Origin of the sequence: Acinetobacter nosocomialis NIPH 2119 (assembly GCF_000368085.1) — a bacterium.
In the GTDB taxonomy this organism is placed as follows: Bacteria; Pseudomonadota; Gammaproteobacteria; order Pseudomonadales; family Moraxellaceae; genus Acinetobacter; species Acinetobacter nosocomialis.
The window spans coordinates 1,636,425-1,970,784 of the sequence record NZ_KB849239.1 but is presented as its reverse complement, the minus strand read 5'-3'; the positions used below and the strand labels follow the sequence as shown (position 1 = coordinate 1,970,784).

The window sequence follows — 334,360 nt, the reverse complement described above, 5'->3', positions numbered from 1 at the left end:
GCAGGTGACAGCAAGCTGGATAGCAATGGTTTAACCATTGCAGGTGGCCCAAGTGTAACGACTGCAGGTATTGATGCGGGTAACCAGAAGATTACTAATGTTGCAGCTGGAACCAATGCAACCGATGCAGTAAACAAAGGCCAGCTTGATCATGTAGATAATCGTGTAACACAGGTTACAAATACAACTGCAAGTATCTTTGGTGGTGGTGCTAAAGCTAATACAGATGGTTCAATTTCTAACCCGACTTATAATGTTGCAGGTACAAGTGCAAACAATGTTGGTGATGCTTTAACAGCACTTGATAAAGCAGTCACTGATGCAGGTACAGCAGCGAATGCAGGCTGGACAGTTTCAGCCAATGGTGATGCAGCTACTGCTAAAAACATCAAACCAAATGGTAAAGTGAATTTTACGGGTGATGATAACTTAACTGTTGCTCAGACTAGTCAAACGGACAATGAAGGCAATATTAAAGTTGCGCTAAACAAAAATTTGAAAGTTGATAGTGTCACGACTGGTACTACAGTTATCGATACGACTGGCGTAAAAGTTGGTGATAACGTTCAGTTAGGAACAACAGGTCTAATCATTGCTGGCGGTCCGAGTATCACTACTTCTGGAATTAGTGCTGGTAATAAAACGATAAGTAATGTAGCCGCAGGTGTTTCTTCTACAGATGCGGTAAACAAAGGACAACTGGATAGCGCAATAAGTAGCATAAACAATAATGTTGGTGCTCTTGCTAATAGTGCTGTGCAGTACGATAAAAATAGTGATGGATCAGTTAACAAAGACTCTATTACTTTAGCTGGCGGTGCTAATGGTACAACCATTAAAAATGTAGCAAACGGTACTATAGCAGAAGGTTCTAAAGATGCTGTTAATGGAGGCCAGTTGTGGAATGTTCAACAACAGGTCGACAAAAATACAGGTGATATCTCGAACCTTCAGACTGACATCAGCAATATTAACAATGGTAAATCAGGTTTAGTTCAGCAAGCTAATAAAGATGCTGCGATTACTGTTGGTAAAGATACTGGCGGCACCCAGGTTAATGTTGCAGGAACAGCAGGTGACCGTACGGTGACTGGTGTTAAAGCGGGAGCGGTTACAGCGACTTCAAAAGATGCAGTAAATGGTTCTCAGCTTAATACAACAAATCAGGCACTTGTAAACTACTTAGGTGGTGGAGCAGGTTATGACAATATTACCCAAAGCTTCTCAAATCCGACATATAACGTAGGTGATAAATCTTACAACAATGTTGGTGATGCGATAGGTGCATTGAATCAAGCTGACCAAACATTAAATACCAAAATTGATAATGTAAGTAACAAGCTTGAGCAAGCATTCTATGCGACAAATCAACGTATTGATGATGTCGAGAAAAGAGCGAATGCTGGTATTGCTGCTGCGATGGCATTAGAAAATGCACCATTTGTAGCTGGTAAATATACCTATGCTGTTGGTGCTGCTTATCACGGTGGTGAAAATGCTGTTGGTGTGACCTTACGTAAAACTGCTGATAATGGACGTTGGTCACTGACTGGTGGTGTAGCTGCAGCTTCTCAAGGTGATCCAAGTGTTCGTATCGGTATTAGTGGTGTAATTGACTAATTTCGCTAGGCGAGGAAGGCATAGTCCTTCCTCATTCTCCATTTCGAGAGTAAAAATATGAAAAATACAGTTAAAGCGTTATTTATTGCTGTTCTTTCTGGCCTAGCAATGGTTAGTTATGCACAAGAAGAAGCAGTATCTCAAAAAAATGTCACATTTCCTAAAGTATCAGATAGCTATCTTAAGCAAGTTAAGCGTTATGAGTACGATGACGTTGCGCGCTTGGATTTAGGGCTAAATAAAGACCAAATTCGAGCTTTACTAGGCAATCCACAATTTAGTGAAGGACTTTTTGCAGTAAAAGTCTGGAACTATGTACTAGATATACGTGTACCAAATAGTAATCAATACCAACGTTGTCAGTTACGCATTGATTTTAATAAAAAATATTTGGCTGAACGTTTATCTTGGAAAGGTGAAGCATGTGAAGGGTTGATGGCTTGGGGCGAAAATAATCAGCCTCCTGCAAATAGTACTGCGGTTAATGGACGTACAGCGAGCGTTTTATTTGCTTTTGATCGCTCTGATGCAAGTGCAATTCAGCAAGGTTTAAACAATATAGACAATGTTGTCGATCAAATTAAGCAAAGCCCATCAACAGCACCTATTATTGTTTCTGGATTTGCAGATCCATTAGGTAAATTTAGTTATAACCAAGAGTTATCATCTAAACGAGCGAATACGGTGGCAAAACTACTTGTCAAACAAGGGGTAGATCCGAATCGTATTCAAATCCATGCGAATAGTCAGACTGAAATATATCAGCAATGTTCGGGTGGATATAATTCACAACTTATTCAATGTTTAGCACCAAACAGACGTGTTAATATAAGTTGGTAACAGCCTGTCACGTAAGAGTAACCATCCATAAGGTGGTTACTTTTTCGTTTTAAGAGGCTAAAAAAACAAAAGAATATATTTAAATTTTTATATAAAAATCATCTCTTAAAATTATAAAAGTGCTGTGGCGTGAGTAAAGCATCTAATGGTTGATCCCAGCTTTGACGTTCTAAAGTATGTTCAATAAATTGAAATTGATGAGCCAATCCTAAACGATAAGGTTTATGCTTTGCACTTGCTAATGTACGATCATAATAACCACCACCCATACCAATACGTGTTCCGTAGTGATCACAAGCTAAAAGCGGCATAAGTAGCAAATCAAGCTGTGACACATTTCTTCCTCGCGTTGCCATAGGTTCCTTCATACCTAAAGGATGGTGAGAAAAGCGACGACTTAAATACTGGTTTTTATTTATCTTTATCCACACTAAACGTTGATTCATCGAGCAAATCATTGGTAAATAAACTTGTTTATTCTTTTTAAAACAGAATTTGATAAGAAGATCAGTATGAATTTCACCGAAAGCGTGCAGATATAAACCAATTTTTTTGGATGAATGAAAAATAGGAAGGTAATTTAGGTAGTGTAAAACATTAAGCTGAGCCTTTTTTTGCTCAAATTGGGTTAAAGAACGTCTTTTAGATCTTAAATTTTTTCTAATAACGCTGAGTTCATTCATGGATAAATCTAACAAAGATTTGAGATGATTCGTGCAAAATTATACCCATTTTTCTTTAGCTTAACCGAACTTTAAACGTTATAAAAACAGTCTAGTTGAATCGAAAATAAAAATAACTGTGTTCCTAAAAAGCCTCTATATAATATTTTTTAGTTTTTTTACGTATTTACAGTATTTATTTACATTTAATCAGGATAAGTATATTTAAAGATGAATATGAAACTTTAAAGTCTATGAAGTTAAAAATTTTATTGATGATGCTATGTGCTGCTTTGCTCAGTGCGTGCACGAAACAGGCAGAATCTGAGGCTCCTCAAGTTGATTACAAGACTCAATTCGAAGAGTCTGATCGAAAAATTGGCGAGTTTTTAGATCAATTAGATAGTCCAAAGACACCGCAAGAAGTTAAAGTTAAAATTTTGTGCCATGATTATCCTGATCTCTACAAAAAGCAATACATGCCTGCATTAATAAAAATTTCGCCTAAGCCTTATACCGAAGAAAAATTACTATCAGATCTGAAAAGCGCAACAGATTACTATAAGGGAAGTTTAGGAATAAAATGTGATAACTAAAGTTTGTTGTTTATCACGTAAAAATTAATAATTGTGAATTGATTGGCATTATTTAGTTGTGCTAAATTTCTTTCTGCTCCTTATTTAAATTTTTCGCTGGACTTAAGATGCAAATATTAAAATTTTTGCAGAGTTTTAATACGGTCGGTAGCTATTTAACACTTGCCTCTATCTTGCTAGCAAACATGCAGAATTACGAAGGGAAATCGTTTTTTAACTAAGTGAAATTTAATAATTAATGCAAGGTAGAGATATGAAATTTAAAATATTATTACTCAGTTTTATTGCCACAGGTTGTTATGCTAACGATAATATAAATGATCCTGATATTTGTAATATCGTAAAAAAAGTCGCTTATAACGTAATGGAAGCAAGGCAAAAAAAAGTACCTGCACAAGATTTACAACAAATTGCTGATGGCCTTACAGAAGAAAAAGCAAAGCAGCTTTATCAAGACTTAATCAACTCAGCTTATGCTGCTAAGGTATTCAAAACAAGCTTCTTTAAACGTAAAGCCATCGAAGATTTTCAGACAGGGTGGTATCAAGAATGCTTACATCGAAATGAGCAATAAGTAGCAACAGGAATATATTTAACTTTTAAGTTTAGCTAATAAGCTAGAAAGACAAAATACTAAAAATAGACTGACAGGTCTGTCTTTAAATTATAATTATATAATAAAATTAATGCTCCGAAGATGCCGCTGCATGTGTCGTTACCCTGAACCCGACGAGTTCAAGGTGGACGCGACGTATACTTGCTGGGTTTCCTACTCGAAGGTAGGCATACACTCTAAATATACAGAACGCAATCCATAAGTTTAAGTATCGGCAGGGGAATAGACCCGCTGGCGAACATCCCAGAGATAGCTTAAGTATAACCGATCTGGTTCCGTTGGCAATCATCTGAGTTTATTGAACTGTAAAGTTAGGCTTCATTTGATGAAGCTTTGTACACTAAAGGTACATATAACAATCATGTGGTACATAAGATAGGCTCAATACAAAAATGCCCTGCACTATAAATGAATAGGGCAAGGCATTTTTATTGATACAAGTCGATTAAACAGTTTGTTCAACATCTTCCAAAATAGCCTGTAATAGGCGTTCACAGTGTGTATATTCTTGCAAAGATTTATTTAAACTTAACACTTCTTGGGTAAGCTGTAGGGCAACCATAATAACAAGCTTATTGTGCTCAACACGAGGGGCACTACGGCGCATATCGTTGAATCTCTCGTTAAGAAGTTCAGCTGCACGTTCAAGCTCATCTTTTTTATCTGATGTTGTTGCAAGTCTAAATGTTTGCTCAATCAGACGAAGCTCTACCATGACTTGTTCACTCATGATTGGGTCTCCTCACCAGCTTCAGCATTTGGGTGAGCAAGTTGCTGAATTTCTTGCGCGTGTTGATCTTGGGCTGTACCTAAAATTGCTAAACGTTGAATAATTGCTTCAACCTTTGCTTTGGCAAGTTCATTTTTTTGTAACAAACGGTCACGGTCTTGCTGCAAGTCGTGTAACTCTTGTTGAGTTTGACGTTGGTGTGACTGAAGTTTTTCTTTGGTAACGCGTAACTCATTACGCTCAGCCAAAATTTCTTGAAAACGATTTTTTAAATCGGTCGTACTTTTTTCCAGGCGGCTGTAACGCTCGGCAAGTGTGTTAGCATCTTGATTCAATTGTTGAAATTGACCTTGTAGCTGAGTGAGTTGCTCAGTTAGTGTCTCAATTTCCTCTTGTTTTTTAGTGATGATGCTATTTTTTTGCACAACTTGTGCGTGGTGCTCTGTTTCAGCCAGTTCTTTAGCTTCCAAGAGAGTAGAATTTTCACTCTCTAGATGATGTAAGCGTGTTTTTAAAACGCCAATATGCGCTTGTAGCCGCTGTAATTGTTCTAACATAACGAGGTCGCACAGAATTGCAATCAAAGGTAATATATACGAAGTATAGAGATTGGATAAACGAATGCAAGACGATATTTCAGGCTGGACAGAATGGAACGCTCATTTTGAAGGAATTGAAGAAATTTCAAGCCCTAGTGAGTTACATGGTTTACTAACAGGTATTGTTTGTGTGACAGAAGCGCCTACGCGTGAAGAATGGACACAAATTTTAACAACTCTTAATGTTCCTGATTTAAATGAAGAAGCTTTAGCGCTTTTAACCGATGAAACAGAAGATGTAGCACATGCGTTGTCGGAAGATGAATTGGATTATTTGCCAATGCTTCCAGATGATGAACATACGCTTCAAGATCGTGTGCAAGCATTATCAGACTGGTGTGCTGGTGTTGTTCTTGGCTTTGGTTTGGCATCAGGCCATGTTCGTGCTGATGAGCGCGAATTAATTGAACATTTGCAAGATGTGGCAGCAGTAGAGTTTGAAGACTCTGATAACGACGAAGAAGGCGAAAGCAGTTACGAAGAATTGTATGAGTTTGTACGCCTTATTCCAGTGAGCTTATCTATTGGTAGAAAGAAAGTAACAGTGGCTGAAAGTTCATTGTTGAAAAACTTTTATGCAAAAAGTAAAACTTCTACTGTAGGCACTCTAGATCAAAATATTGTAGAAATGTTTACACCACATCGCCCAAGTTAATTGAGGCGATGTGTTATTGGCTGTGTTTAATTTTTTGACTTTAAAATTCTAAATCAAGTAGATCATTATGAAATTGCCTCAAGCTGATTTTCAACATCGCAGAAACCGTCTAGCAGAAAAAATGGGCCCAAACAGCATTGCGATTATTGCGACGCGTGAGGAAATGTACCGTAATCGTGATGCGGATTATAAATTCCGTGCCGATAGTAGTTTTTTCTATTTGACGGGTTTTGCAGAGCCTGAGGCAGTTGCTGTCATTGAAACCTTTGATGACGTTACAGACTATAGCTATAGTCTCTTTTGCCGTGAACGTAATCGCGAGATGGAAATCTGGAATGGTTATCGTGCGGGAATTGATGGTGCAATTGAAGAGTACGAAGCAGATGAAGCTTATGCAATTGATCTGCTTGATGAAGAAATTATTGAAAAATTATTAAATAAAGAGCGACTTTATTATCGAATCGGACACAATGCTGCATTTGATGCCAGAGTAAGCCAATGGATCAAAAAAGCGAATGCCGAGCATCGTCATGAAGCCGCTCCAGCCCAGTTAGTTCAACTTGATCGCATTATTGATGAAATGCGGTTAATTAAATCACCGCAAGAAATTGAGTTGATGCAAATTGCCTCAAAAATTAGTGCTAAAGCACATACCCGCGCGATGCAAACTGTTCGCCCTGGCATGATGGAATATGCACTAGAAGCCGAACTCAATTATATATTTGGGCAAAACGGCTGTGTGCCTTCATATAACAGTATTGTTGGTGGCGGGGCTAATGCCTGTATTTTGCACTATGTTGAAAATAACCAACCACTCAAAGATGGTGATTTAGTTTTAATTGATGCTGCATGTGAATATGAATTCTATGCATCGGATATTACCCGTACCTTTCCTGTAAATGGAAAATTTAGTGCTGAACAAAAAGCATTATATGAGGTGGTATTGGCCTCTCAATATGCGGCGATTGATGCAGTACGTATTGGTAATTCGTACCGTGAGCCTCATGAGGTTGCGGTCAAAATTTTAACGGAAGGCTTAGTTGATTTAGGTTTGCTCAAAGGTGATGTGAGTGAACTGATTGAAACCGAGGCATATCGTCAATTTTATATGCATGGTACAGGCCATTGGTTAGGTATGGATGTACATGATGTTGGTTCTTATAAAAAAGATGACGACTGGCGCCAATATGAAGAGGGTATGGTCGTTACTGTTGAGCCAGGTTTATATATTGCGCCCGACGATGAAACAGTAGATAAAAAATGGCGTGGTATTGGTATTCGTATTGAAGATGATGTAGTCGCAACGTCAAAAGGCCCACGAGTATTAACGGCCGACGTGGTTAAAGATATTGCAGATATTGAACATTTAATGGCGCAAGCTAAAGCATAATTAAACGTATTCGCCAAAGGAGCAAAACTCGATGCAACAACAAGTGATTATTGTAGGTGGGGGTATGGTGGGTTTAAGCCTTTCCCTCATGCTGGCGAAGGCTAATATCACGGTAAAGCTATTAGAAGCTGTGAAATACCCAAACTATGATGATCAAAATGTTGCCCCTTATCATTCCAGTTTTGATGCACGTAATACGGCTTTATCGCGTCGTAGCGTACAGATTTACCAGAAGTTAGGGTTATGGGATGCCTTACAACAGCATGCCACTCCAATTTTGCAAGTTCACATTACTGAGCAAGGCAGTTTTGGTAAAGCACGTTTAGTTGCAGAACAAGAAAAAGTCGAAAGCTTTGGACAAGTCATTGAGAATGCGTGGCTTGGTCGAGTTTTGTTAACACAAGTACGCCAACAACCTTTGATTGAACTGATTGATGGCGTACAAGTAACCGCTTTAACTCAAGACGCTGAACAGGTACACATCGAAGCTCAGCGTGGTGATGAAGTCTTAAAGCTTGAGTCAAAATTATTAATTGCAGCAGATGGTCGTGATTCTTTCTGTCGTCAAGCAATTGGTGTGGGTGTTGATGTCCACGACTATGATCAGGTTGCAATCGTTACGACTGTTCAGACTTCAAAACCGCATGAGCAGGTAGGGTTTGAGCGTTTTAGTGCATTAGGACCTTTAGCTTTATTGCCATTACCGGGTGAATATCGTCGCTCAGTGGTATGGCCTGTTAAAAAGGGCACTGAAGATGAGTGGTTAGGCGAAAAAAATGACCAACACTTTTTAGATGCCTTGCAAAAAACGTATGGTGATAGAGCGGGTAAATTTGAAAAAACAGGCAAACGCTTTAGCTATCCGCTTTCACAAGTACTTGCGCATAAACAAGCTGTTGGACGCGTTATTTTAATGGGTAATGCAGCGCATACAATCCATCCGGTTGCAGGGCAAGGTTTTAATTTATGTCTGCGTGATGCAGATGTATTGCTTCGTTATTTGGTAAATCAGTTAAGCACATCTGATGATATTGGTAACCCAGATAATTTGCTTGCCTATGAACAAGCACGTTTATCTGACCAACAGCGCGTGATTAAGTTCTGCGATACGGTCGTTCGGGGCTTTAGTAACCAAAATCCATTATTAAAATTAATCCGTAATACGGGATTAATTGCATTTGATGTCATTCCGGGTGTTAAGCCATTGGTAGCGAACTATGCAATGGGGTTAAAAGCATGAGTGAAGTGTTAGATGTCGTCATTGTTGGTGGTGGACTGGTTGGTGGCTTAACTGCTTTATTACTTGCACAAGGTGGTGTACAGGCTACCGTGCTTGATGCTGCCCCTGTACTTGATGTTGAAAAGACATTGAGCGTGATGAATCCGCGTGTTTTAGCGCTCAGCCAAGCGACGATTCATTTACTTAAAACAGTGAATGTTTGGGATGATCTGGCACGCCAAATGCCTTATACCGGCATGCAAGTGTGGAACTTAAATGGCTATGGTGAAATTAATTTTGGCCATGAGTCTGTACAAAGACCAATGCCAGAGCAAGCTTTGGGCTCTATGGTTGAGCCAAGTGTATTGAATGTTGCTATTCAACAAAAAATGCTTGAGCAGCTAACAGATTATCGTACTCAAGTCCGTGTGACACGTATTGAGCAAGGTGTTGGGTGTTGGCATATTCAATTGGCAGATGGCACAACACTTAAAACTAAACTGCTTATTGGCGCAGATGGTGCCAATTCATTTGTACGTGAACAAGCCTTTATCGATCTAGACGTACTAGATTACAAGCAAGCAGCGATTAGTTGTGCAATTAAGACTTCTAAGCCTCATCACTATGTTGCTCGTCAAATCTTTTTACCTACAGGGCCTTTGGCATATTTGCCGATGGCGAGCCTTGAAAAAAGTGAAAACGGCTATTGGCAGTCCATTGTCTGGACACTGCCAGATGATTATGCTGATGAATATTCGGCTTTAAGTGATAGCGAGTTTATGCAGCTTTTAACTCGAGAAAGCCAACATATGTTGGGTGAAGTGTTAGATGTTCGTTCAAGAGCACAATTTCCATTGAAAGCGCGCGCTGCAAAACAATACGTTAAAGCTGGCCTAGCCCTAATCGGTGATGCAGCTCATGTGATTCATCCACTTGCTGGACAAGGGGTGAATATTGGTTGTTTAGATGCAGCGGTACTCTGTGATGCACTATTGCATGATTTAGGCCGTGGCGTATGGGCGCATGAACAAACCTTAATGCGTTATGAACACCGCCGTAAAGGACAAAACGATGCGATGATGCATAGTATGTCGGCTATCGGTTGGTTGGAAAGTTCTGAGCTATTTCCATTGATTTGGGCCAGAAATGCCGGACTCAAGCAGGTTGAACAAATTTCACTCTTAAAAGAGCGTTTTATGCAACAAGCAAATGGTTTAGGGGCTTTACAAAACACCCAGTATAGTCGTTAAAATAATTACGAAGTTTATGCTCTACTGGTCTAAATAAATATCAGTAGATATTTTTTAAACAATCATTTATATATCATTACCAAATCGGTCAGAAAAGATACGGATTTGACCAATTTGGCTCTTTGCTAAATGCAAAGAGATTGCTAAATTTCTGAGGTCTCAAAGACCATAGCGATGATGCAATACAAATCATTGTGGGGAGTGTAAATATGACAGATATCAATGATTATGAAGATGCAGAAGATTCTGCTGTAGATGAAGATGAAGCCAAAGCGGCTGAGAGTGGCGCGGCTGACGAAGAAGCAGGCAACTTAACTGATGCTGATCTTGCTGAAGCAGAAACGCTTACCGTAACTGCGAAACAAAAACAGCGCCAAGCATTGGAAGATGAAGTTGCTGCATTTTTAGCTCGTGGTGGGAGAATTACTGAAGTTCCGCCAGATGAACATAGCGACCTTTAATAATAAAAAAGCATCACATGAGTGATGCTTTTTTATTGGCTTTTAGGTTGAGTTAAAGGTTGTTTTGCAGCTCTTTTAAAATGCCGCATTCGTCTACTGTACGGTCGGTCGAGCAATGTTGTTTTAAATCGATGAGTGTTTCTTTTAAAAGTAAAAGTCGTTCAATTTTTTGCGATACTCCAATCAAATATTTATTCACCAAATTATCAATTTCCGTACATGCCTGCTTTGGCTGAGCTTTCATTTCTTTTAATGTTTTAATATCACTTAGAGAAATATCTAATTCGCGACAATGTTTAATAAATAATAGGTCCGCAAGTGTTTGATCTGTGTAAATACGATAATTATTTTCTGAGCGTTGAATATGGTCGAGTACACCTACTTTTTCGTAATAACGAATAGTGTCGATTGGAACATCTGCTTTTTTTGATAATTGGCCAATAGAAAGACTCATAAGACTTGACTCTGGAGCTACTCAAGGGTTTTTAATGACTATAAAAGAGTTCTTGAGGAAATAAAATGGCCGGATGTGGATGTGCTTCAACATGTTCACCTACAAAGAAAGTCAGCCCACGCTTTAAAAAAGCGCTATGGATTGCACTTGTGATTAATGCACTCATGTTTGTAGTTGAAATTGTAGGTGGCTACAAAGCTCAATCTGTTTCATTATGGGCAGATGCATTAGATTTTGCAGGAGATGCAGCAAATTATGCTTTGTCTTTAGTTGTACTCTCGATGAGCCTTTATTGGCGCGCAACCGCAGCTCTTGTTAAGGGTATTACGATGGCCGCTTTTGGTTTCTTCGTCATTGCAAAAGTGGTATGGTCATTTTTTCATGGTGTTTCACCTGAACCGATGGTTATGGGGGCAATTGGGGTAATTGCTTTAATTGCTAACGTTTCAGTTGCTTTAATGCTTTATGCATTCCGCGATGGCGATGCGAATATGCGCTCTGTCTGGTTATGCAGTCGAAATGACTCTATTGCTAATATTGCTGTAATTTTAGCGGCGGTTGGCGTATTTGGAACAGGCACTGTATTTCCGGATTTATTAGTAGCCTTTGTGATCGCATATTTAGGTATTTCTTCGGGTTATGCTGTGATTAAGCAGTCATTACAAGAAAGAAAACAATCAAAGATAATGTTGAGCTCAGAAGCTTAATTTTGATCGTATAAACAAAAAAGTACCATTTAAGCATGGTACTTTTTTGTTTTTGAATGCATTAGATGAGAATTGATATTGCAATACTCCACATAACGCAACCAATAATAAAATCTAAAATTTTCCAAGCTTTGGGATTGATAAATAAAGGTTTTAGGAATCTTGCACCATAACCCAAACTGAAAAAGAAAATCCAAGAAGCAAGTATGCTGCCTAAAGCAAAACTAATTTTATCCTCTAGCTGTGTTGCAACCGAACCAATCAGCACAATAGTATCTAAATAGACATGGGGATTGAGCCAAGTAAATGCCAGACAAGTCACAAGTGCTTGGGTTAAAGTCTGCTTTTGGCTGCTATCAAGTTCCATGCCTTGATTCGTTTTAAACGCAGCATAAAATGCTTTTGCACCATAGACAAATAAAAACGTTGCTCCTAAATATTTCGCGACTGTGATTAAGATGGGTGATGCTGTCATAATTTCGGCAAAACCTAATACACCGCAAGCAATTAAAATCGAATCGGACAGTGCGCAGATTAAACATAACCAAAATACATATTGCTGTTTGAGCCCTTGTTTTAGAACAAAAGCGTTTTGGGCACCAATCGCTACAATTAGGCCGCTACCAATACCTAAACCTTTAAAAAATACACTCAGAGAAAGCATAACCATTAAGTAGAAAAAAATCAGATGCGGGAATTATCTGTCTTTTTATAAAGAAATAAGTAAAATTAAGAATATTTAGGTTTGGCTAAAAATAATTTAGGTTTCTATATGTTAGATAGTAAGCAGTGTGAAGCTTTTCTTGCGGTTGCAGAAGTCGGGAGTTTTGATGCAGCAGGAGAGCATTTATGTATCACTCCGTCTGCTGTATCACTACGTGTACAAGCACTAGAAAAATATTTAGGGCAGATTTTAATAATACGTGGCCGTCCATGTGTGCTTACACAAGCAGGGCAAACCTTACTGCAACATTTGCGTCATACAAGGCTAATGGAGCAAAATTTATTACAAGGTTTAATGGGGAAATCATCCGAATCGCAATTTTATAAAATTGCGTTGGCTTCAAATGCAGACTCATTAGCAACTTGGCTTTTACCCACTATTCAGCAAACATTGTTCAAAGAAAAAATAGTATTAGAACTAAAAATTGATGATCAATCTCATACGCATACCTTGTTAGAAACAGGGCAGGTCAATGCATGTATTACGGCAGAAGAGCAAGTGATGGCAGGTTGCTTAGCTCAGCCTCTTGGTAAAATGCGCTATAAAATGCTCGCCTCGGCTGACTTTGTAAATCGGTGGTTTCGTGGTGGAGTTAACCGAGAAGTTTTAAGAAAAACGCCGGCAGTTATTTTTAACCATAAAGATTTAATGCATTCGGAAGTTTTATTAAAAGGTTACGGTTTACCGATGCAGAGTTATCCTTATAGTTTTATTCCGGCAACAGATGCTTTCGTTAAAGCAATTCAACTAGGTTTAGGTTATGGAATGGTGCCTGAGCTTCAGGTTCAACCCTTGCTCGAAAATGGGACTCTTATTGATATTATGCCCGAGGCTCAACTCGATATTCCTTTATATTGGCATCACTGGAAAAGACAGTCGAAACAACTTGATGTACTGACCGAAACAATTGTTCAGTCAGCAAAAGAGATATTGAGATAAGTTTAAGATTGGGTTAACTCAAGCGCACGTTGATAAGCGACTTTTTTCTTAATACCTGTTAAATCGGCAGCAAGTTGAGATGCTGCTTTTACTGATAAATCTTGAAGTAAGCGCTTTAAAAGTTCATCTAGTTTTTCTTGTTCCAGATCTGTTTTTTCTGGGGCACCGCCAACTACAAGAACAATTTCACCTTTTTCTTGGTTATGGTCATTTTCAATAAAATTAACCAGATCTTTTAAAGTCATTTTTTTGATCGTTTCAAAAGTTTTGGTAATTTCACGTGCGAAACCGACAGGACGATTTTCACCAAATACTTCAGCCATATTTTTTACGCATTCTAAAATACGGTGTGGTGCTTCATAGAAAATTAAGGTCTGAGTTTCATTTTTAAGCTTTTCGAGTTGCGAAATACGTTGAGAAGCTTTTGATGGCAAAAAGCCTTCAAAACTAAAACGGTCACTTGGTAAGCCCACAGCACTTAACGCAGCAATTGCAGCACATGCACCTGGTACAGGTACAACCCTAATACCATTTTCTTGAGCAGCACGAACCAGTTTGAAACCTGGGTCACTAATAAGTGGTGTGCCTGCATCACTAATCAAAGCAATATTTTCACCAGCAAGTAGCTTTTGAACTAACTGCTCAATTTTGTTGCTTTCATTATGGTCGTGGCATGCGGTAAGTGGGGTAGATATATTATAGTGTTTGAATAATTGAGCTGACTGGCGTGTATCTTCGGCAGCAACAACAGAAACTGATTTTAAGATATCAATTGCACGGAAAGTCATATCATCTAAGTGCCCGATTGGGGTGGCTACAACAAATAACTGAGCACTCATTTGGTTTTTACTCCGTACAGATAAACAATTTTAATCGGTTAGTGTACCCGAAATTCTGTTTTTGGCGTGAACAATGTCAGTAGGCTTTTTATTTTTCAAAACATTTGCTTTTGATTTACTCAATTCAAAATATAAAAACGCAGAATCGGTATTAAGAGCATTTACATTTAAAAAAGGGGAAACAAAAAAATCATGTTAGTTGCACAGCAGTTGGGCCAATGGGCTGAACAAACAGCACTAAAACTTTTAAAAGAACAAAATTATGAATGGGTCGCTAGTAATTATCATTCACGCCGTGGAGAGGTCGATCTGATTGTAAAACGCGGTAACGAATTGATTTTTGTTGAGGTAAAAGCGCGAGGGCAGGGAAATTATGGTCAAGCTTGTGAAATGGTGACTTTAAGTAAACAGAAAAAAATAATTAAGACGGCGATGAGGTTTTTACAGCGCTACCCATCTTATCAGGATTTTTATTGTCGTTTTGATGTGATTTGTTTTGATTTTCCACAGAAAATTGCAAAAACAGTACAGCAAGACTTTTCGAAATTCCATTATGATCTGCAATGGATCGAAAATGCATTTACTTTGGATTAAGAGTTCATTACTCTTTTGAGCAAATTAAAACCGATGTTTATGATCAAGCCAAGAAGAGATTGATAGGAGTCTGGTGGAGTGTTGAAACGTATTGCTGTAACAGCGCTTTGTGTCGCAAGTTTGTCAGGTTGCGCAAGTTTTATTTCTGGTGGAACAGGTACAGCTCCAGTTGGAACAGATAGTGGTGTACGTAGCTTAGGCCAAGTATTTATTGATTCTTCAATTAAGCGTACAGCGAATATTAACCTCTATAAGCTTGATCAGCGTTTTAAACAATCTCGTATTAACATCGAAAGCTTCCATAGCACAGTATTGTTAACTGGTCAGGTGCCAGACCCATACTTGAAACAGTTGGCAGAAGATAACGTTAAAGCCATGAGTGATGTGAAAGCTGTACATAACTATATTACAGTGGGTAACAAAGTAAGCTATAACACGATCATGCAAGATGCTGGGGTAACCGCAAATACACGTGCTTTATTAATGAAAGCGCCAGTTGTATCGGACAGTAAAGTACTGGTCCATACCGAAGATGGTGTTTTATATGTAATGGGTCGTTTAAACACAGCTGAAATTAATGACTTAAACAATGTGCTGCAAAATGTCGGTAACGTGACTAAGATTGTAACGCTTATTGATAACATTGATTTAGCGCCTGCTCCGGCAGCATCGACTGGCAACACAACAACTACGCCGGTAATTAATAATGTTCTTGCTCAACCAACAGTTCAAACTCCTGTTGCAATTGATCCGGACCAAACAGATCCAGCATCATCTACTGCACAATAAAATATGAACCTGATTGAACAATTACAAAGCAAAATTGAGCAGGCGAGAACTCTTTATAAGGAGTTCCGCCTGTATGATTTGGGGAGCTTTGCTTTAAACCGTTTTACACCAAAAGATGGTTTTGAGCAGGTTTTAAATGTGCGTTATGGCTTAAAGCCTCGCCATCGTCTAGATATTTATCGTTCTACTAAACACTTAGCTCATCGACCACTCATTGTTTTTGTACACGGTGGTGCTTGGCAACATGGTAATAAACGAGACTATTTATTTATTGGCGAAGCATTTACAAAAGAAGGTTATGACGTTGCTGTCATTAACTATCAACTTGCGCCAAAAAATATTTTTCCAAGTTATGTAGATGACTTAACGCAAGCGTTAAATTATTTGCATCAAAATCAGGAAAAACACGAAATCTCGACTGAGAATATTGTGCTTATGGGACATTCGGCAGGTGCATTTAATGTAATGTCGGCTGTTTATCACCCTGACTCACCTAAGATTGAATGTTTAGGGAAAATTAAGGCAATAGTCGGATTAGCTGGTCCGTATCATTTTGATTATAAGGGTGATCCGCTTGCTGAAGATGCTTTTGATCAAGGTGTTTCTTATAAAGAGGTGATGCCTTATTATTTTGTAAAACAAAATAATATTAAGCATTATCTACTCATGGCTGAAAATGATCAGCTCGTAAAGCAGCATAATACTTTGGATATGGATCAAGCCCTTAGAGAGAAGGGAAATCATAGTCATATTGCTATTATCCCTAAAACTGGCCATATAACGATTTTGGCCAGTCTATCGAGTTTTGTAAGTCACTACTTCAGAACAAAACGAACCATTTTGCACTTTCTTGATGAAGTATTCTAAAACATCTGTTTGAGAGCGCGCAGATTACTTTGCTTGAGTAATCTGCGTAATCATTGCGTGTGCAATACTGCCTTTAAATGGAATTTCAGGAAGCTGATCAAATTTAAAGAACTGCGCATCGGCAATTTCATCTTCCTGCAAAGAAATTTCACCTGACTCATATTCAGCTCTAAACGCAATCATAAGATTACTTGGAAACGGCCAAGGTTGACTTGACATATATTGAATATTCTTGAGTTTAAGCCCCACTTCTTCTAAAGCTTCGCGTTGAACAGCTTCTTCAAGAGTTTCGCCAACTTCGACAAAACCTGCAATCAAACCATACATGTTGGTTTTATTGTGAATTGATTTTGCTAATAAGATTTCATCATCACCTTTAGTAATGATAGTAATGATACATGGGTTTACGCGAGGGTACTGATGATAACCGCAAGCAGGGCATACCATTGCATATTCGGTTGAGTGGACTTCGGTAGCGTGTCCACAGTGGCTACAAAATTTGTGATTACGTCGCCATTCGAGCAACTGTACAGCACGACTTGCCTGTAAAAATTGCTCTTTTGACCAGTTGGAAATAAGTTGACGAATTGGAACGAGTTGCAGACCTTCCGGTATAGCTTCTTCACTCAGCAAGTCACGTGCAATGACCTGTTCGTCATGAGTGAAAAGCAGATCACTTGCTAACTTTTCGACTTTGGGTAATTGAAAGTTTTGGTCAACCAATAATTGTTGGTGATGAAAAATATAAGCAAGTGATAATTCAGACATTAAGCTGCCTTTTTTTGAAGTTGTTGACTACTTAGCAATGCTACATCAAACATGGATTGTAGAACAGGCTGTTTATTTTTTAAATTGTCAACTAACATATCTAGTCCAGCTAATACGTTAAAAATACAGTGAATCTGGTCATGACTAAAAGGTTGGTTCTGTTCGATTTGCTGCTGTACAAACTTGGCAGTTTCAAGCAAAGCATTTTGTTGAACCGTACTTCCTAAAAATTCAGCCGCGCCAGCCAATTCTTTTAAAGAGCCTGCAATCGCTTCAATATTTTGTGTTTGATCGTTGGCATATAAAGTCAAACTTTGACATACAAAATCGATTAAATTTTTTGTCTCATTTAATAACATTTCATGTGCTTCATCTAAACGATCTAAAGAAATATTAGTGTTGTTCACACGAATTTGTAGACGGTTGGATGAATAATTGCGTACTAAAATACCAATAGCGTTCATAGCAGATAAAATGCTCTTCATGAGTTGCTGAGCATAGTTTTCATTACTCAATATATTGATTTGACTTAAACTGCTGGCTTGTTGGGAAAGCTCTGAAGCAGCTTCATTCAAGTTAAGTAATTTAAAAGTATGAGCAAGCTGCATAAGGCTGCTTTGAAGTTGCTGAGCCTTTTCTGGCGACATGTTTTGGTAGTTATATTCAATATCATTACGAACTTTATTCATTTCGCTTAAGATTAATTGACTGACCGTTTGCATGGTATCAAAGTCTGGACCATACAAATGTTGGCTCAGTGCTTTAAGTTGAGTGTCGGTGAGGAACTCATGACCAATGTTTAGCTGCCCACGAATTTGCTTTGCGAGTTGATCTTCTTGTCCAATTACAATACTGATGATATCTGCCAGAGCAGTTAATTTTGCTTCAAAGCTTTCTGGCGATGCTAAAAATAGGCCTATAGCATTTTCAAGATTAATCAATACACGTAAGCGAGCATCATTTAAAACAAGTTCATCAATATGATTAAAGGCGGAGTTCACTAATTGCCAATATTGTTGGCTTGGTTGACCATGAGCCATACTGATTAAATAGCTACCAACAAGTTTGAATGCCTGAAAGTCTCGAGCACTTTCAGTTTTATTTAAAAACTGATGCAAAGATAATTTATAAAGCTGATGGATAAATTGAGTTTTTTCATTGATGAGCACTTCGGGTAACGGTAACTCAAGTGATGTTGTTGTAAGGTTTGCAGAAATCTGCTGGCCAGATGAGGTTAATGGCTTATTTAAGGCTTTTTCTAAATTGTTTAGAGTGTCCAAAAGAAACTGAGGGACTTCAACTTCACGTAAACAAATAAACTCAATATAGCGTTTCACCATAGTCGTGCCTTCACTTAGAGCAACAACCTCATCGGTGTTGATGTGTTCGGGCTTAGCCATAATTTTTTGCATCAACTCGGTTGAATATTGAGTGATTTTTGCTAAATAGGGGATATCAATGAGGCGTAATACTTGAGTGCATTGTTTAAATTGTTCTAATGCATCATCAATACCAAAAGGGAGAGCCTGCTCTTCAATTAATGTACTTACAGCACCTTCCACCAGTTTTATTGAGTTATCAATTTCATTCTTGATAATAAGTAACGCTGTTGGATCAAATTGAATCGAATTATGCTCAGACATAAAAATTCCCCTTTGCAAAAAAAATCAATTGTTATATTCGTCATGGCTCAATATTTTGAGCTAAAAATCTATACAACTAATATAACTTAACTTGCAAAAGGGGAAACTAAAAAAACATTAGAGAATCAAAAATTTATTTTGCAAAAAAGCAAGGTTCTCCATGTTTTTTCTCAAATTCTTTGACCCAAGTCTCATGTATGTTCAACTCTTCATCTGAAGGGTAAATAACGGGTAAATCAATTTGAATTCTAGCTTTGGTTGTTTTTTGTTGATCACTTTCGCTTTGAGAGAGCGCATCCATATCAAAGGAAACTTGACCACCAGTCATTGCCAAGTAAACATCAGAAAGAATTTCAGCATCGAGTAACGCACCATGGAAGGTACGGTCGCGCGCTGGAATTTCATAACGTCTAACTAATGCATCAAGTGAGTTTTTCTGTCCAGGATGCTTATTTTTGGCTAAAGCTAAGGTATCGGTAACTTCACAAACTTCTGAAAGAGCAGGTAACCCAACACGTCTAAACTCCATATCGAGGAAGTTCATATCGAAGGTTGCGTTATGAGCGATAATTTCTGCGCCTTTTAGATACTCAAATAAAGTATCTGCAATGTCCGCATAGACAGGTTTATCTTTTAAGAAATCATCACTGATACCGTGAATGTTTTCTGACTCACCCACTGGTTTTTCAGGATTAATATAAATGTGAATCGAACTGCCTGTAAGCTTACGGTTAATCATTTCGATTGCGCCGACTTCAATAATACGGTCGCCATCTTGGAAATAGAAACCAGTCGTTTCAGTATCGAGAATGAGCTGACGAGGGCCTTGTAATTTAAGCTTTGCTTCGGTAACAACAATTTGAGGATGAATATTGCTACTTTGCTGCTTTGTTTGTTGCTCTACAGCTTCAATCTCATTTACTTCTTCGTCTAAAGTATTCATCTCAACTTCTTGTGATGGTTCGAGAGCCACATTTTCATCTTCGCTTGTTTCAACCAGATCAAACCCGAAAGGGTCATCTAGCAACCAGTCCTGTTCAGGCTTTTTTATATCTTGCGGTGCAGCGACAGACTGTGGTTGCTTGAGTTCTTGAGCTGTTTTATCTGCACCTAAATTTGCAAGTTGGTCTGCCATTTCATTGCCAGGATGTCCTGCATGGCCTTTAATCCAGTTCCACTCAATATTTCTACCTGCGCAAACAGCATCAAGTTTTTGCCATAGGTCAGGATTTTTAACATCTTTCCAATTTTTCTTTTTCCAGCCATGAATCCATTCTGTAATGCCTTGCTTTACATAATTTGAGTCTGTCCAGACAATTAATTGTGCATCAGGAGGGCAAAAAGAAATTCCTTCAATAGCCGCAGTAAGTTCCATACGGTTATTGGTTGTGTCGGGTTCGCCGCCAAATAATTTATGTTCACCCTGTTCAGTAATGACATATGCACCCCAACCACCTAAACCGGGATTGCCACGACATGCACCATCAACATACAGTGTGATTGTTTGAGACATAAATCGAAACCTAAACTGAAAGAAAAAGAACTGAATATGGTGTATTGTATACGCAAAAAGTTCGGTTCCATCGTTACAAAGCAAGCTTTTTTTAATTTCTTGTAACATTTCCATGCAAATGACATTAAATTATTGCCTTGTCTATCTTGCATGCTTTACTACAATGGCATCGAAGACCTAGGGTTTGTGGGCAGACCCCAAGAAATATTACGCGAGTTGTTTGGAAGTTTTTATGTATAAACCAACCACATTTGTGTGGCAGCCATCTGCAGCATCATTATTCAAAATTACAGTACTTAGCTCTGCTTTAGCTGCGTTGGGTATTACAACAGGCTGTTCTTCGACTCCGCAATCTGCAAAAACCTCGAAAACAAAACAGGTCAGTGGAGCAGGCTATCTTGATGCAAGCAGTCTGGACTCGTTAGAAGATTTACTTTCAGCAACGGATATGCGTGCTGTAGAAGGTGACCGTTTACTTATTTTAAAACACGGTGACGTCTGGAAGCGTATGGCTGTAGGCTTCAAAATGGACCTCAATCATTGGGATCCACGCATTGAAGCGCAGCGTAGTTGGTTTATCTCACGTCAGCCCTACCTTGACCGTTTAAGTGCTCGCGCAAGTCGTTATTTATATCATACTGTGAAAGAAGCAGAACGCCGTGGTCTTCCAACCGAACTTGCATTATTACCAGTGATTGAAAGTTCATATGACCCTGCTGCAACAAGTAGTGCAGCAGCAGCGGGCTTATGGCAGTTTATTCCAAGTACTGGTCGTATTTATGGTTTACAACAAACGGGTATGTACGATGGTCGTCGTGATGTTGTTGAATCTACACGTGCTGCGTATGAGTTTTTAGGAAGCTTATATAACCAGTTTGGTTCATGGGAGTTGGCTTTAGCAGCTTATAACGCTGGTCCAGGACGTATTCAACAAGCGATTAACCGAAATCAGGCTGCTGGTCTACCAACGGACTACTGGTCATTAAAACTTCCACAAGAAACCATGAACTATGTTCCACGTTTCTTGGCAGTTGCTCAAATTATTAAAAATCCGCGTGCTTATGGGGTTTCATTACCGCCGATTGCAAACAGACCCCATTTCCGTGAAGTCACGTTATCTGCACCATTGTCTTTAAATGAAATTGCATCAGTAACTGGTCTTAGCCGTGCTGAGCTATATGCATTAAACCCAGGCTATCGTGGTGAAACAGTAGACCCTGCAAGCCCAATGCGTATTTTAATTCCAGCTGATGTAAGCCCGTCAGTTGATAACAAATTAAAAGCCATGAAAGCTGGTGGTAGCAGTTCAGGTTGGTGGGCAAATGTCACATCTCCATCTAAACCAACTACAACCACCTCAACTTCAGTTACTGTTAAAACTACACCGGCGACACAGGTTCAGCCTGTAAGACCAACTACACCTAGCAAAACAACCAGTAGCTCTGTAACGGTAAAAACTTCTACACCTCGTGGATCTGATGCTTTAGCGGCTTTTGCTGCCTCAGCTGATGTACCTAGTGCACCGCGTATTCCAGTTGCAGTCACACCTGCGACCAATGTAAAACCTGTAAGAACAGAACCACCAATTTCAGCAGTTGAGCGTGAGAAAATTTTAGCGGCAGTTCGTGCTGAAGGTGAGAAGGAAACAGTTGAGCAAGCTTTACAGCCGCAAGCTACACAAGCTGAAAAAGACCAAGTGGTTGCCGAGCTAAAAGCAATTGCACCGCAAGGTACCGAAATTGTTGATCCTTATGACGGTAAAATTAAGCTAACTGCGATTCAAACGAGTTTGTCAGTTGCTGAACAGCAAGGTAAAGAGTTAAGTAAAGGCTTTGCTTACCCGAAAACTTTAGCTGAAGATGCAAGTGTTGCGAACTCTGAAGATGGTCAGCGTAATAAAGATAAGCCTTACATTAAAACGGATACTGATGTTGTCGTTGTACAGCCTAAAGGTAAGCGTAGTACCTATACTGTACAACCGGGTGATACATTAGCAATTATTGCAATGAAAAATGGTGTGAACTGGCGTGATGTTGCTAAGTGGAACCAGATTGATCCTGAAAAGACTCTATTTGTAGGAACTAGCCTGTATTTGTATGATGCTAAACCGCAAGAGGTTGAGTCTACGACAAAATCAGCAGCTAAACCTGATGTATATGTTGTTCAAGCAAATGACAGTTTAACAGGCGTGGCAAATCAATTTAATTTGTCAGTAAAACAGCTTGCTGAATATAACGATTTATCTGTCAGTGATGGCTTATTTGTTGGTCAAAAGCTGCATTTGAAAGAGCCTAAAGGCAACCGTAATTCGGCTAAGGTAGAGCCTAAAGCTGTTCAGGCAAGTACACGTCGTATTGCAACAAAGAGCTATACAGTTAAACGCGGCGAGTATTTGAAGTTAATTGCAGATCGTTATGCATTATCTAATCAGGAATTGGCAGAGCTAACACCAGGGTTGTCAGCTGGTAGTAATTTAATGGCTGGCCAGAAAATTAATGTACCTGCAAAAGAAGTTGCTGCTATTGATGAATCTGATGACAACAAAGCTTCTGGCAAATATGAAAAACTTGCAGCAGGTCCGTCGTATAAAACTGAAAGTTATAAAGTACAGCGTGGCGATACATTATCAAGCATTGCGACCAAGTCTAAAATTAGCCTAGCTGAACTTGCTGAACTAAATAACTTAAAAGCCAATAGCCATGTACAGCTTGGTCAAAACTTAAAAGTACCTGCTGGTGTAAGTGTTCCAGACCACTATGTTGTTCAATCTGGCGATAGCTTGCATGCGATTGCAGCTAAATATAACTTACAAACCAGTTATTTGGCTGATTTAAATGGTTTGTCGCGTACAGCAGGTGTTCGTGCTGGTCAGCGTTTAAAATTGACAGGTGAGGTTGAAACGCCGAGCAAAGCTACGACTAAAAATGTCAAAGAAGAAACGCCAGAGACTTATACGGTCAAATCTGGTGATAGCTTAGGGAATATCGCCAACCGCTATCATTTGCAGTTAGATTACCTTGCCTCATTGAATGGTTTATCTCGTAACAGCAGTGTGCGTGTTGGTCAACGGTTAAAATTAACAGGTGATGTGCCACCAGTAGAAACAGCAAAAGTTGATACGGCGAAATCAGCAGCTAAACCTGTTGCACCAGGAAAAAATACTGAAAAGTATACGGTTAAAGCTGGCGAGTCGTTACATACGATTGCAAGCCGTGCAGGTATTTCAGTTCGTGAACTTGCTGAAATGAATGCATTAAAAGCAAATGCAAACTTACAGCGCGGACAAAATATTGTAATTCCAAAAACTGTAGTGGAATACAAAGTTAAACGTGGTGATACTTTAATTGGTCTTGCAAGTAAATATGGCCTAGAAACCACTTTACTGGCGGAACTCAACAACCTAACACCGTCGACTCAATTACGTATTGGCGATATTATTAAAGTGCCTAATTTATAGAATAATTAGAACTTTATGCAAAAGTTATATTCTCAACTGAGCCTGCTAGTCGGGCTCAGTGTTTTTTCACAAGTTGTATTCTCTGCACAGCAAATCACGCCTTATATCGCCATTCATTCTAAGCCTAAATACCTTGCAATGGCTGCTATGCCTTATGCCAATCCAAATGCGCCAAAAGGTGGGGTGTTGAGTCGGGCTGCGCAAGGGACTTTTGATAACTTAAACAGCATGAATGGGAAAGGAAATGCGACAGAAGGGGTAAATTATCTTTTTGATACTTTAATGACTCAGTCACTCGATGAAGTTGGAGTTTTATACCCACTTTTAGCCGAGAGAGTTTCCTATGATCCAGAAAGAACGCAATCGATTACCTTCTATTTAAATCCAAAAGCACGCTTTAGTAATGGACAACCTTTAACAGCAACGGATGTAAAATTTAGCTTTGATACCTATCAAACCAAATCTAATTTTGGCCTGCAAATGTATCTTGCAGACTTGGGAAAAACAGAAGTTATAAATCCTCACCAAGTTAAATTCACTTTTAAGTCTAGCCATAATCCAAAAATGCCATTTGTTGTGGCGAGTTTACCGATTTACTCAAAAGCAGACTGGCAGAACCGTGACTTTACTCGTATTACTTTGCAACCGATTATAGGTTCAGGGCCTTACGTGGTTGAGAAAATTGATGCAGGTCGAAGTATTAGTTATAAACGTAATCCGAATTATTGGGCAAAAGACCTACCTATTAATAAAGGGCGCTATAACTTCGATCATTTAAAGTATGTTTATTACCGAAATTGGGACATTGCATTCGAAGGTTTTAAATCTGGGCAATATACCTTGCATGAAGAAACTAATCCAAAAAAATGGGTCACTGACTACAAGTTTCCAGCGGTAAAATCAGGTTTAATCACGCTATATAAGTTTAGACACCATAATCCGATTGCAACTGAAAGTTATGTGTTTAACACACGGCGAAAACCTTTAAACGATATTCGCTTTAGACAAGCCTTAACCTATGCCTATGACTTTGAATGGCAAAATAAAGCTTTGTTTTATGGACAATATCAAAGACTACAAAGTTATTTTGAAAATAGTGAGTTGGCAGCAACAGGTCGTCCTTCAAAGAGTGAGCTCACTATATTAAAGCCTCTTTTGCCAAAGCTTTCTCCAGTCATGCAAAAAGCTGTTTTGACAGACTGGAAATATCCTGTCTCGGATGCCAGTGGTTTTAACCGTCAAAACTTATTAATCGCAAGACAATTACTCATTCAAGCAGGCTATAAAATTAAAGAAGGACAGTTATATACTCCTGAAGGCCAGCCTGTAAAAATTGAGTTCCTCATTCAGCAAGATGGCAAACAAAGAACACTGATGCCATTTGTAAGAAATTTAAAAAAATTAGGAATTAATATTAATTTACGGCAGGTTGATGCGCCGCAATATTTAGAGCGTACACGCCGTTATGACTTTGACATGACTACGATGAATTTGCCGCAATCTTTAAATCCGGGCAATGAACAGGCTCAGTTCTGGGGAAGTGCCGCAGCAGTTCAAGATGGTAACTATAATTACGCTGGTATTCGTAATCCGGTTATTGATGAAGTCATTTCAAAACTGGTGACTGCCAAAGACCGTGATCAGCAAATCACTTATACTCATGTTCTCGACCGATTGCTTCGCGCAGGATATTACCAGATCCCGACTTATGGGAAAGGGGATTATTGGTATGCGTACTGGAATATGTATCAGCAACCTAAAGTGAAACCCGTACTCTCGGCTGGTATAGAGTATTGGTGGAGTAATGCAAACCAAGCCAAAAAAGTTGCCCAATATTTACATCAACAATAAAAGCACGTATCTAAAGGAAATCCTGTTATATGGGTTCATATATTCTTAAGCGACTTCTTTTAATGATTCCAACGTTGTTCATTATTTTATTGATCAACTTTGTGGTCGTGCAAATTGCGCCGGGTGGACCTGTAGAACAAGCAATCCATGAGGTAGAAAGTGGCGTAGGAGCAGGGCGGATATTAGGTACTGAAATGTACTATCAGGGTGCTAAAGGATTAAGCCCCGAAATGGTAGAGCAAATTAAAGCACAATACGGTTTTGACCATCCTCCAGTAGAACGTTTTTTACTGATGTTAAAGGGCTATTTGACTTTAGACTTTGGACAAAGCTTTTTTAAAGATAAACCAGTAGTTGAGTTGCTTTGGGAAAAAATGCCTGTGTCGATCTCGATTGGGCTATGGAGCACTTTGCTGATTTATCTTATTTCAATTCCACTTGGAATTAAAAAAGCGAAACAACAAGGTTCTTGGTTTGACCGCTCTACTTCATTGTTACTCGTAGTGGGTTATGCGGTGCCAAGTTTTGTATTTGCTATATTACTTATTGTCTTTTTTGCGGGTGGGTCATATTTTCACTGGTTTCCATTGCAAAACTTAGTATCAGATAACTTTCATCAATTGAGTTTTTTCGGAAAAATTACGGACTATTTATGGCATATGACTTTACCACTTATTACGATGGTTTTAGGTGGTTTTGCGAGCCTAACTTATTTAACTAAGTATTCATTTTTAGAAGAACTCAATAAACCTTATGTCTTGGCAGCTTATGCAAAAGGTTTAAATAGCCAGCAAGTTTTATATAAACATATATTTCGTAATGCTATTTTAGTCGTACTGGCCGGATTGCCGGAGGCTTTAGCTGGTATTTTCTTTGTCGGAAACCTTTTTATTGAAATTATTTTTCACCTAGATGGTGTGGGGTTGTTGGGCTTTGAAGCGATTGTTCAACGAGACTATCCGGTTATTTTCGGCGTATTGTTTTTCTTCACGCTGTTTAGTCTACTTTTACGACTTATTTGCGATGTGCTGTATCAATGGATTGATCCGCGTATTCACTTTGACGCACAAGGAGGCAAATAATGTCTTTAATTGTGCAGTCACGGCTGCAAAAGTTTAGGCAACATAAATTAGGTTGGGCAAGCTTTGTTTTGTTTAGCCTCATTTTAGCGATGTCTTTAGCTGCTGAGTTCATTGCTAACGATAAACCATTGTTGGTGAAATATGAGGACGCTTATTATTTGCCTGTTTTTAAATCATATCCCGAAACTACTTTTGGTGGCGTGTTTGAAACAGAAGCAGATTATAAAGACCCCGTTGTACAAGAGCTTATCAATCATAACGGATGGGCAATTTGGCCCCTTATAAGATTTTCTTACCAGACTCCTAATTTAGACTTGGCTGTACCTGTGCCATCGCCACCTTCTAAGCAGAACTGGTTAGGGACAGATGACCAAGGGCGAGACGTGCTTGCACGTATTCTCTATGGGCTTAGAGTCTCATTACTTTTCGGCTTGGCTTTAACAGCTTGTGCAGCACTACTTGGTATTTTTGTGGGCGCTATACAAGGCTACTATGGTGGCTGGGTTGATTTGTTGGGACAACGACTGGTAGAAGTCTGGAATGGTTTACCCATGCTCTTTATGGTCATGATTTTGGTCAGCATGTTTACCCCAAATGTATATTGGCTATTTTTTATTATGCTGTTCTTTAGCTGGACTGTACTGGTAGGAATTGTCCGTGCCGAATTTTTAAAAGCGCGTCAACTTGACTATGTGCGTGCGGCTCAGGCTTTAGGTGTAACTGATAGAGCAATTATCTTTAAGCACATTTTGCCAAATGCCATAAGTTCTAGCCTGTCGCAATTACCTTTTATTTTGACTACTAATATTATTGCTTTAACCGCACTCGATTTCTTGGGCTATGGTTTACCGCCAGATGCTGCCTCTTTAGGTGAGTTGTTGTTGCAAGGTAAAAATAACTTAGATGCAACGTGGTTGGCTTTATCGGGCTTTTTTAGCTTGGCTTTTGTGTTGTCATTATTAATTTATATTGGGGAGGCGGCACGCGATGCATTTGACCCAAGAAAATAACTTAAATGTAGATGCTACATTGCTAAATATAGAAAACCTTTCAATCTCTACACAAGATCAGCTTTTATTGGAGGGTCTCAATTTAAATTTGCAAGCTGGAGATACGCTTGCAATTGTAGGGGAAAGTGGTTCAGGTAAGACAATAAGCTGTTTGGCGATGATGGGATTATTACCAGAAAAATTAAAAACATCTGGTCGTATTATTATTAATTCAAAAAATATTTTAGAAACAGATGAAAAGACAAAAACACATATACGTGGCCGCCAAATTGCCATGATTTTTCAGGATCCTTCTACGGCTTTAAACCCATTGCATCGTGTTGAAAAAATTGTCGGTGAACATTTCATTTTACAAGGTTGGTCAAAGGCAAAAGCTCAGCAGCAGGTAATTCAATTATTAAAAGACGTAGGAATTACTAATCCAAAGCATATTTTAAAACGCTATTCGCATGAGCTTTCGGGTGGACAAAAACAGCGGATAATGATTGCGGCTGCGCTAGCGCTTCAACCTAAAATTTTAATTGCAGATGAACCAACTACCGCGCTTGATGTGATTTTACAAACGCAAATTTTAGAGTTACTGAGGTCTTTGCAAAGTAAATATGGCATGGCGCTAATTTTGATTAGCCATGATTTAAATTTGGTACGCCGTTATGCCAATGAGCTGATTGTATTACACGAAGGACAAGTTGTAGAGCAAGGTCAGCTTCAACAGATTTTTGAACACCCAACTTCAACTTATACTCAGCAACTGTTAGATCATGATCTTGATTTTGCTGAACCACTTTTCTCCAGTGATAAAATTTTATCTGTTCAACAACTCAATGTTAAATATCCAATACGACGTGGTTTCTTTAATCGAATACAGGGTTATACCACTGCTATTGAAAATGTAAGCTTTGAGCTTGCCCAAGGCGAAGCATTAGGCGTTGTGGGGGAGAGTGGTTCGGGTAAAACCTCATTGGCTTTGGCTCTGATTCGATTAATTAAAAGTGAGGGGCAAATTATCTTTTTAGGGCAAGACATAAACCACTTAGAACAAAAAGCTTTGCGTAAGATTAGGTCAGACTTACAAATTGTTTTCCAAGACCCATTTGGTAGTTTAAACCCGCGTATGACGGTAGGGCAGATTATTGCTGAAGGCTTAAAAGTGAAAGCTGTAGCTGATCACGAGATCAAACAGCAAGTTAAATCTGCTTTAGTAAAAGTTGAGTTGGCTGAAGACTTTCAACACCGCTATCCGCACGAGCTTTCGGGTGGACAACGTCAACGCGTTGCTCTAGCACGAGCTTTAGTGGTTCAACCTAAACTTTTAATTTTAGATGAGCCAACGTCCGCCTTAGATCGAACGACTCAAAAAGCCATGATTCAATTATTGCGACGTTTACAACAAACAGAGCACCTAAGCTATATTTTTATTAGTCATGATTTAAATGTGGTCAAAGCACTGTGTCATAAAGTGATGGTATTACGACATGCAAAAGTTGTTGAATATCAGCTAACTGAACAGTTATTTAATGACCCTAAAACTGAATATACCAAGCAATTAATTACAGCAAGCCTTTAAATATCTTTATAAGATATTGTTTTATAAAAATAAATAATATTTTTGTTTATAATGCAAAAAGTTGCATTTTTTTATGTTTTTTAAATTTGACATGTGATATTGTCAGTTATCGATTACCCCCTTGACATGACCTATAACTCATCTAAATTAGAGTAATTGCTCTAAAATATTAAAAGAGGTTAACCATGAGCCAGATTGCACAACCAATCACAATTCGAAATACCACATTTAAAAACCGAATTATTAAAGGTGCAATGAGTGAGGCACTCGCAAACTATGAGGGGCAGCCAAATGACTTACATTTAGGTTTGTATGGTGCATGGGCCAAAGGTGGTTTGGGCTGTGCGATTACTGGAAATGTTATGGTCAATATAGAGGCCAAAAACGAACCAGGCGTGGTGGTGATTGAAACCGAGCGTGACCTAGAGCGTTTAAAAGAATGGGCAGCGGTTGGTAAACAATATGGAATGGTACAGCTCATTCAATTGTCTCATCCAGGCCGTCAGTGCCCTAAAGGCTTAAATAAAGAAACAGTTGCACCTTCGGCAGTTCCTTTTAGCCCAGCTTTAGCGACTATGTTTGGTACGCCACGTGCGCTTACACATGAAGAAATTCTAGATATTATTAAACGCTTTGCAACAGCTGCCCGCATTTGTGAGAAAGCAGGTTTTGAAGGGGTGCAGTTACATGGTGCACATGGATATTTAATTAGCCAGTTTTTATCACCATTAACCAATAAGCGTACAGACCAATGGGGTGGCTCAGTTGAAAACCGTACTCGCTTTTTACTAGAAGTTTATAAAGCGGTACGTGAAGCAACTTCAGAGAATTTTATTATTTCAGTTAAGCTCAACTCTGCCGACTTCCAGCGCGGTGGTATTAGCGAAGAAGATGTAATTTCGGTATTTAAAGCAGTTGATGAAGCTGGGATTGACTTAATTGAAATTTCAGGTGGAACTTACGAAGCACCAGCAATGGCTGGCGTCAAAGCTGATAAACGTAAGGCAAGTACCATCGCACGGGAAGCATACTTCTTAGACTTTGCTGAAAAAATTCGTCAGTATGTAAAATGTAAACTTATGGTGACAGGTGGCTTTCGTACTGTAGAAGGCATGAATGCTGCTCTAGCAAGTGGGGCATGTGACTTTATTGGCATTGCTCGTCCACTTGCAGTCGAAACGGATTTAACTGACCGTTTAATCGCAGGCCAAGACGTTCGCTATGCCGTAAAACCAATTAAAACAGGTTTACCTTTTGTCGATAAGATGGCGATTATGGAAATCATTTGGTACGCAGCACAATTTAAAGCAATTGGGCAGGGTAAAAAACCAAATCCAAAACTATCGCCTTTAATTGTGTTTTTAAATTACGCGAAGGGCAATATTAAGGCCGTTGTTCAGGGGCGCGTGAATTCACGTAAGTCTGCATAAATAAATCACCAAGCAATAGCCCAGTAAGTTTGAAAAGTAGAAGCAGACCATTGACCTTTAATTAGAGCATTTTTAAAGGCAGGTCTGTTTTCTATCTGGGTCAGATAACGCCGTATATGTTTAAACTGGCTGTAATTTGGTGAGCAAGCCAATAATGGAAACCACATCAAAATATCAGCAGTAGTAAACTGATCTCCAGCAAACCATAAGTGAAGTTCTAAATGTTTATCAATCATGCTCATGTGTCTTTGTAATGATTGATTGAGATAGCCTTGATCAAATCCATATTTTAAAAGCTTAGGAACGAAACGGACCAGAAAAGGCGTGCGTTCTGCAATTTGGTGAAAGATTTGCTTGAGTACCAGATCTGGAATGAATGTCGCCTCACAATAATTCTTCCAATAATAAAAGTTTTGAAGTTGTTGGCTTAGTAAATTGTTCTGGCTCAGTTGTGGATGTAAATGAGAGAAATAATCTAGAATTGCTGAGGTTTCAGCCAAAATTGAAGTTTGCTCTTGTTCAATAATTTCGAGAGTTGGAAATTTTGATAGTTGATGCGGTGAGTTATTATTTTTGTCTTCGTCCGAATGATATTTAGTGATGAGATCATAGTTGAGCCCTAATTCTTCTAAAAACCAAATAATGCGTTGAGAGCGTGAATTTTGTAAATGAAATAATCGAATTTGCATGTCATGTTCAAATTATAGTTTTGATCTATTTTTAGTATAGGATAGAACATAGCTTAAGTATAATAAAATATTTATAAATCATAAATTTATAATGTTTTGGGCTGAAACATAGAAATTACTGCTGGTAAAGTTATGGGCCTTAAAACCGATGAGATCTTGATCGTCCAAGTGAGTAACATGTGTTACACCGTTGGCTCTGATATGTACAATTACGTTTTGGGTTATCATATTAGCCGACTGAAGGAATAAAATCGTTTCACAGCAGATGGCATAACTAGCCGTTTTTAATAGTATTTCTGAAAATCAAAATAGTTTTTATATTTATTTAGGGGAAATTCGATGTTTGCGATGATTGGCATATTTTTAATAGCCATAATGATATTAGCGATTTTAAGTGTTTTAAAGAAAGGGGAAAGCAAAAATAGAAATGCAAAACGTACCCCAATCAAGGGAAAACCTATCATTACTATGAATGAACAACCCACTTTTATGAAATTAAAGGAAGCTTTGCCTGAACATATTATTTTAGCGCAAGTTGCTTTCAGCGCTTTTATGACAGCGCAAGGATACGCGACGCGTAATTTATTTAATCGAAAAGTTGCTGATTTTGTTGTGTTGGATAAAGCATTTAATATAGTTGCTATTGTTGAGTTAGATGATTCTAGCCATAAGGGGAAGGAAAAGTTTGATGCGGAGCGAGATGCTTTAATTCACGAAGCAGGTTTTAAAGTCATACGTTATAAACGAACACCAGAACTAGTACAAATACATCGTGATTTTAATATTACGTTAAGTTCATTAGCTCAAGTTTTAATAGAACCAGATTTAACAAAAACAAAGTTAGTTGCTGATGCAATAATTATTGAGAAAGATGATCCAAGTATACAACCCACTCAACATATTGATGAAGTAAAGTTGAAGTCTTAATTTTGAAAATAAAAATTTATCTCATGGATAAAATGTGAAGTGAGATAAAATAATTTGAAGCGATGATTCTTTATAGAAAGAATATGGCGTCCCTACGGGGATTCGAACCCCGGTTACCGCCGTGAAAGGGCGATGTCCTAGGCCTCTAGACGATAGGGACGTTGAGGATGGCGGTATCTTAAGAAGCCGCCACCAAACTGTCAAGGAGGTAAGGTGACAGTTTGTTCAAAATATAGCAAAACAGTTCAGCAGTCTTCTGAGTATCGTATAAAGCAGAGTGTGCTTCTTTACCATCGAACTCAATTCCAGCTTGAATACATGCTTTTGCAAGCACTGTTTGTCCAAACATTACTGCACTTAAAGTAACTGTATCCATGACTGAAAAACTATGGAACGGGTTTTGGTTTTTTGTACCTGAGCGAGCAATCGCTGCTTGTAAAAAGCCAAGGTCAAAATGCGCGTTATGGCCTACGAGTACTGCATGAGTACAATGTTGCTGTTTACGAACTTCATTGACCGATTTAAAAATACGACGTAAAGCGGTTCGCTCATCTTCAGCCATTGCAATACGCATTGGGTTGAATGGATCAATACCAATAAAGTCGAGCGAACGGCGGTCGAGGTTAGCCCCTTCAAAAGGGTTAATATGTGCATGAAATGCAGGACCAGGGACAAATTGTCCCTGAGCATCATACACAATTGGAATGCACGCGATTTCTAGCAATGCATCTGTCTGGGCATTAAAACCTGCCGTTTCAACATCGACAACAACAGGTAAGAAGCCACGAAAACGTTGGCCAATGACCGGGACAGAATTTTCTTGTGTCACACTTTTCTCCATTGCAGCGTTTTCCCGGCATGCAGCGGGATGATTTTTTGATTATCTAAATAATCAAAAGATTCGGGAACGAGATTATCTTCTTTAACCAAAGTAATGGTAGAAGTATTACGTGGTAGACCGTAGAAGTCTGCACCAAAATGGCTAGCAAAACCTTCTAGGCGCTCTAATTTACCGACTTGATCAAACGCTTGTGCATAAAGCTCAATTGCGTTTGGTGCACTATAACAGCCTGCACAGCCACAAGCATTCTCTTTTGCATTTTGTGCATGAGGTGCGCTGTCTGTACCTAAGAAAAACTTAGGATTACCGCTTGTTGCAACTTCAAGTAAAGTTGTTTGATGCGTTTGACGTTTTAAAATTGGTAAACAGTAGAAATGCGGTTTAATACCACCGACCAACATATCATTACGGTTAAATAATAAATGTTGTGGAGTGATTGTTGCCGCCACATTACGGTCTTGTTCTAAAACAAAGTGTGCTGCATCACTAGTCGTGATGTGCTCAAGCACAACCTTAAGTTTAGGGAACTGTTTCAATAAAGGTGATAATACCTCATCTAGGAAGCGTTTTTCACGATCAAAAATATCTACATGATTGTGAGTCACTTCACCATGAAGTAATAACGGAACTTGGTGCTCTTCTAATTGCTCAATAACTGCATAAACTTTGCGAATATCACTCACACCATTGTCAGAGTTGGTGGTTGCACCAGCAGGATAAAGCTTAATCGCATTGACATGTTCTGATTCTTTAATTTTACGAACTTCATCTGGTGAAGTGTGGTCAGTAAAATAAAGCACCATACGAGGGTCAAAATTATTGCCTTCCGGAACATGAGCAAGAATGCGCTCGCGATAAGCTAAAGCTTCTTCTACTGTTTTTACAGGCGGTACAAGGTTAGGCATACAGATCGCGCGGGCGAATTGTTTAGCCAAATCTGGAACAGTACGTTTTAATGCTAAACCATCACGTAAATGTGCATGCCAATCATCTGGCTGGAGCAGGGTAATAGAGTTCAAGGCAGTTCAAACTTCGAAATAAAACAAATGATAATCGATAAAGTGTGAAAATGGTAACGAGAATTACGGACAAATGGCAAAATAAAGCGCAGGGAGCTTTAAAAAATAATGTTATATTTTGTTAACGCGAAATATGTAGGAATCGACTAGTGGCGAATAGGGGAAATGTCCATCAATTACTCAAATCGAAAGAAGAAATCGAGTATTTGGTCACTCTACATACCCATCGTTACGCCAATATGCCTTTACCAAAGCAGCTAGAAAAAAAATTCTGGTGTTTAAACCTTGATCGTACACGGCAAAACATCTCTAAGTTTTTAGCAAGTGGAGTGCTCACTTATTTAATTTTTATTTTACTGGCCCTTCCAACTGACTACTTAGTAATTGGTGAACCATATATTACTTTAGACTTTATTCATTGTTTGTTGAGTGCAATGAATATTGCACTTGCACTCTTATTATTTTGGATTTTTGCCAAATTTAAAAAACTCTCTAATCACTTTTATTTTGCTGCTTGTGGCATTGTTTTCTTCTCAATTATTACAAGTGCCATGTTGTTGCTCAGTGTCGAAAATATGGCACTTAAAAATCAGTCGATGTTGCTTCTTTCATTTTTATATATGCTTGGTTTTATTCTAAGTGGCATCAAACCATTACATATGCTGTACGTTGGTTTATCAGCAGCAATATTGGTTTTTGTTTTTCTTAATTTATTGAATGTAAATTGTGATTATATTGCCCTCGGTCGGGCCTTGTTCGGCACTTGTATTTTAGGTTTCTCAATTAGCACCATGCTCATCTCAAGAGAGCGAAGTCTTTTTTTAAATAACCAACTTGCTGAAATTAATGAGCAGATTTTACGGATTGAAGCATCTGAACTTCTGCATTTAAGTCAGCAAGATGCGCTTACTCAAATTTCAAACCGTCGTACCTTTGACGAAATGTTTGACTTCTTTTATTACCGTGCAAATCAAGAGAAACGTCCGTTAGCTGTTTTATTTATTGATATCGATTTTTTTAAAAACTATAACGATTTTTATGGGCATCAGATGGGGGATAAAGTCATCTCTAGTATTGCGGCAGCAATTAAAAACTCGATTCGTCATGTCGATTTTGTTGCGCGTTATGGCGGTGAAGAGTTCGTTGTACTTTTACCTGAAACACCTGCACAGGGTGCATACGCAGTGGCTGCAAATATTTATAAAGCGATTGAACGGCAAGCCATTCCTCATGCTGCTTCGTTAGTGTCAAAGTATGTCACGATCAGTTTAGGATTTACCGTATATACAGGTGGATTAAAGATGGGACAAGATAAATTGATTCATGCAGCAGATCAGGCTTTATATAGAGCAAAGCAGCTTGGCCGTAATCAAATATATTATCAGCCTCTACAAGTTGCAGAAATTGCTTAGCTTGACATGAGACTTAAAAAAGCCACCTATAGAGGTGGCTTTTTTGACGTTATAAGAAAATTATTTTTTCTTATTGTCTAATTGAGGAATAGCAGAACCTTGACCGATTGAAAGCAAACCAGCATCTGTATAAATGCCAAGTTTTGCACGTGTATCGGTAATGTCGAGGTTACGCATAGTCAACTGACCAATACGATCCATTGGCGTAAACATTGAATCGCCTTTTTCCATTGTTAAACGTTCAGCTTCATACGTTAAGTTTGGAGATTCAGTGTTCATGATGGTGTAGTCATTACCACGACGAAGTTCAAGGGTCACTTCACCAGTAATCGCTTTAGCAACCCAACGCTGTGCAGTTTCACGAAGCATAAGCGCTTGAGAGTCGAACCAACGACCTTGGTAAAGTAAACGACCTAAACGTAAACCATTAATGCGGTATTGTTCGATCGTATCTTCGTTATGAATACCAGTAACCAAACGCTCGTAAGCAATATGAAGAAGAGCCATACCCGGTGCTTCATAAATACCGCGAGATTTTGCTTCGATAATACGGTTTTCGATTTGGTCAGACATACCTAAACCATGACGACCACCAATACGGTTTGCTTCAAGAATAAGCTCAACTGGATTGTTAAAAGTTTGACCATTTAACGCAACAGGAACACCTTCTTCAAAACGTACAGTTACTTCTTCAGGTTTAATTTCAACTTCTTCTTTCCAGAAAGCAACGCCCATAATTGGATCAACGATTTTGATACCTGCATTTAGGTATTCAAGATCTTTTGCTTCGTGAGTTGCGCCCAACATGTTTGAGTCAGTTGAGTACGCTTTTTCTTTTGACATTTTGTAGTCAAAACCGTTGTCGATGAGGAACTGTGACATTTCTGCACGGCCACCAAGCTCATCAATAAAGTTTTGATCTAGCCAAGGCTTATAAATTTTAAGATTTGGGTTAGTTAATAAACCATAACGATAGAAACGCTCAATATCGTTACCTTTATAAGTTGAACCGTCACCCCAGATGTTTACGTCATCTTCTTTCATAGCAGTAACGAGCATAGTACCTGTTACTGCACGACCGAGTGGAGTCGTATTGAAATAAGGAACACCACCTGTACTGATATGGAATGCACCACACTGAATTGCAGCAATACCTTCAAGTGCCAATTGTAAGCGGCAGTCAATTAAGCGAGCTTTTACAGCGCCGTATTGTTCTGCTTTCTTTGGAATTGCATCGTAGTCATCTTCATCTGGCTGGCCTAAGTTTGCAGTGTATGCATAAGGCTCAGCGCCTTTTTGTTTCATCCACAATAAAGCAGCTGAAGTGTCTAAGCCTCCGGAGAAGGCAATCCCAACTTTTTTGCCTACTGGTACATGCTGCAAGATCGTTGCATTATCAGTCATTGCTAGTCCTAACTATTTCGAAATAGGCACCCTAATACTTCGGTGACCAAGAGAATTTATTCGCTCAGTACTATATCACTTTTCAAATCGATTTTTTTTCTGTTAGGAAAGGAATTCTTTTTTTTTAATTTGAAAAATAGATTAATATTGGAAAAATATAAAGTTTTACGATAAGTATGACAATTTAGACGAAATGCTAAAAAGGAAAAAAACAAAATATGTTGATTCATCACAATCAAATTTTATCGACATTGCATCGTATTACGGGGTTTATTGTAATTTCAGATCTTATCTATGCGATTTACAATATATTTGTGCATACGCCCAAATACTTTATTGGTAGTCTTTTAGGGCTTATTGCAGCAATCGCTACACAGTTCTTATGCGCTAGAAGTGTTAAGACTGGAACTACAAGCAGCCGTATCGGTTCAATTGTGATATCTATCTTAATGCTTAATATGTTCCCTATAGGAACTGTAATTGCTGTTGTGATGCTATTTTTCTCTCTATTTAAATGGGAAAAAGATTCAACATTTCAATTACCCATAAAAAATTAAATGAAGGGACACAAGCTCGAATAATTGACAATTTAAACACGTAAAAAAATATGTGTGGTCATCCTAACATTTCAAAAAAGTATTAAAGTACTATGCAACAAGTTGCAAAAAATTATTGGGACGCAGCATGACAAGTTACGCCAATTTATTAAAACCATTACATTTAGGCTTTACCACTATTAAAAATCGTGTGGTGATGGGTTCCATGCATACGGGACTTGAAGATCGTTTTTATAATTACCCAAAACTTGCAGCTTATTTTGAAGAGCGTGCAAAAGGTGGAGTTGGTCTGATTGTGACGGGAGGTATTTCTCCAAACCGTCAAGGCTGGTTGGCTCCAGCTGGCGGAACCATGAATAGCTTATTTGACATTCCGCAGCACCGTTTAGTGACTCACGCTGTCCATAAGCATGGCTCAAAAATCTTAATGCAAATTTTACATGCGGGCAGATATGGTTACCAACCGTTTGTAGTGTCTTCAAGTGCTATAAAGTCACCAATTTCACCATTTAAGCCACGTCAACTTTCTGAAAAAAATATTCTCACCACCATTGAAGACTATGCACAGTGCGCTGATATTGCCAAAAAAGCAGGCTACGACGGCGTTGAAATTATGGGATCGGAAGGATATCTGATTAACCAGTTTTTAAGTCGCCATGTAAACCAGCGTACTGACCGTTGGGGCGGTGAAATTGAAAATCGTATGCGTTTTCCTGTTGAAATTGTGAAAGCAATTCGTGCAAAAGTTGGTGAAAAATTTATTATCTGTTTCCGTTTATCGCTACTCGACCTTGTGCATGACGGTAACACCATGCAAGAAGTAGTCACTGTTGCTAAAGCTTTAGAAAAGGCGGGTGTCACTTTATTAAATACGGGTATTGGTTGGCATGAAGCACGTGTGCCAACTATTGTAACGTCTGTACCTCGTGCAGCGTTTGTCGATTACACGGCTCATGTAAAACAGCATATTTCAATTCCGGTAATTGCATCTAACCGTATTAATATGCCTGAAACTGCCGAAGAAATTTTGGCAAAAGGCAAGGCAGACATGATTCAAATGGCACGCCCATTATTGGCCGATGCTTTTTGGGTAAATAAAACTGCGACCAACCGTGTTGATGAAATTAATACGTGTATTGCCTGTAACCAAGCATGTTTAGATCATGCATTTAAAAATAAACGTGTGTCTTGTTTAGTGAACCCACGTGCAGGGCATGAAACAGAACTGGTTTATTTAAAAACTAAACAGCCTAAGCGTATAGCAGTTGTTGGTGGTGGTGTGGCAGGTATGTCTGCTGCCACTGTTGCTGCAAGCCGTGGTCATGCTGTGACCTTGTTCGAAGCCAATACAGATGTAGGTGGTCAGTTCAACTTTGCCAAGGTTGTACCAGGTAAAGAGGAATTCCACGAGACAATTCGCTACTTTAAAGTACAGCTTCAAAAAACAGGTGTAGATGTACGTTTAAACACTCGTGTAAATCGTGAACCACTTGAGCGTGAAGGTTTTGACGAAGTTATTGTGGCAACGGGTGTAATACCACGTGCTTTAAAAATTGAAGGAAGTAATTCACCACAAGTTCTTTCCTATGCTCAAGTTTTACAGGGTGCAGAAGTAGGACAAAAAGTCGCAGTGATTGGAGCTGGTGGTATTGGTTTTGACGTATCAGAATTTTTACTTAAACCACCACATCAACCACAGCCTCAACCTTTAGCCGAGTGGCAGCGCGAGTGGGGTGTAGACCCAGATCCGAACTACATTTCTGAAGGAGGGATGCAACCTCCTATAGTTGAACCAGCGATACGCGAAATTTATTTACTGCAACGTAAAACAACACCACTCGGTATTGGTCTTGGTAAGACCTCGGGTTGGGTACATCGCGCCCAGCTTAAAAAGCATGGCGTACGTATGCTGCGCGGCGTGCAATATAAAGCAGTTACCGATGAAGGGCTGTGGATTGAACATAACGGTCAAGACCAGCTTTTACGTGTAGACACTGTTGTGGTGTGTGCAGGTCAAGAGTCTGTAAAAGACTTGATGCCAAAAGAAGGCGAGTCGACTATAGCGAACTACCATATTATTGGTGGTGCAAAGCTTGCAGCAGAGCTAGATGCGAAGCGTGCGATCAAAGAAGGAGCAGAATTAGCCGCTCAACTGTAAAATTGATGAAACAATATGCACTTGAACACAAAGCGATGATATTTTTCTTGAATAAAATGAATAAGCTTTGTATTCTTACGCACATGGAAGCGTGGCAGAGCGGTTTAATGCACCGGTCTTGAAAACCGACGAGGGTGTGAGTCCTCCGTGAGTTCGAATCTCACCGCTTCCGCCAAATTCTAAAAGCCCCTGTGTTAAAAGCAGGGGCTTTTTTTATGCCTAAAATAAAAATTACAACTCTATTTAGCTTAAATATTGCTAATAAATCCTAAAAATTTCATATAAATCAAATATGTATGTTGTGTTTGAAAAATGTTTATGTTTTCAATATGTTGCTGTGAGCATGACTATATATCAGAATTGAACAAGTTATTTGTAGAATATTCACTTGTTGATATATGATGATCCCATATTTAGAGGCTGTTTCAAAACATAATTCTATTGTTTAGCGAGCAAGTTCAAGGAATGAATAGTGCTGAATTCAGGCTTCTAAACCCTATATCTGGAAATTATTTCTGGCCAAATATTGCATTTCGACCCAATGGTTGGGAATGTCTCACTCTTTTGTAGGGTAGGCGTTTCCTATTTTAGGATGTACCTATGAAAAAATTATTTAGTGTATTGTTCAGCGCATCTGTACTAACACTGACTGCATGTAATAAACAACCTGCACAAACTGAAAATACTGCAACAACCAAAGACAAAACTGAGTCTGTTCGAACAATTAAACTCGTTTCAACAGGTTCAGATACGGATGTATGGAAATACGTTGCAACGCTTCCTGAGACTAAAGAAGCTGGTATTAAACTCGAAGTGACCAACTTAACTGACTATGTTGTGCTCAATACATCTGTCGCAAATGGTGAGCAAGATGTAAATGCGTTCCAGTCATTCAACTATTTGGCAGCATACAATGCTTCAAATAAAGCTAAAGTTGCTGCTGTTGCAACAACTTACTTGGAACCAATGGGTATTTATGCAAATAAAATTAAAACTGTTGATGAGTTCCCACAAGGCGCTACCATTGCTATTCCAAATGATACTGCCAATGAAGCTCGTGCATTAACATTATTACAGTCTGCTAAACTGATTAAACTTAAACCGAACTTTGACCCTGTAAAAGGGACTACGAACGACATTGCTGAAAACCCTAAAAATTTACAATTAAAACCAATTCAAATGACTACAGCGGTTCGTGTTAAAAACGATGTAGATGCAATTGTGCTTGGTAATACATTGGCACTTGAAGGTGGTCTCAATGTAATGAAAGATTCTATCTTCCGTGAGCCAATTGATCAGTCTACTAAGCTTTATGTCAATTTATTGGGTGTAGCTGAAGCAAACAAAAATGACCCGATCTATACGAAACTTGGTGAACTTTACCACTTACCTAAAGTACAAAAATTTGTGAGTGAAAAATTTGGTGGCACAAAAGTTGAAGTGAACAAACCTGTTTCTGAATTTGCAGACATTAAATAAATAATTTTTTAATTAGAATTATTTTTCAAAGCTAAGCTTCGGTAATCGGAGCTTAGCTTTTTATTTATAATGTTGTTCTTAAGCTAACTTATAATAAAATATTTATTAATTTCATTAGAAAATTAAGTAGGGAAGATATTTAAAGTTAGTTGTTGCGTTAGTATTCATAGTCTGAGAAATTAAATTACTCATAGAGTGGTTTTTTAAAATATATAACTTTTGGAATTGGAAATTGATAATAAGGTAAAAATATGGTGCAAAGCGATATTTTTGATGCAATTAAAAATATTGATGAAGTTCGAAAAATAGATGATCTTTATTTAGTTTTAGATGGAGAGTCCAATTCTGAAGACCCAGTCGAAAGTATAATATTTGAAATTAATAAAAAGTTTTGGGTTATTACAGTTAATCATAATTTTGATGAAATTGAATTAAAGGTCTTCTCTTCCTTACCAAATAAGGCAATACAACAACGATATTCAGATAATTTATCAAGTCTAAAAGGATTAGAAATTGGAACAATGTTCGCTATCGTCAATGAAAGAGGATATACAGATGGGATTAAGCTCATGCTTTACGACCATTCATTGAAAGAACCTAAGACGAATCCATTTTTTGCTGTATTAACGATTGTTGCTTTGGCTTCTGGGTTGCAATATGAATTAAGAAAAACAGGAGTTGATACATATCTAGTTTAGTTTATATATGTATCTATAAAAATATTTAATATTAGATACATATGATAAAATATTTAATCAATATATCTGAGAATTGGGACAACCGGAAATTGTTTGAACTAAACTTATGTAAGTACATTTACGAAGAAGAAAAAGATGAGATTATTGATGGAATTTATTTTGAAAAAATATATGTTGATAATAATAAAGTTGTAGCAAGTAACTTCAATGATTTACAACAGCTTGAAAAGTCTTTGGGAATTTTTAGTAATTATCTTGGAAAAGATAATTATTGCTACTGTTATATAATGATTGAATCTAGGCATAAGCTCACTACAGAATTAAAAGAAAATAATATAGAAAATCGCTTATTTCTTTCTAAAAATTTTACCTTTAACGGTGAAGAACTCTCTATTGAATTTGATCCAGATTATGATCTTATAGGGAAAAATAACTTAGAAGATTTTGAAAAATTTAAAAAGAAAGAAGAGCTATTGATTCGTCTTTCAAATGAAACTATAGGTAAAAAGAGATGGCTAAATTTTACAAAGCTAGAAAAAAAATGCTGGTTAGATTTTGCTTATTTTAGAATGAACGAAAGAGGGGAACCTTTATCATTAAATATAACAGTTGATGGTAAATACCTACTGTGTGAAGAAGATGTGTATTGTTATTTTGGAGAGGAGGTTTATGGGGTATTAGGATACTTAGGTTATAACTTTAATGCATTTGCTGATGTACTGCGGGATTTGCCTTTAAAAGTTAAATGGATAAATTTTCAGTACTCTAAAGATAATTTTGAGTCGAAAGAAGATTTTTATCATTTAGATGATTTTATTGAAGTGTTAAAAAAATACTCGTCATTAGAAATTTCATATTAGTAACCCGTCAAAATTTAAAAATAAAGCAGCGATAGAGGAAAATATTATATGAGTTCTGAACTTACAGAAGAGTATATTTTTTATATTGAAATAAGTGAATTTAGTGAGTTTGATGATGATGTAACTATTTGGAGCGGATATCTTTCAGAAAATTGTGTAATCACTGATACTCAAGTTGTTTTTCATGGTTTTTTTGGTGAGGGTAAAATAAATAAAGATAAAAAAAGTAAAAAGTATAAGTATGATATCTATGGCATTAATTTATTCTTCTTAAAAGAAAATAACGAATATTTCGGGGTTTTAGGTTCTAGTATTGAATCTTTTGAAGTGAAAGATAATAAATTGATATTAAATTTATGCGAAGAGGAGACTTATTTTGATGAGTTTAAATTTGATTTAATTAAGAAATATCGAAAAAATCAGCTTAGATTACAAGATTGGTGTAATTTAAACGAAGAAGAGAAAAAGAAGTGGATAGAAGTTTCGCATTGGGTTCAACAGTACAAGCCTCTAGACCTAGTAAGTTCAATAGTTATAGATGGTAGGAATATTAAGTCCTTTAATGATTTCTTATGCTGTATAGGTGAGGAAGTGAATGGATTGATGGGCTACTTTGGTTCTAGTTTTGGTGGTTTGTCGGATAGTCTCACTGGTGGCATTGGTTGTATAACTGTACCTTTGAACATTACTTGGAAGTATTTTGAAGAAACAAAGTATTCTTTTAATAACTATGATAACCCTGATGATTTTGAATACTTAATTGAACTTTTAAACGAAAAATCTACTTTAAATATTACGTAATGTTAAATAGAGGGTATTGTATATAATATGCATGCTAAAACATTAGATAATAGTTATTTGAATATTGAAAATATTTCAATAGAAAAGTTAAAAAAGCTTTTTAATGAAAATAACGCTCATAATTTAGATATATTTGAAGATGTTAATTCTCTAGTTTTTAAATTAGATAGTATCAGTCTAGCAACTGATCTATATGAAGTATTGGTCTATGTTTGTAAGATAGATATTTTATCAGTGCATAATTTAAAAATAGCGTATTACAAGACCATTTTTGATATGGACTATAATATTATTGACGATTTTTTCCTTACTCTAATGGATTGATCTATAACTATATTCATCAAAATGACATCGATTAGTCATCTAAATGAAACTCTGTTGATTAAAAATAATCCAATTTATTGGGGTAGTTTCCAGACATGCAGAAAAAATCTTATAAAGTTCTAAGTTTAGTATTTCTTGTTGCGAGCATGATGGCTATTACTGCCTGCAATGATAGCCAAGATCAGCAATCTACAGTAGTTTCCCCAACCCCTACAGATACCCGTGACCAGCGTTTTCTAACAGCAAAAACAAATGACGTAATTCAAGTTACGATTGCTGACTTGATCCCAACGCAGGGTGCAATTGGTTATGATCAAATTTATTATAAATTAGGGCGTTGGCAAGGTGATTTACAGCGCCCAACTTGGCAAGCAGATCCAGTCAATCAATTAGTTTATTTAAATAAAACCATTGGTAAGAAGTTTAGTGATTATTGTGAAGCGATTGGTGCAAAAGGTCGTGATGATTTTACAAGTCTGCAAGACCTACAAAAGGCCAATTTAAAACAATTGGAGACATTTAACTGTCAAGAACAGCCGGGCACTGAAACGGCTGATTTGAAAACAGTGGTTGTTGGTTATGATGGGCGCCTTTATTTGACCGATGGTCATCATACAATGACCGAATTCCGTGAGCTGCCTGATGGCGGTGGTCAACTTAAAGTATGGGTGAAAGTTGTTGGGAATTATAGCGATAGTAAAACTGCGGATGAGTTTTGGGCGAAAATGCTTGCCAATGGCCAAGCATGGTTAAGAGATGGGAAAAACCAACCGATTTCATATCAACAATTACCTAAAAACTTAGGCCTGAAATCTGCAACTAACCCTGACGGTATGCAAAATAATCCATATCGTTCATTGGTCTATTTCACGCGTGATATTGGTTATAGCAAAGTTGCTAATGCAACGGACTATACTGAGTTTTTATGGGAAGATTGGTTTAATAAGCAAATCGCTAATAATCTGGTACATCCTTTAAGTTTTTATCATACCGATGCGAGTGTGTATGGTGCCGCAGATGTATTGGCAACTACTGAAATAAAAAGTGACTTAACTGTATCGGGCAGTGCAACAAGTTACCAGGCAGCGGTTGCTGATTATTCATTATTGATGGGAAGTACCAAACCGACTGATATTATTTATGGTACTTCAACTGCCGCAGATTTGGGCGCATTACAGCTTGTGAAAAATGCCGCTAAAGGTTCTGTTACGGCAACTTCAATTTCTAATCTTGCAGATTTGACCCGTGACGAAATTAAGAAAGATAAAACGCCTCGTACAGGTGGAAGTATTTGGTATGCGGTAAATTACAAGTTATGTGGAAAACCGGCTACAGGAACGTGCTGGGGTTGGTAATTCACGAATATTTAATAAGAAAGGGGTGAGTAAATTCACTCCTTTTTTGTATGGTTAAATCATTAGCGTTTGATCAGAATAGAATTAATTATTTAAAAATTAAAAAATATAACTTGCTCTCACTTAAATCCTAAACACCTCACTTACACATGCTATTAAGATTTTCACTATTTTTATAAACCTCAAATTAACAATAACTTGTTGATTATTTAGCCTTACTTTTTTAATGATCTAATTTAAAACAAATGTCATTTTGTGTGCTTGACTGTAAGAAACTTGGACACTATTCTTTGCTTGCTGGCCACATTGCCAGTCGGTTTTGACGAACCGCAATCACACGAGTATCAGAATTATTCCTTCTGAGGGATAGTTTTGTGCAGCTCCTCGTCTCCCTCTCGTAGCGGTAGGACGGGAGAGGGACACCTTCGGGTGTGCTGGCCTCGTGTGACCAGTTCGTCAACCCTCTTTCGTTCTGCCACCATAATTTTAATGACTTGGCAGAACTCCCTATAAAAAGGAGTTGGCTTTGCACATCCATTATTTCTTGGCTCTCGATGCCAAAAGCTATAACGACACCACTTAAATCATCTTTAAATAGTTTGTAGGCCTTTAGGGTTTTCAGGCTTTCAGTCATTACGGCTCAAAAATTTGTATCAACAACAAAACTTGAGATGTGCCAAGCACAGTCTTTATGGCTTTGTTGTGCCTTTTTTCTCCCAAAAAGGGCACAGGCTTTTTTCTCTTTTAGAAACAACAAGAATTTATAACGGTAAAACTATGTCAAATGATTTAGAAATCTCTTCCAAAAAATTACACATTATTCGAACAGCTATTGGTCTATTTACAACCTACGGGTTTCATACAGCAGGTGTAGACCTGATTACCAAAGAGTGCGACGTTCCAAAAGCTACGCTATATAACTATTTTCGCTCAAAAGAAGGTCTGATTGAAATGTGCATTGCCTTTCAAAAAAGCCTGCTTAAAGAAGAGGTGCTCGCTATTATTTACTCAAGCCATTACCGCACACCAACTGATAAGCTTAAAGAAATTGTAGTTTTCCATGTCAATTACAGCAGTCTGTATCACTTATTACTTAAAGCTTTTTTTGAAATTAAAGTGACTTATCCTCAAGCTTACCGTATGGCAATTGAGTATAGAAAATGGCTGACTAGAGAACTTTTTGATTTGGTATTTTCACTAGAAACTCGTGATTTAAGACCAAGTGCTGACATGGTTTTAAACTTAATAGATGGCTTAATGTTTGAGTTTTTAAGTACAAATAATTTGGATGAAAGAGATAAAGTTGTGGAGCGGTTTTTTATGTCCGTGGTATAGAGAAAAATTATGACCAATCACTCAGTATATGGCCTTGGGGATATCTATTATGTTTTATTTTAATTCTATCTCATACAGCGTTATTACTATTTACTTAAGTTTTAGCATTATATTTTTTTATATAAAATCTTTGACAGACTAAGGTTGAAATTGATGTTAATATAAACAAGATAGACAAATCTGTCTATTTTTTATAAAATATAGTCGATTGTAACTCAAATTTATAAATAAAGTGATGTTTAATAATATTACCCAGCTTTTAGAGAGTGTTGGTTTTCTCTCACAACATCGTTCGGTGTATCTTCAATTTTCAGATGCATCCCTGAATAGTCAGGTTTTTTTACAACGTATAGATGGGCAACATTATCTTAATCACGGCATGACAGCTGAGTTGATTTGTTTATCAACCAATGCTCACATTCCACTCAAGACATTTATTGGGGTGCAGGTTGCTGTTGACCAAATAACAGATCGAGGAAGTTTTTTCCGTACTACGGGTATTATTACCGGAGCATCACAAGGACAAAGTGATGGTGCTTTAACTTTATATAAGCTGGCCATAAGTGATCCAACTTATCTCTGGCATAAACGCAGAAATAGTCGTGTGTTTATGAACAAGAGTGTGAAAGAAATTAGTGAGATTCTATTTCAGGAATGGCAGGCAAAAAGTCCATTATTTGCATCTAGTCTGACTTTAGATTTGAGTGGGTTAAAACAGACATACGATGTGCGTCCTTTTGTGATGCAGCTCAATGAAAGTGACTATGACTTTTTAACTCGTTTATGGCGTAGCGAAGGCATTAGCTGGCTCATTGACGAAGCAGAGCTTACTGTAGCTAGCAATATGGACCATATTCAACCACAAAAATTACGTTTGATTGATGATAATAACCAATATGAAGCACTGACAAGAAGAGCGATTCGTTACCATCGCAGCAGTGCAACTGAACAATCCGATAGCATGACCAGCCTAATGGCTGACCGTAGTTTACAGCCGACCTCTGTTTTTGTGCAGCGCTGGCAGTCAGATGTATTAGAGCAAACTGATGGGGTAGGAAGTGTCCAAAGTAAACATCAGCATAGCTCCAACTATGATAACCAGAGCTTAAGCCTCGAAGAAGCATGGCACTATAGTCCGGCATGGATGCAAGATTTAAATGGCGAAGATGGGGCAACCTCCGCAAGCAATCAACAACTAGAAAAGTTCAATCAGAACCTAAGTGCTTATTTTGATGCTCAGTCTAAGCAGTTTATTGCTAAAACCACAGTACGAGATACCCAAGTCGGCTATTGGTTTGAGCTTAATGAGCATCCTGAAATAGATCAGCATGACGGTGCAGATAAAGGGTTTTTAATTGTAGGTAAGAACTACTATAACCAAAATAATTTACCCAAAGATTTAAACCAGCAAATCCAGACTTTAGTTCAACAAAGCGATTGGCAAGCGAGTAATACCGACGAGCGCCAAGCGAATCAACTGGTTTTACAACGTCGTCATATTCCAACTACACCAGCTTATAATCCACAAACTCATAGTCCAGTTACTCATCCACAACGCGCGAAAGTGGTGGGTCCTGAAGGTGAAGAAATCTATGTAGATGAGTGGGGACGTATTAAAGTCCGCTTCCTGTTTACCCGCAGTGATGACCATAGCCATGATGGGGGTGCAGGAACCAATAATAATGACACCGATTCAGCTTGGATTGACGTTCTAACGCCGTGGGCTGGAGAAGGCTATGGTGCACGTTTTTTACCGCGTATTGGTGAAATTGTTGTTATTAACTTCTTTAATGGCGATATTGACCGACCGTTTGTGATGGGCCGAGTGCATGAGGCACAGCGTCATCCAACCAAGTTTGATAACAAAGGTAAACTTCCCGATACTAAAAAGCTGAGTGGTATCCGTTCCAAAGAAGTCTCAGGTGGTGGTTTTGGACAACTCAGATTTGATGATACACCGGGGCAAATTAGTACCCAGCTACAAAGCAGTCATGGTGCAAGCCAGTTAAATCTGGGGAAATTGAGTCATCCTAAATATAAAGCGGAAAGTGAAGACCGCGGAGAAGGTTTTGAACTGCGTACTGACCAATGGGGAGCTTTGCGCGCGGGGCAAGGTTTATTGGTAACCACCCATAAACAGGATAATGCCAAAGGTGAACACCTCGATGCCGAAGTTGCCAAAAAGCAACTTGAGGGTAGTCAAACCAACAGTAAAGCACTGAGTGACATTGCTAAAAACCAGAAAACCGATGAAATAGAGTCGATTGAACAGTTAAAAGATTTTGCCTCACAAATTCAGCAGCAAATCGCTAAATTTCAAAAAGCTTTGCTGCTTTTAAGTTCACCAGATGGCATAGCCTTGAGTACGTCTGAAGATATTCATATCTCGGCTGATGCACAAATCAATCAGATTGCTGGAGACAGCATTAATATAAGTACTCAAAAGAATGTCATTGCCCATGCTCAAAATAGGCTCAGTCTCTTTGCTGCTCAGAGCGGACTAAAAGCGGTCGCTGCACAAGGCAAGGTAGAAATACAAGCTCAGGCAGATGCGCTGGATGTATTGAGCAAACTTGGAATTACTATTTCATCAACCGATGACAAGGTCATCATTAGTAGCCCGAAAGAAGTCAAAATCACGGGTGGTTCATCTCAAATTACCCTAAATGGTTCAGGCATCTTTCCGAAAACTGGCGGGAAATTCCAAGTTAATGCAGGGCAGCATTTGTTTATGGGAGGAGCGAGTGCAAACGCCAATGCTCCTGAGTTACCTAAAGCAAAACCTATGCAGGGAGCATTGGAGCTACTGCGAAGTTATGGTGGAGATAACTTCTTTAAGCAAAATAGCTATAAGGTCATTGATTCATTAGGTAAGCAAATTACAGGCAAACTTGATGGGAATGGTTTTGCACAAGTAACAGGGATTGCGCCTGGACCAGCTAAAGTAGTTTTTGAGAAGGATAATACCAGTGCTTGGCTACAAAGCAGTGATTTTAATCGTAAATACACTTGGGCTGAGCCAGTCAAAAGTGTTCAAGGATTAATGAAAAATACCCTAGGAGCAGTGCGGCAAAATACGATGTCTCAGTTGCAAAATAATCTTCTTTCAACTGATAAAAATAGTTTCAAAAACTTGGGTAAAAATACTTTAGATAATTTAGCTGGGCAAGCAGTAGGTCAGATTAAAAATCAAGTAACCAATATCGCGCTCAATACTGTTTCTAAACAACTTAATCTCAATTTATCTGCCGATCAAATGAAAAGTCTTGGTCAAATGGTGGTAAACCCAAGCCAGTCTCTTGAAATGTTTAAAGAGCAAGGCCAAAGTTTTTTGAGTGATCAAATGACCGCAGAATTATCTAAGTCCGCAAATCAAGATTCACCTATTCAGCAAGGGGCTTTAGATACTTTTGTTCGGACAAAAAAGTAGATTGGATGAATAGAGCGAACCAACATAGAAAAATATTGCTGTAATTGAATGAATTAAAGGTTTTATATTAATGGCTAAAGAGAATACAAAACAGAAAGAAATTAAAAAACAACCTGCTGTTGAACTTGCTGTTTTTAACTTAAATAGCGTGACGGATGTAGCAGACTTGCAAATGATCGCAAGTCAGGTTCAGCTGTATTTACAAGTGTGTGGAAACACGACATTAGAACAAATAAAAAGTAAGGCCAATATAACCACGGTTGCTAATATTTTTGCATTGACGGGTAGTGTACTAGATCTAATGCTCTATGCTACAGATAAAAAAACTGGTGATGCTGCTGTACAACGTGCAGCATTACTTGCGGCAAATTTAATTGGTTTATTTTCAGAACCGAATAATGAAGCACATGCACGAATGGCTTTACGTCCGATGTTTGGCTTAATGGCAGAGTGCTTATATCGAGAAAATAGAAAAATTAAAGAAACGGATATTAAGCGTTTAGGTTTACATCTCAATGCGATGATCGCTGGAGATTTAGAGAACTTTTTAAAAGAGACTCAAGCGAAGTTAAGCACTCTACTTGCCAGTGCTACGGCGTTGGGTGTAACTATCTTGCAGAGCATGGCGACCCCAGCAACAGGTATAAATGCAGGAATAACCATTGCGGCAGGTGCAAGTGCAGAGAAACGAGACCCGAAACTCAAATTTACCAACTGGGCCGTTCCACTCATTGATTTATTAGGGAAGCCGAGCCAAGCAAATTTAACCCCTAAAATACAGCCAAATATAACAAGTCGTTTGCAACAAGAAGCAACTCAAGCTATTACAGCTTTAAGTCAAACTTTACAGCAGCAAGCAAATGCTGACCAAAAATATACTTTGGCATGGCTATTACAAGAAACACTGAAAGCTATACAAGCATTAGAAAATAAAGGTAATGCAAGTGTGCCAATCAACCAGACGGGTGAATATGAACGGCATACGAAAGGAGACACTTTAGAGTTTGTAAGTTTACAGGCAGATGCTTTAAATGCTCCTCCATGTGAAGGTGCTGATTCACAATCTGGAAAAAGTATTAGCTATTCAATTGGTGCTGAACGGGTTCAACATGCAGACTTCTATTTGCCAAAAATAGGTTTTTCTTTTATACGCCAATATAACTCACAAATGGATGAGTTTGATCAAAGCATGATTGGTGCACGTTGGATGATGCCATTTTCCAATATGATTCAACGAACTGCTCAAGGCTATCTATTTATTGATAGTAAAGGGCGAAAGCATCAACTGCCAGCATCCATTGCACTTGAAACTTATGAAGTTCCTTATGAAGGAGTAATAGTACAACCTCTTAAAAATGGAGATCTGATTCTAAACTTCGGTGGAGATTGGTCTTTCCAATTCCATCAGTTTTCAGTTGGACAGCCTTATCAATTGATTCAACAATTCAATGAAAAAACACAAGAAAAGATTGACTTAAGTTATCTTATTTTCGATAAAGCTGCTTATCTTCAACATGTTGATTTTCAATTAGAACATGCCAAGCACCAATTAAAATTTGCTTTTAGTGAGCAAATTAAAATCATTGCGGTGTTTTTAGATGATAGCGCTGAGCCATTAGCGCGTTATGATTATGATACCCAAGGCAACTTGGTTAAAGCCATTGATCAGAATGGTCATACAAGAACCTATGAATATAACCAATTTCATCAACTAACACGCTATACAGACCGTACAGGGCGTGGACAAAATATTCGTTATGAATCAACTGAAGCCAAAGCTAAAGCGATAGAAGAATGGGCTGATGATGGCAGTTTTCATACCAAACTAAAATGGCATCCGCGCTTACGTCAAGTGGCGGTTTATGATGCTTATGATGTGCCAACTTACTATTACTTCGATCTGAATGGGTTTACTTATCGAACTCGTTTAGCGGATGGGCGTGAGTCATGGTATAGCCGTGATGGGCTAAAGCGTATTACTCGGCAAATTGATTTTGAAGGGCGAGAGACTCAACAAGAATATAATGATCAAGATCAACTTGTTAAAATTGTGCAGCCAAACGGTGGGATAATTCGTTTTGCATATGATGAACAAGGTAATTTAGTTGAAATTAAAGACCCAGAAGGCAGTATTTGGAAACGGGAATATGATGAAAATGGTAATCTTAATAAGGAAATCAATCCATTAGGGCATATCACACAGTACAAATATAACAATAATAATCAACTGGTTGAAGTCATTGATGCAAAAGGTGGTGTTAAGAAAATTCAATATAATGAATTGGGGCAGATGATTTCATATACCGATTGCTCAGGTAAGAGTAGTACATGGGAATATGATGAAGATGGTGCATTGACAGCTGAACAAACTGCAAATAATAAAGTTGTACAATATATTTACAGTACCAAAGGCCGAGATAAAGGCCAGTTACAAAGTATTATTTATCCTGATGGGTTAAAAGAATACTTTGAACATGATGAAGAAGGACGCTTACTTAAGCATATAGATACTAAAGGTTTAGTAACGGAATATAAGTACAATCGAGTTGGCTTATTAGAACAGCGTATTGATGCCAATCGACATAGCATAGCTTATCAATGGGACAAACAAGGCCGTATCCAAAAGCTGATTAACCAGAATCAAGCCGAATATTTATTTGGATACAATCCGTATGGATATTTGATACGTGAACAGGCCTTTGATGGAGAGGAAAAGCACTATAGTTACAATGAAAATGGTCGATTATTTCAAATCCGTCAACCAAATATTCTGACCCAATTTGACTATTATGCAGATGGACAAATTGCTTCGAAAAGCTTTACCCATTTACATACAGGGCAGAAACAAACAGAGCAATTTGATTATAACCTGAATAGCCAACTGAGCCGAGCCAGTAATGAGGTTAGCCAAATTGATTTCTATCGCAATGCACTTGGGCAGTTGGTTAGAGAGCACCAACATTATAAAATTCCAGAACTGAAACCGCTCACAGCAGTATTACATTATGAATATGATGAGCTTGGAAATTTAATTAAAACAATTCGACCTGATGGACATACACTGAATCACCTTGTTTATGGTTCAGGGCATATTTATGCAATTGGTTTAAATAACCAAGAAGTTGCTTCATTTCAGCGTGATGATTTGCATAGAGAAACAACACGATTACTAGCAAATGGGCTCATGCAAACCAAACAATATAATGATGTGGGGTTATTGAGTTCACAGTTCATTCAACCTGAGCAAGAAACTCAAGACTATTTACAATATCAAGCACATAGAAAATATTACTACGATAAAAACTATTTGCTTAGTCAAGTTGAAGATAGCCGTTTGGGTAAACTCAATTATCAATATGACTCAATTGGGCGTTTAATTGCAGCTCAAAGTTTACATAAAACAGAAAGTTTTAATTTTGACCCGGCAGGTAATTTAATTGATTCTGAATCGGTATTAAGGCCTGCACAAATTAAAAATAACCTTATTAAAAGTTATAAAGGTAAACACTACCAATATGATGCACAAGGTAATGTGACAGAGATTATTCAAACGGGCAAAAAACTTAAACTGACTTGGGATAATCAAAACAGACTTATTCGAAGTGATAATAATGGTCTAGTTACAGAATATGGCTACGATGTCTTTGGTCGTCGACTCTACAAAAAAACATCTAATGAGTTAACCTTATTTGGTTGGGATGGCGATTTAATGATATGGGAATCATTTAAATCGGCACAGATGAGTTATACAAAGCACTATATTTATGAACCTGATAGCTTTGTTCCACTATTGCAAGCAGGTTATAAGGATTTTATTCAACTGATAGAAACTCCTGATTATCAGGTATATCAAACAAAACCATATTCTATTTATAAAGACCCAGTATGGAATAGTACTACTCGGAAAAAGCATACTGATGTAGAGCAGATTACATTCTACCACTGTGATCAGGTCGGAACACCACAAACCATGACCAATACTCGCGGTGAATGTGTATGGGAAATTCTCCAAGACACGTGGGGAACAGCATTAGAAATTAAAGCAGTAAATCAAGATAATCCATTTGAACAAAATAATTTACGCTTTCAAGGTCAATATTACGATCTGGAAACAGAACTGCACTATAACCTTTATCGTTATTATGAACCTCATAGTGCAAGATATGTGAGTAAAGATCCGATTGGTTTGAGTGGCGGAATTAATACCTCTGCTTATGTAAGTGATCCAACTCAATGGATAGATCCACGTGGGCTTGCATCGACAAATTCGATTGGTTCATATGGAAGTGTAAAATCAGCATCAGATACATATGAAAAGTATGCAACAAGTAAAAGTTTAAAAGATGTAGCTGAAAGATATGCAGCAGGGAAAACTGCTAATGCAAGTATTGTGGCAGGTGTGGGGATTGGTGGGTCTGTAGAATATAAAGGAAATGGTGTAACTAGGTCGACTTTAGAAAGAAGTATAGGCTTATATGGAGAAGCAAGTATCACCGAACCAGTCGATGGGTTTGCATTTGGTGAACGTAAAGATGGTAAATATGTAGAAGCATGCGCTGGTGTTATTAAATATAAGGCTTGTGGTGGTTCTAATACAGACAAGATTAATCTATATGGTAGATTGGAAAAACCACAAGGTATTTCTAAAGGATTGAAAATTGCTCAGGGCCAACAAACAACAGTTGACCATAAGTTACCGAAACTACCACGAATCTCAGATGCCCCATCCAAAATGGGTTATCACCCACTTGATTTTCCAAACCAAGGCATGTTTTAAATGAGAGATAATATGAAATTTTTCTTATCAATATTTATATTTAGTACATTAACTTTGGTAGGATGTGATTCATCTAATGTAAAAGTTAAAAGTTCTAATAGTGAGTTAAGCAAATATCAAAAAGATGCAGAAAATGGTGACCCTGTTGCCCAATACAATATGGGCGTAGTATATCAACAAGGTTTAAATGGTGAGAAAGTCGATTTAGATAAGGCTGTTTATTGGTTTGAAAAAGCTGCTAAGCAAGGTGAAGAAGATGCTAAATATAATTTGGGTGTAATTTATATTAGTGATAATTCAAAATATAGAAATGTTAAAAAAGCAATGGAAATTTTTTTAGAAGGTATGGATAAAAATGACGCAGAATCAATTAATCAATTAGGAATTATATATAAAGATGGTATTGATACTTCTGTAGATTATACAAAAGCGTTATCTTTATTTAAACAAGCAGCGAATTTAGGATCGAATAGTGCACAGTTTAATCTAGGGATAATGTATTTTAAAGGACAAGGTGTTAAACAAGATTTTACTGAAGCTAGAAAATGGTTTGAAAGAGCATATCAAACAGGTGAAAATATTGACGCGGCTTATACCCTTGCTGGAATGTATTATGAAGGGAGAGGAGGAAGTAAAGATATTGAAAAAGCACTAAATTTATATCAGTTCGCAGCTGATCATGGAGACCAAGAAGCTGCTAAAAATATAGAAATTATAAAAAAAGAATGTGGATGCGGATAAAAAATTATTAAATTGAACTGGGTTTAGATGAATAATATCTAAGCTCAGAACAGTATTTTATTAATTAAATATAATATTTTTATTATAATTGTTGTCGGTTTAATAAAAATAGATTTACTTTCTAAAATGAGCTTTTAATAATTTGAGTCTATTATGATTAAATATTTAAATATCTTTATATTCAGCCTATTAGTAGGGTGTAATAGCCCTAATAGTTCGGCAAATTCTGAATTTGAAAATTTGAAGAGCGCAGCAGAACAGGGGGATATTCGGGCTCAGTCACAAATGGGAGATGTGTACTTATTTGGTGAATATGATTTAAATGTTGATTATGAAAAGGCTTTTAATTGGTATAAAAAAGCTGCTGATCAAAATGATGCAAAATCACAATATAATTTAGCAATAATGTACCTTAATGGTTATGGAGTAAAAAAGGACTTATCAAAATCTGTAGAATATTATAGAAAATCTGCTTTAGAAGGTGATGCTGATAGTCAACTTCAATTAGGAATTAGATACCTAAATGGTGAGGGAGTTGAAAGCAATATAGAAACTGCAAAAGAATGGTTTCAGAAAGCAAAATTACCTGGGAATCAAGAAGCTGATATTTATTTGGAAAAAGTGAGTAATTAATAGGTGTTTTGAAAGTAATATTTTATAACTTATAGAAAATATATTATACTAAATATGAAATGGAAATACGATAATTCATAGTAGATTATCGTATTTATTAAATTAGGCGAGTGATTAGTTTAAAATATGAAATTTTTCTTATCAATATTTATATTTAGTACATTAACTTTGGTGGGATGTGATTTATCTAATGTAAAAGTTAAAAGTTCTAATAGTGAGTTAAGTAAATATCAAAAGAACGCAGAAAATGGTAACTCTATTGCCCAATATAATATGGGCGTAGTATATCAACAAGGTTTAAATGGTGAGAAAGTAGATTTAGACAAGGCTGTTTATTGGTTTGAGAAAGCTGCCGAACAGGGTGAAGAGGAAGCCCAAGCTAATTTGGGTATAATTTATTATACAGAGGGAACTAAATATACTAATATTACTAAGGCATTAGATACTTTTTCTGAGCTTTCAAAAAAAGATAATAGAGTAGCTCTTAATTTTTTAGGAAGAATGTATAAGGAGGGAGTTGGTGTAAAACAGGATAATAATAAGGCTTTTAATCTTTTTAATAGAGCTGCTCTTTTGGGTGACTTAAGTGCACAGTTTAATTTAGGTAATATGTATTTTAATGGTGAAGGGACCCCTTTAGACTATGAAAAGGCTGCCTATTGGTATAACAAGGCTATTATAAATGTGAAAGATGGGGATGCCGCTAAAATACTTGCTGGAATGTACTATGAAGGAAGAGGTGTAGAAAAAAATATTAATAAATCAATTGAATTACTTCAGATTGCTGCTGATCAAGGAGATCAAGAGGCGGCCCAAAATATAGAAATTATAAAAAGAGAGTGTGGTTGTTAATAAAGAATATATTAAACTGGTCTGGACTAAGATAAATAATATCTAAGCTCAGGATTGAATATATTTAATAAATTGAATTTAAAGTAATATTTTAAAATCTAGTATAAATGAGATTTTTATATATTAAGTGCTTAGATAAATATTAATTTAACTTAGATAATTCTTGGAGTGCATACAAATTCCCTGCCTCAGCAGACTTTTTAAGCCAAGTACGAGCTAAGGACAGATCTTTATCTACTCCTAGTCCGTCTTTATAAATTTTTCCAAGATGATATTGTGCATTACTTTCCCCTTGATTTGCAGCTGCCAAAAACCATTTTTGCGCTTGAGAATAATCTTGTTTTATACCATCTCCAAGGAAGTACATAAGCCCTAAATTATATTGGGCATCAATATCTCCTTGGACGGCAGCTTTCAAATACCATTGAGAAGCTTCTAGCTTATTTTGAGTTACTCCTCTGCCATGTAAAAACATGGTTGCTAGATTTGTTTGAGCATCTGAATCACCCGCATTTGCAGCATCTAAGTAGTATTTAATAGCTTCCTGATAGTCCTGCTTAATACCTAAACCTTTACTGTAGAAATTTCCAAGTTCATTTAAGGATGCAATGTCACCTTGTGCTGCGGCTTTCTCATACCAATATTTTGCTTTGACATAATCTGGCTTAATATACTCATTTCCCTTGTATAATAAACCTAAATTATATTGAGCATTAACATAACCTTTATTTGCAGATTGAGTGTACCATTCAATAGCTTTTAGAATATCGGCTTGAATGTCTTTATAACCTTCCGCATACATTACACCTAAATTGTACTGTGCTTCAGAATCTCCCTTTTCAGCTTTTGACTGGATATCAGTTAAATCAATATTGTTTTTTATATTAGTATTAGTCTGATTAGATTGCTGTTGTTTAGTATTGTCATCTGTTTGTTTTATAGATTTTGCCCATCCTGAATTCAGGATGCTTAAGAGACAAATAGTTAGAAAAATTCTTTTTGGTAACATCTTTTATCCTCTATAGATATTTTACTTTGGCTCTTATTTTCAGAGTTTAATTTTGACTTATTGAGACTCATCTAAATCACGTTCGCGGCAGGATAATTCATAGTAATTACCTTTTGGTAGAGAACGGATTTTAAAGCCATAGTAATCACTGGTTGACTCTATAGGACCGACACTACATTGATTTGTTTTTGCAAATTTTTCAATCAATTTCAAATTAGAAGTTTGCTTAAATACAGCTCCCCAACCTTCACTCACACAACAGCCAACATATTCAGACATATATTCATCCGAAATGAGTACAACATTTTGTCCCATAAACTCATAAGGCTTTTTGAGTTTATATATATCGTTATAATCTGCTCGTGAAATATTAGGTTTTTTTGAGATAAAGCCTTTTTGTTTGAGTATTTGGAACTTTAGGAAATCCTGCGGTCCAGTACCAAGTCCTCTATAAACCGAATTATTATCTTCTGCAAAGCTATACGAGCTAAACATACTGACTAAACTTAAAAATAATATTTTTCTCATTTTAAATTTCAAAAGTTATATAAGGCCGTAATTCTTTCATATCTAATAAGTAGCGTAAAGTAAGTAGCTGATTTTGAATTTCTCTCACTGACTTCGTAGGCATACACAGCTCATTTGAGTGACTATTTATATGATTCTTATGATTAAATATTGATAAAATAATAAGTAGGTTACTTAAAAGTTTTAATTTAATTGATTAGATTTTTGCTCATAGATTAATTTAGAAGCTCATTTGATAGTCTTTTTGTATATAATATGTATTCTTTGTATTTTAGTTATCTTTATAGAGTAAACATGAAAAAAATATTAATCATTACTATGGCGAGTTCTTTTGGTTTAATCGCATGTTCAACCACTGAAACATCAAGAACGATACAAAGTCCTCAAGTCACCGCAGCAACTTCTGCAATTAAATATAATGGGGTAAAAGCTCCTGTTTCTATTGGTAAGTTTGATAACCGCTCTAGTTATATGAGAGGAGTTTTCTCAGATAATGTAGACCGTTTAGGTGGCCAAGCGAAAACGATTCTTGAGACACATTTACAGCAAACTGGTTATTTCTCAGTTTTAAATCGCGATAATTTATCTGAAATCAAACAAGAAGTAGGTTATAGCAATACTGCTCAATCTATTAAAGGTGCTCGTTATGTGATTACTGGCGATGTATCTGAGTTTGGCCGTAAAGAAGTTGGTGATCAGCAACTATTTGGTATTTTAGGCCGCGGTAAACAGCAAGTTGCTTATGCAAAAGTTAATTTAAATATTATTGATGTAAAAACTTCAGAAGTTGTGCACTCAGTACAAGGTGCTGGTGAATATGCATTAGGCGCACGTGAAGTTTTAGGCTTTGGTTCTACTGCCTCTTATGATTCTACTTTAAATGGTAAAGTGCTCGATTTAGCTGTTCGTGAAGCAGTAAATAATCTTGTAACAGATATTCAAAATAACCGTTGGTCAATTCAATAATTTTGGATATGTGTTAGATGAAAAAAATTGTTTTAAGTAGTGTTCTTGCTTTGGGATTGGTGGGCTGTGCCACTGGTCCTCAATCTTTATATAATTGGGGAAGTTATCCGCATCAAACTTATTTGATGTATACCGCACCTGAAAAAGCGACACCAAGTGCACAAATAACGACATTAGAAGCTGAGATTCAAAAAACTAAAGGTAAGGGCCTAGCTGTTCCGCCGGGGTTATATGCGCATTTAGGATTATTGTATTTACAAGAAAATAATTCTCAAAAAGCAATCGAGTATTTCCAGCTTGAACGTCAAGTCTATCCAGAGTCTACAGTTTTAATGGATCGCTTATTGCAAAAAATGAATGCGAATGGTGGGAATACAAAATCATGATTAAGAAGTTTCTAATTGCTGGTTTGATTATTTCTAGCATTACATTTACTGGCTGTGCAGTTACTCCGGCACCGAATAAAGACATAACCGCTTATAAAGCTCATATGCCAAAGTCAATTTTGGTATTACCACCAGTCAATGATTCACCAGATGTAAAAGCAACTTACAGTTATTGGCCAACCGTAATAGCACCTGTAGCAGAAGCTGGCTATTATGTTTTTCCCATCTCTGTTGTAGATAACATGTTCAAAGAGAATGGTGTCACCAATGGCAGTGATGCGCAGTCTATTGCTCCTCAAAAATTACAAGAGATTTTTGGTGCAGATGCCGCTTTATACATTCGAATTAAAGAATATGGCTCTAAATATCAAGTAATTCAAAGTGTTGCTACGGTAAGTGCAGATGCAAAACTTGTGGATTTAAAAACAGGCGATGTGATTTGGACTGGTGAGAAAAAGTTATCCCAATCAAGTAGTGATAATAACTCTGGTTTACTTGGTGCTGTAGTCGGTGCTTTGGTTGAACAGATCTCTAGCAACTTTAATGATCGCGCTTATCCAATAGCAAGTATGGTAAATGCTCAACTGTTTACCCCGACTCCTTATAGTCCGGGTACAGGCTTATTATATGGCCCACGCTCACCTCAGTACCAACAAGATGGAATTGCGAAGTAAATTAAAATCTAAATTTGGGTTTTAATTTATTATATAAGTTGCTTCATATCTTTATGATTTGGAGCACTTTATAAAAGTTGAGTTTAAGCAGGAGAGCCAGTTGAAAATTGATTTTACCTGCTTAATTCAATTGAAATTAGTTTATTTCTTTACTTTAAAACGATATTTGCATTTTAGGCAGCGGTAGTCCTGAAATATATTTTTATCGATCATTACACCTGCTTTTTTACCAAAAATATTACCCACTACACCGCCAGTAATACCTGCACTGATTGCACCGACAAATGTGCCTACAGTACCGCCAACAATTACACCTAATGGTCCAGCTACAGTACCAATCGCTGCTCCTATAGAAGCACCTGTTGCAGCACCACCTACGGTACCCGCTGTAGTCCCTGCAGCTGTTAATAAAACACCGCCAGTGGTTTTAAGTAGTTTGTCATGGTCACGTGTTTCAATTTCTGTAGAACCACACTTTGGGCATTGCAGCGTTTTTTCCATAAAATTTTTCCTGTCTTTCATCATTAAGCGACGCAGTGAATGGAGCAAAATCAGTAAAGTGGATAAAAGAGCTATTTATGAAGCGTCTTTTCCTGATTGATGATCGCGATATATCTGGTCAGCCACGATTTTAGCTGAACATTGACACAAATATTTATAGATCATGTAAACACTTGTACCTTAATAATCATCTCTTAAAAATGTCTTAAGCACTATTTTTAAATGGATAGCATATAACTAAAAACTACTAAGTGATGGATGATTGATCAGACGAGATGCAGATATTTGGTCTGTTGAAATTTACAAAGAGGTGAGACTTATTTACAGCCGCTTAAAACAATAAAGGCTTATTCTGTTTGAATAAGCCTTTTAGGACGTTCAGAGTGATTTATCTAACCTTAAAACTTTATATAAACCAAGCATTAAAGTAATCCAGATCGGAATTAAAATTACTGATTCTTTAAAGCCTTGAGTCCACATAATGTATAAAATCATGCCGATAAAAATGAGCACGACATAGTTACTCAAAGGCGAAAATAGAGCAGGGAATTTGGCAACTTTTCCATCTAGTTTCATAGCTTGCTTAAACTTTAAATGGGTAAAGCTAATAATTGCCCAGTTCAAAACCAAAGCTGCAACAGCCATATACATAAGATGGCTTAAAGCTTCTTCTGGTACAAAGTAGTTGAGTAAAACACACCCAAAAATCAAAATAGAAGAGAAGACGACAGCAGCTGTGGGTACACCTTGTTTGCTTACTTTGGCAAAGACTTTAGGGGCATTGCCTTGTACTGCCAGTCCATACAACATTCGGCTGTTGGCATACATGCCGCTGTTATAAACTGAAAGTGCAGCAGTCAAAATAATAAAGTTAAGTAAATGTGCCGCCCAACCAATGCCAAGCTGACTAAAAATCATGACAAAGGGGCTTTTATCTAAACCACCAAGGTCCAGTTGGTTCCATGGAATAAGCGACATAATAATTGCGAGCGAGGCCACGTAAAAAACCAAAATTCGAAAAATAACTTGGTTAATGGCTTGTGGAATACTTTTTTCAGGATTTTCTGCTTCAGCAGCGGTCATTCCAATCAGTTCAATACCGCCAAATGCAAACATTAAAAAAGCGAGCATATAGAACATACCCGAAAAGCCATGCGGGAAAAATCCGCCATGCTGCCACAGGTTTGAAAAGCTCGCTATAGAATCATTGCCGGCTGTAAGCAATAAATATAAGCCAAACACAATCATTGAAATGACTGCGGTAACTTTAATAATGGCTAACCAAAATTCAGATTCGCCATAAAATTTAACATTGCCTAAGTTCAAGCACGTGACCAGCACAAAGAAAAATAAAACCGAAACCCATGCTGGGATATGAGGCCACCAATAATGTACATATTTAGCCACGGCGGTAAGCTCAGTCATCGCAACTAAAATGTACACAACCCAATAGTTCCAGCCCGATAAAAAACCGGGAAATCTTCCCCAATACTTTTGTGCAAAATAGCTAAAAGAGCCAACTACAGGTTCTTCGACAATCATTTCACCCATTTGGCGCATAATTAAAAATGCAACCAAACCAACAATGGCATAACCCAAAATGATTGAAGGACCAGCAGACTGAATGACTTGTGCAGAGCCTAAAAAAAGTCCTGTGCCCACAGCACCACCCATAGCGATTAACTGGATGTGACGATTTTTAAGTCCACGTTTTAATTGGGAAGATGAGTTACTCAAAATACTATGCGCTGTCTAAAAAAGCTGGCGCTATTGTAATGGATTGAATAGGGATAACCTAGTTTGAAAAGCAATATTGCCTTTATATAAAAAGATTCGCACAAAACTGTACGAATCTTTTTTAGAAAATGATGTTTTTCTAAATTAGAAAGATACCATTTTGCCCGGGTTAATCATTGCACCGATGCCATACATACTTTTTGCGAGTGGAATAACGACAGGGGCAAGCGTACGGCCAAAAATAATATTTTGATGGTCAATGTTAGATAACATTTCAAAGTCATTAGATTGCCCAACAAAGTCATTTGCAATGGCTTTACCAATGCGTACCGTCTGTGCAACACCATGTCCACTCCAGCCGTGAACTGCATAAATCGGGAACTTGTTACCAAACTTACGGCTGTCGACTGCACCATTAACGGTTAAATCAGTAGTGCCACTCCAGACAAAATCCATTTCTAGATTTTTAATTTGAGGGAAAACTGTATGAATTCGATGCTCTAGGTAATTTAAAGTTTTCTCTGGCCCCCAGCATGTGCCAGTACCTTGCCCACCAAATAATAAGCGGTTGTTAAACACAGGACGGTAGTAATCAATCTGGAACTGAGTGTCATAAACCGGATGTCCAAATGGCAGAAGCTCTTTGGTATCAAACTCTAAAGGAGCGGTGGTCGCGACATAAGTGTAAAACGGAATAGTGGTATTGTTCTGCTCAGATAAAAGTTTAAACGAGGCATGGTGTACCGCTAAAACTACAGACTTTTTGGCTTTCACGACTGCATTTGCTGTGTGAACATAAATACCATCTGCCTTTTCTTCTATTGAAATAACTTCTGTTTGTTCATAAACACTACCGCCGTTTTTGCAAAAGCCATAAATTAAACCACGGTTTAGAGCCAACGGATGAATTTGTCCACCTAACTCATCAATTAAACCGCCTGTATAGTAGTCTGACTTAATAAAGTCCATGAGTTCATGTTTACCCACAATACGAGTATGGTCTTCACCTAAGTATTTTCGGGCATCGGCACCTTGGGTTAAGCCAACCAAATGTCCTTCATGAACGGCGGCAGTAATATGCCCGTATTTACGGTCAAAGTTGAGTTGGTATTTTTCAGAGATATCATCAATGAGTTGCATGGCTTCCGTAGAAGTAAAATGCCATAGCTTTTTGGCATCTTCATAACTTAATCGGTCAGCCATTTCTTGAGCTTCCCAGCGTGCTAAACCTGGGGTAAGTTGTCCGCCATTTCGCCCTGAAGCTGCACTACCAATACGGTTTTTTTCTAATAAAACGGTATCTACGCCTTCTTCAGCTAAGTGTAGGGCAGTCGATGAACCCAATAAACCACCACCAATAACCACGACATCACATTCAATATCAGCATTTAAACTGTCAAATGTATGCCAATCGGACAGGGAACTTTCATAGTAGTTTGCTGGGTTATTTACCGAAGTGCCATTAACCGTAGTTGAGTCAAATTGCGCGTGTTTTGGATTTAACCAGCTCCATTCTTTACCCACTTGTAAAGACTTACTTGGTTTATATTCCACATCTTTTAAAAGTTGAGGTTTAGAAATAATTTTCATGACGATGTTCCTTAAAAAATTAATAAGCATTACTAATTGCAATACTTTGTTTTTTAATCGTTTTATAAATGAATAAGAGAATGCCTAAAGTTAACCAGAAGCATCCAAAAATCAGTGAAGATGAGTCGAGATTGAGCCATAAACAAATAATGCTAATGACCGATAACAACGGTAAAAATAGGTTTAGAAATTTATTTTTAAAACCTGAACGTTGTTTATCTTTAATATAAAATTTCATAAAAACTGAGAAGTTTACGGCTGTAAAAGCAACGAGCGCACCAAAACTGATCAGACTAACAACTTGAGCTAAATCTAAGAAAATAGCTGACATTGAAATAAGCCCGACAAATAAAACCGAGAAAAATGGTGTCCCTAAAGAGCTATGGATGGTTCCAAAATACTTTTTAGGAAAAATATTGTCGGACCCCATTATATACAGTAAACGCGAAGCACTGGCATGTGAGGCAAGACCTGAGGCGACTGTGTTCATAATTTGGCCGCATAAGAATATGGACTGAAACAAAGCACCACCCACATAAAGCACAATTTCTGGTAATGCTTCTGAAGGATGATGAAAGCGAACATTGTTTGGAAAATAAAGTTGAATAAACCAAGCAGCTGTGAAGAAAATAAGCCCACCCGCAAGTGTGGTTAACATGACTGCTCGGGGAATATTCTTGGTGGGTTGTTTGGTTTCATTTGAAAGGGTAGTAACTGCATCAAAACCTAAAAATGAAAAACATAAAACCGAAGCACCAGCAACAAGCGGTAATAGTGATTGTTGACCATGCCATAGTGGAGCCAGAGTAAGCACATGCTCATAACCTTGGGTCGAACCAATACCTCGAACCACTAAATATACAAAAATGACCATGAGGATAATCGGAGCAAACACAAATACGAGACTTAAGTTGGCAAGTAACCGAATACGGAAACAGTTGACTAAAGTCACAAGGCCCGCCGATACCAGCACCCAAAACCAATAAGGCATACTCGGAATGAGTGCGGTGAGATAAATTGCAGCCAGCAACACATTAATAAGCGGTAATAACAGATAGTCGAGTAGAGAGCACCAGCCAACGAAAAATCCACTTCTAGGCCCTAAACTTTCTGCAGTATAACTATAGGCCGAACCTGATCTTTCTGAGTTTTTACTAAACCTCGCATAGCTCCAAGCAGTAAGCAGCATCGCGCCTAAAGCAAGTAAATATGCGAGGGGAACATGACCATTGGTAATTCCGGAAACAATACCGAAAGTATCAAAAACCGTCATGGGGGTCATATAGGCAATACCAATAATTGTAACTTGCCATAGTGATAGTTTTTTTAAGGAAGACGCTTTATTTTCCATGTCTTTTCAACCTCAAATTTCGTTGTTTTTGCTTTTCATCCAGAAAGGCGATGCTATTTTTAGGCCAAAACTTCCCCTAGACCTGAATAAACAAGTCTATTTGAAGAAAGTTTGAACAACAGCTAAGGGTTTAAAGTGCTATATCACCTTGATGGCACACTAAAGCGAGAATAAAAGGCCAATATTCTTTGCTTTTTAGATGACAACCAGCTGGAAAGACTGACATGGTTGCGAGAAAAACTGTTGATCAGTCTTTTCTTTAAATAATGTCCCGGTTCTGATGCTAATGTCATTTGAAGTAATGACCCGAGATGAATCATTCATAATGACAGTCTTTTGCTTAATATTTTTGAGTTTGGGCATAAGCAGTTTTTCGAGAGCCGAAACTAAAATATCGGTCGCAATGACGCCAATAAAGTGGCCATGAATCATGACAGGGTGGGCAATAGTAATGGTGTAGGCACCATTACAGATATAATCAACATAAGGTCCATGTATGCATGGACTTTTATTTTGTGCAGGTTTATGGAACCACTCAAATGAGCGGAAATCTAAAAAACGCTGCGCATTTTGATAGTTTTCAAGTTTTGCTTGTTGTAATTGATCTTCTTTTTTATACCACCATTCGAGTGTCCAGTAGTCTTGTTCCTCTTGAGTTGCCGGACTATAACTCGCAAAACCAGTTCCTTGACTATAATGGCTCTGATTAAGTGCTTTTTTAATTTCCTTTTGCAAAGCAGAGCGTTCTGAAGTTGAAAGCTTAATATCTGCATTTTTTTCAGATGCATGCTTTGACAAAATCTTGCTCGCCTTAGTTGCGAGTTTTTCTGTAATAGAGGTTGTTTCGTCAACCACCGTCTTTAACAAATTTTGTAGCTCTTCTATATCTAACTGTTGGGTCATTCCTATAACTCCTAAAATTCCATATTTCTAACTTGATTATTGATAAGCCATCATATTTATTATTTTTATTCACTCGATAACTTATACCGAAGCATTTGGTCAGTGAGCATTGAAACTATTTTTCGGGCTTGAATCACAGCTTCATTTTCATTGTTTTGCATAAAAGACGACAAAAGATGGTGATATTGTTTTACAACTTCACGGTGAAAATCATCATCTTGATAAAGTACGGCGATAAGCGGAGCCCATTCAGCCTGAATCGTGAGTTCCTGATTTGCCAGCCTTGCAGATTGGGCAAATGAGGTAAGCGTCAGCAAACAACGTAAATCAAGCTGTGCACGTGTATCTGCTTCAACAGCTTGTTCAAATTGTTCAATTAACTCTTTTATTTTGTTAAGTTCATATTCAGTGGTTCTTTGAGCGGCCAGATAGGCACTATGACTTAAAATTGCACTGTGAAACTCACCTAAATCGGCAAGATACTCATTTGAAGCTTGGCGCAAAGGATGTTGATTTAAAAGTAAATCAGAAGGTAGCTCACAAACAAAACTTCCACCATTTCTTCCACGACGTGTATCAATTAAACCTTTTACGCGTAAAGTATTTAATGCTTCGCGAACAGTGATTGGCGAAACTCCCATTAAGCGTGCTAAGTCTGCTTCATTAGGAAGTTGTTCATTGCTTTTGAGCAAACCAGAGATAATTGCATTTTCCAAGCGTTCTACAACTTGTTCCGAACGAGTTGCTTGAGCAATAGGTGCAAAAATTATCGTATATGCTGACATGGCGAATTCTCTAAAAGCTAAGTCAAAAGACTTAGCTTAATGAAGCGGATAAATAGTTATTAAAACACGCCATAACCATGGACAGCCTGTTCATCTTCAGGCACAGCCGGTATTGCATCCCAAAGTTCAACAATTTTGCCATTATCTACACGCCATAGTTCAAAATATGCATGTCGGTTACCAGCAATACTGCCTTCGGAATGTGTCAATACAAATTGACCATCAGCAATGGAGCGATGCGTTTTTGAGTATACCAAACCTTGTCCTTCATTACGGATATTGTTCAAAAAATCAATGACTGCTTTAACACCATCACCAATATCTGGACTATGTTGAATGAACTGGTCGCCATCGGTATATTCTTTAAAGGCATCATAATTGCCATCAATTAATGACTTCTTAAAGAAAGATGTCACAATTTCGCGGTTTTTCTCTGGGTCATGGTGAGTTACGATTTCAGTGGGACCATCTAGTTGAGTTCTACCACTTACATTTGGCGCAGCTTCTGCCACAAGACCATCCCAATGCTCGACAATTTTGCCGTCTTTAACTCGGTAAATATCAAACCCAACCAATGGTTTTTCATCTAAGCCCTGAAAGCGGCCATGAATTGCAACCAAGTCACCATCTGCGAGTACACGTACAGCTTCGTGTTGCATATCTGGGCAGTCTTCTACCAGTTGACGTAAACCTGAAATACCATTTGCAACGAGTGGTGAGTGCTCTATAAAGTCTTCAGAAAAATAACGGTCTAGAGCAGTGGTGTCATGCAAATTAAATAACTCGTGGTGTGCTTTAGTCACCAAATCTTTCATTTCTTGCTTATTCATTTTGATCTCCTTTCAAAACGCATTGTTATTATTCGTTTGAACTCATCACATGTTTAACACGGGTATATTCTTCAAAACCGTAGCCAGATAAATCTTTACCATATCCTGACTTTTTGAAGCCGCCGTGTGGCATTTCCGCGGTTAAAGGAATATGGGTATTAATCCAAACTGTACCGAAATCAAGTTCACGTGACAGACGTGTTGCGCGAGCATGATCCTTGGTCCAAACACTTGAAGCTAGGCCATATTCAACATCGTTGGCTTTTTCAATGGCATCATTTTCATCTGTAAATTTCTGAACGGTAATCACTGGTCCAAAAATTTCGTTCTGAATAGCATCGTCGTGTTGTTTTAAACCACTAATAACAGTCGGTTCAAAATAGAAGCCTGGGCGGTCTGCCTGTTTTCCGCCTGTTTCAACTTTGGCATGAGCAGGTAAGTTGTCGATAAACGCTTTAACATTCTTTAATTGATTGGCATTGTTAAGAGGACCATAAAGCGCGTCTTGATCATCTGGTTCGCCAAAACGTGTATTTTTTGCAGCTTCAACAAGTTTAGCTAAAAACTCGTCATGAACAGATTCAGCCACAATCACACGTGTTGCAGCAGTACAGTCTTGACCTGCGTTGAAATAGCCTGTTAAAGCAATCATTTCTACGGCTTTATCAAGATCTGCATCTTCAAAAACCAGTACAGGTGCTTTACCACCAAGTTCAAGATGAGCTTTTGCTAAATTTGCCGCAGCAGAAGCAGCAACTTGTAATCCGGCGCGAACTGAACCTGTAATCGAAACGAGAGCAGGGGTTTTATGTGATACCACTTTTGAACCCACTTGCGCTTGGCCTAACACCACGTTAAATGCACCCTTCGGAAAAAATGGTGCAGCAATTTCTGCAAGTAAAAGGGTACTTTCAGGTGTTGTGTCACTTGGTTTTAATACGACAGTGTTACCCGCTGCCAGAGCAGGAGCAATTTTCCAAATTGCCATCATGAGTGGATAGTTCCAAGGTGTAACCTGACCAACCACACCGACTGGTTCGCGGCGAATAGAAGAAGTTAAACCTTCTAAATATTCGCCAGTTGCTGTGCCATCGAGTAAGCGGGCAGCACCTGCAAAGAAACGAACTTGATCTGCCGATGCACCAACTTCTTCAGATGCAATTAAATGTTTTAACTGACCTGTATTGCGGCTTTGCGCTTCAATCAAACGGTCAGCATTTGCTTCAATAGCATCTGCCAAATTCAGTAATGCTTTTTGACGAGTCGAAGGTGTACTACGTCCCCAAATTTTAAATGCTTCTTTTGCAGCAGCATAAGCTGCATCAACTTCTGCCTCGGTCGCATTCGGCGATTGTGCATAGACTTCACCAGTGACTGGGCTTACCAAATCGAAGAAATCATTTCCTTTGCTAGCAACATATTCGCCGTTAATGAAGTGTTGTAGTTGAGTTTTAGCCATTTTTTATACCTTGTCCTTAGGTTTTAACATATAACATATAATACTATATGTATTATTTTTTAAATTTTCTGTCAAATGCTTTGATGAGGGGATTAAGTAGAAAAAGGGTAAGTTCAACTGAGAAGGTGTTTTAAGTTTTTGATTTTGATTATTTAAAAAAATTAAAAATTTATTGAGGATTATTAGAATAGGTTCATCGTTAGAATGGTGCTTTTAGATTTAACAAGCGACCATAGAGAATTTTTTGAATGAAAGGGAAATGGATGAGCTTAGTCGTATAGTCAGCTCATCCCATATTTAATTTGAGATTTAACGTAATGATTAGGTCTTATGGCTCGCCAGCAAAATGCTAGTTTCACTGTTGTAAATACCTGAAATATTTCGAATTCTTTCTAATACTTTATCGAAGTTTTCTAAGGTGTCGGAGCGTAGCTCGACCAAAATATCCCATTTACCGTTAGTTTTATGCAGACATTCAACCGCGCTTTCTAGACGTAGTTCTTTAATCACAGACTGTGCTTTAGTACCTTCGACCATAATGCTCATCCATGCGCGGATGACATTGCGTTCAGCATTTGGTTTAAAACGAACCGTATATCCAGTAATGATGCCGGAAGACTCCAGATATTCCATTCTCTTTTTAACCGTTGCTCTTGAAACATGAACTTTTTCGGCTATCTCGGTTACAGACATCCGAGCGTTATCTTTAAGTAAACCTAAAATAATTTGATCAATATTGTCCATAATGTCATTGTCAATTATCAGATTGATAAAAAATAATTCATTTTTTACTAAATTACAAATTTTGTGAGTCATTTTGATTTTTAATAATAGACCCATCGATAATCCTAATAATCTTAATTTGATGGGCAAGCCACAATGAATAATTTTGCAGTTTCCAGAAATGACTTTAACGAATGGATGGTTCCAGTATTTGCACCGGCAAATTTCATTCCTGTACGTGGTGAAGGTTCACGTATCTGGGATCAAGAAAATAAAGAATATATCGATTTTGCAGGCGGGATTGCAGTAAATGCATTAGGTCATGCGCATCCAGTGGCAGTTAATGCGTTAACAGAACAAGCAAAAAAACTTTGGCATGTCGGCAATGGTTATACTAATGAACCCGTACTGCGTCTTGCTAAACAACTCACTGAAAATACATTTGCAGACAAAGTATTCTTCTGTAACTCAGGTGCAGAAGCAAATGAAGCAGCATTAAAGCTTGCTCGTAAAGTTGGACTCGACAGTGGTGTTGCGGGTAAAAGCGGTATTGTGGCATTTAACAATGCGTTTCACGGCCGTACTTTATTTACTGTTTCGGCTGGTGGTCAGCCAAAATATTCACAAGACTTTGCACCACTTCCAAACGGCATTAGCCATGTTGCTTATAATGATTTAGATGCGGCTAAAGCAGTTATTAATGAGCAAACCTGTGCAGTAATTGTAGAGCCTGTACAAGGTGAGGGTGGGGTAATTCCTGCTGATATCGAATTTTTAAAAGGTTTACGTGCACTGTGTGATCAGTTTGGTGCCTTACTTATTTTTGATGAAGTGCAAACAGGTGTCGGCCGTACAGGTGCACTTTATGCTTACATGAACTACGGTGTTACACCGGATGTGCTTACTACTGCAAAAGCATTGGGCGGTGGTTTCCCTGTCGGTGCAATGCTAACAACTGATAAATTTGCGCCGCATTTTTCAGTGGGTACACACGGTACGACTTATGGCGGTAACCCGCTGGCAAGTGCAGTTGCAGGTGCAGTCTTTGAGTTTATTAATACACCAGAAGTGCTGAATGGCGTTAAAGAGCGCCATGATTACTATAAAAACGCTTTAAATCAATTAAATGAAAAATATGAAGTCTTTAAAACAATTCGTGGCGAAGGTTTACTTCTTGGTTGTGTTTTAAAAGATAAATTTGCAGGTAAAGCAAAAGATATTAATAACCTTGCGGGTGAGGAAGGTTTATTAAGTCTGATTGCTGGCCCAAATGTTGTCCGTTTTACACCATCGTTAATTATTCCTTTTTCTGATATTGATGAAGGTCTAAAACGTTTTGAACGTGCAATTGCTCGCTTTGTAGAAATTCAAAAGGATGAACAAGCAGCATGATGATTATTCGCTACATTGAACCTAAGGATGTTAATGATCTTTACCTTTTGGCTCAAAAAGCGGGTTTTGGTTTGACATCTTTGCAGCCAAATATTGAAAAGTTGGCGGCACGTATTGAACGGGCTTGTAAAACAGTAGCAGGTGAATTACCAAAAGCAGATCAGGTTTATTTATTTGTTTTAGAAGATACTGAGCTCAATAAAGTGGTGGGTGTTTGCGGTATTGAAGTTGCGCTTGGTTTAAAAGAGCCTTGGTACAATTTCCATGTAGGCACCCAAGTGCATGCCTCGGAACCTTTAAGTGTCTATAACGCTTTACCAACTTTGTATTTGAGTAATGACCACACGAATTGTAGCGAGCTTTGTACGTTATTTTTAGATCCAGACTACCGTTTAAATAAAAATGGTAAGTTTTTATCTAAAGTACGATTCTTGTTCTTGTCTGCATTTCGTCAATATTTCGAAGAAACCATTGTTGCCGAAATGCGTGGTTATTCCGATGCAAATGGGCAATCACCATTTTGGAATGCGGTAGGCCATAAATTTTTTAATATTGAATTTACCAAAGCGGACTATTTAAGCGGAATAGGGCAAAAGGCTTTTATTGCCGAGCTGATGCCGAGACATCCGCTCTATGTCGATATGTTGCCAGACGATGCTAAAGCGGCAATTGGTATGGTTCATCCAAATACTCGACCAGCCTACAATCTTTTGCTAGAAGAAGGGCTTCGTTATAAAGGTTATATAGATATTTTTGACGGTGGCGCGACGCTACAGGCAGATATTGAAAATTTACGCGCTATTAAAGAAAGTCAGATTTTAGCAGTCAAAGTTGTAGACTCTACTCGTCTAAATTTAGGCGATGAGCCTTATATTGTTGCTAATGACGATTATGAAAACTATCGGGCAATTGTGGTGTACAGCTCACCTTATCAGGAACAACTACAGCTAAGCGCCGAACAGGCTCAAGAACTGAACGTTGAAAATGGAGCATTAGTCCGCGTCTTGAGTATTAATGTTAAACAGGTTTCAAAACCAAAAGCAGCAAATAGGTCGGAAAATACCCAGTATTTGCAAATGGTGGTTAATTAGGCAGTGAGTTTTCATAACTCACCAAATTTCATGTGGAATACTATATTATCCCTGAGTCAAAAAATTGATATGGATATACATCATCTTAATAGAATGAAAGGGACTTATAGGTTCATTTTTATCGATTAAGATGATGAGGCATAACGGGATAATTCTATGGTTAATATTTTATTGTTTTAAATAACTATTTTAAGATTTAAAAATGGAATTTACTAAATTATAAGTGGTTTTAATAATATTTGTAGGATGATTTATTCGGTTCAAGCGAAACTCATAACTCATATTATTAAAACATATTTATAACGGTTGCTATAAATTGGAGTTAATATTACATGAGTAATAATAAAGGAAAGCAGTTCCTGGAAGGAGACCTCCTTGGCAGTCAACATATGACTGGTCAAGAAGAGGAAAAATTGCAACGCTCATTGACAAATCGCCATATTCAAATGATTGCGATTGGCGGTGCAATTGGTACCGGATTATTTATGGGTTCCGGGAAAACATTAAGTGTTTCCGGTACTTCAATTATTTTAACCTATTTAATTATTGGCTTTTTCTTTTTCTTCGTGATGCGAGCAATGGGTGAGTTATTGCTTGCAAATACGAACTTTAAAACATTTGCCGATTTCGCAACCGCTTATTTAGGTCCATGGGCAGGTTTTTTTCTCGGTTGGTCTTATTGGTGTAACTGGATTATTACAGCGATTGCCGATGTAATTGTGATCGGGGGGTATATGCAGTTTTGGTATCCTGATTTACCCGTTTGGATTCCTGCATTTACTTCATTAGCCATATTAACCATACTCAACTTTGTGGCCGTTCGTTTGTTTGGTGAACTGGAGTTTTGGTTCTCACTCATCAAAATTACCGCAATTATTTTATTTATTTTGGCGGGTATTTACTTAATTGGTACCGGATTTACCTCTCCAAATGGGGTCAAGGCTTCGGTGAGCCATTTATTTGAAACAGAGTCGATGTTCCCATATGGAGTAACAGGTTTCTTGGCGGGCTTCCAAATTGCTATTTTTGCATTTGTAGGTATTGAGCTGGTAGGTACAACTGCCGCAGAAACAAAAGACCCGCATACTTCACTTCCAAAAGCCATCAACTCTATTCCTTTACGTATTTTATTATTCTATGTAGGTGCACTAGTTTGTATTATTGCAGTTACATCTTGGGCAAAAGTTTCACCGGAAAAAAGTCCCTTTGTAGAAATGTTCACTCTAGTTGGTTTACCTATTGCAGCCGGTTTAATTAACTTTGTTGTTGCGACTTCCGCTTTATCTTCTGCAAACAGTGGAATCTTTGCGACCAGTCGTATGTTATACGGTTTAGCATTAGACAACGATGCACCTAAAAGCTTTAGTAAGCTGTCAAAAAGAAAAGTTCCAATTCGTGGACTCGTGTTTTCAATGGCGTGCGTAACAGTGGGAACCTCGATTTTATTTATTGTTCCAAATGTCATGACGGCATTTACGATTATTTCAGCGCTCACTTCAATTTTATGTATTTTTACATTTATGCTGATTGTGATGTCATATATTTATTATCGTAAGAAAAGTCCAGAATTACATATTCAATCAAAATATAAAATGCCTGGTGGTTTATTTATGGCATGGATGACTATGTTGTTTTTAGTATTTACTATTGTCATTTTAGCTTTAGATCACGACACTTTAATTGCACTTGAATGCTCACCAATCTGGTTTATTGGTTTATTTATTGCCTATAAATATAAAAAGAAAAAGATGTTGCAGCTTGATATTTTAAAAGCACAAAAGGCTGATTATATTTAAACAAAGTGTAGTGATTTTATTTGTTTAAAAAATAATAAAAAGCCTCATTACGAGGCTTTTTTTATAATCTATTATTTAATATTTGGATCGCCTTTTTTCAAGAAAAAGCGAATTGCCAGTTTTTGCAAGAATGTTCCATAAGGAGGGTGGAAAAGCTGGGTCGGGAAAAATCGATGACGGATAAATACAGTTTTTGCATGTGAAAGTTCACGGAAACCTTCTTCACCATGATATGACCCCATACCTGAGTTGCCGATACCCCCAAAAGGAGCGTCATGGTTAACTACATGCCAACCCCAGTCATTGATGGTCACACCACCTGAATGAGTTTCACGTAAAATTCGGTCGCGTTCTACTGAACTATGTGTAAAGCAATAAAGTGCTAAAGGTCGTTCGTCCGATTTCACATAGGTAATTGCGTCATCTAAAGAATCATAAGCCACCACAGGTAAAATAGGGCCAAAGAGTTCTTCTTTCATAATGCGCATGTCTGGCGTGCAGTTCAGCACAATCTGTACAGGCATCCTACGGCCTTGTTGATCAAAACTATAAGTGTCGCAAGGAATAATGCGTGCACCTTTTTCTTGTGCATCGGTCAAAATATCTTGAATACGTTTTAAATGGCGGTCATTGACAATCGATGTGTAATTTTCATTGTTTGTGATGTTTTGACCAAACATTTTTATAAAGCTTGATTTTGCAGCATCTACAAACTCATTAATACTTTCTTTAGGAACCAAGGCATAGTCAGGTGCTACACAGATTTGACCACTATTGGTTGCTTTACCATGGGTAATACGTTTTGCTGCATCGGCAAGCGGGTAATTACGGCTTACAATGGCTGGTGATTTACCACCTAACTCAAGCGTAACAGGTGTTAAATTTTCAGCAGCAGCTCGCATGACGACTTTGCCAATGGCAGGAGAGCCAGTAAAGACAATGTGGTTAAATGGCAAAGTGGTAAATCTTGCTGGGTCTGTAATTTCTTCACCAAAAACCGCCACTTCATCTTCATTGAAAACTTCGGCAAGCATGCGTCGTAGCATGGCATTGGTATTGGGGGTAATTTCAGGCAGCTTAATCATGACTCGGTTGCCCGCAGCTAACGCGGCAATGAGTGGGCCAAGTGCTAAATAAACGGGGAAGTTCCAAGGCACAATCACACCAACCACACCTTTAGGTTGGTATTGCACGCTTAAACGGTTTGATAAAAATAAAAGCTCGGTACGGCGTTTACTTGGGCGCATCCAGCGACGTAAATGATGAATCGCATGATCAGCTTCCAACACAGAGCCAAGCAAATCTAAAAGTTTAGATTCATCGAGTGATCTTGAACTAAAGTCAGCATTAATTGCGGTAGCTAAAGCATCTTGATAGCGAATAATTTGTTTCTTAAGCTGATGCAGTTTTGTGCGGCGTGACTCAAGACTTGGGTAGGGATCTGCCTCAAAATTGGCGCGTTGTTTGGAAAAAATAAGTTCCATATCTTCAGTGGCAGAGCCGTTATATTCTTTTAAGGTGGACTGTTCCATTATTATTCCTTCCATACTTTTGCTTATCATACTTTATGCTTGAAGCGTTGTATGGTCGATGTTAAATTGAGACAACAAGAGGTAGTTTAGTGCCATTATGCACGTCACTCTAGGGATGGTGTGAGTTAAATGCCTAAAAAGCTTTATAAAAATGCAAATGCTATTATCGAAGGAAACTATGATAATACATCCTTAGGTTCGAATACATATTTGCTGGGTTTGACTAGTTTATTTGATGAAATGGGCTTGCAAGGTCATTCAATAGTAGAAGTTCTGTCGGGCACAAATATTTTGCCAGATGCTATAAATCAGCCTTCTTTATATATTTCTCAAGTCCAAAAAATTCAGCTATTTCAAAATATTCAAAAGCTATCAAATGATCCACTTATTGGTCTGCGCGCAGGTCAAAAGCAGCGACTGTCAGATTTTGGGGTGTATGGCTACGCACTATATTCTTCGCGTAATTTTAGACAAGCAGTCGAGCTTGGCATTCGACATATTAAGCTTGCAGGGCCTATTTTAAAGAAGTCATTTTATATTCGAGATGACGTTGCCATTTTTGAAGGGCAGGACATTATTGCACTGGGTAAGCTTCTGCCTTTGGTGTGCGAGTTTTGGTTTAGTTCAATGCAAACCTTAATTGAACGGGTGCTTGAAGGACCATTTCAAGCGAAGAAGCTTTTGTTGCCCTATCCAGCGCCTGACTATGCAGAAGAATATGAAAAAGTTTTTCATTGTCCCGTTCAGTTTAATGCTGGGGTGATGCAATGGCACTTTGATTTAAAATGGCTCGATGTACCTTGCCCAAATGCTAACCCGATTACTGCTGATATGTGTAAGTCCTTTTGTGAGCGGATGCTAGGCGCTGCTGAACTTGAAGAGCCTGAGCTTGTGAAAACAATCCGTTTAATATTATTGGATAGAACGGGGCTTTTTCCGTCGGCTCAAGAAATGGCTGAACGCTTACATATGTCAAAACGCACTTTACACCGGCGCTTGGCAGGGTTTAATTTGACTTACCAAGAATTGTTAGATGAAACACGGCGCCGTCTTGCTGATGAATATTTGCGAGAGACAACTTTAACCATAGATGAAATTGCTGAGAGAATTGGCTTTTCAGATACTTCTAACTTTCGAAAAGCCTATCGCCATTGGACAGGCATTTCACCAAATGAGTATCGAATACAGTACCTAAATTAGATTAAGGTTTGTTTGTTATTTAAATCGAGAGAGTAACTTTTTCTGCAAAAATGGATTACAGAGCAAAATCGCAAATAAAATAATAAATATGCCGATAATGCTGAATAGATCCGGTAATTCATGCCAAAAAACAAATCCCCAAATTCCTGCAAAAATAATAGCAATGTAATTCATTGGGCCAATTTGTCCTGCCGGGGCTAGGCTGTAGGCATAAGACATAAACAGTTGGCTAATGTTTGCTAAAAGTCCTGCGGCAATGAGCAGGGCTAGTTCATGCCAAGTGAAAATACGCCAATGCCAGAACATTGGAATAGAGGAAATTAAACTACCAAAAATACAGAAGTAAAAAACAATACGCTCAGGCGGCTCTGTACTGGTTAAAGCTCTTACAGTGACAAAGGCTATTGCTGATAAAAAGCAGGCGCCCAAGCCAATAAAAGATAATGCGTTAAATAGACCTTGGTCGGGTTTAGCGACAAATAAAACCCCAATGAGACCAATCACAGCGGCAAAAATCATCGATTTGGTAATTTTTTCTTTTAAGAAAAGCCATGCAATCAGTGGAATAAAGATAGGAGATGAATAACTAAAAACCATAGCGTTTGATAGTTTTAAGTTCGCAATTGCATAGAAAAAACCATACATTGCGGCAAGACCCACTAAGCTTCGCCACGTGTGCATCCAGAGTTTATCAGTTTTAATAAAGCCTAAGCCCTGTTTAAACAGCATCGGAATAAAAATAAATAAACCTACTGCATTTCTAAAAAACACGACGGTCGCGTTGTCTACCGTTTGCGAAGCAAAACGAATGCACACTCCCATAATGGAAAATAATAATGCCGATGTCATAAGACAAAGCAGTGCTTTTCCAAGTTGGGTTGAGGGGAGATTTGGAGCAGTCTGATTTTGCATATCGAAATGAGTTTTTGGTTTTCGGTATTATCTTAGCAGTGATGCAGGCATTGGATGAAATATCATTTGATAATGATTCAATAGTGATACTTATTAGAATAAAAAAAGAGAGCCTAGGTCAGCTCTCTTTTAATTTTATAGGGTTTTATTTACAGCTAAAGTTTTCAGCTTTTTCGCTATCACCTTGCCCATTGTAACGAGCAATCAGTGGGTAAGGACAAAGTGGACGGGTGCGGTCTGGTGCCCAGTCTTGTGGAAGTTCAGTATTGATTTGACCACTCGGGTTACCTGCGCCGCGTGCAGTCGCAATAATTTTGTCAGGTGCTTGTCCATATTCCACCCAGTTAACTAAAGCAGTCAATGCATCAAATTGGTCGGTCGCAATGCCATCACGGGTATGGTTCATGCCCGGAACTCTAAAGAAACGTGCAAATTCAGGTGCTGTACCTTTTGCATCATTTTTATAGTGTTGTAGCAGTTGATCGTACCAATTTTGGGTGTCATCTACAGAGAAAACGCCATCTGCTGTGCCTTGTACCACAATCATTTTTCCACCGTGATTACGAAGTTTATCTAGATTAAGTTCGTCAGGTGGCATCATGAATGACATCGAACTTTCGGTATACACATCATTGGTTGCCGAGAGTTTTGGATAGTCTGTATCGAAGTTAAAATTAAAGGCAAATTGTCTAGAGTTTTGAGTTACAGTTGGGTCTGGTGGAACCTGAAAAAGAATGCCGACTGCAACGGGGTCACGTGCTGTTCCCACCGAAGATTCGAATTTCCAGCTTGCCCAGTTGCTTCCCACTAAACCGGGGTCGAAAGGCTGGGTTGCATAGAGGGCTTGTCCAGCCGAATTTACAGGACCACGGTAAATATTGGCTAATACATCAATTTGTTCGGTACTTAGGCATGTACCATCCCTTGTGCTTGGGCAAACAGGTACATCTTTGTGAAGATCAAAAGCTGTACGGCAAGCTTCGACATCTTGAACCAAGCCATCTGCAACACCGTCTAAAGCATCACATCGATCTAAAATCGCTTGTGCTAATACTTTGCGCTCTGAAAGAGTAAGAGCAGTACTTAAGTCATTTTCATCTGTTGCGGCACGACGAAGCTGTTGTGCGGTGTAGAGTTGGGCTGCAGCTGCACGAGGTAGGTGAAAACCTGGTGTGCTTGCTAAAATGCCATCATATTGGTCACCCAAACGAGTTGCTGCAATCATGGCATGACGCCCGCCGTTCGATGTACCACCTGCATAGGAGCGGTCTGGCAATTTACCATATGCGGCTTTAATTAGGTTTTTTGCCATAGGCGTGAGTTTGGTAATTGCACCATAGCCGTAGTTAATTCTAGCTTGAGGGTCTAAACCAAACATTGGATTTTGTGAAGCATTATGTCCGGCATCAGAGGAAATAACAGCAAAACCATCATGCAGGGCATTGGTCAGTGGACCACCGCTGCCGACCTGACCTGTTGCAGGCACTAAGTTGCCATCGGTTCCGCCATTACCTTGATAGAGAAAACGACCATTCCAGTCAACAGGTAAGCGCATTTCAAAACCAATTTGATAGGTTTGTCCATCGACAGGGCTTATACGTTGATCCATATAACCTTTAACCAAACAATGAGCGCCAATCGGTTTATTGGCGACAGTCAATGTGCCTGCCTCTTGAAGAGTGGAGGAGCTAATGACCGTATTGTTGTATTGAAATCCGAGTAAGTCCGTACAGCTTCCTGTCATTTTTACGCCAACAGCAGGAGATAACTGTGGTGGTTTGGTTGTTGAGGGAGCCGTTGTGTCAGCATTATCACTTCCACAGCCTGCCAAAGCACCAAGCATGGCAAGCACTAAAGCGGAGCGGGTCAAAATTCGTTTATTGTTGGTGTAATTCATTTATTCATATCCTTATTGAATGAATGTTTGTAATTAATCTAAAACCAAAAAATTAGCTGTGCTTCGTGCGATCATTTTGTTGTTTTGCCAAGCTTCACTTTCGAGATTCAGTACAGTTTTGCCTTGTTTAATGAATCGGCATTTTGTAATGACTTCGCCTACAGCACAGGGCCTTAAAAAATCCATCGTTAAGTTAATGGTGGTAGCGGGTTTATGGTCATTGGCGAGATATGCAAAAAGTCCCATCACGTCGTCAAGCATGGCGCAGATCATGCCACCTTCAACTGTGCCACGTGGATTGGTAAAGCTTTCTAGTGCTGTGTAGTGAATGCTAAGTTCAGTGTTTTTGTCATTCCAATGGATATTATGGCCACCCAAATGGTGATGGATGGGCGGTAAGTGTTCTAAAGTTTTTTGATCCATAATGAAGGCTCCATGCTGAATTATTTATTTCCCAAAATAAAAAGAGGTTCTATGTGTAATAGAACCTCCTGTTTTGAATTATTTAAATTTCCATGTGTAGTCGATGTTGAGACGGGTTTCGTTTACAGGTTTGATATTGGCTGTAGAGAGCATATTGTTGTCATATATGGCATAGCGCGCACGTAACCCTAGATTTTTTAACCAGCCACTTTGAACGGTGTAGCCTAAATCAAAGTCTGTTTCTCGCTCTTTTAGATTAGTTCCGCCTAAGTTAGGTGCATAAATATTGTGACCTGTGGTGTAACGGGTCATAAAACGTAAACCCGGTACAAAATCTTTAAAGTCATATTCATAACGGAAGCTATAGGCCTTTTCTTTTGGGTTTAAAAACTCGCCCGGCCATGTATCAATAAGGAGTCCAGTTTCACCACCAGTCAAATACGGGAAAGCGGTATCGCCGTGATGTTGGAAAGTTCCAAAAATAAACTTATGGTTTTGATGTTTGAGTTCGAAATGCGCATGGTAAAGGTCATTATCGACTAAGCCTGCTTTTGCTTGTCCGTCGTCTCGGCTGCGGTAGTAGCGTAATTGTGAACTCAGATTGGACGTATCATTAATTTTATATTGGTGTAATGCACCGACCATAGTTTGGTTATAAAGATTATCAACATCCATGTAAAAAGCGGTGAGTTTTAGTGCAGGATTAAACTGATAGTTTCCACCTAAGTAATAAAGCCCATCAGTTTCAGCACTTTTAAATCGTCCATTTACGCCTGAAATTTTAATTTTTTCATAGTTGGTCGAATCACGATGATTCACTTTATCGAGGTAAGCTGCCTGTAAATCAAAATCTTTAATATCTTTACTGGTGAGTGAAATTCCTCGATAGGTTTGAGGAAGCAAACGAGCAGGTGAAGCCACTAAAACAGGGTTCATTGGCATTAATGTACCGATGCGTAGCTCGGTCTGGCTTATTTTGGCTTTTGCTGTGACCCCAATTTCCCCATAAGAGTCAGCAGGCTCATTGGTGCGCGTGTCTCTAGGTAAGTTTCCTGTACCTCCGTGCTCGGCATCGGCAACAAGTTTAAAGCCTGCCGTTGCAAGCACATCCAGCCCAAAACCGACAGTCCCTTCGGTATAACCTGAATTGGCTTTAAGAATAAACCCTTGTGTCCAGTCCTTGGCGGCAGGGTAAGCAGATTGCTCTTGGTAGTCGCGGTCAAAATAGAAATTTCGTGTGGTGAGTTCTACTGAACTGTTATCAATAAAACTGCCAGCCCACACTGAACCTGAGAGCATAAGGGTAGAGTACATCCATAATTTCGACATAGCATTTCTTCCTGAAATATCATTTTTTGTTTTCAACAAGGCATAGTTGTTGTGTCTGCCTTATTTGATTTTTTAAATCGAATTATTTTCCGAGCAGTTCTCGGGCCACGATTTCTTTCATAATTTCATTGGTTCCCCCATAAATTTTTTGTACCCGTGCATCCACAAAAAAGCGTGAAATCGGGTATTCCTGCATGTAACCGTAGCCACCGAAAAGCTGAAGTAATTGGTCAATCACTTCACATTGGACATCGGTAATAAAGCATTTCAGTGCGGCAACTTGAGTCACGCTTAACTGGTGTTGTTGATACAGCGTTGCACATTGATCTACAAAGGCTTGGGCGGCTTTTGCTTTGATTTGCGCGTTTGCTAGTACAAATCGCGTGTTTTGCATTTGGCTTAAAGGTTGTCCGAAGGCTTTACGTTCTAATACATAGTCTTTGGTCAGTTCGATGGCGCCTAAAATTGACCCCAAAGCCATCATTGAAATGCTTAAACGCTCACGCGGTAACTCTTGCATTAAATAAGCAAAACCTTGTCCTTCCTCACCCAAACGCTGAGTTGCAGGCACACAAACATCATCAAAAAATAGTTCGGCTGTATCTTGGGCATGGAGTCCGATTTTTTGTAAAGAGCGACCTTTTTTAACGCCGTCTAAAGCAGCATCCACTAATAAAATTGATATGCCTTTTGCTTTGGCTTGCGGATCGGTTTTTGCTACAAGAACAATCAGGTCGGCATGCAAGCCATTTGATATAAATGTTTTTGAACCATTCACACGATATTGGTCATTTTCTAAAATGGCCTGAGTGCGTATAGCCTGTAAGTCTGAACCCGCATTGGCCTCTGTCATGGCAATTGCAGTGACGACTTCACCTGTCACCATTTTGGGTAGCCAATAACGTTTTTGCTCTTCAGATCCAATATTTTGTAGATAAGGAGAGACCAGCTCATTTTGCCCACCAATGGCAACTGCCAAAGACGCAAAGCCAGCTTGAGCAGTTTCTTGAACCAGCATGAGGGAGTAATGAACAGGAGCGCCATAGCCGCCATATTCCTCAGGCACATCGACACACAAAAAACCATTTTCCCCAAGACGAAGCCATAGATCACGTGGGATGAGGCCTTCGTGTTCCCATTGTTCATAATACGGAGCAACTTGTTCTTTTAAGAACCTGCGATAGCTGTTCCGAAATAGTTCAAATTCTGTATCGTGTAGCATGTTGAACCTTTTTTTGGCAAAAGTGAGGCTAAGGCCCAAACCGAAGTTTGAGCTTCCTTTTTTATTTCAATTGCTTATTGTTTTAAGGTGGGCACCCGAATAATCAGCGGGTTATCAGTCTGCTTTTGATAAAGCTCTTCAATTAAAGCGGCACGGCGCTTGGTAATACTGCTTTGATTGAGGTTGCCTTTATCGGTTACTTCGCCTGCATCGAGTTGAGGTGGCTCGGTCATTAAATAAAGCATTGAGACTGTGTTTGAACTGCCAGTCGCATCTTTATTAAAGGTTGTTAAAAATTGGCGGAACCATTGCTGGACTTTAGGATGCTGTAATATCTCTGCTTGAGAATGTTCACCAAGCTTAAGACCTGCATATTGAGCGCAAGCTTCTAATTTTGGAAAAATCAGAAAACCAATAGCATTCAGGTTTGAACCAGTAATACAAACATCTTGGATGAGTAAATTACCTTGAATGAGCACTTTGTTGCGTAATGTGCCCACATTCACAAAAGTCCCTGTATTGAGTTTAAAGTCTTCGGCAATTCGTCCGTCATACATGAGACCTTTAGTTGGATCATTGACATCGACCAAACGAACGGCATCGCCTGTATGGAAAAAGCCTTCATCATCAAAAATAGTGCTTTGTTGGTCCGCTTTTAAGCGCCAATAGCCTTTCATGACGTGTTTGCCACGAACACAGAACTCAAGTTTGTCATCACATGGCACTAGCTTAATTTCACATCCCGGAGCAGGGTAACCAATAAAGCCAGCCATCACGCGTGGGCCAGTTGTAAAAGCACAAGAGGGAGCAGTTTCAGTCATACCCAATCCGCTCATGATGCGAATTTTTTCTCCGCAATGTTGCTGAGCAATTTTGTCGAGCCTGTTCCAGCCCGCTTCTGAAAGCGCTGCGCCTGCAAAGAATAAAATTTTAACTTTGGCAAAAAAGCGGTCTCTTAATTCTTCATCTTTTTCTAACGCTTCGGTGAGTTCTTCCCAGCCTTTTGGCACATTTAAATAAACTGTTGGAGAAATTTCTTTGAGGTTACGAATGGTTTCGTCAAATTTTCCTGCAACGGGTTTGCCATCATCAATGTAAATCGTACCGCCGTTATAGAGTGCGATGCCGACATTGTGACTGCCGCCAAATGTGTGGTGCCAAGACAGCCAGTCGAGTAGGACAGGCGGCGTTTCTTCAAACTCAGGGAAAGTCTGCAATAACATTTGCTGATTAACACACAACATTAAATGTGTGGTCGGTACAGCTTTAGGTAATTTGGTTGAACCTGATGTAAATAAGAATTTGGCAATCTGGTTTTCATCAAGGGTTTGGTAAAACTCTTGAACATTTGAAACTGGTGTATCTAACAGCGATTGAAAAGACGTGCAGATCTGATCGCCTACAATACCTTTATTGGTCACCACTTCAATATCGGATGTAATGCATGCCTGAATGGCTTTGGCAAAAGCTTGTCCATCGCTGGCATAAACCATACCAGGTGTGAGCACTTCAAACACATGTTTGAGTTTGCCGAAGTCTTGAGAAATAAGAGAATAGGCAGGGGAAATAGCCGAGAAAGGCACACCTGCCAGCATGGCACCCATAGACAGTGTTAAATGTTCGAGATCATTGCCACTTAAAATAACGAGTGGTCGTTCTTGGCTTAAATTACGGTCATGCAAAGCTTGAGCAATGTGCCATGCGCGTTGTAGAACTTCTGCATAACTTAGTTTGACCCATTCACCTTGAGCATTGCGTTTTGCTGCAAAAATATGGTCGGGTTTGGTTTGTGCAAAATGAATTAATCGATCTGTCAGTTTTTGGGGATACGGTTTTAATTGCTCTTTTGGGCTGATATAGAGCGTTTGATCTTTATAGTGATAATGAATATCGTGTTGCCCTAATTTTACGAACCGTTCGCGGTCTTGTGATTGAGTGGCATTCATTTGCATTTCTTTCACTCCATGGAAAGCGCATCACTGCGCTTTATTTTTTTTGCATCATGCAATTTTTATTTAATATGTCGGTATTCGCATTAGCCTGACTAAATCGGGTAATGACGTGATTGGGTTTGAATGGTAATCCAGCGTAAATCGGTAAACTCGGCAATAGATGCTTTACTACCAAATCGTCCGTATCCACTTGATTTTGTTCCGCCAAATGGCATTTGAGCTTCGTCATGTACGGTTGCGCCGTTAATATGACAAATACCCGAATCAATCTGTTTAGCGACTTCTAATGCTTGTGAAATATTCTGGCTAAACACAGCTGAAGAAAGGCCGAACTCACTATCATTTGCCAGTGCTACACCTTCCTCAATGCTTGAAAAACGTTGAACTGTGCATACAGGCCCAAAAGATTCTTCACGATAAAGCAGCATGTCAGGTTTAATATTGAGCACTAACGTCGGTTGCATGGTGGTGTCTTCAATATGGATACCTAAAGGTAAGTCAGCCCCTTTGTTTTGAGCATCTTCCAGCAAATGCTGAATACGGTTTGCAGCGCGGCGACTTTCTAAAACACCGAGTACATTGTCTTTTGAGGTTGGATTACCTGCCTGAATAGAACGGGTTTTCTCAATCAGTTTTTCAATAAACTGGTCGGCAATATTGTCTTGAACCAAAACACGTTCGGTCGACATACAAATTTGCCCCTGATTAAAGAATGCTCCAAAAGCGACTGCATTTACGGCTTCATTAATATCAGCCTCATTTAAAACCACAACAGGGGCTTTACCACCAAGTTCAAGTAAAACAGGTTTTAAATATTTAGCAGCAGTCTCGGCAATAATTTTGCCGACTTTGGTTGAACCGGTAAAATTAATGCGTTTCACAGCTGGATGAGACACTAAGCGTTCCACGATTTGTGGTGCATCTTCGGCGGCATGCGTAATCACATTCACGACACCTTCACCCAGACCTGCTTCATGTAACACTTCACCAATGAGACGATGTGTTGCAGGGCAGGCTTCCGATGCTTTTAACACAACCGTGTTACCACAAGCCAAAGGCATGGCAAGTGCACGTGTTGCCAAAATGACAGGGGCGTTCCAAGGCGCAATCCCTACAATCACACCACAAGGAACGCGTACACCCATTGCAAGATTGCCCGGCACATCTGACGGAATTAAGCTTCCATCAATTTGTGTGGTCATTGCTGCTGCTTCACGTAACATGTTGGCAGCAAGGTGAACGTTAAACCCATACCATGTTGCAGTTGAACCTGTTTCTTGCATTCCAGTTCGAATGAATTGCTCGGTCTTTTGGTCCATTAAATCGGCTGCTTTTAATAAGCGTAAGCGGCGCTCGGTAGGCGAGATTTTCGACCATACTTTAAAAGCTTGTTGTGCCGAATCGATTGCACGATCAACATCTTCCAGTGTTGCAGCAGCAGCTTTAGTTGCCACTGATCCATCAATTGGGCTAATACGCTCAAAAGTTGCCTGATTTGATGCATCAACAGATTGACCGTGAATAAGTAACTGTACATTTTGCATGGGTTGTGTCCTTACATTGCCATTAAAGAATCAAAAGTTAACCAGTACGTTTATAACTCTGTAAACCCGGTTTAATTGATTTTTCATCTAAGAATTGTTTCAAACCTTCTTGGCGGCCATTTTCTGTATCGCGGTGGATACATTGATCAAGTTTGGCATATAAGTAGTCTTCGTTTTGGTCCCATGTCAGTTCGCGGCAACGCTTAAATCCATTTTTAGCGGTACGAAGAACCACAGGGTTTTTCTCAAGTAAGCAATTTGCAAGTTCAGTCACTTCTGCTTTTAATTGGGCAAGCGGTACGCTTTTGTTCACAAGGCCCATGGTTTCGGCTTCTTTACCGCTAAAGGTTTTACCCGTCATGATGTAGTACAAAGAGGCACGGTGACCAACAGTGTCTGCCATTGCTTTACTTACAAGGTTGCCCGGTGGGATACCCCAGTTAATTTCAGATAAACCGAAAGTTGCTTCATCGGCTGCAATTGCGAGGTCACAAGCCACTAAAGGTGAGAAACCGCCTCCAAAGCACCAGCCGTTGACCATAGCAATAGTTGGTTTTGAATACATACGAAGAAGTTGCCACTGCCAGCGACATGAGTCGCGGCGAATACGTTCTTGGAAAATTTCAGGCTGAGTGTCGACTTCACGGAAATATTCCTTCAAATCCATACCCGCTGTCCAAGAATCACCTGCACCCGTCAAAACCAAAACACGTGCATCTTGATCAAGCTCAAGAGTTTCAAGCACATCAATCATTTCACGATTGAGTGTTGGGCTCATGGCATTTTTCTTTTCCGGACGGTTTAGGGTGACCCATGCAATTCCATCTTCAACTTTAACATCTACTGTTTCCCAGCGGTTTTCATAACTCATCTTCATACTCCTTGAATGATTTTTTTGCTGTTCTGGGATTTAATCTAATATCAGTTAAACTTACATTCAAGTCTTTTTTATAAAATTTCATAAATATTTTTTAATTCATTGTATTTTAAATATTAATTATTTTTTAAATTAATTTATCATAAAAATATGTTGATTTTTTAGTAAGTTTAACTGATATTTTTGGTGTGTTTAAACAACAATACACAAAGGGCTAAATGGAACGACTAGTCAATAAAGGACAACACAATGGAAAAAATATCAGGACAGCCTTCAAGGGCAAAAATAACGTTGCTACTGTGCTTTGCCATAGCAATTTTTGAAGGCTTTGATCTTCAATCAATGGGGGTAGCCGCTCCACGAATGCGGGCTGAGTTTATGTTAGATAATGCCCAGATGGCGTGGGCATTTAGTGCTGCAATTTTGGGAACACTCCCAGGCGCAATATTAGGCGGTCGGTTTGCCGATATCGTCGGGCGTAAGAAAATTCTAATTTTTAGTATTTTACTTTTTGGAATTATGTCTTTGCTAACCGCCTATGCTGCTAACTTCAGTTTGCTATTACTCATTCGTTTTTGTACAGGTTTAGGAATGGGAGGGGCATTACCAATGATGATTACACTGGCATCTGAGGCTGTACCTGACCAGCACAAAGGGACCGCAGTGAGCATTATGTATAGTGGCATTCCTTTTGGTGGATTACTCACTTCTGTTGTTGCTATGTCGTTGGCAGGCGATGCAGAGTGGCGTCATATTTTCTATATCGGGGGGATTGCGCCTATTTTACTCATTCCACTGATTATGCGCTTTTTACCTGAGTCAAATGATTATCTGCAACGTAAAGTTCAAGCACAGCAAACCACGCCATTCTTTGAAGTTTTATTTGCCAAAGAACGTCGTATGTCGACCATTCAGCTTTGGATAAGTTTTTTCTGCACATTGGTGGTGTTGTACTTTTTGTTGAACTGGTTGCCGTTGCTGATGGGTGCGCAAGGCTTATCGAAACTACAGGCGAACTATGTACAGATGGGCTACAACGTTGGTGGAATTTTAGGTTCGGTTCTGATGGGTGTATTGCTTGATAAATTACGCATGAGTTTTGTGATTAAGCTGATTTATCTAGGTATTTTATTTTCGCTTTGTTGTTTAGCAATTTCTCCAACCGTTGCTTTACTTGCACTTTCGGCAGTGGGTTGTGGTTTATTCATTGTAGGTGGACAATCGGCGCTGTATGGTTTGGCTGCCATGTATTATCCAACCGAAATGCGTGGAACCGGAGTTGGCGCAGCGGTTGCAATCGGGCGTATTGGTTCATTTGCTGGGCCTTTAATGGCTGGTTTTTTACTCTCACTTGGACAAAGCTCGACCATCGTGATTGGTTCAAGTATTCCAGTGATTTTAATTGCAGCGATCTCTGCATTACTTCTTGTCAAAAAACCTAAACAGCCTGTACATTTAGTACAAAGCTCAGGTGCTCGCTAAGTTTTAACGAAAGTATGGGGTTAGAACCTCATACTTTCACTACAGATTTTCTTATGATGATTGAAAGGTTATGGTACGTTCGAATTTAGTTCAAAAAAAAGTAGAAGATGAGCCTAAGTTAAGTTACATGATTGCTCGTGTTGACCGAATTATTAGTAAACATTTAACAGAACATTTAAAAGAGCTTGAAATTACCTTACCGCAATTTACCGCACTTTCTGTTTTAGCTTCAAAAAGTAATTTATCTAATGCTAAGCTCGCTGAGCGTTCTTTCATAAAGCCGCAATCTGCCAATAAAATTTTGCAAGATTTACTGGTGAATGGCTGGATTGAGAAAAAACCAGACCCAACACATGGCCGCCGTATTTTAATTACCCTGACTGAAAGCGGGATTGAAAAGTTAAACAAATGCAATGAAGTGGTTTTAAAAGTCGAAGAAAAAATGCTTGAAGGCATTGATATTAACTTGGCTTATTTGATCCGTAATAATCTCGATATTATGGTCAATAATCTTAAAAATTTTAAATAAGTGTATTTGTTTAGGTTGAGATAAATTGCTAAGTACTGATTCACACAGAAAATTGATTTCATTTTGCAAATGAACTTGCTAGCATCGAAGTGACGTTTTTGATGATGTGTGGCAACGAATGTCTTCAGGACAACAAGTTTTACTAAAACTAAGAAAAATGATTATTTCAGGGGAACTTGAAGGCGGTGCCAGAATTGCCGAGATTCCTACTGCCGAGTTACTTGGTGTTTCGCGCCAGCCTGTTCGTATAGCCTTTCGGTTGCTTGAACAAGAAGGTCTCCTCATTAAAAATCCAACTCGTGGTTACACGGTTCGTGAAATTTCCGGAAAACTGGTGCATGACGCACTTGAAGTGCGAGGGGTACTGGAAGGATTGGCTGCGAAAACTTTGGCAGAACAAGGCTTAAGCGAAGAGCAGAAAAAAACGTTGCAACATTGCATTCAGGAAACAGAAAAACTCTTTAATGAAAAGGACGAGTTTGGTGATGCTGAACTAGAGCGTTATCATCATTTTAATGTCATCTTTCATGACACCATTATTGAAGGCGCGCAAAACGTTGCGCTCATACAAGCCTTGGCTAAAAATAATCAATTGCCGATGGCTTCTGCTCAAGCCATTACCTATGACCAGAACCAAGCTTTATCGGAATATCGCCGATTGCACTATGCACATCTGCAGCATTGTTCGATTTTCGATGCATTGGTAAATCGTCAGGCAGGGCGTGCTGAAACGTTAATGCGCGAACACAGTAGTGTGGTGATTTTAGGTGAAACCCTAAGAAATGTTCTCAGCGCTTAAGGTAAAAGAAGTTCCTTTATTTTTGAATAAAGGAACTGGGGTATTAAAGTTCAATCACAAGATGTTTAGTTTTTGCACGAGAACAGCAGGGCGTAAACTGATCATTTAGAGCATGTTCTTCAGCAGTCATAAACAAATCGCGATGATCTGGCGTACCTTCTACCACACGGGTAATACATGTGCCACAAATGCCTTGTTCACATGAAACAGGAATATCAAAACCATTCGCAATTAATGCTTCCGTAGCAGTCTGCTCTGGTAATACTTCAATTCGGCGGCCCGTACCTTTCACTTCAATCGTAAAAGCTTCATTGTTAGACGTATCTACTTTTTGCGCGACAAAATGCTCTTGATGTAACTGTTCGCTATGCCAACCCGTTTGCTCGGCTGAATTCATGACAAACTGCATAAACCCTGTAGGTCCACACACATATAAGTGTTTATCAGGTGAAACTTGGCCCAAAACCTCTGCCATATTACATTCGGTGTCCGGTTGGTCTTGAATATGAAAATGGACTTGGTCACTAAAGTGCTCGGTTAAATTGCCATAAAAGGCAATCATTTCATGACTACGAACAAAGTAGTGCAATTCGAAAGGAGTATTGGCCGACTTAAGCCGATATGCCATCGACAAAATAGGGGTAATACCAATACCACCCGCAAATAAAACCGCTTGTTTGGTTTGAGGGTGAATTTCAAATAAATTACGAGGTTCACCAATTTTTAAATGATCGCCTTCACGATATTCGGTGTGAATGCAACGTGAGCCACCGCGTGAATTGGCATCATGTAAAACACCAATCACATAACGATGCTTTTCACTACAGCAATTTGAAAGTGAATATTGGCGAGTGAGGCCATTTTTCAGATGCACATCAATATGTGCACCTGCTTCAAAACTCGGCAGCTCCATACCATTTGCTGCAACCAATTCAAACGCACGAATAGTCGGGGTGAGCTGATGAATTTTTTGAATAATAACGTCCATGTTTATGCTCCTTTAAATAATCCGAATGTTTGGAAACTTCTGTGCGGACGTTTCAGGAAGCGTTTTATTTTCTTCGGCAAGTAGTCGGTCAATGACCTTACGGGACTGGACACCGCCTGCGTCGATATTGAGCATCAGTAATTTGCGATGTGGATTATTTAAAATGTTTTGCTGCTGTTGCTCCAGCATTTCTAAATCTTCAGTAAAGATTTTGCCTTGGCCTTCACGAATTTGATCGGTGAGTTCAGCATTATCTGGCTGGAAGTTGCGTGCCATTCCCCAGAAATACCAATGTGATGTTTCAGTTTCCGGCGTAATAAAATCGACCACGATTGAGGAAACTTTTTTGTCACTTGGTGCGTGATAACCACCATGTCCGGCATGCGCTACACCTACTTCAATGTGAACATTACTTGGCGCAAAGAAGTGGCAACGTTGCCAACGGTCAACAGGTACATCATCTGCCAAATGATTGCCGCGAAGGGCCATTTGCCAAAATGGAGGTGCAATCACATTTTCCATATAGCGTTCGGTAATGACATGGTCACCGTCAACTTTAGTCACTGGCAGGGCTTCATCAATTTCTTTTTGCCCAATACTGCTTGAGTGAACATAGGTTTCGTGGGTTAAATCCATTAGGTTGTCGATCATTAGGCGATAGTCGCACTGAATGTGAAACAGGCCTCCGCCATAGCTCCATTCGGGATGATCTGCCCATTCTAAAGTTGGGAGTTTTGCTTCATCTGCTAAAGCTTTTTCACCTGGCCATACCCAAATAAAGCCGAACTTTTCAACAACTGCATATGCTTTATTGCAAGGGAAACCATTTACACGCTGAGCTGGCATTGAAACAGTCTTTCCATCACAGCCCATAACTAAGCCATGGTAACCACAGACAAGGTTGCCATCTTCGACATAGCCCAGTGAAAGTGGGGCACCACGATGCGGACAAAAATCTTCAACGGCTGTTACTTTGTTTTCTTTGCCACGGTAAAAAACGATTTTTTCACCACAGATGGTACGACCTAATGGTTTATCTTGGATTTCTTCTGGACGGCAGGCTACATACCATGCATTTTTAATAAACATTTGTGACGACTCCTTATCACTTATTGGATCCAATTTATAATAAATAAAAATATTGGTCAATTGATAAGCAGGATCTTTTTTTACATTACTTTCCTTGATTGTTTATATCTTTAATATTAATTCAGATTTTTTTATTTTTTAAAAGTTTTGGTCATTAAAGTTTAATTTGGATCCATATTTATTAAGTTAGAGGAGGAGTAAGGAGAAATCCTTTGAGTTGTACAATTGGAAATAGATAAATTTTTATGGATCCACATTTGTAATTTTAAATAAATTATACTTATATTTTTCAGTTATTTAATTTGGTGATTATTAAATTTTAAAAATATTGTTGATTTTTTGGATCCAAATAATCAGTATAGAAAAAGAGCAGGATGCTCCAAAAAACAAATATTCCTCTAGGTCATGATGGATACGGATATGCATAACCACCCAATCGCTCATATTAGCAATGTCGTGTGTATCTCTTATCCACATTGGGAGATGCACAAATGGAAAGAGATGTTCTAAGCGAGATCAATCAAAATAATATGAGCCGTTATCAATGGTTCATCATTTTGATCTGTATTTGTCTCAATATTATTGATGGCTTTGACGTGATGGTAATGGCATTTACTGCTCCATCCGTGTCAGCAGAATGGTCACTTTCAGGGGCACAAATTGGCTTATTGCTGAGTTCAGGTCTTTTTGGGATGGCTGCCGGTTCAATTTTTCTTGCGCCTTTAGCCGATAAAATCGGTCGCCGTTTACTTATCTTGGTTTGTTTAGTGATTGCAGGTCTTAGCATGTTGGGCTGTGCTTTGGTGCAAAGTCATGGCATGTTGGCAGCACTTCGGTTTATTACCGGAATTGGGGTAGGCGGGATTCTTGCGAGTAGTAATGTCTTGGCAAGTGAGTATGCCAATGCACGCTGGCGCAGTCTCGCAGTGAGCTTAATGTCTACAGGTTATGGCATTGGTGCGACACTAGGCGGAGTACTCTCACTGGCTTTGATTGAGCATTTAGGTTGGCGTTCAATCTTTTTGGCAGGAGGCATCACAACCATAGTGATGTTGCTGATTAGTGCATGGTTATTACCTGAATCTTTAGATTATTTGTTGGCAAAAAGACCAAAACAGGCATTAGAACGTATTAACGCAACAGTAAATCGTATGGGGTTAACTGCTTTAAAAGCTTTACCTTATTACGGCCAGAATAATCAAAAAAATACAGGTGATATTGGTAAATTATTTTCAGGGCAGCAGGGGTTCCAGACACTTTGTCTTTGGTTTGCATTCTTTTTAGTGATGTTTGGCTTTTATTTTGTCATGAGCTGGACACCAAAAATTCTGATTTCAATGGGAATGTCACCAGAGCAAGGCGTAAGTACCGGCATTTTAATTAGTATTGGCGGTATTTTTGGGGCGGCCATTATTGGTTTATTGGCATCACGCATGAAAGTCTTTTATGCCTTAAGTCTGTTTTTAGGACTAACCTCGGCATGTGTTTTCCTATTTGTTGCTGTCTCATCTCAAGTCAGCATTGCACTCATAGTCGGTTTATTACTTGGCACCCTCATTAACGGTTGTGTGGCAGGTTTATATTCTATTTCTCCAACAATTTATGATGCTGAAATCCGTAGTCGCGGTGTGGGTTATGCAATTGGTTTTGGTCGGATTGGGGCAATTTTATCGCCAACGGTCGCAGGCATTTTCTTAGATAAAGGTATTGCACCTGCAACGCTGTATGCCTATTACGGTGTGGTGTTTATTTTGGCTATTTTCCTGATTTTGAGTTTGGGTAGCGCTTTTTACCGCAGTCAAAAAGAGCAAAACTTCTCATTTAAAACAGCACCTTAATCCACTAAAAATTAAATAGTTGAGTTAAAAAATGAAAAAGACACCATTATGGGTGGGGGTATGCTTGTGCCCATTATTTAGTCAAGTTGTGCATGCCGAGTTTATAGCAAACAGTAAAGCTGAGCTGACACTGCGTAGTTTTTACTTTGACCGAGACTATAAAAAAGACCCATATCCCTATACCGCAGCTAGAGATTGGGCACAGGGTTTAATTTTTAAAGGACAGTCGGGTTATACCGAAGGGACAGTTGGTTTCGGTGTTGATGTACTGGCAATGGCAGGTTTTAACCTGATGGGAAGCCGTGCTGATGACTATGCGCGTAGTGGCTTACTCCCAGTGAATACCGATAACTCGCGTGATGATTATTATGGAAAAATCGGCATTACAGGAAAGGCTAAATTTAGAAAAAATGAGCTTTTTGTGGGCGATTTGGTTCCACAATTGCCAACCATATTTTCATCGCCAGCGCGTTTGTTCCCTCAGACTTATCGCGGTATTCGCTTTGTTTCAAATGAAATTCCAAATCTTCAACTCGAAGGTTTTTATGTCGACGAAGTGCGGCAGCGCGATTCCATTCGTTATACCGATGTTGGAACAGACAATATCAATCATCGTTTTGACAAAGCTGCCACCACTGACTCGTTTTATACTTTAGGTGGAAGTTATCAGTTAAAAGACTATCGTTTACGGGCTTACCATGCTGAACTTAAAGATATTTACCAGCAACAGTTTTTAGGCTTTAACGGAAAACAACCTTTAAAAGATCAGCTTAATTTTTTAAGTGACGTGCGGTTTTTTAATAGCGAAGAAACGGGCAGCAAAAAAATTGGAGAAGTTGATAACCGACATATTAGTGGCTTATTTGGTTTTAACTATCAAAATCATACGGTTTCTTTGGGCTATATGCAGTCGTTTGGCTCGACTGGTTTACCGTTTTTGTCGGGAACTGAAAGTCCAGTCGTGCTTGATTTTATGAGTTCGGACTATTCAAATAAAGATGAAAAAGTCTATTCGATTCGTTATGAATATGACTTTAAAAATGCGCGGGTAGGTGATGTTTCATTAAATGGACTGCGTTTTATGACTCGCTATGCAAAAGGCGAAAACATTGATTTACTGCAATATGGCGATCAGCGTTTTAAAGAAGAATCGATGGAGTTTGATTTGGGCTATAAAATTCCTGAAGGTAAATTAAAAGGCTTAGGAGTGCGGGCCCGCTTTTCTCACTACCGTAATGATATGCCAACGAATATGACCTTCCACTCGGCAAATGAAACGCGTTTGAATGTTGATTACACCTTTAAATTTTAATGCTCAATATTTATTAAATTAAAGATAAGTTAAAACATTGTGACCATCAATGTTTTAACTTTAGTTATCAACTTCACAAAATCACTCTATAATACCGCCAATCCTATTAAAGCCCATTGAGTCGTTCATTAAACACATGGCTTTAATCTCTCATTTTTTTAAGTCAATTTCTTCGCTGTGATTCGGCTTATTTTTCAATATTTAGAATTTTATGTGTCTGTGCTGACACATAAAAATATTTAGGTGCCAGCATGGAAATCAAGGTTAATTATCTCGACAATCTTCGACAGGAAGCTAAGTTCGATGACTTTACGGTAATTGCCGATCAACCAATTCGCTACAAGGGTGACGGTTCGGCACCGGGCCCATTTGACTACTTTTTAGCATCATCAGCATTGTGTGCAGCGTACTTTGTAAAAGTGTATTGTGCAGCTCGAGATATCCCAACCGATAATATTCGTTTATCGCAAAATAATATTGTTGATCCTGAAAACCGCTATAAGCAAACCTTTAAAATTCAAATTGAATTACCAGCCGATATTTCAGAGAAAGATCGCCAAGGGATTTTACGTTCGATTGACCGCTGTACTGTTAAAAAAGTCATTCAAACGGGTCCTGAATTTATTATTGAAGAAGTTGAAAGTATTGATGCAGATGCACAAGCATTGTTATTGCCAAGCTTAACTTCAGAAAACCATACCTATATTCAAGGTAAAGATTTACCATTAGAAGAAACCATTGCCAATATGTCTGCTATTTTGGCAAATTTGGGCATGAAGATCGAAATCGCGTCTTGGCGTAATATTGTTCCAAATGTATGGTCGTTACATATTCGTGATGCGCAGTCTCCGATGTGCTTTACCAATGGTAAAGGTGCCACTAAAGAAAGTGCTTTGGCATCTGCATTGGGCGAGTTTATTGAGCGTTTAAACTGTAACTTCTTCTATAACGACCAGTTCTGGGGTGAAGATATTGCCAATGCTGAATTTGTGCATTATCCAGATGAAAAATGGTTTAAACCGGGTCCAAATGGTGAATTACCTAAAGAAATCTTAGATGAATATTGTCTTGAGATTTACAACCCAGATGATGAGTTACTTGGCACGCATTTATATGATACTAACTCAGGCAATATAGAGCGTGGCATTTGCTCGCTACCTTTTGTGCGCCAGTCTGACGGTGAAGTTGTATATTTCCCATCAAATTTAATTGAAAACTTGTACTTAAGTAATGGTATGAGTGCAGGCAACACTTTGGCAGAAGCTCAAGTTCAATGTTTGTCTGAAATTTTTGAACGTGCTGTAAAACGTGAAATTTTAGAAGGTGAAATTGCACTTCCAGATGTTCCTGAAGACGTATTAGCAAAATACCCAAGTATTGTGGCTGGTATTAAAGGCTTAGAAGAGCAAGGTTTTCCTGTATTAGTTAAAGATGCATCATTAGGCGGTCAGTTCCCTGTAATGTGTGTAACTTTAATGAACCCGCGTACGGGTGGGGTGTTTGCATCTTTCGGTGCGCATCCAAGTTTTGAAGTTGCGTTGGAACGTAGTCTGACCGAATTACTTCAAGGCCGTAGTTTTGAAGGCTTAAATGATTTACCTCAACCGACTTTCCAAAGTAATGCAGTGACTGAGCCGAATAACTTTGTTGAGCACTTTATTGACTCAAGCGGTTTAGTTTCTTGGCGCTTCTTTAGCTCTAAATCTGACTATGACTTTGTTGAATGGGATTTTTCTGGCGAAGGCGAAGAGTCGAATGCAGAAGAAGCTGCAACTTTGTTCGGTATTCTCGAAGAGATGGGTAAAGAAGTGTATATGGCAGTCTATGAGCACTTAGGTGCGACCGCTTGCCGTATTTTAGTTCCTGATTATTCAGAAATTTATCTTGTTGAAGATCTGATTTGGGACAATACCAATAAGGCACTTGCATTCCGTGAAGATATTCTAAATCTGCATCGTTTGGATGATGAACAGCTTGAGGCGTTGGTTGAGCGCTTAGAGGAATGTGAGCTAGATGATTACACTGAAATTACCACACTCATTGGCATCGAATTTGATGACAATACAGTTTGGGGACAGCTCACAATTTTAGAACTGAAATTGCTCATTTATGTTGCATTACAACAATTTGAAGAAGCAAAAGAGCTTGTCGAAACTTACTTGCAATATAACACCAACACCGTTGAGCGTGGTTTGTTCTATCAATGTATGAACGTGGTACTTGAAGTAATATTAGATGAAGAACTAGAGCTTGAAGACTACCTGACTAACTTCCGCCGTATGTTTGGTGACACACGAATGGATGCGGTATTAGGTTCTGTCGACGGTAGCGTTCGTTTCTATGGTTTAACACCAACAAGCATGAAACTAGAAGGACTTGATCGCCATTTACGTCTAATTGAGAGTTATAAAAAATTGCATGCAGCTCGTGCTAAAGCGGTAGCGATGTAATTTAAGAAACTAAATAAAAAAGCCTATTTTTAAATAGGCTTTTTTTATAAAACAACTTGCTAGTTTAGGCAGAGGCTTTCGTGATCTCTATGGTTTCTTCCGTTATTGGATAGTCTGGTTGTTCATCCAAAGTGTGTTTAGCCGGAATATAAGACATTGCACGTTCTGCTAGAGCAGTAATGGTTAAACTTGGGTTTACACCTAAATTGGCACCCAACATAGAGCCATCTACAACATATAAATTTTTATAGTTAAACACACGATTTTTGCCATCGACTACACCTTGTTCTGGGCTAGATGCAATCGCGCAGCCTCCCATACAGTGAGCAGTAAAAGGCACATTAAATAAAATTTCGGTAATGGTCGTTATTGGGTGGCCATTAAACATTTTGGCGACTTTTTCAGTAAAGGTATTAGCTTGCGGAATATAAACAGGAAGCTTTTTCCCTTCACTCGACAAAACCTTGCCAAAAGGCCAGAACCAATTGCGTTTTAAACGCATATTAATTGAGGCATCGGCAGTTTGCATTACTAAGAAAATTAAGGTTTGACGTGCAAAACCAACAGGGTTGCTCATACGTAAGAATATAAGTGGATGGCTAATGAGTACCCATAACCAATAAAAAATACGTGTCCAACCTGGTTTACCTTTTGCCATATACGTACACATGAGACCCATAGCATCGGAACCACTTTGGTAGCGAGTCGCTTCAATATGAGTATCATGGTCAATATAGATGCTTGAACCAATTGCAACGCCCTTACTCATATCGACATCTTTATCAAAGAAACGAACCCCTAAGATAGACTCCGCATTGGTACGTACCCGATTACCCAAATCATCAGAAATATTTGGTAGAGAACCAGATTGTTTTAAGCGGAATAGCATTTCTTGGGTGCCCAAAGAAGATGCCGAGAAAATTACGTTACGAACTCGCCAAGTACGACGTTGTTTGTTAAACCATGAGCTTGAGCATTCAGTTGTGACTTCATAACCATCACTACCATCGACTTTGCCATTGAGCGGTTTAACATCAACCACTTTGGTTTCTTCATAAACCTTGGCGCCATTTTTTTCGGCAAAGTACAAATAATTTTTATCTAGAGTATTTTTTGCATTGTGTTTACAACCTGTCATACAGCCACCACATGCTGTACAGGTGCCACGATCTGGTCCTTCACCGTTAAAATAAGGGTCTGGATAAGTCTTTCCACCTTCTTCGCCTTCGGGAGGAAAAAAGGTTGCAACACGAGTCGGTTTAAAGGTATGGCCTACACCTACCGCTTCACCCATTTTCTTTAACATGTGATCGGCAGGGCCCAGAATTTTATTATCAGTCACTCCAAGCATACGTTCTGCTTCGGCATAGTGCTGCGGCATTTCATTTTTCCAGTCCGCCGCATCTGCCCATGTGCCTTCATCCCAAATGTGTTCGGGTGGAACGAGCAGGGTATTGGCATAGGTAATTGAGCCACCGCCTACGGCATTACCGCAAATAATAGTGACATGGCGAAAAAAACGCATATTGAAATAACCAAAAAGTTTCATACCCGGACGCCAGATCCAGCGGCGTGTGTTCCAGTTATTTTTAGCAAAATCTTCAGCTTTCCAACGACGCCCCATTTCCATTACAGCAACTGAGTAGCCTTTTTCGGTAAGACGGCAGGCAGAAACACTACCGCCAAAGCCTGAACCAATGATGAGATAATCATAGTCATAATTGTTTAATGCCATGCCAAAGGCTCCTGTCTAGTGATATTTTTTATATTGACTGCATATGTTTATCAATGAATTGTCCAATGCCCTTAATTGAGTCATCGGATTCTTTTAGTATACCTGCATGGAATTGAAAAACGTGCCCAACTTTGTCATAAATCTTAAATGTGGTCGGAATACCGCATTTTTCGGCTTGTTCTGCAAGACGTTTTGCATCATCTAATAAAACTTCTTCGGTACCAACATGGATCAGAACCGGTGGTAATCCGGTTAAGTCAGCATAAAGTGGGGAGCAGGTCGGATCGGTTGCCGATTTTGGGCCGCAATAGTTTTTTGCACACCAAACTAACCAGTCTTCTGAGAGCATTGCATCTTGAGCAGCATGAGTTTTTATTGTGTTTCCTGAAAGACTTAAGTCAACCCAAGGTGAAAGTAAAACTAACGCCGCTGGTAAAGGTAAACCTGCATTCCTTAGCGCAATAACGGTACTTAAGCTCAGTCCGCCACCGGCAGAGTCACCAGCAATCACAAGTTTTTTCGGGTCTTGTCCTTGAGCAAGTAAAGCTTTATAGACTGCAATGCTATCTTCAATAGCAGCAGGGCTTGGATGTTCTGGGGCTAGGCGATATTCAGCTAACCAGACTTGTGCTTGAGCTACATGTCCGATCTGAGCGGCAAGTTTAGCGTGACTTTTGCTACTGCCCACTACATAGCCACCGCCATGCAAATACAAAATGCCGAGCCCTGATTTGGTCGTTTTAGGCTGAATATGAACTGTCGGTACTTGAGCAATATTTTGCTTTTTAGTTTGATAACCACGTGGCCCAAGCACAATAGCACTGGCCGCATCGCTACAAAAACGTTGTAATTTCACTGGCGTTTTAGGAGATAAAGCCGGGCGTAGTGTGGTACGAATGGTCCATGCGAGAAGTTGCTTCATAATAAGCACTCATACTAAGCAGGTGAGATTAGTCAGCATCTCTGAAAATCAAGAGTATGCTGACCACTATTTTTATTTTGCTGACTTATTAAGTAGTCGAGTTTGCCAAGCAGTCGCGGTTGCAAAGATCTTTTGGTAGCCTTGCGGAAGAATACGCTGAATTACATCAACGGCTTTTGCATCGGCTCCAATAAGTAAACGGCGACGGTTCTTACGAACAGCCTCCAAAATTTGCTGAGCTGCATCATCAGCAGGAGTGCGAAGTAATTTATCGAAAGCGTCTTGGCTTTTTAGCGGGTCCATTCCTAAAGACTGGACGCTATTGTTCATACGTGCAGCTTTGGCAATATTGGTACGAATACCACCCGGATGCACACAAGTCGCGCTCACACCAGCATTTTGCATATCAAGTTCTTGGCGCAATGATTCAGTAAAACCACGGACGGCAAATTTACTTGCGTTATAAGCACTTTGGGTCGGTTGAGCTGTTAAGCCAAACATACTGGAAATATTAATAATATGCCCATCACCACTTTGCTTTAAGTAAGGCAAAAATTCTTTGGTGCCATAAACCACGCCCCAAAAATTAATACCAATGAGCCATTCAAGATCTTCGTAGCTCACACCTTCAGCTGTACTACCTATTGCGACACCAGCATTATTAAAAATCAGGTTAACTTGGCCATGCCCATCTACAACTGCCTTTGCCCAAGTTGCAACTTCATCACGTTTAGCGACATCAACTTTTTGAGTGGTGACTTTGACAGAATAGGGTGCTAACAGTTCGACTGTTTTGGCTAACCCAGCTTCACTAATATCAGAAAGTGCCAGATGACAGCCTTGTTTAGCGAGTGCTATGGCAATTGCTTGTCCAATACCTGAACCCGCACCTGTCACAGCTGCGACTTTATTTTTAAAAGACTTCATAAAATTCTCCGTTTATTTTTCTCATTTCCTATGGCGAAGCTTATTTAAGAAATAGCCGACACCTGGGTGTAGTTTTCAATGTCAAAGCGACGAGTGCGTTGACGATATTCAAGAGTGAAACCCGGCCAGTTATTGGTATTTTTACCATCAGCAGTTTGGTACCAACTGGTACAGCCTTGCGCCCACACCGTTTTTTTCATTTTCTCTTGGATATCTTGATTAAATTCATGTTGAATTTCGGCACGAATGTTGGTGAACAGCAGGTTATTTTTCAAAGTAGTGCGCAGCGCATCTAAAATATAATTCACCTGACTTTCAATCATATAGACGATTGAGTTATGCCCGAGGTTGGTATTTGGCCCATACAGCATAAAGAAGTTAGGGAATCCGTTTACTGTCAGGCCTAAATAAGCTTCAGCACCATCTTTCCATGTTTCTTTTAAGGTGCGACCATCAAGTCCAGTAATTTGCATTGGCGCCATAAATTCAGTCGCCGTAAAACCTGTACCGTAAATAATGGCATCAACTTCACGTAGATTTCCTTCCATGTCTAAAATGCCATGTTCGGTAATTTCTTGAATGCCTGTATCAATCACATCAACATGAGGTTGAGTCAGTGTTTCATACCAGTGGTTAGAAATTAAAATACGTTTACAACCAATTGGATAATCCGGCATTAAGCGGTGACGTAACTTTCCATCTTTAACAACTTTTCGAATGTGGCGCTGGAATAAATATTCCACCAAAGGCATTTCATTGAGTGAAGTTGTAAAAGCAAGTAGGCGAATTTCATGATGACCATATTGCAAGGCACGGTCCAGACTTTGCAAGATCGGCAGTTTACGGAAAGCTTTTTTCTCTAAAGGTTGATAAACCCGATCTGGTTTAGGAATGACATACGGTGCCGAGCGTTGATAAACGTCTAGGTGAGCCACTTGTTTTGCAATTTCAGGTACAAACTGAATCGCGCTTGCGCCTGTGCCAATGACTGCAACGCGTTTACCTGTTAAGTCATAGTCATGCTCCCAGCGTGCTGAGTGAAATGCCTTACCTTTGAAGTTTTCAATACCTTTAAGTTTTGGATAGGCAGGGCGGTTGAGCTGGCCTACCGCGCCCACTAAAAATTCTGCTTCAAACTGTTCACCAGCCGTACTTTGGATATGCCATACGCCTTGCAAAGCATCAAATTCGGCGCTGGCTATTTCAGTATTAAATTTGATGTGCGGACGAAGATCATATTTATCGGCACAGTGACGCAAATATTGATAAATCTCTTGAGATGTCCCGTAGCGATTTTTCCAACCAAGTTCCTGTTCAAAAGAAAAAGAATAAAGATGCGACGGCACATCACATGCAGCACCCGGATAAGTATTGTCACGCCAGACACCACCTACATCGGCAGCTTTTTCAAATAGAGTAAATTGTTCAAAACCTGCTTGTTTGAGACGAATGGCAAGTCCTAGACCACCAAAGCCAGTGCCAATAATGGCGATGCGTACATTTTTATTTGAATTAGACGACGAATTAAACATAGGCTGCTCTAAAATCCTTAAAAACAGTGAGCGAAAAAATCGCAATTTCCTGTATGCAGAATAGACGTTTATTAACTTGATTTAGAGGATGGATGAGGACAAAATATTGTGATTCGAGGACATTCTGAGCGATACAGTGAAGTATGCATGGGCATTTGAACGCAGTGTACATAGTGTTCGGTTAATGGCTGATTTCGCGATGGAATCAGGCATCTCTTATGAGACGATTTTAAAAGGAACTGGGCTTAGCCAACAACAATTACTTGACCCTAATATGGTGGTGACAGGCCATCAGGAATTACAGTTGATTCATAACTTGGTTGAGCAACTAGGAGACAGACCGACATTAGGCTTAGAAGTGGGCACACGCTATCATTTCACCACATTTGGGCCATTAGGTATGGCTCTGATGAGTAGCGCCAGCATTCGCGAAGCACTAGATTTGGCTTTAACCTATTTCACTTTAACTTTTGCTTTTACTCGCTTTGAGGTGTCGGATACACCAGGAGGAATCCGTATCGAAATTGATGAGCAAGATATTCCCTTATCAGTACGTCAATTCATTATTGAGCGCGATGCGGCTGCGCTCATTACGGTACAGCGAGATTTGGTGCAGGATAATTTTTGCCAATATTTGGCTTTTTCTTTTCAACCTAAAGGCGATGCAGAGCCTTATCGGAATTTATTTGGGGTTATGCCGGAATTTGGCGCAGCCAAAAGTTTTGTGATTCTTGATCCGCAAAAAGTAGACCAGAAGCTACTTATGGCAAATGATTTAGTTTTACATACAGCCGAAGAACAATGTCGTCAAATATTAGAAAAACGCCAATCACAAAATAAATTTACAAACTTAGTGCAACAACAGCTAATGAGTACGCGTGGGGAAATGCCATCTATGGATATAGTTGCTGATCGACTGCATTTAAATACAAGAACCCTGCGCCGTCACTTGTCATTAGAGGGAATGACTTTTATTCAAATTCGTGAAGAGGTTAGACAGGTTTTAGCAGAGCAATATTTGGCGTTACCAAAAGCTTCGGTTGAGCAAATTGCCGAATGGTTAGGTTATGCAGAGCCTGCCAGCTTTATTCATGCTTATAAAAGATGGCATGGGAAAACACCTCATGCCATGCGGTTAAATAACCAATAATCCAAGTATCTTTATTTTTTCAAACGCAAATGCAATAAGCGCGTCGCTGATGTATGGCGTATATTATCGGCACGCTTATAAAAATAACGTGCAGTAATAGCTTCACCAGATAGGTCTTCAACCACTTCAAAGCCCATGTTTTCAACAGCTTGGTGTAAATCTGAAGGTTTAAATTGACCTAATAAAGGTTCTTTCAGTAAATGGGTAAACTGTGCAACCCCCATACTTCCAAGACGCTCAATACCGTTTAGCTCCTGAAAATCGGTTGAATAGTCGAGTACTACTTCGCTACCGTTTGCAGCAAACTCCGCAATACTTTTTAAAGTTTGCAGCGTAGTTTCCGGTTTTAAATAATGAGTGGTACCTAACCAAGAAAAAAAAGCAGGCTCCTGTCGCAGATAGCGACTCCGGGCAAGCGCCTCAGAGATAGATTCTTTTTCAAAGTTAATAGCAACAAATTCAACAGTAGTAGGAATATTTCCTAATTTTTTGAGTTTGGATTGTTTCGCAGCTTGAGTATCAGGATGGTCCACTTCAAAAATTTTTAAAGTTGGGTAATGTTGTGACTCACGTAATACAAAAGAGTCTAAACCCGCCCCAACCAAAACATATTGCTCAATATTGTGTTGAACAGCCTGATTAAGTAAGTCTTCAGCATAACGTGATCGGCCCACAACCTGCCCACTCAATAAACCTAAGGTACGGTTTAAAAGGGGAGAATTCATTAATTTAACAATGAGCGGTGTAGATAAAAGCTTTTTCCAACCCTTACTGGTCATTTCAAAAGCATAGGGGTCTGAAAATACAGGGTTTGTCGTATTTTTAAAGTGATTTGCGCGTAAGGCAGCGGCGGCTTCGGCAGTGCGGCTTGATTGACCTTCTTTCATTTTTAACCTGTTCTTTTATTTCTTGAAGATATAATGAAAAAGGCAGTGTATTTTATCAAAAACAAAAATACACTGCCTATTACTTACAACTGATTTGGTCAAAATTACAAATTAATGTGTTTTTGACGTTTGATATATGACGTCATAATCTTTCAAATCTAGTTTTTTCAAGCGTTGTTTCAGCTTTTTCAATGACCACGGCCATGCTGCAAAGTTGCGACCGTTAGCATCAAGGTAATAACTCTTACAGCCACCACTATTAAATACAGTGGTTTGCAGATGCTTTTGTACCAAGTCGTTGTGCTTTTTAATCACATCAGACTTAACGTTTAGTTTGCTAATCCCTTTGTTTTTAATTTTTAGCAAGCCATCTACAATATAGTCGAGCTGTGCTTCTGCCAAGCCAATAAACGAGTCATAAACCAGTACGTTTGGTCCCAAAACTAAGAATGCATTTGGTACATTTTCAATGTTGGTTCCTAAGTAAGCTTCTGGTGAAGTGTTTTTCCATAAATCATTTAAACGTTGTCCTTTTTCATTAAACACACGTTTACCGATTGGCGGGTGAGATACTTCAAACCCGGTGCCCCAAATAATCACATCAACTTCGTGGCGTTCACCATTGGCAGCAATCACCGTATTTCCTTCAACTTTCACTAAACCATGTGGAATAAGCGTGGTATTCGGTGCTTGTAGTGCAGGGTAGTAATTGTTAGCAAACAAAATACGTTTACAACCAATATCAAAATTAGGCGTTACGTTTTTACGTAACTCAGGGTCTGCAATTTGAAGTTTAAGTAATTGCTTGCCGAGTACATTTACTGGTTTTAGCGCAAGTGGGTTACGTAAACCAAAGTTAATTGCATTCAACGTTAGCGCTACACTTTTACGCCAGCTTGCCTGAATCGCTGGATATTTGGCAATGACGGATTTACTCAACTCGCCCAAGTCGGTATCTGGTTTTGGTAGTACCCAAGGTGCTGTACGTTGGAACACAAATAGCTCTTTTGCTTTGGGTTGAATTTGTGGCACAAACTGAATGGCAGATGCACCTGTACCAATTACAGCAATGCGTTTACCAGTTAAGTCATAGTCATGGTTCCATTTTGCCGAATGGAACATTTCACCAGTAAAGGTATCTAAACCTTCAAGACGTGGAATTTGTGCTTCGGTAATTGGGCCTGTTGCAAAAATAACAGTTCGCGATAGATATTGACCACTAGTTGTATCAAGTACCCATAAATGGCGTGTTTCGTCCCAAGCAGCATTGAGCAGTTCGTTGTTAAACTCAATTTTAGACGTGATATTAAACTCGTTACTTACATCTTCTAAGTAACTTAAAATTTCCGGTTGGCGTGCAAATAAGTGACTCCATTTTGCACTTGGGGCAAACGAGTAAGAATACAGAGCTGAAGGTACATCGCAGCCACAGCCTGGATAGGTGTTTTCACGCCAAGTACCACCTACACGTGCTGCTTTTTCAATAATTTTGTAGTTGGTATAGCCCACTTGGTCGAGACGAATTGCTGCGGCAATACCGGAAATTCCGGCGCCCACAATAAAGGTATCGTAAATATGGCTAGGCGAATTGACAGCTTTTTTTGCTGATGCATTTGTTTTCATTTGAGCAGTCATATGGGTACTACCTATAAAATTTCTTATTTAAATAATTTGTACGATGTACCAAGGAATTTGGTATACAAGCTTGGAGATGCACGTTTCATGAGCCAGAACAACTTCGCGTCGATTTGAGGAATGGTATAAAGCTCATCCTGATCAAGACGGTTAAGTGTGAGTTTGGCGACATCGTCACTTGTGGTGAGTGCGTAGTTCATGAGTGCATGGTCTGCAAGCTTGGAATAACGGCCCGGAATACGACCATTTTTAATGATATTGGTGGGTACTAAAGTTGGGCAGAGCACATTGACTTTAATGTTAAATTTACGAAGTTCGGCCGAAAGTGTTTCAGATAGCGCACGCACACCCGCTTTCGTTACGTTATAAGCAGTCATTTCTGGAGCAGCAGTGTAAGATGCCGCCGAAGCCACATTAATAATCGCGCCGTAACCTAACTTTTTAAACTTTGGTACAAATGCATGGCAACCATGAATAACACCCCAAAGGTTAATATTCATGACCCAGTTCCAGTCTTCTAGACTGAGTTCGTCAAACTTACCGCCTAATCCCACACCTGCATTATTAATAACAAGGGTCACAGGGTGACCAAGTAAAATTCCAGCAGTTTCAGCTAGGTGGTTCACTTGTTCTGCATTACCCACATCGCAGCGCATGGCAAAAGCTTTTGCGCCTTCTTGTTCAAGAAGCTTTACCGTTTCTTCTGCGGCTTCTAAATTAATATCTGCACACACTACGCTACCACCACGTTTTGCCAGTTCAATTGCAAAACTCCGACCAATCCCACTGCCTGCGCCAGTCACAACGGCATAAGCTTTTTGGCTTGGTTTAACTTTCTTTTTACCAAATAAAATCATGATTCATCCCGAAATAGATTTAAGGAAAACCAGCCATTGAGTAGTGACTGGTTGCAAGCCAGTTAAGACAAGCGTACAGGCGGTGTAAATTCCTTCACAAAGTAAGGCGCAATTGCACCTCCTTCGTTCAGTAATTTGTCTTTGTAGTACTCTAGATATTCAGTGGTGTCATGATCATTTGGGTGGAAGTCAGGGCGTAAGTAATCGAAAATTTGGCCAATCGTGCTACCGAATACGCCATCTTTTGGACCAAAGATAAGTCCCACACCACGGCGAGCATCTTTCCAGAATTTTCTAGTCAGCATTTCCTGTGGTTTTCTTAAAACAGGAATAAACAAGGTAGTCGTAGGGATTAGACCTAAAATAGTAAAGAAAGCTAAGAAGAAGCCAGAAGCTCGTAGTGGGTAGCTACCATTGAGTAATTGATAAACATCATAGGCAATATCTTTATGCTCAGATTCTTCAAGCATATGCCACATCCATAGTGCACGGCTTTTGGCATCGTCTGAATAGTAAAAGTTCTTCTCATGTTTCATCATGTATTCGGCAAGTACCGCTGTAAAATGCTCAATACCAGCCATCATCGATAATTTAAGCGGTTGTGGGAATTTTAAGAACACATATTTAAAGAAGTTCTCGCCCAAGAAACGGTATAAATCGACAGGATACTCAACATCTTTAAGTGCATCGTTATATTCATTGTGCAACTTAGAGTGAATTGCTTCTTGACCAATCAATGAAGTAACACGCTGTTTTAAAATCGGGTCTTGAATAAATTCACGGTGGTGACGTGCAGTCTCGATCACCAAATCTTCACCATAGGTTAGAAATACTGAAAGCGTAGCAAAAAACAAGGTGGCAAATTGATTGTTCATATAGAATTCAACATCAATCTCTTTACCATCAAACCCGATCTTTAAATGACGGATTGGAATAGATCCTTTACTGGCAAAATCTGGTAACTCGATTTCACGGTAAAATTTGAGTTTGTTTAGTGATTTTTTAACTGTGGTCGAGATCATGGCGACACCTTCAGATCAATCAGTGATAGTGCAGCTACGTCGAAAACCAAAAGCTTTGATTTCCAACAGGGCACTGTAAATTCCATTTTCAAAAAGCATTTTCTGTGCTTACTGACTACGGTGATGTTGCTCCGTTATTTGTTTGATTATTTGACTGAATAACGGAAAAAGAGGGGAACTTGATAAAATGAATCAACCTCTTTTTGGATTTTTTCATGTTAATCTGAGTTTATGTTCGGATTCAATTCGGGTAACTTTTTAAGTTTTATAAGCTCCCATCTAATGCATGAATAGAATAAAAAAATAGTTTTTTAATTTATTAATATATTGATTTTTATTTAAATAATTTAAATTTATTTAAAAATAATTACCTGGTAATAAAAGAGCTCATAAGTATGTTTAGCTATGCTCCTATAAAAATTACTCTATGAAATTTGACAACTATTCGGATTTTGTTTTTTTATTAGGGTGGGGCTAAATTACATGCTAACCTGAGCTTATGTTCGGATTATTAATAAGAAAATATGTCTACGCGAAAACCCCGTCAGGCACGAGCCAAAGTCACTGTCGATACCATTATTGAAGCAGGTTTTATTGCCGTAGCTTTGCATGGACCAAGTGGTACCACCACACGTCATATTGCGGAAATTGCAGGGGTGAGTGTGGGGTCTCTCTATGAGTATTTTAAAAATAAAGAAGAAATTTATGATGCGATGAATCACTACTTTGTGAGTGAAATTCTCGACATGATTAAAGAGCTAACCCCCACAATTTTAGAGTTGGAGTTAGAGCCTGTCATTGAAATGATTTTTTATACGTTCAGTGATTTATTAAAGAAAAATAATGACCGTTACTTAACCGTTTTACGTTACGCAGGTGAGTTGCAATACGACAAATATATTCCAAAAATTGAACAGGCTTTAATGGAAGTCATCATGAAATATATGATGCATAATCCTAAATATTTAAAAATTAATAATTTACCTGTAATTACCTATATTTGTATTAATAGCGGTATTTTTAACGTAGCAAGGCATCTTATTTTACCTAACCCATTTATTAGTTTTGATGAAATGGTGCAAGGGTTAACAACTATGATCATGAGTTATATCAACACTGAAATGGCACGCTCGGAAGACCATTCATAATTTTTCTTTTTAATAAACATAAAAAAACACCTGCGTATATTTCGCAGGTGTTTTTTGTTGATTATGGCATGGTTGGAATTTCTTCAGGACGCATATCAAAAATCAGAATTTCAGCGTTGTCACCATTAGTAAATGATAACTTGCCTCCATCACGAATTCGTGCAGCATCACCTGTATTAAAGGTTTTACCGTTTACATCAATACGGCCTTTTGCCACATGTAGGTAAACATAACGACCTTCTGGAATTGCAAATTCTGCTGTTTCTTCACCATCAAAAAGACCTGAATAAATATTAATGTCTTGTTTGATGGATAAAGTTTTTTCGCCACCTTCTGGTGAAATCATCAAGTGCAATTTACCGCGTTTGTCTTCCTCGGAAATATGCAATTGTTGATAGCCCGGTGTTGTGTTCACTTCATTTGGAACCACCCAAATTTGCAAGAAGTGCACGTTTTCTTGAGCAGAGTGATTAAATTCACTATGTGCAACCCCACGGCCTGCGCTCATTAACTGAATATCACCAGGCACAATAACCGAACCTGTGCCCATTGAATCTTTATGTTCTAACGCACCTTCAAGCACATAAGAAATAATTTCCATGTTGCGGTGAGGGTGAGTACCAAAACCTTTTGATGGAGCAACCGTATCGTCATTAATCACAAGCAAATCTGAAAAGCCGACTTGTTTCGGGTCCCAATAATTTGCAAATGAAAACGTGTGTTTTGACTGTAACCAGCCATGATGTGCTGCACCACGCTCATGAGATAAACGCATATCAAACATGATTTATTCTCCTCATCCAATTTTTTTCTCTGAATGCAGTTTATCGTTTTCATTTATGCAATAAAGCTCTAAAAACAGAAAGCTTAGTGTGATTTTTGGAACGCTGAAATTTTGATATGAGATGCGAGGAAGAGTAGGCATAATATTTCATTTTTTATCTTTTAAAGCCATATTTTTATCATTTAAGGACAAATGTATTTTATTTAAATAATTATGAATAAGAGTAGGTTATATAAGTTGTTTGAAATAATCAAAAAATATTTAAGTTGGCAAAAAGTTTCAAAGTAGGTTGGCTTTTTTTGTCCTTGTTCGAGTGGTACATCAAGCGCACTATTTAATCTGATTTGGTGAACTTAACAACACTTAGGTTCATAAAACATGGCAAGGCAGAGGTATTCGAGCAAATTTTTGTTCTAGAGCAGTTAAAGATTGCAAGAAATAATCTAAAGACAACTTTACCTGTTTGATTCGACGCTGCCTTGTATTTAACAAATTTTATAGGGTGTCAAAAATGGTCGCTCAAGCTATCCGAAATATTATTTCTCCTAAATCAGTTATAGCTCAGTATCAAAAGATAGATTTCTCAAATAAAGGAACTATCCCAATACGCCATTTAAATATCGGATTTGATGGTAAAGAAATTGATATCGAGTTTTACGTCAACAACCAGTTTGCAACATTGTTCTTTGCAACGCTTTCGGTTTTCTTGACCTATGGTGAAGATTTGGTGATCGAGACTGCTCGTCACCACCGTGAATTTATTCAAGACCCGATTTTAAAACAGCGAGTTACTTCTCTCATTGGTCAAGAAGCCATCCATTCAAAATTGCATAATGAGTTCAATGATGCAATTAAAGAGCTGGAATATCCGGTCGATTTCTACCGTTTCTTAGGTGAAAACTTCTTTAAATATGTATTTTTAAAATTCCCACAGCCGTTAAAGCTTTCACTTATGGCGGGTATTGAGCACTTTACGGCAGTACTTGCCGAATACATGATGAAGCATGAAAAGAATTTCTATTATACCGACGATGCCAAAAGCCGTGCGTTATGGATGTGGCATATGCTTGAAGAATCTGAGCATAAAGACATTGCTTATGATGTCTATCAGGTTTTAAACGGTAACTATCCGTTACGTGCAACCGGCTTTTTAATGGCTTTCATCACTATTTTAGGACTTATTCCAACAGCAACTTTATTTGTACCCGTACTACGTAAACCACAAGAAATGCTAACTAAGAAATTCTGGAAAGATGCACGTCGTGGCGTCAACTTAATTTTTAGTCCAAAAGATGGTGTATTTGGTAGCACTATTGGCCAGATTTTTGATTACTTACGTCCTAACTTCCACCCAAATGATCATGACACGACCGAATACCTTGAGTACTACAAAAACAAATTACTTAACGAGGGCGGTGCTATAGCGCCTTACTTTGTGAAGGAATTTACACCACCAGTTCGTGCAGTTTCATAAGCGTATTAGTCATGGCAGTAATACGAAAATTACTGCCGTCTCCCTAAAGTTTTTTAGGATTTACTATGATTTTATTTGGTAAGAAAGACCAGCCTAGCCGAAACGCATATGCGGTCGTAACTGGGGCAGGCAGTGGAATTGGTCGTAGCTTTGCAGTTGAACTGGCGAAGCGCGGTGGCAACGTAGTATGTGCAGATATTAATTTAGAAGCTGCAAAAGAAACTGTAAAGTTAATTGAACAGCTTGGACAAAAAGCATTTGCAGTCCAGTGCGATGTTGGGCAAGCAGAACAAGTACAGGCTTTGGCTGATCAAGCAGAACAGTTACTTGATCATCCAGTAACACTCATCATTAATAATGCTGGCGTAGGGCTAGGTGGCAAATTTGATGAAATGAGTTTGGAAGACTGGAAATGGTGTATGCATGTAAATCTATGGGGTGTCATTCATGGTTGTCATGCTTTCGTACCGAAGCTCAAAAAACTAGGTTACGGTGCAATTATTAATGTAGCTTCTGCAGCATCGTACACGGCTGCTCCAGAAATGAGTGTCTACAATGTAACGAAAGCCGGTGTATTGGCATTATCAGAAACCCTTTCAGCCGAGCTACGCAAATTCAATATTAAAGTGAATGTGCTGTGCCCAACTTTGGTACCTACCAATATCATTAAAAATGGTCGTATTCCGGGCCGTTATTCCAAGCTTGCAGACCATGCACTCATGAACTACGCCATGACAACCAGTGACGCAGTTGCGGCTTTAACATTGAATCGATTAGATCGAGGGCAGCTCTATACCACGCCACAGATCGACGCCAAATTATTCTGGCTTATGAAAAGAACGTCTCCAACGCTATATGCAAAGTTCCTTGGGCTTTCGTATCAGCTATTTAAATAAAATTTTGTATAGGCAGAAAAATTATGGTCACTAAACCTAGAACAAATACACGCACACGTAAAACCCAAGAAGTTGCACATGTTTATGACACTTTTATTGTCGGTGCAGGTATTTCTGGCTTAGCTGCAGCAATTAAGCTAAACGAAGCAGGCTTAACCAATTTTAAAATTATTGAAAAAGCCAGCCGCGTCGGTGGCACTTGGCGTGAAAATACCTATCCGGGCTGTGGTTGTGATGTACCGTCGTCACTTTATTCTTACTCCTTTGCCCCAAGTGCAAAATGGAGCCATTTATTTGCACGCCAACCGGAAATTTTAAGTTATTTAGAAGATGTTAGTCGTGAGTTTGATATTGAGTCCTTAATCGAATTCAATACCGAATTATTAAAAGCAGAGTGGGATAACCAAAAAAATATCTGGAAGCTAGAGACAAGCTCTGGTTTGTATATCGCTAAAACAGTTTTATTTGCTACAGGCCCAATTACTGAAGCCCAGATTCCACGTCTTGAAGGTTTAGATACCTTTACTGGTGAAATGTTCCATTCGGCAAAATGGAACCATGATTATGATTTAACTGGAAAACGGATTGCTGTAATTGGTACAGGTGCATCTGCCATTCAGTTTGTGCCACAAATTCAACCTAAAGCCAAAGAGTTGTTTGTATTTCAACGTACAGCACCTTGGGTACTACCGAAGCCCGATACGGACTTGGGCGAGTTGAGTAAATCTGTCATTGCCAAATATCCAGCTATTCAAGCGACTTGGCGACAGACTGTGGCGGGTACTTTAAATGTCATTAATTTTGGCCTACGCAACCCAAAAGCATTAAAACCTGTCAATTTTGCTGCAAAACAATTGTTAAAGCTCCAAATTAAAGATCCAGTCTTGCGTAAAAACGTAACGCCTAATTTCGATATTGGCTGTAAGCGTATTTTGTTTGCCAATAACTATTATCCAGCGTTACAGGCACCTAACACGACGCTTATTCCACATGGTCTAGTTAAAGTTGAAGGCAATACGGTGATTGCTGCCAATGGTGAACGCCACGAAGTTGATGTGATTATTTGGGGTACTGGATTTGAAGTGTCTCATCCCCCTATTGGTAAACGTGTACATAACGAAAAAGGGGAATGTTTGGCTGAGCTTTGGAAAGACTCCTCACCAGAAGCTTACTTAGGAACTAACATTGAAAATGTACCTAATGCATTTCTTATGCTTGGGCCAAATGTTTTGGTCTATGACTCATTTATTGGTCTTGCCGAAGCACAACTGCAATATATTATAGATGGTTTGCTACAAATGAAGGCAAAAGGTATTGCTAAGCTTTCAGTGAAATCAGAAGTGATTAAAAAGCACAACGACTTGGTACAAAAACATCTACAAACCACAGTATTCAATAGCGGGGGATGTAAAAGTTACTATCTCGATGCAAATGGTCGCAACTTCGCGGCATGGCCATGGTCGTTAAAAAAGCTTAAACAGCGTTTACATCATTTAAAGTTAGAAGAATATGATGTGATTTATGAAGCTGATTTGATAAAGGCAAAACCTAAAGCTGAAGAAGTTGCTGGTTAATGACTTTATAAAAGCCCATTTTAATTTATTGAAATGGGCTTTTTATTATTTAATAGATTGAACAATGAATTAAAATTCGACAAATAATTTAATGAAGTTAAATTGAAAAATAAATTTAAATATACTTAAAAATAAAAGTAGATGAATAAGGCTATATAAATTTTTGTTAAAAAAATATAGTTATTTTTAAAAATGAATTTTTAAGTGAAAAGTATTATTTTTACTCTTTTTTAAAATTGCAAATTAGAAAACATTTTTTATATCAATAGATTGAGTGATTAATAATTATTGTAAATAAATGTGAAAATATTCACAAACTGGTTATTTTTTGTTAAGATCATTAACATTAAAAACATAGAGATAATAATAATGATCAATAAAGTATTAATAGTGTTGTGTGTGAGTATCGTGTTTGTACTAGGGTACTGGGCGTATTTAGATACCCAAAATAAAAGACATCAAGAGCTCATGAGGATTATTCAGGAAGCTGAAAAAAATTTGCAAACAATTGAGCGCAATCCTAATCGTATTAGTCATAGCAATTTAGCTTCATATAATTTGCAAAAATATATCAGCGATAAAAAAGTGTTTTTCTAAGCAAAGTAGTCATTATTATTTGCTTTAAAAACTGTGCCATTGATCATATCTTTTCATAAATTTTGATCATGTTGCTTTTGAATCTGTTAAACTTATTGAACGTATAGTAAAAAAGCTGCATAGGGGTTATGCAGCTTTTTTGTGTTTCAAGAGGGGCTGTGGCTATTTTCTGTGTATGACAGCAGAAATCGAATGAGTGGCATATTTGTTGCTTCGTCTATTGAAGATTTTTGTCTAGAGATCTGATCAGAAAAACAAGATTGCTCAGATACCTACATAGAAGTACATATTCCACAGCTCAGATTTTGCATAGAGGCTACTTATGGCGGCGCCCAATTCTTCGGCAGGCTGGTTAGAGCGTTTATTTAAGTTAAGCGACAATAAAACCACGTTTCGAACAGAAGTTCTTGCTGGTGTAACTACGTTTTTAACGATGTGTTACATCATCATTGTCAATCCACTCATTTTATCTGAAACCGGCATGGATCATGGCGCCGTATTCGTTGCGACCTGTTTGGCAGCAGCAATCGGTTGTTTAGTGATGGGTATTATTGCCAATTATCCAATCGCATTAGCACCGGGCATGGGGCTTAATGCTTATTTTACCTATTCGGTATGTATGGGTATGGGGGTGCCATGGCAGACAGCTTTAGCTGCTGTTTTTGTTTCAGGCGTTGTATTTCTTGCAATCAGCTTCTTTAAAGTTCGTGAAGCGATTGTTAATGCAATTCCAATGTCGCTTAAATTTGCGATAGGTGGTGGTATTGGCTTATTCCTGGCGCTTATTGCGCTAAAAAATGCCGGAATTATTGTTGCAAATAAAGCAACATTAGTGGGTTTGGGCGATATTAAACAACCTACTGTACTACTGGCTTTATTTGGTTTTTTACTTATTGTTGTTTTACATCAGCTTAAAGTCCGTGGTGCCATCATTATTAGTATTTTAGTAGTGACAGCAATTGCGACTGCTTTAGGTTTAAATGAATTTAAAGGTGTAGTAGGGCAGATTCCTTCAATTGCACCAACATTTATGCAAATGGACTTTAAAGGTCTGTTTACTGCAAGTATGGTGGGTGTGATCTTCGTATTCTTTATTGTTGACTTGTTTGATAGTACGGGTACTTTGGTAGGTGTTTCACACCGTGCGGGCCTTTTACAAGATGGCAAATTGCCACGTTTGAAAAAAGCACTATTTGCTGACTCTACTGCAATTGTTGCTGGTGCAGCATTAGGTACATCATCAACCACGCCATATATTGAATCGGCTTCAGGTGTAGCAGCAGGTGGACGTACAGGTTTAACTGCAGTAGTGGTCGCTTTCTTATTTATCTGCTGTTTATTCTTGGCACCTCTTGCTCAATCTGTGCCAGGTTTTGCAACAGCTCCAGCTTTATTGTTCATTGGTGTACTCATGATCCAAGGGATCACTCACATCGATTGGGATGATATTACAGAAGCTGTTCCAGCCTTTTTAACGATTGTATTTATGCCATTTGCGTACTCAATTGCAGATGGTATTGCTATGGGCTTCATCAGCTATGCATTAGTTAAATTATTCACAGGTAAGGCAAAAACTGTTCCATACATGGTATGGATTATTGCTGCTCTTTGGGTATTTAAATTTATCGCTTTTGGCGGTTAATATGATTTTTCATAATTTTCTTCTAGAACTATTTTAGTGATAGAGATATAAGAAGGAAATTATAGAAGGGTGTGCTTACCACACCCTTTTTTCTTTAGATGTGGAGTTAATATGAATCAAGTCGAGCTGATTCAGGCCTTACCAAAAGCCGAGTTGCATGTGCATATTGAAGGGACGTTTGAACCTGAATTAATGTTCGCTATTGCACAGCGTAATCAGATTCAGATTCCTTACAAATCTGTTGAAGAAGTAAAGCAAGCTTATAACTTTCATAATCTTCAATCATTTTTAGATATTTACTATGCTGGTGCAAATGTTCTTGTTCATGAGCAAGATTTTTATGATTTAGCATGGGCATATTTTGAGAAATGTGCAGAAGATCGTGTCGTTCATACAGAAATGTTCTTCGACCCACAAACTCATACCGACCGTGGTATTGCGTTTGCAACGGTGATCAATGGGCTTAAACGTGCATGTGCTGACGCAAAAACCAAATTTGGTATTAGCTCTCAGCTTATTATGTGTTTCTTGCGCCATTTAAGCGAAGAAGCTGCATTTGAAACGCTTGAACAAGCTTTACCGTTTAAAGAAGACATTATTGCTGTTGGACTTGATTCAAGTGAAGTAGGACACCCACCAGCTAAGTTTGAACGTGTTTTTGCTAAGGCACGTGAGGAAGGATTCTTAATCGTGGCTCACGCAGGCGAAGAAGGCCCACCTGAATATGTATGGGAAGCTTTAGACTTGCTCAAAGTAAACCGTATTGATCACGGCGTGCGTTCTGAAGAAGACGAACAATTAATGGCTCGTCTAATTAACGAAAAAATGCCATTAACGGTTTGTCCTTTAAGTAACTTAAAGCTATGTGTCGTTAAGGATATGAAAGATCACAACATCCGCCGTCTTTTACAAAAAGGCGTACATGTGACTGTTAACTCGGATGATCCTTCATATTTTGGCGGTTATATGAATGATAACTTTATTGCTATTCAGCAGGCCTTAGATTTAAGTAATGATGAGTTGAAGCAACTCGCAATTAACTCTTTTGAAGCCTCTTTCATCTCAGATGAAGAGAAGCAAAAGTGGATTTCAGAAATCCAAAAAATCTAAATAAAAAAACCGCCTGTGATAGGCGGTTTTTTAACATAGAATTTATTTAGGCTGTTTGGTCATACTGTTTAAAACATTATCTTTATCGACAAAGTGATGTTTTAAAGCTGCCAGAACATGCCCAACAATAAGTAAACCTGCAAACCACGAAATATAAATATGTAATGGTTTAACAATCGCTAATATCTCGGGGTTATCTTGTACTAAACGTGGAATTTCAAATAAATATAAAACAGGGGCAGGATGACCAGCACTCCAGCTAAATAAACATCCTGTCACAGGTAAAGCCACTAAAATCACATAAAGCAATAAATGTCCGATGTGAGCTAGGGTTTTCATAGTGGGTGACATGGTGTCAGGGAGTTGTGGGGCTGGGTGGGTGTAACGCCAGAAAAGGCGAATAACTACTAGAAAAATAATGGTTGTGGCAATGTTTTTATGTAGTGTAATGACATCACCTTTAAAGCTACCATCAGCATCGTAACTTAAAAAGTTTCCACTATAAAAGCCAATCACCCAAGCGGTAATGAAAATGATTGCCATGACCCAATGCAGAATCTGTGCAGTACGGGTGTAGTATTGAGAGGATGAGGCAAGCATAAAAGACCCTATTTTTTTGTCATTTTAGTGCTAGATTTTATGAGAAAGGGTTGATTTTGAGAAATGTTGTTCTCGTAACGGAGCGTGCTATAAACAGAACGCTTTAATTGAAGAAACATAGTCAACTTGAGTTGGAAAATAACAGAGTTAGATTGCACAAATGCATCAATTTATTTGTTTCTTCTAAGCACAAGTTTAGGCAAAATACGCGCTGCTTACGTTCGATCAAAGGAAAAAATGATGAAAAAATTGATGCTTGCTATGGCACCAGTTGTTTTAGCTTTAACGGCATGTGCGACCACGCCTGGTGCAGGTTCTACAGAAACAGCAACTCAACAGTTAGGCATGACTGCATTAAAAGTGGCTGTAAACGCGAAATGTATTACAGAAATTAATAATGTTGCTGCATGGAAAACAGCAACCAAGCTTATGACTGCTGAACAACGTGATAGTATTCAAACTAATGTTTGTGGTTGCGTAAGTGAAAAGGCACCAAACAGTGTTACAGCAGTTGATTTGGCTACTGCTGCACTTGACCCTGCGGCACGTGCAACAGTTGTAAATCAGGTTGTCTCTAATACTGTAAACGCTTGTGTAGCAGAAGCTTTGCAAAAGTAATTAATAATTTGAGTTTCAAAGAAGGCTGACTCATATTGATCGGCCTCTTTTTTTATTGGAGTATACATGTTTGTTGCAGGCGTAGATGAGGCGGGGCGAGGCCCACTAGTGGGTTCAGTTGTTGCTGCAGCTGTTATTTTAGATCCGAACAATCCAATTTTAGGATTAAACGATTCTAAAAAATTAACTGAAAAGAAACGTGAAAAGTTGTTTATCGAAATTCAGGAAAAAGCTTTGGCATGGTCAATAGCAGAAGCTACCCATGCAGAGATTGATGAGCTGAATATCTTGCAAGCAACTTTTTTGGCTATGCAACGTGCCGTGGATGGTCTAAAAACACAGCCTCAAAAAGTCATTGTAGATGGCAACCAAATTCCAAAAGGCATCATTATTCCTTGTGAAGCGATTGTCGGAGGGGATGCGAGCCATGCCGAGATTAGTGCAGCGAGTATCTTGGCAAAAGTCACACGTGATCGACAAATGGCAGAATTAGATCAGCAATATCCATTATTTGGTTTTGCCAAACATAAGGGTTATCCAACTAAAGCGCATTTTGAAGCGATTGCAGCTCACGGGGTAATCGATCAGCATCGTCGTAGTTATGCACCTGTAAAACGTGCATTAGGGCTATAAATTTATATACTCCCAAAAAATTTAAAGCGACTATAAAGTCGCTTTAATTAGGGAGAGAATAACTTCATACTAACGATTGAAGTTTTTCTGTGCATAATTATCATCTTCATATGAAACTTGATAATCTTGATCAAGATGTTGAAGGTGTTCATGCATTGCACGTTCATGTTGAATACGTTGATAAATTTCTTCGCGATGAACAGAAACCTCTTTTGGCGCATTCACACCAATTCGAACCTGGTTTCCTTTGACGCCAAGCACAGTAACACTGACTTGATCCCCAATCATTAATGTTTCCCCGACACGGCGGGTCAGAATCAGCATGTTTATCTCCTTGCTAAACGCTTAAAACTGCAATATTGGTACCCAAATAAAAAGCTCAACCTCAGTTTTCAGTCAGATTCTAACAGAAATATGAGAACAAAGTCATATTTTGATAATCTCTGCCAAAAAACTTTCCGTTTAATATAACAGAGCCGCTATAAAAAAAACTATAGCGGCTCTGTGTTTTCTTTGATTATTGTCGGACAAGTAAACATTTTTTAATGAATTCTTGACCGGTTGGTAAAATTAAGCGCGGGCGCTGCTTTCACCGTGTTCGCGATCTAAACCAAAAGCGGTATGTAGGCAACGAACTGCAAGTTCAAGATATTTCTCATCAATGATGACAGACACCTTAATTTCAGATGTTGAGATCATAAGGATATTAATACCTTCGTCTGCGAGGGCAGTAAACATCTTGCTTGCTACACCAGCGTGTGAGCGCATACCCACACCAACAATTGAAACTTTTACAATATCGTCACGTGTTGAAACTTCGCGTGCACCAATATTTTTGGCAGTTTCATTTAAGATTTTTTCAGCTTTCGCTAAATCAACACGGTTTACAGTAAACGTAAAATCTGTTGTGCCATCTTCTTCAACATTTTGGACTATCATGTCCACTTCAATGTTGGCATCACTTACTGGTGATAAAATTTTAGAAGCAATACCTGGTTCATCAGGTACACCTAAAATCGTTAATTTTGCTTCGTCACGGTTAAAAGCAATACCTGCAATGATTGGCTGTTCCATAGTGTCTTCTGCCTCAGTAGTAATGAGTGTACCTACATTTTCTTTAAATTCGTCGTCAAATGCGCCGTCGTCATCATTATCAAAGCTTGATAATACGCGTAAAGGAACTTGATATTTTCCGGCAAATTCTACTGAGCGAATTTGTAAAACTTTTGAACCTAATGATGCCATTTCTAGCATTTCTTCAAAAGAAATACGATCAATTTTCTTCGCTTTAGGAGCAACACGAGGATCTGTAGTGTAAACACCATCAACGTCAGTATAGATTTGGCATTCATCTGCTTTAAGTGCAGCAGCAATCGCAACACCAGAAGTATCTGAACCACCACGTCCTAGAGTAGTTGTGTTTCCATTAGCGTCAAAGCCTTGGAAGCCTGCAACTACAATAACACGGCCTGCATCTAGGTCATTGGTCATGACATCTGTGTCAATCGACTCAATACGCGCCTTGGTAAATGCACTGTCAGTTTTAATACCGACTTGACGTCCGGTATAGGATTTAGCTTCCACACCAATCGAATTAAGTGCCATAGCTAACATGGAAATCGTCACCTGTTCACCGGTTGAAACCATTTGGTCTAACTCGCGTGGGTCAGGTGTTTCGGTAATGGCTTTAGCGAGGGCAAGTAAGCGGTTTGTTTCACCACTCATTGCAGATACGACCACAACAACCTTGTGACCGTGATCATGCCAACGCTTCACACGACGAGCAACATTTAAAATGCGCTCGGGGGTACCCATAGAAGTACCGCCATATTTTTGAACGATTAATGCCATAGTTGTTCCATATAAGCCATGACCCTGAGAGGCTTTTCAGGGTCAGTTACACAAAAAGTGAAGTCTTATTTTTGTTCAAGCCATGCAGGCAATGCTGCGATCACTTGTCCAAACTTCTCGTTAAGTGGCGCGCCACCTTGTGCTAAGTCAGGTTTACCACCACCTTTACCACCTAGTTCAGTTGCTAGATGTTTGATGATGTCACCTGCTTTTAGATTTGCAGTGTATTGTGACGCGACTGATGCAAGCAGGCTGACTTTGTCACCCTCTACACCTGCTAACACAATCACTGCGTTCTCTAATTTTGATTTTACACTGTCATGTAAGTTGCGAAGCGCTTTGGCATCAACCCCTTGAACAGTAGTAATAAGCGTTTGACGACCAGCAATGGTTTGAACTTGGTCAATCAAATCAGCCGCTTGGAAGTTTGCCAATTTCTGGTTGAGCTGTTCAATCTGCTTTTGTAATGCAGAAACCAATTCTACATTGGCTTGTACACGCTCAACTGTTTGGTCTTTCTGTGCTTTTAGTAAGCTATTAATGTGCTGAATATCATGATCAGCTTTTTGTACCACTTCTAATGCTTTAGTGCCAGTCACTGCTTCAATACGACGTACACCAGCAGCTACACCACCTTCAGAAGTGATTTTGAATAAACCAATATCACCTGTACGTTTTACGTGAATACCGCCACAAAGTTCGATTGAGAAGTTTTTCTCATCAATAACTGAACCCATAGAAAGTACACGAACTTCATCGCCGTATTTTTCACCGAACAGCATCATTGCGCCTTTTGCTTTTGCTGCTTCAATGTCGAGAAGCTCAGTCGTCACTGGAGTATTGGCAATGATTTCAGCATTTACGAGACGTTCAACTTGTTGTAATTGTTCAAATGAAACAGGTTGGTCATTTGCAAAGTCAAAACGTAAGATGTCGCTTGCAACTAAAGAACCTTTTTGTTGTACATGTGAACCTAAGATTTGACGAAGGGCAGCATGTAACAAGTGAGTTGCTGAGTGGTTGCGCGCAGTAGCTTCACGAATGTCTGCTTTAACAATCGCTTCTACATTTTGATTTGCTTTGAGGTTACCAACAGTCACAATACCTTGATGAACAAAAGCACCGCCTGACTTTTTGGTGTCTTGAACTTCAAAAATACCAGTTTCGTTTTTGAAGATACCAGTATCACCAATCTGACCACCACTTTCAGCATAGAAAGGAGTTTGGTTTAAAACGATAAGTGCTTCGTCGCCTTCAGAAACTTCGTCAACTTGTACGCCATCTTTATAGATCGCTACAATCTGACCTTGACCAGTTGTGTTGATATAACCGTCAAACTGAGTTTCGCCTTCGACTTTTACAATGCTGTTATAGTCAACTGCAAACTTACCAGCATCACGTGCACGTTGACGCTGTGCAGCCATTTCAACTTCAAAACCAGCTTCATCAATAATAAAGCCACGTTCACGTGCAATATCCGCAGTTAAGTCTGTCGGGAAGCCATAAGTGTCGTAAAGTTTAAATACAGTCGCACCCGGAATAGTTTTGTCTTTTAACTGAGCAAGTTCACCTTCGAGAAGTTTTAAGCCTTGCTCAAGTGTTTTAGCAAACTGTTCTTCTTCACGAATTAAAGTTGCTTCAATCACATCACGACGAGCTTCTAACTCAGGATAAGCCTGACCCATCACTTCAATTAATGGTTGCAACATTTTGTAGAAGAACGTACCTGTTGCACCAAGCTTGTTACCATGACGAACAGCACGGCGAATAATACGACGTAATACATAACCACGTCCTTCATTGCTTGGATTTACACCATCAGCAATTAAGAAGCAGCAAGAACGCGCATGGTCTGCAACGACACGTAAAGAAGGCTGACCTTCGTCTTCAATACCAATAATGTTTGCAGCAGCTTTTAATAAGTGTTGGAACAGGTCAATGTCATAGTTTGAATTAACATGTTGCAATACTGCAGAAATACGCTCTAAGCCCATACCTGTATCTACAGATGGAGCTGGAAGAGGGTGAAGTACGCCATCAGCAGTACGGTTAAACTGCATGAAAACGTTATTCCAGATTTCAATGAAACGGTCGCCATCTTCTTCAGGAGAACCAGGTAAGCCACCCCAAATGTGATCACCGTGGTCAAAGAAAATTTCAGAACATGGACCACAAGGACCTGTATCACCCATTGCCCAGAAGTTATCTGATGCGTATTTTTCGCCTTTGTTATCACCAATACGGATAATACGCTCTGGAGCTAAACCAATTTCTTTATTCCAGATGTCATAAGCTTCGTCATCTGTATGATAAACCGTTACATATAAGCGATCTTTCGGTAAAGCTAGCCATTGTTCGCTGGTTAAAAACTCCCAAGCAAACTTAAGTGCATCACGTTTGAAATAGTCACCAAATGAGAAGTTACCTAACATTTCAAAGAATGTATGGTGACGAGCTGTATAGCCGACGTTATCTAAATCGTTGTGTTTACCGCCTGCACGTACACATTTTTGTGATGTTGTTGCACGTACATAATCACGTTTTTCAAGACCTAAAAAACAGTCTTTAAACTGGTTCATCCCAGCATTTGTAAATAATAAAGTTGGGTCGTTGGCAGGAACAAGAGAACTCGATGCAACACGTGTATGCCCTTGCGTTTCAAAGTAGCGCAAAAATGCTTCACGAATTTCAGCAGATGTCATTAAACGAGTACTCACAACCAAGTCACTCCATATTTTCGAATTTGGCTAAAAGCATCACCACAAGTTTGTTTGTTCACAAATCTTGCATGTGATACGGGGCTTATTTTTAAAAAACGCTAAATTGTAACGGAAAAACCCCACCGAACCAACGATTTTAGAGGGAATATCTTACAAAACTGTGATTTGGCTAAAAATCTATATTCAATTGGCCTTCACGTGTTTTACTATATGCCTTCTTTCGTTTCTGGTTTTGTAGATAAGGATAGGTCATGCAACGTATCGCCATTAATGGGTTTGGCCGGATTGGACGTAATGTTTTACGTGCATGGTTTGAAAGCCCGAAACAATTTCATTTTGAAATCGTGGCGATTAACGATATAGCAGATGTACAGACACTAGTGCATTTATTTAAATATGACTCAACTCATGGTCGTTTTAATGGCAAAGTTGACATAGCGATTGAAAATGAAAAGATTTATTTAAATATTCAATCTAACCAAAGAAATTTGAAAGTTGAAGTTTTGCAGCAAAAACAGCCAGAACTTTTACCGTGGGCAAGCTTGCAAATTGATGTTGTACTCGAGTGTACAGGCTTGTTCCGTTCTCATGCTGATGCAACCCGCCACTTAGAAGCAGGGGCAAAAAGAGTCATTATTGGGGCTGCACCTTTTGACCATGTCGATGCTGCAATTGTCTATGGCGTTAACCATGCCGATGTGAAAGCGTCTGATCAAATCATATCAAGTGTGTCATGTACGACACAGGCTTTAGTGCCGTTAGTAAAAATCATTGATGATGCATTTGGGATTGAAACTGCGCTCATGACAGAAATTCATGCCGTAACAGCAGATCAGTCTGTGCTTGACCATGCGCACCGTGATTTACGTCGTGCCAGAGCTTCTGGTCAAAATATTATTCCAACTACGTCTAGTGCACTTGGTGCATTAAAACGTGTAATGCCTAAAATGGAAGACCGTATTGATGGCTATTCAATTCGAGTTCCCACCATTAATGTGGCTGCCATTGATTTAACTTTTATCGCACAATCACCAATTACTGTTCATCATATTAATGAATTGTTGATTAAGGCTTCTCAAACAGATTATGCGGAAATTATGGCAGTGACTGATGAGCCACTCGTTTCAAGCGATTTTAATCATTCGCCTTATTCACTTATTGTTGATTTAACTCAAACTATGGTCGTTGGGCATCAAGCTAAAGTATTTGCTTGGTACGATAATGAATGGGGCTATGCAAATCGATTATTAGACTTGTGTGATTCTTTCTAAATTTGAAATGACTTAGGAAAGCTGTTCAGCAGTTAAGGTTGGTTAACTGGAAACAAGGTGATAGTTCAGATATTGGCCCATTCTTTGGTCGAACAAGCTCTATTAATAACTAAAGTGAATAAGAGTAAAGTATTGAATAATATTGTTAATTGTTAATCTCTTCTTTTTGACTTTAGAGTTTATTTAGAAAGATTTATGCAAATTGTCAGGTGCATGGCACAAAGTATCATGCTACACTAAGAGAAATCGGGTGTGTTCCCGATTTTTTTATGTGGGGTCGTTCCACGTTGATCAGATTTTAGGCTTGAAATATGACCATTTCAGAGACATGGTTGCTGCCTGACGGGGTAGCAGATGTATTGCCGGAACAGGCGCAAGTCATTGAAAAACTTCGCCGTGAAGCTATAGATTTCCTCTCAGTAAGAGGTTATCAACTGGTATATACACCATTTATCGAATACATCGAATCGTTGTCTTCATTATCAGAATCAAATCAAGACCTGGATTTAGTAACTTTTAAGGTGATTGATCAGCTTTCAGGCCGTTTACTCGGTATCCGTGCTGATATGACGCCTCAAGTTGCACGTATTGATGCACATGTAAGACCTGTTGAAGGGGTTGCACGTTACTGTTATGCAGGGACTGTATTACATACAAAACCACAAAATTTCAATGCGACTCGCGCACCTTTACAATTAGGTGCAGAGCTATATGGCCACGATAGTATTGAAGCTGATGTTGAAATGGTCGATGTAATGCTTGGGCTCATTGAAAATGCTTATACATTGCAAGGCGCACATTTAGACTTAGGACATGTAGGGCTATTTCGCAGCTTAGTAAAATATGCCGGACTTTCTAAAAATGAAGAGCATGAGTTATCTGATCTTTATCAAAGAAAAGCATTACCTGAGTTAGCTGAATTTACTCAAAATTTAAATATGGGTTCAGACTTCTATGCACTTGGTCGCTATGCAAGTGATTTAGAAGCATTACAAACTCATTTAAGCACAGATATTTTAAAAGATGTTGAATTTGATGCTGCATTAAATGCGCTCAAAACTACACTTGAACAAATTAAAAACCGTTGGCCAGCACTGAATGTTGGGATTGATGTTGTCGAACTTCGCAGTTACCACTATCACACGGGGTTGATGTATGCAGTTTATGCACCGAACCGTGCTGCACCTTTAGCGCAAGGTGGCCGTTACGATGGTATTGGTGAACACTTCGGTCGTGCACGTCCTGCTACTGGTTTCAGTTGTGATTTATATGCCTTAGGTGCAAATCAGTTTGCCGAAATTGAAACTGTAGTGGCACCTAAAGGTACTGATGCAGATTTACTTAAAGCAATCGCAAATGCACGTTCAGAAGGCTTACGTGTAGTCCAATTGTTAGGTAATGATAATTTAGGTTCTATTCCTTATGCGACACATCAACTCGTGTTGCAAAACGGTCAATGGAATATTGAAAAGATTTAAACGCCAGCGGTAAGTTTTTACTGATGGTTTCCAATTTTAACAGCATGATGTAATGAGGCTATTATGGGCAAAAATGTTGTGGTACTTGGTACCCAATGGGGCGACGAAGGTAAAGGTAAAATCGTCGACCTGCTCACAGATCAAGCGGCTGCGGTAGTACGTTATCAAGGCGGACATAACGCAGGTCATACTCTTGTCGTAGGTGGTAAAAAGACTGTATTACACCTCATTCCATCAGGTATTTTACGTGAAAACGTATTGTGCTTAATTGGTAATGGTGTGGTGCTTTCACCAGCAGCATTAATTGAAGAAATGGGAATTTTGGAAGCTGAGGGTGTTCCAGTTAAGGAACGTCTACGTATTTCTCCAAACTGTCCTCTTATTTTACCTAACCACATTGCTCTTGATCAGGCTCGTGAGAAGAAACGTGGTAACGCTAAAATCGGTACTACAGGTCGTGGTATTGGCCCTGCTTACGAAGATAAAGTAGCTCGCCGTGCAGTGCGTGTTGCTGACCTTGTTCGTGGTGGTGCAGCGTTAGAAGAAAAACTCCAAGAAATGCTTGAGTTACATAACTTCCAATTAACTCAGTTCTACGGCGTAGAAGCAGTTAAATTTGAAGATGTGTTGGCTCTTTGCAACGAATGGCGTGAAGTGCTTGCTCCGTTAGTGATTGACGTGACTAAAGTATTACATGACTACCGCAAAGAAGGTAAGCCTGTAATGTTTGAAGGCGCTCAAGGCTCACTTTTAGACATCGACCACGGTACTTACCCGTATGTGACTAGCTCAAATACAACTGCTGGTGGCGTAAGCTCTGGTTCTGGTATGGGGCCTTTACATCTTGATTATGTATTAGGTATCACTAAAGCTTATACAACACGTGTAGGTGCAGGTCCATTCCCAACCGAATTAGTTTACGATGCAGCAACTGATTCTGGTGACCCAATTGGTAAACACTTGGGTACAGTAGGTCATGAATTTGGTGCTTCTACTGGTCGTCAACGTCGTTGTGGTTGGTTTGATGCTGAAATCTTACGCCGTTCTGTAGATGTTAACTCACTTTCAGGTATTTGCTTGACTAAACTTGACGTTTTAGACGGTTTAGAAGAAGTGAAAATCTGTGTAGGTTATGAAAATACTGATTCAGGTTGTGTAGGTTCTTCTGATGCGGTTTCTTTTGAATGTTTGAAACCAATTTATGAAACTATGCCGGGTTGGAGCGAGTCAACTGTTGGCTTAACTAGCATTGACCAATTACCTGCAAATGCTTTGGCTTATGTGAAACGTATTGAACAATTAATCGAATGTCCGATTGATATCGTTTCAACTGGTCCAGATCGTGCAGAAACAATTGTTTTACGTCACCCATTCTCTGCTTAATTTGCAAAGATGATAAAAGCCTCCTGAAAAAGGGGGCTTTTTTATATCCGACTAAAGTGCAGTTTCTGTTTTGTCTAATTCAGATTAAAACAGAAATATAAGTGATGTCATGGATGATGAACTAAAATGAAATTGCAACCCACTATTTCAAAAACCATTTTTTATTCTTTTTTGTTTGCGATCGGTGGTTCACCAACGTTAGCTATGTTAGTCATTTATGGCCAAAATTATAACCCTGACTTCTTCATGACAGCATTTATGAGTCTTTCTGTTTTGATTGCTTGTGTCTTAATTCCGGTCGTTTTTATACAAAACAGTTATCTCTTATGGAAAAGGACAAGTCCCTCTCTTGAAGAGAAAGTTAAGCCTTTAAGCCATGTCTATCTTGTCCTAAATATAATATGTTTACTGTTCTGGATTTATTTGATGACTTTATCTGCTTGATCGTTACATAAATACTATGATCGTGAAGAAATGAGAGATTCAAAGCTTATGTGCTATTTCTTATAATAAGTGCAAAAGAATAAACAGTTTTTTTAAGATTTAGGTGACCCATGTTGATGAATAAGAAACTTTTTTTAAGCTTGTGTGCTGCAGGTGTTGTAACAATCTCTGGTTGCGCAACAATGGCTGACATGGCTGGTGCAGATACAGCAACATTAAATGCGCAGTCTGCACAAGGTTTTACTAAAATGGTGCAGGAAGCACGTGCTAAAGGGACTTTAGATACAAGTTCAAGTACCTATAGCCGTATTAATGCTGTTTTCAACCGTTTAAAACCTTATGCTGACCAAGTAAATCAAACAGGGCAGCCATTTAGCTGGCAGTTGGCTGTACTGAAATCAGATACTGTTAACGCCTACGTTGCACCAGGTGGTAAGGTCGTGTTCTACACAGGTATTGTGAATAAGCTCAACCTAACGGATGCTGAAATTGCAGCTGTTATGGGCCACGAAATGACACACGCTTTAGAAGAGCATGCTAAAAGTAAAATTGGCGCACAAGCTTTAACTGATTTGGCATTAAATATTGGCTTAAGCTATGCAGGTGGTGGTAACGTTAACCAATTAGGAGCGGCGGCTGCACAACTAGGTTCGCAAGTAGGGGTGGGCTTACCATATTCGCGTAGTTTAGAGAGCCGTGCTGACCAAGGGGGCTTAATGTTAATGGCACGTGCAGGTTATAACCCAAATGCTGCTATTACCCTCTGGGAAAAAATGAACAAACTTGAAGGTGCTGGTGGTTCATCTTTCTTGTCTACTCACCCATCTAATGCTCAGCGTATTAATGATATGCGTAAAAACTTACCTGCAGCATTAGCTATTTATAATGGCCGTAGATAAGTTTTAAAACTTTAATGTGAGTATAAAAACGGATGCTTAAGCATCCGTTTTTTGTTTTTAAGGGGCAGGATTAGGCTGTTGTACATGAATGGCTTCAATGCCTTGTAAAATTTCTGGTGAAAGCTCAATTTCAAAAGCCTGAATATTCTCTTTGAGCTGATCTAAGCTAGTCGCACCAATAATTGTACTCGTCACAAAGAACTGCTGTTTAATAAAAGCCAGAGCTAATTGAGTCAGGCTTAAACCATGCTTTTCAGCGAGCTGTGCATATTGTTCCGTTGCCCATTCACTTTGTGGATTGCTATAGCGGCTAAAGCGTGGAAATAGAGTAACGCGAGCATTTGCAGGTCGTGCTCCATTTCTGAACTTACCAGTTAAGTAACCAAAAGCAAGAGGAGAGTATGCAAGTAATCCTACACCTTCATATTTAGCAATCTCAGACATACCGATTTCATAAGTACGATTAAGCAGGCTATAGGGGTTTTGAACACTCACAAATTTACTTACACCTAAATTTTCAGCAAGCTGTAAAAACTTCATAGTGCCCCAAGGCGTTTCATTAGATAAGCCGATATAACGAATACGTCCTCGATTAATCTCTTTTTGAAGAGCAAGTAATGTCTCTTCTAAAGGCGTAGTGTCGTAATTATTGTGGGCCTGCTGATTACCATAAGCGAGCGTGCCAAAAAAGTTGGTATGACGTTCTGGCCAGTGTAATTGGTAGAGATCAATATAGTCTGTTTGGAGGCGTTTAAGAGAACCATCAATCGCTTGTGAAATATGTTCACTATTAAACTTGGTATGACCTTCTCGAATATGAGTTCCACCAAAGCCAGGACCTGCAATTTTTGAAGCAAGGAATACTTTGTCACGTTGACCATGTTGTGCAAACCAATTGCCTAAAATGGTTTCAGTCGCACCATATGTTTCTGGTTTAGGGGGTACGGAATACATCTCTGCCGTATCCCAAAAATATAAACCGTGCTCTAAAGCGTAATTGAGTTGTTCGAAAGCTTCTTGTTGAGTGTTTTGCTCACCAAATGTCATAGTACCTAAGCAAATTTCTGGAAGGTTAATGCCAGTGTGACCAAGTGGTTTGAATTGCATACTGCGAAATCCTTGAGAAATTTTAAGTTAGCCTAACGGAAAATATGTATTCAACTTAAATCATAAAAATAGAATAGTTTGTAAGCTTTGTGTATTAACTCATTGTTGCATATAAAAAAAGCAAACCGAAGTTTGCTCTTTATTAAATCATTACGAATAATTATTCTTCGTCATCATAGTCTTCGTCAGTGACAGGAGTTTCTTCTAATGATGCATCAAAAATAAGAATAGCCTTACCATCTGTCTGGATCATACCTTGATCTTCTAAGGTCTTTAATACACGGCCAACCATTTCTCGTGAACAACCGACAATACGTCCAATTTCTTGACGGGTAATACGAATTTGACGACCATTCGGCAAAATCATTGCCTCTGGTTGTGAAGATAAGTCGATTAAGCAACGCGCAATACGACCAGACACATCAATGAAGGCAAGGTCAGTCATTTTACGAGTTGTATTTTTTAAACGACGAACAAGTTGCGCGAAAACGGCATAGCTGAGATCTGGATACTGTTTGCTCAGTTCATGGAAGTTGTCATATGAAATTTCTGCAATTTCACAGACATCACGGGTACGAACTTCAGCTGTACGTTGAGGGTTCGGTTCGAAAAGCCCCATTTCCCCAAAGAAGTCACCAGGATTCAAATATGCCACAACAATTTCACGCTCATCATCTTCACGTAAAATAATTGAAACTGAGCCTTTTAAAATTAAATATAAAGATTTTGACTCTGTTCCGGCATCAACAATTGTGGTTCGTTTTGGATATCTGTTGATGTGAGCACGCTTTAACAATGCTTTAACGGATTCAGGTAGTTGCCCCGGAGATAAAGCATCTGTGCTGAGTTGTGAAAAATTTGAAGTCATGCTTGATATGTTCCGAATAGGGTAAACAATTCACACAAGCTCGAGATGAGCTATTACACAGAAGAGATGAAATTCCTTATCAACTCATTTTATGTTAGTGTACAAAACAAGGGCCTGTTGACATTTCACAGATGGTTGCGACATAAGACGATTTTTCTAGACGTTACGAAGCAAGAACTATGGAATTTAGTCATTCTAAATAAATAGAGCTTAACAACGAAACGCACAAAAAAATCTGGTCTTGCGCTGCACCTAAGATGCTTAAATCGCACCTCAGATTTTGGCTGAAATTTAACAAACTTTTTTACAAAACGGGACAAAGGATTGCCCTTGTCTGTGTTTTGCGTTTTTATTTGGATTAATTTTTAGCTATTACGCAATCCATAGATGAAATGTCAACAGACCCTGCTTAAATTTATAATTTTTTTTGGGTAGTTGCAATGCAAACAAGTGTACATTGGCTAGAGAATGTTGCTTTTGAAGCGAAATCAGAGAGTGGTCATAGTGTAGTGATGGATGGCTCACCTGAGTATGGTGGCGAAAACCGTGGACCACGTCCTATGGAATTGATATTAATGGGACTTGGTGGGTGTGCTTCGTTTGATATTGTGACTATTTTAAAGAAATCTCGTCAAGATGTGACGAATGTCGTATGTCAGCTTAAAGCTGAGCGAGCAGATGCAATTCCAGCCGTTTTCACTAAAATTCATTTGCACTTTGTAGTGACAGGTAAAGCCGTAAAAGAAAAACAGGTTGCAAAAGCAGTAGAGCTATCAGCTGAAAAATATTGTTCAGCAAGTAAAATGCTTTCTGATGGTGGCGTAGAAATTACCCACGATTTTGAGATTATTGAAGCTGCATAATTTTATGTGGAACACCTGAAAAGAAAAGCTAACAGTCATGTTGGCTTTTTTTATGATAAGAATAATTCAAAAAATAAAAAGGAGAATGTTGGGTGAATATCCGTTTAGCTCAATCAAAAGATACCGAATTCATATGTCACTTACTGAAACAAATGGGATATTCACAGCCATTAAGATTGATTGAGGAACAATTCCAAAGATTAAGTAAAGATTCTAACGCAATTACATTGGTCGCAGCCGACGATTTAAATGTATATGGAGTTTTATCACTTTATTTTATTCCGCAAATTGCCTTAAAAGGGGACTTTGCCAAAATATGTTATTTGTGTGTTGACGAGAATATGCGTAGTAAAGGAGTGGGTCATTTGCTTGTACAAGAAGCAGAACGGTTGGCAAGGCAACGTGGTTGTGACCGGATGGAACTGCACTCAGGATTGCAAAGGTCTTTAGCGCATCAATTTTACCTAAGAGAAGGTTATGTCGAGGCGCCAAAGTACTTTAGTAAAGCTTTAAATTAATGAGCTGGATTTAAAAAAAGTTGAGGGTCTACCCGAGCATTGTTAAGACTCATTCCCCAATGTAAATGTGGCCCTGTTACACGGCCTGTTTTACCGACTAAGCCGAGTACTTCACCTTGATGGATACGCTGACCTTTTTCTACTTTTATCTCGCTTAAATGGAAAAACATGCTAATTAAGCCTTGGCCGTGATCAATTAATACAGTTTGTCCATTAAAGAAATAGTGTCCTGTTTGAACGACTACACCATCTGCTGGAGCAACTACTTTTTGACCTATTGGTGCTGGAATATCCAGACCTGAATGAGGTGCACGTTCTTCACCATTGAAGAAACGTTTTCTTCCAAAAGAGTTGGTAAATTTTCCCGAAGTTGGACGTATAAATTTAGGCAAGCTTTGCCATGAACTTGTTGTGAAAGAACTATAAACCTCATTTTGTTCTTTCGCTTCTTGAGCATAGCGGTCTAATTGACTTTGGTTGGGGTTCACATAGTCTTGATTGGTAACTTTAATCCTTTGCTCAGCATAAGGATAAGACTTAACTTCTATTTGAATAGGCGCTTTATTGGTATCAAGCTGAATGCTGCCGAGTGGTGTAGATAATGGAATACCTACTACAGCATAACGTTGATGGCCTTCTTGACTGATTAAAACGGGTTTGTGTTGAAAAGTCACTTGAGTAATATCGGTCGATAATGGAACGACTGCAATTCCACCAGGTCTTCTTGAGTCTTGGGGTAACTCTGCCATTGCTAGAGTCGAGCTAAAAAGACAAATTGTTAATATAATATGTTTTAAACGCATTTTAATTTCAAAAACAGGATGGAATTAGCCTAATAAATTAATTCCTATTTTTGGAATTCTCAATGAAGACTTTGTGAAAAGAGTGGAACAGACGAAACCAAATATAAATATTTAAGCGATTTAATAAAATGTAGCTGAAGTGTACTTGAAATATATACAAAACAAACCCATATTATAATCGAGTTTTACTCATAGTGTTTTTTATAAGATCATGAAAAATATATAAAAAATTATTTGAAATCCGAAAAAGTGTTCCCATCTATTACACAAGTACGAATTTGTTGTGAGGAATAACAAGAATGCGATTTGAAAAATTTACGAACCGCTTGCAGCAAGCCCTCTCAGATGCTCAATCCTTAGCAATGGGTAAAGACCATACGGCTATAGCAGGTATTCATATTTTGAGTACTTTATTGGAAGAGCCGTCTAATATTAGTTTGTTGCAACAAGCAGGTGCACGGTTACCTGAACTTAAACAAAAGCTAGAACAGGCTTTAAAAGATGCTCCGACTATTGCTAACCCGACGGGCGATGTCAATTTAAACCCTGAAGCAGTTAAAGCGCTTAACTTGGCAGATCGATATGCGCAAAAAGCTGGCGATGAATTTTTGTCGACTGACTGGGTTTTATTGGGCTTAGCAGAAACTGGCGAAACAAAAAATATTTTAAGTGCCGTAGGTGTAACTCCCGACAGCTTACGCAAAGTAATTGAACATATTCGAGGTAGTGACAAAGTCATGAGTAATAATCATGAAGACCAACGTGACTCACTTAATAAATATACAATTGATTTAACTGAGCGGGCTTTATCGGGGAAACTTGATCCGGTCATTGGACGTGATGATGAAATTCGACGCACTATTCAGGTCTTGTCACGTCGTACAAAAAATAACCCTGTACTCATCGGTGAGCCGGGTGTTGGTAAAACCGCTATTGTTGAAGGCTTAGCACAGCGTATTGTCAATGGTGAAGTGCCAGAAGGCTTAAAGAATAAACGTGTTTTATCACTAGATTTAGGTTCATTGCTTGCAGGTGCTAAGTATCGTGGTGAGTTTGAAGAACGTTTAAAAGCTGTTTTAAAAGATTTGGCGAAACACGAAGGCGAAATCATCTTATTCATTGACGAGTTACATACCCTCGTTGGTGCTGGTAAAGGTGACGGCGCGATGGATGCAGGGAATATGTTAAAACCTGCGTTGGCGCGTGGTGAACTGCGCTGTGTGGGTGCAACAACCTTAGATGAATATCGTCAATACATTGAAAAAGATGCCGCTTTAGAACGTCGTTTCCAGAAAGTTCTGGTTGATGAACCAAGCGTTGAAGATACGATTGCAATTTTACGTGGTCTAAAAGAAAAGTATGCTACTCACCATGGTGTACAAATTTTAGACTCAGCGATTATTGCAGCAGCGAAAATGTCTCATCGTTATATTACAGACCGTCAATTACCAGACAAGGCAATTGATTTGATCGATGAAGCAGCTTCTCGTATCAAAATGGAGATTGACTCTAAACCTGAAGCACTTGATAAACTTGATCGCCGTTTAATCCAGTTGAAAATGCAGTTGGAAGCGGTGAAAAAAGATGAAGATGCAGGCAGTAAGGCCGAAGTTACTCATCTTGAAAAACAGATCGCTGAAGTTCAGAAAGAATATAACGATCTTGAAGAAGTGTGGAAATCTGAAAAAACTTTAGTAGAAGGCACTAAACAAGCTCAGGTTGAACTTGATAAAGCACGTATTGCTTTTGAGAAAGCTCAGCGTGAAGGCGATTTGGCCGAAGCAGCACGTTTACAATATGGCGTTATTCCAGAATTGCAAAAACAGCTTGAGCAAGACGAAGTTGCTGAAGAAAACGAAGAGCCAAAACTCATTCGTACTAAAGTGACTGAAAATGAAATTGCCGAAGTCGTTAGTGCTGCAACGGGTATTCCGGTTGCGAAAATGATGCAAGGCGAGCGTGAAAAACTCCTTCATATGGAAGAGTTCTTGCATGACCGTGTTGTAGGGCAAGATGAAGCAGTTGTTGCAGTATCGAATGCAGTACGTCGTTCTCGTGCCGGTTTGTCTGACCCGAATCGTCCTAGCGGATCATTCTTGTTCTTAGGACCAACGGGTGTTGGTAAAACTGAGTTAACTAAAGCTTTAGCTAACTTCTTGTTTGATAGTGATGATGCCATGATTCGTATCGATATGAGTGAATTCATGGAGAAACATTCTGTCAGCCGTTTAGTTGGTGCGCCTCCGGGCTATGTGGGTTACGAAGAGGGCGGTGTTTTAACCGAAGCTGTTCGCCGTAAACCATATAGCGTGGTGTTGTTTGATGAGGTTGAAAAAGCGCATCCAGATGTTTTCAATATCTTGCTCCAAGTGTTGGATGACGGACGCTTAACCGACTCACAAGGTCGAGTAGTGGACTTTAAAAACACGGTTATTGTGATGACATCAAACTTGGGTTCACAAGATGTACGTGAGCTTGGCGAAGGTGCCACTGATGATGAAGTGCGTACAGTTGTGATGAATGCGGTAAGTCAGCATTTCCGTCCGGAATTTATTAACCGGATTGATGAGCTTGTAATTTTCCATTCACTCAAGAAAGCGCAGATTCGTGGTATTGCGGATATTCAGTTAGATCGTTTACGTTCACGTCTTGTTGATCGTGATATGAGCTTAACTGTAGATGACAGTGCATTTGACTTATTGATTGATGCTGGTTTCGATCCTGTATACGGAGCACGTCCATTAAAACGTGCAATTCAACAACAGGTTGAAAACACTTTGGCTCAAAAAATCTTGTCAGGTGAGTTTGTTGCAGGTGATACCATTTTAGTTAAAGGTGAGCATGGTCACTTGGTCTTTGATAAAATGAAACTCAGCTAAGTTTGTTCTGCTAAAACCGAAAAGAGAATATGGAAACATATTCTCTTTTTTTATATTTAACTTTTATGCTGATTGGAAGATATAAGCGCAATAATTGAGTCTGCCACTTTTTGCGTGAGAGTTTTAAGTTTTTGTTCGGCATGCCCTGATAAAAAATAATGGTAATGATAAATACGTTCTAGATAAGAAATACAAATAAAAAAAGTACCTACAGGTTTTTCCGTGGTTTCACTTCCGCCATGTTTGAGTAAACCTGTACAACTTACAATAATATCGGCTTGTTGAAATAGAGTTTGACCAAGCCTGCACATTTCTTCAGTTACTTGTGGTGATTCTGCTGTGTAGGTTTCGATTAACTTTGGTTCAACTTTTAAAACACTGATTTTAATACTGGGGTCATAACTCACTAATCCGCCCAGTAAAATATCAGCGCCACTATTTTTATGAATCGAAAACTGACTGGTTAAGTAACCTGAACTGGCACTTTCAATAAATGCAACTTTAAGTTGAAGATCTTCTAATAATTGACAGCATTGCTGAAGCATTATTCCACCTCGTATGGTGTTTATTTATGAATAAATCTAAATGCAAATACATTATAAAATCACAGTAAGTGATCTGGAGTTATGGTGCAAGTCTGAGATAACAATCTATAAAACTACTTGAATATTCATGAAAGGCCTGTGAAGAATTTCAGATTTTAAAATGATCAATGCTAATTATCGGGAAGTTTCTTTATAACATTGCGACAAGGTTAAAAAGTTGCTAGTTTGATTTCATATAACGAACAATAACAATTTTAGGAAGTAGGTAATGAATAATAAGCAAGGGTATATGCTGGGAGTTTTGAACGGGGTGTTTGTATTATTATCAAATGCCTGGGCAGCACAACCAATGACAGAAAGTGCGCTAGCCACTCAAACAGGTGCGGTAACCACATCTTTACCCGTCATTATTGCTAAGGCTCAAGATGATGCACAAAAAACTGAAATAGAGCAGCACCAAGCTCGCAAAGAATTAGGCGATAACTATTTGCAAGAAGTTCGTTGGAACTCACTAAGGTCGAGTGTGTTATCACCTTATCAAGAACAAAAACAAAATCAGGTAATAGATATTAAAGAAAAGAAAAAATTAGAAATGGTTGCACTACCAGACCGAGCGGACCGCTTTACACGTTATGAGTTTGAGCCAAAGAATGTACATGGTGAAGTTATCATTACCGTAAAGTAATGATAACTTTCTACCAAATTTATATTAGTTCAGACCTAAATGTTGAATTTTCCAAGCGCGATGGATTTTTTGATTACGTTTAAAATCTGGTCCAATTGTTTCAGAAGTAATTTCTTCAACATTGTATAGCGCTTCAATTTCCTCATCCATTTCAAAGCCGCGGTAGTTATTTGAGAAGTAAAGCGTACCTTCACTTGTTAAACGGTTCATAGCACGTTTAATAAGAGACACATGGTCGCGTTGTACGTCGAAAGTACCGTAGAACTTTTTAGAGTTAGAGAAAGTAGGTGGGTCAATAAAGATAAGATCGTATTGTTCGTGACCTTCTTTTAGCCATTCAAAACAGTCACTTGCAAAGAACATGTGTTGTTCATCTGCATGATCTACAGTTAAACCATTTAAAACGAAGTTTTCTTTAGACCAGCTCAAGTACGTGTTCGATAAGTCGACACTTGTAGTACTTGCAGCACCGCCTAAAGCCGCATGTAAGCTGGCTGTAGAGGTATAACTATATAAGTTAAGGAAGTGTTTACCACGAGCTTCTTGAGCAATACGTAAACGCATTTGACGATGGTCAAGAAATAAACCTGTATCAAGATAGTCAGTCAGGTTTACTAAAATTTTAGCTTTACCTTCTTGAACGATAAAACGTTTTGAAGCTGTGCTTTGTTTCGTATATTGGTTAGTACCTGTTTGGCGAGCACGCGTTTTAATAAAAATAGCGTCGCGGTTTAAACCGGTAACAGCACGAATTACAGCAAGTGCTAAATTAAAACGTTTTTTTGCTTTTTCAGGATCGATTGTTTTTGGTGGTGCATATTCCTGAACATGTAAACGGTCACCATATAAATCGACAGCGACATTAAAGTCAGGTAAGTCGGCATCGTATAATCGTAAGCAGTAAATATTTTCTTTAGTGGCCCATTTTTTCAAGGCAGTCATATTTTTTTGCAAACGGTTCGCAAAGTCTTGAGCTTCTTCCATTTCAACAGGTTGAGCTTGCCAAGTTGCTAAAAATGGCTGTGTTACTTTTTCTGGTTTGATTGCACCAAAACGAATGTAAATTGGTAACTTACCATTCATTAAACGTAAAGTTTCAGGTGCTTCAAAGGCTAAAACATCTGCTTGTTCAATTTGAGCTGCAATAATAGCTGCATATTGATTTGGGAAATGTTTTTGTAAAAGTGCCGATAACCCTAAGTAAAGAGAACGGTTTGATGCTTTATCACCTAAACGTTCGCCATATGGAGGGTTAGTCACAATAAAAGCTGTTTTCTTTTCAGCAGCAAAATCTGGCCAGTCAGCTAAAGTACGTTCTTCAATTTGAATTTGGCCTAATAGCTTTTCAAAGCCTGCTGCAATAATATTTTCACGAGTTGCTTTTACAGCTTCCCAGTCAGCATCAAACGCATAGAACTTAGGTAGTGGTTGCTCAAGAGCTTTTTCATGACGTTCTGCTGCTTCAGCTTTGAGTGAAAGCCAAAGTTCACGATCATGACCATGCCAGCCATTAAAGCCAAAACGGCGAACAAGACCAGGTGCGCGGTCAGTTAAAATCATTAATGCTTCAATGATAAATGTACCTGAACCACACATCGGGTCGAATACAAGCTCTGGATTACGTTCTTTAAGTTTGGCTTTTTGTAAAATTGCGGCAGCTAGGTTTTCTTTAATCGGTGCATCCGTCATATAACGACGGTAGCCACGTTTATGTAATGAGTCACCAGATAAATCTAGGCAATAAGTATGTTCAGTCTTGCCAGCAAGTACATATAACGTAATTTCTGGTTGTTTAGTATCAATACTTGGACGACGGCCGACAGCTTCCATAAAGGAATCGACTACACCATCTTTTGCTCTAAGCGTTGCAAATTGGGTATTAACTTTAATTTCACGCTCTGCATGTAAGCGAATAGCAAAGGTACTTTGTGGTGCAAAAATAAGTGACCAGTCAAAGCTCATTGCACCTTCGTAAAGCTCTTCTGCTACATCACGTGCATCATGTGTGTGTTCAAGTTCATACGTATGGATTGGAAGTAAAACACGAGAGGCAAGACGGGACCACATGCAAATGCGATAAGCATGTTCAAGTGTTCCTTCAATGATTAAACGTCCAGCTTTACGTTCTGTCACTTTGGTGCCAAGCTGTTCTATTTCTTCTTGTAAGAGGCTTTCTAAACCATCAGCACAAGTAATCCAATAGTGGTTTAAACGTAAAGAGGTATTCATAAACTCGATTGACCAAAACATATAAATATTAACGATGCAAAGTTTAACTTATTTTGATGTGTAAAGGTTTTTAAATTATTGCAACCTATCACTTGGCAACCAATAAACTGATTTTTAAAGCTTAAATCCTATAAACTGGTATGTATTTTGCTAAACCTCTATGAGTAAAGCTTATTTATTAAATGGTTTTTAACCAATTTTATGATTTGAAAGCATAGGGGAATATAAATGAAAGATATGATGGGGAATGGTTTTGTAGCCAATGCGGAAGCTTTTTCAGTGTCCACACAAATATATGTGCGTATGCGTAGGATCACAGGGCGGGTCATAGATGCATTGTATGTGGTCCAAAATAAAGATTACGCAAAGTATGTAATAGCGCTGGCTTTGGAAACAGATGACGATGAATTAAAACGTTATGTTGAACGATTAAACTCATTGACTGACTCCATACCAGAGCTTCCTCAAAAACAAATCGCGGAAAATGTTCAGTTAAACGAAGAAAAAGAAATCACGGCTGAAGACATTTATCGGGCACAAGTTCCGCACCATTATATTGGTGCTTTAAGGTAATATCGGCATGGCCCTAAATTTTCTGGTCAATTTAGGGTCTTATTCTGTAAAGTTCTTCTGCGAAAAAGCTGGAATTCAGCTACACTATGCACGTTTTCGCGATTCGACCCATAGGAATCCATTATGCATATTGCAGCATTGCATCAACCGAGCCAGGTTCAGCTCAATCAAGACGGAAATTTAAAACATTTTTTAACGATTGAGGGCCTTTCAAAAGAAAACCTCACTAAGATTTTAGATACCGCTCAAAGCTTTTTAGACGATAATAATAATTTAATTAACCGCCCGCTTTTAGAAGGACGGACGGTGATGAATCTCTTCTTTGAAAACTCCACACGTACCCGTACTACTTTTGAAGCAGCAGCAAAACGTTTGTCTGCCAATGTATTAAACATTGATATAGCACGTTCAAGCACGTCAAAAGGTGAGACTTTACGAGATACACTTTGGAACCTCGAAGCAATGGCTGCCGATATTTTTGTAGTTCGCCATTCATCTTCGGGTGCTGCACATTTCATTGCTAAAGATGTATGTCCAAAAGTCGCAATTATTAATGCCGGAGATGGACGTCATGCCCATCCAACGCAAGCGATGCTCGATATGCTCACAATTCGCCGTGAGACGAAGAAACCATTTGAAGATTTGAGTGTTGCGATTATTGGTGACATTAAACATTCCCGTGTGGCACGTTCAGATGTGGCTGCACTTCAAACTCTTGGATGTAAAGACATTCGTGTAATTGCACCAAATACATTATTACCAGTTGGCTTTTCAGAATACGGTGACCATGTTCGTTTGTTCAATAACATGGATGAAGGCGTCACTGGTTGTGATGTGATTATTGCGCTACGTATTCAAAATGAGCGTATTGATTCACCAGCGTTATCTTCGCAATCTGAATTTTATAGAATGTATGGCTTAAACAAAGAGCGCCTAAGTTTAGCTAAACCGGACTGTATTGTTATGCATCCGGGACCAATGAACCGCGGTGTAGAAATTGATTCGAGTATTGCCGATGGTGACCAGTCTGTGATTTTAAAACAGGTTACTAACGGTATTGCAGTTCGTATGGCTGTACTGGCGTTGTCTATGCAAGGGCAACTTCAAGAACAAGGTTTAATTGAAGCGATTGCGTTGTAAGGAATGGATCACATGAGTATTGTAAAAATTGAAAATGTACGTGTGTTAGACCCAATCCAAAAAACAGACAGCGTACAAACTGTATATATTCAAGACGGTAAGCTCGTTGCTCCAGTCGAACAAGTTGAACAAACCATTGATGGGCAAGGCAAATGGTTAATGCCGACCATGGTTGATTTGTGTGCACGTTTACGTGAACCGGGTCAACAGCAGCATGGTACGCTTAAGTCTGAAGGAAAGGCTGCACGTGCCAATGGTATTTTGCACGTGATTACCCCACCAGACTCAAAGCCAATTGTGCAAGACAATGGTGCCCTCATTCATGGTTTGATTGAAAAGGCTTGGCATGACGGCGGTATTCATCTGCATATTATTGGTGCTCAGACTCAAGGCCTAAATGGTAAACAACCAGCAAATATGGCAGGTCTTAAAAAGGGTGGGTGTACTGCTGTTTCAAATGCAAATGCTGCTTTTGAAAATGATGATGTTGTTGTCCGCACGCTTGAGTATGCTGCGGGTCTCGGTCTAACAGTAGTGTTCTATGCTGAAGAGCCGCAACTTGCTAAAGATGGCTGTGCTCATGAAGGCTTTATCGCATCGCGTCAAGGTTTGCCAATGATTCCTGCAATTGCTGAAACTGTAGCGATTGCAAAATACTTGCTTATGATTGAAGCGACAGGTGTCAAAGCTCACTTTGGCTTGTTGTCTTGCGGTGCATCGGTTGAATTAATTCGTGCAGCAAAAGCGAAAGGTTTACCTGTTACTGCCGACGTCGCAATGCACCAGTTACATTTAACTGAACAATTAACGGATGGTTTTAACTCACTTGCACATGTTCGTCCACCATTACGTTCTGAGCAAGATAAAGAGCTTTTACGCCAAGGTTTAAAACAAGGTGTAATTGATGCAATTTGTACGCATCACGAACCATTAAGCAGTTCAGCGAAAATGGCTCCATTTGCTGAAACCCAACCTGGTATTACTGCATTTGATACTTATGTAGCTCTAGGTATCCAACTCATTAATGAAGGCTTATTTGAGCCACTTGAGTGGGTTACTAAAGTAACAAGTGCTCCTGCACAGGTAGCAAACATGACTGCGCGTTGGCAAGCTGAAGCTGGGTGGGTGTTGGTAGATCCTGAACTAAGCTGGACGTTAACTAAAGACACTATCTTGTCTCAAGGAAAAAACACGCCATTACTGGGTCAAAACCTTACTGGTAAAGTAGTACAGACTTTTGCTGTATAGTTTTTAATAGTTAAAAGCTTATTCAAAATATAAATAGGCAGATCATAATGATTTGCCTGTTTTGTAAATACTAGATGGAAAATTGTATATAAATTATTTAAAAGACAACAAAAGATTTCGAGCGCATTAGAATAAAAAACTATCAGCAAAGAGAAGTATTTGAATAATCAAAAAATTGCTGGTTACGACGTATAAGATTCGGGAGAATAAACAATGTCGATAAACCCTATAGAACTGCTTAAAGAAAAAGTATCATCAACAATATTGAATAATCAGGATGGATTCCTAGGCGAAAAAACTAACGCGCTCTCTAAGTTTTATCCAATTCTACTTTCATTATTAGCTGCTAAACCTGATCTTATTGGACAGTTAAAAAACAGTTTAGCTCCATCATTATCCGATCTTTTTTCTCATAATGATCAAATTAAAAATACGGTACTAACCCATCTAAGTGGCACTGCACCATCTGCCGAGATTGAAAGTACACTCAATAGTGCGATCAAACCCAGTCTTAATACGATTTCTGAAGTCGCTGGAAGCGATCAACAAAGCATTGTGAACTATTTACGTCAACATGCGGAAACGATTCGTTCATATTTACCAGGGTGGGCAGTCGGCTTATTAGCTCCATTGGGTATTGGTGCGGGTTTATCATCAGTAACAACATCAACTGCACCTCCGCTTGCAGCGGCAACGGAAACGACTGGTAAATCTCGTGGTTTCTTACCGATTATTGCGCTTATTATTCTTGGTTTATTAATTGCTTGGTTATGGCGCTCTTGCCAGCATAAAGAAGCTACACCTGTACCCGAGACTACTCCTGCAAGTGGTGTAGCGGCCGCAGCAGCTGCACCTGCTACTTTAACTTTAAGTACGGACGATAAAGGGGCAGTAAGTCAATGTCAGGCAGGCATTGGTGATCAGGGCTTCTTGGCAACTTTACAAACGCAAGTTAAAAAAGTTCTTTCAGGGACTAAAGACTGTAATGTTGATACCAGTCAAACTTATGCTGCTGCATTTACCGATAAAGATGCGTTAGCAGGTGTGCTCGGTGCCTTAAAAGGAGTTCCAAACGCGTCTTTAGAATGGGTTGGTGACAAAATCACTTTGAAAGCAGGTGATGCCGCAGCTTTAGAAGCTTTAACTGCAAAAGTAAAAGCACTCGTTCCTCATACTGAAGTTGTTTCAGCTGCACCACAAACAGCTGAGCAATCTGTAAGTAATAGCTTAACTGCTTCACAAACTGCTTTAGGCTCAATTGACCCGAACAATGTAGATGTAAATGCTCTAGTTAAAGCGCTTAACTTGCAAATCATTAACTTCGCGAGTGGTTCAAGTGAAATTCCAGCAGACAATAAAGCCATTCTTGACCAAGCTGCAACACTGTTGAATAAAGTGACTAGTGTGAAATTAAATGTAGGTGGTCATACAGACTCAACAGGTAATGCTGCTGCCAATAAAGCACTTTCTCAACGCCGTGCTCAAGCCGTTGTAGATTACTTGGTTTCTAAAGGCGTAGATGCATCTAAACTTGTTGCCCAAGGCCATGGTTCAGAAAACCCTGTTGCAGAAAACACAACTGAAGAAGGACGCTTTAAAAACCGTCGTATTGAGTTTTCAGTAGCTCAATAATCAATAGATTCACAAAAAAGTTTGATTTTATTGAATTCTGATTTGAAAAAAGCTTCTCATTTTGAGAAGCTTTTTTATAAACATCAATATTGTTGGGTTGGTATGAAAATCAGTTTGTTAGGAAGTGGCCGTGTTGCTTTTCATTTGGCAAAGGCACTTTGGGCTAAGGGGCATAACATCGCACAAGTCTATGCGCGTGATTTTGAGAAAACCCAGAAATTTGCAGAACAAATTCAAGCAAAAGCATGTCAGTCTCTTCAAGAGTTTCAAGCGAGTGACTTAATTATTTTAGCTGTTTCAGACAGTGCTATTACTGAACTTGCAATGCAAGTACACGCGTCATTTCCAGAAACGCTTATGGTTCATACTTCGGGTAGTACCAATATTGAAGTTATTAGTAATATTCATAAAAAAGCTGGGGTATTTTATCCTTTGCAGACTTTTAGTTTTGAAAGAGACGTCGATTGGCAAGCCACACCATTATTTGTAGAGGCGACTAATAAAAACGATTTAGTCATACTTTCTGATTTAGCAAATAGCCTAAGTAATCGAGTATATCAATACACCTCAAAACAACGTTTAACTTTACACTTGGCGGCTGTATTTGCTTGTAATTTTAGTAACTACTGTTTTGATATGGCTAAACAGATTGTAGATGCAGAACAAGTCGACTTTAGCTTACTTTATCCATTAATTGTGGAAACAGCAAAAAAAGCCACTGAAAATGATCCGAAACAAATGCAAACTGGGCCTGCGGTAAGGGGAGATCAGAATATCTTGGCAATGCATGAGGGGCTATTAACTCAAGCAAATAGGGATGACTTAAAACAGGTCTATCAACTTTTAAGTGATGGCATCGTGAAGCGCCATCACTCGGCTTAAAGCTTATTTAAAAATTAAGGTTCGCCGTTATTGCCCCATTTTAAGAAGCCAGCACGCTGATTTAACAGTTCAAAATATTGGTCGACATGTTTAAGTGTTGGATGGTCAAAAGGAGTGGCCTTCCAGCGCTGTACAGATAGACCAATTGGAATATCCGCTAGAGTAAACTCAGTACCTGCAACATAGGCTTGAGTTTTTGCAAGTTGTTGGTCAAGAATCTGCATATGATGATTCCAGTTCTCAATACCTTGTTGCAATAAGTTAGGGTCTTGATGATCTGGTGAATGTCTAAGTAGAGACATAATCGTATAAGTCCAGCTGTTATTTAGCTCGATCGCTTGCCAATCAAGCCACTGGTCAACAAAGAACCTTTCTTTTGCTTGAGTAGGGTAAAGCTTATGCTCTTTATCGTAAGCATTGGCGAGATAACGGATAATACTGTTGGACTGCCAAAGGACTAAATCGCCATCTAAAACAACAGGAATTTGACCATTTGGATTTAATTGTAAATATTCAGGTGATTGAGCAGAGCGAAAGCCTCGTCCCCAATCTTCTCTCTCATATTCAAGATTTAATTCTTCACACAGCCATAAGACTTTGCGAACATTAATTGAGTTATCGCGCCCTAAAATTTTTAACATGGGTTTTCCTTAGTATTTTTTAGTGTGGCAAGTATCTATGTTTATAAATACCGAGATTTTATGTGATTAGCAAATATTACTTACGAGAAAGATAAGGCAATTAATAAAAATTTGATGGCTTTGATCGAAATTTATAATTTATTTTAATATTTTTTGTCGGTTTTTGGGGAGAAATACTTTTCACCTAATTATAAATAGAGATTAACTGAACCAATATTTTTGGTTCAGTTAATATAATTTTATTAGAAAATTTATATCTATTTTTTAAAAATTAACTTACATAGAAATACTTAGTCTTTGCAAAAAAAAACTTGTAAAAATTTTAATATATTATTGCCTAAAGTCATTACCAATTAGATGTGACATATACTCCTCTAATATATGTTCTATAGTAAGTGGTTCCTGTTGAATCATATTTAATGCAAAATAGATCTGATTCATCTTGATTTTCAAATTTAACTGTTTCTACATTATCTATGGTGGGTATTGTTGCTAAAACTACTCCTAAACCATAGCCACCTGTTGAGGATCCTCTAATCGTAATGATTGGTAATAATCCCGACTGTAAAGTCCCTGCATGAACTCTCATATAATTATATTTTCGCATTGGTATATCAGAAACATAAGCCCCATAAGTACCTTTGAACCATAAAGCTTTTAACCCAATACCTTCATTAAGTTCTAAGGATGTACTATCAGTGTCAATCGAACCACCAGTAACTTGTGTAGGATATGCATTTATACCTTCAAAAACCTCTCCAACCTTATATGGATCATTGTGAACTTGATGTTTTATTAAATCATATAATCCATTATCTGTTTGACCTTGATTATTAATATAGCCCCATAATAATGTTTCTGGTATATCCCATTTGAGATTTTTATATGAGCATATATCACGGCACATTTTATCTAATTCATTTGAATTTCTAACAGAAGTTTCAATAGATGGTTCAGTATCGCCATCCCAAACAAAACAACCAAAGTTACCACCGCAGGCTTTAGCAAATATTTTTGATGTTTTAATAATTCTAGATAATGGAGCACCATTAATATATTTAAATCCCATCACAACAGGCAGAATTTGGCATTTATATTGGCGACTATATAACCCTAATGCTGCTCTCATTTTATAAAGATCTTCTTGAGTAGCTTTCTCCTCACTCATTTCTAAGTTTGAATCATTATAGATGTCTAAAAATATAATGTCATAATTATCTGAGATCAATTTAGTTAAGGGGTCGATAGTGAAATCAACGGTTGTTAATAGCTTACTCGTTACACCTCTAAGCAACGAGATTCTTGCATCCTGTTCAGGGATTGTCTTTCCATTATATGCAGGTTCATCTATAACACTGTAACCAATAATTGCTGAGTGTGAGTCGATACTGGCCACCCATGAAGCAACATCTGCTATTGCACCTAAATCATTTTGTGTACTAACAATTACTTTTAATCCTGCTGATTTTGCATTATCTAACATGTTAAAGACATCACCATCATTATCCCATCCTTGAATATGCATACCTGAATAATGTTGTAATGTGTTAAATCCTAAAGACTTTATATATAGAAATTCTGATAAATCATAAGCATTTGCAACAAACATCATTTTGAGAATATCAGTATTTACATTTTCTTCATCTACAACTTGAACAATTTTTTCCCAAATTCCTGCACGAGATGTAATTTTTTTAGAATGAATTTTCCAATTACCAATTAGTCTTTGGCCCTTAGTTCTAAGATTTTTAGTCACATAATATGTCTTATCTGAGGTACTATAAATATCAAAACCTGTGTTGAATGCATTATTCAAAGCATTAGTACTGTCAAAGTTTAAATCATTGGCTTTAGCACCAAAACTTTCAGGTGATATAATATTAAAATTTGCTCTTACCCATCCATTGAAAATAAGACCAGAATCATTTATGGAAGTTTTACTGGGATCAAATATAAATTCACCTCCACCACTATTTAAGCCGCTATAATAAGATTTTACATAAACAGTTTGACCATTTATTGGATTTGTAATTCCTATTAAATCTGCAATACTTTCGACAACGGTTATAGTGCTCATAGTTTTATCCTTTTAAGTTGAATATTACATACAAAACATTAATTATTTTTTATAATAAATGGCTATTTGTATTTTAAGATTTTGAACTTTTATATAGATGAATTCAATACAACTTACAATGTGTGCGTCACACATTGACGCTAAAAATTAATTTAAATTTATAATAAATCAGATTTGTAATTTTTATTAAAATGAATATTTAAACCATATGAATTTAGAAAATTATAAAAATTGGATATAAAATTATAATATTTTTTGTTTAGTTGGAATAATGTATTTGGAAGTAGCATTAAATATATAATGCTACTTAATTAATATTAAATAATCTATGAAATATTTAGATGACTAATTTATTTTCTTAAAGATAAAGTCATTAATCTTATGACCCGACTCAATACCACGGCGTTCAAACTTAGTCACTGGGCGCCAGTCTGGACGAGGGTAGCTATTGCCTTTACCCGCCAAGTTTTCAAGGTTTGGACGGTTGTCTAGTACATCAAGCATCCATTCTGCATACGGTTCCCAGTCTGTTGCTGCATGGAAGGTACCACCAAGCTCAAGTTTCTGTTCGACCAGTTGCATACGCTCATGAATAACAAAACGGCGTTTGAAATGACGTTTCTTTTGCCAAGGGTCTGGGAAGTAAAGTTGTACGCAGTTGATACTGTTGTCTGGCATTTCACGTAAAACTTGAATCGCGTCTGCATCGAGTACACGTAAGTTTTTAAGTTCTGCTATACCTGCTTCATATAAACATTGGGCAATACCAGGTACGTGTACTTCAATGCCTACATAGTTGCGTTCAGGATTTGCTTTAGCCATAAGAACTAAGGAGCGGCCCATCCCAAAACCGATTTCAACAGTTAAAGGGCGCTCTGGATGTTCAAAGTGTTGACGTAAGTCACCAACAGGATATTCCAAAATTAAATCGCGATGTTGTTCTAATGCCGTGCGTTGAGACGTATTAAGTGGTGCTGAACGACGCATAAACGTCACAATTTCACGGTGTTCAGGCAAATTGTCTAAGTCTGCAATTTGCGTTTCTAACTGATCGATCGACATAACCTTGGCAATATTGAAATTCAAATGCGGTATTTTAAGTCTTCAGGTGGTCAAGTCAAATATTTCGGTGTTTTTCTTCATGTAGATGTCATGATCAATATTTAATCTAAGAGACTAATTAAAACTCACATGAACAATTTTACTCATGAAAACTTTTCAGTTAAGAACACTTTCGGTTTTTTTAAGTGCATTTGGTGCATTTTCATATAGCTCTGTTGCTCAGGCGCAGCTCATGTTTAGTCAGTATGTTGATGGTAGTAGTAATAAAAAGGGTTTAGAGATTTATAACCCGGATGGTTCTACAGTTAACTTAGCCGATTATGAGATTCAACAGTTTAATAATGGTGGCACTGCAAAAACGGTGTCTTTCCGTTTACAAGGTACACTTGCGAGTAAGCAGAAGTTTTTAGTGGGACGCTCGGAGCTACAAACTGAACTTGGTAGTAAAGTAAATCAGGTTGCTGCATTATCTTTTAATGGTGATGATGCAGTTGTACTCGTTTATAAAGGCACACCTGTCGATCGTTTTGGGCGTATTGGTGAACGACCAGAGACAGGTTGGGGAACAGCCGTTTCAAGTTTAGGAAATAGTTTTAAGCGTATTGAAACTGAAAATCCAGCTTTAAGTATCGATCCAACCGCAGCATTTGATTTGGACCACTCGTGGACAGCATGGGCAAACCGAAATGATTTTTCAAATCTATCGGGTTCGACGATTCAACCGCCTGTGCAAACGGTCAGTTGTTCAAGCTCAGATACACCAATTGCCGATTTAGCATCTTCAACACAAAATCAAACCTATACAGTACGTGGCGTAATTACTGCTGACTATCGTTATGCTAATGGTTTTTCAGGCTTTTATGTTCAAACACCTGACACTAAAGCACGTGCAAATGTAAGCAATGCCATTTTTGTTTATATACCAAATAGCAGCATGGTAAAAGGTGGCCAAGTTGGTGATGAAGTTATTTTACGAGGCCGTTTAACAAGTTATCAAAACCAACTACAGATCGACCAATTACAACAAGATATTCAGACCTGTAATACTAATATGGCAAATCAGGTTCAGCCAATTAGTCTAGAGTTGCCATTTACCAGCTTAACAGGTGGTTCAACCAATTCTCCACAGCGCTATCAAGGAATGTTGGTTAAATTACCTCAGACTTTAACGGTGAGTGAAAACTATAATTATGGTCGTTATGGTGAGTTATCGTTAAGTTTAGGCCGCTTATATATTCCAACCAACTTATATCCTGCCTTGTCGCCAGAAGCAAAAGCTTTAGCTCAGAAAAATTTATTATCGAAAATTATCTTTGATGATGGTTATAACAATCAAAACCGTACGCCATGGTTACCAACAAATTTTAGTGCTGCCAATACATTGCGTTCTGGCTATCAGCTTAAAAATGTTGAAGGGATTTTAGAGTATCGTTTTAATGGTTGGCGAGTACAGCCAGTGCTTGGACGTACGCAACCAGAAGTTGTTACTCAAACAAATCCACGCCAGAGTGTCATTACAAAAAATGCCAATCATATTCGTGTAGCTTCATTTAACGTTTTGAACTATGACAATGGTGCAACAGGTTTCCCAACAGAGCGTGGTGCAAACACACAAGCAGAGTTTGATAAACAGCACCGTAAAATTGTGAGTGCATTAAAAGCGATTGATGCTGACGTATACGGTTTGATGGAAATTGCTAACAATGGTTATGGTCCAAACAGCGCAATTGCTCATTTAACCAATGCATTAGGTCCTGATTGGAAATATGTTATTCCTGAAAATTTGGATCGTTTAGGTGGTGATGTTATTGCTGTTGCGATTATTTATAACAGCAAGCGTGTTAAGCCTTTAAACAAACCTGTTGCGCTTGATTTGGGTGATAAAAACCGAACAACCTTAGCACAAACTTTCCAGGCTGTTCGTGGTAATAAAACGTTTACCGTTATTCCAAACCATTTGAAGTCAAAAGGTTGTACAGGAGTAGATGCTAACTCTACTGATGCCGATCAAAATGATGGTCAAGGATGTTGGAATCCAACCCGTGTGAAAGCAGTTGACCAAATTGTGCAGTGGCTAGCGAAAAATCCAACTCAAGTTCCTAAGCAAAATGCTTTACTCGTTGGAGACATGAATAGCTATGCAAAAGAAGCACCAATTTTAGCTTTTGAAAAAGCTAACTATAAGGTTCTCCTCAATGATGCTAAGGTTGGACAAGGCGCTCAGGCATATAGCTATGTGTTTGGTGTGGCAAGTGATGCAAATGGTAATGGGGGAGCGGGTAACTTAGACCATGCAATTGCCGATGCAGATTTATATCCAAAAGTAGTGCGTACTTTTGCTTGGCATATCAATGCAGATGAACCAACTGTTCTAGATTACAACGAAGAATATAAAACTGATGAGCAAAAGGCTCTGTTTTATGGTGAAGATGCTTATCGTTCTTCGGACCATGATCCTGTCATTGTCGATCTAGATTTAAATGGTAAAGATTCAAGTCATCCTGATAATGGCAACAAAAATCCTATTTTGGATTTCCTAAACCAATTAGTGGAATGGATTAGCCAACTTTTTAAACGTAATTAACGGTAAAAAATGCGTGATGGGAATGTGTTTTATCATATTTTAAACAATCGTCACGCAAGACAACTTGCAAGGTCAAACTTTTTCAAGAATATTAGGTAGTGTAAGTAATTTATAAATTTACGCTTTTTTACAATTAAGGAATTGTACAAACCTTGCAGGTTTTTTAGAAGCAATTTAAAACGTTAATGTAAGATAAGAAGGATCAGATATGAAATTATATTATTCGCCAGGCGCATGTTCTTTAGCTGCACATATTATTTTAAATGAAATTAATGTTGATTTTGATTTAGAACGAGTAAATTTAAAAACACATAAAACAGAAAAAGGTGCAGATTATTACGAAATTAATCCAAAGGGCTATGTACCAGCTTTAGAAATTAACCCAGGTTTGATTTTGACGGAAAACGTGGCGATTTTACCGTTTCTTGCTCAGCATGATCCTAAACAAGATTTGATTCCTCCTTCAGGCTTAGGCCGTGCGAAAGTGTTGGAATGGTTGGGTTATTTGAACTCTGAATTACATGACGCCTATGCAGTATTTTTTGGCGCACCGTTAACAAGCGAAGAAAAAACCAAAGCTTACGCTGAAATAGACCGTCTTTTAAAATATATCGATAATTATCTGGCTGAGTCAGATTATGACTATTTGGTAAATGATAATTTTGGTCCAGCTGATGCATACTTATTTGTGTTAACAAATTGGTCAAATTCAATTGAGCATGATCTAACGCCATATAAAAATATTATTGCACTACGTAATAAAGTTGCAGAACGTCAATCTGTACAAATCGCGATGCGTGATGAAGGTTTAATTTCATAAGCTTTTAGATGCATTAAAAAAGCCCCTAATCAATAGGGGCTTTTTTAATATTGAATATAACTTAGTGTTGAGCTTTTTCTTTTACATCAGCAGCTGCATGTTCAACAGCTTGAGCTGTATCAGCAGTTGCTTTACGCGCAGTCGCTTCAGTTTGTGCAGCAGCATTTGCAGTAGTATCGGCAGCATGGTCAGCAGCAGCATCAATCTTAGCTGTAGCGTTGTCTGTAGCAGTTGCAATATCGCTCGCAGCTTTGTCACCAGCAGATTTAATATCTGCTGTTGCTTGTTTAGCAGCATTTTCTAAATGTTCACCTGTAGTCGCACCAGTTTCTGGAGCTTTCTCTTTATTACAACCAACAAGGGCAACAGTCGCAGCAAGACCTAAAGCAACAAGTAATTTATTCATTGTGTTTTTCCTTCTAATTCATGGCATCCAAAATTATGGATGTCTAAAATATAAACATAAAGTAACTGATTAATAAAGATCAAAAATTGTTAAAAAGTTGTAACTTCAACATTAAAAAAGCCTAGCATTTTGCAATGCTAGGCTTTCGCTCGATAACAGGATTTAACCAGTTTTATTGCCCAGAACGGATGATGTAATCAAACGCAGAGAGTGATGCTTTAGCGCCTTCACCTGTGGCAATAATGATTTGTTTGTAAGGTACAGTTGTACAGTCACCTGCAGCGAATACACCTTTTACATTGGTTTCATTGCGGTCATTGACAATAATCTCGCCACGGTTAGTTAACTCAACTTCACTTTCTTTCAAGAAGTCAGTGTTTGGTAATAAACCAATCTGTACAAAGATTCCTGCAAGCTCGACCACATGCTCTTCATCAGTCGCACGGTCTTTATATTTAAGACCGGTTACTTGTGAACCGTCACCCAATACTTCGGTGCTTAACGCATTCATAATTACTGTGGTGTTTGGCAAGCTGTTTAACTTGTTTTGCAATACTTGGTCTGCACGAAGTTTAGTGTCAAACTCAACCAGAGTTACATGCTCAACAATACCTGCAAGGTCAATTGCTGCTTCCACACCTGAGTTACCACCACCAATCACGGCAACACGTTTACCTTTGAACAGTGGACCATCACAGTGCGGGCAATACGCTACACCACGGGTACGGTATTCAGCTTCACCCGGTACATTCATTTCTCTCCAACGTGCTCCTGTTGAAAGGATCACAGTTTTCGATTCAAGTTTTGCACCGTTTTCAAGTTCAACTTCAACCAAACCATTTGCTGTTTGGTTGGCACCCGTGATTTTGCTGACACGTTGCAGGTTCATGATATCAACATCATATTCACGAACGTGTGCTTCCATCTCCGCTGCAAACTTAGGACCTTGAGTCTTTTGCACAGAAGTGAAGTTTTCAATGTCCATGGTATCCATGACCTGACCACCAAAGCGTTCAGCCACGATACCGGTATTAATACCTTTACGGGCTGCATAGATAGCTGCTGTCGCACCTGCAGGTCCACCACCAATCACCAATACATCAAAGGCATCTTTGGCATTGAGTGCTGCTGCGTCTTTTTCAGCCGAGTTGGTGTCAAGTTTTGCCACAATCTCTTCAAGCGTCATACGACCTTGACCGATGTGTTCATTGTCTTGGAACACCATTGGTACAGCCATGATTTTGCGTTGTTCCACTTCGTCTTGGAAGAATGCACCATCAATCATGGTTGCTGTGGTGTTCGGGTTATAAATGGCAATCAGGTTAAGCGCCTGTACCACGTCCGGACAGTTATGACAGCTAAGTGAAACAAATACATTAAAGTTAGCTTTGAGGTTTAAGCCTTTAATTTGATTTAAAACTTCATCCGATACTTTAGGTGCATAGCCAGACACTTGTAACAGAGCCAAGATCAAAGACGTAAACTCATGTCCCATTGGTAAGCCTGCAAAGAACACACGAGGCTGTTCACCTGCTTTAGCCACACCAAAGCTTGGACGACGTGTATTGTTACCGTCAAAACGTGCAGTTACTTTGTCAGAAAGCTCAGCGATTTCAGTTACTAATTCTTTAATTTGAGCAGCTTTATCTGATTCATCTAAAGCAGCAACTAATTCGATTGGACTTTCTAAACGTTCTAGGTAAGCTTTTAATTGAGTTTTAATGTTTTGATCTAACATCTGTTTTTACTCCAATGCATCCAAATTCTTTCAATAGATGCATAGTACGTGAAAACAATGAATAGGTAAAACAGTATGTTTTTATGTATTTGATCGGTTTTTTGAATGTTTGTTTGATTTAAGCATGAGTTGAAAATATTAAAAAGAGAATCCCAATCTCATTTTTACTTTTGCGGTATTTTAAAGTGAAAGTGTTTGAAAATTTATATATGTTATATGGCTGTAAAGATTTTATGTCATAACATTAAAAGGTAGTTTCATGTCATTGCAACGCGGTATTTATCAGCATTATAAAGGTAATCTCTATCAGGTTTTTTCTGTAGCAAAACACAGTGAAACTGAAGAGGAATTGGTCGTTTATCAATGTTTATATGGTGATTATTCAACATGGGTTCGACCACTTGATATGTTTACTGAAACCGTCCAAATGAGTGATGGTAGTGTCGTACCGCGTTTTAAATTAATCCAAAGTACTTAACTAAAACAGCTGTCATATAAAGAAGGAGTAAAATAGATGACAAATACTATTTTCTTACAAAGAGTTGCTGATTTATATGACACCTTTAAACAGCATGACTCACAGCAGCCTGATCGTTTACAGCGATATCGCAATATTGAAGTAGAGTCTGCAAAATTACTCTCACAATTTATTCGTATGCAGCAAGCCAAAACTATTTTAGAAATTGGCACTTCGACAGGTTATTCAACTTTATGGTTAGCTGAAGCTGCTCAGGCAACTGGAGGGCAGGTGACCACAGTTGAAATCGATGAAAAACGAAGTGCAGAGGCAAAACGCCATGTAGCTGAGTTAGAGCTCAGCGAAATTGTTCAATTTTGGGTAGGAGATGCAGCCGATTACTTAAAAGAAGCAAAAGAAACATTCGATTTTATTTTGTTAGATGCTGAACGTGATGTATATGAAAGTTATTGGCCAGATTTAAAACGATTAATTAAGGCTAAAGGTGGTGTTTTAGTGGTTGATAATGTGATATCTCATGCAGCAGAAGTAAATCCTTTTTTATCTTTGATTAAAAAGGATGCAGATTTTATGAGTAGTATTTTGCCTGTAGGTGCAGGTTTATGTTTAGTGGTCACAAAATAGTTTTACTGAAATAATTTCATATTCCAGTCGCGGCCTGTTTTGAGCAGGCCTTTTTTATAGTTGTTATGAGGCAATCACCAAAGAAAGTCGAGTAAAGTGCAAATTAAATTCTAAATATTTATGTACAAAAGCAGCTTTGTCTGTTGAACGTAATAAGTTGTCATAAACAAACTCAGGGACAGGATGATATAGATCTCCAGAACCGTCGCTATAAAAGATTTTTAAATGACGCGATGTAGCATTATATTTCCATGAAGTGACGACCGCTGTATTCACCATAAATGCACCCCTTTATTTCATATCAAACTTACTCAAAAATTAACCAGTTGTTTATTTGACATTACTCAATGTTTAAGTAACGGGGAAGGGCAGAATTGTAAAAGTATCAGTAGAAAATGTGATGTGCTTATTCAAAACAAAAGAACCATCCGATAAAGGATGGTTCTTCGAGTTTTTAAAATCTAAGAGAGATTAGATTTTACCAACTAGGTCGATAGATGGAGCAAGAGTAGCTTCACCTTCTTTCCATTTAGCTGGGCAAACTTCACCTGGGTGAGAGTGTACGTATTGAGCAGCTTTTACTTTGCGAAGAAGTTCAGATGCGTCACGACCGATACCGCCAGCGTTGATTTCAACGATTTGGATTTTACCTTCTGGATCGATAACGAAAGTACCACGGTCAGCTAAACCTTCAGACTCAATTAAAACGTCGAAGTTTTTAGAAAGAGTCCAAGTTGGATCGCCAACTAATGGGTATTGAATTTTCTTGATCGCGTCTGAAGTGTCGTGCCAAGCTTTGTGAGTGAAGTGAGTGTCAGTAGAAACACCGTAGATTTCTACGCCTAATTTTTGGAATTCAGCATAGTTGTCAGCTAAGTCTTCAAGCTCAGTAGGACAAACGAAAGTAAAGTCAGCTGGATAGAAGAATACAACAGACCATTTACCTTTAAGGTTAGTTTCGTTAACTTCAACAAATTGGCCGTTGTGGTAAGCAGTTGCTTGGAATGGTTTAACTTCAGTATTAATCAAGCTCATCATTGTCTCCATGATTGAGGTTTATATTTAAACTTGTTTACGAGATGTAGAATAAATAAAAATTCTTTATTGGGGAAATAGTATTTTTACATGACTAAAATCGGAAAATTGAATAAGTGGAAAATTTCCGATTTTTAAGTCCCCAAATACTGTATTCGATTTGACTGCAAAAACATGTAAATCAAATGACAGTTATAGTAAAAGAAACTTGCCTAACAACATGAAGTCTATCTAGATAAAATTCAAGGGTAAAATTTTAAAAAATTAAAAATATATAAAAAACCAACTGTTTTACCTGAGGGGCATTAAAGCGTAAAATAGAGGATTGTTGAATTTTCAGGAAAATTTATCTGTGCTGAATGGTTTAAATATAGATCAATGGGTGATGGCGAGAGATCGTTACCGTTTAAATCGTTTGCGTAAAGATAAAAAAGCCGATACTTCAGAGATTGAAAAATTATTTGAACAGTCTAATGCAAAAGTTAGACAGCGTTATGAACGTTTACCAAAAATCAAATTAAATCAGGACTTACCTGTTACCCAATATGCTGACCGTTTAATTGAGGCGATTCAAAAGCATCAAGTTATTATTGTGGCAGGTGAAACAGGCTCAGGAAAAACTACTCAGCTTCCTCAAATTGCAATGTTAGCAGGGCGTGGTTTGACCGGTATGATTGGCCATACCCAGCCACGTCGTTTAGCTGCACGTAGTGTGTCGCAGCGTATTGCAGAAGAAGTCGGCGAAAAGCTTGGCGAGTCAATTGGCTTTAAAATCCGTTTCAATGAACAAGGTTCACAAGATTCGATTGTAAGGTTAATGACTGACGGTATTTTACTTGCCGAGTTAGGCAATGACCGTTTTCTGTCCAAATATGACACCATCATTATTGATGAAGCGCACGAGCGCTCACTCAATATTGATTTTATTATGGGCTATTTAAAGCAATTGTTGCCAAAACGCCCAGATTTAAAAGTCATCGTGACCTCGGCAACTTTAGATGTAAATCGTTTTAGTAATTACTTTAATGATGCGCCTATTTTTGAGGTAGAAGGTCGTAGCTATCCGGTCGAAGTACGTTATCGCCCAATTTCAGAGATGAATATTGGCGGTAGTGATGATGACGAGTTCGACGATTTTGAAGAAAATCTTCCGCGTGCAGTCGTACAAGCTGTAGAAGAATGCTTTGCCGATGCCGAAGAAAAAGGCCATCCAGAACATGCAGATATTCTGATTTTCTCAAGTACTGAACAAGAAATTCGAGAATTACAGGAAACTTTGCAAAAATATGGGCCAAGGCATACCGAAATTTTACCTTTGTATGCACGCTTAGCCGTTTCAGAGCAACAAAAGATTTTTAGCCCAAGTGGAAAGGGCCGCCGTATTATTATTGCCACCAACGTTGCAGAAACTGCATTGACGGTTCCTAATATTCGCTATGTGATTGATAGCGGCTTTGCACGTATATCTCGTTATAACTACCGTTCACGTGTGCAACGTTTACCGATTGAGGCAATTTCGCAGGCTGCGGCCAATCAACGTAAAGGGCGTTGTGGTCGTATTGCTCCGGGCGTTTGTATTCGTTTATATAGCGAAGAAGATTTTTTAAGCCGTCCTGAATTTACCGAACCTGAAATTAAGCGAACCAATTTGGCATCGGTAATTCTGCAAATGCAGAGCTTAGGCTTAGGTGAGTTAGAAAACTTCGATTTCATTGAGCCGCCAGATTTCCGTCTAGTCAATGATGGTCGTAAGCTACTCATTGAATTAGGTGCGCTAAACGAGAAGAAAAACGAACTGACTAAAGTCGGTCAAATGATGGCCCGTATGCCGATTGACCCTCGACTCGCGCGTATGATTGTGGGCGGTGCTCATTTTGGTGTACTCAAAGAAATTTTGGTGGTGGTGAGTGCACTTGCAGTGCAAGACCCACGTGAGCGCCCAGCCGATAAACAGATGCAGGCTGACCAAAAGCATGCCTTATTTAAAGAGGCAGATTCAGATTTTCTGTTTTATTTAAAACTTTGGGATACTCTAAATCCTAAAGGTGAAGCAGGGATGTCGGAAAACAAGCGTCGTCAATTTGCTAAGCAGCATTTCTTAAGCTGGTTACGGTTACGTGAATGGAAACAGACACACCAGCAGCTAGTCGAGCTGGCCGAAGGTTTAAAACTTAGTTTTAATGAAAAACCTGCAAACTACGAAAACTTGCACCGTGCGTTGCTGACCGGTTTATTATCGTTCATTGCCAATAAAACTGATGAACGTAATACCTTTATGGCGGTGCGTCAGCAAAAGGCTAAAGTTTTCCCTGCGAGTACGTTGCATAAAACCAATACTGCGTGGGTGATGGCTTTTGAGATGGTGGAAACATCTCAAGTTTATTTGCGTACATTAGCAAAAATTGATCCTGAATGGATTTTGCTTGCTGCACGCGACTTATTGAAATACCACTATTTTGAGCCGCATTGGTCTAAAAAAGCCGGTATTGTAAATGCTTATGCACAAATCTCATTGTTTGGTTTAATTATTGAACCGAAGCGTTTGATTAATTTTGAGAAAGTTGATCAACCTGCTGCACATGAGATTTTCTTACGTGATGCGTTAACTACAGGAAATCTGGGGACAGTTCCACCATTTTTAAAACACAATTTGCTTAAACTTGAAGAAGTAGAGCGAGTTGAAGATAAATTGCGTCGCCGCGATTTAGTGGTCGATGAAGAAACGATTTATCAGTTCTATGCCTCTAAAATACCTGAAGAAATCGCAAGTCGCCGTAGTTTTGAAGACTGGCGTGCAACGGTAGAAGCAAAAAATCCGCGATATTTATATGTAGAAAATGATGCACTTTGGCTCAATGACCGTCCGACCACGCAGCAATTCCCTGATCATTTACATAATGGTCAGTTACGTTTGGCAACGACATATCGATTTGACCCAAGTCATGATGAAGATGGCGCAACGGTTCAAATTCCGGTACAGGCATTGCCGCAAGTTGATGAAAACATCTGGTCTTGGGGTATTCCAGGCTGGCGTTTAGATTTAATTGAAGCGCTATTAAAAGCTCTACCAAAAGATAAACGTCGTAATATAGTGCCTATTCCTGACACAGCTCGTAAGCTTATGCAGGGCATTGATGCGGTACATTTGCGACAGCATATTTTTAGCTATCTTGCATTTGCTTTACGTGGTGAGCAAATTACCGATAAAGATTTTTCATTTGAACGAATAGATCCGTATTTGGTGCCTTTTATTAAGGTCATTGATGAAAAAGGTAAATTAATTGCCAAAGGCCGTGATTTAGCTGAGTTGAAAGCTCGCTGTCGTGTTGAAACTCATCGTCCGGTGAAACAGCAAAAAGGCGAGTTTAAAACTTTCCCTGAAAACTTTACCTTTGAAGCTTCACAAAAGGTGACAGGTGTTGTTGTTAAACAATATCAAGCTTTAGTACCGACCAAAACTTTTGCTGAACTTGAGGCGAAAGATGAGTCTGGTGTGGTTATACAAACCTTTAATGATCAGTCAGAGGCGATTAAACAGCATCGGGAAGGTATTATTCGTCTGGTCCATATGCAGCTTGGTGATTTGGTTCGCCAGTTGAAAAAGCAGATTTCAAAACCACTTGCGCTTGCTTATTCACCTTTAGGCGATAAAGCTAAGCTTGAGCAGATGCTGGTCTATGCAACATTGCAGATGGCAATCACGACTTTGCCAATTAATGCTGATGAATTTAATAAACTGCTAGAACAAGTCAAAAAGCAATTTTTGAGTTATGGTCAGCAAGCACTTGAGCAGTTAAGTGATATCTACATTCAATGGCAGCAAATTCGTCGTCAGCTTTTAGTACTTGATCCGGATGTGTTTGGACGCAGTATTGATGATATTGAAGATCAGTTAGATCTCATGTCACTTGGTAACTTTGTTTACTGCCAACCAGTCGATCTTTGGCAGGAATATCCGCGTTATTTAAAAGCGCTGCTATTGCGTTTAGACCGATTGCCAAATAATCTACAGCGAGATCATGCCGCTATTGATGATGTCGATCCATGGATGGACAAGGTATTTAAATTCAAAAACGATCCAAGAATCAAAGAATTGTATTTGATGTTGGAAGAATTTCGCATTTCTTTATTTTCTCAGCCGATGAAAACCAAGATGCCTATTTCGCCAACTCGACTGCAAAAGTTATGGGATCGTTTGGGAATCAGTTAAGATAGATCGGGGTTTGTTTATGCGTTTGTTTAGCCTACAACGCAATTTATAAATGAAAGATTAACAGACCCTATTCATTTTTTTAGGAGTTTTACATGGGCATTCGTATCACAGGTACAGGGTTATTTCACCCAACAGAAATCATTTCTAATGAAGAACTGGCCGACAGTTTAAATGCTTATGTGGAACAATATAACCAAGAGAATGCAGAGAAAATTGCAGCAGGTGAACTAGAAGAGTTACGTGGTTCTAGTGCTGAATTTATTGAAAAAGCTTCTGGTATTAAGCGCCGCTACGTTGTTGAGAAATCAGGTATCCTCGATCCAACGCGTTTACGTCCGCGTTTGTCTGAACGTTCAAATGACGAACTTTCACTTCAAGCTGAATGGGGTGTAATTGCTGCAAAACAGGCAATGGAAAATGCAGGGGTAACTGCTGAAGATATCGATGTTGTGATTTTGGCATGTTCAAATATGCAGCGCGCTTATCCGGCTGTAGCAATTGAAATCCAGTCGGCACTTGGTATTCAAGGTTATGCCTATGACATGAACGTGGCATGTTCAGCTGCTACTTTTGGTTTGAAACAAGCAGCAGATGCAATTCGTTCAGGCGCTCGCCGTGTTTTATTGGTGAATGTCGAGATTACATCTGGTCACCTAGACTACCGTAACCGTGATTGTCACTTCATTTTTGGTGATGTTGCGACCGCTTCTATTATTGAAGAAACCACTACTAAAACTGGTTTTGAAATTTTAGATATTCATTTATTTACTCAATTTTCAAACAACATTCGCAATAACTTCGGTTTCTTAAACCGTAGCGAAGATGCAGTGGTTGACGACAAGTTATTCCGTCAAGATGGCCGCAAAGTCTTTAAAGATGTTTGTCCGTTGGTGGCAAAAATCATTAATGCCCAGTTGGAAAAAATGCAGTTAACTGCAAACGATATTAAGCGTTTCTGGTTACACCAAGCTAATGCCAACATGAATGAATTAATCTTGAAATATGTGGCTGGTAAAGATGCAGATCTAAGCCGTGCACCCATTATTCTAGATGAGTTTGCCAATACTTCTTCAGCAGGTGTAATTATTGCTTTACACCGTACAGGCCACGAAGTAGATGATGGTGAATATGGCGTGATTTCATCTTTCGGCGCTGGTTATTCAGTAGGCTCGATTGTTGTACAAAAGCATGTTGCTTAAGTTACTAGATTCATAAAAAAACGCTCGTAAGAGCGTTTTTTTATGGCTCAAAAATAATAAAGCGGACCAAAAGTGGCCCGCTTAAGTTAAATCAAAATGATTAAAACTTTTTAGTGTAGTTTACAAACAGACGATCTTCACCAAAGTCATTGCCATGTTTTACGTTGTAATCAATCCGAATGTATTGCAGGGCAAGACCTTTTAAGAAAGGCTGCTGAAATGCATAGTTTAAAATCACATTCGACTCGGTTTCGTGGTTTTTCTCGCCATTGGCTGCTTTAAAGTCATGGCCATAGACATATTTCACCATTGCATTTAGACCAGGCATATAGTCTTTAAAGTCATAGCCGTACATGACGTGGTAAGACTTTTCGTCTTCTTTAAAGAAGCCAGTGGCATTCCAGTTAATGAAATAAGTCTCTGGCAAAAAACCATCCGGTAATGGATAAGCCGACTCACCCATAATTTGTTGGTACCCCAAACCAAAAGTATGATTTTTCACTTTAAGTGTCTCTAACACCCCAATGTTTTGCGCATCGATATCAAAAGCATTGCCGTCATTTTTTGCATTGAAGTATTTAAACTTAGAGGTGAGGGCAAAATTAGGTTGTTTCCAATTATGCTCAAGTCCTACATAGTGTTTATTGTAGAGATCTTCCAAATTACCAAAGTAATATTCACCCTTGAGTGACGGCGTAAATTGATAGCGCAGGTCAATGTAATTTAAACCATCAGATTCTTTGGTAATGCCATTTGAAGTGAAAGAAAACTTTTTAAAGTCTTCTTCATTTCGTGGCGACACTTTTTCAACCCGACCAATTTCAGCGTAAAGCTGATCTGAAAGTTGTGACTTAAGATTGGTTCCCCAATAAGAGGTAAGTAATTGTCGGCTAGCATCCACAGCTGTTACAGGTAAATCCAACCAGAGTTCGCCTACGCTTAATAAAGTTTTGTCATAGCCGATTTTTAAGGTTGCACCGTATTTTAAAAAGTCGGATGCTTGTGATTGAGTTTCTTTATTAAAAGGCAAAACCGTGTCCGCAACGTGTTTGTCTGAACTTAAACGCACGGCATATTGAACAGAAGCATCAGCTCCAATGGTTATAGGCTTATCTGCTATGACTAGTGGAGTGTCATGCATTTTCGACTTATAAAATAATGACGCTGCTTGAGACCAGCTACCTGTGTCTTTGAGAGTGTCATTGTCAAAATTACGGTTGATATAGGCATTTTTTAGCGTGAACTTCCATTCATCTTCACTTTGTTGAGTGGTGTCTGCTGCCCATAAACTTGAGCTAGTCAATAAACCTAATAATGTGGCTATTGCTAAATTACATGGTTTAAAGCGGTGTAATAATTCCATAATCCATTTCCAAAAAGATGCGCCAGTCCTCGGCGCATTTGTGTTTACTGCTGGGTAAGCGTGTTTTGAGGGTTAAACGTGGATGGCGTTTGTGCGGTAACAGAGGCTTTTAGATTGACCATAAATATTGCAAGTGCAGCAATCACACCCGGAATTGCAATCGCTAAGAAATTCATTTGGTGAGGAAGCTCAAGTGTGAGTAGCGCTCCAGTTAAAACTGGTCCAATAATCGCACCGATACGGCCAATTCCAGAGGCCCAGCCCATGCCAGTTGAACGAAGTGCCGTCGGATAGAACTGGGCAACGAAAGTGTAGAGTAAGATTTGAGAACCAATTGTGGCAGCACCAGCAATCGCAATCAGGCTATATAAAATAAATTGTGGACTATTAATGCCAAGCAGAATTAAAGCTGCCGATCCCACAATAAACATAATGGTAATAACAGGTTTTAAATGGAATCTGTCTGCTAAAGCACCACCACCAATTGCACCGACCATACCGCCAATATTGAGTGCAAAGAGGAATAACATGCTTGCACCTAATGAGTAGCCCGCTTGCAGCATGAGTTTAGGTAACCAGCTTCCTAAGGCATACACCATGAGTAGGCACATAAAGAAAGCAATCCAGAACATAAAGGTGCTGAAGGTACGACCTTGTTGGAAAAGTGCACGGACAGGGGCATCGGTTGTGGTGCTTTCATTTAACACCAGTTGTGTATTGGCGTTTACCTGAGTCTGAGGTGCAATTTTACCGATAATACTTTTTGCCTGCTCGCTATGGTTTGATTTCACTAAAAAGGTGAGAGACTCTGGCAAAAATTTCCAAATGAGTGGGAGCAATAACAGAGGAATACCCGCAATTAAAAACATGATTTGCCAGCCCATGTCTTTCACGAGCCATGCACCAAGTAGCGCTGATGTCATGCCGCCAATTGCATAGCCACTAAACATGATTGCCACTAATGTACTGCGGATTTTTTTGGGTGCGTATTCGGTCATAAGCGCAACGACGTTTGGCATAACGCCACCAATCCCAAGGCCTGCAATAAAGCGCAAAATGGCAAACTCAGTTGGTCCTTTGGCAAAGGCACCTATAAAGGTAAATCCGCTAAATAAGGTGACACAAATCAGGATGGTTTTTTTACGTCCAAGTTTGTCTGAAAGTGTGCCGAAAATCATGGCACCAAACATCATGCCGAATAGAGCGGCACTGGCGAGTAAACCAGCTTCAACAGCAGTTAACGACCATTGCTGCATTAATAGAGGAAGAGCAACCCCATAAATAACTAAATCATACCCATCAAAAATAATAATAAGTAAGCACCAGATTAAAACTTTCCAATGAAAAGGTGTAAAACGGGCTTTATCAATTAACTCATTAATATTAACCTTACTCGTATCCATTTTCTTCACCTCCAATTTGTGAAGCATCGCGTTATTTTTTAATAAACTATTTTGTTATTGGAATAGAGTCAAAAACCTAATTGATATATCTTTATGTCTTTAAGGTATTGTGTTTTTAATAAAGTAATGTATTGAAATTTATAATTTATTTTAATAATTTTGGTTGTTGCTTCTTTTGTTTTTAAAATGGGGCCAAATATTATATTGTGAGAATTTTAAGGTTTTTATAGATATCTTTTTACAGATTTTATTGCTGAGAATCACAGCTAGAAATATAGCTAAATTTATATTAAGGGTTGAAGTGGAAATAAATAAAAATATTAAAGTCAATTATTTTAGAAACTCATCTTAAAAATGAAATTTAATTTATATTAAATGAAAATTGCCAAATCAGGAATAGCGGATTATTTGCATCCTGATTTGGCATTTGAAGCTTTATTTTAGTGCTGGGCGTTTAGATAAAAATTTAATTTGTGGCTGGATTTGAGCGTGGGGTAAGAATGAAATGGGCGATTACACCAATACAAATGCCCCAAAAAACTGAACTTAATCCAAGAAAATGCATACCTGATGCGGTAGCTAAAAAGGTAATAAGTGCAGCATCACGTTGACCATCATTTTTCATGGCAACAGAAATATTGGTGGCAATAGCACCTAACAAAGCTAAACCTGCCAGTGCTGCCACCAGCTCTTTAGGTAGTAAGCTAAAGAGCATGACAATACTGCCAGCAAATAAGCCTCCTAAAATATAAAAAATTCCGTTGGCAATCCCTGCGATATATCTTTTTTCTTTCAGTTCATGTGCATCTTTACCCATACATAAAGCAGCGGTAATTGAGGCAAGCACAATGGTAATACCACCGACACAGGCAACGGCTAACGAGGCAATACTGGTGGCCGTAATAATGGGTTTGGCTGGCGTGTCATAACCGCTGAGTTTCATAATCGCCATACCCGGTAAAAATTGGCCGGTTAGACTAACTAAAATAAGAGGAACGGCGAGATTGAGTGTTGAATTCCAAGTCCATTCTGGGCTAATCCACTGCGGGATTGCTAAATTAAAACTTACATCAACCGGATTCATCTTGCCTAAAATAAGGCTTAATAAAACTCCGGCAGCTAACACCCAAATCATGGTGTAGCGCGGCATTAAACGTTTGGCAATTAAAAAGACAATGAGCATGCTAAATACAATAAAAGGCATGCTATCAGATGCAGTAAATAGGTTAATACCGAACTGAAAAAGAATACCTGCCATCATGCCCGCAGCGACGTCTTGCGGAATCCATTTTAGTAATTTGTCGAAGTAACCTGTAATACCAATTAAAAAAATAACGATGGCAGAAGTAATATAGGCGGCTACTGCTTCATTCAAGGAGATATTGGGAAATAGGGTAACTAACAGGGCAGTGCCCGGTGCAGACCACGCGGTGATGACAGGAGTTTTATATTTAATCGAAAGATAAATACCTGAAACGGCAGCACCAATTGAAATTCCCCAAATCCATGACACCATCATATCGGTGGACACATGGGCACGCTGAGCAGCTTGGAAAAAAATAATCAGTGGGCCTGAGTAAGAAATTAAAACTGCAAGAAAGCCAGCAACTGTTGCTGATATGGACCAGTCATTTTTTAATGTCTTGAACAGGGTTGCCATGTGTGATTGCCTCCATGCAAATCATGTTATTTACCCAAACATATAAAAAGATCAGGATTAACCCTGATCTCCACCTCCGACCGGAATGACCGATCCCGTCATATACGATGCGTCGTCTGATGCAAGAAATAAAATTGCATTGACTTGTTCTTGAATTGTGCCATAACGGCCCATAAATGTTCGATCTTTTGTTTGATCAACTACTTGTTGCATCCAGTCTTTTTCATTTTGACTTAACGGGTTGGTATTACGTGGTACTTTGCGAGGCGGTGCTTCGGTTCCACCCGTCGCAACGGCATTGACTCGAATTCCGTCTTTGGCATGTTCAAAAGCAAGCGATGCTGTTAAAGCATTTACCCCACCTTTAGATGCCGAGTAGGGAATACGATTAATACCACGGGTTGCAATGGAAGATACATTTACAATAACACCCGCTTGTTGCTTAATCATGGTCGGTAACACAGCGCGGCAGCACCATAAAGTTGGAAACAATGAGCGATTCACTTCCTTAATGATTTCTTCTTCGGAAAACTCTTCAAAAGGTTTCATCCAGATCGCGCCACCTACATTATTAATCAGGACATCGACCCGACCATAGTGTTCAATGGCTTTTACAACTACCGCTTGCGCGCCTGCATAGGTTTCTAGGTCAGCATTAATCGTGACAGCATCGCCACCTGCATTCCGAATTTCTTTGAGAACGTCTTCAACATATTCAGAGCGGTCAGCCATGACGACTTGTCCACCCTCAGCCGCGACTTGTAATGCCACGCCACGGCCAATGCCTTGAGCACTACCCGTAACAATCACGACCTTATCGGTAAATCTTTGACGGTTTGACATAGATAACTTCTCCACCTTGAATTAGTTTGCAGAGAATTTTTCAAACAAGAAATTAGCAGGTTTGATATTTTCAGTTTCTAACCAACCACGTACCGCTTCTACCATTGGCACTGGACCACATAGATAAACATCGACGTCGCCACCGTTTAACCATTCACTTTCAATATGACCAGTGACATAGCCTTTGCGTTCATGGTTGCTCTCAGGGCTTGCGACCACAGTTCGATATTCAAACCACGGGAACTTTTCCTGTAACTCGTTGAGCTTTTCTAAAGCAACCAAATCAAAGTCATTGGTTACACCAAAAACCAAGCGAACAGGCTGTTCTGAACCTTTCTCTTCAAGGACTTGTAGCATTGACATAAATGGGGCAATGCCAGTGCCGCCTGCCAGCATAAGCACTGGACGCACTACATTACGCAAATAGAAGCTGCCGAATGGTCCGGTAAAAGTCATTTTGTCGCCAGTTTTGGCATTCTTACTTAAGAATTCACTCATCTTGCCATTTGGTACGTTACGGACCACAAAGCCCGTTAAACGATTACCTGGTTTTGAGCTAAATGAATATGAACGTGTTTCGCCAGTTTCAGGAATTGCAACATTCACATACTGACCTGCAAGGAAATGAATATCAGGTTGGCCATCATCAAGTTGAATATCAAAAGTGATGGTTGAGTCTGATAAATTTTCAACGCGGGCTAAGGTACCTTGGAAGCTATGAATTTCTGTTTTGCAGACATCTGATGAGGCTTGGATCTGGAATACGGCATCGGAAGTTGGACGACATTGGCAAGCAAGAATATAGCCTTGTTCAGCTTCTTCTGGTGTTAATGCATCTTCAATATAGGTTTCTTCTGGCATGTCATAACTACCGGACTCGCAAAATGCGCGGCAAGTTCCACATGCACCATCACGACAATCCAAAGGAATATTAATTTTTTGGCGATAGGCTGCGTCAGATAGGGTTTCGCCTTGAGCTACGTTAATGAAACGTGTAACACCATCTTCAAATTGAAGTGCAACATTGTGGTTTGACATGGCATGTATCCTACAAAATATTTGAAACTTTTACCCTCAGCCAACAGTCCGGTTAACTGAGGGGGTATGTCTTAAAGGTGGTAAATATCAATCACTTGATTGATATAGTCGTTTTTCAAAACGACATACTTGCTCAAGATTTTTGGTTGATCACCTGAAAAATCGATCACATAACGTGACATACCGAAATAGCTGTAATTTGTCTTGTAACGGAAACTCAAGGTATTCCAGTTAAAGCGAACAGTAACTTTGTCGCCGTCGCGATCGAGAACTTCAACGTTGGCAATATTGTGGCTTGTACGTGTGTCCGGCATGGTTGCGGATGAGCGCTCGGTTTTAATACGGAACACTCGATCTTCTAAACCTTGACGGTCTGGATAATAAATAAGTGAAATTTCAGATTGCGGATCTTCAGTTAATCTATCGTCGTCGTCCCAAGCTGGCATCCAGAAAGAAGCTTCTGGCGCATAGCATTCAAGCCAGTCATCCCACTGTTCATCATCTAAAAAGCGCGCTTCACGATAGAGAAACTGAGCAATATTTTCTAAAGTTGCTTTGTCTTGAGCACTCATGCTGTTTCTCCTTGATCAGCAATTTCTTTCTCTGATGCAATCGCGTGTTTCATGGTTTTTAACCAATATTGATGCTGGGCCAGATACAGGCCTTCATCTTCAGTTTTAATCCCACTTAACATCGGTTTTAAACCGATTTCGTTTGCTGCATCGTCCGGTCCATAAATCCAGTGTTTTGAACCGCGGCACATGTCATTCCATTCAAGTGCAATACCGGCGTAGCCTGCCTGACAAGCACGGAATTCTTCTAAATCGTCTGGTGTTGCCATACCTGAGGCATTAAAGAAATCTTCATATTGGCGGATACGGCGTGCACGAGCTTCAGGTACTTCACCTTTAGGCGCGATACAGTAAATGGTGACTTCGGTTCGATTGACTGAAAGTGGGCGAAGTACACGAATTTGCGAACCGAATTGATCCATCAAATAAACATTTGGATACAGACAAAGATTACGTGAACGCTCAATCATCCATTTCGACATCGCTTCACCGTATTTTTCGGTATATTCATCTGCTTTTGGGAAGTTAGGACGGTCTTCTGGGTTTGCCCATTGTGTCCAAAGCAACATGTGGCCATTTTCAAAGCCATAAGAGCCACCGCCTTGTTTACCCCAAGAACCTGCACTCATTGCGCGAATGTTATCGGCAGCTTGAGTTTCTTTACGGTGTTGAGTCGTTGCTGCATAGTTCCAGTGAACAGCAGAAACATGGTAACCATCGGCACCATTTTCAGCGGTGAGTTTCCAGTTGCCTTCGTAGGTATAGGTAGATGAACCACGTAAAACTTCCAAACCATGTTCAGACTGGTCAACAATCATGTCGATGATTTTGGTGGTTTCACCCAAGAAATCTTCAAGTGAAGGAACATCGGGATTTAAGCTACCAAATAAGAAGCCTTTGTAGCTCTCAAAACGAGCTACTTTTTTAAGGTCGTGTGAGCCGTCTTGGTTAAAGCAGTCAGAGTAACCTGCGTCAGTTGGGTCTTTTACTTTGAGTAATTTACCTGAGTTATTAAAAGTCCAGCCGTGGAAAGGGCAAGTATATGTTGCTTTGTTACCACGCTTGTAACGGCAAAGTTGTGCTCCGCGGTGTGAACATGCATTGATCATGACATTAAGTTCGCCGTTACGGTTACGGGCAATGATAATCGGCTGACGACCAATGTGAGTGGTGTAGTAGTCATTATTATTTGGAATTTGGCTTTCGTGTGCCAAGTAAACCCAGTTACCTTCAAAGATGTATTTCATTTCGAGGTCAAATAAGGCTTCGTCAGTAAAAACTGAGCGGTGAAGTTTAAATTCACCTGTATCGATATTGTCTACAAGTAATTCATCAATACGGTCAAGATGGCTGGTATTGATTACAGGAATACGTGGCATGTCCGTTCTCCGACTTTCCAAAGGGTGGAAGTCATCAAGACCTTCGCTACGATTTAAAAGGTCTTGATATCCTAATATGTCAATGAAGCGCATAAACGCGTCGGGTGTTTAACCGCGAATGGATAAAGATAGATAGATCGAATGTTGGCCAGTATGATTTCAATCGGTGCTATACAAGTGATCTATAACTTCATCGGGTTATTGCTTGTATATACCTTAAAAGAATGGTTAAACTGTGTCTAAGACTGAATTTGCATTTTAATATATCTTAAAGGTATGGAAACCTGATGGAACTAAGACATTTACGGTATTTTGTGGCTGTTGTAGAAGAACAGAGCTTCACCAAGGCAGCCGAAAAACTATTTATTGCTCAACCGCCTTTGAGCCGGCAAATCCAAAATTTGGAAAGCGAGCTTGGCATTCAACTCTTTGAGCGAGGAAGCCGCCCTTTACAAACCACACCAGCAGGGCATTTCTTTTACCAGCACGCGGTTAAACTTTTGTCGAATGCTGAAGAAATAAAAAGTATGACTAAGCGTATTGGTCTCATCGAAAGAAGTATGACCATTGGTTTTGTCGGGTCTTTACTCTATGGTTTATTGCCTCGAATCATTTATTTATTTCGTCAGCAGCAACCCCATCTGAATATTCAGCTCATGGAATTAAGTACTACTGAACAGTTACAGGCATTAAAAGAAGGCCGTATTGATGTTGGGTTTGGACGTTTAAGAATTAGTGATCCCGCCGTGAGGCGTATCCTTTTACGTAAAGAGCGTTTGGTCGTTGCCGCGCATACCAGCCATCCAATTGCTCAGCGTACGGAAGGGGTATATTTGGCCGACCTCATTGATGAAAAGATGTTTATGTATCCCACCTCGCCAAAACCGAACTTTTCAACCCAGCTTTTGAACATCTTTGCCGAGCATAGTTTGGTTCCAAAAAATATGCATGAGATACGAGAAATTCAATTGGCTCTGGGCTTAGTCGCAGCGGGAGAAGGGATCTGTATTATTCCAGCAAGTGCCGATACCATTCGATTTCCACACTTAAACTATATTCCGATTTTAGATAACGGCGCAGTCAGTCCAATTTTTATTACTGCACGGGCAATGGACAGAAGTGAAGATTTACAATCATTGTTCGATTGTATTTATCAGGTTTATGACTTAGAAGGGATACCTTATCAACGGACTGTTTTTACACTCGATCAGAACCCGATAGATGATTCAAACGGTATCGATTTTTAAATAAAGAGAATGCATAGCTTCAAAGGTTGAAGCTATGCGGTTTTATATCTTATTGCACTTTCGCTGGGAAACCATCTTCTTCAAGTGCTTCAGTAATTTTATCGACACTTTCACTGCTTTCAACAGTCACGATTTTGGTTGCTAAGTCTACATCTACTTTTGCATTTGGATCGACATCTTGAATCGTTGCAGTCACACCACGTGCGCAGCCACCACAAGTCATATTTTCAATAAGTAGTTTCATGTTCATACTCCACCAAGAATGAGATGTTTGTTTAGATAAGACTGAGTCTAAACCTTGTCATGATTGTAAGGTCAAGACCAAATTTTTAAAAAAATATGCTTGACCTTCCCATGATGGGAATCTGTATGCTCAATAGAGAATATTAAATTTTGCAGATTTGCAGAGGTGTTTGATGGACTCAAAAACCACAAAATTGCCAGCATATAGTGAAACACTTCCAATCGAAGGCATGACCTGTGCCTCATGTGTAGGTCGTGTCGAAAAAGCACTTAAGAAAGTTGAAAATGTAGAGATTGCTAACGTTAATTTGGCAACAGAAAAAGCCGTTGTTTATTCAAATCAACCGATTCAGCGCGAAGCACTGGTTAAAGCAGTTGAACGAGCAGGTTATGATGTTCCAAAAGCTGCGCCAGTGGAGTTGTCTATTGAGGGCATGACCTGTGCATCTTGTGTTGCACGTGTTGAAAAAGCCCTTAAAAAAGTAGACGGCGTTCAAGAAGCCACCGTCAACTTAGCAACAGAGCAAGCTTGGGTGCAGGCAGATAATTCAGTCAACGTCGAAGACTTAATTCGCGCTGTTAAAAAAGCAGGTTACGACGCGAAAGCATCTGAAAAAAATCAAGATGCACAACTCGATAAAAAAGCTTCAGAGTTAGATCAGCTTAAAAAAGATTTGATCATTTCGATTGTATTGGCCTTACCTGTGTTTATTTTGGAAATGGGTTCACATCTCATTCCAGCTTTTCACATGTGGGTCATGAACACGATTGGTCAATATAATAGCTGGCTTTTACAGTTTGTTTTGACCACATTAGTTCTCATTTTTCCTGGTCGCCGTTTTTACCAAAAAGGGATTCCAGCTTTATGGCGTTTAGCACCAGATATGAACTCGTTGGTCGCTGTTGGAACCTTGGCTGCCTACAGTTTCTCAGTCGTAGCTACCTTTATGCCGCAGGTTTTACCACAAGGTACCGTCAATGTTTACTTTGAAGCGGCTGCCGTTATTGTCAGTTTAATTTTACTCGGACGTTATTTTGAAGCCAAAGCTAAAGGACGTACTTCACAAGCTATTCAACATTTAGTAGGAATGCAGCCAAAAACGGCTCGTATTCAGCGTGACGGTCAAGTGGTTGAAGTTGCTGTTGCCGAAGTGGTCAGTGGAACTATTGTAGAAATTCGCCCAGGTGAACGTGTACCTGTCGATGGTGAAGTGGTTGAAGGGCACAGCTACATTGATGAATCTATGATTACGGGTGAGCCTGTCCCTGTTGAAAAAATAGTAGGGCAACAAGTAGTTGGGGGTACAGTCAATCAAAACGGTACTCTAAACATACGGGCAACCGCCGTTGGTTCTTCGTCTGTACTTTCACAAATTATTCGCATGGTTGAGCAAGCCCAAGGTTCTAAACTTCCGATTCAGGGGTTGGTCGATAAAGTCACTATGTGGTTTGTACCGGTAGTGATGTTAATTGCTGCAATTACTTTCTTGATTTGGTTTATTTGGGGGCCAGAGCCTGCGCTGACTTTTGGCTTGGTGAATGCTGTTGCGGTACTGATTATTGCTTGTCCTTGTGCGATGGGGCTTGCAACACCAACTTCTATTATGGTCGGTACTGGACGTGGTGCTGAGCTAGGTGTCTTGTTCCGTAAAGGTGAAGCTTTGCAGCTTTTACAAGAAGCGCAGGTCGTTGCAGTTGATAAAACGGGTACACTCACCGAAGGCAAACCGACACTAACTGACTTTAATGTGGAACAGGGCTTTGAACGCAAACAAGTGCTGGCTTTAGTTGCCTCTGTTGAAGCCAAGTCTGAACACCCAATTGCACTCGCGATTGTTCAAGCAGCAGAAAGTGAAGGCTTAAAGTTATTACCAGTAACAGCATTTAACTCGATTACAGGTTCAGGTATTGAAGCAGACGTTGCAGGCCAGAAAGTACAAATTGGCGCAGATCGTTATATGCACCAACTTGGTTTAGATACCAGCTCATTCCAAGCGATTGCTGCTCAGTTAGGTGAAGAAGGTAAAACACCGCTTTATGTTGCTATCGATCAGCAACTTGCTGCAATTATTGCCGTAGCAGATCCAATTAAAGAAACAACCTATGCTGCGATTGAAGCCTTACATCAATTAGGTCTCAAGGTTGCCATGATTACAGGAGACAACCGTCATACGGCGCAAGCAATTGCCAAAAAGCTGAACATTGATGAAGTTGTGGCCGAGGTTTTACCAGAAGGTAAAGTAGATACAGTTCGCCAATTGCAAAAACAATATGGTCGCTTAGCTTTTGTTGGTGATGGTATTAACGATGCACCAGCCTTGGCACAAGCAGATATTGGTTTAGCCATTGGTACTGGAACTGATGTTGCTATTGAAGCGGCCGATGTGGTGCTGATGTCAGGTAGTTTAAAAGGCGTACCGAACGCAATTGCATTAAGTAAAGCTACTATGCGAAACATTCGTCAAAACCTGTTCTGGGCATTTGTATATAACGTTGCCCTGATTCCAATTGCAACAGGTGCCTTATATCCAGCATTTGGTGTATTACTTTCGCCAATGTTTGCAGCAGGTGCGATGGCACTTTCTTCGGTTTTTGTTTTAGGCAATGCGTTACGCTTAAAACGTTTTCACGCGCCAGTACAGTAAGCGTGCTGAAAATCAACTTTTGGTTTAAGATCATGACAGCAGGTCTTGAACCAAATTTAATATTTGAGGTGTGAGATGAATATCGGTCAGGCATCCAAACATTCGGGCATTTCAGCGAAAATGATTCGCTACTATGAAGAAATCGGTTTACTTGAAGCAGCTCAGCGTTCTGCTTCAGGGTATCGTATTTATTCAGAAACAGACCTTAAAACTTTAAACTTTTTAAAGCATGCTCGAGAGTTAGGTTTTTCATCTGAACAGATGAAAGAGCTTATTTCACTTTGGAAAAATACTGATCGGCATAGTGCAGAGGTGAAAGCCTTAACAGTAAAACACATTGCTGAATTAAAGCAAAAAATTGCTCATTTACAAGAAATGGTTAATATTTTGCAGGCTTCTGCCGATGATTGCTGTGGTGACCAGCAGGCTTCGTGTGCGATTTTAGACCACATTGAAAAAGGTGTAGGTGTAAGTTAAACCTTATAAAAATAAAAAAGGAAAAATCATGGCTTATACAGCTTCTTGTCTTTGTAATGGCATTCAACTCCGTATTAATGCCGAATTAGAACCCATTATGGTTTGTCATTGTAAACAATGCCAAAAAGCCCAAGGCGCTGCTTTTGCGGCCATCACTCAAGTACAAAAAAGTGACTTAAATGTGGTACAGGGTGAAAACCTTTTACAGGCTTATTTTGCATCGCATAATAAAAAAAGAGTATTTTGTAAAACTTGTGGCTCACCTGTCTGGAGTGAACGTTTAGATAAACCAGAAGTGGTGCGTTTAAGAGTAGGGCTCATTAATGAAGATATATCGACGCGAGTTATCTCTCATGCTTTTGTTGCTTCAAAAGTGAAGTGGTATCCCATTTGCGATAATGCTCGCCAATACCCAAATGCGGTGCAAAACCCTTGAAATATGAAGGTTTGAAAGTATTTTGTTCATTTGTAAAAAAACGTGAACAAGACTAGTCATGAATAAATAATATGCTATAACTGTACCTAAGGTAATCGTAATATCTCCTCGATCCACAGGGAAACTTGGGACAGGGCAAAAGATACGATAAGACCTTACATATAGCTAGCAAAGAGCATGTAAGAGATGGATAGACACAAATCTTAGATTGCTCACCGTTGCAGAAAAGCCCGTGAAACGGGCTTTTTTAATGCTTGTAAAAACTATTTCTTATTTAGAAAGATTATAGTTTTTTAAACTATTTATGAAAAAGTAATGTAAAAATAACAAAATATTTTAAATATACAGACTATTCTGTATTGCAATTTGTTTTTATTAAGGGTACATTTAGTCAACGGTTTAAAGTTCAAGCTTAATAATGAACTCATGGTCGTTGTGGGAGATCTAAGAGCCTGCATTTTCCCCAAGATGCGGGTTTTTTTTATGTATAAAGAAAAGTAGTTTTTCATCTCATCTAAAAATTTTAATTTTCTAATTGTTTGTTCTTTAAATATTTAAAACCCACGAGCCTAATAGGCCGTAGGTTTCTACAATAAAACTAGAAGTTAAGCACGATATGCCAGACAAGCTTTAGCACATGCTAAACAAGCTTTGGCACAAATCTGGCAATGCTCATGTTCGTGTTTGCTACATTCAGCTGCACAAAGTTGGCACGCGCTGGCACATAATTGCATGGCTTGTTCAGCAAGCTCTGAATGTCTTAATTCTAAAGATGTGCAAAGCTGACAGGTTTCGACACAGGTTAAACAATGTTTAATACATTCACGCATCATATGCACATGTTCTTCTTGCAAACATGCTGAGGCACAATGTTTACAAGCAAACATGCATTCAATGCAGGCTTGAACTGAAGTAGAGGCTTGATTAAACAGAGATTGATTTGGTTCTTGCGAGCTATTCATTTTAATATTCTCCTTTTGAAAGGCTATTATTAAAAAACCGAATATTGTTATCTTTTTTCATTTTATAAAATCATTTTTCCTATTGGGCACTTTGAAATGAAAGGTCTACAAATGCTCAATAAGGAATTAACCTCGTATAAGAATGTTACAAGTGTTTTTCTAATTAAATTTTTTAAAAGGTAAAAAATAGATTGCTCAAGACAAATTACAAAATTTATTTTCATATAATACTTTTGGCTAATTTTTTTATGGATGAAAATTAGGCAAATTATCAGTGTGAACTTTAAGGGCACACGTAATGGAAAACATTGATCAGTACGCTCACGGAGCTGAGCATGAAGTCCACGTACACTGCAAACGATCATTAAGTACATTAATACTGAGCCTGTTTGTATTAATTGCGACTGGTCGTTAAAAGAAAAAGCACCCAAGGGTGCTTTTTCTGTATCTACTGACTATTGATAGTTTTGTTTAAGAGCCTGTAAAGCCGCGCCGTTTTTTATAGGCTTTACGATCATAAGAGGGAATATTGGACTTTTGAAGATCAATAGCCAGTTGTTTTTTGCGTTGAAATTGCACTTCACTTAAAAGTGCATCATAAATTTTGGGACGATCAGTTTTAAACTTTTCTACATCCAATGGAATTTTACTTTCCTGTTTAACAATATACAAAACAGAACCATTGGCATTAGTTTCATATATTGTCCAACCAACTCTTACAATGTAGAGGCCGGTTTTTGCATCCTTTCCTAAATAAGCTTTAAAACCATCGGGATGAGGGCGAACATAAGCATTCATCATGCATCCTCCATCAACTATTTAATTCGATGAAAGCGGCGATTAATGAATTGATGGGGAACGATACATCTATTCAGTAAAATCACGATTTTCATGTGTATATATATTGATCAATTTGGTAATTTCAAGGCGTGTGATATTTCTTTTTTTTGCTATTTAAGAAGTGGGAAAATGGCCTAAAAAATATATAAATAATCACTTATTTTTAAAAAAATATATGATTTTGGAGTTTAATATCTTTTTAAATTAATGCAGTGTTTTTTTATAAATGTGTGACGCATTTTGCAAATTTAAAATTGGAATAAGTTTTAATGAATATAAATTCACTTTTTATTAAGTTGTTAATTTTAAAAAATAAAAAGTATTTGTAATATTTCTTGTTACAACGATTTTGTCGACAATAGATGCTCATTTTTGACATATTTCGCCTAGCGTAATCAATCGAGTTTTTGGCCTATGGTGTCATTTTTATTTATTGGACTTGTGGTCACTATTTTGTTGACTCCAGGACCAACAAATACATTATTAGCCTCGGCTGGCTTGCAAGCAGGGCTAAAGCACTCTCTTAAGCTAATTCCGGCAGAGGTAATAGGTTATCTGATCGCGATTACCTCATGGGGTGTTTTACTTGAGTCGGTATCTCATTTTATTCCATGGCTTCCTGCTATATTAAAATTGATGAGTGCGAGTTTCATTCTTTATCTCGCTTTTAAACTTTGGATCACTTCAACCGAAGATATTAAGTTAGATCGCCCACTGATTACGCCAAAAGCTTTATTTCTTGCAACACTTTTAAACCCGAAAGCTTTGCTCTTTGCTTCGGCGATTTTTCCACATGCAGCGTGGGAAGTTCCGCATTTGTATTTTATTCACATTGTTGTCTTTTTATCTTTAATTACCCCAATTGCTTTTTTATGGATTATGTTTGGAACTGTCCTCATTTCAAATAAAGTAACTTGGTTAAATCAACGCAATTTACAACGTACAGCTGCATTTATTTTAACTTTTTTTGCTATGCCAATCGGCTATTCTGCGATTAGCTCATTTTAAACTTAACCCATTATTTATATTAAAAATTTATTTTTCAGGAGATTTTTATGAAAAGATTAAAAGTAATTATCAAGGACCAGTTTGATAAAGAATCAATCGCTTTGGCAAAAGTTAGACCAATGAATGACCATGCACTTGAACTTCATAAAAGTGTTGAACATATTGAAATTAATGACGATATCATTTTACCAAACATGGATTTGTTATATGAAAATCCTAAAGACGGCAAAATTTATCAATTAATTGGTCCATTCAGTGAGGAATAACTCTTAAACTAAATTTAACAATAAGCATCAGCAGAGTTTGTGTTTTCGATGGTCTTAGATGGTGGAAATTAAGCCAAACTAACGTATAGACACAATTAAAATATTGAACATCGCAGGTCGTTATGGGACTATGTTTTTGCAAAAATGTGACCTAATCCTCATTTTTGCATTTCAGGACTAAGTGGTGTTCACTAAGCCCATTTCTTCAATGAGAAGTAGAAATGGGCTTTTTTTATGGAAATTTTATTCTTTAAAAGTCTCATCTAAAGCTTGTTGGACAGCTTCAATTCGAGATTTGCAAGCTTTATAAGCGCTAATAGACTCTTCAACAATTTTCATTAAATTATCTATATCAGGACTTTCCTGTGATTCTAACAATTCAGCATTTTTCTTCAAAATGTCATGGCCATCCTTAAAGGTTAACTCTTCATTCTTCATTTGGGATTACCTGTGTAATGTTGGCTTCAACTACGCCATCTTGCATTTCAATGGCAATGGAGGGGCTTGAAATTTGATGTATAGAGCGAATCGCTTTTCCTTCGGATCTGACAATTGCATAGCCTTTAGCTTGAACCTGTTTAGGATTTTGCAAAAGGATTTCTTTCATTAATGACTCGATTTGAGCTAAGGAAAATTTAACTTGTTGCTGTGAGCTGAACTGAATACGTTCTTTCATCTGGTCAAGTAGACGATGCGCCGAGTTAAGTTGATTTTGTGCAGAAGACTTAATGTGATGAAGCAATTGATCATTTTTGCTTTGATAAGTCGTGATTTGATGCTGAGAAAGCAGTTTAATCGTTTGTAGACTATCTACCACTTCTTGTACACGTTCAACAATATGATTACGAATACCAGCAATCACTTTACTTGGAGTATCAAACGAACGATGTGCGATCTCATCAAGGATGGTACGGTCTTTTTCATGCCCGATACCAACCCAAATCGGAACGCTGCGTTTACAGAGAAGTGCGGCAAGCTCATAATCATTTAAGTAAGCTAAGTCATTTACAGCACCACCACCACGAATAATTACAATCAGATCTGGTGGAAAGTTATAACGATTTGCCCATTGCTTTAAACCTGTTGCCAAGGACTCCATAAGGCTAACAGCAGCAGTATTCCCCTGAAAGGTCGCACTTTGATAAACAAAATGACAAACCTTATTTCTTTCTAAAGCATCTGCATCTTTTTTAAAATCACCCAAACCTGCAGCATTCTGAGGAGCAATCACTAAAACATTTTCAATATCAAAAGGGGTAGGGAGAAGTTTATTTTTATGAATCAAACCTTCTTGGGTTAAACGCTCTACAATTTGTTGATAACGTTTTGCAATTTCCCCAAGTGTAAAACTTGAGTCAATTTCTTCGATATTGACTGAAAATCCGTATTGTGGATCAAAACGCGCTCTAATTTTAATTAAAACGTTTAAATCACTTGCTAACTCAATTCCTGTTTCACGTTCAAACTTTAAAACAATTTTACTCGCTGAAAATTTCCAGATGGTTGCCTTACAACTGGCAATCACTTTATCGGTGTCAACATCTTTCTCTGCAAGTTCTAAATAGTAATGTCCACCTTTAATATTTAAATTCCGAATCTCTGCTCTAACCCATACCGGTTCGTCAAAGGTCAGGCGTATGACTTCCTGCACAGTGCCGAGATATTCGCTTAGAGAGAACTGAGGATCAGACATATAAACTATTAATAATGGGATGAAACTAGATAGTATAAAAGCTATCCAAGCAAGGCAATTGATGTCTATGAATATCGCGTTCTATTTAAAATAAATACAACAATTTAAAGAAATAAAAATTAGAAATTACGATATCGATTTAGACTGAATGGTAAAAATAAAAAATTAATAAAAAGATAATTGTTAATAATTACAAACGATTAAAAAATAAAGTTTGCTTTATAAAATATATAGGCGTATAAAGCATACTTCCAATTGCGGGGTGGAGCAGTCTGGTAGCTCGTCGGGCTCATAACCCGAAGGTCGTTGGTTCAAATCCGACTCCCGCATCCAAAAAATATTATGCTCTGTGATGTACTACTTTTCATGATACGAACTCATGAAAAGCAATTAGCTTATAAATAACCCTATATCAAGCTAAATATTAAATTCTAGACGAACTGTCCATACCTTAAATCTAGCGTTCTAATTAAATACCGTTAAATCACATGAGCTCAGTAATGAGTGAATACGATTGTGAATATAGTAAATGAGTGGCACATTGCCACAGCCGTAAATGGCAATGAAATCAATGTGAGGATTATTCCTCATGTGCGTAAGCAAAATTCGCTTGATGGATATCGTTGGGTAGAAGTTGGAAAGAAAATTCAGCTTCAAACTGGTGAAGAAATTGAGCTAAACCAAGATGGAAAAAGCTTTTATGCTGGTTTTAATCAACTTTATCGTTTAAATACATATTGTTGATAACATCATGGTACTAAAGCAAGAAAACCTATCTCTTTTAAAGGAGATAGGTTTTTTTTATGTCTCTAAGTTATATAAATAATTAAAATTATAAAAAAGTAAGAAATTTGAAAATGATAGAATTATTATTTTAGCTATATTTAATAACTCATTTAACCTGCTCGCCAGAACTGACGGCCCATTACTTTAAAGTTTTTCCCGTTCTCTTCAGTTACACGGCGGTCTCTAAATTTTTCATTTAAACTATGCAAAATTAAAGAGCCATCAGCTTCTTTAAAAATTTGTTTAATCATTCCCTCGCCAGCGAAATAAACAGCATAGATTTCTCCATCAATCACTTCTGTCTGAGAAATATCAATGCCGACCAAATCTCCATCTTTGATGTAGTCAGTCATGCTATCGCCCTTAGCTTTAATAATGCGCATACATTCCTGAGGAACGCGCTTTTCTTTAAAGAAAGAAGCAGGGAAAGGAATTTTTCCATTAATTGCATCAAAATGAAATTCGATTGATTCACCTGTACCACAAGAAAAACTTGCTTCAACTACTTCAATCCAGACATATTGATCTACTACATCACTGCTGACAACGGTGGGACTAAATACATCACTTTCTCTAAAAGAGTCTTCTGTGTTACCAGTAGTAAGCCAATAAGCGTCTACACCTAAAAACTGTGCAATAAGTGGAAGAAAAGCAGATTTTAAATTCTTTCCCGATTCTAAAGCTTGATAGGCAGGCTGAGACATTTTTACTGCTTCAGCAACTTCTGCCTGAGTTTTCTTAGCTTTAATCCTTGAATCTTTTAAACGGTCTTTAAGAGCCATAATGATCGCACCAGCTAACTTATCACAAATATATAACTAAAGTTATATCTAGTAAAACAACTATAGTTATTGACTAATAATAACTGTAGTTATAATATCAATTATAAGAGCTCATTGATAGAACTAATGCAATATTTTTACTAGAACATATTTTTATTTTGTATCAATGGCTTGGTAAGTAGTGCTCAGTATTCTGCCTCAATGGACGACAGAATATAAAATGGCGATAGTAAATCAGTGGTAGAGATCGGCTATCAAAAAATAAAAAATGAATAAAAAAAGCCCGATTCCGTGGATCAGGCTTAATGTTCGTCGATAAAGGGTATCAAGAACATGAAGAATCTAACAAAGAATTTAATGGCTCACAAAAGTTTCCGATATACGGCAGCGTGTTATCTCAACTTTTTGGTCAAAAAAGATATGTCATATATGTATACCAGTTTTAAAAGAAAAAGAACGGCTAGGCTAAGCACGGTTATATAGCAATTTTTTATAAAAATATGAGAAATAACAATGTAGTAAGTATGATTATTTTCAAATTTTAAGTATGAGACAGGATTGAATTATGGAAAATTTTTTAACATTAAATGGACTAGCTTCTATTTTTAAGCTGTATGGTACGGTCATGATGATCGCTTTAGCAGTAAGCTTAGTCGTAGCGGTAGTTTTAATCATGCGTTTCCCACGTTCGCCTCAAGAATGGGTAGTAGGTTTGATTTGTACTATTGTCTCAAGCTTGACTGGTGGTTCATTCATTATCATGAAATGGAACTTACATGAATGGGTGACCGATATATGGGGCATGATCACTTTAGGTGGATTCTTCTTTATTTGTGGCTTACCTGGTTGGGCAATTGTGAGGTGGATATTTAACTTCATTAATAAACAAGAAGGAAAAACTATTGTTGAAGTAATGAAAGACTTAAAAAAAGCAAAAGATGATATTCAAAGTTAATAGCTATCAGCGAGTTATATAAATGAGGACAGGCCCATGAAGGTTGAACAATATCTAGATGCACTTATAAAACGTGAAGGTGGTTATGTAAATGATACGCTTGACTCTGGACATGCCACCAAATTTGGAATTACTCAAGCAGTTGCACGTAGCTATGGATATCAAGGTGAAATGGAGGATTTACCTTTAGAAACTGCAAGAGATATTTATAAAAAGCAATATTGGCTTGAGCCGCGATTTGATCAAATTAATTTGATTAGTCCGATTATCGCTGAAGAACTGCTCGATACAGGAGTAAATTGTGGTCTTGGTTTCACAAAACCACTTCTACAACGTGCTTTGAATTTGTTAAACAGACAAGGAAAAGAGGGATGGAGGGATCTTAAATTAGATGGTGAATATGGGCCTTCTACCTTACAGGCTTTATCACTCTATATTAAAAAGCGCGGTCAAGAAGGGGAAAGAGTGATGGTACGTCTTCTAAATATTATGCAAGGCCAACGCTATATTGAAATTACAGAGAAAAATCCAAAGTATGAACAATTCTTTTATGGATGGCTTGCTAACCGTGTGAGTTTTTAAAAAGACCAACTTGCTTGAGCTGAATACATATAGCAAGTTGGTCCATTCTTCTTTTTATAATACAAATTGTTTATTGAGTAATAAGTAAAATGGCGAGAAGAAAGAAAATACAACCACTCACTTTATTCAGTTTTGCAAAATTATTTCCGGCAAGCATTTTCTCTTTAAAAATTGAAGAAAAATTAGCATAAACTAAATGAATTAAAAATCCGATAAAGCAAAAGGTTAAAGATAAAATGAGAAATTGATTTAATATTTCTTTTTTAATATCAATAAACTGAGGAAAAAGTGCAATAAAAAAGACAATCGTTTTCGGATTAAGTAATGAAGCAAATAGCCCCTGATAAAAAAGTTTTGATTTCTTCACGATTTTATCGTTGTGTTCAGTTTCTATTAAATCTTGAGTAGGAGATTTCTTTATAAAGTTTTTATAACCTAAATACATAAGATAAAAGGCCCCAATAAACTTTAAAACAGTAAAGATGGTGGGGTTACTGGTAATAATGAGACCAACACCACTTGCAGAAATCACAGAGATAATGAACATACCAATGATTAAACCGCTAATACCGAATAAAGCGGTACGAACACCATAATTTATTGAATTTGTTACTGTAAATAAAACGCCTGGTCCAGGGCTAGATAAGGTAAGAAAAGCAATGGTTATAAAAACTAAGAGACCGTTCACGTGGCTACTTCCTGTTTATCATCAATATGTTAAGCTGCACACGTACTTTAAATCAGAATACATGAAGTGTATATATACAAGTCTGTATATTTTATAAAAAAGTAAAATATTTTAGTAAGATATTAAAGTAGTTTTAGAGCGTAAAGAGAGGCTTAATAATTTTCAAAAGATAAAATTTTATCGTATAAAAATAAGATATATTTAATTAATATATTGAAGTTAAAACAATTAACTAAATTAAAAAATAGCATTTAAAATCAATAGATAAGTGATCGTTAGATACGCACAAATTGTGTGGAAAATCAATTAATCAAGATAGAGATTGCAATTCGTTAAGAAGCGTGTATAGTCGACATTAACTACAAAAATATTCATGTTACCCTAAATCTCTCTTTTCGCAGTTTTATTTATAATCCTCCGTATATTATTAGATATTTAAGTAGAGTGTATATTTTTTAGTTCAATTGGAATACCCAATAACAAATGATAATGTTTTTAAAATTAGGATTAATTTATGTCTAATGCTACTGGTACAGTAAAATGGTTTAATGAAACTAAAGGTTTTGGTTTTATTCAAACTGATGAAGGTAAAGATGTTTTTGCACATTTTTCTGAGATTCAAACACAAGGCTTTAAAGTTCTTCTAGAAGGCCAGCGTGTTCAGTTTACTGTGACACAGGGTAAAAAAGGCCCACAAGCTTCGAATATCACAATTGTGACGAATGCTTAAATAACATAATTTGATGATTTTATTTGATTTATTTTTTGGCCATTTGCTCAATTAAATAACATGAAATCATCTACGTAGTTAAAAAACCCACTTCTTCCTTTGTGGGTTTTTTATATAAAATATTAAATAAGTTGATTATTTGTTTTATATAATATAAAAATTAAATTTGTGTTGTATAAGTTAACATTATAACTGGTATAAAAATGGATATTTGTATTGGCGGTATTTTAAACGGTAAAGTAAGAAAAATTAATGAAGATAGTTTCTGTGTTGGAAACCCTCATTCAGATGATATAAATGAGTACCATAAGCAATACTTTCATTTAGGTGGAAAGCTTTTGTCATTTTGGGTATACAGCGAAATAAATTATCAGGAAGCATCACGAATAGCGGAAAGTTTCTTAAAAAAAGAACAAAGATCTTTAAGTGGATGTTAAATAAAACCACTTTAAGTCTGGCAAGTATATTGCTTAAATCAGATAAGCTATAATTAATTTTTAATTACATATTTTTAACAATTTAGTTTAATTTGTTATTCATAACGTCATAAGTAATAGAGTAATCTTAGCTCAAAATAGAGTTTAGTTGTAAAATTAAACTTAACATTCATAAAAATTTATTAAATTTTTATTGTATTAACGGTCCATGACTTAAGTCATAAATAATATTTCTTTTTGTAGTATATCTAAAGGAAGGAAATAATTCTAAATGTTGAATATAGTACAACCAAATATTTGCTTCATCGGTAGTAGTAATTTGTCTTTAGCTTTAATTGGAGGTTTGGTTTTAAAAGGATTTCAAAAAGAAAAAATTAATCTTATAGAGGAAGGAAAGTTTGATAATGAAATCATTCTAAAGCAAAAGCAGCATGAGGTAAAAAAGGCTGATATCGTTGTTCTATTAGTAGACCCAAAAAATCTAAAAGTCATCTTAGCACCATTAAAAAAATGGTTAGCTGATAAAACTATTGTATCGATGATGGCTGGAATTAATATCAAACAACTCATGAATATTACGGGTTCAAAAAAGGTTATAAGAATCATATCTAACCCACCAGTATTAACTTATACAGGTACTCATGTGTTGATTGGTTCAGAGTATCTAGAACCTTTAGATAAAGAGTTAGTTGAGACAATTTATTCAGCCACAGGGCAGACCTATTGGGCAAATTCAGAATCAGAAAGTGATGCCATTATCGCGTTATCGGGTTCAGGCCCAGCGTACTTCTTTTATATCCTCGACAGTATGGTAAAAACTGGTGTTTCTATGGGGCTAGATAAGCAGTTTGCTTTAGATCTGGCACTTCAAGCAGCGTCAGGTGCTGTAGACATGGTGCGTAAAAGTAATGTTCAGCCAAGTGAGTTATGTGGCAAGGTCACATTAGCTAATGGCATTACTGAATCTGCATTACGAATGTTTGAGCTAGGCAATCTTTCCGATGATATTCGACTGGCTTTAAAAGCAGCTTATCATCGCAGTAAAGAAATAAGTCTAGAGATTAATGCTGAAATTGCCAGACATAGCGTTAACTGATGGCTAAGTACCTTTCAATCTTGAGATAACTTAAATTTTGAAAGGTACTTTTCATGCTTAATAAATCATGGAATTTGTAGGAAATATTCCCAAATAACATAGCCTAAGCCAAACCCTAACATTGAATAGAGAGTGATAATAAATAATACAAAACTAGCTTTATTTTTCTTTCTTAAAAAATTCATGTTAGCTACCTCGTGTCTAGATAGTTACTATCATGAAGAAATACAATGTGTAATCATAGATACAGAATTTTTTCAAAAAAATATAACAGATAGATCAGTGTTATAAATTTATCTTTAATTAAGTTTTTTTAAATTATCAACTTAAAGAAAGACAACCGCTATAATGAGTTTTTTCATAGGAAAAGCAATTTAAAAAATAAGTTTCTCATTGATTTATAAAACTATTGTCTTAGAAGAGTATGTCTAAAATAATCATTTACAATTGAAAGAAAACATTTCTAATTAGTTAAAATTATTAAATAAAATTGTGGACCAGTTAACGTAATATGAATTTTTTTGTGGTTCATTCTGGTGCAATTTTACATAATATTGGTAATTTTTACATTGAAAGCTAATTTGATTTCACTCAATTACAATTAATTCTTCATAATCAAAATATGAATTTTTTTATTTTCAATTATTTATAAAAAATTGAGGAGGAAGAAATGCCAAAGTATTTAGCTATAGCGGATAAAGTATATAAGGAAATTAAAAAAGACAATTTATTTACGGACGATATGATTCAAAATTTGAATTGTTTAATTAGCCTGATTCGTAAAGCAATTAAAGGTACTGAGTTCAAACTTAAGTATAATTTTATAAATTTTGAAGAATGCCTAAATCAATTTAATAAAGAAAAATCAGTCCATATAGATTTAAGTTTGATGCCTAAGTTTAAAAATGAAGGCGAGTTTATTTTATGGCTGGCTGGTTTTATTGAACGAATGACGGTAGGCGGAAAGGAAAAGCTGCCTCCAATTTCAAACTATATTCCGAAAGACTTTAAAATGGATAAGACCGAGATTCCAGCAGCTACTGAGCCAAGTAGAGAAGAAAATGCCGAGATGATTATTAATTACTTTAAATCTGAGGACTATATTAAAAATAGTAAACTGTCTTCATAAAATATAGAAGTATTCATCCACCATACTTCTATATCTCGCTGATAGAATTCAGCTACCGCCTTCTGGGGCGGTTTTTTTCTGTTAAAACCGTTAATAGTACATATTTATGCCAATTAAAAATGTCAGAAAATATGGAAATGTTTTATGAGAAAATATTAATGATATAAAAAATAGTGGGTTAAGCAATAAATTGTTATTTTTATTAAAATATTTTTCACATAAAAATACGCTTAAATTACGTATAGAAACATTTACTCGTACATAATTTCCAAAAAAATAGGAAGATAACGAGATGAATGAGAATGCTGAACTCATTAAATATTTAGATATTGCTGAAAATGTATACGCCAATATTTATGAAAAGTACCAGATTACTGATAATCCGGTGACTAATCTTAATAGAGTCATGGCTGAAATTAGAAAAGAAGCTGAGCAAATCAATTTAAAACTAAAATATAGCAAAATTGATTTTGAAGAATGTTTAAGTAAGCCTCTTTCTGAAAGAGAGATAAAAGTTGACTTGAGCTTACTTCCGCGCTTTGAGTATCGTGATGAATTTATTTTATGGTTGGCCAATTTTATTGGAAATATTAGCGTTCAGAAAAAATTTATAAAACAAAATTACCAGTTTAATTAGCTTTTCAAATTTTTAGTTCCTTAAAATTTCTACAGATCAGCATTATAAAAAAATAATAAAGTGCGCCTTTTAGAGGTAACTTTCATGAAGAATATTACTGAAAAATCGCTTTTTGATGTCTTCACACAACATCAAGCCTATCTTTATCGAGCATCTTCCAGATCGGTAAATGAGCTTTTTAGATTTTTTAATACTGAAACAATAGCTATGCTTGATCGTTTGGAGCATTTAATAAAAGAGCTTAATGATACTGAAAGGGCTGCTTTAGCAGGTGGAGAATACACAACTCGTCACCTTAAAAATATTCAACTTGTGATTTCAGATTGGTTTAATTCAATACGTGCTGTTCTACCAGAAATGTTTGCTCATTCGGCAACTAGTTTGGCTGTTTATGAATCAAATTATGTGGCTAAGTTATTTAGTAAAGTCGTTAAAGATTTAGAGGGAGAGCACCTCTATAAATTAATAAAACGAGTTCCATTAGCGGGGGGTGCCTTAGTTGATGAATCCTTAGCTCAAATTAGTGAGAATGCCCTGCAAAGAATTGAATATGCTATTCGCGATGGAATGAATACAGGTATGACACCTCAGCAAATTATTAGGCGTATTACTGGTACGAAACGCCTTAAGTATGAAGATGGATTGCTCAACAGTACCAGAATTGATATTGAACGTATTGTCAGAACCCTGCGGAGCCATATTTCAAATCAGGTCTATTTATATAACTTCAAAAAATTTAATTTTGAATATGTCAGGTTTGTGAGTGTACTTGATGGGAGGACTTCTAAAGTTTGTGCAGCCATTGACGGTTCAATTTGGAAATTGAATGATCCAGCGAAAAGGGTGCCACCTTTGCATCCCAATTGCCGGAGTATTCTGGTTCCTGTTAGTAAGGACGGAAGGCTTATTGGTAATCGGTCTTTTATTATGGATGAAAGAAGGATGCGAGACATCCCTAAAGATGAACGGGCTCAATTAATGGGTCAAATAGATGCAGATATTTCTTTTAAAGAGTTTTTTAAACTGACCGATAATTTTTTCCAAAAAGAATGGTTAGGCCCTAAACGCTATAAATTATATAAAGAAGGGCAATTTGATTTTGACAAATTCTTTGATCCTAAAGGCCGACTTTATACTTTGGATGAGCTGAGGGAGCTCGATGAGCGAACCTTTAAAATACTTGGGCTGTAATTTTAAAGGATAACTTGTTACCCTTGCGCGTGAAATTAAGGTGAGATTATGAAATTTATATTCCTCTTTATGAGCGCGATCACTCTTCCATGCTATGCTGCATCTGAAACTATGGAAACGCATTATTGTTATCTTGTGAAAAATGCTGCAAAAGGTGTTATGGATGCAAGACAACATGATGTACCAGTGATTGAACTACAAGAGATTGCTAGTCATCTTGAAGAAGCAGAGGCAAAAGAGCTTTATCAACAAATTATAGATACAGCGTATTCTTCTAAGTTATTTGAAGATCCTTTAACCAAAACAAAAGCTGTTGAAGACTTTCAAATGATATGGCATGAAAAATGTTTAGCGAAGAGTTCTATAAGCTGAGCTATATAAGTAAATAAGACCTGCTCATGGAGTAGGTTTTTTTATTTAATTCAAGAAAATAACAATAAAAGTATTAGAAAATAAAAACTATAGATGAAGTGAAATGTTATAAAAATGACTACCAAACTTGAGAGTAATAAAGAACAACTTAATATTTATGACATTAAGTTGAAAAAGTTTGTATAACAAAGTGTTTGCAACAAATTAAGAACTCAACCTTTCAATTAACAGATCAAAGTATTCATTATTGGAGAACTTTGTAGTTTATTTTTACTCTTAATTTCAGGTTAAGGCTTGATCTTTTAGATATTGGCCAATCGGTGAGTATGTTTGGAGAACATACAGTGATGAGTCATGAAAGTTTATCTAAAAGTTTAAGTAAAGTTCCAGAAGTTACGTTACTGTTCTGGATCATTAAAATTGCTGCTACCACTTTAGGTGAAACTGCTGGAGATGCGCTATCTATGTCCCTTAATTTGGGATATGGAATTAGTACAGCTATTTTCGCAGTGATATTTGCAGTTTTTGTTGGCTTGCAAATTAAAGCCAAAAAATACAATTCATTTTTTTATTGGGCGACCATTATTGCCACGACCACATTAGGAACGACAATTGCCGACTTTGTTGACCGAACTTTAGGTGTGGGTTATGCAGGCGGAAGTTTAATATTGCTTATTTTATTAGGTCTCTCTTTGTTTGTCTGGTATTTAAGCTGCGGCACAATTTCGGTAAAAAGTATTCAATCTGCTAAAAGTGAAGCCTTCTATTGGCTAACCATTATGTTCTCTCAAACATTGGGAACAGCATTAGGTGATTGGACTGCGGATACTCAAGGGTTAGGGTATACCAGCGCTGCTTTAATTTTTGGTACTTTGTTATTGGTTTTAGCAATCTGCTATTTCTATACCAAAATCTCAAGAACATTATTATTCTGGCTGGCCTTTGTTCTTACTCGACCGCTCGGAGCGGTTTTAGGTGATTTCCTCGATAAACCTATCGCACATGGTGGATTAGAGCTAAGCAGATTTAGCGCATCTTTCGTTTTGTTGGCTTTTATTGTGGTCTGTTTAATGGTCTTTAAACCTAAAGCAGCAGAGACAGCACATTAACTTAATTGTTAAAAAAGGCTGCATTATTCTGTTGGAGGATGTGGTCTTTTTTTATTTGAGCGCAAAAGGTTAAATGAAATCTTGTTAACATTTTATTTTGGACGTAAAAAAGCCCTTGCTCGAAAGCTAAGGGCTTAGTCATTCATTGATCTAGCAATGAACTATATAAGGCTCATCTCATACTGAGGCCAGTATATATGAAATTGAGTCAATAAAGAAGGTGATGTATAGCCTCTTGAAGAGCAACCAAGCCAAACAACTTTATCAAGAGCTTATCAAACCTCATGTTCTTCAAAGCTATTCGAAGGCTCTCTCATTAAGTCCAACGCTATCGAAAATTTCCAAACCACAACACTGGCTAAGCGCGGTAAAGAAGTAGAGAAGGTATTAGTTCGGGTTCTTAATATCATGCAAGGCCAACGTTACATCAAAATTTGTGAGCGAAATCCCACGCAGGAACAATTCTTTTATGGTTGGATCGCTAACCGCGTTTCACTATGAAGTTTCTGATTTCGCTGTGTATTCTACCTTCAGGTTGCACAGCTCATACGATATCTACAAAAGTGCATGTCATTGTTTGTGTGCAGTGTGTGAATTAAAGCCTTTAGGAAAATGCTTTTTTATAGATGGGCGAATAAGTTAAATTGGTTTAAATTTTCTTTAAAATATATTTAATTTTAGCTTTAGTATCTATAAGTTAATATAAAGAGCTTTATTGTTATTTTCGTAAAAATAAAAATTAAAAATTGTTTTTAAGCTAATGTTTTTTAAAATTATATATATTTTATATTTACATTAATAAGATTGGATACAGAGGCATGATTTATTATTAAATTTATATCATCTACTTTAAATAAGCTATTTACCCTTTGCGAAGAATATTCAACGAGCGGTATAAATATGGTTGAGTGAAATAATGAATAAATAACCCCAACCTTGAATTTACAAGTAGGGATATAGATTGGAAATGTGAAAAAGCTACCCATAGGTAGAAATACTCATGAATTAAGTTAAAGGATATTGGTATGAAAGCTATTTTAACGAAGAAAATTATTAGCTGTATCGCAATTAGTGGTGTTTTAAGCTTCAGTGCATTTGAGATTATGGCAGCGAATCAACAAACTATAAATGATGGTAAGAATCACTCTAAAATATTAAATGAAAACCATGAAAATTTGACTGATAGTCAAATTTTCAAGATATTAAGTACAGCTAATAATGGTGAAATTAAGCAGGCAAAAACTGCACTGCCAAAACTAAAAATGGATGAAGCTAAGAAATATGCTGAAATGATGATTAAAGAACATTCAGCCAATGAAAAAAATGCACAAGCGTTGGCAAGTCGGTTACAGTTGATTTCACAAACCAGTAATCTTAGTGAATCATTGCAAAATGATAGTGATAAAATTGTTAGTAAGCTTAATCAAGTAACATCAGATACTGATAAAAATTACATGATGAGTCAAGTTAAAGTTCACCGTAAAGTTTTGACGATAATTGATAAGCAGTTAATACCAAACACGAAAAATTCTGAATTAAAAAATATGCTCGTACAAACACGTGATGCTGTTGCGAAACACCTAAAAGCAGCTGAAGATATATTTAAAAAGATAAAATAATATACAATTGGTATCTTTAAAAAATACATTTAAAAAGCCTAGTATTAATTAACTAGGCTTTTTTAAATTGCATATCATAAAATCATAATTTCCTTCAGAGCAGTGTAAAACTAGAATGTTATGGGTAATGTTTAATCTAGCGAAATATAATGATTATGGGATAAAGAATGATATAATTGTGAAGACTATTTGAATAAGAATTTTTATTGATGAGAAATACTTTTTATTAATTAATAACATCTCCTTACTTAATAGGGGTATTTGTGAAACATAGCTAAACTAAAGGTGAATTATAATAATTATCAAGCATATTTCAAAAGTTCTTTTAATATTCTAGCTCTTTTGAAAGATACTAGATTTTAAAATATAGGGAGTAAGAAAATGGTAAATACAAAACAATCAAATTCAATTGGTAATCATACGACTCAAAAAGAGCCATCTTCTAATGGTAATGTATCAAATAGCAAACCATTACAAGACATTTCAACCACAATTGATAATGCCCGTCCAGATTTAAACTCTCCACCGACTAATAACAATCATGTACCCGATATGAATGAAGGTGGAGAGAATTTGGTTGCTACAGGTGCAGGAACCTTGGGAGGAGCGGCGGTAGGTGCTGCATTTGGTGTTGCTGGCGGCCCTCCAGGTGCTGTTGTTGGGGGGATTATTGGTGGTGTGGTAGGGGCAATAGCAGGTAATGATATAGCTCAAACAAATAATCAAAAAGATGATAGTAATGACTGGCAAGAAGAAGATAATTATTGGCGAGAAAACTATAAAAAAATGCCATATTATATTGAAGACAAGAATCTAGAATATGATCGTGATTATCGGAGGGCTTATCGTTTAGGTTATGAAAATCGTGTAGATAATAATGCAGAAATTAATTTTTCCGAGGTTGAATCTAAATTGAAAACTAAATGGGAACAAGTTAAAGGCAGTTCACGTTTACAGTGGGAGGAAGCTAAATTTGCTGTAGAAGATGGATTGAAAAAAATTCATCCTTAAGTCATTTAATACTTAGAAAGTCTCCTCAATGGGGGAGACTTTGCGATAATATACTTTTAAGCTAATTTTTTAATTTCAATATCAATAAAAACTTAATGATGGGTTTAATCATAAAATATTAATTATATTTTCATTATTCTTTTTTCTTTAGGCATTTAAGTATTTGAACAATTAAGCGGGCACTCTTCATTTTTCTGCCTTCTTCTTGATAGTACTGTTCAAAAGGTCATAGAAGGAGATATGGATTTTTTCAGACTCAGGATTAGCCAGTTAAGATTGTAATTCTAATAATTTTTTAGTGGCCCATTGTTCACACTCACTCGCTGTATCTCGAGTAGCCGTATAACGTTTGCCCTAGATAACGAATATTGATGCGCCACGCTGTCCCCGCGTTTAACTGGCTTTTGCATAATAACACTCCAAATTTCATGGTGTTGCAACGGAAATATAAAGCGTTTTTTAATGCGAATTTTGACTATTTTGAGTAGTCAAAGCTAACCAATAGAGAATAAAAAACCACCTAATTCTTTCGAATTAAGTGGTTTTTAAATTTTGGAGCGGGAAACGAGACTCGAACTCGCGACCCCAACCTTGGCAAGGTTATGCTCTACCAACTGAGCTATTCCCGCAATGTGAGCACATTATAGAGTGTTTCATTAAACTGTCAACACTCTTGTGATCTAATTGAACGTTTAATCAGCACGACGCCAAACTGTACCTTGACGGGTGTCTTCGAGAACTACGCCTTGTTCAAGTAAAGACTGACGAATAGCATCTGCCTTCGCAAAGTCTTTAGCTTTTTTAGCATCAACACGTTGTTGAATGAAATCTTCAATTTCAGCATCAGACAAAGCAAGTGCTTCTTGTCCAATATCTGATTTTAAGAAATCATCTACATTGTGTTGTACCAAACCTAAAATGTTGGTGAGGTGACGTAATGTCGAATAAAGCACAGTCGCTTGGTCAGCTTGTTCTTCTTTTACAGCACGGTTTAACTCTTTGTTGAGTTCAAACAATACAGCCATTGCTTCGGCAGTGTTGAAATCATCACACATTGCATTGTTAAAACGTTCAATAAAGCTTTGATCAAGCGTTTCAGTTGTCGTTTGACCATATGCTTGTTGATAAGCTTTAAATGAATGATAGAAGCGAGTTAAAGAAGTTTTTGCTTCTTTGAGTGCCACATCAGAGAAGTTCACAGGGCTACGATAGTGTGAAGACACAATAAAGTAGCGGATCACTTCAGGGTGGAACTTCTCCATCACGTCACGAATCGTAAAGAAGTTGCCTAAAGACTTAGACATCTTTTCGCCATCAACGTTAATAAAGCCAACATGCATCCAGTAATTCACATACTGCTCACCAGTTGAGGCTTCACTTTGTGCAATTTCATTTTCATGGTGTGGGAACATTAAATCTGAACCACCACCATGAATGTCAAAGTGGTTACCTAGGCAGCAAGTTGACATTGCAGAACATTCGATGTGCCAACCCGGACGGCCATTACCCCAAGGGGATGCCCAAGACGGTTCATTTTCTTTGGCATGTTTCCAAAGCACAAAGTCAAAAGGATGTTTCTTTTCAACTTCTACATCGACACGCTCACTCGCGCCAGCTTGCATGTCATCAAGCTTACGGCCAGAGAGGCGACCATATTTTTCAAATTTGGTGACTTCAAAATAAACATCGCCGTTTGAAGCAGGGTAAGCAGCGCCTTTATTGACCAGATTGCCAATCATGTTTTGCATCTGGTCGATATATTCAGTCGCTTTCGGTGCTTCATCTGGTGCCAAACAGCCTAAGTTCGCTGCATCTTCATTCATGGCATCGATGAAACGCGTGGTGAGCTGTTGGATTGTTTCACCATTCTCATTCGCACGTTTGATGATTTTGTCATCAATATCGGTAATGTTGCGAATGTAGCGGACTTTCCAGCCTTGACTGCGCAAAAAACGGATAATGTAGTCAAATGCAACCATAACTCGAGCATGCCCGATATGACAGTAGTCGTAAACGGTCATACCGCAGACGTACATATCGATGTGACCTTCTTTGCGAGGTACAAATTCAACTTTTTTTCGTTGCTCAGAGTTATATAAAACAAACGGTTGCATAAGGGTTTTCAAACACTCAACAAAAATAGTGTTACATCATAACTGATGCATCATTTTTAACAAAGTTTTATGCATGAATTTTATAAGCTTGTGAAATCTTATACATTTAAAAACGTGTAACTGATTGAGTTATGCTAGAATGCCCCCAAATCTTTTGATTAAAATCACCGATCTCAATTAAGAGATCAGATCAATTATTTTGAGTCAAACTCGTATGCCTAATCCTACAGATTTCCAAAGCAGTGCATTAGCTACATTGCGTATTGAGCAACAAGCCATAGATGTATTAGCAACACAAATTGATGACCGTTTTAACCGTGCTTGCGAAGTACTGTTGCAGTGTAAAGGTCGTGTTGTGATTACAGGTATGGGTAAATCTGGGCATATTGGTCGAAAAATGGCGGCAACATTTGCCTCTACAGGTACGCCGTCTTTCTTTATGCATCCTGGTGAAGCGGGCCATGGCGATTTAGGTATGCTGGTTCGCGGTGATGTACTTATTGCAATTTCCAACTCAGGAAAAAGTGATGAAATCATGATGCTTATGCCGCTTATTAAACATCTCGGCGTACCGATGATTACGATTAGTCGTGATGATAAAGGCCCAATGCCGCAAAATGCTGATATCGCTTTAACTCTAGGTGAGTCGGATGAAGCTTGCCCTTTAGGCTTAGCTCCTACTTCAAGTACGACAGCGACTTTGGTTTTAGGCGATGCTTTAGCGGTTGCTTTGCTTGAAGCACGCGGTTTTACTGCTGATGATTTTGCACGTTCGCATCCTGCAGGGGCATTAGGTAAGCGTTTACTTTTACATGTAAAACATTTAATGCATACAGGTGACGAGTTACCAAAAGTTTCACCTGAGACTCCAATGAATCAAGTGCTTTACGAGATTTCAAATAAGCGTTTAGGTTTAACGACAATTGTTGATGAACAAGACCACTTGCTTGGTATTTTTACAGATGGAGACTTACGTCGTCTCATCGATAAACAGCAAGGGTTTGATGTGAATTTACCTGTGTCTGAGGTCATGACCAAAAGACCGTCAACTATTTCTCAAGAAGCACGTGCTGTAGAAGCGTTACAACAACTTAACCAGAAAAAAATCAGTCAGTTTGTAGTGGTCGACGACCAAAATAAAGTGATTGGTGTAATTAGTATGCATGATCTTATTCAGGCAGGGGTGAATTAATCCATGGCATCGTATGCATTGTTAGAACAAGCACGTCATTTGCAGGCATTGGTTCTGGATGTTGATGGTATTTTAAGTGATGGCTTTGTGACATTAACCAACACGGGCGATGAAATTAAATCATTTGATATCCGTGATGGTTTGGGCATGAAACTTGCGCAACAAGCGGGTATGAAAGTCATCATTATTACTGGTCGAAAAAGTAATATTGTTGATAAACGCATGTCTGATTTGGGGGTAGACCTCGTTTTTCAGGGTCGTGAAGACAAAGGCTCAGCACTTCGTGAAGCATGTGCACAGTTTAATATTTTGCCTTCAGATTGCTTATATATGGGCGATGATTGGCCGGATCTTTCAGCATTTGCGATTGCGGGAATGAGTGTTACCGTTCCAAACGGACATGAAGAAGTGCGCCGCCGTGCGCACTTAGTGACCCAAGCAATGGGTGGTCGTGGAGCTGTTCGTGAAGTCTGTGATATGTTGCTGATCGCAAAAGGCATTTACCAAGAACTTCTTGAAAAATATCTTGCAGTACCGCATTAATAACAAGATTACTTAAAAAGGTAGGCTATTCCTGCTCATGGATACCAGAGTTTTATATATTGTTGCTGTAGTAGTTGCTGCTGTGAGTGGTGGTTATTACTACTATAGCGGCAAGGCAAAAAAACTGGACATTGGTTCGGCGAAGAATATGACGTATTCGGCGCAGGGCGTCCATTTGACTCAAACTGATGACAAAGGCAATTTGTATATTCGTGCTGAAGTTCGTCAGCTTGAGCAGGATATGCAACAAAAAACGTCAAAGTTGGATCAGCTTAACGCCTCTATGTATAAATTAGGTAAAGTTGATGCAACATTCTTTGCTAAACAAGCTTATGGATATGATGATAATCAAAAGGTTGTGTTATCGGGCGATGTGGTCGCAACCAAGATTGCACCTCAAGGAACTATTGAGTTCCAAACCGATGAACTAACAGGTTATCCAAAAACCAGAGACATTGAAACAAACCATCAAGTGGTTGTTCAGTCTCCACAAGGCGAGTTTGTGAGTAAAGGATTAAAAGGCAATTTGAATAACGGTCAGTACGAATTTTTTAATATTCGAGGAAAGTATGCACCAAAGTCTTAATTTAAAACGTTCTTCAGCTTTCCTAAAACAAGCTGCGGTAATTACATTCGTTGCTTTATCATCTGCTTCGACTTTTGCTTTGCCGTCTGACCGTAATCAACAAATTTCATTGGTCGCAGACCGTGCAACTTATAATGACAAAACTGGTTTGACCACTTACACGGGTAATGTTGTGATTGAGCAAGGTACGATGAAGCTTCAAGCTGACTCAATTGTTGCCAATCTAAACTCGAAACGTGAAATTCAAGTGATTACTGCCAAAGGCCGACCAGCTAAGTTCCAACAGCAAATTAATGCCAATAAAGGTGTTGCACGTGGTGAAGGGCAAACGATTGTCTATAATGCAGATACAGGCATTATTACTCTGTCTGGCGGCGCATACTTATACCAAGATGGTTCAAGTATTCGTGGTAACTCTCTGAAATATAGTATGAATAAAGGTGATGTTGAAGCTCAAGGTTCTTCTTCAAACCGTGTACAAATTATTATTCCACCTTCAAGTTCTAAAAGTTTCCCAGGAGCGCGTGACTAATGCAGCAAGCTCTTCAACAACCGCAAACTTTGTGTATTAAGCACTTAGCCAAAAACTATAGTAAGCGTTGGGTTGTCAAAGACGTCTCTTTTAGTATGCAAAGTGGACAGATTGTTGGTTTGCTTGGTCCTAACGGTGCCGGAAAAACGACCAGTTTCTATATGGTCGTTGGGCTTGTGCGTATGGATAAGGGCGAGATTCATCTTGATGACCTCGATATGTCAGACTTAGCGATGCATGAGCGTGCGCGTAAAGGTATTGGTTATTTACCTCAAGAAGCTTCTATCTTTAGAAAGTTGACGATTGCTGAAAATATTATGTCGATCTTAGAGACGCGTAAAGATTTGAATAAGCAACAACGCCAACAACGTCTTCATGAGTTGTTAAACGACTTTAAAATTAGTCATATTAAAGATTCATTAGGAATGAGTGTATCGGGTGGTGAACGCCGCCGTGCGGAAATTGCGCGTGCTTTGGCAGCAGACCCTAAATTTATGCTATTGGATGAGCCATTTGCGGGTGTCGATCCAATTTCAGTGGGCGATATTAAAGATATTATCCAAACATTAAAAGATCGTGGTATTGGTGTACTCATTACCGATCACAACGTTCGTGAAACTTTGGCAATCTGTGAACGTGCTTATATTGTAAGTGAAGGCTCGGTAATTGCTGAAGGCACACCGCAAGAAATTTTAGACAATGAACAGGTACGTAAAGTCTATTTGGGTGATGATTTTACAGTTTAATTAAAGTCATTAATCTAATTGGTTAAAAAGAGGTCAAGGCCTCTTTTTTGTTTTTTGATGTTTTATAAATAAAAACAACTACATATACCACTCATTTAATAAAAAAATAATGTGTGATTTATTCGACCAATTATGCTGTTTTCGTTGAAAAACTATGTAGAATGGAGATGCTTTTAAACGATAACAAACAAGATCAACAAGATAAGCATGATTGGATATAACCAGAAAAGAGTGAAAGGGAAATGTAGAAAGCAGGCTTTCCTGAAAGGGCTGATGCTTTTAAGTACACTACATGTTCCTGTTGTGATATACGCTGCTAAACCAAGTGAGCAATACCACACCCTGAAAGAAAACTTGTCACAACTTTTTGTCCCTAAAAGTAGTGATGATTTTAAAGTTGCCAAGATGCACGAGCTTAGTAATTTCAAGCTAGATCGTTCTATTGTGCAGGAATTTCCAACTGTTCAACTTAATGATAAGTCGGCTTCATCTTTTTCCAACTTGCCATCTCGAACGATGACATTGCAAGATGCGGTAAAAATTGCCATTCAGCGTAGTCCAGATATTTCACAATCTATTGCAACTTTAGCAGGTCAAAATTCAGGAGTTGATGTTGCTAAAGCCGGTTACTATCCCCAGCTGGCTGGAGGAATTTCAACTGGTGATTTAAGCACTGGCGAGCGTGGTAGGCAGCTACTCACTTTAAGTGCTACTCAAATGCTCTATGACTTTGGTAAGGTCAAATCAGGTGTGAATGTTGAACAGGCTAAAGTTCAGGTTGAACAAGCGAATGTTTTAGTCAGTGTTGATACTCTAGCTTTGGATGTTGCACAAACTATTGTGAATATTCAGCGTTATCTTCAACTTAATAAAATTGCTGAGCAGCAAATTGCCGGTATTCAACGCATTCAAGACATTGCTAATCTACGAGCAAACGCTGGTGTCGCGAGTCAGGCAGATCCAATTCAGGCGCAATCATACTTACAAGCAGCGCAGTCGACCTTAATTGCGCAGCAATCATTGTTACGTCAATATCAACAGCATTTAAGAACGTTACTCGGTGCAGATGTTACTCGCACTGGTTGGATTATTTCAGAAGACCTCGTGAAGCAATCTGACCTTTATGGTGAACCTGAGTTTAATACTATTCCTAAAATGATTGCCGCACAGGCAAGTGTAGAGGTTGCTAAAGCACAAAAAGAACAAACCCGTTTAACACGTTATCCGACCTTAGCTGTTAAAGGCTCGGTCAGTCAGGCGATTAATGGTAAAAATCCAAATAATGATAAGGATGATGGCTTATATAGTTCAGTCATGTTGGAAGCAACAAGTCAGTTTTATCAAGGTGGTGCAACCGCTTCACAAGTAAAAATGGCAAGTTATGCTGAAGAAGCGGCTAAATCTAAAGTCAATTCCGTTTATCTGGATGTGCTGGATCAAATTAGAACAAGTCGTGAACAAATTGAAAATAAACAACGTCAAATGCAGGTTTTGGCAAGTCGCCAAGCAACGACGGTTCGTACACGTGAACTCTACCAAGAGCAATATAAGCTCGGTACCCGTTCACTGGTCGATTTATTAAATGCTGAACAAGCCATTCATAGTGCCAACTCAGAACTCGAATCAGCACGTTATGACATTTATAACAGCATTGTTCAATACATTGCAGCAACAGGACGTTCCCGCCAAGCCTATGGCTTAAATAATATTTCAATTCAGGGGTTCGAAGTACAACCATGATGACAAAAATAAATTACCAGCCTTGGTTACAGGCGGTCTTAACTATTGCCAAACACTACCGAATCGAACCGTCAGAAGAAAGAATTCGTTTACAACTCGACTGGAACCAAAACCAGAATCTAGATGATGTATTGCAATTAATGACGCGTCAGGTCGGTCTTAATCTTCGTAAAGCACCATTTTCTTTAGACTTATTAAACCCATGGCGTTTACCGGTTATGGTGGAGTTTAATGATGGACAAGTCGGTGTAATCGATAAAGCAGATACGCAAGGTAATGTGAGCATTCAGTTTAGTGGAGATCAAGGTCTTTCACAAAACTTATCTTTAGACGTACTAAAAACGACACTTAAAAATGTCTATATTTTACGCCCTGAAACGTCTATTCCAGACGCCCGTATTGATGAATATATCAAGCCATACGAAGCTAACTGGTTCTGGTCGATTGTTTTAAGAGACTGGAAACGTTATATCGATATTATGTTTGCCTCTTTAATTGCCAATATTTTGGCATTGGCAACCATTATTTTCTCAATGCAAGTCTATGACCGTGTTGTGCCATCTCAGTCAATCCCAACCTTATGGGTGCTGGCAGGTGGTGTACTCATTGCGGCTCTTTTCGAGTTTACCTTACGCGTTTCGAGAGTGTATTTATCCGATATTATTGGTAAGCGTGCCGACTTACGTGTCTCAGACCGTGTATTTGGCCATGCTTTACGTATCAAAAATAAAGATCGCTCTAAATCTACCGGTAGTTTTATTTCCCAGATTCGTGAACTCGAAGGTGTTCGTGAGTTAGTAACCTCAACTACTATTAGTGCAATTGCCGATTTCCCATTCTTTTTCTTGTTCCTGATTATCTTTGCGATTATTGGAGGAAAATTATTCTGGGTTATGTTGCTTGTTGTGCCGCTTATGATTTTGCCAGGTGTTCTAGTACAAAAGAAATTGGCTCAACTTGCACAAGAAGGTATGAGAGAGTCTTCAATTCGTAACGCAATACTTGTAGAAGCAGTACAGGGTATTGAAGATATCAAGCTATTACGTGCTGAATCACGTTTCCAAAACCAATGGAACCACATGAATGAAGTTTCAGCCGACATTGGTATGAGACAGCGTAAAATTGTTGGTACTTTAATGGCTTGGACCCAAATGGTTCAGGGCTTAACTTACGCTATTGTGGTGTTAGTTGGCTGTTTTGCGGTAATGGATGGGGAAATGACCACGGGTGCGCTCGTTGCGTGTTCAATTCTTTCTTCACGTATGTTGGCACCGATTGCCCAAATTACAGGGGTATTAGGTCGTTTACAGCAAGCAAAAGTTGCTAAACAAAGTCTTGATGAACTCATGCAACGCCCAATTGATCAGGCTGATCGTGCACATTTGGTTCATAAAGCTGTTTTAAACGGTAATTACGAATTAAAAAATGTCATGTTCCAATACGGGGATGATGACCCAAAACCAAGTCTGGCAATTCGCCATTTGCAAATTCGTGCGGGTGAAAAGATTGCAATTTTAGGTCGTAATGGAGCAGGTAAATCGACATTACTTCAACTCTTATCTGGCATGCAATCTCCGACTCAAGGTGCTGTGCATCTGGACGGTTTAGATCTGTCTTTAATTGACCCATCCGATGTACGTCGTGATATGGGATTACTCAACCAGAATGCTCATTTATTTTACGGAACAATCCGTGAAAACCTGACCTTAGGTGCGCCACTTGCGACCGATGAAGATATTCTTCGTGCTTTGGTCGTGACAGGTGCATTACCTTTCATTCAAGAGAAAAAAGAAGGGCTGGATCACCTCATTTTAGAAGGTGGTGTCGGTTTCTCTGGTGGTCAAAAACAAGCTTTATTACTTGCACGTTTATTAATACGTCAACCGAATATTCTATTACTCGATGAACCAACAGCAGCCATTGATGATGTTGCCGAGAAGCAACTCATTGATCACCTTAAAGGATGGTTGGCGCATCGTACATTGATTGTGGCAACACACCGCCGCGCTGTTTTAGAACTGGTCGATCGTATTATTGTCGTGAATGAGGGCAAGATCGTGATGGATGGACCAAGAGATCAAGTACTTAATCAATCAACAGCCCAACAAAAACAAGTAAGCCAAGGGGGATAATTCATGAGCGAACAACAACAAGAACTCACCCGTTCAATGAATGTATCTTATAGTGAACCACCATTACCACGTGCCAGTTTGGTCATTTGGATTGTGGGGATTGGACTCGTTATTTTCTTTATTTGGGCATGGTTTTTCCAATTAGAAGAAGTGTCTACAGGTACAGGTAAAGTCATTCCATCATCTAAAGAACAGGTTATTCAGTCTTTAGAAGGCGGTATTTTAACTAAATTAAATGTACAAGAAGGTGACATTGTTCAAAAAGGACAAATCCTTGCTCAGTTGGACCCGACTCGTTTTGCTTCGAATGTAGGTGAATCAAGATCTTTATTAATTGCAGCTCAGGCAACAGCGGCACGTTTGCGTGCAGAAGTGAATGGTACACCGTTGGTTTTTCCTGAAATTGTAGCGAAAGATCCGAAGCTTGTACGCGAAGAGACTGCTTTATATGAGTCTCGCAGAGCTGATTTACAGCAAACGCTTTCTGGCTTGAAGCAAGCATTACAGTTGGTTCAACAAGAATTAGCGATGACTGAACCTTTAGTTGCCAAAGGCGCTGCCAGTGAGGTTGAGGTTTTACGTTTACGCCGTGAAGCAAATGATTTGCAAAATAAAATGAACTGTTATTCCTAAGTAGAAATGTCCTACCTTAAAACCAAATAGAAATGTCCTATACCGACATTTCCAAGTCAAGCACAGGATTCAGATTTCGTTCTTTGATTACTGTTTTCTGTGCACGTCTGCTTGGCATCTTTTGAGAACGATTGCGTTTATTTTGTTGTTCTAGTTCTTCATGCTGCTGTTGAATATGGGCTAATACAGAACCCAAACGTTTATTTTCAACAATCTCTCGCTGGTTGAGCTGACTTAATTTATCGAAGATGCTGTAATTGATTTTTCTTCCCTGATATTCAATCGCGACTGTACTATTCGGGTATTCCAGAAACTCAAGATACTTGCCAATCAATCTTTGGTTTTCTTCCGTGTTTTCCAAGAGATATACGCACTTATCATAAGTGATCGTCAGGCTATTCGTGACTCTGCGGGGTTCACGCCAGGTAAAAATATCATCTAATTCTTCGGCTGTTTCAGTGACAGTCCGGTGTAGATCCTTGGGATTAAAGGCCATCTTGGCAAACTTCTGATTGAACTGCTCAATGAAGCAGGGTAGCCAGGCATTGGCTTCGGCAATCGAACTGATGCCTTCCAGACGCATTTCTTTGATCAGACGGTCCTGAAGCGTTCTATTGGCTCGTTCTACACGGCCTTTGGCCTGTGGTGAATTAGCGAAGATAATATCGATATTCAGGGTGCTGAGTACGCGCCCAAACTGGGTAATCTTGGTGTCTTTCTTACTGCTTTGATTCACCCTGAAGACTGAATGTTTATCGCTGTAGAAGGCTAAAGGCTTACCATGCTGCTCAACATACAAACGTGTTGAAATCATATAGTCAAAGGTTGATTCTGACTTACAGAAGCGTAAATGCTGTAATTTGCCTGTGGCATCATCGATAAATACCAGCAGACAGCATTTAGGGGCTCGACCTTCAAACCAGTCATGGTGTGAGCCATCGATTTGGATCAGTTCACCATAACAGTCCCGGTTATAACGAGGCTGATACGGGCGTTTCAGACGCTTGGCACGAGGAGTCCATAAATCGGCTGCAATCATCCAGGAACGCAGTGTTTCCACTGAAATATCAAAGCCATGAACGGTGGTGAGCTTTTCATGCGCTAAAGTGGGTCCGAAACCATGCAGTTGATCAGAAACAATATTGAGGCACTTGAGTCTGAGCTCTTCAGGAAGCCTGGAATTGCTGATTTGACCACGACCGGCATGGGCTAATGCAGCTGGGCCTTGAGCTTTGTATTTTTGCAATAAACGCCTGATCTGACGCTCTGAAATATGAAGTAGCTGAGCAGCTTGGGACTGGGTTATGCGTTGATCACAGATTTCCTGCAAGACCGACAATCGTTTAAGTTCTTTATCCGACATAGACACCAACATATCAAACCGTCCGCTAAGGAAATTGCAAAAGTGCATATTCTAAAAGCGGACATTTTTACTTTGGAGAAACCGGACATTTCTATTTTGGGCTTACAATGAACGATGCACGTAACCAATATTACGTTAAAGCACGTGAAGAGTTATCTAAAGCAAATACTGACACTCAAACTCAACAACAGGTCGTGATGGGCCGTAATGACAGTTTAGAGCGTGCCGTATTTAGAGCACCTGTACGCGGTGTTGTAAAAGAAATTACAGTAACAACTCATGGTGGTGTCGTTCCGCAAAATGGTAAGTTAATGACGATTGTTCCAATTGATGAACAGTTACTGATTGAAGCTCGCATTTTGCCACGTGACATTGCATTCATTCGCCCTGGTCAGGAAGCTTTAGTAAAGATTACAGCTTATGATTATTCAATTTATGGTGGTTTAAAAGGTAAAGTTACCGTTATTTCTCCAGACACGATTCGTGACGAAGTTAAACAGGATCAATTCTACTATCGCGTTTATATCCGAACTGATACAGACAAGCTCTACAATAAACAAGGTAAGGCTTTTGGTATTACACCGGGTATGGTGGCAACGGTAGATATTCGTACTGGTGAGAAAACTGTACTCGATTACTTGCTTAAACCATTTAATAAAGCGAAAGAAGCATTACGAGAAAGATAACAGAAGAAGCCCCGAAATTCGGGGTTTTTTTTATAGGTTCGCTTCTATTAATTTCACGTTATAATTTGATTTTTATTATGCTTTATTTAATTTATGGCTTTTACGATTGCAGCACCGGTTACATTTGAAGAAGAAATTAAAAAAAGTAGATTTCAGGCAATTGCTGCGCCAGTAGAAAATGAACAGCAAGTGAAAGAATTTTTAGAATTAAATAAAGATATATCGACCACCCATCAATGTTGGGCTTGGAAAATTGGGCATAATGTTCGCTTTAATGATGATGGTGAGCCATCTGGTACAGCAGGGCGTCCAATCCTGGCAACTATTGAAGGCAACGACTTAACTAATATTATCGTCATGGTGAACCGCTGGTATGGGGGTATAAAACTGGGAACTGGTGGTTTAGTAAGGGCCTATGGCGGTTGTGCTGGGCAATCCTTATTGTTAGCTGAGCGAATTGAACTTATTGAAAAGAAGACCATTCACTTTTCTTGTCATTTTAATGAATGGGCTATTTTTCAATATGAGCTTACGCAGCAGCAAATTGATTTTCAGGAAACCTATACTGCAACAGGGGTAGATATTGAAGCTAGATTACAAATCCACCAGATTGAGCCACTTGCTTTAAAGCTCCGTGATGTCACTCGTGGCCGAGAAGAATTAAAAGTTGAGGAGGAGTTAGCAGATGACTGATTCTTTACTCAAATACCGTGAGCAACATAAGCACCGTTTAAATTATATGCCATGGCTATATTGGACTTTAAAGCCCAAACACCGTGCCTGGGCAGAAGAATGGCAAAAAGAATATCAGGCTTATTTAATGGATATGGAAACAGTCGAGATCGGGGAGAACTGTTTTATTTCACCGTTAGCCCATATTTTTGCCGAGCCAGGTAGGAAAATTAAGATTGGTGACAATTGTTTTATTGCGGCAGATTGTAGTTTGCATGGACCGCTTGAGATTGGTAACGAAGTCGCTATTAACCACCACTGTATTTTAGATGGTGGTCGAGCTGGTATAAAACTACACGATCAAGTTCGTATTGCTGCTTATTGTCATCTATATGCCTTTGACCATGGTATGCAACTAGACCGTCCGCTATATCAACAGCCTGTTCGTTCACAGGGAATCGAAATTGAAAAAGATGTTTGGTTAGGCGCGCATGTGGGAGTTAAAGACGGAATTAAAATTGGTAAACATGCTGTAGTTGGTATGAATAGTATGGTGACAAAAGATGTGGAGCCGTACCATATAGTGGGTGGAAACCCAGCAAAATTTATCCGTTTAAGAGAATAATACAGTCTTAAGAATGTAATAAAATGTTTGATCTTTAAACAAAAAAGTGGATTTTAATACATAAACCTTAACATACGGATTTTTATCTATGTTAAGTTAAAGCTAAGTTATAGAAAAATCTCCAAGGCAAATAGACCTGAAGAAGAGAGGCAAAAATGAACCGTGTTATTGCGTGTATTGATTCATCACCTTGTATTAATGCTATTGCAGATGCAGCGGCTTGGGTTGCGAAAGCAACTGGACGAGAGCTTGTATTATTACAAATTTTAGATTACTACCCAGCAAGTTATCACTTAGGTGAAATAAGTGGTGTAATCGGCTTTGAAAGCAATGCAATGTTGCTTAAAGAGTTGGCTGAATTAGAGCAAAAACAAAGTGAACTCGCTTTAGATTACAGCAATAACTTACTCAGACATATCTCTGATCTAATTAAAGAAAAACACGGAATTACATGCTCCAAAATTCAGGAAAAAGGGGATTTTCTAGAGCAAAGTTTCAATCTCTTGTATGAAAATGATATTGTTATTTTAGGGCGAGTGGGCGAAAGGGCTGCCGAAAAGCATAAACCAATTGGTAGCAATGTCGAAAACTTCATTCGAGGCGCAAATTGCACGGTTCTGACTATTGGTGAAAACTTCAAAGTACCGACACGTTTTATATTTGCTTATGAATATTCTCCTACGTGTCAAAAAATGATGCGCCGTATTGCACAAAGTGATTTATTACGGACTTTACAGTGCCATTTAGTGTATGTGGGCGATCATCCTGAAATATTGAATGAACCAGAACATTTCCTTAAAGAAGCCGGCCTAGATGTAGTCACTGTTTACCGATATGGTGATGTTGCCCAGAATATTCTTGAGTACCAACAAGAACACGGTATTCAGATTATTGTGCTCGGTGCTTTTAGCCATAGCAAAATTCATCAGTTCTTCTTGGGAAGTATTGCAACGACCATATTCCGAAACGCGACTGTGCCATTACTTGTGGCTAAATGATGAGATCAGCATATAGTTATCCGCAAATCTTGTGGATAACTATATGGAAAAGCAAGGGTAATAAAAGTAATTATTTGATTATAAATAATAAAATAGAAAAGATGATTTTTTGATCACTATTTGACAATTGCAATCGCGAAGCCGTCATGACCTTTTGAGCCAACCGTTTGTAAAGCTGTACAAGACAGAATTTGCGGATGGTTTTCTAAAGCTTTAAAGGTTTCACGAATACCTTCAATACTCGGTTTTTTGTTTTCAGGATTCAAAATATCGCCCGCACGGATGACGTTGTCTAGCACGATAATCGTGCCTGATTTTGAAAACTTAAGGCTGAGTTCTAAATACTCCGGATAACCCTGTTTATCTGCATCAATGAAAATAAAATCGAAAGGCTCAATCGACTGTGGATCTATTGCTGAAAGTATATCGGCAGCACGGCCAGCTTTTAGTTCAACTTTTACAGGAAGATTCGCATGGTCGATATTTTTTTGAGCCATTTCTGCATGTGTATCTCGACCTTCAATGGTAAGCAAATAGCCATCTTCAGGCAGGGCACGTCCTAGCCAAATCGTACTGTAGGCAGCAAAAGTTCCAATTTCTAAAACTCGCTTACACTTATTCATCTGAATAAGCATTTGTAAAAACATGCCTTGGTTTGGAGCAACTGCAAGATGATTTGAAAAGCCGTGTTCGTCGGTATTTTTTAATGCAAAGTCGAGTCGGGGATCTTCGGGAATTAAATGTGAGTCGATATATTCGTCAATGTCTGTCCACAACTGCTGCATAGTCAAATTTACCTGTATATTGATAGGCGTATTTTAAACGTTTATGACTAGAGTGCAAAAATCTTCGGATTAAGAAATTTTGGTTGATTATAGAATGAGCAAATCCCCTTAAACTGAAGCATATAAGGGGATTTATATTTTAGAAATTACACATAGAAGTATTACGGGTTAGGTCAGGTCCCCAAGTACGATAGCCTTGAGTATCAATATGGATTTGTCCTGAACTATATAAACCAATACCTAAGTTTAAACTTTGGCCATGTTGGGCCCAGAACTGACATAATTTAAACTTGGTATTTTCAATAAACGCATAGTCTTGCGGTTGTGGAACTTCTGGTCCAATACGGAAATCGATGGCAGAGTTGAACAAATGTTTAGAAGAACTTGCACCACCAGCACATTGGTTTAAAGGTAAGTCACGATAAACCGAAGTCACTTCAAAGTCGGTTAAAACTTTTGCAGCAATTAAATATTTAAAGACGCGTAAGGTCGATAAAGAGTTATTCCAAAGTTCACGGTTTGGAACAGCATATTCTGAACTTCCACATTTTTGCCAATCGCGAGCTGATCTTAATAATTCAAAACTTGGTACGATGCCAGCAACATCATGACGCGCTAGAAATTTTTCGTATTCGCGTACACGTTCATAATGATCGCCAGTATTTAACCAAGCACGATAAGAAGCAGGCTCAACTTTAGGTGGAATTGGACGTTCGATAATAACGCGTTCTTGAGGAATAAAGATGCGTTTACCACTTGGAGAGGTTTTGCCTGTTGTTGTGTGTTGGGGAGAGCTGGCGCAACCTACCATAACCGCAGGGATTATGCATAGGGGCAGCAGACTCTGCAAAAACTTCCGCATAAGAAAAATCAAAAGCTTAATAAATATTGCGCCTATTTTAATGCAAAACAGTGCACAAATTACGAGGAATTTGCAATGAAATGTTTGAATAGGGTATAAAAAAGATCAGCGGTTGCTGATCTTTTTTTGAAATTATTTTTCTAGATACTGTAACTTATCTGGTTTGCCGTTCCATTCTTCACGGTCAGCAGGTTGATCGCCAATTTGAGTAATGTTAGGCCATTTTTGAGAAAGTTCAGCATTTAACTCAATAAATACTTCCTGACCTTCTGGTAACTCATCTTCAGAGAAAATTGCATTTGCAGGGCATTCTGGTTCACATAATGCGCAGTCAATACATTCATCCGGATTAATCACTAGGAAATTCGGACCTTCGTAAAAACAGTCTACAGGACAAACTTCTACGCAATCTTGGTATTTACATTTAATACAATTTTCAGTGACAACAAAGGTCATGGCGACAGCTACCTAAAAAATATGGTTTCATTTCGAATAGCTTATTTTAGGCAAAAAAGGGGTAAACAAACAATTGCTTTTATTGATATTGTTTATTTATACATATGAAGATAAGTTAAAACTTTGATATTCAAAGGAATGTTCTGGCCTTAAGATTGGTCGGATTGTAAAATTGAGATAAAAATATATTTTTAAAAACAAAAGGTTAAATAAATTTTTTCTGATGGGTTTAAATGTCATTTGGGTCAAGGTATCTATTTGATTAGATACCTTAAATCCGACTCTTGCGCTTAAATTCTGCTTTTATGCTGCATTTATAGCTAAAAAATCCTTAAATTATAGGTCTTAAAGCATACAAAGCAAATGAATGTCTTCGGGTTCTAGCTCCCATAATTCCCGATCTGGGTGTTTTAATACTGTCGCACCATGTTTTATATAAAAGTCGACTGTACGTTTACTTGGCGTGGCTGAAATATAAAGTTGATGAGCGCCCAATTGCTTGGTCGACTCTTTGGCTGCTTGCATCAGCTTTGCGCCAATACCTTGGCCTTGTTGATCGGCATCGACATAAAAATATTGCAGTAATTTTGCATTGGGATAGTCAGTAATCATTTGATTAGATACGACACTAATGCCCACTAGCTGTTCAGCCGTATTAAAAGCCCCTACAAATGAAGCACCTTGTTGATAGAGTTCTTTTAATTTTGATGGGTCATTTTCTAAATGATAGGCATCCCAATTTTCAACATCATAAAAACAATCTGTTAATTCGAGTTGATCTTGTTTTTGTATGTAGAGTTGGGTAATCAGTTCACGTCGACTAATTTGTTGCCAAATTAAATCGATCTCTTTGTATTGTAGTGGCCTTAAGAAAATAGAAATTTTATTCTCCTCAAAGTAAAAGCAAACATGCCCATAGACATGTTTGCTCAATCAATAATTATGATTTAAGCGCAGCTTTTAGCTCGTAAAGTTGTTCAAGTGCTTGGCGAGGCGTCAAGTTATCGACTTCAATTTGCTTAAGTAAGTCTAGGGCAGGTGAAGGCACTTCGATTTCAATCACTTTCTCTATGACTTGAGTATTGGTTTTAGCTTCCGAATCTAAAGTTGCAAACAAATCATCTTGTACACTGGTTTGTAAGTGTTGCTGTTGTTGCTTCTCTAAAATACGTAAACGCTTTTGAGCTTCTTTAATGACATTAGCAGGAATACCCGCTAATTTCGCAACTTGTAAACCATGACTTTGGCTTGCAGGTCCTTGTTGAACTTTATGCAATAAAATCAGGTTGCCATTTAACTCTTGAGCAGTAACGTGGTAGTTATCAATACCTGCTTCACTTCCTAACTCTGTCAATTCGAAATAGTGAGTTGCAAACAAGCACAGACATTTAACACGCTTCGTTAAGTCAACCACGCAAGCCCATGCTAAAGAAAGACCATCGTAGGTACTCGTTCCGCGACCAACTTCATCCATTAACACCAAAGACTGATTCGTTGCATGGTGCAAGATTTGTGAAGTTTCAGTCATCTCAACCATAAAGGTCGATTTGCCCGTCGATAAGTCATCGGCTGAACCGATACGGGTAAAAATACGGTCGATTGGGCCAAGTTTGGCAGCTCGTGCCGGAACGTAACTACCGCAGTAAGCAAGCAAACTGATTAATGCGGTTTGACGCATAAAGGTAGACTTACCGCCCATGTTTGGACCGGTAATAATTGCCATACGGTGCTGGGCATCAAGGAACGTATCATTTGGTGTAAAGGGCGCTTTACTTAATGCTTCAACCACAGGGTGACGGCCACCTTGAATTTTGATACCCGTTTCTGGTGTAAATTCAGGGCGTGCCCAGTTGTTTAAACGCGCTTGATGAGCAAAGTTTGCAATTACATCAATTTGCGCGATTGCTGAACTCATCATTTGTAGATGCGCAATATTTTCACGAAGGTTTTCAAGTAAAGCTTCAAATAACGCTTTTTCACGTGCTAATGCACGAGACTCACTTGATAAAACTTTATCTTCAAAGCTTTTTAGTTCAGGCGTAATGTAACGCTCGGCATTTTTTAATGTTTGACGGCGAATATAATCGGCAGGGGCTTGTTCAGCTTGAGCGCGAGTGAGTTCAATGTAGTAACCACTCACACGGTTATAACCGATTTTTAAGGTATTGATACCGGTACGTTCACGTTCTTTTATTTCTAAATCAATCAGGAATTGGCCTGCATGATCACGAATTTGGCGTAATTCATCGAGTTCGGCATCGTAACCTTCTGCAATTACATTGCCATCACGAAGTAATACCGGTGGGTTTTCAACAATGGCTGCCATTAAATGCTGATGTAACGATTTAAAATCACCTAGTTCTTGATCAAGCTGTCCCAATAACTTGGATTTCTTCGCTTGTACAACAGGTGCTAAAGCATTTCTTAAAAATGGAATTTGTGCACAAGCGTGACGAAGCTGAACTAAGTCACGTGGTCGCGCGCTACCAAGTGCAACACGGCTAAGAACACGTTCGATATCACCAATTTCTTTAAGCACTAAACGAACCGGACTTTCATGGTAGCCCTGAATTAACTGTTCAATTGCATCTAAACGGGCATCAAGCAACGCGGTATCACGAACAGGTTGCATGAGTGTACGGCTGAGTAAACGGCCACCCATTGCGGTTTGGCAGTCGTTCACCAGTTGGAATAAAGAAGTTCCGTGTTCAAACAAAGGTTCAATAATTTCTAAATTACGGCGCGTGATTGGATCGAGCGCAATAAAGTCAGTGCTTTGTTCTAAAAGAATTGAACGAATATGTGGTAACGCCGTTTTTTGGGTTTCTTTGGCATAGTGAATTAGAGCCGCAGCAGCAGCTTTAGCCAAAGGTAATGGGTCTAAACCAAAACCAGAAAGCGTTGATACAGAGAACTGGTCACATAAGGTTTTTTGTGCGTTGTTTAAATTAAAATCGACATTTGGGCGCTTGGTTACTGGGCAATCTAAATGCTTTTTAATTTGTTCGATAATATTTGGGTCAACCAGATCTTCATCAATTAAAATTTCACTTGGCATGAGGCGTGCCAGTTCAATTGGAAGTTGTTCCGGTTTGTAGTCTTGTTGTTGAACTTTAAAAATACCCGCACTTAAGTCGAGTAAAGCAAAACCGATCTGGTTTTGATGGATGCATAGCGCCACAAGGTTAGAAGACTGATAACTTGTGAGTAGGGCATCGTCAGTTAATGTACCAGGGGTAAGAATACGAACAACTTTACGCTCAACAGGACCTTTGCCTGTGACTTCACCCACTTGTTCACAAATGGCTACAGTGCGACCTGCTTTGACCAAACGTGCCAAATAACCTTCGGCTGAATGGTAGGGAACGCCCGCCATTGGAATTGGGTTGCCATTTGCTTTACCACGATGGGTTAGGGTAATTCCTAAAAGTTTGGCTGCTAAATGAGCGTCTTCAAAGAACAGTTCGTAAAAGTCGCCCATACGATAAAACAGCAACGCATGTTGATAGTCTTTTTTGACTTTGAGATATTGCTGCATCATTGGAGTGTGGTTAGAGAGATCAGCCATGATTTCAGCGCTATTCATGCGTAAAAAACCCTTAAAAAAACGAAAAATTTACTTTTGGCTAATGAGCCAATTTCAAGTTTTTAAAAAATGAATGTAATTCAAGAAAAGTACAATAACTGGATGAACCTTAGAACCAGCATCCCTAGTATAAAGTGTTTTCAGACCATTCCAGCGGTGCAATGGTAACAAATTTGAGTAATTGAAAAAAAGAGTAGTGAACTATTGAAATAATTGAACATTGTAAAGATGTGTTGAAAACAAAACTTAAGCTTAAAAGACAATTTTCTTGAATATAACTTTAACCTTATAAGAGAAAAGAAATATACATATTAATTTTATGCATAGTTGAATATTCAAATAATTCATTTTATTCATTGTTATAGGTTGGGTATGTTTATAAACGTCGTACCAGCAATCTTATATGTTCGATAGCAAATAAAAACTCGTTTCCAAAACTGATAGGCAAACACAAGAATTTAAAAGCCCAACAGTAAAATAGACCAAGCTCAGGAGTAAAAATATGCCAACCAATTTATTTGATTTAACAGGAAAAATCGCATTAATAACTGGTGCAAGTCGTGGGATTGGTGAAGAAATTGCAAAACTTTTAGCTGAGTATGGCGCACATGTCATTGTCTCGAGTAGAAAAATTGATGATTGCCAAGCGGTTGCCGATCAAATTATTCAGGCAGGTGGTAAGGCAGAAGCGTTTGCATGTCATGTAGGTTCAATGGAGGATATTACGGCTATTTTTGATCATATCCGTTCTAAGCATGGGCGTTTGGATATTCTAGTCAATAATGCTGCAGCAAACCCTTACTATGGCCACATTCTTGATACAGACCTTGCGGCATATAACAAAACGGTTGAGGTCAATATTCGTGGTTATTTCTTTATGTCGATTGAAGCTGGAAAGCTGATGCGAGCCCAAGGTAGTGGTGCGATTGTGAACACCGCTTCTGTGAATGCATTACAACCAGGCGACCGCCAAGCTATTTATTCAATTACCAAAGCAGCCGTGGTGAATATGACGAAAGCGTTTGCCAAAGAATGCGGCCCTTTAGGGATTCGTGTTAATGCGATACTCCCAGGTCTAACAAAAACCAAATTTGCTGGCGCCCTATTTAGCAATGAAGAGGTATATAACCGTTGGTTGCAAGAAATCCCATTACGCCGTCATGCGGAGCCACGTGAAATGGCTGGAACGGTTTTATATCTTGTCTCTGATGCAGCAAGTTATACCAACGGCGAATGTATTGTGGTTGACGGTGGTTTAACCATTTAAGGACGGGTAGCAATGTACGATCAGTATTCAGATCAAGTGGTCTTAATCACAGGCGCGGCGAGTGGATTTGGTGCTCTACTGGCTCAACAACTGGCAGAACATGGAGCAAAATTAGTCTTGGGAGACCGCAATATCGCAGGGCTGAATGCAGTGGTTGAACCGTTACAACAAGCGGGTATACAAGTGGTTGCGCAGGCTTGTGATGTTAGTCTTGAAGCAGAAGTACAGGCATTGGTACAAAGTGCGGTGGATCATTTCGGTAGAATTGATGTCAGTATAAATAATGCGGGTATGAGTCCGCCAATGAAAAGCTTTATTGATACCAATGAGGCAGATCTGGACTTGAGTTTTGCTGTAAATGCCAAAGGCGTATTTTTTGGAATGAAGCATCAAATTCGGCAAATGCTACAACAAGGTGGTGGCGTTATTCTAAATGTGAACCAATACCAAGCGGTACGACGACATTTCTGACCTTATCCTTGAGTTGGGTGACTGTCGCATAGTCCAGATGGTCATAGTGATCGTGGGAAATAAGTAAATAATCAATTTCAGGGATATCTTCAACTTTGTAAAGGTTTGTTCCCTTAAATGCCTTAATCAAAAAGGAAAAGGGCGCAGCATGATCACTGAGGACAGGATCAATTAAAATACGTTTTCCTGCTAACTGAATATAATAAGCAGAATGCCCCAGCCAAATCACTACATCCTGCCGGGGATTTAGAGCTAATAAATTGGTCTTAATGCTTGGGATAACCTGTTTAGGTACAGTCTGCTGATCCTCAGCCCATAAATTATCCCAGAAAATTTTTAGGGTACTTTCTCCATCACGGAGCATCGGTGTTGCAACGGGATAGGCAAATTCATCCTGACCATAATGAGAAGATTGCTTGATTCTTTCGAGACGCGCCTTTTCTGGTAAGTGTCCAAATTGCGGACGATTCAAAGTTGTACAAGCGGTAAATAATATGCCTATTCCAGATGCAAGTAGAAGTAAGATAACTTTGTATTTTTTTTTCATCATGGCTGGACAATAACTTAGATTCCCGATTAAAAAAAGCCAAGTTGATTTGAGTCTACTCAACTTGGCTAAGCGATGAACTTACTTTAAGTTTTTAGTAAAGAAGTCAGTTAATTTATTGAAAGGGATTAAATCAACACGGTCATATAAATCAACGTGTCCTGCACCTTTGACGTAGTATAATTCTTTAGGTTCACCAGCACGTTTATAAGCATCTTCACTGAACTCTTTTGAATGTGCCTGGTCACCCGTAATAAATAACATTGGACGAGGTGAGATGGTTTCTATGTCATTAAATGGATAGAAATTCATAAACTTGATGTTACTGGTCAAAGTTGGATGCGTAGTCAACTCTGGGCTTGAACCTTTAGGTGTAAATTCTCCACGCGGGGTACGGTAAAAGTCATAAAATTCACGTTGAATAGGATGAGTATCGGCAGTGAGTTCATGTACAGTACCACTGGTGTATTTTGTTTTACCACCAGTAAATTCAACATAACGCTGTTGAACTGCTTCAGCAATAACCTGTTTTCTCTGTTCTAAGGTCTGAGAATGATTTAAAGCATTACGGTTAGCCGCACCCATGTCGTACATACTGACAGTCGCAATTGCTTTCATACGTGGATCAATTTTCGCTGCACTGATGACAAAGCTGCCACTACCACATATCCCTAAAGCACCAATACGGTTACGGTCAATAAAATCACGAGTCCCCAGATAGTCTACAGCCGCACTAAACGCTTCAGCATAGATATCGGGAGCGACCACGTTGCGAGGTTGCCCTCCACTTTCACCCCAGAATGATTGATCAATTGCAAGTGTAACAAAGCCCTGTTCTGCCAACTTTTGAGCATAAAGCATTGAGCTTTGTTCTTTGACTGCTCCCATCGGGTGCCCAATGACAATTGCAGGGGCTTTAGTGTTTTTCTTGAGATTTTTAGGAATAACCAGATTACCGACAAGATCCATGTTGTACTGGTTTTTAAAGGTTACCTTTTGGATGGTGACCTGACTGCTTTGGTAAAAGTTATTTGCATCGTTTGACATATCTGCCGCCATCGTTGAGGTTGAAGAAAATAAACCGACTGTAGCCGCCAGAGCTGCGGTTAAAGCTACATTGCGAAATTTTTTCATACGAATTTGCATGATCTCAGCTCCCATATAAGATTTGTTTTAACGAGTTTAGGTATGGAAGAAAGTCTAAATGCTTTGGATTCTCAGGATTAGTCTAAAAAAACAGCATAGACTTATGAGTAATATTCATGAGTGGATGAGCCAAGTCTTTTAATTTTTAGATATTAATAGGTTAAAAGTAAATTTCTTATTTAAATAAATAGGTATTGGGAGATATTTATCTTATAGTTTTAGATACCCATTCATGAATTATATATATAACTCTATTCTGTTTAACACCCTTATTCCCCTGTATTGTTATTTTTATAATCGACGTCTCAATCTTATATCGGGAATAATGATGTCAAGTCGTCTAGAAAAACAAGAGCATGTGGAACCGCCTGCATACTGGAGTGGTGTTTTTGCAATGACCTTATGCGTTTTTGTATTGATTGCCTCTGAATTTATGCCAGTTAGTTTACTTACCCCGATTGCAGCAGATCTTAAAATTACTGAGGGAATGGCGGGACAAGGAATTGCCATTTCAGGAGCCTTTGCAGTCATGACGAGTTTGACAATCTCTCGCTTGGCAGGAAATGTTAACCGCAAAACCTTATTATTAATTTTAACCACCATCATGGCAGTGTCAGGTGCAATTGTCGCACTTGCACAAAGCTATACAATCTACATGATTGGACGAGCACTGATTGGTATGGTGATCGGTGGGTTCTGGTCAATGTCAGCAGCGATGGCGATGCGTTTAGTGCCAAGTGTGCAAGTTCCTCGTGCATTGGCAATATTCAATAGTGGTAATGCCTTGGCTATGGTTATTGCTGCACCGTTAGGTAGCTATCTGGGATCAATCATTGGTTGGCGAGGGGCCTTTTTTAGTTTGGTTCCTGTTGCCATACTGGCTCTTATCTGGCAGTGGATCAGCCTACCATCAATGCAGGTTGCATCTGAGTCAACAGAAAAACGCTCATCAATTCTAGGATTATTAGGTAAACCAGTGGTGATGATTGGTATGTTGGCAGTCAGCTTATTTTTTATGGGTCAGTTCTCACTTTATACCTATGTCAGACCCTTCTTGGAAACCATCACCAAAATTAACATTTCGACCTTATCTTTGATCCTGCTTGGAATTGGAGTGATGGGTTTTATTGGTACCAGTGTTATTAATATTTTTCTTAAACGTGGATTTTATACAACTTTAATAACGATCCCAATCATGATGGCTGTAATTGCAGTAGCCCTAATATTTTTTGGGACATGGCCAATAATAGTTGCTGTATTGTTAGGTTTGTGGGGGTTCCTTGGAACCTCAGCACCTGTGGGATGGTGGAGCTGGTTGGCTCGTACCTTGCCTAACGATGCTGAAGCTGGGGGAGGATTAATGGTAGCAGTTGTCCAGCTTGCAATTGCTTTGGGTTCAACAGTAGGTGGGCTGTTATTTGATCATAGTGGTTATCAGACAACTTTTGTGGTCAGTGCTATTATTTTAGTTATTTCTGCGATTTTTACTTCACGTCTTGTCGCGAAGTAAAAAATTTAAGGAAACTTAAATATGAATCTAAAACATCGAATGAGGGTAATGTTTGTCATGGTCATAGCGGCCATGACAGGATTCAGAATGAACCTGATGAAATCAGCGTGGCTCATCTTGAATCCTCTCATGACTAGGTTTAATCCATTATAGGAACATTCAGACAGACAGGTGAAATCCAAAAATCAGCATAGTGTTATGAGAAAAATTTATTAATAAACCATTACTCTTCAGGTATTTAGTTTAACTATAGGCTGCTGGTCGATTACCTTCAGTATTTGGTTGACTCAGCCCCAGATTTTCCCTGATATAAAGTTGTGGATTTTCTACAATATCCGCAATAAAACGTCCGAGACTTGCTCGAGATGTTTCTGTTCCCTTAAAAATCTCACCCTTTTGAGTTAATTCAAATTCTTCTATGGATTTATTTGTAAGCCATACAGGACGTAAAATTGTATATTCTAATGGAGAATGTTCAATCACTTCTGCTGTTCTTAAATTAGTTGGCCGAGTATAGCCAACCATCTGTTTATCCCACGAGTTAAAGGGTTCAGGTAATTCATCGTAAATCCCCCCAGCACTAATCGCAATTAAACGGTTGACTTTAAGCTCCTGCATCACCTTAACAATATTTGCTGTTTTGATATCCAGATCCATCCCCCCTAAAGTACTGATTACAATATCTTGTCCTTGAATAGCAGTTCTAAGATCATCTATATCGGTGGCATTCCCCTCAAATATACTGATCTGCTTATTATCGTGGAGGGAAGAGAGTTTGCTGGCCTGACGCATAAATAAACTTAGTTTTACATTAGGTTGTTTGATCAATCGTGAAATAACTTGTTGTGCTGTTAGACCACTTGCACCGATTACGATTACTTTTTTCATTTCAAATTACCCATTAAATTTATATTGCTACTAGTATAGAAATGGAAAAAGAGAAGATTAAGGACTTAAAACGGCATAGAGTTATGAACAAAATTAATCAATAAGTTCTATACTGCTTTCAAGAGAGCTTGAAAACAGGGATATATGTATTGTGATTACAAAAGAAAATTACAATGATCTTTATGCCTTCTTGATGGTGACAAGGGAGGGGAGTTTTACTAAAGCAGCGGGCAAATTGGGTATTTCACAGTCAGCCTTAAGCCATACTATCAGAGGTCTCGAAGAGCGATTGGGGATGCTGTTGCTCACCCGAACTACTCGTAGCGTATCACCTACTGAAGCAGGAGAGCGATTACGTCAAACAATTAGTTCCAGTTTTGATCATATTGATAATGAGCTTTCATTACTAACTAAATTGAGAGATAGTCCTGCGGGGACAGTAAGAATTAATGCTAGTAGTCATGCAATAAGACAAATCTTACTACCTAAATTACAAAAGCTGACCAAGCTTTATCCGGATATTAATATTGAACTGACTGCTAATAGCGGTATGGTTGATATTGTGGCGGAACGTTTTGATGCAGGTGTCCGTTTTGGTAGTCGAGTTGCAGAAGGAATGATTGCGGTCCGAATTGGTCCAGATGTGAAGATGGCTGTAGTGGCAACGCCTGAATATTTTGAAAAAAATGGCAAGCCCCAAACGCCCCAAGATTTATATAATCACTCATGTATTGGCTTTAGGTTAACAACTCAAGGAGGAATATACGTCTGGGAATTTGAACATGAAGGATTGGAAGTAAAAATTAAAATAAATGGACAATGGATCTTTAATGAATCCTACCATAGTGTAGATGCAGTTCGCCTAGGTTTGGGAGTCGCTTATATTCCTGAAGATATGATTGAGGAAGATCTTATAAGTGGTCGTTTAATCAAAGTACTTGAAGCATATAGTATCCAATTTCCAGGTTATCATTTGTATTATCCCCATCGTCGTCAGCAGTCCCCTGCATTGAAGTTGGTAATCGATACATTGAGACTTAATGACTATAATAAATATTAGATTTCTCGTTAACTATCGATATTGTATTACTAAATGATATTCTAAATATCAATTTTAGGTAGAGCTTTATAGTTTGTAGTATTTCTTGTGATCTTAGAAAACTTTATTTAGTTCATTCATAATTTTTCATTTCTTCTTCAGCTTTTATGCGGCAGTGTTGTCAATGTCTCAGAAGGGATTTTTAAGTCCAAATTATGTTATGTAGAAGTTTTTAAATTATATAAATTTTTAAATTAACTTATTAAATTTTAAAAACTTTTTAATAAAAGAAAAACTGGCAAGAGAAAATTACTTAAAAACACAAAGACTTATAAAAAAGGGAAACAAAACTAAAATTTCAACTCATTCATATAAGTTATATATTAATAAACTTAATTTTATATATTTACTTTTTATTGTGGTGGGAAATTTTAAATGAATAAAACTCATATCATTTTAGCAGTCCTTATCGGTTTAATTGTGGGTGGAGTCATTGGCGCGTTTGGATATGCAAAAACCGCTGCTAAATATGATGCTATTTCTACTGCATGTGTAATGATGAATGAAGCTGTTGAGAATAACTTGCTTACCGTTGAGCAAGTGAAGACATTGGGTGAGTTAACTGGAACCAATATGAAGAAAGATTACCCATCAGTAGCTTCTAAATTTGCTTTCTCGCCTGAGAATTTAAAGAATGCTTCAGAAGCCTCGAATTGTAGTCAGTTCATTGTAGGTTTTAATCAATCTAAATAATCCTCAGCTGTTCAATACAGTTTACAAAATCCCGCTTAATAAAATTACAGCGGGATTTTTTTTAAATCTAAATTACTAAGATGAGATCATGAAGTTTCTTTCCTTAACTTTTCTTTTTTTTATTTTGACTGGGTGTGCTGTACATAGTTCTAAATCAAAGCGTGACACAACTGAATGTTTACGTTTTAGGAGTATGATGTCGTCGTTGTTAGAACCTGCTGCGATGTATGCATTACAAGAGGCTTGTATTAACTCGAAAGCAAAGAATGAATAGGTAATACGTCTACTTAAAAATTAGTCCTATTCCTAATATTAACTTGTGAGTAATTTAAATGAGAATGAAGTTTATTGCATACGATCCAGACTCTAGACAAAAACTTAAATTAATTGAACACAGTTACAATGACAGAGTAACAGGTACAAAATTTTATTACAGTGATGAAAGAAATAACTTTGTTTATAACTTATTTGAAAAAGAGTTATTTGAACTTAGTCATTACAACTCAACCATGAGAGTGATGATCGCTAATAAAATTTATTACTTAGTAGGAGAATGTTAGGGAAGAAAATTTAGGAACATGTAAATAAAGATTAGCTTATTGTTAAGTTAACCCAAGAATAAAGCCTAAGATATATTGCAAATACATCTTAGATTTTTGTAAAATTAATAGCAGATATCACGCTGTAAGTTTTGTTTTTATGACCCGTTTCTTTTTTGAAACGGGTTTTTAATTGTTGAAAATCAATAATTTTTAGTTAATATTCTGAGAAATAAATGTAAACTATTTTCAGGCAAACGTTTCTTAAACTAACAGAAAAAATCAAATAATAAGCTTAATAAGGAAGTGGTATTAAAATGAAAAAAAATATTTCAAAATTAGTTGATTTATCCATTTTTTTTGTGGATGAGTTATCAAATCCATAATTTTTTTCGGTATATTTTTGGTGCGGTTTTCAAAAGACTTTAACTTTTTACATTGCTTTGCAATTGGGTTTCTTTTTCTTACATTTTTTTAATCATAATCAATTATATAAAACTTTCAGAAATCAGAACTTAATAATAATTAGTGTAGTAAGGAGTAGGGTAATGCAAAAGTATTTAGCAGTAGCCGAAAAGGTTTATAAGAATATTAAAAAAGATAGCTTGTTCACTGATGACATCATTCAGAATCTGAACTGTTTAATTAGTCAGATCCGTAAAGCAATAAAGGGTACTGAACTTAAACTTAAATTTAACTATATAGATTTTGATGAGCACTTAACTAAACCATTAAGTGAATGCAAAGTTAAGATTGATTTGAGTGTTATGCCGAAATTTGCAAATGAAGGAGAGTATCTCCTTTGGTTGGTTGGATTTATAGAACGCATTACAGAAGGTGGAAAATCGAAATTTCCTCCTATTTCACAACTTATTCCTCCGGAATTCAAAATGGCGAAAGAATCAACTCCTATAATTACCGCTCCTCCAAAAGAGGAACATGCCGATCTAATTATTAGCTATTTCAAATCAGAGGATTTTATTAAAAATCAGAAAAGATATTCATAATTAGAGAAACTTTGGGTACCCACTATTCTCATAATCGGCTGGTTTAATTCAGCTACCGCCCTAAGAGGCGGTTTTTAGTCTCAAATTAAATATTTAAGGTTTAAGAATGGCTAATAAAGCAATAATTGATATTGCAAAAATTTTGGTAGCTAATCACTACCTCATTAATAAAGAAAAATTATTCGATATTGAAAAAATACTACTTCCCCTTATGAAAGGTTGGCTTGAATTTGGTGATAATGGACCAGTCGTAACAGTAGTAGCTGACTATAAAGGCCTGACCTTCAAATCAGAGACAGCGGCTAGAGTTGTCGAGAACAGTTTTTCTTGGCAGGAGGTTCCAACTGGAACTGACCTTGAAGCAGTACTAGAATTTATAGAAAAAATTCTTCGAGATTATTTTTATATAGATGAGAACATCTAATAAAAGTTCTACGTAAAATATGAAAATAAATATCTCAATCTAGAGCTTTTGAATTACAATTTTTTTTACTATTATTAAAGAGGGTGTGGTCCTCTAATATGTTGGAAGTTATTAAAATCAAAATGGCTTGCATATTTCATTAAAACTGTTTCTATAAATAGATGGTCAATAAGAACAATATCGCTAAATTAATATTCCTAAAAGAAATTAGATAAATTTATGAGTGAAGTGTGTCTAACTTGATGTAGCAGACTTTTGTTAAAAGCCCTATTAAATTTAATAGAGCTTTTGATATTACTCATTCAAGTTCAAGTTGATTATCATCTTTAGTAACTCTGATTTTCAACTTTTTATACCTACGTTTGTTAGGGTCAATTGCTGAGTTGATGACTTCTTCTGAAAAGGAAGAACACATCATTAATTTTGCATAAGCTCGATAGCCGATCACAAGCCTTTTTAAGGGATAATCTGTTCTATCAGAATAATATTCGATTCTTGAGTTTAGTTCCTGTAGCAAAGTTTGCTGATACATTGGTTCATTTTCGAGGAATAGTGCCGTCAGCATATAGATATTTATCAAATGAAAGAAGGTTTATTTTTCTTAAATAAATTAAAAGATGATATGTATTACAGCTATATATTAAATATTCTATACTCAAAGCTTTTAAGTAGTTAATTTTTATAAAATATAATATAACCAAAAAAATTATGAAATTCTATTTTTGAAATTTTCACATACACAATTTTTAAGGGGGGGAACTATCTTATCATGTAATATGAAAGACGATATAGAAGATTGAGAGTGTGATTCTATGAATGATCCACAGCTCGAAAGAGATAAAGTTTTAGATCATCTGATTCAAGAAAACGCCAAGAAAGAATTAGAATGTGAATGGTTAAGAAATATTATTATTTCCTTAATTGATGAGGTTGAAGATAGTCGTTTACAGACAAAGTTAATTCGACATATAAATGAAGAACTTATAGCTTTAATAAAAACTCATTTTGATCCGGATTTTAATTTAAAATATTTACCTAAATTTCCCAATAGGTCTTAGACAGAAGTCTCTAAAAATAAGAAGAAATATTTAAATAAGTTTTTATAAATTAGTGTATTAGAATAAAAAATTCTTAAATAATTTTTACTAATAAATATATAAAAAGTCCTACTAAATGTAGGACTTTTTATATATCAATTAAATTTTAATATTTTTGTTCATTATTATCCTTTTTGGGGGCTTCATTATCATTGTTAGATGTTGAGTTTCCTGATTCAGGGGCTGAATTTGGTTGTTTATTTTCGTCCTCATTAGGTTTTTGATTTGAGTCATTTTGATTGTTTGTAGCTTTTTTTGAAAAATCTTTGAAATCAGACATTTTAAGCTTCTTAATAATAGTTAGGAAAACCTATATTAGTCTTTTTATTAAATTACATTACGGTAGTTATAAGAACAATATGTGGATAAATGTTCCTAATTAGGCCTGAATATCGACATGATATTTCATATAAATACCTTACTTGTTGATTTGGATAGGAAAGTATAATTAGGCCAAATACAAGAATTAACAGAATGATTTTTAAATTACTAATTAAATGAAATAAGTAAAAATATTTTTTGAAAATAATATTTTTAAGAAGGGCAATTTAAAAACAGTTAAAAGCTGATAAGGATGAAGTTATTCGGTTGGCGACTGCCTCTGATGGAATGTATTGGGTCTTTACAAATTTCGGGTTCAACTATATACGGAGAATAATAACGATACTGAAGGCTCATTACTTTTCCTGATCGTCAAGAGAAAAACTGCTGACTAGTTCATTTTACCATGGCTGGATAGCGAATCATGTTGTTATAAGAAGACTCTCATTACGAATATACTTATTGTTTTATATAAATAAAATAAATAATTTATATAAATTGCTTGAATAAAAGTTTATTTAGGGTATAGTTAACTTAACTAGAAAAAAGACTTATTAGTAAATCCTCTTTTAGTATCGCAGTTTTATTCATAATCCTCCGTTTTTTAAGATCTTAAGCTCAATTTGTTATATTTTTTCAAAGTTAAATTAGTCATGAATCATGACTTTAAATTATTAAAAATCAAAGGATATATTATGTCTAATACAGCTATTGGTACAGTAAAGTGGTTTAATGAAACTAAAGGTTTTGGTTTTATTCAGCAAGATTCTGGTCCAGATGTGTTTGCCCATTTTAAAGAAATTGCTACTTCTGGCTTTAAAACTTTATATGAAGGTCAACGTGTAACTTTTAACATTACTCAAGGACAGAAAGGCCCTAATGCTGTGAATATCATTCCACAGTAATGAGTTTCTAAAGTGATAGTTTAAGTGTGAAAAAGCCCTCCTATGAGGGCTTTCAATATCTAAAAATTATTTAAAACATAGATCATATTACTTATTTTTTAAAGCTATTTTTTGAAACTAAAAAACTATTCAAACACTTAAAAACCGTAGTCGTTATGGAACATGGCTTACCAAGGAAAGCTATAACCAACTTAGACTGTTAAATATAAATGCTTCTTACAATAATGCCAAACTCTTTTTACATATGATTGAGAGACACCATTCTTCACTTTTTAAGTATTGATGGGGAAAATCAAACAGAGATAGTGCTGTAATATTTTTTCTGTGCAGTTTAAATAGTTAATAGATGAGTTAAAGAGTAAAATGAATTGATGCTCCTTATATACTCTGAATAAATATATTAGAAGAGGTGTGGTAGGTATTCATTGTAGCTCAGCAAACTTCTAAGCTTCTTTTAAATAAGATATTTACAAGAATATATTAAATAATGATTAAGAAACGATAACTCTATTGTAAAATTTAAAGGTATAGTAAAAAACTATTACTTATATAAATTAAAACCATTAGTTTTTTTATCTTAAATCATTTTTAATTAATTTAGGGAATAAATAACATTAGATATGGAAGTAAGAAATGAAGTTTTTTGATAAGGTGAGTATTAAATATATTGTTGGGTACTCTTCACTTATATTAAGTAGTTTTTGTTTTGGACAGCCTTCTATACCAGTTGGTCAACTAAATTCTACGGAAAATAAAGCGATCAGTATTATTAATGGGCAAGCTAATTGGTTAACAAATCTTTATCAAGATATTCATCAGCATCCTGAGCTTGCATTTATGGAGAAAAGAACATCCAGCCTTATTGCAAAAGAACTCAAGTCTTTAGGTTTCGAAGTTAAATCAGGAATTGCTCAAACTGGCGTAGCTGCTATTTTAAGAAATGGAGTTGGCCCAATTGTAATGTATCGTGCTGATATGGATGCTCTTCCAATGGAAGAGAAAACGGGATTACCTTATGCTTCTAAAGTAAAAACTATTCAATCAGATGGAACTGAAACATCAGTTGCACATATGTGTGGTCATGATGCACATGTCACATGGATGCTTGGTATGGCAAAGACGATGGTTGCTTTAAAAAAAGAATGGAGTGGAACTATTATCTTAATTGCTCAGCCTGCAGAGGAGGTACTTGGTGGAGCTAAAGCAATGTTAGCTGATGGATTGTGGGAAAACTATAAATTACCTAAGCCTGATTATTATTTCGCGGTTCATACAGCTCCTATACCTGTTGGATCAGTAGTTAACGCTTCAGGACCATTGATGGCTGGGACAGATCAGGTTAATATCGCTTTCAAAGGTATAGGTGGGCACGGTTCATCCCCTTTTAGAGCTAACAACCCAATTAATATGGCGGCCAATGCCATTACACAATATCAAAGTATTATTACTAATAAAATTGATCCTCAACAGCCTGCTAGCTTATCTGTAGGATCTGTCCAAGCGGGAAATGCAAATAATGTAATACCTTCTAAAGCATTAGTTAAAATGAATATCCGTTGGTTTGACCCTTTAGTAAGGGATAAAATTCTTGATAATATTAATAAAATTAGTCAAGGAGCTGCGCAAATGCAAGGTATATCGGGGGAACAGCTTCCTGATGTACAAATAATAGGATCTAGCACTCCAACAATTAATGATAAAGAACTAACAGAGCGCTTAAATCAACCTCTTAAAGCCCTATTAGGGGCAAATCAGGTTATTACTAAAATTAAACCAGTTATGGGCTCAGAAGATGTGCAAGAATTATTAGGAAAATATCATAGTGATGTTCCATTCGCATTTTTATTTATTGGAGTTGCTGACCCTGAGATCTTCCGTAATGCATTAAAACAAGGGAAAGAAATGCCATATGTTCAACATAGCCCTAATTATATAGTTGATTTAAAAGCATTACCTATCGGTACACAAATCTCTGCTATATCAATGCTTGAGCTTTTATCAAAAAAGTAGTTTAAGATTGAAGATTTTTATAAAAAATTATTCTCTTCTATGGTGAAGAGAATAATTTTTTTATTTAACTTTAAACCAATTTTCAATCATTTCTAAAAGAAATTCTAAATATTTCGAATGCATTGAAATTGTTTTGTATATAGCTACAGCATTCCAGTAAAGTTTCTCATTCTCATAATTATGGCAATATAGCTCTTTATTATCTATATATTTCTTAAAGATATGCAAAGGTCCTGCTGTTATCATTTTTGTATTTTTTACCATGTGTATTAAGAAGTCATAGTCATTTGTAGTAAGTTGTATTTTAATTTTTCTTCTATAAGAAAAGTTTTCATTAAGCCAAATTAAATTATCAAAGCTTAATTTTGGTAAGGCAAAAGGATAGTCAAAATAATCAAATATTTTGGCATCTTTATTTAGAACTAAAGGATGTTCAATACTAGTTATAAATCTTATAGGATCTTTAGATAAGGGGTATATTTCAATATTATCTTCTGCTTGATTAAAAATTGAATGACAAATTCCTATATCATAAATTCCATTTTTAACGCCTTCAAAAATCTTAGCCGCATGATTTGTCTCAATATTAATTTTAACATTTGGATATAGATTATAAAAGATTGGAAGAATATCTTTTAGAAGTTTATGAATAAATACTGAACCTGTCCCAATATTAATCTTCCCAATCTCACCATTTGAAAGTAAGAAGATCTCGTTTTCAAGGTTATTTAAATCTTCCAAGATTTTTGGAGCTTTTTTTAGTATATGTTTAGTATAAATGGTAGGTTTTACTCCTTTGCTATTTCGCTCAAATAAAATTACACCTAAATCATTTTCTAATTTTTTAATACTATTTGTTAAAGAGGGTTGAGAGATATGTAGTATTTCAGCTGCCTGATTAAAAGAACCAGATTCTGTTAATACTGCTAATTGATGTAGATGTCTAGGTTTTAACATAAAATTCCTTTTTTATGTAAGTTGTGTAAATCATCATGATACCTAAAAAATAAAGAATTTATAGCTGTAGCTGAGAAAAAGATATACAAATTAGCTATAAGTGCTATAGCTTAAAACCATTACGTTTTTTCCTTTTTAATCATTAATATATGAATAAAAGTAACTAAGTATAGTCACATTTTCGCTATCCAACTCAAAACCAAAAAAGGATTTTATAATGAAGAGAAAAAGTATTTTCTTAATAATTTCAGGATTTATGGTTTTAGCTCCATCTTTAAGCCATTCTGGAACAGAGGTTTATTCTTCTACAACTATACCCACTAAAGTGACTACTGCTGGTATTCCTGGGCCTAGAACCTGTTTTTGGTCTAAAGGGCCTATTGGGGGAGACCCTTATATTAACATTGCGATCCCTGATACAAATGCATTTTATTGGGCAGCAAGCTTTAGTATGCCAAAGGGAGCTAAGCTTGAATTAGTAGGTGATTTTCCTTATTCAAGATACATGTCTATTCAAAGTTATAATGAAAATGGTGCGCCTCTAGATAATGCTACTGATTATTTAATTCAGCCTGAGAAGGGTTCAATTAATCCATTTATAACAGGAAATAATCGGAACGCTAAAAATAGAAAATACTCTTTGGAAATATTAAACAAACAAAACCCTGAAAAAATAAATTTTGGCAGAATTAATGAAGCAGGAAAAATGCAAGTATTATATGCTCCAGCTTATGGTGAAGGGCAACAAACCTTAGTTTATAGAATATATGTGCCAAATAAAGGTAAAAATATCACTGGAGGTACTAATTTGCCTATTCCTAAACTAACTTTAGCAAATGGTCAGCAATTTATTGGAGAAGAAGCTTGCACGAAATTAAATGCAGGGCAAAAACTTCAAATAAATATGGCTTCAGCAACAGGGATTACTCCAATCGAGTATAGGAATTTAGCGCAACAAGCTGGTAAACCTATTACTTGGCCTGCTCAAAACCCTTCTCAATGGTATATCTTACAAGATAGAAAGAGTATTTCAGGTATATATACTGGAGATTTTGGAGAAAATAGCGACGGTAAAATGGAAGGCTTTTATAATAATATAGATAATCAATATATTCGAACGATTGTAAATCGGAAATTTGGAAAGGTTTATGTAATGCGGGGTAAAGCTCCGATCGCACCAAAAACATTTAATAATGATGCTGTGATGAAATCTGGACAATTACGTTATTGGTCAATTTGTTCAAATCAAAGTTTTGCTAATACTCGTGTAAATGATTGTTTATATGATGAAGAAATACCATTAGATAAAAATGGTAATTATACAGTTGTGATTAGCCGTCCAGAAGACCGGCCAAGAAATGCTATTCCCGAGTGTGGTATTGCTTGGTTACCAATGGCTAAAGATGGTGATGGGGTATTTGATGAAGATGTATCTGCTATTTATCTAAGACATATGCTTGCAGCTAGTGATTTCAACACTACTATTTCGCGAATTAAAAATCAAAAAGAAGTAGCTCAAGTACTTGGGCCTTATTATCCGAAAACAACTTATTTCATGCCGAATCAGGTCGAAGCCTTTATCTCTTGTTCCCCTAAAGATGGACGCTAAAGCGTTCATCTTAAAAAATGGAATTAAAAATATGGAAATTAAAAGTATTGTACAGATATCGGTATTGGCTAGTGCCACATTTCCTTTAATAACATTTGCCGCCGCATTTGATAGAACTGGACAGCCAATAACTGATTTTCTCCAAGATGGAGATTATGCTTCTTTATCTTATAGTTATACTAAAACGTCTATTTCAGGAAAGGATACTGGGCTTAACAATGGGGGGCATCCGAATAATGTTCCTAATATCGCTAATAATATAGATGGCTTCCGGGCTTCATATAAGACTCGAGTTAATAATAAATGGAATATTGGTTTATTATACGATCAGCCTTTTGGGAGTGATACTGAACATACCGGGGATAGTGATTTCGTTAGCAAATACCAAGATGGGCATAGTGAAGGAACAAAAGCATACTTACATAGTCAAAGCATTACAGGATTATTGGGATATAATCTGAATCCTAACTTCCAGCTATATGGAGGAGCTAGCTATCAAGAATTAAAAGGTTCTATAAAGCTAAGAGGGCAAATCTATAAAAACGTAGCTGATTATAATGGGGAAACCCATACTAATGGAGCTTGGGGGTGGGTAACAGGTATTTCATACAAAAAACCAGAATTAGGTTTAAAAACCTCCCTAACTTATCGTTCTGAAATTGAACATAATGCTAATACTATTGAAACATTTAATGCAATTAGTACTAATAGTTTTATAAATAAATCCCTATTTACAACACCACAGTCAGTCAATTTCGATTTTCAAATGGGCTTAAATAAAACTACTTTATTGTTAGCAAATTTAAGATGGGTAGATTGGAGTGCTTTTGAGTACAAGCCCGTTGCATTAGCGAATAAAACTAAGTCAATCAAGAACCCTGAAGGTTTAGCTCTTTTAAATCTGCATAAGGATCAGTTATCGGCCCAGCTAGGTGTAGCAAAGCGAATTCTTCCGAAAGTAGTTTTATCATCTTCCGTAAATTGGGATTCTGGGTTAGGTGAGCCCGCAAATGCTTTAGGACCAGTTGCAGGCGCTTGGGGAGTTGGGTTTGGAATTCAATATGATTTAACTAAACAGTGGGCATTATCTCTAGGAGGCCGTTACACTTGGCTTGGCGATGCACAAGCTGCACGACAAAATGGAGATATTGTTGGAGACTTTTCTGGTAATGATGCTATGACAGTAGGATTAAAACTCTCTTATCAAGCAAAATAGTCTATGTAATTTAAGAATAAAAGTTAGCTATTCTTTGTTTAATGGTTAACTTGTATACAACTATTATTAGTTAAGGTGGTGAAAAAAATGTTTTCTAACCTCTATATTTTTATAAATAGTCAAAAGATTGAAAATACTGAAGTTCAAAAAAGGGAACTGAAGCGAACTCATACTGTATTAAAAAAATTAGGTGTGATGTGTAAATGTAATGATTTTGATGAACTTATAGAGCTATTGCTGGAAAGGAAATTAGCCCTCGGTCAAGATGAAATCAAAAAACTTGAAATATAAGTTAAGGCTCTCTGATCTAACAGCGAAACTTTCATTACTTGCAAGAATATCTGACCACTATATGTTTTCTAGTCATGATGGGTTGCAAGAATTAATTGAAACAAATGGCAAATTACCCTTAGTTACGTCTTCTTAAGTAGATTACGAAGATTTATCAGGGGTGTGTTCAATTATTGTTCCATCGTTCCCGCGGTAAATCGCCGGAATTGCTCGTTCAATATAGGCAAACACGAAAAATTTAAAAACCAATAGTAAAACATCCAACGCATAGGAGTAAAAATATGCCAACCAATTTATTTGATTTAACAGGAAAAATCGCATTAATAACTGGTGCAAGTCGTGGGATTGGTGAAGAAATTGCAAAACTTTTAGCTGAGTATGGCGCACACGTCATTGTCTCGAGTAGAAAACTAGATGATTGCCAAACGGTTGCTGAACAAATTATTCAGGCAGGTGGTAAGGCAGAAGCGTTTGCATGTCATGTGGGTTCAATGGAGGATATTACGGCAATTTTTGATCATATCCGTTCTAAGCATGGGCGTTTGGATATTCTAGTCAATAATGCTGCAGCAAACCCTTACTATGGCCACATTCTCGATACAGACATTGCGGCATATAACAAAACGGTTGAGGTTAATATTCGTGGTTATTTCTTTATGTCGATTGAAGCTGGAAAACTGATGCGAGCTCAAGGCAGTGGTGCGATTGTGAACACTGCTTCTGTGAATGCATTACAACCAGGCGACCGCCAAGCTATTTATTCAATTACCAAAGCAGCTGTGGTGAATATGACGAAAGCGTTTGCCAAAGAATGCGGCCCTTTAGGAATTCGTGTTAATGCCATACTTCCAGGTCTAACAAAAACCAAATTTGCTGGCGCCCTATTTAGCAATGAACATGTATATAACCGATGGGTGCAAGAAATCCCATTACGCCGTCATGCAGAGCCATGTGAAATGGCTGGAACGGTTTTATATCTTGTTTCTGATGCAGCAAGTTATACCAACGGCGAATGTATTGTAGTTGATGGCGGCTTAACCATTTAAGGACGAGTTGCAAAGATGCTGATGATGTGTGCTAGAGAAAATTCATATCTCACAGGTCAAGCCATTGCAATTGATGGTGGTATTACGGCGGATTAAATACTGCTAAAGAAAGGAACATTAGAAAATTTAATTAGGGAAAACTATGACAATCAATTTAACCAACCGTATTGCAATTGTTACAGGTGCCGGTGCAGGCTTAGGACGCGAGCATGCGCTATTGCTGGCTCGTTTAGGCGCAAAAGTTGTAGTCAATGATTTAGGTGGTGATGTACATGGTAATGGCGGATCAACTTCAGCTGCACAGAAAGTGGTCGATGAAATTATTGCAGCCGGCGGTGAGGCGATCGCCAATGGTGCTTCGGTCACCGATGCGGAGCAAGTCCAGCGTATGGTCGATGACACTATGGCTCGTTGGGGACGCATTGATATTTTAGTCAATAATGCGGGCATTTTGCGTGATAAAACCTTTAGCAAAATGACATTGGAAGATTTTCGACTAGTGATCGATGTACATTTGATGGGTGCCGTGAACTGCACTAAAGCAGTTTGGGAAATCATGCGCGAGCAGAAATATGGTCGTATTGTCATGACCACATCATCATCGGGTTTATACGGAAACTTTGGTCAGTCTAACTATAGTGCTGCAAAAATGGCTTTAGTAGGATTAATGCAAACATTAGGCTTAGAAGGTGAAAAATATAACATTCGAGTCAATTGTATTGCTCCAACAGCAGCAACCCGAATGCTGGAAGGCTTGTTACCAGAAACCTCACTCAAAGCACTTGCACCAAGTGCAGTTAGTCCAGCGATTGCTGTATTAGTCAGCGAAGAAGCCCCTAATAAAATGATTATTTGTGCAGGGGCTGGAAGTTTTGAAGCTGCACATATTACCTTGACCCAAGGCATTCATTTAGGAACTGGCGATGAGGTGGCGCATAACTTAGTCCAGCATTTAAGTGAGCTTAGTGATCGTACCAATGAAATCGTTCCTACGATGGGCGCAGCGCAAGGCAATTTAGAGTTGCAAAAAGCGGGTTTAAGCGGGGACTAACATGAGCATAGTGACGATTGAGCAACTGTTTGACTTGCAAGATAAAGAACTGGGTGTCTCTGATTGGTTGACCATCGACCAAGCCATGATTAATGCTTTTGCGGATGTTACGCGAGATTGGCAATTCATCCATATTGATACCGAAAAAGCTAAACAAACTCCATTTGGTGGCACGATTGCTCATGGTTTTTTGACTTTATCTTTACTATCGGCCATGGCGGCCGAAGTATTGCCCTCTGTAGAGGGACAAACCTCATCGGTAAACTATGGCATGAATAATTTACGCTTTCTAAGTCCTGTGCCGAGCGGACATCGTGTACGGGGAAGATTTACCTTAAAACAAATCATAGAAAAAAGAGCGGGAAGCTATCAGTTGACCTTAGGTGTAACAGTTGAAATTGAAAACCACCCCAAACCAGCGCTCGTTGCCGAATGGTTAACGCTGATGAATTTTTAATTAGGAGAACCGTGTGAATAATGAAATGATTCTTTCTCGACAGGATATCGATTTCTTACTGTTTGATTGGCTTAACATTGAAGCACTCAATCAGCGTCCTCGTTTTGCAGGGCAAGAGCGTAGTGATTATGCGGCAGTATTGAATGTATATGAAGACTTGGCAACTGATCTTTTTGCACCCCACAATAAAAAAAATGATAGCCATGAACCTAGCTTTGATGGTGAGCGTGTAACTGTGAATCCAGAGGTAAGTGTCGCCTTAAAAGCCTTTGCAGATGCAGGTTTGATGAGCACAGCTTTTTCTACCGAATGGAACGGAATGAGTTTACCCAATACCATTGAACGGGCAGGTATGGCTTACCTGATGGGTGCAAATCCGGGTACGGCAGGCTACGCTTTTTTAACGATTGGTAATGCAAACTTATTGATGGCCCATGCAGACCCTAAAAAAGTAAAGCCATATATTGATGCCATGATTGCAGGTGACTGCTTTGGTACGATGTGCTTATCTGAACCACAGGCCGGATCTAGTTTGGGAGATATTCGGACACGTGCAGTGCCAACAGCCGACGGACGTTACCGTTTATTTGGCAATAAAATGTGGATTTCAGGTGGTGAGCACGATATTTCAGGCAATATTGTGCATTTGGTTCTGGCCAAAATTCCAGATGAACACGGGAAATTACCTGCCGGCGTACAAGGCATTTCGCTATTTACCGTACCTCGAAAATTAGTTGATGAGCAGGGGAATATAGGTGAGCGCAATGATGTCGCTTTGGCCGGAATCAACCATAAAATGGGCTACCGTGGTACCGTCAACTGTGTATTAAATTTTGGTGAAGGTCGTTATACACCAGAAGGAGAAGCAGGCGCTATTGGTGAGCTGGTGGGCGAAGCTGGCAAAGGGCTTTCTTATATGTTCCATATGATGAATGAGGCCCGAATTTCAGTTGGTCTGGGCGCAGCCGCCTTGGGATATACAGGTTATTTGCATGCACTGGACTATGCAAGAAACCGTTTACAAGGTCGCTCTCATAGTGAACGTGATCCGAGTTCTCCACAAATTCCAATTATCCAACACGCAGATGTGCGCCGTATGCTCTTGGCACAAAAATCATATGCCTCTGGAGCACTTGCACTTTGTTTGTATGCTGCAAAATTAACAGATGATATTCACTCTCTTGAAGATAGCGAGCAACAGAAAAAGGCACAACTACTCCTCGATTTACTTACACCTGTAGTAAAAAGCTGGTCATCAGAATGGGGACTCGTGGCCAATGATTTAGCCATTCAAGTGCATGGAGGATATGGTTATACCCGTGAATACAATGTAGAGCAGTTCTATCGGGACAACCGACTCAATCCAATTCATGAAGGTACATTTGGCATTCAGGCGATGGATTTACTCGGACGCAAAACACGGATCAACGATGGTCTAGCGATGCACGTTTTGAACGAAAAAATCACAGGAACAATTGCTCAAGCTCAGTCAATAGCAGCATTACAGCGCCATGCCAATACTCTTGCTCAGACATGGCAACGGGTTCAGGAGGTAACGGCAGCATTACATGCCATTAAGGATATGGATATGCAATTGGCAAACGCTGCCAATTATTTAGAAGCATTTGGACATTTGGTGGTTGGTTGGTTATGGCTGGATCAGGCAATAACCCTTCATGAAAATCTAGCCACTTCATCAGCAACAGATTTTTTAAATGGCAAGTTAGCTGCCTGTGATTATTTTTTTGGTTGGGAAATGCCTAAAATTTACAGTTGGCTCGCTGTTCTTGATCCAATTGAAACTACGCCATTAAATATGCCGGAAGCTTGGTTTTAATCACCAAAATTAATCTCATTTATACTTCATTACGCTGACCATAAGCGTAATGAAGTTATGATTTTTAATAACTTTGGTATAACAGTATTAGATAAACAAACTCAAAGCCATATAGTGAAATATATTGGTTTGGACTTGTTTGTGGAAAGCCCAATTTTATAAAGAAATATGACTCAATTTTTGATGTATGAAGTCAATGAGCGCTCTTGTTTTAGCGGGTAAGTAACGACGATTTGAATACAGTGCGAATAACTGCAAAGGGGCTGCCTTTTGTTCAAACTCAATCTCGACTAGCCGTCCGTCGCTAATGTAGGGTTGGCAAGTTTGTTTCGATAGAATTGCAAAACCGATACCTGCTACAGCAGCTTGTCCTGCCATCTCTCCGCTGTTTACTCGATAATGTCCTTTAACCTTAATGGTCTCGAATTCTCCCTTTTTATTGACAAATTGCCAAGGAGCGCCTTTGAGTGCACTGACTGTTGTAATACAGGGCAACTCTTCAAATTGCTCGATACGAGTAGGGGTGCCATAACGCTGAATGAGAGAAGGGGCTGCAACAATCGTGCAAGGGATAGTCACCAGATGACGAGCGATGTAGTCACTGTTATCCATCTGACCGCGGCTAATAATAATCGCTAAATCCAAATCATCTCGCAGAGATTCAAAACCCGACAAATTTGTGACACAGCTGATTTCTAAGTCTGGATACTGACAGGCGAATTCTGCAATCACAGAACCTAGCAGTGCAGGGCCTATTTCGTTGGGAATACAGATCCGTAAAGGACCTTTAAGCTGCATTTGCCGCAACGTTAACTCTGTCTCCGTTTGCTCAAGTGCTTCGAGTAATGGCTTTGCTCTGGTATAGAGTAGCTGCCCTGCCTGAGTGAGTTTCATATGTCGAGTACTACGCTCAATGAGCTGAAGATCGAGTTTTTCTTCTAACTGAGAAATGCAGCGACTCACGTTTGATGTTGGCATTTCAAGCAGTTTCGATGCACCCACAAAACTTTCTTTTTCAACCACAGCAATAAATACTTTCAGGGTATTAAAATCTAGAGCCGGACGCATCAATTGTCCCATATTTGATAATAATAAAAGCCATTTCTACCATATAATCAATACTATTGATAGCAGTTAAACTCGGACATCTTTTATCTATAGGTTACTGCGATGTCCCTAGCCACACAGACGTTTAATTATAAAGTCCTCATGCGGATAGCCACTGTAATTGCTTTCGTCCAGTTCATGAATGCACTGGAATATATGGTGTTCAATCCTATTTTTGTTTTTATGGCGACAGATTTCGCAGTGCCAGTATCATTCTCAGGTTATGTTTCAGGGATGTATACGCTTGGCGCCGTTCTTTCGGGAATTATTGCTTTTTACTGGATTGATCATTTCAATAAAAAGCGGTTTTTGATTATTAATATGGCGCTACTAGGTCTACTCACATTTTTGACTACCTGCACATCCAGTTTTAGTCTGCTACTTGTACTTCGATTTTGTGCAGGGTTGGTCGGCGGTACCACAATGGGAGTGGGTATAAGTATATTAATAAACAACGCACCGCCTAATTTACGAGGGAAAATGTTAGCGACGGTGATTGCATCATTTTCAATAGTAAGTATTGTCGGAATGCCTACCATATTATTTCTATGCACTCACTATGGTTGGCATGTGGCTTTGTGGCTCATAAGTGCATTGTGTGTGTTGGCATTGCCATTAATTGTATCCATTATACCCAAAGACCAAGTCTATTTAGATACGCCTCGTGCGCTGCCTCTGGATATGAACACATTATTGTTCGCCTCTGCTAATGCACTCGTACAGTTTAGTCCTATGCTCGTCATTCCTATTTTGGCACCCTTAATGATTCAGCAGTTGGGTGCTTCACAAAATCTATTGCCTTGGCTTTTTTTCAGTGGAGGTGTTATAGGTTACCTATCTACAAAAATTACAGGAGTATTAACTTCTCATTTTTCTGCTTTAGTGCTGGGTACAGGTTCAACCATTGTTTTTATACTGAGTTTGCTAATACCAATGCTAGGCTATCAGCATGCAGCGTTATTTATTAGTTTATTTCTCGGTGCATCTTACAGCCGTTTGGTGTCATCTTCAGTACTTACGATTCAGTTTCCTAACGACCAACAACGAGCTGGATTTTCTTCATTACAGACATCCATCATGTATTTAATGACAACCGTTGCATTTTTCTTATCTGCTTTTTTATTGCCTGAACAGGGTATGACGCCACAAAGTGTAAATACGTTACTAGCGATATGTGCAATTTCAGCAGCAGGGTTCCCAGTTCTTGTGATTGTTCTGCAAAAGAAACTGGCTAAACGTTTTCATGTCTTTTTATAAGCTCTTGTGATTTTGTCTGACTATCTTTGTAGAGTTACGTTTAAATCACTGGTAAACTTCACCCATTGTCATTGGGGAGTAGCCATTCCTAGTACCCAGCTAGGAAGACCACGTCAACAAACTTGAGATGAGTATCTCATGGCGTGTTCAGCCACTGTATATACAGTATGAGCTAGGCGAGACCTTTGGCCGCAACGTGCTTTGCTAGTCGGGCGAGGCGTGTTGACGCGCCAATGGTTTCTTATTCGCCCGGCTGGAACTATTCCTATGCTCCTCACTTTTATCTTATTCTTTGTGTCCGCCGCAGCGATTTATCTCGCCTGTGAATATTTCGTCAATGGTATCGAATGGTTCGGTAAGCGCCTTAATCTAGGTGCAACTGCAGTAGGTTCCGTACTCGCAGCTTTCGGTACAGCCTTACCTGAAAGTGCAGTCACTTTCATGGCGGTCGTATTTGGCAATACCCCAGAGCAAAAAGATCTTGGTGTTGGAGCTGCAATGGGTGGCCCATTGGTTCTAGCGACTTTAGGTTATGCCGTAGTCGGTCTGGTATTAATTCTTCATCGTAAAAAGTTGGCTCGAACTTCACATAAAGTACAAGTTGATTACGCCCGTTTAAGCCGAGACCAAGTTTCTTTTCTTGCCATCTTTGTTTTAAAAGTAGCACTTGGTTTAGTCGCATTTGCCATTAAGCCGTGGTTAGGCGTGCTATTTTTAGCAGCTTATGCAGCTTATGTTTGGCGTGAGATTAAGGAAGCTGACACATCTGCCGATGAAGAAGAACTTGAACCTCTCAAGTTTCGTCCAAATACAGCCGAACCATCCCTAGGGTGGGCTGGTCTGCAAGTACTGCTGGCTTTAGTCGTGATTAGTATCGCTTCACATACTTTCGTTGCTCAGCTTGAAGCGATTGGTACAGCATTAAGTTGGCCACCGCATCTGGTTGCTTTGTTGCTTAGTCCGGTTGCGACCGAATTACCCGAAATTATGAATGCGTTGATTTGGGTGCGCCAAGGTAAAGAGCGTTTGGCTTTAGCAAATATTTCTGGTGCCATGATGATTCAGGCCACCATACCAAGTGCACTAGGTATTTTCTTTACGCCGTGGCGCTTTGATACATTGCTATTAGCATCTGGCATTATTACTGCACTAGCCATTGTGTTCCTGTGGAATTTATTCCGCCGTGGTGCAGTCGATGATCGATCATTGGTTGCAGTCAGTGCACTGTACGGTGTTTTTGCAATTCTTGTTGTGATTTATCTCTAATACACATTCATGAGCTGGACGGTTTTGCAGCCGATCCAGCTATTTTTATGCCTATATGGCAGGTCGGCTTATGCGCTCACGGTGGGTGATAAAGATGACAATACAGAAAATTCTTTAGAATTCGCCTAATTTTTCACGAGTTAGGGACTGTACCTAAGTCGCAGAGGCATGTATCGTTAGATCATGATACTTTAAAATTATAAGGTGTTTAAAAAGCAGTATCGTTCAAGTGACCTAATAGGCTTTACTACTACGATAGAATAATACCTAATATCAAAATAATGATTACAAATAATAAAGGACGAAAATATTACGCTTTATTGGTAAACATTGAAATGGAGTATCAATGACCAAGTTGGGGGTCTTTGAAGAAATATTTTACGGTTGATTTATTTATGATAGCTTCGTCTTACTTTAAAAAACGCAAAAAAAATTACCGTACTGTAAAGGACCAACAGCTTACAATTGCAGCTAAAGCCAATATCTTCATTTGTATTATTTTTTGTTTGTTTTGGACTATTTATTTTGCATTTGCAAACCTATGGCTCATTGTTTACATAGATATCACTTTCACATTAATTTCCATATTTAGTCTTTTTCTCATTTATATAAACCGGATTTCAGCGGGCATACTTTTATCGCAAATGGTTTTACTGGTTTTTCCGGTCATCTTTTGCTTATTTTTTGATATCGCTACACCTCATCGCCCTCAAGTCGCTCACTTGTTTTTACCAGCCGGAGCAATATTGGGGTATTTAAATTACCGCAGAGACCCAAGCTTTTTACAAATTCTTTTAATTTTATTGTCGATTGGATGCTTTATATTTTTTAGCGCGACCTCTTTTACTCTCAATAGTGCAGCACCTTTACCTGAAGATATTCGTAATCATGGCGGATGGATTGCAACTGGTGTTGCTACGCTGATGATTTGTATTTCAATTTATACCATGCAATTAGAGATACAAATCGAAAATAGCATGGTACATGACTTACGTTCGGCACTTGCTAAAGAACAGTTTGAACTTTTTTATCAACCGCAAATCAATTCATCTGAAACGTTAATAGGTGCTGAAGCCTTGTTAAGATGGCACCATCCAACTTTAGGATATATACCTACTCAAGACTTTATTCCGGCAGCACAAACGTTTGGGTTAATGCCAGAGATAGGGGAATGGGTATTAGTTGAAGCCTGTAAAGTTTTGCAAGACTGGAGCAAAAAAGAAGAAACTAAAGATCTTACACTTTCAATTAATATTAGTGCCGATCATTTTATGCAGCCACTTTTTGAGCAAACCGTGATAGGTATGGTTCAAAAATATGACATAAATCCATCTCGGCTCATTTTAGAAATTACTGAAAATATTGCCTTAAATAATTGTGCAAGCATGATCGAAAAAATGAATTTTTTGTCTAGACATGGCATTCAGCTTTCACTTGATGATTTTGGTACAGGGTATTCATCTTTAAGCTATTTACAAAAAATGCCTATGAGTCAAATCAAGATTGATCGAAGTTTTGTACAAGCTGCTTTGGATGATAAGCGTAGCAATAAACTGGTCACGGGTATTATTAAAATCGGTTTAGACTTAAACCTTCGTGTGCTTGTAGAAGGAATAGAAACGATTGAACAATTTAACGCTTTTAAAAGTAATGGCTGTACTGAATTTCAAGGCTATTTATGGGGTTGTCCAATGCCTTTAAATGACTTTATTAAACAGTTGCCATATTTTCATAAGTAGTTGAAAAATTAATTAATAGAAAGTATAGAAGATAAAGGTATATTATTTTATTAATGATAAAAATCACGCAATCCAATGTTATATGAGCTTTTTTTATATTACAAAATTAAAAAAAGCTTAAAGCAAAACAAAAAATGGTCATTTATTAACTAAATTTTAACAAATAATTAACAATAGTTACTTGTTGTTACATAAGATTACAAGTTGAAATATAACTTGAAGCATACTTACTTTGAAAGACACCTAACACCGCTTCAAAGATAAGGAAAAACCTTAATGCCACAATACTTAGCTATTGCAGAAAGTGTGTATAGGAAAGTTAAAGACGTTGAGCTTTTTTCAGATGACACTATTGAAAATCTTAATAATTTAATGATTTTTATACGTAAAGAGATCACGGGGAGTGTATTCAAATTAAAGTATAACTACATTGATTTCGAAGAAGCTTTAACAAAACCGTTAAGTGAATGTAAAGTAAAAATAGATGTTAGCCTTATTCCACACCATAGTATGGAAGACGAATATATTTTATGGCTAGCTGGATTTGTTGAAAAAATTACGGAGGGTGGGCCCAAACCGCCACCACCAATTAAGAAATATATTCCTGAATTTATTAGTCTCGAATCAGAACTAGATTTTTTAACTGTTCCAAAGGAAAAGGTTTTAAATCAAGGTGAAGAAATTACCGACTATTTTAATTCACAAGCATTTATGAAAACTTTGAAGAAGTAATGGTTGAGTGTACTTATAAAAAACCGTCTAATCGCGGTTTTTTTATTGGGTTAAAAACGAATAAGTAAGCCTATTTTTGCTTAGTCAACTTTACACTCCAGTACAGATCATCTATTGATACGAGTTATACATTTATGTATTACTTTAAATTCCAGTACTACAATAAAAAGGAATTTATTATGAAGTACATTAAGTATATTTTCGCCGCATTAGTCATCGCGCTTTCTGCTCCAACCTTTGCAAAAGGCCATGCTTACCACGGCTCACATCATGGTTATGGACATGCTTATCACGGCAGTCATTATGGTAAAGCTTATGCTTATCGTGGTAATCATCATGGTAAGGGCTACTATCATAATAAAGCCCATGGCGATCACGGGTCTGATATGCATAGCCACGGACGTGGTCATATGTAATTCAACTCACTACAAAAAATCCCGCAATAGGCTGCGGGATTTTTTATGGCTTGATCTCACCACTTTATAAACCCTAATTTAACAATAATTCACTCATTATTTATCCTTACTTTTTAATGCGTTATTTTAAAGCAAATGTCATTTTGTGTGCTTGACGGCAGGAGTCTCGGATAATATCCTTTCTGAACTGGCCTACATTGCCAGGTGGTTTTGACAGACCACTTAGGACCGCATCAGATTTATTCCTTTCTGAGGGATAGTTCTATGTGTACTTCTCGTTCCCTCCCGTAGCGGTAGGACGGGAGAGGGACACATTCGTGTGTGCTGGAGTCCTACCAGTCTGTCAACCCTTTCTCGTTCTGCCACCATAATTTTAATGTCTGGCAGAACTCCCAATAAAAAGGAGTTGGCTTTGCACATCCATTATTTCTTGGCAGCCCATGCCAAAAGCTTTAACGACACAGCTTAAAAATTAAAGCAGCTTGAACGCCCTCAGGTTTTCAGGCCGTAAGTCATTTTTATTTAAAACTTAGCAACAAAAGAACTTGAGATGTGCCAAGCACAGTCTTTATGGCTTTGCTGTGCCTTTTTTCTCCCAAAAAAGTATCTCGTTTAGAAACAACAAAAATTTATAACGGTAAAACTATGCCAAATTATTTAGAAATCTCTTCCAAAAAATTACATATTATTCGAACGGCTATTGGTCTATTTACCACTTATGGCTTTCACACAGCAGGTGTAGATCTGATTGCCAAACAGTGCGAAGTACCCAAGGCGACGCTATATAACTATTTTCGTTCAAAAGAAGGGCTGATTGAAATGTGTATTGCCTTTCAGAAAAGCCTGCTTAAAGAAGAGGTGCTCGCCATTATCTATTCAAGCCATTACCGCACACCCATTGATAAGCTCAAAGAAATCGTGGTCTTACATGTTAACTCTAACAGCCTGTACCACTTATTACTTAAGGCTTTTTTTGAAATTAAAGTGGTTTACCCGCAGGCTTACCGTATGGCAGTTGAGTATAGAAAATGGCTGACCCGTGAAATTTTTGAACTGATTTTTAGCTTAGAAATGAGTGTATTAAAACCCGATGCCGACATGGTTTTAAACTTAATAGATGGCTTAATGTTTGAGTTTTTAAGTACAGATAGTGTAGAGAGCAGGGATATGGCGATGGACTGCTTTTTTAAACCTATTTGTTTGAAGTAAACGAGTTATTTAAATAAAGGGGAATATGGTTTGCTTGATTGTTATCAGATGAGCAGACCATAGACGCCGTGAGATGAGGTGTGTTATTTTATTTACGCTAATCGTAAATCGATTACGTATATCGTAAAAATGGAATTAATTTAAAGCGCGTCATGGAGAAGGGAATACCATGAAAGAAGTTGCATTAAGTGATTTGATCAATCAGCAGAAAGTTGGGCGTTATCAAAAATTTATTCTGGTCACCTGTTTATTGCTGATGATTATGGATGGTTATGACATTCAGTCCATGGCTTACGCTGCTCCAATGATTATAGAAGACTGGGGCGTTCAAAAAACCATGCTCGGCGTTGTGTTTAGCGCAAGCTTATTTGGTTTATTTGTCGGATCATTTTTATTAAGTTCACTTTCTGATCGGTTTGGCCGCCGTCCCATACTGCTCATCTCGACCTTTATGTTTTCGATATTAATGTTGTTAACACCACATGTAGGCAATATCGAGCAATTGACCGTAATTCGCTTTATTACAGGAGTTTTTTTAGGCGGTATCATGCCAAATGTGATGGCTTATAGCTCCGAAATAGTTCCATATAAATCTCGTATTTTTACCATGATGGTTATATCTTGTGGCTATACGGTTGGGGCAATGCTAGGGGGCGGTATATCAGCCTTATTGGTTCCTTGGGGCGGTTGGCAGTCGATTTTCTATTTTGGCGGAATTATCCCTTTAATTATTTTCTTTATTACATTCTTTAAAATGCCAGAGTCTTTATATTTTTTGAGTGAAGACAACAAAAACACCCCTAAAATTTTATTTTGGTTAAAGAAGTTTTATCCCGCACTAACGTTTAATTCAGAAATAAAAATCATTAATAACACTGAAGTTGAGGTTAAAAAGTCGCCGCTAGAGTTGTTTAAAAATAAGCGTGCGTTTTTTACCTATTCCATCTGGATCATCAGTATTTTAAATATGATCAGCCTTTATTTCCTGTCGAACTGGCTACCGACTTTGGCCAAAGAGTCAGGGCTATCATTAAATCAGGCATTAATGATCGGCTCCACCCTACAATTAGGCGGTACAATCGGTAGTGTTGTGATGGGCCTTAAAATTGATAAGACTGGATTTTATAAAGTATTAATTCCTGTTTTTTTGGTCGCAGTGATTAGTGTTGCTTTAATTGGCTATGCTGTTAGCCATATCGTTTTATTGTTTATAATTATATTTATTGCTGGCTTTGCCATTGTTGGTGGGCAACCTGCCATTAATGCTTTGTCTGCCAGTTATTACCCAGTTTCACTTCGTACTACAGGGGTGGGTTGGAGTATCGGAATTGCCCGTTTGGGTTCGGTTATTGGGCCGTTATTTGGCGGGTATCTTTCTCAATTTCTGGTTATTACCCAATTATTTGTGATTGCTGCAATACCTTCGTTATTCGTAATTATCACACTCATAATTCAGGCTAAGTACCGATCATAACACTGTCTACATACATAATTTTTACATTACATATAGACCGTATTTATGATCGGTGAGTAGCTACAGGGCGTTGATCAAAAGCTACTTTATGAATTATTTAACTCGGTACCATGTTTGGTTTCGACCAATTGCAGAAATACCAATATAGCCACGCGCGGTAAGTTTTTCACCATCTGGTGATACAGTTACACTAAAGCGATAGGTTGTGTCTGACTGTGGGTCAAGAATAGACCCTTTGTCATATTTGTTTTGACCAATATTTTTTAAATTTTTGACAATGGTTAAACCAATTAAAGATTTGTTTTTATAAGTACCTTCACACATCGTACATTTATTGGCTTCACTTGTAACAAGGATTTTTTCAATATTTGCAGTGAGAAGACCGTTTTTATCTTCGCTAAACTTTACCAAAGCTCTAGGCTGATGGGTTTCATCATCAATGGTTTTCCAAACAGTGCCATTGAGTTTGTCCGAAGCAAAGGAATGAATCGAATAAAAGCTAAGTAAAATTAATAATAAATATTTTTTCATATCAATGGATTCTCGAATTAAAAGTGGAAGGTTTTAAAGGCTTTAGACGTGTATTTTAAATTTAACATTACAGTTCTATAAGTGTTAAATCTATAAGCACAAACAATATTAAATTTTATAAAATATTTTCTATTATATTATTTTTATCGGTTTTTTATGTAATGGCTAAAATAGTCAGAATTATTGGGTTTTTAGGCAGTCTTTCATTGGGTATTAAGTAAACAATATGCAGCTCAGATCAGACAATCGGTTTTTAAAAATAATTAGAAAAAGTGCCAAAGAAATTAATTTATAGTGGATGAAAATAAAAAACATTAACTACTTTTTAAACTAAATTAAATTACGTTTAATTCATCACAAATTATAAGATTAATATGAAAATCATGTGATTATTATCGATTGACAGTAGGCAATATTAAGTTTTATAACTAAAAGACCCTGAAACTGTTTCTTTAGTAAAACAGAAAAATGACAATATAAAGATGAGTAGAAAATAGAACAAAAAAAGATAAGGAGAAGAAATGAAAGTCATTAAGTACGCCTTATTTTCCCTTATGGGAATGCTGATAATAAATAGCGCACATGCTGGAAATGCATCTACCTCATTAAAAGTGAGTTTAACCATTGTAGACACTTGCGAAGTTTCAACCCAAGGAAATCTAGATTTTGGTACAGTTGTACGTGCGCAGCCAGTTTCAGCCACAAGAACCGATGTCTCTGTCCAATGCAGCAAAAATACACCGTATCAAGTCGCCGTCACCTCAGACAATAACTTTGAGCTTAAGTCTGCTGCAAGCACGGCTTCTGTGGCATATGTCCTGTATCAGGATGCTGGTCATACTCAAATTTGGGGCGGGGCAGGAAGTAAAATACACTCAGGTGTTGCAACGGGAATGAAAGAAAATATTCCTATACATGGGGTAATTACATCAAGTACCAATGTTCAGGCTACAAAGTATGAGGATTGGGTGCGCGTAAATGTCGTCTATTAATTGCAGCTCGCCAAAGTGTTATAAAAACCTTGAGAGCTGCATCATAAATGGTTTTATTTATGGGTAAGCCATTGAATTGAGGCATCAAACAGCTTTAAACCATCGTCAGATAGATTGGTAAAGGTGTCATTGTTAAGGAAGAACATAAGACGCTTTGCAGGCGCTAAAGATTCATAATCCATTGTTGCACCTTTCTCATATCCCCAAATGGCTACTTTTTCAGGTTGACCATAAATCGTTGCAATAATGGTGGCACCTAAACCGGGCTTGCCCCAACTCATAGGCGCTTGAGCCTTATATACATTGCGAGTTCCAGCAGGAAGCTGTGCAGAGAGGGGATGCGGTGCATTGACTAGCCACAAATAACGTTCTTTCTCGACTTCGCCAAAATCGGTATTAATACGTTTACCGGTCATAGCCAAATCATCAAGGTAGTCGTTTTCCCATGTCATGATTGGAAGGGGAAGTTGACGCCAACCAGGTTGAAGGTTTTTAGAAGCAACAGTAGAAGAGATAATGACTAAATCTGTGTTCTTTAAACTGTTTGGTGAAACAGATTGATCTAACACCTCAACTTGATAGCCCTTGCTTTGCAAGTATTTTTGAATCGCAATATCTGTACTCGCCGAGGCACCTTTAACTTGAGAGATCAAGGCAATTCGCGTTTGAGCATAAACAGCAGAGCTAAACAATGTGCCAATCAACACTACGATAGAAAGAAGCTTTTTCATATTGATTTCAAAAGAGCAGCGATTTAGGCACTGCTCTAATCCCATGTTTTAAAATTTAAAGGTTGCACGTAATACCGCTTGGCGAGAATCACCTTGAGACACGGCCAAATTATTTACACTGGCTGTGTAGTAGGTTTTGTCAAAGATATTATTTAAATTAAATTGGAACGTAACTGCTTGTTTGGCAATGGTCGTGTCATAACTGACAAAAGCATTGGCAAGGGTATAGTCAGGCAGGTCAAAGGTATTTTCCGAATCCCCAGCACGTTTACCAACATAATTACCGCTTATACCAAAACGTAAATTACCGTTGTAAAGTTCGCCATAGTTATACGCTAGTGCCAAAGATGCAGTATTTTTCGCTACATTATTTAAGCGATTGCCCTCAAGGCCACTTTCATCTTCAGTTACTTTCGCATCTGTATAAGCATAGGTAAGGGTCGCATCAAGCTGATCGGTTACACGTCCTGTTAGGTCGAGTTCAGCACCTTTAGAACGTACTGCACCTGTAGTATGCAGTTCAACTTCACCAGTTGATGAGTTAGTCACTTTAGCTAAAACGTTACGTTTTTTAATGTCGTAGAGTGCAAAGTTTGCTTTAACACGGTCATTTAACTCATATTTCGCACCAACTTCATAAGACTTGGCTTGTTCCGGTTGAACATCAGAGTTAATAACAGCATCGCCACCCAAAGGTGCAATAGAAGAAGACGGCTTAAGTGACTCGGTATAACTACCATAGAATGAAAGCTGGTCATTCCATTTATAAACTAAACCTGCATGTGGAAGCCAAGCATCATCATTGGTGTTGGTATTTTCTTTAAATGGTCTGCCACGGCCAGCAGTTTGCTGATAGTTCAGGTAACGTCCACCCAGTACAGCAATCCATTTTTCATTTAGGTGAATTGCATCTTGTACATAAAAACCATAGGTATGCAGTTTATCGGTTTGATCACTATCTGATGCAACAACGTTTTGAGATGGTTCGACAGTTCCAAAACTTGGATTTAAATAATCTAAAGTTGAGGTATTGCCACGAACCATATCTGGACGGAAATACTTACGGTATTCGATGTCTGAACCGAATTGAATATCATGCTTTAAACCGAACAGGTTGGTTGAACCATTGATGTAAGCTTGAGCATTACTATCTACGCTTTGTGCATTTAAAGTCGCATCGGTACGGCGTGTCACGGTGTGTTTAGTTGTATCTAACTTGGTCACACGTAACTGGTTGGCATCATAAGTTTCGTAGTTGTAGGTATAACCAAAGTGAGCCGACCAGTTATCATTAATTTGATGGTCAACTAACAATTGCGCCAAATGATCTTCACCTTTCATTTGGTTAAAAGCTTCATCTAGACGTTGGTATTTAGAGATCGGTAGGGCTTTATTGGTTTTCGGGTCAAAAACGGTAGAGCGGTCAAAAGGTACATCAAAGTGACGATATTGATAACTCAGGTTCACTTTAGTTTGACCATTATCCCATGCTACAGACGGAGCAATTAAAGTCTGTTTGAGATTACCAAAATTACGCCAGTAGTCCGCATCAGAATGATCGGCAATAAAGCGATAAGCAAAGTTACTGTCACCAATTGCACCCGTAGTATCTATGCTTGCACCTAAACCATTTTTGCCCGCAGCAAAGCTTGAGCCGTAAACGGAAAGTTCAGTTTTCTGAGTCGTCTCAGGTTTCTTTGTAATGACATTGACCACACCACCCGGGTCCATAATGCCATAGAGCAATGAAGATGGACCTTTTAAGACTTCAACTTGTTCAACTGCCGCATTCATGGTTCGGCCTTGCACAATTGGCATACCATTTACGGTAATTGAACCGTCACGGTTATCACCAAAGCCGCGTTTCATTACGGTGTCTTGTGTACCACCTAAAGTATTACCCTGCGTAATGCCGCTGACTTGGGTCAGTGCATTGTCCAAGTTCGCAGGTAAATAATCTTTCATGTATTGCTTAGATACAACGTTTACAGTTTGCGGGCTTTCTAGATTTTTTTGTTTGCCTCTTAGCGTCGACGCCGTTTGTGTTGCGATATAACTTGTGTCTGCTTCAGCCTGAACCTTAATCGTTTCTAGTTGTGCCGGTTGAATTGCGGTTGCTTCTGCCCAAGACATCATTGGAATGAGCGATAAAAGTAAGGGGCTACTATGTTTTAAAATTTCAACAGTAATTAAATTTTTACGTGGGGAGAAAGCAAACATAAGTATACCTAAGTGATATAAAAATCGTGAAAGGCTAAAAAAGAGCGACTATTCAAGCGAACAAACAGGAGTGCCGACTAGACTCAAAAAAAGTGAGTAAAGTATATATAAATGAGACTCATTTGCAATGGTTTGGAGTGAATAAAGGGGTGGGAAAAATTAATAATAATTTAACTTTTTAATTAGATTATCTTTTTACTGTCAGATCATGCAGGTTTTATTACTGGTCAAGTTCTCAATGTTGATGGGGGTGGAAGCTTATAGATAATCGTAACAATGCTTAGGTACTGAAAATTTAAACTTCATCTTGTCTAATTTTTGAAAAATATAGGAAGGTTCATAGAAAAACCACATCCTATGAAAGGTATGACTTTGTAATGTTGATTCATTCTAAATGGCAGACGTAATCAATCACTTCATCTGTAATAATTTTAAATTTACTATTTTCTGGAACCTTAAAAGATTCACCACTTGAATAGATTTTAGTCTCCGGATCATCGCCAATTTGAACACTGCATTTACCCGAAATGATCTCAATGCGTTCCGAAACGTGGGTTTTAAAAGTTAAAGCTTTTTCTGTTGGAAGAATCACCCCTAAAGTCTTTTTTGTACCATCTTCAAGTTCAATAACATGACTAATGGAGTGTCCCTCGTAATGAACATTCGCTTTTTTTGTTATAGAAACAGCATCAAATTGATTTGGCATTTTTCTTGTCTCTTTTATTGTACCGAATATGTACAAGATAATAATAAAAGCTCATCTCAACTTTCAAGCTTTAAAAATAGATTGTTAGATGGACACTAGAAATAAATGCATTTCGAATATGAGGTGATTGTTTAAAATGTAGGGCAAATATCTTTTTATTAAAATTAGAATAATAATTTAATATGTTGTTTATTGATTTGATTTATTGCAAATACATTGTGCAGAGAAGCTTGAAGGTATGAAGTTAAATTTAGATAAATATGACCGTGTAATATTAGATCTTCTACAGAAGGACTGCACATTGGCAATCGGTGATATTGCTGAAAAAGTGGGATTAAGCAATACGGCTTGCTGGCGCAGAATACATAAGATGGAAGAAGAAGGTATTATTCGTGCAAAAGTCGCTTTGCTAGATCGTAAAAAACTCAATATTAATGTGATTGTGATGGTGTTTATTAAAACTGCACAACACAATATTGAGTGGATTGAGAAATTTCACTCTCATATCTATAACATAGATGAAGTGATTGAAGTGTATAGAATGGCAGGTGAAACAGATTATTTACTTAAAGTCGCCGTGTCGGATGTTGCTGAATATGATAAAGTTTATAAAAAATTAATTGAAATTAAAGGGTTGGCTGATGTGAGTTCGAGTTTTGCCATGGAGCAAATTAAATATACAACAGAACTTCCTTTAAATTTTTTCTAATAAAAACTGAAGATACTATTAAAAATTAAGGACCAGCCAAAATGCTAGAAGCTAAACCTTATTTACGTTCGGTACAAATTAAAGCAAATATGCATGCAGACTGGTCAATTTATCCATTTTCGATACCAGCCGTTAATGATATTGAACAATTAACCTTCCATCCAGACGTTACTTTTTTTGTTGGCGAAAATGGTTCTGGTAAGTCGACTATTATGGAAGCCATCGCTTTGGCACTTGGCTTTTCCGAAGAAGGCGGCACTCTAAACGTGCGGCTTAATTCAGCCAGTAGTTCATCAAATTTATTTCAATATTTAAGAATGATTAAAAGCTTTAAAAAGCCGAAAGACTATTATTTTTTAAGAGCTGAGAGTTATTACAATATCGGCACATATATGAATGAATTGAACTATGTAAAAAGTTATGGTGGCAATATCCATGCTTGTTCACATGGTGAAAGTTTTTTAAAGTTGCTCACTCATAAACTACAAGGTGAGGGGCTTTATTTATTAGATGAACCTGAAGCTGCTCTTTCACCTACTATGCAATTTGTAGCTTTGTCGGCTATTCATGAATTATGCAAAAACCAGTCACAACTGATTATTGCAACGCATTCCCCAATTTTACTAGCTTACCCTAACGCTAAAATCTATCAATTTTCTGACACAGGGATTCGTGAAATCCAGTATGAACAAACGGAACATTTCCGTGTGACACATGATTTTTTAAATAATTACCAAAAGCGTATCCAGCAAATCATAGATGAAGGATAGTGTGAGAAGTACCTTTCATAACAGCAAGTCTGAACAACAAGTAGATCAATGCATAGAGCGTTATAAAATAATATTTTACCCTAAGAAATAAATGTTGGATTTAAATTCTAATTTTAAGTAAAAATAGGAAATATAAATCTAATTTAAAGATAAAAAGTAGAAAAAATTAAAATTTATATCCATGGAAACCTCACTATCATGAATTGGTAATAAAGTTGATATGTTTCTCGGAATATAAAAGTGAATCAATTCAGTACAGATGTCATTAATTTAGGACGAACACCTGAGCGTTTTGATGGTCTAGTCAACACACCTGTTTTTCGTGGTTCTACTATTGTTGTAAATAGCTTTAGTGAGTGGGAAGAATTTAAGCGAAATGGTGGGGTATATCGACATTATGGCCGTTTCGGCGCCGCAACAGCTAAATCTTTTGAAAGTGCAATCTGTGCGCTTGAAGGCGGTGCGGGTAGTATGGTATTTCCATCTGGGTTGTCGGCATGTACACATGCACTTATGGCTTGTGTAGAGGCAAATAGTCATGTCTTGATTGCCGATAATATCTATGGTCCAACACGAAATTTTGCTGACAATATATTAGTTCGAATGGGGGTAAGTGTTGAATATTTTGACTCTACCAATCTTGAAGCATTAGCTGAAAAAATTAATGATCGTACCACTGCGGTGTTTATTGAGTCACCCGGTTCAATGACATTTGAATTGAGTGATGTTGCAGCGATTTCTACAATTAGTCATCAATACGGCGCAAAAGTATTAGTCGATAACTCTTGGGCAACGCCATTACTTTTTCAACCATTAAAGCACGGTGCTGATATTTCTATTCAGTCCGTAACCAAATACATTGGTGGCCATTCTGACATACTCATGGGCGTGGCTACTGCAAATGCCGAAACATACCAACAACTCACTAAAACTGGACATTTGTTTGGTGAAACTACAAGCCCAGACGACATTTATTTGGCATCACGTGGCTTGCGAAGTTTAGCGGTAAGGTTAAAGCAGCATCAAGATAGTGCTTTAACTATTGCCCGATTTCTAGCAACACATCCGGCTATTAAAGAAGTGCTTCATCCTGCTTTAGAAACAAGTCCTTATCATGATTTGTGGTTGAGAGATTTTGATGGTTCATCTGGAGTATTTGCTTTTTACTTAAAAGAATCTGAACCTTCATATGTGCAAAAATTCTTTGATTCGTTGCAATTATTTCATATTGGTTTGTCTTGGGGAGGGTTTGAAAGTTTGATTTTACCTGTTGGGCAAGCTTATCGAACACATACCAATTTACCTAAAGATGGTTATTTAGTGCGCTTAAATATTGGGCTGGAATCGGTGGTCGATTTACAAAAAGATTTGCAATATGCCCTACAGTGTGCAGAACAAATGCGTGTTGAAAGTGTTATATAGCCGTCTTAAAACCTAAAAGCTAATTTTCTGCACGTCAGCTGCTTCATGTGTGACAGACGCTATCATTTTGTTAGATCTTGGCTATCAGTATAGCGACCATCTATTACTTGGGATTTTGTTGCTGTGAAATTATGTTCGTTTACTGTCGGTGCAAAATGGAATTTAAAATTTATAGATCATCTAATTTTATGAAAGAAAGCCCTATTAAAAGGGCTTTGCTGTGATTGAGTTAAGTTTTAAATACTCATCTTTTAATTTATCTAGGAAAATAAACAAGTTTTGATTCATTTCTTGATAGTCATGATTTCTCAATTCCTCACGGGTATTAACAAATTTATAAGCAGGGGCTTGGTCGAGTTCAGTTGCTGAGTGTTGAATGAGTAGTTCAACGACTTCAGGCGTTAGCTCCATATGACACTGTAAACCGTAAACTAATTTCGAATACTCCACGATTTGCCGCGGACAACCTGCACTAAAAGCAATAATTTTGGCATTGCTTGTTAACCCGGGCATGTCATTGTGCCAGTGGCCAACTTCTGTCATTTTTCCTAAGTGTGAAAATAGAGAATCTTTAACGCCATACTCAGTCAGCATGATAGGAAACTTACCAATCTCTCTTTCAGGACTATGTTCAAATTGACTACCCAAAGCTTCACCAATGAGTTGTGAACCCAAACATATACCTAACACAACTTTATTCGCCTCTATAGCTTTCTTTATGACAGCTTGTTCTGCGAGCGAATTAAAATGAGGGCACATTTCAACTGTCGTATCAGGACTTTGTGGACCACCCATCACAATAAGAAAATCAATATGTTCAACTGTAGAGGGTAATTGTTCGTTTAAATACACTCTTGAATATGTCATTTCAAAGTTATTAGTTTGCCCCCAAATTTCATATGCACCCGGTGCTTCAAAATCTTCATGAACAATAAAATGTAGGCGCATAATAGTCCTCAAAATTTAAAGAGTGTAGAGATAGATTCATTGCTAGATATAAGCCATCTATAGGTTACGAAGCCTATGGCCTAATGAATACATCCAGTTTTTTAAAGTTATATGGTCCAGTGAGAGTAGAGAGTGTTTAAATTAAATAAATTTGGCAGGAGCCTATATGTTTTAAACATAGTTTTAACGGAATTGGTTAAAATATATTAAAGACGAGAATTTTTTATTTTAAATTTAATGTGATTTATATTTATTCTAATAGATTTTTAAAAAATTATTATGTTGCCCTATATTTGTGAAATGAAAATATATGGAATAGATCTAAATACTAATAATATTAATGTATATTATAGAGGAGGGTGGATAGATAACCTAAGTTATTGTAATTAATAAACACAGAGAGTGTAAGTCAAACTTTCAAATGATTATAAATATCATTTTTTAAAAGTCTCTATAACAAATAAAATGTTATATGTTTAGATAATAATGTGTAATTATTTGTACAGATGTAAACAAATATTTAGAATAACCGTAATAAATAATTCATATAAAATGTTTGTATAAGTGATTTTTTAGTGTATAATTAGCTTAACTAGAAAAAAGACTTATTAGTTTAGTAAATCCTCTTTTAGTATCGAAGCTTTATTCATAATCCTCCGTTTTTAAGATCTTAAGCTCAATTCGTTATTTTTTCCAAGTTAAACCCGTCATGTCTCATGACTTTAAGTTCTTAAAATTCAATAGGATGTATATCATGTCTAACAACACAGCTACTGGTACAGTTAAGTGGTTCAACGAAACTAAAGGTTTCGGTTTCATTCAACAAGATTCAGGTCCAGACGTTTTTGCTCACTTCAAAGAAATCGCATCTTCTGGCTTCAAAACTTTACATGAAGGTCAACGTGTGACTTTTAATGTTGTGCAAGGTCAAAAAGGCCCTAGCGCTACTAACATTATTCCACAGTAATGATTTCTGTAGAATAAATAAAAAAGCCCTCTAAAGAGGGCTTTTTTTTGTCAATAAGATTTAGCTTTTCCTTATAACTAGGCACTACGCATTAAGGCTGCTACGGCTTTTTCCAGAAATTGTAGAGTAACTGGTTTGAGCCAAGTACCGTCAGCAAGGCTTGGTTCATTTTGCATTGCAGTACGAATTTTTGCTTGAGTACTTGGGTTATTGCCAGCATACCCTTGTAACATAGCAAGCCATTGTTTTGCTAAACGCTGCGCGCCTTCACTATCTGGTTTGACCTCGGCATCAATCAATTTTTCAATATCGACCAATAATTGAGGCCATTTTTTCATCTCACGAATGTAATTTTCTTTGAGAAAATTAAACTCATCATCTGATAAATAACGGGCAAAAATACTCAACTTACTTTCAGAAAATGCTTGAAGTAAAAACTCAACAACTTCGGGTGTTACCCCTAATTTTTCCTGAAATTCAGGCTCGGCTGAATTTATGGTATTTAATTTAACAAGCCATTCTGGGTTAGCCCTCGTATTATGCTCAAGAGTTTTCATCCACTTTCGTGCTAAATCTTGAGCTGCTTCACTATTAAATGGTTCACCTGCATTAAATAATGCATTTGCTGCCAGTGTTAATTCTTGCCACTCTTGATGACTTTTAGTACCTGCTTGTAAGAAAGTAAGTTTTTCAAGCTCTTCTTTTGTAAAGTATTTCTCAAACATTGCTATAAGCTCCAGTGTTTTTAGCCAATCCTCCAATCCAAGCTCTTCACCACTTATAAGTTGAGATTTCAATTTGCTGAGTTGATTTCGCAAATTCTTTTGCTCGTTCAATCTCTGATCTATTGCTTGAATCTGCTGATCAATAATTGGTAGAAGTGCAAGATTGGGGTCTTCAAGAACCGTATGGATTTCGGCTAACGACATTCCCAGTCCCCGTAATGCTTGAATCTGATGCAAACGGGTAATGTCTTTACGGGTATATAGTCGATAACCAGCATCGGAACGGACCGAAGGCTGAAGTAAACCGATATCGTCATAGTGATGAAGAGCACGGACAGTAAGTCCTGTTTGCTTAGCCAATTCACCAACTTTTAACAGCATCTTTTTGCTCCTTCTTCCTTAGGTGTGTTTTATGCTAGGGGCTTACGTTACGTGAGGGTCAACTACTTTAAATCATAATTTTTAATTTTTTGCTTGATTGGAGTAAGTTACTACGTTGAGTAGGTCTATAATTAACGCAATAAAAGTAGTTCCGTCTACTATAAAAGATGAATGATATAAGAAAGCTCTCATCTAGTATTGAAGTAACTCAGGAATAAAAGGGTATGTTAATTCAATTAGAACTAATATCAGAACTAGATATTACGCAGTTGCGACAATACGATGATGAATATGACAATGAAATTAGTGTGTTAGCTGACATTTGTGCTGAATTTTCTAAGAATAAACTCAATCAGTTTAAGATTCAGGCTTTTTCAAATGAGCTTTGGCCTGTAGATATCGAAACTGATCTGGTTGTTTTTTTAGAGCAATTACCTGCTTGTATAAGAGAAATAAATTTAGGATCTGATTGTTCAGTTGATTTATATGAGCAGGGAATAAATAGAGAAATTTTATTTAAATTTAATCAAGGAAATTATACTTGCTATGGGCAAAGTCATGATGGAACTTGGACACCTAGCTATGTTGAAAATGTCAGTCAATCAGATTTATTAAAAATGTTGCGAGCTTTCTTGAATGATTTTTTGTCAGCTTTAAAATATAAGCATTCTAATAAATATCTTTTACAGTGGTTAAGTGGTAATACTTAACAAATCAACAGCAACCGATATTCACCGTCATTTTCAACGGGTGCTCTATGCACACACGGTAAAACCTTTTGAGTGGGATGGTCTACTGCCAAACGCCACAAGTGTCCCGTACCTAAATTTATAGGTTGTGCATTGGGTTTAGGTTGATAATGTAAATCAAAGAAATACTCTGCTAAAAAGCTTTCAAATTCGGCTTCTGACCCGTCGTGTAAAGCTCTAAGCTTTTCTCTAATTTCTGGAATTAAAACTTTTTGTTCAACTTGATCATTAGGCACAATATCGCTAGCTGCACCGTGATAAGTACATAAGAACGTATCGGTTTCAATAGGGGAGCGATCAACGTGAAATGAATAGACATCTGTTGAAATAAAATCTAGCTCATCATCACGCTCATAATATTTAAGTAAGTTCAGTACAGGTGATGCACCCATATCAGTTAAGAGCTGTATGTCCTTTAAAATAATGTCTCGAGCCAAATCACCTTGTTCTGAAAGCGGCAGTGCTAATAAATCTTCAATAGAAATTTCAGTAATATTTTCTTTTAACTGAAGTTTTGCCACAATTTCTTTAAAGTCGCCTGCCAAATTTCTGGCCCAACAAATAGCGTTCTTATCCCCCTGAAACTGTGTATTTACAAGTTCAGCAAAAGTAGTTACCACTTCAACTTGTTTGTGCTCAGAAAGTGTATTGGTCATATTAAAGTTAAATCGCTCAAAAACCTGCTAATCATACACGTTTAGCGCTTATAGAGCTGTAATGCTCAACCACAATTTCAGCATTTGAAATGCAAGAAAAGTACAATAAATATATGATCTTTAGTTTCAGTTTACCTATTATAAAATGGCTTTGATGAACTGAGAAAAGATGAGAAGTCGACATTTTTATAATTGGATAAGTCAAAAAGGGAAGTCTTAAAAGCAATAGGTTCGCGAGGAAAATATGGAAGAAATTAAAACAATTGGTGTGGTTGGTGTCGGTGTCATTGGTGCAAGCTGGACAGCTTTATTTTTATATAAAGGCTTTAAAGTAAAGGTATATGACCCTTACCCAATAGATGAACAGTTATTTAAAAAAAGACTACAAGCAAATTTGAAAGATTTAAGCGATTTAGATTTACAAACGCAACCTAGCCGTCATTTACAAGACGTTTTGTCAAATCTAGAGCTTTATAACAACCTAAAAGATGCAGTAACCGATGTCGATTTTATTCAAGAAAATGCACCGGAACGTTTGGACATAAAGCAAAAGTTATATCAAGACATCACGTCATATTGTCCAGAAAAAACGCTGATTGCCTCAAGTTCTTCTGGTCTAAAAGTTTCTGATTTTCAAAAAGAGGCAACTCATCCGGAGCGTATTTTTTTAGGTCATCCATTTAACCCACCTCATCTATTACCTTTGGTTGAAATAGTCGGTGGAAAATTAACAGATCCGCAAATTTTAAAGAAAGCTTCCGAGTTTTATCAAAGTTTGGGTAAGCATCCGATTATTTTAAATAAAGAAGTAAAAGGTCATGTTGCAAACCGTTTGCAAGCAGCATTATGGCGAGAAGCATTTTCACTGGTGAAAGAAGGTGTGTGTTCAGCCGAAGATGTTGATATCGCAATTACCAGTGGGCCAGGGCTGAGATGGGCATTATTTGGCCCTTATATAAATATGGAGCTTGCAAACCAGAAGGGTTTTAAAGAGGCAATTCATCACTTAGGACCACCTATGACTGAATGGTGGAATGATATGCAGACGTTTCAGCATTCTGATGAAACTACAGAGATGCTAGAAGCACAAACAAAAGAGCTTTTAACCCACTATAAACATATCGACTTATCTCAAAAAAGAGATAAAGGTCTGGTCGATATTTTAAAGCTGAGACAGCAATTAAAGTTGGATTAAGCTAATTTTTAACAGGTGCCAAACAATGCTTTACTGTGATGTTTGGCTTTTATATTGTTGTGTATTTCGGTAGTATTCTTACTCTTCTTTCTGCTCGAAAACTAAAAAGCCTGTTCTATTTATAAGCTTTTTAGCCTCATCAATTTACTAGGACATATGAAACGTTACTACAAGCAAACTGAATCGGTAGTTTCTCAATGGACGACCGAACAAGACTGTTTTTTAATAGAAAATAATTCTCTTTCTATTGATGAGTTGAAACAACATCTGCCATTTTCTGAAGAAGAAATTAGGGTGCGTAGATCAGTTTTAGGACTGGTAAGACGCGATCAGCAAATGAGATTATATTAATTTACCAAATGGTAAATTTTAATTGAAAATAAATGTTTCAAAAGAAGAGAATAATTTAAAAAATATTGCGGAGGATTTAACAAAACCATAATTTTTTTCGGTGTTTTTTTGGTGCAACTTACAGAAAGCTTTAACTACTTACATTCAACAATAATAACATTTCACTCCTTAACATTTGTTTCACCATAATCAGAACCATAAATCATTTTAAGATCAAAACTTTATAACAATTGAGATTGAGGAGGTTAAAAATGCCAAAATATTTAGCCGTGGCTGAAAAGGTTTATAAGAATATTAAAAAAGATGACTTATTCACCAATGACCTTACACAAAATCTGAATTGTTTAATCAGTCAGATTCGTAAGGCCATTAAAGGAACTGAATTCAAACTTAAGTTTAATTATATCGATTTTGATGAGCAATTAACTAAACCGCTTAGTGAGTGCAAGGTTAAAGTTGATGTAAGTGTAATGCCAAAGTTTGAAAATGAAGGAGAGTATTTACTCTGGTTAGCCAGTTTTATTGAGCGGGTTACAGAAGGAGGAAAACCTAAATTCCCGCCAATTTCACAGTTAATCCCACACGGATTTAAAATGTCTAAAGAATCACTTCCTGTGACAGTTGCTCCTCCAAAAGAAGAGCATGCAGATATGATCATTAATTATTTTAAATCTGAAGATTTTATGAAATCTAATAAAGCTCCTTCATAAAAGAATATAGAAGTATTCGTCCACCATACTTCTATATACCTGCTGGTTATACTCAGCGACCGCCTTCTGGGGCGGTTTTTTTATGGGTATTACCTCATTCACTTCTTTGTAAAAGTAAAACAGGTTTGTCGTAATTACTATTACACCACTCATGTTTTTTGAGTACAGCTTTGGGAACCTGAACCATATCTTTTACAGGGTTAAAACCCATTGATCCGTAAAAGCCTTCCAGTTCAGCAAAGGGTAAACAGTAAAGCTTGGAAAATTCCGAGTTTTTAATTAGAAAATCGACCACTTTACGAGCAATTCCTAACCCTTCATTGCCAGGAAAAACATAAATTCCACCGAGTTCACCGCTGTTCGAATCAATGGAGACAACTCTACCTTGACCAACAATTTTCTCACCAATAGAAGCTAGTACAATAAGTTCATCTTTATGTGATGGTACAAAATCAACCTCGGCATAACGTTCGTTTATAGCTTTGAGATCGGTAGCGTTAGCAAGTCTTAATAAAATTTCCATGATATTTTTTTTAGTACCATTAATTTAAAGGAGGGGGTAAAAAATGAAGCTTTCCTCTATGGAAATACTTTTTTCCCTTATAGGATAAGCACGAGGTATAGTCAGTGTCGATCATGAGCGTTACAGTTTCTGTTTTTGCACTTATTGCATAGTAGAGATCATATTGCTCTTCTGTTTTAACAGTAACTATTTTGCCATTTGATAGAATAGCCTCAGCAGCTTCTAAGTCAGTCTTATGTTTATATATATCAATACTTTCTTGCTCTTTCCACCATTGAATAATATCTTCAATATTTTCAAAAAGGCTATACCAAAGAACTTCTAACGCTCCCTCATCCACTGCTACGGGTATAATTAATGACATCTTAATCAGAGGCACAGCGTCATCCAACCAAATTTGATAACAAAGGTAAACTTCCCGATACTAAAAAGCTGAGTGGTATCCGTTCCAAAGAAGTCTCAGGTGGTGGTTTTGGACAACTCAGATTTGATGATACACCGGGGCAAATTAGTACCCAGCTACAAAGCAGTCATGGTGCAAGCCAGTTAAATCTGGGGAAACTCAGTCATCCTAAAGATAAAGCGGAAAGTGAAGACCGCGGAGAGGGTTTTGAACTGCGTACGGACCAATGGGGAGCTTTGCGCGCGGGCCAAGGTTTATTGGTGTCTACCCATAAACAGGATAATGCCAAAGGTGAACACCTTGATGCCGAAGTTGCGAAAAAGCAACTTGAGGGTAGTCAAACGAATAGTAAAGCACTGAGTGACATCGCTAAAAACCAGAAAACCGATGAAATAGAATCGATTGAACAGTTAAAAGATTTTGCCTCACAAATTCAGCAGCAAATCGCTAAATTTGAAAAAGCTTTACTGCTTTTAAGTTCCCCAGATGGCATAGCTTTGAGTACGTCCGAGGATATTCATATCTCGGCTGATGCACAAATCAATCAGATTGCTGGAGACAGCATTAATATAAGTACTCAAAAAAATGTGATTGCACATGCCCAAAATAGGCTCAGCCTTTTTGCTGCTCAGAGCGGACTAAAAGCGGTCGCTGCACAAGGCAAGGTAGAAATACAAGCCCAGTCAGATGCTTTAGATGTGCTTGCTAATAAAGGTATTACCATTTCTTCGACAGAAGATAGGATTGAAATTAGTAGTCCTAAAGAAATTGTAATTACTGGTGCAAGTTCACAAATTACCTTAAATGGTTCAGGAATCTTTCCGAAAACTGGCGGGAAATTTCAGGTCAATGCCGGACAGCATGTGTTCCAAGGCGGCGCATCCGCAAGTGTTCAATCTAGTTTGCCACCACCACCAAAACGTGGGCAAGGCGTACTTGAGTTGTTCCATGAATATGCACATGGTGAGTTTGTTAAACAAGGCGGTTATACAGTGACTGATTCGTTAGGGAAACAGTTCAAAGGACAACTGGATGATAAAGGTTTTGTTCGTGTTTCGGGGTTAGCTACAGGTTCAGCCAAAGTTATATTTGAAGAAGATAAGCGTAATCCTTGGGATGAGGCTAGTGATTTTAAGCGTCCTCCTATGTGGCCAAGTGATAATGATACAAGTGCTCAAACTTTAATGGGTAAAGCAGATAGTGTTTTGAAAGGTGCAGTGACAGAAGCTAAAAAAGCTTTAGGTCAAACATTCACAAATCCAAGTTCAATTATGAGAACTATCGATACTGCTAAGCAATTAAAAGAAAATGGTGCAAGCGCATTGTTGCCGATGGTGCAACAAGGTGTTGAATCACATTTAACGAGTCAATTGACCAATTTTTCTTCTAAGGTTTTAAGCCAAAGTTCGACAGGGCAAGGATGGATGCATGGGAAAACTAACCCCGTTGCTCCAGTTACCAGCGGATTAAATGTAAATCCATTAAGGGCCCAAGACTCGAAAAATACAGAGACTGCTCTTAATCCTATGAATTTTAAGTTTAAATAAGAATTGAGAATTTATAAAAATGCCAACAGCACCAAAAACTACTTCTCAAGCGAAAGCAAAGCCAAGTGTGAGAACAAATACCGGACAGGTTGCGGTAGTACCTTTAAATAAATTGTATGCTGCTGATGTTAAAGCAGGTATGAATAAAATTGATTCATGGCTAAAAACGAATACCAAAGGTTATGTCGATTTAAATACGATTAAAAGTACTCTTGGCACGCTGCCAGTCATTGGAAATGCAATTGCTTTAGTCGATGCAATTTATGATGTTATAGACATTAGTAAAAAGCCTAGCCCAGCTTTTACAGATTGGTTGAATTTGGGACTGGATGTTATTGGTATTATTCCAGCACCGCCAACCATGGCAACAATGCGAATGAGCCTAAGACCTACGTTGAATTTGGTTAGACAAAAGGCGAAAGGCACAATTTCTGATACGATTCTGGTCATTCTGAGCGATCATTTAAATGAAAGAATTGCTGGGGAATTAGATCAATTCGCGAAAAATGCCCAACCCCTTGTCAACCAGATGTTGCAAAATTGTGGAACAAAAATTACAGCTATCAGTAATGATTTTGCTAATGGAATTCAAAAAGTACTTAATGGAAAAGTATATAGCTCTGCTGGTAATTTAAAAAATGCCCAAAAACAATTAAACAAAGTTAACTTAAATAATTTACAACGCAACCCTAAAGCAACGATATCAAATGCTGTTGATGGGCTCGTAAATATTTGGAAAGCAGGCGTAAAAGAACAAATAAATACCGTTGCCAAAGGTGTATCTGCTGTTGTGCCTGCTAGTGCAACACAACCTATCCAGAATGCAATCACTTCCATTCGTGTTTTTGGTAGAAAAGCACCTACATATTTAATGGCTTTGGCAGATCCAGCGAAAGCAATGAGTATCGCTTGGCTACTCAATGTTTTGCTTAAAGCTGTGCAGAAGTTCAAACTAAAGGGTGCAAAGACTGCAAATATTAAACCTACACAAGTCACTGAAAAAAGAAGACAAAAACCAAACGGAGAGCTTGAGAAAGCTAATGTTCAAGCAAAGTCAAAGAATAATCCGAGTGAAACTGTATGTGCAGTAAATTTAAGGGGTGGTAAAAGTAAACCTAAATCTACCTCTGGTACAAAAAGAAATATTACCTATGCTTTAGGTACAGAGTATTTAACTCATCAAGATGCTTATGTGTCATCAATTTTAAGCTTTGTATTAACTCGGAAATATGCGTCTAATCTTTATCAATTAGATCGTGGGGAGTTTGGTGCAAGATGGATAACACCGTTTACAACCCGTATTGTTCCACAGAGTGAATATATTGAAGAGACAGAGGAACGCGCTGGATATTTAAAACACTTAAGTGGTTTTGAGTTTATTGGAGCAGATGCTCGTCCAATTAAGTTACCAAACCTTAAAGTAGGTGAGAGTTTCCATAATAAAACTGAAGATTTTTACTATAGTGTAATTTCTGAAAAAGTTCAGATGATCTCTTATCAAAAAGAAGAGAAACACTTGTTTGAAAAATATCAGGATGGTTATCGACTTTCAGCCATAGAATACAAGAATGGACTTACTTTAGCGGTACGTTATGACCACCACTTCGAAGGTCGAAGTTTTATTTCAGATATTGTTATTAAAGAAAAACAAAAACAGTTGATTCATGTTGCATTTAAGGTAACTGCTTCTGGAAGAATTGAAGATGTATGGCTAGTTGAAAATGGTCAGCTTGCTCGACCACTTGCGAGTTATAACTACAATGAAAAAGGCGATTTGGTTGAAGCGATTACCGAAAATGGGGCGAGCTATCATTACCAATATGACCATCATCTTTTAACTCGTTATACCGATCTTACAGGTCGGGGTATGAACCTTGAATATGATGGTGTCGAACCAACGTCTAAGGCTTATCATGAATGGGCGGATGATGGCAGTTCAGATACAACTTTACAGTGGGACGAAAATATTCGTCTAACGTATGTGACAGATGCTTATGGAGCCGAGACTTGGTATTACTACGATATTGAAGGCTATACCTACCGTATTATTTATCCTGATGGGCTGGAAGAGTGGTTCTTCCGTGATGACTTTGGCCGTGTAACCAAGCATGTAGACACTGATGCAGCGGTGACTATTTATGATTATGATGAGCACGGCAATATTGTATCTATGACTCAACCAGATGGTTCCCTTTTACATTATGCTTATGATGAAAACCGTCAGCTTATAGGTATAGTAGATACTGAAGAGGGGCGCTGGTTTAGAGAATATGATGCGGCTGGAAACATTACCAAAGAAACCGACCCACTGAAGCGTGAAACACAATATAGCTATAACGGTTTAGGTTTACTTACTTCAATTAAAGATCCTAAAGGTGGCACTAAAACCTTAAGTTATGACGACCAAGGCAATTTAATTAGTTATATCGATTGTTCTGGTAAAGAAACCAAATGGACTTACGACAAAAAAGGTCGAGTTGTTGCAAGAGAAAATGCTTTAAAGCAAAAAGTTGAATATTTTTATAGTGATCTAACAGTTGAGCAACGTGAACCAGTTATTAAAGGTTTACCTCTAAATGCTTTTGGGCAACTTGAAAAGATTAAACATGCTGATGGCACAGAAGAACACTTCATTCATGATGCTGAAGGGCGTTTACTGGCACATATAGATCCGAAACAGAATATCACCAGATATGAATATGATGCGGCAGGTTTAATTGCATCACGAACAGATGCGCTCAATCATAAACTTAAATATGAGTGGGATAAGCTTAATCGTCTCAAGCGCCTAATTAATGAAAATGGTGCCAGTTATCAGTTCTTCTATGACGTCGCAAGCCGACTTGTTAAAGAAATTGATTTTGATGGTAAAGAAACCCTTTATAACTATGACGAAACAGACGGAAACCTTGTTAGTAGTGTTGAAGTCGCTTCTATGCATGGTCAAGATTTACGAGATCGAATTGCACCGAAAGACCGTATTCAAAAGTTTCTTTTCGATAGCATGGGGCGCTTAGAACAGCGTACAGCAGGTTATGGCTATGTTGAGCATGATTTAGAGCAACAATTAGTTGAAGAATTTGCTTACGATAGTAATGGCAATCTTATTCAGGCCAAAAATGCTGAAAGCAACCTACAGTGGTATTACGATGCTGTAGGCAATGTAATTCGTGAACATCATCAAGACTATAAAACCAAGAAAACTGGAGTCTGGAAACACAGTTATGATGAAATTAATGATCGAATAAAGACTGTGCGTCCAGATGGACAAAAGATTGACTGGTTAACTTATGGTTCAGGTCATGTTCATAGCTTGATCGTGAACGGCCAAGATGTTGTAAGTTTCGAGCGTGATGATTTACACCGTGAAATCGCACGTCACTATGCCAACGGAATTAGCCAAGAACAACATTACGATACGATGGGACGTTTAACCCAGCAAAATATTGTTAATGGTCATGAGTTTGGGTATCCGTCAAATGAACAAGTTAGCCAGACCCAGAACAATGCAATTCAAGAAACCCAACAGTTGATTCAACGTTTATATCAGTACGATAAAACTGGTCAATTAATAGGAATTAATGATACGCGTAGGGGGAATATCAATTATAAATATGACCCAGTTGGGCGTTTGCTTGAGGCTAGCAGTAAGTTAGGTAAAGAAACATTTAGTTTTGACCCTGCGAGTAACATTCTAGATTCATATCATAGTCAGAAAGCTCAAAGCCATTCACAAAAGCTAGATGAAACAGGCTATGGTTATAATCGTTTGGTTAATAACGTAGTTAAAGAATATCTAGATCAACAATACCAATATGATGTTTATGGACAACTGGTTTGCCAGAAATCAACCAAGGGTAATTTATATCTTGAGTGGGATGCATGTGGGCGACTGATTAAAAGTCGTAATGCTGAATATACGGCAGAGTACCGCTATGATGCGTTAGGACGCCGTATTCAAAAACGAAGTAAACATCATCATACCGGTGATGAGCATAACATCATTTATGGATGGGATGGCAATACTCTTGCTTATGAGTCGAATGAACAAATTACCAAGCATTATATATATGAGAAAGATTCATTTGTACCACTGGCACAGGCTGTTTATGCAGAAGAAATAGAGCTTCATCAAACACCTGACTGGGCAGATAAGCCTTATAGTTTACAACGTGACCCATTATGGAAAGTAACCAAAACTGCAAAAGACTTTAAAGATTTTTGGTTCTATCATTGTGATCATTTGGGTACACCACAAGAAATGACGGATCATACAGGTGCGGTCATTTGGAAAGCTGAATATAAGGCTTGGGGTGAGTGTAAAGCTGAAAAAGCTAAATCTAACTTCTTTGAAGACTCTGAGATTATCAGTAATAATATCCGTTTCCAAGGACAGTATTTCGACCAAGAAACAGGGCTTCATTACAACCGTTATCGTTATTATTCACCGTATGTAGGGCGTTTTATTTCCAAAGACCCGATTGGATTATTGGGTGGAGATAATGTATATGCATATGCGCCGAATCCTAATAATTGGATAGATCCACTAGGCTTAAATAAATATACTAAAGACGGGAAAGGTAACACTATTCAATTAGATGCTTATGGTATTCCTGACAAAGAGAAATTTGAACCAAATCCTAATATTACAAAGCCTTATAAACGACCAGTCGGTACTACAAGTAGTCAAAGAAAGTCAGTACAAGGAATGGCATGTGTGGTATGTGGTTGTACTAAAGGGGTGCAAATACCCGATCATAAAGATGCACTAGTAGTTGAATATTATCGAGATGGGAAAAATGATTTGACTTTACAAAATGATGTAAAGGCAGTACAACCTCATTGTCGCAGCTGCTCTTCGACTCAAGGTGGTAAAGCCTCGGGTTTTTCTAAGGCAATGAACAAAAAATTAGGGTTTTAGGTATAAATATGTCCGTAACTGAAATGCAAAAAAATATATGTAAAAAATTTAATTCTAAGTTTGTGAAACCTTCGGAAAATGAAATGGTTGCTGTAGCTTTAGATTCATTGGGAAAAATACCAATTACAGGAATACGCAATATACTTGAAGAAGGAGAAAATATCTCATGGTTTTTCTATTGTGGAGAATTTTCTGAAGATGATGATTTCTTTAAACCAATGCATATATCTCATTTAGAAAACTATCTTCCCGAAGTTATTCCTTATTTAGCATTAGAAGAAGGTTTTAGATTTGTAATAGATAAACAGGGTTACGAAGATGTATGGAAAGAAGAATAGATACTAAATTTATATTTTTTAACTTATAAGATATTTAGTATAATAACTCATTTCTATGAAGACTCTTTAGGATGCTACTGTAAATAACTAAGTGATTCAAGAAATGAGTTATTAAAAAGATAACGTCTCTGTACAACAAATGAATATTTTAACTAAAATACTAAAATAATTTTAAGAAATAAAATTAATATTAAAAATCAAACCTTAGATTGGTCAGATAGATATTATAATATACACCGAGCCCCGCTTTGGGAAATTGAAAAACAGGGTAAAGAATTTGATGATGTATGGTTCTATCACTGCGACCATTTAGGCACACCGCAAGAAATGACGGATCATACAGGTTCGGTCATTTGGAAAGCTGAATATAAGGCTTGGAGTGAGTGTTGAGCAAATCTAACTTCTTTAAAGACTCTGAGATCATCAGTAATAATATCCGTTTCCACGGGCAGTATTTCGACCAATAAACAGGGCTTCATTACAACCGTTATCGTTATTATTCACCGTATGTAGGGCGTTTTATTTCCAAAGACCCGATTGGATTATTGGGTGGAGATAATGTATATGCGTATGCACCAAATCCAGTGAGTTGGATTGATCCTTTGGGATTAATACTACTAATCAAATTAGAAGAGATTCAACTAAAGGTGATAAAGAGTTTTCAGCAAATCGAGCTGCAAGAAGAGAAGCCATGCGTCAAGCTGGTTTACCAACCTCACAAAGTTATACTAGTTCTTTAAAATTTATGAGAAATGACTCATCTGGTAAACCTATGTATATTGAAAATATAAAAATAAATGGTTCTGGGAAACAATATAATGATAAATTGCAGTTACATCCACAAGGGCATGTTTTTAAAGATAAAAACCCAGTTGAATATGAGAAACCACATTATCACGTAGTAAAAATGGCGTAAAACAAGATGGTCATTTAACTTATGATAATGGTAATGCTAGATCTACAAATAAATATGGAGGCGATGACCATAGATGCTAAAGTGTTCTTTTGATGTTATACCAGAATTTCTTAAACTTCCTGATTATTTTAAAAAGGAATCAGTAGTAATTATTCTTGGGGGAAAAAATGAATTTATTGATTTTTTTACGAAAAATATTAATGACTATCTCTTAACTGAAAGTTTTAAAATTAATTATTCAACCCAAATTATTGATTTAGAATCAATGGAAAAAGTGATTAATTTTAAAGGAGCATTTGGGCAAAATAAGATGTTTAAATATAATAAAGTAAAGGTATATAGTGAAAAATTTTATATAGATAATAACTTATATATTTATGATATAGCTTATTATCATGATTATGTGGAGGAAAATATGAATCTGTTTAAAGGCGGTTTTTCAGGATTTTCTTTTTTCTCAAAAAAATATGAAGACAAGAAGAAATATATTTTTTCAATTGATTTCCAAAATGATTTTTTTGGTAATATTTATATAAATTTTGATAATAAGTTTATAAATAATTGCCATGAAGTAGATGATATAAATAAAGAGGATATAGAAGAGATCTATTTAAATGGATCTGCAAGAGTTTTAGGGGTTGATTTTTTTGAAAGATATACTAATTTAAAAAAAGACGAAAAGATAATTATAAAAAATGAAATTGATAAAATAATCTTAAAGGAGTAGACCTTTATTTATAATAAGTGAAAAGTGTAACTATACTATCCAAAAGGTAAATAATTATCAAAGATGATCATTATTTTTCTTACTACTTAATTTAAGTAGTAATCTTTTGATAATTTTTTTTAAAGTATATGATAGTAGGGAAATTAAGAGTTGGATAATTTGATAGACCAATTATATGATTTGGAACTAGAGCAAGCATATTTTGTATACATAAAATTTTGCTATAAAATAATACCTTTATTAAATAATATTAATTCAGAATATATTGTAGAGTCTATTCAAAAAGCTAAGTCCTTCTGGTTTGATAGCAAAAGTAATATTGATGAAAAAGAGATAATTAATAGAAGAGTAAAAATATTAAAATATATGGAAGAGAAAGATATTGACTTTAATATTAATAGTGAGCCTGAACTAAAGTTTTCTATTATACCTTTATGGACTAAACCACCTTCTGAAGATATAGGTGATAGCTTAGATTGGGCTTTTACATTACTTAAAGTAATTAATATACCAGATGATATTGTTAAAACTAAACTATATGAAGCTTTAAATGATATACCTTAGGAAATAATGAAATTATTATATAGGGCATTTTATTTCCAAAGACTCGATTGGATTACTGGGTGGAGATAATGTATATGCATATGCACCAAATCCAATAGTATGGGTTGATCCTCTTGGATTAACCTGTGAATTAATTAGAAATACAATTAAAAAAGAAGATGGAACTGATTTAATTAGTATTCCTCAAGATGCTAAAAGACGTAAACTCACTCCACCAGCAGGTACAACTGATGATTATGGATATGAATATAAGTGGTCAACAGATAAAGGAACAACCCAGACTGTCCGAATACATGGACCTGATGATCATGCACCAAATGGGGCAAATGCAAAGGATGGTTGGATAGTTAGGGTAATGGATGGTAAAAAAAGTATGGATGTAAATGGGAATTATCATCCACCTGGAATATTTAACTCTAATAGTCCAAGTTATGATCCAGTTAAAATTAATGATGTACATATCCCTATTAAAAAACCAACGGTATTCCCAGGAGGAAACTAATATGGAGTTTAATATTCTTGATAAATTAAAGAGTCTTAAGGAAAATTCTTTAAATACAGGATCTTTGTTTGAGGAGTTAGGTGGGATTTCAGATTTATTTTCTCCTTATTTGACTGAAAAAATATTTGAAAATGAAATTTTAACTAATATATGGAATATTTTAATATATATATATATTCATAACCCAAATAAAGAAAATAGATTAGAAGCATTATCTGTTATGTATGATTTTTATATCTATACTGTAAATATAGGTTTTTCTATAGATAAAAAAGAATTAAATGAACAGTATCTTAAATTGCATGGCAACCATGAGTTAGATCAAGAATCTAAGGAAATTTTAGAAGAAATTTTATTTGATATTTAATGTTAAAAGAATTATAAATTGACAGCTATTTATAATTAAAAAAGCTGTCAATTTATAATTCTTTTATTGTCATAAAATAATGTTTTTAATAAAACAGGGCTTCATTACAACCGTTATCGTTATTATTCACCATATGTAGGGCGTTTTATTTCCAAAGACCCTATTGGGTTATTGGGAGGATTCAATGGTTATGTTTATGCACCTAATCCAATAGGTTGGGTTGATCCTTATGGTTTAAATAATAATCCTCTTGTAGGAATAGATTTATCAAACAAGAGTAGAAGTCAAATAGAAAATATTTTAAGTAATTCTAGTGAGGTAAGTTATAAAGGTGGTTCTCCTGATAAGAAGTTCATGCAATGGAAATGGAATGATAATGGTCAAACAGCAGTAAGACTAGATCCACCAGATAAAGTTACATTATATGATCATGCTCATTTATATGATAAAAATGGAAATCCATTAGATAAAGATGGAAACATAGTTCCTCGCGAATCCCCAGATGCACATATTCCTATTGGAGACTGTAAGTAATGAAGTTGGAACAAATTGAAACAGCAGATATGGATGTGAAAAGTATAAAGATTTATGGAGATAAGTTTTCTATTTTATTTTCAGCTGTTTATGATACATGCTTAAAACAATATATAAAAAATGTGGAATTAGTTTTTTCTAATTGGAGTTCATTTAAGATTGAAAAGTATGATAGTAATATTGAAGAATATAACCAACTTGATTTACTTGAAATAAATAAGAGTAAAGATTTATTTACTTTAATCCAGATTATACATGTCTCTGAAGATGTAGTTGAGTTAGAGGGTTTTAATGATGATGGTGAGTGGAATAAAGTGGTCTTTTTTAACCCGTCATATAGCTTGAATGTTATTGATATTTAATATTTTTAAATGAATATTTTATTTGGGTGGTGCAATAAGCTAGCTGATTATAGAACCTAATAATCTAATGGAAATAGGCAGTTAATTTAATATAGGCTGACAGGAAAAGTAAACCGAATTTCAGAGTGTAAAATAAAGCAGCTGCTTATAAAATTATGAGAGATTATAAAAAGGATTTACCTCAATATGAGTATATAAGAATGTAAAATATAAAATGGGTTATGTGTATCGCCCAAATGAATCACATATAATAAATGCCTCGCAAAACAATCTTCCACATATAAAGTGGAGTGATTATAGTGCAGGGAAAAAAGCACCAAGTAGTGGCAAAGGGCATATTTTTTATGATGAATAAGCAATCATTAATTTTTGATGAAAAGAAATATCCAATAACATGGCGTTTTAATTCAGTTGATTGTTCTTTATCAGATGAGGATAAGCATAAAATTATTTTCTTGATACAAGATGAATCAAAAAAGCTTTGGAATTCTTTATTTCCGTTTAATAACCTAATGGAAATTAAAGAGAATTATTTTTCACTAGCTGAAAAAAAAGATTTAGATTTTGATGAAGAGGATAGGTCGAGAGATTTTTTTGTTCAAAAATTGCAATCAACTGAATTATTAATTTTTTTTAGGGAAGAAGTAATTGTGCAATTATTCCATCAAGTATACTTATAAAAGCATGGAGTGATTTTTTCTATCCAAGTGATGAGGATTGTATTGTTTATTTAGTTAACAAAGAAAAAATTATTTTTTCATATGAGGAAACTTTTTTTATGGGAATATTCTAACTGACAAAAAATGATGTGATTAATTTTTAAATTTAAGTCCAAACACGGATATTTTTTATATATTGAGTAGAGATAGCAAACATCTATATTTACTTACAACGAGTATGCTTATGTCTTAAAATTAGCTCAAAGCAATCACAACAAGTTTTTTGAAACTTAACTGATACTTCAACTATCAATAAAACTGACAGAATCTAACTTTTTATATCAAATAAAAGAAGTTATCTTAATTCTACTTGAGCACAAACTCTTAAAGTGCTCGTTTTTAATTTGATTTTTTAGGTATTTAAAATGAATAAAATGCATGTAACTTTGGCTGTAGTGGTTGGTTTAATTGTTGGTGGTGTAGTCGGTGCGATAGGTTACTCTAAAACGGCCGCGCGTTATGATGCGATGACCACCGCATGTGTAATGGTCAATCAAGCAGTTGAACACCAGATTTTAAAGCCTGAACAAGTAAAAGAGTTAGGTGAGCTTACAGGTCAAACCCTTAAGAAAGATTATGCTTCTGTGGCATCAAAATTTAAGTTTTCTGAAAAGCAGTTAGGCAATGCTTCTGAAGGCTCGAATTGTAGCCAATTTATTGTTGGCGTAAACGCAGCGAAGTAATTAAAAGAAAACCCACAGATTGTGGGTTTTTTCTTATTGATTTGACCAAGCTGAATCTATGGCATGAATTAACCGTAGGTTCAGTGCTTTCTGTTCTAATTGCCAATTTGAGAGTTCTTCTGCAGTTGGTTCTTGTTGTCCATCCGAAGCTGCTAAAAACCGTTTAAAGTAATTTTTATAATGATAGGCTGAAACATCCCCAGTAATATCCGCAGCTACTAATCGACCCTTACACGCTTCAATCAAGCTCTGTAAGTGCTTCTCTAGAAACTTACCTTGGTCCCAGTTCGTCATGACGACTTCGCTCGACAGCACGTCCTTATCAATCGATAAATAAACAGGTATGTTCGATGCTTTTAGTTCTGTGAGAAATGCAGTTAGTAACTCATCTGGATGATCGAAATTTTGCCATGCATTCTTTTTGCCCGTAAAACGTACCCATGAAGCATTTTGCTGGATGCTCCAGTAATGCAGCTTTCCTTTATATAGAGGTGACCAATGGTTTTCTACTGCATGTAACCATCCAATATCACTTGAGCTAATTCCAAGTACATCTATTCTGGCAACTTGTGGAAGCTTACTTGCCCAATATACCCATGAGCCACAGTGAATACCAAAAGGGTAACGCATATTGTCAGGGTGGTTATCACAGACAATAAGATGAATTGGCTCAGCAGATGGCAATCTTTCCAGTAAAAGCTGAGTAACATGGTGATAATCACCGCTACCTAACAGGACACAACCCATTTTTGAAGGTAAATGCTGGTTTAGGTAAGTACGTAACACGTCGAACTCTTTTAATTTACAACCAAAGCGAATGACTTCTTGCCATGAGCTGAGATCAACGCGTACAGCATCATCAGGATCACCAGCAGAATCATCAAAATTTAAAACGACAGGTGTTCTGTTATTTACTGAACTCATGATCGTGTTTCCTGTTTAACATGCCACTGATGATCTGCTTCAAATAAAGGACGTAATTTCTTTAAAATAAAACGTAAGGCAGGTGAATGTATCCATACCAGATGTCGGGTAAATGTAAATTTAGCACCCAGTTGAGCTTTGACTTCAGGGTCTGTCCAACCTGCGATGTAAAATTTGAGGTTATGGGTTAGGGCATAGTCTAAATTTACGAACCAGCTAATAAAATATAAATTGTAGTCTTTTGCGAGCGGATAATTTAGCCCAATATATTTATCAACCAGATTGTCTTTGTATTCATAACAAATGTTATAGCCGACTAGGGTTGTATCTGCCCAATATAAAAAGACTTTACCGCCACTGTGCATATCTTGAAGAATTTCTGAAAAAAACTCAGGGCTGAGTAGGTCAAAATGTATTTCGCTTTGGTGATAAACGGCCAGATAGAGTTCATATAAATATGTTCTAAACTCATGATCATTAAAGCGTTCATCGCCCGTAGATAACTGTTCAATGTTTAATTCATTTAAACTTTTGAGTTTACGTTTAAAGTTTTTACGGCGTGGTTTAGAGAGTCGAGAAAGATATTCTTCACGGCTTGAAAAATCGATAGGAACATAAGCTAAAGCTTGTCCTTCTACAGATAGAAAACCCTTTTTTTCTGCTTCTTGAATAAAAGTTTGACTGTAATTATTTTCAAGATCGCTGAGCAAAGGTGAGTCTAAAGGAAGATCTTTAATAATACCTAACTTAATTTTCTGGTCATTATTTTTTAAAAAATCTGCTATTGAGTCTAGAGGAAGTCCATTAGGTAATAAGCTGTATTCTGTGACAGTTGTCCCGATAAAACACGTTTTAAAATGAAGGAGTTTTCCCCAGATTTGATAGCTTGGTAATGCTTTAATTTTTTTAAGAAGGACTGTATCTAGAGTCGTTAATAAATCAAACTCTGTATAAAAATAAGGTAAAAAATCGCTAGGCGAATGAACCTGAAAACTTAAAGGTGGATGCTTTAAAAAAGCATCCACCACCGCCTGAGGTTCTAACTGATTCAGGTTTATAGTCATAAATTAATTTTATATTTCCCGTTTAGCTCGAACTAATAATTGGTCAAGTAATACCATCGCTTGATCGATTTCGGCTCTTGAGATCTCTAGTGAAGGTGCGAATGTAATTACGTTCTTGTAATAACCGCCTACATCTAACACCAAACCACATTGTTGACCTTGGTATTCAAGGGTACCTGAAAGACCGATATCGACCATTTTATCCAACAATTCTTTGTTTGGAGTAAAGCCATCAGCCTGACAAATTTCTGCACGTAATGCTAGTCCTAATCCATCAACATCACCAATTTCTGGATGACGTGATTGCAAGTCTTTTAGACCTTCTAGGAAATAAGCACCACTTTCCATGATTTGTTTTTCGTAATCTTTTTCAGCCAACATGTTCATGACTTCAAGTCCAACTGCCGTACCAAGCGGGTTAGACGCAAACGTTGAGTGAGTTGAACCCACTGGGAACGTTTCAGGATTAATCATTTCTTCTTTTGCCCAAATACCGGCAAGTGGGTTTAATCCATTGGTCAACGCTTTACCAAATGCAACAACGTCTGGCGTAATATCGAAATGTTCGAAAGACCAAAGTTTACCGGTACGGTAGAAGCCCATTTGGATTTCATCGACAACCAATAAAATACCGTGGTCATCTAGAACTTTTTTCAGGCCTTTATAGAAGTTTTTCGGTGGAATAACGTAACCGCCAGTACCCTGAATTGTTTCAATATAAAAAGCCGCAAATTCACTTTCACGAACTTTAGGGTCCCAAACGCCGTGGTATTCATTTTCAAAAAGACGCGCGAATTCGGCAACTAACTTATCTGCATATTCTTCTGGTGTCATGCCTTTAGGACGACGGAACGGATATGGGAATGGAATGAACTGAGCACGCTCACCAAAATGACCATAGCGGCGGCGGTAGCGGTAGCTTGAAGTAATTGAAGATGCACCTAAAGTACGGCCATGGTAACCACCTTCGAAGGCAAACATACGGCTTTTGCCTTTGCAGAAGTTACGTACAAGCTTTAATGAATCTTCAATTGCTTGAGAACCACCTACGTTATAGTGAACACGACCTTGTACACCTGTTTTTTTAAACATGTCTTCAGCAATGACTTTGCTGAGTTCAATTTTAGTTGGGTGCAAATATTGGCTGGCAATTTGAGGAAGTTTATGAATTTGGTCGATGAGCGCTTGATCTAAACGTGGGTTTTTATAACCAAAGTTAACCGCTGAATACCACATTTGTAAGTCTAGATAGGGGATATTCTGGTCATCAAAAATATAGCTGCCCTGACAATCCGTAAAAATTTTAGGTGGGTTTACATAGTGTACTGTATCGCCATGTGAACAATACTTTGCCTCATCTGCTAGAAGTTGCGCTTCATTAAGTGGAACGCGATTATTAGAACTAGTTGCAGAAGCGCTTTCTTGCTTGAATGTATGATTGTTGTTCATACTTCTATTCCTTTTACGGTTGGTATTTTCAGTATGTATGTTTTAGATACAGAGGCTGAGTGAAAAAATTGGTTAGAGTTAAAAAGTAAAGGTAAGCCCCACAGCAGGTGTAATATCTGTGCGTTTTTTTACCATTGGACTTTTAAACTGTTCGTTTGATAGATAGTTAAATTCAACAGAACTAAAAGCGTTCACGTGTTTGGAAAGTTTGTAGTTGGCTGTCATGCTCACAAAAGGCGATATACTCTGGCCCGGTTCATATGCTGCGATACCACTCCGTTTACTTTCAGCATCACTGACGCCGTAGTAATACTGGTTATATTTTGCGTTGTTCCATTGGAAACCAGCTTCCGGATAGACGGTCAAATTGCCTTTGTCTAGCTCAGCAAGATAAGAAGCCCTTAAGATAGTACCTTTACTACGGGACAGGACATCGGTATTAAGCCGTGCTTTAAATCCGCCATACGGTGTAATACGCATATAACTTGCACCCGCTAGAACAGACCATTTGCGCTTATCTAATAAATAAAGTTCACCACTTGGATCATATGAGTTGCCATCATAGTGTCCATCGAGGCGTAATTGATTTTTGTCATCTTTGAAGAGGTAATAACCGGCATCGTCGCCTTCAATATAGAATTTGTCATTGTCATAGAAAAAAACAGGTAAAATTGTTTGATAGGTTTTATGACCTTTATAAGCTTGAAAATTTACAGAATAGTTAAAACCCATTGTTAAATCTGGTGAGGAGCTTTCTTGTGCATAAGCAGGGCAGTAAAAACAACTACTGGTTATTGCTACTGCTATGGAGATTTTTTTCAATGGTTTAATCATAATCAGTCTTTCTAGGGTGAAAATAATCGTTTTCTGGTTGTGTTCTGTTCAAAATTTTTTTGAATATAAAAGTTAATTCTTATGCAAATCTTAATAAAAAATTAAATCTAACTTAATTTTGTATTTTTCTGTCTAAATCTTCCATTTTTTAAGAAAAAAATGTCTTTATGAATTTGGTATGATCATTCATTTTAGTGAAAAATATTTTTAAGTATTTGATTGTAAAATACATAAGTAAAATAATTGCTAGTTCTGAATGCTTTAATTCATTTGTTTGTTATTTATACTCTTGTAATTAATGAAATAATATAATACTTAATCCAAAATTTTTTTGAAGACTCCTAATTAAAGAAATTTTTAAGATTTCCCACCTAAAGTCAGACGGTGTTTTTTATAAAAATTCTTAAATTATTCGTGTGAGGCATTTTATGTTCATGGTCAACCAGCATTACTATACAGATCACACTGTACCTTGGCATATTTTATGTGACTTTGATGGGACAATCAGCTTAAAAGATACGACGGACTATTTGCTTGAAACTTATGCAAAAGCTGGTTGGGAAGAAATTGAGGAAGAGTGGGAGCAAGGCAAAATTGGTTCCAAAGTCTGTATGCAAAAACAAATTGAGCTGTTGGATGTCTCTATTGATGAGTTGCAGCAATGTCTTGACCAAATTGAAATTGACCTCGGCTTTATTGAATTAGTAAAGATTACTGCCCAGTATAAAATTCCGTTGACGATTGTAAGTGATGGGCTTGATTTCGTTATTCGCCATATTTTAAAAAAATATAATTTGGAACATTTGCCTGTAATTGCAAACCATCTCGTTCAGACAGGTGAGAGATCATGGCGACTCGAGTTTCCAAATCAAGAAGCGAGCTGCATAAGTCAAAGTGGAACTTGCAAATGTAAGATTGCAAACCAGAAACCTCAAAATCAAATTATTTTGATTGGAGATGGGCGTTCAGATTATTGTCTGGCTGGAAATGCAGATTATGTTTTTGCAAAAAAATCTTTGATAGACCATTGTAGAGAAAACCATATTTTCCATACAAAGTTTGAAAACTTTGTAGAAATTTATCAACCCTTGGCTAAGCTATTAAGCAGTGATTTTGGAATAGACACTCCAGTGACGGTGATTACATGATAAAAGACAACTCATTTTTTTTATCGGGGAACCGAACTGGTATTTTACTCATTCATGGTTTGACGGGTACGCCAAATGAAATGAGAGGAATTGCACGTGTACTTCATCAGGCTGGCTATAGTGTATATGGCGTGCAGTTGGCTGGACACTGTGGTGATGTCGAAGATTTGGTAAATAGCCGATGGGAAGACTGGTTTAATAGTGTAGTTGCAGCTGCAGAAAAGCTAAGAGAGCATACAGATCAGCTATTTGTGGCAGGCTTATCGATGGGATCTTTATTGGCATTAAAGTATGCCTCAGCTTATCCTGTCGATGGCGTAATTGCTTATAGTCCAACCTTTCAATACGATGGCTGGAGCATTCCTTTATGGTCAAAAGTGCTTGCGCCTATTGTTTTGCCGAGTGTTCATTATTTAAATATCTGTCGTAATAATACCTTTGACGAAGCTGAACCATACGGAATCAAAAATGAGGTATTACGTTCGCGTATTGTTCAGGCTATGAATAGCGGTGAAAGTAGTGAAGCAGGTTTACCGGGAAACCCGTGGCATTCATTGTTCCAGTTACAGCGTCTTTCGCGTAATGTTCGTAAAAACCTCTCAAATATTACGGCTCCATGTCTGTTATTACATGCCTATGACGATGATATTGCTCACCGAAGAAATAGTGAGTTAATTTATGCCAAAGTGAAGGGTCCTAAGACCTTAATCTGGCTTTATAACAGCTATCACATGATCACGATTGATAATGACCGTAAACAAGTCATTGAAGAATCCATTCGATTTATTGAACAATACCAACATCCAAAAAAGCAGTCAGAACATCCATCAACTCATCACGAACGTAAAACTTCACCTGAAAAAATTGGTGAGCTTTTATGAATATTGTGGTGTTCAGTGTATGGATGCTAACCATTTTGATTGATACTGTTGGGCAGTTGGCTTTTAAGGCCGCTGCTCATGAAAGTAAAACCAATGAAGGGCTTGAGCATTGGTGGTTCATGGCGAAACGTCCATGGATATGGCTCGGTATTTTTTGCTATATCTTTGAGTTTGTCGTTTGGCTTGCTTTCCTCTCGTTAGTTCCACTCTCTATTGGGGTCATGTTAGGCTGTATCAACATTGTCGTGATTATGCTTGCTGGGCGCTTATTCTTTAATGAAAAACTAACTCGAAATCGCTTAATTGGTGTAGTTCTGATTGCGGTCGGTGTCACTATTGTTGGGATTGGGGCATGAAAAAATTTTATATTATTGGTTTTTTAATATTAATGCTCTTCGATACATTGGCTCAAATCAGTTTTAAGTTAGCTTCCATTCATGCGATGCCTTTAACTTTTGATGTAGATTGGCTGTTCCGAGTTTTTGGACATCCTTGGATTTATGGGGCTTTTATTGGATATATAGGTGCCTTTTTTATCTGGATGAACTTATTAAAGCATGCGCCTATAGGGCCGGCTTTTGCAGCTTCACATTTAGAACTCATCACGGTGATGTTTTTGTCGATTTGGCTGTTTAATGAACCGCTAACATTTACAAAAGTTACTGGCGCTATTCTTATTTTTGCAGGTGTTTGCTTCTTGGCTAAAGACGAAGAAGAGAGCCATAGTCATGAAGAAGTCGCCACAAAATAAAATATATGTATTCTTTTAAAGCGATTATTTTTACAGCCGCTGACTTTGTGAAAGTGAGTGGCTCATAAAAGATTGTTTTAGCCAAATTATTTACCTCTTTTTAATTACTTTTAACGTACTTACCTCAACAGTCTTAAAACAGCTATCATTTAGGTTGATATTACATAATCAAAAAATGACATAGAGACTTTAAAATGAAAAAGCTTGTAATGACTTTAGCTGTTTTGATTCCGCTCTCAAGCTATAGCTTAGCCAATGACTCGACGGGTTACGTCGGCACAGGTGGCATTCAGTATTTAAAAAACTCTCAAGTTGCTATGCAAAGTGAAGATTTATTTATAAGTAAAAAGATAATTAGAGTTGATTATCTATATAAAAATTTAAGTAATAAGGATGTCACTGAAACTATTTTATTTCCGCTACCACGTGTAGATAACTTTTTTGAAGCAGATTTTGCAAATACTGAAGCACTTTTAAAGAGCTTTAAAATTGTGGTGGATGGTCAAAATATAAAACCCGAAATGCATGTCAGAACGTTTATTCAAAAAGATGAAAAATCACCTTTACTGGATGTAACTGATGAGTTTAAGCAATGTGGTTTTACTGAAAAAGATATGCTCAATCCATGGACGCGCAACAATAATAATTATGATGATTATGTAGATAAGCTAAAACAATGTAATAAACCACAAATGCAGAAAATTTTAGCTCAATTTGAAAAAGATGATGTGATCCCATGGTCATCTCAAGTTATTTATAGCTGGAAGCAAACCTTTAAAGCAAATGGCTTAACTAAAATTCACCATGAATATAAGCCGTTAGTGGGTGGTTCTGTTGCGCTATATCCAGACGAAGATAGCAAGCAATTTTGCATGGATAAACAATTTAAGCAGGGTCTTAAAAAAGCTCAGGCAGAACATTCGCCGTTTAGTGCTTTAGGTTATATTTTGACGACAGGTGCTAACTGGGCAAAGCCTATTGAAAACTTTAAGTTAACAATTGAACGTGATAAAGATGAACTGGTTTCATTTTGTTGGGATGGTAAAGTCAATAAAATTAGTCCGACTCAATTTCAAATGACTAAAACCAAGTTTGTACCAAAACAAGACTTAGACGTTATTTTTGTTCATCTGCCATAAGCTCATACAAACTTTAATCTGTATAAAATTGCATCACTTTTGATTGTGTGTCATAACCTAACTATGGCGCACAATAACAAGAGGATGCCGTATGTTACTCAAGGGAAAAGTAGCAGTAATTTTTGGAGGCAGTGGCGCGATTGGAACTGCGATTGCGCAGGTTTTTCTTCGTGAAGGAGCACATGTTTATTTATGCGCAAGAGATTTAAATAAACTGCAAAACATTGCGACACAACTGCAAAAATACGAAGGCGCGGTACATACCGTCAGGGTTGATGTGCTAGATAGCCAAGCAACCAGTGAGGTAGTTGCTCAAATGGCTCAAGAGGCGATCGGTTTAGATATCGTCATCAATGCGACCAGTTTTATTCATAATCAAGGCAAAGAAATTCTAGAGTTAAACCTTGAGGAGTTTGTCGGGGGAATAAATCCATTTCTAACGGCGCAGTTTAATATCTCTAAAGCTGTGATTCCTTATATGGGCGGTAAGCGCGGCGGAACCATCATTTCAATTGTGGCGCCTTCAGCACGAATGGCGATACCCGGGCATTTAGGACATATTGTGGGCTGTGCTGGAATTGAGGACTTTATTAAAGCTCTTGCCAGTGAGCTAGGCCCTAAGAATATACGGGTACTCGGTGTGCGCTCACATGCAATTATTGATGCTGTTCAAGCGGGTTCTTATACACGTGAATTGTTTGAGTCTAAAGCACAGGCAATGGGACTTAGCATAGGACAATGGCTTGAAGGTGCTGCTCAGAGCACCATGCTAAAACGACTACCGACACTTTCACAAGTTGCAGAAACCGTTGCTTTTCTTGCATCGGAACATGCGAACTCGATGACCGCAACGGTTGTAAACATGACTGCTGGCACAATAATCGATTAGCGTAGTTTATTTCTAATCCAATAATCTAAACTGAAATAACGGCCGCCTCCAAGTACAAGAAGGGCAAGTAGCATAATCATATAGGTCGCGGCAAATTCAATTCCGTTATTTAAAATAACAAACGAACCGCTCGATGTAAGCCAGTCATAGTTGCCATAGTTCTGTAAAATCTCTCGAGCTTTATCTAACTTTTCAGCGGAAGCCAATACTTGCATGTTCGCGAAGGGAGCATGCGGGTCTGCAATTGCTTGCCATCCATTTGGGAGGTGTACCGTAAATATTGCAACTAACATGGTAATAATAAGAGGAATACTAATTAAACGGGTAAATAAACCTAATGTTAAAAGTATGGCACCTGCTAGTTCAGTTGACGTTGCAAGCACGGCCATTAAATAGGGAAAAGGAAGGCCCAATCCTCCATCTGAACTGCCGAACCATTCTACAATGTCATTGAAGTGCATCAGTTTATTTGTACCCGCCATCCAAAATATGGGGACTAGGTATAATCGAATAGCCAATGCGGCAATGCCGTCAATATGTTGTAAAGACTTACCGAGGTTTTGATAATATCGAGATAAGCCATAAATAAAGTTCTTCATGATAATTTCACATCCAATGCGATTGAATAATAATTAGTCGGATGGAAACTGTATTTCTTACATAAAAATTTTTTTTATTTACGGTGTAATAAAAAGGGATTTAGTCCGTCTAACTTTATGTACATGTGTACAAACCGAGAAATTAGCATTAAAGGAATACGAAAATGAACAAACTCAACTCAATGACTTCAGTGGCAGCATTATTAGCACTTTCAGTTGCAGGTGCTACGCAAATGGCTGTAGCAGCAACCAATACAACAACTGAAGTACATGCAACTAAAGCAGCTGATGGTAAATGTGGTGAAGCGAAATGCGGAGCTAACAAAATGAAAAAACATGAAAAATCTGCGGAAGCAAAATGTGGAGCAAATAAAAAAGCAGCAGATGGTAAATGCGGAGCAACTAAGAAAGCAGCGGACGGCAAGTGCGGGGCAGATAAAAAAGTTGCTGATGGCAAGTGTGGCGCCAAGTAAACAATCTAATCATGGATGATGTCGGCCTTCTAGTAAGTGTCGGCATCATTTCCAAAAGGAGTAATCACCATGATGGAGTTGAATGGTGTGGGGCTTGGTTTGAGACGTGACTTTATAGATTCGTTTCTAGCTGCAAAAACATATCCGGACTTTATCGAAGTTGCCCCAGAAAACTGGGTAGGTTTTGGTGGTCGACATGCAAAACTACTTGCACAGTGTGCTGAAAAAGCACCGTTAATTTGTCACGGCTTGTCATTATCTATTGGAGGGCCGCATCCACTTAATCTCGAATTTATAGGTAAAGTAAAAAGCTTTTTAGAACAATATGATGTACCAATTTATTCTGAACATTTAAGTTATACAAATGACGGCGGCTATTTATACGATTTGTTGCCCATACCGATGACAGAAGCCGCTGTTAAATATGTGGCTGAACGTATTTTACGTGTGCAGGATATTTTAGGAAAAAGATTAGTTATAGAGAATGTTTCTACTTATTTAATGCCGAATGCCGAAATGAGTGAAGCTGAATTTATCCGTGAAGTAATGCAACATGCAGACTGTGATTTGCTCCTTGATGTAAATAATGTCTATGTCAACAGTATCAATCATGGTAGCGATGCATTTGGTTTTATCCAGAAAATGCCAAAAGAAAGAATCCGTTATTTACATATTGCTGGGCATGAAAAAGTTCAGAAGAACTTATTAATCGATACCCATGGGGCAGAAGTTTGTGACCGTGTTTGGGAGCTATTGAGATATACCTATCAAGTATGTGGAATAAAACCGACATTATTGGAACGCGACTTTAATATTCCATCATGGCAAGAATTAGAAGAGGAACTCGCCAAAATTAAACTCATTCAACAACAGGAGAGTGGCTATGAAGGGAAATCAAATATCCTTCCAAACCATGCAACGACAGTTTTGTGACTGGATTCGTGATCCTGATTTGGAAATACCTCAAGCACTTCCTGCTCAACGAATGCAAATTTATCGGGACATGCTTTTTAATAATGTCAGCTCATTTATTGAGTTAGTTTATCCGGTAGCTCGTGCGATGTTGCCAGAATTAAAGTGGCAACAATTGCTGTTAGAGTTCTTTCAAAAAGCTAAGAGCCGCTCACCTTTATATAATGATATTTCTTTAGAATTTAGAGAGTATTTAACAGAGCAACAGCATCCGATATTGCAAGAATATCCTTGGTTGGCTGAATTATTGCAGTTTGAATGGCTTGAACTGTATTTAGATACTGTCGAAATTGAAAATGATGTTTTACACGAAAATTATGCTTGGCAGTTAACCACCAAAGTATGGGTATTGGTTTATCAATATCCCGTTTATACGTGGACAACTTTGATGACGCTAGAACAAGTTGAACTTGCATCAGGTGCAGTAATGGTCTGGCGCGATCAACAAGATAAAGTATGTATTGAACAGCTTTCGCCTTTGTTTGCTATGCTGATTGAACAGTTAACGAAAAATATAGCGTTAACTGACCATGATATTTTCACACTCATTCATTCTGTACTTACTGACTTGTCTGAGCCTGAAATTTATCTGCAAATTCAAGAACTCAAAAACCTCTTAACTCGACTACAATTAATTCAAACTCCCCATGATTTTAAAGAGGTACAAGGATGACTTCAGCCGCGGCATTACATCATGACGATCTAGGGGATCAACTGCATAGCCCAGCGTTTTTACAAGATTTAAGGCAGCAAATGATTAAATTTGCTTTTTTACAGTTGTCCTCACTTCCGCAAGCTGAAGATGTGGTGCAAGAAGCATTAACGAGCGCTTTTCAACATTTAGATTCATTTAAAGGGCGAGCTGCGTTCAAAACATGGGTATTTTCTATTTTAAAAAATAAAATTATTGATGTACTTCGGCAAAAGTCGCGCTTGGTTGCCATGTCTGAATTATTTAAAGACGAAGAAAGTGAACTCAGTGTTGATGAATTATTTGATGCTTCAGGACACTGGCATAAATATGAAGCACCTCAAGCATGGCAAAGCCCTGAAGAAATGATAGAGCAGTCAGATTTTTGGATAATTTTTGAAGCCTGTTTAGATCATTTGCCTGCCAAATATGCTCAAGTTTTTATGATGAGAGAGGTGATAGAGCTGAGTTCTAATGAGATTTGTAGCAAGTTAGAGTTATCTATTTCCAACTTTAATGTGTTGATGTATCGAAGTCGTACCCGATTACGCGAATGCTTAGAAAATAAATGGTTATTGAAGGAGGATTGTTCATGTTGACATGTCGACAAGCCACTCAACTTTTGTCTGAGAAACAAGATAGACCTTTGTTTTTACGTGAGCAAAGTAGTTTGCAATTACATTTATTGGCATGCCGATCATGCCGTCGTTATGCAAAACAGATCAAAACAATTAGTCAGCTTTCTAAAGCATTTAAAAATTTGGATGGCTAACTTTAGTTAAAAATTTATTTATTGCTAGCCTTAACACGCTAAAAGCTCCCATACTATAAAAGTAAAGGAATTTTTAAGACAGGATGAAACGTGAATTTAAAGAATCTTGAAGCATTTTATTGGGTTGTGACTTTAAATAGTTTCAATAAGGCCGCGACTAAATTACAAACGACACAGCCTGCGGTATCTCAAAAAATCACATCTCTTGAAAATGAATTAGGCTTTAAAGTTTTAGACCGAAGCTTGCGACAGTTTAAATTGACCCATAAAGGCAGAACATTATTTAAATATGCCGAAAAGTTTATGCGTTTAGAAACCGACCTAGTTGCAGAACTTACTGAAAATCAGCATCTCACAGGAACTATACGTTTAGGCGTTTCCGAAACGATTGTGTATACATGGCTAGTCGAATATATCGAAAAAGTTCAACAAGAGTTTCCTAAAGTTTCGGTCGAAATTGTGGTGGATCTGACGCCTAACCTACAAGAAGGGGTACGTACTGGGGACTTGGATATGGCCTTTTTACTCGGGCCAACCTTAGCTTTTGAGTGTATTGAACAAGCACTTTGTGATTTTGAATTAAGTTTTTTGGCAGCGCCATCTTTTAAAGGTGGAATTGGGCAAATGTCTTTTAAGACCTTAATGTCACATACCATTTTAACCTATCCAAAAATTACCTATCCCTATAAAGAATTAAAGGCAAGAATGAAAGAAAAAGGGATTGATGAACCACTGTCAATTACTAGCTATTCTTTAGCGACTTTATTGCGTCTTGCCGAGCAAGGTTTGGGTATTGCGGTCGTGCCAACCTTAACGGCGTTAAAGGAAATTACCGACGGGCGTCTAGAAATATTAAATACACCTATTCGCTTAAAAACCTTTCATTTCACGTCTATTTATATTCATGGTAATGATGTTGCTTTGAAAGAAAAATTAACCGAGGTTGCTGTTAAAGTCTCGGCGAGTGCTATGAAAAGGCTTAATGAGCAAATCAAAAAATAAGCTGTTTTTTGAGTATCATTTATTCTTGTTTTTCCTTATTTAAAAAAGCTGTTTTGTATGTAAAACCATAAAAGCAGCTTATGCACTTCGATAAGTAAAATTTATCCTGAACTTATCTTTGAGTGTAAATTAATAAAAATCAATTATTTAAAATTTTAAATTTCTGTAAAAAGTCTTATTGTTCGTAGGGATTAGCTATGTTTTTATTTTAGACACAAGATTTGATCACCGATTGTGTTGATTGGGGAATAGGGAATCTTTGTCATTTTAAAGGATTAAAGAATATCGTTTAGGACAAAAAAATGGTGTTCTTGATTCAACTTGAAAATAGCGTTGTTAAGCTCAAATGGATGAGGAACGCATTAATATGTCTTTACTGAAATCTTCTTTTTTATCAGATCGCCAATGGGCCATTGTTGCCTCAATTTTTATGATGGCGACCTCTGCAATGGGGCCCGGATTTTTAACCCAAACTGCTGTATTTACAGTGAAGTTAGGTGCGGCATTTGGCTTTGCCATTTTAGTTTCCATTCTGATTGATTATGTCGTCCAACAGAATATCTGGCGAGTGGTCACACTTACCCAGATGCGCGCATCTGATATTGCCAATAAGGCCTTACCGGGTAGTGGTTATTTACTGGCGTTTCTGGTGATTTTGGGTGGGTTTTTCTTTAGCGTCGGTAATATTGCAGGTGCAGCTTTAGGTTTAAATGCACTTTTTGGCCTAGATACAAAGTGGGGCGGTATTTTAAGTGGTGCTTTAGCCATTTTGATTTTTGCTTCCAAAAAAGCCACGCTTGCCATGGATAAAAGCATGATCGTGCTGGGATTGCTTAAAATCTTGCTGATTATTATTGTGGCCGTCATTGTGATGCCCCCAGTTGGTCAAGCTATACATCAGACATTTGCACCAGATCATATCGACTTTGCCATTATTACCACTATTGTGGGCGGTACAGTAGGTGGCTATATCTGTTATGCGGGTGCACATCGCTTACTCGATAAAGGCGCTGTTGGACCTGAAAATATTAATGAAGTTGCCAAAGCTGCGACCAAGGGTATTGTTGTAGTCGGCATCATGCGTTATGTGTTGTTCTTAGCATTCTTAGGTGTGGTAGTAAGCGGTGCCCATATTGATTTAGCCAGCCATGACGCCAATCCGGCAGCCCAAGCATTTCAATATGCGGCAGGCACATTTGGTTTTAAATTATTTGGTTTAATTTTCTGGGCGGCGGGTATTAGTAGCACGATTGGTGCAGCATATACCTCAGTTTCATTCTTTACTGCATTTAAAAAGAACTTAACACCAAAACAGACCAACTATACGACCATTACCTTTATCGCATTAGCGTTATTGCTCTATGTGTTATTGGGTGCAACTCCGGCAGGTCTACTCATTTTTGTGGGTGGTTTTAACGGTTTGGTATTGCCAATTGGTCTTACAATTTTTGTATACGTAGCTGCGTGCCGTAAAGATTTGATGGGTAATTATAACTATCCAAAATGGTTACTTATTTTGGGTGGATTAACATGTTTGTTGACGTGGTGGATGGGTTATATGTCATTTACGACAGTGTTTAACTATTTGACCAAGCTTTAAGCCAGACGACATGAATTGATAAAGGAATAATGCCATGTTTGTAGATTTAAATAGTGATTTGGGCGAAAGCTTTGGCTCATGGAAAATGGGTAATGATGACCAGATTTTACCTGTCGTGACCAGTGCCAACATTGCTTGTGGTTTTCATGCTGGTGACCCGCTCGGCATTTTAAAAACGGTTCGTAAAGCAGTTGAACTTGGTGTGACCATTGGTGCTCATGTGTCTTACCCAGACCTTGTAGGCTTTGGCCGTCGTAATATGGATTTATCGCGTGACGAACTCATTGCCGATGTGCTTTATCAAATTTCTGCACTCGATGGTTTAGCGAAAGTAGCTGGCTCAAAAGTGCAGTATGTTAAACCACACGGTGCGCTCTACAACACCATTGCCCATGACCAAGCTCAGGCAGCAGCCGTGATTGATGCCATTAAAATGTATAACCCTGAACTCGTACTAGTTGCTTTAGCTGGGTCGAACTTAGTCGAACAGGCACGAGCTGCGGGTTTAAAAGTTGTGTCTGAAGCATTTGCGGATCGTGCTTATAACAGTGATGGCTCATTGGTTTCCCGCCGTTTAGAAGGTGCGGTTTTACACGACTCGGCATTTGTTGCGAGCCGTGTGGTGTCTATGCTTAAAAATGGTGGGGTCGAGTCAATTGATGGTGTATTTACCCCAATTCAGGCTGACACGATTTGCCTACACGGCGATACCGATGGCGCACTAGAAATGTCGGCAGCCATTAAAGCCGAGCTTGTAAAAAACAATATTGAAATTCGCCCATTTGTAAATAAAGCATAAGGAAGAGCGCAATGTATAAGGATATTAAAGTCGATCCAGCTCAGCTTGAAGCCGCATTAGATGCACGTTTAAAAATCCGTGCAGGTTTTGATAAACCAACAGCAGGCATGGCTGCGGGTATGACGCAGGTCAACATGATTTCGGTGCCAAAAGATTGGGCGTATGACTTTTTACTTTATGCACACCGTAACCCGCAAAGCTGTCCAGTGCTTGATGTGCTCGAAGAAGGCATCTATGCAACTAAGCTTGCAGAAGACTCAGACATCCGCACTGACTTCCCACGTTATCGCATTTGGAAAGATGGCGAAATGGTCGATGAAGTGACAGATGCAAGAGAGATTTATAACGCTTATCCTGATTTGGTGACTTTCTTAATTGGTTGTAGTTTTTCGTTTGAAACAGCTTTGCAAGAAGCAGGTATTGAAGTTCGCCACATTCATGACGACACCAATGTGCCGATGTATCTAAGCAATATAAAGTGCGAACCAGCAGGGCGTATTTCAGGAAATATGGTGGTTTCCATGCGACCAATTCCATCTCATCAAATTAGTGAAGCAGTAAAAATCACTGCACGTATGCCAAGTGTACATGGGGCACCTGTCCATATCGGGCACCCTGAAAGCTTAGGTATTAAGGATGTAAATAAGCCTGACTTTGGTGATGCTTCTCGTATTGAAGCGGGTGAAATTCCAGTGTTTTGGGCATGTGGGGTAACACCGCAAGCAGCAGTGATGAACTCGAAAATTCCTTTTGCCATTAGTCATGCACCGGGTTACATGTTTATTACCGATATTCCTGACCGTGCTTGGATGGGCTAAATAGCTAAAGAAGAATTAAAAAGGATAAGCAAATGCGTTTTTTATCGGTAAACGCCGATTGTTTTCTGATTGAGCTTGCGAGTTTAGAAGAAACATTGGCGTTGTACAATAAATTGCAAAATACGCAATTGAATGGAATTAAAGACTTAGTCCCCGCTGCAAAAACAATTTTGGTTTTTTTTAATGAGATCGAAACCAATTTTAAAACGCTAGTTGCTTCAATTCAGAGCCTCAAAGTTGATTCTGGATTTGAGCGTAGCGGCCAAGAAGTGATTGTGCCGATTCGTTATGATGGCGAAGACCTTGCTCAGGTTGCCGAGTTGCAAGGTTTATCAGTGGCTGATGTGATTAGAAAACATCACCAAAGCGTGTGGAATGTGGCTTTTATTGGGTTTGCGCCGGGCTTTGCGTATATGAGCAGTCCCGATAAGCCTTTTACCGATATTCCGCGCTTAACGGTTCCGCGTAAAAAAATACCGTCAGGCTCTTTGGGCTTGGCTGGAAAATACTCTGGAATTTATCCAAAAGACAGTCCGGGTGGTTGGCAGCTGATTGGTACCACATCGGAAAAAATGTGGGATTTAGAGCGTAAAAATCCTGCTTTGTTGTTACCGGGTATGACCGTACATTTTGAAGATGTTACGCATCATCCAACTACGGTGACTGTACCACAGCAAATTACGCCTAAGGTTGAGCCGAAACAATCTGTGCCACTGTTTAAGATTACTACACCAAGTTTACAAATGCTCATTCAAGACGAAGGGCGTTTAAATCAGACCAATATTGGTGTTGGCGTAGCGGGAGCAATGGATTTATCTGCCATGCATAGTGCCAACCGTATTGTGGGTAACCCAACCGATACACCCGTCATTGAAGTTTTAAATGGTGGGCTAAAAGCCAAAATGCAGCATGCGGGTGTTATTGCGGTGGCTGGGGCTATTTCAAACATTCGTGTGAAATTTACCGATGGTCAAATCGCAGACTTTGCAAGTTATCAACCGATTGATTTGGATGAAGGCGATGAATTTCAAATTCTGCCACCGACAGCAGGCTTAAGAAACTATCTGGCAGTTCGTGGTGGTATCGACGTTGAACCTGTGCTCAATAGTGCTTCGTTTGACAGCTTGGCAGTGTTAGGGCCAGAGCCTTTAAAGCTTGGAGATACCATTTACCAAGGACAGGTGAAGGCAGCTAACATTAGTGTAAATGAAGTGGGCAAAAGTGATTTGCCAAAAGCTGGTGAAGTGGTTGAGCTAGATATTGTGATGGGACCGCGCACAGACTGGTTTGAACAAGACAGTATTGAGCTGCTCTGTCAGCAAGAATGGCTCGTGACCAATGAAAGCAACCGAGTTGGGCTAAGACTTTCAGGTGAGCAGCCCCTAACTCGCAAAATTACCCATGAACTCGAAAGTGAAGGCACTTGCATTGGCGCTTTGCAAATTCCACCGAGTGGTCAGCCCGTTTTGTTTATGAATGATCATCCTTTAACGGGCGGATATCCGGTCATTGCCTCTGTTGCTAAACACCATTGGGACTTGGTGGCACAGATTCCGGCAGGTTGCCACATCAAATTTAAAAAAATTGCCGAATTTACAGATTTTGAGAATGAATGATGAATACAGAAAAATTATTGATTGCTAACCGTGGTGAAATTGCCGTTCGTATTATCCATGCTTGCCGTGACATGGGAATTGCATCGGTGGCGTTATATGCAGATGACGACATTGGTAGCATGCATGTCGAACTTGCAGATGAAGCATGGGGCTTGGCTGGTGCGACTGCCAGTGAAACTTATTTAAATATTCCTGCCATTATTGAAGTTGCGAAAAAATCAAAAGCGACGATGGTGCATCCGGGTTATGGCTTTTTATCTGAACGTGCTGAGTTTGCCCAAGCCGTGATTGATGCAGGTTTAAAATGGGTAGGGCCATCACCAAGTGCCATTGAAAAACTAGGCGATAAAATCGAAGCACGTAAAATTGCTGCTTCGGTGGGTGCGCCGTTGGTTCAGGGTACGCAAGACCCACTCAACAATGCAGATGAAGCTTTAGAGTTTGCCAAGCAGTTTGGTTTGCCGATTGCCATTAAAGCCGCATTTGGTGGTGGTGGCCGTGGCTTAAAAGTCGCGTGGAAACTCGAAGAAGTCAAAGAGCTTTATGAGTCGGCAGTACGTGAAGCAAAAGCTGCCTTTGGCCGTGGTGAATGTTTTGTCGAGCAATATTTAGATAAGCCACGCCATGTAGAAGCGCAAGTCATAGCCGACCAACATGGCAATATTGTGGTGCTTGGTACACGTGATTGTTCGTTGCAACGCCGTAACCAAAAGTTAGTCGAAGAAGCGCCAGCGCCATTTATTAGCGATGAGATTTACCAGCAAATTTTAAGCTCGGCAAAAAATATTTGTCAGGCGGCAAACTATGTGGGTGCGGGAACAGTTGAATATTTACTGAGCCGTGACGGTAAGCTTTCATTCTTAGAAGTAAATACGCGCTTGCAAGTTGAACACCCAGTGACCGAAGAAACTTCAAAAGTCGATTTGGTGGTTGAGCAAATTCGCGTGGCACAGGGCCATGAGCTTTCTATTAAAGAAACACCAAAAGCACAAGGCCATGCCATTGAGTTTCGTATTAATGCCGAGGACCCAGCTCGCGGGTTTATTCCTGCTTTTGGCGTGTTGAGTTTGTTTGAAGCGCCTTTTGGTAACGGGGTACGAGTTGATACAGGCGTTCGCACAGGTTCATTAGTTTCTAGTCATTTTGATTCACTCATGGCAAAACTGATAGTGACTGGTCCAACTCGAGAAGTTGCTATTGCCCGTGCTAAACGTGCTTTAAAACAATTTAAAATTGAAGGTGTGGCTTCAGTTTTAGACTTCCACCGTGCGGTACTTAATGAACCTGACTTTACAGATGAATTTAATGTACATACGCGTTGGATTGAAAATGACTTTAAGCAAGATTTAAAGCCAACCAAACGTGGCATTCCAAACCATCAACAACCAATGCTGCTCAGCTACATTGAAATTGATGGCAAGTTACACCGTTTAGGTTTACCTGCGGGAATGTTTGCACAAGGCCCAGCAACCGCAACTCCCGCCCAAACAACCGAGCCAGAAGTGAGTGCCGAGCATTTACTTGCGCCAATTAATGGTGTGATTAGCGCTTGGAAAGTTGAAAATGGTGAGCAAGTCACAGAAGGCCAAGTGGTTGCCATTATGGAAGCCATGAAAATGGAAGTTCAGGTACTTGCACACCGAAGTGGTGTTATTCAGATTAGTGCAGAGAAGGGGGCAACCTGCCATGCTGAAACCATGATTGCCAGCATTAATTAAAATTTGAATATGTTATTTGGCCTGATAATGTTTTTAGCTTGATCAGGTCAAATCGAGTGCTTATTAATTAACTCAATCAGGCATATTTTAGGTTTTCATTAACCATTTTCAACTTGAAAGCCAGAACGGGTTATGAGATATTTGTCACAGATTAGTGGTATAAATATTGATCACTGTATTTGAAGCTCGCTTATGCGAGCTTTAATTTTTAGCCCAGTTTAAGCATTTCTCACTTAATGAACTGGCAGCATAAAAAAAATTTGAGAATTTGGCACTCACTCACAGGCGAATTGAAGAAAGCGAATGAAAATTCTACCTTCATCTGAATATGATCAAATTCTAAAATACAGTGTCTATTGGCTCGTCATATCAATTGTGATTGGAGTCGTTGCCGGGCTGGCATCCACTCTAATCTTTGTGGCTTTTGATATTTCAAACAAAGTCCGCAGTCTGCATCACTGGCTCATCTACTTTCTGCCTTTTATAGGCTTTGGTATTGGTTATCTCATTAAAAAATATGGTTCGCCGATTGAACGGGGAACACATTTACTCATAGATGAGATTCATCAACCCAAGTCGTTTATTCCAAAACGAATGAGCCCCATCATTTTTATTACCTCAATTTTAACGCAGTTGTTTGGTGGTTCGGCAGGGCGTGAGGCGCCAGCGGTTCAGCTTTCGGGTGCCTTAATTGACCATTTAAGCTATATATTAAAAATCTCGGAAGACAACCGAAAAATCTGTTTAATCGCCAGTATTGGAGCAGGTTTTGCTGGGGTGTTTGGTCTGCCTTTGGCGGGTGCAATTTATGGTTTAGAAATTACCGCTTTAGGTAATTTAAGATACTCAGCTATTTTTCCATGTTTTGTGTCGGCGCTGATTGCATCGACCATTCCTGAGCTATTTGAAATTGTGCATCCGCACGTTTTTTATGTAATTAGCGAGTTTCCAGCCATTCATTTTGGCACACTCATGAGCTTAATTGCGGCAGGATTAGTTTTTGGTTTGGCTGCACGCTTCTTTATTGCAGCCATTCACTTGGCAAGTGACCTCTTTTATAAATACATTCGCTATTTGCCATTAAGAACGATGGTGGGCGGTATCATCATTATGCTACTTACGTTGTTCACTGCACATCAGCAGTACAACGGTTTAGGTACAGATAAAATCATTTCATCTTTTTATGTACCGATTGAGTTTTACGACTTTTTTAACAAGACTGTTTTTACAGCCATTACTTTAGGTTCGGGCTTTAAAGGTGGTGAAATTACGCCGTTATTTTATGTTGGTGCGACATTAGGTAATGCTTTAGGGGCGGTTTTAAACCTACCACTTTCATTGCTTGCAGGCCTAGGGTTGGTAAGCCTTTTTTCAGGGGCAAGTAAGGCACCGTTAACATCTATTATTTTAGCTGTTGAGCTATTTGGAATGAATGTTGCGACTTATGCGATTATTACTTGTTTGTTGGCAGCGCTATTTTCTGGGAATTGTGGGTTGTATCGCCGTAAAAAGTTGATGGATTGATTAAGCCTTTCTAAGGGGTTGACTAGATTAAGTTAAACCAAGAAATTTTCTATTTTCACTAGAAAGAGAACTTAAATTAATATTTAAACCACCAACTCCGTATATTCTATGAAGAACTTTCTGATGTAAATCAATCATGTGGTTTTCAAGCTCAGTATAGTTAGTAATACAATCTGAGTATGCGGCTTTATAGCCGGATATACGTGACTCAATAGCAACCCCAAGATTAGCTAGCTTAATATTACTATCCAGTAATTGTTTGATTGAGCCTAATTGTAGTAATTCAGTACGTATCATATGCAATTGTTCACTTGTCAAAATAAGCTCATAGTCAGCATTACATTTTTTCTTACTTAAACCTAATCCTAAAAACTCAACTGTTTCGTCTGGGTTGTAAATTACTGTCTTTGAATTTAATTCACTAAGTAGGGGTATATCTAAATCTAATTTTTTTAAAGATGTACGGCAAAAACTATCAATTTGTTCACATTCATGCTTACTCTTAGCAAAGAAAATTAAATCATCAGCATATCTTACAGCGCTAAAACCATTAGCTTTAATTTCACTATCAAAAGTTCCTAAAAATAAATTTGCAAAAAAAGGAGACAAAGGCATTCCTTGGCGGACACCATGTCCTCTTCTAATTCCAAGTTTTTTAATCCGTGATGCTTGAGAATTTGAAGTGATTCGTACTTCACGATTTATTATCGAAAATAATAGAGGATGTAGAGAACGATGTTTAACTAAAGATTTAATCTTTTCCTTAAGTTTTTCACGGTCTACATTATCGAAGAATGCAGTGATATCAGTTTTATAAACCCAATTATGCTTCTTGCGAAGTTCACAGGCTTTCTTCGCCGCATCTTTGACTGTTTTTTTAGTGATAAAACCATAGCTTATACCATTATCAAGTTGATTATGATAATAATTGTTCAGTACATTCAGTAAAGCTCGCTGTACTATACGGTCTTCAATAGTCGGTACACAAATTAACCTATATTTACCATTCGATTTAGGAACTAAAAACGGATGGAGATCACTAAATCCATAAGATCTATCTAACAACTTTTTTGAAATTTTTTTTAATAGTTGTTTTTTATTATGATTAAAATCATTGAGACTCATATTATTTAAATCCAATGAGTTTTTAGATTGTTTTTTTGAATTTTTCCAAATATGTTCCCAAGCTTCTTCAAGATTAGATAGGCTTGCTACTTGAGCTAATGCAGTTTTTCCTTTTGTTGTCATCTGAATTCTTGCCGCAAACGTCTTAACCCTAGGGATTGCGTTAAAGAGGTGGAATCTCATGACTACTCAGCCCGTCATGGGCGAATGAATAGTCCAGAGACACGCCAGTGACCCATGACCAACTAGTGACCGTGGTATCAGTATGCCGCTTGGATACGTGCAGCGCAACTCGCAAAGAGATGCAAACCGTAAACCTCGCAACCGCCGCTGAGCAAATGAGAATGAGACGCAATAACGAATTGTTTAACTCACTCAAATCCAAATCCTCCCAATAACAAATGTGTAAATGACTTAATAGGGTACAAATACCATATAAAAGCCAATCGAAAACACAGCCAGAGTGAGGCGACGACTTACGCGCTTCCCCATCCGTGCTCATGGGCTGCCCCACACGCTCTTTACCCGTCCTCCCGACATTACCTAGGGAGGAAGACGGGTCCAAGCTACAAGACTCATGACTACTCAGCCCGTCATGGGCGAATGAATAGTCCAGAGACACGCCAGTGACCCATGACCAACTAGTGACCGTGGTATCAGTATGCCGCTTGGATACGTGCAGCGCAACTCGCAAAGATGAAAATTGGAAGCTACGTTCAAACAATAATGAGGATAATGGTTTATTTTTCAAGAACAAAATCAAATTATTTATAAAAAATTAAATCAACTGCTTTTTATTTAGGTAAGAATTAAATTTTTTATATTGGTATTTATGAGATTGTTCATTTAGTTATATTTTCCCTAATACCAACCGCTCTACTTTAATACAAATGTCATTTCCTACGCTTGACGCCAAGAAAACCGAATACTATCCTTTGCGAGCTGGCCTACATTGCCAGTTGGTTTTAGCAGACCATCAGCCAAAGTACACGAAAAAGTCTAACTTTTTTGTGGAAATCCCTGCGTGCCCCCTCTGCGGCGGAACGGGAGGGGGACACCTTCGGGTGTGCTGGATTCTTTGGCTCCAGTCTGCTAACCCTCTTTCGTTTCGCCACCATTATTTAGCAGTAATGCGGTGAAACTTCTTTTATAGCCAAAGGAGTTCGCTCATGCGTACAAATTCTTCTCATTTATTGGCCTACGCCAAAATTTCTGTATTTATATCGTTTAAACAGCCTATAAATCGGTTTAATCGACTCTAGGTTTTCTGCACCTTAAGAATCGTTACGGCTCAAAAATCATAGCAACAATAAACCTGAGATAGGCGAGCACACCTTTATTGTGCCGCTTTTGCATGCCCGTTTTAAGCACTCAATTTAAGAGTGACGGCATTTCTATCTCTTTTACATACAACAAAAAATTATTTTAAACGGTATAACTATGCCAAATTTAGAAGCTTCATTTAGAGCACTCAGAGTGCTTCATACAGCAAAAGATTTATTTATGGAGTATGGATTTCACAAAGTCGGTGTTGACCGAATTATTGCCGAATCCAAAGTGAATAAGGCCACTTTTTATAAGCATTTCCATTCAAAAGAAAGGTTCATTGAAATGTGCTTAACCTTTCAAAAAGATGGGTTAAAAGAAGAGGTGTTATCTATTATTCATTCATATCGTGAACTTATGGTATTTGATAAGCTAAGAAAAATATTTTATCTCCATGCCAACCTCGAAGGACTGTACCGTTTGCCTTTTAAGGCCATTTTGGAGATTGAAAAGTTTTATCCAACTGCTTACAGAGTGGTGGTGGATTATAGAAACTGGTTAGTGACCCAAATACATGGCCTACTTTTAACCATCAAACCCACAGCTTTAATGGAAGATGCTCACATGTTTTTGTTTGTGATTGATGGAGCAATGGTTCAGCTTTTAAGTAAAGAGGAAACAGATGAACGAGATAAATTATTAGAATATTTTTTAATAACCCTATCTTAGTATTCAATCTAAAATAAGAAAGCCCATCATTGGGCTTTCTTATGGTATTGGCTTCTTAAAATTTAAGTTTTTTAAGTCCACGGCTCACGCCATTTTGTAAGGCCGCTTTAATAATCGGGCCAATAAAAGGAACGCGGCCTTTAAAGCTAATGGTGTAATTCAAACGAGTTCGGTTATTTCCCAAGTCAGTAAATTGCATCACACCACGATGTGCCTTAATTGGGCTAATGCCACTTGTGATCGCGTACTCTATCAGTTCATTTTCTTTATAGACTAAATTTGTTTCAACAAATGAAGGTGTAAACGGAATAGACATCTTACGGGCAGAGCCAACACCGTTACGTGCATCCTTGCCGTTACTAATGCGAGTGACTTTAGCAGGGGCAAAAAGTTTGCTTAAGTTTTCGTGTTCACTCAAGGCTGCGAAGACCTTGTCTATAGGTGCATTAAATTCTTGTACGATGTTGATTTTTTGAGTTTTTAACATCTTGTTCCCTCTAAAGTAAATTTGACATGATTAATTGTCATAATTTTGATAGTAGCATGCTTTTCTCTATGCTGGAATTCTAGTTCGTCGGAGTAACTCCGGATAAAAAGTAACATTTTAAATAGAATTTATTTAATCATTTGCTTTTTATAGTGACTTGGAGCAACGCCAGTCCAACGTTTATAAGCTTGAGAAAAAGTAGATAAATCTGAGAAGCCTAATATTTCTGCCACTTGGCCTAAATTTAAATTTTGCGCTAAAAGGGAGTCGGCACGTCGATGCAAGGTTTCATTTTGAAGTGCTCTAAAAGAGATATTCTCGTCTTGTAACCTCCTTTTTAGCGTCCGTTCGCTCATATTTAACTTATTTGAAATCTCTTTAATATTAAGTAAAGTGCCAGAAGGAGCGTTCATTAAAAAATCGCGGACAATCATTGTGGTTGTTAAGGTGGTATGGCGTTGGCTAATAAGCTCCATACACAGCCTTTCACACATAGCAGCAGTATTCGGGTTTGCATGGGGTAGAGCGTGGAGCAATTGCGAACTATTAAATTTTAAAATGTTTTCTTTTTGATTAAATTGAATTGGAGCGCCTAAATATTCTTTAGGTATATTTAACAAACAAGATTCAGGCTCACCATATTTAAGATGAAATGCATCTAATTGAAATGAACCTTCATAAATATCGCTAATAACACGAAGAGTTGCAGCCATCGCACGTTCAAGTACAAACCGTTGTAACTCCTGTGTTAGGCCCACAGGTTCAGTAAAGCAAATCATGCACTCATTATTTTTTTGCTGAAAATTAATTTTAACAAAGGTATAGGTGAGGGCTAAATAACGTTGCACAAGTTGCATCGCTTCTAAGCCCGTTGCGCTACTCATTAGTGCGTAACCCAAAATGCCATAAGTTGTCAGTTGGTGGTTAAAACCAGTAATGAGGCCTAAACCTGCGGTGTGAGCAGATAAAATTTTAATTAAATTATTGATAACACCCAGTTCTTCATCGGGTGTAACAACACTGTTAGTATCATTTAAACGAGTCAGGGTTAAACCAGTACCGGCTAACAGATGTGATCTTTGAATTTTTAATTGATCACCTAGTTCTAATAATAGCTGTACGCTAGATGGAGCTCGTAAATAATCTTGAAACTCTAACATCGGTTGGCCTAAAAACTAAAATGCGTGTCCCAATCTAGCATGGTTGATGAGAAGACTAAAGCCTAATATTTATTCATCAGATAGCAACGAGTAGTAAAACAATGAATACCGTTCAACCAGCAAAGCCGATAAATATGATGCGGCAATTAATGAGTAAATTAGGTGTAATTGGCCTAATGGTTTGTGTAACAGGTGTATCTTCAGCTCAAGAAATAAAATCAGGAGAGTCTGTCATGGGTTATCAAAATCAAGCAGCTTGGCAACAAATTGAACAATTCCTTCCTCAAGAATTTCATATTCCTAAAGACCAGTTACCCAAAGAAGAATGGTGGTCTTGGAATGGTCATAACATCCATTTGGATACTTACCGTAATCCAAATGCCAAAATTAAAGTGATTTTATTTCACGGTGTGGGGACCAATGGTCGACAAATGTCGATGATTTTAGGAAAACCCTTGGCTGATCGAGGTTATGAAACAATTGCTGTCGATATGCCCGGCTATGGTGTCACTCAAGTTAAAAAGGGTAAGCCGATTAGTTATAACGATTGGGTGCAAGCTGGTAGCGATTTAATTGATGTGGAATTGGCCAAAGATAATCGTCCAGTTGTACTGTATGGCCTAAGTGCTGGTGGTATGTTGACTTACCATGTTGCTGCCAAAAATAAAAAGGTTAAAGCTATAGTGGGAATGACCTTCCTTGATACGAGTGACCAAAAGGTAAAAGATACTGTAGCAAGCAATTTGTTTATGAGTCGGGTAGGTACGCCAATTACACATTTAACTGCTAAAACGCCGTTAGCATCAATGCGTGTTCCAATGAGCTGGGCAAGTAAAATGAGTACTTTGGTGAATAATAAAGATGCCTTAAAGGTCTTTATGAAAGATAAAACTTCAGCAGGTAACTCGGTTTCTCTGACCTTTTTAGATTCATATATACATTATAAACCTGAGGTTGCACCTGAAGACTTTGACGTATGTCCTGTCTTATTGACCCAACCTGAAAAAGACCGTTGGACACCACTTGATTTAAGTACGCCTTTTCTTAGCCGTATTCATAAAGTGCCGGTAAAAACTGTGATATTGGAAAATGCAGGTCACTATCCATTAGAGCAACCGGGGTTATCTCAAATGGTTGATGCAATAGATAGTTTTTATACAACAACAGTGAAATAACGGGTAGGTTCTTACCCGTTTTTTAAATTTTAAATATAGAGGGCAAAGTGAGCTCAAATCACGTCTGACCAAGAAAAAGTTAAGAAACTATATTTTACTTTTATTGTTACTTAAACATAGATCACTTTGCATTTGAGCTATAAGCCTTACGTGAAAAGTAAGAATCGTTGCAAACCGTAAAGAAAGCCTCCTCATAATCAAATGACATGATAGGAAATTGAGGAATAATAAATGCGCGCTCTTACTTACCACGGTGCCGAAGACGTTCGAGTTGAAACGGTTGCAGACCCTATTATTCAAGAACCAGATGACATTATTTTACGTGTAACCGCCACAGCCATATGTGGCTCTGATTTACATTTATATCGAGGCAAAATTCCAAAGACTGAACATGGCGATATCTTTGGGCATGAATTTATGGGTATTGTTGAAGAAGTAGGCCCCGCAGTCACTCACGTGAAAAAAGGCGACCGTGTAATTGTGCCTTTTGTGATTGCTTGTGGTGAATGTTTCTTTTGCCAACTTGACCTGACCGCTGCCTGTGAAACCACCAATACAGGGCGTGGTGCAATTATTAATAAAAAGCAAATTCCACCTGGTGCAGCTTTATTTGGTTATAGCCATTTATATGGCGGAGTACCGGGCGGCCAAGCAGAATATGTTCGTGTCCCAAAAGCCAATAAGGGGCCTTTTAAAGTGCCCGGGTCATTGTCAGATGAAAAAGTGCTTTTCTTGACCGATATTTTGCCTACGGCTTGGCAGGCAGTGAATAATGCCCAAGTGAAACGTGGCTCAACCGTTGCAATTTATGGTGCAGGGCCAGTCGGACTATTAAGCGCCGCTTGTGCCAAGATGCTTGGTGCAGAAAAAATATTTATGGTCGATCACAATGAATATCGATTGAACTATGCGGCGGCAACCTACGGCGCTATTCCGGTTAATTTTGATGAAGTCGATGCGGCCGAATTTATTATTCAAAATACCGACAATTACCGTGGCGTCGATGCGGTGATTGATGCCATTGGTTTCGAGGCAAAAGGCAGTGTCATTGAAACAGTGCTCACCAATTTAAAGCTTGAAGGTTCAAGTGGTGCAGCACTTCGTCAATGTATAGCCGCGGTTCGCCGTGGTGGTGTGGTGAGTGTACCGGGTGTATATGCAGGTCCAATTCATGGTTTCTTGTTTGGTGATGCTTTTGATAAAGGTTTAACTTTTAAAATGGGTCAAACCCATGTGCATCAATATTTACCGCTTTTATTAGAATTTATTGAGCGTGGTGACTTGTCACCTGAAACGATTATTACCCACCGAATGAAATTAGAAGATGCCGCAGAGGGTTATCGCATTTTTAATGAAAGAGAACAGGAATGCCGTAAGGTAATTTTGATTCCTTAAATCCTTCAGTTTACAGTTTCACTTTAAAAGCCTCTTACTAAAAGGGGCTTTTCTATTTTGAAATGCACAATTTTGAGTGCAGCTTTTTATTTTTGAACTTAAACCGCACCTAAACAGCCCAAGTTTAGTATTACTTTTAGGCAAAAACGTAATACTAAGCTGGCATGTCCTTTGCATAGTCTTAAGCAATCAAAAGTGATCTAGGGTTCCGATACTTTACGTATGACTGGACCGAGAGTTCACGGTTCCTAGCGAACTACACGGAGGGATAAAAGCCCGGGAGGAAGTCTAAAACTATCCGACAGGAGTAGCTATGAACACTGCAAGTTATCATAACAATCAGGCGATTTGGACCGAACTTTTACCCGGAGGACATCACTGGTCGGGTCGTATTCAAAAAGGAACTATTCTTAGATTTACATCGCTTGGCGCTCAGGCAAATGTTTCTTTGTTTTGTGTAAATGCTGCCGATGTGCTTGAACGTTTCAATATGCCCGACAGTTTAAAAGGGCAACACACCGCCTATTTAAAAGCTTCCAATGTGCTGTACTCAGACCTTGGCCGTGTCATGGCTTCCATTGTTCATGATGATCATGGTTGGAATGATGCACTTTGTGGCCCAAGCCGACCTGAGCAAATTGAAAAGCAATTTGGTACGCGCACCTTTCAAGATGCCCGCAATGATATGTACCAAAACGGCTTAGATAGCTTACTCATTGAAATGTGTAAATACGGACTTGCCAGCCAAGACCTGAGTGCAGCCGTTAACCTATTTTCTAAAGTTGTGCCAGATGAAAACGGGGCTTTGTCTTATGTCAGTTCTGACAACACCAATCAAACTATTGAACTGCGTTTTGAAATGGACTGCTTAGTATTTTTATCTGCTACGCCGCACGGTTTAGACACCAGCCCAAGCTATCAACCTGCCGATATTCAACTCAGTTTATTTAAAGCCTATTCACTAACAGACAGCGATATTTGTCGTGATGCATGTTCGCAAAATCAGCGTGCGTTTCAAAACACAGCCCGCTACTACGCACTTAGCAATATTTAAATCAGGAGAAGCATCATGACAGTTTTACAATCATTTGAAAAAGCAGTTTTAAATGAAGTTTGTCCTGCTGGCGAAGCGTGGATGTGTGAGGTTAAAAAAGGCCAATATTTTCGAATTATTGACCTTGAGGGAAACCAAGCGGTCGATACTTTATTTATGAGTGCCGAAAACCCGACTGAGCGTTATAGCGCAATGGATACTTTGGCTATCAACCAACAAATCTATTTAGAAAAGGGCACCAAGCTCTACAGTAACTTTGGCCGTCCAATTGCCATTATTCATGATGATAACTGCGGTCGTCATGACACTATTGGTGGTGCCTGTTCATGTGAAAGTAATACGGTTCGCTATGCACATGAAACCTACCCAATGCATAGTTGCCGTAACAACTTTATGTATGCCTTGGCAAAACACCCGATTGCAAAAAAGCATGGCTTAAATGTCCGTCACATTGGCCCAAACATTAACTTTTTTATGAATGTGCCTGTGACACCAGACGGTCAGCTTAAATTTGATGATGGAATTTCAGGACCGGGTAAATATGTAGAAGTTCGGGCAGAAATGGATTTAATTGTTTTAATTTCAAATTGTCCGCAGCTCAATAACCCATGTAATGCCTATAACCCAACCAAAATTCAACTGGTTGTCCGTGAAGCGGAAGGGGTATAAGCATGTTTAAAAAAGTTCTGATTGCTAACCGTGGTGCAATTGCCTGTCGAGTCATTCGCACCCTTAAAAAACTCGGGATCGCTTCGGTTGCGGTTTATTCCGAAGCCGACCGTGATTCGTTACACGTAACTTTGGCCGATGAAGCTTTTCTGATTGGGCCTGCACCTGCCAATCAAAGTTATTTAAACATTGAAAAAATCCTTGAGGTAGCAAAACAGTCGGGCGCAGAAGCCATTCATCCTGGTTATGGTTTTTTGTCTGAAAATGCCGAGTTTTGTGATTTATGTGAAAACCAAGGTATCGCTTTTATTGGGCCAACTTCAAGCCAAATGCTCGATTTCGGTTTAAAACATACCGCGCGTGAGCTGGCTATTAAAAGCAATGTGCCTTTACTTCCGGGTAGCTCATTACTTGCCGATGAAGCCGAGGCCTTGTTTGAGGCAGCCCGTATTGGTTATCCAGTCATGCTGAAAAGTACCGCGGGCGGTGGTGGTATTGGCATGCGTTTGGTTTGGAATGAAACAGAGTTAAAAGATGCTTATCAAACCGTGTCTTATTTGGCACAGGTCAATTTTAAAGATGCAGGTTTGTATTTAGAGAAATTTGTACAACATGCACGCCATATCGAAGTACAAATTTTTGGTGATGGGCAAGGGCAAGTTTTAGCGTTGGGTGAGCGTGATTGTTCGGTACAACGTCGTAATCAGAAAGTCATTGAAGAAACACCCGCGCCACATTTAAATGAACAGCAACGCGACTATCTTCAAAAAGTTGCCATTCAACTCATGCAGTCGGTGAACTATCGCTCGGCAGGCACGGTTGAGTTTGTCATGGACACCGAAACCCAAGAATTTTATTTCTTAGAGGTCAACACGCGTTTGCAAGTCGAGCACGGCGTGACCGAGCAAGTATTTGGGGTCGACTTAGTCGAGTGGATGGTTACTTTGGCAAGCGGTGACTGGTCAGCACCAACAGAAAAGTTAGAGCCAACAGGACATTCCATTCAAGTTCGTCTTTATGCCGAAGACCCAATTAAACAGTTCCAGCCGAGTGCAGGCTTACTCACACAGGTTAAATTTGACCCGCAAGCCCGAGTCGAAACATGGGTAGAAACAGGTTCAACAGTGTCGTCTTTTTATGACCCAATGATTGCTAAAATCATTGTGACTGCTGCAACACGGGACCAAGCCATACAGGCAATGAGCGCTAGTCTTGCCAACACGCAGGTGGCTGGCATTGAAACCAATCTGGAATATTTGCAGAATATCATTGCTTGCGATGTGTTTGCTTTAGGTACTCAAACCACCCGATTTTTAAATACCTTTGAATGGAAAACTCAAAAAATTGAAGTGTTGCAGGCTGGCATTCAAACTGCCATTCAGGACGTAACAGGCCGATTAGGTTATTGGGATGTTGGTGTACCGCCATCAGGTGCCATCGATCCACTCAGTTTAACTGTCGCAAACCAGCTTTTAGCCAATGAGCCAAATACCGCAGGGCTTGAATGTACCTTGCAAGGGCCAACTTTAAAGTTTCACTGCGACAGCCAAATTGTCATTACGGGCGGTGATATGCCTTCAAAACTTGATGGTGAACTGGTACCGATGTGGCAAACCATCAATGTGAAAAAAGGCCAAGTTTTAAAATGCGGACTTATCCGTTCAGGTTGCCGTAGCTATATTGGTGTGAAAGGTGGTTTCGATGTTCCTGAGTATTTAGGGTCACAGGCGACTTTTACTTTGGGGCAGTTTGGTGGGCATGCAGGTCGTAATTTATTAATTGGTGATATGCTGCCAATTACTGAATATTCCGCTCAAACGACCATAGCTCTGGCTCAAGCACAAATTCCTAGCTTTACCCAAAACTGGGAAATTGCCGTGATGTATGGGCCACATGGCGCACCAGATTTTTTCACTAAACAAGATATTGATACCTTCTTTGCCAATGAGTTTGAGATTCACTATAACTCAAGCCGTACAGGCATTCGTTTAATTGGGCCAAAACCTGAGTGGGCACGTGAAGACGGCGGTGAGGCAGGCTTACATCCATCCAATATTCATGATAATGCTTATGCGATTGGGGCAATTGATTTTACGGGCGATATGCCAATTATTTTGGGGCCGGATGGTCCGAGCTTAGGCGGCTTTGTTTGCCCTGCGGTAGTCATTCATTCCGAGCTTTGGAAAATCGGGCAGCTAAAAGCAGGCGATAAGGTCAAATTTGTACCCGTGAGTTATGCGCAAGCAAAAGCACTCGATCAAAAATATCATCAAAGCTTAACCGCGACCGATACAACTCAGATCGATTTTAATCCAACCATTCAAGCAGAACCCGACACTTTAAAAGATGCCGTTTTAGCAACTTTAGAAGGTGAAGCTGACTTACCAAGCGTGACCTATCGACCAGCAGGAAATAGCTATTTATTGGTGGAATATGGCGAGTTAGTACTCGACCTAAATTTACGCTTCCGTATTCATGCGCTTATGCAATGGGTCAAAGATCAAAACATTCAGGGTATTATCGACCTAACACCGGGTATTCGTTCACTACAAATTCATTTTGATTCAATCCAGCTCGATCAACTTGAGCTTTTACAGAAACTTCAACAGGCAGAAGCCGAATTACCCGATATTCAAAATATGCAGGTGCCTTCAAGGACTGTCTATTTGCCTTTAGCTTGGGAAGATTCACAAACTCAACTTGCCACCGAGCGCTATACGCAAATTGTTCGTCCAGATGCGCCGTGGTGCCCAGATAACGTCGAGTTTATTCGTCGTATTAATGGTTTAGCTTCCAAGCAAGCGGTTAAGGATGTGGTCTATAGCGCAAACTATTTAGTAATGGGTTTAGGCGATGTGTATTTAGGTGCTCCCGTGGCGACACCACTCGACCCGCGCCAACGTTTAGTCACCACAAAATATAACCCTGCACGAACTTGGACACCTGAAAATGCCGTGGGCATTGGCGGGGCGTATATGTGTGTATACGGTATGGAAGGACCGGGCGGCTATCAGTTTGTTGGCCGTACCACTCAAATGTGGAGCCGTTACCGTAAAAATGCCAACTTCGAAGAAGGCAAACCATGGTTACTGCGCTTTTTTGACCAAGTTAAGTTTTATGAAGTGTCTGAGGCTGAACTTCTGCAAATGCGTGAAGACTTTAAAGCAGGCCGACTACAACTTCGCATTGAAGATGGTGTGCTTAACTTAAAAGAATACAACGAGTTTTTAAAGACGCATCAAGACAGCATTCAAGCCTTTAAAGATATGCAACAAGCTAACTTTGAGGCTGAGCGCCGCCGTTGGCACGAAGCGGGCTTACAAGAATATATCTCTGAAAGCTTAGATGCTGTAGATGAAGGCGAAACCGTAGTTATTCCTGAAGGCGGCTGTGCAGTCGAATCGCACATGCCAGGCTCAATCTGGAAAATCGAATGTACTTCGGGAGATATTGTTGAAGAAGGTGCAACCCTTGCAGTAATTGAAGCGATGAAAATCGAAATTCCAATTATTGCACCCGAACGCATGAAGGTCGAAACCATTACCATTGAAAAAGGGCAAACCGTAAAAACAGGACAAGTGCTATTTACTTTGGCACCAGTCGCTTAAACTAAAAGAGAGCATCGATATTGATGCTCTTTTTTATTATGCTTCGGTCAAATGCTTTAATAATTTATGGCCATGTTTTACCGCTTCTAATTTAATTTTTGACTCTGGGTTACCCGATAAAGGCGATACGTCATAAAGCAAAAATGTGCCGCTTAACTGCATTTGCGTATATTGAATTGAATGTTGAACTGATTTTAAAAAGCTATCGATTAAGTTTTCTTGGTCGTTCACCATGTTCGCTTCTTTTTGCCCGACCGTCATACTAATAATGACTTTTTTATCTTTTAATTTGTCGCCCTGAGAGCCATAAGCAAACTGATAAGTAAAAACTTCATCAAACCATAACTTCAAAATTGCCGGCATATTAAACCAGAACATTGGATATTGCAGAATGATGGAGTCGTGGCGTAATAACGCTTCTTGTTCAGCACTCACGTCAATTTTATAGTCCGGATAAAGCTGGAAAATATCTCGTACTTCAAGGTCCGGATAGGTTTTTACGAGTTCACTCACAATCGTTTTATTTGCAATTGATTGAGCGTAGTAGGGATGAGCCAAAATAAGTAAAGCCATAATTATGCCTTTTAACTATAAAAATAATAGTCACTATAATTTTTATAGTATGGGTGTACAATAACTATCAAAGTTGATAGGTGGCATTAAAAATGGCAAATACTGAAAATAAATGTGAAATCACCATGAATGGAAAAACCTATCCATGTCATATCAGTATGGCTATGGATTTGGTGGGTGGAAAATGGAAAAGCGTTATTTTGTATTATCTAAAAGATGGGCCAAAACGCTTTAATGAAATCAATCAATTAATGCCAACTATCACAGAAATGACTTTAAGCCTTCAACTCAAGCAATTAGAGCAAAGTGGCTTAATCTCTCGAACCGTTTATGGTGAAAAAGCACCGATTAAAGTGGTCTATGAAATGACTGAATTAGGCCAGTCTTTTAAACCTGTTTTAGAGTCTTTATCGCTATGGGCACATACAATGATTAACCAGTCATAAGATGACAAATTAACTTTTTAAAAAAATATAAATATTTAGCCCCATCCCTGTGCATGGGGCTTTTTTTGCCCAAAAATCATTCATAAATACCCATAAATCCCATCAAAACGACGCTTAAAAACTGGCACATTTTCTGCATCTCTTACCAGTAATACAAAAACTGAATTTGGTAATACCAAACTAGAGGTGCGATATGAACGATGTAAAACCTGTGGTTCAACCAAAGCCAACTTTAAAAGCCTTTTTAGTCGAATTGCTCAGCGTACGTGCAGGCGTATATATCAAGCAAAACAATCAGCCGCCTAAAACAAAAGGATAAGACTGTGGCAAAACAAAAGCTGGCTCGAATCAGTATTACCGTACCTGAAACGACACTTAACGCACTCGATCAAAAAATTGTCGAGCAGAACTATGAAAGTCGCTCGCAAGCCATTGTCGACATGATTAATAAACACCTGATTGCAGAGCAAGCACAGGCTAATGAAGTCATGGTGGGCACGTTGACGCTGCTTTATGACGCTAGCCAAATGACCTTGCGCAATCAATTGGTCGATTTACAACAACAGTTTTTAGCACAGGTGATTAGCTCACTTCATATTCAGCTCGACCAACAAAAGATATTGCAAGTCATGTTAATGCAGGGCGCAAGTTCTGAGCTTAGACAAATTAGCCAGCAATTTATTGTGCTGAAAGGGGTAATCAAAGGACATCTAGAACTGATGGATGCCGTCATGCCGCCTATACAGCAGAATGACTAAATGAGGAGTAGCGTGTTGAAAAATTTATGGACTATTCAAGACTGGAAAACAGCATATCAAAACGGGCAAATCCATCTTAAGGATCTGATTAGCTATGTGGCAGAAATTAAAAATGATGATCATGCATGGATTGAAATTGCATCGAACGAGCAGATTCAATCGCAAATTGATATTTTAAAAGACCAGAATATTGCTGACTTACCTCTATACGGTGTGCCATTTGCAGTTAAAGACAACATTGATGTCGCTGACTTTCACACCACTGCTGCCTGTAAAGAGGTTCAATATTTAGCGACACAAGATGCTGCCGTAGTAGCCAAGCTAAAAAAAGCAGGGGCAATTGTGATTGGTAAAACTAACCTCGATCAGTTTGCAACGGGACTAGTTGGCGTTCGCTCTCCATACGGTGCAGTAAAAAATAGTTTTAACCCCGAATATATTAGTGGTGGTTCAAGCTCGGGTTCGTCAGTGGTGGTCGCCAACGGTATTGTGCCTTTTAGTTTGGGGACAGACACGGCGGGATCAGGTCGTGTTCCTGCGGGCCATAACAATATTGTGGGTCTTAAGCCGACAAAGGGCTGGTTTTCTACCACTGGTTTAATTCCAGCCTGTCGGACTATTGACGTCATTTCTATTTTTGCACTGCATATTGATGATGCTTGGGCAGTCGCCAATTTAATGCAGGGCTACGATGAAACAGATGAATATTCACGAGCACATCCAGCCAATGTACCGACTCAATTTTCTAAACAGAAAATTGCTATTCCAGCTCAGCTTGAGTTTTATGGTGATCTTGAATCTGAAAAGGCCTTTTTAGTTGCAGTCGAGCGTGTCAAAAAACTGGGTTACGAAGTTGAGAGTATTGATTTCAGTGCGTTTAATGAGCTTGCTGCCGCACTGTATAACGATGCATGGGTGGCAGAAAGAACAGTCGCCGTTGAACGCATGACAACACGTGAAAAGGCTCATCCTGTTATTGCTCAAATTATTGCGCAGGCAGATAAATTCAAGGCAACAGATGCACTTCAAGCCGAATATAACCGCGCCGTGCTTTCTCGAAAAATTAATTTGGCTTTACAACCTTTTGTTGCCTTGATGGTTCCGACAGCGCCAACCATTTACACCATTGCTGAAGTTGAAGCCGACCCATTGACTAAAAATGCGCACATGGGAGCCTATACCAACTTTGTCAATTTTGCTGATCTTTCGGCTTTAGCTTTACCAAATGTACTCCGTGAAGACGGCCTACCAAGCGGGGTAACCTTTATTGCACCTGCGTGGCACGATCAGGCACTCGCCAATTTTGCGCAGCTTTGGCAAGCCGAAACATCGCTGAGTTTAGGTAAATCAACTCAACATTATCAAAAAAGTATAAACATCTACTCGAATCATTCAGTACAGCTTGCAGTGGTAGGAGCGCATTTAACAGGCATGCCACTTAATTTTCAGCTTACTAGCCGTAATGCTACTTTGCTCAAGAAAACCCAGACCGCAGAGACTTATAAACTCTTTGCCCTAAAAAATACCACGCCACCAAAACCGGGACTGCAATTCGATAAAGCAGGGACATCTATTGAAGTTGAAGTGTGGGATGTTCCATTAGCACATTTTGGAGCCATTGTGGCTGAAGTACCCGCACCACTTGGTATTGGGAATCTGAAATTAAAGGATGGTACATGGGTTAAAAGCTTTATTTGCGAAGCGTATGCCATTCAAGATGCAACCGATATTAGCCATTTTGGAGGCTGGCGAGCTTATATACAGTCACTCAATCAAACCGCTCAAAGCGTTGTTAGTAAAAATGTTGGGGAAGTTTCTATATGATTAAAAAAGCGTTGTTATCCGTATCTATTTTATCGGTAGTTGTATTGGGTGGATGTGACAATACGGCCAAAGTGCCCGAGACTAAACAAGACGCTCAGGCAACCGCAAATACAAAACCAATTACCATCGGATATAGTGATTGGCCGGGCTGGGTGGCTTGGCAAGTGGCTATTGAAAAAGGCTGGTTAAAAGAAGCAGGGCTAAATGTAGAGTTTAAATGGTTTGATTATTCAGCGTCGCTTTCGGCCTTTTCGGCAAATCAGCTCGACGCTGTGTTGGTCACCAATGGCGATAACTTGGTAACAGCTTCGGGTGGTACGCAAGGCATGATGATCATGGCGACAGATTATTCTGCGGGCAATGATGTCATTATTGCAAAAGAGGGTATTAACACCATTCAAGACCTAAAAGGAAAATCAATCGGTGTTGAAAAAGGCTTGGTTGATCATCTTTTATTGGCAACTGCTTTGACCGACCATAATATTAAATCAAATGAGGTAAAGCTGGTAAATTCAGCGACGAACCAATTACCTCAAGTGTTTAATAGCCCAAATATTTCTGCAATTGCTGTTTGGCAACCTGTTGCAGGTCAGGCATTAAAAGCAGTGGCAGGCTCTAAAATTATCTATACCTCTAAAGACAAGCCGGGTTTAATTTACGACACCTTAACAGTCAACATGAGCCACTTAACTGCTCATCAAGAGGAATGGAAAAAAATCATTCAGGTGTGGGATAAAACCGTTAAATATATTAATAACCCTGCAACCCATGCCGATGCGGTTAAAATCATGGCAAACCGTTCAGGGGTTGATCCAAAACAATATGAGCTAATGGTCAGCGGTACGCATTTATTAGATATCAATGCCAATAAAAAAGTATTTACTAAATCTCAAAATTTTGACTCAATTTATGGCTCTAGCTATCACGTCAATAAATTTAATGTCGAAAACGGTATTTATAAAACTGAACAAAATGTAGATGGGCTGATTTATCCAACACTCATAGAGCAACTTAAATAAACCCCATAAATCAAAAAGCCCAAGTTGAACTTGGGCTTTTTTGTGTTTGGCTTATTTTTCTGTACTGACTTGAGTCATACGCGGTATTTTGGGTAAGTCTTGCAACGCAGGGTCAAGCTCGTCTTCTTCAGCGTGAACCAGATAATCAACTCGTGCCCGAAGTTGTTTGAACTCAGATGTACTCATTAAATCGAGTGAACGTGGACGAGGTAAATTAACTTCAATAATTTCCTTAATTTCACCGGGGTTGGCTTTGAGTGCTACAATTCGGTCAGCCAGTAAAATGGCTTCATCCATGTCATGGGTTACAAAAATAATGGTGATATCAATGTTTTGCCATAAATCCATCAAGTGCTTTTGCATTTTTTGACGAGTGTGCGGGTCGAGCGCACCAAAAGGTTCATCCATGAGTAAAATTTTAGGTTGATTAACCAAAGCTCTAGCAATCGCAACGCGCTGTTTCATACCACCAGAAAGTTGATGTGGATACTGATTTTCATATTTTTCTAAACCAATAATATTAATCCATTCACGTGCTTGAGCTTCGGCTGTCATTTGACTCGCGCCGCGCATTTGCGGGCCAAACATCACGTTTTCTTTTACAGTTTTCCACGGGAAAAGGGTATAGCCCTGAAACACCATGCCGCGTTCAGGGCATGGGCCTGTAATGCATTCGCCGTCTACTAAAACTTCTCCACTATGGTATGGGTCTAAACCCGCAATGACACGGCTCAGTGTCGATTTACCGCAGCCAGAAGGACCAATCACACAAATAAATTCTCTTTTATGAATTTTTAAATCGAGCTTATTTAAAACAGTGCGTTCGCTTTGACCATGCTTAAACACTTGGCTCAGTTGTTTGGCCTCTAAAATAACAGGACGTTCATAAATTTTTTGAAAGTATTCATGCGCGTTAAATGTTGAATCATTCATTATTTTGCTCCCACTTTCCAAGTGAACATCCGCTCACCTAACTTCATTAATACCCAATCACAAACCAGACCAATTACCCCAATAATCAAAATAGCTGCATAGACATTGTCAAAGTTTTGATAGCGTGCCTGTTGAGTAATGAACCACGTAATACCCGAGGTCGTACCAATCAACTCCGAAACAATTAAATAGGTCCAAGCCCAGCCCAATAGCACACGTAAGTCACGGTAAATATCAGGTAAGGCCGCAGGAATCACCACGTGAAATAAACTTTTGAGCTTATTGGTACCAAGCGTATAGCCAGCTTCAATTAAGCTTCGATCTACCATTCGGGTGGTATTGGCAATAATGAGAATTTGCTGAAACAGAGTACCAATCACAATAATGGCAATTTTAGGTGCGTCATTAATCCCTAAAATTGCCACTGCAAGTGCACCAAATGCTGGTGCGGGTAGGTAACGGAAAAACTCGACAAACGGTTCTGTTAACAGGGAGATCCTCTTAGAAAAACCACACAAAATACCCAGTGGAATCCCAATCAATGAAGAAATAAAAAAAGCTGAAAATACCAGTTTAATACTGTGCCATAAACTTTGATGAAACCACGGCGAATCAGGTTGTTCAGGTGGTGTGGTAAACGCGGTGACCAAAGCCTTAGCGACTTCATGGGGAGCGGGTAAATAAATAGGGTTGACCAAAATACCTTGTGGTGGTGCAGAATTTCGGTTGACTGCATTTTGTGCTTCGAGATAGAACACACTTTTATCAACACGACTGCCTACTTGTAAGTAAGGAACACTGCCTGAACTCGTGATTTGTACTTGAGGATGCCAAATAAAAGGTAAGTAACTGATTGCGCACCAAAGACATATTGGAATAACGAAAGAACAAATACTGAGAATCAGCTTGTTCTTTCGCGTAAATTCCTTTGCAACATAACCCATATCGAGAGCTCCCCATTTTGATCAGTATTACGATTTTCATAAAACGTAATATTGTTAAGCAAAATAAGTGCCATCTTTAATATGCTTTAGATGAGTTAAGAAGACGAGGGAACTAAAGTTTCATGTAAATAAACCCAATAACTTTTTTTGTCTTCCACTTTAATGCAGGCTGTAGAAGTCCGTACTGTCTCGGTTTCATCAGTTTGCTGATGTTCCTGATATTGCACCCAGCAATAATTTTCAAATTCGTATAAAGCTGCGCTTTTAATAATGTCGATTTTTAAAGAAGGTTTCGTTCCGATATTCTGGCTAAATAAACTATTCACTTCGGCGAAACCAATGCTGTGACCCTGAACCGTAACCATCTTAAAATTTTGATCAAAGCTATCGAGAAGCGGGCTCAGGCTTTGCTCTGCATTTTTGCCTGTAAAGACATTTTCTATTAAAACATGTAGGTCTATTACACTTTGAATGGCTTGATCCATTTGATTAGACATGAGTTTTCTCCTTTAAAACGGGAATGAGTGAGAGTAAACAGAGCAAAGCTGCAATTAAAAAAGTTTGTTGATAGCGAAGTAGCTCGCTTGAGCTGGACATCAAGTTATATATCGAAATGAGAACAACAGTACCGACACTAAATGAAACTTGTCGATTAATATTCCAGAGCACGCTCCCTTGTAATAAATCTTGGCCCGAAAAATCGATCAGTGAACTAATTTGGGCAATATTGGCACTTAAGCCGCCTCCCATACCCATTAATAAATAAGCAATCACTAAAAAGCTTAGGGGACTAGTGTTTGAAATATAAAACAAAAGAAATATGCCAAAGCTATGTAGGGTTATTCCAATAATAAGAAGATACTTTTTTCCTAACCGTTGATAGAGTAGGCCGCCGCTAATCATGGCTGTGAATGCCCCAGTTGCATAGAGCAACATAAATAAACCAGTTTGTTTTGCATTAAAGCCGAAGTTAAGTTGTAAATTAAAAATATTGAGTAAATTAACGCCTGTAAAAATACCCGGAACGGCATAATAGACAATAAATGCATTACGTAAATTTTTATTTTTTAATAACTCAAGATTAAGAACAGGATGGGAAATTTTTTTCGCATGTTGAATGTAAAAAATAAGCATTCCCACTGAAATTAGAAAACTCGTTATAGCGAATAGGGCATGATGGTAATCACTATAGAATGAAAAGGAGAGTAATAAACATAACAGACTTATATTAAAGATAACTAAGCCTTTAATATCTGGTCTTTCACTCGAAACATTCTTTGTTGTTTTAACCCATAACCATGCCAGAGCTGCTGCCAGTAAAGAAAAAGGAAGGTTAGATAAGAATACCCATCGCCAATTCAATGAATCAATAATTACGCCTCCAATGGCAGGTGAAAAAGCTGGCGCAATCAGTGCAATTGCCATGATCATAGTAGAAATGCGTTGGCGTTCTTGGTTCGGGAAAAATGCGTATACGAGTGCTTGCCCGACTGGAATTAATAAACCTCCAGCTATTCCTTGAATAAATCGCCAAAAAATTAAGCTATAAATCGATTCACTAAAACCCATAAAGCAGATGCTTATCGAGAATAACAGCATCGAATAACACAATAATTTTTGGTATCCAAGTTTGGTGGCTAACCATAAACTCATGGGCATAATTAAAATGAGGCCGAGAATATAAGCATTTGTTACCCATGCGACCATGGATTGGCTCACTGAAAATGACGATGCAATATTAGGCAATGCAATTGCAGACATAAAAATGTTGATGCAATCAATAAAGAACCCAAGTAAAAACACTGTAGCTATTTTATATCGATATGACATACCTACCTCCGTGCAGGCAGGGTAAGATCCGGCTCTTTTATTGTCGATGCAAGCGAAGTAAAATCATTGTTTGATAATTTTAAACAATTGGCTTAATTGTGCAAAAAAACCTCAAACAAATAACCAGTTTTTTACAAGTTGTTGATTCTGGCTCTTTTACCAAAGCTGCGGAAATTTTAGGCTTAAGCCGATCAATGGTGAGTATTGATATAAAACAATTAGAAAAGCAGCTAAATACAAGCCTATTAATTCGTAACACCCGTAATATTGCATTAACTGAAATAGGTCAGCAATTTTATGAAGATTTTAAACAAATCCAACTTCAAATTGATGATGCCTTTGAACGAAGCCAACACTTAGGTACAAGCATTACAGGCACTTTACGATTTTCGTCTACCAATGAGTTTGGCCAACGTTTCATTTTGCCTTTGCTTCCTGAGTTTTGCCGGCTTTACCCACATATACGCTTACAGTATTCTTTCAACTCTTCTCTTGACGATTTAGTTACTGAAAAGTTAGATCTTGTTATTCGGTTAGGAAATTTAAAAAACTCATCTCTAAAAACTCGAAAAATCGGAGAATATCCAATTTATCTTGTGGCTACTCCGCAGTTTATAAAAGATCATCCAATAGAAAAGATATCTGATTTGGCAAATGTTCCTTGGATTAGCCACTCTTTATTAAACTGGCAAGATTCACAATATATTTTGCAAAACAGTTTAGGGGAGCAATATTCATTACCTTTTGTTCGCAGTCAGTATGAATCAAACTCGGTTACTGTAATTCATCAAATGGCTCTTTCATCTTTAGGTGTGGCAATTTGTCCTGCCTGGTTAGTTGATGAAGATATTCAAAACAATCACCTAATTCGGTTATTTCCAGATTTTTCGTTACCGTTACAAAGTATTCAATTACTTTATCCTCACACCTCTAGTTTGCCTGCCAAAACACGCGCCTTAATAGACTTTTTGGTGTTGCGTCTTTCTTTTAATTAGACTAAAAATTTTGTAAATCATGGAAGATAAAAGATTTTAAATGAATAGACAATTCTGTCTTTTTTTCATAAAATATTCATGATTCAAAACGGTCTATATCAAAAGGTATTTTAAGTGCATCTAAGATAACTAATGAATAGAAACCAAAAAAGTAGTGGAGCATTACAATTGAAAGATTATTTTGATCAAGAAATACAATTGTAATTGGATTATCAACAAAGCGTCTGAACGTGGTGATAGCCTAAGAAGATTTAAAAGGAGGAGATGCATTTGATGGAAAAATATTTAAAGTCTGTCGGGGCGTTATGCTAAGAGTTTTAATATGTATTAATGTTGATTAAAAAATAAATATTATTAAGTTTTTTATCTAAGAATCAGAATAATTGACTAAAAGAGTTTTAGGGAAAAATAAGTTAATTAGTTTTGAAATTTCAAGAATAAAATTGACGCTTATAAATCTAGATTAACCTTATAAAATTTTAAGCTATGAAAACATGTAGAGCTATCATCATCAGCTAGCATTCATTTTCTATTTTAATTTTCATGTCTGTATTAAGAAATATCTAGAAAAATTCTTCTATAAGGTATGCTTACTACTGTTTAGAACTTTATTTAAAATAAATAGACAGATTAGTCTTGACAACTTTATTAGCTTTATGTAGTAGGAAAACTTTTGTAAAGTGATTTGAGTTGTTACTAACCAAATAAAATTAACTTTAATGTCATCTAAGATTAAATATTCTTAAGAAATTGTTTCATAAGCTATAAAGGTTCAATATTTTGGATAAATTTATAGTAATTTTAATTCTTAATAAATTTCATATATATCAATTACTTATTTTTATTTACAAAAATTAACAATATTATTTTTTTGTTAGAAAAACTTTATTAAGCCATATTTTATAAGCATCTAAACTATTTGCTTTTAGTTTAGTTTGATATGAATTTTATATAAAATATGTTTAATTATATGATAAACTGCGTTCAAATTTTTTGAATATAAGGTTTAAGCCTGATTTTTTGATATTTATAAAATGTTAATTTTTCAGTAAAACCTTGATTAAATAAGAAGATAGAGGAATGAAAGTTGTGTTAAAGCAAAGTGTTTTGATACTTTTTTTAATTGGTAACTATGTTGGTTTATCTTGTGCACAAGCTGCAGAATTAGAACCTATAAAATTAAAGAAAAGCTGTATTAAGAAAAATCCTATAATTGAAGGTCAAACTGATCCAGAGTTGTTAAATCTTTTTAAACAAGTATGTGATACAGATAATTCTACTCAAAAAAATGATTTATTAGCTAAAGCAGCAATGCGTTTTTATCAGACCAACCAACCAGTTAAAGCCTTAAATTTAGCTAGTCAATTACAGAGTCAAAACGTTCGTGGTTCATTATTAACAGATGTATTGTTTTTATCTGGCGTAAGCATTGCAAATAACTCTTTGCAACAAATGCGTGGTCAGGAAATGCGATATTTAACGAATGACGTAACATATCCTCCTGCAAAGCAGTTAATTGAAAATATCCATACAGCAATGCCTGCACCTGATCCATCAAGTTTCAAAGCGAGCTCGGAAGGTGGTTCAGCTGATAATGAAAAAAGAAGTTATAGAAAACAAAATGTAGTACGTAATCGAGTTTCTACTCCTCGAACGACAACTAAACATACAGTAACTCCAGTAAAAACACCTGCAGTTAAACCAAAAACTGCGCCTGTTGCGAGTGTTAGTAAATCAAAAAGTTCGCCTTTTGACCCTTTAACTAAATAATCTGGGATAGAACCTTATGGCTAAAAGAGAAAGCGTACAAAAGAAGCTTCAACGAATTCGACCTCCTCGTGTTCAGCTTACTTACGATGTTGAAATTGGTGATGCAAAAGAAGCGAAAGAACTCCCGTTTGTTGTTGGTGTGATGGGTGACTTTTCCGCAGCATCTGAGCTTGAACGTACAAAGTTAAAAGATAAAAAATTTATTAATGTAGATTTAGATAATATCGATGAAGTAATGGAGTCGTTGTCTCCAAGAGCTGCTTTTCAGGTAGATAATACGCTAACTGAAGAGGGTGGGAAGATGGCTGTTGATTTAACATTTAAGTCAATGGAAGATTTCCGTCCTGAAAATGTTGTTCAACAAGTTGATCCATTAAAGAAATTAGTGGAGGCGCGCGAACGTTTAACTGATTTAAGAAATAAAATTTCTAACAGTGAACGTTTAGAAGATTTGCTTGATGAAGTTCTTAAAAATACTGATCAGATTCGTAAATTAAGTGCGGAGGCTGACCATGAATAATACTCAATCAGCAGCGATGCCACTTGTTGAAAATGAAGAAGTTAATCTTTTAGATTCGATTGTTGAACAAAGTCGCATTGCACGAAATGAAGAAGAACATTCACGTGCTAAAAGTTTAATTGGTGAACTTGCCAAAGAAGTAATGGCTGGAACCATTACTGTTTCTGAAAATATGACTTTATCAATTGATAAGCGTATTGCAGAAATCGATGCGCTGATTTCAAGTCAGTTAAGTCAGATTATGCACAATGAACAATTTCAAAAAATTGAATCAACGTGGCGTGGTCTTTATTACTTCTGCCAAGAAACACCTTCAAATCCGCTTATTAAAATTCGTATGTTAAATACGACAAAGAAAGAGTTGGTAAAAGATTTTCAGGGTGCTACAGATTTTGATCAAAGCACTTTATTTAAGAAAATCTATGAAGAAGAATATGGCTCTTTTGGTGGTGCACCATACTCAGCATTAATTGGTGATTTTGAGTTTGACCGCACGCCATCTGACATGTATTTGCTTGAACAAATTTCTCATGTTGCTGCAGCAGCACATGCACCATTTGTTTCGGCTGCTAGCCCAAGCATTTTAGGCCTTGAGTCATTTACAGATATTGATCGTCCTAGAGATGTTTCAAAAATCTTTGAAACTGCTGAATATGTTCAATGGCGTTCTTTCCGTGACAGTGAAGATTCACGTTATGTTGCATTGACGTTACCGCATGTTTTAGGTCGTCTCCCATATCATCCAAAAGAAGGCACTGCGACGGAAGGCTTTAATTTTATTGAAGATGTTTCTGGTGAAAATCACAATGAATATTTGTGGATGAATGCAGCTTATGCTTTTGGTACTCGTTTAACAAATGCATTTGATATGCATGGTTGGTGTGCTGCTATTCGTGGTGTTGAAGGTGGTGGTTTGGTTGAAGGTTTACCAGTCCATACATTTAAAACACAAGATGGTGAAGTGGTATTTAAGTGTCCAACTGAAATTGCAATTACAGATCGTCGTGAGAAAGAGCTAAGCGATCTAGGCTTTATTCCATTAGTACATTGTAAAAATACAGATTACGCAGCTTTCTTTGGTGCGCAATCAACTCAAAAACCTAAAAAATATGACAACGATACTGCCAATGCAAACTCGGCTTTATCAAGTCAAATTCAGTACATCATGGCTGTTTCACGTATTGCACATTACTTAAAAGCAATGATGCGAGATAAAGTGGGTAGTTTTGCTTCTGCTGGTAATGTCGAAGCATTTTTAAACGAGTGGTTGTCACAGTATGTATTACTTGATGATGGCGCTTCTCAAGAAGCAAAAGCTCAATACCCATTACGTGAAGCGTCTGTAAAAGTTGTAGAAGATCCTGCTCAACCAGGTCACTACAAATCTGTGGTTTTCTTGCGACCACATTTCCAGCTGGATGAGTTGTCGGTTTCTTTACGACTTGTCACTGAGTTGCCTCAGTCCTCAAATTAATCAAGGTCAGCTAAAGAATAACTTTAAATTAAAAATAGGAAAGTTCTAAATGAAAGATATATACGTTGAGTTTCGCGGTAAATATAAAGTTGATGGAGAATCTCGTGATTCTGAGCACAAAGGTTGGTTAGAAGTTAACTCTTGGTCTCATAACATTCGTCAACCTAAATCTGCTACTTCAAGTAGCGTAGGTGGTCACACTGCTGAGCGTGTTGAACATTCTGACATGGTTTTCGTAAAAGACTTAGATGCTACTAGCCCTAAACTATGGGAAGCATGTTCAGCTGGTTATACATTTGATGAAGTACAAATCGACTTTTATCGTGCAAATGGCGATAAACGTATCAAGTACTTACAAATCAAATTGAAGCACGTTCTAGTTTCTAGCGTGACTCCAACTGTTAACGAAGAAGGCGTTCCTACAGAAGCATTTGGCTTGAAATATGCTGCTGTTGAGTGGACTTATAACCAACAAGATATTAACGGTACTGCTAAAGGTGCTGTTACTAAGAAATGGTCACTTTCTAATAATACAGCTTCTTACGCAGCTTAATTATTTAAGTGAATATTTGGTGGAGGCTGACATAAAGTTAGCCTCTGCTGTCTCTAAATATGCTTTGTTGTGAACTCGAATGAACTTAGATCGGCTTTATCCATACGGATTTCGTTCAACTTTATTTGATCGCTTAATTCCAGAAAGTGAAGATTATGCAAAAGGTCTTTCTATTCAGCAATTAAGAGAATCTGTAGCAAAGGATTTAGAAGATTTGCTCAATAGTCGGGTAGCAAAGTTAGATCATGTAGTTGATGACTATCCACTTGTAAAGAAATCGATACTTCAGTTTGGGATTATTGATTTTGTAGGGCTCTCTACAGCCAACCCTTTAGACCGAGATAAAATTTGCCAATCCATTGAGCAATCCATAGCAGCTCATGAGCCTCGGCTAAGACAAATACGGGTAGAGATGTTGTTAGATGGACATAATATGGGCGCATTATGTTTAAGTATTCAGGCTTATCTAAATATTCACCCTCTATATGAACCTGTTGTATTTGATGCATTGTTAAAACCAACAACGCAGCAGTATGTAATTTCAGCGAGAACTTAAGCGTAGTGGGTGTGTTGTGATAGAAGAGCTTTTACCGTTTTATGAAAAACAATTACAAGAATTTGGTCAGCAATCTCGAGAATTTGCCCAAAAATATCCAAAAATTGCTCAGCGCTTATCTTTAAATCAAGAGCAAATTGATGACCCGCATATTGAACGTCTGATTCAGGCTTTTTCGCTGATTGCGGCTCGAATCGATAAAAAACTTACAGACAGTTATGATGTTTTTACTCGTTCTTTATTTGAGGTAATGTTTCCTCAATACTTACGTCATTTTCCTGCTTGTTCTGTCGTTAGTTTTGAAGATATTAATAAAATTAAACAGCTTACCGAACCTCATCTTGTACCTGATCATACCGTTTTGAAATCTCGTAGTTTTAAAGGGGTACAGTGTGAGTTCAATACAACTCAAGATGTAAAATTACTACCTATTCATTTAAGTGGTTTAGATTTTAAAACTACACCTAGTGCACATATGCACTTAAATCAAAATGCGACGTTAAGTTTTAAATTTGAAATTTTTAATAGCGCTCATGCATCTTTAGTTCACGAAAAGCTTCCTATTTATTTGGATGCTATTTCTAATTTTCCTCTTCAAGTACTTGATAGCATTTTTAAAAAAGGGACCAGTTTTGCACTTAAACATGGGCAAAAGATTGTAGAATTGGGTAAAAATCCATTCGAGCTGATAGGTTTTTCTGAACAAGAAAGTCTATTACCCCTCGATCAACATACGCATCATGCTTATCGTTTATTAATGGAGTATTTTTGTTTCCCAGAAAAGTTTAGCTATCTGAAACTTGATTTAGATTTTTTAAAGGGGTTACCTCAGCAAGTATCCGAATTTGAGCTTCTCACTCATTTCAAATTAAATTTAAACGATCAAGCCGTTGTTAGAAACTATTCTGAATTAAATATTGCAAACTTTAAATTGTTTACTACCCCAGTAATCAACTTATTCGAAAAATATGCCGAACCTCAAAAGATAGTTCATAAGCAACTCGAATATCCACTGGTTACAGATGCTCATCATCCTGAATTTTATCAAGTATATTCAATACTTGAGATGAATATGGTACGTGAAAAAACAAATCAAGAAGAAAGTTATGTTCCTGTTTTACCGTTTTTTGCAATGAGTCATTATCACAATGATACAGCTCGCTTTTTTTACTCAGTGAATTATCAAAAGTTACAGTCTAATTTTGTTGAAATGGGCTATTCCATTATTTCTAAAAATCTAAATCCATTTTCAACACGCTCAGATTTTATTAGTACCAAATTATTATGTTCAAACCGTGATTTGCCTCATGAAGCACTTGGTCAGTCTAATAACGTATTAAATTTAAACGATAGTAGCTTGGCGAGACGTGCGATTGTCTTAAAGCGACCAACCAAACCTTATAAGTTTGAACAAGGCCAAAGTGAGCAATGGCGTGTGATTTCGCATCTTTCATTAAATAGCTTAGCGCTTATGAAAGGGGATGCTGTTTCTCATGTTAAAGAGCTGTTGGCTTTATATAACTTACCGCAGTCAAAAGAAAATTATTTAATTATTGAATCAATTAAAAAATTAGAATTTTCACTTACCCATAAACTTGTAGATGGCAAACCATTTCCAATGTTTGTGAGAGGGGTAAAAGCTGAATTACAAATTGATTCATCTGTATTTAGAGGGCATAGCTTATATATTTTTAGTCAATTATTAAGTCGTGTTTTTAATTTAAAGGTTCAAATTAATAGTTTTGTTGATTTGGTGGTTAATGATTATTCATCTCAGCAGGAGTTATACCAATGCAGTCAGAACGTTGGTGGCAAGACTCTTCTATAACGGCTGAGTTGTTTCAACGCCCCAAATCTTTTGAATTTATTCAAGCAACACGGTTATTGCGTCATAGCCCAGCTAATGATGCCTGTTCGTCATGGACTGATCATTTCAAATTTGAGACCTCGTTTAACTTAAACTTTCCGGCCACTGAAATTGAAAGTTTAGAATTAGTAGATGAGCGTGTTCATTTAACAAACTTGATTGTTGGCCTTACCGGTATACAAGGGGCATTACCTTATACTTATACAAATAAAATTAAGCAGGCTCCACGGCAGCAACGAGCTGAAACTAAAGAGTTTTTGAGTTTATTTAATCATAAGTTAACTGGTCAGTATGTAGAGTCAAGTATTACTTATCACTTGCCTGTGCGATATGAAATAGAAAATAAAAATGATTATTTGGATATCCTGCATGCTTTAAATGGTTATGTTCGATCACAACATCAACAACAAGATTTGGATGAATATTTTGCTGAATTTTCGGGCTTAATGCAGGGGCAAAATAATACCGTTCATGCTTTGAAAACAATGTTGAGTTGTATATTTAAGCATGAAATTACAATTAAAGAGTTCATACAAGAATCATTTAAGTTAGCAAGTGATCAGTTAACAACTTTAGGTGGAAGCCAGCCTAGCTTACTTGGTATTAACACGTTTTGTGGGGAAACGATTCAACAAATTGATGGAAAAATTGAGATTCAGATAGGTCCACTTAAGCGTCAGCAATATTTAAAGTTTTTACCTCACCAAGAGCTTAGTTTAAAGCTTAAAAAAATTGTAGAAACATGGTGCAGTCCGACACTTTCAATCGATCTAAGACTGATATTAGATGAGTCGGAAATACAACCTGTTCGCCTGACTCAAAGCCAAGCCAATGGCTTAGGGCAAGGTGCTTTTTTAATGTCTCGCAAGCCTAGCACCCATAGCCATGAAACATGTTATAGCCTTATTGGAGAGCAAATATGATTAAAAAAATATTACTCTCATTCATCGCTATTTTTACACTTGTTAGTGGATTGATTATTTTCTACTGGCGCGATGTTCAATATAACCCTGATAAAGGGGATTTTTTCCTTTATTTTCTTTTGTTACCGGCAATTATTACATTGGCGATCTTATCGCCTTGGCTGATTTATAGCGTTTATAAAAGTTATAAAGAAAAGAAAGAGAAAGTTGTAAGTCAAAGCCAAAATGATGATAGCCAAAAACAAACGACTACACCTGATCAGCCTCTAGAGCAGTTAGATTTTCATATTTACTCTGCTTTTGCTATACATGCATTGGGCGAGAATGAAACTATTATTAAAGAAATACAAGATTTCAAAAGTCCAGAGCTTGATGATCAGTTGTTAAATTCTTATGGATTGCCACTTTTATCCTATCGAATTAAAGATTTGGCCGAGTCGGATGAAGAGGATTTTGAATACGCAGCTTCACCAAGACAAATTCGTATTATGTCTTTAATAAGACAGCAATTAGAACAAAACATAGAGAATTTGTATCGCTTGGCTGAACATTTAAAGCGTTCAATTTTATTTTATGAATCTCATCAGATCCGTGAATATCACATGCATCCTGCATGGGTTGATCCAAATTCTGAATATGAAGATACAGAAACACCTGTAGTTGAAGTACATCGTTTAAATCGACTGAATTTACATATTCTTCTTCCAGAAGATTTATTGCATATATGGAATGATGAGCAAAGTAACGATTTAATTTTAGAGTTCTTTACTGAAATTGGCATTATTTCCCAAAAAGTTCATATCGAATATCACTTTTTGGGAGAACGTGTGGCTTATCAAGAGTTTATTCATTTATTAAAACGTATTCAAAAGAAAGAGCATGAAATATTTCTCGTGCTTGCCGTTGATTCAGAAATTGATCAAGACCTGATTGATGAAAAGTCTTGGATGGTTAAGGATTATATTCCGGCGGAGTTTGCTACAAGCTGCCTTATTGCAGATCCCTCCTTAAAAATTGAAGAACTTGAACCCGCTAAAAATTTAAAAGTCGTAATTGGTCAAGAAAAAACTGCAAAAGTTCTTAATATCCTGAATTTAAATGAATTGCCGCAGTACGAGGGGGATGAGCCATATGTACTTATTGTTTCAGATCAGACAGATATAAAAGCAGCGAAGCATTTGCAGCAGCAACTTACGCAAACTTCTGTTGAACCGCATCACTTTATTTATGTGAAATCTTCATTGGGGCATACTCAGCATTTAGTTGATATTTATGGCTTTATGCTCAGTATGCATTTTCCTGAACATATCGTTCCTTTTGTCTTTGGCGAAAATACGGTGTCAGCACATACCTTTGTGCAGAGTGTCACTGAAAATTCAGAAGATGATGCGATGGTGTTGAATAGCTAATTTAAACTTTGAACTTAGAACGAGAATAGAATGCATACAATTTTAGGCTACTTGTGGCAGTACATCACGAATCCTAAAGCAATTATCGCCTTGTCATTGTTCGTGGCATTGATGTCTTCCTATACTTCAATTCCTCACCATATATTTTGGGCTTTAGCATTTGCTTATGCTTTAGGGCTCATTGTTTATGGAATTTATTGGCTAATTCAGCGAAAAAAGCATGCCGTTCAAGGTGAAGAGCTTGCTGAAGCGATAGAAAAAGATACCCAAGCTGAGTACGGCAAAAATAAAGATAAAGAAGAGCTGCAACTTATCAGCCAACAAATGAAAGAATCTATTCAATTGATTCGTAAATCAAAGCTAGGAGATAAGAAGGGTAATGCAGCACTATATGAGTTGCCGTGGTATATGGTTATTGGTAATCCAGCCGCTGGTAAAAGTTCTGCAATCTATAATTCTGGTTTAAAGTTTCCTTTTGAAGAAACACATCAAAAAATGGTTTCGGCCGGTTTAAGTGGTACCCGTAATTGTGACTGGTTCTTTTCTACAGAAGGTATTTTATTAGATACGGCTGGTCGTTATTCGGTATATAGCGAAGATCATTCAGAATGGTTAGGTTTTTTAAATATATTAAAGAAAAACCGTTCTAAAGCTCCAGTGAATGGCTTAATTCTTATTGTAAGTATTGCTGAACTGGTGAGCCAAAGTCCTGAACATTCATTGAAGCTTGCTAAAAATTTACGTGCTCGTATTCAAGATTTAACGGAACGTTTAGAAGTTGTAGTACCCGTTTATTTAGTCTTTTCAAAAATGGATTTGATTGCGGGTTTTACCGAATTTTTCGAGTTCTATGAAGTACAAGAATATAATCAGGCATGGGGTGCAACACTGCCATACGAGCAGAATTCTTCTCATAATGCTGTAGATCTTTTTGAGAAACACTACAATATTCTTTACGATGGTTTAAAAGGGGTAAGCTCGACCCATCTTAGTCGTCGACACTCTCAAAATATCTCACCGAGTGTGATGACCTTCCCATTAGAATTTAAAACATTAAAACCTGCATTAAAAAGTTTTATTGCTACACTTTTTGAAGATAACCCTTACCAGTTCCAACCAGTTTTCCGTGGTTTCTATTTCACAAGTGCCTTGCAAGAGGGTGTAATAGAAAGCCCAATGACTGAGCAAATTGCACAAGAATTTCAGCTTTCTCAAATTGCTCAAAATGAAGTAAGAGATCAATTAAAAACAACGCCTAACCATGGTTATTTCTTAAAAGGCTTATTTTCAGATGTTATTTTAAGAGATAAAGATTTAGTTAAACAGCATGTAAATGCAGGTAAAAAGCGTCAGCGTTATATTGCATTTATTGGTGCTTTAGCTGGCGTTTCAATTATTCTGGGTGTGTGGGTTTGGTCGTATCGCAATAACCAACAACTTATTGGTGAAGTTCAAGCCGATTTAAATAAAGTTGTTCAGTTAGAGAAGGGTTCGGGTCAACAATTATCAACTCAATTGGAAGCCCTACTTATTTTACAAAGACGTCTACAGCAATTAGACGAGTTTGATGAAAATAGACCTCTAAAATTTAGTTTTGGTTTATATCAAGGCAATGAATTACGTGAAAAATTAAAAGCTGAATATTTAAAAGGCGTTAAACAAATTGTTTTAACACCTACTCAGCAAAATATTGCTCAGTATTTGCAACGTGTGAAAAATAATGAAGCGACTTTAAAAGCAAATCATACCAACGTTGAGATTAAGCAAACTGCTCAAACTCAGCAATATTTAGAACCGTCAGATACCAACCCTCAAGATGCTTATAATGCATTAAAAGCATATTTGATGATGAGTAATCCACAGTATATGGATGCAAGTCACTTAAGCGATCAGGTAACGCGTTTCTGGCGTTCTTGGCTAGATGCTAATAAAGGGCAAATGCCACGTGCAGATATGATTCAGGAAGCTGAACAGATCTTGTCGTATGCAATGACATTAGCAAATGATAAGCAGTTCCCAATTTTGGATGCTGACTCTCAATTAGTTGATCAGACACGTCAAGTATTGCTCTCTGTGATTAGAGGTATGCCAGCACGTGACCGTGTTTATAACGAAATTAAAATGCGTGCTGCTGTTCGCTTCCCAGCTTTGACAGTAAGTCAAATTGTTGGTGAGGCAAATAAAAATGTTGTGTTAGGCAGCTATGCATTACCAGGTGTATTTACTCAAAAAGCTTGGAATGACTACGTAGAAAAAGCCATTGAGGAAGCAGCAGATAAGCCTACAGATAGTAAAGACTGGGTGCTTAATAGCCGTCAATCTGATGACTTAACTTTCTCGGGTAGCCCAGAGCAAATTAGAAAGCAGCTCACAGCACTTTATAAGCAAGAATATATCGCGGAATGGAGAAAATTCTTAAGTGGTATTCACTATGCAAAAGCAAATCAATTTGCTCAGCAAGTCAAAAATATTGATGTATTAGGTGAGCCACAAAATTCACCAATTCGCACGCTTATTGAACGTGTAGCTATTGAAACAAATTGGGACAATCCAGTTGTTCAAGCAGAATTAGCTGCTCCTCAAAAAGGATTTATTGCATGGTTCAAACGCAAAGTCTTAAACCGTGATGATAAACAATTAGCAAATCAAGCAGTTGCTAATGCTCAAGGTGCTATTTCTCAAGAATATCAAATGTTCTATCAGTTGGTTCGTAAACGTGATGATCAACAGGGTAAATCTTTACTTGATGAATATATGACAAATCTTGCTTTAGTGCGTAGTAAGTTTAATGAACTTAAAAATGCGGGTGAGGTTGGGCCAAGTGCTATGACATTGGTTAAGCAAACCTTAAATGAGCAGACATCGGTATTTAATCAGACTCAAAAAATTGTAGATGAAAAAATGGCGGTTGGTTTCAGTGAAATTGATCAGCAATTGCTACAAAAATTAGTGGTAAGTCCTCTTACACAAGCTTTTGAAAGTCTAATTACACCGACTCAAGATGAAATTAATAAACTTTGGGTTATGCAAGCGTATCAGCCATTTACTACAAATCTTGCTAAGAAATATCCATTTAACTCATCCGCTTCTTTACAAGCAACAAGTAGTGAAATTGGTCAAATTCTTGGTGAAAACGGTAGCATTTCCCGTTTTGTTAAAGAGAGCTTAGACCCATTTGTTATTCGTCGTGGCTATACCTTAACTTCAAAAACATGGAAAGATTTGGGTATTAGTTTAAACCCGCAATTTGTAATGAATTTCCAGCGCTATGTTGCACCTACAAATGGTATGGCAACTGGGGAATTAAATAGTCAGGCACCAGCGGCTCCGGCAACAAATCAGTCTAACTTCCAGTTCTACCCAATTCAAAACCCGCAATTGCTTTCATATACCGTTGATATTGATGGTCAGCGTATGACTTATGAAAATGGTGTACAGCAATGGGTTAACTTTATTTGGCCAAATCAAGGCAGCATTCCTGGTGCGCGTATTACGGCTGTAGATTTACAAGGTCAAACCCATACGATTTTTGATGAGCCAGGTGAATATGGTATTAACCGCTTAATTGATAGTGCACAGCGTAAAGAGCAGAACGGTGGTTTCGAAATGCTTTGGCGCAGTAAGACGGATCCATCATTGTTTGTGAAAATGAACTTCCGTCTTATTAGTAGTAACTCAGGCAGTATCGGCTCAAGTCGCGGTTACTCTGGTATGCAATTGGTTGACAAAGTTACTGCTGATAAAGCTGCCCGTGTTGTATCGGCGCAGCAAGCACCAGCTCAGGCTGCTGCTCCTACAAAACCTGCAAATCCAGTTGCTGCATTAACACAACCTGCTGCAACTCAACCAACTGCGGGAGTTAAGCCATGACAGGGAAAGTAACCTCAACATTAAAGGAGGAGGTCTAATGCATACATTAAAAACAACTCCTCTGTATTATGGGAAGAGTCCGGCACGCGGTGATTTCTTAAAAACAAAGGGTCAATATGCCTTAATACAGGTGCTTGACCAGTGGATTACAGAAGCGCTGGAGTATGCAATGCAATCTACTACGTTCAAAGAGGCATATGGTACGTTGCCTCCATTGGACTTCTTTATTGCAAATCCACAAGAAAATATGTTTTTAGCTGCAAATTTACTGGCGAGCGAAGACAGTTCAGGCCGAGCTTTTCCAATGGTACTCAGTCATTTACTTGAGATTGATTTACCTTACGAAAATTTATTATATGCGCCTTATAGTTATAAGCATGTATTAGTTGATTTATTTCAAAATAATCGTGCTTTAAGAGGTATTAAAGATTCTGATTTATTATTTGGTAAGCTCAATCATTTACCAAATCAAATTCAAGTTTTATCTGAACGTGAATGTGTCGGTTTTTATGAAAACCATACAATGCATTCGTTTGCTCAGTTAATGAAGCTAAGTATTTATGAATTAGCTCAAAGTATGATTGGGCTAGGTTTATTACTGCAGCCAATTTTACAAAATGGAACCAGTCGCTTAAATAAAGTACTAATTTTGCCGATTAATAATCCTGCTTATTGTTATGAAATAGCAGCATTCTGGGTCAGTATCATTTGTCGTTTTTTAAAACACCATAATACTGAAGTCTTGATTGGATTGTTACATCGAGAGCAGCCAGTATTATTCTTTGGTTTTCAGGGTGCGGATATTTTAGCTCTTAGCGATATTTTTACTCAGAATATGGATAGTAAACATTGGGTTTCTTTAATAGAAGCTCAATGGATTGATACTTATTTGGAACAAAATGCTGGTTTAGCTACGCTAGAACAATCTTTATGCCAACGCCAATTAAGTTTAAATCAAGGTTTAAAACTATTTAGACAGACTTTTTTGGGTGAATAACAATGAATCAAAAATATCAAATTAAACTTTCACAATTAATAAAAGGCTGTTGTATCTATGCGATTGCGAATTATGCTTTAGCACAGCCAATCGTTGTTGAAGGTGTCGTGCCAAACGAAGCAAGTAAACAGGCTATTTTAATGAAAATGCAGTCTGTTTATGGTGCAGACCAAGTGGTAGATAAAATACAAGTTCGACCAGTAGCAGCTCCAAATGGCTGGAGTGACTCTGTAACAAGAGTGATTACACCAGATCTTAAAAAAGTTTCTCAGGGCAAGTTAAGTGTTAACGGCACGCGATTTGAACTGACTGGAAAAATGCTAAATCCTACAGAAATACAACCAACTATTCAGATATTTCAGGGTTTAGTACAGCCACCATATCAATTATTTTCACAGCTTTCTGTAAATCAGGCAGAGCAGAAAGTCATTGATGATGCTTTAAAAAATCGAATTATTGAATTTGAATCTGGTAGTGCAGTGCTCACAGATGCTGGCCAAAAAATTCTTGATGAAATGGCGGTTGCTTTAAATAAAGTTGGCGGTAAAAAAGTCAAAATTGTAGGACATACTGATAGTTCTGGAGATGCGACTAAAAACTTAAAACTCAGTCAAGACCGTGCATTAGCAGTTAAAAATTATTTGGTGAGTAAGAACATTCCTGCTGATCATTTGTCTGCAGAAGGACTAGGTTCGACTAAACCTGTAGCAGATAATACGTCTCCAGAAGGCAGAAAGAAAAACCGTCGAATTGAGTTCACCGTTTTATAAACATAAGGAGAAGAATATGGCTAGCCCTTATATTACGATTGGTTGCCCAACGACAGGTGGAGGACAAGTCATTTCTGGTAATAGTGCATTTTTAATAGATGGAATTGCAATTGCGTGTGTAGGTGACAAAGCAACTTGTCCGGCTCATAAAACGGTTTCTACGATTGTTTCTGGAGATCCAAATATGCAAGTCATGGGAAAATCAGCAGCAAGAGTAAATGATTCATTATCTTGTGGTTGTAAATTATTACCGAAACAAAGTTTGGTTAATCAAGGATAGCAGAGGATATATCTTTTCACTTAAACTATTAACTTGAAAAGATATATCTACTAATTAAATGTTCTTAATGATATTAGATTTTTTATATTGAGATAAGAAATCGAACAAATCATATTAATGATTATGATGCTAGGTTGTTTGTCGGATAAAGCTAAATTTTGGTAATATACGGGCATTATGATTTTAAGTATTAAATTATTTAAAAATATTGAGAGTAATGATGAGTAGTTTAAAAATTTTAATTACAAAACTTTCTACAGTTGCGCGCACTGCTTTAGAAAAATCGGCTAATGCTTGTGTTCTTCAGCAAAACTACGAAATTGAAATTGAACATTTATTTTTAGAGCTACTTAATCAGTCTTTAGAAAATGATTTAAAAATTTTATTAAAAAAATATAAAATCTCAGCTGACGCTTTGGCAGATGATTTAAAAGAGACAATCTCTCAATTACCAAAAGGTAATACACGTACTCCAATTTTTGCTAAATCCATTGTTCGTTTATTTGAGCAAGCTTGGTTATTGGCTTCGGCAGAACAAAAACCTGTCATTCGTAGTGGTCATTTGTTAGTTGCATTATTAACTGCGCCAGATTTATATCAAATTGCAACAAGAGCTTCGAGTTTATTTGATCTTTTACCGATAGACTCAATGAAGCATAAATTTCTTGAGATTTGTGAAAAGAGTGTAGAACAACAAGAAGAACCTAAAACTTCTTCACAAGAAGAAGCTGAGCTAGAACAAGTTGCTACTCCAAATGTAAAAACTCAAAAAACACCAGCTTTAGATCAATATACGATTAATTTAACTGAAAAAGCGAAGAATGGTGGAATTGATCCAGTTATTGGGCGTGAATTTGAAATTCGTTTAATGCTCGATATTTTAATGCGCAGACGCCAAAATAACCCGATTTTAACTGGCGAACCAGGTGTAGGTAAAACAGCTGTAGTTGAAGGGCTAGCTTTAAAAATTGCTCAAGGTTTAGTTCCTGAGGCTTTAAAAAATGTACATTTGCATGTTTTGGATATGGGTCTTTTACAAGCAGGTGCAAGTGTTAAAGGTGAGTTTGAAAACCGTTTAAAACAAGTGATTCAGGAAGTTCAGGCTTCGGCTCATCCTATTATTTTATTCATTGATGAAGCACATACGCTTATTGGTGCAGGTGGCCAAGCAGGGCAAAACGATGCTGCTAACCTTTTAAAACCTGCTCTTGCACGTGGTGAGCTACGAACGATTGCTGCAACAACATGGGCTGAATATAAACAGTATTTTGAAAAAGATGCTGCCTTAAGCCGCCGTTTTCAGGTCGTAAAGGTTGAAGAGCCGACCGAAGAAGTTGCTGTTGATATGTTACGTGCAATGATTCCAGTAATGCAGAAGCACTTTAATTTACAAATTGATGATGAAGCAATTATCACAGCTGTACATGCTTCTCATCGCTATATTAGTGGTCGTCAACTCCCGGATAAAGCAGTAAGTGTTCTTGATACTGCGGCAGCACGTGTAGCGTTGACCCAAAATGCACAGCCAGTCAAACTTGATCAATTGAAGGCACAAGAACATAACTTAAAGCTTGAGCAACAGATTTTGGAAAATGAACATCGTCAGATTCCAATACACCATGAACGATTAGAGAATCTGAAGAATCATTTAGAGTCTTTACAAAACGAGATTCAAGAAACTCAGAAACAATGGCAAAAAGAATTAGAGCTAGTTCGTAAAATTCAGGAATTAGAAGCGCAAAGCCATTCTAATGAGTCTGAAGCCTATGATCAGATTAATTTAATGCGCAAAGATCTTGCTGATATTCAAGGTCAACAGCCATTAGTTTTTGAGCGTGTAAATTCTCAAATTATTAATGAAATTATTTCTGATTGGACCGGTATTCCTGTTGGGAAAATGGTAAATGATGAAA

Annotated in this window: 306 protein-coding genes, 4 tRNA genes, 1 other RNA gene, 11 pseudogenes and 2 riboswitches (1 of these 324 running past the window's edge); of the genes and pseudogenes, 206 read left to right on the top strand and 116 right to left on the bottom strand. The window is 38.0% G+C overall.

Annotation, left to right across the window (positions count from 1 at the left end; all coding sequences use genetic code 11):
* Both F984_RS13220 and tpgA read left to right on the top strand, forming a co-directional pair.
* Positions 1 to 1,620 (top strand): YadA-like family protein (locus tag F984_RS13220; protein WP_004710017.1); only part of this gene is annotated, 1,620 nt, incomplete at its 5' end.
* A gap of 57 nt (positions 1,621 to 1,677) precedes the next feature.
* The gene (gene tpgA, locus F984_RS13215; protein ID WP_004710016.1) at positions 1,678 to 2,460 is read left to right on the top strand and encodes a trimeric autotransporter adhesin/peptidogylcan-associated protein TpgA; all 783 of its coding nucleotides are present in this window, start codon (positions 1,678 to 1,680) and stop codon (positions 2,458 to 2,460) included.
* A gap of 98 nt (positions 2,461 to 2,558) precedes the next feature.
* On the opposite strand, the gene F984_RS13210 is transcribed toward tpgA, so the two are convergent.
* The gene (locus F984_RS13210) at positions 2,559 to 3,143 is read right to left on the bottom strand and encodes a 5-formyltetrahydrofolate cyclo-ligase (RefSeq protein ID WP_004710012.1); all 585 of its coding nucleotides are present in this window, start codon (positions 3,141 to 3,143) and stop codon (positions 2,559 to 2,561) included.
* Between the two features lie 233 nt (positions 3,144 to 3,376).
* Here F984_RS13210 and F984_RS13205 point away from each other — a divergent pair, with 233 nt between their 5' ends.
* From F984_RS13205 to F984_RS13200, 3 genes are all read left to right on the top strand, one after another.
* Positions 3,377 to 3,718: a hypothetical protein gene (locus F984_RS13205; protein ID WP_004710011.1), complete on the top strand. Its 342-nt coding sequence runs from the start codon at positions 3,377 to 3,379 to the stop codon at positions 3,716 to 3,718.
* Between the two features lie 107 nt (positions 3,719 to 3,825).
* Positions 3,826 to 3,939: a hypothetical protein gene (locus F984_RS23045; protein WP_099143572.1), complete on the top strand. Its 114-nt coding sequence runs from the start codon at positions 3,826 to 3,828 to the stop codon at positions 3,937 to 3,939.
* A 32-nt stretch (positions 3,940 to 3,971) separates the two neighbouring features.
* Positions 3,972 to 4,292 carry a hypothetical protein gene (locus tag F984_RS13200; RefSeq protein WP_004710010.1) on the top strand — a complete coding sequence of 107 codons (321 nt, stop codon included), beginning with the start codon at positions 3,972 to 3,974 and terminating at the stop codon, positions 4,290 to 4,292.
* 110 nt (positions 4,293 to 4,402) lie between these two features.
* Here the strand turns inward: F984_RS13200 and ssrS are convergent.
* The 3 genes from ssrS to F984_RS13190 form a co-directional block, all read right to left on the bottom strand.
* Positions 4,403 to 4,587: non-coding RNA, 6S RNA (ssrS, locus tag F984_RS22500), on the bottom strand.
* A 192-nt stretch (positions 4,588 to 4,779) separates the two neighbouring features.
* Complete coding sequence (locus F984_RS13195; RefSeq protein WP_002049540.1) at positions 4,780 to 5,064, bottom strand: cell division protein ZapA; 285 nt, start codon at positions 5,062 to 5,064, stop codon at positions 4,780 to 4,782.
* Positions 5,061 to 5,621, bottom strand: coding sequence for a hypothetical protein (locus tag F984_RS13190; protein ID WP_004710008.1), 561 nt, complete (start codon positions 5,619 to 5,621; stop codon positions 5,061 to 5,063). The genes F984_RS13195 and F984_RS13190 overlap by 4 nt, the downstream gene beginning before the upstream one ends.
* A gap of 64 nt (positions 5,622 to 5,685) precedes the next feature.
* On the opposite strand from F984_RS13190, the gene F984_RS13185 reads away from it, so the two are divergent.
* The 5 genes from F984_RS13185 (at position 5,686) to F984_RS13165 (ending at position 10,638) form a co-directional block, all read left to right on the top strand.
* Entirely contained in the window at positions 5,686 to 6,318 is a 633-nt protein-coding gene (locus tag F984_RS13185; protein ID WP_002049531.1) for a UPF0149 family protein, read from the top strand.
* 67 nt (positions 6,319 to 6,385) lie between these two features.
* The gene (pepP, locus tag F984_RS13180) at positions 6,386 to 7,708 is read left to right on the top strand and encodes a Xaa-Pro aminopeptidase (RefSeq protein ID WP_004710005.1); all 1,323 of its coding nucleotides are present in this window, start codon (positions 6,386 to 6,388) and stop codon (positions 7,706 to 7,708) included.
* A gap of 31 nt (positions 7,709 to 7,739) precedes the next feature.
* Positions 7,740 to 8,948 carry a 2-octaprenyl-6-methoxyphenyl hydroxylase gene (ubiH, locus tag F984_RS13175; RefSeq protein WP_004710003.1) on the top strand — a complete coding sequence of 403 codons (1,209 nt, stop codon included), beginning with the start codon at positions 7,740 to 7,742 and terminating at the stop codon, positions 8,946 to 8,948.
* On the top strand, positions 8,945 to 10,177 hold the full coding sequence (locus F984_RS13170; RefSeq protein ID WP_004710001.1) for an FAD-dependent monooxygenase: 1,233 nt from the start codon (positions 8,945 to 8,947) through the stop codon (positions 10,175 to 10,177). Before ubiH ends, F984_RS13170 begins: the two co-directional genes overlap by 4 nt.
* Before the next feature lie 209 nt (positions 10,178 to 10,386).
* A complete protein-coding gene (locus tag F984_RS13165) occupies positions 10,387 to 10,638 on the top strand; it encodes a hypothetical protein (RefSeq protein WP_002049530.1) in 252 nt (83 codons plus the stop codon).
* Positions 10,639 to 10,690: 52 nt separating this feature from the next.
* Here the strand turns inward: F984_RS13165 and F984_RS13160 are convergent, their stop codons facing one another.
* On the bottom strand, positions 10,691 to 11,092 hold the full coding sequence (locus tag F984_RS13160) for a MerR family transcriptional regulator (RefSeq protein ID WP_004709998.1): 402 nt from the start codon (positions 11,090 to 11,092) through the stop codon (positions 10,691 to 10,693).
* Positions 11,093 to 11,157: 65 nt separating this feature from the next.
* Between F984_RS13160 and F984_RS13155 the strand changes: the two genes are divergently transcribed.
* Positions 11,158 to 11,799 (top strand): cation efflux transmembrane domain-containing protein, encoded by a 642-nt coding sequence (locus F984_RS13155; RefSeq protein WP_004709997.1) that lies wholly within the window; start codon positions 11,158 to 11,160, stop codon positions 11,797 to 11,799.
* Between the two features lie 61 nt (positions 11,800 to 11,860).
* Here the strand turns inward: F984_RS13155 and F984_RS13150 are convergent, their stop codons facing one another.
* The gene (locus tag F984_RS13150; protein ID WP_004709994.1) at positions 11,861 to 12,463 is read right to left on the bottom strand and encodes a LysE/ArgO family amino acid transporter; all 603 of its coding nucleotides are present in this window, start codon (positions 12,461 to 12,463) and stop codon (positions 11,861 to 11,863) included.
* A gap of 108 nt (positions 12,464 to 12,571) precedes the next feature.
* Here F984_RS13150 and F984_RS13145 point away from each other — a divergent pair, with 108 nt between their 5' ends.
* Positions 12,572 to 13,462, top strand: coding sequence for a LysR family transcriptional regulator ArgP (locus F984_RS13145; protein ID WP_004709992.1), 891 nt, complete (start codon positions 12,572 to 12,574; stop codon positions 13,460 to 13,462).
* 2 nt (positions 13,463 to 13,464) lie between these two features.
* Here F984_RS13145 and rsmI read toward each other — a convergent pair whose 3' ends face one another.
* On the bottom strand, positions 13,465 to 14,301 hold the full coding sequence (gene rsmI / locus F984_RS13140) for a 16S rRNA (cytidine(1402)-2'-O)-methyltransferase (RefSeq protein ID WP_002049542.1): 837 nt from the start codon (positions 14,299 to 14,301) through the stop codon (positions 13,465 to 13,467).
* Between the two features lie 192 nt (positions 14,302 to 14,493).
* Between rsmI and F984_RS13135 the strand changes: the two genes are divergently transcribed.
* The 3 genes from F984_RS13135 (at position 14,494) to F984_RS13125 (ending at position 16,551) form a co-directional block, all read left to right on the top strand.
* Positions 14,494 to 14,895, top strand: a complete 402-nt coding sequence (locus F984_RS13135; protein ID WP_000959396.1) for a YraN family protein — start codon at positions 14,494 to 14,496, stop codon at positions 14,893 to 14,895.
* Between the two features lie 78 nt (positions 14,896 to 14,973).
* Complete coding sequence (locus tag F984_RS13130) at positions 14,974 to 15,684, top strand: BON domain-containing protein (protein WP_004709989.1); 711 nt, start codon at positions 14,974 to 14,976, stop codon at positions 15,682 to 15,684.
* Positions 15,685 to 15,687: 3 nt separating this feature from the next.
* Complete coding sequence (locus F984_RS13125; RefSeq protein ID WP_004709987.1) at positions 15,688 to 16,551, top strand: alpha/beta hydrolase; 864 nt, start codon at positions 15,688 to 15,690, stop codon at positions 16,549 to 16,551.
* Between the two features lie 24 nt (positions 16,552 to 16,575).
* On the opposite strand, the gene nudC is transcribed toward F984_RS13125, so the two are convergent.
* The 3 genes from nudC to dnaQ form a co-directional block, all read right to left on the bottom strand.
* Positions 16,576 to 17,319 (bottom strand): NAD(+) diphosphatase, encoded by a 744-nt coding sequence (gene nudC / locus F984_RS13120; RefSeq protein ID WP_004709985.1) that lies wholly within the window; start codon positions 17,317 to 17,319, stop codon positions 16,576 to 16,578.
* On the bottom strand, positions 17,319 to 18,962 hold the full coding sequence (locus tag F984_RS13115) for a hypothetical protein (RefSeq protein ID WP_004709983.1): 1,644 nt from the start codon (positions 18,960 to 18,962) through the stop codon (positions 17,319 to 17,321). Before F984_RS13115 ends, nudC begins: the two co-directional genes overlap by 1 nt.
* Positions 18,963 to 19,095: 133 nt before the next feature.
* Positions 19,096 to 20,475: a DNA polymerase III subunit epsilon gene (gene dnaQ / locus F984_RS13110; RefSeq protein WP_004709982.1), complete on the bottom strand. Its 1,380-nt coding sequence runs from the start codon at positions 20,473 to 20,475 to the stop codon at positions 19,096 to 19,098.
* Positions 20,476 to 20,707: 232 nt separating this feature from the next.
* On the opposite strand from dnaQ, the gene F984_RS13105 reads away from it, so the two are divergent.
* The 6 genes from F984_RS13105 (at position 20,708) to F984_RS13080 (ending at position 30,872) form a co-directional block, all read left to right on the top strand.
* Complete coding sequence (locus F984_RS13105; protein ID WP_004709980.1) at positions 20,708 to 23,932, top strand: lytic transglycosylase; 3,225 nt, start codon at positions 20,708 to 20,710, stop codon at positions 23,930 to 23,932.
* A 15-nt stretch (positions 23,933 to 23,947) separates the two neighbouring features.
* Complete coding sequence (locus F984_RS13100) at positions 23,948 to 25,783, top strand: extracellular solute-binding protein (protein WP_004709979.1); 1,836 nt, start codon at positions 23,948 to 23,950, stop codon at positions 25,781 to 25,783.
* A gap of 29 nt (positions 25,784 to 25,812) precedes the next feature.
* Entirely contained in the window at positions 25,813 to 26,865 is a 1,053-nt protein-coding gene (locus F984_RS13095; protein ID WP_004709975.1) for a microcin C ABC transporter permease YejB, read from the top strand.
* Positions 26,865 to 27,875, top strand: a complete 1,011-nt coding sequence (locus F984_RS13090) for an ABC transporter permease (protein ID WP_004709974.1) — start codon at positions 26,865 to 26,867, stop codon at positions 27,873 to 27,875. The genes F984_RS13095 and F984_RS13090 overlap by 1 nt, the downstream gene beginning before the upstream one ends.
* Complete coding sequence (locus tag F984_RS13085) at positions 27,853 to 29,442, top strand: ABC transporter ATP-binding protein (RefSeq protein WP_004709971.1); 1,590 nt, start codon at positions 27,853 to 27,855, stop codon at positions 29,440 to 29,442. Before F984_RS13090 ends, F984_RS13085 begins: the two co-directional genes overlap by 23 nt.
* Positions 29,443 to 29,627: 185 nt before the next feature.
* Complete coding sequence (locus F984_RS13080; protein ID WP_004709970.1) at positions 29,628 to 30,872, top strand: NADH:flavin oxidoreductase/NADH oxidase family protein; 1,245 nt, start codon at positions 29,628 to 29,630, stop codon at positions 30,870 to 30,872.
* A 5-nt stretch (positions 30,873 to 30,877) separates the two neighbouring features.
* On the opposite strand, the gene F984_RS13075 is transcribed toward F984_RS13080, so the two are convergent.
* Positions 30,878 to 31,561, bottom strand: a complete 684-nt coding sequence (locus F984_RS13075) for a glutathione binding-like protein (protein ID WP_004709967.1) — start codon at positions 31,559 to 31,561, stop codon at positions 30,878 to 30,880.
* A gap of 339 nt (positions 31,562 to 31,900) precedes the next feature.
* Between F984_RS13075 and F984_RS13070 the strand changes: the two genes are divergently transcribed.
* Positions 31,901 to 32,488, top strand: a complete 588-nt coding sequence (locus F984_RS13070) for a DUF2726 domain-containing protein (RefSeq protein WP_004709966.1) — start codon at positions 31,901 to 31,903, stop codon at positions 32,486 to 32,488.
* 84 nt (positions 32,489 to 32,572) lie between these two features.
* Here F984_RS13070 and F984_RS13065 read toward each other — a convergent pair.
* The 3 genes from F984_RS13065 to pyrC all read right to left on the bottom strand — a co-directional run bounded on the left by F984_RS13065 (position 32,573) and on the right by pyrC (position 34,348).
* A tRNA-Glu gene (locus F984_RS13065) sits at positions 32,573 to 32,648 on the bottom strand.
* An 18-nt stretch (positions 32,649 to 32,666) separates the two neighbouring features.
* Positions 32,667 to 33,329: a ribonuclease T gene (gene rnt, locus F984_RS13060; RefSeq protein ID WP_001982681.1), complete on the bottom strand. Its 663-nt coding sequence runs from the start codon at positions 33,327 to 33,329 to the stop codon at positions 32,667 to 32,669.
* On the bottom strand, positions 33,314 to 34,348 hold the full coding sequence (gene pyrC, locus F984_RS13055; protein WP_001084867.1) for a dihydroorotase: 1,035 nt from the start codon (positions 34,346 to 34,348) through the stop codon (positions 33,314 to 33,316). Before pyrC ends, rnt begins: the two co-directional genes overlap by 16 nt.
* 149 nt (positions 34,349 to 34,497) lie before the next feature.
* Here pyrC and F984_RS13050 point away from each other — a divergent pair, with 149 nt between their 5' ends.
* Positions 34,498 to 35,760 (top strand): GGDEF domain-containing protein, encoded by a 1,263-nt coding sequence (locus F984_RS13050; protein WP_002049535.1) that lies wholly within the window; start codon positions 34,498 to 34,500, stop codon positions 35,758 to 35,760.
* 60 nt (positions 35,761 to 35,820) lie between these two features.
* On the opposite strand, the gene argG is transcribed toward F984_RS13050, so the two are convergent.
* Positions 35,821 to 37,164 (bottom strand): argininosuccinate synthase, encoded by a 1,344-nt coding sequence (gene argG / locus F984_RS13045; RefSeq protein ID WP_002049558.1) that lies wholly within the window; start codon positions 37,162 to 37,164, stop codon positions 35,821 to 35,823.
* A 218-nt stretch (positions 37,165 to 37,382) separates the two neighbouring features.
* On the opposite strand from argG, the gene F984_RS13040 reads away from it, so the two are divergent.
* The 9 genes from F984_RS13040 to F984_RS13000 all read left to right on the top strand — a co-directional run bounded on the left by F984_RS13040 (position 37,383) and on the right by F984_RS13000 (position 45,396).
* On the top strand, positions 37,383 to 37,721 hold the full coding sequence (locus F984_RS13040; RefSeq protein ID WP_002049557.1) for a hypothetical protein: 339 nt from the start codon (positions 37,383 to 37,385) through the stop codon (positions 37,719 to 37,721).
* A gap of 127 nt (positions 37,722 to 37,848) precedes the next feature.
* Positions 37,849 to 39,879 (top strand): NADPH-dependent 2,4-dienoyl-CoA reductase, encoded by a 2,031-nt coding sequence (locus tag F984_RS13035; RefSeq protein ID WP_004709963.1) that lies wholly within the window; start codon positions 37,849 to 37,851, stop codon positions 39,877 to 39,879.
* Between the two features lie 85 nt (positions 39,880 to 39,964).
* Positions 39,965 to 40,054, top strand: a tRNA-Ser gene (locus F984_RS13030).
* A gap of 425 nt (positions 40,055 to 40,479) precedes the next feature.
* Positions 40,480 to 41,358: a MetQ/NlpA family ABC transporter substrate-binding protein gene (locus F984_RS13025; RefSeq protein ID WP_004709960.1), complete on the top strand. Its 879-nt coding sequence runs from the start codon at positions 40,480 to 40,482 to the stop codon at positions 41,356 to 41,358.
* A 251-nt stretch (positions 41,359 to 41,609) separates the two neighbouring features.
* A complete protein-coding gene (locus F984_RS13020) occupies positions 41,610 to 42,056 on the top strand; it encodes a DUF6334 family protein (RefSeq protein WP_004709957.1) in 447 nt (148 codons plus the stop codon).
* A gap of 41 nt (positions 42,057 to 42,097) precedes the next feature.
* On the top strand, positions 42,098 to 42,916 hold the full coding sequence (locus tag F984_RS13015; protein WP_004709955.1) for a barstar family protein: 819 nt from the start codon (positions 42,098 to 42,100) through the stop codon (positions 42,914 to 42,916).
* A 48-nt stretch (positions 42,917 to 42,964) separates the two neighbouring features.
* Positions 42,965 to 43,717, top strand: coding sequence for a barstar family protein (locus tag F984_RS13010; protein ID WP_004709953.1), 753 nt, complete (start codon positions 42,965 to 42,967; stop codon positions 43,715 to 43,717).
* A 27-nt stretch (positions 43,718 to 43,744) separates the two neighbouring features.
* A complete protein-coding gene (locus F984_RS13005; protein WP_004709951.1) occupies positions 43,745 to 44,041 on the top strand; it encodes a hypothetical protein in 297 nt (98 codons plus the stop codon).
* A 95-nt stretch (positions 44,042 to 44,136) separates the two neighbouring features.
* Complete coding sequence (locus F984_RS13000) at positions 44,137 to 45,396, top strand: ParB/Srx family N-terminal domain-containing protein (RefSeq protein WP_004709949.1); 1,260 nt, start codon at positions 44,137 to 44,139, stop codon at positions 45,394 to 45,396.
* Positions 45,397 to 45,679: 283 nt separating this feature from the next.
* Here F984_RS13000 and F984_RS12995 read toward each other — a convergent pair whose 3' ends face one another.
* On the bottom strand, positions 45,680 to 46,030 hold the full coding sequence (locus tag F984_RS12995) for a hypothetical protein (RefSeq protein WP_043968919.1): 351 nt from the start codon (positions 46,028 to 46,030) through the stop codon (positions 45,680 to 45,682).
* Between the two features lie 143 nt (positions 46,031 to 46,173).
* Here F984_RS12995 and F984_RS12990 point away from each other — a divergent pair, with 143 nt between their 5' ends.
* The 6 genes from F984_RS12990 (at position 46,174) to F984_RS12965 (ending at position 57,164) form a co-directional block, all read left to right on the top strand.
* Positions 46,174 to 46,731, top strand: a complete 558-nt coding sequence (locus F984_RS12990) for a TetR/AcrR family transcriptional regulator (RefSeq protein WP_004709947.1) — start codon at positions 46,174 to 46,176, stop codon at positions 46,729 to 46,731.
* Positions 46,732 to 46,966: 235 nt separating this feature from the next.
* Positions 46,967 to 50,161 carry a type VI secretion system Vgr family protein gene (locus F984_RS12985; protein ID WP_004709945.1) on the top strand — a complete coding sequence of 1,065 codons (3,195 nt, stop codon included), beginning with the start codon at positions 46,967 to 46,969 and terminating at the stop codon, positions 50,159 to 50,161.
* Positions 50,162 to 50,231: 70 nt separating this feature from the next.
* Positions 50,232 to 54,938: an RHS repeat-associated core domain-containing protein gene (locus tag F984_RS12980; RefSeq protein WP_004709943.1), complete on the top strand. Its 4,707-nt coding sequence runs from the start codon at positions 50,232 to 50,234 to the stop codon at positions 54,936 to 54,938.
* Positions 54,939 to 54,950: 12 nt separating this feature from the next.
* The gene (locus tag F984_RS12975; protein ID WP_025469331.1) at positions 54,951 to 55,679 is read left to right on the top strand and encodes a tetratricopeptide repeat protein; all 729 of its coding nucleotides are present in this window, start codon (positions 54,951 to 54,953) and stop codon (positions 55,677 to 55,679) included.
* A 153-nt stretch (positions 55,680 to 55,832) separates the two neighbouring features.
* Positions 55,833 to 56,312 (top strand): tetratricopeptide repeat protein, encoded by a 480-nt coding sequence (locus tag F984_RS12970; protein WP_004709940.1) that lies wholly within the window; start codon positions 55,833 to 55,835, stop codon positions 56,310 to 56,312.
* Positions 56,313 to 56,438: 126 nt separating this feature from the next.
* Positions 56,439 to 57,164 carry a tetratricopeptide repeat protein gene (locus F984_RS12965; protein ID WP_004709938.1) on the top strand — a complete coding sequence of 242 codons (726 nt, stop codon included), beginning with the start codon at positions 56,439 to 56,441 and terminating at the stop codon, positions 57,162 to 57,164.
* A gap of 142 nt (positions 57,165 to 57,306) precedes the next feature.
* Here the strand turns inward: F984_RS12965 and F984_RS12960 are convergent, their stop codons facing one another.
* Positions 57,307 to 58,173 (bottom strand): tetratricopeptide repeat protein, encoded by an 867-nt coding sequence (locus tag F984_RS12960; RefSeq protein WP_004709935.1) that lies wholly within the window; start codon positions 58,171 to 58,173, stop codon positions 57,307 to 57,309.
* Between the two features lie 57 nt (positions 58,174 to 58,230).
* Complete coding sequence (locus F984_RS12955; protein ID WP_004709933.1) at positions 58,231 to 58,701, bottom strand: hypothetical protein; 471 nt, start codon at positions 58,699 to 58,701, stop codon at positions 58,231 to 58,233.
* Between the two features lie 294 nt (positions 58,702 to 58,995).
* Here F984_RS12955 and F984_RS12950 point away from each other — a divergent pair, with 294 nt between their 5' ends.
* From F984_RS12950 to F984_RS12940, 3 genes are read left to right on the top strand one after another with little or no spacing between them, the layout of a single operon-like run.
* Positions 58,996 to 59,667: a CsgG/HfaB family protein gene (locus F984_RS12950; protein WP_002048002.1), complete on the top strand. Its 672-nt coding sequence runs from the start codon at positions 58,996 to 58,998 to the stop codon at positions 59,665 to 59,667.
* A 17-nt stretch (positions 59,668 to 59,684) separates the two neighbouring features.
* Positions 59,685 to 60,053 (top strand): DUF4810 domain-containing protein, encoded by a 369-nt coding sequence (locus F984_RS12945; RefSeq protein WP_002047997.1) that lies wholly within the window; start codon positions 59,685 to 59,687, stop codon positions 60,051 to 60,053.
* Positions 60,050 to 60,727: a DUF799 domain-containing protein gene (locus tag F984_RS12940; protein WP_004709927.1), complete on the top strand. Its 678-nt coding sequence runs from the start codon at positions 60,050 to 60,052 to the stop codon at positions 60,725 to 60,727. Before F984_RS12945 ends, F984_RS12940 begins: the two co-directional genes overlap by 4 nt.
* Positions 60,728 to 60,868: 141 nt before the next feature.
* Here the strand turns inward: F984_RS12940 and F984_RS12935 are convergent, their stop codons facing one another.
* From F984_RS12935 to F984_RS12895, 9 genes are all read right to left on the bottom strand, one after another.
* Positions 60,869 to 61,228: a hypothetical protein gene (locus tag F984_RS12935; RefSeq protein ID WP_000416091.1), complete on the bottom strand. Its 360-nt coding sequence runs from the start codon at positions 61,226 to 61,228 to the stop codon at positions 60,869 to 60,871.
* 378 nt (positions 61,229 to 61,606) lie between these two features.
* The gene (locus F984_RS12930; protein ID WP_080631564.1) at positions 61,607 to 62,965 is read right to left on the bottom strand and encodes an amino acid permease; all 1,359 of its coding nucleotides are present in this window, start codon (positions 62,963 to 62,965) and stop codon (positions 61,607 to 61,609) included.
* Positions 62,966 to 63,109: 144 nt separating this feature from the next.
* On the bottom strand, positions 63,110 to 64,555 hold the full coding sequence (locus F984_RS12925) for an NAD(P)/FAD-dependent oxidoreductase (RefSeq protein ID WP_004709924.1): 1,446 nt from the start codon (positions 64,553 to 64,555) through the stop codon (positions 63,110 to 63,112).
* A gap of 19 nt (positions 64,556 to 64,574) precedes the next feature.
* Positions 64,575 to 65,906, bottom strand: a complete 1,332-nt coding sequence (locus tag F984_RS12920; RefSeq protein WP_000428065.1) for an APC family permease — start codon at positions 65,904 to 65,906, stop codon at positions 64,575 to 64,577.
* A gap of 195 nt (positions 65,907 to 66,101) precedes the next feature.
* Positions 66,102 to 66,809: a cache domain-containing protein gene (locus F984_RS12915; protein ID WP_004709922.1), complete on the bottom strand. Its 708-nt coding sequence runs from the start codon at positions 66,807 to 66,809 to the stop codon at positions 66,102 to 66,104.
* A 65-nt stretch (positions 66,810 to 66,874) separates the two neighbouring features.
* Positions 66,875 to 67,594, bottom strand: a complete 720-nt coding sequence (locus F984_RS12910) for a FadR/GntR family transcriptional regulator (protein WP_004709920.1) — start codon at positions 67,592 to 67,594, stop codon at positions 66,875 to 66,877.
* 59 nt (positions 67,595 to 67,653) lie between these two features.
* Entirely contained in the window at positions 67,654 to 68,424 is a 771-nt protein-coding gene (locus F984_RS12905; RefSeq protein ID WP_002053578.1) for a nuclear transport factor 2 family protein, read from the bottom strand.
* A 28-nt stretch (positions 68,425 to 68,452) separates the two neighbouring features.
* The gene (locus F984_RS12900; protein WP_004709917.1) at positions 68,453 to 69,883 is read right to left on the bottom strand and encodes a gamma-aminobutyraldehyde dehydrogenase; all 1,431 of its coding nucleotides are present in this window, start codon (positions 69,881 to 69,883) and stop codon (positions 68,453 to 68,455) included.
* A 321-nt stretch (positions 69,884 to 70,204) separates the two neighbouring features.
* The gene (locus F984_RS12895) at positions 70,205 to 70,627 is read right to left on the bottom strand and encodes an Lrp/AsnC family transcriptional regulator (protein WP_009501788.1); all 423 of its coding nucleotides are present in this window, start codon (positions 70,625 to 70,627) and stop codon (positions 70,205 to 70,207) included.
* 135 nt (positions 70,628 to 70,762) lie between these two features.
* Here F984_RS12895 and F984_RS12890 point away from each other — a divergent pair, with 135 nt between their 5' ends.
* From F984_RS12890 to F984_RS12880, 3 genes are all read left to right on the top strand, one after another.
* Positions 70,763 to 71,998: an aspartate aminotransferase family protein gene (locus tag F984_RS12890; protein WP_004709914.1), complete on the top strand. Its 1,236-nt coding sequence runs from the start codon at positions 70,763 to 70,765 to the stop codon at positions 71,996 to 71,998.
* Positions 71,995 to 73,089 carry an arginine N-succinyltransferase gene (gene astA, locus F984_RS12885; protein WP_004709913.1) on the top strand — a complete coding sequence of 365 codons (1,095 nt, stop codon included), beginning with the start codon at positions 71,995 to 71,997 and terminating at the stop codon, positions 73,087 to 73,089. The genes F984_RS12890 and astA overlap by 4 nt, the downstream gene beginning before the upstream one ends.
* A 332-nt stretch (positions 73,090 to 73,421) precedes the next feature.
* Complete coding sequence (locus tag F984_RS12880) at positions 73,422 to 74,885, top strand: amino acid permease (RefSeq protein ID WP_004709911.1); 1,464 nt, start codon at positions 73,422 to 73,424, stop codon at positions 74,883 to 74,885.
* A 71-nt stretch (positions 74,886 to 74,956) separates the two neighbouring features.
* On the opposite strand, the gene F984_RS12875 is transcribed toward F984_RS12880, so the two are convergent.
* Positions 74,957 to 76,417, bottom strand: coding sequence for a coniferyl aldehyde dehydrogenase (locus tag F984_RS12875; protein ID WP_004709908.1), 1,461 nt, complete (start codon positions 76,415 to 76,417; stop codon positions 74,957 to 74,959).
* 129 nt (positions 76,418 to 76,546) lie between these two features.
* On the opposite strand from F984_RS12875, the gene F984_RS12870 reads away from it, so the two are divergent.
* Positions 76,547 to 77,617 (top strand): AraC family transcriptional regulator, encoded by a 1,071-nt coding sequence (locus F984_RS12870; protein WP_004709906.1) that lies wholly within the window; start codon positions 76,547 to 76,549, stop codon positions 77,615 to 77,617.
* A gap of 15 nt (positions 77,618 to 77,632) precedes the next feature.
* On the opposite strand, the gene F984_RS12865 is transcribed toward F984_RS12870, so the two are convergent.
* The 8 genes from F984_RS12865 to F984_RS12830 form a co-directional block, all read right to left on the bottom strand.
* Positions 77,633 to 78,529, bottom strand: a complete 897-nt coding sequence (locus F984_RS12865; RefSeq protein WP_004709904.1) for a DMT family transporter — start codon at positions 78,527 to 78,529, stop codon at positions 77,633 to 77,635.
* A gap of 145 nt (positions 78,530 to 78,674) precedes the next feature.
* A complete protein-coding gene (locus F984_RS12860) occupies positions 78,675 to 80,426 on the bottom strand; it encodes a tannase/feruloyl esterase family alpha/beta hydrolase (RefSeq protein WP_004709903.1) in 1,752 nt (583 codons plus the stop codon).
* 33 nt (positions 80,427 to 80,459) lie between these two features.
* On the bottom strand, positions 80,460 to 80,849 hold the full coding sequence (locus F984_RS12855) for a PaaI family thioesterase (protein WP_004709901.1): 390 nt from the start codon (positions 80,847 to 80,849) through the stop codon (positions 80,460 to 80,462).
* A gap of 78 nt (positions 80,850 to 80,927) precedes the next feature.
* Entirely contained in the window at positions 80,928 to 82,178 is a 1,251-nt protein-coding gene (locus tag F984_RS12850; protein WP_004709899.1) for an OprD family porin, read from the bottom strand.
* An 82-nt stretch (positions 82,179 to 82,260) separates the two neighbouring features.
* Positions 82,261 to 83,400: an acyl-CoA dehydrogenase family protein gene (locus tag F984_RS12845; protein WP_004709897.1), complete on the bottom strand. Its 1,140-nt coding sequence runs from the start codon at positions 83,398 to 83,400 to the stop codon at positions 82,261 to 82,263.
* Between the two features lie 74 nt (positions 83,401 to 83,474).
* Complete coding sequence (locus F984_RS12840) at positions 83,475 to 85,361, bottom strand: feruloyl-CoA synthase (protein ID WP_171066105.1); 1,887 nt, start codon at positions 85,359 to 85,361, stop codon at positions 83,475 to 83,477.
* Positions 85,362 to 85,444: 83 nt separating this feature from the next.
* Complete coding sequence (locus tag F984_RS12835; RefSeq protein ID WP_004709893.1) at positions 85,445 to 86,896, bottom strand: aldehyde dehydrogenase; 1,452 nt, start codon at positions 86,894 to 86,896, stop codon at positions 85,445 to 85,447.
* 37 nt (positions 86,897 to 86,933) lie between these two features.
* Positions 86,934 to 87,773 (bottom strand): p-hydroxycinnamoyl CoA hydratase/lyase, encoded by an 840-nt coding sequence (locus F984_RS12830; RefSeq protein WP_169538806.1) that lies wholly within the window; start codon positions 87,771 to 87,773, stop codon positions 86,934 to 86,936.
* A gap of 249 nt (positions 87,774 to 88,022) precedes the next feature.
* On the opposite strand from F984_RS12830, the gene mhpT reads away from it, so the two are divergent.
* From mhpT to F984_RS12815, 3 genes are all read left to right on the top strand, one after another.
* Positions 88,023 to 89,255, top strand: a complete 1,233-nt coding sequence (mhpT, locus tag F984_RS12825; RefSeq protein WP_000411707.1) for a 3-(3-hydroxy-phenyl)propionate transporter MhpT — start codon at positions 88,023 to 88,025, stop codon at positions 89,253 to 89,255.
* 70 nt (positions 89,256 to 89,325) lie between these two features.
* A complete protein-coding gene (locus F984_RS12820; protein WP_000252463.1) occupies positions 89,326 to 89,784 on the top strand; it encodes a MarR family winged helix-turn-helix transcriptional regulator in 459 nt (152 codons plus the stop codon).
* Between the two features lie 106 nt (positions 89,785 to 89,890).
* Complete coding sequence (locus F984_RS12815; RefSeq protein ID WP_080631563.1) at positions 89,891 to 90,583, top strand: GntR family transcriptional regulator; 693 nt, start codon at positions 89,891 to 89,893, stop codon at positions 90,581 to 90,583.
* Positions 90,584 to 90,626: 43 nt separating this feature from the next.
* Here the strand turns inward: F984_RS12815 and F984_RS12810 are convergent, their stop codons facing one another.
* Together F984_RS12810 and F984_RS12805 are read right to left on the bottom strand one after the other, a co-directional pair.
* Positions 90,627 to 91,571: a PDR/VanB family oxidoreductase gene (locus F984_RS12810; RefSeq protein WP_004709889.1), complete on the bottom strand. Its 945-nt coding sequence runs from the start codon at positions 91,569 to 91,571 to the stop codon at positions 90,627 to 90,629.
* 12 nt (positions 91,572 to 91,583) lie between these two features.
* Positions 91,584 to 92,660, bottom strand: a complete 1,077-nt coding sequence (locus F984_RS12805) for an aromatic ring-hydroxylating dioxygenase subunit alpha (RefSeq protein ID WP_004709887.1) — start codon at positions 92,658 to 92,660, stop codon at positions 91,584 to 91,586.
* Between the two features lie 491 nt (positions 92,661 to 93,151).
* On the opposite strand from F984_RS12805, the gene F984_RS12800 reads away from it, so the two are divergent.
* From F984_RS12800 to F984_RS12790, 3 genes are all read left to right on the top strand, one after another.
* Positions 93,152 to 94,498 (top strand): MFS transporter, encoded by a 1,347-nt coding sequence (locus F984_RS12800; protein WP_004709884.1) that lies wholly within the window; start codon positions 93,152 to 93,154, stop codon positions 94,496 to 94,498.
* A 31-nt stretch (positions 94,499 to 94,529) separates the two neighbouring features.
* Positions 94,530 to 95,810 (top strand): OprD family outer membrane porin, encoded by a 1,281-nt coding sequence (locus F984_RS12795; protein ID WP_004709883.1) that lies wholly within the window; start codon positions 94,530 to 94,532, stop codon positions 95,808 to 95,810.
* A gap of 251 nt (positions 95,811 to 96,061) precedes the next feature.
* Positions 96,062 to 98,260 (top strand): OsmC domain/YcaO domain-containing protein, encoded by a 2,199-nt coding sequence (locus tag F984_RS12790; protein WP_004709882.1) that lies wholly within the window; start codon positions 96,062 to 96,064, stop codon positions 98,258 to 98,260.
* A gap of 64 nt (positions 98,261 to 98,324) precedes the next feature.
* On the opposite strand, the gene F984_RS12785 is transcribed toward F984_RS12790, so the two are convergent.
* The 4 genes from F984_RS12785 to F984_RS12770 all read right to left on the bottom strand — a co-directional run bounded on the left by F984_RS12785 (position 98,325) and on the right by F984_RS12770 (position 103,376).
* Positions 98,325 to 99,995, bottom strand: a complete 1,671-nt coding sequence (locus F984_RS12785; protein ID WP_004709881.1) for a GMC family oxidoreductase — start codon at positions 99,993 to 99,995, stop codon at positions 98,325 to 98,327.
* 28 nt (positions 99,996 to 100,023) lie between these two features.
* Entirely contained in the window at positions 100,024 to 100,917 is an 894-nt protein-coding gene (locus tag F984_RS12780; RefSeq protein ID WP_004709880.1) for an alpha/beta hydrolase, read from the bottom strand.
* A gap of 72 nt (positions 100,918 to 100,989) precedes the next feature.
* Complete coding sequence (locus F984_RS12775) at positions 100,990 to 101,844, bottom strand: SDR family NAD(P)-dependent oxidoreductase (RefSeq protein ID WP_004709879.1); 855 nt, start codon at positions 101,842 to 101,844, stop codon at positions 100,990 to 100,992.
* 44 nt (positions 101,845 to 101,888) lie between these two features.
* Positions 101,889 to 103,376, bottom strand: coding sequence for a flavin-containing monooxygenase (locus F984_RS12770; protein WP_004709878.1), 1,488 nt, complete (start codon positions 103,374 to 103,376; stop codon positions 101,889 to 101,891).
* A 136-nt stretch (positions 103,377 to 103,512) separates the two neighbouring features.
* On the opposite strand from F984_RS12770, the gene F984_RS12765 reads away from it, so the two are divergent.
* Positions 103,513 to 104,526: an AraC family transcriptional regulator gene (locus tag F984_RS12765; RefSeq protein ID WP_004709877.1), complete on the top strand. Its 1,014-nt coding sequence runs from the start codon at positions 103,513 to 103,515 to the stop codon at positions 104,524 to 104,526.
* Positions 104,527 to 104,537: 11 nt separating this feature from the next.
* Here the strand turns inward: F984_RS12765 and F984_RS12760 are convergent, their stop codons facing one another.
* The 4 genes from F984_RS12760 to F984_RS12745 form a co-directional block, all read right to left on the bottom strand.
* On the bottom strand, positions 104,538 to 105,413 hold the full coding sequence (locus F984_RS12760) for a class I SAM-dependent methyltransferase (protein WP_004709876.1): 876 nt from the start codon (positions 105,411 to 105,413) through the stop codon (positions 104,538 to 104,540).
* A 111-nt stretch (positions 105,414 to 105,524) separates the two neighbouring features.
* Positions 105,525 to 107,048 (bottom strand): flavin-containing monooxygenase, encoded by a 1,524-nt coding sequence (locus tag F984_RS12755; RefSeq protein ID WP_004709875.1) that lies wholly within the window; start codon positions 107,046 to 107,048, stop codon positions 105,525 to 105,527.
* A 23-nt stretch (positions 107,049 to 107,071) separates the two neighbouring features.
* A complete protein-coding gene (locus tag F984_RS12750) occupies positions 107,072 to 107,905 on the bottom strand; it encodes an SDR family NAD(P)-dependent oxidoreductase (protein ID WP_004709874.1) in 834 nt (277 codons plus the stop codon).
* A gap of 62 nt (positions 107,906 to 107,967) precedes the next feature.
* Entirely contained in the window at positions 107,968 to 108,927 is a 960-nt protein-coding gene (locus tag F984_RS12745) for a metal-dependent hydrolase (RefSeq protein ID WP_004709872.1), read from the bottom strand.
* Between the two features lie 524 nt (positions 108,928 to 109,451).
* Here F984_RS12745 and F984_RS12740 point away from each other — a divergent pair.
* Positions 109,452 to 110,075: a TetR/AcrR family transcriptional regulator gene (locus F984_RS12740; RefSeq protein WP_002156858.1), complete on the top strand. Its 624-nt coding sequence runs from the start codon at positions 109,452 to 109,454 to the stop codon at positions 110,073 to 110,075.
* A gap of 61 nt (positions 110,076 to 110,136) precedes the next feature.
* Here the strand turns inward: F984_RS12740 and F984_RS12735 are convergent, their stop codons facing one another.
* Complete coding sequence (locus F984_RS12735) at positions 110,137 to 110,859, bottom strand: pirin family protein (protein WP_004709870.1); 723 nt, start codon at positions 110,857 to 110,859, stop codon at positions 110,137 to 110,139.
* Between the two features lie 511 nt (positions 110,860 to 111,370).
* On the opposite strand from F984_RS12735, the gene F984_RS12730 reads away from it, so the two are divergent.
* The 6 genes from F984_RS12730 to F984_RS12705 all read left to right on the top strand — a co-directional run bounded on the left by F984_RS12730 (position 111,371) and on the right by F984_RS12705 (position 118,152).
* Complete coding sequence (locus F984_RS12730) at positions 111,371 to 112,333, top strand: metal-dependent hydrolase (RefSeq protein WP_004709868.1); 963 nt, start codon at positions 111,371 to 111,373, stop codon at positions 112,331 to 112,333.
* Positions 112,334 to 112,398: 65 nt separating this feature from the next.
* Positions 112,399 to 113,229: an SDR family NAD(P)-dependent oxidoreductase gene (locus F984_RS12725; protein WP_004709866.1), complete on the top strand. Its 831-nt coding sequence runs from the start codon at positions 112,399 to 112,401 to the stop codon at positions 113,227 to 113,229.
* Positions 113,230 to 113,252: 23 nt separating this feature from the next.
* Positions 113,253 to 114,803, top strand: a complete 1,551-nt coding sequence (locus F984_RS12720) for a flavin-containing monooxygenase (protein WP_004709864.1) — start codon at positions 113,253 to 113,255, stop codon at positions 114,801 to 114,803.
* 369 nt (positions 114,804 to 115,172) lie between these two features.
* Complete coding sequence (locus tag F984_RS12715; RefSeq protein WP_004709863.1) at positions 115,173 to 115,400, top strand: hypothetical protein; 228 nt, start codon at positions 115,173 to 115,175, stop codon at positions 115,398 to 115,400.
* 322 nt (positions 115,401 to 115,722) lie between these two features.
* Positions 115,723 to 117,042, top strand: coding sequence for an NCS2 family permease (locus F984_RS12710; RefSeq protein ID WP_004709861.1), 1,320 nt, complete (start codon positions 115,723 to 115,725; stop codon positions 117,040 to 117,042).
* Between the two features lie 111 nt (positions 117,043 to 117,153).
* Positions 117,154 to 118,152 carry an adenosine deaminase gene (locus F984_RS12705; RefSeq protein WP_002156878.1) on the top strand — a complete coding sequence of 333 codons (999 nt, stop codon included), beginning with the start codon at positions 117,154 to 117,156 and terminating at the stop codon, positions 118,150 to 118,152.
* 42 nt (positions 118,153 to 118,194) lie between these two features.
* Here the strand turns inward: F984_RS12705 and F984_RS12700 are convergent, their stop codons facing one another.
* Positions 118,195 to 118,752: a cytochrome b gene (locus F984_RS12700; protein ID WP_004709858.1), complete on the bottom strand. Its 558-nt coding sequence runs from the start codon at positions 118,750 to 118,752 to the stop codon at positions 118,195 to 118,197.
* Positions 118,753 to 118,992: 240 nt separating this feature from the next.
* Between F984_RS12700 and F984_RS12695 the strand changes: the two genes are divergently transcribed.
* Together F984_RS12695 and rnhB are read left to right on the top strand one after the other, a co-directional pair.
* Positions 118,993 to 119,370, top strand: coding sequence for a hypothetical protein (locus F984_RS12695; protein ID WP_002156817.1), 378 nt, complete (start codon positions 118,993 to 118,995; stop codon positions 119,368 to 119,370).
* A 66-nt stretch (positions 119,371 to 119,436) separates the two neighbouring features.
* Positions 119,437 to 120,003 (top strand): ribonuclease HII, encoded by a 567-nt coding sequence (gene rnhB / locus F984_RS12690; RefSeq protein ID WP_000495832.1) that lies wholly within the window; start codon positions 119,437 to 119,439, stop codon positions 120,001 to 120,003.
* 69 nt (positions 120,004 to 120,072) lie between these two features.
* Here rnhB and csrA read toward each other — a convergent pair whose 3' ends face one another.
* From csrA to alaS, 3 genes are all read right to left on the bottom strand, one after another.
* The gene (csrA, locus tag F984_RS12685) at positions 120,073 to 120,327 is read right to left on the bottom strand and encodes a carbon storage regulator CsrA (protein WP_000906487.1); all 255 of its coding nucleotides are present in this window, start codon (positions 120,325 to 120,327) and stop codon (positions 120,073 to 120,075) included.
* A gap of 246 nt (positions 120,328 to 120,573) precedes the next feature.
* Positions 120,574 to 121,854, bottom strand: coding sequence for an aspartate kinase (locus F984_RS12680; protein ID WP_001185176.1), 1,281 nt, complete (start codon positions 121,852 to 121,854; stop codon positions 120,574 to 120,576).
* 65 nt (positions 121,855 to 121,919) lie between these two features.
* Complete coding sequence (gene alaS / locus F984_RS12675) at positions 121,920 to 124,556, bottom strand: alanine--tRNA ligase (RefSeq protein ID WP_004709855.1); 2,637 nt, start codon at positions 124,554 to 124,556, stop codon at positions 121,920 to 121,922.
* A 269-nt stretch (positions 124,557 to 124,825) separates the two neighbouring features.
* Here alaS and F984_RS12670 point away from each other — a divergent pair, with 269 nt between their 5' ends.
* The 5 genes from F984_RS12670 (at position 124,826) to F984_RS12650 (ending at position 130,049) form a co-directional block, all read left to right on the top strand.
* Positions 124,826 to 125,845 carry a type I glyceraldehyde-3-phosphate dehydrogenase gene (locus tag F984_RS12670; RefSeq protein WP_002156872.1) on the top strand — a complete coding sequence of 340 codons (1,020 nt, stop codon included), beginning with the start codon at positions 124,826 to 124,828 and terminating at the stop codon, positions 125,843 to 125,845.
* Between the two features lie 311 nt (positions 125,846 to 126,156).
* Entirely contained in the window at positions 126,157 to 127,323 is a 1,167-nt protein-coding gene (locus tag F984_RS12665; protein WP_004709852.1) for an ATP phosphoribosyltransferase regulatory subunit, read from the top strand.
* 63 nt (positions 127,324 to 127,386) lie between these two features.
* Positions 127,387 to 128,706 (top strand): adenylosuccinate synthase, encoded by a 1,320-nt coding sequence (locus F984_RS12660; RefSeq protein WP_002156866.1) that lies wholly within the window; start codon positions 127,387 to 127,389, stop codon positions 128,704 to 128,706.
* Positions 128,707 to 128,832: 126 nt separating this feature from the next.
* Positions 128,833 to 129,150 (top strand): hypothetical protein, encoded by a 318-nt coding sequence (locus tag F984_RS12655; protein WP_002156849.1) that lies wholly within the window; start codon positions 128,833 to 128,835, stop codon positions 129,148 to 129,150.
* Between the two features lie 116 nt (positions 129,151 to 129,266).
* Entirely contained in the window at positions 129,267 to 130,049 is a 783-nt protein-coding gene (locus tag F984_RS12650; protein ID WP_017393664.1) for a M48 family metallopeptidase, read from the top strand.
* Between the two features lie 57 nt (positions 130,050 to 130,106).
* Here F984_RS12650 and F984_RS12645 read toward each other — a convergent pair whose 3' ends face one another.
* Positions 130,107 to 131,156: an NADP(H)-dependent aldo-keto reductase gene (locus F984_RS12645; RefSeq protein ID WP_004709847.1), complete on the bottom strand. Its 1,050-nt coding sequence runs from the start codon at positions 131,154 to 131,156 to the stop codon at positions 130,107 to 130,109.
* A gap of 160 nt (positions 131,157 to 131,316) precedes the next feature.
* The gene (gene crp, locus F984_RS12640) at positions 131,317 to 132,024 is read right to left on the bottom strand and encodes a cAMP-activated global transcriptional regulator CRP (RefSeq protein WP_002156798.1); all 708 of its coding nucleotides are present in this window, start codon (positions 132,022 to 132,024) and stop codon (positions 131,317 to 131,319) included.
* 440 nt (positions 132,025 to 132,464) lie between these two features.
* Here crp and F984_RS12635 point away from each other — a divergent pair, with 440 nt between their 5' ends.
* The gene (locus tag F984_RS12635) at positions 132,465 to 132,887 is read left to right on the top strand and encodes an OsmC family protein (RefSeq protein WP_001195082.1); all 423 of its coding nucleotides are present in this window, start codon (positions 132,465 to 132,467) and stop codon (positions 132,885 to 132,887) included.
* A 92-nt stretch (positions 132,888 to 132,979) separates the two neighbouring features.
* A complete protein-coding gene (locus F984_RS12630) occupies positions 132,980 to 133,405 on the top strand; it encodes a GNAT family N-acetyltransferase (RefSeq protein WP_004709843.1) in 426 nt (141 codons plus the stop codon).
* On the opposite strand, the gene F984_RS12625 is transcribed toward F984_RS12630, so the two are convergent.
* Entirely contained in the window at positions 133,402 to 134,208 is an 807-nt protein-coding gene (locus F984_RS12625) for a peptidoglycan DD-metalloendopeptidase family protein (protein ID WP_004709841.1), read from the bottom strand. The genes F984_RS12630 and F984_RS12625 overlap by 4 nt on opposite strands.
* A gap of 299 nt (positions 134,209 to 134,507) precedes the next feature.
* Here F984_RS12625 and clpB point away from each other — a divergent pair, with 299 nt between their 5' ends.
* Entirely contained in the window at positions 134,508 to 137,087 is a 2,580-nt protein-coding gene (gene clpB, locus F984_RS12620) for an ATP-dependent chaperone ClpB (RefSeq protein WP_002156879.1), read from the top strand.
* A 56-nt stretch (positions 137,088 to 137,143) separates the two neighbouring features.
* Here the strand turns inward: clpB and F984_RS12615 are convergent, their stop codons facing one another.
* Positions 137,144 to 137,632, bottom strand: coding sequence for a CinA family protein (locus F984_RS12615; protein WP_004709838.1), 489 nt, complete (start codon positions 137,630 to 137,632; stop codon positions 137,144 to 137,146).
* 268 nt (positions 137,633 to 137,900) lie between these two features.
* Here F984_RS12615 and F984_RS12610 point away from each other — a divergent pair, with 268 nt between their 5' ends.
* On the top strand, positions 137,901 to 138,317 hold the full coding sequence (locus F984_RS12610; RefSeq protein ID WP_004709837.1) for a hypothetical protein: 417 nt from the start codon (positions 137,901 to 137,903) through the stop codon (positions 138,315 to 138,317).
* Positions 138,318 to 138,341: 24 nt separating this feature from the next.
* Here F984_RS12610 and rlmKL read toward each other — a convergent pair whose 3' ends face one another.
* Positions 138,342 to 140,546, bottom strand: a complete 2,205-nt coding sequence (gene rlmKL / locus F984_RS12605; protein ID WP_025467905.1) for a bifunctional 23S rRNA (guanine(2069)-N(7))-methyltransferase RlmK/23S rRNA (guanine(2445)-N(2))-methyltransferase RlmL — start codon at positions 140,544 to 140,546, stop codon at positions 138,342 to 138,344.
* Between the two features lie 228 nt (positions 140,547 to 140,774).
* Between rlmKL and F984_RS12600 the strand changes: the two genes are divergently transcribed.
* The 5 genes from F984_RS12600 to F984_RS12580 all read left to right on the top strand — a co-directional run bounded on the left by F984_RS12600 (position 140,775) and on the right by F984_RS12580 (position 146,021).
* Complete coding sequence (locus F984_RS12600; protein ID WP_004709834.1) at positions 140,775 to 141,119, top strand: hypothetical protein; 345 nt, start codon at positions 140,775 to 140,777, stop codon at positions 141,117 to 141,119.
* 123 nt (positions 141,120 to 141,242) lie between these two features.
* Positions 141,243 to 142,259: an aspartate carbamoyltransferase catalytic subunit gene (locus F984_RS12595; protein ID WP_002156826.1), complete on the top strand. Its 1,017-nt coding sequence runs from the start codon at positions 141,243 to 141,245 to the stop codon at positions 142,257 to 142,259.
* 12 nt (positions 142,260 to 142,271) lie between these two features.
* A complete protein-coding gene (locus F984_RS12590) occupies positions 142,272 to 143,507 on the top strand; it encodes a dihydroorotase (protein ID WP_004709832.1) in 1,236 nt (411 codons plus the stop codon).
* Positions 143,508 to 143,720: 213 nt separating this feature from the next.
* Positions 143,721 to 145,139 (top strand): OmpA family protein, encoded by a 1,419-nt coding sequence (locus F984_RS12585; protein WP_004709830.1) that lies wholly within the window; start codon positions 143,721 to 143,723, stop codon positions 145,137 to 145,139.
* Positions 145,140 to 145,241: 102 nt separating this feature from the next.
* A complete protein-coding gene (locus F984_RS12580) occupies positions 145,242 to 146,021 on the top strand; it encodes a Rossmann-like and DUF2520 domain-containing protein (RefSeq protein ID WP_004709828.1) in 780 nt (259 codons plus the stop codon).
* 14 nt (positions 146,022 to 146,035) lie between these two features.
* Here F984_RS12580 and F984_RS12575 read toward each other — a convergent pair whose 3' ends face one another.
* From F984_RS12575 to trmB, 3 genes are all read right to left on the bottom strand, one after another.
* Positions 146,036 to 146,662, bottom strand: a complete 627-nt coding sequence (locus tag F984_RS12575) for a glutathione S-transferase family protein (protein WP_004709826.1) — start codon at positions 146,660 to 146,662, stop codon at positions 146,036 to 146,038.
* A gap of 346 nt (positions 146,663 to 147,008) precedes the next feature.
* Complete coding sequence (locus tag F984_RS0103915) at positions 147,009 to 148,739, bottom strand: hypothetical protein (RefSeq protein WP_004709824.1); 1,731 nt, start codon at positions 148,737 to 148,739, stop codon at positions 147,009 to 147,011.
* 345 nt (positions 148,740 to 149,084) lie between these two features.
* Positions 149,085 to 149,801 carry a tRNA (guanosine(46)-N7)-methyltransferase TrmB gene (trmB, locus tag F984_RS12570; RefSeq protein ID WP_004709822.1) on the bottom strand — a complete coding sequence of 239 codons (717 nt, stop codon included), beginning with the start codon at positions 149,799 to 149,801 and terminating at the stop codon, positions 149,085 to 149,087.
* Between the two features lie 145 nt (positions 149,802 to 149,946).
* Between trmB and F984_RS12565 the strand changes: the two genes are divergently transcribed.
* On the top strand, positions 149,947 to 152,385 hold the full coding sequence (locus tag F984_RS12565; RefSeq protein WP_004709820.1) for an ExeM/NucH family extracellular endonuclease: 2,439 nt from the start codon (positions 149,947 to 149,949) through the stop codon (positions 152,383 to 152,385).
* 208 nt (positions 152,386 to 152,593) lie between these two features.
* Complete coding sequence (locus F984_RS12560; protein ID WP_002156856.1) at positions 152,594 to 153,205, top strand: glutathione binding-like protein; 612 nt, start codon at positions 152,594 to 152,596, stop codon at positions 153,203 to 153,205.
* A gap of 61 nt (positions 153,206 to 153,266) precedes the next feature.
* Here the strand turns inward: F984_RS12560 and F984_RS12555 are convergent, their stop codons facing one another.
* The gene (locus F984_RS12555; protein WP_002156827.1) at positions 153,267 to 153,611 is read right to left on the bottom strand and encodes a hypothetical protein; all 345 of its coding nucleotides are present in this window, start codon (positions 153,609 to 153,611) and stop codon (positions 153,267 to 153,269) included.
* A gap of 172 nt (positions 153,612 to 153,783) precedes the next feature.
* A complete protein-coding gene (ahpF, locus tag F984_RS12550; RefSeq protein WP_004709818.1) occupies positions 153,784 to 155,349 on the bottom strand; it encodes an alkyl hydroperoxide reductase subunit F in 1,566 nt (521 codons plus the stop codon).
* Positions 155,350 to 155,608: 259 nt separating this feature from the next.
* On the opposite strand from ahpF, the gene F984_RS12545 reads away from it, so the two are divergent.
* A complete protein-coding gene (locus F984_RS12545; protein WP_000058246.1) occupies positions 155,609 to 155,827 on the top strand; it encodes a DUF1653 domain-containing protein in 219 nt (72 codons plus the stop codon).
* Positions 155,828 to 155,863: 36 nt separating this feature from the next.
* Positions 155,864 to 156,451: an O-methyltransferase gene (locus F984_RS12540; RefSeq protein WP_004709815.1), complete on the top strand. Its 588-nt coding sequence runs from the start codon at positions 155,864 to 155,866 to the stop codon at positions 156,449 to 156,451.
* Between the two features lie 63 nt (positions 156,452 to 156,514).
* Here F984_RS12540 and F984_RS12535 read toward each other — a convergent pair whose 3' ends face one another.
* Together F984_RS12535 and ahpC are read right to left on the bottom strand one after the other, a co-directional pair.
* Entirely contained in the window at positions 156,515 to 156,730 is a 216-nt protein-coding gene (locus F984_RS12535) for a KTSC domain-containing protein (RefSeq protein ID WP_002049514.1), read from the bottom strand.
* 192 nt (positions 156,731 to 156,922) lie between these two features.
* The gene (gene ahpC, locus F984_RS12530) at positions 156,923 to 157,486 is read right to left on the bottom strand and encodes an alkyl hydroperoxide reductase subunit C (protein WP_002049519.1); all 564 of its coding nucleotides are present in this window, start codon (positions 157,484 to 157,486) and stop codon (positions 156,923 to 156,925) included.
* A gap of 352 nt (positions 157,487 to 157,838) precedes the next feature.
* Between ahpC and hrpA the strand changes: the two genes are divergently transcribed.
* On the top strand, positions 157,839 to 161,696 hold the full coding sequence (gene hrpA, locus F984_RS12525) for an ATP-dependent RNA helicase HrpA (protein WP_004709813.1): 3,858 nt from the start codon (positions 157,839 to 157,841) through the stop codon (positions 161,694 to 161,696).
* A gap of 95 nt (positions 161,697 to 161,791) precedes the next feature.
* Positions 161,792 to 162,898, top strand: coding sequence for a beta-ketoacyl-ACP synthase III (locus F984_RS12520; RefSeq protein WP_004709811.1), 1,107 nt, complete (start codon positions 161,792 to 161,794; stop codon positions 162,896 to 162,898).
* 100 nt (positions 162,899 to 162,998) lie between these two features.
* On the opposite strand, the gene F984_RS12515 is transcribed toward F984_RS12520, so the two are convergent.
* The 7 genes and pseudogenes from F984_RS12515 to benA all read right to left on the bottom strand — a co-directional run bounded on the left by F984_RS12515 (position 162,999) and on the right by benA (position 171,156).
* Positions 162,999 to 164,261, bottom strand: a complete 1,263-nt coding sequence (locus F984_RS12515) for an OprD family outer membrane porin (RefSeq protein ID WP_004709809.1) — start codon at positions 164,259 to 164,261, stop codon at positions 162,999 to 163,001.
* Positions 164,262 to 164,305: 44 nt separating this feature from the next.
* Positions 164,306 to 165,664: an aromatic acid/H+ symport family MFS transporter gene (locus tag F984_RS12510; RefSeq protein WP_004709806.1), complete on the bottom strand. Its 1,359-nt coding sequence runs from the start codon at positions 165,662 to 165,664 to the stop codon at positions 164,306 to 164,308.
* Between the two features lie 466 nt (positions 165,665 to 166,130).
* Positions 166,131 to 167,324: a benzoate/H(+) symporter BenE gene (gene benE, locus F984_RS12505; RefSeq protein WP_004709804.1), complete on the bottom strand. Its 1,194-nt coding sequence runs from the start codon at positions 167,322 to 167,324 to the stop codon at positions 166,131 to 166,133.
* A 57-nt stretch (positions 167,325 to 167,381) separates the two neighbouring features.
* Positions 167,382 to 168,167: a 1,6-dihydroxycyclohexa-2,4-diene-1-carboxylate dehydrogenase gene (locus F984_RS12500; RefSeq protein ID WP_004709802.1), complete on the bottom strand. Its 786-nt coding sequence runs from the start codon at positions 168,165 to 168,167 to the stop codon at positions 167,382 to 167,384.
* 21 nt (positions 168,168 to 168,188) lie between these two features.
* Positions 168,189 to 169,205, bottom strand: a complete 1,017-nt coding sequence (gene benC / locus F984_RS12495) for a benzoate 1,2-dioxygenase electron transfer component BenC (RefSeq protein ID WP_004709800.1) — start codon at positions 169,203 to 169,205, stop codon at positions 168,189 to 168,191.
* 52 nt (positions 169,206 to 169,257) lie between these two features.
* Positions 169,258 to 169,777: pseudogene (benB, locus tag F984_RS12490) on the bottom strand (benzoate 1,2-dioxygenase small subunit).
* Positions 169,774 to 171,156 (bottom strand): benzoate 1,2-dioxygenase large subunit, encoded by a 1,383-nt coding sequence (gene benA, locus F984_RS12485; protein ID WP_025469330.1) that lies wholly within the window; start codon positions 171,154 to 171,156, stop codon positions 169,774 to 169,776. The pseudogene benB and the gene benA overlap by 4 nt, the downstream one beginning before the upstream one ends.
* A 174-nt stretch (positions 171,157 to 171,330) precedes the next feature.
* On the opposite strand from benA, the pseudogene F984_RS23145 reads away from it, so the two are divergent.
* A pseudogene (locus F984_RS23145) lies at positions 171,331 to 171,399 on the top strand (hypothetical protein); the annotation flags it as partial.
* Between the two features lie 44 nt (positions 171,400 to 171,443).
* Positions 171,444 to 172,403, top strand: coding sequence for a LysR family transcriptional regulator (locus F984_RS12480; RefSeq protein ID WP_000423280.1), 960 nt, complete (start codon positions 171,444 to 171,446; stop codon positions 172,401 to 172,403).
* Positions 172,404 to 172,452: 49 nt separating this feature from the next.
* On the opposite strand, the gene F984_RS12475 is transcribed toward F984_RS12480, so the two are convergent.
* Positions 172,453 to 172,653 carry a heavy-metal-associated domain-containing protein gene (locus F984_RS12475; protein WP_001985155.1) on the bottom strand — a complete coding sequence of 67 codons (201 nt, stop codon included), beginning with the start codon at positions 172,651 to 172,653 and terminating at the stop codon, positions 172,453 to 172,455.
* Positions 172,654 to 172,819: 166 nt separating this feature from the next.
* Here F984_RS12475 and F984_RS12470 point away from each other — a divergent pair, with 166 nt between their 5' ends.
* From F984_RS12470 to F984_RS12460, 3 genes are all read left to right on the top strand, one after another.
* Positions 172,820 to 175,291, top strand: coding sequence for a heavy metal translocating P-type ATPase (locus tag F984_RS12470; protein WP_004709795.1), 2,472 nt, complete (start codon positions 172,820 to 172,822; stop codon positions 175,289 to 175,291).
* A 75-nt stretch (positions 175,292 to 175,366) separates the two neighbouring features.
* Positions 175,367 to 175,768 (top strand): Cu(I)-responsive transcriptional regulator, encoded by a 402-nt coding sequence (gene cueR / locus F984_RS12465; protein WP_001020650.1) that lies wholly within the window; start codon positions 175,367 to 175,369, stop codon positions 175,766 to 175,768.
* A gap of 28 nt (positions 175,769 to 175,796) precedes the next feature.
* Positions 175,797 to 176,204, top strand: a complete 408-nt coding sequence (locus F984_RS12460) for a GFA family protein (protein ID WP_002048789.1) — start codon at positions 175,797 to 175,799, stop codon at positions 176,202 to 176,204.
* 605 nt (positions 176,205 to 176,809) lie between these two features.
* On the opposite strand, the gene F984_RS12455 is transcribed toward F984_RS12460, so the two are convergent.
* Both F984_RS12455 and F984_RS12450 read right to left on the bottom strand, forming a co-directional pair.
* Positions 176,810 to 177,166, bottom strand: coding sequence for a four-helix bundle copper-binding protein (locus F984_RS12455; protein ID WP_004709792.1), 357 nt, complete (start codon positions 177,164 to 177,166; stop codon positions 176,810 to 176,812).
* A 471-nt stretch (positions 177,167 to 177,637) separates the two neighbouring features.
* Complete coding sequence (locus F984_RS12450; protein ID WP_004709791.1) at positions 177,638 to 177,967, bottom strand: hypothetical protein; 330 nt, start codon at positions 177,965 to 177,967, stop codon at positions 177,638 to 177,640.
* A gap of 453 nt (positions 177,968 to 178,420) precedes the next feature.
* Here F984_RS12450 and F984_RS12445 point away from each other — a divergent pair, with 453 nt between their 5' ends.
* Both F984_RS12445 and F984_RS12440 read left to right on the top strand, forming a co-directional pair.
* Positions 178,421 to 179,014 (top strand): LysE family translocator, encoded by a 594-nt coding sequence (locus F984_RS12445; RefSeq protein ID WP_002048762.1) that lies wholly within the window; start codon positions 178,421 to 178,423, stop codon positions 179,012 to 179,014.
* Between the two features lie 47 nt (positions 179,015 to 179,061).
* On the top strand, positions 179,062 to 179,280 hold the full coding sequence (locus tag F984_RS12440; RefSeq protein WP_004709788.1) for a hypothetical protein: 219 nt from the start codon (positions 179,062 to 179,064) through the stop codon (positions 179,278 to 179,280).
* A gap of 243 nt (positions 179,281 to 179,523) precedes the next feature.
* Here F984_RS12440 and xseB read toward each other — a convergent pair whose 3' ends face one another.
* Both xseB and xseA read right to left on the bottom strand, forming a co-directional pair.
* Positions 179,524 to 179,718: an exodeoxyribonuclease VII small subunit gene (xseB, locus tag F984_RS12435; RefSeq protein ID WP_004709785.1), complete on the bottom strand. Its 195-nt coding sequence runs from the start codon at positions 179,716 to 179,718 to the stop codon at positions 179,524 to 179,526.
* The gene (gene xseA / locus F984_RS12430; RefSeq protein WP_004709784.1) at positions 179,708 to 180,973 is read right to left on the bottom strand and encodes an exodeoxyribonuclease VII large subunit; all 1,266 of its coding nucleotides are present in this window, start codon (positions 180,971 to 180,973) and stop codon (positions 179,708 to 179,710) included. The genes xseB and xseA overlap by 11 nt, the downstream gene beginning before the upstream one ends.
* Before the next feature lie 256 nt (positions 180,974 to 181,229).
* Between xseA and F984_RS12425 the strand changes: the two genes are divergently transcribed.
* Both F984_RS12425 and F984_RS12420 read left to right on the top strand, forming a co-directional pair.
* Positions 181,230 to 181,306 (top strand) — tRNA-Met (locus F984_RS12425).
* Positions 181,307 to 181,486: 180 nt separating this feature from the next.
* The gene (locus F984_RS12420) at positions 181,487 to 181,717 is read left to right on the top strand and encodes a hypothetical protein (RefSeq protein WP_025466846.1); all 231 of its coding nucleotides are present in this window, start codon (positions 181,487 to 181,489) and stop codon (positions 181,715 to 181,717) included.
* Positions 181,718 to 181,869: 152 nt separating this feature from the next.
* Here the strand turns inward: F984_RS12420 and F984_RS12415 are convergent, their stop codons facing one another.
* On the bottom strand, positions 181,870 to 182,541 hold the full coding sequence (locus tag F984_RS12415; RefSeq protein ID WP_002048763.1) for an XRE family transcriptional regulator: 672 nt from the start codon (positions 182,539 to 182,541) through the stop codon (positions 181,870 to 181,872).
* Between the two features lie 625 nt (positions 182,542 to 183,166).
* Here F984_RS12415 and F984_RS12410 point away from each other — a divergent pair.
* Together F984_RS12410 and F984_RS12405 are read left to right on the top strand one after the other, a co-directional pair.
* Entirely contained in the window at positions 183,167 to 183,496 is a 330-nt protein-coding gene (locus F984_RS12410; protein WP_371508595.1) for a hypothetical protein, read from the top strand.
* A gap of 36 nt (positions 183,497 to 183,532) precedes the next feature.
* Positions 183,533 to 184,078, top strand: coding sequence for a glycoside hydrolase family 108 protein (locus F984_RS12405; RefSeq protein WP_004709774.1), 546 nt, complete (start codon positions 183,533 to 183,535; stop codon positions 184,076 to 184,078).
* A gap of 70 nt (positions 184,079 to 184,148) precedes the next feature.
* On the opposite strand, the gene F984_RS12400 is transcribed toward F984_RS12405, so the two are convergent.
* Entirely contained in the window at positions 184,149 to 184,766 is a 618-nt protein-coding gene (locus tag F984_RS12400; RefSeq protein ID WP_004709773.1) for a LysE family translocator, read from the bottom strand.
* A 514-nt stretch (positions 184,767 to 185,280) separates the two neighbouring features.
* On the opposite strand from F984_RS12400, the gene F984_RS12395 reads away from it, so the two are divergent.
* The 3 genes from F984_RS12395 (at position 185,281) to F984_RS12385 (ending at position 187,029) form a co-directional block, all read left to right on the top strand.
* Positions 185,281 to 185,496, top strand: coding sequence for a cold-shock protein (locus F984_RS12395; RefSeq protein ID WP_002048761.1), 216 nt, complete (start codon positions 185,281 to 185,283; stop codon positions 185,494 to 185,496).
* A 203-nt stretch (positions 185,497 to 185,699) separates the two neighbouring features.
* On the top strand, positions 185,700 to 185,933 hold the full coding sequence (locus F984_RS12390) for a hypothetical protein (protein WP_004709770.1): 234 nt from the start codon (positions 185,700 to 185,702) through the stop codon (positions 185,931 to 185,933).
* Between the two features lie 271 nt (positions 185,934 to 186,204).
* Entirely contained in the window at positions 186,205 to 187,029 is an 825-nt protein-coding gene (locus F984_RS12385; protein ID WP_002048776.1) for a pyrroline-5-carboxylate reductase family protein, read from the top strand.
* A 65-nt stretch (positions 187,030 to 187,094) separates the two neighbouring features.
* Here the strand turns inward: F984_RS12385 and F984_RS22495 are convergent, their stop codons facing one another.
* On the bottom strand, positions 187,095 to 187,214 hold the full coding sequence (locus F984_RS22495; protein WP_002048755.1) for a hypothetical protein: 120 nt from the start codon (positions 187,212 to 187,214) through the stop codon (positions 187,095 to 187,097).
* Between the two features lie 485 nt (positions 187,215 to 187,699).
* Between F984_RS22495 and F984_RS12380 the strand changes: the two genes are divergently transcribed.
* The 8 genes and pseudogenes from F984_RS12380 to F984_RS12350 all read left to right on the top strand — a co-directional run bounded on the left by F984_RS12380 (position 187,700) and on the right by F984_RS12350 (position 194,097).
* Entirely contained in the window at positions 187,700 to 188,158 is a 459-nt protein-coding gene (locus tag F984_RS12380) for a hypothetical protein (protein ID WP_004709766.1), read from the top strand.
* Positions 188,159 to 188,450: 292 nt separating this feature from the next.
* On the top strand, positions 188,451 to 188,795 hold the full coding sequence (locus F984_RS12375) for a hypothetical protein (protein ID WP_002048765.1): 345 nt from the start codon (positions 188,451 to 188,453) through the stop codon (positions 188,793 to 188,795).
* A gap of 84 nt (positions 188,796 to 188,879) precedes the next feature.
* The gene (locus F984_RS12370) at positions 188,880 to 189,986 is read left to right on the top strand and encodes a minor capsid protein (RefSeq protein WP_004709763.1); all 1,107 of its coding nucleotides are present in this window, start codon (positions 188,880 to 188,882) and stop codon (positions 189,984 to 189,986) included.
* A 48-nt stretch (positions 189,987 to 190,034) separates the two neighbouring features.
* Positions 190,035 to 190,358: a hypothetical protein gene (locus F984_RS12365; RefSeq protein ID WP_004709761.1), complete on the top strand. Its 324-nt coding sequence runs from the start codon at positions 190,035 to 190,037 to the stop codon at positions 190,356 to 190,358.
* A 347-nt stretch (positions 190,359 to 190,705) separates the two neighbouring features.
* Positions 190,706 to 191,467, top strand: coding sequence for a COG4705 family protein (locus tag F984_RS12360; protein WP_004709759.1), 762 nt, complete (start codon positions 190,706 to 190,708; stop codon positions 191,465 to 191,467).
* 354 nt (positions 191,468 to 191,821) lie between these two features.
* Positions 191,822 to 191,968, top strand: a pseudogene (locus F984_RS22490) (putative peptidoglycan-binding domain-containing protein); the annotation flags it as partial.
* Between the two features lie 524 nt (positions 191,969 to 192,492).
* On the top strand, positions 192,493 to 193,086 hold the full coding sequence (locus F984_RS12355) for a DUF4142 domain-containing protein (RefSeq protein WP_002051046.1): 594 nt from the start codon (positions 192,493 to 192,495) through the stop codon (positions 193,084 to 193,086).
* Positions 193,087 to 193,467: 381 nt separating this feature from the next.
* Entirely contained in the window at positions 193,468 to 194,097 is a 630-nt protein-coding gene (locus tag F984_RS12350; protein WP_004709757.1) for a hypothetical protein, read from the top strand.
* A 142-nt stretch (positions 194,098 to 194,239) separates the two neighbouring features.
* Here F984_RS12350 and F984_RS23135 read toward each other — a convergent pair.
* From F984_RS23135 to cysS, 3 genes and pseudogenes are all read right to left on the bottom strand, one after another.
* Positions 194,240 to 194,507, bottom strand: a pseudogene (locus F984_RS23135) (tyrosine-type recombinase/integrase); the annotation flags it as partial.
* A 143-nt stretch (positions 194,508 to 194,650) separates the two neighbouring features.
* Positions 194,651 to 194,726, bottom strand: a tRNA-Gly gene (locus F984_RS12345).
* A 63-nt stretch (positions 194,727 to 194,789) separates the two neighbouring features.
* Entirely contained in the window at positions 194,790 to 196,211 is a 1,422-nt protein-coding gene (gene cysS / locus F984_RS12340; RefSeq protein WP_004709755.1) for a cysteine--tRNA ligase, read from the bottom strand.
* A gap of 214 nt (positions 196,212 to 196,425) precedes the next feature.
* Here cysS and F984_RS12335 point away from each other — a divergent pair, with 214 nt between their 5' ends.
* The 8 genes and pseudogenes from F984_RS12335 to F984_RS12300 all read left to right on the top strand — a co-directional run.
* Entirely contained in the window at positions 196,426 to 197,403 is a 978-nt protein-coding gene (locus F984_RS12335) for a KpsF/GutQ family sugar-phosphate isomerase (protein WP_004709753.1), read from the top strand.
* Between the two features lie 3 nt (positions 197,404 to 197,406).
* A complete protein-coding gene (locus tag F984_RS12330) occupies positions 197,407 to 197,946 on the top strand; it encodes a KdsC family phosphatase (protein WP_004709751.1) in 540 nt (179 codons plus the stop codon).
* A 37-nt stretch (positions 197,947 to 197,983) separates the two neighbouring features.
* A complete protein-coding gene (gene lptC / locus F984_RS12325; RefSeq protein ID WP_002051045.1) occupies positions 197,984 to 198,532 on the top strand; it encodes an LPS export ABC transporter periplasmic protein LptC in 549 nt (182 codons plus the stop codon).
* A complete protein-coding gene (lptA, locus tag F984_RS12320) occupies positions 198,516 to 199,064 on the top strand; it encodes a lipopolysaccharide transport periplasmic protein LptA (protein WP_002051027.1) in 549 nt (182 codons plus the stop codon). Before lptC ends, lptA begins: the two co-directional genes overlap by 17 nt.
* Positions 199,064 to 199,810: an LPS export ABC transporter ATP-binding protein gene (lptB, locus tag F984_RS12315; RefSeq protein ID WP_002051056.1), complete on the top strand. Its 747-nt coding sequence runs from the start codon at positions 199,064 to 199,066 to the stop codon at positions 199,808 to 199,810. The genes lptA and lptB overlap by 1 nt, the downstream gene beginning before the upstream one ends.
* Before the next feature lie 273 nt (positions 199,811 to 200,083).
* Entirely contained in the window at positions 200,084 to 201,550 is a 1,467-nt protein-coding gene (locus F984_RS12310) for a TolC family protein (RefSeq protein ID WP_009498825.1), read from the top strand.
* Positions 201,547 to 203,682, top strand: coding sequence for a type I secretion system permease/ATPase (locus F984_RS12305; protein WP_002051058.1), 2,136 nt, complete (start codon positions 201,547 to 201,549; stop codon positions 203,680 to 203,682). The genes F984_RS12310 and F984_RS12305 overlap by 4 nt, the downstream gene beginning before the upstream one ends.
* Positions 203,683 to 203,685: 3 nt before the next feature.
* Positions 203,686 to 204,303: pseudogene (locus tag F984_RS12300) on the top strand (biotin/lipoyl-binding protein); the annotation flags it as partial.
* A gap of 49 nt (positions 204,304 to 204,352) precedes the next feature.
* Here F984_RS12300 and F984_RS12295 read toward each other — a convergent pair.
* The gene (locus F984_RS12295) at positions 204,353 to 205,678 is read right to left on the bottom strand and encodes an ISNCY family transposase (RefSeq protein WP_016805832.1); all 1,326 of its coding nucleotides are present in this window, start codon (positions 205,676 to 205,678) and stop codon (positions 204,353 to 204,355) included.
* A 107-nt stretch (positions 205,679 to 205,785) separates the two neighbouring features.
* Between F984_RS12295 and F984_RS12290 the strand changes: the two are divergent.
* The 4 genes and pseudogenes from F984_RS12290 to F984_RS12275 all read left to right on the top strand — a co-directional run.
* Positions 205,786 to 206,364 (top strand): annotated as a pseudogene (locus F984_RS12290) (HlyD family efflux transporter periplasmic adaptor subunit); the annotation flags it as partial.
* A gap of 93 nt (positions 206,365 to 206,457) precedes the next feature.
* Positions 206,458 to 207,057, top strand: a complete 600-nt coding sequence (locus F984_RS12285; protein ID WP_004709741.1) for an IMPACT family protein — start codon at positions 206,458 to 206,460, stop codon at positions 207,055 to 207,057.
* Positions 207,050 to 207,661, top strand: a complete 612-nt coding sequence (locus F984_RS12280) for a chloramphenicol acetyltransferase CAT (RefSeq protein WP_004709739.1) — start codon at positions 207,050 to 207,052, stop codon at positions 207,659 to 207,661. Before F984_RS12285 ends, F984_RS12280 begins: the two co-directional genes overlap by 8 nt.
* 155 nt (positions 207,662 to 207,816) lie before the next feature.
* Complete coding sequence (locus tag F984_RS12275) at positions 207,817 to 208,659, top strand: universal stress protein (protein WP_004709737.1); 843 nt, start codon at positions 207,817 to 207,819, stop codon at positions 208,657 to 208,659.
* A gap of 116 nt (positions 208,660 to 208,775) precedes the next feature.
* On the opposite strand, the gene F984_RS12270 is transcribed toward F984_RS12275, so the two are convergent.
* The 5 genes from F984_RS12270 to mutS form a co-directional block, all read right to left on the bottom strand.
* The gene (locus F984_RS12270; RefSeq protein WP_002051063.1) at positions 208,776 to 209,444 is read right to left on the bottom strand and encodes an O-methyltransferase; all 669 of its coding nucleotides are present in this window, start codon (positions 209,442 to 209,444) and stop codon (positions 208,776 to 208,778) included.
* 139 nt (positions 209,445 to 209,583) lie between these two features.
* Entirely contained in the window at positions 209,584 to 210,306 is a 723-nt protein-coding gene (locus F984_RS12265; protein WP_174876286.1) for a D-Ala-D-Ala carboxypeptidase family metallohydrolase, read from the bottom strand.
* A 132-nt stretch (positions 210,307 to 210,438) separates the two neighbouring features.
* Positions 210,439 to 210,762 (bottom strand): ferredoxin FdxA, encoded by a 324-nt coding sequence (gene fdxA / locus F984_RS12260; RefSeq protein WP_002051033.1) that lies wholly within the window; start codon positions 210,760 to 210,762, stop codon positions 210,439 to 210,441.
* A gap of 345 nt (positions 210,763 to 211,107) precedes the next feature.
* Positions 211,108 to 211,638, bottom strand: a complete 531-nt coding sequence (locus F984_RS12255) for a GNAT family N-acetyltransferase (protein ID WP_080631636.1) — start codon at positions 211,636 to 211,638, stop codon at positions 211,108 to 211,110.
* A gap of 64 nt (positions 211,639 to 211,702) precedes the next feature.
* The gene (gene mutS, locus F984_RS12250) at positions 211,703 to 214,348 is read right to left on the bottom strand and encodes a DNA mismatch repair protein MutS (protein ID WP_004709731.1); all 2,646 of its coding nucleotides are present in this window, start codon (positions 214,346 to 214,348) and stop codon (positions 211,703 to 211,705) included.
* A gap of 502 nt (positions 214,349 to 214,850) precedes the next feature.
* Here mutS and F984_RS12245 point away from each other — a divergent pair.
* Together F984_RS12245 and F984_RS12240 are read left to right on the top strand one after the other, a co-directional pair.
* On the top strand, positions 214,851 to 215,615 hold the full coding sequence (locus F984_RS12245) for an SDR family oxidoreductase (protein WP_002051051.1): 765 nt from the start codon (positions 214,851 to 214,853) through the stop codon (positions 215,613 to 215,615).
* A 12-nt stretch (positions 215,616 to 215,627) separates the two neighbouring features.
* Positions 215,628 to 216,053, top strand: a pseudogene (locus F984_RS12240) (SDR family NAD(P)-dependent oxidoreductase); the annotation flags it as partial.
* Here F984_RS12240 and F984_RS12235 read toward each other — a convergent pair.
* Complete coding sequence (locus tag F984_RS12235) at positions 216,040 to 216,450, bottom strand: MBL fold metallo-hydrolase (RefSeq protein WP_228128019.1); 411 nt, start codon at positions 216,448 to 216,450, stop codon at positions 216,040 to 216,042. The pseudogene F984_RS12240 and the gene F984_RS12235 overlap by 14 nt on opposite strands.
* Positions 216,451 to 216,714: 264 nt before the next feature.
* A complete protein-coding gene (locus F984_RS12230; RefSeq protein ID WP_004709724.1) occupies positions 216,715 to 217,779 on the bottom strand; it encodes an alpha/beta hydrolase in 1,065 nt (354 codons plus the stop codon).
* A 328-nt stretch (positions 217,780 to 218,107) separates the two neighbouring features.
* On the opposite strand from F984_RS12230, the gene F984_RS12225 reads away from it, so the two are divergent.
* Positions 218,108 to 219,289, top strand: coding sequence for an MFS transporter (locus tag F984_RS12225; protein WP_004709722.1), 1,182 nt, complete (start codon positions 218,108 to 218,110; stop codon positions 219,287 to 219,289).
* 243 nt (positions 219,290 to 219,532) lie between these two features.
* Here F984_RS12225 and F984_RS12220 read toward each other — a convergent pair whose 3' ends face one another.
* Positions 219,533 to 220,177, bottom strand: a complete 645-nt coding sequence (locus tag F984_RS12220) for an SDR family oxidoreductase (RefSeq protein WP_004709721.1) — start codon at positions 220,175 to 220,177, stop codon at positions 219,533 to 219,535.
* Positions 220,178 to 220,328: 151 nt separating this feature from the next.
* Between F984_RS12220 and F984_RS12215 the strand changes: the two genes are divergently transcribed.
* The 5 genes from F984_RS12215 to F984_RS12195 all read left to right on the top strand — a co-directional run bounded on the left by F984_RS12215 (position 220,329) and on the right by F984_RS12195 (position 223,939).
* On the top strand, positions 220,329 to 221,237 hold the full coding sequence (locus tag F984_RS12215) for a LysR family transcriptional regulator (protein ID WP_004709718.1): 909 nt from the start codon (positions 220,329 to 220,331) through the stop codon (positions 221,235 to 221,237).
* A 414-nt stretch (positions 221,238 to 221,651) separates the two neighbouring features.
* Positions 221,652 to 221,969: a hypothetical protein gene (locus tag F984_RS12210; protein WP_004709714.1), complete on the top strand. Its 318-nt coding sequence runs from the start codon at positions 221,652 to 221,654 to the stop codon at positions 221,967 to 221,969.
* Between the two features lie 332 nt (positions 221,970 to 222,301).
* Positions 222,302 to 222,529 (top strand): hypothetical protein, encoded by a 228-nt coding sequence (locus F984_RS23040; RefSeq protein ID WP_004709712.1) that lies wholly within the window; start codon positions 222,302 to 222,304, stop codon positions 222,527 to 222,529.
* 527 nt (positions 222,530 to 223,056) lie between these two features.
* A complete protein-coding gene (locus F984_RS12200; RefSeq protein WP_004709710.1) occupies positions 223,057 to 223,515 on the top strand; it encodes a hypothetical protein in 459 nt (152 codons plus the stop codon).
* A gap of 106 nt (positions 223,516 to 223,621) precedes the next feature.
* Entirely contained in the window at positions 223,622 to 223,939 is a 318-nt protein-coding gene (locus F984_RS12195; protein WP_004709708.1) for a hypothetical protein, read from the top strand.
* A gap of 298 nt (positions 223,940 to 224,237) precedes the next feature.
* On the opposite strand, the gene F984_RS22945 is transcribed toward F984_RS12195, so the two are convergent.
* Positions 224,238 to 224,471 carry a hypothetical protein gene (locus F984_RS22945; RefSeq protein ID WP_031944779.1) on the bottom strand — a complete coding sequence of 78 codons (234 nt, stop codon included), beginning with the start codon at positions 224,469 to 224,471 and terminating at the stop codon, positions 224,238 to 224,240.
* A 280-nt stretch (positions 224,472 to 224,751) separates the two neighbouring features.
* On the opposite strand from F984_RS22945, the gene F984_RS12185 reads away from it, so the two are divergent.
* Positions 224,752 to 224,997 (top strand): hypothetical protein, encoded by a 246-nt coding sequence (locus F984_RS12185; protein ID WP_004709702.1) that lies wholly within the window; start codon positions 224,752 to 224,754, stop codon positions 224,995 to 224,997.
* 145 nt (positions 224,998 to 225,142) lie between these two features.
* On the opposite strand, the gene F984_RS22895 is transcribed toward F984_RS12185, so the two are convergent.
* Positions 225,143 to 225,316: a hypothetical protein gene (locus tag F984_RS22895; protein ID WP_004709701.1), complete on the bottom strand. Its 174-nt coding sequence runs from the start codon at positions 225,314 to 225,316 to the stop codon at positions 225,143 to 225,145.
* A 736-nt stretch (positions 225,317 to 226,052) separates the two neighbouring features.
* On the opposite strand from F984_RS22895, the gene F984_RS12180 reads away from it, so the two are divergent.
* Positions 226,053 to 226,262 (top strand): cold-shock protein, encoded by a 210-nt coding sequence (locus F984_RS12180; RefSeq protein ID WP_000072124.1) that lies wholly within the window; start codon positions 226,053 to 226,055, stop codon positions 226,260 to 226,262.
* 633 nt (positions 226,263 to 226,895) lie between these two features.
* Complete coding sequence (locus tag F984_RS12175) at positions 226,896 to 228,272, top strand: amidohydrolase (RefSeq protein WP_004709699.1); 1,377 nt, start codon at positions 226,896 to 226,898, stop codon at positions 228,270 to 228,272.
* 60 nt (positions 228,273 to 228,332) lie between these two features.
* Here the strand turns inward: F984_RS12175 and F984_RS12170 are convergent, their stop codons facing one another.
* Positions 228,333 to 229,229: a LysR family transcriptional regulator gene (locus F984_RS12170; protein WP_004709697.1), complete on the bottom strand. Its 897-nt coding sequence runs from the start codon at positions 229,227 to 229,229 to the stop codon at positions 228,333 to 228,335.
* A 217-nt stretch (positions 229,230 to 229,446) separates the two neighbouring features.
* On the opposite strand from F984_RS12170, the gene F984_RS12165 reads away from it, so the two are divergent.
* The 8 genes and pseudogenes from F984_RS12165 to F984_RS12135 all read left to right on the top strand — a co-directional run bounded on the left by F984_RS12165 (position 229,447) and on the right by F984_RS12135 (position 236,736).
* A complete protein-coding gene (locus tag F984_RS12165; RefSeq protein ID WP_004709695.1) occupies positions 229,447 to 230,838 on the top strand; it encodes a hypothetical protein in 1,392 nt (463 codons plus the stop codon).
* Positions 230,839 to 230,869: 31 nt separating this feature from the next.
* Positions 230,870 to 232,054, top strand: coding sequence for an OmpP1/FadL family transporter (locus F984_RS12160; RefSeq protein ID WP_004709693.1), 1,185 nt, complete (start codon positions 230,870 to 230,872; stop codon positions 232,052 to 232,054).
* 87 nt (positions 232,055 to 232,141) lie between these two features.
* Entirely contained in the window at positions 232,142 to 232,345 is a 204-nt protein-coding gene (locus F984_RS12155; RefSeq protein WP_004709691.1) for a hypothetical protein, read from the top strand.
* A 281-nt stretch (positions 232,346 to 232,626) separates the two neighbouring features.
* Positions 232,627 to 233,391, top strand: coding sequence for an SDR family oxidoreductase (locus F984_RS12150; RefSeq protein ID WP_004709689.1), 765 nt, complete (start codon positions 232,627 to 232,629; stop codon positions 233,389 to 233,391).
* A gap of 6 nt (positions 233,392 to 233,397) precedes the next feature.
* Positions 233,398 to 233,487 (top strand): annotated as a pseudogene (locus F984_RS22815) (SDR family NAD(P)-dependent oxidoreductase); the annotation flags it as partial.
* Positions 233,488 to 233,533: 46 nt separating this feature from the next.
* A complete protein-coding gene (locus F984_RS12145) occupies positions 233,534 to 234,442 on the top strand; it encodes an SDR family NAD(P)-dependent oxidoreductase (RefSeq protein ID WP_004709687.1) in 909 nt (302 codons plus the stop codon).
* Between the two features lies 1 nt (position 234,443).
* Complete coding sequence (locus F984_RS12140) at positions 234,444 to 234,899, top strand: MaoC family dehydratase (RefSeq protein WP_004709686.1); 456 nt, start codon at positions 234,444 to 234,446, stop codon at positions 234,897 to 234,899.
* Between the two features lie 13 nt (positions 234,900 to 234,912).
* Positions 234,913 to 236,736: an acyl-CoA dehydrogenase gene (locus F984_RS12135; protein ID WP_004709685.1), complete on the top strand. Its 1,824-nt coding sequence runs from the start codon at positions 234,913 to 234,915 to the stop codon at positions 236,734 to 236,736.
* Between the two features lie 156 nt (positions 236,737 to 236,892).
* Here the strand turns inward: F984_RS12135 and F984_RS12130 are convergent, their stop codons facing one another.
* Positions 236,893 to 237,804 carry a LysR family transcriptional regulator gene (locus tag F984_RS12130; protein ID WP_004709684.1) on the bottom strand — a complete coding sequence of 304 codons (912 nt, stop codon included), beginning with the start codon at positions 237,802 to 237,804 and terminating at the stop codon, positions 236,893 to 236,895.
* Between the two features lie 102 nt (positions 237,805 to 237,906).
* Between F984_RS12130 and F984_RS12125 the strand changes: the two genes are divergently transcribed.
* The 7 genes from F984_RS12125 to F984_RS12095 all read left to right on the top strand — a co-directional run bounded on the left by F984_RS12125 (position 237,907) and on the right by F984_RS12095 (position 245,936).
* Positions 237,907 to 239,100, top strand: a complete 1,194-nt coding sequence (locus F984_RS12125) for an MFS transporter (protein WP_004709683.1) — start codon at positions 237,907 to 237,909, stop codon at positions 239,098 to 239,100.
* Between the two features lie 61 nt (positions 239,101 to 239,161).
* Positions 239,162 to 239,339, top strand: a riboswitch (yybP-ykoY riboswitch).
* The gene (locus tag F984_RS12120; RefSeq protein WP_228128008.1) at positions 239,320 to 240,366 is read left to right on the top strand and encodes a sodium:calcium antiporter; all 1,047 of its coding nucleotides are present in this window, start codon (positions 239,320 to 239,322) and stop codon (positions 240,364 to 240,366) included. (Overlaps the previous riboswitch by 20 nt.)
* Positions 240,367 to 240,731: 365 nt before the next feature.
* A complete protein-coding gene (locus F984_RS12115) occupies positions 240,732 to 242,105 on the top strand; it encodes a putative bifunctional diguanylate cyclase/phosphodiesterase (protein ID WP_031944778.1) in 1,374 nt (457 codons plus the stop codon).
* Positions 242,106 to 242,381: 276 nt separating this feature from the next.
* Positions 242,382 to 242,837: a hypothetical protein gene (locus F984_RS12110; RefSeq protein WP_004709680.1), complete on the top strand. Its 456-nt coding sequence runs from the start codon at positions 242,382 to 242,384 to the stop codon at positions 242,835 to 242,837.
* 179 nt (positions 242,838 to 243,016) lie between these two features.
* The gene (locus tag F984_RS12105; RefSeq protein WP_004709679.1) at positions 243,017 to 243,253 is read left to right on the top strand and encodes a hypothetical protein; all 237 of its coding nucleotides are present in this window, start codon (positions 243,017 to 243,019) and stop codon (positions 243,251 to 243,253) included.
* Between the two features lie 645 nt (positions 243,254 to 243,898).
* Positions 243,899 to 244,462, top strand: coding sequence for a TetR/AcrR family transcriptional regulator (locus F984_RS12100; RefSeq protein WP_212749794.1), 564 nt, complete (start codon positions 243,899 to 243,901; stop codon positions 244,460 to 244,462).
* Between the two features lie 169 nt (positions 244,463 to 244,631).
* Positions 244,632 to 245,936 (top strand): MFS transporter, encoded by a 1,305-nt coding sequence (locus F984_RS12095; protein WP_004709677.1) that lies wholly within the window; start codon positions 244,632 to 244,634, stop codon positions 245,934 to 245,936.
* Positions 245,937 to 246,029: 93 nt separating this feature from the next.
* Here F984_RS12095 and F984_RS12090 read toward each other — a convergent pair whose 3' ends face one another.
* A complete protein-coding gene (locus F984_RS12090) occupies positions 246,030 to 246,467 on the bottom strand; it encodes a DUF2147 domain-containing protein (RefSeq protein WP_004709676.1) in 438 nt (145 codons plus the stop codon).
* 521 nt (positions 246,468 to 246,988) lie between these two features.
* On the opposite strand from F984_RS12090, the gene F984_RS12085 reads away from it, so the two are divergent.
* A complete protein-coding gene (locus tag F984_RS12085; RefSeq protein WP_004709675.1) occupies positions 246,989 to 247,459 on the top strand; it encodes a Csu type fimbrial protein in 471 nt (156 codons plus the stop codon).
* A 53-nt stretch (positions 247,460 to 247,512) separates the two neighbouring features.
* On the opposite strand, the gene F984_RS12080 is transcribed toward F984_RS12085, so the two are convergent.
* From F984_RS12080 to F984_RS12070, 3 genes are all read right to left on the bottom strand, one after another.
* Positions 247,513 to 248,190 carry a hypothetical protein gene (locus F984_RS12080; RefSeq protein ID WP_025469327.1) on the bottom strand — a complete coding sequence of 226 codons (678 nt, stop codon included), beginning with the start codon at positions 248,188 to 248,190 and terminating at the stop codon, positions 247,513 to 247,515.
* Positions 248,191 to 248,238: 48 nt separating this feature from the next.
* Positions 248,239 to 250,410 carry a TonB-dependent siderophore receptor gene (locus F984_RS12075; RefSeq protein WP_004709673.1) on the bottom strand — a complete coding sequence of 724 codons (2,172 nt, stop codon included), beginning with the start codon at positions 250,408 to 250,410 and terminating at the stop codon, positions 248,239 to 248,241.
* Positions 250,411 to 250,795: 385 nt separating this feature from the next.
* Positions 250,796 to 251,116 carry a pyrimidine/purine nucleoside phosphorylase gene (locus F984_RS12070; RefSeq protein WP_004709670.1) on the bottom strand — a complete coding sequence of 107 codons (321 nt, stop codon included), beginning with the start codon at positions 251,114 to 251,116 and terminating at the stop codon, positions 250,796 to 250,798.
* Between the two features lie 238 nt (positions 251,117 to 251,354).
* On the opposite strand from F984_RS12070, the gene F984_RS12065 reads away from it, so the two are divergent.
* From F984_RS12065 to metC, 3 genes are all read left to right on the top strand, one after another.
* A complete protein-coding gene (locus F984_RS12065; RefSeq protein ID WP_002054496.1) occupies positions 251,355 to 251,825 on the top strand; it encodes an Lrp/AsnC family transcriptional regulator in 471 nt (156 codons plus the stop codon).
* 41 nt (positions 251,826 to 251,866) lie between these two features.
* Positions 251,867 to 252,595, top strand: coding sequence for an AAA family ATPase (locus F984_RS12060; RefSeq protein WP_004709667.1), 729 nt, complete (start codon positions 251,867 to 251,869; stop codon positions 252,593 to 252,595).
* A 240-nt stretch (positions 252,596 to 252,835) separates the two neighbouring features.
* Positions 252,836 to 254,017 carry a cystathionine beta-lyase gene (gene metC, locus F984_RS12055; protein WP_004709665.1) on the top strand — a complete coding sequence of 394 codons (1,182 nt, stop codon included), beginning with the start codon at positions 252,836 to 252,838 and terminating at the stop codon, positions 254,015 to 254,017.
* A gap of 204 nt (positions 254,018 to 254,221) precedes the next feature.
* Here the strand turns inward: metC and F984_RS12050 are convergent, their stop codons facing one another.
* A complete protein-coding gene (locus F984_RS12050; RefSeq protein WP_004709663.1) occupies positions 254,222 to 254,965 on the bottom strand; it encodes a type 1 glutamine amidotransferase in 744 nt (247 codons plus the stop codon).
* Positions 254,966 to 255,719: 754 nt separating this feature from the next.
* On the opposite strand from F984_RS12050, the gene F984_RS12045 reads away from it, so the two are divergent.
* Complete coding sequence (locus F984_RS12045; protein WP_002054492.1) at positions 255,720 to 255,932, top strand: cold-shock protein; 213 nt, start codon at positions 255,720 to 255,722, stop codon at positions 255,930 to 255,932.
* 77 nt (positions 255,933 to 256,009) lie between these two features.
* Here F984_RS12045 and F984_RS12040 read toward each other — a convergent pair whose 3' ends face one another.
* Positions 256,010 to 257,038: a MerR family transcriptional regulator gene (locus tag F984_RS12040; RefSeq protein ID WP_002054488.1), complete on the bottom strand. Its 1,029-nt coding sequence runs from the start codon at positions 257,036 to 257,038 to the stop codon at positions 256,010 to 256,012.
* 224 nt (positions 257,039 to 257,262) lie between these two features.
* Between F984_RS12040 and F984_RS12035 the strand changes: the two genes are divergently transcribed.
* A complete protein-coding gene (locus F984_RS12035; protein ID WP_004709661.1) occupies positions 257,263 to 257,748 on the top strand; it encodes a hypothetical protein in 486 nt (161 codons plus the stop codon).
* Here the strand turns inward: F984_RS12035 and F984_RS12030 are convergent.
* Positions 257,745 to 258,443, bottom strand: coding sequence for a DUF1826 domain-containing protein (locus tag F984_RS12030; protein WP_004709659.1), 699 nt, complete (start codon positions 258,441 to 258,443; stop codon positions 257,745 to 257,747). The two genes, F984_RS12035 and F984_RS12030, sit on opposite strands and share 4 nt — an antisense overlap.
* Positions 258,444 to 258,687: 244 nt before the next feature.
* Between F984_RS12030 and F984_RS12025 the strand changes: the two genes are divergently transcribed.
* The 3 genes from F984_RS12025 (at position 258,688) to F984_RS12020 (ending at position 260,699) form a co-directional block, all read left to right on the top strand.
* Positions 258,688 to 259,638, top strand: a complete 951-nt coding sequence (locus tag F984_RS12025) for a 3-hydroxyacyl-CoA dehydrogenase NAD-binding domain-containing protein (protein ID WP_004709657.1) — start codon at positions 258,688 to 258,690, stop codon at positions 259,636 to 259,638.
* A 156-nt stretch (positions 259,639 to 259,794) separates the two neighbouring features.
* A complete protein-coding gene (locus F984_RS22465; protein WP_004709656.1) occupies positions 259,795 to 259,989 on the top strand; it encodes a hypothetical protein in 195 nt (64 codons plus the stop codon).
* Positions 259,990 to 260,240: 251 nt separating this feature from the next.
* Entirely contained in the window at positions 260,241 to 260,699 is a 459-nt protein-coding gene (locus F984_RS12020; protein WP_002054486.1) for a hypothetical protein, read from the top strand.
* A 94-nt stretch (positions 260,700 to 260,793) separates the two neighbouring features.
* Here F984_RS12020 and F984_RS12015 read toward each other — a convergent pair whose 3' ends face one another.
* Together F984_RS12015 and F984_RS12010 are read right to left on the bottom strand one after the other, a co-directional pair.
* Positions 260,794 to 261,222 carry a GNAT family N-acetyltransferase gene (locus F984_RS12015; RefSeq protein ID WP_004709653.1) on the bottom strand — a complete coding sequence of 143 codons (429 nt, stop codon included), beginning with the start codon at positions 261,220 to 261,222 and terminating at the stop codon, positions 260,794 to 260,796.
* A 19-nt stretch (positions 261,223 to 261,241) separates the two neighbouring features.
* The gene (locus F984_RS12010) at positions 261,242 to 261,586 is read right to left on the bottom strand and encodes a hypothetical protein (RefSeq protein WP_025469326.1); all 345 of its coding nucleotides are present in this window, start codon (positions 261,584 to 261,586) and stop codon (positions 261,242 to 261,244) included.
* Between the two features lie 8 nt (positions 261,587 to 261,594).
* On the opposite strand from F984_RS12010, the pseudogene F984_RS12005 reads away from it, so the two are divergent.
* The 13 genes and pseudogenes from F984_RS12005 to F984_RS11960 all read left to right on the top strand — a co-directional run.
* A pseudogene (locus F984_RS12005) lies at positions 261,595 to 263,172 on the top strand (DUF2345 domain-containing protein); the annotation flags it as partial.
* 19 nt (positions 263,173 to 263,191) lie between these two features.
* Entirely contained in the window at positions 263,192 to 268,093 is a 4,902-nt protein-coding gene (locus F984_RS12000; RefSeq protein ID WP_004709647.1) for an RHS repeat-associated core domain-containing protein, read from the top strand.
* Between the two features lie 8 nt (positions 268,094 to 268,101).
* Positions 268,102 to 268,431 (top strand): immunity protein Imm33 domain-containing protein, encoded by a 330-nt coding sequence (locus F984_RS11995; RefSeq protein ID WP_004709646.1) that lies wholly within the window; start codon positions 268,102 to 268,104, stop codon positions 268,429 to 268,431.
* A gap of 195 nt (positions 268,432 to 268,626) precedes the next feature.
* Positions 268,627 to 269,042 (top strand): annotated as a pseudogene (locus F984_RS23030) (RHS repeat domain-containing protein); the annotation flags it as partial.
* An 80-nt stretch (positions 269,043 to 269,122) separates the two neighbouring features.
* Entirely contained in the window at positions 269,123 to 269,347 is a 225-nt protein-coding gene (locus F984_RS11990) for a hypothetical protein (RefSeq protein WP_004709644.1), read from the top strand.
* A gap of 73 nt (positions 269,348 to 269,420) precedes the next feature.
* Entirely contained in the window at positions 269,421 to 270,074 is a 654-nt protein-coding gene (locus tag F984_RS11985) for a hypothetical protein (protein ID WP_004709642.1), read from the top strand.
* 150 nt (positions 270,075 to 270,224) lie between these two features.
* Positions 270,225 to 270,638 (top strand): hypothetical protein, encoded by a 414-nt coding sequence (locus tag F984_RS11980; protein WP_004709641.1) that lies wholly within the window; start codon positions 270,225 to 270,227, stop codon positions 270,636 to 270,638.
* A gap of 16 nt (positions 270,639 to 270,654) precedes the next feature.
* Positions 270,655 to 271,140 (top strand): annotated as a pseudogene (locus F984_RS22455) (polymorphic toxin type 30 domain-containing protein); the annotation flags it as partial.
* A gap of 1 nt (position 271,141) precedes the next feature.
* On the top strand, positions 271,142 to 271,507 hold the full coding sequence (locus F984_RS22450; protein ID WP_004709639.1) for a hypothetical protein: 366 nt from the start codon (positions 271,142 to 271,144) through the stop codon (positions 271,505 to 271,507).
* A gap of 147 nt (positions 271,508 to 271,654) precedes the next feature.
* Positions 271,655 to 272,041, top strand: coding sequence for an RHS repeat-associated core domain-containing protein (locus tag F984_RS22800; RefSeq protein WP_255210321.1), 387 nt, complete (start codon positions 271,655 to 271,657; stop codon positions 272,039 to 272,041).
* Complete coding sequence (locus F984_RS11970) at positions 272,041 to 272,403, top strand: hypothetical protein (protein WP_004709637.1); 363 nt, start codon at positions 272,041 to 272,043, stop codon at positions 272,401 to 272,403. The genes F984_RS22800 and F984_RS11970 overlap by 1 nt, the downstream gene beginning before the upstream one ends.
* Before the next feature lie 344 nt (positions 272,404 to 272,747).
* Positions 272,748 to 273,083 carry a hypothetical protein gene (locus F984_RS11965; protein WP_043968514.1) on the top strand — a complete coding sequence of 112 codons (336 nt, stop codon included), beginning with the start codon at positions 272,748 to 272,750 and terminating at the stop codon, positions 273,081 to 273,083.
* 404 nt (positions 273,084 to 273,487) lie between these two features.
* Positions 273,488 to 273,805, top strand: a complete 318-nt coding sequence (locus F984_RS11960; protein WP_004709635.1) for a hypothetical protein — start codon at positions 273,488 to 273,490, stop codon at positions 273,803 to 273,805.
* 33 nt (positions 273,806 to 273,838) lie between these two features.
* On the opposite strand, the gene F984_RS11955 is transcribed toward F984_RS11960, so the two are convergent.
* The 4 genes from F984_RS11955 to F984_RS11940 form a co-directional block, all read right to left on the bottom strand.
* Positions 273,839 to 274,729 carry a hypothetical protein gene (locus F984_RS11955; protein ID WP_004709634.1) on the bottom strand — a complete coding sequence of 297 codons (891 nt, stop codon included), beginning with the start codon at positions 274,727 to 274,729 and terminating at the stop codon, positions 273,839 to 273,841.
* Positions 274,726 to 275,793, bottom strand: a complete 1,068-nt coding sequence (locus tag F984_RS11950; protein ID WP_004709632.1) for a GNAT family N-acetyltransferase — start codon at positions 275,791 to 275,793, stop codon at positions 274,726 to 274,728. The genes F984_RS11955 and F984_RS11950 overlap by 4 nt, the downstream gene beginning before the upstream one ends.
* Before the next feature lie 9 nt (positions 275,794 to 275,802).
* Positions 275,803 to 277,242, bottom strand: a complete 1,440-nt coding sequence (locus F984_RS11945) for an aspartate aminotransferase family protein (protein ID WP_004709630.1) — start codon at positions 277,240 to 277,242, stop codon at positions 275,803 to 275,805.
* A 78-nt stretch (positions 277,243 to 277,320) separates the two neighbouring features.
* Positions 277,321 to 278,076: a MipA/OmpV family protein gene (locus F984_RS11940; RefSeq protein ID WP_002048463.1), complete on the bottom strand. Its 756-nt coding sequence runs from the start codon at positions 278,074 to 278,076 to the stop codon at positions 277,321 to 277,323.
* A gap of 428 nt (positions 278,077 to 278,504) precedes the next feature.
* On the opposite strand from F984_RS11940, the gene F984_RS11935 reads away from it, so the two are divergent.
* The 6 genes from F984_RS11935 to F984_RS11910 all read left to right on the top strand — a co-directional run bounded on the left by F984_RS11935 (position 278,505) and on the right by F984_RS11910 (position 282,884).
* Entirely contained in the window at positions 278,505 to 279,224 is a 720-nt protein-coding gene (locus F984_RS11935; protein WP_004709628.1) for an MtnX-like HAD-IB family phosphatase, read from the top strand.
* The gene (locus F984_RS11930; protein WP_004709626.1) at positions 279,221 to 280,105 is read left to right on the top strand and encodes an alpha/beta hydrolase; all 885 of its coding nucleotides are present in this window, start codon (positions 279,221 to 279,223) and stop codon (positions 280,103 to 280,105) included. The genes F984_RS11935 and F984_RS11930 overlap by 4 nt, the downstream gene beginning before the upstream one ends.
* The gene (locus F984_RS11925; RefSeq protein WP_002048441.1) at positions 280,102 to 280,461 is read left to right on the top strand and encodes an EamA family transporter; all 360 of its coding nucleotides are present in this window, start codon (positions 280,102 to 280,104) and stop codon (positions 280,459 to 280,461) included. Before F984_RS11930 ends, F984_RS11925 begins: the two co-directional genes overlap by 4 nt.
* Positions 280,458 to 280,856 carry a DMT family transporter gene (locus F984_RS11920; protein ID WP_002048474.1) on the top strand — a complete coding sequence of 133 codons (399 nt, stop codon included), beginning with the start codon at positions 280,458 to 280,460 and terminating at the stop codon, positions 280,854 to 280,856. The genes F984_RS11925 and F984_RS11920 overlap by 4 nt, the downstream gene beginning before the upstream one ends.
* A 194-nt stretch (positions 280,857 to 281,050) precedes the next feature.
* Positions 281,051 to 281,995, top strand: a complete 945-nt coding sequence (locus F984_RS11915) for a DUF4424 family protein (RefSeq protein ID WP_004709623.1) — start codon at positions 281,051 to 281,053, stop codon at positions 281,993 to 281,995.
* Between the two features lie 91 nt (positions 281,996 to 282,086).
* The gene (locus F984_RS11910) at positions 282,087 to 282,884 is read left to right on the top strand and encodes an SDR family NAD(P)-dependent oxidoreductase (RefSeq protein ID WP_004709621.1); all 798 of its coding nucleotides are present in this window, start codon (positions 282,087 to 282,089) and stop codon (positions 282,882 to 282,884) included.
* On the opposite strand, the gene F984_RS11905 is transcribed toward F984_RS11910, so the two are convergent.
* A complete protein-coding gene (locus F984_RS11905; RefSeq protein ID WP_002133259.1) occupies positions 282,881 to 283,483 on the bottom strand; it encodes an HvfX family Cu-binding RiPP maturation protein in 603 nt (200 codons plus the stop codon). The two genes, F984_RS11910 and F984_RS11905, sit on opposite strands and share 4 nt — an antisense overlap.
* Positions 283,484 to 283,647: 164 nt before the next feature.
* Here F984_RS11905 and F984_RS11900 point away from each other — a divergent pair, with 164 nt between their 5' ends.
* The 12 genes from F984_RS11900 (at position 283,648) to F984_RS11845 (ending at position 295,468) form a co-directional block, all read left to right on the top strand.
* Complete coding sequence (locus F984_RS11900; protein ID WP_004709615.1) at positions 283,648 to 283,956, top strand: HvfA family oxazolone/thioamide-modified RiPP metallophore; 309 nt, start codon at positions 283,648 to 283,650, stop codon at positions 283,954 to 283,956.
* Positions 283,957 to 284,025: 69 nt separating this feature from the next.
* The gene (locus tag F984_RS11895) at positions 284,026 to 284,889 is read left to right on the top strand and encodes an HvfB family MNIO-type RiPP peptide maturase (protein ID WP_004709613.1); all 864 of its coding nucleotides are present in this window, start codon (positions 284,026 to 284,028) and stop codon (positions 284,887 to 284,889) included.
* Positions 284,840 to 285,601 (top strand): HvfC family RiPP maturation protein, encoded by a 762-nt coding sequence (locus tag F984_RS11890; RefSeq protein WP_004709610.1) that lies wholly within the window; start codon positions 284,840 to 284,842, stop codon positions 285,599 to 285,601. Before F984_RS11895 ends, F984_RS11890 begins: the two co-directional genes overlap by 50 nt.
* Positions 285,598 to 286,218: an RNA polymerase factor sigma-70 gene (locus F984_RS11885; RefSeq protein WP_004709608.1), complete on the top strand. Its 621-nt coding sequence runs from the start codon at positions 285,598 to 285,600 to the stop codon at positions 286,216 to 286,218. Before F984_RS11890 ends, F984_RS11885 begins: the two co-directional genes overlap by 4 nt.
* Positions 286,212 to 286,391, top strand: a complete 180-nt coding sequence (locus F984_RS11880; protein WP_002048456.1) for a zf-HC2 domain-containing protein — start codon at positions 286,212 to 286,214, stop codon at positions 286,389 to 286,391. The genes F984_RS11885 and F984_RS11880 overlap by 7 nt, the downstream gene beginning before the upstream one ends.
* 90 nt (positions 286,392 to 286,481) lie before the next feature.
* Positions 286,482 to 287,393: a LysR family transcriptional regulator MumR gene (gene mumR, locus F984_RS11875; RefSeq protein ID WP_004709605.1), complete on the top strand. Its 912-nt coding sequence runs from the start codon at positions 286,482 to 286,484 to the stop codon at positions 287,391 to 287,393.
* A gap of 346 nt (positions 287,394 to 287,739) precedes the next feature.
* Positions 287,740 to 288,993: an NRAMP family divalent metal transporter gene (locus F984_RS11870; protein ID WP_080631562.1), complete on the top strand. Its 1,254-nt coding sequence runs from the start codon at positions 287,740 to 287,742 to the stop codon at positions 288,991 to 288,993.
* A 34-nt stretch (positions 288,994 to 289,027) separates the two neighbouring features.
* Positions 289,028 to 289,792, top strand: a complete 765-nt coding sequence (locus F984_RS11865) for a LamB/YcsF family protein (protein ID WP_000496072.1) — start codon at positions 289,028 to 289,030, stop codon at positions 289,790 to 289,792.
* Between the two features lie 11 nt (positions 289,793 to 289,803).
* Entirely contained in the window at positions 289,804 to 290,610 is an 807-nt protein-coding gene (locus F984_RS11860) for a putative hydro-lyase (protein WP_004709601.1), read from the top strand.
* 32 nt (positions 290,611 to 290,642) lie between these two features.
* On the top strand, positions 290,643 to 292,226 hold the full coding sequence (locus F984_RS11855) for a 5-oxoprolinase subunit B/C family protein (RefSeq protein WP_004709599.1): 1,584 nt from the start codon (positions 290,643 to 290,645) through the stop codon (positions 292,224 to 292,226).
* Entirely contained in the window at positions 292,226 to 293,944 is a 1,719-nt protein-coding gene (locus tag F984_RS11850) for an acetyl/propionyl/methylcrotonyl-CoA carboxylase subunit alpha (RefSeq protein WP_031944774.1), read from the top strand. Before F984_RS11855 ends, F984_RS11850 begins: the two co-directional genes overlap by 1 nt.
* A 303-nt stretch (positions 293,945 to 294,247) precedes the next feature.
* Positions 294,248 to 295,468 (top strand): chloride channel protein, encoded by a 1,221-nt coding sequence (locus F984_RS11845; protein ID WP_004709596.1) that lies wholly within the window; start codon positions 294,248 to 294,250, stop codon positions 295,466 to 295,468.
* A gap of 27 nt (positions 295,469 to 295,495) precedes the next feature.
* Here the strand turns inward: F984_RS11845 and F984_RS11840 are convergent, their stop codons facing one another.
* Positions 295,496 to 296,716, bottom strand: coding sequence for a reverse transcriptase/maturase family protein (locus F984_RS11840; RefSeq protein WP_025469322.1), 1,221 nt, complete (start codon positions 296,714 to 296,716; stop codon positions 295,496 to 295,498).
* Positions 296,717 to 298,033: 1,317 nt separating this feature from the next.
* Here F984_RS11840 and F984_RS11835 point away from each other — a divergent pair.
* Positions 298,034 to 298,588: a TetR/AcrR family transcriptional regulator gene (locus F984_RS11835; protein ID WP_004709592.1), complete on the top strand. Its 555-nt coding sequence runs from the start codon at positions 298,034 to 298,036 to the stop codon at positions 298,586 to 298,588.
* Between the two features lie 55 nt (positions 298,589 to 298,643).
* Here the strand turns inward: F984_RS11835 and F984_RS11830 are convergent, their stop codons facing one another.
* Both F984_RS11830 and F984_RS11825 read right to left on the bottom strand, forming a co-directional pair.
* The gene (locus F984_RS11830) at positions 298,644 to 299,075 is read right to left on the bottom strand and encodes an SRPBCC family protein (protein WP_002048421.1); all 432 of its coding nucleotides are present in this window, start codon (positions 299,073 to 299,075) and stop codon (positions 298,644 to 298,646) included.
* Between the two features lie 128 nt (positions 299,076 to 299,203).
* On the bottom strand, positions 299,204 to 300,235 hold the full coding sequence (locus tag F984_RS11825; protein WP_004709590.1) for an AraC family transcriptional regulator: 1,032 nt from the start codon (positions 300,233 to 300,235) through the stop codon (positions 299,204 to 299,206).
* Positions 300,236 to 300,336: 101 nt separating this feature from the next.
* Here F984_RS11825 and F984_RS11820 point away from each other — a divergent pair, with 101 nt between their 5' ends.
* The 5 genes from F984_RS11820 (at position 300,337) to uca (ending at position 308,136) form a co-directional block, all read left to right on the top strand.
* The gene (locus F984_RS11820) at positions 300,337 to 301,410 is read left to right on the top strand and encodes an alpha/beta hydrolase (RefSeq protein ID WP_004709588.1); all 1,074 of its coding nucleotides are present in this window, start codon (positions 300,337 to 300,339) and stop codon (positions 301,408 to 301,410) included.
* Between the two features lie 231 nt (positions 301,411 to 301,641).
* Positions 301,642 to 302,805, top strand: a complete 1,164-nt coding sequence (locus tag F984_RS11815) for a zinc-dependent alcohol dehydrogenase (protein WP_004709587.1) — start codon at positions 301,642 to 301,644, stop codon at positions 302,803 to 302,805.
* A 189-nt stretch (positions 302,806 to 302,994) separates the two neighbouring features.
* Positions 302,995 to 303,090, top strand: a riboswitch (guanidine-I (ykkC/yxkD leader).
* A 28-nt stretch (positions 303,091 to 303,118) separates the two neighbouring features.
* Entirely contained in the window at positions 303,119 to 303,859 is a 741-nt protein-coding gene (locus F984_RS11810; RefSeq protein ID WP_004709584.1) for an urea amidolyase associated protein UAAP1, read from the top strand.
* A gap of 15 nt (positions 303,860 to 303,874) precedes the next feature.
* Positions 303,875 to 304,528 carry an urea amidolyase associated protein UAAP2 gene (locus F984_RS11805; RefSeq protein ID WP_004709583.1) on the top strand — a complete coding sequence of 218 codons (654 nt, stop codon included), beginning with the start codon at positions 303,875 to 303,877 and terminating at the stop codon, positions 304,526 to 304,528.
* Positions 304,529 to 304,530: 2 nt separating this feature from the next.
* Positions 304,531 to 308,136, top strand: a complete 3,606-nt coding sequence (gene uca / locus F984_RS11800; RefSeq protein ID WP_004709581.1) for an urea carboxylase — start codon at positions 304,531 to 304,533, stop codon at positions 308,134 to 308,136.
* A 36-nt stretch (positions 308,137 to 308,172) separates the two neighbouring features.
* Here the strand turns inward: uca and F984_RS11795 are convergent, their stop codons facing one another.
* Entirely contained in the window at positions 308,173 to 308,709 is a 537-nt protein-coding gene (locus F984_RS11795) for an NAD(P)H-dependent oxidoreductase (protein ID WP_004709579.1), read from the bottom strand.
* 92 nt (positions 308,710 to 308,801) lie between these two features.
* On the opposite strand from F984_RS11795, the gene F984_RS11790 reads away from it, so the two are divergent.
* From F984_RS11790 to F984_RS11770, 5 genes are all read left to right on the top strand, one after another.
* The gene (locus F984_RS11790) at positions 308,802 to 309,155 is read left to right on the top strand and encodes a winged helix-turn-helix transcriptional regulator (protein ID WP_004709577.1); all 354 of its coding nucleotides are present in this window, start codon (positions 308,802 to 308,804) and stop codon (positions 309,153 to 309,155) included.
* Between the two features lie 193 nt (positions 309,156 to 309,348).
* Positions 309,349 to 309,474 carry a hypothetical protein gene (locus F984_RS11785; protein WP_001000625.1) on the top strand — a complete coding sequence of 42 codons (126 nt, stop codon included), beginning with the start codon at positions 309,349 to 309,351 and terminating at the stop codon, positions 309,472 to 309,474.
* Between the two features lie 4 nt (positions 309,475 to 309,478).
* On the top strand, positions 309,479 to 309,913 hold the full coding sequence (locus tag F984_RS11780) for a CopG family ribbon-helix-helix protein (RefSeq protein WP_001118705.1): 435 nt from the start codon (positions 309,479 to 309,481) through the stop codon (positions 309,911 to 309,913).
* A 12-nt stretch (positions 309,914 to 309,925) separates the two neighbouring features.
* On the top strand, positions 309,926 to 311,737 hold the full coding sequence (gene atzF / locus F984_RS11775; RefSeq protein ID WP_004709574.1) for an allophanate hydrolase: 1,812 nt from the start codon (positions 309,926 to 309,928) through the stop codon (positions 311,735 to 311,737).
* Positions 311,734 to 312,756 (top strand): ABC transporter substrate-binding protein, encoded by a 1,023-nt coding sequence (locus F984_RS11770; RefSeq protein WP_004709572.1) that lies wholly within the window; start codon positions 311,734 to 311,736, stop codon positions 312,754 to 312,756. Before atzF ends, F984_RS11770 begins: the two co-directional genes overlap by 4 nt.
* 51 nt (positions 312,757 to 312,807) lie before the next feature.
* Here F984_RS11770 and F984_RS11765 read toward each other — a convergent pair whose 3' ends face one another.
* From F984_RS11765 to F984_RS11750, 4 genes are all read right to left on the bottom strand, one after another.
* Complete coding sequence (locus F984_RS11765) at positions 312,808 to 313,689, bottom strand: ABC transporter ATP-binding protein (protein ID WP_004709570.1); 882 nt, start codon at positions 313,687 to 313,689, stop codon at positions 312,808 to 312,810.
* A complete protein-coding gene (locus F984_RS11760; RefSeq protein ID WP_000542531.1) occupies positions 313,689 to 314,633 on the bottom strand; it encodes an ABC transporter permease in 945 nt (314 codons plus the stop codon). The genes F984_RS11765 and F984_RS11760 overlap by 1 nt, the downstream gene beginning before the upstream one ends.
* A 95-nt stretch (positions 314,634 to 314,728) precedes the next feature.
* Positions 314,729 to 315,130 carry a hypothetical protein gene (locus F984_RS11755; protein ID WP_004709568.1) on the bottom strand — a complete coding sequence of 134 codons (402 nt, stop codon included), beginning with the start codon at positions 315,128 to 315,130 and terminating at the stop codon, positions 314,729 to 314,731.
* A complete protein-coding gene (locus F984_RS11750; protein WP_004709565.1) occupies positions 315,123 to 316,463 on the bottom strand; it encodes an MFS transporter in 1,341 nt (446 codons plus the stop codon). Before F984_RS11750 ends, F984_RS11755 begins: the two co-directional genes overlap by 8 nt.
* A gap of 98 nt (positions 316,464 to 316,561) precedes the next feature.
* Between F984_RS11750 and F984_RS11745 the strand changes: the two genes are divergently transcribed.
* From F984_RS11745 to tssH, 14 genes are all read left to right on the top strand, one after another.
* Positions 316,562 to 317,458 carry a LysR family transcriptional regulator gene (locus F984_RS11745; protein WP_004709563.1) on the top strand — a complete coding sequence of 299 codons (897 nt, stop codon included), beginning with the start codon at positions 316,562 to 316,564 and terminating at the stop codon, positions 317,456 to 317,458.
* A gap of 1,080 nt (positions 317,459 to 318,538) precedes the next feature.
* On the top strand, positions 318,539 to 319,228 hold the full coding sequence (locus tag F984_RS11740; RefSeq protein ID WP_022574829.1) for a hypothetical protein: 690 nt from the start codon (positions 318,539 to 318,541) through the stop codon (positions 319,226 to 319,228).
* Between the two features lie 16 nt (positions 319,229 to 319,244).
* Positions 319,245 to 319,748: a type VI secretion system contractile sheath small subunit gene (gene tssB / locus F984_RS11735; protein ID WP_001119042.1), complete on the top strand. Its 504-nt coding sequence runs from the start codon at positions 319,245 to 319,247 to the stop codon at positions 319,746 to 319,748.
* Entirely contained in the window at positions 319,741 to 321,222 is a 1,482-nt protein-coding gene (gene tssC / locus F984_RS11730; protein ID WP_002048311.1) for a type VI secretion system contractile sheath large subunit, read from the top strand. Before tssB ends, tssC begins: the two co-directional genes overlap by 8 nt.
* Before the next feature lie 49 nt (positions 321,223 to 321,271).
* Positions 321,272 to 321,775 (top strand): Hcp family type VI secretion system effector, encoded by a 504-nt coding sequence (locus F984_RS11725; protein ID WP_000653195.1) that lies wholly within the window; start codon positions 321,272 to 321,274, stop codon positions 321,773 to 321,775.
* Between the two features lie 79 nt (positions 321,776 to 321,854).
* Entirely contained in the window at positions 321,855 to 322,331 is a 477-nt protein-coding gene (gene tssE, locus F984_RS11720) for a type VI secretion system baseplate subunit TssE (protein WP_002048404.1), read from the top strand.
* Positions 322,332 to 322,347: 16 nt separating this feature from the next.
* A complete protein-coding gene (tssF, locus tag F984_RS11715; RefSeq protein WP_004709557.1) occupies positions 322,348 to 324,159 on the top strand; it encodes a type VI secretion system baseplate subunit TssF in 1,812 nt (603 codons plus the stop codon).
* A complete protein-coding gene (tssG, locus tag F984_RS11710) occupies positions 324,123 to 325,121 on the top strand; it encodes a type VI secretion system baseplate subunit TssG (RefSeq protein WP_001190390.1) in 999 nt (332 codons plus the stop codon). Before tssF ends, tssG begins: the two co-directional genes overlap by 37 nt.
* Positions 325,118 to 326,530 (top strand): hypothetical protein, encoded by a 1,413-nt coding sequence (locus F984_RS11705; RefSeq protein ID WP_004709554.1) that lies wholly within the window; start codon positions 325,118 to 325,120, stop codon positions 326,528 to 326,530. Before tssG ends, F984_RS11705 begins: the two co-directional genes overlap by 4 nt.
* Positions 326,531 to 326,560: 30 nt before the next feature.
* Positions 326,561 to 330,400, top strand: coding sequence for a type VI secretion system membrane subunit TssM (gene tssM, locus F984_RS11700; protein WP_004709551.1), 3,840 nt, complete (start codon positions 326,561 to 326,563; stop codon positions 330,398 to 330,400).
* A 37-nt stretch (positions 330,401 to 330,437) separates the two neighbouring features.
* Positions 330,438 to 331,397 carry a type VI secretion system-associated protein TagF gene (tagF, locus tag F984_RS11695; protein ID WP_004709550.1) on the top strand — a complete coding sequence of 320 codons (960 nt, stop codon included), beginning with the start codon at positions 330,438 to 330,440 and terminating at the stop codon, positions 331,395 to 331,397.
* Between the two features lie 2 nt (positions 331,398 to 331,399).
* On the top strand, positions 331,400 to 332,167 hold the full coding sequence (locus F984_RS11690; RefSeq protein ID WP_002048340.1) for an OmpA family protein: 768 nt from the start codon (positions 331,400 to 331,402) through the stop codon (positions 332,165 to 332,167).
* Positions 332,168 to 332,183: 16 nt separating this feature from the next.
* On the top strand, positions 332,184 to 332,447 hold the full coding sequence (locus F984_RS11685) for a PAAR domain-containing protein (protein WP_002048345.1): 264 nt from the start codon (positions 332,184 to 332,186) through the stop codon (positions 332,445 to 332,447).
* 217 nt (positions 332,448 to 332,664) lie between these two features.
* Positions 332,665 to 334,360 carry the 5' portion of a type VI secretion system ATPase TssH gene (tssH, locus tag F984_RS11680; protein WP_080631561.1) on the top strand. It continues 989 nt past the right edge of the window, so only the first 1,696 of its 2,685 coding nucleotides appear in the window; the start codon lies at positions 332,665 to 332,667; its stop codon lies beyond the right edge, outside the window.

Bases quoted from the DNA above. Each gene is read 5' to 3' on its own strand.
- F984_RS13105 (WP_004709980.1), top strand. From the start codon at position 20,708: ATGTATAAACCAACCACATTTGTGTGGCAGCCATCTGCAGCATCATTA.
- F984_RS23040 (WP_004709712.1), top strand. From the start codon at position 222,302: ATGAGAATGAAGTTTATTGCATACGATCCAGACTCTAGACAAAAACTT.
- F984_RS12600 (WP_004709834.1), top strand. From the start codon at position 140,775: ATGAAAGATATGATGGGGAATGGTTTTGTAGCCAATGCGGAAGCTTTT.
- F984_RS12615 (WP_004709838.1), bottom strand. From the start codon at position 137,632: ATGCTTCAGCAATGCTGTCAATTATTAGAAGATCTTCAACTTAAAGTT.
- F984_RS11865 (WP_000496072.1), top strand. From the start codon at position 289,028: ATGTTTGTAGATTTAAATAGTGATTTGGGCGAAAGCTTTGGCTCATGG.
- F984_RS11755 (WP_004709568.1), bottom strand. From the start codon at position 315,130: ATGTCTAATCAAATGGATCAAGCCATTCAAAGTGTAATAGACCTACAT.
- F984_RS12220 (WP_004709721.1), bottom strand. From the start codon at position 220,177: ATGAAAAAAGTAATCGTAATCGGTGCAAGTGGTCTAACAGCACAACAA.
- mhpT (WP_000411707.1), top strand. From the start codon at position 88,023: ATGGAAAAAATATCAGGACAGCCTTCAAGGGCAAAAATAACGTTGCTA.
- F984_RS12790 (WP_004709882.1), top strand. From the start codon at position 96,062: ATGGAAATCAAGGTTAATTATCTCGACAATCTTCGACAGGAAGCTAAG.
- F984_RS12865 (WP_004709904.1), bottom strand. From the start codon at position 78,529: ATGCAAAATCAGACTGCTCCAAATCTCCCCTCAACCCAACTTGGAAAA.
- cueR (WP_001020650.1), top strand. From the start codon at position 175,367: ATGAATATCGGTCAGGCATCCAAACATTCGGGCATTTCAGCGAAAATG.
- F984_RS12010 (WP_025469326.1), bottom strand. From the start codon at position 261,586: ATGTCATTAATTATACCCGTAGCAGTGGATGAGGGAGCGTTAGAAGTT.
- F984_RS11685 (WP_002048345.1), top strand. From the start codon at position 332,184: ATGGCTAGCCCTTATATTACGATTGGTTGCCCAACGACAGGTGGAGGA.
- fdxA (WP_002051033.1), bottom strand. From the start codon at position 210,762: ATGACCTTTGTTGTCACTGAAAATTGTATTAAATGTAAATACCAAGAT.
- F984_RS12000 (WP_004709647.1), top strand. From the start codon at position 263,192: ATGCCAACAGCACCAAAAACTACTTCTCAAGCGAAAGCAAAGCCAAGT.
- F984_RS12165 (WP_004709695.1), top strand. From the start codon at position 229,447: ATGAAGAGAAAAAGTATTTTCTTAATAATTTCAGGATTTATGGTTTTA.
- nudC (WP_004709985.1), bottom strand. From the start codon at position 17,319: ATGTCTGAATTATCACTTGCTTATATTTTTCATCACCAACAATTATTG.
- F984_RS12265 (WP_174876286.1), bottom strand. From the start codon at position 210,306: ATGCGGAAGTTTTTGCAGAGTCTGCTGCCCCTATGCATAATCCCTGCG.
- F984_RS12415 (WP_002048763.1), bottom strand. From the start codon at position 182,541: ATGGCTCTTAAAGACCGTTTAAAAGATTCAAGGATTAAAGCTAAGAAA.
- F984_RS12820 (WP_000252463.1), top strand. From the start codon at position 89,326: ATGGTACGTTCGAATTTAGTTCAAAAAAAAGTAGAAGATGAGCCTAAG.
- F984_RS12745 (WP_004709872.1), bottom strand. From the start codon at position 108,927: ATGATCTCGACCACAGTTAAAAAATCACTAAACAAACTCAAATTTTAC.
- F984_RS11885 (WP_004709608.1), top strand. From the start codon at position 285,598: ATGACTTCAGCCGCGGCATTACATCATGACGATCTAGGGGATCAACTG.
- xseB (WP_004709785.1), bottom strand. From the start codon at position 179,718: ATGAAGAATGAAGAGTTAACCTTTAAGGATGGCCATGACATTTTGAAG.
- rlmKL (WP_025467905.1), bottom strand. From the start codon at position 140,546: ATGAATACCTCTTTACGTTTAAACCACTATTGGATTACTTGTGCTGAT.
- F984_RS12235 (WP_228128019.1), bottom strand. From the start codon at position 216,450: ATGCTCCGTGATGGAGAAAGTACCCTAAAAATTTTCTGGGATAATTTA.
- F984_RS11690 (WP_002048340.1), top strand. From the start codon at position 331,400: ATGAATCAAAAATATCAAATTAAACTTTCACAATTAATAAAAGGCTGT.
- F984_RS12705 (WP_002156878.1), top strand. From the start codon at position 117,154: ATGAATCAAGTCGAGCTGATTCAGGCCTTACCAAAAGCCGAGTTGCAT.
- tagF (WP_004709550.1), top strand. From the start codon at position 330,438: ATGCATACATTAAAAACAACTCCTCTGTATTATGGGAAGAGTCCGGCA.
- F984_RS12695 (WP_002156817.1), top strand. From the start codon at position 118,993: ATGAAAAAATTGATGCTTGCTATGGCACCAGTTGTTTTAGCTTTAACG.
- F984_RS11985 (WP_004709642.1), top strand. From the start codon at position 269,421: ATGCTAAAGTGTTCTTTTGATGTTATACCAGAATTTCTTAAACTTCCT.
- lptA (WP_002051027.1), top strand. From the start codon at position 198,516: ATGCACCAAAGTCTTAATTTAAAACGTTCTTCAGCTTTCCTAAAACAA.
- F984_RS11815 (WP_004709587.1), top strand. From the start codon at position 301,642: ATGCGCGCTCTTACTTACCACGGTGCCGAAGACGTTCGAGTTGAAACG.
- F984_RS12935 (WP_000416091.1), bottom strand. From the start codon at position 61,228: ATGGAAAAAACGCTGCAATGCCCAAAGTGTGGTTCTACAGAAATTGAA.
- F984_RS12160 (WP_004709693.1), top strand. From the start codon at position 230,870: ATGGAAATTAAAAGTATTGTACAGATATCGGTATTGGCTAGTGCCACA.
- F984_RS12110 (WP_004709680.1), top strand. From the start codon at position 242,382: ATGCCACAATACTTAGCTATTGCAGAAAGTGTGTATAGGAAAGTTAAA.
- F984_RS12985 (WP_004709945.1), top strand. From the start codon at position 46,967: ATGTTTAATAATATTACCCAGCTTTTAGAGAGTGTTGGTTTTCTCTCA.
- F984_RS13150 (WP_004709994.1), bottom strand. From the start codon at position 12,463: ATGCTTTCTCTGAGTGTATTTTTTAAAGGTTTAGGTATTGGTAGCGGC.
- F984_RS13095 (WP_004709975.1), top strand. From the start codon at position 25,813: ATGGGTTCATATATTCTTAAGCGACTTCTTTTAATGATTCCAACGTTG.
- F984_RS12445 (WP_002048762.1), top strand. From the start codon at position 178,421: ATGGTGTCATTTTTATTTATTGGACTTGTGGTCACTATTTTGTTGACT.
- F984_RS13035 (WP_004709963.1), top strand. From the start codon at position 37,849: ATGACAAGTTACGCCAATTTATTAAAACCATTACATTTAGGCTTTACC.
- F984_RS13100 (WP_004709979.1), top strand. From the start codon at position 23,948: ATGCAAAAGTTATATTCTCAACTGAGCCTGCTAGTCGGGCTCAGTGTT.
- F984_RS13135 (WP_000959396.1), top strand. From the start codon at position 14,494: ATGTTAGTTGCACAGCAGTTGGGCCAATGGGCTGAACAAACAGCACTA.
- F984_RS12740 (WP_002156858.1), top strand. From the start codon at position 109,452: ATGTCTACGCGAAAACCCCGTCAGGCACGAGCCAAAGTCACTGTCGAT.
- F984_RS12645 (WP_004709847.1), bottom strand. From the start codon at position 131,156: ATGCAATTCAAACCACTTGGTCACACTGGCATTAACCTTCCAGAAATT.
- F984_RS13000 (WP_004709949.1), top strand. From the start codon at position 44,137: ATGCAGAAAAAATCTTATAAAGTTCTAAGTTTAGTATTTCTTGTTGCG.
- F984_RS12960 (WP_004709935.1), bottom strand. From the start codon at position 58,173: ATGTTACCAAAAAGAATTTTTCTAACTATTTGTCTCTTAAGCATCCTG.
- F984_RS11950 (WP_004709632.1), bottom strand. From the start codon at position 275,793: ATGACTATAAACCTGAATCAGTTAGAACCTCAGGCGGTGGTGGATGCT.
- astA (WP_004709913.1), top strand. From the start codon at position 71,995: ATGATGATTATTCGCTACATTGAACCTAAGGATGTTAATGATCTTTAC.
- F984_RS12890 (WP_004709914.1), top strand. From the start codon at position 70,763: ATGAATAATTTTGCAGTTTCCAGAAATGACTTTAACGAATGGATGGTT.
- F984_RS11930 (WP_004709626.1), top strand. From the start codon at position 279,221: ATGATAAAAGACAACTCATTTTTTTTATCGGGGAACCGAACTGGTATT.
- F984_RS12650 (WP_017393664.1), top strand. From the start codon at position 129,267: ATGAATAAGAAACTTTTTTTAAGCTTGTGTGCTGCAGGTGTTGTAACA.
- F984_RS11835 (WP_004709592.1), top strand. From the start codon at position 298,034: ATGCCAAATTTAGAAGCTTCATTTAGAGCACTCAGAGTGCTTCATACA.
- F984_RS12470 (WP_004709795.1), top strand. From the start codon at position 172,820: ATGGACTCAAAAACCACAAAATTGCCAGCATATAGTGAAACACTTCCA.
- F984_RS12170 (WP_004709697.1), bottom strand. From the start codon at position 229,229: ATGTTAAAACCTAGACATCTACATCAATTAGCAGTATTAACAGAATCT.
- F984_RS11890 (WP_004709610.1), top strand. From the start codon at position 284,840: ATGAAGGGAAATCAAATATCCTTCCAAACCATGCAACGACAGTTTTGT.
- F984_RS12580 (WP_004709828.1), top strand. From the start codon at position 145,242: ATGAAAATCAGTTTGTTAGGAAGTGGCCGTGTTGCTTTTCATTTGGCA.
- F984_RS12440 (WP_004709788.1), top strand. From the start codon at position 179,062: ATGAAAAGATTAAAAGTAATTATCAAGGACCAGTTTGATAAAGAATCA.
- F984_RS12855 (WP_004709901.1), bottom strand. From the start codon at position 80,849: ATGGATCAAAAAACTTTAGAACACTTACCGCCCATCCATCACCATTTG.
- clpB (WP_002156879.1), top strand. From the start codon at position 134,508: ATGCGATTTGAAAAATTTACGAACCGCTTGCAGCAAGCCCTCTCAGAT.
- rsmI (WP_002049542.1), bottom strand. From the start codon at position 14,301: ATGAGTGCTCAGTTATTTGTTGTAGCCACCCCAATCGGGCACTTAGAT.
- ubiH (WP_004710003.1), top strand. From the start codon at position 7,740: ATGCAACAACAAGTGATTATTGTAGGTGGGGGTATGGTGGGTTTAAGC.
- F984_RS12975 (WP_025469331.1), top strand. From the start codon at position 54,951: ATGAAATTTTTCTTATCAATATTTATATTTAGTACATTAACTTTGGTA.
- F984_RS12555 (WP_002156827.1), bottom strand. From the start codon at position 153,611: ATGAATAAATTACTTGTTGCTTTAGGTCTTGCTGCGACTGTTGCCCTT.
- F984_RS12455 (WP_004709792.1), bottom strand. From the start codon at position 177,166: ATGAATAGCTCGCAAGAACCAAATCAATCTCTGTTTAATCAAGCCTCT.
- F984_RS12775 (WP_004709879.1), bottom strand. From the start codon at position 101,844: ATGAAGTCTTTTAAAAATAAAGTCGCAGCTGTGACAGGTGCGGGTTCA.
- F984_RS11895 (WP_004709613.1), top strand. From the start codon at position 284,026: ATGATGGAGTTGAATGGTGTGGGGCTTGGTTTGAGACGTGACTTTATA.
- F984_RS13205 (WP_004710011.1), top strand. From the start codon at position 3,377: ATGAAGTTAAAAATTTTATTGATGATGCTATGTGCTGCTTTGCTCAGT.
- F984_RS12880 (WP_004709911.1), top strand. From the start codon at position 73,422: ATGAGTAATAATAAAGGAAAGCAGTTCCTGGAAGGAGACCTCCTTGGC.
- F984_RS12480 (WP_000423280.1), top strand. From the start codon at position 171,444: ATGGAACTAAGACATTTACGGTATTTTGTGGCTGTTGTAGAAGAACAG.
- F984_RS12230 (WP_004709724.1), bottom strand. From the start codon at position 217,779: ATGCAAATTCGTATGAAAAAATTTCGCAATGTAGCTTTAACCGCAGCT.
- F984_RS12515 (WP_004709809.1), bottom strand. From the start codon at position 164,261: ATGGAATTATTACACCGCTTTAAACCATGTAATTTAGCAATAGCCACA.
- tssG (WP_001190390.1), top strand. From the start codon at position 324,123: ATGCAGTCAGAACGTTGGTGGCAAGACTCTTCTATAACGGCTGAGTTG.
- F984_RS11820 (WP_004709588.1), top strand. From the start codon at position 300,337: ATGAATACCGTTCAACCAGCAAAGCCGATAAATATGATGCGGCAATTA.
- F984_RS12310 (WP_009498825.1), top strand. From the start codon at position 200,084: ATGCTTTTAAGTACACTACATGTTCCTGTTGTGATATACGCTGCTAAA.
- rnt (WP_001982681.1), bottom strand. From the start codon at position 33,329: ATGGAGAAAAGTGTGACACAAGAAAATTCTGTCCCGGTCATTGGCCAA.
- F984_RS22945 (WP_031944779.1), bottom strand. From the start codon at position 224,471: ATGTATCAGCAAACTTTGCTACAGGAACTAAACTCAAGAATCGAATAT.
- F984_RS11870 (WP_080631562.1), top strand. From the start codon at position 287,740: ATGGATGAGGAACGCATTAATATGTCTTTACTGAAATCTTCTTTTTTA.
- alaS (WP_004709855.1), bottom strand. From the start codon at position 124,556: ATGACATCTGCTGAAATTCGTGAAGCATTTTTGCGCTACTTTGAAACG.
- F984_RS13185 (WP_002049531.1), top strand. From the start codon at position 5,686: ATGCAAGACGATATTTCAGGCTGGACAGAATGGAACGCTCATTTTGAA.
- F984_RS12955 (WP_004709933.1), bottom strand. From the start codon at position 58,701: ATGAGAAAAATATTATTTTTAAGTTTAGTCAGTATGTTTAGCTCGTAT.
- F984_RS11770 (WP_004709572.1), top strand. From the start codon at position 311,734: ATGATTAAAAAAGCGTTGTTATCCGTATCTATTTTATCGGTAGTTGTA.
- F984_RS12025 (WP_004709657.1), top strand. From the start codon at position 258,688: ATGGAAGAAATTAAAACAATTGGTGTGGTTGGTGTCGGTGTCATTGGT.
- F984_RS13090 (WP_004709974.1), top strand. From the start codon at position 26,865: ATGTCTTTAATTGTGCAGTCACGGCTGCAAAAGTTTAGGCAACATAAA.
- F984_RS12635 (WP_001195082.1), top strand. From the start codon at position 132,465: ATGCAAACAAGTGTACATTGGCTAGAGAATGTTGCTTTTGAAGCGAAA.
- F984_RS12980 (WP_004709943.1), top strand. From the start codon at position 50,232: ATGGCTAAAGAGAATACAAAACAGAAAGAAATTAAAAAACAACCTGCT.
- F984_RS11940 (WP_002048463.1), bottom strand. From the start codon at position 278,076: ATGATTAAACCATTGAAAAAAATCTCCATAGCAGTAGCAATAACCAGT.
- F984_RS12460 (WP_002048789.1), top strand. From the start codon at position 175,797: ATGGCTTATACAGCTTCTTGTCTTTGTAATGGCATTCAACTCCGTATT.
- F984_RS12540 (WP_004709815.1), top strand. From the start codon at position 155,864: ATGACAAATACTATTTTCTTACAAAGAGTTGCTGATTTATATGACACC.
- F984_RS11960 (WP_004709635.1), top strand. From the start codon at position 273,488: ATGAATAAAATGCATGTAACTTTGGCTGTAGTGGTTGGTTTAATTGTT.
- F984_RS12875 (WP_004709908.1), bottom strand. From the start codon at position 76,417: ATGGAACAGTCCACCTTAAAAGAATATAACGGCTCTGCCACTGAAGAT.
- F984_RS12295 (WP_016805832.1), bottom strand. From the start codon at position 205,678: ATGTCGGATAAAGAACTTAAACGATTGTCGGTCTTGCAGGAAATCTGT.
- F984_RS11860 (WP_004709601.1), top strand. From the start codon at position 289,804: ATGTATAAGGATATTAAAGTCGATCCAGCTCAGCTTGAAGCCGCATTA.
- F984_RS11850 (WP_031944774.1), top strand. From the start codon at position 292,226: ATGAATACAGAAAAATTATTGATTGCTAACCGTGGTGAAATTGCCGTT.
- F984_RS12125 (WP_004709683.1), top strand. From the start codon at position 237,907: ATGTCCCTAGCCACACAGACGTTTAATTATAAAGTCCTCATGCGGATA.
- F984_RS12395 (WP_002048761.1), top strand. From the start codon at position 185,281: ATGTCTAATGCTACTGGTACAGTAAAATGGTTTAATGAAACTAAAGGT.
- benA (WP_025469330.1), bottom strand. From the start codon at position 171,156: ATGCCACGTATTCCTGTAATCAATACCAGCCATCTTGACCGTATTGAT.
- F984_RS12535 (WP_002049514.1), bottom strand. From the start codon at position 156,730: ATGGTGAATACAGCGGTCGTCACTTCATGGAAATATAATGCTACATCG.
- lptC (WP_002051045.1), top strand. From the start codon at position 197,984: ATGGATACCAGAGTTTTATATATTGTTGCTGTAGTAGTTGCTGCTGTG.
- tssC (WP_002048311.1), top strand. From the start codon at position 319,741: ATGAATAATACTCAATCAGCAGCGATGCCACTTGTTGAAAATGAAGAA.
- F984_RS12835 (WP_004709893.1), bottom strand. From the start codon at position 86,896: ATGCAAAATGTACAGTTACTTATTCACGGTCAATCTGTTGATGCATCA.
- F984_RS22495 (WP_002048755.1), bottom strand. From the start codon at position 187,214: ATGAATTTTTTAAGAAAGAAAAATAAAGCTAGTTTTGTATTATTTATT.
- F984_RS12590 (WP_004709832.1), top strand. From the start codon at position 142,272: ATGAGTATTGTAAAAATTGAAAATGTACGTGTGTTAGACCCAATCCAA.
- F984_RS13125 (WP_004709987.1), top strand. From the start codon at position 15,688: ATGAACCTGATTGAACAATTACAAAGCAAAATTGAGCAGGCGAGAACT.
- F984_RS12850 (WP_004709899.1), bottom strand. From the start codon at position 82,178: ATGTCGAAATTATGGATGTACTCTACCCTTATGCTCTCAGGTTCAGTG.
- F984_RS12185 (WP_004709702.1), top strand. From the start codon at position 224,752: ATGAATGATCCACAGCTCGAAAGAGATAAAGTTTTAGATCATCTGATT.
- F984_RS12210 (WP_004709714.1), top strand. From the start codon at position 221,652: ATGAATAAAACTCATATCATTTTAGCAGTCCTTATCGGTTTAATTGTG.
- F984_RS12035 (WP_004709661.1), top strand. From the start codon at position 257,263: ATGTTAATTCAATTAGAACTAATATCAGAACTAGATATTACGCAGTTG.
- F984_RS22895 (WP_004709701.1), bottom strand. From the start codon at position 225,316: ATGTCTGATTTCAAAGATTTTTCAAAAAAAGCTACAAACAATCAAAAT.
- F984_RS12365 (WP_004709761.1), top strand. From the start codon at position 190,035: ATGAAATTTATATTCCTCTTTATGAGCGCGATCACTCTTCCATGCTAT.
- F984_RS12720 (WP_004709864.1), top strand. From the start codon at position 113,253: ATGGTCACTAAACCTAGAACAAATACACGCACACGTAAAACCCAAGAA.
- F984_RS12860 (WP_004709903.1), bottom strand. From the start codon at position 80,426: ATGAATTACACCAACAATAAACGAATTTTGACCCGCTCCGCTTTAGTG.
- F984_RS12075 (WP_004709673.1), bottom strand. From the start codon at position 250,410: ATGTTTGCTTTCTCCCCACGTAAAAATTTAATTACTGTTGAAATTTTA.
- F984_RS12910 (WP_004709920.1), bottom strand. From the start codon at position 67,594: ATGTCAGCATATACGATAATTTTTGCACCTATTGCTCAAGCAACTCGT.
- F984_RS23045 (WP_099143572.1), top strand. From the start codon at position 3,826: ATGCAAATATTAAAATTTTTGCAGAGTTTTAATACGGTCGGTAGCTAT.
- F984_RS13115 (WP_004709983.1), bottom strand. From the start codon at position 18,962: ATGTCTGAGCATAATTCGATTCAATTTGATCCAACAGCGTTACTTATT.
- F984_RS12595 (WP_002156826.1), top strand. From the start codon at position 141,243: ATGCATATTGCAGCATTGCATCAACCGAGCCAGGTTCAGCTCAATCAA.
- F984_RS12945 (WP_002047997.1), top strand. From the start codon at position 59,685: ATGAAAAAAATTGTTTTAAGTAGTGTTCTTGCTTTGGGATTGGTGGGC.
- F984_RS12585 (WP_004709830.1), top strand. From the start codon at position 143,721: ATGTCGATAAACCCTATAGAACTGCTTAAAGAAAAAGTATCATCAACA.
- F984_RS12285 (WP_004709741.1), top strand. From the start codon at position 206,458: ATGGCTTTTACGATTGCAGCACCGGTTACATTTGAAGAAGAAATTAAA.
- F984_RS12275 (WP_004709737.1), top strand. From the start codon at position 207,817: ATGAACCGTGTTATTGCGTGTATTGATTCATCACCTTGTATTAATGCT.
- F984_RS12105 (WP_004709679.1), top strand. From the start codon at position 243,017: ATGAAGTACATTAAGTATATTTTCGCCGCATTAGTCATCGCGCTTTCT.
- tpgA (WP_004710016.1), top strand. From the start codon at position 1,678: ATGAAAAATACAGTTAAAGCGTTATTTATTGCTGTTCTTTCTGGCCTA.
- F984_RS11750 (WP_004709565.1), bottom strand. From the start codon at position 316,463: ATGTCATATCGATATAAAATAGCTACAGTGTTTTTACTTGGGTTCTTT.
- F984_RS11955 (WP_004709634.1), bottom strand. From the start codon at position 274,729: ATGAGTTCAGTAAATAACAGAACACCTGTCGTTTTAAATTTTGATGAT.
- F984_RS12080 (WP_025469327.1), bottom strand. From the start codon at position 248,190: ATGAAAAAGCTTCTTTCTATCGTAGTGTTGATTGGCACATTGTTTAGC.
- F984_RS12625 (WP_004709841.1), bottom strand. From the start codon at position 134,208: ATGCGTTTAAAACATATTATATTAACAATTTGTCTTTTTAGCTCGACT.
- F984_RS11725 (WP_000653195.1), top strand. From the start codon at position 321,272: ATGAAAGATATATACGTTGAGTTTCGCGGTAAATATAAAGTTGATGGA.
- F984_RS12760 (WP_004709876.1), bottom strand. From the start codon at position 105,413: ATGAAAGAAGGTCAATCAAGCCGCACTGCCGAAGCCGCCGCTGCCTTA.
- F984_RS12450 (WP_004709791.1), bottom strand. From the start codon at position 177,967: ATGATGAATGCTTATGTTCGCCCTCATCCCGATGGTTTTAAAGCTTAT.
- F984_RS13160 (WP_004709998.1), bottom strand. From the start codon at position 11,092: ATGAGTCTTTCTATTGGCCAATTATCAAAAAAAGCAGATGTTCCAATC.
- F984_RS12065 (WP_002054496.1), top strand. From the start codon at position 251,355: ATGAAGTTAAATTTAGATAAATATGACCGTGTAATATTAGATCTTCTA.
- F984_RS12990 (WP_004709947.1), top strand. From the start codon at position 46,174: ATGTCAAATGATTTAGAAATCTCTTCCAAAAAATTACACATTATTCGA.
- tssM (WP_004709551.1), top strand. From the start codon at position 326,561: ATGCATACAATTTTAGGCTACTTGTGGCAGTACATCACGAATCCTAAA.
- rnhB (WP_000495832.1), top strand. From the start codon at position 119,437: ATGTTTGTTGCAGGCGTAGATGAGGCGGGGCGAGGCCCACTAGTGGGT.
- F984_RS12510 (WP_004709806.1), bottom strand. From the start codon at position 165,664: ATGGATACGAGTAAGGTTAATATTAATGAGTTAATTGATAAAGCCCGT.
- F984_RS12700 (WP_004709858.1), bottom strand. From the start codon at position 118,752: ATGCTTGCCTCATCCTCTCAATACTACACCCGTACTGCACAGATTCTG.
- F984_RS13195 (WP_002049540.1), bottom strand. From the start codon at position 5,064: ATGAGTGAACAAGTCATGGTAGAGCTTCGTCTGATTGAGCAAACATTT.
- F984_RS12375 (WP_002048765.1), top strand. From the start codon at position 188,451: ATGAATGAGAATGCTGAACTCATTAAATATTTAGATATTGCTGAAAAT.
- benE (WP_004709804.1), bottom strand. From the start codon at position 167,324: ATGGCAACCCTGTTCAAGACATTAAAAAATGACTGGTCCATATCAGCA.
- F984_RS12380 (WP_004709766.1), top strand. From the start codon at position 187,700: ATGCCAAAGTATTTAGCTATAGCGGATAAAGTATATAAGGAAATTAAA.
- F984_RS11945 (WP_004709630.1), bottom strand. From the start codon at position 277,242: ATGAACAACAATCATACATTCAAGCAAGAAAGCGCTTCTGCAACTAGT.
- F984_RS13020 (WP_004709957.1), top strand. From the start codon at position 41,610: ATGGTGCAAAGCGATATTTTTGATGCAATTAAAAATATTGATGAAGTT.
- F984_RS11790 (WP_004709577.1), top strand. From the start codon at position 308,802: ATGGCAAATACTGAAAATAAATGTGAAATCACCATGAATGGAAAAACC.
- F984_RS12810 (WP_004709889.1), bottom strand. From the start codon at position 91,571: ATGGACGTTATTATTCAAAAAATTCATCAGCTCACCCCGACTATTCGT.
- F984_RS12995 (WP_043968919.1), bottom strand. From the start codon at position 46,030: ATGACTGAAAGCCTGAAAACCCTAAAGGCCTACAAACTATTTAAAGAT.
- F984_RS12050 (WP_004709663.1), bottom strand. From the start codon at position 254,965: ATGCGCCTACATTTTATTGTTCATGAAGATTTTGAAGCACCGGGTGCA.
- F984_RS12780 (WP_004709880.1), bottom strand. From the start codon at position 100,917: ATGAAGCAACTTCTCGCATGGACCATTCGTACCACACTACGCCCGGCT.
- F984_RS11805 (WP_004709583.1), top strand. From the start codon at position 303,875: ATGACAGTTTTACAATCATTTGAAAAAGCAGTTTTAAATGAAGTTTGT.
- F984_RS12180 (WP_000072124.1), top strand. From the start codon at position 226,053: ATGTCTAATACAGCTATTGGTACAGTAAAGTGGTTTAATGAAACTAAA.
- ahpF (WP_004709818.1), bottom strand. From the start codon at position 155,349: ATGTTAGATCAAAACATTAAAACTCAATTAAAAGCTTACCTAGAACGT.
- cysS (WP_004709755.1), bottom strand. From the start codon at position 196,211: ATGCAACCGTTTGTTTTATATAACTCTGAGCAACGAAAAAAAGTTGAA.
- F984_RS12475 (WP_001985155.1), bottom strand. From the start codon at position 172,653: ATGAACATGAAACTACTTATTGAAAATATGACTTGTGGTGGCTGCGCA.
- F984_RS12735 (WP_004709870.1), bottom strand. From the start codon at position 110,859: ATGTTTGATATGCGTTTATCTCATGAGCGTGGTGCAGCACATCATGGC.
- F984_RS12725 (WP_004709866.1), top strand. From the start codon at position 112,399: ATGATTTTATTTGGTAAGAAAGACCAGCCTAGCCGAAACGCATATGCG.
- F984_RS11920 (WP_002048474.1), top strand. From the start codon at position 280,458: ATGAAAAAATTTTATATTATTGGTTTTTTAATATTAATGCTCTTCGAT.
- F984_RS12520 (WP_004709811.1), top strand. From the start codon at position 161,792: ATGGGCATTCGTATCACAGGTACAGGGTTATTTCACCCAACAGAAATC.
- F984_RS13040 (WP_002049557.1), top strand. From the start codon at position 37,383: ATGTTGATTCATCACAATCAAATTTTATCGACATTGCATCGTATTACG.
- mutS (WP_004709731.1), bottom strand. From the start codon at position 214,348: ATGAATAGCGCTGAAATCATGGCTGATCTCTCTAACCACACTCCAATG.
- F984_RS12370 (WP_004709763.1), top strand. From the start codon at position 188,880: ATGAAGAATATTACTGAAAAATCGCTTTTTGATGTCTTCACACAACAT.
- F984_RS12755 (WP_004709875.1), bottom strand. From the start codon at position 107,048: ATGACTGCTCAAATGAAAACAAATGCATCAGCAAAAAAAGCTGTCAAT.
- F984_RS12750 (WP_004709874.1), bottom strand. From the start codon at position 107,905: ATGATTTTATTTGGTAAAAAGAAAGTTAAACCAAGCCAAAAAGCTTAT.
- F984_RS12085 (WP_004709675.1), top strand. From the start codon at position 246,989: ATGAAAGTCATTAAGTACGCCTTATTTTCCCTTATGGGAATGCTGATA.
- F984_RS12670 (WP_002156872.1), top strand. From the start codon at position 124,826: ATGCAACGTATCGCCATTAATGGGTTTGGCCGGATTGGACGTAATGTT.
- F984_RS12920 (WP_000428065.1), bottom strand. From the start codon at position 65,906: ATGGAAAATAAAGCGTCTTCCTTAAAAAAACTATCACTATGGCAAGTT.
- F984_RS11825 (WP_004709590.1), bottom strand. From the start codon at position 300,235: ATGTTAGAGTTTCAAGATTATTTACGAGCTCCATCTAGCGTACAGCTA.
- F984_RS11990 (WP_004709644.1), top strand. From the start codon at position 269,123: ATGCGTCAAGCTGGTTTACCAACCTCACAAAGTTATACTAGTTCTTTA.
- F984_RS12870 (WP_004709906.1), top strand. From the start codon at position 76,547: ATGCCTAAAAAGCTTTATAAAAATGCAAATGCTATTATCGAAGGAAAC.
- F984_RS11740 (WP_022574829.1), top strand. From the start codon at position 318,539: ATGAAAGTTGTGTTAAAGCAAAGTGTTTTGATACTTTTTTTAATTGGT.
- uca (WP_004709581.1), top strand. From the start codon at position 304,531: ATGTTTAAAAAAGTTCTGATTGCTAACCGTGGTGCAATTGCCTGTCGA.
- F984_RS11905 (WP_002133259.1), bottom strand. From the start codon at position 283,483: ATGAAGAACTTTATTTATGGCTTATCTCGATATTATCAAAACCTCGGT.
- lptB (WP_002051056.1), top strand. From the start codon at position 199,064: ATGCAGCAAGCTCTTCAACAACCGCAAACTTTGTGTATTAAGCACTTA.
- F984_RS12150 (WP_004709689.1), top strand. From the start codon at position 232,627: ATGCCAACCAATTTATTTGATTTAACAGGAAAAATCGCATTAATAACT.
- F984_RS13085 (WP_004709971.1), top strand. From the start codon at position 27,853: ATGCATTTGACCCAAGAAAATAACTTAAATGTAGATGCTACATTGCTA.
- trmB (WP_004709822.1), bottom strand. From the start codon at position 149,801: ATGTCGATCGATCAGTTAGAAACGCAAATTGCAGACTTAGACAATTTG.
- F984_RS12940 (WP_004709927.1), top strand. From the start codon at position 60,050: ATGATTAAGAAGTTTCTAATTGCTGGTTTGATTATTTCTAGCATTACA.
- xseA (WP_004709784.1), bottom strand. From the start codon at position 180,973: ATGTCTGATCCTCAGTTCTCTCTAAGCGAATATCTCGGCACTGTGCAG.
- F984_RS12145 (WP_004709687.1), top strand. From the start codon at position 233,534: ATGACAATCAATTTAACCAACCGTATTGCAATTGTTACAGGTGCCGGT.
- F984_RS13145 (WP_004709992.1), top strand. From the start codon at position 12,572: ATGTTAGATAGTAAGCAGTGTGAAGCTTTTCTTGCGGTTGCAGAAGTC.
- F984_RS13075 (WP_004709967.1), bottom strand. From the start codon at position 31,561: ATGCAAATTCGATTATTTCATTTACAAAATTCACGCTCTCAACGCATT.
- F984_RS13005 (WP_004709951.1), top strand. From the start codon at position 43,745: ATGCATGCTAAAACATTAGATAATAGTTATTTGAATATTGAAAATATT.
- F984_RS12195 (WP_004709708.1), top strand. From the start codon at position 223,622: ATGGCTAATAAAGCAATAATTGATATTGCAAAAATTTTGGTAGCTAAT.
- F984_RS12225 (WP_004709722.1), top strand. From the start codon at position 218,108: ATGTCAAGTCGTCTAGAAAAACAAGAGCATGTGGAACCGCCTGCATAC.
- F984_RS13015 (WP_004709955.1), top strand. From the start codon at position 42,098: ATGATAAAATATTTAATCAATATATCTGAGAATTGGGACAACCGGAAA.
- F984_RS11845 (WP_004709596.1), top strand. From the start codon at position 294,248: ATGAAAATTCTACCTTCATCTGAATATGATCAAATTCTAAAATACAGT.
- F984_RS11840 (WP_025469322.1), bottom strand. From the start codon at position 296,716: ATGACAACAAAAGGAAAAACTGCATTAGCTCAAGTAGCAAGCCTATCT.
- F984_RS12355 (WP_002051046.1), top strand. From the start codon at position 192,493: ATGAAAGCTATTTTAACGAAGAAAATTATTAGCTGTATCGCAATTAGT.
- F984_RS12915 (WP_004709922.1), bottom strand. From the start codon at position 66,809: ATGACCCAACAGTTAGATATAGAAGAGCTACAAAATTTGTTAAAGACG.
- F984_RS12335 (WP_004709753.1), top strand. From the start codon at position 196,426: ATGCCTAATCCTACAGATTTCCAAAGCAGTGCATTAGCTACATTGCGT.
- F984_RS11915 (WP_004709623.1), top strand. From the start codon at position 281,051: ATGAAAAAGCTTGTAATGACTTTAGCTGTTTTGATTCCGCTCTCAAGC.
- F984_RS12390 (WP_004709770.1), top strand. From the start codon at position 185,700: ATGGATATTTGTATTGGCGGTATTTTAAACGGTAAAGTAAGAAAAATT.
- F984_RS12665 (WP_004709852.1), top strand. From the start codon at position 126,157: ATGACCATTTCAGAGACATGGTTGCTGCCTGACGGGGTAGCAGATGTA.
- F984_RS11965 (WP_043968514.1), top strand. From the start codon at position 272,748: ATGATGAATAAGCAATCATTAATTTTTGATGAAAAGAAATATCCAATA.
- F984_RS12830 (WP_169538806.1), bottom strand. From the start codon at position 87,773: ATGAAGATGAGTTATGAAAACCGCTGGGAAACAGTAGATGTTAAAGTT.
- F984_RS12305 (WP_002051058.1), top strand. From the start codon at position 201,547: ATGATGACAAAAATAAATTACCAGCCTTGGTTACAGGCGGTCTTAACT.
- F984_RS12905 (WP_002053578.1), bottom strand. From the start codon at position 68,424: ATGAATAAGCAAGAAATGAAAGATTTGGTGACTAAAGCACACCACGAG.
- F984_RS12200 (WP_004709710.1), top strand. From the start codon at position 223,057: ATGCAAAAGTATTTAGCAGTAGCCGAAAAGGTTTATAAGAATATTAAA.
- csrA (WP_000906487.1), bottom strand. From the start codon at position 120,327: ATGCTGATTCTGACCCGCCGTGTCGGGGAAACATTAATGATTGGGGAT.
- F984_RS12900 (WP_004709917.1), bottom strand. From the start codon at position 69,883: ATGGCTAAAACTCAACTACAACACTTCATTAACGGCGAATATGTTGCT.
- F984_RS12130 (WP_004709684.1), bottom strand. From the start codon at position 237,804: ATGCGTCCGGCTCTAGATTTTAATACCCTGAAAGTATTTATTGCTGTG.
- argG (WP_002049558.1), bottom strand. From the start codon at position 37,164: ATGACTGATAATGCAACGATCTTGCAGCATGTACCAGTAGGCAAAAAA.
- F984_RS13025 (WP_004709960.1), top strand. From the start codon at position 40,480: ATGAAAAAATTATTTAGTGTATTGTTCAGCGCATCTGTACTAACACTG.
- F984_RS12845 (WP_004709897.1), bottom strand. From the start codon at position 83,400: ATGCTACACGATACAGAATTTGAACTATTTCGGAACAGCTATCGCAGG.
- F984_RS0103915 (WP_004709824.1), bottom strand. From the start codon at position 148,739: ATGAGCACTATAACCGTTGTCGAAAGTATTGCAGATTTAATAGGAATT.
- F984_RS12970 (WP_004709940.1), top strand. From the start codon at position 55,833: ATGATTAAATATTTAAATATCTTTATATTCAGCCTATTAGTAGGGTGT.
- F984_RS11900 (WP_004709615.1), top strand. From the start codon at position 283,648: ATGAACAAACTCAACTCAATGACTTCAGTGGCAGCATTATTAGCACTT.
- F984_RS12270 (WP_002051063.1), bottom strand. From the start codon at position 209,444: ATGCAGCAGTTGTGGACAGACATTGACGAATATATCGACTCACATTTA.
- F984_RS13200 (WP_004710010.1), top strand. From the start codon at position 3,972: ATGAAATTTAAAATATTATTACTCAGTTTTATTGCCACAGGTTGTTAT.
- F984_RS13010 (WP_004709953.1), top strand. From the start codon at position 42,965: ATGAGTTCTGAACTTACAGAAGAGTATATTTTTTATATTGAAATAAGT.
- F984_RS12040 (WP_002054488.1), bottom strand. From the start codon at position 257,038: ATGCTGTTAAAAGTTGGTGAATTGGCTAAGCAAACAGGACTTACTGTC.
- F984_RS11785 (WP_001000625.1), top strand. From the start codon at position 309,349: ATGAACGATGTAAAACCTGTGGTTCAACCAAAGCCAACTTTAAAAGCC.
- tssB (WP_001119042.1), top strand. From the start codon at position 319,245: ATGGCTAAAAGAGAAAGCGTACAAAAGAAGCTTCAACGAATTCGACCT.
- F984_RS12730 (WP_004709868.1), top strand. From the start codon at position 111,371: ATGGTCGCTCAAGCTATCCGAAATATTATTTCTCCTAAATCAGTTATA.
- F984_RS11705 (WP_004709554.1), top strand. From the start codon at position 325,118: ATGATTAAAAAAATATTACTCTCATTCATCGCTATTTTTACACTTGTT.
- F984_RS13190 (WP_004710008.1), bottom strand. From the start codon at position 5,621: ATGTTAGAACAATTACAGCGGCTACAAGCGCATATTGGCGTTTTAAAA.
- F984_RS13070 (WP_004709966.1), top strand. From the start codon at position 31,901: ATGTTTGCGATGATTGGCATATTTTTAATAGCCATAATGATATTAGCG.
- F984_RS12385 (WP_002048776.1), top strand. From the start codon at position 186,205: ATGTTGAATATAGTACAACCAAATATTTGCTTCATCGGTAGTAGTAAT.
- F984_RS11810 (WP_004709584.1), top strand. From the start codon at position 303,119: ATGAACACTGCAAGTTATCATAACAATCAGGCGATTTGGACCGAACTT.
- F984_RS12560 (WP_002156856.1), top strand. From the start codon at position 152,594: ATGAAATTATATTATTCGCCAGGCGCATGTTCTTTAGCTGCACATATT.
- benC (WP_004709800.1), bottom strand. From the start codon at position 169,205: ATGTCAAACCACAATGTTGCACTTCAATTTGAAGATGGTGTTACACGT.
- F984_RS12245 (WP_002051051.1), top strand. From the start codon at position 214,851: ATGCCAACCAATTTATTTGATTTAACAGGAAAAATCGCATTAATAACT.
- crp (WP_002156798.1), bottom strand. From the start codon at position 132,024: ATGACTTCAAATTTTTCACAACTCAGCACAGATGCTTTATCTCCGGGG.
- F984_RS12895 (WP_009501788.1), bottom strand. From the start codon at position 70,627: ATGGACAATATTGATCAAATTATTTTAGGTTTACTTAAAGATAACGCT.
- pepP (WP_004710005.1), top strand. From the start codon at position 6,386: ATGAAATTGCCTCAAGCTGATTTTCAACATCGCAGAAACCGTCTAGCA.
- F984_RS12015 (WP_004709653.1), bottom strand. From the start codon at position 261,222: ATGGAAATTTTATTAAGACTTGCTAACGCTACCGATCTCAAAGCTATA.
- F984_RS12660 (WP_002156866.1), top strand. From the start codon at position 127,387: ATGGGCAAAAATGTTGTGGTACTTGGTACCCAATGGGGCGACGAAGGT.
- F984_RS12070 (WP_004709670.1), bottom strand. From the start codon at position 251,116: ATGCCAAATCAATTTGATGCTGTTTCTATAACAAAAAAAGCGAATGTT.
- F984_RS11910 (WP_004709621.1), top strand. From the start codon at position 282,087: ATGTTACTCAAGGGAAAAGTAGCAGTAATTTTTGGAGGCAGTGGCGCG.
- F984_RS13080 (WP_004709970.1), top strand. From the start codon at position 29,628: ATGAGCCAGATTGCACAACCAATCACAATTCGAAATACCACATTTAAA.
- F984_RS12545 (WP_000058246.1), top strand. From the start codon at position 155,609: ATGTCATTGCAACGCGGTATTTATCAGCATTATAAAGGTAATCTCTAT.
- F984_RS12090 (WP_004709676.1), bottom strand. From the start codon at position 246,467: ATGAAAAAATATTTATTATTAATTTTACTTAGCTTTTATTCGATTCAT.
- F984_RS12610 (WP_004709837.1), top strand. From the start codon at position 137,901: ATGAATAATAAGCAAGGGTATATGCTGGGAGTTTTGAACGGGGTGTTT.
- dnaQ (WP_004709982.1), bottom strand. From the start codon at position 20,475: ATGTCTCAAACAATCACACTGTATGTTGATGGTGCATGTCGTGGCAAT.
- F984_RS11925 (WP_002048441.1), top strand. From the start codon at position 280,102: ATGAATATTGTGGTGTTCAGTGTATGGATGCTAACCATTTTGATTGAT.
- F984_RS12020 (WP_002054486.1), top strand. From the start codon at position 260,241: ATGCCAAAATATTTAGCCGTGGCTGAAAAGGTTTATAAGAATATTAAA.
- F984_RS12680 (WP_001185176.1), bottom strand. From the start codon at position 121,854: ATGGCATTAATCGTTCAAAAATATGGCGGTACTTCTATGGGTACCCCC.
- F984_RS12410 (WP_371508595.1), top strand. From the start codon at position 183,167: ATGATGATCGCTTTAGCAGTAAGCTTAGTCGTAGCGGTAGTTTTAATC.
- F984_RS12155 (WP_004709691.1), top strand. From the start codon at position 232,142: ATGTTTTCTAACCTCTATATTTTTATAAATAGTCAAAAGATTGAAAAT.
- F984_RS13210 (WP_004710012.1), bottom strand. From the start codon at position 3,143: ATGAATGAACTCAGCGTTATTAGAAAAAATTTAAGATCTAAAAGACGT.
- F984_RS11935 (WP_004709628.1), top strand. From the start codon at position 278,505: ATGTTCATGGTCAACCAGCATTACTATACAGATCACACTGTACCTTGG.
- F984_RS12060 (WP_004709667.1), top strand. From the start codon at position 251,867: ATGCTAGAAGCTAAACCTTATTTACGTTCGGTACAAATTAAAGCAAAT.
- F984_RS13155 (WP_004709997.1), top strand. From the start codon at position 11,158: ATGGCCGGATGTGGATGTGCTTCAACATGTTCACCTACAAAGAAAGTC.
- F984_RS12140 (WP_004709686.1), top strand. From the start codon at position 234,444: ATGAGCATAGTGACGATTGAGCAACTGTTTGACTTGCAAGATAAAGAA.
- F984_RS11970 (WP_004709637.1), top strand. From the start codon at position 272,041: ATGAAGTTGGAACAAATTGAAACAGCAGATATGGATGTGAAAAGTATA.
- F984_RS11880 (WP_002048456.1), top strand. From the start codon at position 286,212: ATGTTGACATGTCGACAAGCCACTCAACTTTTGTCTGAGAAACAAGAT.
- F984_RS22450 (WP_004709639.1), top strand. From the start codon at position 271,142: ATGGAGTTTAATATTCTTGATAAATTAAAGAGTCTTAAGGAAAATTCT.
- F984_RS12785 (WP_004709881.1), bottom strand. From the start codon at position 99,995: ATGGCATTAAACAATTATGACTATGATTATCTCATCATTGGTTCAGGC.
- F984_RS12795 (WP_004709883.1), top strand. From the start codon at position 94,530: ATGAAAAAGACACCATTATGGGTGGGGGTATGCTTGTGCCCATTATTT.
- F984_RS12965 (WP_004709938.1), top strand. From the start codon at position 56,439: ATGAAATTTTTCTTATCAATATTTATATTTAGTACATTAACTTTGGTG.
- F984_RS11995 (WP_004709646.1), top strand. From the start codon at position 268,102: ATGTCCGTAACTGAAATGCAAAAAAATATATGTAAAAAATTTAATTCT.
- tssE (WP_002048404.1), top strand. From the start codon at position 321,855: ATGAACTTAGATCGGCTTTATCCATACGGATTTCGTTCAACTTTATTT.
- F984_RS12500 (WP_004709802.1), bottom strand. From the start codon at position 168,167: ATGTCAAACCGTCAAAGATTTACCGATAAGGTCGTGATTGTTACGGGT.
- F984_RS12045 (WP_002054492.1), top strand. From the start codon at position 255,720: ATGTCTAACAACACAGCTACTGGTACAGTTAAGTGGTTCAACGAAACT.
- F984_RS11855 (WP_004709599.1), top strand. From the start codon at position 290,643: ATGCGTTTTTTATCGGTAAACGCCGATTGTTTTCTGATTGAGCTTGCG.
- F984_RS12925 (WP_004709924.1), bottom strand. From the start codon at position 64,555: ATGAAAATTATTTCTAAACCTCAACTTTTAAAAGATGTGGAATATAAA.
- F984_RS12405 (WP_004709774.1), top strand. From the start codon at position 183,533: ATGAAGGTTGAACAATATCTAGATGCACTTATAAAACGTGAAGGTGGT.
- F984_RS12805 (WP_004709887.1), bottom strand. From the start codon at position 92,660: ATGTTTATTAAAAATGCATGGTATGTAGCCTGCCGTCCAGAAGAAATC.
- F984_RS11830 (WP_002048421.1), bottom strand. From the start codon at position 299,075: ATGTTAAAAACTCAAAAAATCAACATCGTACAAGAATTTAATGCACCT.
- F984_RS12175 (WP_004709699.1), top strand. From the start codon at position 226,896: ATGAAGTTTTTTGATAAGGTGAGTATTAAATATATTGTTGGGTACTCT.
- ahpC (WP_002049519.1), bottom strand. From the start codon at position 157,486: ATGAGCTTGATTAATACTGAAGTTAAACCATTCCAAGCAACTGCTTAC.
- F984_RS12330 (WP_004709751.1), top strand. From the start codon at position 197,407: ATGGCATCGTATGCATTGTTAGAACAAGCACGTCATTTGCAGGCATTG.
- F984_RS11765 (WP_004709570.1), bottom strand. From the start codon at position 313,689: ATGAATGATTCAACATTTAACGCGCATGAATACTTTCAAAAAATTTAT.
- F984_RS12350 (WP_004709757.1), top strand. From the start codon at position 193,468: ATGGTAAATACAAAACAATCAAATTCAATTGGTAATCATACGACTCAA.
- F984_RS12565 (WP_004709820.1), top strand. From the start codon at position 149,947: ATGAAAACTTTTCAGTTAAGAACACTTTCGGTTTTTTTAAGTGCATTT.
- F984_RS11760 (WP_000542531.1), bottom strand. From the start codon at position 314,633: ATGGGTTATGTTGCAAAGGAATTTACGCGAAAGAACAAGCTGATTCTC.
- F984_RS13165 (WP_002049530.1), top strand. From the start codon at position 10,387: ATGACAGATATCAATGATTATGAAGATGCAGAAGATTCTGCTGTAGAT.
- F984_RS12655 (WP_002156849.1), top strand. From the start codon at position 128,833: ATGAAATTGCAACCCACTATTTCAAAAACCATTTTTTATTCTTTTTTG.
- F984_RS12100 (WP_212749794.1), top strand. From the start codon at position 243,899: ATGCCAAATTATTTAGAAATCTCTTCCAAAAAATTACATATTATTCGA.
- F984_RS22465 (WP_004709656.1), top strand. From the start codon at position 259,795: ATGAAACGTTACTACAAGCAAACTGAATCGGTAGTTTCTCAATGGACG.
- F984_RS12950 (WP_002048002.1), top strand. From the start codon at position 58,996: ATGAAAAAAATATTAATCATTACTATGGCGAGTTCTTTTGGTTTAATC.
- F984_RS12710 (WP_004709861.1), top strand. From the start codon at position 115,723: ATGGCGGCGCCCAATTCTTCGGCAGGCTGGTTAGAGCGTTTATTTAAG.
- F984_RS12575 (WP_004709826.1), bottom strand. From the start codon at position 146,662: ATGTTAAAAATTTTAGGGCGCGATAACTCAATTAATGTTCGCAAAGTC.
- F984_RS13170 (WP_004710001.1), top strand. From the start codon at position 8,945: ATGAGTGAAGTGTTAGATGTCGTCATTGTTGGTGGTGGACTGGTTGGT.
- F984_RS12770 (WP_004709878.1), bottom strand. From the start codon at position 103,376: ATGTTTAATTCGTCGTCTAATTCAAATAAAAATGTACGCATCGCCATT.
- F984_RS12360 (WP_004709759.1), top strand. From the start codon at position 190,706: ATGAGTCATGAAAGTTTATCTAAAAGTTTAAGTAAAGTTCCAGAAGTT.
- F984_RS12030 (WP_004709659.1), bottom strand. From the start codon at position 258,443: ATGACCAATACACTTTCTGAGCACAAACAAGTTGAAGTGGTAACTACT.
- F984_RS12095 (WP_004709677.1), top strand. From the start codon at position 244,632: ATGAAAGAAGTTGCATTAAGTGATTTGATCAATCAGCAGAAAGTTGGG.
- F984_RS11795 (WP_004709579.1), bottom strand. From the start codon at position 308,709: ATGGCTTTACTTATTTTGGCTCATCCCTACTACGCTCAATCAATTGCA.
- F984_RS12715 (WP_004709863.1), top strand. From the start codon at position 115,173: ATGATCAATAAAGTATTAATAGTGTTGTGTGTGAGTATCGTGTTTGTA.
- F984_RS12280 (WP_004709739.1), top strand. From the start codon at position 207,050: ATGACTGATTCTTTACTCAAATACCGTGAGCAACATAAGCACCGTTTA.
- F984_RS12800 (WP_004709884.1), top strand. From the start codon at position 93,152: ATGGAAAGAGATGTTCTAAGCGAGATCAATCAAAATAATATGAGCCGT.